General features: G+C 66.9%; 411 protein-coding genes, 1 tRNA gene and 8 pseudogenes (2 of these 420 cut by a window edge). 190 read left to right on the plus strand and 230 right to left on the minus strand.

Annotated elements, in window-relative coordinates:
- From LGM89_RS02395 to LGM89_RS02440, 10 genes are all read right to left on the minus strand, one after another.
- Positions 1 to 3415, minus strand: partial view of an ImcF-related family protein gene (locus tag LGM89_RS02395; protein WP_226272174.1) — the 5' portion only. 125 nt of this gene lie to the left of the window's left edge; only the first 3415 of its 3540 coding nucleotides appear in the window; it begins with the start codon at positions 3413 to 3415; the stop codon falls past the left edge of the window.
- Positions 3381 to 4586, minus strand: a complete 1206-nt coding sequence (locus LGM89_RS02400) for a hypothetical protein (protein WP_226272175.1) — start codon at positions 4584 to 4586, stop codon at positions 3381 to 3383. Before LGM89_RS02400 ends, LGM89_RS02395 begins: the two co-directional genes overlap by 35 nt.
- A gap of 116 nt (positions 4587 to 4702) precedes the next feature.
- Positions 4703 to 4963 carry a PAAR domain-containing protein gene (locus LGM89_RS02405; RefSeq protein ID WP_124585377.1) on the minus strand — a complete coding sequence of 87 codons (261 nt, stop codon included), beginning with the start codon at positions 4961 to 4963 and terminating at the stop codon, positions 4703 to 4705.
- Between the two features lie 138 nt (positions 4964 to 5101).
- Positions 5102 to 5902, minus strand: coding sequence for a hypothetical protein (locus LGM89_RS02410; protein ID WP_226272176.1), 801 nt, complete (start codon positions 5900 to 5902; stop codon positions 5102 to 5104).
- A 246-nt stretch (positions 5903 to 6148) separates the two neighbouring features.
- Positions 6149 to 6613 carry a hypothetical protein gene (locus LGM89_RS02415; RefSeq protein WP_226272177.1) on the minus strand — a complete coding sequence of 155 codons (465 nt, stop codon included), beginning with the start codon at positions 6611 to 6613 and terminating at the stop codon, positions 6149 to 6151.
- 3 nt (positions 6614 to 6616) lie between these two features.
- Positions 6617 to 8971 carry a M23 family metallopeptidase gene (locus LGM89_RS02420; protein WP_226272178.1) on the minus strand — a complete coding sequence of 785 codons (2355 nt, stop codon included), beginning with the start codon at positions 8969 to 8971 and terminating at the stop codon, positions 6617 to 6619.
- Positions 8972 to 8976: 5 nt separating this feature from the next.
- Positions 8977 to 11328, minus strand: a complete 2352-nt coding sequence (locus LGM89_RS02425) for a type VI secretion system Vgr family protein (RefSeq protein ID WP_226272179.1) — start codon at positions 11326 to 11328, stop codon at positions 8977 to 8979.
- 748 nt (positions 11329 to 12076) lie between these two features.
- Complete coding sequence (locus LGM89_RS02430) at positions 12077 to 13423, minus strand: AAA-associated domain-containing protein (RefSeq protein WP_089442051.1); 1347 nt, start codon at positions 13421 to 13423, stop codon at positions 12077 to 12079.
- 11 nt (positions 13424 to 13434) lie between these two features.
- Positions 13435 to 15189 (minus strand): ABC transporter permease, encoded by a 1755-nt coding sequence (locus tag LGM89_RS02435; RefSeq protein WP_226272180.1) that lies wholly within the window; start codon positions 15187 to 15189, stop codon positions 13435 to 13437.
- 79 nt (positions 15190 to 15268) lie between these two features.
- Complete coding sequence (locus LGM89_RS02440; RefSeq protein ID WP_226272181.1) at positions 15269 to 16858, minus strand: inorganic phosphate transporter; 1590 nt, start codon at positions 16856 to 16858, stop codon at positions 15269 to 15271.
- A 255-nt stretch (positions 16859 to 17113) separates the two neighbouring features.
- On the opposite strand from LGM89_RS02440, the gene LGM89_RS02445 reads away from it, so the two are divergent.
- The 3 genes from LGM89_RS02445 (at position 17114) to LGM89_RS02455 (ending at position 19710) form a co-directional block, all read left to right on the plus strand.
- Entirely contained in the window at positions 17114 to 18055 is a 942-nt protein-coding gene (locus tag LGM89_RS02445) for a metallophosphoesterase family protein (protein ID WP_226272182.1), read from the plus strand.
- A 25-nt stretch (positions 18056 to 18080) separates the two neighbouring features.
- Complete coding sequence (locus LGM89_RS02450; RefSeq protein WP_226272183.1) at positions 18081 to 18413, plus strand: cupredoxin family copper-binding protein; 333 nt, start codon at positions 18081 to 18083, stop codon at positions 18411 to 18413.
- Positions 18414 to 18570: 157 nt separating this feature from the next.
- On the plus strand, positions 18571 to 19710 hold the full coding sequence (locus LGM89_RS02455; protein ID WP_226272184.1) for a patatin-like phospholipase family protein: 1140 nt from the start codon (positions 18571 to 18573) through the stop codon (positions 19708 to 19710).
- 227 nt (positions 19711 to 19937) lie between these two features.
- Here LGM89_RS02455 and LGM89_RS02460 read toward each other — a convergent pair whose 3' ends face one another.
- The gene (locus LGM89_RS02460; RefSeq protein ID WP_089496592.1) at positions 19938 to 21098 is read right to left on the minus strand and encodes an alpha/beta fold hydrolase; all 1161 of its coding nucleotides are present in this window, start codon (positions 21096 to 21098) and stop codon (positions 19938 to 19940) included.
- A 384-nt stretch (positions 21099 to 21482) separates the two neighbouring features.
- Between LGM89_RS02460 and LGM89_RS02465 the strand changes: the two genes are divergently transcribed.
- A complete protein-coding gene (locus LGM89_RS02465) occupies positions 21483 to 21782 on the plus strand; it encodes a hypothetical protein (protein WP_226202705.1) in 300 nt (99 codons plus the stop codon).
- 234 nt (positions 21783 to 22016) lie between these two features.
- Here LGM89_RS02465 and LGM89_RS02470 read toward each other — a convergent pair whose 3' ends face one another.
- Together LGM89_RS02470 and LGM89_RS02475 are read right to left on the minus strand one after the other, a co-directional pair.
- Positions 22017 to 22697, minus strand: a complete 681-nt coding sequence (locus LGM89_RS02470; RefSeq protein WP_226272185.1) for an HAD family hydrolase — start codon at positions 22695 to 22697, stop codon at positions 22017 to 22019.
- An 83-nt stretch (positions 22698 to 22780) separates the two neighbouring features.
- The gene (locus LGM89_RS02475; protein ID WP_226272186.1) at positions 22781 to 23185 is read right to left on the minus strand and encodes a winged helix-turn-helix transcriptional regulator; all 405 of its coding nucleotides are present in this window, start codon (positions 23183 to 23185) and stop codon (positions 22781 to 22783) included.
- An 89-nt stretch (positions 23186 to 23274) separates the two neighbouring features.
- Here LGM89_RS02475 and LGM89_RS02480 point away from each other — a divergent pair, with 89 nt between their 5' ends.
- The 3 genes from LGM89_RS02480 to LGM89_RS02490 all read left to right on the plus strand — a co-directional run bounded on the left by LGM89_RS02480 (position 23275) and on the right by LGM89_RS02490 (position 25647).
- Positions 23275 to 23871: a carboxymuconolactone decarboxylase family protein gene (locus LGM89_RS02480; protein ID WP_226272187.1), complete on the plus strand. Its 597-nt coding sequence runs from the start codon at positions 23275 to 23277 to the stop codon at positions 23869 to 23871.
- A 323-nt stretch (positions 23872 to 24194) separates the two neighbouring features.
- Positions 24195 to 24503 (plus strand): ArsR/SmtB family transcription factor, encoded by a 309-nt coding sequence (locus LGM89_RS02485; protein ID WP_089427115.1) that lies wholly within the window; start codon positions 24195 to 24197, stop codon positions 24501 to 24503.
- A gap of 82 nt (positions 24504 to 24585) precedes the next feature.
- Positions 24586 to 25647: an alkene reductase gene (locus tag LGM89_RS02490; RefSeq protein WP_226202698.1), complete on the plus strand. Its 1062-nt coding sequence runs from the start codon at positions 24586 to 24588 to the stop codon at positions 25645 to 25647.
- Between the two features lie 17 nt (positions 25648 to 25664).
- On the opposite strand, the gene LGM89_RS02495 is transcribed toward LGM89_RS02490, so the two are convergent.
- On the minus strand, positions 25665 to 26192 hold the full coding sequence (locus LGM89_RS02495) for a GNAT family N-acetyltransferase (protein ID WP_226202696.1): 528 nt from the start codon (positions 26190 to 26192) through the stop codon (positions 25665 to 25667).
- Between the two features lie 87 nt (positions 26193 to 26279).
- Between LGM89_RS02495 and LGM89_RS02500 the strand changes: the two genes are divergently transcribed.
- Entirely contained in the window at positions 26280 to 26891 is a 612-nt protein-coding gene (locus tag LGM89_RS02500) for a LysE family translocator (RefSeq protein WP_226272188.1), read from the plus strand.
- A 56-nt stretch (positions 26892 to 26947) separates the two neighbouring features.
- The gene (locus tag LGM89_RS02505; protein ID WP_226272189.1) at positions 26948 to 27904 is read left to right on the plus strand and encodes an alpha/beta hydrolase family protein; all 957 of its coding nucleotides are present in this window, start codon (positions 26948 to 26950) and stop codon (positions 27902 to 27904) included.
- On the opposite strand, the gene LGM89_RS02510 is transcribed toward LGM89_RS02505, so the two are convergent.
- Positions 27901 to 28821 carry a phosphatidylinositol-specific phospholipase C gene (locus tag LGM89_RS02510; RefSeq protein ID WP_226272190.1) on the minus strand — a complete coding sequence of 307 codons (921 nt, stop codon included), beginning with the start codon at positions 28819 to 28821 and terminating at the stop codon, positions 27901 to 27903. The two genes, LGM89_RS02505 and LGM89_RS02510, sit on opposite strands and share 4 nt — an antisense overlap.
- 6 nt (positions 28822 to 28827) lie before the next feature.
- Between LGM89_RS02510 and LGM89_RS02515 the strand changes: the two genes are divergently transcribed.
- A complete protein-coding gene (locus LGM89_RS02515) occupies positions 28828 to 29850 on the plus strand; it encodes a LacI family DNA-binding transcriptional regulator (RefSeq protein WP_226272191.1) in 1023 nt (340 codons plus the stop codon).
- Between the two features lie 32 nt (positions 29851 to 29882).
- Here the strand turns inward: LGM89_RS02515 and LGM89_RS02520 are convergent, their stop codons facing one another.
- The 11 genes from LGM89_RS02520 to LGM89_RS02570 form a co-directional block, all read right to left on the minus strand.
- Positions 29883 to 30770 (minus strand): carbohydrate ABC transporter permease, encoded by an 888-nt coding sequence (locus tag LGM89_RS02520; RefSeq protein WP_413227456.1) that lies wholly within the window; start codon positions 30768 to 30770, stop codon positions 29883 to 29885.
- Complete coding sequence (locus tag LGM89_RS02525; protein ID WP_043179796.1) at positions 30740 to 31609, minus strand: carbohydrate ABC transporter permease; 870 nt, start codon at positions 31607 to 31609, stop codon at positions 30740 to 30742. The genes LGM89_RS02520 and LGM89_RS02525 overlap by 31 nt, the downstream gene beginning before the upstream one ends.
- Before the next feature lie 34 nt (positions 31610 to 31643).
- Positions 31644 to 32882 (minus strand): ABC transporter substrate-binding protein, encoded by a 1239-nt coding sequence (locus tag LGM89_RS02530; protein WP_226272193.1) that lies wholly within the window; start codon positions 32880 to 32882, stop codon positions 31644 to 31646.
- Between the two features lie 275 nt (positions 32883 to 33157).
- Entirely contained in the window at positions 33158 to 34366 is a 1209-nt protein-coding gene (locus tag LGM89_RS02535) for a porin (protein WP_226272194.1), read from the minus strand.
- A 167-nt stretch (positions 34367 to 34533) separates the two neighbouring features.
- On the minus strand, positions 34534 to 35472 hold the full coding sequence (locus tag LGM89_RS02540) for a helix-turn-helix domain-containing protein (protein ID WP_039344159.1): 939 nt from the start codon (positions 35470 to 35472) through the stop codon (positions 34534 to 34536).
- A 61-nt stretch (positions 35473 to 35533) separates the two neighbouring features.
- Positions 35534 to 36121, minus strand: coding sequence for a DUF3156 family protein (locus tag LGM89_RS02545; RefSeq protein WP_226272195.1), 588 nt, complete (start codon positions 36119 to 36121; stop codon positions 35534 to 35536).
- Positions 36118 to 37620 (minus strand): APC family permease, encoded by a 1503-nt coding sequence (locus tag LGM89_RS02550; RefSeq protein ID WP_226272196.1) that lies wholly within the window; start codon positions 37618 to 37620, stop codon positions 36118 to 36120. The genes LGM89_RS02545 and LGM89_RS02550 overlap by 4 nt, the downstream gene beginning before the upstream one ends.
- Before the next feature lie 237 nt (positions 37621 to 37857).
- Entirely contained in the window at positions 37858 to 39198 is a 1341-nt protein-coding gene (locus LGM89_RS02555; protein ID WP_089427101.1) for an aspartate aminotransferase family protein, read from the minus strand.
- A gap of 48 nt (positions 39199 to 39246) precedes the next feature.
- Complete coding sequence (locus LGM89_RS02560) at positions 39247 to 40749, minus strand: aldehyde dehydrogenase family protein (RefSeq protein WP_226272197.1); 1503 nt, start codon at positions 40747 to 40749, stop codon at positions 39247 to 39249.
- Between the two features lie 198 nt (positions 40750 to 40947).
- Positions 40948 to 41688: a helix-turn-helix transcriptional regulator gene (locus tag LGM89_RS02565; RefSeq protein ID WP_226272198.1), complete on the minus strand. Its 741-nt coding sequence runs from the start codon at positions 41686 to 41688 to the stop codon at positions 40948 to 40950.
- A gap of 163 nt (positions 41689 to 41851) precedes the next feature.
- Entirely contained in the window at positions 41852 to 42733 is an 882-nt protein-coding gene (locus tag LGM89_RS02570; RefSeq protein WP_226202673.1) for a neutral zinc metallopeptidase, read from the minus strand.
- Between the two features lie 400 nt (positions 42734 to 43133).
- Between LGM89_RS02570 and LGM89_RS02575 the strand changes: the two genes are divergently transcribed.
- From LGM89_RS02575 to LGM89_RS02595, 5 genes are all read left to right on the plus strand, one after another.
- A complete protein-coding gene (locus LGM89_RS02575; protein WP_226272199.1) occupies positions 43134 to 43925 on the plus strand; it encodes an SDR family NAD(P)-dependent oxidoreductase in 792 nt (263 codons plus the stop codon).
- Positions 43926 to 44117: 192 nt separating this feature from the next.
- Entirely contained in the window at positions 44118 to 45146 is a 1029-nt protein-coding gene (locus LGM89_RS02580) for a LysR family transcriptional regulator (RefSeq protein WP_089496574.1), read from the plus strand.
- 98 nt (positions 45147 to 45244) lie between these two features.
- Positions 45245 to 45931, plus strand: a complete 687-nt coding sequence (locus LGM89_RS02585) for a DUF4286 family protein (RefSeq protein WP_226272200.1) — start codon at positions 45245 to 45247, stop codon at positions 45929 to 45931.
- A gap of 78 nt (positions 45932 to 46009) precedes the next feature.
- Positions 46010 to 47329, plus strand: coding sequence for an MFS transporter (locus LGM89_RS02590; RefSeq protein ID WP_226272469.1), 1320 nt, complete (start codon positions 46010 to 46012; stop codon positions 47327 to 47329).
- 53 nt (positions 47330 to 47382) lie between these two features.
- Complete coding sequence (locus LGM89_RS02595) at positions 47383 to 48084, plus strand: DUF2848 domain-containing protein (RefSeq protein ID WP_226272201.1); 702 nt, start codon at positions 47383 to 47385, stop codon at positions 48082 to 48084.
- A 347-nt stretch (positions 48085 to 48431) separates the two neighbouring features.
- On the opposite strand, the gene LGM89_RS02600 is transcribed toward LGM89_RS02595, so the two are convergent.
- A complete protein-coding gene (locus LGM89_RS02600) occupies positions 48432 to 49415 on the minus strand; it encodes an NAD-dependent epimerase/dehydratase family protein (protein ID WP_226272202.1) in 984 nt (327 codons plus the stop codon).
- A 98-nt stretch (positions 49416 to 49513) separates the two neighbouring features.
- On the opposite strand from LGM89_RS02600, the gene LGM89_RS02605 reads away from it, so the two are divergent.
- Entirely contained in the window at positions 49514 to 50416 is a 903-nt protein-coding gene (locus LGM89_RS02605; RefSeq protein ID WP_226202660.1) for a LysR family transcriptional regulator, read from the plus strand.
- A gap of 50 nt (positions 50417 to 50466) precedes the next feature.
- Here LGM89_RS02605 and LGM89_RS02610 read toward each other — a convergent pair whose 3' ends face one another.
- Both LGM89_RS02610 and LGM89_RS02615 read right to left on the minus strand, forming a co-directional pair.
- A complete protein-coding gene (locus LGM89_RS02610) occupies positions 50467 to 50787 on the minus strand; it encodes a hypothetical protein (protein ID WP_089496568.1) in 321 nt (106 codons plus the stop codon).
- Between the two features lie 57 nt (positions 50788 to 50844).
- Positions 50845 to 51717, minus strand: coding sequence for a LysR family transcriptional regulator (locus LGM89_RS02615; protein WP_089498099.1), 873 nt, complete (start codon positions 51715 to 51717; stop codon positions 50845 to 50847).
- 170 nt (positions 51718 to 51887) lie between these two features.
- Here LGM89_RS02615 and LGM89_RS02620 point away from each other — a divergent pair, with 170 nt between their 5' ends.
- Positions 51888 to 53348 carry an MFS transporter gene (locus LGM89_RS02620; RefSeq protein ID WP_226272203.1) on the plus strand — a complete coding sequence of 487 codons (1461 nt, stop codon included), beginning with the start codon at positions 51888 to 51890 and terminating at the stop codon, positions 53346 to 53348.
- Positions 53349 to 53429: 81 nt separating this feature from the next.
- Here LGM89_RS02620 and LGM89_RS02625 read toward each other — a convergent pair whose 3' ends face one another.
- Complete coding sequence (locus tag LGM89_RS02625; protein ID WP_069252077.1) at positions 53430 to 53627, minus strand: oxidoreductase-like domain-containing protein; 198 nt, start codon at positions 53625 to 53627, stop codon at positions 53430 to 53432.
- A gap of 82 nt (positions 53628 to 53709) precedes the next feature.
- The gene (locus LGM89_RS02630) at positions 53710 to 54147 is read right to left on the minus strand and encodes a hypothetical protein (protein ID WP_226272204.1); all 438 of its coding nucleotides are present in this window, start codon (positions 54145 to 54147) and stop codon (positions 53710 to 53712) included.
- Positions 54148 to 54335: 188 nt separating this feature from the next.
- On the opposite strand from LGM89_RS02630, the gene LGM89_RS02635 reads away from it, so the two are divergent.
- On the plus strand, positions 54336 to 54758 hold the full coding sequence (locus LGM89_RS02635; protein ID WP_226272470.1) for a RidA family protein: 423 nt from the start codon (positions 54336 to 54338) through the stop codon (positions 54756 to 54758).
- Positions 54759 to 54833: 75 nt separating this feature from the next.
- Here LGM89_RS02635 and creD read toward each other — a convergent pair whose 3' ends face one another.
- The 5 genes from creD to LGM89_RS02660 all read right to left on the minus strand — a co-directional run bounded on the left by creD (position 54834) and on the right by LGM89_RS02660 (position 60338).
- Positions 54834 to 56225: a cell envelope integrity protein CreD gene (creD, locus tag LGM89_RS02640; RefSeq protein WP_226272205.1), complete on the minus strand. Its 1392-nt coding sequence runs from the start codon at positions 56223 to 56225 to the stop codon at positions 54834 to 54836.
- 110 nt (positions 56226 to 56335) lie between these two features.
- Positions 56336 to 57787, minus strand: a complete 1452-nt coding sequence (creC, locus tag LGM89_RS02645; protein ID WP_226272206.1) for a two-component system sensor histidine kinase CreC — start codon at positions 57785 to 57787, stop codon at positions 56336 to 56338.
- 15 nt (positions 57788 to 57802) lie between these two features.
- On the minus strand, positions 57803 to 58519 hold the full coding sequence (creB, locus tag LGM89_RS02650) for a two-component system response regulator CreB (protein ID WP_226272207.1): 717 nt from the start codon (positions 58517 to 58519) through the stop codon (positions 57803 to 57805).
- 90 nt (positions 58520 to 58609) lie between these two features.
- A complete protein-coding gene (locus tag LGM89_RS02655; protein ID WP_089496562.1) occupies positions 58610 to 59323 on the minus strand; it encodes an SDR family NAD(P)-dependent oxidoreductase in 714 nt (237 codons plus the stop codon).
- 106 nt (positions 59324 to 59429) lie between these two features.
- Positions 59430 to 60338, minus strand: coding sequence for a sterol desaturase family protein (locus tag LGM89_RS02660; RefSeq protein ID WP_089496561.1), 909 nt, complete (start codon positions 60336 to 60338; stop codon positions 59430 to 59432).
- An 851-nt stretch (positions 60339 to 61189) separates the two neighbouring features.
- On the opposite strand from LGM89_RS02660, the gene LGM89_RS02665 reads away from it, so the two are divergent.
- From LGM89_RS02665 to LGM89_RS02695, 7 genes are all read left to right on the plus strand, one after another.
- Positions 61190 to 62263, plus strand: coding sequence for a hypothetical protein (locus LGM89_RS02665; protein ID WP_226272208.1), 1074 nt, complete (start codon positions 61190 to 61192; stop codon positions 62261 to 62263).
- A gap of 94 nt (positions 62264 to 62357) precedes the next feature.
- Complete coding sequence (locus LGM89_RS02670; RefSeq protein ID WP_089442017.1) at positions 62358 to 62663, plus strand: EF-hand domain-containing protein; 306 nt, start codon at positions 62358 to 62360, stop codon at positions 62661 to 62663.
- 43 nt (positions 62664 to 62706) lie between these two features.
- Positions 62707 to 63420, plus strand: a complete 714-nt coding sequence (locus tag LGM89_RS02675) for a response regulator (protein ID WP_089496559.1) — start codon at positions 62707 to 62709, stop codon at positions 63418 to 63420.
- Positions 63420 to 64766, plus strand: a complete 1347-nt coding sequence (locus tag LGM89_RS02680; RefSeq protein ID WP_089496558.1) for an ATP-binding protein — start codon at positions 63420 to 63422, stop codon at positions 64764 to 64766. The genes LGM89_RS02675 and LGM89_RS02680 overlap by 1 nt, the downstream gene beginning before the upstream one ends.
- 400 nt (positions 64767 to 65166) lie before the next feature.
- On the plus strand, positions 65167 to 65934 hold the full coding sequence (locus LGM89_RS02685; RefSeq protein ID WP_089496557.1) for a DUF4410 domain-containing protein: 768 nt from the start codon (positions 65167 to 65169) through the stop codon (positions 65932 to 65934).
- Between the two features lie 160 nt (positions 65935 to 66094).
- Positions 66095 to 66787 (plus strand): dihydrodipicolinate reductase, encoded by a 693-nt coding sequence (locus tag LGM89_RS02690; protein WP_226272209.1) that lies wholly within the window; start codon positions 66095 to 66097, stop codon positions 66785 to 66787.
- A 346-nt stretch (positions 66788 to 67133) separates the two neighbouring features.
- Positions 67134 to 67616, plus strand: coding sequence for a cupin domain-containing protein (locus LGM89_RS02695; protein WP_089496555.1), 483 nt, complete (start codon positions 67134 to 67136; stop codon positions 67614 to 67616).
- Between the two features lie 103 nt (positions 67617 to 67719).
- Here the strand turns inward: LGM89_RS02695 and LGM89_RS02700 are convergent, their stop codons facing one another.
- Positions 67720 to 68529 carry an SDR family oxidoreductase gene (locus LGM89_RS02700; protein ID WP_089496554.1) on the minus strand — a complete coding sequence of 270 codons (810 nt, stop codon included), beginning with the start codon at positions 68527 to 68529 and terminating at the stop codon, positions 67720 to 67722.
- Positions 68526 to 69359, minus strand: coding sequence for a molybdenum cofactor biosynthesis F family protein (locus LGM89_RS02705; protein WP_089496553.1), 834 nt, complete (start codon positions 69357 to 69359; stop codon positions 68526 to 68528). Before LGM89_RS02705 ends, LGM89_RS02700 begins: the two co-directional genes overlap by 4 nt.
- Before the next feature lie 170 nt (positions 69360 to 69529).
- On the opposite strand from LGM89_RS02705, the gene LGM89_RS02710 reads away from it, so the two are divergent.
- The 3 genes from LGM89_RS02710 (at position 69530) to LGM89_RS02720 (ending at position 72272) form a co-directional block, all read left to right on the plus strand.
- Positions 69530 to 70324 (plus strand): AraC family transcriptional regulator, encoded by a 795-nt coding sequence (locus LGM89_RS02710; protein ID WP_226272210.1) that lies wholly within the window; start codon positions 69530 to 69532, stop codon positions 70322 to 70324.
- A gap of 222 nt (positions 70325 to 70546) precedes the next feature.
- On the plus strand, positions 70547 to 71515 hold the full coding sequence (locus LGM89_RS02715) for a DMT family transporter (RefSeq protein ID WP_226272211.1): 969 nt from the start codon (positions 70547 to 70549) through the stop codon (positions 71513 to 71515).
- A gap of 208 nt (positions 71516 to 71723) precedes the next feature.
- Positions 71724 to 72272, plus strand: coding sequence for a permease (locus LGM89_RS02720; RefSeq protein ID WP_226272212.1), 549 nt, complete (start codon positions 71724 to 71726; stop codon positions 72270 to 72272).
- Between the two features lie 99 nt (positions 72273 to 72371).
- On the opposite strand, the gene LGM89_RS02725 is transcribed toward LGM89_RS02720, so the two are convergent.
- Positions 72372 to 72506 (minus strand): entericidin A/B family lipoprotein, encoded by a 135-nt coding sequence (locus LGM89_RS02725; RefSeq protein WP_006485835.1) that lies wholly within the window; start codon positions 72504 to 72506, stop codon positions 72372 to 72374.
- A gap of 233 nt (positions 72507 to 72739) precedes the next feature.
- On the opposite strand from LGM89_RS02725, the gene LGM89_RS02730 reads away from it, so the two are divergent.
- A complete protein-coding gene (locus LGM89_RS02730; RefSeq protein ID WP_089427078.1) occupies positions 72740 to 74035 on the plus strand; it encodes an aspartate carbamoyltransferase in 1296 nt (431 codons plus the stop codon).
- A 111-nt stretch (positions 74036 to 74146) separates the two neighbouring features.
- On the opposite strand, the gene LGM89_RS02735 is transcribed toward LGM89_RS02730, so the two are convergent.
- Positions 74147 to 74566, minus strand: a complete 420-nt coding sequence (locus tag LGM89_RS02735; RefSeq protein ID WP_089462315.1) for a type II toxin-antitoxin system VapC family toxin — start codon at positions 74564 to 74566, stop codon at positions 74147 to 74149.
- Entirely contained in the window at positions 74563 to 74802 is a 240-nt protein-coding gene (locus LGM89_RS02740; protein ID WP_089448087.1) for a FitA-like ribbon-helix-helix domain-containing protein, read from the minus strand. The genes LGM89_RS02735 and LGM89_RS02740 overlap by 4 nt, the downstream gene beginning before the upstream one ends.
- A 322-nt stretch (positions 74803 to 75124) precedes the next feature.
- Here LGM89_RS02740 and LGM89_RS02745 point away from each other — a divergent pair, with 322 nt between their 5' ends.
- The 6 genes from LGM89_RS02745 to LGM89_RS02770 all read left to right on the plus strand — a co-directional run bounded on the left by LGM89_RS02745 (position 75125) and on the right by LGM89_RS02770 (position 80868).
- Entirely contained in the window at positions 75125 to 77368 is a 2244-nt protein-coding gene (locus LGM89_RS02745; protein WP_226272213.1) for a TonB-dependent receptor, read from the plus strand.
- Positions 77369 to 77371: 3 nt separating this feature from the next.
- The gene (locus LGM89_RS02750) at positions 77372 to 78139 is read left to right on the plus strand and encodes a tetratricopeptide repeat protein (protein ID WP_226272214.1); all 768 of its coding nucleotides are present in this window, start codon (positions 77372 to 77374) and stop codon (positions 78137 to 78139) included.
- Complete coding sequence (locus tag LGM89_RS02755; protein WP_089458582.1) at positions 78136 to 78819, plus strand: Fe2+-dependent dioxygenase; 684 nt, start codon at positions 78136 to 78138, stop codon at positions 78817 to 78819. Before LGM89_RS02750 ends, LGM89_RS02755 begins: the two co-directional genes overlap by 4 nt.
- A 291-nt stretch (positions 78820 to 79110) precedes the next feature.
- Positions 79111 to 79830 carry a M15 family metallopeptidase gene (locus tag LGM89_RS02760; protein ID WP_089496546.1) on the plus strand — a complete coding sequence of 240 codons (720 nt, stop codon included), beginning with the start codon at positions 79111 to 79113 and terminating at the stop codon, positions 79828 to 79830.
- A 103-nt stretch (positions 79831 to 79933) separates the two neighbouring features.
- On the plus strand, positions 79934 to 80518 hold the full coding sequence (locus tag LGM89_RS02765) for an NTP transferase domain-containing protein (RefSeq protein WP_089496545.1): 585 nt from the start codon (positions 79934 to 79936) through the stop codon (positions 80516 to 80518).
- A gap of 203 nt (positions 80519 to 80721) precedes the next feature.
- Positions 80722 to 80868, plus strand: a complete 147-nt coding sequence (locus LGM89_RS02770) for a hypothetical protein (RefSeq protein WP_166896045.1) — start codon at positions 80722 to 80724, stop codon at positions 80866 to 80868.
- A 66-nt stretch (positions 80869 to 80934) separates the two neighbouring features.
- Here the strand turns inward: LGM89_RS02770 and LGM89_RS02775 are convergent, their stop codons facing one another.
- The 8 genes from LGM89_RS02775 to panE form a co-directional block, all read right to left on the minus strand.
- A complete protein-coding gene (locus LGM89_RS02775) occupies positions 80935 to 81693 on the minus strand; it encodes an SDR family oxidoreductase (protein ID WP_226272215.1) in 759 nt (252 codons plus the stop codon).
- Positions 81690 to 83237, minus strand: coding sequence for an FGGY-family carbohydrate kinase (locus tag LGM89_RS02780; protein WP_089496543.1), 1548 nt, complete (start codon positions 83235 to 83237; stop codon positions 81690 to 81692). The genes LGM89_RS02775 and LGM89_RS02780 overlap by 4 nt, the downstream gene beginning before the upstream one ends.
- A 29-nt stretch (positions 83238 to 83266) precedes the next feature.
- On the minus strand, positions 83267 to 84355 hold the full coding sequence (locus LGM89_RS02785) for an alcohol dehydrogenase catalytic domain-containing protein (RefSeq protein WP_226272216.1): 1089 nt from the start codon (positions 84353 to 84355) through the stop codon (positions 83267 to 83269).
- Positions 84356 to 84401: 46 nt separating this feature from the next.
- A complete protein-coding gene (locus LGM89_RS02790) occupies positions 84402 to 85415 on the minus strand; it encodes an ABC transporter permease (protein ID WP_226272217.1) in 1014 nt (337 codons plus the stop codon).
- Positions 85402 to 86922 (minus strand): sugar ABC transporter ATP-binding protein, encoded by a 1521-nt coding sequence (locus tag LGM89_RS02795; protein ID WP_089498097.1) that lies wholly within the window; start codon positions 86920 to 86922, stop codon positions 85402 to 85404. Before LGM89_RS02795 ends, LGM89_RS02790 begins: the two co-directional genes overlap by 14 nt.
- 62 nt (positions 86923 to 86984) lie before the next feature.
- Entirely contained in the window at positions 86985 to 87929 is a 945-nt protein-coding gene (locus tag LGM89_RS02800) for a substrate-binding domain-containing protein (protein ID WP_089496540.1), read from the minus strand.
- A 121-nt stretch (positions 87930 to 88050) separates the two neighbouring features.
- Entirely contained in the window at positions 88051 to 89010 is a 960-nt protein-coding gene (locus tag LGM89_RS02805; protein WP_226272218.1) for an AraC family transcriptional regulator, read from the minus strand.
- A gap of 233 nt (positions 89011 to 89243) precedes the next feature.
- Positions 89244 to 90191 (minus strand): 2-dehydropantoate 2-reductase, encoded by a 948-nt coding sequence (panE, locus tag LGM89_RS02810; protein WP_226272219.1) that lies wholly within the window; start codon positions 90189 to 90191, stop codon positions 89244 to 89246.
- A gap of 251 nt (positions 90192 to 90442) precedes the next feature.
- Here panE and LGM89_RS02815 point away from each other — a divergent pair, with 251 nt between their 5' ends.
- Positions 90443 to 91996 carry a methyl-accepting chemotaxis protein gene (locus LGM89_RS02815; RefSeq protein WP_226202607.1) on the plus strand — a complete coding sequence of 518 codons (1554 nt, stop codon included), beginning with the start codon at positions 90443 to 90445 and terminating at the stop codon, positions 91994 to 91996.
- 25 nt (positions 91997 to 92021) lie between these two features.
- Here LGM89_RS02815 and LGM89_RS02820 read toward each other — a convergent pair whose 3' ends face one another.
- A complete protein-coding gene (locus tag LGM89_RS02820) occupies positions 92022 to 92699 on the minus strand; it encodes a response regulator transcription factor (protein ID WP_226272220.1) in 678 nt (225 codons plus the stop codon).
- 386 nt (positions 92700 to 93085) lie between these two features.
- Between LGM89_RS02820 and LGM89_RS02825 the strand changes: the two genes are divergently transcribed.
- Complete coding sequence (locus LGM89_RS02825) at positions 93086 to 93580, plus strand: hypothetical protein (RefSeq protein WP_069252109.1); 495 nt, start codon at positions 93086 to 93088, stop codon at positions 93578 to 93580.
- A gap of 15 nt (positions 93581 to 93595) precedes the next feature.
- On the opposite strand, the gene LGM89_RS02830 is transcribed toward LGM89_RS02825, so the two are convergent.
- The 8 genes from LGM89_RS02830 to LGM89_RS02865 form a co-directional block, all read right to left on the minus strand.
- Complete coding sequence (locus tag LGM89_RS02830; protein WP_089496535.1) at positions 93596 to 94102, minus strand: hypothetical protein; 507 nt, start codon at positions 94100 to 94102, stop codon at positions 93596 to 93598.
- A gap of 133 nt (positions 94103 to 94235) precedes the next feature.
- Entirely contained in the window at positions 94236 to 95657 is a 1422-nt protein-coding gene (locus LGM89_RS02835) for a sigma-54 dependent transcriptional regulator (RefSeq protein ID WP_089496534.1), read from the minus strand.
- A gap of 111 nt (positions 95658 to 95768) precedes the next feature.
- Positions 95769 to 96353 (minus strand): hypothetical protein, encoded by a 585-nt coding sequence (locus LGM89_RS02840; protein ID WP_089496533.1) that lies wholly within the window; start codon positions 96351 to 96353, stop codon positions 95769 to 95771.
- A 156-nt stretch (positions 96354 to 96509) separates the two neighbouring features.
- Positions 96510 to 98255, minus strand: a complete 1746-nt coding sequence (locus LGM89_RS02845) for a chemotaxis protein CheA (protein ID WP_226272221.1) — start codon at positions 98253 to 98255, stop codon at positions 96510 to 96512.
- 44 nt (positions 98256 to 98299) lie between these two features.
- The gene (locus LGM89_RS02850) at positions 98300 to 98581 is read right to left on the minus strand and encodes a hypothetical protein (RefSeq protein ID WP_039360925.1); all 282 of its coding nucleotides are present in this window, start codon (positions 98579 to 98581) and stop codon (positions 98300 to 98302) included.
- A gap of 74 nt (positions 98582 to 98655) precedes the next feature.
- Positions 98656 to 99246 (minus strand): hypothetical protein, encoded by a 591-nt coding sequence (locus LGM89_RS02855; protein ID WP_226202601.1) that lies wholly within the window; start codon positions 99244 to 99246, stop codon positions 98656 to 98658.
- A gap of 112 nt (positions 99247 to 99358) precedes the next feature.
- Entirely contained in the window at positions 99359 to 99682 is a 324-nt protein-coding gene (locus tag LGM89_RS02860; protein ID WP_089496530.1) for a hypothetical protein, read from the minus strand.
- An 880-nt stretch (positions 99683 to 100562) separates the two neighbouring features.
- A complete protein-coding gene (locus LGM89_RS02865; RefSeq protein ID WP_226272222.1) occupies positions 100563 to 101159 on the minus strand; it encodes a hypothetical protein in 597 nt (198 codons plus the stop codon).
- A gap of 147 nt (positions 101160 to 101306) precedes the next feature.
- On the opposite strand from LGM89_RS02865, the gene LGM89_RS02870 reads away from it, so the two are divergent.
- Genes LGM89_RS02870 through LGM89_RS02890 form a run of 5 tightly spaced genes read left to right on the plus strand, consistent with a single transcriptional unit; the run spans position 101307 to position 107892 of the window.
- A complete protein-coding gene (locus LGM89_RS02870; protein WP_226272223.1) occupies positions 101307 to 101780 on the plus strand; it encodes a hypothetical protein in 474 nt (157 codons plus the stop codon).
- Entirely contained in the window at positions 101773 to 102780 is a 1008-nt protein-coding gene (locus LGM89_RS02875) for a UDP-glucuronic acid decarboxylase family protein (RefSeq protein WP_226272224.1), read from the plus strand. Before LGM89_RS02870 ends, LGM89_RS02875 begins: the two co-directional genes overlap by 8 nt.
- Positions 102777 to 103766 (plus strand): UDP-glucose 4-epimerase GalE, encoded by a 990-nt coding sequence (gene galE / locus LGM89_RS02880; RefSeq protein ID WP_089496526.1) that lies wholly within the window; start codon positions 102777 to 102779, stop codon positions 103764 to 103766. Before LGM89_RS02875 ends, galE begins: the two co-directional genes overlap by 4 nt.
- 35 nt (positions 103767 to 103801) lie before the next feature.
- Positions 103802 to 105205, plus strand: coding sequence for a UDP-glucose dehydrogenase family protein (locus LGM89_RS02885; protein WP_226272225.1), 1404 nt, complete (start codon positions 103802 to 103804; stop codon positions 105203 to 105205).
- A 26-nt stretch (positions 105206 to 105231) separates the two neighbouring features.
- The gene (locus tag LGM89_RS02890; RefSeq protein ID WP_226272226.1) at positions 105232 to 107892 is read left to right on the plus strand and encodes a glycosyltransferase; all 2661 of its coding nucleotides are present in this window, start codon (positions 105232 to 105234) and stop codon (positions 107890 to 107892) included.
- Positions 107893 to 107936: 44 nt separating this feature from the next.
- Here LGM89_RS02890 and LGM89_RS02895 read toward each other — a convergent pair whose 3' ends face one another.
- Positions 107937 to 108860, minus strand: a complete 924-nt coding sequence (locus LGM89_RS02895) for an AraC family transcriptional regulator (protein ID WP_089475257.1) — start codon at positions 108858 to 108860, stop codon at positions 107937 to 107939.
- Between the two features lie 468 nt (positions 108861 to 109328).
- On the opposite strand from LGM89_RS02895, the gene LGM89_RS02900 reads away from it, so the two are divergent.
- Entirely contained in the window at positions 109329 to 109790 is a 462-nt protein-coding gene (locus tag LGM89_RS02900) for a (2Fe-2S)-binding protein (protein ID WP_006480868.1), read from the plus strand.
- Between the two features lie 2 nt (positions 109791 to 109792).
- Positions 109793 to 112003, plus strand: coding sequence for a xanthine dehydrogenase family protein molybdopterin-binding subunit (locus tag LGM89_RS02905; RefSeq protein WP_089496523.1), 2211 nt, complete (start codon positions 109793 to 109795; stop codon positions 112001 to 112003).
- A gap of 121 nt (positions 112004 to 112124) precedes the next feature.
- On the opposite strand, the gene LGM89_RS02910 is transcribed toward LGM89_RS02905, so the two are convergent.
- The gene (locus LGM89_RS02910) at positions 112125 to 113327 is read right to left on the minus strand and encodes a Fic family protein (RefSeq protein ID WP_226272227.1); all 1203 of its coding nucleotides are present in this window, start codon (positions 113325 to 113327) and stop codon (positions 112125 to 112127) included.
- Positions 113328 to 113754: 427 nt separating this feature from the next.
- On the opposite strand from LGM89_RS02910, the gene LGM89_RS02915 reads away from it, so the two are divergent.
- Together LGM89_RS02915 and LGM89_RS02920 are read left to right on the plus strand one after the other, a co-directional pair.
- Positions 113755 to 114153 (plus strand): winged helix-turn-helix domain-containing protein, encoded by a 399-nt coding sequence (locus LGM89_RS02915; RefSeq protein ID WP_089496522.1) that lies wholly within the window; start codon positions 113755 to 113757, stop codon positions 114151 to 114153.
- Positions 114154 to 114666: 513 nt separating this feature from the next.
- Positions 114667 to 114858: pseudogene (locus LGM89_RS02920) on the plus strand (lytic transglycosylase); the annotation flags it as partial.
- Between the two features lie 19 nt (positions 114859 to 114877).
- Here LGM89_RS02920 and asnB read toward each other — a convergent pair.
- Both asnB and LGM89_RS02930 read right to left on the minus strand, forming a co-directional pair.
- A complete protein-coding gene (gene asnB / locus LGM89_RS02925; protein ID WP_226272228.1) occupies positions 114878 to 116845 on the minus strand; it encodes an asparagine synthase (glutamine-hydrolyzing) in 1968 nt (655 codons plus the stop codon).
- 265 nt (positions 116846 to 117110) lie between these two features.
- The gene (locus LGM89_RS02930) at positions 117111 to 117944 is read right to left on the minus strand and encodes a helix-turn-helix transcriptional regulator (protein WP_226272229.1); all 834 of its coding nucleotides are present in this window, start codon (positions 117942 to 117944) and stop codon (positions 117111 to 117113) included.
- 283 nt (positions 117945 to 118227) lie between these two features.
- Between LGM89_RS02930 and LGM89_RS02935 the strand changes: the two genes are divergently transcribed.
- Positions 118228 to 119133, plus strand: coding sequence for a helix-turn-helix transcriptional regulator (locus tag LGM89_RS02935; RefSeq protein ID WP_226202580.1), 906 nt, complete (start codon positions 118228 to 118230; stop codon positions 119131 to 119133).
- Positions 119134 to 119260: 127 nt separating this feature from the next.
- On the opposite strand, the gene LGM89_RS02940 is transcribed toward LGM89_RS02935, so the two are convergent.
- Both LGM89_RS02940 and LGM89_RS02945 read right to left on the minus strand, forming a co-directional pair.
- The gene (locus LGM89_RS02940) at positions 119261 to 120907 is read right to left on the minus strand and encodes an NRAMP family divalent metal transporter (RefSeq protein ID WP_226272230.1); all 1647 of its coding nucleotides are present in this window, start codon (positions 120905 to 120907) and stop codon (positions 119261 to 119263) included.
- Positions 120908 to 121025: 118 nt separating this feature from the next.
- On the minus strand, positions 121026 to 121163 hold the full coding sequence (locus LGM89_RS02945; protein WP_226272231.1) for a hypothetical protein: 138 nt from the start codon (positions 121161 to 121163) through the stop codon (positions 121026 to 121028).
- A gap of 1080 nt (positions 121164 to 122243) precedes the next feature.
- On the opposite strand from LGM89_RS02945, the gene LGM89_RS02950 reads away from it, so the two are divergent.
- Both LGM89_RS02950 and LGM89_RS02955 read left to right on the plus strand, forming a co-directional pair.
- Complete coding sequence (locus tag LGM89_RS02950) at positions 122244 to 122513, plus strand: hypothetical protein (RefSeq protein ID WP_089432988.1); 270 nt, start codon at positions 122244 to 122246, stop codon at positions 122511 to 122513.
- A gap of 125 nt (positions 122514 to 122638) precedes the next feature.
- Complete coding sequence (locus tag LGM89_RS02955) at positions 122639 to 124126, plus strand: carbohydrate porin (RefSeq protein ID WP_226272232.1); 1488 nt, start codon at positions 122639 to 122641, stop codon at positions 124124 to 124126.
- Between the two features lie 96 nt (positions 124127 to 124222).
- On the opposite strand, the gene treA is transcribed toward LGM89_RS02955, so the two are convergent.
- Together treA and LGM89_RS02965 are read right to left on the minus strand one after the other, a co-directional pair.
- The gene (treA, locus tag LGM89_RS02960; protein WP_226272233.1) at positions 124223 to 125974 is read right to left on the minus strand and encodes an alpha,alpha-trehalase TreA; all 1752 of its coding nucleotides are present in this window, start codon (positions 125972 to 125974) and stop codon (positions 124223 to 124225) included.
- A gap of 136 nt (positions 125975 to 126110) precedes the next feature.
- Positions 126111 to 126311, minus strand: coding sequence for a hypothetical protein (locus LGM89_RS02965; RefSeq protein WP_226272234.1), 201 nt, complete (start codon positions 126309 to 126311; stop codon positions 126111 to 126113).
- A 125-nt stretch (positions 126312 to 126436) separates the two neighbouring features.
- Between LGM89_RS02965 and LGM89_RS02970 the strand changes: the two genes are divergently transcribed.
- A complete protein-coding gene (locus tag LGM89_RS02970; RefSeq protein WP_226272235.1) occupies positions 126437 to 127825 on the plus strand; it encodes an MFS transporter in 1389 nt (462 codons plus the stop codon).
- 382 nt (positions 127826 to 128207) lie between these two features.
- Complete coding sequence (locus LGM89_RS02975) at positions 128208 to 129422, plus strand: winged helix-turn-helix domain-containing protein (protein WP_226272236.1); 1215 nt, start codon at positions 128208 to 128210, stop codon at positions 129420 to 129422.
- A gap of 51 nt (positions 129423 to 129473) precedes the next feature.
- Here LGM89_RS02975 and LGM89_RS02980 read toward each other — a convergent pair whose 3' ends face one another.
- Complete coding sequence (locus LGM89_RS02980) at positions 129474 to 129692, minus strand: DUF1653 domain-containing protein (RefSeq protein WP_006480837.1); 219 nt, start codon at positions 129690 to 129692, stop codon at positions 129474 to 129476.
- A 57-nt stretch (positions 129693 to 129749) separates the two neighbouring features.
- On the minus strand, positions 129750 to 130193 hold the full coding sequence (locus LGM89_RS02985; RefSeq protein WP_226272237.1) for a GNAT family N-acetyltransferase: 444 nt from the start codon (positions 130191 to 130193) through the stop codon (positions 129750 to 129752).
- Between the two features lie 223 nt (positions 130194 to 130416).
- Between LGM89_RS02985 and LGM89_RS02990 the strand changes: the two genes are divergently transcribed.
- Both LGM89_RS02990 and LGM89_RS02995 read left to right on the plus strand, forming a co-directional pair.
- A complete protein-coding gene (locus tag LGM89_RS02990; RefSeq protein ID WP_060968669.1) occupies positions 130417 to 130677 on the plus strand; it encodes a type II toxin-antitoxin system Phd/YefM family antitoxin in 261 nt (86 codons plus the stop codon).
- Positions 130674 to 130940 (plus strand): Txe/YoeB family addiction module toxin, encoded by a 267-nt coding sequence (locus LGM89_RS02995; protein WP_011354451.1) that lies wholly within the window; start codon positions 130674 to 130676, stop codon positions 130938 to 130940. Before LGM89_RS02990 ends, LGM89_RS02995 begins: the two co-directional genes overlap by 4 nt.
- 14 nt (positions 130941 to 130954) lie before the next feature.
- On the opposite strand, the gene LGM89_RS03000 is transcribed toward LGM89_RS02995, so the two are convergent.
- The gene (locus LGM89_RS03000) at positions 130955 to 131395 is read right to left on the minus strand and encodes a DUF4087 domain-containing protein (RefSeq protein WP_179254880.1); all 441 of its coding nucleotides are present in this window, start codon (positions 131393 to 131395) and stop codon (positions 130955 to 130957) included.
- A gap of 138 nt (positions 131396 to 131533) precedes the next feature.
- Between LGM89_RS03000 and LGM89_RS03005 the strand changes: the two genes are divergently transcribed.
- Positions 131534 to 132157 carry an HAD hydrolase-like protein gene (locus LGM89_RS03005; protein ID WP_089496511.1) on the plus strand — a complete coding sequence of 208 codons (624 nt, stop codon included), beginning with the start codon at positions 131534 to 131536 and terminating at the stop codon, positions 132155 to 132157.
- A gap of 394 nt (positions 132158 to 132551) precedes the next feature.
- The gene (locus tag LGM89_RS03010; protein WP_226272238.1) at positions 132552 to 133130 is read left to right on the plus strand and encodes a DUF4142 domain-containing protein; all 579 of its coding nucleotides are present in this window, start codon (positions 132552 to 132554) and stop codon (positions 133128 to 133130) included.
- A 114-nt stretch (positions 133131 to 133244) separates the two neighbouring features.
- Here LGM89_RS03010 and LGM89_RS03015 read toward each other — a convergent pair whose 3' ends face one another.
- Positions 133245 to 133844, minus strand: a complete 600-nt coding sequence (locus LGM89_RS03015; RefSeq protein ID WP_226272239.1) for a GNAT family N-acetyltransferase — start codon at positions 133842 to 133844, stop codon at positions 133245 to 133247.
- A gap of 55 nt (positions 133845 to 133899) precedes the next feature.
- Positions 133900 to 134814 (minus strand): LysR family transcriptional regulator, encoded by a 915-nt coding sequence (locus LGM89_RS03020; protein WP_089427034.1) that lies wholly within the window; start codon positions 134812 to 134814, stop codon positions 133900 to 133902.
- A gap of 109 nt (positions 134815 to 134923) precedes the next feature.
- On the opposite strand from LGM89_RS03020, the gene lysA reads away from it, so the two are divergent.
- Positions 134924 to 136162 (plus strand): diaminopimelate decarboxylase, encoded by a 1239-nt coding sequence (gene lysA, locus LGM89_RS03025; RefSeq protein WP_089496508.1) that lies wholly within the window; start codon positions 134924 to 134926, stop codon positions 136160 to 136162.
- A 79-nt stretch (positions 136163 to 136241) separates the two neighbouring features.
- Here lysA and LGM89_RS03030 read toward each other — a convergent pair whose 3' ends face one another.
- The gene (locus tag LGM89_RS03030; RefSeq protein ID WP_206139410.1) at positions 136242 to 137129 is read right to left on the minus strand and encodes a DMT family transporter; all 888 of its coding nucleotides are present in this window, start codon (positions 137127 to 137129) and stop codon (positions 136242 to 136244) included.
- Positions 137130 to 137255: 126 nt separating this feature from the next.
- Between LGM89_RS03030 and LGM89_RS03035 the strand changes: the two genes are divergently transcribed.
- The gene (locus tag LGM89_RS03035) at positions 137256 to 138713 is read left to right on the plus strand and encodes a PLP-dependent aminotransferase family protein (RefSeq protein ID WP_226272240.1); all 1458 of its coding nucleotides are present in this window, start codon (positions 137256 to 137258) and stop codon (positions 138711 to 138713) included.
- A 13-nt stretch (positions 138714 to 138726) separates the two neighbouring features.
- Here the strand turns inward: LGM89_RS03035 and LGM89_RS03040 are convergent, their stop codons facing one another.
- On the minus strand, positions 138727 to 139635 hold the full coding sequence (locus LGM89_RS03040; RefSeq protein WP_226272241.1) for a LysR family transcriptional regulator: 909 nt from the start codon (positions 139633 to 139635) through the stop codon (positions 138727 to 138729).
- 154 nt (positions 139636 to 139789) lie between these two features.
- Here LGM89_RS03040 and LGM89_RS03045 point away from each other — a divergent pair, with 154 nt between their 5' ends.
- Positions 139790 to 140656 carry an NmrA family NAD(P)-binding protein gene (locus tag LGM89_RS03045; protein ID WP_226272242.1) on the plus strand — a complete coding sequence of 289 codons (867 nt, stop codon included), beginning with the start codon at positions 139790 to 139792 and terminating at the stop codon, positions 140654 to 140656.
- A 36-nt stretch (positions 140657 to 140692) separates the two neighbouring features.
- On the opposite strand, the gene LGM89_RS03050 is transcribed toward LGM89_RS03045, so the two are convergent.
- Both LGM89_RS03050 and LGM89_RS03055 read right to left on the minus strand, forming a co-directional pair.
- Positions 140693 to 142126, minus strand: a complete 1434-nt coding sequence (locus LGM89_RS03050; RefSeq protein ID WP_226272243.1) for a nicotinate phosphoribosyltransferase — start codon at positions 142124 to 142126, stop codon at positions 140693 to 140695.
- Positions 142127 to 142199: 73 nt separating this feature from the next.
- Positions 142200 to 143240 carry a bifunctional nicotinamide-nucleotide adenylyltransferase/Nudix hydroxylase gene (locus LGM89_RS03055; protein WP_226272244.1) on the minus strand — a complete coding sequence of 347 codons (1041 nt, stop codon included), beginning with the start codon at positions 143238 to 143240 and terminating at the stop codon, positions 142200 to 142202.
- Between the two features lie 191 nt (positions 143241 to 143431).
- Between LGM89_RS03055 and LGM89_RS03060 the strand changes: the two genes are divergently transcribed.
- A complete protein-coding gene (locus tag LGM89_RS03060; RefSeq protein ID WP_027789550.1) occupies positions 143432 to 143884 on the plus strand; it encodes a type II toxin-antitoxin system RatA family toxin in 453 nt (150 codons plus the stop codon).
- Between the two features lie 32 nt (positions 143885 to 143916).
- Positions 143917 to 144153, plus strand: a complete 237-nt coding sequence (locus LGM89_RS03065) for a hypothetical protein (RefSeq protein WP_226272245.1) — start codon at positions 143917 to 143919, stop codon at positions 144151 to 144153.
- 141 nt (positions 144154 to 144294) lie between these two features.
- Here the strand turns inward: LGM89_RS03065 and LGM89_RS03070 are convergent, their stop codons facing one another.
- From LGM89_RS03070 to LGM89_RS03095, 6 genes are read right to left on the minus strand one after another with little or no spacing between them, the layout of a single operon-like run.
- Entirely contained in the window at positions 144295 to 144654 is a 360-nt protein-coding gene (locus LGM89_RS03070; protein ID WP_226272246.1) for a hypothetical protein, read from the minus strand.
- A 53-nt stretch (positions 144655 to 144707) separates the two neighbouring features.
- Entirely contained in the window at positions 144708 to 145091 is a 384-nt protein-coding gene (gene speD / locus LGM89_RS03075; RefSeq protein ID WP_226272247.1) for an adenosylmethionine decarboxylase, read from the minus strand.
- Positions 145088 to 145237, minus strand: coding sequence for a hypothetical protein (locus LGM89_RS03080; protein ID WP_155291822.1), 150 nt, complete (start codon positions 145235 to 145237; stop codon positions 145088 to 145090). The genes speD and LGM89_RS03080 overlap by 4 nt, the downstream gene beginning before the upstream one ends.
- Entirely contained in the window at positions 145234 to 146751 is a 1518-nt protein-coding gene (locus tag LGM89_RS03085; RefSeq protein WP_226272248.1) for a DUF4178 domain-containing protein, read from the minus strand. The genes LGM89_RS03080 and LGM89_RS03085 overlap by 4 nt, the downstream gene beginning before the upstream one ends.
- Positions 146752 to 146760: 9 nt before the next feature.
- Entirely contained in the window at positions 146761 to 147819 is a 1059-nt protein-coding gene (locus LGM89_RS03090; protein ID WP_226272249.1) for an SPFH domain-containing protein, read from the minus strand.
- A 27-nt stretch (positions 147820 to 147846) separates the two neighbouring features.
- Positions 147847 to 148233 (minus strand): DUF350 domain-containing protein, encoded by a 387-nt coding sequence (locus LGM89_RS03095; RefSeq protein ID WP_011354425.1) that lies wholly within the window; start codon positions 148231 to 148233, stop codon positions 147847 to 147849.
- Between the two features lie 121 nt (positions 148234 to 148354).
- Between LGM89_RS03095 and LGM89_RS03100 the strand changes: the two genes are divergently transcribed.
- The 6 genes from LGM89_RS03100 to LGM89_RS03125 all read left to right on the plus strand — a co-directional run bounded on the left by LGM89_RS03100 (position 148355) and on the right by LGM89_RS03125 (position 154069).
- Positions 148355 to 149869 (plus strand): polyamine aminopropyltransferase, encoded by a 1515-nt coding sequence (locus LGM89_RS03100; RefSeq protein WP_226272250.1) that lies wholly within the window; start codon positions 148355 to 148357, stop codon positions 149867 to 149869.
- A complete protein-coding gene (locus LGM89_RS03105) occupies positions 149869 to 151488 on the plus strand; it encodes an NAD(P)-binding protein (protein ID WP_226272251.1) in 1620 nt (539 codons plus the stop codon). Before LGM89_RS03100 ends, LGM89_RS03105 begins: the two co-directional genes overlap by 1 nt.
- Positions 151489 to 151611: 123 nt before the next feature.
- Positions 151612 to 152358 carry an N-acetylmuramoyl-L-alanine amidase family protein gene (locus LGM89_RS03110; RefSeq protein WP_226272252.1) on the plus strand — a complete coding sequence of 249 codons (747 nt, stop codon included), beginning with the start codon at positions 151612 to 151614 and terminating at the stop codon, positions 152356 to 152358.
- A 54-nt stretch (positions 152359 to 152412) separates the two neighbouring features.
- Positions 152413 to 152802, plus strand: a complete 390-nt coding sequence (locus LGM89_RS03115; protein ID WP_226272253.1) for a lysozyme inhibitor LprI family protein — start codon at positions 152413 to 152415, stop codon at positions 152800 to 152802.
- Positions 152803 to 152900: 98 nt separating this feature from the next.
- Positions 152901 to 153479: a hypothetical protein gene (locus LGM89_RS03120; RefSeq protein WP_319001493.1), complete on the plus strand. Its 579-nt coding sequence runs from the start codon at positions 152901 to 152903 to the stop codon at positions 153477 to 153479.
- Between the two features lie 50 nt (positions 153480 to 153529).
- Positions 153530 to 154069 (plus strand): GNAT family N-acetyltransferase, encoded by a 540-nt coding sequence (locus LGM89_RS03125; protein ID WP_226272255.1) that lies wholly within the window; start codon positions 153530 to 153532, stop codon positions 154067 to 154069.
- Here the strand turns inward: LGM89_RS03125 and LGM89_RS03130 are convergent.
- Positions 154064 to 154984 (minus strand): LysR family transcriptional regulator, encoded by a 921-nt coding sequence (locus LGM89_RS03130; protein ID WP_226272472.1) that lies wholly within the window; start codon positions 154982 to 154984, stop codon positions 154064 to 154066. The two genes, LGM89_RS03125 and LGM89_RS03130, sit on opposite strands and share 6 nt — an antisense overlap.
- Positions 154985 to 155137: 153 nt before the next feature.
- On the opposite strand from LGM89_RS03130, the gene LGM89_RS03135 reads away from it, so the two are divergent.
- A complete protein-coding gene (locus tag LGM89_RS03135) occupies positions 155138 to 156313 on the plus strand; it encodes an FAD-dependent oxidoreductase (RefSeq protein WP_226272256.1) in 1176 nt (391 codons plus the stop codon).
- Positions 156314 to 156339: 26 nt separating this feature from the next.
- On the opposite strand, the gene LGM89_RS03140 is transcribed toward LGM89_RS03135, so the two are convergent.
- From LGM89_RS03140 to LGM89_RS03150, 3 genes are all read right to left on the minus strand, one after another.
- Positions 156340 to 157686, minus strand: a complete 1347-nt coding sequence (locus LGM89_RS03140) for a glutamine synthetase family protein (RefSeq protein WP_226202519.1) — start codon at positions 157684 to 157686, stop codon at positions 156340 to 156342.
- 152 nt (positions 157687 to 157838) lie between these two features.
- Entirely contained in the window at positions 157839 to 158396 is a 558-nt protein-coding gene (locus LGM89_RS03145; protein WP_089496487.1) for a helix-turn-helix domain-containing protein, read from the minus strand.
- Positions 158397 to 158413: 17 nt separating this feature from the next.
- Complete coding sequence (locus LGM89_RS03150) at positions 158414 to 159703, minus strand: NAD(P)/FAD-dependent oxidoreductase (RefSeq protein ID WP_226272257.1); 1290 nt, start codon at positions 159701 to 159703, stop codon at positions 158414 to 158416.
- Between the two features lie 290 nt (positions 159704 to 159993).
- On the opposite strand from LGM89_RS03150, the gene codB reads away from it, so the two are divergent.
- The 3 genes from codB to LGM89_RS03165 are packed head-to-tail and all read left to right on the plus strand — an operon-like array spanning position 159994 to position 163298.
- Positions 159994 to 161283: a cytosine permease gene (gene codB / locus LGM89_RS03155; protein WP_226272258.1), complete on the plus strand. Its 1290-nt coding sequence runs from the start codon at positions 159994 to 159996 to the stop codon at positions 161281 to 161283.
- A gap of 43 nt (positions 161284 to 161326) precedes the next feature.
- The gene (gene codA / locus LGM89_RS03160; protein ID WP_089496484.1) at positions 161327 to 162580 is read left to right on the plus strand and encodes a cytosine deaminase; all 1254 of its coding nucleotides are present in this window, start codon (positions 161327 to 161329) and stop codon (positions 162578 to 162580) included.
- Positions 162581 to 162620: 40 nt separating this feature from the next.
- On the plus strand, positions 162621 to 163298 hold the full coding sequence (locus LGM89_RS03165; protein WP_089496483.1) for a TetR/AcrR family transcriptional regulator: 678 nt from the start codon (positions 162621 to 162623) through the stop codon (positions 163296 to 163298).
- A gap of 72 nt (positions 163299 to 163370) precedes the next feature.
- Here the strand turns inward: LGM89_RS03165 and LGM89_RS03170 are convergent, their stop codons facing one another.
- Together LGM89_RS03170 and LGM89_RS03175 are read right to left on the minus strand one after the other, a co-directional pair.
- Positions 163371 to 163799 (minus strand): hypothetical protein, encoded by a 429-nt coding sequence (locus LGM89_RS03170; RefSeq protein ID WP_226272259.1) that lies wholly within the window; start codon positions 163797 to 163799, stop codon positions 163371 to 163373.
- Between the two features lie 120 nt (positions 163800 to 163919).
- On the minus strand, positions 163920 to 164846 hold the full coding sequence (locus LGM89_RS03175; RefSeq protein WP_226202515.1) for a LysR family transcriptional regulator: 927 nt from the start codon (positions 164844 to 164846) through the stop codon (positions 163920 to 163922).
- A 113-nt stretch (positions 164847 to 164959) separates the two neighbouring features.
- On the opposite strand from LGM89_RS03175, the gene LGM89_RS03180 reads away from it, so the two are divergent.
- The 3 genes and pseudogenes from LGM89_RS03180 to LGM89_RS03190 all read left to right on the plus strand — a co-directional run.
- Positions 164960 to 165625: a DsbA family oxidoreductase gene (locus LGM89_RS03180; protein WP_226272260.1), complete on the plus strand. Its 666-nt coding sequence runs from the start codon at positions 164960 to 164962 to the stop codon at positions 165623 to 165625.
- A gap of 96 nt (positions 165626 to 165721) precedes the next feature.
- Entirely contained in the window at positions 165722 to 166894 is a 1173-nt protein-coding gene (locus LGM89_RS03185) for an FAD binding domain-containing protein (RefSeq protein WP_226272261.1), read from the plus strand.
- A pseudogene (locus LGM89_RS03190) lies at positions 166825 to 167217 on the plus strand (DUF488 family protein); the annotation flags it as partial. The gene LGM89_RS03185 and the pseudogene LGM89_RS03190, both read left to right, overlap by 70 nt.
- A gap of 55 nt (positions 167218 to 167272) precedes the next feature.
- On the opposite strand, the gene LGM89_RS03195 reads toward LGM89_RS03190, so the two are convergent.
- Positions 167273 to 168568, minus strand: a complete 1296-nt coding sequence (locus LGM89_RS03195; protein ID WP_226202509.1) for a nitrous oxide reductase family maturation protein NosD — start codon at positions 168566 to 168568, stop codon at positions 167273 to 167275.
- Between the two features lie 623 nt (positions 168569 to 169191).
- On the opposite strand from LGM89_RS03195, the gene LGM89_RS03200 reads away from it, so the two are divergent.
- Together LGM89_RS03200 and LGM89_RS03205 are read left to right on the plus strand one after the other, a co-directional pair.
- Positions 169192 to 169929, plus strand: a complete 738-nt coding sequence (locus tag LGM89_RS03200; RefSeq protein WP_226272262.1) for a sulfite exporter TauE/SafE family protein — start codon at positions 169192 to 169194, stop codon at positions 169927 to 169929.
- 298 nt (positions 169930 to 170227) lie between these two features.
- Entirely contained in the window at positions 170228 to 171607 is a 1380-nt protein-coding gene (locus tag LGM89_RS03205; RefSeq protein WP_319000744.1) for an amino acid permease, read from the plus strand.
- 99 nt (positions 171608 to 171706) lie between these two features.
- On the opposite strand, the gene LGM89_RS03210 is transcribed toward LGM89_RS03205, so the two are convergent.
- The 5 genes from LGM89_RS03210 to LGM89_RS03230 form a co-directional block, all read right to left on the minus strand.
- Positions 171707 to 172285, minus strand: a complete 579-nt coding sequence (locus LGM89_RS03210; protein WP_089496475.1) for an NnrU family protein — start codon at positions 172283 to 172285, stop codon at positions 171707 to 171709.
- Positions 172286 to 172596: 311 nt separating this feature from the next.
- Complete coding sequence (locus LGM89_RS03215) at positions 172597 to 173292, minus strand: TfoX/Sxy family protein (protein WP_226272263.1); 696 nt, start codon at positions 173290 to 173292, stop codon at positions 172597 to 172599.
- Positions 173262 to 174371 (minus strand): malate/lactate/ureidoglycolate dehydrogenase, encoded by a 1110-nt coding sequence (locus tag LGM89_RS03220; RefSeq protein ID WP_226272264.1) that lies wholly within the window; start codon positions 174369 to 174371, stop codon positions 173262 to 173264. Before LGM89_RS03220 ends, LGM89_RS03215 begins: the two co-directional genes overlap by 31 nt.
- A gap of 55 nt (positions 174372 to 174426) precedes the next feature.
- The gene (locus LGM89_RS03225) at positions 174427 to 175881 is read right to left on the minus strand and encodes a M20 family metallopeptidase (protein ID WP_226272265.1); all 1455 of its coding nucleotides are present in this window, start codon (positions 175879 to 175881) and stop codon (positions 174427 to 174429) included.
- Positions 175882 to 175961: 80 nt separating this feature from the next.
- Positions 175962 to 177032 (minus strand): NAD(P)H-dependent flavin oxidoreductase, encoded by a 1071-nt coding sequence (locus LGM89_RS03230; protein ID WP_226272266.1) that lies wholly within the window; start codon positions 177030 to 177032, stop codon positions 175962 to 175964.
- Positions 177033 to 177465: 433 nt separating this feature from the next.
- On the opposite strand from LGM89_RS03230, the gene adiC reads away from it, so the two are divergent.
- Together adiC and LGM89_RS03240 are read left to right on the plus strand one after the other, a co-directional pair.
- Complete coding sequence (adiC, locus tag LGM89_RS03235) at positions 177466 to 178998, plus strand: arginine/agmatine antiporter (RefSeq protein WP_226202493.1); 1533 nt, start codon at positions 177466 to 177468, stop codon at positions 178996 to 178998.
- Positions 178999 to 179001: 3 nt separating this feature from the next.
- Positions 179002 to 181341, plus strand: coding sequence for an Orn/Lys/Arg decarboxylase N-terminal domain-containing protein (locus tag LGM89_RS03240; protein WP_226272267.1), 2340 nt, complete (start codon positions 179002 to 179004; stop codon positions 181339 to 181341).
- A gap of 160 nt (positions 181342 to 181501) precedes the next feature.
- Here LGM89_RS03240 and ftrA read toward each other — a convergent pair whose 3' ends face one another.
- Positions 181502 to 182476 (minus strand): transcriptional regulator FtrA, encoded by a 975-nt coding sequence (gene ftrA / locus LGM89_RS03245; RefSeq protein WP_226272268.1) that lies wholly within the window; start codon positions 182474 to 182476, stop codon positions 181502 to 181504.
- Between the two features lie 110 nt (positions 182477 to 182586).
- Between ftrA and LGM89_RS03250 the strand changes: the two genes are divergently transcribed.
- Positions 182587 to 183006 (plus strand): rhodanese-like domain-containing protein, encoded by a 420-nt coding sequence (locus tag LGM89_RS03250; protein ID WP_089496468.1) that lies wholly within the window; start codon positions 182587 to 182589, stop codon positions 183004 to 183006.
- Between the two features lie 101 nt (positions 183007 to 183107).
- Positions 183108 to 183434 carry a superinfection immunity protein gene (locus LGM89_RS03255; RefSeq protein WP_011354384.1) on the plus strand — a complete coding sequence of 109 codons (327 nt, stop codon included), beginning with the start codon at positions 183108 to 183110 and terminating at the stop codon, positions 183432 to 183434.
- Between the two features lie 15 nt (positions 183435 to 183449).
- Here the strand turns inward: LGM89_RS03255 and LGM89_RS03260 are convergent, their stop codons facing one another.
- The 7 genes from LGM89_RS03260 to LGM89_RS03290 form a co-directional block, all read right to left on the minus strand.
- Entirely contained in the window at positions 183450 to 184625 is a 1176-nt protein-coding gene (locus LGM89_RS03260; RefSeq protein ID WP_226272269.1) for a cytochrome P450, read from the minus strand.
- 101 nt (positions 184626 to 184726) lie between these two features.
- Positions 184727 to 184993 (minus strand): YodC family protein, encoded by a 267-nt coding sequence (locus LGM89_RS03265; protein ID WP_089426987.1) that lies wholly within the window; start codon positions 184991 to 184993, stop codon positions 184727 to 184729.
- 338 nt (positions 184994 to 185331) lie between these two features.
- Positions 185332 to 186192, minus strand: coding sequence for an isocitrate lyase/PEP mutase family protein (locus tag LGM89_RS03270; protein ID WP_226202487.1), 861 nt, complete (start codon positions 186190 to 186192; stop codon positions 185332 to 185334).
- A 175-nt stretch (positions 186193 to 186367) separates the two neighbouring features.
- Positions 186368 to 188035, minus strand: coding sequence for an ankyrin repeat domain-containing protein (locus LGM89_RS03275; protein WP_226272270.1), 1668 nt, complete (start codon positions 188033 to 188035; stop codon positions 186368 to 186370).
- Positions 188036 to 188228: 193 nt separating this feature from the next.
- Entirely contained in the window at positions 188229 to 188654 is a 426-nt protein-coding gene (locus LGM89_RS03280; RefSeq protein ID WP_089496464.1) for a GNAT family N-acetyltransferase, read from the minus strand.
- Between the two features lie 55 nt (positions 188655 to 188709).
- The gene (locus LGM89_RS03285; protein ID WP_089426983.1) at positions 188710 to 189570 is read right to left on the minus strand and encodes a MurR/RpiR family transcriptional regulator; all 861 of its coding nucleotides are present in this window, start codon (positions 189568 to 189570) and stop codon (positions 188710 to 188712) included.
- A gap of 55 nt (positions 189571 to 189625) precedes the next feature.
- Positions 189626 to 189979 carry a YgiW/YdeI family stress tolerance OB fold protein gene (locus LGM89_RS03290; protein ID WP_089462255.1) on the minus strand — a complete coding sequence of 118 codons (354 nt, stop codon included), beginning with the start codon at positions 189977 to 189979 and terminating at the stop codon, positions 189626 to 189628.
- Between the two features lie 232 nt (positions 189980 to 190211).
- On the opposite strand from LGM89_RS03290, the gene LGM89_RS03295 reads away from it, so the two are divergent.
- The gene (locus LGM89_RS03295; RefSeq protein WP_089426981.1) at positions 190212 to 190874 is read left to right on the plus strand and encodes a response regulator; all 663 of its coding nucleotides are present in this window, start codon (positions 190212 to 190214) and stop codon (positions 190872 to 190874) included.
- Positions 190871 to 192247, plus strand: a complete 1377-nt coding sequence (locus LGM89_RS03300) for an ATP-binding protein (RefSeq protein WP_089496463.1) — start codon at positions 190871 to 190873, stop codon at positions 192245 to 192247. The genes LGM89_RS03295 and LGM89_RS03300 overlap by 4 nt, the downstream gene beginning before the upstream one ends.
- A 151-nt stretch (positions 192248 to 192398) precedes the next feature.
- On the opposite strand, the gene LGM89_RS03305 is transcribed toward LGM89_RS03300, so the two are convergent.
- Positions 192399 to 192584, minus strand: coding sequence for a hypothetical protein (locus LGM89_RS03305; protein ID WP_226272271.1), 186 nt, complete (start codon positions 192582 to 192584; stop codon positions 192399 to 192401).
- Positions 192585 to 192777: 193 nt separating this feature from the next.
- On the opposite strand from LGM89_RS03305, the gene LGM89_RS03310 reads away from it, so the two are divergent.
- The 3 genes from LGM89_RS03310 (at position 192778) to LGM89_RS03320 (ending at position 194394) form a co-directional block, all read left to right on the plus strand.
- Positions 192778 to 193224: a MarR family winged helix-turn-helix transcriptional regulator gene (locus LGM89_RS03310; protein WP_226272272.1), complete on the plus strand. Its 447-nt coding sequence runs from the start codon at positions 192778 to 192780 to the stop codon at positions 193222 to 193224.
- Between the two features lie 33 nt (positions 193225 to 193257).
- Entirely contained in the window at positions 193258 to 193626 is a 369-nt protein-coding gene (locus LGM89_RS03315) for an antibiotic biosynthesis monooxygenase family protein (protein WP_226272273.1), read from the plus strand.
- 567 nt (positions 193627 to 194193) lie between these two features.
- The gene (locus LGM89_RS03320; protein WP_046548390.1) at positions 194194 to 194394 is read left to right on the plus strand and encodes a membrane protein; all 201 of its coding nucleotides are present in this window, start codon (positions 194194 to 194196) and stop codon (positions 194392 to 194394) included.
- A gap of 479 nt (positions 194395 to 194873) precedes the next feature.
- On the opposite strand, the gene blaPEN-bcc is transcribed toward LGM89_RS03320, so the two are convergent.
- Positions 194874 to 195812, minus strand: coding sequence for a PEN family class A beta-lactamase, Bcc-type (blaPEN-bcc, locus tag LGM89_RS03325; RefSeq protein ID WP_226272274.1), 939 nt, complete (start codon positions 195810 to 195812; stop codon positions 194874 to 194876).
- Positions 195813 to 195940: 128 nt separating this feature from the next.
- Between blaPEN-bcc and penR the strand changes: the two genes are divergently transcribed.
- On the plus strand, positions 195941 to 196831 hold the full coding sequence (penR, locus tag LGM89_RS03330) for a beta-lactamase transcriptional regulator PenR (protein WP_226272275.1): 891 nt from the start codon (positions 195941 to 195943) through the stop codon (positions 196829 to 196831).
- Positions 196832 to 197333: 502 nt separating this feature from the next.
- On the opposite strand, the gene LGM89_RS03335 is transcribed toward penR, so the two are convergent.
- The 6 genes from LGM89_RS03335 to LGM89_RS03360 all read right to left on the minus strand — a co-directional run bounded on the left by LGM89_RS03335 (position 197334) and on the right by LGM89_RS03360 (position 211483).
- The gene (locus LGM89_RS03335; RefSeq protein ID WP_011354368.1) at positions 197334 to 197585 is read right to left on the minus strand and encodes a hypothetical protein; all 252 of its coding nucleotides are present in this window, start codon (positions 197583 to 197585) and stop codon (positions 197334 to 197336) included.
- A 380-nt stretch (positions 197586 to 197965) separates the two neighbouring features.
- Positions 197966 to 200188: an amylo-alpha-1,6-glucosidase gene (locus LGM89_RS03340; protein ID WP_089496457.1), complete on the minus strand. Its 2223-nt coding sequence runs from the start codon at positions 200186 to 200188 to the stop codon at positions 197966 to 197968.
- A gap of 155 nt (positions 200189 to 200343) precedes the next feature.
- On the minus strand, positions 200344 to 208950 hold the full coding sequence (locus tag LGM89_RS03345; RefSeq protein ID WP_226272276.1) for an autotransporter-associated beta strand repeat-containing protein: 8607 nt from the start codon (positions 208948 to 208950) through the stop codon (positions 200344 to 200346).
- A 388-nt stretch (positions 208951 to 209338) separates the two neighbouring features.
- A complete protein-coding gene (locus LGM89_RS03350; protein ID WP_226272277.1) occupies positions 209339 to 209497 on the minus strand; it encodes a hypothetical protein in 159 nt (52 codons plus the stop codon).
- Positions 209498 to 209548: 51 nt separating this feature from the next.
- Positions 209549 to 210208: a YdcF family protein gene (locus tag LGM89_RS03355; RefSeq protein WP_226272278.1), complete on the minus strand. Its 660-nt coding sequence runs from the start codon at positions 210206 to 210208 to the stop codon at positions 209549 to 209551.
- A 234-nt stretch (positions 210209 to 210442) separates the two neighbouring features.
- Positions 210443 to 211483, minus strand: coding sequence for a rod shape-determining protein (locus LGM89_RS03360; RefSeq protein WP_226272279.1), 1041 nt, complete (start codon positions 211481 to 211483; stop codon positions 210443 to 210445).
- Between the two features lie 269 nt (positions 211484 to 211752).
- On the opposite strand from LGM89_RS03360, the gene LGM89_RS03365 reads away from it, so the two are divergent.
- The gene (locus LGM89_RS03365; protein WP_226272280.1) at positions 211753 to 214170 is read left to right on the plus strand and encodes a patatin-like phospholipase family protein; all 2418 of its coding nucleotides are present in this window, start codon (positions 211753 to 211755) and stop codon (positions 214168 to 214170) included.
- Between the two features lie 57 nt (positions 214171 to 214227).
- Here the strand turns inward: LGM89_RS03365 and LGM89_RS03370 are convergent, their stop codons facing one another.
- From LGM89_RS03370 to LGM89_RS03380, 3 genes are all read right to left on the minus strand, one after another.
- A complete protein-coding gene (locus tag LGM89_RS03370; RefSeq protein WP_226272281.1) occupies positions 214228 to 214851 on the minus strand; it encodes an FMN-dependent NADH-azoreductase in 624 nt (207 codons plus the stop codon).
- A 385-nt stretch (positions 214852 to 215236) separates the two neighbouring features.
- Positions 215237 to 216367, minus strand: coding sequence for an ATP-binding protein (locus tag LGM89_RS03375; protein ID WP_089441896.1), 1131 nt, complete (start codon positions 216365 to 216367; stop codon positions 215237 to 215239).
- Between the two features lie 64 nt (positions 216368 to 216431).
- The gene (locus LGM89_RS03380; protein WP_174936844.1) at positions 216432 to 217142 is read right to left on the minus strand and encodes a response regulator; all 711 of its coding nucleotides are present in this window, start codon (positions 217140 to 217142) and stop codon (positions 216432 to 216434) included.
- Positions 217143 to 217364: 222 nt separating this feature from the next.
- Here LGM89_RS03380 and LGM89_RS03385 point away from each other — a divergent pair, with 222 nt between their 5' ends.
- The 3 genes from LGM89_RS03385 to LGM89_RS03395 all read left to right on the plus strand — a co-directional run bounded on the left by LGM89_RS03385 (position 217365) and on the right by LGM89_RS03395 (position 220475).
- Positions 217365 to 218279, plus strand: a complete 915-nt coding sequence (locus LGM89_RS03385) for a glutaminase (protein ID WP_011354359.1) — start codon at positions 217365 to 217367, stop codon at positions 218277 to 218279.
- Between the two features lie 346 nt (positions 218280 to 218625).
- On the plus strand, positions 218626 to 219441 hold the full coding sequence (locus LGM89_RS03390) for a hypothetical protein (RefSeq protein ID WP_226272282.1): 816 nt from the start codon (positions 218626 to 218628) through the stop codon (positions 219439 to 219441).
- Between the two features lie 290 nt (positions 219442 to 219731).
- A complete protein-coding gene (locus LGM89_RS03395; RefSeq protein WP_226272283.1) occupies positions 219732 to 220475 on the plus strand; it encodes a hypothetical protein in 744 nt (247 codons plus the stop codon).
- A 531-nt stretch (positions 220476 to 221006) separates the two neighbouring features.
- Here LGM89_RS03395 and LGM89_RS03400 read toward each other — a convergent pair.
- Positions 221007 to 222020 carry a hypothetical protein gene (locus tag LGM89_RS03400; protein WP_226272284.1) on the minus strand — a complete coding sequence of 338 codons (1014 nt, stop codon included), beginning with the start codon at positions 222018 to 222020 and terminating at the stop codon, positions 221007 to 221009.
- 375 nt (positions 222021 to 222395) lie between these two features.
- On the opposite strand from LGM89_RS03400, the gene LGM89_RS03405 reads away from it, so the two are divergent.
- The gene (locus LGM89_RS03405) at positions 222396 to 223031 is read left to right on the plus strand and encodes an isochorismatase family cysteine hydrolase (protein ID WP_226272285.1); all 636 of its coding nucleotides are present in this window, start codon (positions 222396 to 222398) and stop codon (positions 223029 to 223031) included.
- A 252-nt stretch (positions 223032 to 223283) separates the two neighbouring features.
- Positions 223284 to 224237 (plus strand): fatty acid desaturase family protein, encoded by a 954-nt coding sequence (locus tag LGM89_RS03410; RefSeq protein ID WP_226272286.1) that lies wholly within the window; start codon positions 223284 to 223286, stop codon positions 224235 to 224237.
- A gap of 16 nt (positions 224238 to 224253) precedes the next feature.
- Here LGM89_RS03410 and LGM89_RS03415 read toward each other — a convergent pair whose 3' ends face one another.
- From LGM89_RS03415 to LGM89_RS03425, 3 genes are read right to left on the minus strand one after another with little or no spacing between them, the layout of a single operon-like run.
- Positions 224254 to 225402, minus strand: coding sequence for an aromatic ring-hydroxylating oxygenase subunit alpha (locus LGM89_RS03415; RefSeq protein WP_226272287.1), 1149 nt, complete (start codon positions 225400 to 225402; stop codon positions 224254 to 224256).
- Entirely contained in the window at positions 225395 to 226993 is a 1599-nt protein-coding gene (locus tag LGM89_RS03420; protein ID WP_089496447.1) for a GH3 auxin-responsive promoter family protein, read from the minus strand. The genes LGM89_RS03415 and LGM89_RS03420 overlap by 8 nt, the downstream gene beginning before the upstream one ends.
- A complete protein-coding gene (locus tag LGM89_RS03425; protein ID WP_089496446.1) occupies positions 226993 to 227931 on the minus strand; it encodes a fatty acid desaturase in 939 nt (312 codons plus the stop codon). The genes LGM89_RS03420 and LGM89_RS03425 overlap by 1 nt, the downstream gene beginning before the upstream one ends.
- Positions 227932 to 228026: 95 nt before the next feature.
- Here LGM89_RS03425 and LGM89_RS03430 point away from each other — a divergent pair, with 95 nt between their 5' ends.
- Both LGM89_RS03430 and LGM89_RS03435 read left to right on the plus strand, forming a co-directional pair.
- Positions 228027 to 228914: a metal-dependent hydrolase gene (locus LGM89_RS03430; protein ID WP_226272288.1), complete on the plus strand. Its 888-nt coding sequence runs from the start codon at positions 228027 to 228029 to the stop codon at positions 228912 to 228914.
- Positions 228911 to 229810, plus strand: a complete 900-nt coding sequence (locus LGM89_RS03435; protein ID WP_226272289.1) for a hypothetical protein — start codon at positions 228911 to 228913, stop codon at positions 229808 to 229810. The genes LGM89_RS03430 and LGM89_RS03435 overlap by 4 nt, the downstream gene beginning before the upstream one ends.
- On the opposite strand, the gene LGM89_RS03440 is transcribed toward LGM89_RS03435, so the two are convergent.
- Together LGM89_RS03440 and LGM89_RS03445 are read right to left on the minus strand one after the other, a co-directional pair.
- Positions 229798 to 230913 carry a hypothetical protein gene (locus tag LGM89_RS03440; RefSeq protein ID WP_226272290.1) on the minus strand — a complete coding sequence of 372 codons (1116 nt, stop codon included), beginning with the start codon at positions 230911 to 230913 and terminating at the stop codon, positions 229798 to 229800. The genes LGM89_RS03435 and LGM89_RS03440 overlap by 13 nt on opposite strands.
- A 9-nt stretch (positions 230914 to 230922) precedes the next feature.
- On the minus strand, positions 230923 to 231633 hold the full coding sequence (locus LGM89_RS03445; RefSeq protein WP_089496442.1) for a hypothetical protein: 711 nt from the start codon (positions 231631 to 231633) through the stop codon (positions 230923 to 230925).
- A 61-nt stretch (positions 231634 to 231694) separates the two neighbouring features.
- On the opposite strand from LGM89_RS03445, the gene LGM89_RS03450 reads away from it, so the two are divergent.
- Positions 231695 to 233155: a fatty acid desaturase family protein gene (locus LGM89_RS03450; protein WP_226272291.1), complete on the plus strand. Its 1461-nt coding sequence runs from the start codon at positions 231695 to 231697 to the stop codon at positions 233153 to 233155.
- 48 nt (positions 233156 to 233203) lie between these two features.
- Here the strand turns inward: LGM89_RS03450 and LGM89_RS03455 are convergent, their stop codons facing one another.
- The 3 genes from LGM89_RS03455 to LGM89_RS03465 form a co-directional block, all read right to left on the minus strand.
- Positions 233204 to 233935: a ribonuclease T2 gene (locus LGM89_RS03455; RefSeq protein WP_124578350.1), complete on the minus strand. Its 732-nt coding sequence runs from the start codon at positions 233933 to 233935 to the stop codon at positions 233204 to 233206.
- A 204-nt stretch (positions 233936 to 234139) separates the two neighbouring features.
- Complete coding sequence (locus LGM89_RS03460; RefSeq protein WP_226202430.1) at positions 234140 to 234718, minus strand: hypothetical protein; 579 nt, start codon at positions 234716 to 234718, stop codon at positions 234140 to 234142.
- Positions 234719 to 234813: 95 nt separating this feature from the next.
- Positions 234814 to 236217 carry an HdeD family acid-resistance protein gene (locus tag LGM89_RS03465; RefSeq protein ID WP_089496439.1) on the minus strand — a complete coding sequence of 468 codons (1404 nt, stop codon included), beginning with the start codon at positions 236215 to 236217 and terminating at the stop codon, positions 234814 to 234816.
- A 339-nt stretch (positions 236218 to 236556) separates the two neighbouring features.
- On the opposite strand from LGM89_RS03465, the gene LGM89_RS03470 reads away from it, so the two are divergent.
- The 8 genes from LGM89_RS03470 (at position 236557) to LGM89_RS03505 (ending at position 244586) form a co-directional block, all read left to right on the plus strand.
- Entirely contained in the window at positions 236557 to 237231 is a 675-nt protein-coding gene (locus LGM89_RS03470; RefSeq protein WP_226202428.1) for a hypothetical protein, read from the plus strand.
- Between the two features lie 65 nt (positions 237232 to 237296).
- Complete coding sequence (locus LGM89_RS03475) at positions 237297 to 237863, plus strand: helix-turn-helix domain-containing protein (protein ID WP_226202426.1); 567 nt, start codon at positions 237297 to 237299, stop codon at positions 237861 to 237863.
- A gap of 117 nt (positions 237864 to 237980) precedes the next feature.
- Complete coding sequence (locus LGM89_RS03480; protein ID WP_226272292.1) at positions 237981 to 238190, plus strand: hypothetical protein; 210 nt, start codon at positions 237981 to 237983, stop codon at positions 238188 to 238190.
- 96 nt (positions 238191 to 238286) lie between these two features.
- Entirely contained in the window at positions 238287 to 238868 is a 582-nt protein-coding gene (locus LGM89_RS03485; protein WP_226272293.1) for an HD domain-containing protein, read from the plus strand.
- Between the two features lie 40 nt (positions 238869 to 238908).
- Positions 238909 to 239637: a class I SAM-dependent methyltransferase gene (locus LGM89_RS03490; protein ID WP_226272294.1), complete on the plus strand. Its 729-nt coding sequence runs from the start codon at positions 238909 to 238911 to the stop codon at positions 239635 to 239637.
- A 296-nt stretch (positions 239638 to 239933) separates the two neighbouring features.
- Positions 239934 to 241127, plus strand: a complete 1194-nt coding sequence (locus tag LGM89_RS03495; RefSeq protein ID WP_226272295.1) for an efflux RND transporter periplasmic adaptor subunit — start codon at positions 239934 to 239936, stop codon at positions 241125 to 241127.
- A gap of 2 nt (positions 241128 to 241129) precedes the next feature.
- On the plus strand, positions 241130 to 243199 hold the full coding sequence (locus LGM89_RS03500; protein WP_226272296.1) for a MacB family efflux pump subunit: 2070 nt from the start codon (positions 241130 to 241132) through the stop codon (positions 243197 to 243199).
- 13 nt (positions 243200 to 243212) lie between these two features.
- Complete coding sequence (locus LGM89_RS03505; protein WP_226272297.1) at positions 243213 to 244586, plus strand: efflux transporter outer membrane subunit; 1374 nt, start codon at positions 243213 to 243215, stop codon at positions 244584 to 244586.
- Positions 244587 to 244628: 42 nt separating this feature from the next.
- Here the strand turns inward: LGM89_RS03505 and LGM89_RS03510 are convergent, their stop codons facing one another.
- Positions 244629 to 246167, minus strand: a complete 1539-nt coding sequence (locus LGM89_RS03510; RefSeq protein ID WP_226272298.1) for an MFS transporter — start codon at positions 246165 to 246167, stop codon at positions 244629 to 244631.
- Between the two features lie 177 nt (positions 246168 to 246344).
- Between LGM89_RS03510 and LGM89_RS03515 the strand changes: the two genes are divergently transcribed.
- On the plus strand, positions 246345 to 247250 hold the full coding sequence (locus tag LGM89_RS03515; protein ID WP_124578372.1) for a LysR family transcriptional regulator: 906 nt from the start codon (positions 246345 to 246347) through the stop codon (positions 247248 to 247250).
- Positions 247251 to 247316: 66 nt separating this feature from the next.
- On the opposite strand, the gene LGM89_RS03520 is transcribed toward LGM89_RS03515, so the two are convergent.
- The 6 genes from LGM89_RS03520 to LGM89_RS03545 all read right to left on the minus strand — a co-directional run bounded on the left by LGM89_RS03520 (position 247317) and on the right by LGM89_RS03545 (position 254791).
- Positions 247317 to 248456 (minus strand): enoyl-CoA hydratase/isomerase family protein, encoded by a 1140-nt coding sequence (locus LGM89_RS03520; protein WP_226272299.1) that lies wholly within the window; start codon positions 248454 to 248456, stop codon positions 247317 to 247319.
- Entirely contained in the window at positions 248453 to 249244 is a 792-nt protein-coding gene (locus tag LGM89_RS03525) for an enoyl-CoA hydratase (protein WP_226272300.1), read from the minus strand. Before LGM89_RS03525 ends, LGM89_RS03520 begins: the two co-directional genes overlap by 4 nt.
- Positions 249241 to 250143 carry a 3-hydroxyisobutyrate dehydrogenase gene (gene mmsB / locus LGM89_RS03530; protein ID WP_226272301.1) on the minus strand — a complete coding sequence of 301 codons (903 nt, stop codon included), beginning with the start codon at positions 250141 to 250143 and terminating at the stop codon, positions 249241 to 249243. Before mmsB ends, LGM89_RS03525 begins: the two co-directional genes overlap by 4 nt.
- Before the next feature lie 18 nt (positions 250144 to 250161).
- Positions 250162 to 251676 carry a CoA-acylating methylmalonate-semialdehyde dehydrogenase gene (locus tag LGM89_RS03535; RefSeq protein ID WP_226272302.1) on the minus strand — a complete coding sequence of 505 codons (1515 nt, stop codon included), beginning with the start codon at positions 251674 to 251676 and terminating at the stop codon, positions 250162 to 250164.
- Positions 251677 to 251791: 115 nt separating this feature from the next.
- Positions 251792 to 253498: an AMP-binding protein gene (locus tag LGM89_RS03540; RefSeq protein ID WP_226272303.1), complete on the minus strand. Its 1707-nt coding sequence runs from the start codon at positions 253496 to 253498 to the stop codon at positions 251792 to 251794.
- Between the two features lie 159 nt (positions 253499 to 253657).
- Positions 253658 to 254791: an acyl-CoA dehydrogenase family protein gene (locus LGM89_RS03545; protein WP_023477775.1), complete on the minus strand. Its 1134-nt coding sequence runs from the start codon at positions 254789 to 254791 to the stop codon at positions 253658 to 253660.
- A 137-nt stretch (positions 254792 to 254928) separates the two neighbouring features.
- Here LGM89_RS03545 and LGM89_RS03550 point away from each other — a divergent pair, with 137 nt between their 5' ends.
- The 3 genes from LGM89_RS03550 to LGM89_RS03560 all read left to right on the plus strand — a co-directional run bounded on the left by LGM89_RS03550 (position 254929) and on the right by LGM89_RS03560 (position 258432).
- Positions 254929 to 255963 carry an AraC family transcriptional regulator gene (locus tag LGM89_RS03550; RefSeq protein WP_047849575.1) on the plus strand — a complete coding sequence of 345 codons (1035 nt, stop codon included), beginning with the start codon at positions 254929 to 254931 and terminating at the stop codon, positions 255961 to 255963.
- Between the two features lie 121 nt (positions 255964 to 256084).
- Positions 256085 to 257662 carry an NfeD family protein gene (locus LGM89_RS03555; RefSeq protein WP_226272304.1) on the plus strand — a complete coding sequence of 526 codons (1578 nt, stop codon included), beginning with the start codon at positions 256085 to 256087 and terminating at the stop codon, positions 257660 to 257662.
- The gene (locus LGM89_RS03560; RefSeq protein ID WP_226272305.1) at positions 257659 to 258432 is read left to right on the plus strand and encodes a slipin family protein; all 774 of its coding nucleotides are present in this window, start codon (positions 257659 to 257661) and stop codon (positions 258430 to 258432) included. Before LGM89_RS03555 ends, LGM89_RS03560 begins: the two co-directional genes overlap by 4 nt.
- An 87-nt stretch (positions 258433 to 258519) precedes the next feature.
- Here the strand turns inward: LGM89_RS03560 and LGM89_RS03565 are convergent, their stop codons facing one another.
- Positions 258520 to 259797, minus strand: a complete 1278-nt coding sequence (locus LGM89_RS03565; protein WP_089441870.1) for a haloacid dehalogenase-like hydrolase — start codon at positions 259795 to 259797, stop codon at positions 258520 to 258522.
- A gap of 505 nt (positions 259798 to 260302) precedes the next feature.
- On the opposite strand from LGM89_RS03565, the gene LGM89_RS03570 reads away from it, so the two are divergent.
- The 6 genes from LGM89_RS03570 (at position 260303) to LGM89_RS03595 (ending at position 265693) form a co-directional block, all read left to right on the plus strand.
- A complete protein-coding gene (locus LGM89_RS03570; RefSeq protein WP_226202390.1) occupies positions 260303 to 261202 on the plus strand; it encodes a M24 family metallopeptidase in 900 nt (299 codons plus the stop codon).
- Positions 261203 to 261247: 45 nt separating this feature from the next.
- A complete protein-coding gene (locus LGM89_RS03575; RefSeq protein ID WP_226272306.1) occupies positions 261248 to 263035 on the plus strand; it encodes an SDR family oxidoreductase in 1788 nt (595 codons plus the stop codon).
- Between the two features lie 30 nt (positions 263036 to 263065).
- A complete protein-coding gene (locus tag LGM89_RS03580) occupies positions 263066 to 263971 on the plus strand; it encodes a metal-dependent hydrolase (RefSeq protein WP_089496421.1) in 906 nt (301 codons plus the stop codon).
- Between the two features lie 78 nt (positions 263972 to 264049).
- Positions 264050 to 264337 carry a hypothetical protein gene (locus tag LGM89_RS03585; RefSeq protein ID WP_089426937.1) on the plus strand — a complete coding sequence of 96 codons (288 nt, stop codon included), beginning with the start codon at positions 264050 to 264052 and terminating at the stop codon, positions 264335 to 264337.
- Positions 264338 to 264790: 453 nt separating this feature from the next.
- Positions 264791 to 264949 carry a hypothetical protein gene (locus LGM89_RS03590; protein WP_179250180.1) on the plus strand — a complete coding sequence of 53 codons (159 nt, stop codon included), beginning with the start codon at positions 264791 to 264793 and terminating at the stop codon, positions 264947 to 264949.
- A gap of 219 nt (positions 264950 to 265168) precedes the next feature.
- Positions 265169 to 265693 (plus strand): DsbC family protein, encoded by a 525-nt coding sequence (locus LGM89_RS03595; RefSeq protein ID WP_226272307.1) that lies wholly within the window; start codon positions 265169 to 265171, stop codon positions 265691 to 265693.
- Between the two features lie 125 nt (positions 265694 to 265818).
- Here LGM89_RS03595 and LGM89_RS03600 read toward each other — a convergent pair whose 3' ends face one another.
- Both LGM89_RS03600 and LGM89_RS03605 read right to left on the minus strand, forming a co-directional pair.
- Positions 265819 to 266097, minus strand: a complete 279-nt coding sequence (locus tag LGM89_RS03600) for a hypothetical protein (RefSeq protein ID WP_011354312.1) — start codon at positions 266095 to 266097, stop codon at positions 265819 to 265821.
- Positions 266098 to 266605: 508 nt separating this feature from the next.
- Complete coding sequence (locus LGM89_RS03605; protein WP_226272308.1) at positions 266606 to 266746, minus strand: hypothetical protein; 141 nt, start codon at positions 266744 to 266746, stop codon at positions 266606 to 266608.
- Between the two features lie 140 nt (positions 266747 to 266886).
- On the opposite strand from LGM89_RS03605, the gene LGM89_RS03610 reads away from it, so the two are divergent.
- On the plus strand, positions 266887 to 268188 hold the full coding sequence (locus LGM89_RS03610) for an NCS2 family permease (RefSeq protein ID WP_089426935.1): 1302 nt from the start codon (positions 266887 to 266889) through the stop codon (positions 268186 to 268188).
- Between the two features lie 246 nt (positions 268189 to 268434).
- On the opposite strand, the gene LGM89_RS03615 is transcribed toward LGM89_RS03610, so the two are convergent.
- Positions 268435 to 268725: a DUF1488 domain-containing protein gene (locus LGM89_RS03615; RefSeq protein WP_039366385.1), complete on the minus strand. Its 291-nt coding sequence runs from the start codon at positions 268723 to 268725 to the stop codon at positions 268435 to 268437.
- 239 nt (positions 268726 to 268964) lie between these two features.
- Positions 268965 to 269240, minus strand: a complete 276-nt coding sequence (locus LGM89_RS03620; RefSeq protein ID WP_264163869.1) for a DUF2964 domain-containing protein — start codon at positions 269238 to 269240, stop codon at positions 268965 to 268967.
- A 385-nt stretch (positions 269241 to 269625) separates the two neighbouring features.
- Between LGM89_RS03620 and LGM89_RS03625 the strand changes: the two genes are divergently transcribed.
- The 8 genes from LGM89_RS03625 to LGM89_RS03660 all read left to right on the plus strand — a co-directional run bounded on the left by LGM89_RS03625 (position 269626) and on the right by LGM89_RS03660 (position 275067).
- Positions 269626 to 271527: a sigma-54-dependent Fis family transcriptional regulator gene (locus LGM89_RS03625; RefSeq protein ID WP_226272309.1), complete on the plus strand. Its 1902-nt coding sequence runs from the start codon at positions 269626 to 269628 to the stop codon at positions 271525 to 271527.
- A gap of 87 nt (positions 271528 to 271614) precedes the next feature.
- Positions 271615 to 271917, plus strand: a complete 303-nt coding sequence (locus tag LGM89_RS03630; protein ID WP_089496417.1) for a 2Fe-2S iron-sulfur cluster-binding protein — start codon at positions 271615 to 271617, stop codon at positions 271915 to 271917.
- A gap of 56 nt (positions 271918 to 271973) precedes the next feature.
- The gene (locus LGM89_RS03635) at positions 271974 to 272468 is read left to right on the plus strand and encodes an SRPBCC family protein (protein ID WP_089496416.1); all 495 of its coding nucleotides are present in this window, start codon (positions 271974 to 271976) and stop codon (positions 272466 to 272468) included.
- Positions 272469 to 272560: 92 nt separating this feature from the next.
- Positions 272561 to 272938 (plus strand): DUF2946 domain-containing protein, encoded by a 378-nt coding sequence (locus LGM89_RS03640; RefSeq protein ID WP_226202378.1) that lies wholly within the window; start codon positions 272561 to 272563, stop codon positions 272936 to 272938.
- Between the two features lie 302 nt (positions 272939 to 273240).
- Positions 273241 to 273606, plus strand: a complete 366-nt coding sequence (gene copC, locus LGM89_RS03645) for a copper homeostasis periplasmic binding protein CopC (protein WP_226202376.1) — start codon at positions 273241 to 273243, stop codon at positions 273604 to 273606.
- Between the two features lie 80 nt (positions 273607 to 273686).
- Positions 273687 to 274133 carry a copper chaperone PCu(A)C gene (locus LGM89_RS03650; RefSeq protein WP_089496412.1) on the plus strand — a complete coding sequence of 149 codons (447 nt, stop codon included), beginning with the start codon at positions 273687 to 273689 and terminating at the stop codon, positions 274131 to 274133.
- Between the two features lie 31 nt (positions 274134 to 274164).
- Positions 274165 to 274338 (plus strand): hypothetical protein, encoded by a 174-nt coding sequence (locus LGM89_RS03655; protein WP_226272310.1) that lies wholly within the window; start codon positions 274165 to 274167, stop codon positions 274336 to 274338.
- A 99-nt stretch (positions 274339 to 274437) separates the two neighbouring features.
- On the plus strand, positions 274438 to 275067 hold the full coding sequence (locus LGM89_RS03660; protein WP_226272311.1) for a LysE family translocator: 630 nt from the start codon (positions 274438 to 274440) through the stop codon (positions 275065 to 275067).
- A gap of 15 nt (positions 275068 to 275082) precedes the next feature.
- Here the strand turns inward: LGM89_RS03660 and LGM89_RS03665 are convergent, their stop codons facing one another.
- Positions 275083 to 276408, minus strand: coding sequence for a leucine-rich repeat-containing protein kinase family protein (locus LGM89_RS03665; protein WP_226272312.1), 1326 nt, complete (start codon positions 276406 to 276408; stop codon positions 275083 to 275085).
- Positions 276409 to 276549: 141 nt separating this feature from the next.
- On the opposite strand from LGM89_RS03665, the gene LGM89_RS03670 reads away from it, so the two are divergent.
- Positions 276550 to 276634, plus strand: a tRNA-Leu gene (locus LGM89_RS03670).
- Between the two features lie 138 nt (positions 276635 to 276772).
- On the opposite strand, the gene LGM89_RS03675 is transcribed toward LGM89_RS03670, so the two are convergent.
- Together LGM89_RS03675 and LGM89_RS03680 are read right to left on the minus strand one after the other, a co-directional pair.
- Entirely contained in the window at positions 276773 to 277813 is a 1041-nt protein-coding gene (locus LGM89_RS03675) for a T6SS immunity protein Tli4 family protein (RefSeq protein ID WP_226272313.1), read from the minus strand.
- A gap of 106 nt (positions 277814 to 277919) precedes the next feature.
- Positions 277920 to 278804 carry a LysR family transcriptional regulator gene (locus tag LGM89_RS03680; RefSeq protein ID WP_179254877.1) on the minus strand — a complete coding sequence of 295 codons (885 nt, stop codon included), beginning with the start codon at positions 278802 to 278804 and terminating at the stop codon, positions 277920 to 277922.
- A 76-nt stretch (positions 278805 to 278880) separates the two neighbouring features.
- On the opposite strand from LGM89_RS03680, the gene LGM89_RS03685 reads away from it, so the two are divergent.
- Positions 278881 to 280182, plus strand: coding sequence for an aspartate aminotransferase family protein (locus tag LGM89_RS03685; protein ID WP_226272314.1), 1302 nt, complete (start codon positions 278881 to 278883; stop codon positions 280180 to 280182).
- A 122-nt stretch (positions 280183 to 280304) separates the two neighbouring features.
- Here LGM89_RS03685 and LGM89_RS03690 read toward each other — a convergent pair whose 3' ends face one another.
- On the minus strand, positions 280305 to 281054 hold the full coding sequence (locus LGM89_RS03690) for an SDR family oxidoreductase (protein WP_226272315.1): 750 nt from the start codon (positions 281052 to 281054) through the stop codon (positions 280305 to 280307).
- 105 nt (positions 281055 to 281159) lie between these two features.
- On the opposite strand from LGM89_RS03690, the gene LGM89_RS03695 reads away from it, so the two are divergent.
- The 4 genes and pseudogenes from LGM89_RS03695 to LGM89_RS03710 form a co-directional block, all read left to right on the plus strand.
- Positions 281160 to 282074: an AraC family transcriptional regulator gene (locus LGM89_RS03695; RefSeq protein WP_089496405.1), complete on the plus strand. Its 915-nt coding sequence runs from the start codon at positions 281160 to 281162 to the stop codon at positions 282072 to 282074.
- A gap of 73 nt (positions 282075 to 282147) precedes the next feature.
- Positions 282148 to 283005, plus strand: coding sequence for an AraC family transcriptional regulator (locus LGM89_RS03700; protein ID WP_089496404.1), 858 nt, complete (start codon positions 282148 to 282150; stop codon positions 283003 to 283005).
- A gap of 44 nt (positions 283006 to 283049) precedes the next feature.
- Positions 283050 to 283457 (plus strand): DUF2000 family protein, encoded by a 408-nt coding sequence (locus tag LGM89_RS03705; protein WP_089475386.1) that lies wholly within the window; start codon positions 283050 to 283052, stop codon positions 283455 to 283457.
- 6 nt (positions 283458 to 283463) lie between these two features.
- Positions 283464 to 283661, plus strand: a pseudogene (locus LGM89_RS03710) (LysR family transcriptional regulator); the annotation flags it as partial.
- Positions 283662 to 283743: 82 nt separating this feature from the next.
- On the opposite strand, the gene LGM89_RS03715 reads toward LGM89_RS03710, so the two are convergent.
- The 5 genes from LGM89_RS03715 to LGM89_RS03735 form a co-directional block, all read right to left on the minus strand.
- Complete coding sequence (locus LGM89_RS03715) at positions 283744 to 284445, minus strand: ABC transporter ATP-binding protein (RefSeq protein WP_039366289.1); 702 nt, start codon at positions 284443 to 284445, stop codon at positions 283744 to 283746.
- On the minus strand, positions 284445 to 285218 hold the full coding sequence (gene livG / locus LGM89_RS03720) for a high-affinity branched-chain amino acid ABC transporter ATP-binding protein LivG (RefSeq protein ID WP_089496403.1): 774 nt from the start codon (positions 285216 to 285218) through the stop codon (positions 284445 to 284447). Before livG ends, LGM89_RS03715 begins: the two co-directional genes overlap by 1 nt.
- On the minus strand, positions 285215 to 286486 hold the full coding sequence (locus LGM89_RS03725) for a high-affinity branched-chain amino acid ABC transporter permease LivM (RefSeq protein ID WP_089433085.1): 1272 nt from the start codon (positions 286484 to 286486) through the stop codon (positions 285215 to 285217). The genes livG and LGM89_RS03725 overlap by 4 nt, the downstream gene beginning before the upstream one ends.
- Positions 286487 to 286497: 11 nt before the next feature.
- Positions 286498 to 287424 (minus strand): high-affinity branched-chain amino acid ABC transporter permease LivH, encoded by a 927-nt coding sequence (gene livH, locus LGM89_RS03730; RefSeq protein ID WP_041493199.1) that lies wholly within the window; start codon positions 287422 to 287424, stop codon positions 286498 to 286500.
- Positions 287425 to 287606: 182 nt separating this feature from the next.
- On the minus strand, positions 287607 to 288722 hold the full coding sequence (locus LGM89_RS03735; RefSeq protein WP_089426904.1) for a branched-chain amino acid ABC transporter substrate-binding protein: 1116 nt from the start codon (positions 288720 to 288722) through the stop codon (positions 287607 to 287609).
- A gap of 812 nt (positions 288723 to 289534) precedes the next feature.
- Between LGM89_RS03735 and LGM89_RS03740 the strand changes: the two genes are divergently transcribed.
- On the plus strand, positions 289535 to 290158 hold the full coding sequence (locus LGM89_RS03740) for a hypothetical protein (protein WP_226272317.1): 624 nt from the start codon (positions 289535 to 289537) through the stop codon (positions 290156 to 290158).
- 469 nt (positions 290159 to 290627) lie between these two features.
- Here the strand turns inward: LGM89_RS03740 and LGM89_RS03745 are convergent, their stop codons facing one another.
- From LGM89_RS03745 to LGM89_RS03790, 10 genes are all read right to left on the minus strand, one after another.
- Complete coding sequence (locus LGM89_RS03745) at positions 290628 to 291068, minus strand: hypothetical protein (protein WP_226202353.1); 441 nt, start codon at positions 291066 to 291068, stop codon at positions 290628 to 290630.
- Between the two features lie 248 nt (positions 291069 to 291316).
- Positions 291317 to 292114: a hypothetical protein gene (locus tag LGM89_RS03750; RefSeq protein WP_226272318.1), complete on the minus strand. Its 798-nt coding sequence runs from the start codon at positions 292112 to 292114 to the stop codon at positions 291317 to 291319.
- Positions 292115 to 292120: 6 nt separating this feature from the next.
- Positions 292121 to 296608 (minus strand): DUF6531 domain-containing protein, encoded by a 4488-nt coding sequence (locus tag LGM89_RS03755; RefSeq protein WP_226272319.1) that lies wholly within the window; start codon positions 296606 to 296608, stop codon positions 292121 to 292123.
- Between the two features lie 7 nt (positions 296609 to 296615).
- Positions 296616 to 297038, minus strand: a complete 423-nt coding sequence (locus LGM89_RS03760; protein ID WP_089458709.1) for a DcrB-related protein — start codon at positions 297036 to 297038, stop codon at positions 296616 to 296618.
- A 21-nt stretch (positions 297039 to 297059) separates the two neighbouring features.
- Complete coding sequence (locus LGM89_RS03765) at positions 297060 to 299180, minus strand: type VI secretion system Vgr family protein (RefSeq protein WP_226272320.1); 2121 nt, start codon at positions 299178 to 299180, stop codon at positions 297060 to 297062.
- A gap of 405 nt (positions 299181 to 299585) precedes the next feature.
- Positions 299586 to 300098, minus strand: a complete 513-nt coding sequence (locus tag LGM89_RS03770; RefSeq protein ID WP_089498090.1) for an OmpA family protein — start codon at positions 300096 to 300098, stop codon at positions 299586 to 299588.
- An 85-nt stretch (positions 300099 to 300183) separates the two neighbouring features.
- Entirely contained in the window at positions 300184 to 301452 is a 1269-nt protein-coding gene (locus LGM89_RS03775) for a diguanylate cyclase domain-containing protein (protein ID WP_226272321.1), read from the minus strand.
- Positions 301449 to 302156: a YfiR family protein gene (locus tag LGM89_RS03780; RefSeq protein ID WP_226272322.1), complete on the minus strand. Its 708-nt coding sequence runs from the start codon at positions 302154 to 302156 to the stop codon at positions 301449 to 301451. The genes LGM89_RS03775 and LGM89_RS03780 overlap by 4 nt, the downstream gene beginning before the upstream one ends.
- Positions 302157 to 302436: 280 nt before the next feature.
- The gene (locus LGM89_RS03785; RefSeq protein WP_226272323.1) at positions 302437 to 304683 is read right to left on the minus strand and encodes a xanthine dehydrogenase family protein molybdopterin-binding subunit; all 2247 of its coding nucleotides are present in this window, start codon (positions 304681 to 304683) and stop codon (positions 302437 to 302439) included.
- 1 nt (position 304684) lies between these two features.
- Positions 304685 to 305179: a (2Fe-2S)-binding protein gene (locus tag LGM89_RS03790; protein ID WP_226272324.1), complete on the minus strand. Its 495-nt coding sequence runs from the start codon at positions 305177 to 305179 to the stop codon at positions 304685 to 304687.
- 128 nt (positions 305180 to 305307) lie between these two features.
- Between LGM89_RS03790 and LGM89_RS03795 the strand changes: the two genes are divergently transcribed.
- Complete coding sequence (locus tag LGM89_RS03795) at positions 305308 to 306201, plus strand: LysR substrate-binding domain-containing protein (protein ID WP_226202347.1); 894 nt, start codon at positions 305308 to 305310, stop codon at positions 306199 to 306201.
- 9 nt (positions 306202 to 306210) lie between these two features.
- Here LGM89_RS03795 and LGM89_RS03800 read toward each other — a convergent pair whose 3' ends face one another.
- The gene (locus LGM89_RS03800) at positions 306211 to 307101 is read right to left on the minus strand and encodes a LysR substrate-binding domain-containing protein (RefSeq protein WP_226272325.1); all 891 of its coding nucleotides are present in this window, start codon (positions 307099 to 307101) and stop codon (positions 306211 to 306213) included.
- A 243-nt stretch (positions 307102 to 307344) separates the two neighbouring features.
- Between LGM89_RS03800 and LGM89_RS03805 the strand changes: the two genes are divergently transcribed.
- The 8 genes and pseudogenes from LGM89_RS03805 to LGM89_RS03840 form a co-directional block, all read left to right on the plus strand.
- Positions 307345 to 308247: an amidohydrolase family protein gene (locus tag LGM89_RS03805; RefSeq protein WP_226272326.1), complete on the plus strand. Its 903-nt coding sequence runs from the start codon at positions 307345 to 307347 to the stop codon at positions 308245 to 308247.
- A gap of 36 nt (positions 308248 to 308283) precedes the next feature.
- Positions 308284 to 309189 (plus strand): amidohydrolase family protein, encoded by a 906-nt coding sequence (locus LGM89_RS03810; RefSeq protein ID WP_226272327.1) that lies wholly within the window; start codon positions 308284 to 308286, stop codon positions 309187 to 309189.
- An 81-nt stretch (positions 309190 to 309270) separates the two neighbouring features.
- Positions 309271 to 310665, plus strand: coding sequence for a UbiD family decarboxylase (locus LGM89_RS03815; protein ID WP_226272328.1), 1395 nt, complete (start codon positions 309271 to 309273; stop codon positions 310663 to 310665).
- Positions 310662 to 311276: a UbiX family flavin prenyltransferase gene (locus LGM89_RS03820; protein WP_089475404.1), complete on the plus strand. Its 615-nt coding sequence runs from the start codon at positions 310662 to 310664 to the stop codon at positions 311274 to 311276. Before LGM89_RS03815 ends, LGM89_RS03820 begins: the two co-directional genes overlap by 4 nt.
- Positions 311273 to 312376, plus strand: a complete 1104-nt coding sequence (locus tag LGM89_RS03825) for a CobW family GTP-binding protein (RefSeq protein ID WP_226272329.1) — start codon at positions 311273 to 311275, stop codon at positions 312374 to 312376. Before LGM89_RS03820 ends, LGM89_RS03825 begins: the two co-directional genes overlap by 4 nt.
- A 61-nt stretch (positions 312377 to 312437) precedes the next feature.
- Positions 312438 to 313821: pseudogene (locus tag LGM89_RS03830) on the plus strand (nucleobase:cation symporter-2 family protein).
- Positions 313822 to 313906: 85 nt separating this feature from the next.
- On the plus strand, positions 313907 to 315289 hold the full coding sequence (locus LGM89_RS03835; protein WP_226272330.1) for an amidohydrolase family protein: 1383 nt from the start codon (positions 313907 to 313909) through the stop codon (positions 315287 to 315289).
- 14 nt (positions 315290 to 315303) lie between these two features.
- Positions 315304 to 315434, plus strand: a pseudogene (locus tag LGM89_RS03840) (Asp/Glu/hydantoin racemase); the annotation flags it as partial.
- Positions 315435 to 315473: 39 nt separating this feature from the next.
- Here the strand turns inward: LGM89_RS03840 and LGM89_RS03845 are convergent.
- The 5 genes from LGM89_RS03845 to LGM89_RS03865 all read right to left on the minus strand — a co-directional run bounded on the left by LGM89_RS03845 (position 315474) and on the right by LGM89_RS03865 (position 321812).
- Positions 315474 to 316199 carry an SMI1/KNR4 family protein gene (locus tag LGM89_RS03845; protein WP_089426882.1) on the minus strand — a complete coding sequence of 242 codons (726 nt, stop codon included), beginning with the start codon at positions 316197 to 316199 and terminating at the stop codon, positions 315474 to 315476.
- A gap of 34 nt (positions 316200 to 316233) precedes the next feature.
- A complete protein-coding gene (locus LGM89_RS03850; protein ID WP_089496390.1) occupies positions 316234 to 317535 on the minus strand; it encodes a PAAR domain-containing protein in 1302 nt (433 codons plus the stop codon).
- Positions 317532 to 318326: a DUF1795 domain-containing protein gene (locus LGM89_RS03855; RefSeq protein WP_179254876.1), complete on the minus strand. Its 795-nt coding sequence runs from the start codon at positions 318324 to 318326 to the stop codon at positions 317532 to 317534. Before LGM89_RS03855 ends, LGM89_RS03850 begins: the two co-directional genes overlap by 4 nt.
- A 77-nt stretch (positions 318327 to 318403) precedes the next feature.
- Positions 318404 to 318856, minus strand: a complete 453-nt coding sequence (locus LGM89_RS03860) for a hypothetical protein (RefSeq protein ID WP_089496388.1) — start codon at positions 318854 to 318856, stop codon at positions 318404 to 318406.
- 88 nt (positions 318857 to 318944) lie between these two features.
- Entirely contained in the window at positions 318945 to 321812 is a 2868-nt protein-coding gene (locus LGM89_RS03865) for a type VI secretion system Vgr family protein (RefSeq protein WP_226272331.1), read from the minus strand.
- On the opposite strand from LGM89_RS03865, the gene LGM89_RS03870 reads away from it, so the two are divergent.
- Both LGM89_RS03870 and LGM89_RS03875 read left to right on the plus strand, forming a co-directional pair.
- Positions 321811 to 322269 carry a hypothetical protein gene (locus LGM89_RS03870; protein ID WP_174973743.1) on the plus strand — a complete coding sequence of 153 codons (459 nt, stop codon included), beginning with the start codon at positions 321811 to 321813 and terminating at the stop codon, positions 322267 to 322269. The genes LGM89_RS03865 and LGM89_RS03870 overlap by 2 nt on opposite strands.
- 518 nt (positions 322270 to 322787) lie before the next feature.
- On the plus strand, positions 322788 to 324029 hold the full coding sequence (locus LGM89_RS03875; protein WP_226272332.1) for an NAD(P)/FAD-dependent oxidoreductase: 1242 nt from the start codon (positions 322788 to 322790) through the stop codon (positions 324027 to 324029).
- 30 nt (positions 324030 to 324059) lie between these two features.
- Here the strand turns inward: LGM89_RS03875 and LGM89_RS03880 are convergent, their stop codons facing one another.
- The 9 genes from LGM89_RS03880 to LGM89_RS03920 form a co-directional block, all read right to left on the minus strand.
- Complete coding sequence (locus LGM89_RS03880; protein ID WP_226272473.1) at positions 324060 to 324827, minus strand: FadR/GntR family transcriptional regulator; 768 nt, start codon at positions 324825 to 324827, stop codon at positions 324060 to 324062.
- Positions 324828 to 325017: 190 nt separating this feature from the next.
- Positions 325018 to 325890, minus strand: a complete 873-nt coding sequence (locus LGM89_RS03885; protein WP_089498088.1) for an amidohydrolase family protein — start codon at positions 325888 to 325890, stop codon at positions 325018 to 325020.
- A gap of 60 nt (positions 325891 to 325950) precedes the next feature.
- On the minus strand, positions 325951 to 326892 hold the full coding sequence (locus LGM89_RS03890) for an ABC transporter substrate-binding protein (protein WP_226272333.1): 942 nt from the start codon (positions 326890 to 326892) through the stop codon (positions 325951 to 325953).
- A gap of 97 nt (positions 326893 to 326989) precedes the next feature.
- Positions 326990 to 328027 (minus strand): ABC transporter permease, encoded by a 1038-nt coding sequence (locus LGM89_RS03895; RefSeq protein WP_175239158.1) that lies wholly within the window; start codon positions 328025 to 328027, stop codon positions 326990 to 326992.
- Positions 328028 to 328054: 27 nt separating this feature from the next.
- Positions 328055 to 329593, minus strand: coding sequence for a sugar ABC transporter ATP-binding protein (locus LGM89_RS03900; protein WP_226272334.1), 1539 nt, complete (start codon positions 329591 to 329593; stop codon positions 328055 to 328057).
- A gap of 12 nt (positions 329594 to 329605) precedes the next feature.
- On the minus strand, positions 329606 to 330382 hold the full coding sequence (locus LGM89_RS03905; protein WP_226272335.1) for an SDR family oxidoreductase: 777 nt from the start codon (positions 330380 to 330382) through the stop codon (positions 329606 to 329608).
- 43 nt (positions 330383 to 330425) lie between these two features.
- Positions 330426 to 331703, minus strand: coding sequence for an L-fuconate dehydratase (locus LGM89_RS03910; protein WP_089496381.1), 1278 nt, complete (start codon positions 331701 to 331703; stop codon positions 330426 to 330428).
- A gap of 23 nt (positions 331704 to 331726) precedes the next feature.
- Complete coding sequence (locus tag LGM89_RS03915) at positions 331727 to 332569, minus strand: ureidoglycolate lyase (RefSeq protein ID WP_069252330.1); 843 nt, start codon at positions 332567 to 332569, stop codon at positions 331727 to 331729.
- An 83-nt stretch (positions 332570 to 332652) separates the two neighbouring features.
- The gene (locus tag LGM89_RS03920) at positions 332653 to 333417 is read right to left on the minus strand and encodes an SDR family oxidoreductase (RefSeq protein WP_226202332.1); all 765 of its coding nucleotides are present in this window, start codon (positions 333415 to 333417) and stop codon (positions 332653 to 332655) included.
- A gap of 662 nt (positions 333418 to 334079) precedes the next feature.
- On the opposite strand from LGM89_RS03920, the gene LGM89_RS03925 reads away from it, so the two are divergent.
- The 3 genes from LGM89_RS03925 (at position 334080) to LGM89_RS03935 (ending at position 336035) form a co-directional block, all read left to right on the plus strand.
- Positions 334080 to 334370, plus strand: a complete 291-nt coding sequence (locus LGM89_RS03925) for a DUF3331 domain-containing protein (protein ID WP_039366241.1) — start codon at positions 334080 to 334082, stop codon at positions 334368 to 334370.
- 167 nt (positions 334371 to 334537) lie between these two features.
- Positions 334538 to 335524 (plus strand): oxidoreductase, encoded by a 987-nt coding sequence (locus LGM89_RS03930; protein ID WP_226272336.1) that lies wholly within the window; start codon positions 334538 to 334540, stop codon positions 335522 to 335524.
- Positions 335525 to 335738: 214 nt separating this feature from the next.
- Positions 335739 to 336035 (plus strand): DUF4148 domain-containing protein, encoded by a 297-nt coding sequence (locus LGM89_RS03935; RefSeq protein ID WP_089426868.1) that lies wholly within the window; start codon positions 335739 to 335741, stop codon positions 336033 to 336035.
- A gap of 202 nt (positions 336036 to 336237) precedes the next feature.
- On the opposite strand, the gene LGM89_RS03940 is transcribed toward LGM89_RS03935, so the two are convergent.
- From LGM89_RS03940 to LGM89_RS03965, 6 genes are all read right to left on the minus strand, one after another.
- Positions 336238 to 337434 carry a TauD/TfdA family dioxygenase gene (locus tag LGM89_RS03940; protein ID WP_226272337.1) on the minus strand — a complete coding sequence of 399 codons (1197 nt, stop codon included), beginning with the start codon at positions 337432 to 337434 and terminating at the stop codon, positions 336238 to 336240.
- Positions 337435 to 337456: 22 nt separating this feature from the next.
- Complete coding sequence (locus tag LGM89_RS03945; protein ID WP_226272338.1) at positions 337457 to 338413, minus strand: alpha/beta hydrolase; 957 nt, start codon at positions 338411 to 338413, stop codon at positions 337457 to 337459.
- A gap of 33 nt (positions 338414 to 338446) precedes the next feature.
- Positions 338447 to 338935: a thioesterase family protein gene (locus LGM89_RS03950; RefSeq protein ID WP_206137320.1), complete on the minus strand. Its 489-nt coding sequence runs from the start codon at positions 338933 to 338935 to the stop codon at positions 338447 to 338449.
- A 12-nt stretch (positions 338936 to 338947) separates the two neighbouring features.
- Positions 338948 to 339913, minus strand: a complete 966-nt coding sequence (locus LGM89_RS03955) for an L-carnitine dehydrogenase (RefSeq protein ID WP_039366226.1) — start codon at positions 339911 to 339913, stop codon at positions 338948 to 338950.
- An 87-nt stretch (positions 339914 to 340000) separates the two neighbouring features.
- A complete protein-coding gene (locus tag LGM89_RS03960; protein WP_039366557.1) occupies positions 340001 to 340930 on the minus strand; it encodes a 3-keto-5-aminohexanoate cleavage protein in 930 nt (309 codons plus the stop codon).
- Positions 340931 to 341013: 83 nt separating this feature from the next.
- Positions 341014 to 341967, minus strand: coding sequence for a choline ABC transporter substrate-binding protein (locus tag LGM89_RS03965; protein ID WP_226272339.1), 954 nt, complete (start codon positions 341965 to 341967; stop codon positions 341014 to 341016).
- Positions 341968 to 342577: 610 nt separating this feature from the next.
- Between LGM89_RS03965 and LGM89_RS03970 the strand changes: the two genes are divergently transcribed.
- Positions 342578 to 344161, plus strand: coding sequence for an isocitrate lyase (locus LGM89_RS03970; RefSeq protein WP_089426863.1), 1584 nt, complete (start codon positions 342578 to 342580; stop codon positions 344159 to 344161).
- Between the two features lie 55 nt (positions 344162 to 344216).
- Here the strand turns inward: LGM89_RS03970 and LGM89_RS03975 are convergent, their stop codons facing one another.
- Positions 344217 to 345095 (minus strand): LysR family transcriptional regulator, encoded by an 879-nt coding sequence (locus tag LGM89_RS03975; RefSeq protein ID WP_226272340.1) that lies wholly within the window; start codon positions 345093 to 345095, stop codon positions 344217 to 344219.
- Between the two features lie 121 nt (positions 345096 to 345216).
- Here LGM89_RS03975 and LGM89_RS03980 point away from each other — a divergent pair, with 121 nt between their 5' ends.
- Complete coding sequence (locus LGM89_RS03980; protein WP_226272341.1) at positions 345217 to 345666, plus strand: DMT family transporter; 450 nt, start codon at positions 345217 to 345219, stop codon at positions 345664 to 345666.
- A gap of 49 nt (positions 345667 to 345715) precedes the next feature.
- Here the strand turns inward: LGM89_RS03980 and LGM89_RS03985 are convergent, their stop codons facing one another.
- Genes LGM89_RS03985 through LGM89_RS04010 form a run of 6 tightly spaced genes read right to left on the minus strand, consistent with a single transcriptional unit; the run spans position 345716 to position 349688 of the window.
- A complete protein-coding gene (locus LGM89_RS03985) occupies positions 345716 to 346204 on the minus strand; it encodes a c-type cytochrome (RefSeq protein ID WP_226272342.1) in 489 nt (162 codons plus the stop codon).
- 53 nt (positions 346205 to 346257) lie between these two features.
- Positions 346258 to 346758, minus strand: coding sequence for a c-type cytochrome (locus LGM89_RS03990; RefSeq protein ID WP_226272343.1), 501 nt, complete (start codon positions 346756 to 346758; stop codon positions 346258 to 346260).
- Complete coding sequence (locus LGM89_RS03995; RefSeq protein WP_089485178.1) at positions 346755 to 347300, minus strand: methylamine dehydrogenase light chain; 546 nt, start codon at positions 347298 to 347300, stop codon at positions 346755 to 346757. Before LGM89_RS03995 ends, LGM89_RS03990 begins: the two co-directional genes overlap by 4 nt.
- 39 nt (positions 347301 to 347339) lie before the next feature.
- Complete coding sequence (gene mauD, locus LGM89_RS04000; protein ID WP_175012455.1) at positions 347340 to 347972, minus strand: methylamine dehydrogenase accessory protein MauD; 633 nt, start codon at positions 347970 to 347972, stop codon at positions 347340 to 347342.
- Positions 347969 to 348523 (minus strand): MauE/DoxX family redox-associated membrane protein, encoded by a 555-nt coding sequence (locus LGM89_RS04005; protein WP_226272344.1) that lies wholly within the window; start codon positions 348521 to 348523, stop codon positions 347969 to 347971. The genes mauD and LGM89_RS04005 overlap by 4 nt, the downstream gene beginning before the upstream one ends.
- 7 nt (positions 348524 to 348530) lie before the next feature.
- Positions 348531 to 349688, minus strand: coding sequence for an amine dehydrogenase large subunit (locus LGM89_RS04010; protein ID WP_226272345.1), 1158 nt, complete (start codon positions 349686 to 349688; stop codon positions 348531 to 348533).
- A 244-nt stretch (positions 349689 to 349932) separates the two neighbouring features.
- On the opposite strand from LGM89_RS04010, the gene LGM89_RS04015 reads away from it, so the two are divergent.
- From LGM89_RS04015 to LGM89_RS04035, 5 genes are all read left to right on the plus strand, one after another.
- Complete coding sequence (locus tag LGM89_RS04015; RefSeq protein WP_226272346.1) at positions 349933 to 350895, plus strand: helix-turn-helix domain-containing protein; 963 nt, start codon at positions 349933 to 349935, stop codon at positions 350893 to 350895.
- 142 nt (positions 350896 to 351037) lie between these two features.
- Positions 351038 to 351982: a GlxA family transcriptional regulator gene (locus LGM89_RS04020; RefSeq protein ID WP_089441811.1), complete on the plus strand. Its 945-nt coding sequence runs from the start codon at positions 351038 to 351040 to the stop codon at positions 351980 to 351982.
- Between the two features lie 489 nt (positions 351983 to 352471).
- Positions 352472 to 354184: a peptidase gene (locus LGM89_RS04025; protein ID WP_226272347.1), complete on the plus strand. Its 1713-nt coding sequence runs from the start codon at positions 352472 to 352474 to the stop codon at positions 354182 to 354184.
- A gap of 79 nt (positions 354185 to 354263) precedes the next feature.
- Positions 354264 to 355517 (plus strand): M20/M25/M40 family metallo-hydrolase, encoded by a 1254-nt coding sequence (locus tag LGM89_RS04030; RefSeq protein ID WP_226272348.1) that lies wholly within the window; start codon positions 354264 to 354266, stop codon positions 355515 to 355517.
- Positions 355518 to 355644: 127 nt separating this feature from the next.
- On the plus strand, positions 355645 to 356013 hold the full coding sequence (locus LGM89_RS04035) for a YbjQ family protein (RefSeq protein WP_069252350.1): 369 nt from the start codon (positions 355645 to 355647) through the stop codon (positions 356011 to 356013).
- 58 nt (positions 356014 to 356071) lie between these two features.
- On the opposite strand, the gene LGM89_RS04040 is transcribed toward LGM89_RS04035, so the two are convergent.
- From LGM89_RS04040 to betC, 5 genes are all read right to left on the minus strand, one after another.
- Complete coding sequence (locus LGM89_RS04040; protein WP_226272349.1) at positions 356072 to 357322, minus strand: MFS transporter; 1251 nt, start codon at positions 357320 to 357322, stop codon at positions 356072 to 356074.
- Positions 357323 to 357549: 227 nt separating this feature from the next.
- Positions 357550 to 358962, minus strand: a complete 1413-nt coding sequence (gene cysS / locus LGM89_RS04045; RefSeq protein ID WP_226272350.1) for a cysteine--tRNA ligase — start codon at positions 358960 to 358962, stop codon at positions 357550 to 357552.
- 373 nt (positions 358963 to 359335) lie between these two features.
- Positions 359336 to 360475 carry a porin gene (locus tag LGM89_RS04050; RefSeq protein ID WP_089496359.1) on the minus strand — a complete coding sequence of 380 codons (1140 nt, stop codon included), beginning with the start codon at positions 360473 to 360475 and terminating at the stop codon, positions 359336 to 359338.
- Between the two features lie 259 nt (positions 360476 to 360734).
- Positions 360735 to 361703: a choline ABC transporter substrate-binding protein gene (gene choX, locus LGM89_RS04055; protein ID WP_226272351.1), complete on the minus strand. Its 969-nt coding sequence runs from the start codon at positions 361701 to 361703 to the stop codon at positions 360735 to 360737.
- A gap of 45 nt (positions 361704 to 361748) precedes the next feature.
- Positions 361749 to 363284 carry a choline-sulfatase gene (gene betC / locus LGM89_RS04060; RefSeq protein WP_226272352.1) on the minus strand — a complete coding sequence of 512 codons (1536 nt, stop codon included), beginning with the start codon at positions 363282 to 363284 and terminating at the stop codon, positions 361749 to 361751.
- Between the two features lie 274 nt (positions 363285 to 363558).
- Here betC and LGM89_RS04065 point away from each other — a divergent pair, with 274 nt between their 5' ends.
- Positions 363559 to 364464 (plus strand): choline sulfate utilization transcriptional regulator, encoded by a 906-nt coding sequence (locus tag LGM89_RS04065; protein WP_089496356.1) that lies wholly within the window; start codon positions 363559 to 363561, stop codon positions 364462 to 364464.
- Positions 364465 to 364633: 169 nt separating this feature from the next.
- On the plus strand, positions 364634 to 365518 hold the full coding sequence (purU, locus tag LGM89_RS04070; protein WP_089496355.1) for a formyltetrahydrofolate deformylase: 885 nt from the start codon (positions 364634 to 364636) through the stop codon (positions 365516 to 365518).
- A gap of 161 nt (positions 365519 to 365679) precedes the next feature.
- Here the strand turns inward: purU and LGM89_RS04075 are convergent, their stop codons facing one another.
- The 11 genes from LGM89_RS04075 to LGM89_RS04125 form a co-directional block, all read right to left on the minus strand.
- Positions 365680 to 367335: an APC family permease gene (locus tag LGM89_RS04075; protein ID WP_089475440.1), complete on the minus strand. Its 1656-nt coding sequence runs from the start codon at positions 367333 to 367335 to the stop codon at positions 365680 to 365682.
- A gap of 226 nt (positions 367336 to 367561) precedes the next feature.
- The gene (locus LGM89_RS04080; protein WP_226272353.1) at positions 367562 to 368425 is read right to left on the minus strand and encodes a glycine betaine ABC transporter substrate-binding protein; all 864 of its coding nucleotides are present in this window, start codon (positions 368423 to 368425) and stop codon (positions 367562 to 367564) included.
- 134 nt (positions 368426 to 368559) lie between these two features.
- Entirely contained in the window at positions 368560 to 369714 is a 1155-nt protein-coding gene (locus LGM89_RS04085; protein ID WP_174973785.1) for a hybrid-cluster NAD(P)-dependent oxidoreductase, read from the minus strand.
- Positions 369715 to 369827: 113 nt separating this feature from the next.
- A complete protein-coding gene (locus LGM89_RS04090; protein ID WP_089496350.1) occupies positions 369828 to 371069 on the minus strand; it encodes an aromatic ring-hydroxylating oxygenase subunit alpha in 1242 nt (413 codons plus the stop codon).
- Between the two features lie 52 nt (positions 371070 to 371121).
- Positions 371122 to 371907: an electron transfer flavoprotein subunit beta/FixA family protein gene (locus LGM89_RS04095; protein ID WP_089496349.1), complete on the minus strand. Its 786-nt coding sequence runs from the start codon at positions 371905 to 371907 to the stop codon at positions 371122 to 371124.
- On the minus strand, positions 371904 to 373073 hold the full coding sequence (locus tag LGM89_RS04100) for an electron transfer flavoprotein subunit alpha/FixB family protein (RefSeq protein WP_226272354.1): 1170 nt from the start codon (positions 373071 to 373073) through the stop codon (positions 371904 to 371906). Before LGM89_RS04100 ends, LGM89_RS04095 begins: the two co-directional genes overlap by 4 nt.
- A 4-nt stretch (positions 373074 to 373077) precedes the next feature.
- Complete coding sequence (locus tag LGM89_RS04105) at positions 373078 to 375003, minus strand: (Fe-S)-binding protein (RefSeq protein ID WP_226272355.1); 1926 nt, start codon at positions 375001 to 375003, stop codon at positions 373078 to 373080.
- Between the two features lie 3 nt (positions 375004 to 375006).
- The gene (locus LGM89_RS04110; RefSeq protein ID WP_021160633.1) at positions 375007 to 377070 is read right to left on the minus strand and encodes an NADH:flavin oxidoreductase; all 2064 of its coding nucleotides are present in this window, start codon (positions 377068 to 377070) and stop codon (positions 375007 to 375009) included.
- Between the two features lie 76 nt (positions 377071 to 377146).
- Entirely contained in the window at positions 377147 to 377680 is a 534-nt protein-coding gene (locus tag LGM89_RS04115; protein ID WP_059451758.1) for a DUF5943 domain-containing protein, read from the minus strand.
- 140 nt (positions 377681 to 377820) lie between these two features.
- Complete coding sequence (locus LGM89_RS04120) at positions 377821 to 378792, minus strand: dipeptidase (protein ID WP_226202286.1); 972 nt, start codon at positions 378790 to 378792, stop codon at positions 377821 to 377823.
- 31 nt (positions 378793 to 378823) lie between these two features.
- A complete protein-coding gene (locus tag LGM89_RS04125) occupies positions 378824 to 380098 on the minus strand; it encodes a serine hydroxymethyltransferase (protein WP_226272356.1) in 1275 nt (424 codons plus the stop codon).
- Positions 380099 to 380545: 447 nt separating this feature from the next.
- Between LGM89_RS04125 and LGM89_RS04130 the strand changes: the two genes are divergently transcribed.
- Entirely contained in the window at positions 380546 to 381571 is a 1026-nt protein-coding gene (locus tag LGM89_RS04130; protein WP_226272357.1) for a GlxA family transcriptional regulator, read from the plus strand.
- 57 nt (positions 381572 to 381628) lie between these two features.
- On the opposite strand, the gene LGM89_RS04135 is transcribed toward LGM89_RS04130, so the two are convergent.
- A complete protein-coding gene (locus tag LGM89_RS04135) occupies positions 381629 to 383041 on the minus strand; it encodes a discoidin domain-containing protein (protein ID WP_226272358.1) in 1413 nt (470 codons plus the stop codon).
- Positions 383042 to 383316: 275 nt separating this feature from the next.
- Here LGM89_RS04135 and LGM89_RS04140 point away from each other — a divergent pair, with 275 nt between their 5' ends.
- The 4 genes and pseudogenes from LGM89_RS04140 (at position 383317) to LGM89_RS04155 (ending at position 387254) form a co-directional block, all read left to right on the plus strand.
- Positions 383317 to 384738 (plus strand): PLP-dependent aminotransferase family protein, encoded by a 1422-nt coding sequence (locus LGM89_RS04140; protein ID WP_226272359.1) that lies wholly within the window; start codon positions 383317 to 383319, stop codon positions 384736 to 384738.
- A 262-nt stretch (positions 384739 to 385000) separates the two neighbouring features.
- The gene (locus LGM89_RS04145) at positions 385001 to 385759 is read left to right on the plus strand and encodes a hypothetical protein (RefSeq protein ID WP_089496343.1); all 759 of its coding nucleotides are present in this window, start codon (positions 385001 to 385003) and stop codon (positions 385757 to 385759) included.
- 177 nt (positions 385760 to 385936) lie between these two features.
- Positions 385937 to 386047: pseudogene (locus LGM89_RS04150) on the plus strand (EamA/RhaT family transporter); the annotation flags it as partial.
- A gap of 184 nt (positions 386048 to 386231) precedes the next feature.
- Positions 386232 to 387254 (plus strand): class I fructose-bisphosphate aldolase, encoded by a 1023-nt coding sequence (locus LGM89_RS04155; protein ID WP_226272360.1) that lies wholly within the window; start codon positions 386232 to 386234, stop codon positions 387252 to 387254.
- A 152-nt stretch (positions 387255 to 387406) separates the two neighbouring features.
- Here LGM89_RS04155 and fdhA read toward each other — a convergent pair whose 3' ends face one another.
- The 8 genes from fdhA to LGM89_RS04195 form a co-directional block, all read right to left on the minus strand.
- Positions 387407 to 388603 (minus strand): formaldehyde dehydrogenase, glutathione-independent, encoded by a 1197-nt coding sequence (gene fdhA, locus LGM89_RS04160; protein WP_059525191.1) that lies wholly within the window; start codon positions 388601 to 388603, stop codon positions 387407 to 387409.
- A gap of 373 nt (positions 388604 to 388976) precedes the next feature.
- Positions 388977 to 390167 (minus strand): efflux RND transporter periplasmic adaptor subunit, encoded by a 1191-nt coding sequence (locus LGM89_RS04165; protein ID WP_089496339.1) that lies wholly within the window; start codon positions 390165 to 390167, stop codon positions 388977 to 388979.
- A complete protein-coding gene (locus LGM89_RS04170) occupies positions 390167 to 392032 on the minus strand; it encodes an efflux transporter outer membrane subunit (RefSeq protein WP_226272361.1) in 1866 nt (621 codons plus the stop codon). The genes LGM89_RS04165 and LGM89_RS04170 overlap by 1 nt, the downstream gene beginning before the upstream one ends.
- Before the next feature lie 8 nt (positions 392033 to 392040).
- Positions 392041 to 392979, minus strand: a complete 939-nt coding sequence (locus LGM89_RS04175) for a glycosyltransferase family 2 protein (RefSeq protein ID WP_226272362.1) — start codon at positions 392977 to 392979, stop codon at positions 392041 to 392043.
- Positions 392980 to 392989: 10 nt separating this feature from the next.
- Positions 392990 to 394585, minus strand: a complete 1596-nt coding sequence (locus tag LGM89_RS04180; protein ID WP_226272363.1) for a DHA2 family efflux MFS transporter permease subunit — start codon at positions 394583 to 394585, stop codon at positions 392990 to 392992.
- Positions 394582 to 395865 carry a glycosyltransferase gene (locus tag LGM89_RS04185; RefSeq protein ID WP_226272364.1) on the minus strand — a complete coding sequence of 428 codons (1284 nt, stop codon included), beginning with the start codon at positions 395863 to 395865 and terminating at the stop codon, positions 394582 to 394584. The genes LGM89_RS04180 and LGM89_RS04185 overlap by 4 nt, the downstream gene beginning before the upstream one ends.
- Positions 395866 to 395882: 17 nt before the next feature.
- The gene (locus tag LGM89_RS04190; RefSeq protein ID WP_046549619.1) at positions 395883 to 396452 is read right to left on the minus strand and encodes a methyltransferase family protein; all 570 of its coding nucleotides are present in this window, start codon (positions 396450 to 396452) and stop codon (positions 395883 to 395885) included.
- A 67-nt stretch (positions 396453 to 396519) separates the two neighbouring features.
- The gene (locus LGM89_RS04195; RefSeq protein WP_089429040.1) at positions 396520 to 397422 is read right to left on the minus strand and encodes an alpha/beta fold hydrolase; all 903 of its coding nucleotides are present in this window, start codon (positions 397420 to 397422) and stop codon (positions 396520 to 396522) included.
- Between the two features lie 721 nt (positions 397423 to 398143).
- Here LGM89_RS04195 and betI point away from each other — a divergent pair.
- The 3 genes from betI to betA are packed head-to-tail and all read left to right on the plus strand — an operon-like array spanning position 398144 to position 401956.
- Positions 398144 to 398728, plus strand: coding sequence for a transcriptional regulator BetI (gene betI / locus LGM89_RS04200; protein WP_089426825.1), 585 nt, complete (start codon positions 398144 to 398146; stop codon positions 398726 to 398728).
- Positions 398729 to 398760: 32 nt separating this feature from the next.
- Positions 398761 to 400230: a betaine-aldehyde dehydrogenase gene (betB, locus tag LGM89_RS04205; RefSeq protein ID WP_226272365.1), complete on the plus strand. Its 1470-nt coding sequence runs from the start codon at positions 398761 to 398763 to the stop codon at positions 400228 to 400230.
- Between the two features lie 25 nt (positions 400231 to 400255).
- Positions 400256 to 401956 carry a choline dehydrogenase gene (gene betA / locus LGM89_RS04210; protein WP_226272366.1) on the plus strand — a complete coding sequence of 567 codons (1701 nt, stop codon included), beginning with the start codon at positions 400256 to 400258 and terminating at the stop codon, positions 401954 to 401956.
- An 85-nt stretch (positions 401957 to 402041) separates the two neighbouring features.
- Here the strand turns inward: betA and LGM89_RS04215 are convergent, their stop codons facing one another.
- The 10 genes from LGM89_RS04215 to LGM89_RS04260 all read right to left on the minus strand — a co-directional run bounded on the left by LGM89_RS04215 (position 402042) and on the right by LGM89_RS04260 (position 412143).
- On the minus strand, positions 402042 to 402626 hold the full coding sequence (locus tag LGM89_RS04215; protein ID WP_226272367.1) for a dual specificity protein phosphatase family protein: 585 nt from the start codon (positions 402624 to 402626) through the stop codon (positions 402042 to 402044).
- Positions 402627 to 402639: 13 nt separating this feature from the next.
- Positions 402640 to 403134 (minus strand): hypothetical protein, encoded by a 495-nt coding sequence (locus tag LGM89_RS04220; RefSeq protein WP_039369514.1) that lies wholly within the window; start codon positions 403132 to 403134, stop codon positions 402640 to 402642.
- On the minus strand, positions 403131 to 404273 hold the full coding sequence (locus tag LGM89_RS04225; RefSeq protein ID WP_226272368.1) for an MGDG synthase family glycosyltransferase: 1143 nt from the start codon (positions 404271 to 404273) through the stop codon (positions 403131 to 403133). The genes LGM89_RS04220 and LGM89_RS04225 overlap by 4 nt, the downstream gene beginning before the upstream one ends.
- A gap of 479 nt (positions 404274 to 404752) precedes the next feature.
- On the minus strand, positions 404753 to 405844 hold the full coding sequence (locus LGM89_RS04230) for a hypothetical protein (protein ID WP_226272369.1): 1092 nt from the start codon (positions 405842 to 405844) through the stop codon (positions 404753 to 404755).
- Positions 405845 to 406078: 234 nt separating this feature from the next.
- On the minus strand, positions 406079 to 406582 hold the full coding sequence (locus LGM89_RS04235) for an activator protein (RefSeq protein WP_226272474.1): 504 nt from the start codon (positions 406580 to 406582) through the stop codon (positions 406079 to 406081).
- A 182-nt stretch (positions 406583 to 406764) separates the two neighbouring features.
- Positions 406765 to 407268 carry an activator protein gene (locus LGM89_RS04240; RefSeq protein ID WP_089496323.1) on the minus strand — a complete coding sequence of 168 codons (504 nt, stop codon included), beginning with the start codon at positions 407266 to 407268 and terminating at the stop codon, positions 406765 to 406767.
- A 121-nt stretch (positions 407269 to 407389) separates the two neighbouring features.
- Positions 407390 to 408214, minus strand: coding sequence for an OmpW/AlkL family protein (locus tag LGM89_RS04245; protein WP_089496322.1), 825 nt, complete (start codon positions 408212 to 408214; stop codon positions 407390 to 407392).
- A gap of 73 nt (positions 408215 to 408287) precedes the next feature.
- Complete coding sequence (locus LGM89_RS04250) at positions 408288 to 409541, minus strand: DUF2957 domain-containing protein (RefSeq protein WP_226272370.1); 1254 nt, start codon at positions 409539 to 409541, stop codon at positions 408288 to 408290.
- A gap of 71 nt (positions 409542 to 409612) precedes the next feature.
- Complete coding sequence (locus LGM89_RS04255) at positions 409613 to 411226, minus strand: DUF2957 domain-containing protein (protein WP_089496320.1); 1614 nt, start codon at positions 411224 to 411226, stop codon at positions 409613 to 409615.
- A gap of 620 nt (positions 411227 to 411846) precedes the next feature.
- Complete coding sequence (locus tag LGM89_RS04260; protein ID WP_226272371.1) at positions 411847 to 412143, minus strand: cupin domain-containing protein; 297 nt, start codon at positions 412141 to 412143, stop codon at positions 411847 to 411849.
- A 434-nt stretch (positions 412144 to 412577) separates the two neighbouring features.
- Between LGM89_RS04260 and LGM89_RS04265 the strand changes: the two genes are divergently transcribed.
- The 4 genes from LGM89_RS04265 to LGM89_RS04280 all read left to right on the plus strand — a co-directional run bounded on the left by LGM89_RS04265 (position 412578) and on the right by LGM89_RS04280 (position 416193).
- Positions 412578 to 413522, plus strand: a complete 945-nt coding sequence (locus LGM89_RS04265) for an ABC transporter ATP-binding protein (RefSeq protein WP_089496318.1) — start codon at positions 412578 to 412580, stop codon at positions 413520 to 413522.
- A gap of 3 nt (positions 413523 to 413525) precedes the next feature.
- A complete protein-coding gene (locus LGM89_RS04270) occupies positions 413526 to 414287 on the plus strand; it encodes an ABC transporter permease (RefSeq protein WP_083266168.1) in 762 nt (253 codons plus the stop codon).
- A 164-nt stretch (positions 414288 to 414451) separates the two neighbouring features.
- Positions 414452 to 415864, plus strand: coding sequence for an MFS transporter (locus tag LGM89_RS04275; protein ID WP_089496317.1), 1413 nt, complete (start codon positions 414452 to 414454; stop codon positions 415862 to 415864).
- Between the two features lie 152 nt (positions 415865 to 416016).
- Positions 416017 to 416193, plus strand: coding sequence for a hypothetical protein (locus LGM89_RS04280; protein WP_226272372.1), 177 nt, complete (start codon positions 416017 to 416019; stop codon positions 416191 to 416193).
- Positions 416194 to 416235: 42 nt separating this feature from the next.
- Here LGM89_RS04280 and LGM89_RS04285 read toward each other — a convergent pair whose 3' ends face one another.
- Positions 416236 to 416466: a hypothetical protein gene (locus LGM89_RS04285; protein ID WP_034186060.1), complete on the minus strand. Its 231-nt coding sequence runs from the start codon at positions 416464 to 416466 to the stop codon at positions 416236 to 416238.
- A 162-nt stretch (positions 416467 to 416628) separates the two neighbouring features.
- Here LGM89_RS04285 and LGM89_RS04290 point away from each other — a divergent pair, with 162 nt between their 5' ends.
- From LGM89_RS04290 to LGM89_RS04325, 8 genes and pseudogenes are all read left to right on the plus strand, one after another.
- Positions 416629 to 418392, plus strand: coding sequence for an ATP-binding protein (locus tag LGM89_RS04290; protein WP_226272373.1), 1764 nt, complete (start codon positions 416629 to 416631; stop codon positions 418390 to 418392).
- A 161-nt stretch (positions 418393 to 418553) separates the two neighbouring features.
- Entirely contained in the window at positions 418554 to 418982 is a 429-nt protein-coding gene (locus LGM89_RS04295; RefSeq protein WP_089496315.1) for a YciI family protein, read from the plus strand.
- 142 nt (positions 418983 to 419124) lie between these two features.
- Positions 419125 to 419931 (plus strand): DinB family protein, encoded by an 807-nt coding sequence (locus tag LGM89_RS04300; RefSeq protein WP_226272374.1) that lies wholly within the window; start codon positions 419125 to 419127, stop codon positions 419929 to 419931.
- Positions 419928 to 420668, plus strand: coding sequence for an alpha/beta fold hydrolase (locus LGM89_RS04305; protein WP_226272375.1), 741 nt, complete (start codon positions 419928 to 419930; stop codon positions 420666 to 420668). Before LGM89_RS04300 ends, LGM89_RS04305 begins: the two co-directional genes overlap by 4 nt.
- A 110-nt stretch (positions 420669 to 420778) precedes the next feature.
- Positions 420779 to 421657, plus strand: coding sequence for an alpha/beta hydrolase (locus LGM89_RS04310; RefSeq protein WP_226272376.1), 879 nt, complete (start codon positions 420779 to 420781; stop codon positions 421655 to 421657).
- Positions 421658 to 421687: 30 nt separating this feature from the next.
- Positions 421688 to 421858: pseudogene (locus LGM89_RS04315) on the plus strand (LysR family transcriptional regulator); the annotation flags it as partial.
- A gap of 165 nt (positions 421859 to 422023) precedes the next feature.
- Positions 422024 to 422350: a carboxymuconolactone decarboxylase family protein gene (locus LGM89_RS04320; RefSeq protein ID WP_089496310.1), complete on the plus strand. Its 327-nt coding sequence runs from the start codon at positions 422024 to 422026 to the stop codon at positions 422348 to 422350.
- A 51-nt stretch (positions 422351 to 422401) separates the two neighbouring features.
- Entirely contained in the window at positions 422402 to 423409 is a 1008-nt protein-coding gene (locus tag LGM89_RS04325; RefSeq protein WP_226272377.1) for an aldo/keto reductase, read from the plus strand.
- Positions 423410 to 423506: 97 nt separating this feature from the next.
- Here LGM89_RS04325 and LGM89_RS04330 read toward each other — a convergent pair whose 3' ends face one another.
- Complete coding sequence (locus LGM89_RS04330; RefSeq protein WP_226272378.1) at positions 423507 to 423737, minus strand: hypothetical protein; 231 nt, start codon at positions 423735 to 423737, stop codon at positions 423507 to 423509.
- A 207-nt stretch (positions 423738 to 423944) separates the two neighbouring features.
- The gene (locus LGM89_RS04335) at positions 423945 to 424844 is read right to left on the minus strand and encodes a hypothetical protein (RefSeq protein WP_089426803.1); all 900 of its coding nucleotides are present in this window, start codon (positions 424842 to 424844) and stop codon (positions 423945 to 423947) included.
- Between the two features lie 79 nt (positions 424845 to 424923).
- On the opposite strand from LGM89_RS04335, the gene LGM89_RS04340 reads away from it, so the two are divergent.
- The gene (locus LGM89_RS04340; RefSeq protein ID WP_011354126.1) at positions 424924 to 425262 is read left to right on the plus strand and encodes a helix-turn-helix domain-containing protein; all 339 of its coding nucleotides are present in this window, start codon (positions 424924 to 424926) and stop codon (positions 425260 to 425262) included.
- A gap of 76 nt (positions 425263 to 425338) precedes the next feature.
- A complete protein-coding gene (locus tag LGM89_RS04345; protein WP_226202217.1) occupies positions 425339 to 425995 on the plus strand; it encodes a hypothetical protein in 657 nt (218 codons plus the stop codon).
- On the opposite strand, the gene LGM89_RS04350 is transcribed toward LGM89_RS04345, so the two are convergent.
- Positions 425992 to 426675 carry an alpha/beta fold hydrolase gene (locus tag LGM89_RS04350; RefSeq protein ID WP_226272379.1) on the minus strand — a complete coding sequence of 228 codons (684 nt, stop codon included), beginning with the start codon at positions 426673 to 426675 and terminating at the stop codon, positions 425992 to 425994. The genes LGM89_RS04345 and LGM89_RS04350 overlap by 4 nt on opposite strands.
- 336 nt (positions 426676 to 427011) lie before the next feature.
- Here LGM89_RS04350 and LGM89_RS04355 point away from each other — a divergent pair, with 336 nt between their 5' ends.
- A complete protein-coding gene (locus LGM89_RS04355; RefSeq protein ID WP_226202213.1) occupies positions 427012 to 428226 on the plus strand; it encodes an MFS transporter in 1215 nt (404 codons plus the stop codon).
- A 34-nt stretch (positions 428227 to 428260) separates the two neighbouring features.
- Here LGM89_RS04355 and pbpC read toward each other — a convergent pair whose 3' ends face one another.
- Entirely contained in the window at positions 428261 to 430675 is a 2415-nt protein-coding gene (gene pbpC / locus LGM89_RS04360) for a penicillin-binding protein 1C (RefSeq protein WP_226272380.1), read from the minus strand.
- A 54-nt stretch (positions 430676 to 430729) separates the two neighbouring features.
- Entirely contained in the window at positions 430730 to 436738 is a 6009-nt protein-coding gene (locus tag LGM89_RS04365; RefSeq protein WP_226272381.1) for an MG2 domain-containing protein, read from the minus strand.
- 301 nt (positions 436739 to 437039) lie between these two features.
- Between LGM89_RS04365 and LGM89_RS04370 the strand changes: the two genes are divergently transcribed.
- Positions 437040 to 438293 carry a lipoprotein-releasing ABC transporter permease subunit gene (locus tag LGM89_RS04370; protein WP_226272382.1) on the plus strand — a complete coding sequence of 418 codons (1254 nt, stop codon included), beginning with the start codon at positions 437040 to 437042 and terminating at the stop codon, positions 438291 to 438293.
- 32 nt (positions 438294 to 438325) lie between these two features.
- Here LGM89_RS04370 and LGM89_RS04375 read toward each other — a convergent pair whose 3' ends face one another.
- A complete protein-coding gene (locus LGM89_RS04375) occupies positions 438326 to 439138 on the minus strand; it encodes a hypothetical protein (protein ID WP_226272383.1) in 813 nt (270 codons plus the stop codon).
- Between the two features lie 589 nt (positions 439139 to 439727).
- Here LGM89_RS04375 and LGM89_RS04380 point away from each other — a divergent pair.
- The 4 genes and pseudogenes from LGM89_RS04380 to LGM89_RS04395 all read left to right on the plus strand — a co-directional run.
- Positions 439728 to 441680: a Xaa-Pro dipeptidyl-peptidase gene (locus LGM89_RS04380; RefSeq protein WP_226272384.1), complete on the plus strand. Its 1953-nt coding sequence runs from the start codon at positions 439728 to 439730 to the stop codon at positions 441678 to 441680.
- A gap of 265 nt (positions 441681 to 441945) precedes the next feature.
- The gene (locus LGM89_RS04385; protein WP_089496302.1) at positions 441946 to 442908 is read left to right on the plus strand and encodes an SAM-dependent methyltransferase; all 963 of its coding nucleotides are present in this window, start codon (positions 441946 to 441948) and stop codon (positions 442906 to 442908) included.
- Between the two features lie 45 nt (positions 442909 to 442953).
- Positions 442954 to 444057, plus strand: coding sequence for a terpene synthase family protein (locus LGM89_RS04390; RefSeq protein WP_226272385.1), 1104 nt, complete (start codon positions 442954 to 442956; stop codon positions 444055 to 444057).
- Positions 444058 to 444326: 269 nt separating this feature from the next.
- Positions 444327 to 444467: pseudogene (locus tag LGM89_RS04395) on the plus strand (CocE/NonD family hydrolase C-terminal non-catalytic domain-containing protein); the annotation flags it as partial.
- Positions 444468 to 444603: 136 nt separating this feature from the next.
- Here the strand turns inward: LGM89_RS04395 and LGM89_RS04400 are convergent.
- Positions 444604 to 445512 carry a LysR family transcriptional regulator gene (locus LGM89_RS04400; RefSeq protein WP_089496300.1) on the minus strand — a complete coding sequence of 303 codons (909 nt, stop codon included), beginning with the start codon at positions 445510 to 445512 and terminating at the stop codon, positions 444604 to 444606.
- 143 nt (positions 445513 to 445655) lie between these two features.
- Here LGM89_RS04400 and LGM89_RS04405 point away from each other — a divergent pair, with 143 nt between their 5' ends.
- The 3 genes from LGM89_RS04405 (at position 445656) to LGM89_RS04415 (ending at position 448376) form a co-directional block, all read left to right on the plus strand.
- On the plus strand, positions 445656 to 446777 hold the full coding sequence (locus tag LGM89_RS04405) for an alkene reductase (RefSeq protein WP_226272386.1): 1122 nt from the start codon (positions 445656 to 445658) through the stop codon (positions 446775 to 446777).
- A 74-nt stretch (positions 446778 to 446851) separates the two neighbouring features.
- Positions 446852 to 447292, plus strand: a complete 441-nt coding sequence (locus LGM89_RS04410; RefSeq protein WP_089441722.1) for a DoxX family protein — start codon at positions 446852 to 446854, stop codon at positions 447290 to 447292.
- A 76-nt stretch (positions 447293 to 447368) separates the two neighbouring features.
- Positions 447369 to 448376 carry a quinone oxidoreductase family protein gene (locus tag LGM89_RS04415; protein WP_226203220.1) on the plus strand — a complete coding sequence of 336 codons (1008 nt, stop codon included), beginning with the start codon at positions 447369 to 447371 and terminating at the stop codon, positions 448374 to 448376.
- Between the two features lie 96 nt (positions 448377 to 448472).
- On the opposite strand, the gene LGM89_RS04420 is transcribed toward LGM89_RS04415, so the two are convergent.
- Entirely contained in the window at positions 448473 to 449402 is a 930-nt protein-coding gene (locus tag LGM89_RS04420; protein WP_226272387.1) for a 2-hydroxyacid dehydrogenase, read from the minus strand.
- 166 nt (positions 449403 to 449568) lie between these two features.
- On the opposite strand from LGM89_RS04420, the gene LGM89_RS04425 reads away from it, so the two are divergent.
- From LGM89_RS04425 to LGM89_RS04455, 7 genes are all read left to right on the plus strand, one after another.
- Positions 449569 to 450492 carry an ABC transporter substrate-binding protein gene (locus tag LGM89_RS04425; protein WP_089496295.1) on the plus strand — a complete coding sequence of 308 codons (924 nt, stop codon included), beginning with the start codon at positions 449569 to 449571 and terminating at the stop codon, positions 450490 to 450492.
- On the plus strand, positions 450489 to 451667 hold the full coding sequence (locus LGM89_RS04430; protein ID WP_226272388.1) for an ABC transporter permease: 1179 nt from the start codon (positions 450489 to 450491) through the stop codon (positions 451665 to 451667). Before LGM89_RS04425 ends, LGM89_RS04430 begins: the two co-directional genes overlap by 4 nt.
- On the plus strand, positions 451664 to 452602 hold the full coding sequence (locus tag LGM89_RS04435; protein ID WP_226272389.1) for an ABC transporter ATP-binding protein: 939 nt from the start codon (positions 451664 to 451666) through the stop codon (positions 452600 to 452602). Before LGM89_RS04430 ends, LGM89_RS04435 begins: the two co-directional genes overlap by 4 nt.
- The gene (locus tag LGM89_RS04440; RefSeq protein WP_089433157.1) at positions 452599 to 453366 is read left to right on the plus strand and encodes an ABC transporter permease; all 768 of its coding nucleotides are present in this window, start codon (positions 452599 to 452601) and stop codon (positions 453364 to 453366) included. The genes LGM89_RS04435 and LGM89_RS04440 overlap by 4 nt, the downstream gene beginning before the upstream one ends.
- Positions 453367 to 453399: 33 nt before the next feature.
- Positions 453400 to 453795: an NAD(+)--rifampin ADP-ribosyltransferase gene (gene arr, locus LGM89_RS04445; protein ID WP_226202191.1), complete on the plus strand. Its 396-nt coding sequence runs from the start codon at positions 453400 to 453402 to the stop codon at positions 453793 to 453795.
- A 158-nt stretch (positions 453796 to 453953) separates the two neighbouring features.
- Entirely contained in the window at positions 453954 to 454637 is a 684-nt protein-coding gene (locus tag LGM89_RS04450) for a lytic transglycosylase domain-containing protein (protein WP_089496291.1), read from the plus strand.
- A 20-nt stretch (positions 454638 to 454657) separates the two neighbouring features.
- Positions 454658 to 455059 carry a lysozyme inhibitor LprI family protein gene (locus tag LGM89_RS04455; RefSeq protein ID WP_226272390.1) on the plus strand — a complete coding sequence of 134 codons (402 nt, stop codon included), beginning with the start codon at positions 454658 to 454660 and terminating at the stop codon, positions 455057 to 455059.
- 22 nt (positions 455060 to 455081) lie between these two features.
- Here the strand turns inward: LGM89_RS04455 and LGM89_RS04460 are convergent, their stop codons facing one another.
- Positions 455082 to 455957, minus strand: a complete 876-nt coding sequence (locus tag LGM89_RS04460) for a LysR family transcriptional regulator (protein ID WP_226272391.1) — start codon at positions 455955 to 455957, stop codon at positions 455082 to 455084.
- A gap of 172 nt (positions 455958 to 456129) precedes the next feature.
- Here LGM89_RS04460 and LGM89_RS04465 point away from each other — a divergent pair, with 172 nt between their 5' ends.
- Entirely contained in the window at positions 456130 to 457203 is a 1074-nt protein-coding gene (locus LGM89_RS04465; protein WP_089496288.1) for an alkene reductase, read from the plus strand.
- A 73-nt stretch (positions 457204 to 457276) separates the two neighbouring features.
- Here LGM89_RS04465 and LGM89_RS04470 read toward each other — a convergent pair whose 3' ends face one another.
- The 5 genes from LGM89_RS04470 to LGM89_RS04490 form a co-directional block, all read right to left on the minus strand.
- The gene (locus tag LGM89_RS04470) at positions 457277 to 458629 is read right to left on the minus strand and encodes a HipA domain-containing protein (RefSeq protein ID WP_226272392.1); all 1353 of its coding nucleotides are present in this window, start codon (positions 458627 to 458629) and stop codon (positions 457277 to 457279) included.
- Positions 458629 to 458952 (minus strand): helix-turn-helix domain-containing protein, encoded by a 324-nt coding sequence (locus LGM89_RS04475; protein ID WP_089496286.1) that lies wholly within the window; start codon positions 458950 to 458952, stop codon positions 458629 to 458631. Before LGM89_RS04475 ends, LGM89_RS04470 begins: the two co-directional genes overlap by 1 nt.
- A 244-nt stretch (positions 458953 to 459196) precedes the next feature.
- Entirely contained in the window at positions 459197 to 459637 is a 441-nt protein-coding gene (locus LGM89_RS04480) for a dihydroneopterin aldolase (protein ID WP_011354099.1), read from the minus strand.
- Positions 459634 to 460266, minus strand: coding sequence for a sarcosine oxidase subunit gamma (locus LGM89_RS04485; protein ID WP_226272393.1), 633 nt, complete (start codon positions 460264 to 460266; stop codon positions 459634 to 459636). The genes LGM89_RS04480 and LGM89_RS04485 overlap by 4 nt, the downstream gene beginning before the upstream one ends.
- On the minus strand, positions 460256 to 461373 hold the 3' end of the coding sequence (locus tag LGM89_RS04490) for a sarcosine oxidase subunit alpha family protein (protein ID WP_226272394.1). The gene runs 1894 nt beyond the window's last position; 1118 of the gene's 3012 nt are visible here — the last part of the coding sequence; its start codon lies off the right edge, out of view — the gene reads right to left on this strand; its stop codon occupies positions 460256 to 460258. The genes LGM89_RS04485 and LGM89_RS04490 overlap by 11 nt, the downstream gene beginning before the upstream one ends.

Consider the following 461373-nt stretch of genomic DNA (forward strand, 5'->3'; position numbering starts at 1 on the left):
CGGCACCGACCTGCGTGCGCAACACGTACGACAGCGGCTCGTCGTTCCCGCCATTCCACGTGAGCCGATAGCGCGTGCTATCAAGCTGCTTGATGTCAGCCTTGCTCAGCAGACGCAGGAACGCCCAATCTCCAGTCGAATCGAACGCCTGCCGCAAGCCCGCGTTGAGCGTCTGCCATGTGAGCCCAGCGTGCCCGTTCAGGCCATTGCCGGGCCACGTAAGCGACGTCCAGCGCTCCTGCTGATTGAAATAGACGATCTGCTTGCCGTCGACCGACAATTCCGAGCGCGTCACTTTCGGTGTCGGCAGCGCCATCACTTCGAATTTTTCCCGCGCGTCGCCCTGCAGGTAGAGCTGCGCGCCAATCGTCGACGATTGCCGGAGGGCGCTCAGGAACTTCGGGTCGAACTGCAACGCCTGCGGTGCCAGCTCGTTTGGCGCCCAATGGTCGCCCTCGAGTTTCATCACGCCAGCCAGCTGTGTCGTGACGAAACGCGAAATCGATCCGGTATCGGGCCGCACATAGCGGCCAAGCTCCGCGAAGGACGCATCGGCCTGCGTATCGAAGAATGGATAGCGGCCGTTCATCGCCGCGTTGAACGGCGCGGCAACACTGGCTCGCCACGCGTCATTCAGGCTCGCTGCGGCCGGTTGCAGGATCGTCTGCCACGCGGACTCGAGCGGCTGCGCAAACATCGCATCGCCGAACCCTGCCCATGCCGTACCCAGGCTTGCGGCAGTGAGTGCCGCGTCATCGCGTGCCTGGGACAATTCCGACAACTTGCCTTGGAACACTGCCTGCGCGAGCGTGCGCGCCATTGCCTGCGCGTCAGGACTGCTCGCGATCTGTTGCAGCTTCAGCCGCATCATCGTGACCGCCGTCAGGTAACGCGACAGGCTCACGCCGCTTAGCGCGATGTTGGCTGGTGCGCTGCCCTTCCCGTTTGCAGCGGTAGGTGACGCATTCGTGTCGCCCATCAGCACCAGCAGTGGTCCAAACGGCTTGTCGAGCGGATAGACGACGGTCGACGCGTCCTCGTCGGTCCCGATCAGATTCTGCGCCTTTCTTACCAGCGTATCGGCCAGCGCCTGTGACGGCCGCCCCGCCTGCGCTTGATATTGCACGGATTTCATCAATGCGATCAACGGCGAAGTCTGTGCATCCGCCAGTCGAGAAAGCTGTTCTATCGCACCACTGAGATTGGACGTCGGTTGCCACTGCATACTGTTGAGCATGCGCTGCCATGCGGCCGTGTACTCGCCGAAATAGCGTGCCGTCAATCGCTGCTTCAGTTCCTCGCCTGCACGTTTCTCGTCCACGATCGTCGTGGTCTGGATCGCACCGGGCGCGAGCGGGTTACCAGTTGTCTGCCGCGGCTGATTGCCGGTCAGCACCCAATCGCTGCTGAGCTGGCGCTCGCCGGCAGCCTTGTCGATCGCCGTGGCGATCATGCCGTCCCACGCCGCACGCGTATAGATTCCGGGTACTGTCTGCGACGCCACGAACATCCCTCGCGCATCGGCGCCATTCAGGAGCGTTTCAAGCGACACGTCGGCATATTTGTTCTTGACGTCGTCGAGAATGCGCTGATACACCGTGTCGTCAGCCGACGCGAGTCCTATCTGCGTGACCAGCATGTTGCGAGTCGCTGTCACGAGTTGATCGTCCGTCTCAATTCGCCATTGGGGATGCGCTTTCAGGTGATCGGCGTAAAACTCTGCGAGCCGTCGGCCGGTATCGTCACGCTCGCCCAGCGGCATCTCCACGGGGCGCGGCCAAAGGGCTACGAGCAAGCGCTTCAGAAACGCTGAATCGGCCCGCGACGGATCGCCGAGCATCAGGTAGGTCTTGAGCGCGTTGTAGGTGCTGCCCCGCGTGTCCTGCGATTGAAGGCTGTCGGCGCGCGCCTGATCCGCGGCCTGCAACAGCTTGCCGATCGTTTGCACGACAGGCGTCTGCAGGTTGCGGGTCGCCGCTACCTGATACGGTTGCCAGAGACCGTCAAGGATATCGTCATTACGCGACAAACCCGCCCGCAGGTACCACGGTACGCCATGCTGCTGCCGGTATTCGAGCGTTTCCATCACCTGTTGCAGCGCCAGTTGCGCGCGCCACGCGGCGGCCGTCTGGGGCCGCGCGTCGACCGCCGCGCTCGCTGCTGCCCGCGCATCTCGCATGAGCCGCTGGTTGGCGATGAACGACACGGACATCCATGCGCACCACGCGATGGTCGCAACGATCAAGCACGTCGCCAGCGCGTTCGGCCAGTAGAATCCCACGCGCCGACCAATGCGCCTCCGACTGGCGATTGCGTGCCATGCTGGCAGCAGAGCGGCCGGTTGCGGCGGGAGCTCGATCGGGACGCTCGGAACTGTCGCGCTCCCGTCCACGGTGACCGGCACTGGCGTCGGCATTGCCGCCGTTGTCGCAAATACGGGCGCGAACATCACGCCCGCCAGCGGTGTGCGCAGCCAGGGTGAACCCAGGAGCGTTTGCCAGCTGGCGACGATATCTTCGTGCTGCTTCCCGATGTATTGTGAGATTTCAGCTAGGCAGGTGATGCGTGTAGGCGCTGTACACAGGCGAACACCTGCATCCGCCGTCCCACGCTCGATCTCGGCAAGCTGATCGCGTAATGTCGGCGCCGACCGCCCTCCCTTGTACGCCAGCCCGGGAAATGCACCGATCGGCTCGAACGTATCGGGTCGATCTCCCTGGGTGGGCACTGCGTGCAGGAGCGTGACAGGCGCGGCGCAGCCGATGTCGGTCACAAGCGCAGCGAGTGCGCGCGGCAATTCGGTATCGCGATCGTCCGCATGCGTAACCTGCACAATGCTGTCGACCGGCCGCCGGCCCCGCAGCTTACGGATCTGTCGGCGCCATGCGCCAGCCTCGATGCCGTCCGGTGCCACGTGCACGAGAATCGTGTTGCCGACGGGTATCGCACCCGCTCGCTTCAGGCCCGGTGCGACCTGGTCGATCAATGTATCCGCGCCGCTCACCATCAGCCACGGTGATCGGTATCGCCAGAGCCTGCCCCGCGAGGCGCGCAGTTCCTCGGCCACGCGTTGCAGACGGACGTCGAATTTCAACGACTTCTGCGCCTTCGTCGCGTCGCCGATATCCCTGCGAAACGTCCGTCCGGCAATGGTGTATGCGCCGATAAAAAACAGGCAAAGATGTACGGCGACGAAGACAATCAGCGCGATGACGATGACGATCACCACTTGCATACGTGCCACACCGGGCGCGAGATCGAACAGGTCGCCCCGGCTCCATACGAGGCCAATTGCGCACGCCGCGACAATCAGCGCGGCAACAACCACGCCCCAGAGTGCGATGCGTCCGGAGGGCGCAGACGCTGCAGCGGGTGCTGCGTCAAGCGATCGCAAGGTCAGTTTCGGATCGGTCATGCTGAGCGTGTCCAGGCAATGAAGAATCCTTCCCGCGTGGACCGGGAAGCACATGAATGACGGCGGACTGCTCACCATCGATGATCAGCTGTGGCGCATCCACAGCACCACATTCGGTAGCGGCTGCGACGGACAGCCATCCGCTCGCACTGCCAAAATCGCCCACGATGTAGGCGAGATCACATTGGGCCTCGCTGTTCGCAAGTACCTCAAGGTTCGCGATGCGCAGCCCCTGATTGCAACGCTTGACGGCACGGGTGACCCAAGCACGCGTCACGGCAGTGACATCTGATTTGCCCCAGATCACGGCATTAGCGAAACCGTATTCGATTTCGTCGGCGTTGCCCTCGACGGGGCGATGCAGGGTCGCCAATGCGTGTACACCTTCGGGTAGAGCATAAAAGCCGGCGTCGAGCAGCATCGCGACGCATCCCTCCGTGCTGCCGTTCGGTGGCCGCGCCTCGTGCCATGCCGTTGCGATCACGAGCAGCGGGCATGCGTCGCGGGTGTCGAGCCATGCGTCCGCGATCAGTAAACCGTGCGCAGCCGGTACGACTGACACCTCGAGCAGCGGCAAACCGGCCAACTGCAACGCGTCGTGCATTTCCTGCTCGCGCAAAGCTTCGTCGCCGGGTTCGGCCAGTACACGCACTTTGGGCCAGTAGGCGGCTTCGTAGTGCGTGAGCGCGTGGAGGCTCGCAGCAAGCGGTTCTAGCGCTTCGGCGATCCTGAGTGTTAGCTGGGTAACGGGTCGCTTTGGAGGCGTATCCGCTACGGCCTCGCTCTCCTCGGTCGGGTCGGCCACGTCGGCTTCGTCGGATAGTTCCAACGGGTCGTCAAAGCGGCAATGCTCAATGACACCCGCGCCCAAACGGGGCTGCTGCTGTCGCGGCAAACGCACCCCTGCATCGATCGCCTGCGCAAGCGTCTGGTCGTTCAAGGGCAAGCAATAGCCAACGCCCAGCACTCGAAGCGGCTGCTGCGCGATACGGATGCGCTCCGCCAGCCATCGGTCGCGATGGAGGTTGCGGTGGTATGCGCGATACCACATAGCCTCATAGCGAGCGCGCTCGATCGCGAACAGAAAGCCGAAGAAGCCGTTCGGGATACCGAAGACGCAAAACCAGAACCACGGGCCGCCCGCCCGCTCACCCTTTGGCCAAATCAGCATAGTGGTCGCCGCTCCGAGCACCGTGCAGGCCAACCAGACGCAGAACCACCACGGCCAGAAGCGCGGGCGGCTCGGATAGGCGCTCGGGAGCCCCGCCTGAGAGAGGTCGACGGGCATTATTCGAAGTGGACGTTCGGCAGCGACGAGATCAACCGACAACCGCATGCGCAGCGATGGCCGTCCAGCGCGAATGGCTTGTTGTCGCGATCGGGAAACTTGTTGGCGCCTTCGTCGATAAAGGTTGGGCCATGCAGATTGCAAGTCGCCTCATCGCCCTTGCGGGCAAGCGGCATACCCATGAATGTCGTCCATGGTGAGCCACCGGTGACTTCGCCGCCGTGTTCGAGTTTGTCGCCTTGACGGATGGGAGATTTCATATATTGACCATTGAGAGAATTGTAGATTATTTAAGATTGCCGCCCATCACCCAATCCACACCCAACCCCGATTTTCAGATAAACGATTTTCGAATTACAATCAAATAAAAAACACTCCTTGCCAATTTAAAACTCAGCTTACTTTATACGCACGCTTTGCACGATTTTCACGAGTCTGTCGATCAATTGGATCGTCTGCGCGTAGGACTCTTGAGTCGAATGCTGCGGAATTGAAAGCGGCGCCTCACTATGCGGACCATTTGAAAGCATCACGTAACCAAATGGCGCATGTCGAATTACATATAGTGCGACCCACCATTTTTCCGGCCCATCATAAAACATATCCGGATACCGCCGCACACCGAATACCGTGATTTCATCCGGACGCTGAATGGTTCCGTCCAGTGTATTGGACATCGACTGCTCGAGCCTACTTTTCGATTGATATGGCCGAAGCCTCCAACGCCGACGATCGTCAAGATCAAATCCGTAGTAGATAAAAACAGTCTTTTCCATACAAGCATTATAATCGGCACTACCTCTACAAAGATGGACCGGAAGAGTAAAATCATCGTTCCGACGTATCGTGAGCGCAATTCTGCTATTAAACCAGTTTCCCCATGAATCCGTCGCGCCTAAAAACGGGGTTCGGTTGCCAGCAGAAAGAAGCGCCACGCAACTTCCCACTCTGTCGACCGAGCTAAATGAATTATCATAAGACGACAACACATCATCATTCTCGTTATCAAAAATGAACGCACCACATTGATTATAGATAATTTCATTACCCGATCCAGCGAATGATTCGCCGGTTGCAGCAGCGCACATTCCGAGCAAGAATGCCTCGACAACAAAGGGCATCACACTTGGTAAACGGCGCCGCCCCCGCCGCGCATTACACTCAGATGAAGATTCTGCGAAATTCGCTTTCAGCGCCACGCTCACTCTCGCCCCCGCAAAAAATTTACCTCGAAACCGAATATAGATATCACAGCATCAGTGACGATTTCTACCAGCCTGCGCACGCAACTTTCATCATGGATTCCCTCCACTCCAATAATAAAAAACAATAAATTAACAACACTGACAATATATCAACCCAACCCATCAACAAAATAACACCCCAACCTATCCCCCACCACCGAGACACACGCCATTTTCACCTCAATCAAAATAGTCAAACAATCATTTTTCTATTTTTAACCTAGTAACGCATCCCTTAGGAACACCCCATTCCCAGTAGGTACTCACCAGGTAGCGCCCTCTTTTAATAATTTTAAGATTAACAAATTCATCTCCACATGCCGGAAACCTCTCCACAAACTCATTTGACGATGGAGAAAGTGTGAAAATTCTACCAATCTCATCCCCCCCCATTCCATCATCCACATGAGACACCAAAAAACCCAATCTCCCACTGAAATCATAACTGTCAATTTTTATATTTAATGGCTTCTCGGTATCGAAATTAACCCGTCCACGACTCACTCCGCGCTTCCCTGATAGCGTCCAAACCAAATCCGAATCCCGAATCCTCACTTCGGCCACAATCCCCGGAGATGGGGCGAAGGTTTTTGAAATATCAGCAGCACACGAATTAAACGAAACAATAATCGCTACCACTGCCACCAATACCCTGACACCCCTCATATATCACTCCGGTCGTATCAAGCTCACCAAAACTGACTTTTTAGGATGAGGCGGAGTAACTAATGCCACCCCATCAACTTCAACGTCAACCCCATCTCCCACGACGCACAATATAAATACTGAGTATGCTTGCCTTTCGTAATATCCATTTCCACCTCCGTTAACAAGTCGATTCACCAAGTCCACGCTAGAGGCCGAAAATTCTCCATCGACAATCCTATTTATATTCAATTTTCTACTAAAATATTTAGACACCCAATAAAAACCACCTGAGTCACATGCGTGGTCGACACTCTCCGCAACGATATCTGGATCGTAACGCGGCGACCAACGCATCAATTCTCCGCCATCACTCGGATTCGCCGTATAGTGCTGCGAGGTTTCTGTGATTCGGTGATGCGAGCCAGGTAGTCTCTCAATGTAAGAACCGGCGACATTATCGGGAATAACTCGATACTTTCCATACGCCTCAAAGTTGCCCGCCCATGTAAGCTGCATAATTCCGCGACCATAGAATGGGCCATAGTATTTCGTCGCCGGATTAGCCGCCAAATACTTACCAAATCCCCATTCATGCATAAGACGCTTTACACCGCCAAGATCGCGCCACTGGGCCGTCTCCAACAACACTTGTGCCAGAAACAAGGCAACCCTCTTCGAATCACTCCCTATATATTTTCTAAGGCAATTATTTATCGCTGTCATATGGCGCCGAACACGTTGACGGGCAATATTTAGCGTCACTCTATAAATATCGTTATCGATTTCAATCGCTCTACGAGGACTACCACTTTCCGTATAGAATGGAAAACGCGGAAATGTAGCAGCCAGTTCGTCTTTCGTTAGCCACCAACATCTCCTGAAATACCGGATAAACGTCAATGGATGGAAAAACCACAACTTCTGCCCCGCCGGAAGCCCCGTTTTGTCCCAAAACTGAACTTCCTTCAGATACTTCATGAAATCGTTGTAGCCCTTGTCATTACCGTGATAGAAACCGCCCTCGTCAAGCAGCCTCGCATAGCGCTCCTCGTTGTTTGTACTGTCCCATTCACTCGGCGCGTTGCAGACGAACCCGCGTAGCTGTTGCCGTACCTGGGTGTTGCCTTTTACATAGGCCCAGAGCACTCTCTCCTTGTGAATTTCCGGCGTCTCATCCGTCACCGCTGCTACCTCGTGTGGAGCGGCATCGTTCAGTATTTCCCTCAGCGCATCCACATCACACATTCCGTCACTGTCGAACGGCGTATTACCCTCAATGATTTTTTGCCAGCCCATCAACGACAGGAAATCCGCATCGGAGAACTTTTGGATGCCTGGATCATTGATATCGATGTAGCCCGCCTTGTCTGCGGCCCAATTGACCTGCATCCACGTGGCGCGCGCATCTGCCGCCAATGTTTGAGACGGAGACAGGATGCGACCGAAACGCAGCAGTTCGTAGCCGTCGCTCGGACATGACGAATAAAGCGCCGTCGCACGCTTGTACAAGTCGTACTCGTAGTCCTTTTCCTCGACGGGTTGCGGCGTGAGCAGTGTGCGGCTGCCGTCTTCCGCAACGCTCCACACCTTGGTGTATTTCGAGCCGAGGCTGAAGTAGGTTTCGACAAGCAACGGCAACGTATTCGAGCCCTCTTGACCCGGCTTGAATTCAATCCCGTGCAGCTTGTTTCGAGCATCGGCCTTCTCAGGCAAACGACGAAAGTTGCCGCCAGCCGGAATGACGAAATACGCGTGCCCCCACCAGTCCGTTCCATTCGGCGGCGTCGGCGCGCTCCTACCCAGTTGCGTGCTCCCGAAATAAGCGTCGAAATCCTCCGGCAACATGAAGATTTCGAAATGCAAATGCGGCATATCCTCATATTGGCCGCGCCACCCCAGTACATCTTTGCGACGGACCTTCTTGCGCTCCCCCGAGACCGCCGGCGTCACCTGCCCCTTGCTCACAGGGCCAGTCGGTATGCGCAGGAATTCCGGCAGCGCCTCTCTGTCCGCACTGTGCTCCACATATTCCACCAGCGGCAACAGATGCATATAAAGCGAATAGAAAGTCAGCGTACGACCTTCACCGGTCTCGGTCGTATGCTTGAGCAACACAAATCCCGTATGGCTCTTGCCGCTGTCAACGGCATGCTGGCAGACGCGATAGGCAACGACTTCCCCATCGGCAATCGCGTGCACCTTGCCCTTCGTATCAGGTTGGAGATGCACGCCACAATGCCAGCGCCGATCGTGGGCGATAGGATAGATGCCGTGATCACCTTCGAACTTGTCTACCGCGTCCATCATCGGATCGGGGTTCGCTCCGGTCGGGGCCGCGAAACCGGCTTTGGGAAGAAATGGTGGGCTGATAATCATGATCGTTACCGTGTGTGGCTGTATTTGTCGCTGGGCTGGTAGTCGCTCACCGGCAGTTGCGGCAAGCTGATGGACGTATTGCGTGGCCCTTCGAACGTGAACGAGGCAGCCCTGATACGAAACTCACCCGGACAGTTGAATACGACATTGCCTTTCTCGATGGTCATCGACGCGCCGCCGCTGGCCACCATCGCCCCAGTCTTGGCGCTCACGAGCACATTCGCGCTGGCGCTCGACACATGCAATTGCTCGTCGGCGAAGAGATCCATCGACGCGCGTTGCGCCTGCAGTTCGATTTTCCCTTTCGAAAAAATCTTGATACCGAGCTTGTGCGCACACAGCGAGATCAGGTCACCCGCCACCATGCGCAGCCGCCTGACGACGCTCACGTCCAGGTCCTGACCTGCGGTGACGATCACGTTCTCGCCCGCCGAGTGCTGCACCGATTTCGGTGTCACGAATGCCATGCCGCCCGGTGCACTCGCGAGCAACCCCGCGTCGCGGAGCTGATTCAGGCCGTCTAACAGCGCCGCTTGCGTCGCGCGGTCCGCAGGATCGGCCTTGACCTGCGTCGCCGCAGCCGCAAGGTCCGTTACACGCTGCAATGCAGCCTTGAGTTGCGCGACAGCGGCGGGCATATCGAGGTGCGGCTTCCCGGACCCGCCTGCTGCATCTGCCGAGACGAACAACCCCTTCGGCGCACGCATCGTGCCCCAGTCCTGCGTGGTCAGCTCGAAGCCCTCGCCGCGCTTGTTCTTCTCACTGTCGACGAGACAACCCATGTTGAGCGACGACTGCCCGAACACCGTCGCCAGGCGGATGCCCTCGTGGTCTTTCAAATCCTCGAAACGCAGCTTGTTGCCGAGCAGCGGGGAGCGGAACACAGCGCGGCTGTACCAGCCCTCCTTGCCATGCACGAGGTCTCGATGCGCATAGTCATGCAGGGCCCCAGCGATAAGCAGGCGATCGCAATTTCCGTGCGTCGCGACGACTCGTACCTCCGACCGCGGCAGCAGAGGGATGTGCAGGCCGCCCTGATACGACGCAGACGTACGCAGCAGGCGCAACGGCATGCTGTTCGTGCCGCGCTTGCCGCTGTGCCGGGTGAACAGGAGCCTGACGCGATAGCGGCCGTATTCATCCATCCACGCGTACGGCTCGTCGTCGCCGGATTCGACCACGCCGATCAGCATGCCGGTGACCCATCGCCAGTGCTTTTCAGGAATATATTCCGGCCGATAGGTCTGGTGCGCGGGGATCGCTTCGAAGGTGTTGATCACCGACTGGCTGCGGCTGCCGGTCGTGACGAGCTTCGTGATCACCATCCCGTGCGGCGCCTCCGGCACCACGTCATTGGCAATCCGCACCACCATGCCGGGCGTCATGCCAATGACGTTGCTCGTACCCGCTAGCCGCATCTGCCGCGTGAGCAGTTCGTCACGCCGCGCGTCGGCCAGCGCCTGCCCTTCTTCGACCGAGTGGAAATGCTCGATGCTGCGGTTCACGCTCCCATACACCGAGCGGTCGTCGTGGGCCACGACTGCCTCGACCTGTAGCGGATCGTCGGGTATGCGGTAGTTGTGATCCCATTCGCGCACCTTCTGCGGCACCAGCGCGCGCGTGGCTTCCAGCGTCAGAATCGCCTCGTGCCAGCTCACCAGACCGGAATGCGGCATCAATGGCACCTCGAGCGCCCGCATGTAGCCGCGCGGCGTATTGCTGAACACCAGCGTGTCACGTTGCGGGCCGTCCTCCTTCCTGGCCTGTTTGAAGTAGTAGTAGACGCCCGCGCGCCGGCAATGCCGGTCGATAAAGTTCGCGACCGTCTCCTCGTACATCACGGTTTGTTCCAACTTCCCGTCGAGCCCCTCGAGTTCGAACTCGACATCGAAGGATTGGAACAAACTGCGATCGACGATCACGTCGCCCAGCAGCTCGTGCAACGACCTGTCCAGAAATACGGCCGAATCGTGCACCTCTTCAAGCAGCGAGAGACGCGGCTTCAGGTGCAATCGATAGGTCGCCTCGTCGCGCGACGCGTTGACTCGAGTCCATTGCGTGACAACGCCGTGCACGGTACGCGCCGCATGCTGAACCGGAGCGATCATCCCCGCCATCGACGGAACGGACGCGCGTTCCTCGATCGTGAAAATCGCCGGCCGGCCGACGATCGCCGCACCGTCGATCCGTTTGTCCTTCGACGTCACGGTAATGTCCGCGAGGAATCGCGTATTCATCTCCTCGGTCAGGACGAAGGACACAACGGAGATCGGTGCATCCAGCGTCGCGATCTCCAGATGCAATGGTTGGGTAACGACCGAACCCGGGTGTTTCAGCACATCCTGAATGGTTAGCATGGCTGCTATTGAACGAGAGGTTGTACACCGGCACGTCCGTCCACTCATGCATTCGGGGACGCAGTGCCACTACGCTCTCGCCAGTGAAGCATAGGCTCATGGAAATGAACACACACTGCCCCAGACCTGATAAGCCGTTATCTTTTACGATATTCCAGAAGATCAGCGTCGCGTTTTATTAAATTGATTTTTATACTTTTCGACCTGGAACATCTCGACATCTTCCCGCTCATGGCTCCGACAGAGCCGAGTCCTCGGTGAAGCAATGGCCCCGCAAGCCTCACTGCCTCGGAGGTACGCGGCAGTCACCCTCCAGCGCCATTCCCCCTCAGAGAAAATCAATCTTTCAAAAAATTCGAGTTAGTGAGCACTCGACAGCCATTCAATAAATCATCCTCGCAATCCACATCCCCATACGACAACGAACGATTATCCCCGCGAATAATCGAATCGAACAATGTAGAAAATTGTCACGCGATAGTTGTGATTCGAACTTGCCGTTTTTGATATGGCTAATCGAGGCCGTCAGACCGGCAGTGCGGTCAGAGAGTGGCATGACAGGTGTTGCACTCATGCCAGAATGACGCCCGGATTCGTCGCCGATCTGGTCGGCTCGCTCTTCCGTCGGCAGGCCGGAATCGTCACGGTCAAGCCCGTCGGCAACCCTGCCGGCTATGCAGCAGGCTACGACGTGGGTGCGACATCGATAACGGACGGATGTCGCACCGCATGAATCAACTTCCAGACTTCACGACTCGACATCCTCGAGGCTGAACACCTCGGTCTTGTCGTTGTACGAGAACACTTCCCCGTAACGCCCCCAGTCGATCACCGCATCGAGCGTTTCCTCAGCCGCTTCGTCCGACAGGAAATCCTCCAGCTCCTGCTCGAAGCGCACGCGCGGCGCCCGATGGCCCGGGCGCTCGTTCAACACCTTCCGAATCCGCGCCGCGAGCGGCACGTGCTTCAGCAAATGATCCGCGAACATCAGCTTGCGCTCCTGCGTGCCGAATTCCGCGAACACGCGGGCAGGCGGCGTGAGGAACACGTCCCCTTCGCGCACGTCCGCGAAGCCGAGGTGCTGCAGCACTTCGGCGATCGGGAACAGTTCGTCGACTTCCAGATGCAGCGTGCGCGCGATTTCCGGCATGTCCGCGCGGCCGTGGTACGGCGCCATCGCGAGCGTTTCGATCAGGCCGGCCATCAGGTTGGTCGACACGCGCGGCATCCAGCTGCCGAGCTCCAGCCCCTTCTTCGTCGCCTCGCCGGTCTGGCGGGCCGTCATCTTCGCGTAGATGTCGTCGACGAGCTTGCGGAAATCGGTGTCGAGACGGTTGCGCGGATGCTTGAACGGCACCTTGATCTCGGCGATCACCCGGCCCGGGTTCGACGACAGCACGAGGATCCGGTCGCACATGAACACCGCTTCCTCGATGTTGTGCGTGACGATCAGCACCGACTTGATCGGCATGCGGCCTTGCGTCCACAGATCGAGCAGGTCGGTACGCAGCGTCTCGGCCGTCAGCACGTCGAGCGCGGAGAACGGCTCGTCCATCAGCAGGATGGTCGGATCGACGACGAGCGCGCGCGCAAAGCCCACGCGCTGGCGCATGCCGCCCGACAGCTCGCGCGGGTACGCGTTCTCGAAGCCGTCGAGACCGATCAGGTCGATCGCGGCCAGCGCACGCTCGCGCCGCTCGCGCGCGCCGACGCCGAGCGCCTCGAGGCCGGCTTCCACGTTCTGCAGCACGGTGAGCCACGGGAACAGCGCGAAGGTCTGGAACACCATCGCGACGCCTTCGGCCGGCCCGCGCAGCGGCTGGCCGAGATAGGTCACTTCGCCGCCGGTCGGCTCGATCAGCCCGGCGATGATGCGCAGCAGCGTCGACTTGCCCGAGCCGGAACGGCCGAGCAGCCCGACGATCTCGCCTTCGCGCAGCGACAGGTTCGCATCGTCGAGCACGAGCAATTCGCCCTGCGACTTGTTGAAGCCGCGGTTCACGTGCTCGACGCGCAGGATTTCGTCACCGAGGCGCGGCGGCTGCAGCGGCTGGGACGTCTTGGCGGGGGCGTTGATAACGGTCGAATTTTGCATCGCGCTTACTCTCAATCGAGACGGAGCCGGGATTCCGCATAGGCGTACATCGGACGCCACAACAGACGGTTGAACAGGGTAACGAACAGGGACATCACGGCGATGCCCAGGATGATCTTCGGGAAATCGCCGGCGGCGGTGGTCTGCGCGATATACGAACCCAGGCCGTGAGCCACGACCTTCGTGTCGCCCCACTGCACGAACTCGGACACGATGCTCGCGTTCCACGCGCCGCCCGATGCGGTGATGGCGCCCGTCACGTAGTACGGGAAGATGCCGGGCAGGATCGCTTGCCGCCACCACTGCCAGCCGCGGATGCGGAAGTTCTTCGTCGCTTCCTTGTAGTCGTTCGGATAGGACATCGCGCCGGCGATCACGTTGAACAGGATGTACCACTGCGTGCCGAGCACGATCAGCGGCGACAGCCAGATGTCCGCGTTCAGGTGGAAGTGGACGATCACGATCACGAACACCGGGAACAGCAGGTTCGCCGGGAACGCCGCGAGGAACTGCGCGAGCGGCTGGATCTTCTCCGCCAGCGCGGGGCGCAGGCCGATCAGCACGCCGAGCGGCACCCAGATCACCGACGCGATCGCGATCAGCACCAGCACGCGCAGCAGCGTGATGAGACCGAGCACGAGCACGTGTCCGACTTCAGCCATCGTCACGCCGGTCGCGACGAACGTGACGACGCGCCATACGACGTACGCCGTCAGCAGGATCACGAACGCGCCCCACACGATGTCGCCGATGCGCGACGCGCCGCGCGACGATGCGCCGCGTGCACGCGTGCTTTTCAGCGCCGGAAAGCGCAGCGGAATCCGCGCGGCCTGCGACAGCAGCCAGCCGGCCGGCACGAGCAGCTGATGGATCAGGTGCGTGCGGCGCATCATGTCGAGCAGCCAGGATTGCGGTGCGTCGCCGGAGGCCGTGTTTTCCATCCGGAACTTGTCGGCCCACGCGACCAGCGGGCGGAACAGGAACTGGTCATAGGCGAGGATCACGACCGACATCGCGACGATCACCCAGCCCACCGCGCCGAGATTCTTGTCGGAGATCGCCTGCGCGAGATAGGCGCCGATGCCCGGCAGCGTGATGGTCTGGTTGCCGACGGTGATCGCCTCCGATGCGACGACGAAGAACCAGCCGCCCGACATCGACATCATCATGTTCCAGATCAGCCCCGGCATCGAGAACGGCACCTCGAGCTTCCAGAAGCGTTGCCACGGCGTCAGGTGAAAACCGCGCGACACTTCGCTCAGGTCGCGCGGCACCGTGCGCAGCGACTGGTAGAAGCTGAACGTCATGTTCCACGCCTGGCTCGTGAAGATCGCGAAGATCGCGGCCAGCTCCGCACCGAGCACGCGGCCCGGAAACAGCGCGAGGAAGAACGTGACGGTAAACGAGATGTAGCCGAGCACCGGCACCGACTGCAGGATGTCGAGGATCGGGATCAGCACCATGCCCGCACGGCGGCTTTTCGCGGCGAGCGTGCCGTAGACGAGCGTGAACACGAGCGATGCAACCATCGCGGCAAGCATCCGCAGCGTGGTGCGCAACGCGTATTCGGGCAGGTTCGACGGATCGAGCGAGATCTTCTGCGTCTGCAGCACGCCGATCGGCGCCATCGTCTGGTGGAAGCCGACGATCGCCATCGCGAGTATGCCGATGATCAGCGGAAACGCGACCACGTCCCAGCGGTTGGGCAGCACGCGCCACGCGGACGCGTTGGCGGTGCGATTCGGATCGAAGAAACTGATATCCATCGGTAGCGTCTTGTGTTGAATTGAAAATCGATGGGTCCGGCCGCGTGTCGCGCGGCCGGGCGTCGCGCCCCGGCGCGAATCAGAACAGCCCGTGCAGCGCCCAGTACAGAGCGGCGGACAGCGCGATCGAGGCGGGCAGCGTCAGCACCCACGCGAGCACGAGGTTACGCACCGTATCCCAGCGCAGGCCCGCGCCGCTGGCCGTCATCGTGCCGGCCACGCCCGACGCGAGCACGTGCGTCGTCGATACCGGCAGCCCGTACGCGTCGGCCATCCCGATCGTCAGCATCGCGACGGCCTCGGCCGATGCGCCCTGCCCGTAGGTGAGATGCGACTTGCCGATCTTCTCGCCGACCGTCACGACGATCCGTTTCCACCCGACCATCGTGCCGAGGCCGAGCGCGATCGCGACCGCGACCTTCACCCACGTCGGGATGAATTTCGTCGCGCGGTCCATCTGCTTCTTGAACGCCTCGAGCGCGCTCGCGTCCTCGACCGAGAACGCCGGCGCCTTCGCCTTCTCCATCAACCGGATCGCCTCCGACGCGACGTACATGTTGTTGCGCACGTTGTCGACGAGGTTCTGCGGCACGCTCGAGATGCCGCCGGCCTGCGCGACCTGGTCGGCGATGGTGTCGGTGAGCTTGCCCAGTGCGGGAATCGTCGCCGGCGTCAGCTTGTGCGTGCGCACGTAGGCCTCGACATCGGCGCGCGGGTCGGCCGTCCGGGCGGCCGGGTCCGCATATTTGACGAGCGTCGTCGACGCGTGGCGCGCCACCGCGACGAACGTGCTCGTCTGATCGGGTGTCACGGCCTTGTTGAGCGCATACGCGGTCGGCATCACGCCGATCAGGATCAGCATGATCAGCCCCATGCCCTTCTGCCCGTCGTTCGAGCCATGCGCGAACGACACGCCCGTGCAGGTGAGGATCAGCAGCAGGCGGATCCAGAACGGCGGCGGCTTGTTGCCCTTCGGCTCCTGGTACAGCGCCGGCACGCGCACGAGCGCCTTCAGCAGCAGCAGCACGAGCGCGGACAGCACGAAGCCGATCAGCGGCGAGAACAGCAGCGCCTTGCCGACGCCGAGCGCCTGGTTCCAGTCGACGCCGCTCGTGCCCGACGGGCCGCTGACGATCTGGTTCATCAGGCCGACGCCGATGATCGAACCGACGAGCGTGTGCGAACTCGACGACGGCAACCCGAAATACCAGGTCGCGAGATTCCACGTGACGGCCGCGATCAGCAGCGAGAACACCATCGCGAAGCCCGAGCCGCTGCCCACCTGCAGGATCAGCTCGACCGGCAGCAACTGCAGGATCCCGAACGCGACGGCGCCGCTCGACACGAGCACGCCGAACAGGTTCCAGAGGCCGGACCACACGACGGCGAGGTGCGGGTCGAGCGAGTGCGTATAGATGACGGTCGCGACCGCGTTCGCGGTGTCGTGGAAGCCGTTGACGAATTCGAAGCCGAGCGCGATCAAGAGCGCGACGATCAGCAGCAGGAACGGGAGAACCGAGCTTTCCTTGACGGGACTGAGGTCGGCGCTGAGATGAATACCGACGTAGACGATGCCGCAGGCAATGATCAGAAAAAACAGCGCGAGGCTGATGGTGCGCGTGCGGGTGCTGACCGCACCGCTGGTTTCCGTTGCCGCGAGATTCGGCATGAAGGGGCTCCGGAGAGGTGACTCGGAGTGGCAGGCTATCGATCGGTCGTGACGCAAATGTGACGTGTCACTTACAGGACATTGACAAGCCATCTGTCAGGAATCGCGTCGCGCCGCGCAAGCCGCAAACACGGGCGTTCGACCTTGTAACTTGCGGGAATAAATTCGCCGCTGCGCCGGTATGGCACACGAAGGCGCCGGCTTATTCCAGGACGATCCGGCCGTCCGGTTTCGTCACACGAATGCGAGGCTCACATGTCTTCATCCCCCACCAACCCGTCGCGCCGCAAGGCGCTGCAGTGCATGGCCTTCGGCGGCCTCGGCACGCTGTTTACGCTGTCGGGCGGCGTCCTGACGCCGTTCGACCTCGCGCTCGCTCAGACCGGCGACGCGCTGCCGGCCAACGCGGGCCGCCCGCTGTTCGTGCAAATCAGCGACACGCACATCGGCTTCAACAAGGACGCGAACCCCGACGTGTCGGCCACGCTGAAACAGACGATCGACCTCGTCAACGGCATGCCGGCGATGCCCGCGCTGGCGATCCATACCGGCGACATCACGCACCTGTCCAAGCCCGAGGAGTTCGACCACGCGTCGCAACTGCTCGCCGCGCTGCGCGTGCCGGAACTGCATACGGTGCCCGGCGAGCACGACGTCACCGACGGTTCGGGCGCCGAGTATTTCGGCCGGTTCGGCAAGGCGTCGGACAACCGCGGCTATTACAGCTTCGACCACGCGGGCGTGCACTTCATCGGCCTCGTCAACGTGATGCACTTCAAGCCGAACGGGCTCGGCAGCTTCGGCGACGACCAGCTCGCGTGGCTCGCGCAGGATCTCAAGGGCCGCTCGTCGAGCACGCCGATCGTCGTGTTCTCGCACATGCCGATGTGGACCATCTACGAGCCGTGGGGCTGGGGCACCGGCGACGCGCCGCAGACGATGGAACTACTGCGCCGCTTCGGCTCGGTCACCGTATTGAACGGGCACATCCACCAGATCGTGTCGAAGGTCGAGGGCAACGTGACGTTCCACACCGCGCGCTCCACCGCGTTCCCGCAACCGACGGCCGGCAACGGCCCGGGCCCCGTGCCGCTCACCGTGCCGCGCGACCGGCTGCCGTCGATGCTCGGCGTGACGACCGTCGAATTCGCGGGCCATCCGGTCGCGTCGTCGCTGCGCGATGCGACGCTGGCCTGACGCACCGAACCCAAGGGAGACCGACATGACCCGTTTCAAGCCATCCCGCCTCATCGCGGCGCTGCTGCTGTGCGCCACCGCCCCGCTCACCGCGTTCGCCCAGGGCCCCGACGGCACGCTCGTGACGATCCGCAATTTCATGTTTTCGCCGATGTCGACGACGATCAAGGCCGGCACGACGATCACGTGGAAGAACCTCGACGGAGAGCCGCACACCGTCGTCAACGACGCGGGCATCTTTCATTCGAAGGCGCTCGACCAGGACGAGACGTACGCGTTCCGCTTCGACAAGCCGGGCGTCTACAAGGTGTTCTGCGGGATTCACCCGTACATGAAGGAGACCATCACGGTCGAATGACGCGGCGCGTCACGACACGCGCTTGAGGGTCGGAAGCGACTGACGTCGAATCGAACGCGGCCGCCCGTTGCACTGCGGGCGGCCCCGCGCCGCCGATCGCCTAAACTGAATCGATCCGTTCGGACCCGACCCACCCTCACACGCAGCGAGGCCAGCCATGACCGCGAGCCAGCCGGCACGCATGGATCTCCCCGGGCAAGTGGTGCTCGTGCTCCAGGGCGGCGGCGCACTGGGCGCATTCCAGCTCGGCGTCTTTCAGGCGATGGACGAAGCCGGTATCCGGCCCGACTGGGTGGTCGGGACGTCGATCGGCGCGATCAACGCGGCGCTGATCGCCGGGAACCCGCCCGCGCAGCGTTACGAGAAGCTGTCGGCATTCTGGCGCCGCGTGACCGAACGGACCCGTTTCGACACTGCGCCGCTGCTGCCCGGCTGGAACCGGACGCTGGCCGAGCTGATGATCATCGGCGGCGGCATCGCGGGATTCTTCCAGCCCAATCCGGCCTCGTGGCTCGGGCCGATGGTTCGCCTCGGCGTCGATCGCGCGTCGTATTACCGGATCGCGCCGCTGCGCGACACCCTGGCGTCGCTGGTCGATCCCGAGCTGCTGAACGCGGGCCACCCGCGCCTGACCGTCAGCGCGGTCAATGCATGCTCGGGCACGATGCGCTATTTCGATTCACGCGATACGCGACTGTCGCTCGAGCACATCATGAGTTCCGGCGCGCTGCCGCCCGCGTTCCCGGCGATCAGGATCGACGGCGAGCCCTACTGGGATGGTGGCGTGTATTCGAACACACCGGTCGAGGTCGTGCTCGACGACAATCCTCGCCGCAGCTCGATCATCTTCTCGGTCCAGATGTGGAACCCGGCCGGCCCCGAGCCCCAGAGCATCTGGCAAGTGTCGGAGCGGCAGAAGGACATCCAGTACGCGAGCCGCACCGACAGCCACATCGCGCGCCAGCAGCAGATCCACCGGCTGCGCCACGTGATCCGCGAACTGGCGCGGCACGTGCCGGAAGCCGAACGCGCGTCGCCGGCCGTGCGCCGGCTCGCCGCGTGGGGATGCGAAACCACGATGCATCTGATCAAGCTCGCGGCGCCGCGACTCGCCGACGACAATCAGTTCAAGGACATCGATTTCACGCCGGCCGGCATCGCGGCCCGCCGGCAGGCCGGCTACGACGCCGCACAACGGGCCATCGCGGCGCGTCCGTGGGAGACACCGACGGACCCGACGGAAGGCCTGACGGTATTCGACGCCAGCGGGCCGCCGATCACGGAAGATCCGGCATGACATGCGGCGCCGCTATCGCGCGCCGAGCGCTTCGGCTCGATCACGCGCGCCCGGCCGGCTGCGTTCACCTCGACCATCAGCACACCGTCACGCGCAGCGTGTCGAAATAATCGTCGAGGATCGCGATGTTCATGGCGAGCGCTCCTGGCAACGCCGTCATCCTGAACCGGGAGCCTGCATGTCTCTGACCGATCGATTTTCACCGTGCGCGGACCTCGCACGCCCACTCACTGCCCCGCCGCGCGCAGGTCCGGCGCCGTGCCGGCAACCACCGGACACGATTGCGGCAACGCCTGCCCGAACAGCACGGCCAGCCCGCAAGCGGACGTGAACATGCCGAGGCCGTCATGCCCGACGCCCGGCACTTCGACGACCTGTTGCGCGAGATCGTCAGGATGCCGTTTCTTCAGATAGTCGAAATACGCGAGCCCGCGTGCGAGCCGGTACGGGCCTTGCGCCATGGCCGCGCATGAGCGGTCGATGAAATGGGTGTACGGGTTCGTGTCGGCCTGGCCGAGCAGGTACACGACATGACGCGCGACATAGCGCGTTTCGAGATCGCGCACGTCCTGCGACGCCACATAAGGCGGCGCCGACTTCAGCCCGTATTTCCACTCGGTCGCGCTCGGGCAGGTTCCGCCTGCGATCGCCTGGCCATCCGGCCGTTCGTCGTCGAAATACAGGTAGCTCGACGGGTTCGCGACCACATAGCGCACCGCGATGCCGGCCCGCGCGAGCGCATCGCCTTCGTGCCCGGCCACCGCGTAACGCTGCAGCAACTGCGCGCCGGCGGAGTGGCCGATCACGACGACCGTCGACAACGCGGGATACAGGCTGCGGTCGGCGAAATGCGCGAGCAATGCGTCGAGCGCAGTGAACGAACTGATCGGGGCGGGCTGGCGGGCCGGTTCGCCGCCCTTCCATCCTTCCTGGGTCCAGGCGAGCGTCGGCGCGGGTAGCGAAAACGCTCGCGTATCGGCGCGTGTCAGGAATTGCGGCGCGACGACCATCGTGCCCCGGCCCGCCGCACCGGCCTTCTCGACGACCTGGAGCCCCGATGCGTAATAAGCGTCGGCGTTGCGCAGCGTGCCGTGAATCACGATGAACACACGCGTCACGTCGGGTGCCGCTTGGTCGACGGGATGGTCGGCATAGACGGGCAACATCGCGCTGCCCTGCGGCGTGTCGACGGTCAAGCGCTGGTCGGCGACTGCCTTCACCGGTGCTTCGAGGCGTTCGCGCTGGGTGGGTGTGGCGGCTTCGGCCGGACGCGCGCCGCCCAGGACGCCGATGGCTGCCGCGACCGAAATCGCGAACGCCAGGGTTCGGGTGGCCGGCAACACGCATGAGCGCCGGCTGCTTACAGAGGCGACGGGAATGAGTGACATGGCAACGGATCGAGTGGCGGATATGACTTTAACGGCGATGGTCGCAGAATCCGTCGCGCGCTGCCGGACGGTTACGGCAAGCGCGTCAGCCGGCCGGTTCTGCGCGGCGTTCGCGCCGCCCGCCCATCCTCGGCATCACCGCGCGTCGAACGTCGGGACACCTGGCCAACGACCGAATACCAACGTTACGCAACAGTGCGCTCTTTCAATTACAAATTCTGCATATTTAAAATGAAAATCATAATAAATTATTTACCCCGGATCAAATTTTAAAAATCCATCACATACAATTCAACCGCCGATCCAGATGATTTATGTGACGCCGAATCGGCATCCCGTTTCAATTATCGATATTGTTTCAACAATAGATAAGGAGAAGCGATCATGGCTCAAGTTACGCTTTGGGGCAGTGTGCAGGGCAACGGCACAGTCGTGGATGGCTCGGGCGGATTCACGGTGAAACGTGAAAGCACGGGGACGTATCAGCTCTCGTTCAGCACCGCATTCATCAAGACGCCGGCGGCTACCGCATCGCAATGGGGATACGGCGGCGGGCAGAACACGCTGGACAACGTGATCTTCCCGGCACTTTCCGGCAGCGGCGCCACGATTCAGACCGGCGACTCGAATGGCAAATATACCGACCGGAATTTCAGTTTCGTCATTATCGGCACGATCAGCTGATATCCGATCGAATCTGCATTTACGCTGAAATCCGGGATTTCCTGAAAATACCATTTCGCCAATCCCGAGCGAAATGCAGGCGCCATGGGTTCGTCAGTTTGACGAACCCGGGATGCCGGGATGAATCCCGGCATCCGTCACCGGACCCGCCATCCGCCGGTGGGTCGCTCGCGCTGACCTGGAAGCGGATCGTCAGGATCGTCGACATCCCGACGATCGACGGGCCGGGCCGCGTCAGCCCGACGCTTCGGACGGATCGCGCTGCATCCGTTGCACGATCGCGTCCAGTTCGCCGAGATGCGTGACGACCGCCTGCTTGCCCGCGCGTGCCCATCCATCGAACGACGTCATCCCGCTCACCGCGCCGACGAACGCCACGCCGGCACGCTCGGCCGCCTGCGCATCCACCGCGTGGTCGCCCACGTAGATCGCCGAACGGGCCGGCACGCCCAGCCGCGCCAGCGCCAGCACGAGCCCTTCGGGATCGGGCTTGTGACACTGCACGTCCTCCCCGCCGATCAGCACGTCGACGCGCGACTGCAGTTCGTTCAGCGCAAGAATCGCCTCGATCCGGTAGCGGAACTTCGACGACACGATCGCGACCGCGAGACCCTGCTCGTGCAGACGCGCTAGCAGCGACGGCACCTCGGGATAGATGCGCGTGCCGTGCACCATGATCTCGTCGGCGCGTGCCACGAAGCGGCGCGCAAACGCGTCGGCCCGCGCCGGCTCGGTTTCGCCCGTCAGCGAGCGGAACATCTCGTGCAGCGGCAGCCCGATCACGGCACCGATCTGCGCCGGCGTCGCGCCGGCGGCATCCAGTTGATGCAGCGCGTATTCCGTGCATTCGATGATTGCGGCGGACGAATCCGCCAGCGTCAGATCGAAATCGAAGATGACGGCCCGAATCGGCATGAAAGGACTCTCTGAAAGAAATCGGCTTGCGCGCGATGCGCGAGCCGGCATGACGTTGCGATACATGCCCGCGTGTCGATCGATCAGCGTTCCTGACCGGATTGCTCGCGATCGGCCGCGTCGAACCCGTCCGGGTCGCGCTTCGCCCATTGTTTTGCCCACCCCAGCAACGGTTGCAGCGACGCCTCGAGCCGCCGGCCTTCGGCCGTCATGCAATAGCCGCCCTCGCCGTGCTCGACGAGACCCGACGCCTTGAGCTCGGCCAGCCGCGTATTGAGCAGGCGCGCATTCGTTTCGCAGGCTTCCTGCAATGCCCGGAATGTGAGCGGCTCGCCGCGCAGTTCCCACAGGATGCGCAGCGTGGTGCGCCGCCCGAGCAGATCCAGCACGACCATGATGGGTCGTCCCGTCTTCGATCCGCGAACGCGCTGTCCGATTTTTGGTGTGGTCATGCTGTACTTTTTAAAGCAATAGCCAGGCAGAGTCAATTGCTTGGATCACGCCTCGTCTTTGCTTTACTTTTTAAAGCATGGCGCCTACGCTTCCACGCATGCATCGTCTCGGGCACGGGGCTCACATGACTCAGCGTATTGCATCCGCATCACCGCCGTTCGAACCCGACATCGCAGCGTCGATCGACCGGATCATGCAGGGCCGTCCACCGTTGCGGCTCTTCACCACGCTCGCGCGCGATCCGCGCCTGTTCACCAAATTCTTTGCCGCCGGCCTGCTGGACAAGGGCCATCTCGACATCCGGCAACGCGAGATCGTCATCGACCGCACTACCGCGCTTTGCGGGTGCGAATACGAATGGGGCGTGCATGTCGCCGTATTCGCCCGGACGGCGAAGCTGACCAGCGAACAGATCCGGTCGTTGGCGCTCGGCTCGGCAGACGATACATGCTGGAACGATGACGACCGGGTGCTGATCCGGATGTGCGATGCGCTGCATCGGCACTGCGATATCGACGATGACCTGTGGCACGCGCTGTGCCGGCATTTCAGTGACGAGGCACGGCTCGAGCTGCTGATGCTCGCGGGCTTCTATCGGACGGTCAGTTATCTCGCGAATGCACTGCGCCTGCCGCCTGAAGCGCATGCGGCACGGCTTCCGTCTCGTACGCCGGCATGTGCGGCTCATTCCCCTGATTTGCCGACGGAGGATCGACCGTGATTTCCGGCATGACGACGAATATGAGGCGATGGACAAGCAGGTGGATGGTTTTACGCCCGTGATACGCATGCTGGATGCGGTCGCGCATGTCGATGCGACGCAGGGGCGGTACACGTTTGTCCGACTGCCCGACTGAGGGTCAAATCGCGCCGTTGCGGTGCGACCCGACTCGCCGCCTCGAGAGTCACCACGATCCATCCCCGTTATTGGGTTTCACTATCAACCCCATTGTCAGCAATGCTTTCAAACATATCGTCAAGTTCCGATATAAGATTCGCCCATCGACGATACCTGTTTGCCTGACTGAAACGCCCGCCCGATCCATGCCGACCGAACTCGACATCGAAGCCATCCTGAAAGCGCTCTCGAACCCCGTGCGCCGGGAAATCCTCCTCTGGCTGAAAACGCCGGGCGAGCATTTCCCGAACCAGACGCTGCCGTACGAACACGGCGTCTGCGCGGGCCAGATCGACGCGCGCTGCGGGCTGTCGCAGTCGACCGTCTCCGCGCACCTCGCGACGCTCCAGCGCGCGGGGCTCGTGACGTCGACACGGATCGGCCAGTGGGCGTTCTTTCAACGCAACGAGGCCGTCATCGACGCATTTCACGACGCCCTGCGCCGCGAACTCTAGTCAACACGGCCGAACCGGCCATGCGGAGCGCCGTCGCCCATGACGCGACGGTTTCCCGCCTTTCGTGAAGAGGTTATTTGCCATGCCCACCCTGTTCGATCCCGTCACCCTCGGCGACCTGACCCTGCCGAACCGCATCGTGATGGCGCCGCTCACCCGCTCCCGTGCCGGCGCGACGCGCGTGCCGAACGCACTGATGGCCCGCTACTACGCCGAGCGCGCAACGGCCGGCCTGATCATTACCGAGGCAACGTCGGTCACGCCGCAGGGTGTCGGCTACGCGGATACCCCCGGCATCTGGTCCGATGAGCAGGTCGAGGGCTGGAAACAGGTGACGCAGGCCGTGCATGCGGCCGGTGGGCGCATCGTGCTGCAACTGTGGCACGTCGGCCGGATCTCCGACCCGGTGTTCCTGAACGGCGACCTGCCGGTCGCGCCGAGCGCGATCGCCGCGGGCGGCCACGTGAGCCTCGTGCGTCCGCAGCGCCCGTACGTCACGCCGCGCGCACTCGAACTCGATGAAATCCCGGGCATCGTCGCCGCGTACCGCAAGGGTGCGGAAAACGCGAAAGCGGCCGGCTTCGACGGCGTCGAGATCCACGGCGCGAACGGCTACCTGCTCGACCAGTTCCTGCAGGACAGCACCAACCACCGCACCGATGCATATGGCGGCCCGATCGAGAACCGCGCACGCCTGCTGCTCGAAGTGGTCGATGCGGCAATCGACGTGTGGGGCGCCGGCCGCGTCGGCGTGCACCTTGCCCCGCGCGGCGACGCGCACACGATGGGCGATTCCGATCCGGCGGCAACGTTCGGCTATGTCGCGCGCGAACTCGGCCGTCGCAAGATCGCGTTCATCTTCACGCGTGAGTCGTATTCGGGCGACCACCTGAGCCCGCGCCTGAAGGAAGCGTTCGGCGGCCCGCTGATCGCGAACGAGCAGTTCACGCTCGACACCGCGCAGGCCGCGCTCGCAAGCGGCAGCGCCGACGCGATCGCATGGGGCAAGCTGTTCATCGCGAACCCCGACCTGCCGCGCCGCCTCGAACTCGGCGCACCGCTCAACAAGCCGGTGCCGGAGACGTTCTACGCGGAAGGCGAAACGGGTTATACCGATTACCCGGCGCTGAGCAACGCGGCCTGACGGCCCGCAGCGCGTGTTCAGCGGCGCACGTCCGCCCGCATGAACACGCGCTGCGTCTCGTCGAGGCCAAGCGCGACGTGGTGCGCGCGAATCGCGCGCAGCGTGTCGTCGAGCGCGGCGGCGTCGACGATGCTGAAACCCAGGCGCGCGTAGTACGGCGCATTCCACGGCGCGTCGCGAAACGTCGACAGCACGATCTCCGCGATCCCTTCCTGCGCTGCGCGTGCCATCACCTGTTCGATCAGGCGCGCGCCGATCCGCTGTCCGGCATGCGACGGCGCGACATCCAGCTCTTCCAGATAAAGCCGCTGCGCATCGAGCAGCCGGTAGAACGCAAACCCGACGCACATACCCTGCGGATCGACCGCGACATACGCGCGACCGTCGTCGATGCGCTCGAGTACGGCCGTCGCATCGGTCGGCTCGCCTTCGGCGATCTGGGTCATGCCGATTGCGCGGAACCGCTGCGCGGCGGCGACTTCGACGGCGGCCATCGCGGCCGCGTCTTCCCGCGTGGCGGGACGGATCAGGATCGATGCAGTCATCACGGCAATTCAGGCAGACAGTCTGGAACGGCCGTCACTATAATCGAAACCTCATACGTTTCGAACGCCCCACCCACGAGGTTCGTCATGACGCCGTCCGCGCTCGCCGTCTTCGCTGTCACCCTGCTCGTCACCGCCGGCGCGCCCGGGCCGAGCGTCGCCGCGCTGGTCGCGCGCGTGCTGACGAACGGCGTGCGTGACGTGCTGCCGTTCCTTGCGGCCATGTGGCTTGGCGAAGCGCTGTGGCTCACGCTCGCGGTCGCGGGGCTGTCCGCGTTCGCGCGTACGTTCGCGGCCGGGCTGATCGTGCTGAAGCTGCTCGGCGTCGCGTACCTGCTGTTCCTCGCATGGAAGATGTGGACCGCGCCGACCGAGACCGGGGCCGACGACCTGCCGCGCGGCCAGTCGCCGTGGCGCATGTTCGTCGCGGGCATGCTCGTTACGCTCGGCAATCCGAAGATCATGGTGTTCTATCTCGCGCTGCTGCCGACGATCGTCGATCTCTCGCACGTGGGTGTGACCGCATGGGCCGAACTCGTCGGCACGATGCTCGCGGTCCTGATCCTCGCCGACTGCTTCTGGTCGCTGCTTGCGTCACGCGCACGGGCGTTCCTGACGTCGGCACGCGCGAAGCGGTTCGCCAACCGCACGAGCGCGACCGCGATGGCCGGTGCGGCGGTGGCGATCGCGACGCGCTGAGCGCCATTGTCCGGCGCCCGTCGCGCCGCGGCCCCTCCACTGCCCGGGGAATCGACATGAAGACCTGGCTCTCTGCTGCCCTGCTCTGCCTGTCCGCCACGCTCGCGCACGCGGCCGGCGTCAAGTTCGTCACCATCCCGGCCGACACGGCCGGCCCCGAGCTGCGCGCCGTCATCTGGACACCCTGCGCAACCCCCGCGCAGCCGCTCACGATCGGCCCGTTCGTGCTGAAAGGGCAACGCAACTGCCCGACCGTCGGCGACAAGCTGCCGCTCGTCGTGATTTCGCACGGCCATGCCGGTACCTACTTCGGGCATCACGACCTCGCCGAAACGCTCGCCGACGCAGGCTACGTCGTCGCGGCAATCAACCATCCCGGCGACACGCATACCGACATGAGCCGCGCGGCCGACCTGCGGGAGCTGGTCGAGCGGCCGGACGACATCAAGCGCCTGGTCGACTACATGCTAACCGCCGAGCCCGACGCCACGCATATCGATCCCGCGCGGATCGGCTTCTTCGGCTTTTCGCGCGGCGGCTATACGGGCCTCGTGCTGGCCGGCGCCAATCCGGATTTCGTCCACGCGCACGTGGCCTGCCCGAACCCGACCTGGCTGATCTGCAAGCAGATCCGCGACCGTGACCTGCCGCGCCAGCCGCTGACGCACGATCCGAGGATCAAGGCCTACGTGATCGCCGACCCGATGAACGAATTCCCGAGCGCCGATACGCTGAAGGACGTGCACGCGCCGATCCAGCTGTGGGGGTCCGAAGCGGGCGGCGACGGCGTGGAGCCGGAAACGATCCCCGCGCTGGCCGGCATGCTGCCGCAACGGCCGGAATTCCACGTCGTGCCGAACTCCGCGCATTTCGCGTTTCTCGCGCCGTGCTCCGACCAACTGGCGCAGGTCTCGCCTGACGTCTGTACCGATGCGAAGGGATTCGATCGCGCGGCCTTCCACGAAACGCTCGATGCAAAGGCGCTCGCGTTCTTCAGCGCCAATCTGCGCTAACAGCGAAACGTCTTGCGCCAGACGCCCGGCGCCGGCACATGGTCGTTGCACGCGATCAGCGCGCGCACCAGCGCCCAGTCGTCGTCATCGCAGAAGTCGAGCAGCATCGCGCCATACGGGCCGGGCTGCTCATGCAGTCGTTCAGTCAGCCGCGCATGAATGCCCCGCACGTTGCCGGCGCCGTGTGCGACCACCGACGGATTCGCGCCCATTCCCGTCCCGCTGCAGAAGTTGATCGCCCAGCGGCCGCTGTCCGGCGACGGCAGGTCCGTCAGCAGTGCATCGATCGCACGCCACTTCCAGCCGATCGACGCGGCGACCGGCACGCGGTATTCGTCCTGGATCACGAATGCGCCGTCGGGATGATCGATCGTGAACGTCGCGTTGTCGGGCCATGCGGTCAAGTCGATGCCGAGCGGCCGGCTGCTGCGAAAGCGCCGCAGCAGCACGATTGCGCCGCGAACGTCGCCGAGCGCGGGCAGCGTGCCGCCGGCATGCCAGCGCAGCCGCGGATGCCGCGCACGATGTGCGTCGAACGTCGCATCGAAACCGCGTGTGCACGCGTGCACCGGCCATTCGTCCTTCACCGACATCACGAGGCATTCGCGCGGATGCGCGTCGAGAAAGCGCGCACAAGTTGCCAACACGTCGTCGAACGTCATGCCGAGCGCGATGCCGCCGTGATGGATGTCGAACGCATCGCGCACGTGCCGGCAGCGGATGTCGAGCAGCCGCACGCCATGCGCGAGCTGGGCATCGAGCGGCGCATGCTGGGTACGCACGAGCCGATCGTCGACGGTATACGCACAGGTGTCATGGCTGCCCGGTAGGGTCAGCGTATGCAGCAGTCGTGCATCGTCGAGCGCCGACATCCAGTCGGCGGGCGGCAGGCACGTATCGTGGCTCGAAGGGATCATGAATCGATGAATGACAAGGAAAGAAAGCCGTGGGTCACGGCATCGGATGTCGCGGCGCGCGCCGGCGTGTCGCGCTCCGCGGTGTCGCGTGCATTCTCGCCGACGGCGAGCATCGCGCCGCAGACACGTGAGCGCGTGATGATCGCCGCGCGCGCGCTCGGCTACCAGGTCAACCTGATCGCGCGCGACATGATCACGCAGCGCAGCAGCATGATCGGCGTCGTGACGGCCGGGTTCGAGAATCCGTTTCGCGCACGGCTGCTGTCGGACCTGATGGCCGCGCTCGGGCAGCGCGCGCTCACGCCGCTCGTGACCAATGCCGAAGATCCGCGCCAGGTCCGGCAATCGCTCGAACAGTTGCTCAGCTACCGGATCGCGGGGCTGGTGATGACGTCCGCGTCGCCGCCGCTGTCGGTCGCGCAGCAGTATCTCGAACACCGGATCCCGGTCGTGATGATCAACCGCGAGGCGAACCTGCCGGGAGCGGACATCGTCGTCAGCGACAACGCGGCAGGCGCCGTCCACGCAGCGCAGCGGCTCGTGCGGGCCGGCGCGCGCCGGCTCGCGTTCGTCGGGCCGCGCGGCGCGAGCTACAGCGCGCAGTCGCGCGCCACTTCGTTCGAGCAGGCGATCGGGCGCGGCGAGGCATTCGACGCGACACTCGCGCACGTGCTCGACACGCCGTCCGACACGCATGCAAGCGGCGTCGACGCCGCGCGGCAACTGTTCGCGAACGGCAAGCGGCCCGACGGCGTGTTCTGCTCGTCCGACCTGCTCGCGCTCGGCGTGATCGACGTCGCGCGCAGCGAATTCGGGTTGCGCGTGCCGGACGACGTACGCGTGATCGGCTTCGACGACATCCCGGCCGCCGATTACGATGCGTACCGCCTCACGACGCTGCGGCAGGACACGCGCGGCCTCGCGCAGGCGGCGGTCGACCTGCTCGCCGACCGGATGCAGGCGTTCGACGGCCCGTCGCGCACGCGCATCGTGCCGGTCACGCAGGTGGTGCGGGCCAGCTGCGCATAACCACGGAGAATCGGGCGCGGCAGCGCCGCGCGTCACTTCAACCCGCCCGCGAACCCGCGCAACAGGTAGCGTTGCACATAGCCGGCCACGGCCAGCGTGGGCAGCGATGCCATCAGCCCCGCGCTCATCAGGTCGCCCCAGTCGATGCCGTTCTCCGTCACGTAGCCGGCAATTGCGAGCGGCAGCGTGAAGCGGCTCGGCGTCGACACGAACAGCAGCGCGATCAGGAATTCGTTCCACGCGGCGATGAACACGAAAATTGCGGTCGCGATCAGCCCCGGCGCGCACAGCGGCAGCACGATCTGCACGAGGCGGCGCGCGAGACCCGCGCCGTCGATGCAGGCGGCTTCCTCGTATTCGATCGGCACGTCGCGCACGAACGCGAGCAGCATCCAGATCGCCATCGGCAACGCGTAGATCTGGTACGCGAGCATCAGGCCGAGCGTCGAATCGAGCAGGTGCAGCCGCTTCGCGAGCGCGAACAGCGGCACCGCGATCGTGATCGGCGGCATCAGCTTCAACGCGAGCACGAGCACCAGGAACAGCAGGTCGAGCCGTGCCGGAAACCGCAGCCGCACGAGCGCATACGCGGCCGGAAACGCGAGCGCCAGCGCGAGCAGCGTCGTGCCGAAGCCGACCAGCAGCGAATTGAACAGTGGCGCGCCGACGCCGTTGGACCAGACCGACGCGAAATGCTCGACGGTCGGCGCGGCCGGCCAGATCCGCAACGGGTGATCGAGGCGTTCGAGCGTCGGCATGAACGCCGCGCCGGCCATCCACAGGCACGGCAGCAGCAACAGCGCGAGCGCGGCGATGCGCAGTGCCCACGGCATCGCGCGACCGAATGCGGCGCCCGTTCGCGCGCCCGTGATGCGAGCGGGTTGCGCCGTCATGCGCGCCGCTTGCGAACCGTCTGCCATACGTACCCCGAGACCAGCAGCGCGGACGCCGCGAGCATCAGCACCGACGCGGCGCTCGCCGGCCCGACGTTGAAGAAGCGGAAGCCCGTGTCGTAGATATAGGTCGACAGCGTCTGCGTCGCGTTGCCGGGGCCGCCGCCCGTCAGCGCATAGACCTTGTCGAACAGCTTGAACGTGTCGATCGAGCGCAGCAGCAGCGCGAGGCCGATCTGCGGCGCCGCGAGCGGCAGCGTGATGTCGCGCAGGCACTGCCACTCGCTTGCGCCGTCGGTGCGCGCGGCTTCGTACAGCTCCTGCGGGATCGACTGCAGCCCGGCGAGCACGATCAGGAACGCCATCGGCGTCCACTGCCACACGTCGACGAGCGCGAGCGACCACAGCGCGAGATGCGGATCGGACAGCCAGCGCACGCCTTCGATGCCGAACGCCGCGAGCAGCGCGTTCAGGAAGCCGTCGAAGTTGAGCCAGTTGCGCCAGATTGCCGAGCACACGAGCGTGGACAGCATCATCGGCAGGATCGCGAGCGGCAGCGCGATGCGCCGCCCCGGAAACGCGCGCACGAACAGCAGCGCGAGGCCGAAACCCAGCGCGACTTCGGCGAGCGACGCGACGATCGTGAAGCGCAGCGTGTTGCCGAAGCCGGCCGTGAACGCGTCGTCGCCGAGCACCGCGCGATAGTTCGCGAGCCCGGCGAATGCACGGCGGCCGGCCGAGTAGTCGACCTGGCAGAACGAATCGATCAGCACCTGCGCGACCGGATACAGCGCGAGCGCGGCGAGCACCAGCAGCGCGGGCCCGAGCAGCGCGACGAACGGCAGGCTGCGGCCGAAGGCTTTCATGCGCTGGGTCCCGGCGAGCGTTCGAGGCGAGCCGTCACTTGCCGGCCGCGGCCGTCGCCTGCGCGATCTTCTGCTGCGCCTGGCGCAGCGCGGCGTCGGGCGCGGCCTGCCCGGTCAGCGCGAGCTGCAGCTGGTCGCCGAGAATGCTCTCGACCTGCTGCCAGTCGTTCACGCGCGGCCGCGCACGGCCGGCTTCGAGCGCCTTCAGCTGATCCGGATACCAGCGGTACTGGCGCACCAGCGCCGGATCGTTGAACACGCTGCGGCGGGTCGGCGGAATGCCGATGCCGGCGAGGCGCGTCTGCGTGTCGCGGGCGGTCAGGTACGCGAGGAAATCCTGCGCGAGCTTCGCGTGCGGCGCGTCCTTCGGGATGCCCATCTGCCAGATGCCGAGCATCGGCGCCGGGCCGGCGGTCTGCCCGGGCGGCGGCTGCAGCGCGATCTGGCCGACCACGCGCGACTGCTTCGGATCGTCGAGCGCCGGCACCCACGCCGGCCATACCTCGATCGACTGCGCGGCCGTGCCGCGCTGCAGCGCATCGCGCACTTCCGCCGCGCCGTACACGTCGACGTCCTTCGGCGCGGACGCCTTCAGCGCGAGGAAGGTCTTCAGCGCCGCCTGCGCCTCACGCGAATCGATCGTCACGTTGCCGGCGCGGTCGAACACGTCGCCGCCGTAGGCCCACAGGATCGGCAGGAAGCCCGTCACGACCGGGTTGCCCTTCGTGCCGCGGAACACGACGCCCGACACGCTCTTGTCCGCGCCGCCGACGGTCTGCGCGATCTTCAGCACGTCGTCCCAGTTGCGCGGCGGCTGCAGCTTGTACTTCGCGAGCAGGTCCTTGCGGTACGCGAACATCTCGACGTTGCCGACGATCGGCAACGCGTACAGCGCACCGGCCGCGTTGCGGCCGAGCGCGACGGTGGACGGCACGAGATCGGCATCCGCGAGCGACGCGGGCAGCGGCTTGAGCCAGCCGTTGCCGATGAATTCGGGCGCCCACGTGTCGTCCATCATCACGAGGTCGTACGTGCCGGTGCCTTCGCGCATCGAGAGCTTGAGCTTCTGGTACAGGTTCGCGTTCGGCAGCTTGAGCAGCTCGATCTCGGTACCCGGGTGCAGCTTGTTGAAGCCGGCGACGGCGTCGGCCAGCCCCTTGCCGTAGATATCGTCGCGGCCTGCGATGACGAGATCCGCGGCAACGGCGTGCGTGGCGGCGAAGGACAGCGCAAGGGCGGCGGACAGCGCGCGCAGGCGGCTCAGCAAGGTCATGAGGTCTCTCTCGTTCGGCGTGGTGGCGGGACGGCCGGGCGTTGCACACGTGTGCAACGCGGGGGATGCTTCCGACCGCCTGTAGCGAACGCCATTGTTCACGCCGATCGTTAAGAATTTATGGCACACGGCGATCGCCGGTGCGCGGCGCCTGCCGAGCGCTTGCCACGGCGAATCGGGCGGCAACCCGGCCGCCCGCCAACCGCCTGCTGCTCGCCGCCCGTTGCCCGTCGCCGGCCGCCCGCGTTTCGCGCGCCGTGTCCCATGCCCTGCGCTTAAAAGTTCACACGAATGCCCGCCATCACCGCCAGTTGCCGGCTCGAGTTGCTGTTCGCGAGCACCGGGATCTGCGCGTAGTTCACCGCGTTACCGTCCGCGTCGGTGCCGAGCCCCTTCCCGCTCGCGATCTGGCCGATCGCGACCGCATACAGCGCCGTGCGCTTCGACAGGCTGTAGTTCGTGCCGACGTTCACCTGGTGGAACCGCGTCGTGCCGCGCCCGTCGGTGTGGGCTGCGTTGAAGATGTACGCGACGCCGCCCTGCAGCGCGGGGGTGAACATATACGTGGCGTTCACCTCGCCGATATCGAACGTGAACGCCTGCGTGCGCGGCTGCGCGGTGGTCGAGAAATAACGGCTGTCGCCGAGGCGCGTATGCGTATAGGTGAGCGCGATCGTCGCGTCGCCGAACGTGACCGAGCCGCCCGCGCCGAACGCGCGCATCGAGCCCGCATCCTGCAGCAGGCAATACATCGCGCCCGGGTTGCTGCACGCGAAATCGCCGATATAGCCGTTCGCGCCGCCGAGCGCCGCGTCGAGCGGCTGGTGCAGGTCGAGGTAGCCGACCGAGAACTCAACCGGCGCGCGCGTGTACGTCGCGGCCAACGCGTAACCGCGCTTCGCGGAGAAATCGCCGGCCTGCCCGCCGAAGCTGAACGTGCCGCCGAACGTGAGGCCGTTGAAATCGGCGCTGGTGAACTTCACCGCGTTGTTGAAGTTGAACGCGGCGTTCAGGTTGTCGACGTCGCCGAGATGCGAGCCGTACGGCGTCGCCCAGTTGTTGCTCGACACGTACGCGCCGAGCATGTCGGTGTACGAGTCGTACTGCCGGCCGAGGCCGAGCGTGCCGATCCCGTCCTGGCGCAGCCCGACCCATGCCTGCCGGCTGAAGGCCGTGCCGCCCTGCAGCGCCTGCCCGTTCGCCGAAAGAAACTGCTGCTCGAGCGTGAACACCGCATTGAGCCCGCCGCCGAGCGGCTCGGCGCCCTGGAAGCCGAATCGTGACGGCACGAGGTTGCCGCCGCCCATCTGCCATGCATGACCGCCGCCCGTGCTGCCGTCGGCGCGCGTGAACTGCTGGTTCGTCGAGTAGATGATGCCGGTGTCCACGGTGCCGTACAGCGTCACGCTGCCCGAGGTCTGCGCCTGTGCGTGGATGCAACCCAGCGTCGCCGCCGCCGCGGCCAGTCGTCGTCCGATCTTCATGTCCCGCCCCTCTGTTGTCATCGATTCGCAGTGCAGATCGATGGGGTTATCGATATGGGTGACAGGACTCTATCCAGCGAAAATTCAGGACCTCTATCGCAAATCGGCAAACAGTCGCACGCGTTGCTTGCGACGGTGCCCGGCGGCGCCGTCGCGGCGCGCGCGCATCATTCGGGGCGCGTCGTCTGCGACGGCAGCTCGCCGAACAGGTCGCGATACTCGCGCGCGAAATAGCCGAGGTGCGTGAACCCCCAGCTCGCGGCAGCCTCGCCGACGCCGAGCTGCTGCACGGGCGTCGTGCGCAGCAGGCGGCGCACCGCGTTCAGCCGGATCGTGCGCAGATAGCCGACCGGCGTGACGTCGGCCACGCGTTGAAAACTCGTTTGCAGCGTGCGGCGGCTGCAGCGCAGCGCGCGACACAGTTCGAGCACGGTGACGGGTTCCTCGGGCCGGTCGCGCAGATGCTTCTCGCAACGGCTCACGATGTCGCTGTAGGTGGCGTGCGTGATATCGCGGCGCTCGACGCCGATGCCCTGCTCGAGCGCATCGAGGAACATGCCGAGCATCGCGTCGCGGAACATCTTGCGGGTGGCCGCGTATTCGAGGTGGCCCGGGTTGCGCTGCGCGTCGTCGATCAGCGACGACAGCCGCACGCCGAGCGCGACGCCCTGCTCATCGGACAGCCGTGTCACGTGGCGCAGCTTGCGCGCGCCGGATGCGCCGAATTCGGCTTCGCAGAGTTCGTCGACCATGTCGGACGCCGCGCTGATCCCGACGAGCCCCATCCCTTCCGGCGTGTGGAATTCGAAATCCTCGCCGGCGCGCAGCGCGAGCAGCGCATAGCCGTCGACGGGCTGGCCCTGAAACGTGCCCGCGAGCGGCACGGACAGCGGCACCGCGAGCGACGTGCGCCCGGCCGGCGCGAGCCCGGTTTGCGCGACTCGCCGGTTGGTCGTTTCGCGGAAGAAGTGGAAATCGTCGTACAGCACCTGCGTGACGGTGCCCTTGAAGCGGCCCGGCGTCATCTGGCGGTAGACCTGATGCCAGCCCGCGATCGCGAGCCCGTGATCGTGCACGTCTTCGTGTGAGCGTGACTGGAACAGCATCGGCATCTCCGGTAAAACCCTTAAACGCGGCCGCCGGTTCCCCGGCGCGCAACGCCACAGCTTACCCGTGCAAAATCTTGCGTAGTGCGGTTTCGAACGCGAGGCAGGCCGCCGACAGCGCGGCGGCCTGCTCGCCCGTCAGGCGAACGTAGCGGCGGAACGACGGCATCCGGTTCACGACCTCGCTGCCGCCGAACGGCACGATCGCAAGCGTCCAGCGGCCGTCGCGCGCGTCGATCGTGCAGTCGGTCAGGTGCAGTGGCCGCAGCGCGTCGGCCAGCGACGGCTCGTCGACCAGCGCAGCCAGCGTGTCGGCGAATCCGGGGTCGCATCCTGGCACGATCACCGCGTCGATACCCGTGCAGCGCAGCCAGCCGGTCTGGCGCACGCGCGCGCTGCCTTGCACGGCCGGGCCGGTTGCGGTTACCGCCACCTTCACGCTGACCGTATGCATCAGGAACTGGCGGTCGACCCGCTCGTCGATGCTCACGCGCACGCCGTTCTGTAGCCGGGCCGTCAGGCTGCCGGCGCCATCGGCATCGGGCTCGGCGCGCAGGTCGGCCAGCACGCGCGCGGCGATCGCGCCGGGCCGATGGCCGGGCGGCGGCGCATCGGACGCCGCGCGCCAGCGTGCGAGCGCGAGCTTCACGATGCGACGTGCTCGTTGCGCAGCACTTCCTCGACCGGCACCGGCTTGAACGGATGCCGGCGCTGCACGACGAGCGTCCAGAACAGCGCGTACAGCGCGGTGAGCCCGAGCATCGCGCCGAACGGCACGTAGATGTCGCGCGCGTTCATGCCCGGCGGCGTGATGTACCAGATCGCCAGGATGATGCCGACGCTCGACACGATCTGCGGCAGCGGGAACAGCGGCGAACGGTACGGGCGTGGCAGGTCCGGGCGGCGAATCCGCAGCATCACGACCGACGCGGTGACGAGCAGGTACGCGGTGCCCCACGCGCAGGTGGCGGCGAGCACGAGGTGCAGGATGCTGTCGAGATTGCCGTTGATCAGCCACGCGTGGAAGATCGGCACGATCGCCGCCGCCACGATGCCGACCACTGGCGTCTTGAAGCGCGGATGCAGGTACGCGAAGCAGCGCGGCAGCGCGCCGTCGATCGCCATCCCGTACAGGATGCGCGGCAGCCCGGCCATCAGCGTGTTGATCGTCGCGGCACCGGCGCACAGGAACGCGATGCCGAACCACACGCGGCCGAACGGCCCGAGCACCTGCAGCGCGAACGCGGGAATCGCGCCCGGCGTGTCGAGCAGGTGCGTGAGGCCGTCGGCGCTCACCGGTACGTTCGCGACCTGGCGGCGGATCGCCGCGCCGTACAGGAACATGCAGATCGCGACGCCGACGAGGCCCAGCGCCATCGCGCGCGGAATCGTCTTGCCCGGCGACTTCATTTCCGGCGCGAGCGGCGTGACGAACTCGCAGCCGACGAACATGAACATCGCCATCCCGACCAGCGACAGCACGGCCGGCACCGACGTGCCGACTTCCGAGCCGCCGAACCAGCCGTCGAGATGCACGGCCGGCGCGGCCGCGAGCCCGAGAATCCCGAAGATCATCAGCGACAGCCACATGCCGGCCGTCAGCACGATCTCGAGCTTGCTGAACACCTTGATGCCGATGATGTTGGTGATCGCGAACGTGACGACGAGGCCGACACCGACGAGCCACGAGCTGTTGTGCTTCTCGAACGCGGCATTCAGCGATTCGAAATTGACGAGCGCCATGATGCCGCTCAGGATCGTTTCCGCCGTGCCGGCGAACACGTGCACGAGGAAATACGCGGAGATCGTGCCGGTGATCGCCCAGAAGCGGCCGAGCCCGCACGACAGGTAATCGTAAACCGAGCCGGCCGTGGGCAGCATCGCGGCGGCTTCGGAGAAGGTCGTCGCCTGCGCCTGCATCATCACGAACGCGATGATCATCGCGACCGCGAACGCCCAGCCGCCCATTCCGAAGCCCGACGTCGCGGTGAGAATCACCGGGCTTGCCATGATGAGGCCGACGGCGCTCGCCAGCGCGGTCGGAAAACCGACCGCACCCGCCTTCAGCGCCGTGCCGCCGCCCGCTTCAGCCGGCGTGCCGGCGGGCGTGTCGCCCGCTGCGCCGGTAACTCCAGACCATCCCGACATCCCTGTCTCCTTCCTGTGTCGCCCCCGGCCGCCGCTTCGTCGGCGGCCGGGGTTCCATGGCTTTGCGGTCAGCCCGGGGCGGCGCTTCAACGCTTCGATTCCCGGGCCCCTAGTCGATCACACCTCGATCCGATGTCGAAAAAATACGCAGGCAAAATAATCCGGTCATAGCGCAAATTGGCAAACCGGCGGCGGCCACGCTGCCCGCCGCCGGCGCGCCGTCACGCGGTCACACCGTCACGCGAACGGCACGGCCTCGAAGCCCGCCGCGAGCGCGTCGACGATCCGGTCGAGCTGCTCGCGCTGGATCACGAGCGGCGGCGACAGGATGATCTTCGTGCCGACCGGGCGCACCAGCACGCCGTTTTCGCGCGCGACTTCCGCGACCGCGTTCGCATAGCCCGAGAGCGGGTCGATCGGCTCGCGCGTGTCCTTGTTCGCGACCAGGTCGAGCGCGAGCATCAGCCCCTTGCCACGCACTTCGCCGACCGCCGCGAAGCGTTCCGCGAACGGCTTCAGCGCTTCGAGCAGATACGCGCCCTGCTTCGCCGCGTTGGCCGGCAGGTCCTCCTTCACGACGATGTCGAGACTCGCGATCGCCGCCGCGCACGCGACCGGATGGCCCGCATACGTGTAGCCGTGCATGATCGCGCCGCCGAAATCGGCGTTCGCGGCGAACGCGTCCTCGATCCGCGCGTTCACGACCGTCGCGCCGAGCGGCACGTAGCCCGACGAGATGCCCTTCGCGAGACACATGATGTCCGGGCGCACGCCCCAGCCGCGGCTGCCGAACATACTGCCGCTGCGGCCGAAACCCGTCACGACCTCGTCGGCGATCAACAGGACGCCGTAACGGTCGCACACCTCGCGCACCAGCGGCCAGTAGTTGGCCGGCGGCACGATCACGCCGCCCGCGCCCTGGATCGGCTCCGCAATGAACGCGGCCACCGTGTCGGGGCTCTGGAACTGGATCTCGCGCTCGAGCATTTCCGCGCAGATCCGGCCGAGTGCTTCGGGATCCTGCGTGAACGGGTTGCGGTACAGCCACGGCGTCTCGACGTGGAAGCAGCCCGGCAGGTTCGGCTCGTAGTTGCGGCGGAACACCGTGTTGCCGTTCACCGACGCACCACCGAAGTGCGTGCCGTGATAGCCCTGCTTCAGCGAGATGAACTTCGTGCGGTCGGCCTGGCCGCGCACCTTCCAGTACTGGCGCGCGATCTTCAGTGCGGTCTCGATCGAATCGGACCCGCCCGAGCTGTACAGCACGCGGCGCATGCCCTCCGGTTCGAGCATGTCGATCACCTTCTTCGACAGCTCCTCCGCGCGCGGATGCGAAATGCCGTCGAACAGCTGGAAGTATTCGAGCTCGTCGAGCTGGCGCACGATCGCGTCCTTCACTTCCTGGCGGTTGTGGCCGACGTTCACGTTCCACAGGCCCGCGACGCCGTCGACGAGCTTGCGGCCCTGTTCGTCGAATACGTAGCAGCCGTCGCCGCGCACGATGCGGATCGGCTTGCGCTGTTTCATCTCGTTCGGGTGCAGCATCGGGTGCCAGAATTTCGCTTCGTTGTAGCTCATTGCAGTCTCCACTGTCGGATCGGTTGAGGTTGAGGTTGAGGCCGCGCGTCAGTGCGCGATGCAGACGGATTTGGTTTCGGTGAAGCCTTCGATCGCGTACTGGCCGAATTCGCGGCCGATGCCCGATTGCTTGTAGCCGCCGAACGGCATCGACGGGTCGAGCGGGATATGGCAGTTCACCCACACGGTGCCGGCCTCGATCTGCGGCACGAGGTTCATCACGCGGGTCAGGTCGTTGCTCCAGAGGCTCGCCGCGAGGCCGTACGGCGACGCGTTCGCGAGACGCACCGCGTCGGCCGCGTCGTCGAACGGCACGACGACGACCACCGGGCCGAACACTTCGTCGCGCACGATCGCGCTGTCCGGATGCGGATCGGCGATCACAGCGGGCTTCACGTAGTAGCCGGGCAGGTCGTCGGCCGGCGTGCCGCCCGCGAGGAACGTGAGGCCCGCGCGGCGCGCGCCTTCGATGTGCTGGACGACCTTGTCGCGGTGGTGCGCGGAGACCAGCGGGTTGATCTGCGCGGTCGTGTCGAGGCCCGCGCCGAGCTTCATCGACTGCGCGACGCCCGCGAGGCCGTCCGCGAGCTGCTTGAACTTGCTGCGGTGCACATAGATGCGCGAGGCGGCCGCGCACACCTGCCCCTGGTTGAAGAACGCGCCCGCGGCGACGCCGTCGAGCGCCCGCGCGACGTCGATGTCGTCGAGCATCACGATCGGGTTCTTGCCGCCGAGCTCCAGCGAAAAGCGCGTCATGTTCTGCACGGCCGCCGCGCCGACCAGCTTGCCGGTTGCAGTCGAGCCCGTGAACGAGATCTTCGCGATCGACGGGTGGCTCGCGAGCGCGGCGCCGCACACGCGGCCGCCGGTGACGACGTTGAACACGCCGGGCGGCACGCCGGCCTCGCGTGCGAGCTCGGCCAGGCGCAGCGCGGTGAGCGGCGTTTCCGGCGACGGCTTCAGCACGATCGTGCAACCGGCCGCGAGCGCGGGAATCAGCTTCCACACCGCGATCATCAACGGGAAATTCCACGGCACGATCGCGGCGACCACGCCGACCGGCTCCTTGCGCGTATAGGCCGTATAGCGCACGCCGGGCGGGAACGGGATCGACACGTCGAGCGTCTGGCCGGTGATCTTGGTCGCCCAGCCGGCCATGTAGCGCACGTATTCGACGCTCGCGCCGACCTCGATCGCGCGCGACACGTGGATCGACTTGCCCTGGTTCAGCGTTTCGAGTTGCGCGAGCGTTTCGGCGTCGGCTTCGATCAGGTCGGCGAGTTTCAGCAGGATGCGTTCGCGGTCGGCCGGGCGCAGGCCGCTCCACACACGGGTGTCGAATGCGTGCTTCGCGCTGGCGACCGCGCGGTCGACGTCGTGTGCGTCGGCGTCCGCGACCGTCGCAAGCCGCTCGCCCGTCGCGGGGTCGTACACGTCGAGCCGCGCGGCCGCGTGGGCGGGCTGCATTTCACCGTCGATGAAGAGGCCGAAGTCGCGCGCAACGAAGGTGCGCACGGTGTCGCTGACGGCGACGAAATTCGTGGTGCTCATGGGCGTCTCGAGGATTGTCGTGGCTGGACCGCGTGCGCACGGGCACGCGGGCGTCGTTCCACTGTATCGACGAGGGTTCGCGCCCGGTGAGCGCAAATTGGCAGCGCGTGGGCGCTGGGGAGAGGGGCGGGTTTGAACCGTGCGGGATGGCTGGCGATCGCGAAAGGTTCGAAGTCCGGGTCGCAATTATCCGATGAATTACAGGAACAACGCCCCGACCAGTTCCGTGCGGTTCGACACGCCGAGCTTGCGGTACATCCGCATCAGGTGCGTCTTGACGGTCGGCTGGCCGAGCGCGAGATCGCGGGCGATCTCCTTGTTCGAGCGGCCATCGCGCACGAGGCGCGCGATCTGCTCCTCGCGGTAGGTCAGCCGCTCCTCGCATCCGATCCGGTGAATTCCGCGCCGCGCGCGCAGCAGCGGGCTCAGCGCGGCTTCGGCCACGGGCTGCAGCCGCGCGAGCGCTTCGATCTCGCCGGGCGCGAACCGCCCTGCCGTGCTGTTGCCGGCCACGCCGCCGCGCGTGTCGCCCGCCTCGAAGCGCAGCAGCGAGAACGCGCCGACCGTGCGGCCCGCGTCGCGCAGCCAGATCTCGACCACGTCGGCTACGTCGTGCCGCCGCAGGAAGCGGGTCCAGTACGCGGACGCGTCGCGCCTTTCGTCAGGCAATTGGGACGCAAGCGTGACGACCGCGCGCTCGCCTGCCGCGCAGCGCGACGGATGCAGCGGATCGAGCATCCGGTAGCGCGCGACATAGGTGCGATGCATCGATTCCGGCATCCCGAACAGCTCGAAATCGGCCGGCTCGCCGCTCTGGTCGAGCCGGTAGAACACGATCGCGGACGGGCTCGCGAACGCGTCGAACGCGTCCACGCACGCGCGCAGCGCGCGTGGCCAGTCGGCGGCGGCCGGGTCGGCGGGAACGGATGAGGTCGGCATGGTGGAATCGGCTGGCGGGCGAACTTATCGAAGATCGAAGTTCGGGCCAGCCTACCGACGCCGAAAAGCGCCGGTGAGCACAAATCGGCAAATCGTCCCGGCCCGGACGGCATCGCGGGTTCGGCCGGGACGATATAAGCGCGCAATGGGGCGCGCCCGCAAGTCAGCGTGCGTTCGCGGCGAACGTGTCGCAGGCGCTCAGTTCGCCCGATTGCATCCCGCGCCGCAGCCAGTACACGCGCTGGTCGCTGGTGCCGTGCGTGAAGCTCTCCGGCACGACATAGCCCTGCCCTTGCTGCTGCAGCCGGTCGTCGCCGATCGCGGCGGCCGCTTTCAGCCCCTGTTCGAAATCGCCGGGTTCCATCAGCCGCTGGTTCGCGCGCTGCGCGTTGTTCGCCCACACGCCGGCAAAGCAGTCGGCCTGCAGCTCCATCCGCACCGACAGCGCGTTCGAGTGCGCCTGGCTCGCCCGCCGGCGCGCGGCGTCGACCTTGTCGGAAATACCGAGCAGGTTCTGCACATGGTGCCCGACCTCGTGCGCGATCACGTAAGCCTGCGCGAAATCGCCGCCCGCGCCGAAACGCTTGCGCAGTTCGTCGTAGAAGCCGAGGTCGATGTACACCTTGCGGTCGCCCGGGCAGTAGAACGGCCCCATCGCGGTCTGGCCCGTGCCGCATGCGGTCGGCGTCGAGTTCGTGAACATCACGAGCGTCGGCGGCTGATACTGCGCGTGCAGCTGGGTATTGAACACGCCCGTCCACGTGCGCTCGATATTGCCGAGCACCTTGCGCGTGAACACCGCGCCCGTGTCGTTCGCCGGCTCGCCCTGCCGCTGCGCGGGCGCGGGCTGCGCCTGCTGCTGGCGGCCCTGCAGCGCCGACGCACCTTCGAGTATCACGCGCGGGTCGATCCCGAAGAAATACGACGCGGCGAACGCAACCACGATCGTGCCGATGCCGATCGTCGCGCCACGCCCGCCGCCGAACCCGCCGGCGCCGCGGCGATCCTCGACGTTCGTGCTTTCCGTTTCGTCGTCCAGCCTCATAGCCGGCCCTCCCTGTTCTTGTCGATGGTCCGGCACGCGAGCGCGCACCGGGCGATAGGTTGTCGTGACACGATCCCCTGCCGATACAAGAGCCGCGCACGGGGGTGCGTACTCCTGCCGGGATCGTCGGCCTGCCGCTCCGCTCGCACGACGGAATCGGCCGGCCGATGCGCCGCGCGTCGATGCGCGGCCCGCCCGCGCTATTCTGCCGGGCTTTCGTGACTTATCGCAAAAATGTGGAGGATAGAGCGATTCGGCGCCGGACATCGTCAGCCTTTGCAAAATGGCCAGCGGCCGCGCGGATCGCCCGGATGCCACCCGCGTTCATCCTTTCGGCTGATACCGGCGCGCGCCGGCGCCGCCTAAAGTGACCGGAAACGACACCATTCCGGAGCACGACATGACCCACCCGCCACCCCGCACGATCGCGATCACCGGCGCCGGCACCGGTATCGGCGCCGCGTGCGCGCGCCGCTTCGCCCGCCGCGGCGACCGCGTCGTGCTGATCGGGCGACGCCAGGCGCCGCTCGACGCGCTGGCCGCCGAAACGGGCGGCCTCGCGCTGGCCGGCGATGCCGCGAGCACCGCCGACTGGGCCCGCTTCCTGCCGCGGATCGCCGAACGCTTCGGCCGCGTCGACGCACTCGTCGCGTGTGCGGGCGGCCACGGTCTCGGCCGCGCGGACGAAACCGACGACGCGCAGTGGCGCGACGCGATGCACGCGAACCTCGACACCGCGTTCGTCAGCGCACGTGCGTGCCTGCCCGACCTGATCGCGCAGCGCGGCAGCATCGTGCTGGTCGCATCGATCGCCGCGCTCGCGGCCGGGCCCGGCGTGTGCGGCTACACGGTCGGCAAGCACGCGCTGCTCGGGCTCGCGCGGTCGCTCGCACGTGACTACGGGCCGCACGGCGTGCGGGCGAATGCGGTGTGCCCCGGCTGGGTCCGCACGCCGATGGCCGACGCGGAGATGGAACCGCTGATGTCGGCGCACGATGACACGCTCGACGGCGCGTATGCACGCGTCAGCGCCGACGTGCCGCTGCGGCGCGCGGCCGATCCGGACGAGATCGCGGCCGTGTGCGCGTTCCTCGCGTCACCGGACGCGTCGTTCGTGACCGGCGCGACGCTCGTCGCCGACGGCGGCGCGATGGTCGTCGACGTGCCGACGCTCGCGTTCGACAAGCTTTGATGCGCGCGGGTGCGCCTCTCGCGTGACGTACGCGTCGCGGGCGGCGTTGCGCGCACGTCCTCTCGTCCTCCCGCTCCAGCGCCTGCCCACGCACGCGCGCCGCGCCGCCCGCTTCTTTCCCGTCCCCGAAAATCCGCTACCATCGACCGATCCCGCCGCCCCGCCCGGCCCCGCCTCACGGTTCGAACGTCGATGAACATCCGGTTTCTTGAAACCTTCGTCTGGCTCGCGAAGCTGGAAAATTTCCGGCTCACGGCCGAAAAACTGCACACCACACAGGCCGCCGTATCGAGCCGCATCGCGTCGCTCGAGGAAGCATTCGACGTGCGCCTGTTCGACCGCAACACGCGCTCGGCCACGCTCACGCCCGCCGGGCGCCGCATGCTCGCGTATGCGGAGCGGATCGTGCGGCTCGACGGCGAAATGCGCCGCGACATCGATGCGGCGAGCGATGCGGGCCTGATCCGGATCGGCGTGATCGAATCGATCGTGCACAGCTGGTTCCCCGCGCTGATGGCGCAACTGCGCGAGCGCTATCCGCGCCTCGACGTCGAGATCACGAGCGACACGACGCTGCACCTGATCCGCCTGCTCAGCACCGACGGCGTCGACCTGATCCTGCAGACCGACCCGGTGCCCGGCCCCGATTTCACGAACCTGCCGCTGTGCGAATTCCCGGTGCGCTGGGCGGCCAGCCCGCGCCTCGGGCTCGGCGGCCAATCGCTCGACGTCGCACGCCTCGCGGCATTCCCGATCATCAGCTTCTCGCGCCACTCGGGGCCGCACGCAACGATCGAGCGGCTGTTCGCGGCCGTCGAGCGGCCGGCCAGCATCAACTGCATCACGTCGGTCGCCGCGATGATCCGCCTCGTCGCCGACGGTTTCGGCGTGGCCGCGCTGCCGCCCGCGATCATCGGGCGCGAACTCCACGAAGGCACGCTCGAACTGCTCGACGTCGAACCCGAATTCCCCGCGCTGCCTCTGGTCGCGACGTATCGCAGCCAGGGCCTGCCGGTGGCCGCGCGCATCGCGGAACTGGCCAGCGAAGTCGCGCGCGCGATGGCCGCCGCCGCGCATCACGCAAAGACGGCCGCGCCCGACAACGTGAGCAAAGCACCCGCCCGTCCCGCGACAAAAGCCGCAGCGAAAGCACCGGCAAAAGCGAAACGCACGACGCCATCCGCCCCGCCCGCCGCGAAACGCCGCCCGCGCCGCTCATAAGAAAACCTGTTCACCGCGAATTTGTTTTCTTGTTGGACGGGCGCGGCCCGTCTTCGGGAAACTGCGGTTCCTGACACCCCGTCACGAGGAACCCCGCGATGACCCGCCTTTCCCTTCCGCACGGCCAGCTTTGCGTCTGGACGGATATCGACTCCGCGCACGAAGCCGATTTCAACGCGTGGTACGACCGCGAGCACATGCAGGAGCGTGTCGCGATTCCCGGCTTCACGCATGCGCGGCGCTTTCGCGCGACCGATCGCGGCCCGCGCAAGTACCTCGCGCTGTACGTGACGGACGCGCTCGACGTGTTCCATGGCGATGCGTACCGGCGCGCGTTCACGCAGCAAACCGCATGGTCGCTCGCAAACTTCGAGCGCATGACGGGCACGCAGCGACGCGTCGGAGAACTGACGATCGAGGCCGGCGACGGCGAAGGCGCGCATCTCGCGCTGTTCGTGCTGCCGCCGGATCGCATCGACGTGCCGCATCTGCGCGAGCGTTTCGACGACGTGCTGCACGAACCGGGCATCCACGCGGCACGACTGTTTTGCACCGCGCCGGAGCTGTCCGCGCCGATCGGCGCCGCTGCAGCCGCCCGCCCGGCCGCCGATGCGCTCGTGCTGATCGAAGGCAGCGATGCAGCCGCGACCCGCCGCGTGGCCGCCACGCTCGCCGGGCACGACGACGTGCGCACCTTCGAGCTGCTGTGGCGCGCCGCCGCGCCGCTGCACGTCACGCACGGCGACGTCGAAACCGCACCCGCTGCCGCGGCATGTTCGGCCTGATCGCCCACGCCGGCCGCACCGCAGGCGCGATGCGCACCCACGCATCGGCCCGGCGCCCATCCCGTTCACCATCACGACCTGCCCGACACCATGAACACGCTCGCCCAGCCCGCCGCCCACGCGCCCCGCCGCGTCCGCACCAGCCGACTCGCGACCGCGAGCATGATCGGCACGTCGCTCGAGTGGTACGACTTCACGATCTACAACACGCTCGCCGCACTCGTCTTCAACCACCTGTTCTTTCCGTCGGTCGATCCGCTGGCCGGCACGATCCTCGCGTTTTCGACCTATGCGGTCGGCTACGTATCGCGCCCGCTCGGCGGCTTCGTGTTCGGCAATCTCGGCGATCGCATCGGCCGCCGCGCGGTGCTGATGCTCACACTGGTGCTGATGGGTGTGACGACCGCGTTGATGGGCGCGCTGCCGACCTATGCGCAGGCCGGCATCCTGAGCCCGATCCTGCTCGTCGCGCTGCGTTTCGTGCAGGGCGTCGCGCTCGGCGGCGAATGGGCCGGCGCAGTGCTGCTGTCGGTCGAGCACGGCGACCAGAAGCGGCGCGGGCTGTCCGCATCGTGGACGCAGATCGGCCCGTCGTTCGGCACGCTGCTCGGCACCGGCTGCATCGCGCTCGTGACGCTGTCGACCACGTCCGGCGATTTCCTGTCGTGGGGCTGGCGCGTACCGTTCGCGGCCAGCGCGCTGCTCGTCGTGTTCGGCTTCTGGCTGCGGCGCGGCGTCGACGAAACGCCGCAGTTCGAGCAGCTCGCCGAATCGCACGCGACTGTCGAGGTGCCCGTCGCCGACGTGCTGAAGGTCCACTGGAAGCGCCTGCTGATCGCGGGTGGCTCGCGGATCGGCTCGGACGTGCTGTATGCGCTGATCGTCGTGTTCACGCTCACCTACGTGACGACCGTGCTGCACCTGTCGCGCCCCGTCGCCTTGACGGCCGTGATGATCGGCACGGCCTGCAACGCGCTCGCGGTGCCGTGCTTCGGCGCGCTGTCGGACCGCTTCGGCCGCCGGCCCGTATATCTCGCGGGTGCACTCGCCGGCATCGTGTGGGCGTTCGTGTTCTTCACGCTGCTCGATTCTGCGCGACCCGGCGCGATCGTCGCGGCCGTTGCGATCGGCCTCGTGATCCACGCGGTGATGTACGGCCCGCAGGGCGCGTTCGTGACCGAACAGTTCCCGACCCGCGTGCGCTATGCGGGCTCGTCGCTCGCGTACACGCTCGCCGGCATCGTTGGCGGCGGCTTCGCGCCGCTCGTGATCGCCGCGCTGTTCCGGCAGACGGGCACGACGACGGCCGTGTCGCTGTATGTCGCCGCCGCGCTCGTCGTCACGTCGATCGCGCTCCTCGTCGCACGCGAAACCGCGCACAAGCCGCTCGCGGATTGAACGTCGCCGCCAGCAAACCGTTTCATTCCTTCGCACTTCAACCGGATAGCCGTATGCCAACCCTGTCGTTTAATGTCATTCCCCGGAAAGGTGCGCCGGCCACCGTCGACGTCGAGATCGCGCGCGTCGTGATCGCCGGCTGGGCCGGCCGCGATCCGGCCGCGATCCAGGCGCATATCGACGAACTCGCGGCGCTGGGCGTCGCGCCGCCGTCGACCACGCCCTGCTTCTATCGCGTGTCGGCCGCGCTGCTGACGCAGGCGCCCACGATCGGCGTGCTCGGCGCACGCTCGGGCGGCGAGATCGAATGCGTGCTGGTCGACAGCCCGGCCGGCACGCTCGTGACCGTCGGCTCCGATCATACGGATCGTGAGGTCGAAGCCTACGGCGTCGCGGTGTCGAAGCAGGTGTGCGCGAAACCGCTCGGCCACGACGCGTGGCTTTACGCGGAAGTAGCGGATCACTGGGATGCGATCGAGATGCGTTCGTGGCTGATTTCGCGCGATGGCGAGCGGACGGTGTACCAGCGCGGCGCGGTGAGTGGTTTGCTTGCGCCCGAGATGCTGTGGCAGCGCTTCGATGACGGTCCGACGATGCCCATACGCGCAGCGATGTATGGCGGCACCGTTGCCGTGCATGGCGTGATCGCGGCAATGGGTGACGGCGAGGCGTTCGAGATGGAGCTGCACGATCCGGTGTTCGGGCGCAGCCTTCGGCACCGCTATGCGGTGGAGGTGTTGCCGGTCGTGGCATAGCGGGCAACGAGGCGCGGCACATGGGCGCGCCAGCGTTCTGTCGCCGCGACGGCTCCCGCTAATACGCCTAAAAGCAGTGATAGTCGGGAAAGTTGAACTGCGAGTTGCCGCAATACAGCACACCAGCCAGGTTGGTACACCCGCTCAATGCAAGCATCATTGCGCCCGCAACCGATACTTTCCACCCGAAATGCAACATCGCGCCCCCGTTTCCGCCTTTTCGACATGAGCCGACATGATGCGCATCGGACGGGCCAGGGTATGTGGAGAATTGTTGTGCCGCGGGTGCTGCGGTTCGCCATCGTGCCAGCCCGTACCGGAGCATGGACCCAGGCACGGGCCGTTGCTCACTTGAGACACCCGAGCCCCGCCAGCGTCGCCTCGACCGCCGCATCGAGCGGCGTCACCGGCTCGCGGCCGAGCACCGCGGTCACCCGCGTGTTGTCGAGCCGGATCGGCTCGCGCCACAGGTAGCGCATCTCGAGCAATTCGCGCAGCGTCGTGACGAACGGCGCCGCCGCCCACACGAACCACCACGGGAACTTGCGCACCGTCGGCCGCAGCCCATGCCGCTGCGCGACGCGGCGCACGGCCTCCGCCATCTGCGTGCCATCCGCATCCCAATGCCCGCCGAGATGAAAGCGCGCGAACGGCTCCAGCGTGTCGCGCCGCTCGATCAGCTCGACCATCGCGCGCGCGGCGTCCGGCACGTACGACCATTGGTGCCCGATGCCATCCCGCCCCGGCACGCTGATGGACGCAACCGGCTGCCCGGCCTTGACGAACCCCGCCGCGAACCAGCTGTTGCCGGTGAGCTTCGGCCCGAAGAAATCGCCGGCCCGCACGATGATCGTGCGGACGCCCTGCCCGGCCGCATCCTGCAGCCGGCGCTCCAGCTCGACGCGGATCGCGCCCTTGCGCGTCGACGGATGCTGCGGCGCATCTTCGACCAGCACCGGAAACGCATCGGCGCCATAGTTGTAGACGGTGCCCGGCAGCACGATGGTCGCCCGCTCCGCCTTCGCCGCCGCGATCGTGTTGTCGATCATCGGCAGCACCTGCCCGGCCCAGTTCCGGTAGCCCGGCGGATTCACCGCGTGCACGATCACGCTGCAGCCGCGCGCGGCCCGGACGACCGCGTCGCGGTCCATCGCGTCGCCGCGCATCCAGGTGATACCGTCGCGCTCCACGACTTCGACATCGAGCCCGCGCTTCAACCCGCGCACCTGCCAGCCCGCATCGCGCAACTGCCGCGCGACTTCCCCGCCAATTCCGCCGCTCGCGCCGAGCACGAGTGCCTGTCGTTGCGTCTCGCCCGCGTGGGTCGTCATTGCCGCTCTCCTTGAATGAACCGTGATGACACGCATTCTGGCGCCCCTTCGGCTATCAAGGAATTGCCGAACCTAATGGATCGGCTATACATTTATGTATGACCACCGATCTGAACTGGGAACGCTACCGCACCTTTCTCGCCGTGCTGACGGAAGGCTCGCTGTCGGGCGCGGCACGCGCCCTCGGCATCACGCAGCCGACGGCCGGCCGCCACGTCGCGGCGCTGGAGGCCGCGTTCGGCCAGACGCTGTTCACGCGCTCGCCGTCCGGCCTGCTGCCGACCGAGGCGGCGCTCGCGCTGCGCGGCCATGCGGAGGCGCTGCGCAGCGCGGCCGCGGCGTTCGAGCGCGCGGCTGCGAGCCACGGCGCCGGCGTGCGTGGCATCGTGCGGATCTCGGCCAGCGACGTGATCGCCGTCGAAGTGCTGCCTCCGATGCTCGCGCAATTGCGGCGCAATCATCCGGGGCTCGTCATCGAACTGGTGCCGACCGACCGCCTCCAGGACGTGCTCAAGCGCGAGGCCGACATCGCGGTCCGGATGGCGCCGCCCACGCAGGAGGCGCTCGTTGCTAGACGCATCGGCGCGGTCGATGTCGGGCTGTATGCGCGCGACGACTACCTGGCGCGCAACGGGGTGCCCGAGACGACCGACGAACTCGCGCATCACGCGCTGATCGGCTTCGATACGGTCACGCCGTTCATCCGCTCGATGGGCCGCAGCATGCCGCAGTGGAAGCGCGATGCGTTCTCGCTGCGCACCGACAGCAACCTCGCCCAGCTCGCGATGATCCGCGCCGGCTACGGGATCGGCTTCTGCCAGAGCGGGCTCGCGAAACGCGACGCGCGGCTCGTGCGCGTGCTGCCGGACACGCTCGCGATGCAGCTGGAAACCTGGGTCGTGATGCACGAGGACCTGCGGTCGAGCCCGCGCTGCCGCGCGGTGTTCGATGCGCTGGTTGATGGCCTGCGTGCGTATGTGAGCGGCGAAACCGTCGAATAAACCGGGCGCGGCGACGGCACGAACGCAGGGAACGAAGCGCCCGCGCGGCGCTATTCGTAAATTTTCCCGGCGAACAGGATGTCCGCCATGCGCCGCCACGGATTGTCGGGCACGTCGTAGAAACGCAGCCCTTCCTCCGACGTCTCGGCCCAGTCGACCATCGCGTCGAGATACTCGCCGATCGAGCGGTTTTCCCAGCCGAGCGCGGCGCGGGCGTACGGCGACGGCGGCACGTCGGCCTCGAGCTGGCGCTCCGTGTTCCAGTCGTGGCCGAGCACGCGCAGGAAGTGGATCAGCGAGCGTTCGTCGACCACGCGCTCCAGCGCATCCTGCAGCTTCGCGGCCATCTGGCGTTGCAGTTCGTCGTTCATTTTTTGTCCCCTGGCGCGCCTCTCACTACGCGCCGCCGCAAATCGTGCGGCCCGGTTTTACATCAGCAATTGCCGCGACAGCACCTCGCGCGCCTGCGTGACGGCTTCGCGTTCGCCGGGCATCGGCGGCGTCAGCGAAAACACCGCGTCGGGCAGCGGCGGCAGCCGGTATTTCGCGCCGAGCCGCATCATGCCCTCGCCGATCGCCGACGCGCACAGGCAGCCCACCCCGAGCCCCGCCGCCAGCATCGACTGCAGCCCCGCCACCCCCGACGCGCTGTGCACGAGCCGGTACGGCATGTGCTGCTCGTCGAGCGAGCGCACCGCGACCTGATGCATCATGCAGTCGTCCGGCAGCAGCACGAGCGGCAGCGGCTCGGGCAACTGCTCGGCGAGCGCGGGCGATGCGACCCACGACAGCGGCTCGCGCCGCAGCACCCAGCGCGTATCGGCCGACGCCGGCCGGAACGGCCCGCTCGACAGGTTCATCACCACGCCGAGATCGACCTGCCCGCGCGCATGCGCGGCCTCGATATCGGCGCTCTTCATCGCGCTGACGTGCAGGCTCAGTTGCGGGTAGCACTCCCGCAGCCGCGCGAGCAGGCCCGCGACTTCGTTGGTCCGGTAGTAATCGGTGATCGCGACGCGCAGCTCGCCCTTGATCGCCTGCCCGCGCACTTCGTCGAACGCGGCCTCGTTCAGCGCGACGATGCGCCGCGCGTGCTGCAGCAGCCGCGCGCCGGCCGGGGTCGGCTCGACGCCGCGCTTGCTGCGCACGAACAGCGGCACGCCGGCGCGCGATTCGAGCTTGCGCACCTGCTCGCTGACCGTCGACTGCGACAGGTGCAGCAGCGGCGCGGCGGCCGTCAGGCTGCCGGCGTCCGCGACCGCCGCGAAAGTACGCAACTGATCCAGGTCGAAACCGCGCATCGCCATTCTCCATCCATCGATTAACCCGATGGATGCTACCACCAATTCCCGCTTTTCCGATTCATCGCCACCACCCAGAATGGGGGTCAATCGCCCGCCCACGGCCGAACCGGCGCTTCTGTCGTCGCGACCGGCGTGAATGTGGCACTCATTCTTTCGGACTTGCTTCCATGACGAACGACACCCTTGCCCCCTGCGTGCCGGCCGGCACGGCCGCCGAGGCGACGCCGCGCAGCCACCACGGCTGGGCGCTGGTGGTCCTGCTGGTTGGCGCGATTTTGCCGCCGCTCGACTACTTCATTGTGAATCTCGCGCTGCCGGCCATCCGCGACGGCATCGGCGCACGCCCGGCCGAGCTGCAACTGGTCGTGTCCGCGTACGCATGCGCGAATGCCGTCGTGCAGATCACCGGCGGCCGGCTCGGCGACCTGTACGGCCGCAAGCGCATGTTCATGATCGGGATGGCCGGTTTCGTCGTCGCGTCGACACTGTGCGGGCTCGCCGGCAGCGGCGCGGTGCTGGTCGGCGGCCGCGTGCTGCAGGGCCTGTTCGCCGCGATCCTCGCGCCGCAGGTGCTCGCGACGATCCGCAGCGTGTTCAGCCCGCAAGAGCAGGTGCGCGTGATGGGCTTCTACGGTTTCGTGTTCGGCCTCGCGGCCGTGATCGGCCAGCTCGGCGGCGGCGCGCTGATCAGCCTGCATCCGTTCGGGCTCGGCTGGCGCGCGATCTTCCTCGTCAACCTGCCGATCGGCATCCTGGCGCTGATCGGCAGCTGGCGCTTCATCCCGGAGAGCCGGCCGCCGAAAGGCCAGCGCATCGACGTGCCGGGCATGGTGCTGCTGTCGCTGTTCCTGCTGATGCTCGTCTACCCGCTCACGCACGGACGCGAGGCCGGCTGGCCGCTGTGGATGGTCGCGTGCCTCGTCGGCGCGCTGCCGATGCTCGGCGCGCTGCTGGCGGTCGAGGCGCGCCGCCTCGCGGGCGGCCACGATCCGCTGCTCGACGTGCGCCTGTTCCGCAACCCCGTCGTCGCGCTCGGGCTCGTGCTGGCGTTCCTGTTCTATACGCTGAGCGCGTTCTTCCTGAGTTACGGAATCTACCTGCAGGGCTGCCTGAACTGGTCGCCGCTCGCGTCGGGGCTCGCGATCCTGCCGCTCGGGCTCGGCTTCCTGTCGAGCCCGCTGCTGATGCCGCGACTCGTCGGCCGGTTCGGCGGCTATCGCGTGCTCACGCTCGGTTTCGCGATGCTCGCGGCCGGCGTCGCGACGGCCGCCGCGCTGGCGGGTGCCGCCACGCCGGGCGTCGGCTTTTATGTGGGGATCGCGGCGATCGGGATCGGCCAGGGCCTCGTGCTGCCGTCGGTCGTGCGGATCGTGCTCGCGGAAGTCGACACGGCGCGCGCGGGTGTCGCCTCCGGCATGGTCACCGCGATGCTGCAGATCGGCGCGGCCGTCGGCGCGGCGACGCTCGGCGGCGTGTTCTTCGCCCGGCTCGGCGCGCATCCGGCCGCGCTCGATTACGTGCAGGGCTTCAGGACGTCGATGTTCGCGCTGACGGCCGTGCTGCTCGTGTGCATCGCGCTGTCGGCGCTGCTCGGGCCGCTGCATCGGCGGCTGCATGCAGGGACATAAGCGGCACGGGAAGCGTTGCGGCGGCAGGGTCGGACGCGGAAGGAATGCCGATGCCGATGCAGCCGCTCGCCGGCATCCGGCTCACGCGTGATGCTTGCGTTGCGCCTGGCGCGCTTCCCATTCGGCCAGCTCGACGCGATAGCGCGCGAGTGCTTCGTCGTAGAGATCGAAGACGCACGGTGAGCAACCGCTATTGCAGCAGTCTTCGAGTTCGGGCTGGATGGGCGGGGTCGGACGGGGATCGTCGACGGACGGATCCGGAGAGGCAGTGTTGGGCACGGCGAAAATCGAATGAAAGGACTCGTTCAGTATAAGCGGATGCCGCCCAATATGCGTGCCGCGCGGGCCATGCCACGCGGCCTCATATCCCCAATATCGTCACCTGGTCGTGGCGGGTTCGGACCTCGCTCGTCCATGCATCGATTTCGGCAATCACTTCCGCAAGCGCAGCGCAACTCGTGTCCAGACGGTCAATGAAATCCTGCCGCGAATCGCGGAACACAAAGCCGAGCCGGTCGAGTGCCGTCGTTTGCTGCGTGGCGTCGCCCAGCATGCTGCGCGTGTCGCCCAGCTCGTCCACGATCCGCAGCCAGTCCGGCATGCCGATGCCATTGAACGCGTAATGATCGTAGTCCGGGATCTGCCGCGCGATCGCCGCTTCGAGCAGGCCGAAGACGTCCTCCCTGAAAAACAGCGATCCCTCGTTCCAGCACTTGCGCGCATACGGCCCGCCCATGAGCTCGATGTAGGCGGTGTCCTCGATTTCCGCGAGATCCCTGATGATCCGGATGTCGTCCATGGGGTGTCGTCGTTGTCGCCATGGCATCGCTCACGCTTCGCCGGGCGCTGATCCATAATGGCGCGATTGTCGGCGAACCCGGCAATGCTGTCGATGCCTCGCTTCCATCGCGTTCCGGCCGGCGCACGGCCCGAACCCACCACGACGCTCGCCGCCGCATCCTCGTCATACCCCACAGGAGCCGCACGATGGCCGAAGCAGTGAATCCGCCGGAAGTCTGGGCGCCGTTCGGCGCGTTCTCGATGGCCGTGATCCAGGGCGATGGCCGGATCGTGCATCTGAAGGGGCAAGTGTCGCTCGACCGCGACGGCCAGGTGGTCGGCCACGGCGACATGCGCATGCAGGTACGTCAGACGCTCGACAACATCCGCGCCGTGCTCGCCACGATGGGCGGACAGATGCAGGACGTGATCTCGCTCGTTCACTACACGACCGACCTCGATGCCTTCATGCAGGCCGGCGACATCCGCAAGACCTACTTCGCCGAGCCCTATCCCGTGACGACGACCGTCCAGGTCGAGCGTCTCTACCATCCCGATCTGCTGATCGAGATCACCGCTGTTGCCGAAATTCCGCTGGAGCGTTTTCGGCGGCCTGAATCGCGTGCGTGAATCAGCGATGCGGCGCCGGGCCGTATGACGCGCCGGCCGTGACCTTCCCGACCGGCGCGCCTGCCCCCCACCCGCTTACTTCACCTGCGCGCCCGGCTTCACGGCACCCGCGCCCGCCTTGTCGGCCAGCGGCTGCCACGCGGCACCGAGCGAATACCAGTCGACGCGGCGCGTGAGCGTCATGATGCCGGCGAGGATCGCGAACAGCAGCAGCGAACCGAGCATCAGCGCGTTGTCTTCCGACAGCAGCAGCCCATAGAGCGCCGCGTACAGCACCGCGAGCAGCACCGCGAACACCGCCCCGCGCTTCACGCTGTGCAGCACGAACGACAGATAGAAGGCGAGCAACCCGATGCAGGCGCCGCTCGCCGCGAGATACGCATAGGCGAACTTGATGTGTTCGGACAGGCTCAGCAGCAACAGGAAGAACAGCGCGAGCGACAGGCCCACCAGCGTGTACTGGATCGGGTGAATGCGCAGCCGCTTCACGAGCTCGTACATGAAGAAGCTCGCAAACGTGAGCATCACGAACAGCGCGCCGTACTTCGTCGCACGTTCGGCCTGCAGATAGACGTTCACGGGTTCGATCACCGACACCGACGCCATTTCGATCGCGCCTTCCCCGTCGCCGGAGATGATCTGCTCACGCGCTTTCGTATTGAACGACGTCACGCGCCAGTTGCCGGTGAAGCCGCGCGCATCGACCGTGCGGTTGTTCGGCAGGAATGCGCCGTCGAAGCTCGGATGCGGCCACGTCGATTTCAGCGAGAAATCGTTCTGGTCGCCCACCGGCGCGAACGCGACGGAATCCGCACCGCGCAACGGCAGGTCGACGCTGAACGGCACGACCGCCCCCGCGTTTGCGTCCGCCAGCGCCGCGAGATCGACGTTCGCGTGCACGCCCTGGCGCAGGCTGTCCAGCCGCGTGCCCTGCTCGACGTCGAAGCGCGTGCCGCCGATGCGCAGATCGGGTTGCGCCGTCAGCCCGCGAATGTCGCCGATGCCGATCGACACATAGGCACCGTCGATCTTGAAGCTCACGTGGCCGTCCGCCTGCGGCAGCTTCTTCAGGTCCGGCAACGGCAGCGTGCCGGTCATTCGGCTCGCCAGCTCGTACACCAGCGCCTTGTGGATGCCGCGATAGCGGACGCTGGTGGTCAGCGTGCCGTCGACGTTCAGCGTCTTCGGAAACACGAGCAGGCGCTTCGTCTCGCTGCGCAGGCTCGTCTTCGTCGCGCCGCCGGCCGCCGAATCGTCGCGCACGCGCGTGACTTCCGTGTAGTGCACGACGAGCACGGGGCCCGCCACCGTCTGCGGCCCCGCATAGCTCGACCAGATGCTCTGCAGCGCATCCCGGCGATACACGGCGCGTTCGTGCACGATGCTTTGCACCATCTGCAGCGGGATCAGGATCAGCAGCGCGAGAAACGCGGTGATCGCGAATTTGAACAACAGGACTCGATTCATGGCCGACAGGTACCGGAGTAAAAGGGTACGGTCAGCATGAGCCGCCCCGGTGAAGGGCGATTGAAGCCGGTGTGAAGCGAAGGTGTGGCGAACGTGAAGTTGAAGGGTGTTCAGCCCGCCGACGGCAACGTGAGCGTCGCGCATGCGCCGCCTTCGTCGCGGTTCGCGAGCGCGACCTGGCCGCGGTGCAGCATCGCGACCTCGCGGACGAAACACAGCCCGAGGCCCGTGCTGCGATCCTGGCCGTCGGGGCGCGGCAGCGAATAGAAGCGCTCGAACACGCGCGCCAGTGCGTAGTCGGGCACGCCGGGGCCGTCGTCGGCCACGCGCACGACCGCGACGTGCGCCCTGCCCGCCGGCTGCCGTTCGAGCGCGATGCGGATCGTGCTGCCCTGCGGCGCGAAATCCAGCGCGTTGTCGAGCAGGTTGCCGAGCGCCTGGCGCAGCAGGAACGGATCGCCTTCGACCACGGCCGGATCGGCCGCGTCGTGCGCGTCGATCGCGAGGTTCACGCCGCGCTGCCGCGCGCGCGGCTCGATATCGTCGACGAGCTGTTCGAGCACCGGCCGCAGCGCGACCGGTTCGCGCACCGACAGGCGCTGCTTCTGCTCGACTTCGGCGAGCGCGAGCAGCTTGCGGATCATCTGTTCGAGGCGGCCGGCCTGGCGGCGGATGTTCTCGGTGAAGCGCCGCCGGTTCGCCACCGGCATCTCCTCCTGCAGCAGTTCGGCCGCGCCGCTGATCGCGGCCAGCGGGCTCTTCATCTCGTGCGTGAGCGTGTGGATGTAGGTTTCGACGTACTGCCGATCCTCCAGCCGCTGATGCATGCTTTCCACCGCGCGCCCGAGCTCGGCCAGCTCGCTCGCGCCCTGCAGCGGCATGTCGGCGCGCTCGCCCGCCGCGATCGCGCGCGCATAGCGCTGCAGGCGCCGCAGCCCGACCACCAGCCACCACGTGCAGGCCACGCCGATCAGGATCGCCCCGCCCATCAGCAATGCGCCGTACAGCATGATCTTGCGCTGGCTGCGCGCGATGAACGGTGCGACCGTCTGGTTCGGCTTCGCGATCGTCAGCACGCCGATGATCGCGTTGCCGTGCCGGATCGGCGCCGCCACGTGCATCACGGTGCTGCTGTCGTCGTTCGGATCGCTGCGCGTGCTGCGCGCGCCGTACTCGCCGCGCAGCGTCCGGTACACGTCGTTCCAGCGCGAATAGTCCTGCCCGACCGCGCGGCCGGACGAGTCGTAGCGCACGATGCCGTGCGCGTCGGTGATGTAGAGGCGGTAGCCGATCGTGTTCTTCTGCACGCCCCACACGTTCGCGCTGATCGGGCGTTCGTGCAGATTCGACAGTTGCCGCGCGAACGCGCCGTTGGCGATGTGGCCGTTCGCCATGTCGTCGGCGGCCAGCGTCGCGAGTACTTGCGCGGTATCGACGAGCGTGTCCTCCATCGCCTCGCGCACGCCCGGCTTCACCTCCTGCACGAACACGCGCAGCGTGATCAGCGCGGCCAGGCCGACGATCAGGAAAAAGCCGAAGAAGATGCGCAGGCCGATATGCATGGGCGGAGCCGGTCGTTACGGTTGCAGCGAATAACCCATCCCGCGATGCGTGCGGATCGGGTCGCGCTCGGGATCGATCGCGCGCAGCTTCGCGCGCAACGTCTTGATGTGGGTGTCGACCGTGCGGTCGGCCGAATCGAAGGCCTCGTGCCACACGAGGTCCATTAGCTGTTCGCGCGAATAGATGCGCCCCGGATGCCGGACCAGCAGCGCCAGCAGCCCGAACTCGTAGCGCGTGAGGTCCAGTGCGTGGCCGAGCCACGCTACGCGGGCGCCGTCGGTGTCGAGTGTGAAACCCGGTGCGGTTGTCTCGGCTGGTGCGGGTACCGGTGCAGGCGTGGGGATCGATTCGGGCGCGGCCGTCCGGTAGAACCGCCGCAGGATCACGCGCACCCGCGCCGCCAGTTCGCGCGGCGAAAACGGCTTGACCACGTAATCGTCGGCGCCGATCTCGAGCCCGACGATCCGGTCGATTTCATCGTGCCGCGCGGTGAGGAAGATCACCGGCACGTCGGAGAACGTGCGCAGCCGCCGACACACCTCGAAGCCGCTGAGATCCGGCAGGCCGACGTCGAGCACCACGAGATCGACGCGCGTGTCGCGCAGGTGGTCGAGCGCCACCTGGCCGAGCATGCAGTGGACGGTCTGCATGCCGTCGGTGCCGAGGGCATAGATGATCGTGTCCGCGATCGCCACTTCATCTTCGACGATCAGGATAGTGGGCTGATGCATGGTCTCAGGCTGGGCTCGCGCAATCCGGTGCGACATTGTACGCACGGCCGGCCGTGGCGCGAGCCCCCGCCTTGCCCTTGCCCTGCCGCGCTATGCCACGCGGCCGGTCACCGGAATCGACGCGCCGGTGATCGCTTGCGCGTCGGCCGACAGCAGGAAGCCGATCGTCGCCGCGATCTGCTCCGGCTTCACCCAGCGCGTGAAATCCGCGTCCGGCATGTCGGCGCGGTTCGGCGGCGTATCGATGATGCTCGGCAGGATCGCGTTCACCGTCACGCCGCGGTCGAGCAGTTCGGCCGCCAGCGCCTCGGTGAGCCGCGCGACGCCGGCCTTCGCGGCCGCGTAGGCGCCCATCCCCGTGCCGGCCTTGAACGCCGCGCCCGCGCCGATGTTGACGATGCGCCCGGCCGGGTTCGCCAGCAGGTGCGGCAGCGCGGCCTTCGATGCGTTCAGCGCGGTCTTCACGTTCAGTTCGTACATGCGGTCCCATGTGGCGGCGTCGCCGTCGGCGATCGTCTGCCACACGAACGCGCCCGCGATGTTCAGCAGCGCATCGACCCGGCCGAATTCGCGCTGCACGGTGTCGAGCGCCTGCGCGGCGGCCTGCGGATCGACGAGATCGATGCCGCCGATGCGCAGCGCGTCGGCCGGCACGCCGGGCAGCGCCTGCGCCGCCGGGGCCGCGCCGCGGCCGATCAGCGCGACGCGTGCGCCGCGCGCGCCGAGCCACGCGGCCGTCGCGATGCCCAGGTGACCGAATCCGCCGGTGATCGCGACTGCCTTGCCTTTGAAATCGTGTTCCATCGATGTTTTCTCCTGGATCGAGGGTTGCTTGATGATGTGTGTTGCATGAGCGATGCCGGCCGCGGCATGCGTGCGCGGCCGGCAATGTGCCACAGGGTAGCGCCGTTCACGCATCCGTGCGCACCGCGACGAGGCTGCGACGGCGCAGTTCTTCCGTCGTTTCGCCCTGGTTGTCCGGGCGCCAGCCCGGCGGCAGCAGCACGAAGCGGATCGCGGTCCACACGTCGCGGGCGGTTGCGACGTCGCGGGCAAGGCTCGCCCAATGCTCGAGCTCGACGACGAACGGGTTGCGCGAGCGGGTCGGCGTGACGAGGCCGAAACGGCACGGCTCGTCGGCGCGCTCGGCGACGTAGGTGCCGAACAGCCGGTCGAACACGACCAGCACGCCGCCGTAGTTCGCATCGAGATAGTCGAGGTTCGACGCGTGGTGCACGCGGTGCGCGGACGGCGTGTTGAACACGGTTTCGAGCCAGCCGAGCTTCGGCATCCACGTGTTGTGCAGCCAGAACTGGTACATCAGGTTGAACGACAGGATCGCGAGCACGGCTTCCGGACGCACGCCGAGCCACACGAGCGGCGTGAAGAACATCGCGGCGCCGGCGATCTTGCCGGTCCAGCCGAGGCGAAACGCGGACGACAGCGTCAACTGGTTCGGCGAATGATGCACCGCATGGGTCGACCAGAAGAACCGCACGCGGTGCGACGCGCGGTGATACCAGTAGTAGCAGAACTCCTGGCCGACGAACACGAGCAGCGCGAGTGCAACGCTGTGCAGCGGGATCGTGAAGAGCCGATGCGCCCACGCGAGGTCGAACAGCGGCGTGGCGAGCGACAGCGGCACCAGCGCGAGCAGCTTGCGGCCCGCGAGATCGGCGAGCGACAGCCACACCTCGTTCCAGTCGAACGGTTCCGGCCCGCGGGCGCGGCGCCAGGTGAGCACGGCCGCCTCGACGAGCGAGACGGCGACGATGAAGAGCGTGACGTAGTACGCGAGCTTTCCTGTGGTGGTGAGCATGATGGACCTTTCCTCCGGTTGAGTCGGACGCGTCATCGGCGGCACGGGCTGCCATCGCGTCGAATGGAACGCACTGTAGTGGGCGCGGAACGGAAAGGCCACGCGGGAAATATGTCGCCGTATGTCGTGGGGGAAGGCGCTCGGGTGAGGTGTGGCGAGCGAAGGCGCTTGCGGGCTGGAGCGGGGCGGATTTCGAGCTGCGCGTTCGTGTGTCATGTGGGAAATGTGTCACCGCATGTCGCGGTGAAATGCGTTCGGGCGGTAAGCGGCACTCGCGTGCGCTCGTGGATTGAAAACCGACCCGCTCGTGCGTGCGCGCTTGCATGTCCGGCGAGCAATGTATCGCCGCCTGTCGCGCCGAAACCGGTCGACGCTGCACGCAAGCTGCAGCGACGGATGCGGCTGCGCGACACATGCATGAGACAGGTGCCGATCGGAAGCCGATTCGTCGGACGGCATGCGATTACGGCTTCAGGAAGGAGAAGCCGGTTCCGGTCGTACGTGGCGCACCGCCCGCGTTCGGTTCGCGCGAGTCACCGCAATGCATGCATGAATCGGCCGGCAAATATGTCGCCGCATGTCGCCGCGACACATTTGCGCGCTGCGCAAGACAGGTTCGCCCCCCCTGCCACGCCACCCTGCTCTCACGCAATTGCATCGCCGACAGCCTTGCCCGGCGCGGCATGCCCGCGATCGGCGCGGCCGGCACACGCATTCGTCGTACTTCGAATCAGCACGCCACGTGTAACACCGCGACATCTTTTATGACGCGACGAGCGCGTGTCATCGCCCTAAAGTTCGTCCCGTCGCCACGCCACTGCGTGCACCGAAACGAACCGCAAGGACACCCGATGAAAACCCGCTTCCTCGTCACCGCCACCGCTCTCACCCTCGCCTGCGCGCCGGCCTTCGCCGGCTGGTCCGGCCACGGCACCGCGTACACGCCGCGCGGCCCCTACAACGGCGCGCACGCCGGCTCGTGCGGCGGCGGCAGCTGCTCGCATGCGGGTGGCGTAATCGGCCCCGGCGGCGGTATCGCGACCAACACGGGCACCGTCACGCGCACCGCGCCCGGCCAGTTCTCGAACAGCGGCACGGCCGTCGGCCCGAACGGGCGCTCGGTCGAACACAGCGGCGACACGAGCTGCGCGGGCGGCACCTGCTCGCACACCGGTTCGCTGACGGGCTCGGACGGCCGCAGCGCCACGACGTCGGGCAGCGTGACGCGCAACGGCCCGGGCCAGTATTCGTCGAGCGGCACGATCACGGGCGCGAACGGCAACACGGCCAGCCACACGGCATCGACGAATTGCGCGGGCTCGACCTGCTCGCGCTCGGGCACCGTGACGGGCACCGACGGTGGAACCGTCACGCATTCCGGCAGCGCGACGCGCGTGGCGCCGGGTGTCGTGACGACGTCGGGCGGCTCGACGGTCGTGCACGGCGGCACGGTGTCGACCGGTGGCACGGCCGTGATCCACGGCAGCACGACGGCGGGCGGCACGGTCGTCGTGGCCGGCGGGACGGTTCCGGTTCCTGTCCCGGTGCCGGTGCCCGTCGTGGCGCCCGCGCCTGCTGCCGTGGTCGTGACGGCCCCGCCGCCCGTCGCCACCGTCGCTGTCGCGGCACCCGCAGCGGCTGCCGTCGTGGTGACGCCTCCGCCGCCTCCGCCCGCCGTCATCGTCACGCCGCCCCCGCCGAAGGTCGTGCGTATTGCGGCGCCGAAGGCCGTCGTCGTCACGCCCGCGCCGCGCGTCGTCTACGTCGCGCCGCCGCCGCCGAAGGTCCTGTACCTCGCGCCGCCGCTGCCGCGCTCCGTGTACGTCGCCCCGCGCGCCGTGTATGTCGCTCATCCGCCGCGCGCCGTCATCTGGGTGCCCGCCCACTGGGCCGGCCGCGTGTGGGTGCCTGCGCACTGGGCGTAACCCGGACGCGCTTCGTTTCGCTTCGTTTCGTTTTCCATCCGTTTCATCAACCACCCGGCCGGCGCAGACCGTCGGCCACGCAAGGAGAAACCCCATGAAGTCCATCAAGAAGATGATTGCCGTCGTCGTTTTGTGTATCGTCTCAGCAGCAGCGTCGGCCCAGCAGATGCCGCCCGGCGCGGCGAACGGCGGTGCGCGCGTCGAACGTGCGCTGATGCAGTTGCAGACCCGCTTCGCCAGCGCGAACACGACGCACGACGGCAAGCTGACCCGCGAACAGGCGGCCGCGGGCATGCCGATGGTCGCGCAGCATTTCGACGAAATCGACACGCAGCACAACGGCTACGTCACGCTCGAGCAGCTCGCCGGCTTCATGCGCCAGCGCATGGCGGCCCGTTGAGCCCGCACGACGATCCGGCCGCGCACGCACCGGGAGGCAAGCGATGGAACAGTCCTGCAGGATCGTCGTGCTCGACGACGAAGCCGAGCTGCGCAACATGCTGCAGCGCTTCCTGAGCGGCCACGGCTTCCAGGTGCGCGCGGTCGCCGACGGCAAGCGGCTCGACCGCCTGCTGCAGCGCGAACCATACGACCTGCTGGTGCTCGACCTGATGATGGAGCCCGAGGACGGCCTGAGCGTGTGCCGGCGCCTGCGCGCCGAAGGCCAGACGCTGCCGATCCTGATGCTCACCGCGAAAGGCGACGCCGCGGACAAGGTCGTCGGCCTCGAGACGGGCGCCGACGATTACCTGGCGAAGCCGTTTCTCCCCGACGAACTCGTGGCCCGCGTCCGCGCGCTGCTGCGGCGACAGAAGATGGCGGCCGGCGAGCCGACGGTCACGTCGCAGCGGTTGCGGTTCGGCGCATTCACGTTCGACGTCGGCCAGCAGACGCTGATGCGCGACGGCACACCCGTGGAAATCCATTCGGCGCAGATGCTGCTGTTGCACGCGCTCGGCTCGTCGCCGAATCGCGCGGTGAGCCGCGAGAACCTGCTCGCCCGCGCGCGCGGCCGCGACCATGACGCACTCGACCGCAGCGTCGACGTGCAGATCCTGCGGCTGCGCCAGATCGTCGAGGACGACCCCGGCAAGCCGCGCTTCATCAAGACCGTCTGGGGCATCGGCTACATGCTGGTGGCCGGCATCGAGTCGTGATGCGCATCCCGCTGCCGCGCTCGCTGCTTGCGCGCAACATCGCGCTGCTGGTGGCGCTCGTCGCGCTGTCGCTCGTCTGTTCGCTCACCGTGCTGCTGCACTACGTGCAGCGTCCACGCATCGAGCGGGCCTCGATCGTCTTCTCCGACTACGTGCAGTTGCTCGACCGCACGCTCGCCGCCCTGCCGCCCGACGCCGGCCGCACGGTCATCGCGCAGTTCGGCGGCCAGGCTGCCTTGCCGCCCGCCGCACCGCCGCAAACGCCGAACCCGGCGGCCTTCTTCCGCACCTGGCAGCGCGACGTGTTCATGCAGGCGCTCGAACGCCACCTGCCGCCCGACCTCCCCGCGCGCTGGCAATCGGGCGACGACGAACGCCTGTGGATCCGCCTGCACGTGGCCGGCTCGCCCGTGTGGGTGCCGCTGCCGATGGCCGCCGACGCGCAGGCGAGCGGCATCACGACGGCGCTCGTGCTGTCGGTCGGGCTGGCGCTGCTCGCGGCGCTGACCGGCTACCTGATCCAGCTCCACCTTAACCGGCCGCTCGATGCGCTGGCACGCGCGGCGCAGCGCGTCAGCGCGGGCGAGCGCCCGCCGCCGCTGCCCACCGACGGCCCGACCGAAATCGCCGATGTGAGCCGCGCGTTCAATCAGATGGCCGACGCGCTGCAACAGGCGGAAGCGACTCGCTCGCTGATGCTGGCCGGCGTGTCGCACGACATCCGCACGCCGCTCACCAAACTGCGCCTGGCGATCGCGATGGCGCTGCCGCGCGGCACGCACGACGCGCTCACCACGTCGACCGAGCATTACCTCGACCAGATCGATACGATCCTGCAGCAATTCATGGACTACGCGGGCAGCGGCGAGCGCGAAACGCCGCAAACCGGCGACCTGAATGCGCTGATCGGCCAGCTCGTCGCGGATTTCGCGGGGCTCGGCCATGAATTCGACTTCGACGAAGGCGAGGTGCCCGCGTTCGCGTTCCGTCCGATCAGCCTGATGCGGCTGCTGATGAACCTGATGCAGAACGCGGTCGTCTATGGCAAGACCGGCCTTGGCGTGCGTACGTGGACCGAGCGCGGCATCGCGTATGCGGTGGTCAGCGATCGCGGCAACGGTATCGGCGCGGCCGAACTCGAACGGCTCAAGGCGCCGTTCAGCCGGGGCGCGAACGCGCGCAGTCATGCGGGCGGCACGGGCCTCGGACTCGCGATCGTCGAGCGGATCGCCCGCCTGCACGGCGGATCGCTGGCGTTCCGCGACCGGGATGGCGGCGGGCTGGAGGCGGTCGTTGCGCTGCCGCTTGATTCGGCGGGGGCGGTGCGGCGGTCGATGTCGGTCTGAGGGGTTGTTTGGCTTTTGGCTTTTGGCTTTTGGCTTTTGGCTTTTGGCTTTTGGCTTTTGGCTTTTGGCTTCTGCTGCCTTCTGCCGTCTACCTGCTGCCTGCCGTCTGCCGTGTGTGGCATGGCCGTCTGACCGTCTGCCGTCTGGCCTTTTGCACGACTGTCTACCTGTCCGCCTCCCAGCCACGCGACCTCGCGTATCCGCGCACCACGGCACGTGACATGCGCCGACATAATTCCTGCGTGGCGCATCACGCCCGACCTCCGCATACTTGCGCCTGCGTGTTGCGCAACGGCATGAAAACGCTCCCCCTGCCAGCGATCACGCCCCGCTTCCGATCGTTCGCGTTCCTGAATGCCGCGACAGTATCGGCAACCTCATCCAGGCCACGGAGATCGACATGTTTTCTTCCCTTCACGCACTTGCCGCCCACGCCAAACGTCTGACCAGTGTCGCGCTGATCGCCGGCACCCTCGCGATGACCGGCTGCGCATCGACCGCGACTACATCCATGACCGCCGCGCCGGCAACTCGCACGCAGCCGCAGGTTCATGCGGACGTCGTGTATGTATCCACGTTCGACGTGGACACGACCGACGTCAAGGTCGACGGCGGGATGATCAGCAAGATCGCGCCCCTCGCGAGCGGATCGTCCGCCGACGTGCAGCGCCAGCAGAGCGCGCTGAAAACTCGCGAGCAGCTCGCCGACGCACTCGTGCGCGAACTCCGGTCGCAAGGCATCCCCGCGCTGCGCGGCCCGGTGCCGGACGGACGCGACGCGCTGGTCGTCGAAGGCCGGTTCGAGTCGATCGACGCGGGCAACCGCCGCCGCCGCACGCTGATCGGGCTCGGCGCGGGCAAGAGCGAAGTGAAGGCGTCGGTCACCGTGCTGTTCCAGCCGGCGCATGGCGCGCCGCAGCCGCTCGGCACGTTCTCGTCCAGCGCGAACAGCGGCCACCTGCCCGGCATGGTGGAAACCGCCGGGGTCGGCGCGGCGGCCGGCCGCCTCGCGACGTCGGCAGCGGTTGGCGCCGGCCTGCATGGCGTGTCGGAAGTGAAGCACGACACGGTGGCGTCCGATACGGACCGCCTCGCGCGCTCGATCGCGAAACAACTCGCGACGCAGAACGCGGCAAATGCGTGGCTGCCGACGGTGTCGGCGAGCTGACGCACCGGGCCGCCGCCTGCGAGGCCCGACGGGCACGCAGGCGAGCGGCCGGGCATAATGCGCGAGGCCGGTCCGGCGCCACGCGCCGCGACCGTGCCGAGCCACCCGACGGCCCGCATCATGGCCCGTCCCGAATCCTGAACTTCAATCCGTGAATGTCATGCAAGTACTCGTCGTAGGAACCGGCAAGCTGGCCAGCGAACTGCTCGACGCGCACCGGCTCGACCCGGCCACCTGCCGCGTGATCCCCTGGTCGGACAGCGCGCGCGACGATGCGCAGCGCAGCGACGCCCGAACGATCGTCGTGCATGCCGGTTCCGGCCGCGAACTCCCCGCCGTGATCGCGTTCTGCGCGGCCACCGGATCGCCACTCGTCGAGCTGTCGACCGGCTCCGAGCTCGAAACCGGCTCGCACGCTTTCCCGGTCGTGCTGTGTCCGAACACGAACATCCTGATGCTCAAGTTCATGAGCATGCTGGAAACCAGCGGCCACCTGTTTCACGACTGCCGGATCAGCCTGACGGAGTCGCACCAGGCCGGCAAGACGTCCGTCCCCGGCACGGCCGTCGGGATCGGCCAGTCGCTCGGCGTGCGGCCGGAAGACATCCGCTCCGTGCGCGACCCGGACGTGCAGCGCAGCGAATTCGCGGTCGCCGACGATCAGCTCGGCCGCCACGCGATTCACCGGATCCGCATCGACGACGGCGCGTGCAGCCTGCAGTTCGAATCGCGCGTGGTGGGCGCGACACCTTACGCCGATGGCGTGTCGCGCATCGTCGACGCTGTTCGGCTGCACGATCTCGAGTGCCGCCGCTATTCGATCGTCGAATTCATCCGCAACGGTTGGCTGTAGTCGCGGCGATGCGCGGCGGGCGGCATGCGCGCATCGCAGGTCGCAGACGTTTTCGCTCAACGCAAGACAAGGTTCGGTGCCGACTTCCGTGGAGGTCGTCGACCGCCCGAGCCGCAACATCCGGGCCGCCGCCGACCGCGCCTGACGTCCCGCATGGCCGGCGTTCAAGATCACGCCAGCCGGCTTCGCCGCCACGGCCGCTCGCGAAATTCGACGCGCAATCGTCCTGCCGCATTCGCTGGTAAGTTACCGGCCGAGGTTCATTCGCCGAGATGGGGTGCGAGTCACCGCTAACGCCGGCGCCTGAACCGCTCCCCTCGACCTCTCCCCGACAGGAGTGCAACCGATGCCCCGACCCGATTTCATCAAGCACTGGACCGAACTCGAAGAACCGGACGCGCATTGCTATCGCGGCGATACCGAGCCGATGGCGCTGGACGCACCGCTTTCCGCCGCGCTCGGCATCACGCGTATCGGCATTCATCACGTCAGGCTTCTGCCCGGCCGACGGACGTCCTATCCGCATGCCGAAAGCACCGAGCAGGAATTTGTGTACGTGCTCGAGGGCAAGCCCGACGTCTGGATCGACGGCGTGCTTCACCCCGTTGCCGAAGGCGATTCCGTCGCGTTTCCGGCGGGCACCGGCATCTGCCACACCTTCATCAACAACACGAAGGACGAGGTCAGGCTGATGGTGATCGGTGAACGTCCGCGCGACGACAACCGCATCCGCTACCCGATGAACGAGGCGTATGAGCTGACCCGCGCGGACCGCTGGGTGGACTGGCCCGACAGGCCGCTCGGAGACCACAACGGGATGCCGGACTGACGCCTGTGCAGATTCACCCGACGGAACCCGCCGAGCCTGCGGTGCGAACTCGCAGCGGGCCGCCGAAACCGCCGTGTTTCACCGGTCGTTACCGCGTCCACCGTCACTCACTGCCAAGCACCGCCCCGCTCTCGGGCAACGTCGCACCGCCGTCGACGACGATCGTCTGCCCCGTGATGTACGCGGCATCCGCCGACGCGAGAAACAGCATCGCGTTCGCGATATCTTCCGGTTCGCCCATCCGCGCGAGCGGAATGTCACGCGCGATCTGCGCGGCGACCGACGCGTCGCCGAGATTGCCGGCCGCCGGCGTGCGAATCATGCCCGGCTCGACGCCGTTCACCGTCACGTTGCGGCGCGCGAGCTCCAGCGCGGCCGCACGAATGAAGCCGTTCACGCCGGCCTTCGACGCCGCGTAATGCGCGAGCCCCGGGTACACGACGCGCGGCCCCGTCACCGACGACGTGACGAGCAGCCGCCCCGCTCCCGCGCGCTCGAATGCGGGTAGCGCAGCCTGCGCGAGCCAGAACAGCGCCGACAGGTTGACCGACAGCGTCCGGTCGAGCGTCGGCTCGTCGATCTGCGTGAACGGCGTCAGCGGAAAATACGCGGCATTGTGGACGACCACATCGAGCCGGCCACCGTCGCGCTCGACCGCCGCGACCAGTGCGCCCAGTTCGTCGCGGCTGGCGGCATCCACCCGATAGGCGCGCGCCTCGCCGCCCGTGCTCGCGAGCGCATCGGCCTGCGCGGCGGCCGCCTCGCCGTTCAGGTCGGCAAGCGCGACGAACGCGTCGGATTCCGCGAATCGGCATGCAATCGCCGCGCCGATCCCCTGCGCGGCGCCCGTGACGAGCACGACGCGCCCGCTGAAATCCGCCCGCAGGCGGCCGCTGCCCGGCACGGCATTCATCGCTGCGCCTCGCCGCCGAGCGGATGCACGGTTTCGTTGAGCACCTGCGCGTGCGCGCCGACGGGGAAGCTCGACAGCGTGCCGAAATCGCCGCCCTGATAGCCGAAGATCTTGCCGTCGGTCTTGCGCTGCGCGAGGTCGATCAGGACGACGCCGAGCGTCGGCACCACCTTTTCTCGCCAAACGAACAGATACAGTTCGTCCGCAATCCTGAAGTAATGACAGCGGTCGACATCGGCCAGCCCGCCTTCGACACCCTGCAGGCACTGCCACGCGTAGAAATTCTCGTTCAGGTAGATGTGCTCGTAGCATTCGGTCGGGCTATAGCGATACATCGTCCGCTTGCCGATCAGCTCGCGCGTGGGCCCGTGCAACGGCCCCGGCTGCGTGTGGCCGCCGAGCGTGCCGTGCCGGAACTCGGCCTCGACGCCCGTCAGCGGCAGCCCGCGCGCAACCCGTGTGAACGCGTCGATGCGCGTGTCGGCTTCGGTCGGCAGCGCGCCGACGACCGACGTCCATACGCCGTTGTCGAGATCGATCACGAGGCTGACCGACGTCGCGCGGGCGGCCGAATCGATGTAGTCGACGAAGTACAGCCCGTCGCGCAGCCGCGTCACGCGGCACGGCTCGCGACCGCCCGTGTCGGTCGCCGCATCGCGCCACTGCAGTGCGCCGGGCTCGAACGTATAGACGCGCCACGCGCCCGATGCGTCGCCGAGCGCAAGCGTCCGCCCGGCGAGCGCGTCGACGGATGCGAGGATGTTCGCTTCCGGCGCGAAGCCGTCCGCGAGCGCGCCAACCTGAATGAATACCGGATCCTGTCGTTCCACCTGCCGTCTCCCGCGCAGCTTCAGGCCCGGCGGGCCGTGTACGCTGCTCATGTGCACATGGTGCGGGCTGCGCGCGCCGCGCGGTATCGGCCAAAAGGATGAAGGGCGCGCGGCGCCGGAACGCGCTAAAGTGCACGACATCCGCGCCGCGCCCGGCGCGAGGAGCCCACATGCACCGCGTCACTCATTACCGACGGACCGACGAAGGCATCGAGGCAATCAGCCTCGAATCCGACCGTGCGTTTCCGCGCCACGCGCACGACGAATTCGGGGTCGGTGTGATCGTCAGCGGCGCGCACCGGTCGTGGAGCGGTCGCGGGCAGGTCGACGCACTGGCCGGCGACGCGATCATGGTCAACCCGGGCGAGATGCACGACGGCTCGCCGATCGAGGCCGGTACGGGCCGGCGCTGGCGGATGCTGTACCTCGCACCCGCGCTGGTCGCGGGGGTGGCGGCGGAAGAAGGCTTCGGCGGCGTCGAACTGGCGCATCCGGCGGTGCGCGATGTGCGGCTCACGGCCGCTGTCGGCCAGCTGCATGCGCGTATCGTCGCCGGGCAATCCCAGCCGCTCGCCCGCGACGAAGCGCTCGTAATGCTCGTCGCCGGGCTGCTTGCCCGGCATGCGAACCGCACGCTGCCGGCGGCGGGCGTCGCACCGGCGATCCGCCTCGCCCGGGAGCGGCTCGACGCGGCGCCGGCCGCGCCCGTTTCGCTCGCCGAGCTGGCCGACCTGAGCGGCGTCAGCCGCTTCCAGCTGCTGCGCGGGTTTGCCCGCGAAGTCGGCATCACACCGCACGCGTACCTGATCCAGTCGCGTGCGCGGCTGGCGCGCGCGCTGCTGGCCAGCGGCTTGCCGATCGCCGATGCCGCGGCCGAAGCCGGCTTTGCCGATCAAAGCCATTTGACGCGTGCGTTCGCGCGCCAGTTCGGGATCACGCCGGGGCGGTTCACGCAGGCCGCTTGACGCCGCTGCCATCCTGCGGGGCCCGTCGCCGAACATACCGACCTCGAAGGCTGCGCCCACATCGACAACTGCGACGGCACGCCGCGCCATGCGCTGCTCGCGGTGACTGTCGCCCCCCTGTCGTCCGAGCATGCCGAATCGCGCGCGCCGTATTCGACACGCCCGCGCGCGCTGCAATTTCGTTCAAGACGCGCACGGCCGCCGTACGCGACGATGCGGCGCATGAAGACACGACTGATCGGCTATCTCTATCTCGCCGCCGCCATGGCGGGCGTCGGCAGCACCGTCATCGCGAGCCGTCTCGCGGCCGGCGGCCTGCCGCCGTTCGCGGCTACCGCGCTGCGCTTCCTGATCGCGACACCGCTGCTGTTCGCGCTGATGCGCGCGCAGCGCATGCGCTGGCCACGCCTCTCCACGCGCGACTCCGTGCTGCTCGTCATCCAGGCGGCGGCGGGCGGCGTCGGTTATACGGTGCTGCTGATCTGCGGCACGAAGCTGTCGTCGCCGCTCGACGCGGGCGTGATGCTCGGCACGCTGCCCGCGATGTCGACGCTGATCGCGGCCGTCGTGCTGCGCGAGCGGCAGACGCCGCGCGACTGGGTGGCCGCCGCGCTCGCAACGGCCGGCGTGCTGTTCGTCACGTTCGCGCCCGGCCAGGCCCTGCCGTCGCTCCGCACGCTCGCCGGCGACGCGCTGGTGCTGGCCGCCGTCGCCTGCGAGGCCGTATTCATCCTGCTCAACCGGCGGCTGGCCGCACCGTTGCCGCCGCTGGCGCTGTCCACCGCGATGTCCGGCCTCGGCTTCGTGCTCGCCCTCGTGCCCGCCGCGTTCGAATGGCACGCGGTGGCGACCGGCTGGACCGTCGACGCGGTGTCGGCGATCGCCTACTACGCGCTGGTGCCGACCGTGCTCGGCTACCTGTGCTGGTATGCGGGCTCGGCACGCACGAGCGGAACCGAGGCCGCGCTGTTCACGGCGGTCGCGCCGGTCTCGGCGGTGCTGTTCGCGGTCGCGCTATTTGGCGAAACGCTCAGCGGCACGCGTATCGCGGGTATCGCGCTCGTCGTCGCCGGCATGGTCGTCGGCGCGACGCGGCGACGCGAACCGCCAGCCGAAGTACGCGATACGCACCCGGCAAATCCGGATCGACCGTCCCGCCCCGCGCCCGCCGCGCAAACAGCCACCGACTGACTCGCGCTCCTCGCGCCGTTGTGCCGTTGCGGAAACGGCGGCGGCTCGGCCCCGCCATTCAACCGGTCGATCCTCGCGTTTCCCCCGTGCGGCCGACAACTGTAGGAATGTGTCCGCGCACCGCAAAACCGTTGCGCACCACCCCGCAAGATGCAATATTCGCGTGGCCGGGACCTTTGACAACCATCGAACAACAATCCGCCACGCAATGAACAGGAAGGAAGCCAAAACAAGAATCGCGGTGCTGCTGTCCGCGGGAACGAGGAAGGCCGACGCATTGGCCGAACTGTCCGGACAAGGACTCAAGGATCGTGTGCTTGCGCACCTGATCGCGTCGCACCCCGATCCCGAACGCTGCCGCCAGAACAAGCTGCACATCCGGATCCTGGTCGCGCTCGGCGTCGCCCAACTCGCGATCAGCCTCATGCTCGCGTACTACTTCTTCGCCACCGGCGCCGGCAACGGCCTCGTGCTGGTGTTCCTCGCGCTGACCGTGCCACTGTCGCTGCTGTTCATCTGGGGCTTTGCAACCCATCGTGTCGGCGCGTACCACGCGTTCATCCTGCTGTCGCTGCTGCAGGTGCCGAAGACCATCGCCGCGCTCGGACGCGATCCGTCGACCGCGCTACCGAGCCTCGCGATCACGATCCTGCTGGTGGGCTATGTCTGGTTCGTCCGCAACCGCCTGTTCCCCGACTACGGCTGGTTCACGCCGCGCAAGGTCGAAGGCCGTTACGCGTTCGTCGAGCACGCCTGACGCCACCGGCATCGAACGCCGGCCGCAAGAAAAAAGGCGCCGGGCCGCCCCGCAATCGCGGGACGGCCCGGCGCCTTCTGCATTCCGGAACCGGTCGGCTTACTTGGCCTTTTCAGCCGAATCGCTGATCGCCTGGCCACCCTTCGAAATGTCCTGCCCCACACCGGCGACCGTGTTGCAACCGGCGAGCGCGGCGGTCACCACCAGCAGCATTGCAGCAATCGTACGCGTCATTCTCATTCTCCTTGGAATCAACAAGCCCGACGGGCGAATCGTTTGCGGCGTCGCGCCCGGCAAGATGCCGGGCACGGGGCCTGACCTGATTATACGGAGACGGCCGCCGTGCGCCAGTCCGAACCCGCCGCTTGTCACGCGGGCCACACAGCCGGTTCGCGCAGATTTTCCTTGACTTCAACACGCGAGGAACTAATATACGCACCGCGTATATTTCTCGTCAGGAGCCGCCGATGACCGTCCCCCAGCAAGCCTTCCTCCGCGACGCCATGCGCCGCCTCAACATGACGCGCGAAGCGTTCGCCAGCCGCATCGGTGTGAGCCGGCGCGCGCTGGATACCTGGCTTCTGCCCGACGATTCGCAGGAATCGCGCGGGATGCCCGAGATCGTCGAACGCTTCGTGTCGGAAATCGTCGAGCGCTCGGTACCGGAAGGCGGCAACTATACGCAAAGCGTAGATAATCAGGGGCTGGCCAAGCAGTTCTTTTTCGAGGGAAAGCCGCAACTGCTGTCGGTCGACCAGTTCTCGCGGGAATCGGTCGAGGCGCTGTTTCGCGTGGCCGACGTGATGCAGCCCATCGCGCGCCGCCACAAGATTTCGCGCGTGCTGGAAGGCGCGGTGCTCGGCAACCTGTTCTTCGAGGCCAGCACGCGTACGCGCGTGTCGTTCGGCGCCGCCTTCTGCCGGCTCGGCGGTTCGGTGTGCGACACGACGGGCTTCACGTTCTCGTCGATGGCCAAGGGCGAATCGATCTACGACACGAGCCGCGTGATGGCCGGCTATGTCGACGCGCTCGTGATCCGCCATCCGGAGAAAGGCTCGGTGGCCGAGTTCGCGCGCGCGACCAACCTGCCCGTGATCAACGGCGGCGACGGCCCCGGCGAGCACCCGAGCCAGGCGCTGCTCGATCTCTATACGATCCAGCGCGAGTTCTCGCGGCTCGGCAAGATCGTCGACGGCGCGCACATCGCGCTGGTGGGCGACCTCAAGTACGGCCGCACCGTGCACTCGCTCGTCAAGCTGCTCGCGCTGTACCGCGGGCTCAAGTTCACGCTCGTGTCGCCGCCGACGCTCGAGATGCCGGCCTACATCGTCGACCAGATCGCGACGAACGGCCATGTGATCGAGCAGACGACCGATCTCGCAGCCGGGCTGCGCGGCGCGGACGTCGTCTATGCAACGCGGATCCAGAAGGAGCGCTTCACCGACGAGTCGTTCGAAGGCTACACGCCGGATTTCCAGATCAACCAGGCGCTCGTCGATTCGGTGTGCAAGCCGGACACGTTGATCATGCACCCGCTGCCGCGCGACAGCCGGCCCGGCGCGAACGACCTGTCGGTCGACCTGAACCGCGACCCGCGCCTCGCGATCTTCCGCCAGACCGACAACGGCATTCCGGTGCGGATGGCGATCTTCGCGGTGCTGCTCGGCGTCGAGAACCTCGTCCAGCATTCGATGCGCGACGCGACGTGGCGCCCGCCGGCCTATCTCGGGCCGGAGGATGCGGTGTTTCACGGGGTCGATTGAGAAGGAACTGCGGGGGCGAGCCGGTCAGGCGCCCCTACGTTCAACGGAAAGCGCGCCGGGCAGCCCGGCGCGCTTTATTCTTTGCGCGGTGAACAGATGAGCAATCAGCGCCTAGGACGCCCACGGATCGATTACCCGCAGGCCAACCGCCTCGAATGGCGCGACGTCGCGCGTCGCAATGATCAATCCGTTCGCCTCGGCCGTCGCGGCGATGAAGCAGTCGGCGGGCGCGATCGCGGTGCCCGCGGCACGGGCCCGCGCGCGGATGCCGGCATAGGCTTTCGTCGCCACCTCGTCGAACGGCAGGATCCGACCGCGAAACAGCGGCACGACACGCTGCTCGATGCTTTGATGAAGCCAGTCGCGCCTGCGACCTTCCGGCAACGCCGCCACGCCGAAGCGCATTTCGGCGAGACTGATCGCAGCCAGAAACAGCGTTTCGACGTTCTGGGCATCGAGCCACTCGATCACGGCCGCGCTCGGCTCGCGCCGCAACGGCTCGGACATCACGTTCGTATCAACAAGGATCATTCGAAGCTCATCGGGTCGGTTAGCGTCTTGTCGCGCTGCGCGTCGAAATCGACACCGCCCGCCTCCCGTCCGATTTCCGCCAGCAGCGTCCCCAGCTTGAGCCGGCCGCCCGGAAGAACGGCCTGCTCGAGGATGTCCCGCACCTCGGCTTCGGTGCTGCGCCCATGCTGGGCCGCACGAATCCGAAGCGCACGGTGCACTTCATCGGGCAGGTTTCGAACCGTAATCACAGGCATGATGCACCTCACTACATTTGCTTTCAATGCAGTCATATTAGCACCTTGATGTCATGGCGGGCGATCCGCGACAGAACCACTCTACCCCGCCAGACACGCCCGCCACAGCTGGCCTTTCGGCCATCAACACTGCCCCGTGCGCCCCACCGCCACCCTGTCACATTAGTTGACACTTTCCTTACCGACGCTAACAAGAACGCTTCTCATTCAATAAAAAATTACATAGAATGCCGCCTGAAAACAAATCGTAATAATTCCCGGCGGCATGCACACTTCCGTAGCGCACCGCCTCCGGGGCCACACCGCGAGGTCGAAGCGCACCATGAAGTCACGTTCCGACGAGCTGAAGCTCGGTAAATTCACCACCCTGTGCAGCGTACTCGCCGCAAGCCCGGCCTTCGCGACGGACGGCACGCCGCCGCCCGCCCCGGCCGGCGCCGAAGGCCATCTCGCGCCGATCGAGGTCCAGGGCAAGGCCGAGCACAGCTACAAGGCCGACTTCTCCGCTTCCGCGAAATTCACCGCGCCGCTCGTCGACACGCCGAAGTCCGTCACCGTGATCCCGCAGGAACTGATCCAGAACAGCGGCGCGTCGACGCTGACCGAAGCACTGCGCACCGTACCCGGCATCACGTTCGGCGCCGGCGAAGGCGGCAACCCGCTCGGCGATCGTCCGTTCATCCGCGGCTACGACACGCAGGGCAGCATGTTCGTCGACGGCATGCGCGACACCGGTGCGACGACGCGCGAGATCTTCAACACCGAGCGCATCGAGATCACCAAGGGATCCGACGGTGCGTACGGCGGCCGCGGCGGCGCGGGCGGCAGCATCAACCTGATCACGAAGGCCCCGCACCTCGGCACCACCGCCGCCGCGAGCGCGGGCCTCGGCACCGACCGCTATCGCCGCTTCACGGCCGACGGCAACTGGCAGTTCGCCGACCACGCCGCGTTCCGCCTGAACCTGATGAGCCACAACAACGACGTCGCCGGCCGCGACGCGGTGAACAACGAGCGCTGGGGCGTCGCACCGTCGATCGCGTTCGGCCTCGGCACGTCGACGCGGGTCGTCGCGAGCTACTACCACCTGCAGACGGACGACCTGCCCGACGGCGGCATCCCGTACTACTACGGCTTCAACCTCCCGAAAGGCGTCGCCACCGACGGCCCGGCGCCCGTCGACCGCCACAACTTCTACGGCCTGACCAACCGCGATTTCCGCAAGACGACGTCGGACATCAGCACGCTGAAGATCGAGCACGACCTCACGTCGTCGCTGACGATCCGCAACACCACGCGCTATACGGAATCGACGCAGGACTACATCTGGACGCAGCCCGACGACAGCCAGGGCAACGTGGTCAACGGCAAGGTCTGGCGGCGCGCGAACACCCGCAACAGCGCGATCAACAGCATCGCGAACCAGACCGAGCTGTTCGGCGAATTCCGCACCGGCCCGTTCAAGCACAGCTTCACGACTGGCATCGAGCTGTCGCGCGAATGGGGCAAGCGCGACACGTACAACGTCGCCGCCGCGAACGGCAAGATCTGCCAGAACGGCATCGGCGCGGCGTCGGGCTACAACTGCACGAGCCTGTGGTCGCCGAACCCGAACGACCCGTGGGCCGGCTCGATCACGCGCAACAACGACTATGCGCATGCCCGCACCGTGACGAAGTCGATCTACGGCTTCGACACGATCGAGATCACGCCGCGCTGGCAGGTCAACGGCGGCGTGCGCATCGACGACTACTCGACCCGCTTCACCGACACCAAGGCCAACGGCGGCAAGACCACCACGCGTGACGACACGCTCGTGAACTGGCAGGCCGGCCTCGTGTTCAAGCCCGCGCAGAACGGCAGCATCTATGCGTCGTACGCGACGTCGTCGACGCCGGCCGGCATGCTGCTCGGCGAAGGCAGCGAAACGCAGTCGCTCACGCCGGGCCGCGGCGGCGTCGGCTCGAACGCCGATCAGCTGTCGCCGGAGAAGAACCGCAGCATCGAGCTCGGCACGAAGTGGAACGTGCTGAACGACAAGCTCGCGCTGACCGCCGCGCTGTTCCAGATCGATACGACGAATGCGCGCGTGACGCTGCCGAACAACCAGTACGCGATGGTCGGCAACAAGCGCGTGCAGGGTCTCGAACTCGGCGTCGCGGGCCAGATCACGAAGCAGTGGCAGCTGTTCGGCGGCTATACGTACATGAAGAGCGAACTGCGCGACAACGGCAAGGACACGGCGAACAACGGCAACCGCTTCCCGAACACGCCGAAGCACAGCTTCACGATGTGGTCGAACTACGACGTGACGCCGAAGTTCACCGTCGGCGGCGGCGCGTTCTACATGTCGCAGGTGTTCGGCGATCCCGCGAACCAGCACGCGGTGCCGTCGTACTGGCGCTTCGATGCGATGGCGCAGTACCGCATCAACAAGAAGCTCGACCTGCAACTGAACGTGAACAACCTGTTCAACCGCACCTACTTCGACCAGGCGTATCCGGCGCACTACGCGTCGATCGCACCGGGCCGCTCGGCGTTCGTCACGCTGAACGCGCGCTACTGATCGATGGAGGCCGTGTCGCTGAAGGCGCTCGCGTCGGTATCGCCGCGTGAGTTCGCCGACATCCTGGCCGGGCCGGCCGAGCGCGCCGCCGCGTGGGTCGCGGCGGCGGCCGACAACGGCATCGTCGATGCACAGGCCGTCTACGGGCAATACCTGCTCGACGGACATGGCGTCGCGCGCGATCCGGCGGCCGCGTTCAACTGGTTCCGGCACGCGGCGCGCGCCGGCCACGCGATGGCGATGAACATGCTCGGCCGCTGCTATGAGTTCGGCTGGGGCACGGCCGCATGCGCGCCGGTCGCCGTGTACTGGTACCGGCTCGCCGCGCAGGCGGGGCTCGACTGGGGCATGTACAACTACGCGACGGCGCTCGCGCTCGGTAACGGCGTCGACGAGAATCGCGCCGAGGCACTCGACTGGTTCCAGCGCGCGGCCGCACTCGGCCATGCGAAATCGATCAATCTGATCGGCGGCTTTTACGAGGACGGCTGGGTCGTACCGGTCGACCGCGACGCCGCGTTCGACCACTATCGACGCGCCGCCGTGGCCGGCGACTTCCGCGGCCAGTTCAACCTTGCGCGGCTGCTCGCCGAGCGCGGGCGCGTCGACGAAGCGCTCGCGTGGCTTGCACGCGTGCCGGCCTCTGCTACCCCCGCGTTCGTCGCGAAGATGCGCGCGTATCTCGCGTCGTCGCCGATCGACGCGTTTCGTGCGGCGGCGCTGCAGTTGCCACCACAGCCGCAGCCACATTGTATGGACACCGCATCATGATGCTTCACATCCCCGGCGTACTGACGAAAGCGCAGGTCGCGCAATGTCGCGAACTGCTCGATGCGGCCGAATGGGTCGACGGCAATGCGACGTCCGGCACGCAGTCGGCGCTCGCGAAACGCAACCGGCAATTGCCGGAAGGCGCGCCGGCCGCACGCGCGGTGGGCGACGCGATCCAGGACGCGCTCGCACGCCATCCGCTGTTCTTCTCGGCGGCGCTGCCGCTCAAGGTGTTTCCGCCGCTGTTCAATCGCTACGAAGGCGGCGAGACGTTCGGCACGCACGTCGACAACGCGATCCGGCTGCTGCGCGGCACGGATTTCCGCGTGCGCAGCGACCTGTCGGCGACGCTGTTTCTCGAAGAACCCGATGCGTACGACGGCGGCGAGCTGTGTGTCGAGGATACGTACGGCACCCATCGTGCAAAGCTGCCGGCGGGCGACCTCGTGCTGTATCCGGCGTCGAGCCTGCATCACGTCACGCCCGTGACGCGCGGCGCGCGCGTCGCGTCGTTCTTCTGGATCCAGAGCATGGTGCGCGACGACGGCGACCGCACGCTGCTGTTCCAGCTCGATACGCAAATTCAGGCGCTTTCCGCGGAGAAAGGCGCGAAGGATCCGATGGTCATTTCATTGACGGGGATTTATCACAACCTGTTGAGGAAGTGGGCGGATGCATAACCAACGATATGCAAGGCAGCCGCTGGACGTATTGCGCGGCTCGGTCGTGCGCTACGACGGTCCCGTCGATCCAATCGAGGAAAGCGGTTGGGAGGCGCCGCCACACGACACGCGAAACGACGGCGTCCACGCGGGCACGACCATCGATACGCGAGGATAAGAGGCTCACGCCCCCGCAGCGGAAACCGCGACACATCCTCCGCCGGACTCTGGCATATTGGCGATTCGTCTGACCAAATCGACCACGAGCACCCGGCCTCGCGCAACCGCGCTTCCTGCTGCCGGCCGGACGTGGCCCGCAACCGTCATTGCGCCACTTCGTCCACTATCGTGATTTCGCTCTCCGATCCCGTTGTCCGGTCCATTACCCTGCTGGAGTCGCACGAAGGGTTTGTCGATCTCGCAGGTTTCCATGAGCGTATCGCCGTTGCTCCCAGCCCCGACGACGTCTCAAACAAGAGCCCGCATTTCCTGAAAGTGCGTCGTGGCGTGGCGGACCGGCTGATCGCCGCCGCGCATACGCTGCCCGCCGGCCTGCGCCTGTACGTCAAGGAAGGCTATCGCCCGCTGGCCCTGCAGCGCCACTACTTCACCGGGCATCTCGCGCATCTGCGGCGGACGCTGAATCCGTTGCCGGACGAAGACACCCTGATCGCACTGACGAGCCACTACGTCGCACCGCCGGAAGTCGCCGCGCACCCGACGGGCGCGGCCGTCGACCTGACGCTGATCTCGGCGGATGGCATCGAGCTCGACATGGGTTGCGTACTCGATGCCACCGACCAGGAATCCTCCGGCGCGTGCTACACGCACAACCCGTTCATCAGCCGCGCAGCCGCCCGCAACCGTCAGGTACTGATCACCGCGCTGGCGGGCGCCGGCCTCACCAATTACCCGTCGGAATGGTGGCATTGGTCGTTCGGCGACCGCTATTGGGCCGCGATGCACGATCAATCGCACGCCATCTACGGCCCCGTCGAGGAAAACATGCTCGACGAAGCCTCACGCTGACATTCTTTCCGACGAAACGCGCCCGCCTCGGTAACATCCTCACTTGTCGATCCCTGCCCGCTCCCGCACAATCGCAGCACCTGCATCACTCTCCCCCGCGCCGATGTCCTATGCGTCACTCGCCACCGGCGTCCTCCTCGCGGGCGGCCTCGGTCAGCGCTTCGACCCGAGCGGCCTGCACAGCAAGCTGCTCGCGCTGCTTCCCGACGGCACGCCGGTGGCGGTCGCGGCCGCCCGCCATCTCGCGGCGGCCACGGCCGACGTGATCGCCATCGTGCGTCCCGGTGCCGAAAAACTCGCGATGCTGCTGAACGAAGCCGGCTGCCACGTCGTCTATGCGCCCGACGCCGTGCGCGGCATGGGCGCGAGCCTCGCGGCCGGGGTGCGCGCGACGCCCGACGCGAACGGCTGGCTCGTCGCGCTCGGCGACATGCCGTGGATCGCGGCGTCCACCTACGAAGCCGTCACGCGCGCGCTCGACGCCGACGACGCGTCGATCGTCGCGCCCGCACATCGCGGCGTGCGCGGCCATCCGGTCGGGTTCGCCGCGCACCACTTCGATGCGCTCGCCGCGCTCGACGGCGACACGGGCGCCCGCGCGCTGTTCGCCAGCGCGCCGGTGCAACTGCTCGACGTCGACGACCCCGGCATCGTGCGCGACGTCGATACACCGGCGGATTTGCGCTGACCGGGATCGCACCAAGCGCGCGGTGCAAAGCAGCGCCAGCGCCGCGCCCAGCGGGCTCCTGCTGAAACCCGCCCATCCGCGGCCTGCACCGACGACACGCCACCCGCCGCCACAATCCCGCTGCAAATGCGCACCCGATTGGCTATAACGGAGACGAGGCGCCCCTGCCGCGCCACCGCCGTCACGCACTCCGCGAGTTCTCCATGACCGATCACACGACCCCGACGCCCGAGCCACCGGCCGACCCGAACCGCGACCCGGAAGACGATCCGTTGTCGCCACCGTCGCCGGGTCATCATCACGACAATCCGCAGCAACCCGACGGCCCGCCGAGCAAGGATCCGGTCTAGCCGCAAGGCGACCCCCCCTTCTCCGCGCGGTTCCCGTCGTCATGCGCCATCGCCGCATGATGCTGCCTAGCGCGCCGTATACCCGCCGTCGATCGGCAGCGACACGCCGCTGACCATCGACGCCGCATCGCTCAGCAGGAACAGGATCGGTTCGACAACCTCGTCCGGCTCCGCGAATCGCCCGAGCGGAATCGCGGCCAGCATCGGCGCCCGCTTTTCCGGTTCGCTCCACGCGAACTGCGCCATCGGCGTGAGCGTGACGGTCGGGTTCACACTGTTCACACGAATGCCGTGCGGCCCGAGTTCGATGCACAGCACGCGCGTGATCGCGTCCATCGCCGCCTTCGACGCGCAGTAACTGAGATGCGCGGGCAAACCGACGAGCGCGGCCTGGCTCGATACGTTGACGATGCTGCCCCGCGCCTGCGCGACACCACGCGCGTCGCGCGCGATCATCTTCCGGGCGACGGAACGGGCAACCAGCGCCGCGCCGCGCGCATTGACGGCCATCACGCGATCGAAATGCGCGGCGCTCACCTCGAGCGCCGACTCGAGCGATGCAATCCCCGCGCAATTCACGAGGCCGTCGAATGTATCGTGCGCGGCGAGCGTCGTATCGATCGCATGCTCGTCGCCACCGACGTCGAGTCGCATCGTCTCGCACGCGGCCTCGCCGGCCAGCGCATCGAGCGCGGCCATATCGCGCCCGGCCGCGACGACCCGCGCGCCCGCCTGCGCCAGCGCGATCGCGCACGCGCGCCCGATCCCGCTCGACGCCCCCGTGACGAGCACCCGCGAACCGCCGAAATCGAATCGTGTCTTCATGATGGCGTGTGCAACTCGTGCATGATCGGTTTGAGCGCCGGATACAGCGCCGTATAGAGCGCAAAGCGCGCCGCGTACGCTTTCGCGCGTTCGGCATCCGGCCGCGCGCGCTCGACGAGCGTGACCCAGCCGCCTTGCGCATCGTCGTGTGATACGAGCCCTGCCCCGACGCCCGCGAGCAAGGCGGCCCCCATCGCGGCTTCGACATCCTGCTCGATCGTCCACACCGGGAAGCCCGTCACGTCCGCGATGATCTGCATCCATAGCGCCGAATGCGCGGCCCCGCCCACGACGATCAGCCGTTCATCCAAAGCCACCGCGCCGCGCCGCCCGGCCTCGATGTTGTGCCGTAAGGCGAACGCGACACCTTCGAGCACCGCGCGATACAGGTGCGCGCGCGTATGCGCGAGACTCAGCCCGACGAACGCGCCGCTCGCCTTCGCGTCCCATACGGGGCTGCGTTCGCCCATCAGGTACGGCAGGAACAGCACGCCGTCGGCGCCCGGCGGCACGCCTTCGGCCGCTTCCTCGAGCAACACGTGCGGATCGCCGTGCGGCAGCAGGCGCGCCGCATCGATTTCCGCGTGGCAGAACTGATCGCGAAACCAGGCGACCGATGCGCCGGCCGTGATCGTGCCGCCGAACACGTAGAGGTCGCGCTGCCCGTTGAACACGTGCGGCATGCTGACGAGCCCGTGACGCGCATCGACGTGCGGGCTCACGTAACCCCAGCACATGCTGGTGCCGATCATCGCGACATGCTGCCCCGTGCGCGTCGCGCCGGCCGCGAAGGTCGCGACGGCCGCATCGACGCCGCCCGCGACGACGGGCGTGCCGGCCGGCAGCCCAAGCTGATCCGTCCATTGCGACAACAGCCCGCCGACGATGTCCGTCGATTCGACGAGCCGCTCGGGCATCATCGTCGCCGGAATGCCGAGCATGTCGAGCGCGTCGTCGGACCACTCGCGGCGCGCGACGTCGTACACGCCGCCGATATTGCCGGCCGAACTGTGATCGACCGCGACCTCGCCGGTCAGCAGGTAGATCACATACGCGTTCGGCGGCAGGAAATAGCGCACGTTCGCCCACACGTCCGGCCGCTGGTCGCGCAGCCACAGCATCTTCGTGAAGCCGTAATAGCTGTCGACGCCGTTGCCCGTGATCACGCGCAGCCGCTCGACGTTCACGTTCGCGTTGACCCAGTCGACTTCCGCGGTCGCGCGCCGGTCCATCCAGATCAGGCACGGATGGAGCGGCCGCATGTCGATGTCGACCGGAATGCCCGAGCCGCCGTACAGGCTGCCCACGCACACCGCGCGGATCGCATCGGCCGGCACGCCCTGCGCGCGCGCATCGCTCACGCAGCCCGCGATGCACGCGAGCACCGCATCGAACCACACCTGCGGCCATTGCTCGGCCCACAGCGGGCGCGGCGTATCGGGCTGGTAGCCGGCCGAGCGCCGCGCGACGATCGTGCCATGCCGGTCGACGAGCAGCGCCTTGGTGCTCTGCGTGCCGATATCGACGCCAATGACGTATTCCATGATGTCTCCGGTGAGGCGCACGCCGGCCGTCAGCGGGCCGGCTTCAGCAGCACCTTGATCGATTCAGGCGATTTCGCGACACGGATCGCGTCGTCCCAGTCCTCGAGCGCGAAATCGTGCGTGACGATGCCTTTCGACGTGACGAGCCCGCGCGCGAGCAGGTCGATCGCGATCGGGTAGCAGTATGGCCCCAGGTGCGCGCCGCGCACGTCGAGTTCCTTGCGATCGCCGATGATCGACCAGTCGACGGTCGCATCCTCGCCGAACACGCTGAATTCGACGAAGCGGCCGAGCTTGCGGATCAGGTCGAGCCCCTGGCTCACGCCAACCGGCGCGCCGGTCGTCTCGATGTAGACGTCGCAGCCGTAGCCGTCGGTGAGCGACCGGACGATCTCGCGCGCATCCTCGCGCGCCGGGTTGATCGTCACGTCCGCACCGTACTCGCGTGCGAGTTCGAGCCGCTCGTCGATCAGGTCGATCACGACGAGTTTCTTCGGCGTCTTCAGGTGAGCGACCTGCGTCATCATCAGCCCGAGCGGGCCCGCGCCCGCGATCACGACCACGTCGTCGAGCTGGACATCGCCGCGGTTCACCGTATGGATCGCGCACGACAGCGGCTCAATGATCGCGGCATCCTCGAGCGATACGCCGAGCGGAATCTTGTGGACGATCGCGGTCGGCGGAATGCGCATGTATTCGGCCATCCCGCCGTCGGCCACCTCACGCTGGAAGCCGAAGATGTTGTGCACTTCGCACATCCAGTACTGGCCCGACTTGCAATAGCGGCACTTGCCGCACGGCACGATCTGCTCGGCGATCACGCGGTCGCCCACCGCCACGCCGAAATGTTCGGCCGCGCCGTCGCCGAGCGCTTCGACGTGGCCGAAGAATTCGTGGCCGGGAATCACGGGCGCCTTCACCCACGGGTTCGGGCCGCCCCAGAACATCTTCGCGCCCGTGTAGCACTTGCAGTCGCTCGCGCAGATTCCGCATGCGGCGATGCGGATCACGAGCTCGTTCGCGCCGGGGCGCGGCTTCGCGACCTGTTCGACGCGATAGTCCTCGGGGCCGTGGCAGACGACCGCGGTCATCCGCGGCTGGGCTTCGGGTGTCGTCATGGATAGTCTCTTTCGTGGATGATCTGGATAACTGATGAATGAATCGTTACCGCGACCGTTCGCGGCTGATGTAGATCGCGAGCAGGATGATTCCGCCCTTGATCACGTTCTGCACATACGGGTTCACGCCGATCATGTTCAGCCCGTTGTTGAGCACGCCGAGCAGCAGCGCACCGACCAGCGTGCCAAGGATCGCGCCGCGCCCGCCCGAGATCGACGTGCCGCCCATCACGACGGCCGCGATCGCGTCGAGCTCGAAGCCCACGCCCGCGTTCGGCTGACCGCTCATCAGGCGCCCGGTCAGCACGATCGCGGCGAGCGCCGACGTGAGCCCGGCCAGCGTGTAGACGATCAGCTTCACGCGCGCGACCCGCACGCCGGTGAGCCGCGTCGCCTGCTCGTTGCCGCCGATCGCATACACATAGCGGCCGAACGGCATCCGGTCGAGCAGCAGCCACGCGATCGCATAGACCACCAGCATGATCAGCACCGGCGCCTGGATGCCGAACACCTTGCCGCTGCCGAAGAACGCAACCCAGTCGGGCAAGCCGTCGATCGGGTAGCCGCCCGTGTAGATCAATGCCAGGCCGCGCGCGATGCCCATCGTCGCAAGCGTGACGATGATCGGCGGCATCCCCGCGAACGCGACGAACACACCGTTCAGGAAGCCGAAACCGAAGCCGACCGCGATGCCGATCGCGAGCGCCGCAACCGCGTTCACGCCCGCGACCATCAGCCCGGCCGCGAGCGTGCCCGACAGCGCCATCACCGAACCGACCGACAGGTCGATCCCGCCGGTCAGGATCACGCAGGTCATGCCGACCGCGATGATCGCGTTGATCGACACCTGGCGCAGCACGTTTTCCAGGTTCGCGGCGGACAGGAAGCTCGGGCTCGCGATCATCATCGCGATGCACACGACGATCAGGCCGACGAGCGGATAGAACAGCGTCGAGCGCCGCAGCTGCGCCCACCTCGCGCGTGGCGGCGGTGCGTCGCCGTGTCCGGCGGTGGCCGCGAGCGTCGTGGAAGGCGTGGAAGAAGAATCAGGCAGGTTCATGGGTCGCTCCTCGCGTGCCGGCCGTGGCATAGGTCATGACCGTGTCGGGATCGATCTCGTCGCCTGCGAGCGTCGCCTCGATGCGGCCCTGCCGGAACACGGCGACGCGATCGCACATGCCGACGATTTCCGGCAACTCGGACGAGATCATGATGATGGCGTAGCCGCGCGCGGTGAGTTCGCGCATCAGCCCGTAGATTTCGGCTTTCGCGCCGACGTCGATGCCGCGCGTCGGCTCGTCGAAGATCAGCACCGACGTGTGATGGTTCAGCCAGCGCGCGATCACGACCTTCTGCTGGTTGCCGCCGGACAGCGTCGCGACCTCGGTATGGATCGACGGCGCCTTCACGCCGACGCGCCGCATCACGTCGTGGGTGGTGCGCGCCTCGTCGCGGCGGTCGATCAGCCAGCGCATCGACCGGTACTTGCCGAGGTTGTTCAGCGAGATGTTGTCGCGGATCGAGAACGACGTGACGAGCCCTTCCGTCTTGCGGCTCTCCGGCAGGATGCCGATGCCCGCGCGCAGCGCGTCGGCCGGATCGGCGAGCTTCGCGGCCGCGCCGCGCACGCGCACGTCCTTGCGATGCGCACGCGTCGCGCCGATCACCGCGAGCGCGGTTTCCGTGCGGCCCGAGCCGACCAGCCCCGCGAAGCCGAGGATCTCGCCGGCATGCAGCGTGAAGCGGTTCACCGGGCCACCGCGTTCGATCTGCAGTTCGTTGACCTCCAGCACGCGCGGCGCATCGGCCGCACGCGCCGGCTTCGGCGGAAAGCTGCTTTCGATCCGGCGGCCGACCATCATCCGTACCAGTTGCTCGACGTCCGTGCGTGCGACGTCGGTCGTCGCCACGTACTGGCCGTCGCGCAGCACCGTGATGCGGTCGCACACCGCGAAAATCTCGTCGAGGTGATGCGAGATGAAGATCATCGCGACACCCTGCCGCTTCAGCTCGCGCATGATCGCGAACAAGTGCTCGGCCTCGGCCGGCGTCAGCGTGGCGGTCGGTTCGTCGAGGATCAGGATGCGCGCGTCGAGCGACAGCGCCTTGCCGATTTCGACGAACTGCTGTTGCGCGACCGACAGCGCACGGATCGGCGCATCGAGATCGATCGCCACGCCGAGCCGCGCGAAGATCGCGGCCGCCGCGTGACGCATCCGCTTGCGGTCGCGCGCGCCCCAGCGATTGCGCAGCTCGCGGCCGAGGAACAGGTTGTCGACGGCGTCGAGGTGCGGAATCAGGCTGAATTCCTGGAACACGATGCCGACGCCTGCCGCGACCGCATCGTGATAGTCCGCGAAATGGCGGGCGGTGCCGTCGATCTCGATCGTGCCGGCATCCGGCTGATGAATGCCGCACAGGATCTTCATCAACGTCGACTTGCCCGCGCCGTTCTCGCCGAGCAGCGCGTGAATCTCGCCGCGCGCGATCTCCAGATCGATGTCGGCGAGCGCCTTCACGCCCGGAAAGCTTTTCGTGATGTGGCTGAGCCTGAGTATCGTGTCCATCGGCTTCTCCGTGCGAAGAGCGCCGGCCGTGCCGCCGCCCTTCGCGTCGCATCGCACGTCGTTCACCAGCTGAAGCCCTTCGCGTTGCCGCGATCGACCACCTTCACGTCGACGGGAATCGCCTTCGGCACCGTCGCGCCCCACTTGCGCGCGATCGCGATGCCGAGCGCGATGCGCACCTGGTCGGCCGGGAACTGCGCGGTCGTCTCGATGAACTTCGAATTCGGCTTCTGGATCGCGGCGATCGCCTCGGGTGCGCCATCGACGCTCGTCAGCTTGATGTCCTTGCCCGAGCTCTCGATCGCGGCGAGCGAGCCCATCGCGCCGCCGTCGTTCACGCTGAAAATGCCCTTCAGGTTCGGATGCGCGGAGATCATGTTTTCCGTGACCGACAGCGCGGTCGCGCGCTCCTGCTTGCCGTTCTGCGTATCGACCAGCTTCACGTTCGGGTATTTCGCGAGCCCGGCCTTGCAGCCGCGTACGCGTTCGAGAATCGGCACGACCGGGATGCCGTCGAGAATGGCGACCTCGCCGCTGCCGCCGATCGCCTTCGCGAGGTAGTCGCACGACATCACGCCCGCGTCGTAGTTCTTCGAGCCGACGAACGAATCGACCGGGCCGTTCGCGTTCGCATCGACGGCCACCACCACCGCGCCGGCCTTCTTCGCCTGCGTGATCGCCGACTGGATGCCGGTCGAATCGGTCGGGTTCACGAGCAGGATGTCGATCTTCTTCTGCAGCATGTCCTCGACGTCGCTCACCTGCTTGCTGACGTCGTGATGCGCGTCGGTGACGACGACCTGCGCGCCGATCGACGCAGCGGCGTCGTTCAGCGCCTTCTGCATCGTCACGAAATACGGGTTGTTCAGTTCCTGGAACGTCATGCCGATGCGCAGCGGTGCGGCCTGCACGGCGGCAGCGGGCAGCCAGGCCGCGACGGCGAGCGCGGCAATCACCGCCATACGGGCGGCGCGACGGGGGAATGAAGCGGGCGATGCATGCGTCATGACGGTGTCTCCGGTTATGTGTGCGGCTTTTTCGTGGTTGAACGCGCCCCTCGCGACGTGGGCGACGCGATTGCGCTGGGTGAAACGGTGTGGAAAGTTCAGGCGGGCCGCGGCCCCGCGATCATCCGGGCTGCGGCGCGAGCTCGGGGATGCCGGGCGTGACGACACGCGGCGGCAGCGGATTGCCGGTGGGCGCCGCGTGCAGCGCGAGCTCGCGGCTGCGCGCATTCAGGCGCTGCAGCGCGCGGAATTCGGACGGCGCCATCCCCTTCACCGCGCGGAACTGGCGGTTGAAGTTCGACACGTTGTTGAAGCCGGCCTGGAAGCAGATATCGGTGATGTTCGCGTCGTCGGCGAGCAGCATCTGGCACGCGGACTCGATCCGCAGACGATTCACGTACTGCACGAACGGCATGCCCGTCTGGCGGTGGAACGCTCGCGAGAACGCGCTGACGCTCTGCCCGGTCAGTTGCGCGAGATCGGCTTCCCGCAGCTCGGACGCGAGGTTCTTGCCGATGTAGGACAGCGCATGGCTGAGCCGCGTGGGCGTGACGTCGGCCTGGTCGTACGCGGGGCTCGCGAGCAGCGTGCGTTCGGCCGCCGCGCAAAGCCGTTCGAGGATCGTCATGAACAGCGCGATGCGGCGCATGCCGCGCGCGGCCAGCAGTTCGTCGAACAGCGGCGCGATCGCGGCGCTGGTCGCCGCATCGAAGCCAACCCCGCGCCGCGCATCGTCGAGCAGCGCCTGCGCGTCGCGGCATTCGGGAAACGCGTCCATGCAACGGCGCACGAACGCCGGGTCGAACTGGATCACGAGATTGCGGCGCTCGACGGTTTCGCCTTCGGCCATGTCGCTGACCCAGTTGTGCGGCAGGTTCGGGCCGAGCAGCACGAGATGGCCGGGGCCGAACGAGCCGATGTGGTCGCCGACGAAATACTTGCCGCGCGTCGCGACGATCAGGTGCAGTTCGAATTCGGGATGGAAGTGCCAGCGGATCGTGCGATACGGATAGCCGTGCGACCAGACCTTGAACGACTCGTCGCGTCGCACGTCGACCACTTCCAGATCGGGGTGCATCATGGTTGGCGTCTCCATTCCCATATCTCGCTGGCCGGTTCGTTGCGCGCGTGCGCCGCGTATTTCACACGGCGACGCGACCGGTCGCATGGGAAGCAATGTAGGTCGATCGCGCGCGCGGCTCCACCAACTTTACGCCTGATTTCCGATACTTTTTTGCGCATTCCGGCCGCACAGGGCGCCGGACGACAAATTTGTGCAGCGCGGAACGGCCTGGCGGCCGCCCGCTCCGGTGGTTACGCGGCCGCGTGCTCGCGCGCCGTCCGCACTTCGTACGTCTTCAGGTGGTTGTACGCGATCCGCAGCAGCGACAACGTATCGGCCGCCTGCGGGTCGCGGCGCGCGAGCAGGTCGCCGATCACGTGATCGGCTTCGACACGCGCATGGTTCTCGACGTCGCGCAGCATCGACGCGGTCAGCGGCGACGGCGTCAGCACCATCCGCTGCATCCGCTCGATGGCGGCCGGGTCGGGCCGGTGGCCATTGTGCTCGGCAATCGCGCTGCATTCGCCGAGCATCGTCTCGAGCAGGCGGCGGCCGTCCGGCGCGGCGAGAATGTCGCCCACCGAGCCGCGGAACAGCGACGTGCTCGCGGCGAGCGTCGCGAGGAACACCCATTTTTCCCACATCCGCGCGACCACGTTGTCGCTGAGCGTCGCATCGAACCCCGCGCCGCCGAGCACGTCGGCCACCGCGCGCACGCGCGGCGATTCACCGCCCGCGAGTTCGCCGAAGGTGACCCCGTGCGTGTCGTTCAGGTGCACGATGCGCTGCTCGCGATCGAGCGTCGCCGCGATCACGCACAGCCCGCCGAGCATCTGAGCCGCGCCGAACCGGTCGCGCAGCACGTCGAGATGACGCATCCCGTTGAGCATCGGCAGGATCAGCGTCTGCGGGCCGACGAACGGCGCGAACGACTGAATTGCATCGTCGAGGCTGTATGCCTTGCAGCTCAGCAGCACGAGGTCGAACGGCGCGACGCCGGCAGCCGCGTCGCCCGCGCGCACGGTCTGCACGTTCGCGAGCGTCAGGTCGCCGCGCGGGCTGCGGATCAGCAGCCCGTCGCGCGCCAGCGCGGCCGCGCGGCCGTCGCGCACCAGGAACGTCACATCGCGCCCCGCCGCGGCCAGCCGGCCGCCGAAATACCCGCCGACCGCGCCGGCCCCTACCACCAGAATTCGCATCGTTGCCTCCTTTCGGTTTCATTCGCCGCCGCGCCACCGAGCCGGGCCCGCAGCGCACACGCCATTGCCCCGTGAGTATAGCGACACCCGTTATGCATATGCATAGATACCCTTGTCGGGATTAGAGGGATGCGTCCACGGTACCGGTTCCTAGGGATAACCCGTCTACGGTGACGCCCGTCGGACGCCGTCAAGACACTTACCCCGTCACGCCGTTCCGGGGAGCATCCACGACTGACCGACCACACACCATGCGCAACCTTTCCCTGAATCAGAAACTCGCCTCGATGATCGTCATCCTCTGGCTCGGCCTGCTTGTGATCGCCGGACTCGGCGCATGGCAGACGCGCGCATCGATGATCACGGACCGCCGCGAACAGCTCGCATCGCTGGTCGCGCAGGCCGCGAGCGTGACCGACCATTTTTACAAGCTGTCGCAGCAGAACGCGCTGCCGGAAGCCGAAGCGAAGCAGAAGGCGATCGAGGCGATCGCCGCGATGCGCCACGGCGCCGACGGCTACATCTCGATCAACGACTCGAAGCCGGTGATCGTGATGCATCCGATCAAGTCCGAGCTCAACGGCAAGGACGTGTCGAATTTCACCGATCCGAACGGCAAGCACCTGTTCGTCGAGATCGTGAAGGCCGGCAACCTGGAGGGCGGCAAGGGCTTCGTCGAGTATCTGTGGCCGAAGCCGGGCGCCGACAAGCCGCAGGACAAAACCAGCGCGGTGCAGCGCTTCGCGCCATGGGACTGGTATCTCGTGACCGGCATGTACATGAACGACGTCCGCTCGGCCGTGCTCGAAAGCGTCGGTCGCTGGCTCGCGATGACGGCCGTGCTCGGCGGGATCGCGACCGCCGTGATGGTGCTGGTGCTGAAGAGCGTGCGCGCGAACCTCGGCGGCGAGCTGGAGGTGGCGCTCGACGCCGCGCAGCGCATCGCGCAGGGCGACCTGACCGCGCGCGTGACCGTGAAGCAGGACGATCGCGGCAGCCTGCTGCATGCGCTGCACACGATGCAGGGCGGGCTGATCGACATGGTGTCGCGCGTGCGGATGGGCACCGAGAACATCAACGTCGGCGCGAGCGAGATCGCGTCCGGCAACACGGACCTGTCGCAGCGCACCGAGGAACAGGCGGCCGCGCTCGTCCAGACCGCGTCGAGCATGGACCAGATGACCGCGAACGTGAAGCAGAACGCGGACAGCGCCGCGCAGGCCGCGTCGCTCGCCGATCAGGCCGCGCAGGTGGCGACGCGCGGCAGCGCGGTGGTCGACGACGTCGTGCGCACGATGAACGAGATCACCGACCGCTCGCACAAGATCGGCGACATCATCGGGGTGATCGACGGGATCGCGTTCCAGACCAACATCCTCGCGCTGAACGCGGCGGTTGAGGCTGCGCGTGCCGGCGAACAGGGTCGCGGCTTCGCGGTGGTCGCGGCCGAGGTGCGCTCGCTCGCGCAACGCTCGGCGACGGCGGCGAAGGAGATCAAGTCGCTGATCGTGTCGTCGAACGAGACCGTCGAGCAAGGCGCGGCGCTCGTCACGCACGCAGGCGAGACGATGGCCGAGATCGTGCAGTCGGTGCGGCGCGTGAACGAGATCCTCGACGAGATCAGCCATGCGTCGCGCGAACAGAGCGCCGGGATCGAGCAGGTCAATCGCGCGGTGGGCGAGATGGACCAGGTGACGCAGCAGAACGCGGCGCTCGTCGAGGAAGCCGCGGCCGCCGCGCATTCGCTGCGCGATCAGGCCGAGGCGTTGCGGGATGCGGTGACGCGGTTTGCGTTGCCGGCCTGACGGCGGCCGCCCGGCGCACGCGTGCTCACGCGGCGCGGCCGGGCCGTGACGCGGTCAGGCCAGTGCCAAGCCCCAACCCCGCCGCACGCTGGATCAACTCGACGTCGTTGCTCACACCAAGCTTCTTCATCGCACTGATCTTCTGCGCGCTGACCGTCTGCTTGCCCTTGCTCAGACGCTGCGCGATCGTCTTGATCGGCACCCCCGACAGATACAGGCGAATGACCTCGATCTCGCGCGCCGACAGCTTCACGGGCGCCTCGCCGCGCTCGCCGAATGCATCGACCGCGCGCCTGATGAGCGGCGACAGGTAACGCCCGCCGCTGTAGCTCGAATGAATGGCCGTGACGATATGGCCGACCTCGTCGAACTTGCTGACGATGCTCACGCCGCCGATCGCGAGGATCGACCCGAAGATCAGCGGATTCTCGTTCGCGACCAGCGCGACGATCCCGACGTTCGGACGCGTGCGCCGCAGCCAGTCGAACAGCGCGAGGCCGTCCATCTGCTCGTCTGCCCGGATCGCATAGTCGACCAGCACGACATCGCAGTCGACGCCGCCGAGCGACGCGACCAGTTCGGCCACGCTCCGGTACACCGCGACGATCTCGATCGCACAGCCGCTGCCGGCGACCTGCTCGATGCCGGCCAGCGTCAACGGCCAGTCGTACGCGAAAACGACGCGAACATTGAATTTCCTCATGCGCAGTTCCAGGTGATTCATCGGCCGCGCGACACGGGGCACGCACGGCCGATTTGGCGTTGAAAGGACATTCAGGCTATTTTTAGCCTGAATGACGATTCTATGAAGCTGCGCGCAGGCGGGCTATCGGACGGCATCGGGATCGGCCGCCGGAGACGTAATACGAGTTTGATATTTGCGCCGGTTCGAACGCCCGACACGAGGCGCCGGTCGCCACGGACATCCGCCGAATGGCCAGCGTGGCGGCCGATCCGGGCCAAGCGACCGGCCAGCAGGTAAAATCGACGCCTTTGCATCCCGCGCCGGGCCACCGGCGGCGAGCGACGCGCCGATGCCGGCCGCGCGCCACCGCCCGCTTGCCGGCTGCCCGTACCCCCGCTTTCCCCATGACCGAATCCGACCTGCAACCCGACGACACCTCCATCCACGAAGACGGCCTCTGGCGCGACAACGGCTGGACGGCCCGCATCATCAAGAACGAAGACGACGACGGCTGGGCCGTCGAGATGATCAAGGACGGCGAGTCCGAGCCCGCGCTCGTCGGGCCGTGGACCATGGGCCGCGACAAGAAGAACCCGAAGCCGATGGACGCGAACGCGTTCCGCACGCTCGTGAAGACCGCGACCGAGGTGCTGATGCGGCACGAGCAGCAGCGGCGCGCGATGCTGCACAAGGAAGTGACGGTTCAGGGCGAGGACGACCAGGATGTGTCGGTGACGCTCGACATCGTGCCGGACGAATTCGAGCCGTACGCGCAGCTCAAGGCATTCGATCCGTATGGCGAGCTGCTGGCCGAAGCGAAGGTGTCGGCCGGGTTCAAGCTCAACAAGGCCAGCGCCGAGCGCTGGGTCGCATCGGGCTTCGAGCGGCCGGCCGCCTGATTGCGCGCCGCGCGCTCAGGCGCCGGCGCCCTGCCGTGCGCGCCGCAACCGGCGCGCCGCCAGCTTGCGCCGCACGAGCTGTTCGAACTGCTGCGTCGCGACCGCCGGGTCGCGCGCGGCCAGCCCGAGCGCGTTGCGCACGAGCTGGATCGGCGTCAGCACGAGGCCCCACGGCACCCCCCACCAGCCGAACGCGGCCGAAGCCAGCAGCGCGACCGCCTGCTTCCTGCGGCCGCAACGCCGGCAGCACACATGGCGTCGCGTCGCCCAGCGCGTGACGAACAGCAGCGACACCACGCGATGCGACGCATGGACATCCACCGGCAGGTCGTCGCGACCGCAGATCGGGCATGGCCCGTAACGCCAGTCGTGCACGTACTCCCAGACTTTCGCATCGGGCACCCGTTCCGCCTCGACGACGATCGGATGCGCTTGCGCGCACGCCGCACGGCAATAGCGGCGGCCGTCGATCGACCGCCCGCCGGCCAGGAACGTCCTGCCGCAGTGACTGCACTCTGCCACGGTAACCTCGGATAAGCGTGATGCGCCGCGTGCCGGCCGCGCGCAGCATGGCTGCACCGGCGGTCCGGACGGGCCGTTTACTGTCTTAACGGCCGGCATCGCGCGGTCTTGAGCGGCGGTTTGCCGCCGCGCGTCAGGCGTGCAGCCCGTGCGCGGTCATCAGCCGGTACAGCGTCGCGCGCGAGATGCCCAGCTCGGCCGCCACGTCCGCATGCTGGTGGCGGTGGCGCATCAGCGTTTCCTCGATCGCGTGCCGCTCGGCCTGCCGGCGCGCTTCCGCGAGCGTCGGCGGCCGCCGCGACGTGTACGGGTGCAGTTCGAGATCCGCGGCCGAGATCATCGGGCCGTTCGTCATCACGACCGCGAACCGGATCCGGTTGATCAGCTCGCGCACGTTGCCGGGCCATGGGTAGTTGTGGATCGCTTCGATCGCGCACGGCATGAAGCCGCGAATCCGGTGCGAACTGTCACCGCGATAGCGCCGCAGCACGTGGTCGGCGAGCAGCATGATGTCGCGGCCGCGCACGCGCAGCGGCGGCTCGTCGATGCGCAGCACGCACAGGCGGTAGTACAGGTCGGCACGGAACCGCCCCGCCTGCATCGCGGCCTCGAGATCGACGTGGGTCGCCGACACGATCCGCACGTCCACCGGAATCGACGCGTGCCCGCCGAGCCGCTCGATCGTGCCTTCCTGAAGGAAGCGCAGCAGGCTCGCCTGGCTCTCGAACGGCATGTCGCCGATTTCGTCGAGAAACAGCGTGCCGCCGTGCGCGGCCTCGATCCGGCCGATCTTGCGCTGGTGCGCGCCCGTGAACGCGCCGCGCTCGTGGCCGAACAGCTCGGCCTGCAGCAGCGTCGGCGGAATGGCCGCGCAGTTCACGGCGACGAAGGGCGCGTCGGCGCGCAACGACTGCTGGTGGATCGCCGCCGCCGTCAGCTCCTTGCCGGTGCCGGATTCGCCGGCGACGAAGACGGTGGCGTCCGTGTTCGCGACCTTGCGGATCGTCGCGAACAGCCGGCGCATGGCGTTGCACGAGCCGATCATCGTGCCGCCGGGGGGCGCCGCAGCGGCGTCCGGGCTGCCGTCCGCGAGCTTCAGCATCCCGTATGCATGGCCGACCAGATAGCCGATCGTCGTATAGGCGTTCGCATTGCGCACGTAGTCGAAGCAGCAGTGGCGAATCAGGCGCGCGACGGTGAGATCCCGCAGCCGCTCATGGTCGGCGAGCGCGACCCAGCCGACGCGCGGATCGCGCAGCAGCGTTTCGAACGACATGACGTCGAGCGACGCGAAGCTGCCGAAATCGACGATGCCCGCATGCGGGCGGTTCACCCTGACGAGATTCAGTGCGTCCGCAACGGTTTTCGCGCGCCACACGTCCCAGCCGCGCGACGCGAGGCAGTCGACGAGCGCGGCATCGTGCTGCTGCGACAGGTAGACGAGTGGCCGCGGCGGTACGACATGGTTGCGCCGGACGGCAACGAACGGCGCCGGTCCCGCCTCGCGTTCGAGATCCTGCGGGCCCGACACCCTGATCTGGCAGCAATGGTTCACGATGGCCTCGTCGCTTGGATAGGTGGTCGAAACGGCCGTTGCCGGATCGCGCGGGGCGGGACATCGTGGTCCCGCGGCGCAGCGCCGGGCCGTCCTCGGATTGACGTTTCGTTATCGGCAGAACACGACGCGCTGCGTGTAGATCTGCGGCTCGACGACCGGCTTCGCGGCACGGTTGAGGTCGTCACGATAGGCGCGGTAAGTCTTGCCGTTCACCGTCACCTCCGTCGCAGGGGCCGTCTCGATCGAGCCGAGCCCGTTGCGCTGCCACCCGCTCACCCGCTCCGCCGCCGTCACGGTCGACTCGCCGGCGATCTTCTGCGTGATCGCGCTGCCGTCGCTCCATGGCTGCGTCTGCATGTCCTCGGCATGCTGCATCGCGCCGATCGTCTTGCCGGTCGATATCGGCCCCTTCTGCGCTTCGAACGGCGCGCCACGGCCGTACACCGGCGATTGCCACGACGGGGCGTGACCTTCCTCCGGCATCATGTAGATCATCTGCGGATCACCGATCATCATCATCGGCGCGCATGCCGTGTTGTCGGCGCGACCGAGCGTCGACAGCGCCTGCTGAACGCTCACGGCGTTCGCGGCGGTCTGCTCGCCCAGGATCACGAAGACCGCCGGGTTCTGAAATACCGACTGCGCCGCGGCTTGTGCGCTGTACAACAACAGAGCGACCAAAAAGATCCTCATGATTGAGGCCTCCTTGCATCCTCGTCAGGCAAAAAGAGGTGTTGACCTCGGGGATGGGATCAACACCCGTCAAACAGGCAACGACCGTCGGGCATCGGGTTCGAACGTCTCCCGTGCGACCGGTGTTCCGGTCACACGGGAAACCGATCCGCGTGCTTACGACGACGTGCTCGTCGAGATGACGGCCGGAGCCGGCACGACCGGTGCAGCCGGGGCCGCCTGCTGGTCGACCGAAGCCGGCGGCAATGCTTGCGCCGGATCGGACAACGCCGGCATGTCGGCGGGCTGCGCAGCCGCGGCTTCCGGCGCCTTCGCGTCGGCGGCCGGCATGTCGGCAGGCGCCGCAGCGACGGCAGGCTGCGCGGCTTCCGGTGCGGGCGCTTCCGCGGCGACCGGCGCCGGCTCGGCGGCCTTTGCATCGGCTGCCGGCGCGGGCATCGCGGCTTCAGCCGCGGGCGCCGCGACGACGGCTGCCGCCGGCGTCGGGTCCGCAGCCGGCGCGGCAGCGGCCTGCGCTGCGTTGTCGGTCGCGGCCGGCATCGGCTCCGGCGCCTTGTCGGCGACGGGCTGCACGGGTTCCGGTGCCTTGTCAGCGACTGCCGGTGCGGGTTCCGGTGCCTTGTCAGCGACTGCCGGTGCCGGTTCCGGTGCCTTGTCGGCGACCGCCGGTGCCGGTTCCGGTGCCTTGTCGGCCACCACCGGTGCGGGTTCGGGCGCCTTGTCGGCCACCACCGGTGCGGGTTCCGGTGCCTTGTCGGCGACCGGCTGCACGGGCTCGGGTGCCTTCGTGTCGGCGACCGGTGTGGCAGGCGCCTGCGATGCCTTGTCCGCGACTGCCGGTGCGGCGATCACGGCGGCAGCCGGCACGGCCGCCATCGCAGCCGCCGGGATGACCGACGCTGCAGGTGCGGCAGCTACCGCGGGTGCTGCGGCTACGGCCGGCGCTGCGGCTGCAACGGCGGGAACTGCTACGGCCGGTGCGGCCGCAACAGCAGGCGCTGCCACTGCCGGCGCAGCAGCTGCGACAGCCGGCGCAGCGGCAACCGGCGCCATCGACGGCACGGGCACAGGTACCGGCACCGACACGGGTGCTGCCTGCACAAAATTCGTCGCCACCGGACGGGGCTGCGCCGGCGCCGGCGCGGCAGCGCCGAGCGGCGGCAAGCCCATGCGGTCGCGCACGATCGGATCGCGATACTTCACGTCGTCGGCGACCGTCGCTTCCACGCTCGGCGCCACGTTCGAACGGGCGAGCGGCGCGGTCGTGCCCGGGCACAGGTGCCCGGTCGCTTCCACCGCACGCCGGTTCGCGTCGCTCTGGCAGAGCAGCGCGAGCGCCACGTCGGTCAGGCCCATCGCGCGGAATTCACGCGCATCGAGACGTCGCACGCAGGCCTGGTCGACCAGCGTCGTGCCGCCCGTCGCGCCGAACCCCGGGAACGACACGCCGACGCTCACCGAGCCCATGCAGGTATCGGACAGCGTGGTCGTCAGCCCCGGCGCCTGGATCGAGGGGTTCGTCTTGATCGTCTGCGTCCCGGAGTAATTGACGTTTTCCGAGGTCTGGGTGTTGTACGGGTTGGTGCCGGGTGCGCCTGACGACTGGAGCGAACTGACGCTCTGCGGCGTCACGTTCGAACCGCCACTCGTGCCGGACGGCATCGTCACGTTCACGTTCACGCTCGAATTGCCGCTGCCGCGAACCCCGCTGGAGCTGGTGGCATTGCCGCCGCGCGAGCTCGTGGTGTTCGTGTTCATGCTCGAGCCGCCGCCCTGGCTGATGGCCGTCGACGAGGTCGACGACTGCGAGCTCGAAGTCGAGTCGGCGGTTTGCGCCTGGGCGCCGATCGTGGTCATCGCGAACATCGCAGCGCATGCCACCTTGATCCTGTTGCTGTTCATTTCACTCTCCGGACGAGGTTTGACCTCCCACCCAGGCAACCGTACTAGTTCCCCTGATTCCCTTCAGCTTTGCCTGCTTCCCCGAACTGTTTCCAGCCGTTGCCCAGCTGGGACCATGAGCCTGCCGACATGCCCTGCCACTGCTGGGCGTCGGGTCCGCCGATGGCACTGCCCGAAGAAAGCGTTTGTTGTTCTGACGGTTTGGTTGTCTGGTCAGGTTTGTTTGACGTCTGCAAATTCGATTGCACGTCGTCGGCAATACGGTCAGCGCCATACGCCGTCAGAGACGCGAGCATCAGAGCGGCGGCAATCAGTTTCTGCTTCATGCCAACTCCTTACGTGACAACAATGTGGGGAAAAGAGACCAGCGTCGCTGGGAAACTGGCCCCCCCACACCTGACTAATGACTGCTTCCGGTCGCACTTGAACTGCCCTGGCTTCCGCCCGCCGCGGACGGCGAGCCGGCCGGACCGGTACTCCACACGGTCGACGAGTTGTAGTGATTCGAACCCGTGATCGCGCCTGACCCACCACTGCCGGTCAGCCCAGCGGCACCCGCGTTGGCATAGCCCTGGTCGTTCGCGCTCGAAGCCGTGTAGTGATTCGCACCGAGTACGATCGTGGCACTCACCCCTCCCGATAGCGCATTCGCGTTCTCGTTCGTTTTGCTGTTTCCACCGTTCGAGGCTGCGGCACCGATACCGCCGCCTGCCGCGTACGCGCCCCCGTTCAAGCCTGAACCACTGGCCGTCGAGGTCGAGTTGTGGAAGGCAGATGCCGTACCGACGGAACCAGCGGGTGTCACCGTACTGCCAGCGCTTGCACCCGCCGTCGAAGTCGAGTTGCTGGTATAGCTGCCGGACCCGACCAGCACCGAACCGGAAACACCCGACGCAACGGATTGCGTCTGGTTGGTCGTGGACAGTCCCGCGGCCATGGCAGCCGACGACAAGACGGTGAGCGCTGTCGCTAATATCACGTTGGCTTTCATAGCAATCCCTTGCTGTGATGAAGTTCGGCGGTGGCGGAGCCGGGCCTGCCCCCCATCGGACGAAACCCGGCATCCGTACCGCCAGCCAATGACGAACGCTACGCGTCGCGGCTTAGTGGTGATACGTCCAGCCGATCGAACCGGCATTCGCGCCGCTGCTGCCAGTCGCTTGTGCTCCACCGAAGCCGAAGCCGCCAACCGTCGACGTTTGGGTGTGGTTCGTGTACGAGATCGAACCGCTGCCCGGGCCGCCGGCCAGTGCGCCGGCTGCACCGAGTGCCGAGCCGGAATCGGTCGCGGAGAAATGACCGAACCCTGCGACCCCAGCCATCGTCGAACCGCCGCTCGACGAATTGCTGCTCGACACCGTGCCGCTGCCGGCAAACGCTGCACCCGAAACCGCCAGAACTGCTGCTGCAATCAGAAGCTTCTTCATGGTCGACTCCAAAACGGCGTGGACGGAGTGAATCGGGAAGATCGCACGCCATCGATCCTCCCGACTTGAGCAATCCTCAAAATTAAGGATCACTATCCAATCAATAAAATCTCATTGCCTTTTAAATCAAGTTTTTTGCGATTTTGGCCAAACGAAGCTTAGCTTCGAGATTTTTGGTTATCCAAATTTTTTTGGTAGGTGTTTTCTATTATTTTTATGAACATTGGTCTTGCATCGAAAACACCATTGCTTGATGAACCGGAACGATGCGCACATCTTTCCGGCTTGCGATATTCGATACCCCGCCGGACGGCATGTCATGAATCGACATCCCGCTTCCGGAATCGAAAATTCGCGAATACATTAACCACCGCAAATTGCAGCGCCGCTTGAAATACACCTTTTACACGGGCGACAAGGGCCTGCATTGCAGCCGGGTGGCGTGTGTTCTCCCTGAGCTATCGACGAAGCGTCTTCCGGATAATCCGGCCGACAGGCTGTTCGATCTAATCCGGCCGGCGCCGGCATGGGCCACGCACGATCGGAGCGGCCCTGCATGGCCGAGGACGAATCGGCATCACGCTGTCCGGCACGAACAGCCTGATCCATCCGGGTGAACTGAATGAGAGCGAGTACCGCTGTCGCCCGACTGCCGTGCGGCGCGACAACCGCGCCAGCACGCGGCGCGCGCGGCGGGCAAGAAACCGGGACAGCGCAACCCGCGAAGCTGGCACAGCGTCGCGAGCATCACCCCGGCCTTTCCGACTACCCCATTGATGCGCAAAGTACGCACCGATCAAGCTACTGCTTATGGTCTTCATCGCCGTTTCCCCGACTGCTTATTGACGAGTTGGCCGCCCCACCGCTTTGTTACATCGTTTCAGCCGCCCGCCGGTGCGTCCAATACCGCAAGCAGCGTGCCACGCGATATTCCACCGCAGCTTGCGCGCGGCACACGCCCGCCACGGCGGCCCGCAGCACCTGAAACGGCATTTTTTGTTTCAGGAATGTATCGCAATAACAGTCTGACACCCGCTCCAATCGTTGAGCGCCGCAACGCAATCTCCGGATTAGACGGACGAATCCGGCCCGCAGGCCCGCACCGGGCGGCCAGATGAACGAGTGTTTCAAACTTGAGAACCGGGCTGCCGCGCAAGGCCGGCGGCGCGGGCATTTCCGCCTGCAAACCGGGGGGCGCGGCATGTGCGCCCCCTTCCTGCGCCATCACAAACGAGAATCGATTCGCCCGACACCGCGCACCGAAAGCCCGATACGGCAGCCTCCGGCGAGCCATCGACACGCATTTCTCCTGACGACCGAAACGAATTTGATTCATCCGTGAAAATACCAACAGGATCACGCACCGCTCGAGAGCCGAAATGGACCGTAACAATGAAAACTTTCGTGACGACGTAATAATTAAAACAAATGAAAAATCGCGCCCCATCATGCCGCCCATCATTTTTTTCACTTTCATTCGCCCCGTCTTTCACGCACCGAATCACCCGATTCTCGGCCCCTTCAGGAAACACTTTTAATCCTTTATCCACGCCTTTCTCATTGATGAAACATTCAAACTCAACACCTGTTTGACGGCGCCATTCCCGCAAAAGCCTGATTTATCGTGCGTTTCGTCGTATCGATTCGCATCGATCCGGCAATTTCCCCGCTCGCTTTTCTGTCCCCACGATACATGCATGAAACAGAAGCGCGCGTATCGCGCGGCAATCGCGCCGTCGCTCCCGTGCGCATCGCGACGGCATCGTTCATGGCATGCCGATTGCCTGATCTCCGGCTCTCACCGAGCGGCACGCCGAGGCACAAGATCACGGACGGCGGCCTGCTCGTCAATCAGCGTATCGGGGAAAAGGCGATGAAGATCACCACCGGTCGATCGGCGTGCGCGTCGTTCAAGCATCAACGGGGTAGTCGGCGAAACCGGAGCGCCTGTCGCGGCGCTTCGTCGACCTCGGCCCATGCGAGCCGGCGCTTGCCGAAGCGCTACCCGTGCGGCGGGATGGAACGCGTGCGCACCGCCGTCGAGCAAATCGACGTGTGGTTCCTCGAGCTGCTCGACGAAGGTGAAAGCCATGAATGACCGGGTCGCGCTCGAGACGCGCGCCGGTCAGCGCGTCCTGGTGACGGGCGGCGCCGGCTTTCTCGGCAGCTACGTATGCGAACGCCTGGTCATGGAAGGCGCGTCCGTCACGTGCATCGACAGCCTGCTGACGGGGCGCAAGCTCAACGTCGCCGACCTGAAGGCGTCCGGCCGCTTCGAATTCGTGAAGGGCGACGTCTCGCTCGGCCTGCCGCAACTGCAGGTGGACGAGATCTGGAATCTCGCGTGCGCGGCATCGCCGCCCACCTACCAGGTCGATCCCGTTCATACGATGATGACCAACGTGCTCGGCATGAACCACTGCCTCATGCTCGCGCGCAAGACGGGCGCACGCGTGTTCCAGGCGTCGACCAGCGAGATCTACGGCGACCCGGACGTGCACCCGCAGACGGAAACCTATCGCGGCAACGTGAACACGATCGGCCCGCGCGCGTGCTACGACGAAGGCAAACGCGCGGCCGAGGCGCTGTGCTACGACTACTACCGCACGCACGGCATCGACGTGCGTGTCGCGCGCATCTTCAACACCTACGGCCCTCGGATGTCGCCGCGCGACGGCCGCGTCGTGTCGAACTTCATCGTCGGCGCACTCCACGGCGCGCCGCTCGAGATCTACGGCGACGGCCGGCAGACCCGCTCGTTCTGCTTCGCCAGCGACCTGATCGACGGCTTCTTCTGCCTGATGAGCGCCGAGCGCAACGTCGGCACGCCGGTCAACATCGGCAACCCCGGCGAATTCACGATGATCGAGCTCGCGGAGAAAGTGCTCGCGATGACGGGCTCGACATCGGAGATCGTGTTCCGGCCGCTGCCGATCGACGATCCGCATCAGCGCAAGCCCGACATCTCGGTCGCGTCGGCCGAGCTGGGCTGGCGGCCGGCCATCGATCTCGACGAAGGGCTGCGCCGGACCGTCGACTATTTCAGCCGTGAACTGTGGCTCGAGCCCGTGCTGCGCGTGACCGGGGCCACGGCATGAAAGTGCTCGTGACAGGCGGAGCGGGCTATATCGGCAGCCATACCTGCAAGGCGCTCGCGGCAGCAGGACACGAACCGGTCGCCTACGACAACCTGTCGACCGGCCATCGCGACGCGGTTCGCTGGGGGCCGCTCGTCGCGGCCGACATTCTCGACCGCGACGCGCTGTCGAAGGCGTTCGCCGCGCATCGGCCCGACGTCGTGATTCATTTCGCCGCACTCGCTTACGTCGGCGATTCGGTGCTCGCGCCCGACCGCTATTACACGGTCAACGTCACCGGCACCTGCACGCTGCTGAGCGCGATGCACGCGGCGGGCATCGGCAGGATCGTGATGTCGTCGTCGTGCGCGACCTACGGCGTTCCGGACGGGCTGCCGATCTCGGAGCGCATGCCGCAGCACCCGATCAATCCGTACGGCTTCACGAAGTACGCGATGGAACGGATGGCCGCCGATTTCGAGCGCGCGTATGGGCTGAAGTGGGTCGCGCTGCGCTACTTCAACGCGGCCGGCGCGGACCCGGACGGCGAGATCGGCGAATGCCACGAACCGGAAACGCACGCGCTGCCGCTCGCGATTCGCGCGGCACTCGGAATCGGCCCTGCGTTCCAGGTGATGGGCACCGACTACCCGACGCCCGACGGCTCGGCGATTCGCGACTACGTGCATGTGAGCGACCTCGCCGACGCGCACCTGAAAGCGACCGCCTATCTGTGCGGCGGCGGCCACAGCGTCGCCCTGAATCTCGGCACCGGCCAAGGAACGTCGGTGCTCGACGCCCTGCGCGCCGTCGAAGCCGTGACGGGCCGGCGCGTACCGACGGTAACGACCGCGCGCCGCCCGGGCGACCCGCCCGAGCTGTACGCCGACGCCACGAAAGCCGCGCTCGTGCTCGGCTGGCGGCCGCGTTTCACCGCGATCGAACCGATGGTCGAACACGCCGCGGCGTGGTTTCAGAAAGCACTGCAATTCGAATCCGGCAATTGAGCCAGTTTCCTTGAACGCCACGCAGGGGAATCACCATGAAGGTACGGATCGCCATCGTCGGCACGGGCTACGTCGGGCTGGTCAGCGGCGCGTGCTTTGCGGATCTCGGGCATGACGTCGTCTGCATCGACAACGATCGCGGCAAGATCGACGCGCTGAACGAAGGCCGCATGCCGATCTACGAACCGGGCCTCGACGCCGTCGTCGCCCGCAACGTCGAACGCGGCACGCTGCGCTTCAGCAGCGACCTCGCGGCGAGCGTGCGCGATCGCGACGCGGTATTCATCGCGGTCGGCACGCCGACGCTGCCGGGCACCGACCAGGCGGACCTGCGGTACGTCGAGGCGGCCGCGCGCGAGATCGCGTCGAACCTGACCGGCTTCGCGGTCGTCGTCACGAAGTCGACGGTGCCGGTCGGCACCAACCGGATCGTCAAGCGGATCGTCGAACGCTGCGCGCCGGACGGCATCGACGCGGCGATCGCATCGAATCCGGAATTCCTGCGCGAAGGCTCGGCGATCGACGATTTCATGCACCCGGACCGCGTCGTGTTCGGCGCCGAGCATCCGCGTGCGATCGAGATCATGACGGCCATCTATGCGCCGCTGGAAGCGATGGGCCATCTCGTGCTCGCGACCGAGATCGAAACGGCCGAACTCGTGAAATACGCGGCGAATGCGTTCCTCGCGGTGAAGATCAGCTACATCAACGAGATCTCGGACCTGTGCGAAGCCGTCGGCGCCGATGTCGAGCTGGTCGCGAACGGGATGGGCCTCGACCGCCGCATCGGCGCGTCGTTCCTGAAGGCCGGCCCCGGCTGGGGCGGCTCGTGCTTCCCGAAGGACACGCGCGCGCTGAAGGCGACGGCTTCCGAACATGCGGTGCCGCTGCGCATCGTCAGCGCGGCGATCGAATCGAATGCGCTGCGCAAGGAGCAGATCCTGCGCCGCATCGAGAAAGCCTGCGGCGGCTCGATCAAGGACAAGCGCATCGCGGTGCTCGGCCTCACGTTCAAAGGCCAGACCGACGACGTGCGCGAAAGCCCGAGCATCGACGTGATCCAGCTGCTCGTCGGCGCGGGCGCGCATATCCGCGCGTACGACCCGGCGCGTCCGCACGAAGCGTCGCGACTGCTGCCGCAAGTCTTCATGGAAGGCTCCGCGATCGACGCGGTGCGCAGCGCGGACGCCGTCGTCGTGATGACGGAATGGAAAGCGTTCGAGGCACTCGATCTCGCCGACCTCGCGGATCACATGGCCGATCCCGTGATGCTCGACATGCGCAACCTGTTCAGCGAACGGCTCGCCGTCGACAGCGGCTTTCGCCGCTACGAGCGCGTGGGCCGCGCGTGCGGCGAACGCATGCCGGCCGCCCCGGCACCGGAACAACCGCCTGCCAGCGAGGACACCCGGCTGCCACGCGGCCTGCTTCAAGACTGATGATCTGACCTTGACGGGAGAGCACCATGAAGAAGCTGGTTGCGTCGCTTGCGGGCGGCCTTGCGCCGGATACCGCCGACACCAACGATGCCGCCGGTGCCGACGCGGATCGCGCCGCATCGACGAGCGCGGACGTGCCGCTCGTCGTCCCGTTGATGGACAGCGGCACCCGCATCGTCTTCCACCTCCTCGCGCTGGCCTGGTTCGTCGCGCTGGGCATCTTCTGGCGCTGGTGGTTGCGCGACGAGCACTACGTCGACGCCTTCCGCTTCGGCGTCAACTGCTTCGTGCTGTTCTGGACTACCTTCATTCCCGGCTACTTCATCTTCATCATCCGCTCGGCGGTCGTGCCGAACCCCGCGCTGCCGGTGCCGCGCGACTGGCGCGTCGCGATGGTCGTCACCAAGGCGCCGTCCGAGCCGTTCGACATCGTCCGCACGACGCTGCTGGCGATGCTCGACCAGACCTACCCGCACGATACATGGCTCGCCGATGAAGACCCGTCGCCCGAGACGCTCGACTGGTGCCGCGAACACGGTGTATTCGTGTCGACGCGGCGCGGCATCGCCGCGTACCACCGGACGAGCTGGCCGCGCCGGACCCAGTGCAAGGAAGGCAATCTCGCGTACTTCTACGACAGGGTCGGCTACGACCACTACGATTTCGTGTCGCAGCTCGACGCCGATCATGTGCCGACCCGCACCTATCTCGAGGAGATGCTGCGGCCGTTCATCGATCCGGCAGTCGGCTACGTGTCGGCGCCGAGCATCTGCGACAGCAATGCGGCCATGAGCTGGAGCGCACGCGGGCGCGTGAACGTCGAGGGGCCGCTGCACGGCACGATGCAGGCCGGCTATGCGGGCGGCCTCGCGCCGCTGTGCATCGGCTCGCACTATGCGGTGCGCTGCCGCGCGCTGCGCGAGATCGGCGGGCTCGGGCCCGAGCTCGCCGAGGATCACTCGACCACGATGATCTTCAATTCGAAGGGCTGGCGCGGCATGCATGCGCTGAACGCGATCGCGAACGGCGAAGGGCCGCGCACGTTCGGCGACCTGGCCACGCAGGAATTCCAGTGGTCCAAGAGCGTGATGATCATCATGCTGCGCTACACGCGCCACTATTTCATGGGGCTGCCGCTGAAGCTGAAGGCACAGTTCCTGTTCTGCCAGATGTGGTACCCGCTGTGCGCGCTCGCGATGGCCGGCGGCGTCGTGATTCCAGTCGTCGCGCTGCTGACCGGCCGCGTGTGGGCGCACGTCGACTACCTCACGTACCTCACCTACGCGCTGCCGCTGGCCGTGCTGCTGCTGTGCGTCGTGACCTGGGCCACGCATTCGACCCAGTCGTGCCGCCCGCTGAATACGAAACTGCTGTCGTGGGAAGGCCTGTCGTTCGTGTTCGCACGCTGGCCGTGGGTCGTGCTCGGCTGCGTGTCGGCGGTGCTCGACTGCGTGCGCGGCAAGGAATTTCCGTTCAAGGTCACGCCGAAGGGCGGCGCGATCGAACAGGACGCGCCGCTGCGCGTGGTCGCCCCGTATCTGCTGATCTCGCTGTTCTGCAGCCTGCCCGTCGTCACGGTCGAGGATCCGCGCAACGCCGCCGGCTTCTATCTGTTCTCGACGCTGACGAGCATCCTGTATCTGATGATCGCGGCCGTCGTCGCGGTGAATCACGGCCGGGAGCAAGGGCTCGCGTGGTCGGCGTTCAGGCAGATGTTCTTCAGCCGCCTGCCCGTGCGCAACGCGCTGTTCGTGATCGCGCTCGCAATGCTGCTGTCGGGCATCGGGCTGCGCGCGCCGAAAGGCTGGCAGGCGATGATGTGGCGCTCGGGTTTGCCGGCCGTGGTCGCGCCCGTGCCGGGCGAACCGGTGAAGCAGCCCGAACTCGGCGCCTACGATCCCGAGAACACGCTCGCGGGTGAGCGGAATCTCGCGTTCGACCATGTGTTCGTGTCGTGGAACGCACCCGACATCCGCGCGGAAATCGACGATGCGTACCGGCGCGCGCAGGCGCGCAACCGCGCGCTGATGCTGACCGTCGAGCCCTGGGCGGCCAGCGACACGCGGCAACGCGCGCTGCTCGACGATATCGCGCACGGCCGCTACGACGCGCGGATCGCGGCCACCTGTTCGGCGCTGGCCGCGTTGAAGCACCCCGTGTTCGTGCGCTGGGGCCACGAGATGGAGGCCGACACCGGGCGCTATCCGTGGGCCATCGGCGATGCATCGGCTTACGTGCAGGCGTACCGGCGGGTCGTGACCGCCTGCCGCGCGATGACCGACCAGATCCGCTTCGTGTGGTCGCCGGCCGGCAACCGGAACCTCGACGACTATTTCCCGGGCCGCGGCTATGTGGACGACATCGGCCTGTCCGTGTTCGACTGCCCGCGCTGCGCGAGCTGGCCGGCCGGCGGCCACGCGTCCGCCGCGAGCATCCTGCGGACCAAGTACGAGCGGGTGGCCGACTACGGGCTGCCGGTGATGGTCACGGAGCTCGGCGTCGACGGGTCGAGTTCGCGCAAGCGCGAGGCACTCGACGAATTCCAGCGGTCGCTGTGGCGCTATCCGCTGCTGAAGGCCGTGGTGTATTTCAACGCGGTCGATACGCCCGGCGCGTGGCCCGTGCATTACGTGCCGGACTGGCGGATCGCGCCGGCCTTCCTGCAGACGACGGTGGTCGCCAGGTGACCGGCACGGCGAGCGACGGCGCGCCGGCTTTCAGCGATCGGCCGTCAGCCGAGCAGTTCCTTCCTGCGCAACTGCACGACGTCGCGCATCGGCGGCGCGCCGAACAGCCGGCTGTATTCGCGGCTGAACTGCGACGCGCTTTCGTAGCCGACGACGGCGGCCACCGACCCGACGTCGCCGCCCTGCCGCAACAGCAGCCGCCGCGCCTCGTGCAGCCGCAGCTGCTTCTGGTACTGCAGCGGGCTCAGCGTCGTCACGTGCTTGAAATGATGATGCAGCGACGACACGCTCATGTTGACCGCCTGCGCGAGCGACTCGACGCGCATCGGTTCGGCGAAGTGGTCGCGGATCCATTCGATCGCGCGGGCGATCCGGTGCGTCTGGCTGCCCGCGATCGCCATGTGCCGCAGCCGCGTGCCCTGCCCGCTCGTCATCAGCCGGTACAGCAGTTCCTTTTCGATCAGCGGCGCGACGACCGCAATGTCGGCCGGCGTATCGAGCAGCCGCATCAGCCGCAGCGCGGCATCGAGCAGCGGCGGCGTCAGCTCGGCGAGCGCGATCCCCTCGCCTTCGGGGCCCGCGTCCGGTTCGGGCAGCCGCATCTCGGCCGCGAGCTCGACGATGCGCTGCGGATCGAGCGTCAGCGACAGGCACAAATACGGCGCGTCCGGCGACGCGCTCGTCACGCGCGACAGGATCGGCAAGTCAATGGAGGTAATCAGGCAATTCTGCGCGTCGTACTCGTAAGCCTGACCGGCCACGATCACGCGCTTCGAGCCCTGCGCGGCGATCACGAGCGCGGCCCGCGACACGCCGCAGCCGAGATCGACCGGCCGCGTGTGCCGGTGCAGCATCAAACCCGGCACGGCCGTTGAATGCGAGCCGTCCGCGGGCGCGAAGCGGCTGATCAGCGTCGCCAGCTCGCGCTGCCCGGATGCGCGCGACGCCACGATATCGGTCATGTCCATGACGCTTCCTCGATCAATTTCCTCATGTCGCGGGAGCATAGCGAAACCGCCCGCCGCCTGCCGGGGATTTGCAGGATTGTTCAATAAATTTGCAGGATTGGGTAGACGCAAAAACCGATGCCTCGCGCACACTCAGGGCCTGCTCACGCTCATAGCGGGCTTGCGAACGTGCGTTGCCGGTCGTAGTGCAAGGAGTGAGGAGCGCCGTTTGGCCGAGCCAAACAAGCGACGATCGACGCCGCAATACGGCCGGCAACGCACGTTCCCCTGTTTTGGGTAAATTCATTCGTGGGGCTGGCCCCCAGAAGGGCCGATCGCGGCGTCATGCTCCTTGCGAATACGTCGAGTATTCGCTGCGTCGCATTCCTTGCGCTCGGCCCTTCTGGGGGCCAGCGCAAGCCCGCTATGAGCGTGAGCAGACCCTGTGACCGGGCGCATGCCGGGTTATCCCCCACGGAGACAATCACAATGCCTACCTCCTTTGTCCTGAACGGCAAGAACGTCACGCTCGACGCCGATCCGTCGATGCCCGTCCTCTGGGCGATTCGCGAACACGCGGGACTGACCGGCACGAAATTCGGCTGCGGCATGGCGCAGTGCGGCGCGTGCACCGTGCATCTCGAAGGCCAGGCCGTCCGCTCGTGCGTGCTGCCGCTCGCCGGCATCGCGGGCAAGCACGTCACGACGATCGAAGGCCTGCAGAGCAAGCCCGCGCAGGCCGTGCAGGCCGCCTGGGTCAAGCTCCAGGTGCCGCAGTGCGGCTACTGCCAGTCCGGCCAGATCATGTCGGCCACCGCGCTGCTCGAACAGAACCCGAAGCCGACCGACGCGGACATCGACGCCGCGATGAACGGCAACCTGTGCCGCTGTGCGACCTACGCCCGCATCCGGGCGGCGATCCACGACGCGGCCGCGACGCTGGGAGCCTGACCATGACGATCGAACTCGACAACACCGGGTCGGTGCGTCCGTCGCGCCGCACGTTCCTGAAGGCCGCGGGCGCCGCGGCCGCCGTCAGCCTGACCATCGGCTTCGACTTCAGCGGCTTCGGCCGCCGCGCGCTCGCCGCGCCCGCGCCGGCCGCCGATTTCGCGCCGAATGCATTCCTGCGCATCACGCCCGACGGCACCGTCACCGTCATCGCGAAGCACGTCGAAATGGGCCAGGGCGCGTATACGGGCATCGCGACGATCGTCGCCGAGGAGCTCGACGCCGACTGGTCGCACGTGCGCGTCGAAAGCGCGCCGGCCGATGCGAAACGCTACGCGAACCTCGCGTTCGGCACGATGCAGGGGACGGGCGGCAGCTCGGCCATGTCGAACTCGTGGCAGCAACTGCGCGAAGCCGGCGGCAAGGCCCGCGCGATGCTGGTATCGGCCGCGGCGGCCCGCTGGAAGGTGCCGGCGAGCGAGCTGACGACCGCCAATGGCGTCGTCACCCATGCGAAGAGCGGCAAGACGGCCGCGTACGGCACGCTCGTCGCCGATGCGTCGAAGCTGCCGGTGCCGGACAAGGTCACGCTGAAGCAGCCGGCCGATTTCAAGCTGATCGGTCACCCCATTCCGCGCGTCGACGCGTCGGCCAAATCGAACGGCACCGCGCATTTCACGCTCGACACGACCGTCCCCGGGATGCGCGTCGCGCTGCTGCAGCGCCCGCCCCGCTTCGGCGCGAAGGTGAAGTCGTTCGATGCGACGGCGGCCAAGGCCGTGCCGGGCGTCGTGTCGGTCGTGCAGGTGCCGGGCGGCGTCGCCGTCGTCGGCACCGGCTTCTGGGCCGCGAAGCAGGGCCGCGACGCACTGAAGATCGAATGGGACGAAACGAACGCCGAAAAGCGCGGCTCGGACGAGATCATGCGCGAATACCGGCAGCTCGCCGACAAGCCGGGCACGTCGGCGCGCAAGGACGGCGATGCCGACGCGGCGATCACGGGCGCGGCGCGCAAGATCAGCGCGACGTACGAATTCCCGTATCTCGCGCACGCGCCGATGGAGCCGCTCGACGCGGTCGTCAAGCTGACGGCGAACAGCTGCGAAATCTGGGCCGGCGACCAGTTCCAGACCGTCGACCAGGCCAACGCGGCCCGGACGGCCGGCCTGAAGCCCGAGCAGGTGCAGATCCACACGCTGTACGCGGGCGGCAGCTTCGGCCGGCGCGCGAACGCGTGGTCGGACTACGTGGTCGAGGCCGTGTCGATCGCCAAGGCGCTCGGCGCGGACGGCAAGCCCGTGAAGCTGCAGTGGACCCGCGAGGACGACATCCAGGGCGGCTTCTACCGGCCGATGTACTTCCACAAGCTCGACGCGGGGCTGACCGCGGACGGCAAGCTGGTCGGCTGGCGCCACCGGATCGTCGGCCAGTCGATCCTCGCCGGCACGCCGTTCGAGGCATTCATGGTGAAGAACGGCGTGGATGCGACCTCGGTCGAGGGCGCGGCGAACCTGCCGTACGCGGTGCCGAACGTGTCGGTCGAGCTCACCACCACCAAGGTCGGCCTGCCCGTGCTGTGGTGGCGCGTGGTCGGCAGCTCGCACACGGCGTACGCGGTCGAGGCGTTCATCGACGAAGCCGCGCACACGGCGGGCAAGGATCCGTACGCGTTCCGCCGCGACCTGCTCGCGAAGGAGCCGCGCATGCGCGCGGTGCTGGATCTCGCCGCGCAGAAGGCCGGCTGGGACCCGGCCAAGCCGCTGCCGAAGGGCCGTGGGCGCGGGATCGCGGTCGCCGAAGCGTTCAAGAGCTATGTCGCGCAGGTGGCCGAGGTGTCGGTCGACGCGGACGGCAAGGTGAAGGTCGAGCGCGTGGTGTGCGCGGTCGATTGCGGGATCGCGATCAATCCCGACATCGTCGCCGCGCAGATGGAGGGCGGCATCGGCTTCGGGCTCGGCGCGGCGATGCACAGCGCGATCACGCTGAAGGACGGCCAGGTCGAGCAGCGCAACTTCGACGGGTACCACGTGCTGCGGATGGCCGAGATGCCGAAGGTCGAGGTGCATATCGTGCCGTCGGCCGAAGCGCCGACCGGGGTCGGCGAGCCGGGCGTCGCGCCGATCGGGCCGGCGGTCGCGAACGCGATCTTCGCGGCGACGGGCAAGCGGCATTACGTGCTGCCGTTCGATTCGGCGGATAGCGCGAAGGCTTGAGGATGGGCCGGAACGCCGGCCGCGGGGCGCAGACGTCTCGCGGCCGGCGTTTTCAAGCACCTCGCGGAAGACGTAACGCTGGCTGGAACCGAGGCTCGATGGCACGCCTCAACGGCAACGCTCACTCCAGCTCGACTTCAGGCCAGAGCCTCGGAAAGAGAAAACGGAGGCCGCTCAGCGGTAATCCAAAGGACAGTTCACCGCGATGCGATGGCGAAGTCAGCAGTCCACAATCCAGCAGCGAACGGACGATTCGGCGCGCCAATACATCGCTCACGCCGAGCATCTGGGCAAATTCCGCTCGTGTGACCGTTCGGCGCAGTGCCACGAACTCCATGGCCAGCGCCGCGGCTTCCGGTTTGATGACCGATTTTTCCGAACTGATGGTCCATGGATTGGCCTCTAGGTATCGCAGCAGATCCATCAATCGTCCGGTCACCCCCTCGAACTCCGTCATATGCACCATGAAACCAACCTGGTCCTGACAGCACTCGAGAAAGAACCGTGCAAATTTGACCAGCCCTTCCTGGGACAGATTGCCCCGGCCGTCCAGATCGTTGCGCCTCGTTTGGTCGGCCTCGCTCAGCCTGACGTAATACTGTTCATGTTCTCGTGCCAGCCCCCGGAGTGGCGACCAAAGACCATGGGTCAGATCCGCAGCGCGTAGTCCGAGATGCGAATGCAGACGCGCGACCCGGCCGTTGCCATCCATGAACGGGTGCACCCAGGTCAAACGATGATGCGAACAGGCGATACCGATCAGTTGATACTCTTTGGCACGAATGCGGGCATAACGTGTCGCCCAGGCCTGGAGCAACGGCTCGACCATCTCGGGCTCCGGTGCCAGATGACGCCCTACCGTCACGTCCGCGCGGCGAAATTCGCCCGGAACGATGGCTTTCCCTTCACTGGTCAGTCGTTCATCGACTGGCAAACCGGAGAAGAAGCGATCGTGAATGGCCGAAATTCGCGCCGGCTCAAAAAGTGCGGCAACCGGCAGCGTTCGCCATTCCTCCTCGAGCGCCGCTTCCGTCGCGATATGCGCGACCGCGAAGCGTTGTTTCTTGCGCTCGACAATATCGGTCGAATAATCCCGATGCAGCGCAGCCTCGATCTTGGCGGGCGTTGTGTGCTGCCCTTCGATCTTGTTCGTGTAGTACGAATTCATGGCGCGCAACTGCGGCACGAGCGCGGCGGCCAGCGGAGTATCGCGTATGGCAAGCAACCGATGTGATGAGTCGACGAGCTCGCCGGCCTGCTCTAGCAGCGGATCGAGTACGCGATCCTCGGGAAATAGCGGTTCGAAGGTAGCGACTGTGGTCATGCTTCCCTGTCGGGTTCAATGTAGGGTTCCGTGTCGGCAATTATAACCACTTATGTTACTGATTTATATCAACTTTTTGCCTTATCGTGTCGGGTTGAATGTAGGGTTCCATGTAGGGTTCGATTTGCCGACCTCGCACCTGCGCCGCGACGTGTTCCTCATGCCATTCCCCCGCCTCGCCCCACACGTTACGTCGGACGTAACGCCCGTAACGTCGCCCGCCGATGCTACGTAACAATCCTTCACGGTTGTCCCGCCCCGTTTTCTCTACGCCCCGCGCCTTCCGTTAAAAATTCTTTTAAATTCAAGGCTGCCGCGCCGCCTGCGCTGGCGCCGCCCCCGGTCGATCCCCGACGATCCGCTCCCTGGCCCGGAAGTTGCAGCACAGGACCCGCAAACACTCCTTTATGGACATGCGAGGGCCACCATGGATTGCAAATACCTGTACATCGACAACATAAAAATCAACTTCGTGCGCCGCACGATCGAAATCGACAACAAGATCATTGATGTCACGCCGCGTGAATTCGACGTCGTCGAATTCCTGCTCGACAACATGAACAAGATCGTGCCGCGGCAGGCAATCCAGGAAGCCGTGTGGGGCCGTGAACTCGGCGTGTCGTCGCGCACGCTCGACACCCATATCTCGCGTATCCGTTCGAAGCTGAAGCTCGATCACGACAAGAACCTGCGGATCATCCCGATCTACGCAGTCGGCTATCGTCTCGTGCTGTTCGGTGCGGCGATGACGCACGTCGAGCGCCACGAAGCCGCGCCGATCCTGCGCGTGGCGCCGCAGGCCGTGATGGCGGCCGACTACGCGTGACGCTTTCCCCGCGCCGCCCGCACGCGGCGCGCCGGCCACGCTCCCCCCACCGCGCTGCGGCGATCCGCAGCGCCTCGCGGCCCGCCCGTCGGGCGCGGCCTGCACGCCGCCCGGCCCGCCAGCCAGTCGCGACCCGACCGCCGCCTCCGGGCGGCGGTCGCTTTTGAGCGGCGGCAGCCGAACGTCCTCGCGCGTCACGCTTCGCCGCGCCCGCACCGTCCATCGCCGCCCATGCCACCGTCCATGCCCGTGACGACGGATTCCGGCGTGACACGCGGCCTTCGTCGTCCCTACAATCGACGCAGCAGCCGCGCGCCCTCCGCGCCGCCGGCCCCCGGAACGAACGGAATGACCATGAAGATCCGCGCGTCGCGAACCGTTGTCGCCTGCCTGTATGCGCTGGTTGCGCTCGTGTGCGCCACGCCGCCACCCGTTGCGCATGCAGCCGACGACGACGCGCTGCACGTCGCGTCGATGACGCCCGGCAATCCCGATGAAGGCAGCGCCGGGCGCGACACGCCGCCCGCACGCCAACGACGGATGGATGCCGCCGCGACCACCCCGCCCGAACGCGCACGCCGGCAGGCGTCGCCCGCGGCGTCCGCCGATCCGCCTTCGTGCCATGCGCGGCCCGTGATGACGATGTGCCGCGGCCTGCACTCGAACGCCGCGAAGCAGCGCTGCATGCGCTGCCTCGACGAGTGACGACGCGCAGTGTGCCGCCTCATGCGGCGCGCTGCGCTTCCAGCCACGCCTGGAACATCAGCACCGTCCACAACTGGTGCTGCCAGTTCATCCGCCCCGTCACGTGCTGCCGCCACAGGCGCTCGACCGCGGCCGCATCGAAGAAGCCTTCCTCGCGCAACCGCGACGGCCGCAGCAGCGCCTCGGCCCAATCCCGCAGCGCGCCGCGCAGCCAGTGATCGACGGGCGCGCAGAAACCCTGCTTCGGCCGGTCGATCAGTGCGGACGGCACGTACCGGTCGAGCAGCCGGCGCAGCAGCGCCTTCGATTGCCCTTCCGGCAAACGCACCGCCGCCGGCACGCGCCACGCGAACTCGACGACGTGATGATCGAGGAACGGCATGCGCGTTTCGAGGCTCACGGCCATCGCCGCGCGATCGACTTTCGCGAGGATGTCGGTCGGCAGGTACGTGAGCGTATCGATCGCCATCGCCTGCTCGGCGAAGCTCAGGTGCGCGGGCCACGCGGATACGGTGTCGAGCGGCGTCGCCGGCTCCTGCCCCGACAGCGCGAGGCGCTCGGGATGATGCACCGACGACATCAGCAGCCGGTACAGCCCGATGCGGCTCTCGGCCGTCATCACGTGGCCGAGCTTGTGCAGCCGATCACCGATGCGCGCGGCCGATTCGCGTGCCTCCACGCCGCCCCACGCACCCTGCGCGACGGCCGCGAGCTGGTCCGCATGATCGGGCCGCAACGCATGCAGCGCGGCGGCGATCCGTGCGCGCACGGCACCGGGGACACGATGCAGCTTGCGCCACAGGCGCGGCGTCAGGAAGTAGCGCGTATAGCCGCCGAACAGCTCGTCGCCGCCGTCGCCGGACAGGCTCACCTTCACGTGCCGGCGCGTCAGCTCGGACACGAGAAAGGTCGGGATCTGCGACGCATCGGAGAACGGCTCGTCGTAGATCGACGGCAGCTTCGGCACGACGCCGAGCGCGTGGTCGGCCGTGACGTAGAGCTCGGTATGACGCGTGCCGAGATGACGCGCAACCGCCTTCGCATACCCGGCTTCGTCGTAGCCGGCTTCATGGAAGCCGATCGTGAACGTATCGACCGGCGTCGACGATTGCGCCTGCATCAGCGCGACGATCGTCGACGAATCGATGCCGCCCGACAGGAACGCACCGAGCGGCACGTCGGCCTCCATCTGCCGCGCGACGGCCTGGCGCAAGACCGCGTCGAGCTGGCCGACGGCCTCGTCGGCGTTGCCCTCGAACGGCTGCGCGCGACCATCCTCGATCGCCTGATCGAGCGTCCAGTACGCCCGCAGGCGCGGCGTGTCGCGCGCATGCTCGAACTGGATATACGTGCCGGGCGGCAACTTGCGGATGCCACGATAGATCGTATGCGGCGCGGGCACGCTCGACTGGCGCAGGTACAGGCACAACGCGTCGCGATCGATCGCGCCGTCGAAGCCCGGATAGCCGCGCAGCGCCTTCAGCTCGGACGCGAACACGAGCGCGTCGCCGATCCGGCCATAGTAGAGCGGCTTCTCGCCGATCCGGTCGCGCGCGAGCGTCAGCACCCGCGATTCGCGATTCCACAGCGCGATCGCGAACATGCCGGTCGCGCGCCGCAACGTCGCCTCGACACCCCACGCGACGATCGCCGCGATCAGCACCTCGCTGTCGGAGTGGCCACGCCACGCCGGTGCGCGACCCGCGCGCTCGAGCTCCGCGCGCAGTTCGCGATGGTTGTAGATTTCGCCATTGAAGACCATGACGTAGCGGCCGCACGTGGATGCCATCGGCTGTCGGCCGTGCACCGACAGGTCGACGATCGCGAGCCGCCGGTGGCCGAGCGCGATGCCGGCTTCCGGATCGACCCAGATCCCCTGTCCGTCGGGCCCGCGATGCGCGAGGCTTGCCGTCATGCGCGCGAGCGTGCCGCGCGCTGTCTCCTCATCGAAGGCGACGCTATTCAGAAAGCCGTCGATTCCGCACATTGATTTGTCTGCCCCTGTTGACCAGTTCCGTCACGCATGGCGCAACCTCGCGGCCCGCCGTCCGGCGTGACGGTCGAGCCATATTACGAAGAAATAAATCAGCAATAATTCACTGGTGAATGCCGCAATCACTCGAAAAAAACGCTGTCAAGCGTCGTGCGTGCATCACGACGGTACGTGCGGCCGACGTGCCCCGCCGGGCCGGCCACGGACGGGCCGGCCCGGGGATCATCGGGTCACGCGGAAAAACGGGGAACGGACCGCGTCAGGACGGCATCCGGCGCGCCGCCAGATACGCGAGCTGTGCGCGGTTCTGCACGTTGAAGAGTTTTTCGAGCGAGCGGATGTGGTGACCGACCTTGTGCAGCGACGTGCGCAGCGCGCTCGCGATCTCCTGGTCGGACAGCCCGTGCACGAGACGGTCGAGCACCTGCTGTTGCTCGTCGCCGAGTGCGAAGCCGCGCATCCGTGCGATGCGTGCCTCGAGGAACGGCAACGCGACACGATGCACCGCGAGGCTCACCGACAGCGCACCGCCGATCACGCGATCGTCGATCCAGTCGGTGCCGTGCGTTTCCGACGTCACGTTCACCGCGACACGCAAATCGAGACGCGGCGCCGACAGGCCGAACAGCACGCCGCTGTTCATCGCATGCGCGCGCAGATGGCCGGCGAGCGCCAGCATCTTGCGGTCGCCGCTGCCCTGCGCGGCCGCCTCGATCTCGTCGAGCCGCCACGCGACCGGAAAGCCGCTCTGCCGCACCTGCGCGAACCGCGGATCGCTCTCGTAGAGCATCCCTTCGATAAATGGCTGCATGAATGTCGCGGGCGCGAGGTCGCGCAGCAGATGCGCGCACAGGATGCGCCGCCCGATCATTTCGAAAGCGCCGTAACCGAGCGTACTGAAACCGATTTGCCGCAAGCGCGCATGGCATTGCGCGAAATCGACTGGAGCAAGGTCGGTTTTACCGGATTCAATTGAAGTGCCGGTAAAAACGTCGTGCCCGATTGCCTGATATTGATTCGAATAAACCGCAGTCGTTGCGATATCGGCCTGCGAAAACCACTCGACGCGTGGTGCGCCGTCAGCATATGTCATGAGGAGCCCGCCCTTTCCCAATATGTGAACCTGCGCCCCGTGACGATCTGGTCTTTTCTTTATGGATTGTCTGGTCTTCGTTATCGGCGTGCGAATAGGAATCTTCCGCCGCCATTAGTATTACGGCATATTACGCATATACGGGCATTTTTGTACAATGCCCCCGCGTTTCGTCAGGGATGACGATCGGCGCATATCACACGATGCTCGATCGCACCGCCACGAACGCCGTACACGATACGGCCGCCGCCAGGCGATGCGCGTCGATTCCGAGGGATGGCACATGTCCGATATTGCATTGCATGAAGAAGCGGTCGCCCCAACCTTTCCCCGCCCGACGCACGGGTCGAACGCGTGCCCGGACGTGCTGCGGGAGCGCCCCGTGCAGGTCGTCTGGTGCGACGACGTGAAGCGCGGCGAGCTCACACAGCCGCACGCGCCGAAGCTCGGCGTCGCCGATACGCTCGCGCACGCGCAGAGCACGGCCGAGCGCAGCCGCATCGTCGCGAGCCTGCTGCACCTGACGGGCTTCTCGACGTTCGCGTACTTCGCGCTCGAATTCGCGCACGAGCGCGTCGAAAGTCTCTACCTGCACGAAGCCTTCACGCCGGCCACCTATCGCGGCGACTACGTGCGGCACAACCATCACGACATCGACCCGCGCACGCTCGGCGCGCGCGTCTGCAACATGCCGATCGTGTGGGACCTGCAGCAGTTGCGCCGCGAACACCGCGAGCGCGACGACGGCCCGCGCGCGACGCCGGCCGCGCTCGACGGCTTCCTGCAAACGATGCACGACGACGGAATGTGCAGCGGCATCATGTATTCGATGGCCGTGCCCGGCACGCGGCTGCATGCGTTCATGAGCTTCACCGCGCCGCGCCGCACGCGTGAATGGATCACGCCGGCGACGATCGAGCAGGCGCTGTCGATCGGGCTGTCGGTGCACAAGTTCGCGTCGCCGCAGCTGATCTCGACGTCGCGCGAGCGCGCGGTGAACGGGCTCACGCCGTTCGAGCAGGAGCTGCTGCTCGGCATCGCCGAAGGCGCCTCGGACAAGGAGATCGGCCGGCGCCTCGACACCAGCGCGCACAACGTCGACTATCACCTGCGCAAACTGCGCAAGCGCTTCGGCGTCGCGAACCGGATCCAGCTCACGTACCTGACGTCGAAGCTCGAGCTGATCTGACGGTCGCACAGCGTGCGCGGCATGTCGCAAGCGGACGCGTAAACGCACATGCCGGCCACGGAGGCCGGCATGTGCGGGTTGCGGCGCGGTGCCGGGTCCGGCGCCGCTTCCTGGAAGACGACCTGCGTTACTTCAGCAGCGTCATCTGCACTACCTTGACGATCACCAGACCGACCGCGATCACGAGATAGCCGCGCAGCACGGCCATCCACACGCGCGTCGTCATCGTCATCTTCTGCGGCTCGAGCGTCTCGAGCGGCGGCATGCGCCACGTATCGCGCTGCGTACGGTCGACGCCCGGTTCGACGACGCGCTTGTTGCGGCGGATCAGCACCGTCGCGAGATAGCCGACGATCGCGAGCACGCTGCCGCCCACCAGCACGTCGATGATCGCTTCGCCGCTGATGTCCGGATACATCACCGATGCGGTCAGGATGATCGACAGCATCACGAGCACCCAGATCACCGCGCCGGTGAACACGTTGAGCTTCGTCGAGTTGATCCACGGGCCGAGCACCTGCTTGTCGTTGCAGAGCAGCAGCAGGAACACGGTGGCGCTCGGCAGCAGCACGCCCGCGAGCGTCTGCACGGCTTCCGTCAGCAGGCCCAGCGGGCTGCCCGGGATCAGCACCAGCGCAGCGGCGGCCGCGACGATGCCGAAGTAGACGAGATAGAAGCCCTTCGCATCCGACACGTTGCGGTGCAGCGAGTGACGGATCTTGAACACGTCGCCGATCGCGTAGGCGGTCGACAGCGAGACGGCCGCCGCGCCGATGATGCACGCGTCGAGCAGCGCCACCGCGAACAGCGTCGCGCTCGTGCGGCCCGCATACTTCTCGAGGCCGGCGATGATGCCGCCCGCATCGGTGAAGTTGCCGGCTTCCGGATGCCCGTTGAACAGCGCGGCGCTGAACCCGATCATCGCGACCGCGCCGATCAGCACGAAGGCGATGCCGATCCACAGGTCCGCCTTTTCATACTTCATGAAGCGCGGGGTGATGCGCTTGTCGATCACGTAGCTCTGCTGAAAGAACAGCTGCCATGGGGCGACGGTCGTACCGACGATGCCGATCACGAGCAGCATCACGTCCGACAGCTTCGAATGCGCGGGCCAGTTCGGGATGAAGAAATCGCGCGTGATCTGCCCGACCGGCGGATGGATCGCCACGAGCACCGGCACGAGCAGCAGGCTCAGCAGGCACAACCCGATCGCGAATCGCTCGAAGCGCCTGAAGTCGCCCGTACTCACCGCGGCCATGGTCAACGCCGCGGCCACGCACACGCCGGCCACCTTCGGCAGCCCGAAGAAATCCAGCACGAACGTGATGCCGATGAACTCGGTGACGATGGTGAGCGCATTGAGCAGGAACAGGTCGATCACGCTGAACGCGCCCCAGAACTTGCCGAAGCGTTCGAAGATCAGGCGGGCGTGGCCGACGCCCGTGACCGCGCCGAGGCGCAGCACCATTTCTTGGTTCACGTACAGCACGGGCACGAGCAGCAGCAGCGTCCACAGCAGCGTCGTGCCGTAGTTCTGGCCGGCCTGCGTGTAGGTGCCGAATGCGCCGGCGTCGTTGTCGCCGACCATCACGATGAGGCCCGGGCCGATGATCGCGAGCAGCGTGCGCAGACGCGCCCACCACGTGCCGCGTGCACCGGTGTCGTGACGCGCGATCGTGCCGAGCGCGCCGCGGATATCGCCCAGGTGGGCTTCGTCGAGCACGGCGCTGCGTTCGGCGGCGATCGGTGGAGAAACGTTGGATGGCGTGGACATGATTTATTCCGTACGGCTAAGGGTTATCTGAAGAGCGTGTGACCTTGGAATACGCGCGGGGCGGCCGCGCGATGGCGGCCGTGCGTGCGCATGCCGAGGCGCGCTCGGTACTTCCTGCTCAGTGGATCAACGCTTTCAGCTGGTTCAACAGGCGGGCGAACACCCGCGGACGGGCGTCGAGCATCAGCATCGCGTCGTAGTGGTTGCGCGATTCCGTGACGTGCGGGAGATTCGACAGCAGAAGGCCGAAGTTCATGATCTGGCTCCGTGCGGCGACGGCAGGCTGCCGGCCGCGTGTGGGGCGCGGGGCCAGTCCGGGGCCTGAACGACGTGTCAGGCTAGTCGGCCGGATTGTCCCTGCGACCCGGGTTCAAAAGGGTCTGTGCGTGCAACGGGCATATGGGACAACTGTCACTGTCGTTCATGGCGGCTCCTGTGCGGTGTTCCGGAGAACACGGTTGACCGCCGTCAGGCGGGCGGGCCGGGATTCGCGAGCCGACGAAAGGCGTGCGCGAACGCGGCCGCCTGCCGGGCGGCGGTGAAACCGGCGGGCGCATGCGAAAACGCATCACGCTAACCGGCGCGAATCAGGGTGCACGTAGGAATTTGCTGCGGAGTACTGCTGCGCGCACCGTTTGCCTGGGAGACAAACGGCGGCTTCGATGAGGCGCGGACGTCGGTCGCTCAGGCGGAAATTTCGTTCGAAGATCGACTACTGCAAGCGTCCAAGGCGGCGGCCCCAAGAGTGAAGATGCCGGATTCTATGGACCGCCCAAAAGTGAAGTCAACCCCTCCAAACCCCATTTCTCGAAATAATTTTCGCGCGTCACATCACTGAAAGAATTGCCCTTGAAAACACGTGGCGCAACCTTTCAGCGCATGCGGTGCAGCCGGGGATCGATGCGTATGAACAACGCGGCGGTGCGTCCGGTCGCGCCCCTTCGTTGCCGATCCGTTGCCCGGCCCGTGCCGGAACGGGCCGCCGAAGTGCCCGCGCAACGTGCGCCATTTTTATGCGTTTTTTACTTGCGCTGCAGCAAACGACGCGAATACAATCCGCCGCAATTCATCAAGGGAGTCCCTCCGTGGACACATGCTCTAGTTGCAGTTCGATGCCGGTCCAAGCCGGCCAAGCCATCGCGAGATAGCAGCCAGACGCATGTCTTTCGCCGCTAACTCGCATTCGTCGGGTTAGCGCGCTTCCTCCCGAGCCGGTCATCGCCGGTTCGTCCGTTGCACGCTCCGTTACGTTCCACCCTCCGATCGCAAGGCCGCGTCATGCGCCCGCGCTCGACCACGTCGTCCGGCCCGAGCCGGACACGACGGAGGCAGCGTCATGTTTTTTCAATCGTTCGCGGTCAGACTCAAGCGCATCGTGCATGTCGCATGCGACCGCTCGTTCGTGTCCGGGCTCTCGCCGCTCGCCCACGCGTTCAGCAACTGGCGCGGCACGGCGCTCGCCCACGTGCCGGCCGCGCCCCGCCCGCTCGACTGCCTGCTGGTCGCCGTGATGGCCGCCGCGGTCGCCCTCGTCGCGCTGCTGTGCTCGGCCGCACCGCGCCTCGGCTTCGCGCAGGTGGGCCGCATCGGCGGCTGGCTGCCGTAAGCCCCGCCGGCATGCGGCAGCGCCACGCGCCAGGTGCCGCCGCGCGACCGTCTCGTCTCGCCACGCTTCCCGCAACACGTTTTCGTTTCTTCAGCCCAACTAATCAAACCGCCAACGGAACCCACATGAAGAACTACCTCGAACCCGTCCCGCGCAAGCGCCGCGTCAATGCGCTCGCCACGCTGCTGCTGTCGCTCGCCGCCACGTCCGCGTTCGCGCAAGCGTCGTCGCCGGCCGCGGCCGAACCGGCGGCCGGCGCCAGCGACGCCGCCGCTCCCGCACAACAGGCCGCCGATGCTGCCGCGCCCGCCCCCACCGGCTTCTGGGAGCGCTCGAACCTGCTCGGCAACATGGGCGGCCTGCGCGACGTGCTCGGCGATCACGGCATCACGCTGAGCCTGCAGGAAGCCAGCGAGTACCTGTACAACACATCGGGCGGCACGCATCGCGGCGGCGCGTACCAGGGGCTCACGCAATTCGGTTTCAACGTCGACACGGGCAAGGCGGTCGGCCTGCCGGGCGGCACGTTCAACGTGTCGGCACTGCAGATTCACGGCACCAACCTCACGCAGCGCAATCTGCAGACGCTGCAGACCGCAACCGGCATCGAGGCGAATTCGACCACGCGCCTGTGGGAGCTCTGGTACCAGCAGTCGCTGCTCGACGGCAAGGTCGACGTGAAGGTCGGCCAGCAAAGCGTCGACCAGGAATTCATGGTGAGCCAGAACGCGGCGACGTTCATGAACGCCACGTTCGGCTGGCCCGTGCTGCCGTCGACCGACCTGCCGGCCGGCGGCCCCGCCTATCCGCTGTCGTCGCTCGGCGTGCGGCTGCGCGTGAAGCCGTCCGATGCGTGGACCGCGATGGTCGGCGTGTTCGACGGCAACCCGGCCGGCCGCAGCGACGGCGATGCGCAGGTGCTGAACGCGCACGGCACCAACTTCAACCTGCGCAGCGGCGCATTCGTGATCGGCGAAGTGCAGTACGCGCTGAACGCGCCGCCCGCCGATCCGAAGGCGCCGCAACCGGCCGGCCTGCCTGGCACGTACAAGCTCGGCTTCTGGTATCAGTCGCAGCATGCGAACGACCCGCGCTACGGCACCGACGGCCTGTCGCTCGCGGATCCCGCCAGCAACGGCATTGCCGCAACCCATCGCGGCAACTACTCGTTCTACGCGGTCGCGGACCAGATGGTGTGGCGGCCGTCGGCCGACAGCCCGCGCTCGGTCAACGTGTTCGCGCGCGTGATGGGTGCGCCGGGCGATCGCAATACCGTCGATTTCGCGGCGAACGCAGGCGTGACGCTGAAGGCGCCGTTCAAGGGACGCGACAACGACGTCGTGGGCATCGCGGTCGGCTACGCGAAGATCGGCTCGCATGCGCGCGGCCTCGACGGCGACACCGGCGTCTATACGACTCCCGGCTATCCGGTGCGCCGCGCGGAGACGGTCGTCGAAGCGACCTACCAGTACCAGGTCACGCCGTGGTGGCAGCTGCAGGCCGACCTGCAGCACTTCTTCCGTCCGGGCGGCGGCATCCCGAACCCGAACGCGGCCGGTGCGCGCATCGGCGACGAAACGGTCGTAGGCGTGCGCACGACGATCACGTTCTAAAGCAGGCCCGAAGCAGACACGGGCCGGACGGCCGCTTGCGCGACCGCCCAGCCCGTGCGTTCTCTTGCAACCCCAGCGCGCGGCCCGCGCCGCGCGTCACTCGCCGTACAGCCCGAGCAGTTTCAGCGTGACGCCGTTGGTCCAGCCGAAACCGTCCTGCAGCGGATATTCACCGCCCCCGCCGCCGCCCGTGCCGGCGCCTTCGACCACATACTTCTCGACGAGCTTGCCTTCGGTCGCATACACATGCTTCACGTCGGACAGGAAGCGCGTGCCGATGTCCTTCGCAAGCGCCGGTTCGCCATAGCGCCGCAGCCCGTCGATCGCGATCCACTGCAACGGCGCCCAGCCGTTCGGCGCATCCCACTGCTGCCCGGTGTTCTCCGTGGTCGTCGCGAGGCCGCCCGGCTGCAGCAGCGTCTTGCGCACCTCGCGTGCGGTCGCCTTCGCGCGCTCGGGCCACGCCACGCCCGCGAACAACGGATAGAGCGCGGCGGCCGTCACCGCGTCGCGCGGCTTGCGCTGCTGCCAGTCGTAGTCGCCGTAGTAGCCTTTGCGGTTCCACAGATAGCGGTTGATCGCGGCCGCCCGCCGCGCCGCGCGCGCGGAAAAATCGGTCACGCACGCCACGTCGCGCGTGACCGCGCAGCCCTTCACGATCGTCGTCTCGAGATGGAACATCAGGCTGTTCAGGTCGACCGGCACGATCGACGTCGTGCGGATCGTCGCGAGTGTCTTGCCGTCGCCGAACCAGCGCGAGCTGTAGTCCCAGCCGCTTTCGGCGCCCGCGCGCAGGTCGCGGTAGACCTCGTTCGCCGGACGCGCCGGCACCGACTTCGCGGTCGTCACGTCCTCGAGATACGACTCGTCGCGCGGCGTATCGCTCGCGTCCCAGTAGCGGTTCAGCACCGCGCCGTCGGGCATCGCGACCACGTGGCGGGTGGCCTGCCCGCGCGGGGTCGTTGCTTCGCCCTGCATCCAGTACGCATGTTCCTTGCGCAGTGCCGGCAGGTATTTCTGATAGACCTTGTCGCCTTCGGCCTGCGCGGCGAGCGTGACCATGTACGCGAAGAACGGCGGCTGCGAGCGGCTCGCGTAGTACGTGCGGTTGCCGTTCGGGATGTGCCCGATCGTGTCGATCAGATGGGCGAAGTTGTCGAGCATGTTGTCGACGAGATCCTCGCGGCCCGACACCTGCAGCCCGAGCATCGTGAAATAGGTGTCCCAGTAGTAGCCTTCGCGGAAGCGGCCGCCGGGCACGACATACGGCTTCGGCAGCGGGATCAGCGAGCTGTACGGCGGCACCGTCGTGCTCGTGCGCGTGAGCTGCGGCCACAGCCAGTCGATGTGCTGGCGCAGCGTCTGGTTCGGCGGCGGCGTCACGCCGCCTTCGGGCGGCGGCGTGAAATGCTGGGCGACGAACGCCTTCAGCGAAAAACCCGGCTGCGATTTCTGTTGCTGATACAACTGCACGATCGTCGCGGGATCGCCATCGGGCGTCGCGTCGACGAAGGTCTTCTGGTCGGGATAGAGCTGCGCGGTCTGCACCGCGACGAACAGGTCGCCGTAGAGCTGGCTCGGCGGCGGCAGCAGCGCACCCGATGCGGGGACGGCAACCGCGGCCGTAGCCGGCGGTGCCGGCTGGGCAGCCGCCTGCGCGGCGGCCTGGTTCGCGTTGTCGGCCTGCGCGGCGCAGCCGGCGACGGCGAGATACGCGACGGCCAGCGCGGCAGCCCAGCGAAGACGCGGCGCGGGTGGCGCGAGAGGTGGTGCGAGACGTGCTGAGTCAGGACTTGAGAAGCGACTCGAGAAGCGCGATGCGATCGATGCGGCACGACGTGACGTCATGACGTGTCCCCTCCTTTCGATGGTGAGTGGGTCGGCACGAGGTCTCGTTCGCGCGCGCGCTCGTCTCGATGGCCCTCGATCGATGCGCGTCGTTTTGTGATGCGAGTGGGTCCGACTGTCGCACGAAACGTGCAGATCAAGCAAGTTTCGATTCGTGCAACTCGCGCAGATACAGATAACCGGACATGGCCCGCCACGCACACGCGTCGAGCGCATCCGCATCGGTCTCGCCGAGCGCGCCCGCTGCATCGACGCGCCCTTTCACGATCGCGAGCAGATCGTGCTCGATGAAGTCGGGCGCGGCGCATCGCGCAGCCTGCCCGCGCGGCAGCGTCATGCAGTCGTTCTTTCCACGCCGCCGCCAACCAGGACGACTGTTGCAACATGCGGAACAACTGTTGTCGTACGTGACTCAACGGTCACATTGTGGGCATAATGGCGCCTTTACCGCGCGCCCAGCCCATGTCGCCCGTCTTTCTAGCACCGCTCATCGTTGCCTGTGCGTTGTTCATGGAAAGCGTCGACGCGAACATCATCGTCACCGCCCTCCCCGCGATGGCGAGGGACTTCGGGCACAGCCCCGTCACGTTGAACATTGCGATCACGGCCTACGTCGTCGGGCTTGGCGTGTTCATCCCGATCTGCGGCTGGCTGGCCGACCGCTTCAGCGCACGTTCCGTATTCCGCACCGCGATCGGCATCTTCGTCGTCGGCTCGCTGATGTGCGCGGCCTCCAATTCCCTCGGCGTGCTCACGTTCGCGCGCTTCATCCAGGGCGTGGGCGGCGCGATGATGGTGCCCGTCGGCCGCATCATCATCTTCCGCGCCGTGCCGCGCTCGGATCTCGTGCGCGCGATGAACTACCTCGCGATTCCCGCGCTGTTCGGGCCCACGGTCGGGCCGCTCGTCGGCGGCTTCATCACGACCTACCTGCACTGGCGGATGATCTTCTTCATCAACGTGCCGATCGGCATCTACGGAATCTACCTCGCCAGCAAGCACATCGCGAACACGCGCGAGCCCGATCCGGGCCCGCTCGACTGGTTCGGTTTCCTGCTGTCGGCCAGCGGCGCCGCGCTGTTGCTGATGGGCCTCACGCTGATCGACGGCTCGCTCACGTCACGCTCGAACGCGCTCGTCATGTGCGTGGCGGGCACCGTCCTGCTCGCGCTGTACGTACCGTACGCGCGCCGCAAGGAGCGCCCGGTGCTCGACCTCAGCTTCCTCAAGATCCCCACGTATCACGCGAGCGTCGTCGGCGGGTCGCTGTTCCGTATCGGCCTTGGCGCGGTGCCGTTCCTGCTGCCGCTCGCGCTGCAGGAAGGGCTCGGCATGAGCGCGTTCCATTCGGGGCTCATCACGTGCGCGTCCGCGTTCGGCGGCGCGATGAGCCGCTCGACGGCCACCCATACGCTGCGCCGCTTCGGCTTCCGCACGGTGCTGATCTACAACGCGGCCTTCGCGGGGCTCGCGATCGCCGCGTACGGCGTGTTCCATCCCGGCATGGCGACCTGGGCGATCTGGCTGATCGTACTCGCCGGCGGCATCTTCCCGGCGCTGCAGTTCACGAGCCTGAACTCGATGATCTACGCGGACATCTCGCCGCGCGACGCGGGCCGCGCGACGAGCCTCGGCAGCGTCGTGCAGCAGATGTCGCTCGGCCTCGGCGTGACAGTCGCCGGCCTCGTGCTGCACATTTCGCACTGGCTGCAGGGCCATCAGAAGATGATGTGGTCGGATTTCTGGCCCGCGTTTCTCGTGGTCGGGCTGTGCTCGTTCGCGTCGATTCCGATCACGCGGCGGCTGCCGCCCGGCGCCGGCGACGAAGTCGCGCGCGGCAAGCGGCAATAGCCATCAGGCGGACGAGCGGGAAATCGCGAGAGGGGCCGAACGGGCAAAAGGAAAAACCGCCCGCGAAGCAAACCGGAAAATAAAAAAAATCAGCGGACATCCACACGGGGCCGGTGCACAGCCGCATGGATGTCCGCTCAGGGCTCCGGGTCTCCCGATGGGGGTTGAGAATCCCGGATTCGCTTCCTGCGTGCCATGGACATATGTGCGTCGGAAGCAAAAGCGTTGCGCGTGTTTATCGTTGCGCCATGAACTGCACTATAGGGAAACTTGCGCAACGCATCTGTCAACCATTGTCAGACACGGTGCATCGGCACGTCGCACGCGTGCGCCGCTTTCGCGCTAAAGTGGTTCCCGACCATCACTCCCGGCCGCCCTTCCGATGCTGACGCTCTCGACCGCCGCCGCCCGCGCGCTGCATCTCGCCGCGCAAGGCCTGCTGACGCCGCCCCGCCGCAAGGCAACCAAATCCGACGTGCTCGACACGATCCGCCGGATGGCGCAGTTGCAGATCGATACCATTCACGTCGTCGCGCGCAGCCCGTATCTCGTGCTGTTCAGCCGTCTCGGCGATTTCTCGCCGCAGTGGCTCGACGAACATCTCGCCGAGGCGCGCCTGTTCGAATACTGGTCGCACGAAGCGTGCTTCCTGCCGGTCGAGCAGTTCGGCCTGATGCGCTACAAGATGCTCGATCCGTCGGGAATGGGCTGGAAATACGCGGCCGAATGGCATGAGCAGAATCGTCCCGACATCGAGCGGCTGCTCGCGCGGATTCGCGCCGAGGGCCCGGTACGGTCGGCCGATTTCGCCCGCGAGGATGGCGTGAAGGGCAATGGCTGGTGGGATCGCAAGCCCGAGAAGCGCCACCTGGAAGTGCTGTTCACGACGGGCGACCTGATGGTGTCGGAACGCCGCAATTTCCAGCGCGTGTACGACGTGCGCGAGCGCGTGCTGCCCGACTGGGACGACACGCGCGACCTGCCGCCGCGCAGCGCCGTGCTGCCCGCGCTGCTCGACTACACGTGCCGGGCGCTCGGCGTCGTGCGCGCGGACTGGGTGGCCGACTACTATCGGCTGCCGCGCCGCTCCTACCGCGCGGAGCTCGAGCAGCTCGCCGGCGCGGGCGACCTCATCCCGGTGGCGATCGACGACTGGAAGGAGCCGGCCTACGTGCATCGCTCGCTCGAAGCGTTGCTGCCGGCCGCGGAGGCCGACACGCTGCGCTCGACGGTCACGACGCTGCTGTCGCCGTTCGATCCGGTGGTATGGGACCGGCGGCGGGCGTCGACGCTGTTCGGTTTCGACTACACGATCGAATGCTATACGCCCGGGCACAAGCGGCGTTATGGCTATTTCTGCCTGCCGGTACTGCATCGCGGGCGGCTGGTCGGGCGCATCGACGCGAAGGCGCATCGCACGCTCGGCACGTTCGAACTGAAGGCCGTGCATGTCGAGCCGGGCGTGCGGTTCGGCACGGGGCTCGCAGCCGATGTCGCGAAGGCGGTGAAGAAGCTCGCGGCGTGGCACGGCACGCCGGAAGTCACGGTCGGGCAGCAGGCCCCGCCGGAGCTGGTGAAGGCGCTGGCCGGCGCGTAGCCGTCCACGCAGCCGGCTGGCGCGGCGGCGGCGCGCGCCGCCGGCCGTCGATCAGTCGCGCAGCTTGCGGAAACGCGGCGTGCCGTCTTCGAGGTTCCCGTTGAACATCGCTTCCGGCCGGACCCACAGCCCGCGCGCATGCGGCCACAGGTGTTCGTACACGACCACCGATTCCTCGGTTTCGGAATGGCGAGCAACGCCGATGTAGCGGTACAGCCCGCCCTTGTAATGGCGATGCGTCGCGAGCTGTTCGGCTTCCTGTTCGGTCATGATGGGCTTCTCTTCGGCAAAAACGGAAAGCGCGTATTGTATGCGCTGCGCCGCGCGTCAGCGTTTCGCGTAGATGTCCGGGCGGCGGATCTCCATCACGCGCTCCGGATTCGCGCACGGCTCGAAGCCGACCGGCCGGTACAGCGCGTGCGCATCGGACGTCACGAGCATGATGCGGCGCAGGCCCTGCACCACGTCCTGTCCAAACACGTGGTCGATCAGCGCGCGGCCGTAGCCGTTGCCGCGCTCGGCCGGCAGCACGAACACGTCGCACAGGTAAGCGAACGTCGCGTGATCGGTCACGAGACGCGCGAACCCGACGAGCCGGTCGCCCACGTAGGCGCCGAAACACAGCGAGCCCTCGATCGCCCGCTCGACCACGTCGCGCGGAATGCCCTGCGACCAGTACGCGTCGCGATGCAGGAAGTCGAAGATCGCGTCGACGTCGAGTTCGCGCTTGTCGGTGGAAAATCTCAGCGTGGCGGGGGTGGCAGCGGGCACGTCGGTCTCCGGTTGGGGTGGTGGAAGACGAGACGCTGACGATACCGCGCGGCGCGGCGGGCTACAAGCGGCGACACTTGTCGCCATGGCCAGACGGCGCGCATGCTCATTCCGGACGATTCTGGTGTGTAACGAAGCTGGGGCGGGTCGACTTGTACAGCAAACCGTACACCTTTATCGACTGTGGTAAACTTGTACGGTTATATGTACAAGTGAGGCAATCATGCGCACGATTCATTTTTCGGACGCCCGTGGCAATCTGAAGACTGTTATCGACCAGGTCGTCGACGATGCGGACGTGACGCTCATCACGCGCCGCGATGCGCCGAACGCCGTCATCATGTCGCAGGACTACTACGACAGCTTGATGGAGACGGTGCACTTGCTGCGCTCGCCGGCCAACGTCGCCCATCTCGAGCGTTCGATCGCGCAACTGCGCAAGGGCAAGGCAAAGGAACACAAGCTCGCGGCGGATGACGAATGAGTGTACGCCGCGTGCTCTTTACTTCCGACGCGTGGGACGACTATGTCTACTGGCAGGGGCAGGATCGCAAGACGCTCAAGCGTATCAACCAGCTCATTCGCGAAGCCCAGCGAACGCCGTTCGAAGGCATCGGCAAACCCGAACCGTTAAAGGCCAATCTCTCCGGCTTCTGGTCACGCCGTATCGACGACACGAACCGTCTGGTCTACGAGGCTGACGACTTGCAGATCAGCATCGTGTCCTGCCGTTACCACTACGAATAGCATCGCCCCGCGGGTCATGGCGCCCGCAACGCGCGATCTGCCTTGCAACGCTTCAACGGCAGCGGCCGCGCCGCGACTATCCGCGTCACCTCGCGCGTGCGCGGGTCGATTTCGAGGTCGAGGCATGCACAACCGTAGCCATGCCCGCCGGCGTTGGTGACGACCCAGCCCTTCGTCGACATGTCGGGCATCTTGTCGAGGCCCGGCACCGGCTCGTTGCCCATCGTCAAGAGTGTCCAGGTGCCGTCCTTGTCGTTCAGCCACCAGTTGGCCGGCGACGGATTCTCAAGCCATCCGCAACGCTTTTCCGGTGCGGCAGATACCTGCGTCGCGGCTGCCAACGTAAAGGCTGCACCCAGCATCCACATTGCAAGACGTGCACGAGTGATTGTCATGTAATCGATCCGGAAACGAATGTGCATCGGGAAACCGTCATTGCGGGTGCCGGACAGCATACCGGGCTTTCTCTCGCATGTCGCTCGTCCGCACCAGCCATCCGGTCGCATCGGTCGTCGCGAGCGGCGACTACGAGCTCGGCTTTCAGCAGATTCGGTGACAATGTCGCCAGCCCCATCAACTCGCCACACCGCTTCATGCCCTACCGCCTCATCGCATTCGACTTCGACGGCACGCTCGCCGATTCGCTCGACATCTTTCTCGCCGCGCTGTCGGAAGCGTCGCGCCTGCACGGCTTTCGCGACGCCACGCCCGAGCTGCGCCCGGCGCTGCGCGGCATGTCGGCGCGCGACATCATTCGCGCGCTCGACGTGCCGATGTGGAAAGTGCCGCGCGTGACGATCGACATGCGCCGCCTGATGCAGCCGCGTGTCGCGCAAGTGGCGCTGTTCCCCGGCGTTGCCGAAACGTTCGACGCGCTCGCCGCGCGCGGCATCCGCATCGCGATCGCCACGTCGAATACCGAGGCGATCGTGCGTGACCGGCTCGGCCCGCATGCCAGCAGCCGTGTCGAGCATTTCGCATGCGGCATTCCGCTGTTCGGCAAGGCACGTCGCCTGCGCGCGCTCGTTCATGAGGCCGGCGTGCGCAGCGACGAAGTGCTGTACGTCGGCGATGAAATCCGCGACGCCGACGCGGCGCGACGCGCACGCATCGCATTCCAGGGCGTCGCGTGGGGCTATACCGCACCGGACGCGTTGCAGGCGCATTGCGCGACACCGTTGCTGCCGCGTCTCGACGCATTGCTCGATCGCGTGTGACGCATGCGCGCGCTGCGCGCATCCGGTTCAACCCATCGCGCGATGCGCACGTCATCGCACGACACAGCCGCACGACGATGAAAAGCGGATGACACCCACGTGCATCCCGCACGCGTCATGCGCGCAAAAATTGCCGCCGTCGCACACGCAACAGGTACGCACTACCTGTCGGCGTGCTGGCTCATCGATTCGTCTTACCAACCGTTACACAAACCACAGCGCGGTTGCACCTGCTACCGGATCGCTCTCCTAGAATCAGTCGGGCCGGGAAACACTTCGACCGGCGCCGCGGCAGAGCGGCGGTCGAATCCGGCCCGGGCGCGCCCGGTCTCTCGCACAGCGACGGATCCCGTGATCCGTTTTTCAACCAGAGCCCCGATTGAAAGGAGGTCCCATGAACCGCTTTCCCCAATTCTCGCGCCTTGCTTTGTCTGCCGCTGGCCTGCTTCTCGTCGCCGTGACGGCGACCGCGCAAACCGCACAACCGGCACCGGCCTCGCCGAACGCGCCGGCCACCGCCGCGACGCGGATCCACGAAGCCGACCAGGCCTTCATCACCGACGGCACGAAGACCGTGTCGACGCAGCACGACGCGGCACGTATCGCCGATTCGCGCACGTCGGACAGTCAGGTCAAGGCGTTCGCGCAACGCGTGTCGACCGACGATGAAAAGATCATCCAGGCGATGCGCGCGGCCAGCCCGCGCGGCGTCGACGTGCCGGCCAACGATCCCGACACGGCCGTGCTGGGCAGCATCAAGAACCTGCGCGGCGCCGAGTTCGACAAGGCGTATATCGAGCAGGTCGCGCTCGCCGGCCAGCAGAAGGCCATCTCGGCATTCCAGGCCGAAATCGCGTCGGGCCGCGACACGAAGCTGAAGGAAGTCGCACGCCAGTCGCTGCCGATCCTGCAGAAGCACTACGCGGACGCGCAGAAGCTCGCGGAACGCCACCACCTCGCATCGGCGCAGTAACGCGCCGCGGCGCCGCGCATCACGCGCGGCGCACTGCTTCCCCCTGTCGTCGCGTCGCCGCTCCCCTTTCGGCGGCGCGACGCACGTCAAACGTCACGCTTCACGCATGACACGTTACGTCGCGAGCTTCGCCAGCAGCCGCGCACGCACCTCCGGCCATTCGTCGTCGATGATGCTGAAGCGCACCGAATTGCGCTTGCGGCCATCCGGCATGATCCGCTCGTGCCGCACGATCCCTTCCTGCTTCGCACCGAGCCGCAGGATCGCCGCGCGCGATTTCTCGTTCAGCTCGTCGGTCGTGAACTGCACGCGCACGCAGTGCAGCACGTCGAACGCATAGCCCAGCAGCAGCCATTTCGCTTCGGTATTCGCGCGCGTGCGCTGCGCCGATTCGCTCAGCCACGTATGGCCGATCTCGAGCTTGCGGTTCTTGCGATCGATCTTCCAGAAACGCGTGCTGCCGATCACGCGGCCCGATGCGCGATCGACGATCGCAAACGGCATCACGGTGCCGGCCGAACGCCCCTGCAATGCAGTGTCGATATACGCGTCGATCGTCTCGGGGCCCGGCACGACCGTGACCTTCAGGCTCCACAGCTGGCCGTCGGCAGCCGCGTCCAGCAGCGCCTGCCGGTCGGATGAATCGAGCGGCCTCAGTTCGACGTGTTCGCCGGTGAGTATCGGTGGTTCGAGGCAAGCAGAAGCGTCGGTCATGAAGGATTCCGGAAAGTGGCGGCGATGGCGGCGAAACACCGATCATACGACCGCGTCAGCCGAGGAGCGCGGCCAACCGGCGGCGAATCGCCTTCGCCTCGCCGCGCAACGCGTCGGCAAACGCATCGACGAGCAGGCTCTTCGGCCGGTGCTCGGGCACGATCACGCTGACCCGGTACGGAAACGACCGCGTGAGCGGCCGCACGTGCAGGTCGCGCCCGACGAAATCGAGCGCGGTCAGCGGATTGACGATCGCCGCACCGAGCCCCTGCCGCACGAACGCACACACCGACACGGCCGACGGTGTTTCGACGACCGAGCGCGGCGCCACGCCGAGCTGCGCGAACGCTTCGTCGATCAGGATGCGGTACGGATCGTTCAGCGACAGGCTCACGAACGGGCGATCCGCGAGATCCGGCAGATCGATCGCGTCCTGCGCGAGCAGCGGATGGCCGTCGGGCAGCACGCACACTTCGTCGACTTCGAGCAGCGGCGTGAGCACGGTGCCGGCCGGCGCGACGTCGCGCTCGGTCAGCCCGAGGTCGTAACGCTGCGCGGTCAGCCATTCTTCGAGCACCGGCGATTCCTGCGTCGCCACCGACACGCTGACGCCAGCATGCTGCTCGCTGAAACGCCGGCACGCTCCGGGCAGGATCGCGTGCGAGAACGCCGGCAACGCGATCACCGACAGTTGACCGTCACGAAACTCGCGCAGGCGCGCGGCGGTTGCCGCGACACGTTCAAGCCCCACATACGCGAGCCGCACGTCGTCGAACAGCGTGAGCGCGGCCATCGTCGGCCGCAGCCGGCCGTGCGCGCGCTCGAACAGCGCGAAGCCGACGACCTGCTCCATGCGCGCAAGCTCGCGGCTGATCGTCGGTTGCGACGTATAAAGCATCTCGGCCGCGCGCGTCGTGCTGCCGGTGACCATCAGCGCGCGAAAGACCTCGATATGGCGGTGCGTGAGCATGATCTGCTATATCAAATATGAATCGAATGTCGATAACCAGGCATTTTACTGGATAGGCAATCTGGCGCATCATTGCCGTTATCCGTTCATTCGCCCCGATTCATCTGCCATGTCCCTCGATTCCCGCCAGCTCGCGACGCTCGCGCAGCAATACGGCACCCCGCTGTGGGTGTACGACGCCGACGTCATCCGCGACCGCATCGCCCAACTGCGCCAGTTCGACGTGATCCGCTATGCGCAGAAGGCGAACTCGAATGTCCATATCCTGAAGCTGATGCGCGAGGAAGGCGCGTGCGTCGATGCGGTGTCGCTCGGCGAGATCGAGCGCAGCCTCGCGGCCGGGTTCAGTCCGGCAGGCGAGCCGGAAGGCGTCGTGTTCACGGCCGACCTGATCGACCGACCGACGCTCGCGGCCGTGCTGAAGCACGGCGTGACCGTGAACGCCGGTTCGCTCGACATGCTCGCGCGCATCGGCGAGCATGCGCCCGGCCACCGCGTGTGGCTGCGCGTCAACCCCGGTTTCGGCCACGGCCACAGCAACAAGACCAACACCGGCGGCCCGCAGAGCAAGCACGGCATCTGGATCGACGACGTGCCGCGCGCGATCGAGATCGTGCGCCAGTACGGGCTGAAGCTCGTCGGCATCCACATGCACATCGGCTCGGGCGTCGACTACGGCCACCTGTCGCAGGTATGCGATGCGATGGTCGATCTCGTCACGTCGCTCGGCCACGACATCGACGCGATCTCGGCCGGCGGCGGCCTGTCGATCCCGTATCGCGACGGCGAGCCGCGCGTCGACGTCGGTCACTACTTCAGCCAGTGGGACGCCGCGCGCAAGCGGATCGAGCGCCACCTCGGCCACCCGGTGCGCATCGAGATCGAGCCGGGCCGCTTCCTCGTCGCCGAAGCCGGCACGCTCGTCACCGAGGTGCAGGCCGTCAATCGCCGGCCGAAGCACGATTTCGTGCTGATCGACGCGGGCTTCAACGACCTGATGCGCCCGTCGATGTACGGCAGCTACCACGCGGTATCGGTGCACACGCACGATGGCGCGTTGCCGGCCGGCCGGCCGCTCGTCGATCTCGCGATCGCGGGGCCGCTGTGCGAATCGGGCGACGTGTTCACGCAGGACGCGGGCGGCGTGGTCACACACCGCAAGCTGGCGCAGCCGCAGATCGGCGACCTGCTGTTCCTGCACGATGCAGGCGCGTACGGCGCGTCGATGTCATCGAACTACAACAGCCGGCCGCTCGCGCCGGAAGTGCTCGTCGATCGCGGCGCGCCGCGGCTGATCCGCCGCCGGCAGACGATCGGCGAATTGCTCGCGCTCGAAACGTTCGAGTAACGCGTGCGCGCCAGATGATCGAGCGTGAGCGGGCGCACCTTCGACAGGTCGCGCCCGTGCATCCGATCAGCCCCGCACGTCAGCCCGCGCGCCGCACGGGCGCCATTTTCGAGAAGTATTTCGCGCCCGCGACGCAGCCGACCACGACGACCGTCACCGCGACCATCGACGGCGGCACCGTCTCATGCAGCAGCCCGGCCGCCAGCAGCAGGCCGAAGAACGGCTGCAGCAGCTGCAACTGACCGACGCCTGCGATCCCGCCGAGCGCGAGCCCGCGATACCAGAACACGAAGCCGATCAGCATGCTGAACAGCGACACGTACGCGAGCCCCCACAGCGCGGCAGCATCGACGCCGTCGAACGAAACGGGCCAGGTGAACCACGTGAGCGGCAGCATCAGCGGCAGCGACAGCACGAGCGCCCACGAGATCACCTGCCAGCCGCCCAGCTCGCGCGACAGGCGTGCGCCTTCCGCGTAGCCCAGCCCGCATGCGACGATCGCGGCCAGCATCAGCGCATCGCCGACCACCGACGCCTGGCCGCCGTTGCGCAGCGCAAACGCGGCCACCGCGCAGCTGCCGATGATCGAGAAGATCCAGAACGGCAGCCGCGGCCGTTCGCCGCCGCGCCACACGCCGAACAGCGCGGTCGCGAGCGGCAGCAACCCGACGAACACGATCGCGTGCGCCGATGTCACGTGCTTCAACGCAAGCGCCGTCAGCAGCGGAAAGCCGATCACGACCCCGAGCGCGACGATGGCGAGCGACACGGCCTCGGCACGCGTCGGCCGCCGCTGCTTCAGCCCGGCGAGCAGCAGCAGGCCGAGCGCGCCGGCGATCGTCGCGCGCGCAAAGGTGAGGAACAGCGGGTCGAGCCCCTGCACCGCGATACGCGTCGCGGGCAGCGAGCCACTGAAGATGATCACGCCCAGCAAGCCGCTGAGCCATCCGTCGGTCGTCTTTTGCACGGGAAATCCTGAACGGGGAAAGTGGATGACCGATGATCCGCCGCGTGCGAAATGCGCGTAAGCTACAGCCCAATACAATTCGGACAAACTGTACTGGACAACCAGACGTACAGTTCATTCTTCGCCATGAGCCAGGCCACCCCGCTTCCCGTTCCGCCCACCCCGTCGCGCACGCGCGTGGAAACCGTGATGGATACGTTGCGCGCACGCATCGCGAGCCGCGCGCTGGTGCCCGGCGCGCGCGTGCCGTCGATCCGGATGATGGCGGACGCGCTGGGCGTGTCGAAATCGACCGTGGTCGATGCGTACGAGCGGCTCGCGAGCGAAGGCGTGCTGATCGCGCGGCGCGGCTCGGGTTTCTATGTGTCGGGGCATGCACCGCCGCTCGCGCTCGCCGATCTCGGCCCGCAGCTCGATCGCGGGCTCGATCCGCTCTGGCTGTCGCGCCAGTCGCTCGAAGCGGCGCCGACGTCCGTGAAGCCCGGTTGCGGATGGCTGCCGCCGTCGTGGCTGCCCGACGAGAGCCTGCGCCGCGCGCTGCGCGCCGCGTCGCGCGACGAAGCCGACGCGCTGACCGACTACGCGACGCCGCTCGGCCTGCCCGCGATGCGCCAGCAGCTCGCCTGGCGGCTCGCGCAGCACGGCGTCCAGGCCGAACCCACGCAGATCATGCTGACCGACGGCGGGTCGCACGCGCTCGATCTCGTCTGCCGGCTGCTGCTGGAGCCGGGTGACACGGTCGTGCTCGACGATCCGTGCTACTTCAACTTCCAGGCGCTGCTGCGCGCGCACCGTGCGCGGGTCGTCAGCGTCCCGTACACGCCGAACGGCCCCGATCTCGCGCGCTTCGAGCAAGTGCTCGCCGAGCATCGGCCGCGCCTGTACATCACCAACTCGGCGCTGCACAACCCGACCGGCGCGACACTCTCGGCGCCCGTCGCGCACCGGCTGCTGACGCTCGCGGCCGAACATGGCCTGCTGATCGTCGAGGACGACATCTTCGCGGATTTCGAGAGCGCGCCCGCACCGCGCCTCGCGGCCTTCGACGGATTGTCGCGGGTCTTGTCGATCGGCAGCTTCTCGAAGACGCTGTCGGCCGCGATCCGCTGCGGCTACGTCGCCGCGCGCCCGGAATGGATCGAGGCGCTCGTCGACCTGAAGCTCGCGACGTCGTTCGGTCATGCGCAGATCGGCGCGAACGTCGTCCACCGGCTGCTCGTCGACGGTACGTACCGGCGCCACGTCGACAGCCTGCGCGCGCGCCTCGCGGACGCGATGGGCGAAACGCTCCGGCGCGTCACGCGCGCCGGGCTCAGGATCTGGACGGAGCCGCGCGGCGGCCTGTTCGTGTGGGCGGAGTTGCCCGACGGGCTCGACGCCGCGCGCGTCGCGCGCCATGCGCTGGACCACGATGTGGTGCTCGCGCCCGGCAACGTGTTCAGCGCATCGCACAATGCAACGTCGTACCTGCGCTTCAACGTGTCGCGCTGCAAGGGGCCGGCGGTGTTCGATGCGCTGGCGCGGGCGATGGAGGCGGTGCGGGCGGCGGACACGACCGGACGCATGCTCGCCCGCGAATCGTGACGGCGGGCGCGCGCTAGCTGCCGGCCGCCACGATCTCCGCGACGAAATCGACGAACGCTCGCACCTTCGCGGGCGGCAAGTGGCGCGACGGGTAGTACGCGAACAGCGGGAACGCCTCACCGCGCCAATCCGCAAGCAACTCGACGAGCCGCCCCTGTTCGATCAGCCCCGCCACCCCGCTCGCCTTGAAGCGTGCGATGCCGACGCCGGCGAGGCATGCACCGAGCATCGTGCCGGCGTCGTTGACGAGCAGCCTGCCCGTCGTCTTCACGGGCACGCGCTTGCGGCCGAGCCGATAGACCCATTCGAGCGGCTGGCCGGTCAGCGTGTTGCGCATCTGGATGCACGCATGGCCGACGAGGTCGGCTGGCGCTTCCGGGCGTCCGTGTCGTTTCACGTACGCAGGTGCGGCGACCGTCACTGCTCGCGTCTCCAGCAGCTTGCGCGCCACCAGCGACGACGAAGGCGGTTCACCGAACCGCACCGCGACGTCGAATCCTTCCGCAACCAGATCGCCGAGTTGCTCGCGCGCCGCCAGTTCAAGCGACAGATCGGGATGGCGCGCCAGGAACGCGGGGAGATGCGGCGCCAGCACCCGCCGGGAAAAATACGCGTCGACATTCACGCGCAGCCTGCCGCGCACGGCCGCAGCCGAACCGGCGGCCAGCGTGACCGCGTCGCCGATGCCGGCGAGCAGCGGGCCGATGTCCTCGTACAGGCGACGCCCCTCGTCCGTCAGCGTGACCGACCGCGTCGTGCGATCGAGCAGCCGTACGCCGACCCGCGCCTCCAGCCGGCCCACGGCGCGGCTGACGCCGGACGGCGACAGGCCGAGTGCGTCGGCCGCGCGCGCGAAGCTGCTGCTTTCGACGATCGCGGCGAGCACGCCCACGTTCGCCAGGATCCGCCCGTCGATGCTCATGATTTCACTCATGACAAAAGATCACCAATCAAATGACATGGATTCGATTCCATCAGGAATCGCCGCTCCCTATCATGCAACCCGATGCATCGCGACGGCAAGCCCGATCGTTCCGGCATGCCGCTTCTCCACTTCTCGATGAGGATTTCGAATCATGTACGCCATTACCGGCATCACCGGACAGGTCGGCGGCGCGCTCGCCCGCACATTGCTCACCGCGGGCCAGCCCGTACGGGCCGTCGCGCGCGACGCCAATCGCGCCGCGCCGTGGGCCGCGCGCGGCTGCGACGTCGCACTCGCCGACATGACCGACACCGCCGCGCTGACGACGGCCTTCTCGAACACGGCCGGCGTATTCGTGCTGCTGCCGCCCTGCTTCGATCCGTCGCCCGGATTCCCCGAAACGCGCGCGGTCATCGACGCCGCCGGCGCGGCGTTGCGCGCCGCGCGGCCGCGCAAGGTCGTCTGCCTGTCGACGATCGGTGCGCAGGCGACGCAGGTGAACCTGTTGACGCAGTTGACGATGATCGAGCAGGCGTTCCGGGACCTGCCGATGCCTGTCGCATTCCTGCGCCCCGCATGGTTCCTTGAAAACGCCGCATGGGACGTCGCGACCGCCCGCGACGCGGGCGTGATCCACAGCTTTCTGCAGCCGCTCGACCGCCCGGTGCCGATGGTTGCCACCGAAGACGTCGGCCGCACGGCGGCGGCCCTGCTGCAGGACGAATGGTCCGGAACGCGCATCGTCGAACTCGAAGGACCGCGACGCGTCAGCCCGAACGACCTGGCCGCCGCGTTCGCCCGCGTGCTCGGGCGCCCCGTACAAGCCGAGGCCGTCCCGCGTGACACGTGGGCCGGCCTGTTCGATGCGCAGCGGATGCGCTACCCCGAACCGCGCATGCGCATGCTCGACGGCTTCAATGAAGGCTGGATCGACTTCGCGTCGGCGCCTGCGGATGTCCTGAAGGGAGACCTCGACGCAGACGCCGTGCTGCGCACGCTCGTCACGAGCGCCGCCTGAACGGGAACGAGGCGGCGGGATGCCTCGCCGCCTGCCTCACACCTCCCCCGCGTGCGCCCTCGCCCGCACTTGCGCAAACGACGTATCGACGAGCAGACGCCCCGTATCGAACACCGTCTCCAGCGCGTCCTCCCACTCGCCCTCCAGCATCCGGTCGTCCCACGCGGCGGGCAGCGTCGTCGTCCGATACTCACCGGTGCGGAAACTGCGCAGCAGCGTGAGCCGCCCCTTCTTCGAGCGCTTGCCCTGATCGGTGACCGGATCCTTGCAGACGTCGTGCCACACGCCGCCACGCCGGATCGCCGAGCACTTCATCGCGAAGCGCTGCGTATCGCGGTTCACCTGCTGCAGCAGCCCGCCGCCCATGCCGAACACGACGTTGCCGGCCGCATAACCCGCGTCGTCGAGCGCGGACAGAATCGCGTCGATCGACAGTTCGTCGACGCCGTCGCCCTGGATCACGCGCACGCGATTCAGCACGAGCCGCCCCTTGCCGTTCACGGTCGAGCCGAACGAGGTGTCGAGCGCACGCACGGTCTGCAGCACGATCGCCACCGGGTCGCCCGAATCGGGCCGCACGACCAGCGTCGCGCCGGAATCGAGCACGGCCTGCCGAAGCTCGCCGCCCCACAGATCGAGCGCCGCGAACAGATCGTAGGAGTCCGACACGACCGACACGATCGCACCGGGCAGGCCAAAGCGGCGAATCATGTTCCGGTACGCATCGGCTTCGTGTTCGCGGCCCCACGACGTGATCGTGCTGTGCTCGGCCGCCGGCACCGAGTACGCGGCCATCGGCTCCCGATAGAAGCGGTTCGCGGCGAGCACGCCGAGCACCGTATCCGAACCCATGAAGTTGACGAGGTGCGCGGCACCGCCGATCGCGGCCGACTCCGCGCTCGACACGCCGCGTGCGCCGAAGTCGTGCAGCTTGAAGGGCAATTGCGCGAGATCGTCATCGGTCTTTTCCAGGAAGCGGCGGATCGTCTGCCGCAGGTGCCAGCTGCGCGTCGCGACCGTCACCGGATACCACACGCGCAGCAGCATCGTCTCGAGATACGACGCGAGCCAGAACACCTGCGGGTCGTCGCATTCGACCGTCATCAGCACGTTGTGCACCGGCACGACCGAGCCCTCGGGCACCGCGCGGATCGTCACCGGCAGGTAGCCGTCGTAGCGTTCGACGATATAGCGCCAGCCTGCCTCGTTGAACGGCTCGCCATGCACCGTGAAGAAATCGCGCGCTTCGTCGATCATCGCGTGCGTGATCGGCTTGCACAGATATTCCTTCAGCAGCATCTGCAGGCCGAAGAACACCGTGCGGTCGTAGCGGCCGCCGCGCGATTCGACGTACGAGAACATCGCCGACGCGTCGGGCGGATATTGCAGGAAGTGGGAAGCCTTGTACGAATCCGTGTTGAGGATCGGATTGGCGAGAACCGCGGCAAAGCCGCCGAGATCGTTTTGCATGGCTAGAGCTCCTCTAGGCCGTTGAAGTGCCGCCGCGTCTGTCGCGGCGGACGGAATGCGGGGAATCAGCGGATCACAGCTTCCCCAGGAAGTGATACGCGATGTCGAAGTGATCCTCGAACATCACGCTGCGCATCTGCGCGAATTCGTTGAGCGGCACCCAGCGCGCCTTGTCGGCGTCGTCGCTGCCTTTCACGCGCGGCAGCTCGCCGGTCGGGAAGTTGAACAGGCACGCGTGCGTGATCGTGCGACCGCGCAGCGAGCGCGTCGGGTGATCGAACACCTGGCGATCCTTGATCGAGCCGCGCAGCACGGGCTCCGGCAGCTTCAGGCCGGTCTCCTCGCGCAGCTCGCGGATACAGGCCGCGTCGAGCCGCTCGTCCTGGTTCACGAACCCGCCCGGCAGCGCCCACAGGCCGCGGCCCGGCTCGCTGCGGCGACGCACGAGCAGGATATGGCCCGAGTGCACGACCACCGCGTCGACCGTCACGAACGTGACGGGATACGGGGCGGCCGCCCACGCCTTGCGATACCCGGCGATGAATTCGGCTTCCGACTTCAGCTGCGCGAATTCCGGCTGCGTGCGGAAGCGCTCGAGCCAGCCGAACACGGGTTCCGGCACGGCCCACTGCACGAAGCTGTTCGGGCGTTCGGCGAAATACTGGTCGCGGATCTCGGTGGCGGAAATGTCTTCGGTCGCATCGACGTCGACGAGCTCCCATTGCGGGAACATCCGCAGGTAATACGAGGTGGCGTCCTTCTCGTGGCCGATCAGCCCGACCTTGCGCTGCGCGATGTCGCCGAGCGCGGACGCGACGGCGTCCTGCACCCAGCGCACCCAGTCGCCGTCGTTGTAGGTCGAATCCTGCAACGGCGCGATGGTGACGCGGTCGCGCTCGGACGCGTCGAGCAGCGAAGCCAGCATCTGGCGGCGCTCGTCGAACGAGAACGGATCCTTGATGGTGCGGGGCTTGTCGGTCGATCCGATCAACACGCACACGCGCTCGGCCCGGCTCAGTGCCGACTTCAGCACGTTCAGGTGACCACGATGCGGAGGCTGGAAACGACCAATGAAAACGAGCGCGTCGAAGCGCCGGTTCTGTTGCGTACTCATGAGGCTCCCTCAAGAGATTGAAACGCTTCGGGTCTGTCCCGAAGGGTTGAAACGAATCCTAGGGGAAATCCCGAGGTGCGTCAATCCAGCCCGTTCGAGCCCCTCCTCGACTTGACGAAGTCTGACGAAACTCGGGTTATTGGCGCGGTACACTCGATTTCATCCCACTCCGCGCCAGGGCGCCCGTCATCATGAGGATCTCAGTCAGCCGCACCGTCGGCGTCGATCGCAGACGCCTCTTCACGTGGTCGCAGGATTACGCGCGGCGGCTCGTGTGGGACAGCTTCCTCACCGACGCCTACCTGCTCGACGGCATGACGGCCGACGTCGGCGTCGATGCGTTCTGCCGCAGCCAGTCAGGCGCGACGATGGTGTCGCGCTACATCTCGTACCGTCCGCCGCAGGTTGCCGCCGTCGAAATGGTCGACGGGCCGAAAGTGCTCGAACGCTTCAGCGGCAGCTGGAACTTCACCGAGCACACGCCCGGCACGACCGAAGTGAAATTCACGTACCACTTCCGCGCCCAGCCGGCCTGGCTGCGCTGGCTGCTCGAACCGCTGATCGGCGCGTTCTACCTCGTGCAGACGCGCCGGCGTCTCGATTCGTTCAAACGCTGGGCGGAAGCCGAAGCGCTGCCGCACTGACCGGCGAGCTCGGGCCGTACGGCGCGGCGCGTTTGCGCCACCTCCTCCCGAATGCGTCCGAACGCGCCATCGCCGCGCCGTCCCGGCATGCGCGCGACGATCACGTGCGGCATCAGCGATCCGGAAACTGCGCCCATGCGGCCGGTGTCGACTGCTACTGGGCCGTGCCGCGCAATGGCAAGCACGCGGCCGTCGCGAATACGCACGGTATCGTCGGCACCGACGATGCGATGATGCACAGCGTGTCGTCGTTCCGGTTCGAGCGCTAGCGGGAACGTGGTGACGTGCGATGCGTCATCGCAACGAAGCCTCGGCAGCCTGTCGCCGCCCCCCGCAAGCGTAAAAACGCACTGCATGGCGCGATCCGCAACGGCCGCTCCTCCAGCCGCGCCGTTCGAACCGCATCCGCGCTAACGCGTGCCGTCCCCGCGCAACGGGAACGTTTCCGCCCCGGCGTCTCGGCGCAACGTGACTTCCGTACCCATCAGCCATCCTGACGATTTCAGGATCGGGCGTGCGATCGCGTACAGCCGATCCGCGCTCGCACCATAGAAGTACAGATAGCCGTCGTTACCATCGCGATGCAGTTCGGTCTCGCCCAGCTCGCCGGCCCCGGCCTGCTTCACCGCACGATCCAGCCGTTGCTCCAGCGCATGAAGGCGCGCCTTGTCCTTCTCGTCGTAATCGAAGTGCACCATCACGACCGGCCCGGGCGGCTTCGGCGGCACGTCCGCGGCCGCGTTGGCGGCAAGCAGCGCCCAGCCGAGCAACGCGGCACACCGGATTCTGTTACGCCCATCGGCGAAGAAAGTGAATCGCCCGCTCATGTCGGTGCGCCGCCGCGCGCAACCTGCTGCCGGACTTGCGCCTGCGTGCCGAGCGCAGCGGCAATCGCATCGACCGCATCGGCCGCACGCGCCGCGCCGCACATGAACGCGTCGACGGCCGCGAAGCAGTGCTCGGGCCACGTGTGGATCGTGATGTGCGATTCGGCGAGCAGCACGACGCCCGTCACGCCATGCTCGCCGCCGAAATGATGGAAATGCGCGCCGATCACGCGCGCGCCGGCCCGCTGCGCCGCTTCGGTGAGAATCGACTCGAGCCGGGCGGCGTCACGCAGCAGCGCCGCGTCGATACCGGCCAGATCGGCCAGCACGTGCGAGCCGAACGTCGCGCGCGGTGGCGCGATCCCGTCGCGCGCGGTCATTTGTGCGACCCGTACGACGAGTAACCGCTGCGCGCCGACGAACTGCCCCAGCCGCTGCCGCCCGAGCCGCTGCCGCCGATCGATGCGCAGCTGAACAGCGTGACGACGATCAGGCCGTAGATGCCGTAGAGGATGTACCGGATCACGCGTTGCCCCCGTCCGATGCAAAGGTCTTCCACAGCCACTCAGGCAGCCACAGCACCAGCAGGCCGACCAGCACGTAGACGGAACGGCCGCTGAACGAGAACAGCGCGCCCATGTTCAGGATCACGAGCAATGCGCTGAACACGAGCGGCAGCGGTGCGAAACTATGCGGGCCCTTCCGGCCGAACAGGCCCGTGGACGCGGTGGCGCCGGTTGCCGCCGCAGCCGCGGCCGTCGCGAGCGCCGGCGTGCCGAAGCGTTCGGCGAGCGTGCTGCCCGACAGCGGCCGCGCACGCGACCAGACGATCTCCGCGTCGCTGCGCTCGCGCGTCAGCTTGTCCTTCTGCCAGCCGTAGTCGATGATCGACGTGCGATCGCCGACCTGCACGCGCCAGTTGAACGCACCGACCACGTAGACGACCTCCGACTCGTATTCCTCGCGCAGGCGGTAGGTCTTGTCGCCGTCGGTCACATCGGCATCGCTGCCGATCGTCGGCCACTGGTCGAGCACCTGCACGCGTTCCCAGCGCCCTTCGCTCTGCACGAGCCACAGGAACCCGCGCGTCGGGTTCAGCAGCAGGTATTCGTCCCACGTCTCCTCGTCGTCCGGCACGCGGCAACGCATCATCCCGATCACCGTGTACTTCACCCCGTCGAACGTGCCGATCGCGCCGAGTTCCAGCGCCCCCTTCACCGCTTCGAGCTTGCGCTGCGCCGCGAACACGGTCTGCTGTTCGGCCGTGCACTGCACGCCCGCATGGCAACTGCCGCACACCACGTAGTCGGCCACGTTCGGCGCATACGACAGCGGCGCGCCGCAGCTCGGGCACGCGAACGGCACCATTTCCGCGCCGCGCTTCTCGCGCGTATCGTGGTCGGTATCGCGCAGCCCGGTGAACGCGAGCGCATCGAATTCGAGCGCTTCGCCCGTGTAGACGGCCGGGCTCCCGCCATTCAAATCGGCGTCGGAATAGTCGTAGGTCGCGAACGCGTTGCCGGTGCGCAGGTCGACGACGCGCGCCTCCCAGCCGGCATCGACGCGGAACGGCAGTTCGCCGTCGCCGCCCGTGCAGCGCGCGGTGCGCACGTCCGACACGAGAAACGCACGGCCGCCATGGTCGATCCGCATGCCCGGTTCCAGCGTGCCGAACGCAGGCCACGCGCCGCCGGACGCATCGTCGGGCTCGCGCACCGTGATCGCATACTGGCCCGACGCATCCGACAGCCAGCCGAACGTGCCGTCGTCGAACACGACGTACCACTCGCTCCACGCGCCGGCGTCGTAGGTCATCTGGATGCGCCCGAGCACCGTGAACGGACGCTTGCCGTAGCGACCGGCCGTGCCGATCCGGATCGGCGACGCGTCGTCGAGCACCGTGGCCAGTTCGCCGATGCGTTCGACGTCGGTGCCGCGCTTGAGCAGCGTGCTGCGGCAGAACGCGCAGACGGCCATCACCGCCGCCGCCGAGCGAAACTCGACCGGCGCGCCGCACTGGGGGCACGAGGTACTGAACATGCGCGACGCTTACCGGGTGAGCTTCGCGAGGATCTCGGCCTTCGCGCGCGAATATTCGTCTTCGGTCACGAGGCCCTTGTCGAACAGCGCCTTCAACTGTTCGAGCCGCTGCACATAATCGGTGCCTTCCGCCGGTGCGGCAGCCGGTGCGGCGGCCACCGGCGCCGCGACAGGCGCGGGCGCTGGCGGTGCGGCCGGCGCCGGTTGCGCGGCCCCCGCCATCTGGCTGGCCATCGCCTGCCCGATCGCCGCACCCGCGGCAAGCCCCGCCCCGATCCCGGCGATGCCGCCCGGGTTCTGCGCGGCGAGCGGAATCGCCTGCGCGGTCTGGTATTGCGTGGCGCGCGCGAGATCGCCGGCCATCCCCGCGCCGATCCGCAGATCGAGCGCCTTCTGCAGTTCAGCCGGCAGCGACACGCTTTCAACCGCGAACGCGTCGAGCGCGAGGCCGTAGCGCGTAAACACCGGCACCAGCGCCTCGGCGACGCGCTGCGACAGCAGCGACTGGTTCGCGGCCATGTCGACGAACGGCACGTCAGCCGAGCCGAACGTCGTGCTCATCGCGGTGACGACCAGGTTGCGCAGTTGCTGTTCGAGATCGTCGACCGTGTACTGCGCGCGCGTGCCGCTGACTTCGCGATGGAACGCGCCCGCATCGACGATCCGGTACGAGTAGATGCCGAATGCGCGCACCTGCACGAAGCCGAATTCGCGATCGCGGATCGTCACCGGTTGCGCGGTGCCCCAGCGCCGGCCGAGCTGCAGCCGCGTGCTGAAGAAATAGACGTCCGACTTGAAAGGCGACTGAAAGAGTTTGTCCCAGTTCTTCAGGTACGTGAGCACCGGGAGCGTGTTCGTTTCCAGCGTGTACAGCCCCGGCTGGAACACATCGGCGACCTTGCCTTCGTTCACGAAGATCGCGACCTGCGTCTCGCGCACGGTCAGCTTGCCGCCGTACTGGATTTCCTGGTCTTCCATCGGATAGCGCCAGGCCAGCACGCCGTCGGTGTCTTCCGTCCATTGCAGGACGTCGATGAACTGCTTGCGGATGAATGAACCCAGACTCATGTCGGTCTCCTCGAAACGCGTGGCGCGTCAGGTCAGGCAGGCGGCATTGATGATGCCGACGACGAGCGACGCGGTGCCCATCAGGCCGCCCATCGCGACGTTGCGATCCTCGATCGCATGATTCATGCCGGGCATCAGGCGCGTCAGCGCCGCATAGGTGATCAGTTGCACGGCCATCGCGCCGACCGCCCAGATCACGACTTCGCCGAGCGTGGAATTGTGCGCGATGCTGGACGCGAGCGTCAGGCAGAAGCCGATCAGTGCGCCGCCGAACGACAGCGTCGCGGCGGCGTTGCCGTCGCGGATCAGCGCCAGTTCGTCGAACGGGGTGACCTTCAGGTACACTGCCGCGAACACAAGAAGCAGCACGAACGCCGACAGTAAATGAACCGCATAGAGATAGGCACTATTCATTCTTTCCCTCGGATTTTGTGCTCGGTTCGCCGCCCCGTCGCCGGCCGGCCCGCACAGGGCCAGCTGACAAAATTCCGCGCCAGTATATCCACATTGCCGACCGCCGCACAACGGACGCCCCATGCTGCATAGGCGCGCGCTCGTCCTGTCGATTCTCGTGCTCGCATCATGCGGGCTCGGCTACGAACTGATCAGCAGCGCGCTGTCCAGCTACCTGCTCGGCGATTCGATCCTGCAGTTCTCGTCGGTGATCGGCTGCTACCTGTTTGCGATGGGGATCGGCTCGTGGCTCGCGAAGTTCGTCGAGGACGACGACGTGCTCGACCGCTTCGTCGACATCGAGCTGCTCGTCGGCCTGCTCGGCGGCGTGTCGGCCGCGCTGCTGTTCGCGGTGTTCGCGTGGCTCGCCGCGCCGTTCCGCGCGGCGCTGTATGCACTCGTGCTGGCGCTCGGCCTGCTGATCGGGATGGAGATCCCGCTCGTGATGCGCGCGTTCCAGCAGCGGCGCCAGGCGTTCCGCCATACCGTCAGCGAAGTGCTCACCTTCGACTATCTCGGCTCGCTCGCCGTATCGCTGATCTTCCCGCTGGTACTCGCGCCGCGTCTCGGCCTGCTGCGCACCAGCTTCCTGTTCGGGCTCCTGAATGCGTTCGTCGCGCTGTGGACGACGCACCTGTTCCGCGACGAGATCCGCAACGTACGCGGCAAGCTGATGCGCGCGTCGCTCGTGATCGGGCTGCTCGTCGCCGGCTTCGCGCTGTCGGACCGCATCACGCACTGGGCCGAACACGGCGTGTACGGCGACGAGACGATCTATTCGGAAACGACGCCGTACCAGCGCATCGTGCTCACGCAGTGGCACGACGACTTGCGGCTGTATCTGAACGGCAACCTGCAGTTCTCGTCGCGCGACGAGCACCGCTATCACGAGGCGCTGATCCATCCGACGATCGAGGCGCTGCCGTGGGCGAAGCGCGTGCTCGTGCTCGGCGGTGGCGACGGCCTCGCGGTGCGCGAGCTGCTGAAGCACCGCAACCTCGAACAGATCACGCTCGTCGATCTCGATCCCGCGATGACGAAGCTGTTCTCCACGTCCGCCCCGCTCGTCAAGCTGAACCAGGGTTCGCTGAAGGACCCGCGCGTGCACGTGATCAACGATGACGCGGTGCGCTGGCTCGAATCGAATGCCGACGTGTACGACGCGATCGTCGTCGACTTTCCCGACCCGACCAACTTCGGGCTCGGCCGGCTGTATTCGGTGCCCGTGTTCCGGCTGCTTGCACGACACCTGTCGGAGAACGGCTACGCGGTGATCCAGTCGACGTCGCCGTATTTCGCGCCGCACGCGTACTGGACCATCATCGCGACGCTGCACGAAGCCGGGCTCAACACGTGGCCGTACCACTGCTACGTGCCGTCGTTCGGCGACTGGGGTTTCGTGATCGCCGGCAAGCGCCGCGACTTCACGGTGCCGACGCACTACGCGGTGCCCACGCGCTGGCTCGACGCGCAGACGGCCGCCGAGATGTTCCACTTCCCGGCCGACATGCCAGCGCTGCCGATGTCGCCGAACGAACTCAACGACCAGCCGCTCGTGCGCCGTTTCGACGACGACTGGAAACACGTGCTGCGCTGATGGACCGCCGCACGTTCCTCGTCGCGTCGGCGGCCGCGTCGCTCGCCGCCTGCGGGCGCACCGGCTGGATCGAGACGACGCCGCAGGTCGGCTACCCCGGCATGCGCGAAGGCCACGCGCTGCGCGACCATGCGACGCTGCCGCCGCCGTCCGGCACGATCGAGACCGACATCGCGATCCTCGGCGCGGGCGCGGCCGGTCTGTCCTGTGCATGGCAGCTCGCGCGCGCGGGGCACAAGCGCTTCACGGTGCTGGCCGGCCCGGAATTCGGCGGCAACGCGGCCGGCGGCCGCTTCGGCGATCTCGGCTATCCGAAAGGCGCGCACTACCTGCCGCTGCCGTCACTCGAATCCACGCATCTGCGCGACATGCTCGCCGATCTCGGCGTGATCGAATCCGCACCGTTCTCCGCGCGCCCGGTGTACGACGAGCGCGCGCTCGTTCATGCGCCCGACGAACGGCTCTTCATCGCCGGGCAATGGCAGGACGGCATCGTGCCGACGGCCGGCCTCGGCGCCGACGAACTCGCGCAGCAGGCACGCTTCTTTGCGTACACGGACGGGCTGCGCACCGCACGCGGCGCCGATGGCCGCAAGGTGTTCTGCATCCCGATCGCGGAATCGTCGCGCGACCCGCGCTGGCGTGCGCTGGATCGGCGCTCGTTCCGCCAGTGGCTGGTCGACGACGGCTACACCGCGAAGGCGCTGCACTGGTACCTGAATTACTGCTGCCGCGACGATTATGGCGCAGGCTACGAGCATGTTTCGGCATGGGCCGGCCTGCACTATTTCTCGTCGCGCGGCGGCCATGCGGGCGATGCAAGCGACGGCGCGGTGCTGACCTGGCCCGACGGACTGCACACGATGGTGACGAAGCTCGCCGATTCGATCACCGCGCGCACCGGCTCGACCGCATGGTCGCGCGACGGCTTCGCGGTGCGTGCGACCGAACGCGCGGGCGGCGTCGACGTGCTGTGCGCGCGCATCGGCAACGACGGCGCGCTGTCGACGTTCACGCTGAAGGCGCGGCGCGTCGTCTGCGCGATGCCGCTGTTCGTCGCGGCGCGCGTGTTTCCGCAGCTTGCCGCGTACGGCTTCGATCCCGCGCGCGACCTGCCGCCGCGTGCGCCGTGGCTCGTGTCCAACTTCCTGCTCGACGGCATGCCGGCCGAGGAAGCGGGCGTGCCGCTTGCGTGGGACAACGTCGTCTACGACGGCGCGGCGCTCGGCTATGTCGTGTCGACGCACCAGATTATTCGCATGTCGCCGCCGACGCGCTCGGTGTTCTCCGCGTACCAGGCGTTGAGCACGCAAGCGCCGGACGACACGCGCCGCTGGCTCGCGCAGGCCCGACCCGACGCGTTGCGCGAACAGGCGGCGATCGACCTGCAGGCCGTCTATGGGCGCGAACTGTGGAAACATGCGACGGCGCTCGAGATCACCGTGCGTGGTCACGCGATGGCGACGCCCGACGTCGGCTTCCTGAGCCGGCCGGGGCTGCTCGCGCTGCGCGATGCCGACGGCCCCGTCGTGTTCGCGCATGCCGATCTGTCCGGGCTGTCGCTGTTCGAGGAAGCGTCGTACTGGGGCGTACTCGCCGCCCGGCGCGTGCTGGCCTGACGGCCGTCCTCCGTCATTGCGGCGCCGCCGCCAGCCGCTATAATCGCCCGACATTCCGACTGCATTGAGCAGGCCGACGTGCCGCGCCGTCCGACGCGCCGTATGCCCTCCTCGACAACAACAATGACGAACCGAACCATCCGACGCCTTCGCCCGTTCGTGCGCGCCGCCGCACGCGTGCTCGCCTGCGCCCCGCTGCTCGGCGCGCCGCTGGCGCTGCATGCGGCCGACTCCGCACCCGCCTCCGGGCGCTACATCGTCGTCGACACCGGCCATACGCCGGCGCGCCCGGGCTCCACCGGTGCGAGCGGCCGCGTCGAATACCTGTACAACCTCGACCTGTCCGCGGCGGTCGCCAAGAAACTCGCCGCGCATGGCGACCGCGTGCTGCGCACGTCGGCCGACGGCCGCGAGATCGCGCTCGATCAACGATCGACGCAGGCGCCCGACGCGAACCTGTTCGTGTCGATCCATCACGACTCGATGCAGCAGCAGTTCATCGACGCGGGCCGGCAGCGCGAATTCCGCGGCTTCTCGGTGTTCGTGTCGGAGCGCAATCCGCACTATGCGGAAAGCCTGCGTTGCGCGAAGGCGATCGCCGAGCGGCTGGTCGCGTCCGGCGAGCGGCCGTCGCTGTATCACGCGCAGCCGATCCGCGGCGAGAATCGCCCGCTGATCGACCCTCAACTCGGCATCCACCGCTTCGACGATCTCGTCGTGCTGCGCACCGCGCCGATTCCGGCGGTGCTCGTCGAAGCCGGCGTGATCGTCAATCCGGACGAGGAAGCGCGGCTGGCGCGTCGCGAGACGATCCAGAAGCTGTCCACCGCGATCGCGGGCGGCATCGACGCGTGCACGACACCGCAGTAAGCAACGATAACGCCCGTCGGGCTCAACGGTTTTCACCCAGTCAGGAGCATCACCATGAAAATGAAGCATCTGCTCGCATCCTGCGCGCTGCTCGCGCTTGCCGTTCCGTTCACCGCCCATGCTGCCGGCTGCGGGAAGCCACGCAGTGCGTTCGACCAGGTGTACTGCACCAGCACGCAGTTCTCGCAGTCCGACCGCGATCTCAACGACGAATACGGCCGCCTGCGCAAGCAACTGAGCGGCGACCAGCAGGCGACGCTGAAGGCCGGCCAGCTCGCGTGGCTGAAGCAACGCGACGCGCAGTGCAGCGAGACGCGCAATAACAGCTACCTCGTGGATATCCAGTGCGCGACCGACATGACGCAGTCGCGGCTGTCGTTCCTGCGCGAGCGTGAGCGCGAATGCTCGAGCACGGGCTGCGTGACGTCGAAGCTCGGCGAGTAAGGGCCTCGCGCGTGCCGCGCCGCGCCGCGAGACGTTTCGCGACGCGGCGCCTCGTGCCCTTGCGAACCCTGCGCATCGGCACCGAGAAAGGAGTCGCGATGCGACATGAATTCTCCGAAGTCCTCAACGATCTGGTCGACTATTTTCTCGTCGGCGATCTCCTGCTGCTCAAGCGCTTCAAGGAACGGCACGGTCTGCCGGACGACGTCGCATCTGCGTTCACCACGGGCGACAGCGGCGACCGCGCCGTGCTGGAAGGTGTCGTCGTTCCGCTCGCCGGCATCGAGAACCATCCGTACACGGTGATCTTCACGCTGGATGGCGATACACCCGAATTGCTGAGGACGGGAAGCCGCCTGCAGCATCGGCGCGGCGGGTACGTACTGCGCGTCGAACATCGTGCGGTCATGCTCTACACCTGGCGGATCCTCGAACGCTTCAACGACACAACGGCCAACGCACTGCTCGCGCGTTACCGCGAGCCGGGCCGACCCGTGATCGAAATCGACAACGGCTGGTATGAGGTCGAGATCCTTGGCGGTGAAGTGCCGCGCGACGGCTGGTTCGAACCTGCGTTCGAATTCGTGCTGAAGAGAACCGACGTGCCGGGCGATGCATCGCAGGTGGATATCAACTACCGCTTTGCGATAGAAGGCACTCTGGATCCGGCGAATTGAATCCCGCGCGCGACGGCGCGACATACGGCAACCGATCAGGCGGCGTACACATGACACCGAACACGATGCACATCGACATCCGCCCTGCCACGCCCGCCGATGCCCCGGCCATCGCCGCCATCCACGTCGCATCGTGGCAGGCCACCTACTCGGGCATCATGCCGGCCGCGTTCCTCGCCGGCCTGTCGGTCGAAAAACGCATCGCTTCGTGGCGCCATGCGCTCGACGCCGGACGGCCGCGTGTCGCGCTCGCGTTCACGGAAGGCGAGCCGATCGGCTGGATCGCGTATGGTCCGACGCGCGACACCGACAAGGATCGCACCTGGGGCGAAATCGAAGCGATCTACCTGCATCCCGCGCATTGCGGGCAAGGCGTCGGCGCGGCGCTCGTCGACCATGCGTGCCGTGCGCTGCATGACACGGGCCATGAATGGGTGTCGCTCTGGGTGCTGTTCAAAAACCATCGCGCACGGACGTTCTATGAACGCGAGGGCTTCGTCGCCGAAGACGACATCAAGACGTTCGAGATCGACGGTGCGCCGATTGAGGAAGTGCGCTACTGGCGCGCATTGCCGAAACGATTGTCATGACGGCATCGCCACCCCTACCGCAAGACGCGTTCGCATCAGCTGCAGCAACTCGCGGATCTTCGCGTTGACGGAACTGCGGCTCGAATAGGCGGCCAGCAGTTCCAGCGGCGCCGGCGTCATCTCCAGCGGCACACGCACCAGCCGCCCGGCGGCCAGCTCGGCCGCGCATCCGCGTTCGACGAGAATCGCGAAGCCGATCCCGTTCACCGCAGCCAGACCCGCCATCTCGCCGCTATTGACGCGGTACCGGCTCGCGACCGGAATCTTGTGAATCCGCCCGTCGCCGTCGGCGAACTGCCACGGTTGCCCTTTCAGCGTGCTCAGCGTCGTGACGCACGGCAACTGCCTGAGCTGCTCCGTCCGCGTCGGCATGCCGGTGCGCTCGATCAGCGACGGCGCGGCCACGACGACGCTCGGCAGGCTCACGAGCGGCCTGACGACGAACGCGCTGTCGTCCAGCTTGCCGCGATTGACGATGATCGACAGGTCGATATCGTCGCGCAACGTCGACACGCCTGCGAGGCTCGTATCGCAATCGATTTCGACACGCGGATGTCGGCTCGCGAATTCCGCAACGATCGGCCCGAGCATGCGCGGCCCGATTTCGCCGGGTACGCACAGCTTCAGCACGCCGCGCAGCTCCGTCTGCTGCGAGGTCAGTTCGAATTCAGCAAGCGTCAGCGCATCGAGCATCGGCTTCGCGCGCTCGTGCAGCAGGCGCCCTGCCTCCGTCATGCGCAGGTGCCGCGTGCTGCGCTCCAGCAGACGCACGCCGAGCCTCGACTCCAGTTGCGCCACATGGCGGCTCACGTTGGAACCGGGTATCGACAGCGCGCGCGCGGCGCTGGCAAAGCTGCCTTCGTCGACGACCGACACGAACACGCGCACCGCGTTCAGATCCAGCTTGCTGCGCATCATTATCCCGTTTCAGGTATCAAAGCTCGCCGATTTTCACGGCTTATCCCGTTCGCGACCGTAATTTACGATGCGGATCCAGTCAAGGCGTGGCCGCCGACGCACGAACCCGCGCCGACGTGAGCACGCACACGAACCTACGGGAGCATCAACATGGATATCGCCATTCTCGGCGCCGGCGTGGCCGGCATGAGCACCGCGCTTGCGCTTGGCCGCCAGGGGCACCGGATACGGCTCTACGAACGCAGGCCGTCCGAGACGACGATGGGGGCAGGCGTCGTGCTCTGGCCGAATGCCGGCTTCGTGCTCGAGCAACTCGGCCTCCTGCCGGACATCGTCGAGGTCAGCGGCCACCTGCATGCGATGCGGTGCATGGACCGGCACGGCACCCCGTTCAAGCGCTTCGATATCGGCGAACTCGACCGCCACATGGGTTTCCCGACGCGCTCGATCCTGCGGCGCGACTTGCAGGCCGTGCTGGCGCGACACGTCGCCGCGCACGACATCGAAGTCTGCTTCGGTCACAACGCGACAGCCATCGACACCGACACCGATGGCCGCGCGATCGTTCGCTTCGACAATGGCGCGACGATCGCCCCCGATCTCGTGATCGGCGCGGACGGCCGCATGAACTCCGTCGCGCGACGTCATGTGGTCGGCGACGCCACGCCCGTCTATCAGGGATTCGTCAACTGGATCGGCGTCGCGCATAGCGATGTGCCGCTGGTCGACGACGTGTCGATATTCGACTACTGGGGCCAGCGCGAACGATTCGGCATCGTCGCGCTGGACCGGCATCGCATGTACTGGGCAGCGGCCCGGGCCGAGGCTGAAATCGACGATAGCGACGATGCGGCACCGGACGATCCCGGCCCGCTGCTGGAACGGCTCTTCGACGGGTGGCCCGCGCCCATCGCGAACGTGATGCGTACAACACCGCCGGGCACGATCGCGAAGATCCGCGTGCACGATCTCGATCCGGTGGACGTGTGGCACCGCGGCAATGTGCTGTTGATCGGCGACGCCGCGCACGCACCACTCCCCACCTCCGGACAGGGCGCATGCCAGGCGCTCGAGGACGCATGGCACCTCGCCCGTTGTCTCGACGAGCATGGAAAAGGCAACGACCTCGACGCAGCGCTCGCGTCGTTCACGCTGAGACGCACCCGGAAAACCACGGCGATCACGCTACGTGCACGCGAGTTCGCTCACCGGCTATTCGGCAACGACACGCACGACGCTGCTCGACAGGTCGATCCGAGCGCCGAAATCGAAGCGCTCGCGAACGCGTGGGGAGCGGGCCTGCCGATGATGCCGGCGCGGGACTGACAAGACGCGCAAGCGATGGCATTCGATCACAAGAACCACCGATACTCCCGCGCCCCGATTTCATTGCGGAAATCCAGCTCCTCCTGCCGCTTGTTCTCGCAATACACCATCACGAACTCGCCGCCGAGCCCTTCGCGCACGGCCGCGTGCTCCTGCATCGACGCGACGGCCGACAGCATCTCCTTCGGGAAATCGATCCCGCTGCCGCGATCCTCGTTGAGCGGCGCGATCGGTTCGAGCTTCGCGTCGAGCCCGTGCTCCATCCCGGTGAGAATCGCCGCGAGCACGAGGTAAGGGTTCGCGTCCGCACTCGCGAGCCGGTGCTCGATCCGCAGGTTGCGCGCATCCGACTCGGGAATCCGGATGCACGCGTCGCGATCCTCGAAGCCCCAGCTCGCGCGGCTCGCCGCATTCACCATCGATCCGTAGCGCCGGAACGCATTGTGATTCGGCGCGAACACGGGCATGCAATGCGGCAGTAGCGCGAGGCAGCCGGCCACCGCGTGCCGCAGCGGCCGCTGCCCGTCCGCGGCGAGCAGGTTGCGCCCCGCATCGTCGTAGAGGCTCACGTGCACATGCATCCCGCTGCCCGGTGCATGCAGGTACGGCTTGCCCATGAAGCTCGCGCGATAGCCGTGCTGCAACGCGACGCCGCGCGTGCTGCGGCAGAACATCGCCGACCAGTCGGCCGCGCGCAGCCCGTCGTCGCAATGGCCGAAATTGATTTCGAACTGGCCCGGCCCGAGCTCGGCGGTGATCACGGTCGCGTCGATTCCCTGCACGCACGCGACGTCGACCATTTCGTGCAGCACGTCGGAGAAGCGCGACAGGCGCTCGATATGCATGTTCGGCTGATCGTCGCGATCGTCGGACAGGCGGTCGCGCGGATACTTCGGCATCCCCGCTTCGAGCTGCGCGGCGAACAGGTAGAACTCGAGCTCGAACGCGACGACCGGGCGGATACCGCGCCGCTCGAGCCGTTTCAGCACGCGCGCCAGCACCTCGCGCGGCTCGAACTCGACCGGCGCGTCGGTGCCGTCCGTCGTGATCAGCATCTGGCCGAGCGGCTGCTTCTCCCAGGTCACCGGCTTCAGCGTGCCGGGGATCAGCCGGCGCACGGCGTCCGGATCGCCGTCGTTGAAACAGTAGTCGCCGATCTTGTAGAGCCCGCCCTGCGTGCCGAGCAGGATGCAGTTCTGCGGCAGCTTCAGCAGCGAGCCGGCCGCCACCTTCTCGAGCGCATCGATCGGGTAGCGCTTGCCGTAGAAATGCCCGGGCAGGTCGAGGCAGATCAGGTCGACATAACGGATCTCGGGATGCGCCTGCCGGAATGCGCGGACCTCGGCGACCAGCGCGGGAACGACGTCAGCCATGTCTCATCCTTTCCATGTCTTGTATGGCGGTGCCGCGATGCGGCGAACCGGATTCATGCAGCACACTCGACAACAACCGCCGCATTTAAATCAGTACTGCAAACATGCTGCGTGGCGCGATGGCCCGCATCACCGCGCGCCCCGCCGACCACTCAGGTGAATACCCAGATCACGCGCGTCGGCACGTCGGTCAGATTGGCATAACGAAAGCGCTTGTGCGCGGGGAGCTGGAATGCGTCGTTAGGGCCGAGCGTGACGGGCGTATCGTCGCCGTCGACCCAGATCGTCAGTTCGCCTTCGAGCACGAAGCCGCCCTGCTCGTCGCTGTCGTCGACGGGCCGCTCGCCGCTGCTCGCGCCCGGCGCGAGATGGCTTTCGAGGATCGAGAAGCGCGAGCGCATGTTCGGCGAAACAAGGATGTCGGTAATGCCGGCCGCGTAATACACGGTGCGCCGCTCGTCGGGCCGCGTCACCCACGGCACGCTGCGCGGTTTGCTCAGGCTGTAGAAATAGGTGGTCGGCACGCCGAGCGCCTCGCCGATCGCGGTGAGATCCGCCACCGTCGGGCGCGACAGCCCGCGCTCGACCTGCGACAGAAAGCCGACCGAGCGGCCGATCCGTTCCGCGAGATCGTTGAGCGTGACCTTGCGATGCTTGCGCAGGTCGCGAATCAGGATCGCCAGGCTTTCTATCTCTTCCTGTTCATTCATGGTGGGTTCCGGTGCAGTCAGACGGTATCGCGCAGACGGTACCAGGCCTTGCCGATCGCTTCCAGCGGCGCGGCGAGCCGGTCGCCGCCGGGGAAGCGCGGGTTGCGGATGCGCTGGTACTGCGCGAGCAGGCGTTCGTCGCCGAGCACCGCGTCGGCCACCGCGCGCGCACCGGCGAGCGTCGGCAGCACGCCGTGCCCCGAGAACCCCTGCAGCCAGAAACGCTGCCCGCGGCGGCCGATGTCCGGCGTGCGGCGCATGCTGATGTCGATATGGCCGCCCCACGCGTAATCGAGCGGCACGCCGGCCAGCTGCGGGAACACGCGTTCGAGGTGCGGGCGCGTGGCCGCCGCGATATCGGCCGGAATCCCGCCGAGATACGTGCAGCCGCCGCCGAACAGCAGCCGGTTGTCGGGGCTCAGCCGGAAATAGTCGGGCACGAACTGGTTGTCGATCACGCAACTGTTCTGCGGCAGCAGCGAACGGGCGACGTCGGGTGCGAGCGGCGCGGTGGCGACCTGGTACGTGCCGACCGGCAACAGCCGGCGCGCGAGATCGCGATCGAGCCGGTCGACGTAGGCGTTGCAGGCCAGCACGAGGACGTCCGCGCGCACTTCGCCGCGCGCCGTGCGGGCAACGTGGCCGCCGGCCGTCTCGCGGCAGTCGAGCACGCGGCTCTGCTCGAAGATGCGGCCGCCCGCGCGCTCGATCGTCTGCGCGAGGCCGAGCGCGAGTTTCAGCGGATTCAGGTGGCCGGCCTCGGGATCGTGCAGCGCCGCCAGGTAACGCGTGCCGCCGATCCATTCGGGCATCTCGTCATGGCCGATCACGCGCAGCCGGTCGTAGCCCCAGCGTTCGGCCGCTTCGTCGCGCGCCTGCTCGAGCATCGCGACACGCCGCGGCCGCACGGCCGCCCACAGGCTGCCGGGCCGGTAGTCGACGTCGAAGCCGTGCCGCGCGGGCAGTTCGCGCACCTCGGCCGCGGCCCAGCGCATGCTGTCCCACAGCAGGCGCGCGCCGTCGCGGCCGAGCGAATCCTCGAGCGGCTGCATGTCGCACGACCAGCCGAGCAGTGCCTGCCCGCCGTTGCGCCCCGACGCGGCCCACGCGACGCGGCTCGCTTCGAGCACGACGACCCGCTTGCCGGCGAGCGCCAGGCGCAACGCCGTATGCAGCCCGCTGAAACCCGCGCCGACGACGAGCACGTCGGCGTCGATGCGTTCGTCCAGCGCCGGACGATGCGGGATCGGCGCCGGGTAGGTGCCGGCGTAGTAGCTTGCGACGTGACGGTCGGACTGCACGAACATGCGGACTCCCGTGAAAATTACGCCGAGAAATTTCATGAAAAATTAGCACGGCAATTTCACGGAGGCAAGCGGGCAAAAAAACGCCGGATCGGCCGATACACGACACGCGTTGCGCATGAACCGCACGGGCCCGGTGAATGTTCCCGCCATCCACCCGGACGAAATTTTTACCGTTGTAAAAATTTTGGACTGAGAGAATGACGCGCTGAGACAGCGCGCTACCCATCCAAGCACGGCCCCCGCAACCCCTTTCAGACCCAACCCAATCGCTGACGGGAGACAAGATGCCCATGAACCGGGATGCAAGCCCGATGGCCGAATCGGATCACGGAGAATTCTCGCTGAGCGAAGTCCCGCTCGAGAAACGCACCGGATTCCTGTCCATCACGATGGTGTTGTTGAGTTTCACGTTCTTCACGGGAACGATGTTTGCCGGCGGCAAGATCGGTGTCGCCTTCGATGTCGTCAGCATGATCCAGATCGCCGTCATCGGAAACCTGTTGCTCGCCGTCTATGCGGCATCGCTTGCGCTGATTGCCGCCCGCAGCGGCCTGAACGCGGTGCTGATGGGGCGGTTCTGCTTCGGGGAAACGGGCAGCAAGCTGTCCGATTTCCTGCTCGGCTTCGCCGAACTCGGCTGGTACGCATGGGGCACCGCGACGGTGGCGATCGTCCTGGTCAAGCTGCTGGGTTGGCCGCCCGCCGTGACCACGCCGCTGATGATCCTCTTCGGATTCGGATTTTCGATCACGGCCATCATCGGCTATCGCGGCATGGATGTGCTGTCGCGCGTCTCCGTGCCGCTGATGTTCGTGCTGCTGATGACGTCGATGGGGATCGCCACCCGCGATATCGGCGGGTGGGCCGGCCTCACGCATGTCGCGCCGTCCCAGCCGATGCCGTTCTCGGCCGCCGTGACCATGGTCATCGGCACCTTTGCCAGCGGCGCGACCCAGGCCACCAACTGGACCCGCCTCGCACGCAGCGCGCGCAGCGCCGTCTCGGCCAGCATGATCGGATTCTTCGCGGGCAACGGCCTGATGATCATCGCGGGCGCATACTGCGCGATCGTCTATCAGCAAGCCGACATCGTCGAGGTGATGATGCTGCAAGGCCTGTCGATCGCGGCGGTCGTGATGCTGTGCCTCAATCTCTGGACCATCCAGGGGCCGACGATGTACAACGTGGCGGCCGCCGGATGCCATCTGCTGCGCACCGAACGGCGCCGCACGCTCGTACTGGTGGGTGCGGCGATCGGCATCGTGCTCGCGGTCGGCGGGATGTACGCGTGGCTGATTCCGTTCCTGGTGCTGCTCGGCTCGATCATTCCGCCGGTCGGCGGCGTGATCATGGCGGACTACTGGTACCGCCATCGCGGGCAATACCCGTCGCTCGCCGCCGCCCGCCTTCCGCGCTTCAACCTGGTCGGCCTGGCCGCGTATGCCATCGGCGCCGGACTCGCCTATACCTCGCCGTGGATCGCGCCGCTCGTCGGCATCGCGGCGTCCGCCGCCGCCTACATCGTGCTGCTGCAGATTGCCCGCGCGTTCGCGCGCGAGCCGTCCGTTCAGGGTGAATGATTCCGCTGCACACCCTCCCGCTCCCCGAACCACAGGAATCCTCATGAAAATCATCAACGCCAGATTGCGCGGCCGAAGCGGCCTCTTCACGATCGACATCGATGCGGGCACGATTCGCGGCATCGACCTCCAGCCGTCGCCGCTGGCGTCTCAAGGGGACGACGTCATCGATGCGGGCAGCCATCTCGTCATCCCGCCGCTGGTCGAGCCGCATATCCACCTCGATGCGACGCTGACCGCGGGCGAACCCGAGTGGAACATGAGCGGCACGCTGTTCGAAGGTATCGAGCGGTGGGGCCAGCGCAAGGCCACCATTACCCATGAGGATACGAAAGCCCGCGCCCACACCACGATCGGCATGTTGCGCGACAACGGCATCCAGCACGTGCGCACGCACGTGGACGTCACCGATCACACGCTTGCCGCGTTGAAGGCGATGCTCGAGGTCAGGGACGAAGCACGCGACCTCATCGATCTGCAGATCGTCGCCTTCCCTCAGGAAGGCATCGAGTCGTTCGACAACGGACGTGCACTGATGGAGCGCGCGATCGACATGGGGGCCGACGTCGTGGGCGGCATTCCGCATTTCGAGAACACGCGCGACCAGGGCGTGAGCTCCATCCAGTTCCTGATGGAACTCGCGGAGCGCAAGGACTGCCTGGTCGACGTTCATTGCGACGAAACCGACGATCCGCACTCGCGCTTCCTGGAAGTGCTTGCCGAGGAAGCGCGGGTTCGCGGGATGGGCCCGCGCGTCACCGCCAGCCACACGACCGCGATGGGTTCCTACGACAACGCCTACTGCTCGAAGCTGTTCCGGTTGCTGAAGCGCTCGGACATCCATTTTGTTTCGTGTCCGACCGAAAGCATCCACCTGCAGGGTCGTTTCGACACCTTCCCGAAACGACGCGGCATCACGCGTGTCGCGGAACTCGATCGCGCCGGCATCAACGTGTGCTTCGGACAGGATTCGATCAAGGATCCGTGGTATCCCATCGGCAACGGCAACATCCTGCGCATCCTCGACGTCGGCCTGCACGTGTGCCACATGCTCGGCTACGAAGACCTGCAACGATGCCTCGACTTCGTGACGGAGCACAGCGCCCGTGCGATGTCCCTGGGCGATCGATATGGCATCGCTGTCGGGCGGCCGGCCAACCTGCTGATCCTCGACGCGGATTCCGACTATGAAGTGGTTCGCACGCAGGCCAAGGTGCGCGTGTCGCTCCGTGCCGGGAAGGTCATCATGCAGCGCGCGCCCGAACGCATCACCTATCCCGAAGCAGGCGCGCGTTGAGCGGGCGACGCCGCTGGTCCGACATGCAGGAGGAAGCATCGTGAGGCACCCGTCCGAGCCGACCGCGGGAACGCCCGGCCGGCCTCACGGCCGGCGCGAAGCGCTGCGCGACACGCTCGAGGCGGCCATTCTCGCCGCCGCCGAGGAATCGTTTGCCATTGACGGATTCGAGGGCAGTTCCGTTGCGACGATCGCAGCGGCCGCCGGCCTGTCGAAGCAGAACCTGATGTACTACTTCCCCACGAAGCTGGCGCTCTACCAACGCGTGCTGGACGACGTATTGCGAGACTGGCTCGGCAGGATGCGGGAGTTTGCGGCGCCCGATCGCGAGCCCGCGGAAGCCATGTCGGCCTATATCCGGGCCAAACTCGAATTCTCCAGAAATCGCCCGCATGGATCGCGGGTGTTTGCGCTGGAAATCATCGGCGGAGCCAGGACCTACGGAAAGGAAATTCGCAAACAACTGATTCCGGTGTTGCGCGACGACATCCGGGTGCTCGAACGCTGGATCGACGAAGGCAAGGTCAGGCAGGTCGATGCCGAGCACCTGTTCTTCCTGATCTGGGCAGCCACGCAGGCGTATGCGGATTTCGCTCCCCAGATGCTGCTGGTGCTCGGCAAGCGTGCGCTGGGAAACGACGATTTCGACGCGGCTTACCGCACGATCTCGGATCTGGTGCTCAACGCATTGATCACCGGCGACGGAAAGCCGGATTGACCGCTTGACCGCCTCCGTCGCCCTTCATGCACTGCACCCCGGCGCCGTCGACACGCGCCGGGGAACCGCCGGTCAGTCGTGCTTGTGGCGCTTCTTGTGTTTGTTGCCGTGGTAATGATCGTTGGAACGCGAGTTGTTGCGCGACACGTGGCCGCCGAGCGCCGCGCCCGCGCCGCCGCCCAAGCCGGCGCCGACGAGCCCGCCGGCCGTGCCGCCCATTGCGTTGCCCGCAGCGGCGCCTGCGCCGCCGCCCAGTGCGCCGCCGACGATCGCGCCCGTGCGTTCGCGTTTGTTCGACGTCACCGCACCGCCTGCGCCGCCGCCCACTGCCCCGCCGATCACGGTGCCCGTGCTGCCGCCAATCGCGTTACCGACCGCCGCGCCGGCGACGCCACCCAGCCCGCCGCCCAGTGCGTTGTTCGTGTCGCCTGCCACGGCCGGCAGCGACACCACCGCCGCCGCACCGACCACCACGGCCATCCCGGCCCATTTCTTCATCATCTGTCTACCCTCTCTGCCTTGCGAGATATCGATGGGCGAATCTAGCACCTTTCCGGGCAGCCCATCGTAATGAAGCGTTAAATCGGGCAGTGTCGTGGCCGGAGCACGCGAGATCGCGGCCTAGCTCGACGCATCCGAGAACGCGCCGGAGTGCGTGATGCGATGTCGAAGAAATTCAAGCAACGCATGCACTTTGCGCGAGTGGCGGCGATTCGGAAGATAGGCGGCATAAACGCAGACGGTCTGGTCGAGCGGGTTGACCGAGTAGTCTTCGAAAAGACGCGTGAGCCGCCCCGCCATCACATCCTCTTCGACGAGCCATTGGGGAAGCAGTGCGATGCCAAATCCGCTGATCACGGCCTCGCGCAGCACGTCCGAGTTGTTCACCGAAAGTCTGCCGTTGATCTCGACATGCTCGGTGCTGCCTGCGCGAGTGAACGACCAACGCTGCACGGCGGCCTGGTACGCAAAACGCAAGCATTGATGGTCTCCCAGATCGTCCGGAGAAGCGGGCATTCCGTTGCTTTCCAGATAGTCACGACTCGCGACGACATAGCGATGATGTTCCGCCAGGCGATTGACGATCAGATTCGGCTGGTTTGCAGGTGTGCCGATGCGCACCGCAACGTCAATGCGCTCGGTCGCCAGATCCAGATACGAATCCGACAGCACCAGATCCAGGGATACGCGGGGATGCTGCTGCAGGAAGCCGGCGATGTGCGGCCCCAGGCACAGGCGCCCGAAAGTCACGGGCATCGAAACACGCAGCGGTCCAACCGCGTCGACACCCGTGTCGGACACACTCCCGTCGGCTTCGTCGAGGTCCGACAGCACGCGCGTGATCTGCTCCAGATACGCGGAACCGGCATCCGTCAACGTGACATGACGCGTCGTGCGAGTCAGCAACGCGCTGCCAAGAGACTTCTCCAACGCGTCCATCAGGCGCGTCACCGACGAAGTGGCCACCCCCATGCGGCGAGCCGCCTTCGAAAAGCCGCCCGTTTCCGCGACGTCGATGAATGCCCGCAACGCAAGAAGCTTGTCCATGCCATGTCCTTTATCTTTGCGCGCACCGCAATGCTGGTTTGCGATCGGCTCATATTCTTTTACCCTGACGCAAAGCCTAAAGTGCTTGAACCGTCAACGCAAGGAGTCTCCAAATGAATCCGCTCGACATCCAGGTCACGTACGACTTCATCTGCCCGTGGTGCTGGATCGGCCACGCACATCTCAAGGCAGCGCTCCGGGAGGCCAACCTGGCCGTCGCACCGACCGTCAAGTACCTTCCGTATGAACTCAATCCGACCATGCCCAAGGACGGAATCGATCGAAAAGCCTATCGCAGCGCCAAATTCGGCAGTTGGGCACGTTCGCAGGCAATGGATGCCGACGTCATGCTGGCGGGCAAACGCGCAGGTGTCGAATTCAACTACGACCGCGTAGCGGTCACGCCCAACACGCGGCTTGCCCATCGCCTGATGTTCCTCGCTCAGTCCAACGGAGATGCGGCCAGGACCGAAGCACTGTTCGAGGCGGTTTTCTCTGCCTACTTTTCCGACGGACAGGACATCGGCATGGCCGAGGTTTTGGTCAGCCTCGCGGAAAGTACGGGTTTCGACGCTGACGAAGTGCGCAGTTTCCTGGCGACGAACGACGGCGAGCGCGAAGTCGTTGCCGACGAAATGCGGGCCGGGGCGGCCGGCATCCGGTCGGTGCCGACAATCCGTGTGGGCGGCGTTCCGGTTAGCGGTGCACAACCGGTTTCGGTGCTCGCTGAAGTGCTTCGGCATGCCACCGGCGACACAACCGCCAAAGCCGCCGTCTGAATCGACACCTGCAGGTGAACGCAAGCGCGCACGCTCGATTCGCGGAATCGGGCATGCGCGCCAAGCACAACACACGCTACTCGTTTGGAGAGACTCATGGTCGCCACCGCAAAAGCCAGGCCGCGCGCACTGATCATCGGCGGCTCGCTCGGCGGGCTCTTTACTGCAACGACGCTGCAAGCCGCGGGGTGGGACGTCGACATCTTCGAGCGCTCCCCGAGTGAACTGGACAGCCGAGGGGGTGGAATCGTGTTGCAGGGTGACGTCCTGTCGGCGTTTCGTTTCGCCGGAATTCAGACCGGCGCCGCGCTCGGCGTGCGGTCGGGCGACCGCATCTACCTGGACCGTACCGATCGCGTCATTCAGCGCAGCTTCATGCCGCAGACCCAGACGTCCTGGAACATGCTCTACGGCACGATGAAGGCGCACCTGCCCGCGCAGGTCTTTCATCCGGGCGAGCGCTTCGTCCGCTTTGAACAGAACGGCGACCGGATCACCGCCTGCTTTGCCAGCGGCCGCATGGAAACCGGCGATCTGCTCGTCGGCGCGGACGGCGCACGCTCCACGGTCCGCGAACAAGTTTCTGCCGGCCTGGCACCCACCTACGCCGGATATGTCGCGTGGCGTGGGCTCGTTCCTGAAGCGGCGCTCCCGGCACGCGCCGCGGATGTTCTCAAGGGAACCTTTGCCTTCCAGCAAGGCCCCGGCCACCTGATGCTCGAATATCTCGTCCCGGGCGAAGACCTGTCGACGCAGGAAGGTCAGCGGCGCTGGAACTGGGTGTGGTACCGGAAGGTTGCCCACGGCGACGAACTCTCATCGTTATTGACCGACCGCTCCGGGATACGCCACTCGTTTTCGCTGCCTCCGGGCGCATTGAAAGACGAAGCACTCGCCAGCCTGACGCAGGCGTCGAAGGCGCTTCTCGCGCCGACTTTCCAGACGTTGGTTGAAGCCACCCACGAACCGTTCGTCCAGGCCATCCTGGATCTGCAGGTGAAGCAGATGGTGTATGGCAGAGCGATCCTGCTGGGCGACGCCGCCTTCGTTCCGCGCCCTCATACCGCGGGCAGTACCGCCAAGGCAGCCGCCAACGCATTGACGTTGGCCACGGCGCTGCAATCCGCGGATGCCGACATCGATGCAGCCCTGTCGCGTTGGCAGGCTGAACAATTGAGTCAGGGCATCGACATGACCGAATGGGGAATGAACATCGGCGACCGGATCATGGGCATCCCGCGCAGCCATGTCGTCTCGACGAGCGCTTGAGCAACAACCGCCGCACATACCGGCGCGAACCCGTGTGGCGGGCGTCGTCGGGCACACGTCGCGAAGCGGAAGCGGCTAACGTCGCTGAACACGCGCAGCGCTGCGCGATCATGTGTTCGGAAGCGGTGTGGTGGCGCTGCCACCGGCGCATCGTGTCCGACTACCTGATCGCGCGCGGCGAAACGGTGCTGCACATCATGGGCCCCCACCGCGTGGAACCCGCGCACCTGACGGCCGGCGCGGTGATCCGGCCTGACGGCACGATCGTCTATCCGGACGCCGGGGACGACGCCACGGCGCCGGGGGCAACCGCGCCCCCCGAGCGCATAGCACGGCGCCCCGTTCGATGGCACGGCGGCCAGCGCATCGCGAACCTCGTCAGTTCCGCGCCGACGCAGGCGCGCCATTCGGCTGCATCAGGCTCGTGCGCACCGCCGGCATCCCCGACGTCACCGCGCCGCCGGCCGGAATCGTCCCGGACGGGGAAGCACCGACCGGCGTCGCCAGCGCCACGCCGCCCAGTGAATTGCCGTACGCGACGATATCGGCGGCCGGGCAGTTGTGCGTCAGCAGCGACACCGGCATGCCGGCGATCGACGCGAGCGTCGTGTCGGCCACCGCGAAATGGCAGACGTTCCCCAACGCCCGGAAGCCGTCATAGCCCGAGCCCGACACGCGGTTGCCCTTCACGACGACGTACGACACCGTCCCCGACCAGGTATCGAGCTCGATCGCGGCCTGGTGGGTAGGCGGCAGGCCGTTGTTCGCATTCGTGCCGTCCTGGATCGCGCCGACGACGTTGTTCTCGATCACGACGTCCGACACGCCGTAGGTCTTCCAGCTATCCTCCTGCGCGACCAGGATGCCGGCCGCCTTCTGCACGCCGCTGACGGTGTTGTTCGAAATCGTCACGGTCCGCCCGCCGACCACGGAGATGCCCCGCCCCCAGTAGTTGCCCGACACCGTATTCCCGTCGATCAGCACGTTGGCGCTGAGGCGGCCGTCACCCTGGTAGCTGACGACGGCGATCATGTCGTCCCCGGTGTTCTTCACCGTATTGCCGCGCACCAGCACGTTGGTCGAGCCGTACGTGGTGTGGATGCCGTCGGCCAGCGTCGCCTCCACGGTGTTGCCCACGATCGCCACGTTGCTGCCGCCGAACACGAAGATCCCGGCGCTGGCGCCACCCTGGATCGTCACGCCGAGCACCTGGACGCCGGTGCCCGTCACCTCGACCTTCGTCGAGGCGGGTGTCGTCAGCCGCGTCGTACCCGTGCCGACCAGCGTGACGCCGACGAGCGTCGAACCGCTGCCGCTCATCATGATGGTCTGATCGGTCGGGTTGGTCGCAACCAGCGTCGCGCCATAGCCGGAGATCACGACGTTCGCCCTGGAGACCGTCAGCGACCGGCCGACGGTGTAGCGTCCCGGCGCGAGCACGAGGCGCTGGCCCGGCTGCAATGCATCGAACGCAGCCTGCAGCGCATCGGCCTGGTCGCCGCCGTTCGCCGTCGGCTGGACGGTCACGGTCGAAAGCGCCGGTGCGCTGCGCGACGGATGCGCATGACGAGCACCGCCCGGCGTGTAGGCGGCCGCCGGCGATGCGGCGAAACAGGCGGTGCAGATCAGACAGACGGCCGTACTCGGACCGACCCCTCGAAACGACTTTTTCATGGTTGTTCTCTCACGCCCGTTCGCCCGCGACGACCGGCCAACGGCTGACGGTCGCGAGGCGTTCGAGCAACGGCGATCGCACGGCGCGTGGCACACGCGGCGCACCATCCCGACTGCGACATTCATCTGCTCCGCCGATGCGGCGGAGCAACGGCAACGAAGCGCCGTCGCGTGGCCGCGATCGACACCCGGTCGCCTGTTCGCCCGCCGGCGCGCATGCGTGTCCCCCGAGAAAAGGCGGCCCGATTCCGACGCGCCGGCACTGCGTGGCCGGAATCGAACCCGTCAACAGGAACTGCGTTCCCGAGCGCACCGGGCGCCGGCTGACCCCCAACCCTGCCGGTTCTTTCCCGCCGCTCATCAACCAGTCTATTTCACGCGCGTCGATCGGCAATCCGACATTGGCCGCGCGACGTCGTAAGACCGCCCGCCCGTCCGCCCGGGCCATCCTCGACCTTGGTCGCGGACGGTGCGGCATCGTCGCTTGCACCGGCCGGGAAGGCTCGCGACGACACTGCGATCGCAGCAGTTCACATCGTCAGCGGTCCTGCATTACCATCATGCGTTCGCCGCCTCTGCCCGCCTCCGGCAGGCGAGCCCCGTCACCTTTCGCTCCCGCTCCGATGCTCGCTCTCGTCATCCTCGCCGGCCTCTGGGCCGGACTGCAGAACACCCTCGCCGGGGGCGGCTCGTTCGTCACGCTGCCCGCGCTGATCGTGTCGGGCATGTCGCCGCTCGCGGCGAACATCACGTCGACGGTCGCGCTGTTTCCCGCGCAGGTCACGACCGGCTGGGCGAGCCGCAAGATGGTGCGCGGCGTGGGCAGGCTGTCGTTTCGCGCGATGTTCATCATCAGCGTGGTCGGCGGTGCGCTCGGCGGGCTGCTGTTGCTGAAGACCCCGTCGTCGATCTTCTCGCGCCTCGTGCCGTGGCTCGTGCTGTTCGCGACGATCGTGTTCGCGTGGGGCAGCTTTTTCCGCAAGCCGGGCGAAGGCACGGCCCACCTCGGCACCGTCCCCGCCGCGCTCTCGCAGTTCATGATCGCGATCTACGGCGGCTATTTCGGCGGCGGGATCGGCTTCCTGATGATGGCCGTACTGACGATGGCCGGCCTGTCGCCGCGCCATGCGATGTCGACGAAGAACGCGCTCGCGGGCGTGATGAACGCATCGGCCGTCGTGCTGTTCCTGACGTCGCCGCACCTGCACTGGGGCAAGGCGCTCGCGCTCGGCGGCGGCGCGATCGCCGGCGGCCTGCTCGGCACCTGGGCGCTGCATCGCGTGAACGAACGCGTGCTGCGGATCGGGATCGTCTGCATCGGCGCGGTGCTGACCGTCGGGTTGTTCGTCAAGCCGATCTGACGCGCGCCCACGCCTGCCGCCGTCGCGGCAATTGATGAGCAAACCGCAAGACGTCTTTCGCATATCTCGTTTGCCGTGACGACGGTGTCCGCCCACAATCCGGGGGTCGTCGTCATCGCCCTCTCGCGGGCACCGACCGACACTTCGCGGCCGCCATTCCGATTCACCGCCGGCGGCCCGGCACATCGCGTCACACACGCTCCCTCGACATCGGCGCCCCATGCGGCGGCAGCACGCTTGCCGCCGCGCGGCCCGATGCGTTCCCGGCCAACGGGCCAACAATAACTAGAGGTAGGAGATGCAGGACAACTCGTTGAGGCAAAGCCTCAAGCAACGGCACATCACGATGATCGCGCTTGGCGGCGTGATCGGCGCGGGCCTGTTCGTCGGCTCCGGCGCCATCATCGCGACCGCCGGCCCCGCGGCGATCCTGTCGTACCTGATCGGCGGCGTGATCGTCACGCTGGTCATGTTCATGCTCGGCGAAATGGCGTCCCGCAACCCCGACAGCGGATCGTTCTCCACCTACGCAAGCAGCTATCTCGGCGAATGGGCCGGCTTCGCGGTCGGCTGGCTGTACTGGTTCAAGTCGATGATGACGATCACCGTCGAGGCGATCCTGCTCGGTGCGATCCTCCACGATTTCCTGCCGTGGCTGCCCGTGTGGGGCGGCGCGCTGTTCATGCTCGTCACGCTGATCGCGAGCAATGCGTATTCGGTGCGCTCGTTCGGCGAAGCGGAATACTGGCTGTCGTTCGCGAAGGTGACGACGATCATCATCTTCATGGCGCTCGGCGCATCGATCCTGCTCGGCTTCCAGCCGCGCATTCCCGCGCCGGGGCTCGTGAACCTCACGGATCACGGCGGCTTCATGCCGAACGGCATGTCGCCCGTGCTGGCCGGCGTGATGGTCGTGATCTTCTCGCTCGGCGGCAGCGAAATCGCGGCCGTCGCGGCGGGCGAATCCGAGAACCCGAGCAAGAACGTGATCCGGGCGATCAAGAGCGTGATCGTGCGCGTGATGGTGTTCTACGTCGGCTCGGTGTCGATCCTGATCCTGTGCATGCCGTGGACCGACAAGGCCAACCTGAAATCGCCGTACGTGTCGCTGTTCGGCATGGCGGGCTTCACGGGCGCGGCCGTCGCGATGAAGATCGTGCTGTTCGTGTCGTTCATGTCGGTGATGAACTCGTTCCTGTTCTCGAACTCGCGCATGCTGTTCTCGCTCAGCCAGCGCGGCCACGCGCCCGCGATGTTCGGCCGGACCAACGCGAAAGGCGTGCCGATGAACGCGCTCGTGCTGTGCCTCGCGATCTGCGTGTCGATCCTCGGCGTTCACTTCGTGAGCGGCGGCGACCTGTTCCTGATGCTCGCGAAGAGCAGCGGCGCGTTCGTGATGATCGTGTGGATCTTCATCATCGTCGCGCACTTCGCGATGCGCCGGCAGGACAAGCACGCGCCGCGCGATCCGCAGGCATTCCGCGCGTGGTTTTATCCAGTGTCGAACTGGATCGCGCTGCTGGCGCTGGTGGCCGTGCTCGGCTCGCAGGCGTTCAACCCGGATTCACGCTTCCAGTTCTGGTTCACGGTATTGACGGCGCTGGCGATCGTCGCGGCCTATTTCCTGCGCCGCAAGCCGGCACAACTCGGCGAGACGGCCGGCGCGAAGGCGCGCTGATTATTGCTCCAGGCGGACGAGCGGTGTGCCGGTCGGCCGCCGCTCGGTTGCTCGACGTCTCAGCCGCTCGACGTCTCGGTTGCTCAACCTCCTGGCCGCTCAGCCGAACGGCCGCACGCCGATCAGCCAGCCGTGCAGGAACCGCGCGAAGACCGCCCACACGACGAGCCCGGCCACGATCGCCACGACGTCGCCCGACAGCCTGCCTACCGGGTAGCGCACGCCATCGCGGCGATCCCGCGCGCGCCACACGACGAAATCGACCAGCGCCCATACGAAGAACGCGCCGAACAGCACGACAGCGTGCAGCGTGCCGTTCGCGAGCAGGTGCGCGATGGCCCACACCGCCACGCCGGCCACCATCGGATGGCCGACGAGCGTCTTGATGCGGTTGCCGGGCACGTAGGACGCGGCGATCAGCACGAAGGCGATCGCGGTCAGCATGCCGGTGAGGTGGCGCACGCCGACGGGCGACACCCACAGCAGCGTCGCGCCCTGGCGCGCGATGCCGTACCCCCAGATGATCAGCACGAAGCCGATGATCGACGCGATCGCATAGGGGCCCTTCCAGCGCTTCTCGCCGATCCGCTCGATCGTCGCCGACCGCCAGCCGTCCGCGACGATCCGGATCGAGTGCACACCGAGGAAGATCGCTAAACCGAGAATCAGGACGAGCATCGGCTGTCTCCGTCTGGAATGATGAGTGGGGGAAGCGCCCCGCGCGGCGTACGATGCGCCGTTCGCGGAGCCGGCGGCGCGGCCGGCGCGGGTCGCGCCAGGCACCGGTGCAACCCGCGCCGATCATAAACGCCGAGGCCGCCGTTGTGAAGCATGGGGGATGTGCGGTGCGGCACGCGCTTGACGCTTTCGTGACTGTGTCCCTCCCCGGCCGCCCTTGTGCCAGCCGGCGCATGTCGCGTGAATCACCGGGCGACGGCCGGGCCGACAAAAAAGAAAAGTCGCGCGGCTTTCGCTTCGCGCGGCCGGCACTATGTTTGCTTGCGCTTCGCCGGGGATTTCGCTGCCGGTTTCGACGTCGGCTTGATAGTTCGCTTCGTTGCCCGCTTGGCTTCCTGTGCAGGCGCTTTCGATGCCGGTTTGGCGGCTCGCTTCGACGCAGGCTTCGCCCCTTGAGCCGGCGCAGCTTTCGGCAGTCCTTTCGATGCCGGCTTGGCGGCTCGCCTCGATGCCGGCTTCGCTTCCTGCGCGGGCGCCGATTTCGATGACGCTTCCGATACTGGCTTGGCCGCCCGCTTCGACGCGGGCTTCGCTTCCTGCGCCGGCTTCGCTTTCGGCACCGCCCTGGCCTTGCGCTTCGGCGGCCCCGCCAGCAGCGCCGCGCGATACGCGCCGCGACACCAGTCGAACAGCGCGCCGGCATCCTCGAGCACGTCGGCCGGCGTTTCGTAATAGCCGTCGAGCGAAACCGTGCGCGTGGGCCGCTCGTACGAGAACGGCCCCATCCCCGCCGCGACGAACGCCGGACGGTTCACGTCATCCACACGCAGGAACAGCGACCCGCGCGACATGAAACCGAACATCACGCCGTCGAGCCGCAGCGCCGCACCGCTGAAGAAGCGCACGACCGTGACGTTGCCAAGCGGCGCGAGCCGATACGCGATCTCCTCGCCGTGCGCCTGTTCCGATTGCCAGCTCATGCGAATGCCCTGCAGCGCTGCGTCCACGCGTCGAGCTCGGCTTCGTCGAAGCCGACCGCCGCCGCGCTCTCGCGAATCTGCCGCCACGTCGCGCGGTCGACCGGTATGCCGCTGGCACCGCGCGCCGCGCGGCTCGCTTCCTCCGGCTCGCCCGGCACCTGCACCGGCGCATCGCCCGCCTGCGGCGACGCCTTCGCCCATGCGACGAACGCATCGGCTTCGCGCTGCGCGTCGGCCGCATCGAACGCGTTCGGGTCGATCAGCACCGACAGCATCCCGTTGACGATCGCGCTCGTCTTCTGCAGCGTGTCGCCGTAGGTCGTATGCCCGCCGACGAGCGCGCCGCCGAAAATCTCGCACATCGCCGCCAGCGCGTACCCCTTGTGCAGCCCGAACGGCAGCAGCGCGCCGAACGGCTGCTCGTGCATCACGGCCGGATCGTCGGTCGGCTGGCCGCGAGAATCGATCAACGACCCGGCTGGCACACGCTTGCCCTGGTTGTACGCGACGCGCGTCTTGCCGTATGCGATCGCGCTCGTCGCGAAATCGAGCAGCAGCGGCGGCCGGCCCGCACGCGGATACGCGGCGCAGAACGGGTTCGTGCCGAAGCGCGGATCGGTGCCGTGCAGCGGCGCGACCAGCAGGTCGCCCGGCACGTTGACGAAATGGAACGACACGAGCCCCGCGCGCGCGCACTGCTCGGCCCAGTGCCCGATGCGGCCGAGATGATGCACGTCGCGCAGCCCGATCGCGCAGATGCCCATGCGTCGCGCGCGGTCGATCCCCTCGACCATCGCCTCGAACGCGATTACCTGGCCGAAGCCGCGACCGCCGTCGATCGTCAGCACCGCGCCGCCGTCGCGCGCGATCGACGCGTGCCCGTTCAGCTGCAACTGCCCTTCCCGCCACGACGCGACGTAGTTCGGGATCATCCCGATCCCGTGCGAATCGTGGCCCGCGAGATTCGCGCCGACCAGGTGATCGGCGACGAGCCTTGCCTCGCGCTCGCTGCTGCCGGCCCGCTCCCAGAGTGCCGCGACGAATGCATGCAGCGGTTCGGCGCGCATGCGCAGCGGTTCGGTATCGGGCGTCGGCAGTGCGGTCATCGGCAAGGTTCCGTGAGGGTGGGTCGGACAGTGGTCACTGCTGATCGTCAAGCGCTCAGCGCGCGGTCGCGATCACGTCCGCGACCGCCGCCGTCAGCTTCTTCGCATACGGCACGTGCAGGAATTCGTTCGGGCCATGTGCGTTCGACTTCGGCCCGAGTACGCCGCACACCATGAACTGTGCGGACGGGAACCCTTCCTGCAACACGTTCATCAGCGGGATCGTGCCGCCGAGGCCCATGTACGCGCAGTCGGCGCCGAAGTGGCGGCGCGACGCAGCATCGAGCGACGACGCGAGCCACGGCGCGAGATCCGGTGCGCTCCAGCCCGTCGCGGCGCCCGCGTCCGGCTTGAACGTGACCTTCGCGTTGTACGGCGGATCGAGTTCGAGCAATTCCTTCAGCTGCTGCACGGCCTGCGCGGCATCGACGAGCGGCGGCAGGCGCAGCGACAGCTTGAACGCGGTGCGCGGACGCAGCACGTTGCCCGCATCGGCGAGCGCCGGCAAGCCGGCCGCGCCGGTGACCGACAGCGACGGACGCCACGTCGAATTCAGCAGCGCCTCGCGCGGATCGGTCGTGGTCGGCAGCACCGGCTTGCCGTCCGCGCCGCAGGCCCACGGCAGCCCCTTCCATACGGCGTCGCCGAGAATCGACGCGGCCGCCTCGGCTTCGCGCACGCGGCTGTCGGGAATCTCGCAATGGAACACGCCCGGTAGCAGGTTGCCGTTCTTCGCATCCTCGAGGCGCTCGAACAGCTGGCGCATCACGCGGAAGCTCGACGGCGCGATGCCGCCGAACACGCCCGAGTGCACGCCTTCCTCGAGCACCTCGACCTGCAGGTCGCCGGACACGAGCCCGCGCAGCGACGTGGTGAGCCACATCTGGTCGTAGTTGCCGGCGCCCGAATCGAGGCACACGACGAGCGACACCTGGCCGAGCCGGTCGCGCAGCGCATCGACGTACGGCAGCAGGTCGTAGCTGCCCGATTCCTCGCAGGTCTCGATCAGGCCGACGCAGCGCGGCCGCTCGATGCCCTGCTCGTCGAGCGCGCCGAGCGCCGCGAGGCTCGCGTAGATCGCATAGCCATCGTCCGCGCCGCCGCGGCCGTACAGCTTGCCGTTCTCGTACTTCGGCGTCCACGGGCCGAGGTCCGCGCGCCAGCCGTCGAATTCGGGCTGCTTGTCGAGGTGGCCGTACAGCAGGATCGTGTCGGTGCTGCCGGAACGCGTGGCGGGCGATTCGAAGAAGATCACCGGCGTGCGGCCGGGCAGGCGCACGATCTCGAGCTTCAGGCCTTTCACGGGCTGGCGCTCGGCCCACTGCGCGGCATCGGTGACGACGCGCTCGAGATAGCCGCGCTTCGCCCAGTCGGGGTCGAATGCGGGGCTCTTCGCGGGGATCGCGATGTAGTCGGTCAGGGCGTGGACGATTTCATCGTTCCACTTGCGCTCGATGAAGGTAACGAGCTTGTCATGGTCGAGGACGGGGGTAGTGTCGACGGAGGTCATGGTGGGGGTGCCTGGATCGGGCTGACGAAAACCCAGATGATACGCCGATGCTCCCGCGCCGGCGCCCCCTTCCCGGTCGCTCAGACCGCCTGCGGAAACGCGTCGCGCAGCCCCGCCGCGCACGCGAGCGCGTCGCGCCACAGGCGTTGCGTCAGTTCGCCCGCATCCGCTTCGCACGCGAGCGCCGCGGCCTCGCCCGACCACAGCAGCGAGAAGTCGTCGCGGCCCTGCCGCTCGAACGCGCCGCGCAGCGGATCGACCGCGGCCGTCGCGAGCGGGAACGCCGGCGCGAGCGCGCTCATCGGCCCCTGCTCGCGCATGAAGCGCGTCAGCAGCCCGCGCGCGGGGCGGCCCGTGTACAGGTTGGTCATGCGCGTGGCGTCGTCGCGCGCGGCGCGCACCGCCGCGCGATGCTGCGCCGAGCGGCCGGCTTGCGGCGTCAGCAGGTAGCCCGTGCCGATCTGCACCGCGCGTGCGCCGAGCGCGAACGCAGCCGCGATGCCGCGCCCGTCGGCGATCGCGCCGGCCGCGATCACCGGCACGCGCACCGCGTCGACGATCTGCGGCAGCAACGCGAACAGGCCCGGTTGCGCGTGGATGTCGTCGGTCAGGAACATCCCGCGATGGCCGCCGGCCTCCGCGCCCTGCGCGACGATCGCGTCGACGCCGCGCGCATCGAGCCAGCGCGCTTCCTCGACGGTCGTCGCGGACGACACCACCCATGCACCCGTGCGCCGCACGCGCTCGAGCAGCGCATCGTCCGGCAACCCGAAATGGAAGCTGACGACGGCCGGGCGCAGTTCCTCGACGACCGCGCACATCGCGTCGTCGAACGGCGCGCGGCCGGGGCCGCCCTTCACGTCGGCCGGATCGAGACCGGCCTCCGCGTAATAACCGGCGAGCGCCGCACGCCAGCGTGCCTCGACTTCGGCGTCGGGCGCCGGCGGCGTATGGCAGAAGAAGTTCACGTTGAACGGCGCGCCTGTGCGCGCCCGGATCGCCGCGATTTCGTCGCGCAGTTGCTGCGGGCCGAGCGCCGCGCACGCGAGCGAGCCAAGCCCGCCGGCTTCGCACACCGCGATCGCGAGCGGGCTCAGCGAACCGACCATCGGCGCCTGGATCAGCGGCAAACGGGAAGGCAGCGTCGTCATCGGAATCGTCCTCGGGGAAGAAGCGGTGGTCGCGTGCGCCGACGGCACGCGTTTAATGCGCCCGATATTAACCGACAAACCCTAACCCCGTTTGCGGCGCCATTTACGTCACGAATTGATTTAACCGATTCGGGAAAAATGGATTATCCACAGCGGCTTCAGCAGCGTGATCCCACCATCGATGGCCGAGACTGACGAAAACGCCCGCATCCTTGCTGCACGGCCCACCCACACCCAAATTCAAACACCGATTCACTGGTTTCAATGACATTCATCAATATTCAAGTTATTAAATACCGGCGTTTACCCTTATTAAAAACCACCAAGGCGATAACATGAAAACGTTAAATAAAACGACGATTCATGCCGGAATCGTCAACCGGCGCCACCCCGCGCCACCTCAACCGCAACTCGTCTCGTCAAGGAGCGTCGCATGTCCGATGCCAGCTCGTCCTCCTCCCGCGCCGCCGCCCCGTCGGCCGCGGCTTCCGCGCCGAAAATCGGCGTCATTCCCGCCACGCTGATGGTCGCGGGCAACATGATGGGCTCCGGCGTCTTCATGCTGCCCGCGAACCTCGCCGCCACCGGCGGCATCGCGATCTTCGGCTGGCTGATCACCGTCGTCGGCGCCGTGTCGCTCGCGCTCGTGTTCGCGAAGCTCGCGGCGATCGACCCGGCCGCCGGCGGCCCGTACGCGTATGCGCGCAAGTCGTTCGGCCCGTACATGGGCTACCAGACCAACCTGATCTACTGGCTCGCGAACGTGCTCGGCAACGTCGGCCTCGCGGTCGCCGGCCTCGGCTACCTCACGCATTTCTTCCCGGTCCTGAAGGACCCGCTCGTGTTCGCGCTCGCGCAGATCTTCGTGATCTGGCTGTTCACGTACGCGAACATCCTCGGGCCGAACGTCGTCGGCCGCGTGCAGTCGGTCACGACGATCTTCGCGCTCGTGCCGATCCTCGGGATGGCCGTGTTCGGCTGGTTCTGGTTCAGCAAGGACGTGTACTTCGCCGGCTGGAACGTGTCGGGCGCGAGCAGCTTCAGCGCGATCGGCGCGACGCTGAACTTCACGCTGTGGGCGTTCATCGGCGTCGAGAGTGCGTCGGTATCGGCCGGCGTCGTCGAGAACCCGTCGCGCAACGTGCCGATCGCAACCGTCGGCGGCGTCGTGCTCGCGGCCGTCTGCTACGTGCTCAGCTCGACCGTGATCATGGGGATGATTCCGAACAAGGCGCTGCTCGCCTCGAGCGCGCCGTTCGCGGATGCCGCGCGCCTCGCGCTCGGCAATACGGCCGCGAACGCGGTCGCGATCTGCGCGGCGCTCGGCTGCCTCGGCTCGCTCGCGGGGTGGACGCTGCTGGTCGGCCAGACCGCGAAGGCGGCCGCCGACGACGGCCTGTTCGCCGGCGTGTTCGCCCGCGTGAACTCGAAGAACGTGCCGTCCGCCGGCCTCGCGATCGTCGCGCTGATCATGTCGGTGCAGGTGCTCGCGACGATGTCGCCGAGCGCGAGCGAACAGTTCGGCAAGATCGCGTCGATCGCCGTGATCATGACGCTCTTGCCGTACATCTACTCGTGCATCGCGATCAAGGTGCTCGGCTACGGCAAGATGCCGTCGCACCAGTTCACGTTCTATACGATCGTCGGCCTGATCGGCGCCGTCTACGCGTTGTGGGCGATGGTCGGCTCCGATGGCCAGCAGACGCGCTGGTCGCTGATCTTCGTCGTCGCGACGATCGTCTTCTACGAGCTGTCGATCAACCGCCAGCGCGAGATCGAGGAAACCCATATCCATCCGGGCGGCCGCTCGCCGCGCTGGGTGCGCTATCTCGCGCTCGGCGTGACCATCGCCGCGCTCGCCGCCACCTTCTGGATCTCCGTGGGCCGTCACCAGGCCGACACCCTTCACGCGCGCTCGCCGGCCGTTGCCGCGAGCGTCCAGGCAACCCAGCAAACGGGGGATTAAACAATGACTGCTTCCTTGACCCAACCGGCCTTCCGCCGCCTCGGCATGAAGGCGCTGCTCGTGCAGCACGACATCGACGAACGCACGGCCACCGGGCGCGCCGCGACGGCGCTTGCCGAGGAGCTGCGCGCGCGGCTCGTCGACGTCGTGATCGCGACGTCCGCCGACGATGCGTGCGCGGTGGTCGCCGCCGATCCGGCGATCCAGTGCCTGCTGCTCAACTGGGAACTCGGCAACGACGCCGACCATGTGCCCGCGCGGGCCGTGCTCGACGCGATGCGCGCCCGCAACGCGACCGTGCCCGTATTCCTGCTCGCGAGCCGCGCGAGCGCGTCCGCGATTCCGGTCGACGCGATGCGCAAGGCCGACGATTTCATCTGGATGCTGGAGGACACCACCGCGTTCATCGGCGGCCGGATCGTCGCCGCGATCGAGCGCTACCGCGAAACCGTGCTGCCGCCGATGTTCCGCGCGCTCGCGCAGTTCTCGCGTGTGTACGAATACTCGTGGCACACGCCCGGCCACACGGGCGGCACCGCGTTCCTGAAATCGCCGGTCGGTCGTGCGTACTTCGAATTTTTCGGCGAATCGCTGTTCCGCTCCGACCTGTCGATCTCGGTCGGCGAACTCGGCTCGCTGCTCGATCACTCGGGCCCGATCGGTGAAAGCGAACGCTATGCGGCGCGCGTGTTCGGCGCGCATCGCACGTATCACGTGACGAACGGCTCGTCGATGTCGAACCGCGTGATCCTGATGGCGAGCGTGACGCGCAACCAGGTCGCGCTGTGCGACCGCAACTGCCACAAGTCGGCCGAGCACGCGATGACGATGTCGGGCGCGATTCCGACCTACCTGATTCCGTCGCGCAACCACTACGGGATCATCGGGCCGATCATGCCCGAGCGGCTGACGGCCGCTGCCGTGCGCCTCGCGATCGACGCGAACCCGCTCGTGCGCGGCCGCGACGGCATCGACCCGACGCCCGTGCATGCACTGATCACGAACTCGACGTACGACGGCCTCTGTTACAACGTCGCGCGCGTCGAGGCACTGCTCGGCCAGAGCGTCGATCGATTGCACTTCGACGAGGCATGGTACGGCTACGCGCGCTTCAACCCGATCTACCGCGACCGCCACGCGATGCACGGCGATCCGTCGCAACACGACGCGAGCAAGCCAACCGTGTTCGCGACGCAATCGACGCACAAGCTGCTCGCCGCGCTGTCGCAGGCATCGTTCATTCATGTTCGCGACGGCCGCAACCCGATCGAGCACGCCCGCTTCAACGAGGCGTACATGATGCATGCGTCGACGTCGCCGAACTACGCGATCATCGCGTCGAACGACGTGAGCGCCGCGATGATGGACGGCCCCGGCGGCGAGGCGCTGACCACGGACGCAATCCGCGAGGCCGTCGCGTTCCGCCAGATGCTGGCGCGCCTGCATACGGAATGCGCGGAGAACAACGACTGGTTCTTCAACGGCTGGCAGCCCGATAGCGTCGTCGATCGCAAGACGGGCCGGCGCGTGCGCTTCCACGAAGCGGACGAGACGCTGCTCGCCACCGATCCGTCGTGCTGGGTGCTGCATCCGGGCGATACGTGGCACGGCTTCGGCGATATCGAGGACGACTACTGCATGCTCGACCCGATCAAGGTGTCGATTGTCACGCCGGGTGTCGCGGCGCACGGCGGGCTGATGCCGGTCGGCATTCCGGCGTCGGTCGTCACCGCGTATCTCGACCGGCACGGGATCGTCGTCGAGAAGACGACCGACTTCACGATCCTGTTCCTGTTCTCGCTCGGCGTGACGAAAGGCAAGTGGGGCACGCTCGTCAACACGCTGCTCGATTTCAAGCGCGACTACGACGCAAACGCGCCGCTCGAACAGGCGCTGCCCGAACTCGTCGCGCGTTATCCGGAACGCTACGGCACGCTCGGCCTGCGCGATCTGTGCGACCTGATGTTCAGCGCGATGAGCGACCTGAAGACGACCGAGATGATGTCGCGCGGCTTCTCGACGCTGCCGAAGCCCGACTACAGCCCGGCCGAGGCGTTCGAGCATCTGGTGCACAACGACATCGAGATGCTGGAGCTCGCGGAGATGGAAGGCCGCACCGTCGCGACGGGCGTCGTGCCCTATCCGCCCGGCATTCCGCTGCTGATGCCCGGCGAGAACGCGGGGCCGGCCGACGGCCCGCTGCTCGGCTACCTGAAGGCGCTCGAGCAGTACGACCTGCGCTTCCCCGGCTTCACGCACGACACACACGGTGTCGAGGTCGAGGATGGCGTGTATCGCATCGCGTGCATCAAGCAGAAGGCGCGCGATACCCGCACACGCTGAGTACGCAATGCAACGCGACGCCGTGCCGCCGCCCGGCGGCGCGCGTCGCCACTTGCAGCCGGCGTCGGCCGCTCAGGCGGCCGGCCTCTCGCGGTGATGCGCGATCTTGCGCCACTGCGGTGTCATCCGAAGAAAAAGTCGACAGGAATCGGTACCGTGCTCAGGCGTCCCGTGCGCTTTCGCCGCGACTCATCCCGCGCCGGTACGCGGCCGGACTCGTCGCCGCGACGCGCCGGAAATGCCGGCGCAGCGATTCCTCGGAACCGAACCCCGCGCGCGCCGCGACCTGCGCGAGCGACAGCGCCGGCTGCGCTTCGAGCATGTCCTTCGCGACGTTCACGCGTTCGCGGATCAGCCACGCGAGCGGCGACATGCCCGTTGCATCCGCGAACTGACGCTGCAGCGTGCGCGTGCTCATCGCGGCCTGCGCGGCGAGCGACGCGAGCGTATGCGGCTCGGCCGCGTGCGCGCGCATCCAGTCGATCAGCTTCGCGAGCCGGTCGGTGCCGCCCGGCGCGACCGGGCGCGGCACGAACTGCGCCTGCCCGCCGTCGCGATGCGGCGGCAGCACGAGGCGCTGCGCGACGCGGTTCGCGATCGCGCCGCCATGATCGCGGCGCACGAGATGCAGCAGCATGTCGAGCCCCGCCGCCGATCCGGCCGAGGTGATCACCTGCCCTTCGTCGACGTACAGCGCATCGGGATTCACGCGCAGCGCCGGATAGCGCGCCTGCAGTTTCTCCGCATAGCGCCAGTGGGTCGTCACCGTGAGGCCGTCGAGCACGCCGGCCGCGGCCAGCACGAACACGCCCGAACAGATCGAGCAGAGCCGCGCGCCGCGACGATGCGCGGCCCGCAGTTTCTTCAGCAGCGGCTCCGGCGGCGGTTCGTCCGGATCGCGCCAACCGGGAATCACGATAGTGTCGGCGCGATCGAGCGTCGCGAGCCGATAGGGCGCGGCGACCGTGATTCCGCCCGCCGCGCGCACGGGCCCCGGCTCGCTCGCGCAGACCGCGAAGCGATACCAGTCGACCCCGAGCTCGGGGCGTTCGAGGGCGAACAGTTCGACCACGCAGCCGAATTCGAACGTGCAGAGGCGATCGTAGGCGAGCGCGACGACGAGATGATTGAGCATGGCGCGATGTTACCGGAACTTGTCGATCGCGCCACTGCCGCGAAACGCGTCGAACCGCGATACTGCCCCTCATTCCACCGCGTTCCACGCAATCTTCAGGAGAACCTGCCATGTCCTACGTCACCGACGTGCCCGCCGCCGACAGCCCCGCCGCCCTCGCGCATTTCGAGGCATCGCTGCGCTTCGAGACCGACTGTTGGGACGTGCACGACGCGCTCGCATCGGGCACGCCCGATTTCGTGCTGCTCGACGTGCGCGGCCCCGATCAGTTCGCCGCCGGCCACGTGCCCGGCGCGCGCCACCTGCCGCGCCGCAAGATCATCGAGAGCAAGCTCGCCGGCTATCCGGCCGGCACGCTGTTCGTCGTGTACTGCGCGGGCCCGCACTGCAACGGCGCCGCACGCGCGGCGATCCAGCTCGCACGCCTCGGCCGGCCGGTCAAGCTGATGATCGGCGGCGTGACGGGCTGGCTCGACGAAGGTTTCGCGCTGAGCAACGAAGTGCAGCCGGCGGACGCCGAAGCCGGCTGATCGTCATTAAAAACGCAACAATCAATTGCTTGGCCACGGCCTGCACGCAAACGGAAAAAGCGCGATACTCGGTTCCATTGCAGTTCGGATGGAGCAGCAACATGCAGAACGCAGTCCTGATTCAAGTGGCCGGTTCGGTGGCCGCGATCGCGATCTATTTTCTGCCGGCAGTCATTGCCGACCGGCGTGGCCGGCACGACAAGCTGACGGTCGCGATGTTCAACGCGCTGTTCGGGTGGACCGGCATCGGCTGGCTGATGACGCTGTACTGGGCCTGCCAGCCGAACCCGCGCACCGATGTCGCGCAGACGATCCTCGCGAAGCGCCGCGGCATCAGCATGCGGACCTTCTCGACCGGTCTCGTCGAACGCGTGCAGCGCCGCGTTGCCGCCCAGGAGCAATGGGCGGAGAAGCAAGGCTGCCGTTAAGTCCCGCTTTCCCCTTCAGCGCACCGCGTCGAACTTCGGCATCCTGACGTTGGTCGACGCGCGGTAGTCCCACGCCAGCCCGTCGTGCGGCGGTACGCCGCCCGCACGCAGCCACGCCCCGAACGCCCCCGATGTCACCGCCCGCGCGATCCGCTCGCCCGGGCAACCATGCGGCCCCGTGCCGAAGCCGAAATTCGGCCCGGCCGCGCGGCCAGGGGTGAACCGTTGCGGATCGCGATGCACGGCCGGGTCGCGATTCGCGGCGGCGAGCACGACGAGAATCGCGTCGCCCGCTTCGACGCTCACGCCTTCGATCGTCGTGCGCGATGCGACGAAGCGGCGCGTGTTCTGCACCGGTGAATCGAAGCGCCCGACTTCGGCAACGAATGCGTCGAGCGCGGCATCGTCCGGCGTGACGCGCGCGGCGCTCGCCCCCGCTTCCCCGTTCCACGCCACCAGCGTATTGCCGAGCCACGCGGCGCTCGCCTCGCAGGTCTGCGACAGCAGCCCGACGAGATTCGCGACCAGCGCGCCGCTCGCCTGCCAGCCCGATGCGCGGGCCGCCTGCTGCACGGCGGCAACGAGCGTGCCGTCGTGCGCCTGCGTCTGTGCGACGCGCGCCGTCATCCGGTCGAGCAGCGCTCGCGCAGCGTCGCTCGCGCGGGCCAGTGCCGCGGCATCCGACAACGGCGACAGCGCGGCGACGAAATCGACGACCTGCGCCGCGATACCGTCGAGCTGCGTCTCGTCGAAGCCGAGCAGATCGGCAACCGCGCAAACGGGCACCGTCATGCACCACGCGTTCAGCGCGCCGGCGTCGCCCGGCGCCGGCAAGCGCCGCGCGGCAATCCGCGCGGCACGGTCGCGCAGCGCCACCGGGTCGATCGGCGCGAACGCCGCGCGCAGCGCCTGCTTCGGCAAGTCGTGCCGCAACGCGCCATCGTTCATGCGTACCAGCTCGCCGAACAGCGCGCCGGCCGTCGTGCCGCGCAATGCGGGCGGCACGGGTGCGTCCAGCGGGCGAACCCGGCAGGCCGGATGGCCGAGCACGGCCGTCACGGCGGCCGCGCGGCTCGCGACCCACAGGCCGAGCGTGGCGTCGAACGCGAGCGGCGGCCCGTCGACGAGCGCCGCATAGTAGGGATAGGGATCGCGGTGCGTGACCGCTGCGATGGGATCGGTCGGGTTCATGCAGACAGTATCGGCGCAGTGCGCTGCCGCATGTTTCGGGTTGACGTGAAATGTCGCGGCGCGGGTATCGGGCGTGGCGGCCTCGCGACGACAGCGGATCGTCAGGCAGCCGACCGGTAGCGATGCGACTGCATCCGCATGCGGACGCGCCCGGCCGAAATCGCGCGCGGCTCGGCCACCACCGTGTCGTGAGGGAACATTTCCTGCCGGAATTCGCCGTTTTCGTCGAACCACTGGCAGATCAGCCAGTCGCCGTCGTCGAATACCACCGGCCCGGCATAGGTGACGGTCATGCGCGGCCCGCCCGTCTTCAGCGTCACGACATCGCCGACGCGAAACCTGACGCGTTGATTTTCTCGGTTCGTCATCGCTCTCTCAGCATTTATATATATCGATATTCCCGGCGGACCACCCACTGTCCTTTCGAACGTGCCGCAGATTATCAATCAAATAATCAGCCGGCAACTCCCGCGGTCAAAAACATACTGACCGAGGAAATGCAACAATGCGCGGCATCGACGCGCCCGGCGAGCGCCCGATCGCCCGATCCGGCGCGGTTTGTGCGCCGGCGCCGGTCGAACGGGCGGGAATGCGGAGAATAGACGATGTATTTTGCGTCGTCACCGACGTTTAATTCGGACAGGGAATCGCTTGATTATTGTCAAGCAACGTTTCGACTGGAAACGATCCCACGATTTATCTGCGCTCATTTGCCGAACAAATCCGGCGAATTATCGGGTGACGCAAACCAGCGGTTGATATCGCGCCCGGGCACGGCAGCTTGCGTAAACGTAAACGTGCCGTCCTGCGCCATCTCCTTCGCCGCGCGCAGAAAGGCGCCGAGCGCGGCCCGCGCCAACGCGCCGCCGACGCTCACGCGCTTCACGCCGAGCGCCGCCAGCGCATCGAGGCTCAGCAACCCGCCCTGCAGCCCCATCACGACGTTCACGGGCGCACCGACCGCCTGCGTCACCGCCGCGATGTCGTGCGCATCGGTGATGCCCGGCGCGTACAGCACGTCGGCGCCCGCGTCGCGATACGCGACGAGCCGCGCGATCGTGTCGGCGAGGTCGTGGCGGCCATGCAGGTAGTTTTCGCAACGCGCGGTCAGCGTGAACGGAAACGGCAGCCCGCGTGCCGCGTCGACGGCCGCCGCGATACGCTCGATCGCCGCTTCGCGCGCGTAGATCGGCGCGTCGGCGCGGCCCGTCGCGTCCTCGATCGAGCCGCCCACCGCGCCGGCCTCGGCCGCGAGCCGGATCGTTTCGGCCACCGTGTCGGGCGCGTCGCCGAAGCCGTTCTCCAGATCCGCGCTGACGGGCAAGCCGCCCGCGGAGACGATCTCGTCGATGTGATCGAGCATCGCGTCGCGGTCGATCGCGTTGTCGGGCTGCCCTTTCGAAAACGCGTAGCCGGCACTCGTGGTCGCGAGCGCCTCGAAGCCGGCCATCGCGAGCAGGCGCGCGGTGCCGGCGTCCCACGGGTTCGGGATGATGAAGGCGCCGGGGCGCGCATGCAGGGCGCGGAAGGCTTCGGCTTGGCGGGCTTGCAGGTCGGAACGGGTCATCGCGGACTCCGGAAGGAAGGTGACGACCGAGCTTACGCCGGTCGTGCACGCGACGTTTCAGCGTTCGCCGAAATGTCGCCGCGCAACGGGGAAAACGGGGCACGCCGACTGTACGCCCGCATCCGCCCACGAGCGGGCCGGCGCCGCCACCTGCCGGTCGCCGGCCCACGGTCGTTCAAGCCGATGCGGCCGGCCCGCCGTCGATGCCGAGCAACACGTCGGTGACGGCCTCGGAGAAGCGCATCGCGCGGCCGTCGATCAGCACGTCGTCCGGATTCGACGGGTCCCGCGTGGCCTTGGGCACGCCGTGCGCGAGCAGCACCCGCGCGCACGCCTCCCAGTCGGCCGCGCCGACCTGCTCCGGTTCGTTGACGGATGCCCACGACAACGTGCCGAGCGCGTCGCTCCCGAACCCGTGCAGGTCGCGCCAGTTCGCGCCATGCGCGAGCAGGAACGCCAGCAAGTCCGCGTCGCCGCGGAACACCGCGTGATTCAGCGCGCTCGCGTCCCAGTCGCCGCCGCGCGCGGCGATCGGCCAGCCCAGTTCGACCATGACCTTCACCGCGTCGCCCGAACCCCATGCGGCGGCGTCCGGCAGCAACCGCAGCCGTTCAGCGGGCAGCGCGCCGGGCAGTTCGGGATGCCGCGCCTGGATGCGCCGCGCATCGTCGGCGTCGGCGCGCGCGCAGGCCGCCACGAACGCGTCCGCCGCGTCGAGCGCCTCGTCCGCGCCGGCCGCCCGCAACAAGGCCGCGACGTCGGACAGCCCGGTCTGCATCGCCAGCCGGTACGCACTGATGCCTGTCGGCGTTTGCGCGCGGGGATCGGCGCCGGCCGCCAGCAGCGCGGCCACGTGGCGCGCCGAGCAGCGCACGCCGATCGCCCGCAACAACGGTGCGCCCCAGGTCTGCGCGAGCCCCGGGCCGGGCGGCTCGTTCGGGTCGCCGCCATGCGCGAGCAGCAGTTCGAGCGCATCGGCATCGCGCATGTCGAACGCGCGCCGCAACGCATTCGTCCCGCTCACCCGCGCGCCGTGTTCGAGCAGCACGCGCGTGCAGGCCGGATGCTCCACCGAGTGATACAGCGATTCGCCGTCGTTCGGGTCGGCGCCGGCTTCCAGCAGCATCGCGGTGAGCACCGGATCGCGATTGACGCCCGCCGCGCCGTACAGCGCCGACAGCGGCCCCGCTTCGTCGGGTTCCGCGAGCGACGCAGGCGGAAAGCGGTTGCCGATCCGCTGGTTCGGATCGGCGCCGGCATCGAGCAGATGGCGCGCGCAGGCGCGCAGCCTGGCCGCGAACTCGGGAAGCTGCCCGAGCCGCGAATGCGTGACGGCGACCAGCGGCGGCAGCTTCAACGCGCCGCCGGCACGCGCGATCCAGCCGGGATCGGCGGCCAGCGCCGCCTTCACGGCGTCGAGGTCGCCGGCCGCGCACGCGATGGTCGGATCGTCCGCGACCAGCTCGGGATGGTCGAGCAACAATTGCGCGGCGACGCGCGGCCGGGGCGCGTCGACGCCGCCGGTCACGTCGCCGCCGTACGCCAGGTCGAGCCAGCGCCGGACCAACTGCGCGCGCGGTTGCCCGGCCAGCGCATGCGTTTCGACGAACGCGCCGAGATCGGCCCATGACGCAAAACCGTACTCGCGCGCGATGCACGATTGCGCGTCATGCAGCCGAAGCCCGAGCGCGAGCGCTTCGTCGTGCGTGTGGTTCGCGGCGGCAGGAAGAAACCGGACAAAGCGTGCGACGGCATCGGCGTCGCCTTGCCGGTACAGGCGCAACAATGCCTTGGCCTGCTTTTTCAGATGATCGGGATGGGCCTTGGGAGGCAGCTTTTTCATGCGGATCCTCGTGCAGTGGATGGCCGAAGGTCCGCAATACCGCCAGCACAAAGGACAGGGGGAAAGCTGAATTCGCTGCGACAGGTGGGTTCAACCCTTTCCGCGGACCCGGAAGCGACCTGCATCGCTGACCGGTATCCTAGGTGACGGCCGGCCGCGACGTCAACCGCGCCGCGCCCTGCGGCGGCGACACTCAGCCCGCGAGCTGCTTCGTCAGGAAAATGCGCGAATGTCCGACCGGATAATCCGGCAGCTCGCCGAAGCGGACATAGCCGCGTTTCTCGTAGAACGGCCGTGCCTGGAAGTCGAACGTGTCGAGCCACGCGCTGTGGCAGCCGCGCGCGACGGCCTCCGACTCGGCCAGATCCATGATGCGCGTGCCCGCGCCCTGGCCGCGCGCGGCCTCGGGCACCACGAGCAGGTCGACATGCAGCCAGCCGTACGCCGTGCTGCCCCACAGGCCACCCACCACCGCGCCTTCGCCGTCGGTCACGACCACGGCCAGCGGACGCGCGTCGATCGGGCCCGCCTGGCTTTCGTTGAACCGGACGAGCGGCGCGACGATCTGCTTGCGCACGTTCGCGTCGCCCGCATCCGTCACCTCGTATGTGAACGTCATCGGTTGAATCCGCTTGAATCCTGAATGAGGAAGGGGCGACGCCGCACGCACCGCGTCAGACGACGTACGCGCCCTTCGCGTGCAGTTCCGCTTCCGTGCGCTCGAGCGCGGCGATCGCATCGCTGCCCTCGAGCGCCAGCAACTGCGCGACCAGCGCTTCGGCCATCGCATGCGCGGCCACCAGCGACGGGAAGAACGACGGGCTGTCGTGCGTGAAGATCAGTTGCGCATCCGCGTGCAGTGCGATCGGCGACACCGCGCTGTCGGTGATCGCGACGATCCGGCTGCCCTGCGCCTTCGCGGCCTGCGCGACGCGCGTCGCCTCCTGCGAATACGGCGCGAAGCTGACGACGACGGTCACGCTCTGCTTCGCGATCGTGCGCAGCTCCATCTCGAGCGAACCGGCGACGCCATTGAGCAGCGACACGGTCGGACGGAACAGCCGGTAGCCGTACACGAAGCCGAACGCGACCGGATAACACGAGCGAAACCCCGCGACGTGCACGTGCGACGCCTTGCGGATCAGTTTCGCGGCATCGGCGAGCGCGTGCTCGTTCTGCGCGGCGGTGGCCGACAGGTTGTGTTGTTGCGCGGCGAGCAGGTCGTGCGCGAGCGACGCCTGCGCGTCGGGCCGCACGAGCGAGCGTGCCCGCTGCGTGAGCGGCTCGGGGCGCGTGCGCACGCGTGCCACGCACAGGTCGCGCAGCTCGTTCCAGCCGGGGAAACCGAATTGCTGCGCGAGCCGCACGAGCGAGGCGGGCTGCACCTGCGCGCGCTGGGCGACCTTGCGCATCGACGAGGTGGCGACTTCGTCGGGGTGATCGAGCAGGAAGGCAGCGCCCGCCTGGAATTGCGGGCTCAGCTCGGAAAATTGCGCCCGGATCCGGGACGCGAGTTCGTCGAAATTGGCGGCCATCTTGGTGGGAACGGGAACCGGTCGTTCATGGTATCACCGGCCCCGCGCGCACCGGTCAGCGCAGCACTTCGACGTGATCGGCGTCGACCTTCACGCTCCCCGACCATTTGCGCTCGAATTCGCCGGTCACCTTCACTTCGTTCTTGTCGCTGACGGGCTGGCCGGCCGCCCACAGCTTGTGGTCGATCTCGACACGGATCGTGCCGGTCGCATCGGCGAATTCGTAATCCTCGCCGCCGACATGCTTGACGATGCGGCCCTGCAGCTGCACGTGCTGGTCGTCCTTGCCGTTCGCAAGCAGTTCCTTCACGGTGGTCGTTGTCAGCGTGGACGGCCCCGTGTATTGCGCGTAGACGGCGGCGGGCAGCGTGGCGAGCGCAACCGTCAGGATTCTGGCCAGGTGTTTCATGATCGTGGTCCTCTTCTTCGATGTGACGCCGCGCCCCGTTGAACGCGACGGCGTCAGATTACGGACCGTAAGATTAAGCAAACCTGAAGGTCGCCCGGAAGCGACGCGGTGCCGCATCGGACGCATGGGAGCGCCCGCCGCGCGCCGCCCACGTTTAAGCTGCGCCTAAGACACGGGCGCTTATCATGGGAACCCCGGGTGCCACGGCGCCCCGTTGAAGAGACACGAATTCATGCGCGTACTGCTCGTCGAGGACGATCCGCTGATCGGCAGCGGGCTCGAACAGGGCCTCAAACAGGAAGGCTTCGCGGTCGACTGGGTGAAGGACGGCGACGCCGCGTCGCTCGCGCTGCGCGCGACCGGCTACGGCCTGCTGCTGCTCGATCTCGGGCTGCCGAACCGCGACGGCCTGTCGGTGCTCGCCGCGCTGCGCCGCCGCGACGAAACCCTCCCCGCGATCATCATCACCGCGCGCGACGGCGTGCCCGACCGCATCGCGGGCCTCGACAGCGGCGCGGACGACTATCTCGTCAAGCCGTTCGAGCTCGACGAACTGCTCGCCCGGATCCGCGCCGTGACCCGCCGCCATGCGGGCCGCGCGCAAACGACGCTCGTGATCGGCCCACTGCGGCTCGACCCCGTCAAGCACCTCGTCTGGCTCAACGACGACGAAGTGCCGCTGTCGCCGAAGGAGTTCGTGCTGCTGCACGAGCTGATGCGCGACCCGGGCGCGGTGATCTCGCGCGAGCAGTTCGAGGAACGGCTGTACAGCTGGGGCGAGGAAATCGAGAGCAACGCCGTGCAGGTGCACATCCACAACCTGCGCAAGAAGCTCGGCCACGACATGATCCGCACGGTGCGCGGCGTCGGCTACCGGATCGGTGACGGCGCATGACGCGCATCCAACGGGCGATCGCGCGCTGGCGCAACACGTCGCTGCGGCGGCGCCTGCTGACGTGGCTGATGCCGGCCGCGTGCGTGATCGGCCTCGTCGCGAGCGCGGGCACCTACTGGGGCGCGCTGCGCGAACTCGACGACCTGCTCGACGACCAGATGCGCAGCATGTCGAAGCAGATCGTCGTCGGCCCGAACGGCGAGCTGTCGTTCAGCAACCACGGCAACGGCAAGCACGGCTTCGAAGCGAGCGATCCCGACGCGGTGCTGCTGCAGGTGTGGCGCAACGGCGCGCTCGTGTATTCGACCGACCGCGATTCGAAACTGCCGCCGCCCGAGCAGAAAGGCATCGCGAGCGTCGACGTCGACGGCCAGCCGTGGCGCACCTATGTGACCGAGCGCGGCGGCACGACGATCCGGCTCGCGCAGGCACGCCACGCGCGATGGGAAGCGATCGCGGGCATCGCCGTGCACCTGCTGTGGCCGGTGTTCTCGATGCTGCCGCTGCTCGCGATCGGCCTGTGGTTCGGCATCGGCGCGGGGCTGCGGCCGCTGCGCACGATCGCATCCGGCCTCAAACGCAGGAATGCGAACAATCTGGAGCCGGTCGACGTCGGCTCGATGCCGAACGAAGTCCGCCCGCTCGCCGAAGCGATCAACGACCTGCTCGCGCGCCTCGACCGCTCGTTCACGCTGCAGCGCCACTTCATCGCCGATGCCGCGCACGAATTGCGCACGCCGATCATGGGGCTGTCGATCCAGTCGCAGCTGCTGCGGCGCGCGGCGACCGCCGAGGAACGCGAGCACATCCTCGCGCAGATCCAGGCGGGCACGACACGCCTCGGTCACCTCGCCGAGCAGTTGCTGACGCTCGCGCGCCTCGAGCCCGACGCGCAGGCGGCCGCCTCCGCGTCGGCGCCCGTCGATCTCGCCGCGCTGTGCCGGTCGGTGGTATCGGATCGCACGCGCGTCGCCGACGCGCACCGGATCGATCTCGGCGCGATCGTGTCGACGCCGGTGATGACGTCGGGCAATGCGGACACGTTGCGCGTGCTGCTGAACAACCTCGTCGACAACGCGATCCGCTATGCGGGCGACGGTGCGCGCGTCGATGTGTCGGCACGCATCGACGGCACGACGCCCGTGCTCGAAGTCGCCGACGACGGCCCCGGGATCCCGGAAGCCGAACGCAACGACGTGTGGGAGCGCTTCTATCGCGGCGAAGGCGCGCAGGCCGTCACGTCGTCGGGCAGCGGGCTCGGGCTGTCGATCGTCAAGCGGATCGCCGAACAGCATCGCGCGACGGTCGCGCTCGGCACCACGCAAGGCGGACGCGGGCTGACCGTCACGGTGCGCTTTCCGCAGCCGGCCTGACGCCGCGCGACGCACGGCGCGCGGCTTTTCCACAGATTGTGTTGGCAAGCTTGTGGACAACCTTCCATTAACGACACCAAGCCCTTGATCGAAAAGGGTTTGCCGGTCGTGCGCGGCAAATGCGCCAGGCCGGGTCAGCCCGCCACCCGACTCAGTTGTCGTCGACGATTCGCTCGATCCGCAGGCCGGTCGAGGTTTCGAGGATGATCGCGTGCTGCGACACGTAGCAATTGCGACGCCCCGCCGGATCGTCGCCCGGCCCGGGATGAGTCCGGCTCTCCTCGTAAACGGCGACGGTGCCGCCGCCGCTCGGATTCGCTCCGCCTCGTTCGCCCATGTTCCTGACCGTTCTTACCGGTTTCTCTCCAGGGGCTTTCTTGTTGACCCGCGATCCGACGCCGCAATTGTTACCGGTGCCGGATCGCGTTGTCGGTTGCCCACCCGGTTTCGTTCAGCGACATCCATTCGTCTAATTGACAACCAGTTGTCTAATACGTAAAGTCGTTGTCCATTCATCCTGCGTATCGAACATGACGAAATCCGCGAAGTTGACCGTCGTCGCGCTGTCCGTATTCCGCTTGAACGGCCTGCTGATCGAATGGGGCAACACCTTTGCCGGGCCGCACGGCCTGACCAGTGCACGCTGGCAGGTGCTGGGCGCCATCTCGCTGGCGCCGGAAGCCCCGAACATCCCGCAGATCGCCGACGCGATGGGCATCACGCGGCAGGCGGTGCTGAAACAGATCAACGTGCTGACCGACGAAGGGCTGGTGGAATCGCTCCCCAATCCGGCACACAAGCGTTCCCCGTTGTACGCGCTGACGCCACGCGGCGAGGCGGCCTATCAGGCCGTGGTCGGGCAGTGGCAACAGCATGTCCGCAGCATCGCCGGCGACTTCAGTTCGGCTGACCTGGATGCGGCGATCCGCGTGCTGTCGGCGATGTCCCGCGCGCATGGCGCCGATGCACCGACGTGAGCGCGCAACCGCCCCCCACCCACAGGAGTTCCCATGCCTCATTTCAAGCCGATGGATCCGGCCTTTCCGATCCAGCAACAGATCGCCATCGACGCCGAGCCGGTCGTCCTCGTCAACGTATTCACGCTGGCCGCCGCCGACGAAGCGGACTTTCTCGCCGTGTGGAAGGACGACGCCGATTTCATGAAGCGGCAGCCGGGATTCATCTCGACCCAGTTGCATCGCGCGCTCGGCGACAGTCCGACGTACCTGAACTACGCGATGTGGGAATCGACCGAAGCATTTCGCGCGGCCTTCACGCATCCCGAGTTCGTCGCCAAGCTATCGGCCTATCCGTCGTCCGCCGTCGCGAGCCCGCACCTGTTCCAGAAAGTCGGCGTGGCCGGTATCTGCACGGCGTGAGGGCACGCGGGAATCGCGGCAACGCGTGGCATTAGCCAGGGTGTTGCGCATCGCTCGCGCCCCCGGACTTCTCCACAGAAAATGTTGGCAAGCTTGTGGATATCCTGCGCACCGCAACGCTAAGCCCTTGATCTGACGGACTTTGGCACGCGTGATGCAGACGAGGCCCCAGTGATGGCCATCGCACACACCGCTTCGCCGCACTTCGCATCACGACGCCACGACGATGCACGCCGCAATCGGTTCACACGCGCCTGCGCGGCGCCACTTACCCACAGATTTTGTTGGCAAGCTTGTGGATATCCTGCGCACGCCTGCGCTAACCCGTTGATCGGGCTGCGGTTCATGCGCGGCGTCACGGTTGCGGCACCCCACGGCCCGAGCCTGCGTGCAAGCGCACGATCCCGCGCAACAGCAGCGCCTCACCGTCGCCTTGACGCTCGCGCCCGCCACGCGTCAAGATCACGCGAGCCGCACGCGGCCGCGCATCGCCGGCTGCGCGCGACGGCTCAACGGGCCGGCCGTTCCGCCGGTGCCGCACCACGACACCTCACTCCGAGGAAGACCATGGAACACTTCACCGCGTGGCAGCTGGTCGTCTCACTCGTGCTGGTCGCCGTCGTCATCTATCCGTACGTCCGCATCGTGCGGCGCACCGGGCATTCGGGCTGGTGGATCCTGACGATGTTCGTCCCGGTCCTGAACTTCATCATGTTGTGGGTGTTCGCGTTCGCGCGCTGGCCCACCGTCGACGATCGGCAGCCCTGATCGTCGCCAGCGCGGCCGCCAGGCTTGTCCACAGATTGTGTTGGCAAGCATGTGGATAGCCTGCGCATACCGCGACCAAGCGCTTGATCCGAAAGACTTTGTCCGCGCCGCTTCAAATGCGGCACGCGGCCGGGAAAGTGCCGCCCGCACGCCCATTCGCCACATGACCGAGCGCCTTCCGCGCGAGCGAACCGGCTTGTCCACAGATTGTGTTGGCAAGCGTGTGGATAGCCTGCGCATACCAAGGCCAAGCGCTTGATCCGAAAGACTTTGTCCGCGCCGCCTCAAATGCGGCACGGCGGCCCGCGCCACGCCGGATGCGGCCGCGCGCGGGCTTGTCCACACTTTTTGTTGGCAAGCATGTGGATATCCTGAGCATGCGTGACCTAAGTCGTTGATCGCACAACGTTTGATCACGCGGGTCACGGTTGCGGCACGGCATGCACGCGGATCGCGTCACGCACGGCGTGCCGCCCGCCTCAACCGAATGCCCGGACCACGATGCGTGCGACCGACGCGATCACGTCGTCCTTCGCGCGCGCATCGGCACGCGCCTGCGTGTAGTACACGGCCAGCGCGATCGGTGCGCCCGACGGCGACCACACGACACCCGCGTCGTTGGTCGTCCCGTAGTCGCCGGTACCCGTCTTGTCGCCGACCGTCCACCCCGCCGGCACGCCCGCACGGATCCGCTTGTCGCCGACCTTGTTGCCGCGCATCCACGCGACGAGCTGCGCACGCTGCGCGGCCGGCAACGCCTCGCCGACCATCAGCACACGCATGCTCGCGGCCATCGCGGCCGGCGTCGTCGTGTCGCGCAGGTCGCCCGGCAGCGCGGTATTCAGTTCGGTCTCCCATCGATCGAGGCGGAACGTGTCGTCGCCGATCGAGCGCGCATAGGCCGTCACCGCCGACGGGCCGCCGAGCAGCTTCATCAGCAGGTTCGCGGCCGAGTTGTCGCTGTACTGGATCGTGGCCTCGCACAGCGCGGCGACGGTCATGCCGTCGTCGACATGCTTGCCCGACACCGGCGAATAGTTGACGAGGTCGCCCTGGGTGTACGTCACGCGCTGTTGCAGCAACGCCGGTCGATCGACGCTCTGCGCCAGCACCGCCGCGCTCAGCATCGCCTTGAACGTGCTGCAGAACGGGAAGCGCTCGTCCGCACGATGTTCCACGCGCCGGCCGGTCGCGATGTCGATCGCGCACACGCCGAGGCGGCCGCCGGCGCTGCGTTCGAGGTCGGCCAGCATCTGCCCGGCTGCAGCGGGCGTCACGGCCGCCGCCGCAGCCCCCGCCGCGGCCGTTGCGTCGTCCGACGCCGCGGCCTGCCGCGACGCGCATGCGGCAACGGTCAACGCAAGCGGCGCCGTCGCCGCGGCCAGCAACAGGGTTCGACGTTTCGATGAGTAGGTCATGTCGGTTGTCTCGTGGTGGAATGTGAGCGAAAGGGTGTGGAACGCGCCCGGCCGGCGAGACAGCACTATCGGGACTTTACGGTTGCCTGACAAGCAACGATAATTGAGCGCTGACAAAAGAAATTCTTATGACCAAGCTCCGCCCTCATCTTCCGCTCAATGCGCTGCGCGCGTTCGAATCGTCGGCGCGCCACCTGAACTTCACGCGCGCCGGCCTCGAGCTGAGCGTGACGCAGGCCGCGGTCAGCCAGCAGGTGCGCTCGCTGGAGGAGCGGCTCGGCTGCGCACTGTTCACGCGGCTGCCGCGCGGCCTCGGGCTCACCGACGAGGGGCGCGCGCTGCTGCCGGTGCTCAGCGACGCGTTCAGCCGCATCGAGACCGTGCTCAAGCAGTTCGACGGCGGGCGCTTCCACGAGGTGCTGACGCTTGGCGTCGTCGGCACCTTTGCCCTAGGCTGGCTAATGCCGCGCTTGAAGCAGTTCGGCGATACGCATCCGTTCGTCGAGCTGCGGATGCGGACCAACAACAACGTCGTCGACCTGGCCGCCGAGGGCCTCGACTTCGCGATCCGCTTCGGGGAAGGCAACTGGCCGGCCACGCGCAACGAGCGCCTGCTCGACGCGCCGCTCACCGCGCTGTGCGCGCCGGACATCGCGCGGCGCCTCGCGCAACCGGCCGATCTCGCGAACGAAACGCTGCTGCGCTCGTACCGCACCGACGAATGGCACGGCTGGTTCGACGCCGCGCAGCTCGCGCCGTGGGCGGTCAACGGGCCCGTGTTCGATTCGTCGCGGCTGATGGTCGAGGCCGCGATGCAAGGCGCGGGCGTCGCGCTCGCGCCGGCGTGCATGTTCGCGCGCGAACTGCAGCTCGGCCTGCTCGTGCGGCCGCTCGACATCGACGTGCGCGCCGGCGGCTACTGGCTCACTTCGCTGAAGTCGAAACCGCTCACGCCGGCAATGACGCTCTTTCGCGACTGGATCGTGGCCGAGGCGGCCGCGACGGCCCAGGCCGAATGACACGGCCCGGCTTGTCCACAGAAAGTGTTGGCAAGGATGTGGATATCCTGGGTACCCGGGACCTAAGCCCTTGATCGCGCACGAATTAGCGCGCCGACGCAGACATCGGGCAGCCTCTGTTCACGGGCGTCGCGAGCCGGCCCCCGACGGCCCGATCCTCAACTGTCGCGACGCAATCGATTGCGAGTTATCCACAGAATATGTTGGCAAGCCTGTGGATATCCCTCAAATGCGGCGCGTAACATCCTGATACAAAAGGGGATTCAATATACGGACCTTGCGAGGTCAACCCTGTGGCAGCGCCGGCGCTTTCGCACGGCCCGCGCCGCACCCGGCGCGGGGGCCGGACGGTTCTCCACAGATTGTGTTGGCAAGCTTGTGGATATCCTGCGCACCAGCCACCTAACTCATTGAGCGCACGGGGTTTTGTGCTTCATCTACAGAATCGGGCAGCCCCGGCGCGGCCCGTGCGGCAGGCGCCGGGGCCGGGGCCATCCGGGCATCAATGCCGGTCGAGCCCGCCGCGCAATTCGCTCGCCTTGTCGCGCAGCGCCTCGTAACCCGAACGCGCATGCTCGGGCAGGTCGGGATCGCCGATCAGCGCGCCGAGCGTTTCGATCAGGCTGAACAGGATGCCCTTCGCCGCGCCGACCGCGATGCTCTGCGATTCGATCGACTTGTGCAGGTGGTCGACCGCCGCTTCCAGATTCTCGAGCTTGTGCTCGCTGTCGTCGGGCCGGTTGTCGGTCGTCATCGTCTACCTCCGCCATCGTTCAAGGGTCATGTCACGATTCTATGCCGCTGCGCGCGAACGTGGCGCGACATCGCGCAACGTTCGCGCCGCGCTAGGGCCTGTTCACGCTAATAACGGGCTTGCGCTGGCCACCAGAAGGGCCGAGCGCAAGGATTGCGACGAAGCGAATACTCGACGTATTCGCGAGGAGCATGACGCGGCGATCGGCCCTTCTGGGGGCCAGCCCCACGAATGATTTTTTCCAAACAGGGGAACGTGCCTTGCCGGCCGCATTGCGGCGTCGCGCGTCGCTTGTTTGGCTCGGCCAAACGGCGCTCCTTGCTTCTTGCACTGCAGCCGGCAAGGCACGTTCGCAAGCCCGTTATTAGCGTGAACAGGCCCTACAGCACCGCGACCACCTTCACTCGGCCCGGCTGCTCCGCCGCCGCGACGACCTGGCCGTCGACACGGCGGAACGTGAGCGACACGGTTTCGTCACCAACGCGCAACGCGTCGATCCGCAGCCAGTCGACGCCTTCCGGCAGCGTCGGGCGCTCGACGCGCACCTCGTGGCGCGCTGCGTCGATGCTCACGCCGAGGCAGGCCTGCAGCATCATGAACGGCGCACCGGCCGCCCACGCCTGCGGCAGGCAGGCCACCGGATACGCGGTCGGCGGTTCGCCGCGCCGGCGCGGGAACCCGCAGAACAGTTCGGGCAGGCGCATCTCGAAGCTCACCGCCGCCTCGAACAGCGCGCGCAGCAGGTTCACCGCGGCGGTCTTGTCGCCGTAGCGCGCCAGCCCGCGCGCGATCAGCGCATTGTCGTGCGGCCACACCGAGCCGTTGTGATACGCCATCGGGTTGAAGCGCGGCTGGCCGGCCGCGAGCGTGCGGATGCCCCACCCCGTCTGGAACAGCGCCGAGCCGAGCACGCCGGCGACCGCCGCGCCGCGCTCGGCGTCGGGCAGACCGAATGCGAGCAGGTGGCCCGCGTTCGACGCGAACACGCGGCACAGGTCGCCATGACCATCGAGCGCGATGCCGTAGAAATCGCCTTCCGGCATCCAGAACAGCGCGTCGACCTGCTCGCGCAACGTCTTCGCGCGCAACGCATAGCGGGTGGCATCGGCCGCGTGGCCGCGCCGGTGCGAGCACATCGACATCGCATCGAGCGCCGCGCACGCATACGCCTGCACCTCGACGAGCGCGATCGGCCCGTCCGGGAAACGGCCGTCGGCGTGGAACACCGAATCGTGGCTGTCCTTCCAGCCCTGGTTCGCGAGGCCGCGCTCCGACGTGCGCTGGTAATCGAGCAGTCCGTAAGGATTGCGGTCGCACTTGTCGATCACCCATTGCGCGGCACGCTCGAGCGCGGGCCACAGCTCGTCGATCAGCGCATCGTCGCCGGTGCGTTCGACGTAGGCACCCGCGAGCACGATGAACAGCGGCGTCGTATCGACCCCGCCGTAGTACAGCGCGAACGGCACCTCGCCGGTCGCGGCCATCTCGCTGCGGCGGAACTCGTGCATGATCTTGCCGGGCTCCGCGTCGCGGAATGCGGACGTCTCGCGCGCCTGGTGCTCGGCCAGGAAGCGCAGCACGCCGCGCGCGAGCGACGGCTGCAGCCACAGCATCTGCAGCGACGTGATCACCGCGTCGCGGCCGAACGGCGTCGAGAACCACGGAATGCCCGCATACGGGTACGGCCCCGTGTCGAGCTGCGTCGTGAGCAGCCCGAGATCCGCGAGCGAGCGGTCGAGCCACGCGTCGAACAGCGGATTGCCGGTGTTCACGCGCGCCATCGATTCGCGCCGCGCGCGCATCTCGCGGTGCACGCCGACGAGCGCGGTGCGCAGCGCGACGCGGCCGCATCCCGGCCCTTCCGCATGCGCGGGGCCGAGCGTCGCGTCGACGGTCAGGTAGATCGACACGCAGGCCTGCGCGGCGATCGTCAGCGTGTAATCGGCACGATCGACCGACAGCGCATCGGGCGCCGGCGAGAAATGCACGGTCACGTTGCGCTCGACGCTGTCGAGCCCGTCATAGCGCAGCCGCACCGCCCCCGCGTCGACGCGCGGCGCCACCACGGTGCCGCGCTTCGGGCGCTGTGTGCCGCGCACCTCGAACATGTCCTTGAAATCGGCCGCGAACGACAGCGACAGCGGCACCTCGGCTTCGCTCGCGCCGTAATTCGTCAGCGTCAGCGCTTCGTAAAGCACGTCGCCCGCGAGCACGCGCATCCGCTCGATGTGGATCACGCCCTCGGGCGTTTCGTGGCCGCCGAGCGGCGGCAGCGGCCGGTTCGTCAGGTGGGCGGTGAACGACGCGTTGTCGGCGCTCGTCGCGCCCGACAGCAGCGACGGCGCGCGACCGCCGAAGGTCAGGCGCCACTTCGACAGCACGCGCATGTCGTCGACGAACAGGCCGTCGTCGTGACCGCCGATGTCGCCGAGCGCGTCGCTGACCACGAACGCATCGCCGGATTTCAGCACGTACTGGTTGTTGCGCGCCAGTGCCTGCGGATCGGCTTCAGGCGCGATGAAGGCGGGGCCCGTCGGTGCGATCGGGGCAACAGGCGCGACTTGCGGCGCCTGGGTCGTCGTGGCTTCAGCGTGATTCGGCATCGATGCTCCTGTGTCGGGTCCGCAACGCGCGGCGCGTCGCGTGTTTCGCACAGGATAGGACAGAACGGGGAACGTGCGCAGCGAGGAAAAAGCCGCGACACCGTGCGACGTTGCCGTCGCCGCATGGCGTCGCGTTCAGGCACATCAGTGACCGCTCAGAACTTCCACAGGATGTTGCCGAGTATCGCGTTGTCGCGCACGCCGCTGCCGTACTGGCCGCTGTACGTGAGGCCGAGCGTCAGGCGCTTCGTGATGTTCGCGTCGATGCCGGCCTCGAGCACGGCGCTGTCGCGCGCAATCGGCACGCCCGATACCTGGAACGACGTGCCGCCGTTCGCGAACGTGAACGCCGACGACGGCGTCACGTTGCCGAACGCATGCCGCCAGCCGACCGTCCCGCGTGCGGTGAACGTGCCGCTCGCGATCGAGCCGAGCTGCGACGCGGCACGCACGCCGAGGGTCGAGAAGCCGACGTGCGTCGTCTCGCCGCCGGCGCGCAGCGCGGCCGCGCCACCGGTTTCCGTATAGCCGTCGGTGTGCAGGTTCACATACGCGAGGCCCGCGAACGGTTCGATCGCCACGGGCCCGACCGGCAGCGCGTAGCCGACTTCGCCGAACACCTGCGCCGAATTCGCGTCGTAGCCGGCCGAATCGTGATCGGAGAAGCCCGCGAAGCCCGGCGAACGGTCGCTGTTGATCCGGTACCACGTGTACGACGCGCCGCCGCGCACACCGAGCGCGCCGTACTGCGCGCCGCCGTACAGCGACAGGTAGTAGCTGTTCACCGACGCCGACGAACTCTGGTCGTTGTCGAGCGAGCTGTGCGTGACGCCCGCGGCCAGGCCAGCCCGCCACTTGTCGTTGAGCGCCATGTCGGCACCGGCGATGAAGCCCGTCATGCTGCGGTTGACCGTCGACGCGTTGCCGTCGCCGGTGAGCCGGCTGCGGCCGCCGAACGCCTGCCCCCAGACGACCGGCTGGTAAGGCGTGCCGCCGTAGCAGCCGTCGCGCGAGCCGATCCGGCGTTCCGGCGGCAGCGTCGGGTCGACCGCGCCGGCCGTGTTGTCGCCGCACAAGGCCGCGCCCCCCGACGACAGCGCCGCGAGCGGGCCCGATCCGGGCGCGAGGCCCTGGCGGACACGATCCGTCACCGCGTCGCGCACATAGCGGCTGTCGAGCAGCAGCATGCTCTTCAGGCTCGCCTGCAGTTCGCCGTCCAGCATCCCGTAGGCACGGCGTGCGGTCGTCGCATCGGTCGTCACCACGGCGTCGTACAGCGGGTTGCCGGCGCCGAGCCCGCCGAGCGCGCCCGCGACCGAGCGCTGGTTCGGCGTCGTCGCGACATCGGGAAACGCGGTACCGTTCGAGACCAGCCGCAGGTACACGTGATCCGGATCGTAGCTGAGCGTCGGCGCGAGGAACGCGTAGTTCGCATTCACCTGGCTGAACGTGCCCTGCACGCCCGACCCCGCGGAGAGGATCGTATAGGTCGTGCTCGGCTGGTAGCCGCTCTGGTTCGCGAGCACCTGCACGGTGCCGCCGTTCAGCGTCGCCGTGCCGCTAGCCGCGAGACTGCCGCTTTGCTGCGGCGAGGCCGCGACCTGGAACGTCGAGCCCGGCTGGAACGTGACGTTGCCGCCCACGTTCAGCGCCGCGCCCGGCTGCGACGCGGCCGCCGTCGCGCCGCCCTGCACCACGAGGCCGCCGATCGTGCCGGTGCCCGTGACCGTCGCACCGTTCTGCACGGTCACGGTCGACTGGCCGAGCGAACCGTTGACGGCGAGCGTGCCCGCGCTGACCGTGGTCGGGCCGCTCAGCGTGCTGGCGCCCGTCAGCGTCAGTTGCCCGCTGCCGGCCTGCGTGAGCGAACCGGTGCCGGACAGCACGCTTGCGATCGTCACGTTGCCGGATTGGTTGACGATCAGCGCGCCGTTGTCGACGACATTGCCGGCGATGCTGCCCGACGTGCCGCCGTTGCCGAGTTGCAGCGCGCCGCCGGCCGCGATCGTGGTGCCGCCCGTGTACGTGTTCGCGCCCGTCAGCGTCTGGACGCCGGTGCCGGCGATCGTCACGCCGCCCGCCCCGCCGATCGTCCCGCCGAACGTGCCGTTGCCGCTGCCGTTCAACGTCAGCGCATTGGCCCCGAGATTGACGGACGCGCCGGCCGCGCCGTTCAACGTGCCGATCGTCTGCGCGCCCGTCGCGCCGCTCGCATCGAACGTCGCACCCGCGCCCGCGAGATTCACCGCGCCCGTCGACGCGAGGCTGCCGCCCGCGCCGAGTGCCAGCGTGCTGCCGCCGTTGATCGTCGTGCCGCCCGTGTAGGTGTTCGCGCCCGTCAGTGTCTGCGTGCCGGTGCCGGCGAACGTCACGCCGCCCGCGCCGCCGATCGCACCGCCGAACGTGCCGTTGCCGCTGCCGTTCAGCGTGAGCGCATTCGTGCCGAGGGTCACGTTCGTGCCGGCGCTGCCGTTCAGCGCACCAATCGTCTGTGCGCCCGTCGCGCCGCTCACGTCGAACTGCGCACCCGTGCCGGCCAGATTCACCGTGCTGCCCGACGCGAGGCTGCCGCCCGCGCCGAGTGCCAACGTGCTGCCGCCGTTGATGGTCGTGCCGCCCGTGTAGGTGTTCGCGCCCGTCAGCGTCTGCGTGCCGGCGCCCGCGAACGTCACGCTGCCCGTGCCGCCGATCGCGCCGCCGAACGTGTTGTTGCCGCTGCCGTTCAGCGTGAGTCCATTCGCGCCGAGGTTCACGTTCGTGCCGGTGCCGCCGGACAGCGTGCCGAGCGTCTGCGCGCCCGATGCGCCGCTCAGGTTGAACGTTGCGCCCGTGCCGGCGAGATTCACCGCGCTGCCCGATGCAAGGCTGCCGCCCGCGCCGAGCGCCAGCGTGCTGCCACCGTTGATGGTCGTGCCGCCCGTATAGGTGTTCGCACCCGTCAGCGTCTGCGTGCCGGTACCGGCGAACGTCACGCTACCGGTGCCGCCGATCACCCCGCCGAACGTCCCGCCGCTTCCGTTCAACGTCAGTGCGTTGCCGCCGAGGTTCACGTTCGTGCCGCCCGCGCCGTTCAACGCACCGAGTGTCTGCGCGCCCGTCGCGCCGCTCACGTCGAACGTCGCACCCGTGCCGGCCAGATTCACCGCGCTGCCCGACGCGAGGCTGCCGCCCGCACTCAACGCCAGCGTGCTGCCACCATTGATCGTCGTACCGCCCGTGTAGGTATTCGCGCCCGTAAGCGTCTGCGTGCCGGCGCCCGCGAACGTCACGCTGCCCGTGCCGCCGATCGCGCCGCCGAACGTGTTGTTGCCGCTGCCGTTCAGCGTGAGTCCATTCGCGCCGAGGTTCACGTTCGTGCCTGCGCCGCCGGACAGCGTGCCGAGCGTCTGCGCGCCCGATGCGCCGCTCAGGTTGAACGTTGCGCCCGTGCCGGCGAGATTCACCGCGCTACCCGACGCGAGGCTGCCGCCCGCGCCGAGCGCCAGCGTGCTGCCGCCGTTGATGGTCGTGCCGCCCGTGTAGGTATTCGCCCCCGTCAGCGTCTGCGTCCCGGTACCCGCGAACGTCACGCTGCCGGTGCCGCCGATCACGCCGCCGAACGTGCCGTTGGTGCTGCCGTTCAACGTCAGTGCGTTGCCGCCGAGGTTCACGTTCGTGCCGCCCGCGCCGTTCAACGCACCGAGTGTCTGCGCGCCCGTCGCGCCGCTCACGTCGAACGTCGCACCCGTGCCGGCCAGATTCACCGCGCTACCCGTCGCGAGGCTGCCGCCCGCGCCCAACGCGAGCGTGCTGCCGGCGTCGATCGTTGTGCCGCCCGTGTAGGTATTCGCACCCGTCAGCGTCTGCGTGCCGGTGCCCGCGAACGTCACGCTACCGGTGCCGCCGATCGCGCCACCGAACGTGCCGCTGGCGGTGCCGCTCAACGTCAGCCCGTTCGCGCCGAGGTTCACGTTCGTATTGGCCGCGCCGTTCAACGCGCCGATCGTCTGCGCGCCCGATGCGCCGCTCAGGTTGAACGTCGCACCCGCACCGGCGAGATTCACTGCACCGCCCGATGCGAGGCTGCCGCCCGCACCGAGCGCCAGCGTGCTGCCGCCGTTGATGGTCGTGCCGCCCGTGTACGTATTGGCGCCCGTCAGCGTCTGCGTGCCGGTACCCGCGAACGTCACGCTGCCGGTGCCGCCGATCACGCCGCCGAACGTACCGTTGGTGCTGCCGTTCAACGTCAGCGCATTCGCGCCCAGGTTCACGCTCGTGCCGCCGATACCGCTCAGCGTGCCGAGCGTCTGCGGTCCCGATGCGCCGCTCAGGTTGAACGTCGCACCCGTGCCGGCGAGATTCACCGCGCTGCCCGATGCAAGGCTGCCGCCCGCGCCGAGCGCCAGCGTGCTGCCACCGTTGATGGTCGTGCCGCCCGTATAGGTGTTCGCACCCGTCAGCGTCTGCGTGCCGGTACCGGCGAACGTCACGCTACCGGTGCCGCCGATCACCCCGCCGAACGTGCCGCTGGCAGTCCCGCTCAACGTCAGCCCGTTCGCGCCCAGATCCACGTTCGTACTGGCCGCGCCATTCAACGCACCGATCGTCTGCGGGCCCGATGCGCCGCTCAGGTTGAACGTCGCGCCCGCACCGGCGAGATTCACCGCGCCGCCCGACGCGAGGCTGCCGCCCGCACCCAGCGCCAGCGTGCTGCCGCCGTTGATCGTCGTGCCACCCGTGTACGTATTCGCGCCCGTCAGCGTCTGCGTGCCGGTACCCGCGAACGTCACGCTACCGGTGCCGCCGATCGCGCCGCCGAACGTGCCATTGGTGCTGCCGTTCAACGTCAACGCATTCGCTCCGAGGTCCACGTTCGTGCCGGCCACCCCGGTCAGCGCGCCGATCGCCTGCGGGCCCGATGCGCCGCTCAGGTTGAACGTCGCGCCCGTGCCGGCGAGGTTCACGGAACCCGTCGACGCGAGACTGCCGCCCGCGCCGAGCGCCAGCGTGCTGCCGCCGTTGATCGTCGTGCCGCCCGTGTACGTGTTCGTGCCGGACAGCGTTTGCGTGCCCGTGCCGGCCACGGTCAGGCCGCCGGCGCCGCCGATCGTGCCGCCGAAATTGCCGCTGGCGGTCCCGCTCAGCGTCAGGCCGTTCGCGCCGAGGCTCACGGCCGCGCCGGCGACGCCGCTCAGTGCGCCGATCGTCTGCGCGCCCGTCGCGCCGCTCAGGTCGAGTGTGGCGCCCACGCCGGCCACGTTCACCGCGCCCGTCGCCGCCAGGCTGCCGCCGGCACCGAGCGCCAGCGTGCCCGCGTTGATCGTCGTGCCGCCCGTGTAGGTGGCCGCGCTCGTCAGCGTCGTCGTCGCCGCGCCGTTCTTCACGAGGGCACCCGCGCCGGTGATGCCGCCGTTCAACGTGAGCGCGTTGCTGCCGCCGAGCGTCAGCGTCGCGCCGGTGCCGAGATTGACCCCGTTGTTGACCGACAGGCTCGCGCTCGTGTCGAGCGTCGCCGCGCCGCCGACGTTCAGCGCGCCGCCGCCGAGCGCCCCGTTGTTGCCGAGCACCAGGCCGCCGCTGTTCAGGTTCGTGCCGCCCGTATAGACGTTCGCGCCCGTCAGGGTCTGCGTGCCGGTGCCGGCCAGCGTCAGGCTGCCGGTGCCGCCGATCACGCCGCCGAAGCTGCCGCTGGCGGTCCCGCCCAGCGTCAGCCCGTTGCCGCCCATGTTGACGGCCGTCCCCGCGACACCCGACAGCGCACCGATCGTCTGGGCGCTGGTCGCCGCGCCCAGGTCGAGCGCCGCGCCCGCGCCTGCCAGGTTCACCGCGCCCGTCGCCGCCAGGCTGCCGCCGGCGCCCACCGCCAGCGTGCCCGCGTTGATCGTCGTGCCGCCCGTGTAAGTGTTCGCGCCCGTCAGCGTCGTAGTCGCCGGGCCATTCTTCACGAGACCGCCCGCGCCGGAAATGCCGCCGCTCAACGCGAGCGCATTGCTGCCGCCCAGCGTCAGCGCCGAACCGTTGCCGAGACTGACCGCGTTGGCGACCGACACGCTCGTGTTGGTGTCGAGTGTCGCGGTGCCCGCGACGTTCACCGTGCCACTGCCAAGCGCACCGTTGTTGCCGAGCACCACGCTGCTGCCGCTGTTCAGGTTCGTGCCGCCCGAGTAGGTGCTCGCGCCGTTCAGCGTCTGCGTGCCGGTGCCGGCCAGCGTCAGGCTGCCGGTGCCGCCGATCGCGCCGCTGAAGGTGCCGCTGGCGGTCCCGCCCAGCGTCAGCCCATTGCCGCCCAGCGCGACGTTCGTCCCGGCCACACCGGACAACGCACCGATCGACTGCGCACCGGTCGCGGCGCTCACGTCGAGCGTCGCACCCGCGCCGGCCAGGTTCACCGCGCCGGTCGCCGCGAGGCTGCCGCCCCCGCTGATCGCCAGCGTGCCCGCGTTGATCGTCGTGCCGCCCGTATAGGTGTTCGCGGCCGTCAACGTCGTGGTCGCCGCGCCGTCCTTCACAAGACCGCCCGCGCCGGTGATGCCGCCGTTCAGCGTGAGGGCATTGCTGCCGCCCAGTGTCAGCGTCGAACCGGTGTTGAGGTTGACTGCGTTGTTGACCGACAGGTTCGTGTTCGTATCGAGCGTCGCCGCGCCGCCGACGGTCAGCGCGCCCGTGCCGAGCGCCGCATGGTTGCCGAGCACCAGGCCGCCCGCGTTCAAGGTCGTGCCGCCGGCGTAATTGTTTGCCCCGGACAGCGTCACCGTCGCCGCGCCGTTCTTCACGAGACCGCCGCCACCCGAAACCGTGCCGCTCAGGCCCAGATTGGTGCTGCCGGCAAGCGTCAGCGTCGTGCCGGCGGCGATGTTGACACCGTTCGCGAGCGACACGTTGGCGGTCGCGTCGAGCGTCGACGAGCCGTTCACGTTCAACGCGCCGAGGCCGAGCGCCGTATTGCTGCCGACGGAGAGGTTGCCGCCATTCAGGTTCGTCCCGCCCGTGTACACGTTGGCGCCGGTCAACGTCTGCGTGCCCGTGCCCGAGAGCGTCACGCCGCCCGTGCCGCCGATCGTGCCCGCGTACGTCGCATTGCCGCTGCCGTTCAACGTCAGCGAATTGCCGCCGAGATTCACGTTCGAGCCGGCCGCGCCCGCCAGCGCACCGACCGTCTGCGTGCCCGACGCGTTGCTCAGGTCGAACGTCGCGCCCGCGCTGCTCAGGTTCACCGTGCCGGATGCCGCGAGGCTGCCGCCCGCACCCAGCGCGAGCGTGCCGCTGTTGATCGTCGTGTCGCCGGTGTAGGTGTTCGTGCCCGTCAGCGTCAGCGTCGCCGCGCCGTTCTTCACGAGGCCGCCGTTGCCGTTGATGGAGCCGGCCAGCCCGAGATTGTTGCTGCCGCCGACCGTCAGCGTCGTGCCCGTGGCGAGATTGACGGTGTTGTTGAGCGTCGCGTTCGTGCTCGAGTCGAGCGTGGCCGAGCCGTTGACGTTCAGCGCGCCGGTGCCGAGCGCCCCGTTGTTGCCGACCACGAGGCCGCCTGCGTTCAGGTTCGTGCCGCCCGTGTAGTTGTTCGCGCCGGACAACGTCAGCGTCCCGCTGTCGTTCTTCGTCAGCGCGCCGCCGCCCGATACCGTACCCGACAGCGTGAGCCCGGTCGAACCCTGCACCGTCAGGCCGCCCGCGCCGAGGCTCACGTTGTTGCTGACGTTGAGCCCGACCGCCCCCGCCTGCAGGGCACCGCCGGTGGCCGTGATCGTGCCGGTGCCGAGCGACGCGTTGTCGTTGATGATCGCGACGCCGCCCGCCAGCGTTGCGTCCTGCGCGGTCGACGCGCCGTTGATCGTCCAGTTGCCGCTCTGGACATCGACGTGATTGAAGTTGATGTAGTTGTTGGCCGCGATCGTGCCGTTCGCGCCAGCCCCCTGCTGCAGCTTGAGCGTGTTGTCGCCGCCCGCGCCGCCGTCGACCGTGCCCGTCGCCGCGACGCCGAGCGTGATCGGGCCGACCGTGATGTTCAGTGCGCCCCCGGTGCCGCCGGCCGTGTTGACCGACGAGCCCGTCACCGCGGTGAACGAGTTCGTGCTGTTCGCACCCATCGACACGCTGCCGTTGATCGTGCCCGAGTTGACGAACGTATTGCCCGCGCCGGGCGTGCCGTTCGAACCGAGCGACACGCGGCCGGTGATCGTCCCGCTGTTGGTCATGTTGACCGTGGCGCCGCCGTACGCGGCGACCACGGGCGCATCCGCGCCGGTGAGGGTCGCGCCGACCAGCGGGTTCGAGCCGATCGTGCCGGTGTTGTTGATCGTCGACGTGCCGCCCGTGCCGTTCTGGACCGACAGCGCCATGCCCGTCACGCCGCTGATCGCCACGCCGGTCGAGCCGTTCATCGTGCCGTTGTTGACGACGGTGGTGCTGGCGCTCGCCGCCGCGTTGCCGATCACCGTGCCGCTCGACAGCACGCCGAGGCCGGTGCCGAGCGCCGACGGGTCGATCGTGCCGTTGTTGGTCAGCTGGGTGTTGTTGCCCGTCAGCGACATCGCGGTGCCGCCGACGCCGAGCAGCACGCCAACGCTCGCGCCGGCGTTGACGGTGGCATGAACGTTGTTCGCGCTGTTCGAATAGTTTGGCGCCAGCGGGTTGGCGACTCCGGAACAGGTCACCGTCGTGCCCGCGGTGGTACAGGTCGCGTAGGCGGGCACGATACCGGCGCCGGACAGCGCCAGAAAAACACCCGTTGGCAACAGCAATTTCGGAAACGGTTCGCCGGATTTTTTCGAACGCGCAAGATTCATGCTTTCCCTCGTTATTGGCTCGTTATTGGAATGGGCATTACCGTGAAACGAAACAACCGGCCGCAGAAAATCGCGGACAAAAGCGTGCACCCCGGCTGTCGCGATGCGACGTCGGCTAATTCATGGACGAATCTTTAAATGGCCCTGGCAGGCAGGTGTGAAACTAGTCGAATGACATGTCGGTGGCCCCTGTTTTTTCTGCAGCGATTTTCTGGTTGATTTGGTTACCGCCCTGCTTTTGTCAGACAAGGCTAGTTCAAAAAAACAGGCTTTACCAGTCGATCTTTACCTTTGCATATCGGGGTGCGGCGAGCGCGCCTTTTTTTACTTATCGGAGCGCTTCAGACAGGTAATTTCGTATGCCGTTTGTCAGCCAATTTGATATTTATCAAAAAAATACGGGAATCGCCGCATCGGTGAAAATACCGATATCGGCACGATTATCACGATGATTTATTGCAATGCAATATTCGCGAGCCCGAAAAATATCGACACGATTTAATCGCCACGCCATCGTTCGCCAGACAAAAGAACGCAAATCCGGCATTTAACCGATCCTCTCGAATTCCGTCGCGTATCGCTCGAACACGATCCCACGTTACGAAAACAGGCTCATCAGATAAAGCATCGGCCGGAACGAAACCGGGCGCGCATCGGGGTTCGCCCACAGCCGCACCGCATACACCGCGTAGGCCGGCACTTCCCGCCAGCTCGAGTAGACGTCGCGCAACTGGAAACGGCGCGGATACGCAGCGGAGATGTCCGCCCGCGCGATGCCGACGCGCTCGAACGCGAGGCGCGCCCGCGCGAGGTGGTAATACTGGCTGACGATCACCACGCGCGACACGCGATGCGCCTGCAGATAGGCGAGCGTGTGCTGCGCGGTCGCGAGCGTGTTGTCGCCCTGGTCGTCGACCACGATCCGGTCGGCCGGCACGCCGCGCGCCACGAGATAGTCGCGCATCGCGGTCGCCTCGCTCAGCCCCGGGCCGTCGATCGCGCCGCTGACGAGGAACGCCGGGCACTGCCCCGTGCGGTAGCAGCGCACACCTACGTCGAGCCGGGCGGCGAGCACGGGCTTCGGCGCGCCGGCCTCGTCGAGCGCGTTGCCGAAGATCACGGCGACGTCGGCCCGCTCGCTCGGCATTCGCATCCCGGACGCGACGAGCGCAACGGCCGCGACGATCCAGAGGCACGCGACGACGGCCAGCAGGCGGCCCAGGCGGGCAAACACGCCCCGTTTGGTGTGGTTTTTCAAGGTTTTCGGTCTCTCAGGTCGTCGGGCGTAGCGGCTTGCCCCGCCCCGGACGGGCGCGTCACGCTAGCACGGTGCGCGTTCGGGTGTCCACGCGACGGACCGATGCCGGACGGCGGACGGCCTTCCTGAAAGTCGACCGGAGACACCTACCCGGCGACGCGGGTACGCATTACGGAGATCGAATGGATGCACATGCGCGCGCCGCTCGGCGACGCCCGGCCGGCACGACCCGGATCAGTCGACCGGGCACATCGTGAGCCGCCCCATCGCCTCGCCCGCGCCGCGCACCGCGCAGGTGGCCGGCTCGTCGGCGATCCGGGCGACGAGCCCCGTCTCGTCGAACAGCAGGCGTTCGATATCCGCGAGCAGCGCGCCGCCGCCCGTCAGCACCACGCCGCGATTCGCGATGTCGGTCACGAGCTCGGCCGGCGCGTTCTCCAGCACCGACTTCACCGCGCCGATCACCTGCTTGAGCGGCGCGGCCAGCGCGTCCGCCACGTCGTGGTTGGACAGTTCGATCGAGCGCGGCAGCCCGTCGCCGACACCCCGACCGACCGCGCGCGTCGACCGGCGCGGCACCGCGCTGGTGGCCGAACCGATCGTCTGCTTCACGTGTTCGGCCGTCTGTTCGCCGAGCAGCACGCCATACAGGTTGCGCACATGGTTGACGATCGCCTCGTCGAACTGGTTACCGCCCACGCGAATCGCCTCGCGGTAGACGATGCCGCCGAGCGCGATCACCGCGACTTCGGTCGTCCCGCCGCCGATATCGACGACCATCGAGCCGACCGGCTCGGTCACCGGCAGGCCCGCGCCGAGCCCGGCCGCCAGCGATTCCTCGATCAGTTCGACCTCCGATACACCCGCGGCAAAGGCGGCCTCACGGAGCGCGCGGCGCTCGACGGCCGTCGCGTCGGACGGCACGCACAACGTGACTTCGACGCGGCGGCCGAAGCGCGAACGCGTGCGCGACATGTCGATGAAGCTGCGGATCATCTGCTCGGCCGCGTGCGCGTCGGCGATCACGCCGTGCCGCATCGGCCGCACGGCTTCGAGATGCCCCGGTGCGCGGCCGAGCAGCGCCTTCGCGAGCTCGCCGACGGCCTCGAGCGTCGGCCGGGCGTCGGTCGCACCGGCACCGGCCTTGCGGAAGCAGACGACCGACGGCTGGTTCAGCACCACGCCGCGTTCGTGCGTATAAATCCGCGTACTCGCCGTTCCAGGGTCGATCGCAACGGGTTGCGCAAACAACTTTCCGAACAGCGGTGTCGACATATCAAACCTTTGTAATCGAACGGACCCGGGCAGCCGCGCTGCATTTCGCGGCGCGTCCATGCCGCCCCATCACGAACTTAGCGGCAAATCGTTCCGATACTTTAGGCAATTCCGATGATTTTTTCGCGAAACAATTGTCAAAAGTGCCGGCCGGGACACCTCCGGCTACGCAACAGCCTCTCGCATTGCGCCTGTAAAACACGGTAATCTCTCGGTCTTGCCTGCTCCCGGCAGGCCTCAGACGCCCGATCACGCCAGGTATTTCCTCCATGACAGCGACCGTTTCCTTCCGCTGGGCGCGGGTGCGCCCGCTTTGCACGACGCTCGTCGCCCTCTGGTGCTGCACGGTCGCCGCGCAACCGCTGCCGGTCGCCGACTCCGCCGCCGCGGTCACCACCGCCCCGATCGCCGCCCCGGTCGCTGCCGTCAGCACGCCGGCTGCCACGCCCGCCGCATCCGGGCACACCTGCGAAGCCGACGGCGGCCCGGCCGGCCGCCCGTCGATCGGCCTCGTGCTGTCCGGCGGCGGCGCCCGCGGCTACGCGCACCTCGGGGTCCTGAAGGTACTGGAAGACAACCGCATCCCGATCGACTGCATCGCGGGCACCAGCATGGGCGCCGTGGTCGGCGGCCTGTACGCGAGCGGCATGGCCGCCGGCGAGATGCAGAAGCGGCTGTCGGAGGTCAACCTCGCGGACATCGCGTTCGACGTGACGGAGCGCGCGGACCTGCCGCAAACCAGCCGGGAGGACGAGCGCCTGTACATCAACGGGCTGACGCTCGGCTTCGGCAAGAAAGGCGTGAAGGTGCCGGTCGGCCTCGTGCAGGGCAACCGGCTGCAGGCGCTGCTCGCGAACTGGACGGCCGCCGTGCCGACCAACCAGCCGTTCGACCGCCTGCCGATCCCGTACCGTGCGGTTGCGACCGACCTGCAGACGGGCCAGATGGTGGTGCTCGACCACGGCTCGCTACCGCTCGCGATCCGCGCGAGCATGGCGATGCCGGGCCTGTTCGCGCCGGCCGAGATCAACGGGCGCGCGCTCGTGGACGGCGGGCTCGTCAGCAACCTGCCCGTCGACACCGCGCGGCAGATGGGCGCGAACGTCGTGATCGCGGTCGACATCGGCTCGCAACTGCGTCCGCTCGACGCGCTCGCGTCGCCGGCCGACGTGATGCAGCAGATGGTCGGCATCCTGATCCGCCAGAACGTGACCGCGCAGCGCAAGCAGCTCGACGCGCAGGACGTGCTGCTCACGCCGGACCTCGGCTCGCTCGCGTTCACCGATTTCCAGAACGCGAAGCAGGCGATCGCCGCAGGCGCTGCCGCCGCGACCGCGGCGCTGCCTAAGCTGAAGCGCTTCGCGCTCACGCCGGAACAGTACGCGGCCTACAAGTCCGCGCACGCGCAGCCGCTGCCGCCGCCGATCCGGATCACGCGCATCGACATCAAGACCTCCGGCGGCGTGCCGAAGCAGGTCGTCAGCAACGCGCTGCACGTGAAACCCGGCGACACCTACGATCCGGACACCGTCAGCCAGGATCTGCTCGGGCTCACGACGGGCGGCAACTTCGAGAGCGTCACGCAGCAGATCGTGAGCCACGGCAACGAAAACGTGCTCGAGATCGACGCGCGCGAGAAATACTGGGGGCCGAACTTCCTGCTGTTCGGGCTCGGCATGTCGAGCAGTTCGACCGACGAGGGCGGCTTCCGCCTGCACGTCGGCTACCGGCGGCCGTGGCTCACCGAATCCGGGCTCGAATTCCGCGCGGACACGACGATCGGCAGCGACCTGCAATCGGCGCGCATCGAGTTCCGCCAGCCGCTGTCGATGGCCTACGGCGTCTATCTGTCGCCGTACGCGGAATACCAGCGCCGCTACGCGAACCTGTACGACGACACCGGCGACGTGAAGATCACGCAGTACCTGATGCAGACCGCACGTGCCGGCCTCGATTTCGGGCTGCCGATCGGGCGACTCGGCGATTTCCGGATCGGCCTCGGTTACGTGACCGGGCACGGCTCGCCGACCTACAACGTGCCGTTCGACGACGGCAACGGCCAGACGCTGCTGTGGCCCAGCTTCACGTCGCAGGCGCTGACCGCGCGCGCACGGCTCGTGATCGACCAGCTCGACGATCCGCTGTTCCCGCGCAAGGGCTATTTCACCGAGCTGCGCGTCGAACGCTCGCTGGTGTCGCGCAACGGGGGCTCGGCGTCGGACTTCGACGACAGCATCAACACCGCGCCCTACACCGAGATCTACGGCAAGGCGATGGTCGCGCAGCAGTTCGGCCGGCACAGCGTCAGCGCGACGATCGAAGGCGGCAAGAGCATCGGCGGCACCAACCTGATCAACGCATTCAATTTCACGCTCGGCGGCTTCCAGCATCTGTCCGCGTATGCGGCCGACCAGTTGAACGGCAACGAGCTCGCGTATGCGCAGGTGACCTACATGAACCAGTTGATGACGTTCAACGCGTCGCCGATCAAGGCGCTGTCGGTGGGCGCCAGCGCGGAAGTCGGCAACGTCTGGTCGAGCGGCCAGCAGATCGGCGGCGGTGCGCTCAAGCAGAGCTATACGTTCTTCACGAGCCTGTCGACCGCGTTCGGGCCCGTGTACATCGGCGTCGCGCTCGCGCCCGGCGGCCGCCGCAACTTCTACCTGCAGCTCGGCCGTACCTATTGAGCGTGTGCGGATGCCGCTTCGGCGGCAGCCGCGTCTGCCTCGCGCCGCCCGGCCGGGTCAGAACTCCGCCGCCATCGCGACTACGCGGGCTCGCGCCCGCTCGATACTGTCGCTTGCGCGTGCCCCCCACGTGTGTTCGACGGTCAGGCTCCTGACCTCGCTCACGCCGATGAACCTCAACCAGAATTCGATGTAGTCGGCCTGATGCCGGAACCCGGGATTGTCGGCGCCCGCGCCGGGTTCCCGGCTTTGCCCGCGAACATGGATCACCAGCGCGCGCGGAATCTCCAGCAACGGCGCGTACGCCGTGCCGTCGAACGTAAACAGCATGTTCCGCTGGCTGACGAGATCGATCAGCTGCTTGAGCTTGTACGGATAGCCGAAATTCCACATCGGCACACCGACGACGATCCGGTCCGCCGCCTGAAAGCGCTTCACGAGCGACTGGATGCGCCGCCAGATCGACTGCTCCGCCTCATCCATCGGCGCGTTGGCGACGCCCTTGTACTTGGCGCCGATCGCCTCGCTGTCGAAGTCCGGCAAGTCCTCCTCCCAGACATTCAGCGTATCGACGTCGATCGTGGCGCCCGTCTCCCGGTACGCATCGACAAAGGCAGTGGCGACCGCGATCGAAGCCGACCTGGCGCCGCGGGGAGAAGACACGATGTTCAACAGCCGCATGATGTGTGACCCGACAGGAATGCATGAACAAGGGGCGGCCCTCGTGGTAGCCCCGGCTTCACTGCTGCGTCGCGGGCCGCCCGCCTGCACTGTCATGGACCGGTCCGCCGATATAGTTGCAAATGCAATCGTAATGCAAAGCGCGTACGCGTGGCAAACGAATCGCCACGCGATTGCGGTGCGGGAAGGTGTCGATACGGGGAAGGTACGGCGGGAACGGCCGGCGACGCGCGCGAGTCCGGCGCGCGGCTGTCGTGCTGTCGTGCTGTCGTGCTGTCGTGCTGTCGTGCTGTCGTGCTGTCGTGCTGTCGTGCTGTCGTGCTGTCGTGCTGTCGTGCTGTCGTGCTGTCGTTGCTGTCGGGCTCGGCGCCCGCGCGGTGTATCGCTAGACCGGCCAGCTGATCTCGAAGCGCGCGCCACCAAGCTCGACGGGATCGACGACCGCGATCCGGCCGTTGTGCGCATGGAGCACCTGTCGCGTGATCGACAGGCCGAGGCCATAGCCGCCGGTGCGGCGGTCGAGGCGCACGAATGCGTCGAAGATGCGCTCGCGTTCGCTCTCCGGCACGCCGGGGCCGTCGTCCTCGACGAAGATCCCGATGTTGCCGTGCACGAGCGAGATCCCGACGACGATCCGCGATTTCGCGTACTTGCTCGCGTTGCGCAACAGGTTGCGCATCGCATACGACATCAGCCGCCGGTCCATCTTCACGCGCAGGTCCGATGCGATCGCGATGCGCGACTCGATCGTGCGCTCCGGATACAGCAGCTGCGCATCGCTGACCTGATGCTCGAACCACGCGACGGGGGCCGTCATCTCGAGGTTCGACTGCAGCGAGCTGTATTCGAGCCGCGCATACGTGAGGCTCATGTCGATCAGTTCCTCGAGCTCGGTCACGTCCTGCGCGATGCTCTCGAGCGCGCCCTGGTATTCGGCCGCGGAACCCGGTTCGCGCAGCATTTCGAGCGCGAACCGCACGCGCGCGAGCGGCGTGCGCAGCTCGTGCGAGATCCCGTTCGTCAGATCGCGCTGCGCGGCGATCAGCCGTTCCATGCGCATCGCGAGCGCATTCAGCGTCCGCGCGAGCGGGCCGATGATCACGCTGTGCGATTCGCGCGCACGCGTGTTGAAGCGTCCGCCCGTGAAGTCGATCGCGCGCTCGCGCACCATCACGAGATCCGACCACACGGGCCGCATCCATCGATACGCCGCGAGCGCGGGTGCGGCGAACACGAAGACGAGCACGATCCAGATGTCGCCGGGCAGCGAGTCGAACGCATGCCACACGACCTGCGGCGACAATTCGACGCACAGCGCGAGCGCCGGCACGAGCGCGGTCAGCAGCACGAGGCCGAGCAGGTGAAGGTAGGTACGCACGTAAAGGCGCGACCAGCTCGGGATGCGGTCGGCGCGCGTGTCGGTCCACGCGCGGCGGAAATGCAGCCAGCGCCACTTGACGTAGCGCAGTGTCGGCAGCGGCGGTGCATCGGGGTGCGAACGGGTTCGTCGGATCATCTCGGCTCCCGGCCGGCGGGTGGAGTGCCCGCGCGGAACGTGACGGCGTCGTGCGAACGCCGCGTCATTCCCACGCGTGCTTGCTGAATTGATAGCCCTTGCTGCGGATCGTCTTGATCCGCTGCGGGTTGCTCGCGTCGTCGCGCAGCTTGCGGCGCAGCTTCGAGATGCGCCCGTCGATCGTGCGGTCGAGGCCGTCGAATTCGACGCCGCGCAACTGCAGCATCAGGTCGTCGCGGCTGACGACTTCGCCCGCATGGCAGACGAGCGCCCACAGCAGGTCGAATTCGGCCGACGTCAGGTCGGGCGTGCTGCCGTCGGGCAGCACGACGGAGCGGTCGGTGCGGTCGATCGAGAACTTGCCGAACGCGTAGCGCTCGGGCTGCGGCGCGGCGCTCTCGGTCACGCGCGCGGGCGCGCGGCGCAGCTGGGCCTTGATCCGCGCGAGCAGGATGCGCGGCTCGACCGGCTTGTGCACGTAGTCGTCCGCGCCGAACTCGAGGCCGAGCAGTTCGTCGAACGGCTCGTCGCGCGCCGTCACCATGATGATCACGCCATCGTACTGCTTGCGGGCCTCGCGGCAGATTTCGAAGCCGTCCTTGCCCGGCAGGTTCACGTCGAGAATGACGAGATCGGGACGAATGGACAGGATCGCCGGCACCGCGGCGTCACCATGCAGCACAGTGTCGACTTCATAGTCGTTCTTGCGCAGGTAGCCGGCGATCAGCGTGGACAGGCGGGTGTCGTCTTCGACGAGCAGGATGCGAAAAGACATGGGCAGCGGTCGGGTCATCGGGGAAGCCGCGGCGGCGGCGCCGGCGGGGTGCCGGACGCCGGCCATTGGCCGAAACGTACCGCATGATACTGCGCCGGCCGATTGCCTGTTCAGAGGTCTTGAAAATAAGGGCTCGATATCGTCCGAGCTTGACGAATCGGCGCCGGGACGGTTCCATACGGGCTCGCCGGAATCCGGCCACTCACCTACCCGCCTGACTTGATGAATTACCAGACGATCCTCGAACGCATCCACACCGAACTCGCCCCCTGGATTGGCCAGGGCCGGGTTGCCGACTACATCCCCGAACTCGCGAAAGTGCCCGCCGACAAGTTCGGGATGGCCGTCGTGACGCTGGACGGAAACGTTTGCACGGTCGGCGATGCGTACGAGCGCTTCTCGATCCAGAGCATCTCGAAGCTGTTCGCGTGCACGCTCGCGTTCCAGCTGCTCGGCGACGAACTGTGGGAACGGGTCGGCCGCGAGCCGTCCGGCAACGCGTTCAATTCGCTGGTCCAGCTCGAGAGCGAGCGCGGCAAGCCGCGCAATCCGTTCATCAACGCCGGGGCACTGGTCGTCACCGACGTGCTGTGCCGCCGCTTCGTGAAGGCCGAGACGGCGCTCGTCGAATTCGTGCGGCGGCTGATCGGCGCGAACGACATCGACTACGATTCGCGCGTCGCGCAATCGGAACTGCAGCACGCAGAGCGCAACCGCGCGATGGCGCACTTCATGGCGAGCTTCGGCAACATGCAGATGCCGCCCGACACGGTGATCGACGCGTATTGCCGCCAGTGCGCGATCACGATGAACTGCGTCGAGCTCGCGCGCGCGGCACTGTTCCTCGCGAACGGCGGTGTCGCGCCGGTCACCGGCGAGCGGATCGTCGATTCGAGTTCCGCGAAGCGGCTGTCGGCGCTGATGCTGACTTGTGGCACCTACGATGCGGCGGGAGATTTCGTGTATCGCGTCGGGCTGCCCGCGAAAAGTGGCGTCGGCGGCGGGATCGTCGCGGTGCTACCGGGCGAGATGGCCGTATGCGTGTGGGCGCCGGGGCTCGATGCGAACGGGAACTCGTTGGCCGGCACGTTGGCGCTGGAATGGTTGACGACTTATTCGGGAAGGTCGATTTTTTGACGCGGCGGGGTTAGGCGGGTCTTTATCTGACGCAACGGCGGGTTGAATCCGCAACCCAACTCGGCCACTCAGTACTTGTCCATTCTGCTGTTCCATCTCGGAGTACAGCAGTCACTCGTTCGGCCAGCACTCGCGATACGTTCTGGGTGGAAGTAGACACCTGTGCGGGCTTTATGAACATACCACAAGTGGTGGAATCAAATAATCTCGGACGCTTGATTGCAACTGAACTGTCCGGTCTGCCAACAATAGGGGGGGCGTGGCGCACCGACCGTCAATGCCAGTCGTTCTCGAGGTGGCCCATATTCGGATATACTGAATGTCCCTCCGTTAATGGTACAAAAAAATGAAGCCAAAGCAAGATAAAAGAGGAATAAAGGTAAAAGATCCCAGAATGGCACGCCCACAAATTTTTGTCGTAGAAGACATTAAAAAAACGGTGACCGTTCAGCCGATTGAAATTCTTAAAATTGGCGAATGCGAGGTCAGCCTCCCCACACCAAACAATGTTGCCTTATTTTCCAATATCTCCAAAAAACAGCTACAACAAGCCATCAACATTCACGCAAGCCTATTTGGTAAAAAGCTAAACAAATTCAAATCCATTGAAATATTGGACGATGACATTCCACGCCTATTTAACTATCTAGAGTGCATTCAGAGCAGCATTGTTGCAATCTACACCGCCATAGAAGCGTTTTGCAATATCGCAATACCCAAAAACTATTCAATTACGATAAAAAATCAAAAAGGAGTTACTGAAGTCTGGGATAAGACCGCCATCGAACGCTGGCACAAAACTAGCGACAAGATATCCACCATCCTGCCAGATATATTTAAAAGCAAATCACCAAAAGAAATGAGTTTTTGGCCCGATTTCAAAAACCTCGAACTCATCCGAAATGATATTGTGCACCAAAAAACCACGGAAAAAACAAATGAAAATGATGTCGATGCGCGATTTTTGAAAAAACTCCTTGACCCGACAGTATTCAATACAGTTAAATCCGGATTTGAAATAATCAAGTTTTTCTGCGAGAAAGATGCGTCACACGCCTACTTCCCCCTGGGTTTCGGCGAGGCACAGTTAAATCCAGTTACCTTAAACAGCTGGGAGAGCCATTTCCAATTAATTCGCAAAGCCGATGGCATCGACATCTAAATTATTATTAGCGAATAATAGCGCGCCATAAAAATGACCTTCACCCCAAAATGGAGATGGATGAAATTCAAGCCATGCAGGCGTATGTTCGTTGTCGGCAGTGTCTTGACAGGCCGTCAGACGGCGCGCTGACCATTAGCCTGCTCTACGGGAAGCGGCGAGCCGCAAGATTAACGAGTCCGTATTTTTCTGGATGAATCCTCGAATTGAGGATAGTTTTTAGACATACGCAAAGTAGTCGATATAAAATCAACCAAATTAAAAACATCAACAAAACACATTTACCTTAAATGGCCAAGAAAACAAAATATCTTCACAAATTCCTTAGCCGGGCCGATCACTTTTTTGCCGACATCGAACTTGCCGATGTTTTTGCAATTTCGTCGGCATCCGGGGTTTTGTCGCAGAACAACGACGCGCATTTATTCGATTCAGTTGACCCAACTCAGCACCCCACACTGGCACGAAGAAAAAACAACGACCACAATCGACGTCTTGCCGTCAGGCATCTTAAAGCAAGTTTGTGCTCCGGATTTATAAAAGATCTCTATGAGGATTTCAATGAATACATGCAAGACATACTCGAGGCGGCAGCACGAAATGGCATAAACCCAAAGCGCCTGGTGGGTAACCACAAAGTAAACATAGAGGCAAATGATTTGCTTGCCGCGGGAAATTGGGACAGCATAGTCCATATGATAGCTCGGTCTATCTTTCGAAAACTGGAAGAAGAACGGAACACCAAATCGCTCATTCTGGCGATGGATGCCAAACTCGACCTCGGGATCGATCATTCGATTCTAAACACAGCGCTACCATATTTTGAGCTTCGTCATTTACTCGTACACCACGATGGTATTGCGGACGCGGACTTCTGCGTGCGATTTCCATCATTCGGCGCGAGTGTTGGGAATAAAATATCCGTAGAATTTACAATGACTTCGGCAGCTCGATCGGCAATCATCGAATTAGCCAAACATTTTGACTCAAAAGTTATGCAGCATCAGTTAATATTGAAGACCGAATGCCAATAAACTGTAAGCGCTTCAATGCCGCCCAGCAAAGCCCTTGCGTGGGCGTCCCATCCTCGTTGGCATCGCGTCGATACGGTCAGCGTAACTGACTCACCATTAGCTCTGGACTGGCCGCATCACATGGCGACATTTCCGAGGAAAGCAGTCACTCAACCGGTGACGTGACGTAGGCGGCATACGGTGGCTCCTGACCGAACTCGGTCGTCGAAGGCGGAATGGCGCTTGGCCGCGCAGTCTGTGCCGGAAGGATTACATGTCAGTTTATTTCGCCAGAGTGCCGGCACGTTGGCGCTGGAGTGGTTGACGACTTATTCGGGACGGTCGATTTTTTGAGGCGGCGGGGTTAGGCGCGCCTTATCTGGCGCAACGGCGGCAGAGTCATATCGGCGCGTGCGCTTGATGGGGAATTCGGCCATCGGCTGCGCTCGACCCAACTGGGCCGCACAACACGCCGACTTCCAAAAGGCCGTTTCCGAAGGTAAAACGGTCACTCGCATGCAGGCCGATGTCGATTCGGTGCAAGCCGAGCCGCTAGAAATTGCGCGCCACGCCGACCATGAACATGTCCTGGTCCTTGTCGTTGCCGGTTGCGACACGATTAAAGCGTAAGCTCGCCGCCCAATCGTTCGTTACCTGATAGGTCACCTGCGCGCTGAGCAAGGCATTGAGTCTCGTTTTACTCGCGACCTCGTCCCGATCATGCGAGAGATACGGGCCCACACCTGCCGAAAGCGTCCATTTGCTCTTGATCGGCGCGACATACCAGAATTGCGCCGCCACACCTCTTCGGCCGGCGACGCCGTTATTGCCTTCGTAGACGAAGCTCGCCGAATAGGCCCACGCATTGCCGAGCGGCCGCTTGACTTCGACCATATACCCTTTTTCGATCGGCACTTGGGGACGGTTCGTCTGCGATGTCCCGGCCCAAACGCCAACCTGCGTCTTGCCGTCCGACAAAGCCGGGCCAGGATCGCCGCCAAAGTCCGAGCCGATGCCGAAGAGCACCGCGTCGGAGTTGAATCCGTCGATCATCTGCACGTGGTTGTACTGCACCTTGAGGAAGAAGCGGTTGGGGACGACGTAATACCGCACCGCTGCCGAGGCGCGCACGCCCCATCGCTTTTCATTGCGCGGCTGGTCGTCGACATGTGTCGTGTCCATGCTGAAATACGGCCCCGCCGACAACTCGAGCGCCAGGCGATCGCCGACCGGCCAACGAAACGAACCTATGGCGGCGAAGCCGTCACGGTGGTGATCGAGGGGATGCCCCTCGTTCAGATACGCGAGGTAGACCGAGAGGTAGTCATTCAAGACGTCGCCGAAGCCGACTTCGTAGGCACGCCAATGCATATCGCCACCGTTGGTCGCGCGTCCGTCGCCATACACCGCATAGGCGTTGATCGTTCTTTCCGATGGCTTGAACCCGGTCGGCACGCTCGAAGGAGCGTCCTCGGCGTACGCGAGGCCTGCGCCTGCCAGACATCCCAGACCGACGATCGAGCTTGCGAGGACCAAGCGCGAATAGATGCGACGGCACTGTCCCATTTGGACACCCCCTCACCTTGGTAACCGCGATTTCTCGGGCAAGATGACGACGATTATAGGCAGCCTCGGGTAAGAGGGGTAATAGGGGCAATCCGCACAACTTCGGCCGCTGCCCCTTATAGGCAAAGGTCGGGCGGCCATGATCCGATCCGTCGTCATCGCTGAATTCCGGATTCAGCGATCGACTATCGTCGGAGACGATGAAGGCGACCGCCAGTACATTGCCGGCAGGCAGGCATGCGACGCCGGCGTGACGGTCACCGGCTCGCAGCACGATAAAACGCTCCTACGAAAATCGCATCGGCAGCGTCCCCGATTTTCCGGTACAAATCGGGGACGCTGACATTCCCCGCGGGCTATCGGAGACTCTCGTTCATGACTCGGCAACACGCACCGGATATCGCAACGACCACCCGCACGACTCCCGGCGACAGCCCGTCCGCGCCGATTCCCGCCATCGTGCCGTCGAGCACCGCGCTGCTCGTCATGCATTACCAGACCGACATCCTCGGCCTCTTTCCGTCCGTCGCGCCCGAATTGCTCTCCAATACGCGCCGGCTCTGCGATGCGGCGCGGGCCGGCGGCATCGGCGTCTGGTTCGCTAACCTCCGGTTCAGCCCAGGCTATCCGGAAGTCAGCCCGCGCAACAAGAACGGCCAGGGCATCAAGCAACTCGGCCGCTTCATCAACGACGGCCCGTGCCCGGAGCTCGGCCGGCAGCCCGACGAGCCGCTGATCATCGCGCACCGCGCCAGCGTGTTCTTCGGCACCGATCTGCAGGCGCGGCTGGTCGAGCAAGGTGTCGATTCACTCATCATGGTCGGCATCGCGTCGACGGGCGTGATGCTGTCGTCGATCGCCCACGCGAGCGATGCGGACTTCCGCTTGTATACGGTCAAGGACTGCTGCTACGACCCGGACCCGGTGGTTCACGAGCATCTGTTCGCCACCGCCTTCGAATCGCGCACGACGGTGCTGTCGCTCGCGGACGCGTTGCGGCTGCTCGAGTAAACAAGCGGTCGCGCGGGCGATGCGAAAGACCGGCAGGGACTGCGCGCCGGGCTCGCACGGCCCGACGGTGTCGTCGAGAGAGCCAGTGGCGATGCGTCGAACGTCGACGAAGCCGCGCACGCGGCCATGCGATGGTTCGGCACACCCTGCGCCAGGCGTTGAACGCTACCTCTCTTCGTCTGAAGAATCCGGTGTATATTGCCGCCGATACGCCTGCACGCGCGCCATCGACGGTGCGCCCGACCTCATCGAATGCCTACGCCATCCGCCCTGCCGACGCCTGCCGAACTGAACCGCACGCTGCCTTTCGCAGCCGGCGCACGGCCATGGCGGCTCGTCCGCTATGCGTGCATCGACTGGCTCGGCATCCTGCTGTGCTGGGCCGCGATCCGCTTCGTGCCGAATCCGTTCGTCTATGTCGCGGCCGTGCTGCTGATCGCGGGCCGGCTGCAGGCATTCGGCGTGATCCTGCACGACGCCTGCCACCTCCCGATGCGGCGCATGACGCTACCGCTCGCGCTCGTCGAAGCGCTCGCCGGCTGGACGATCGGTTCGTCGATCGCCGCGATGCGCTATCACCACCTGCGCCATCACCGCGCGGTCGGCACCGCCGAGGATCCGTACCTGCACCGGCTGGCCGCGCGCGGCGGCTGGGTGCAGCGCGTGATGATGTTGCGCGGCGCGCTGCTGCCGGTCTGGTGGCCGCTGCGCGCGCTGATGGCGCCGCTCGCGCTCGCGTGGCCCGCGTTCCGGCCATGGTATGCGCGCGGCTTCATGCAGGACCGTTCGCACCAGGATTTGCGCCGTCACCCTGAAGTCATCGCCTGCGCGCGCGCCGACCTGCCGCATTGCGCGGGCTATCTGCTCGCGATCGCGGCCGTCGTGCACTGGGATCTGCCGTTCTTCACGTACTACGGACTGCCGTGGATCGTCGGCGGCATCATGAACGCGAACCGTGTGCTGCTCGAACATCAACACGTCGAGATCGACGAACGCGCGCCGGAATCGATCTGGCAAATGACACGCACGATGACGTTCGGCTGGATCGGCAAGCTCGTGCTGTATCCGCGCAACATCGGCTATCACCAGGTGCATCACGCGTATCCGGCGCTCGCGCTCGAACATTTGCCGGCCGTGCACCGCTACCTGACGGACGGCACCGCGTTCGCGCCGCCCGCATCCGGCCAGACCGGCCCCGCGCACTAGACACACCGCGCGGCGTCTACAGCTCGAACCGCATCACCTTCTCGCCGCACTGCGCGGCCGGCAGCGGCTCGCCGCGTTTCACCGCATCGAGCAGCCGGTCGATCGCGACGTGCACGATGTCGGCGCGCACGTTGTGCGGACGGAAGTCAGGCGCGTTGTCGAGGCCCTGCCGGTGCGCGCGCATGATCCGCACGTCCTGCTGGATCACGAGGTGCGTGTACAGGTTCAGCAGCGGCTGCAGCGCGCGCAGCATCCAGCGCGGCAGCCGGAAGCGATAGGCGATGTACGTATAGACGCGCGAGCGGCGCGCATCGATCGGCGTGATCTGGCTGACGATCAGGAACCCGGAACGTTCACCCCACAGGTAGTCGCAGCGCGTCACGTTCGGCGCGATGAAGCGGTCGACGTGCGCGAGCGGCACGCGATCGGGGTTCGTGAGCCAGTCGAGACAGAAGCCGATCTTGTCATCGCCGTCGTGATAGGTGACGGCCACGCTGTCCCGTGTCGTCGCGACCGTCGCTTCCATCGCCTGGCCGCGGCTGCTGCGAAAGATCCCGTCGTGCACGAACACCGTATGCGGCACGTCCATGAAATTCTGCGCGAGCATCGCGATGTCGCCGTCGAACGTGTTCACCATGAAGTACGACTGCCACGGCGTGACATCGCGGAACGGCATCCGGAAAATCGCGCGCGCCGACGGATCGCCCGCGCCGAGGTACACCCACACGAGCCCGTCGAGCAGTTGCACGGGCAGCGTGCGCTGCCGGAACGGATAGCGGCCGGGCAGGCCCGTCGGCTGCGTGCCGTCGATGCTCGGCACATGGACGACCTGCCCTTCGCCGTCGTAGCGCCAGCCGTGATACGGGCACACGAGCGTGTCGCGATCGACCTTGCCGGCCGACAGCCGCGTGCCGCGATGCACGCACTGGTCGATCAGCGCGGCGATCCGGCCGTCGCGCTGCCGGAACAGCACGATGCCGGTATCGAGGATCCGCACGCCGAGCGGCTTGTCGCGCGGGAGTTCGCGTTCGGTGCACGCGACGAACCATTGCTCGTGCAGGCCATCGGCCGGCGGCGCATGCTCGTGCGCCGCCGCCGCATCGCGCGACGGGCAGTCGTGCCCGCATCCGCGTGGTTCGATCATGTCGTTCATCGCGTCAGTCATTCGTCATCGCCAGCAGCGCGCCGGCCACCGGCAACCGCGTCACGAGTGCGCATGGCTTCACGTCGCCCGCGCGGATGCCGGCCCGTTCGGACGCCTGCTGCTGCAGGTCGCCGAGCCGCGCCGGCGATCGGCCCAGTACGCGCACGCGCAGCGGGCCGAGCTGGCCGAGGCGGCGTGCGTGCGCGTAGTGGAACGCCTGCACCAGTTCGGCTTCGACGGCTGCGCACATTGCGTCGGCTGCATCGGTGCCGATGTCGCCGGCAACGCACAGCACGTAGTGCGGCAGCCCTTCGTTCGCCACGCACGGCACGATGCATGCGCCGACTTCGCTGTGTTGTCCACGCGCGCGGTTCAGCGCGGCGGCCGCAAGCTGTTCGTCGAGCTTCTCGCCGACGAGATCGACGCTCGCCGCCGCGCGCCCGACGAACGCAATGCGCGGCGTGCGCGCGGTCATGCCGACCACGCACACGCGATCGCCGAGCGCATAGCGATACAGCCCGCCGCCCGTGGTCAGCAGCACCTGCACGTCGTCGCCGGGGCGCAGCCCTTCGACGTCGCACACGCTGCCGTCGTCGCGCACGAATTCAAGGTAGTGACTGCCGATCGCGAGCGGGCAACCGTCGCCCGTGCCGAACGGAATGCTCGCGACACCTTCCGTCGCGAACAACCCCTTCGGCAGCCATTGCGCCTGCGGAAACCGCACGCGCAACGCGTCGGCGTAATGCTTGCTCGGGCCGTCCAGCCAGCAGCTCACGGCGGCCAGGCGCGGCCACAGCGCACGGCAATCGCCCGCCTCGATCGCACGGCGCAGCGCGGCGCGGCGGTCGGCCGGCAGCGATGCGTCGACCCACGCGAGATCGCGCGCGCTGTCGGCAGCGTCGCGATCGAACAGTGGGCGCAGCACGCTCGTCAGGAACGTCGGGCTCCATACGCTGATGAATGCGAGCGCTTCATCCGCAACGAGCGCACGCAGCGTCTCGCGTCGCCACGTCGCTGCGTTACCGGTCAGCGGCGGCACGAGCAGCGTCGACGCGAGCGCGGCCGCGCTGCTGTCGCCGAGGTAGTCGAGATCGCTCGCCGAGCCGACAGGAATCCCGTTGGGCGCCACGCCGGGCGCCTGCAGCGGCGGCGACATCGACCAGTACGCGCGCCCTTCGCCGAGCGCCGGACAGGCGCGATACATGTCGGCCAGCCATACGATCATCGCGGCCTGCAGTTCGCGCAGGAACGCGGGCGTATAGGGAATCAGCTTCTGGCGCGCGGTGCTGCCGCTCGTGCGTTCGAGGAACACCGGACGCTCGGCGGTCAGCACCGGTTCCGCTTCGTGCGACACGCGATCGAGCCACGGCAGGAAATCGGCGGCCGCATGCACGGGCACGCGCTCACGAAACTGCGCAGGGCTGTCGATCCGGTCGAATCCGAACCGGCGTCCGAATGCGGTATCGCGGTTCGCGGCGAGCAGCGCCGTCAGCCGCCGCGCCTGCGTGTCGCCCGGTGCGTCGAGGCCGGCTTGCCAGCGATCGACGTCCGGCTGCGCGGCGCGTGCGAACGTGCGCCATGCGTCGGCCGGGCTGCGGGCGAAGATATCCATCAGAAATAGGTCTTGTCGAGTTGCGCGAGATCGTCGGGCAGCCGGCGCGGCGGCGCGAAAATCGTGAGCCAGCCGTACCACAGCGGCCGTGTCTCGCGCAGGTCCGACACCGCGTGCATGTCCTGCCAGCGCAATGCGGGGCGGCGATGATGCGTGAGGTTGTAGTTGAAGTTCAGCAGCAGCCAGCGCACGGGTGTCGGCGCGCGCATGTTGTACGTGCCTTCGACGACGTCGAGCGGCGTGCGCATGTGGTACACCCATTGCAGCGACGACCACGAGAACGCGAACGCGACATACGCGACCAGCACCGCCGACGCCGACCAGTCGAGCAGCCAGCCGGCCAGCAGCCAGGCGCCGACCGCGGCAAGCGTTTCGTAGCGGATGCGGCGGAAGTCGGCCGTCGTGAATTCCTTGAAGGCGGCCGCGTAGGTGTTGTCGTCGCCGCGCGCGGCGAGCCGCTGCATCGTGCGACCGGGCACCAGCGCAAGCACGAAACTGCCGACGAAACTGCCGAGCCAGATGCCGCCGAGGATCGCCGCGTAGTATTCGATGCGCTTGCGCAGCAGCGATTCGTCCGCGGTCGCGAAATCCGCGCGCTCGGCGCGCGTGCGGTTGCGTACGTGATGGCCGAGATGGTTCACGTGAATGAGTGTCGCGGCCGCGCCGAACATCGTGGACGCCCACCACATCATCATATAATTCGCGATCGGCCGGCGATGCCCGAACCCGTGGAAGGTTTCGTGCATCATCGAGAACACGCCCTGCATCACGAGGCAGAACGGCACGAGCACGAGCCACTTGATCGCGCCGGCGCCGGTATGTGAGAGCCAGGTGAGCGTGCCGGCCCACACCACGCTCTGCAGCGCGAGCACGAGCAGGTTCGCCCGGTCGTAACGTCGGGTCTGCGCGGCGGCGGCTTGCGCGCTCGGTCGGTTCATGGCTCGGAATGGCGGTTGTTTGCACGGGAGGATACAACAGATGCGTCAGCCGCCGGTAACGGCCCGCGGCCCGTCCCTGGCGGGGCGGAACTAGCATGCGGCCGTTTCGCCACCCGAGCACCGACAGCCCCGCGTCGCGCATGCCGACCCGCGACGTGCGCTTCGCGATCGACGAACGCATTCCGCGCTTCTGGTATCGCGGCACGTGCCATGTCACGCGCTTCTTCGACGCGTTTTCCGTGATGTTCCCGCTCGGCGAGCGCTTCTTCATCGAAAGCGTGCGGCCGTTTCGCGACCAGGTGGGCGGCGATGCATCGCTCGCGGCCGACGTCGACGCGTTCGTGCGGCAGGAAGCGTCGCATATCCGCGTGCACCGGCGCTACAACGCACGCCTCGCGTCGCAGCACGTGCCGGTCGACGCGCTCGAGGCGCTGCTCGAAACACGCCAGCGCAATGCCGCGCGACAGGTGGCGCCCGTCACGCGGCTCGCGCTGACGGCGTGCCTCGAGCACTACACGACGATCCTCGCGCACCGCCTGCTGAGCGACCCGGCGATCCTCGACGGCACCGATCCGACGATGGCGGCCGTGTGGCGCTGGCATGCGATCGAGGAAACCGAGCACAAGACCGTCGCGTTCGACGTGTTCACGGCGGCCATGCCGAACGCGGTGCGGCGCTATGTCGTGCGCTGCGCGGCCATGCTCGGAATCTCCGTCTACTTCGTGATCGACCTGTTCTATTTCGTGCACCGCCTCGTCGCCGTCGACGGGCAGACCTGGAACCTGCGCGGCTGGCTGCAACTGCTGCGCTGGCTGTTCGTCGCGCCGGGCATCTTCACGCGCGTGATGCCGATGTGGCTGTTCTGGTTCTCGCCGCGGTTCCATCCCGACCGCCTCGACAGCGATGCGGCATTGCGCGCGGCACGCGCCGCACTCGAACCGTATCTGGCCACTGCCGAACCCGAGCCGGAGTCACACGCATGACACGCGCGCCGTGGACGCCCGACGGGTTCGACGACTGGCGGCGCCACTATCCGACGACGCCGTTCACGCGTGCCGTGCCGAACCTCGACCGGACCGACGCGTTCATCGAAGGCTGGACACGGCACGCCGCCCGCCTGCCGCTGACGACGACGGTCGTGCTCGTCGCCGGGCTGTATTCGGAATGGCTGCCCGGCTGCAATCGCGGCGCGCGGCAGACGCTCGGCGCGGCCGGCTATCGCGTGCTGACGGTGCCGGTGCGTTCCGCGCGCGGCGTGTTTGATCAGGGCGCGCATATCGGTGCATACCTGCGCAAGCACCTGCCGGCCGGCGGCGAATTCGTCGCGCTTGCGCACAGCAAGGGCGGCATCGACACGCTCGCCGCGCTCGTCGTCGACCCGGCGCTGGCGGCGCGTTGTGCCGGCCTCGCGCTGATGCAGCCGCCGTGCGGGCCGTCCGCGATCGTCGATACGATCTTCCGCCACGGCATGCCGTCGCACGTGGCCGCACCGTGGCCCGACCGCATCGCACGCCGCATGCTGCGCACGCGCTGGGCCGACGCCGGCACGCGCGACATCAGCAGCCGGCGCGATCCGCGCGTCGGCGCAATGCTTGCCGCGCTGCCGCCCGACCTGCATCTCGTGCACGGCGTGAGCTGGTCCGTCGAGGCGTCCACGCGCTTCGATTCGCATCACGGGCGGCTGAACGGGCATCGTCCCGGCTGCGCGCACGACGGACAGTTCTATCTCGACCACCAGGTGATGCCCGGCATCCCGCAGGTCTGCCTGCCGCGGCTCGACCACGGCCAGCCCGTGCTTGGCGGGCTCGGCTTCGACGCCGGCCGCTTCTGGCTCGCGTTCGCCGACCTGCTGCACGTCACGCGCGCTCAGACCAGGTAGATCTCGAAACCCGGCACGCGGCCGGCCAGCAGGCCGTCGACCGGCGCGGCCGGCTCGCCGGTCGACAGCGTATAGAGATCCATCGGCGTACGCGTCGCGTGGTAGCGCGCGAGCGCCGGCCCGAGCGGATCGCCGTCGTACAGGCACAACTGCATCAGCGCATGGCTGTTGCGCACGCGCAACCACGCGGCATCGAGCAGCGCAGCGAACACGGACGGATCGCGGTCGCGCACCTGCAGGTGCGTCAGATAGACGTCTCGCAACGGCTCGCCGGGCGCCGCGATACGCGGGCGGCGCAATGCGGGTGCGACCGCATTGAATGCGACACGGACCGCCCGCAGCGGCAACGGCAGCCGTTCGAGCACGATCCGTTTGATCTCGCCCGCATCCCACGGCGCGACGCAGCCGACCAGGTTGTCGTGCGCGTCGAGCGCCAGCAGGAACGCGTCGATGCCGAACGATGGCCACGTGTCGAGCCGTCGCGCGAATTCGTCCGCGGAGAACACGCCGCCGAACGGCTGGCGGCGCGATTCGGCATCGAGAAACGCGCGCAGTGCGTCCGCATGATGCGGCTGCGCATCGACGATCCGCACGCCCGGCACGCAACGCGGCACCGACGACAGCCCGCGCTGCGCGTAGATCGACACGTTCTCGTAGCCGTGCCAGTGCGTGAAACGCAGCCGGTTCTCGCGCCGCGAGCGGACCAGCGACTGCACCGCGAGCCGGTTATCGCGGATCATGCAGCAATACGCATGCTGTACGCCGGCGTCGGCGCGCAGCGTCGCGAAGCGCGCGCGCACCGAGTCGGTCCACTCGCGCGACAGCCGCCGGTCGTGCATCAGCCGCAGGTCGCCGAGATAGGCGACCGGCTGCGCGCGCTCGCCGAGATAGCCGTCGCGCACGACGAGGCTCGCAAGCCCCTTCAACGACGCACGCTCATCTTCCGCGAGCCAGACCTCATGATGCGGCGCGTGGCAGCGATGCAGCGCGAAGTAGTCAGGCGCACGATCGAAGCGCAGCGGCAGGCTGCCCTGCATCGCATGACGGGACTGGAAATCGAGAATGCGCGCGTTGTCGGCCGACTGCGCGAGACGGATCCGCATGCGCGTGGCTCACACCCCGTCGAACAGCCGGCGCGCAAGCGGCCGCAGGTTCGACGCCGACAGTTCGCACAGGCACACGAGTTCGTCGCCCTGTGCGTAGCCGGGATTGCGTGCGAGGAAGTAGTCGACGTCGGCCAGCCGCCGGTGCGCGGCCGGCACCTCCGCGAGCACGGGCGCAAGCCGGCCCTGCGGCGTGTCGAACGACAGCAGGCCGGTGGCGGAGTCGTACGCGTGCCCGTAGCGGCTCGCGGCCAGGTAATCCATCAGGTCCTGCGTGACCGGAGCGGTCAGGTGATCGGCACGCGGCGCGTAGTCGCGCGCGAACGCGCGCAGGTAGCGATAGGTGCGATGCCCCTTGCAGATCAGGAACCAGTACAGCGGCACGGCGGGTGCCTGCCGCCACACGTCGCCCGCGTGGCGGATCCACGCGAACGCGAGATGCTGCGTGCCCCAGTGCGCGGGATCGATGATCGTGTCGCCGGAAAAGATCACGCGGATCGACGCGTCGCGCCAGCGTGTCTCGTACTGCTTGAGCGTCGAGAAGCCCTGGATCGCGCCGCCGCCGTCGCGCAGCACGATGCAGTGCGTCTTGTCGCCGAGGTCGCGGTCGAACTGCGCACGAACCGTGTCGCAATAGGACGCCGCATACAACGAGAACATCCGGTCGATGTCGTCCGGGCCCAGGGCCGCACGTTCGACGGCGGTGGCACGCAACTCCATCGGGTACTCCTGCAAGACTGAACAGCTTGCTATGATAGCCCGTTACTCGCCTGCTCCCGCCATGTCCAACGCCGTTTCCCGCCTGGATGCGAACGACGCGCCGATCGCCCGGCCATGGCGGCTGCTCGTCGCCTATCTCGTCGTGACGGGCGCGTTCTACTCCTTCGTCACGCACCTGCCGCTCGGGCCGGTCACGATCATTCCGGCGAGCACACTCGATCGCGCGGTTCCGCTGCTGCCCGGCACCGTGCCGCTTTACCTCAGCTACCTGTTCGTGATGCCCGCGCTCGTGTGGCTCGGGCGTGGCCGTGCATGGCTGCTGCCGGCGCTCTTCGCAGGCACGCTCGCGGCCGGCATTTGCCTCGTGTGCCATCTGCTGCATCCGACCGCCGTCGCATGGCCGCCCGCTCATGACGGCTGGATCGCGTGGCTGCAGCGGATCGACACGCCGCTTGCCGCGTCGCCGAGCGGGCACGTCGCGCTGCCGGTCGCGATCGCCATCGTGCTGCTGGCGCTGCGGCAACGGTCAGCCGTGCTGTTCGCCGCGTGGAGCGCGCTGCTGATGGTGACGGTCCTGACCACCGGCCAGCATCGTGCCGCCGACGTCGCATGGGGCGGCGCGACCGGTATCGCGGCCGGCGCGCTCACGCTCGCGCTGCTGCGCACCAAAGTCGACCTGCGCACGATGGCCGCCGCGCTGCTCGAATGGGCGTGCATCGTCGTGGCGATCCGGGTGGCCACCGCGCTCGGCGCGTGGTACCTGTATGCGCTTGCCGTACTCGTCGTCGCGACGCGGCAGCATGCGCTGTTCATCCTGTATCACGACGCGACCCACTATCACCTCACACGCCGCCGCGGTTTCAACGACTTCCTGATCAACGTCGCGATCGGCGTGCCGGGACTCGTGCCCATCGAGTTCTACCGGCCGCTGCATCTCGCGCATCACCGGCATCTCGGCACCGCGCAGGACCCGGAGCGGCAGTTCCTCTATCACGACCAGCCGTGGCAGTTCCGGCCGCTCGACGCATGGCCGCTTGCGCGGCAGTTCCTCGGCGACCTGCTCGTGCTGAACATGGTGCGCAACATGGCGGCATTCCGGCGCGCGGGCGGACAGAACACGCGGCTCGGCCGGCCGTTCCTGGCAGCCGCGGCGGTGTGGGGAGTCATCGTCGCGCTGCTCGTATGGGCCTGTACCGTGCAGACGATCCTGCTGGTCGCCGCGCTGTGGTTCGTGACGCTGCTCACGCTGTCGGTCCTGCTGCAGAAGATCCGCAGCATGGCCGAGCACAGCGGCGGCCCGCACGCGACGCCCGGCTGGGCCGACTGGACGTATTCATGGCGAACGGGCTGGATCGGCCGCGTGTTCGTGTGGCCGTATCACATCAACCTTCATCTGCAGCATCACCGGAATCCGGCGGTGCCGTGGCATGCACTGCCCGACGCGATCGACGAACACGAGCCGCAACTCGACGCACCGGAACTGGCCCGGCTGCTGTGGTCGGGCCTCCCGCCGAAGCCGTAACAAGCGACGGCGCGCCCGATGTCGCGCGCACCGCCCCTTCCTTCCCCGTTACTTCGCGATATACACACCCGACGTCGGGCACGTGCCCTGCGTATTGCCGTCCGTCACGAGCGAGGCGGCGCTCGGGAACTGCGTGGTCGCATTGGTCTTCACCGCGATCCACGCTTCGGTGAAGTAGCTGACGCCGTTCGTCTTCGTGCACTTCAGCGACACCGCGCTGCGCGTGTTGCTGCCGAACGCGCCTTCGAACGCCGACAGCAGTTGGTTACGCGTGACCGTCTTGCCCGCGTTCGCCTGCAGGAACGCGTTGAACGACGTGTTGCCGAGCCGGCTGATCATGCCGGATGCCTGGTTCCAGTACGCATCGGGCGATGCCGAGTTCGAGCAGGTGCCGTGCTTGAACCACTCGTGCTTGTCGAGGCAGGACGCAACGCCCGGCATGTACGTCGACAGCGTGTTGCGGGTCGCGCTGCTGATCGGGTACGCGTCCATGCTGCACCACTGGTGCGCGTTGTCGAGGTCGATGTCGTTCTGCGGCACGCCGCAGTAGAACGGCTGGTTGCCGTCGTAGTTGTTCGGCCACAGGCCATGCAGCGACAGGCTCGTTGCCGCGTACGTGCCGGCGAGGTTCGTGCATTCGGGCGTGTCGTGCGACGCGCAGAAGCCGGGCTCCCACGACGCGGCGAGCAACAGGTAGTCGTAGCTGGTCTGCGCGGTGGCGTGCAGTGAAGCGGAAGCGACGGCGAGTGCGGCAGCGGCGCGGGCGAGCGTCTTGAGCATGGCGTTTCCTCGGAAAAGGCTTGCGGTCGCGGGATGCGCCGCAAGGTTGTCGAATATCTGTCCGCGATTGTTGCCGATGCAACGTGGCACGAATGTGAAGGTGGACGAAAGAAGTCGGGCGGCGCGGGTGCAGATACCCACCGTCGCGTCGCGCGCTGCCTCACACGGCCGACACGTGCCGCCATACTGGCGGCACGCCGCCCGTCACGACCCGGCGCCCAGCTGCGTGCACGCGCGCGTGATCGATTCGGGGCCTTCGAGCGCGAGGATCTGCCACACGCCGATGCTGACGCGCTGGCGCGCCGCCGTCGACGCATCGGTCAGCAACGCCTCGACGCGCGGTGCAGCGTCCGGCGCCTGCTGCTTCAGCGCCGCGTGATGCCGCGCGCGCGACGCCGGTTCGGATTCGTAGACGTCGCACAGACGCACCATGCCGGCGAGACCGGCGAGGTCGTCATCCTTGTCGATCGCGCGCGGCTCGACCGGCGCGAGCCCCTTGCGCTCCGCCGCCGGCAGCTTGTTGCGCGCGCCTTCGTCGATCGACGTGGCGGAGGCCGGCGGCAGGCCGCCGATCGCCGCGACGATCCGGCTGCCCGCGGCGATCATGTCGCCCTGGCACTCGATCTTCTCGGCGGCCGCGACGTTCGAGCAGAACGACACCGACATGCGGTACACGTCGTCGCTCATGCGCGGCACCTCGTCCGCGCTCGCCTGCGCGAAGCCGGCGCTCGTCAGCGCCAGCGCGGCGGGAATCAGGATGCGGAAGGCTCTCGTCTTGTTCATTGTTGTTTACGTTGGGGGGGTTCGTGGCGGGCAACCTCGCGCGGCCGCACGGTGGCGGCCACAGTGACGCCGGGCCCGCGTCCGGCGGCACGCGCTCACTTCATCGACGCTGCCTCCGGTCCGCCGGGCGACAGCGCCGCGTGGTCCTGCTCGCGCCACGTGCGGCGCGACGTCATGATCGCCTTCACGGCCGAGCGCGCGACCTTCCACCACGCGAACGGCCGCGGGTCGGCGAGCATGCTCAGCGCGCGCGCATAGTCGAGCGTGAGCCCGGGCGTCCAGGCCATCGTCACCGCGCGCTTGCGGATCTGCGCGGCGACCCACAGCTCCGGCGTGAGCAGCAGCCGCACGAACGCGCCCCACCCGGCCCGCGCGCCCTTCAGCCGCCACACCGCGCCGTCGAGCGCGGCTTCGAGCGCGTTCGACACCGTGCTCGAGCAGTTGCGGTGCGTGAGGTTGTACGTCACGTTCTGCCGGTACGACGTCCAGAAGGCATCCAGCTTCGACGGATCGTAGTTGCGGATCCGCACGCGCACGGTCGACGGGCACCACGCCTTCGATTCGGTCGCGTAGTCGGGCTGGAACAAGCCCGGCACGTCGTTTTCGCGGGTCGCGCGCAGGATGCGCGTGAATTCGTCCGGTGAACGATCGATTTCGACGCCTGGATACAGGCTGATATAGACGCCCTCGGGCGACTCCAGCGCCGCGTGCCCGGTCGAGATCACACCGTTGACGTCCACGGCCGCGATATAGCGGTCGATCACCGGATAGCGCTGCGCCTCGGCCTTCGACGTGCCGGTCGGCGTCCACACGTGCACGGTGAGCGCATGCTCGCCATCGGCCGGCGGGCCGTCCCATTCGGATTGCGCGAAATGCGGCCGGTCGCGCGCATCGTCGAGATCCGGCGCGAGCGCCGGCGCCGGCGACGTCGCGAACGCCGGATTGCGCGTCAGCCGCCGCACGCGCGCGGCGAGGCTCAGCATGTGCATCCCGCCGAACATCAGCAGCAGCCCGAGGCAGTACGGCACGGTACCCACGTAGTGCGTCGGATACGGCTGGTAGAAAAAGATCGCCAGCAGGATCTCAACGACGCCCCATGCGAATGCGACGTTCCAGCGGCGATAGCGCACCATCCACGCTGCAGTGCACTGCAGCAGCCCGTCGACGAGGAACAGCGTGCCGAAGATCATCGACAGCAGGAAATGGCCATGGTGATGCCCCGCGAACACGAGCCCGGCGGCGACCACGACCACGATCCCCTTCACGTAGCGCAGGATGCGCTGCCCACCGACGCCGCTGCCGGCCACGGCAAGCGTCGCGAGCCCCTCGATCAGGAACAGCCACGCAAAGATCTGAATCGGGAAGTGCAACGCGCCGTCGAGCGCATCGACGAAGATCACGACGCCCGCGACGACCCACACCCAGCCGAGCACGGTCAGGCCGCGCCAGCGGGTGCGCAAGTATTCGATGCCCAGCAGCAGCAAGACCAGTCGTACCATCGCGCGCTCTCGTCATTTTTTTGGGATACGCGCGGGTCACGCGTTTCCTGTCGTTTCGACCGTGCCTCGTGCAGAGTGCTGGCCGAAAAGCGGTAATTCGTACCGGCGCGTCATGCCTCGACATGACCGTGGGTGGCCGGTATCCCTCCGCACTGGCCGAATAATAAGATATGGCGGAGACGGTTGAAAGCGGCGGCGACAACGTCGTCGGCACGGCACGGTCAGGGGCCATCGACTGCTGCCACGGCAGATTTCCCGTTCGACAACGCGCAGTGGATCCGCCAGAATCCCGCTACGAGGGCATCGAAAGAACCGAACCGCACAAGACGGGACAAGACCATGACCATATCGATCGCACGCCGGTGCTGGCACGCCGCCTTGATCGCGGGCTGCATCGCGCTGCCGGGCTGCCACGAACCACCAGTACACACGGAACAGCCGCCGCCCGAGGATCCGTTTTTCAAGTCGGGGCTGGTTCGGGAACAGCCGTACGATGAAGCGGTATCCGGCTTCATGGTCACGAAAGACCATGCGAAGCTGATCGTGCTGGGCCGCCCCGTCCACTTCGTCCTCGATCTGCCCGACTCGCTGCGATCCGCCATGTCGGCAAGCTACCGGACATCATTGCGTTGGTCGTTCAACGGATTCCGGGCGGTGGGCGGCCATGTCAAAGGCCATTTCCGCGTCGTGCTGCCGGACGGCGCTTCAGCAATCGATCGGGTAACGGCGGCCGCGCATGGGTTTGTCGTCGTACACGACGGTCTCGCGCTCGAAGGCAGCATCGCCGGAATGCGTTACGCCACCCAAGGCTTCGAGATACCGCCCAAGGTGGCAGCGCAGCTGCTCGACCGGCCCTACACGATTGATGCCCGGCATGTGACGGAGGCCGTGGCAATCATGAATCTCGCGATCGAACCCACGCCGATCACGGCCACCGCCGACGGCGATCTTGTCCTCGGCGGCGCCGCGCTGGTCCCTGTCGAACTCGTCACGATTCAGGCGCCAACGGAATGACGATTCCCTCCATCGCCGCCGCAACGCGGCGCGAGCGCGATGCGCACCCCGAACGGAGCACCACCATGACCGCCTCACCGCTTCACGCCCCGCCGCTCGGCCCGCAACTCAAGCGCTGGCGCGCGCTGCATCGCGTCAAGCAGAGCCATGCGGCCGAGCTGTTCGGCGTCGCGCAATCGACGATCTCGCGCTGGGAAGCCGGCCGCCAGCAGATGTCGCCCGACGAGCGCGCGACCGCCGAGCGGCTGCTCGCCGCGCGCCTCGATTCGGCCGGCGATCACGCGCTCGCGCGGCTCGTCTCGGGCAGCGCGGGCCGCATGCACCTCGTGTGCGACCTCACGCACCGCCTGCTCGCTTCTTCTCCGGCGCGCGCGGCCGAATTCTCGCAACCGCTGTCGATGCTGCTCGGCACGTCGCTGTGGCGCTACGCAACGCCGGAGATCGTCCGCATGGAAACCGCGCTCGACACGCTCGGCTGGCATGACCACGCGGGGCCGCCGAGCGTCGAATTCGACACCGGTGCGAATGCATCGCGCGTCGTACCGATCCGCGGCAGCATGTGCCGGTGGACGCGGATGACGCTGTCGGACGGCTCGGCCGTGCGGCTCGTGGAGACGCTCCAGGATGCGTGATTGCCGGGTCGCGATGAAGCACCGCATACCGGCAACGGTGCGGCAACCTTCAACGTGTCCGGCATGCCACGCAACCAATACCAACGTGAATGGCAGCACGCCCAGGGGAGATGCCACATGTCGACGCTTGTCATGCGAGAACTCGTGATCGTCGCGTTCCTTCTCTATACGGGCGCCGCCGTGCTGGTCGCGCTTCGCTCGGGTGTGGCCAACGCCGGCGGCAGGCGGGTGGCGCGCCGCAGCAGCCCCTGGCTGTTCCGCCTGATCGTCGGTATTCAAACGGGCTTCTTCGCGCTGTTCTGCTGGGCCGGGTTTTTCGTGAAGTAGCGGCCCGGCAAAGCGCCCCCGCCACGCATATTTCATGCGTGGACGACCCGCGCCCACCCGCATTACGCTAGGCGGCTCATCGCAAGGACGCCGACCATGACCCCCGATACGATCCACGCGCGGCTCGCTTTCCTGCGCGAAGCCGAACGCCTGAAGGATGTGCTGCGCAGCGGCCACACGTCGTCCGGGCGCGCGGAAAGCACGGCCGAACACAGCTGGCGGCTGTGCCTGATGGCGCTCGTGTTCGCCGATGCGCTGCCCGGCATCGACACGCTGAAGCTGCTGAAGCTGTGCGTCGTCCACGATCTCGGCGAGGCGCTGCACGGCGACATTCCCGCGATCGAGCAAGCCGCGCACCCCGACAAAAGCGCGCAAGAACGCGACGACCTGCTGACGCTGACCGCACCGCTCGATCCCGCGCGGCGCGACGAGATCGTCGCGCTGTGGGATGAGTATGAGGCGGCGGTGACGCCGGAAGCACGCGCGGCGAAGGCGCTCGACAAGCTCGAGACGATCCTGCAGCACAACCAGGGCAGCAACCCGCCCGATTTCGACTACGCGTTCAATCTCGGCTACGGCCGCCGCTACACCGACGCCGCGCCGCTGTTCAGCGCGATCCGCGACATCGTCGACGCGGACACGCAACGCCGGATCGACGCGGGCGGGCAGCGCGCGTAAGCTCGCGGATCGGGTGCCCTGCCCGCTCGAGGTCTTACGCATGACGCAAAACATCTACGACGACCCGGCCTTCTTCGAAGGCTACAGCCGCCTGAACCGCTCGATTCACGGCCTCGACGGCGCACCCGAATGGCCCGCGCTGCGCGCGCTGCTGCCCGGCCTGCGCGGCCGCAACGTGCTCGACCTCGGCTGCGGCTACGGCTGGTTCAGCCGCTGGGCGGCCGACCAGGGCGCGGCAAGCGTGCTCGGCATCGATGTCTCCGAGCGCATGCTCGAACGCGCGGCCTCGACCGCCGCGCACCCGGCGATCACGTACCGCCGCGCGGATCTCGAAACGCTCGCGTTGCCCAACGCCGCGTTCGATCTGGCCTACAGCTCGCTCGCCTTCCACTACGTCGCGCACCTCGACACGCTGCTGCGCACGATTCATCGCGCGCTCGTGCCCGGCGGGCGGCTCGTGTTCTCGATCGAGCACCCCATTTATACGGCGCCGCGCCGGCCCGGCTTCGTCGTCGATGCGCAGGGCAACCGCGCCTGGCCGCTCGACGGCTACCAGCGCGAAGGCGAACGCGTGACCGACTGGCTCGCGCCGGGCGTCGTCAAGCAGCACCGCACGCTCGGCACGCTCGTGAACCTGCTGATCGGCAGCGGCTTCACGCTCACGCACCTGGACGAATGGGGACCGACGCAGGCGCAGGTCGATGCGCTGCCCGCGCTCGACGAGGAACGCGACCGGCCGATGATGGCGCTCGTCGCGGCGCAGCGATAACGCACGTCAGCGCACGCCGCGACACGCACGCGGCCCCTCGCCCGCCGCGCTCACCGACCGCGGCAATCGCGCCGCACGGCCTCCGCTCCGGTGCGGCGTTCGCACAATTCAGCACAATTTCCACACGATTTGGCGTGATGTCCTCGCTTACCATGAGCGGCTGATTCGACTCGGCACGCCCGCGCGATGCGTACGCGGATGCCGTCGCGGGCAACCTGCCCGACAGGCGACGCCGACCGGATCGTCCCGCCCGGCCCCACGCATCGCCGGCACTGCCTGATCCTCGCCGCACGCTCATGACTCAGAAGACCCATCGCCGCCGGCGCATCGTGCTGGCTACCCTTGCCGTCGTGGCGATCGCCGCCGGCGTCACGCTGAAGGCGTGCGCGCCCGACAAGCATCCGCAATACCTGTCCGCGCCCGTCTCGCGCGGCGATCTCGAGAACGCGGTGCTGGCGACCGGCGCGCTTCAGGCCTTCAAGCAGGTCGACGTCGGTGCGCAGGTGTCGGGGCAGCTGAAATCGCTGAAAGTCAAGCTCGGCGACAAGGTGACGAAGGGCCAGTGGCTCGCCGAGATCGATCCCGTGATCTCGGAAAACGCGCTGCGCCAGGCGCGCGCCAGCGAAGAAAGCCTGCGCGCGCAACAGCAATCGACCGCCGCGCAACTCACGCAGGCGGAACTCGCGTTCAAGCGCCAGCAGGCGATGCTGCCCGACGATGCGACCTCGCGCGAATCGTTCGAGGCCGCACGCGCGACGCTCGACGTGCAGCGTGCGACCCTCGCGTCGCTCGCCGCGCAGATCCGCTCGGCCCGCATCCAGATCGAGACCGCGCAGGCGAACCTCGGCTACACGCGCATCGTCGCGCCGATCGACGGCGAGGTCGTCGCGGTCGTCACGCAGGAAGGCCAGACCGTGATCGCGCAGCAGCAGGCGCCGGTGATCCTGAAGCTCGCCGATCTCGACACGATGACCGTGAAGGCGCAGGTGTCGGAAGCCGACGTGATCCGCGTGCGTGCCGGCCAGACCGCGTATTTCACGATCCTCGGCGAACCGGACAAGCGTCACTACGGCAAGCTGCGCGCGATCGAGCCGGCGCCGCAGAACTATGCCGAAGCGCAGAGCCCGCTCGGCGGCGGTGCGGGCGGCGGCACGAAGCCGAATTCGGCCGTGTTCTACAACGCGCTGTTCGAAGTGCCGAACCCCGAGCATCGGCTGCGCATCTCGATGACCGCGCAAGTCAACATCGTGCTCGGCAACGCCCGCAACGCGCTCAGCATTCCGGCCGCCGCGCTCGGCGAAAAACGCAAGGACGGCACCTACGCAGTGCGCGTGCTGCGCGCCGACGGCAGCACGGAAACGCGCAGCATCCGCATCGGCATCAACAACAACGTGCGCGTCGAAGTCCTGGCCGGCCTGAAGGACGGCGAACGCGTCGTGATCGGCGAAGCGGCCGGTGACGACCACGCGCCGCTGGCGGACGTGGTGTGACGATGAGCCAGCCCCTGCTGAAACTCGCTGCCGTCACGCGACGCTTTCCGGCCGGCGACAAGGATGTCGTTGTCCTGAACAACGTCAACCTGTCGATCCACGCGGGCGAGATCGTCGCGATCGTCGGCGCGTCGGGCTCCGGGAAGTCGACGCTGATGAACATCCTCGGCTGCCTCGATCATCCGAGCGAAGGCACCTACACGGTCGGCGGCCGCGACACGCACATGCTCGACAGCGACGAGCTCGCGCAACTGCGTCGCGAGCATTTCGGCTTCGTGTTTCAGCGCTACCACCTGCTGCCGCACGTCGACGCCGTCGCGAACCTCGAGATGCCCGCGATCTATGCCGGCACGCCGCGCGCCGAACGGCACGCACGCGCACGCGAACTGCTCGCACGCCTCGGGCTCGCGGATCGTGCGCACCATCGGCCCGGACAACTGTCCGGCGGCCAGCAGCAGCGCGTGAGCATCGCGCGTGCGTTGATGAACGGCGGCCAGGTGATCCTCGCCGACGAACCGACCGGCGCGCTCGACACGAAAAGCGGCCAGGACGTGATCCGCATCCTGCACGAGCTGAACGCGCTCGGCCATACGATCGTCATCGTCACGCACGGCCAGGCCGTCGCGCGCCACGCGAAGCGCATCATCGAGATCAGCGACGGCGAGATCGTCGCCGACCGGCCGAATCGGCACTATGCGGAAGCGCTCGCGGAAGCGGGCGTCGACGCAGCGGAAGCAGCACAAGCGACCGAAGCGGAAGCCAGCGCACTACCCGCCCGTGATCGCCACGACACGTTACCGCCGCCCGCACCGGTCGACACCGAGGCGCACGCCGATACCGAACCCGGCACGCGCACGCAACGCTTCGCCGCCGGCTCCGGCCGCTTCGCCGAGGCCTGCCGGATGGCGTGGATCGCACTCGTGTCGCACCGGCTGCGCACGCTGCTGACGATGCTCGGCATCATCATCGGCATCACGTCCGTCGTGTCGATCGTCGCGATCGGCGAAGGCGCGAAGCGCTACATGCTCGACGAGATCGGCAGCATCGGCACGAACACGATCAACCTCTATCCGGGCACCGACTGGGGCGACAGCCGCGCCGACGCGATCCAGACGCTCGTGCCCGCCGATGTCGCCGCGCTCGCCGAGCAGCCGTACGTCGACAGCGCGACGCCCGAAACGTCGCGCACGCTGCTGCTGCGCTACCGCAACGTCGACGTGAACGCGCTCGTGAGCGGCGTCGGCGACCGCTTCTTCCAGGCCCGCGGGATGCGCTTCGCGCTGGGTGTCGCGTTCGACGAGGACGCGGTGCGCCGCCAGGTGCAGGTGGCCGTGATCGACCAGAACACGCGCCGCAAGCTGTTCGGCGCGACGCGCAACCCGATCGGCGAAGTGATCCTGGTCGACAACGTGCCATGCGTCGTGATCGGCGTGACGGCCGACAAGAAGAGCGCGTTCGGCAGCGTGAAGAGCCTGAACGTGTGGGTGCCGTACACCACCGCGAGCGGGCGCCTGTTCGGGCAGCGTTATCTCGACAGCATCACCGTGCGCGTGCGCGACGGGCAGCCGAGCGCCGCCGCCGAGAAAAGCCTCGAGAAGCTGATGACGCAGCGTCACGGCCGCAAGGACTTCTTCACGTACAACATGGACAGCGTGGTGAAGACCGTCGAGAAGACCGGCCAGTCGCTCACGTTGCTGCTGTCGCTGATCGCGGTGATCTCGCTCGTCGTCGGCGGGATCGGCGTGATGAACATCATGCTGGTGTCGGTCACCGAGCGCACGCGCGAAATCGGCATCCGGATGGCGGTCGGCGCGCGCCAGTCCGACATCCTGCAGCAGTTTCTCGTCGAGGCCGTGCTCGTCTGTCTGCTCGGCGGCACGATCGGCATCGCGTTGTCGTTCGGGCTCGGCGCGCTGTTCTCGATGTTCGTCGCACAGTGGAAGATGGTGTTCTCGGCCGGCGCGATCGTGACCGCGTTCGTCTGCTCGACGCTCACCGGTGTGATTTTCGGTTTCATGCCCGCGCGCAATGCATCGCGGCTCGATCCGATCGATGCGCTTGCGCGCGATTGAAGAAAGACCTGTCATGACGCATTCCTCACCGCTTCACCGCCTGGGCGCAGTCACGTGCGCGGCCGCGCTGCTCGCCGGCTGCGCCGGCGCGCGCCACGAACCGCTGCCCCCTGTCGCGATGCCCGCGAACTGGGAGGCACCGGTTTCCGCCAATGCACCGGCCACCTCACGCGACTGGTGGCGCAGCTTCGGCGACCCGCAACTCGATGCGCTGATCGACGATGCGCTGCGCGCCAACAACGACCTCGCGATCGCGGCGATCCGCGTGTACCGCGCGCAACTGCAAGCCGGGCTCGCGGATACGAACCTGACGCCGAACGTGTCGCTCGGCGCGAACGGCGCCGTGTCGCGCACGCTCGATACGCACCGGATGAGCCGGACGAGCGGCGTGACCGGTTCGCTCAGCTATGAAATCGACCTGTGGGGCCGGCTGGCCGCGCTGCGCGACGCCGCGCGCTGGGAAGCCGACGCGACAGCCGCCGATCTCGAAGCCGCGCGGCTGTCGCTGATCGGCACGACGGCGTCGCTGTACTGGCAGATCGGTTATCTGAACCGGCAGATCGCGCTCGGCGACGCGAACATCGCGTATGCAGTCCGCACGCTCGCGGTCGTGCGGTCGCGGCACACGGCCGGCGCCGTGTCGGGGCTCGATCTCGCGCAGGCCGAACAGAGCCTCGCCGCGCAACGCGCCGCGCAGACGCAACTGATCCAGCAGCGCACCGAGAATCGCCACGCGCTCGCGATCCTGTTCGACCGGCCGCCGCAGCAGCGCGCGGCCGAGCCATCCGCACTGCCCGTCGCGGCGCCGCCGGAAGTCGTGGCCGGCCTGCCCGCGAGCCTGCTCGGCCGGCGTCCCGACCTGCGCGCGGCGGAATTCCGGCTGCGCGAATCGCTGGCGCAAGTCGACGCGACGCGCACGAGCTTCTATCCGACCTTCACGCTGACCGGGCAGGCCGGTACGTCGAGCACGAGCCTCGAGCGCGTGCTGATGAATCCGGTCGGCACGCTCGGGCTCGGCCTGGCACTGCCGTTCATCCAGTGGAACACGATGCAGCTGCAGATCAAGGTGTCGAAGTCGCAGTACGAGGAAGCCGTCGTCGGGTTCCGCCAGAAGCTCTACACGGCGCTCGCGGAAGTCGAGAACGCGCTGTCGGCGCGTGTGCAGCTCGAACGCGAAGCCGAGCAGCGCGCGCTGTCGCTGACCCAGGCGCAGCGCGCCGAACAGCTGGCCGCCGCGCGCTTCGCGGCCGGCGCGACCGCCGTGCAGCCGTGGCTCGACCAGCAGCAGCGGCTGCGCGACGCGCAAAGCGCCGACGAACTGACGCGCCTGAACCGGCTCAACAACCAGATGACGCTGTACCGCGCGCTCGGCGGCGGGATGTCCTGACCGAAGCGCGCACCGGGCCGGCCGCGCCGATCAGGCGCGGTGTCATTCACACACGGGCGCTCTGCGCCGCGCCGGCGCGAACGCCACCGCGCTCGCCGTCGCGAGCACGGCCACGCCCGCCGCGCCGTACACCATCACCCAGCCGAATCCGTGCACGAGCGCCGCGTGCAACGCCGCGCCGCTCGGGTCGGCCTGCGCGAGCGCCGGTGCGATCTCGTGCAATCCGTCCGTGCGGCCCGACGCAATCTCCTGCGCGAGCCGGCGCAGCGCCGCATCGCCGATCGTGCCCGCGACACCGCCCTTCAGGCTCGCGACGATCCCCGCGACCAGCACGAAGCCCATCGCCGCGATGTTCAGCGCGAGCGAGATCATCCGCGCGCTCATGTCGATGCCCGACGCCATCCCGGCCCGCGAGCTCGGCACCGCACCCGTCGTCGTGTTGGTCACGGGGGTATTCGTGAGCCCGAGCCCGATGCCGGCGATCACGCAGCCGGGCAGCATCGTGATCCAGCTGGCGTGGTCGGCCGCGCTGCCGATCCGCATCAGCGCGAACCCCGCGGCGATCGTGAACAGGCCGCCCGGGATCACGACGCCCGGCCCGTAGCGCAGCGCGAGCCGTTCGCCGAACGGCGGCGCGACCAGCGTCGGCAACGTGTACGCGAGCAACGCGAGGCCGGCCGTCACGCTGTCGTAGCCGAGCGCGACCTGGAACCAGATCGGCAGGTAGATCATGAACGGCCAGAAGCTGAAGTTCATCCCCATCGAACCGAAGATCGCGCCGGTGAACGCGCGAATCCGGAACACCGAGAAATCGAACATCGGCCGCGCACTGGCGCGTTCCGCGATGAAGAAGCCGGCCAGCGCCAGCACGGTCGCGCCGAGCACGCCGAGGCCGGCCGCGCTGGTCAGCCCGAGCGCCGCGCTTTGCGTGATGTAGAACGCCAGGCCGAGCACCGCGAGCGACAACGTGACGATGCCTGCGACGTCGAGCCTGCCCGCGTGCGGATCGCGCGACTCCTGCACCGCGCCGCCGATCAGCACGAGCGCGACGGCCGCGAGCGGCGCATGGACGAGGAACACCCACGGCCAGCTTGCCAGCGCGACGATCGCGCCGCCGACGATCGGCCCGAACCCGAGCCCGATGCCGAACACGATCCCCCAGATCCCGAACGCACGGCCGCGCTCCCGGCCCTCGCGGAACTGGTGCGACAGCACCGCAATCTGGCAGATCAGCATCGCGCCGCCGCTGGCGCCCTGCAGCAACCGCCCCGCGACGAGCACCGGCACGTTCGGCGCGAGCCCGCACAGCAGCGACGTCGCGCCGAACAGCACGGTGCCGATCACGTACACGCGCTTGCGGCCGAACCGGTCGGCGAGCGTGCCGGCGGCCATCAGCACGGTCGTGCACGCGATCGTGTACGCGTTCATGATCCACTGCATGCCGTTGAAATCGCCATGCAGCACGTGTTCGAGCGTCGGCAGGATCACCGGCACGCTCGAGATTTCGAGGCCGAACATCAGCGACGTGAGACAGACGGCCGCGAGCGCGACCGCATTCCTGCGGGAGTCGGATTGCGTCATGCGTATTGCGCCGCGACCCGGCAACGGGCCGCGCGCCTCCAGGTAAGAGGGATGCTCCGCGTGCGGCCGGCGACGCACGCTGAACAGGAATCGGTACTATAGTGAGAATCTTCATCCCCATTGACGCACGCATTTCTCCAGACTGGGGAATTTCAGGACTCAATTAACGCCCCTCCCATGACCGACAGACTCGACGGCGTGACGACCTTCGTCCAGGTAGTGGAATCGGGCAGCTTCGCGCTCGCCGCGGAGCGCCTCGACATGACGCGTTCGGCCGTCGGCAAGGCGATCGCGCGGCTCGAGAAGCGGCTCGGCGCGCGGCTGCTGCAGCGCACGACGCGCAGCCAGAGCCTGACCGACGACGGCCAGGCGTACTACGACCGCTGCGTGCGCGCGCTCGCGGAGCTGGAGGCGGCCGAAGCCGACCTCGACTGCGGCCGCAACGAGCCGCGCGGCAAGTTGCGCCTGAGCGTGCCGCTCGCGTTCGGGCATCACTGCGTGACGCCCATCGTGCTCGATCTCGCGCGCACCTATCCGCATTTGCGGATCGACGTGTCGATCACCGACCGTTTCGTCGATCTCGTCGAGGAAGGCATCGACCTCGCGGTGCGGATCGGCACGCTCGCGGACAGCACGAGCCTCGCGGTGCGGCGGCTCGGCACGCAATACGGCAGCCTCGGCGCGGCGCCGTCGTATCTCGCCCGCTACGGGATGCCGAAGACGCTCGACGACCTGAAAGACCACCGGACGATCGCGTATTCACGCTCGGGCGTGGTTCAACCGTGGGACTTGCGTGCGCTGGACGGCTCGACGGTGCGGGTCGACATGCCGCACCAGCTCAGTTTCGACGACGTGCAGGCGATCGCGGCGGCCGGTGCGTCGGGGTTCGGGATCGCGTGGCTGCCGAGCTGGCTGCTCGATCATTACGTGAAGCGCGGCGAGATGACGGTCGTGCTCGACCGCTGCTTCGTCTGCGAAGGCGACATCCACGCGATCTGGCCGAAGACGCGCTACCTGCCGCGCAAGACGCGCTGCGTGATCGACGCGCTCGCGCAGGCGGTGCCGCCGATGATCGAACGGTGAGGTGAGACGGGATGGGATGGGATGGGATGAAATGAATCCGACGCGCCGCGGGGGCGCGTCGGAGCATCACGCCGCGCCGAGATCGGCCAGCGGATGCGCGAACAGCTTCCACGGCGACGTCAGGAAATGCCGCACGCGTTCGGCGCGCAGCTCGACGAGCGACGCGGGCGCCCAGCGCGGCTTGCGATCCTTGTCGACGAGATGCGCGCGCACGCCTTCGCAGAAGTCGCCTTCCTCGATCGCGCGCGCGACGATGCCGAGCTCCATCCGGAACGATTCGGCCAGCGCCATCTGGCGGCCGCGCAGCAGTGCCTCGCGGGTCACGCACAGCATCGTCGGCGAGTGGCCGGTGAGCGCATCGAGCGTCGCCTGCAGCCATTGACGGTGCTCGCGCGACAGCTCCTCGCGTGCAAGATCCTGCGTCACGGTCGCAACGATCCGCTCGACGGTCGAGCGCTTGTCGAAGTGACGCACGATCCACGGCATCTGGCTGTCGAGCGCCGCGTGCGGCACGACGTTGCACGGCGGCTCGAACACCTTGCGCAGCAACGACAATGCATCGCCTTCCCACTTGACGCTTTCGATGCGCGTCTCGAACGTGTCGAGCCACGCGGACGGCACGCACAGATCCGCGAGTTTCGCCGTAAGTGCGTCGGCGCCCGACAGCATCGCGCCGGTCAGCCCGACGTACAGCTCGAGTTCGGCCGGCATGCGCGACAGGAAATGCGTCGCGCCGACGTCGGGCACGAGGCCGATGCGCGTCTCCGGCATCGCGATCTTGCTGCGCTCGGTCGCGACACGCAGCGCCGCGCCCTGCGCGAGGCCCATGCCGCCGCCCATCGTCACGCCGTCCATCAGCGCGACCACCGGCTTCGGAAACGTATGGATCGAATAGTCGAGCCGGTATTCGTCGACGAAGAACGGCAGCCAGGTTTCGCGCTGCGCGACCATCCGGTACAGCGCACGCACGTCGCCGCCTGCGCAGAAACCCTTCTCGCCCGCACCGCGCAGCACGACCGCGACGATCTGGTCGTCGTGACGGCAGCGCTCGAGCAGCGCGGCCAGCTCGCCGATCATCGGGTACGACAGCGCATTGAGCGCGGCCGGCCGGTTCAGCGTGATCAGCGCCACGCGGTTCACCACGCGGAACAGCACCTCGGGGGCGTGCTCCGCGAACGCGTCGTGATTCGTCACCGGCGTGCTCATCGTTGCGGCTCTCCGTCGTTGTGCCACTGCGGCGCGCGCTTGCCGAGGAATGCAGCCACGCCTTCGCGCGGATCGTTCGTGTCGAACAGGTCGACGAAACGTTCACGCTCGACCGCGAGCGCCGCGCCGCGCGGCACGCCGCGGCGCGCGAGGCCGATCAGCTCCTTGCTGTAAGCGACCGCATGCGGGCTCTGCCGGGCGACGTTGCGTGCCAGCGCCAGCGCGGCATCGCGCGATGCGCCCGACTCCACGACGTCCTCGACGAGGCCGATCCTGAGCGCCGTGGCCGCATCGACACGCGCGCCGGTCAGGATGATCTTCTTCGCCCAGCCTTCGCCGACGAGCCAGGGCAGCGTCTGCGTGCCGAGGCCGCACGGCAGCAGGCCGACCGACGGTTCGGGCAGCGCCATCTGCGCATGCGTCTCCGCGATCCGCAGGTCGCACGCGAGCGCGCATTCGAGCCCGCCACCCATCGCGTAGCCGTTGATCGCCGCGATCGTCACGACGCGCGCGTCGTGCAGCGCCTCGAACGCCGCGCCGAACCGCGACGCCATCGCGCGTGCCACCGCGCGGTCGCCTTCGGCGAACGTGTTGAGATCGGCACCCGCGCTGAAGAACTTCGGGCCGTCGCCGGTGATCACCAGCGCGCGCACGCGCGGGTTCGCATTCAGTTCGGCGACGGTTTCCTGCAGTTGCCGCAGCCCGTCGGCGGTAAAGGCGTTCGCGGGCGGACGCTTGAGCGTCGCGCATGCGATCGCGCCGTCGTCGACGTAGTCGAGTTCGATCATGAGGCGTCCTTCTTCGTTGCCGGTTGGTACAGGCGGATCACCGCCGAGAAATCGAGCTGGCCGTCGCCGCGGCTGCTCATCGTCTGGTACAGCTGCTGCGCGAGCGCGCCGAGATAGACGGGCTGGCGCGCCTGCTTCGCGGCATCGTTTGCGAGGCCGAGATCCTTCAGCATCAGGTCGGTGCCGAAACCGCCCGAGTAACCGCGCGACGACGGCGCGGTTTCGATCACGCCCGGATACGGGTTGTACGTATCCGAACTCCAGCAGCGGCCCGTCGACGTGTTGACGATGCCGGCCAGCACCTTCGGGTCGATGCCGAGCGCGACGCCGAGCGACATCGCCTCCGACACCGCCGCCATCGAGATGCCGAGCACGAGGTTGTTGCAGACCTTCGCGACCTGCCCCATCCCCGTCGCGCCGCAGTGGACGATGTTCTTGCCCATGCCCGCGAGCACCGGCTTCACGCGCTCGAAATCCGCATCGCTGCCGCCGACCATGAAGGTCAGCGTGCCGGCCGCCGCGCCGCCGGTGCCGCCCGACACGGGCGCATCGACGAACGCGCCGCCGTGCTCGCGCACGAGCGCGCCGAACGCCTGCGCGCTCGCCGGGTCGATCGTACTCGAATCGATCACGGTCGCGCCCGCGCCGAGGCCGGCGAGCACGCCGTTCTCGCCGGTGAGTACCGAGCGCACGTGCGGGGCGGCCGGCAGCATCGTGATGACGAACGTCGCGCCCGATGCCGCATCGCGCGGCGACGCGGCCACCTGTGCGCCGGCGTCCTGCAGCGCGCGCAATGCGTCGGCGCTCAGGTCGAACGCATGTACTTCATGGCCTGCTTTCAGCAGGTTCAGCGCCATCGGCGCGCCCATGTGGCCAAGGCCGATAAAACCGATTTTCATGTTCGTGTCCTCCGCCGCTCAATGCAGCCGGATCGTCGTATTCACCGGGCCGGCCGTCGTGTCGTCGTCGAACCAGCGCGCGGTGACCGTCTTGGTCTGCGTGTAGAACTGCACGACCTGCTTGCCGTACGGGCCGAGATCGCCGAGCTTCGAGCCGCGCGAACCCGTGAAGCTGAAGAACGGCACGGGCACCGGAATCGGGATGTTGATGCCGACCTGGCCGATGTCGATCTCGCTCTGGAACTTGCGCGCAGCCGCGCCGCTCTGCGTGAACAGGCCCACGCCGTTGCCGAACGGATTCGCGTTGACGAGCGCGATCGCGTCGTCGAGCGTGTCGGCTTCCATCACGACCAGCACGGGCCCGAAGATTTCATGCGTGTAGACCGACATGTTCGTCTTCACGCCCGAGAAGATCGTCGGACCGACGAAATTGCCCTGCTCGTAGCCGGTCACCTTCACGTCGCGACCGTCGAGTTCGAGCTTCGCGCCTTCCTTCACGCCCGCGTCGATCAGCGACAGGATGCGTTCCTTCGCGGCCTTCGACACGACCGGCCCGACGTCCGTGCCGGCTTCAGCGCCCGCATTGACCTTCAGCGCCTTTGCCTTCGCGACGATGTCCGGCAGCCAGTCGCGCGCGTTGCCGACGAGCACCGCGACCGACGTGGCCATGCAGCGCTGGCCGGCCGCGCCGAAGCCGGCGCCGACGAGCGCGTTGATCGCCTGCTCGCGGTTTGCATCGGGCAGCACGACCGCGTGATTCTTCGCGCCCATCATCGACTGCACGCGCTTGCCGTGCGCGCTGCCGAGGTTGTACACGTGCGTGCCGACCGCCGTCGAGCCGACGAACGAGATCGCCTTCACGAGCGGATGCGTGCAGATCGCGTCGACGACTTCCTTGCCGCCGTGCACGACGTTCAGTACCCCTTTCGGTACGCCGGCTTCGATCGCGAGCTCGACGAGTTCCATCGTCGACAGCGGGTCCTGTTCCGACGGCTTCAGCACGAACGTGTTGCCGCACACGATCGCCATCGGGAACATCCACAGCGGAATCATCGCGGGGAAGTTGAACGGCGTGATACCCGCGCACACGCCGAGCGGCTGGCGCAGCGTGTAGGTATCGACGCCGCCCGCGACGTTCTCCGCGAACTCGCCGAGCTGCAGCGAACCGATCGAGCACGCATGCTCGACCACTTCGAGGCCGCGGAAAATGTCGCCTTCGGCATCGGGAATCGTCTTGCCCTGCTCGGCCGTCAGCGTCTTCGCGATGCGCTGCTGGTTCGTGCGCACGAGATCCTGGAACTTCAGCATGATGCGCATGCGCGCGGCGATCGGTGTGTTCTTCCACGTCGCGAAAGCGGTGTGCGCGGCCTGCACGGCCGCGTCGACTTCCGCGACGGTCGCGAACGGCACGCGCGCGAGCACCTGCTGCGTCGCCGGGTTGACGATGTCGCGCCACTCGTTCGTGGCGGACTCGACGAAGGCGCCGTCGATCAGCAGCTTGACCGTCGGCACGTCTTTCGAATTCGCGTTCATCGATCCTCTCTCCTTCCAGAGGGCCGCGAAGCGCGAGATCGCCGCGCGGCCGGTTCAATTCGGCTGCGGGCGGCGGCCGCGAAGGGCGGCGCGCGCGGCCCGCGGTCACGTCACTTCACTTGAGTTCGGCGGCGAAATCCTCTTCCCAGTATTCGCCGGGCATCCGTTCACTGGCGTCATCACCGCGCTCGATCTCGCGGCGGCGCAATTCGACGCGGCGGATCTTCCCCGAGATCGTCTTCGGCAGCTCCGCGAACTGCAGGCGGCGAATCCGCTTGTACGGCGCGAGCTTCTCGCGCGAGAAGCGGAAGATGTCCAGCGCGAGTTCGGGGCTCTCCTCGTAGCCCTGTCGCAGCGTGATGAAGGTCTTCGGCACCGACAGCCGCACGGGGTCGGGGCTCGGCACGACAGCCGCCTCGGCGATCGCCGGATGCTCGATCAGCACGCTTTCGAGTTCGAACGGGCTCAGCCGGTAGTCGGACGACTTGAACACGTCGTCCGCGCGGCCGATGTACACGTAGTAACCGTCGTCGCGGCGCATCGCGATGTCCGACGTGCGGTAGTGGCCGTCGCGCATCGCGTAGGCCGTCGCGTCGGGGTTGTTCGCATAGCCTTTCATCAGCCCGACCGGGCGCACGACGTCCGCGCCGATCGGCAGCGCGACCTCGCCTTCGGTCACCGGCGTGCCGTCCGGGTCGAGCAATTCGATCCGGTAGCCGGGCAGCGGCCGGCCCATCGACCCCGCGACGACCGGCTGGCCCGGCGAGTTGCCGATCAGGCAGGTCGTTTCGGTCTGGCCGTAGCCGTCGCGGATCGCGATGCCCCACGCCTTCTTCACGCGCTCGATGATCTCGGGATTCAGCGGCTCGCCGGCACCGACGATCTCGCGCAGCTTCACGTCGAACGACGCGAGCGGCTGCTGCACGAGCATGCGCCACACGGTCGGCGGCGCGCACAGCGTCGTCACCTGGTATTTGACGAGCGCATCGAGCACCACCTTCGGCTCGAAACGCGCGTAGTTGAACGCGAACACGCAAGCCTGCGCGTTCCACGGCGCGAAGAAGCAGCTCCATGCGTGCTTCGCCCAGCCCGGCGAGCTGATGTTCCAGTGGATGTCGCCCGGCTGCAGGCCGACCCAGTACATCGTCGACAGATGGCCGACCGGGTAGGTGCGGTGCGTATGCTCGACGAGCTTCGGCTTCGACGTCGTGCCCGACGTGAAGTACAGCAGCATCGGATCGTTCGCGTGCGTGATGGCGTCCGGCTCGAATTCGGCGCTCGCCGCGTAGCCGTCGTGCATCGCGAGCCAGCCCGCGCGCGGCGCGCCGGCGACGATCTTCTGCGCGAGGCCGAGATCCGGCTGTTCGAACTTGGCGGTTTCGTTCTCGTCGACGATCGCGTATTTCGCGCCGCCGATCTGCACGCGGTCGCGTACGTCGTCGGGCGACAGTTGCGTGGTCGCAGGCAGCACGATCGCGCCGAGCTTCATCGCGGCGAGCATCGCGTCCCACAGCTCAACGCGGTTCGGCAGCATCAGCAGGATCCGGTCGCCGCGCACGACGCCGATCGAACGCAGCCAGTTCGCGATCCGCGACGAACGCTCGGACATCTGCGCGAACGAATACGGATCGCCCGTGCCGGTCGCCGCGTCGACGATCCACAGCGCGGGCTGGTCGTTGCCGCGCGCCATCGGGTCGAAGTAGTCGAGCGCCCAGTTGAATGCGTCGAGCACCGGCCACTCGAACGCGCGGTACGCGGTGTCGTAGTCGGTGCGGTGGCGCAGCAGAAAGTCGCGTGCGTCCAGGAATGCCTGTACCGTCATCGTGTCCTCCAGTCTCCATGCCTCACGGTCAACCACGCATGCGCTGCAGCCCATGCCCGGTTGCCTCTGTTGCGGCGCACGGTCACGTCGTTGCGTGCCGCGTTCGCCGCGCTGCCCTCGTGCCCTGCGTGATGTCGTCGCCGGGGTAACCGCCGCAGCTCAAAGCTGCCGCGCGATCACCATCCGCTGCACTTCGCTGGTGCCTTCGTAAATCTGCGTGATGCGTGCGTCGCGATAGTGACGCTCGACTTCGTAATCGACCAGGTAACCGTAGCCGCCGTGGATCTGGATCGCGTCCGAACACACGCGCTCGGCCATCTCCGATGCGAACAGCTTCGCCTGCGACGCTTCCGACAGGCACGGCAGCCCGGCGGTGCGCAGCTTCGCCGCGTGATGCACGAGCAGGCGCGCGGCGTTGATCTGCACGGCCATGTCGGCGAGTTTCTGCTGGATCGCCTGGTGCTCGGCGATCGGCTTGCCGAACTGCACGCGCTCGCCCGCATAGCGGCGTGCCTTGTCGAATGCGGCGCGCGCGATGCCGAGCGCCTGCGCGGCGATGCCGATGCGCCCGCCCTCGAGGTTCGACAGCGCGATCTTCAGCCCTTCGCCACGATTGCCGAGCAGGTTCTCTTCGGGAATCGCGCAGTTCTCGAACGTGATCGGGCACGTATCCGACGCGCGGATGCCCATCTTCTTCTCGGGCTTGCCGACGATGAAGCCCGGCGTGTCGGTCGGCACCAGGAACGCGGAAATGCCGCGCTTGCCGGCTTCCGGGTCGGTCATGGCAAAAACGATCGCCACGCCGGCGCGCTGGCCGTTGGTCACGAACTGCTTCGCGCCGTTCAGCACCCATTTGCCGTCGCGCAGTTCCGCACGCGTGCGCAGGTTGTTCGCCTCGGAGCCGGCGTGCGGCTCGGTCAGGCAGAACGCGCCGATCACGCGGCCTGCAGCCATGTCGGCCAGCCAGCGATCCTTCTGCGCGGGCGTGCCGAAGCCGAGGATCGGCCCGCAGCCGACCGAGTTGTGCACGCTCATCATCGTCGCGCACGCGGCGTCGCCGGCGGCAACCTCTTCCATCGCCAGCGCGTAGGCCACGTAGTCCGTATACGAGCCGCCCAGCTCCTGCGGCACGATCATCCCGAGCAGGCCGAGCTCGCCGAGCTGCGCGACGATCGCGTCGGGCAGGTGCGCATCGTGGTCCCACTGCGCCGCGTTCGGCGCCAGCATTTCGGTGGCGAACGCGCGCGCGGCGTCGCGGATCATCCGCTGGTCTTCGGTGTAAAGCTCGTCCATGGTGCTGCTGTCTCCCGCGGCCGCCGGGCGCGACCGTCCTTGCGTTTCGATGCAACAAGTGTAGGCAAGCCCGCGCGACTGTTCGATGCTCGCGTCGCTCATTTACACTGAGCGTTTTTGCCACACCGGCGGCACGGATGAAGCAGGAAGACAAGGGAACCGTCGCGATCAGCCTCGTCGCTTACAGCGTCGCGCTCGCGACCCGGCGCGGCGTCGCGGCCGAGCCGCTGCTCGCGCAGGCCGGCATCGCGCCCGCGCTGCTCGGGCAGCCGCGCGCACGGGTGTCCGCGCAGCAATACGGTGCGCTATGGAACGCGATCGCGCGCACGCTCGACGACGAGTTTTTCGGGCAGGACCGCCACCCGATGCGCAGCGGCAGCTTCATCGCGATGAGCCAGGCGGCGCTGTCCGCGCGCGACGGCCTGCACGCGATGGCGCGCGCGGTGAATTTCATGCACTGCGTGCTCGACGATCTGCACGCGGAGCTCGATGCGAACCCGCAGCGCGTGCGGCTGCGCTTCGTGCACCGCAACAACGGCGCGACGCCCGCGATGTTCACGTATGCGACCTATTTCATCATCGTGTACGGGCTCACCTGCTGGCTGATCGGGCGGCGCATCCCGCTGCTGCATGCGAGCTTCCGCTGCGACACGCCGCCCGCCGACCACGAATACCCGTCGATGTTCTGTGACGACATGCGCTTCAACGAGCCCGATTCGTATGTCGATTTCGATCCCGAATTCGCGACGTTGCCAGTCGTGCAGAACGCGAAGACGCTGAAGACGTTCCTGCGCAACGCGCCGGCGAGCTTCATCGTCAAGTACCGCAACCCGAACGCGCTCGCGCAGCGCGTGCGCGCGGTGCTGCGCGGGATGCCGCCGGCCGCCTGGCCGGGTGCGGGCGGAATGGCCGCGCGGCTGCACGTGGCCGAGGCGACGCTGCGCCGCAAGCTGCACCAGGAAGGCCACGCGTACCAGTCGATCAAGGACACGCTGCGGCGCGATCTCGCGTTCGAGGCGCTGGCCGACCCCGCGCGCACGATCGCCGATGTCGCGGCGGCCACCGGTTTCGCGGAACCGAGCGCGTTCTACCGCGCGTTCCGCAAATGGAGCGGGCGCAGCCCGGCCGACTATCGCGACGAGGTGCTCGCGCGGGGCGGCAGCGCGAGCTGAAGCCGGCCGGCACGGCCGTCGCTTCGCGCTTTGTGCCGAAACCGCCTAATCTTTAAGCATCGGGCCCAGGCCCTTTCCGCCAGCCGGACGGCACGCGGCCGCGCGCCGCCCGGACGCCGCGATGCACTTTCATCGTCACGGGCCGTCGCCGGCGCCTGCCACGCCCGGCGGCCACCCTCGTCACCCGCTGTCCGCGCGGGTCGCGCGCGCCGCGCTGTTCGCGGCGCTGCTCGTCGTGTGCGCCGCGGTCGCCGCGCCGCCGCCCGCCAAAGCCCCCGCCGCCGCCCGCCCGGTCGTCGTGATCCCGATCAACGGCGCGATCGGCCCGGCCAGCGCCGATTTCATCGTGCGCTCGCTCGAGCGCGCGGCCCGCCAGCACGCGCCGCTCGCGATCCTGCAGCTCGACACGCCCGGCGGCCTCGACACGTCGATGCGGCAGATCATCAAGGCCATCCTCGGCTCGCCGGTGCCGGTCGCCGCGTTCGTCGCGCCGGGCGGCGCGCGGGCCGCGAGCGCGGGCACCTACATCGTCTATGCCAGCCACTTCGCGGCAATGGCGCCCGGCACCAATCTCGGCGCGGCGTCGCCCGTGCAGTTCGGCATCGGCGGCGCCGCGCCGCCGGGCGGGAATCCTGCGGCACCGCGGATGCCGGGCGGCACCTCGGGGGCGTCGGGGGCGTCCGATGCGGCCGCTTCGCAAGCCGCGCTGCCGACCGATACGCAATCGACCGAGATCCGCAAGGCAATGCAGGACGCCTCCGCGTATATCCGCGGCCTCGCGCAACTGCGCGGGCGCAATGCCGAATGGGCCGAGCGCGCTGTGCGCGAGGCCGTGAGCCTGTCGGCAAGCGAGGCGCGCGCGCAGCATGTGGTCGACCTGATCGCGCAGGATCCGGCCGATCTCGCCCGCCAGCTCGACGGCCATAGCGCGACGACCACCGCCGGCACGGTGCGGCTCGCAACCGCGCATGCGCCGCTCGTCGTGGTCGAGCCCGACTGGCGCAGCCGCTTCCTGGCGATCATTGCCGACCCGAACGTCGCGCTGATCCTGCTGACGATCGGCATCTACGGCCTGTTCTTCGAGTTCGCGAACCCCGGCTTCGTGCTGCCGGGCGTCGCCGGCACGATCTGTCTGCTGGTCGGGCTGTTCGCGATGCAGTTGCTGCCGATCAGCTATGCGGGCCTCGGCCTCGTGCTGCTCGGTCTCGGCTGCCTGGTCGCCGAGGCGTTCCTGCCGACCTTCGGCGTGCTCGGGTTCGGCGGGATCGTGTCGTTCACGATCGGCGCGCTGATGCTGATCGACACCGACGTGCCCGGCTACGGGATTCCGTGGCCCGTGATCGCGAGTCTCGCGCTCGGCGGCGGGCTGCTCGTCGCGGGCGTATCGAGCGTCGCGCTGCGCGCGCGCCGCCGCCCGGTCGTGACGGGCGCCGAGGCGATGGTCGGCAGCATCGGCGAGGTGCTCGACGACGGCCTGCTGGCCGACCAGCCGCACGCTGCGGCCGGCGCCGCGCCGTCCGCCGCCGGCTGGGCGCGCGTGCGCGGCGAGCGCTGGCGCGTGGCCAGCAGTGCGCCGCTTGCCGCGGGCTGCCGCGTGCGCGTCACCGGCCGCCACGGGCTGCTGCTCACCGTCGCCCCGCTCTACGACGTGCCGGGGCAGGAACCCCATCGAGAACAACACCAGGGAGAACCTTCATGATCGGTTTCACGTTCGGCTTCAGCAGCATCCTGATCGTCTTCGTCGTGGTGCTCGTCGCGTCGTCGATCCGCATCTTCCGCGAGTACGAGCGCGGCGTCGTGTTCATGCTCGGCCGCTTCTGGAAGGTGAAGGGGCCGGGGCTCGTGCTGATCATCCCGATCGTCCAGCAGGTCGTGCGGATCGACCTGCGCACCGTCGTGTTCGACGTGCCCGCACAGGACGTGATCACGCGCGACAACGTGTCGGTGAAGGTCAATGCGGTCGTGTATTTCCGCGTGGTCGATCCGGAGAAGGCCGTGATCCAGGTGGCGCGCTTCTTCGAGGCGACGAGCCAGCTCGCGCAGACGACGCTGCGCGCGGTGCTCGGCAAGCACGAACTCGATGCGCTGCTTGCCGAGCGCGAGCAATTGAACGCCGACATCCAGAAGACGCTCGACGCGCAGACCGATGCGTGGGGGATCAAGGTGTCGACGGTCGAGATCAAGCACGTGGACCTGAACGAGACGATGATCCGCGCGATCGCGCGGCAGGCCGAGGCCGAGCGCGAGCGGCGCGCGAAGGTGATTCATGCTGAAGGTGAATTGCAGGCGTCGGAGAAGCTGCTGCAGGCCGCGCAACGACTCGCGCTGCAGCCGCAGGCGATGCAGCTGCGCTACCTGCAGACGCTGACGACGATCGCGGCGGACAAGAACTCGACGATCGTGTTCCCGCTGCCGGTCGATCTGCTGGGGGCGTTGCTGGAGCGGTTGGGCGCGCCACGCGAGCGCTGAGACGCTCGTTTCCGGCCCGCGCGGCGCGGCAGTCGATTCCGCTGGACGCTGGGCCGCAACCGCCCAGCGTCCAGCGCCCGGCGCGCGTCAAGCCAGCAGCTTGCGCTCGGTCTTGCCGTACTTGATCGACTTCTCGTCCGGGATCATCAGGCCCGTGTGCTCATCGCGGCCCTGCAGCAGGAAGCGCGCGTCCGACTTGCCGATCTGTTCGGCCGCGAGTTTGCTGTCCGCGCCAATCTCGCCCTTCTTCATCCGGTTGACGATCACGCCGGCCGCGGTGTCCTTGAAGTCGCGCAGCATCCACGCGTCGCCGTCGCTGTCGCCGAACACCAGCAGCGGGCCATAACCCTTCTTCGACGCAAGGACGTTGCGGATGCCCACCGTCTTGCCGGGCCCCCAGTTGAAATGCCAGCCGGCCGGATACGTGCTCGTGTACTTGCCGTCCCGCATGTCGAGACGCAAGCCGATCACGTTCCCGGGCGGCACGCCGTAGCCATAGTTCGGATTGCCGGCGAACACACGCACGACATCGTCGAGCGATGCCGTGCTGACGTACACGTCGATGCCGTTGGCGCGCAGCGTATGCATCACCGCGCGGATTTCCTCGTGAATGCGAATGCCGTGGAAATGCGTGTCGGCCACCACGCCGGCCTTGCCCGGCAGCGTCTTCGGGCTTTCGTAACGGACCTTGCGCAACGCATCGCCGATGCCGTAGTTGTTCGACGCTTCCGCCATCGCCTGCAGCTCGGCGGTCGTCATGTTCTTGTAGAAATAGATGATCCACTTGTAGCCGATCTCAAGCGGATGCGTGTCGCAGATCGCGTCGTACATGAAGTACAGCTTCGCGCGGAAATCCTTGAACTGATCGGTCTCGCGAATCTCGTCGAGGCTCTTGTCGCCGCCGAATCCCTGGTAGTTCGCGTAAAGCCAGCGATAGTCGGATTCGACGTCGGCCGCGAGGTCTTCCATCGTCACCGGCTTGCCGTCCACCGTCGCGTAGTCCTTCATGAAGGCGCCCTTCGGCACGTCCTTCCACATCACGTCGACGAATTCGGCTGGCGTCAGTTTGTACTGCAGATGGTTGATCTGGTACATCAGCAGCGCCTCTTCGCAGTCGTTCATGATGCACGTGTTGTCCCAGTCGAACACCGCGTACGGGCGGCGCTTGTCGTCGTAGTGCGCGCTCGCGACGCCATGCTGGTCGAGCACCGCCTGCAGGCGCGCGGCGTTGAACGGCGACCAGCGGCCCGGGTCCAGCGCATCCGGCACGGCTGCGCTCTTCGCGCCGGCCGTGCCGGCCTTGAGCATCAGCGATGTCGCGGCGGTCGCCGCGGCAAGGGTATTCATGAACTGGCGGCGTTGCATGGTCTCTCTCCCTGGAAATGTCGAATCGGTTTCAGTCGCTATCCCGCGCGGCTCACCGCGCACCGGCCGCTGATCGGCGCGGCGAAGCCGGGACGGCTCCGAACCGGGGGCGAATGATGTGACGAAATTATTTCGGCAATTTGACAGCGTCACGTCGCGACACGACGGGGAGTTGATCCGGCGCGACATGTCGCGCCGTCGCAAGGCGGCCGCGCACGCGGCCATCCGGGCCGGCGCCGGAAGACGGCGCGTGACGATCCCGGTCAGTGTCCCGACCCGGACGGCTGCGCAGGGGGCCGTCCGGCCCAACTTCCGGAAATCTAGAGTTTCCACTCCACTTCGGCCCTTCATTAGGACAAATCCTCACCCTCGGGGGCTGGCGCGCGTCCCGGAACCGTCTATGATCTTTACATCGCTCAATGACACATTAAATGCTGACTGAATAACCCGCGCCGGTGATGCCGGCGGGCGCATTCCGGATCAGCACCCCCAACGGAGACGCATCATGGCCGACCATCCCCCGCTGCCGGAAGTCCACCTCGACGAGCTGCCGCAATTCCGCGCAGTCCAGCAGCTGGCGTACCGCTGCGTCGAAACCGTCGGCGCGATGCTCTACCCCGGCATCACCGAAAAGGAAGCCGCGCGCCTGCTGACCGAATGGCTGCAGGACAACGGCGTGCACGACTGGCTGCACAAGCCGTTCGCGTGGTTCGGCGACCGCACCGCGTTCGAGGGCTTCTCGGGCCTCAAGCACCTGGGCGGCTTCAATCTCGCGTTCTTCCCGAGCAACCGGCAGCTCGAAACCGACATGCCGGTGATCCTCGACGTCGCGCCGGTGCTCGACGGCATCGTGGCCGACGTTGGCTACGCGCACTGCCTCGGCCACAACCCGATCCTCGAACAGCTGCAGGACGATTTGATCGATCACCGCGACATGATCGTGCGGCTCGTGAAGGCGCGCCGGCCGATGGCCGAGGTCGCGCAGGAAGTCGACGCGCTGTGCCGCCGCCAGGGTGTCGAGCCGCGCCACAAGGCCTATCCGTTCAAGGTGCTCGCGCACCGCGTCGCGAAGATCCACAAGCTGTCGAAGCCGCGCTTCGTCGCGCGCTTCGGGCTGAACGCGACGCGCAACCTGCTGCTCGACCAGGGCCGCGCGGCGAAGCAGCAAGGCTGGTCGCCGCTGTGGTCGATCGACCGCCGCTCCGAGCATGCGCCGGTGCCGGGCCTGTGGGCCGTCGAGCCGCATCTCGGCTTCGCCGGCGTCGGCGCGAAATTCGAAGAGCTGCTCGTCATCACCGAAGACGACGCGTACTGGCTCGACGAAGACCTGCCGCACGTGCGCCGCTGGCAGCGCCGCCAGGCCGAGCGGATGCAGGCCGTCGCGACCGTGCCGGCCGCCGCCTGACCCGAACGCGCCCATCCTCCCGACTCCCTGAACGACGGACTCACGATGCAGCCTCTTTCCGACGAAGCACCGCTGGCCCTGTTCGAATCGGTTCACAGCGAAACGGCGGTCGCCTCCGGCGACCTGACGCTCGCGGTCAAGACCTGGGGCGACCCGGCCCGCTCGCCGGTCGTGCTCATGCACGGCTATCCCGACGACAGCAGCGTCTGGCAGCACGTCGCGCCGCTGCTCGCGCGCAAGCACTACGTGATCGCATACGACGTGCGCGGCGCGGGCCTGTCCGGCGTGCCGAAGCGCACGGCCGACTACCACCTCGCGAAGCTGACCGACGACTTCGTCGCGGTGATCGACGCGCTCTGCCCCGGCCGCGCCGTGCACCTGGTCGCGCACGACTGGGGCTCGATCCAGGGCTGGGAATTCGTCACCGATCCGCGCCTCGCCGGCCGGATCGCGTCGTACACGTCGTGCTCGGGGCCGTGCCTCGACCACGTCGGCTTCTGGCTGCGCGAACGCGTGCTGCACCCGACACCCGCGTCGCTCGGCAAGCTCGGCGGGCAGCTCGTGCGGTCGTGGTACGTGTACCTGTTCCACCTGCCGTTCATCCCCGAACTCGGCTGGCGGCTGTGGCTCGGCCGCGCATGGCCCCACCTGCTGCGCCGGCTCGAAAAAACGCCCGCCACGCCGCGCCCGACGCAAGCCGACGACGGCGCGCGCGGCGTGCGCCTCTATCGCGCGAACTTCATCCGCTGCCTGTTCGCGCCGCGCGAACGCTACGCGCATGCGCCGGTGCAGACGATCGTGCCGCTCGGCGACAAATACGTGAGCCCCGCGTTGTCCGAGAACCTGTCGCGCTGGGTGCCGCAGTACTACCGCCGTGAAGTCGCGGCCGGCCACTGGCTGCCGCTCGCCGATCCGACACGCTTCGCGGCGCTCGCCGGGCAACTGATCGACGCGGTCGAATCGGGCAACGAACCGCCCGCGCTCGCGAACGCGCGCCGCCGCGCCACGAGCGGCCGCTTCAGCGGCAAGGTCGCGGTGGTGACCGGCGCGGGCAGCGGCATCGGCCGCTGCGCGGCACTCGCGTTCGCCCGCGAAGGCGCGACGGTCGTCGCGTGCGACATCGACCCCGCGAGCGCCGAACGCACCGCGCTGCTGATCGGGCTCATCGGTGCGCAAGCGCACGCGAAGCGGGTCGACGTCGGGTCCGCCGATGAAATGGAAGCGCTGGCGACGTGGGTCGGCAGCGAACTCGGCGGCGCGGACGTCGTGATCAACAACGCGGGCATCGGCATGGCCGGCGGCATCCTCGACACGAGCACGCGGCACTGGGAACGCATCCTGCACGTGAACCTGTGGGGCGTGATCCACGGCTCGCGGCTGTTCGCCCAGCAGATGGCCGCGCGCGGCACCGGCGGCCACATCGTCAACACCGCGTCGGCCGCCGCGTTCGGGCCATCGCGCGACCTGCCCGCGTATGCGACGACGAAGGCCGCCGTGCTGATGCTCAGCGAATGCATGCGCGCGGAACTCGCGCAACAAGGCATCGGCGTGACGGCCGTGTGCCCCGGTTTCGCGGAAACGGGAATCATGGCGTCGACGCAATACGCGGGCGCCAATGCACAGGACGAAGCGCGGCTGCGCAAGCGCGCGACGAAGCTGTACCAGATGCGCGGCCTGAAACCCGAAACCGTCGCGCAGGCGATGGTCGACGGCGTGCTGCGCAACCGCCCCGTCGTCGCGGTCGGCGGCGAGGCGCACGCGATGCGCTTCGTCGGCCGCTTCATGCCGTGGCTCGGCCGGATGATCGCCCGCGTCAGCATGGCATCGCATTGACGGCGCATCGCGCCGCACAGGGAGACACAGATGACCGATACCGCCGACTATCACAAGATCAAGGCCCGGCACGTGAAGTTCGACTTCAGCGACACGCCGATTACCTGGGTGCCGAACGACCCGGGCAGCACGCACATCATCAACACGCTGAACCTGCTGTTCCCGGAAGGCGAACTGTGGTTCTGCCGCGTGTACAACAAGGCGTTGCCGCTGATCACCGATGCGCGCCTGCGCGACGAGGCCGAAGGTTTCCTGCGGCAGGAAGCCGTCCATTCGCGTTCGCACGGCGGCGTGCTCAAGCACTACTACGACCGGCACGGGATCGACACGAAGCCGTTCACGCAGAAGCTCAATCGCCTCTTCACGCGCGTGCTCGGCGAACAGCCGCTCGGGCTGAAGATCGGCCACACGCGTTTCTGGCTGCGCCAGCAGCTCGCGGTGATCGCGTCGCTCGAGCATTTCTTCGGCTATCTCGGCAACTGGGTGCTCAACGCGCACGGGCTCGACGAAGGCCGTGCCGACCCGACGATGGTCGACCTGCTGCGCTGGCACGGCGCCGAGGAAGTCGAGCACCGCACGGTCGCGTTCGACATCTACCGGCACCTGGGCGGCACCTATCCGGAGCGCTGCGTGCACATGGCGTTCGTGATCCTGCTGCTGCTCTACTACATCACGACGGGCGCGAAGTTCATGTACCGGCGCGACCCGGCCGCCGGCCGCTACCCGGGTTTCGTGCTCGCGTGGTGGCAAGGCTCGCGGCGCGGGCACCTGCCGTCGTTCTGGAAGGTGATCGGCGCGGCGCTGCGCTATTTCAAGCCGGGCTATACGCCGCACCACGAAGGCTCGACCGAACAGGCGCTCGCCTATCTCGCCCGCTCGCCGGCCGCGCAGGCGGCCGCGCACGGCGGCAACTGGGGCACGACGAAGGGTGCCTGAACGGGTTTCCTGCCGGCTCGGCGGGCGGCGCCCGCCGAAATGCGTACAATCGCGGCTTCATTTCCCGGAGGTGCCGCGATGGCCATGAAGAAAACCGATCTCGAAAAGAACAAGGCGCTCAAGCTGACGCACGCGCTGAAGCAATCCAGCTCCGCGCGTTTCGGCAAGGGCGCCGAAGAAGCCACCAAGCTCGACCGCCGCGCGCAGCGCAAGCTCGACCAGGAACAGGGCCTCGTGCCGTTCGCCTGCAAGCTCAATGCCGACCTCGTCGAACAGCTCAAGGCCCGCGCGGCCACGCACCCGGAAGGGATGACGGGCCTGCTGTCCGAGCTGCTCGTGAACGGGCTCGCGCAACGCGACGCGTGACCCGCGCCCGCGTCGAATATTGTCATTGACGCCGCCGCGCGGCGCCGCACGCGCTCGCGTGCCTGTGTTCGCGCTCATTGCCATCGCGATCCATCGCCGGGCACAGGCACGAAACGGTGCGTCATCGATGGCGCCGGCTCGTCAGCGCGCCGATGGGTACCGCCGCCCCTCACACCAGGCCTCGCCGGAAACGGCCGAGGCCTTTTTTCGAGGTTGCGCGCCGTCCGTCCGGTCCAGTGAATCGAACGAAGAACACGACGCGCCGCGCAAGCACGTTGCCCGTCAGCCGCACGCGACGCTCGCGCCAGCGGGAACAAGGGACAGAAAGCACCCGCGTATTGAGATTCTCTTCAGGAAGTTGGTCGCATCGATGCGGCGTGGACACACTACGTATCCCGAACGCCTTGTGTCACCCGAGAAGGCGTTCCCACCATCGAAACCGGAGATTATCTGATGAACGCATCCCGAGTGATACTTGCTCTCGCCGCAGCATTCGCCGTCAGCGGCAACGCCGTCGCCTGCGACGATCCTGACCACGACGCGCCCGCTGCCCAGCAACAGACCAGCGACCAGGCGAGCGACCAGGCAAGCGCGGAAGCAGCCGGCCACTGAGCGCCGTGCGCGTGCCCGGGCAAGCCGGCGTGATGCCCGCTCGGCCGGGCATCGCCGACGCGTTCACGGCATGCACTGAACCGGACTCGCACTCGTTTCTCACGTACGTACGCGGTGTGCGGATCTTCCAAATTATTCGCATACCGAATCAATATGACAAACCGAATGCTGCTCCGGTTGACCGTGCTTTCGAGCCTGCTCGCGAGCCTCCCCTCCATCGTGAACGCGGCGCCCGCACCGGCAAGTCACGACGCGCCAGCGGCGTCTTCCGGCGCGATCACGCTGACCCCGGGCACCCGCATTGCGGCGCGCGACACCGGCGCGGTGCTGGCGTCGATGGCACGCGCCCACGCGATCCAGACGGTCCGCGGTAACGGCACGCGGACGCTCTACGTCTTCTCCGATCCGGATTGTTCCTATTGCAAACGACTGGAGCGCACGCTTGAACGGATCGACAACGTGACTATTCACACCTTCCTCTATCCGCTCGAGGGACTCCATCCGCAGGCCGCCGCGCATGCGCGCGGCATCTGGTGCGCGGATGACCGGAATGCGGCGTGGAAAGCGTGGATGATCGACAACGTGCAACCTGCCGCCGGCACGTGTGCCGCACCGCTCGCGCAGATCCGCGCGCTCGGCCTTGCGTTGGGCCTGCGCGGCACGCCGACGCTGTTCAACGCGAACGGCCGCATGACGTCCGGTGCGGTTTCCGCACCCGCCATAGAAACGTTGCTGAACGACTGAATCGAGGAAATGCACGCACCCGCGACGCGCTATCGCATCGCGGGTGCGCTTTCAATGACGCGGCACGCCAGTGCGTGCCGCGACCGATCGCGCGCCGTGCGCAGCGACGGGATGCAGCAGGTGCATCAGGTGCTGGCGGCGAGACGCGGGCCCGTGCTCCGGGGAGTGGACTCGAGGTCGGGACGTTGCGCTGCCTGCGAGGTCACCCATGGATCGATGCCCTGCTTCTGCACCTCTTCGAGGAATGACACACGTGTACGCCAGTAATCCGCTTGTAATTTCGCGTCGATGACGCGCTGTTCGGCTGCGAACAGTTCCATGCGCGCCGTCACGAGCATCGACGCAGCGGTTTTTTCCGGCGTGGGGGCGTGTCGCATCGCCCAACGGCTGATCCAGTTCAACATGCTGACCTCCGTGATTACGGACGAACCCGCATCGGGCAATCGCAAGCGGCCGTGCCTGCCCGAACACGCAACGGCCTTGACCGCACTTCACCGCCTGGCCTGCACGGACTGCGACTCCCCCGCGTCGGCAATTACTGGCCGGCGTGTGCATGCGCGGTGTATCTATCCTAGAAAGACTTGCCGGTTTACGCGATGGGGTCTTGCAATCTTTTACACAGAAACCACAGTCGCCCCCGCATCACGAAATGACAGTTGCGGGCGGGACGGCTTCGGCGCACGATAGCCCGATATCTGCACCCGTCTGGACTGACGAATGGCCGCTGCACGCCGCTGCCGGGCATCCGGACCGGCCTCGCACGTGCGTTCGCGCGCACGCGCCGCCTGCCCCGCATTCGTGCAGCATGCGGGTGCGCCGTTTCAGTCGGATGTCATCATCCCGCGCCCACGCCGCGTGATCCCCCGCGCGTGCCGTCTTGCACACCGTTGCGCACGCATCGGCCGGCGTCGTTCACGCATCCCGCTCCCGTTTCAGCCATTTCTGCCAGCCCGTTCCGCCCGAACCGGTAAAATGCGCGCCTTCGTCGCGCGACCGGGCTGCCAGACCGCTCGCGCGCAGGCAGCCGATCGATCTTTCGATCGTGCCCTCCAACTATATCGTCCGAGCTATCCGCGCTATTACAATCCGCCGATAGCCGGGCAATAGTGGCTGGTTACAGTAGGCCGGCCGCGCTGCCTTTACAACAATTCGGCACAACAAGCAACACGACAACCGACCGGAGAAACGCCTTCATGGAATCCATCAAGCGGTATTTCGGCTTCGCTGAAGCCGGCACCGACTTCCGCACCGAAATACTCGCGGGCGTCACCACGTTCCTGACGATGGCCTACATCATCTTCGTCAACCCCGCGATCCTCGGCGACGCCGGCATGCCGAAGGAATCCGTGTTCGTCGCGACCTGCCTCGTCGCGGCGCTGGCGTCGCTCATCATGGGGCTGTACGCGAACTACCCGATCGCATGCGCGCCCGGCATGGGCCTGAACGCGTATTTCGCGTACACGGTCGTCAAGGGGATGGGCTTCACGTGGCAGGCCGCGCTCGGCGCGGTGTTCATCTCCGGCTGCCTGTTCCTGCTCGTCACGCTGTTCCGCGTACGAGAGGCGATCGTCAACGGCATTCCGAAATCGCTGCGGATCTCGATCACCGCGGGTATCGGCCTGTTCCTCGGCATCATCTCGCTGAAGACGTCGGGCGTGATCGTCGGCAACCCGGCCACGCTCGTCACGCTGGGCGACCTGCACAAGCACGACACGATCCTCGCGATCGTCGGCTTCTTCACGATCGTCACGCTCGACCACCTGCGCGTGCGCGGCGCGATCCTGATCGGCATCATCGGCGTCACGATCCTGTCGTTCTTCTTCGGTGACAACCAGTTCCACGGCGTGTTCTCCGCGCCGCCGTCGATCGATGCGACGCTGTTCAAGCTCGACATCGGCGCCGCGCTGTCGACCGGCATCATCAACGTGATCCTCGTGTTCTTCCTCGTCGAGCTGTTCGACGCGACGGGCACGCTGATGGGCGTCGCGAACCGCGCGGGCCTGCTCGTCGAAGGCAAGATGAACCGCCTGAACAAGGCGCTGCTCGCCGACAGCACGGCGATCGTCGCGGGCTCGGTGCTCGGCACGTCGTCGACCACCGCGTATATCGAAAGCGCGTCGGGCGTGCAGGCCGGCGGCCGCACGGGCGTGACGGCCATCACCGTCGCGGTGCTGTTCCTCGCGTGCCTGTTCATCGCGCCGCTCGCCGGCGTCGTGCCGGCCTACGCGACGGCACCGGCCCTGCTGTACGTGTCGTGCCTGATGCTGCGCGAGATGGTCGAGGTGCCGTGGGACGATGCGACGGAAGCCGTGCCCGCCGCGCTGACCGCCCTGCTGATGCCGTTCACGTACTCGATCGCGAACGGCGTGGCATTCGGCTTCATCGCGTACGGCGGCCTCAAGCTGCTGACCGGCCAGGCCCGCTCGGTCAAGCCGATCGTGTGGCTCATCGCCGCCGTGTTCCTGTTCCGCTTCTTCTATCTCGGCAGCGAATGACGGCGGCGCTTCGGCGCGCGGCATGATGCCCGATGAAAAAACGCCACCTTCGGGTGGCGTTTCTGTTTTTGCACAATTCCTATGCGATCCTGACGAACTGGCACGCACGAACGTACCGACGCTCGGGCAACCCGGCACAGCCCGCATACGAAAATGCCGCCCGGCCCCACCGAACGGCATTGCGTGAAAGGCAACGTCTTCGCATGCGCAGCGTTCAGCGACGCGCGCCGCAAGACGAACGTCGTGTCATCCGCGCCAGTTGGCCTCATAGAAGCGGACGTAGCCGCTGCGCAGCGTCACGCACTGCGCGCGCGTCTCGGACAGCAGGCGTCGTGCAGCCGCCTCGATACGATCGCGGTGCTGGTCGAATGCACCGACCATGTCCTCGAAGCGCGGCGACGCCGCGCCGAAGTGATCTTCCAGCGCCTCGGCGGTGATCTGACATTGGACCCGCTCGCCATTGACCAACGCCGTGAACGCCAGCATCAGGTCGCGCCCCGAATACTCGGGCTTCTCGTTCGTGAAATGGATCTGCATGGGAGCCGCCTCGACCGGTAGAAAACGAATGACCGCGTCCGTCGTCCGCTACCGGCCGGACGAAGTGTACGCGGGCTCGCCGGCGGAGGCGCCGCCCGCGGGGATAGGCGCGGGCAATGCATGCCGGTTGATTTCCACTTTAGACGGTTTCGCGCAGGAGACAAATATTCCGCGTGCGTCGTTACGACGCGCATTTCATCAGATCAGCGCGGCATCCGGCACCGTTTCGGAAACCGGCGTCAGTGAGGGTCGTTCGGCCAGACATTGAGCGCGATGGCAGCCGTCGTGGCGCCCACCGCAATCGCGGCCGCCCCGTATCGCACCGCATCGGTCAGATCGAACAGCAGCCCGTGGATCGCCACGGCGATGCCGCCCAGCATGATGAAGGTGGCGATGGCCGCCAGCACGACTCTCAGTTCCGTCCGAACCATGATGCGTCTCCCGAACGGATGCATGTCGCGTCGCATGCATGTTGCAATGCGGAACACGGCGCGTGCGTGCTCCATTTCCATCATTGCAGGCGGGCATTTAAAAGCAAGGGGATTTTGTTCGCGGTCGCGCTTCGTACGCGGCGCTTGTATGATGATGCGTACCCGGATGGTTGCCGTTCGCACACCGATGGTGCGCCGCACGCGAAGGCGGGAATCCGTAGAGGATTTCGGTGCGGAGGCGTGCGCCGGATCGGCCGATTTCGAGGAGCATGGGGCCGGAGTGAGTGTTGAAATGCTCACCGGGCTCGACCGCGGAGCATGGGATCCGAGTAAGCGCTGAAGCGCTAACTCGGGTCGACCGCGAAGCATGGGACAGCAGCAAGCGCTAAAGCGCTAACTGCTGTCGACCGCGAAGCATGGGGTCCCAGTAAGCGCTGAAGCGCTAACTGGGACCGACAGGAGACAAGTCATGCCGCAACCCTTCGTGCTGCCCGCCACCGCGGGTCGCACCGACCTGCTCGCGCAGGCGCATGCGCGTTCGACCGCGGTCGGCCTGCGCGCGCACGAACGCCCGGATTTCTCGCCGCTGTCGCGCCTCGCGCTGCGTGAACTGCTCGACACGAATCACGCACTGTTCTCGCACGCGCGCCCGGTGATGGAGAACCTCCACGCGCAGATCGCCGACACGCAAAGCCTCGTGCTGCTGACCGACGCCGACGGCGTGATCCTGCACAGCATCGGCGACGCGGACTTCATCGAGAAAGCCAACCGCGTCGCACTGTGTACCGGCGTGTCGTGGGCGGAAGGCGCGCGCGGCACCAACGCGATCGGCACCGCGCTCGCATCGGGCCAGGCCGTCGCTGTGCATGGGTCCGAACACTTCCTGCGCGCCAACCACATCCTCACCTGCTCATGCGCGCCGATCTTCGATCCGTTCGGCCGCACGCTCGGCACGCTCGACGTCAGCGGTGACCCGCGCGGCTCGAGCCCGCATACGCTCGCGCTCGTGCGGATGTCCGCGCAATTGATCGAGAACCACCTGTTCGCGAACCAGTGCGCGGAAGCGTTGCGGCTGCGCTTTCATGCGCACGAGGAATGTGTCGATTCGCTGTTCGCCGGGCTCGTCGCCTTCGGACCCGACGGCGGGCTGATCGCCGCGAACCGCAGCGCACAATTCCAGCTCGGCGCATCGTTCGACGCACTGCAGCATCAGGCCAGCGACGCACTGTTCGGCATGCGCTTCGGCCAGCTCGCGCAGCAGGCAGCGCGCGCGCCGGGCGCGATGTTCCGCCTCACGCTGTCGACCGGCGTCCGCGTGCTGGCGCGCTGCGAATTCGCGGAAGCGCACAAGACCACCGTCGCCGTCACGCCGCCCGCGCCTGCCGCACGGGTGCGCACGCCGGACCCCGACACGATCACGTTCGCAACGCTCGACACCGGCGACGCGCGCATGGCCGCCGTGCTCGAACGCGTCGCGAAGATCCGCGGCCGCGACCTGCCGCTGCTGATCCTTGGCCAGACCGGCACCGGCAAGGAATGGCTCGCCCGTGCGCTGCACCACGCATCGCCGCGCGCGGACGGCCCGTTCGTCGCGGTCAACTGCGCGGCGCTGCCCGATTCGCTGATCGAGGCCGAGCTGTTCGGTTACGAGGACGGCGCATTCACCGGCGCACGCAAGCGCGGCAGCCCCGGCAAGATCGTGCAGGCCGACGGCGGCACGCTGTTTCTCGACGAAATCGGCGACATGCCGCTCGCGCAGCAAGTCAGGCTGATGCGCGTGCTGCAGGAACGCGCGGTGATGCCGCTCGGCGGTGCGCGCGCGGTGCCGGTCGACGTGCGGGTGGTCTGCGCGACGCACCGCGACCTGCGCGCGATGATCGCGGAAGGCACGTTCCGCGAAGACCTGTTCTACCGGATCAACGGGCTCGCGGTCACGCTGCCGGCGCTCGCCGCACGCACCGATCTGCCCGCGCTCGTCGAGCGGATTCTCGCGCGGCTCGCGCGCAGCGAACCGATGCCGCGCCGCATCGCGGCCGACGTGCTCGACGCGTTCGCGCGCCACCGCTGGCCCGGCAACCTGCGCCAGATGACCAACGTGCTGCGTACGGCCGGCATGCTCGCCGAAGACGAAGCGGAAATCACGCTCGCCCATTTGCCCGACGATTTCTGGCTCGATTGCGACGACGCACCGGCGCCTGCCACCGCAGCGCCGGCCGCATCGGCCGGCACGCACGAAGGCACGACGCTGCAAAGCCATCAGGCCGCGGTGATCGACGCCGTGCTCGCGCGACATGGCGGCAACGTATCGGCGGCCGCGCGCGAGCTCGGTCTCGCCCGCAATACCGTGTACCGGCACCTGCGCCGGCATTGACGCCAGCGGCCGGCCGACGCCGGCCGCCGGCACGTTCGGGTATGCTTGGCGCGTTGCCGCCGAACCGCCGCCCGCCCTGCCTTCGCCATGACCGACCCGGAACACCTGCCCCTCGTGCGCATCGAGCCGCTCGGCGCGACCTTCGATGCGCCCGATTCACTGACGCTGCTCGAAGCCGCCGCGTTCGCGCACGTATCGCTGCCGCGTTCGTGCCGCAACGGCACGTGCCGAAGCTGCCTTTGCCGGATCGTCAGCGGCAGCGTACGCTACACGATCGAATGGCCAGGGCTGAGCCGCGAGGAAAAGGCCGAAGGCTATACGCTGCCGTGCGTGGCCGTCGCGACGTCGGACCTCGTGCTCGACGTGCCCGACGCGGTCATGCTCGACTAGCCGCGGCGCGCTCGCGCGGGCCGTCCTGCAAAGGTTGATCCTGAGTGGAGAACGTCATGACCCAGCAAACCGATCGCATCGAAAAACAGGCCCAGCTCGACGCATCGCCCGACCGCGTGTGGGAAGCCGTCAGCAATTCCGGCGAATTCGGCCAGTGGTTCGGCGTCACGTTCGACGGCCCGTTCGCGGCCGGCCAGCCGCTGTTCGGCCGCATCACGCCGACCCGCGTCGACGACGACGTCGCCAAGGCGCAAGAGCCCTACGCGGGCACTGTGTTCGAAATCGTCGTCGACCGCGTCGAGCCGAAACAACTGTTCTCGTTTCGCTGGCATCCGTTCGCGATCGACCCGACCTTCGATTACTCGACCGAGCCGATGACGCTCGTCACGTTCACGCTCGCCGCACAGGCCGGCGGCACGCTGCTCACGGTCACCGAAACGGGCTTCGACCAGTTGATCGAAGCGCGCCGCGCGAAGGCGCGCGAGATGAACGACCAGGGCTGGGCCGCGCAGATGACACTGATCACGAAATACCTGGCGAAGCACGCGTAGCGCGCCGCCACGCCGCAGGTCCGTGCCGACATGCGCATCGACGTGCGTGGCATAATCCGCTCCATCGTCGCCTGTACGTCACCGCGCATCGCATGCTGAGTCGTCGCCTCCGGAAGATCGGCAGTCTGATCGGGATGCTCGCCATCCTGATGACGGCGCTCGCGCCGACGATCTCGCAGGCACTGGCGACGCAGCAGCGCGTCGATACGCTGCTGGCCGGTTACTGCACGGCCGCGCCGGCCACCGGCAAGCGCGCCGCCGATGCGGCGCAGAAGAGCCTGACGGCCCACCTCCAGGCATGCGGCTATTGCAGCCTGCTTGCTCACACACCCGCACTGCCCGCGCCCGAACTGACGTTCGCGGCCAACGTGCACGTCATTCAGCATCGCGAAGCGACCCGCTTCGACAGCCTGCGCCGCGCGCTGCCGCTCACGGCCGCGCAACCGCGCGCCCCTCCGTTCGCGTCCTGATTCGTCGTCAATGCCCGTGATGCCGTCAAGCATCGCGTGGCCCGCGCACGCCGCCGGCGTGTGCGACCTGTCACGTTTCGAAGGACGATCATGTGTCACCGTATTGCGCTCGGCGTCGTGCCGTGCGTGCGGCTGGCGACTTCCGGTTCGTACTGTCGCGCCGACATTCGCTCGCGGGCGAACGTCCGGCCGCGCACGTTCGCGCTGACGCCAGCCGCCCTCGGTGCTGCTGCGAGGGTACGCGTGCATCCGTCCGTCGAATCCGTGTTACGCCATCCGATTCGCCACTCGCACATTCGACCATGAATACCCCCTCTTTCGTTCGCGGCGCGCTTGCCGCCCTTGGCTTCGTCGCCATCCAGGCTGCCCACGCCCACGCGCTCCCGAAAACTCAGGAACCGGCTGCCAACGCCACGCTTTCGACCGCGCCGCACGCGGTCACGATCGGCTTCAGCGAAGCGCTCGAACCCGCATTCAGCTCGATCGCCGTCACCGACAGCCATGGGCAATCGGTCGTCGACGGGAAATCGTCCGTCGATGCAGGCAACCGAAAGCGCATGCAGGTCGCGCTGACCCATCTGACGGCCGGCACGTACACGGTCGCGTGGATCGCGGTGGCCAGCGACGGCCATCGCACGCACGGCCACTACGCGTTCGCGCTGAAATGATGCCCGCGATGCGCATCGGCGTTCCGTGCCAGCCGCGTCGCCCCATTTTTCACTGCATCTACCCATCAGGAGAACCAATCATGAAGCGCTCGATTCCGACCGGCCTGCTGTTCGCACTGCTGGCACTGCAAACCCCCGCCACGTTCGCCGCGCCGGCCGTGCAGGCAGAACACTGCTGGATCCGCGCGATGCCGGCAACCGTGCCGTCGTCCGGCTACTTCACGCTGAAGAACGACGGCGACGCGCCCATCACGCTGACCGGCCTCGACTCGCCGGCGTACGGGATGGCGATGCTGCATGAAACACAAACGAGCGGCAGCACCGCGAAGATGGTCCACGTCGGCGCCGTCGAAGTGCCCGCGCACGGCACGCTGACCTTCAAGCCGAAGAGCTATCACGTGATGCTCGAGCAACCGCGCCAGGCCGTCGCGCCCGGCGCGAAGGTGCCGTTCCGGCTGCATTTCGCGGACGGCTCGACGGTGTCCGTGACCTGCGACGCCAAGGCGCCGACCTACGCCGGCCAGTAACGTCCACCGCCCCCGATCGAAGGAGATGCACATGAAACATCGCCTGCCGCTGGCCGACCTGATCGTCCGCTACCGGACACCGCTGAACGTCGCCGTGATGATCGTCTGCGGGATATGGGCCGGGTGGATCGCGTGGATGACGCGCCCCGCCGGGATCGATACGCCGCCGTCGATCCCGGCGTACTGCATGCGCGACGCCAGCTGACGCACCGCGACGGCATGGTTCCGGCGCGAGCCTGCGCCCATTATTGGCGTGGCATCATCGGTTCATCCCGATCGCCGGAACCGCCTCTCGGAGCGCCGCATGTCCATTCAGACCTGGATGCTGTTTGCCGCAGCCTATCTCGCCACGACACTGTCGCCGGGGCCCAACGTGCTGCTCGTCATCCGCAACACGGTGCGCTACGGCACGCACGGCACGGCCGCGACGATCGCGGGCAACCTCGTCGCGCAAGGGGTGGTCGTGGTGCTCGTCGCGCTCGGCGTCGGCGCGGTGCTGGCCGCGATACCGCCGCTGTTCGTCGCGATGAAGGTGGTCGGCGCCGCGTACCTGATGTTCCTGGGTGTCCGGCAACTGCGCGGCGACCGCAAGGCCGCCGCTGCGACCGGGGCGGAGGAGATAGCCGCGCCCGACCGCGGGAAACTGTTCCGCGAAGCGCTGTTCGTGTCGGGCAGCAATCCGAAGACGATGATCTTCCTGTCGGCGTTCATGCCGCAGTTCATCGTGCACGACCGCCCGCTCGCGCTGCAGTTCGTCGTGATGTACGCGACGATCGCGTGCACGGTGGTGATCGTTCACAGCGTCTATTCGGCCGGCGTGCGCCGCTTCCATCGCGGCTTCGGCATGAGCCGCGCGGTGCGTGCGCTCAAGCGCGCCAGCGGGCTGCTGTTCGTCGGGCTGGGGATCAGGCTGCTGACCGCGCGTCAGGCGTAAGCCGACGCGCGCCCGTCAGCGCGTGTGTGCGGCCAGCTCGGCCGCGATCTCGCCGAACGACGGCCGCGCATCGACGTCTTCATTCAGGCAGGCCACCGCGAGCGCATCAAGCGCGCTCCTGCCGGCCCACGTGCGCGGTTCGCATCGCTCGAGCAACTCGCCAAGCAGATAGCCGAACGCCCGTACCTCGATCCGTTCGAACGCCGTAGCACGGGTGCGATCGTTCACATCGTAGAGCGATGCCGCGCCGAAATCCCCGAGCAGCGCACCGCCTTCGCCATCGTGCAGGATGTTGTGCGCGTACAGGTCGCCATGCATGATGCCGCGGGCATGCAGATGGCCCGCCACCGACGCGATGCCATGCGCGATCCGCACCGCCTCCACCGGCGTGAATTTCGCGTCGGCCGCATACACGTCGCGCGTGCAGGTCGCGAAGCTCGGCGGCCCGGCGAGGTTCGTGAGCGCGGGATCGACCAGTTCCATCACGAGGCCGTGCGTGCCGTCCGGATGCCCGCTCACCTTGCCGATCACCGGGATCATGCTCGGATGGCGGCCGGCGTGCAGGCACGCGGCCATTTCGCAATCGGGCAGGCCGTCGCTCGTCACCGCGCCCTTGAACAGCTTGACCGCGACCGCCCGTGGCGGATGCCCGTCCGCGCGCCACTGCGCGCGGTAAATGACGCCCGATGCACCCTCGCCCAGCTTCTGCTCGCAGGCCAGCGATGCCCAGTCGACGTTCGCGACCTCGGGCCCGGCCGACGCCGCGGCTTCCGGCGCGGCGCCGAACGGGTTGCCTGCGGTGGCGAGCCATGCGAGGCGCGGCAGGCGCAGCAGCCAGTCGGGCAGTGCGTCCAGCCGGTTCGCGGACAGACGAACCAGTTCGAGCGCGCGGCATCCGGCCATTTCCGCCGGCAGCGTGCGCAGCCGGTTGCCCGCGAGCATCAGCTTCTGCAGCCGCGAGCAATCGCCGATATCGGCCGGCAGTTCGTCGATGGCGTTGTCGGTGAGGATCAGCCAGCGCAGCGCGCGCGGCAGCGACCCGCTCGGCACCGTTTGAATCCGGTTCGCCTTGAAGCCGATCATGTCGAGCTGCCCGCACGCGCCGAGCACGTCGGGGAACGCGGTAAAGCGGTTGCCGGACGCGAACAGGATGCGCAGGCGGTGCAGCCGCGGCAGGTCGTCCGGCAGTGCGGACAGCGCATTGCCGGTCAGGTCGAGCACTTCGAGCGTGTCGGCCAGATCGAAGATCTCGCGCGGGAACTCCGTCAACCCGCATGCGAGCTTGAGTTGCCGTGCGCCGGCGAGCTGGCCGGCCTGCAGTTGTTCGAGGGTGTGTGTCACGCGGGGAAAACGGGTGGCGGTTGCGACGATCGTCGGGTCGATCGCCCGAATTCTACCGGGATCGCCTGCGTGCATTCACCGATCTTGTCACACCCCCTTCACAAACGCGCAACGTCGCGCTAGAATTGCGCCCCTTGCAGTGCCGACGTGGTGAAATTGGTAGACACGCTATCTTGAGGGGGTAGTGGCGAAAGCTGTGCGAGTTCGAGTCTCGCCGTCGGCACCAAATGCGGTTTCTCCGCATGCACCGCCATTCCGGAAACCCGCGACAGCACGACGCTTCGCGGGTTTTTTGTTTTTTGATGGTCGGCCGCGGCAGGTAGTCGCCGGCAAAAGTGCGGGCCGTCGCGTCCATCCCTGTCGATCAGACGGCGCCCGGCCTCAGTCGAAGACTGTTCAGGAACGCCTCCCACACTTGCAGCGCGCCAGCTTCATCCACGGGCGACGTTGCTTCATCCCGCGACAAATCGGGCGTCCTTGCGCCGAGTATCAACTGAATGGCGGTATGGGGTTTCGCCAGCGTAGCCGGATCGCCTGGTGCGAGCAGGTAGAAGCGATACGAAGTGATGTCGCCTTCGTTCAGTTCGAACAGCACTTCTTCGGCGTCCATTCCCGCGACGGTGCGCTTGCCTTTCCGCACGATTCGGTAGCTTCCGTTCGACAGCCGGTTAAGTTGTGACCGCAGTTCGGGCAACGTCTTGGTCAGCGATGATTTCTGATCCACGTCCACAGCATCGCGCATCTGGATCACCAGCAGCGCCGGACGCCCCGGCATCAGCGCAAACGACTGAGACACTTCCTCTGTAGAAGTCGACGAACCCGTGGCAATCCCGCCGTCAAAGCAGAATCCGGATTCGGTCGGCACCGACCAGTTATCACGTGCCTTGATCCGGCGATAGATGCCGTTGTAGATCTCTTCTGCCCGATCAATTGCCGCCGACCCGATACTGCCGGTTGTATGAAATAGCGTTTTATTTTCGTAGATATACCCTTCAGTATCGAAAGGTAGTTTGGCAGCCTTTGCAATCCCTTCTTGATAGACAAAAACTGCTGAAGTGCTTGTCGGAGAAAGCGTCTTCTCAAGCCAAGCAGGCCCTGCGCTATCGTTCGGGTTTGCAGGATCAAAGCGGCGCTTGGTGCGATACTCCCTTTCCAACCCGTCAACCTTGGCTTGATAGATAGCACGCGTTACGTTGTATTGCGTCTCCAGTTTCTCGCCTTGAAACTCGTACCGCTCATTCGTGATGACGCTTGCCGCTGGCCGGTCGAACACGAAGCGGCCGACGCACCACGGACGCAGGTTGGACAACACCGGATTGGTGACCGTCAACTCCTCGGCGAACGCGATCGAGCAGGCATAGATGCTCGCCGCCAAAAACAGAAATCGTCCCACTCGTGTCAGCATGTTGGTTCCGGTGCGTCGATTGTGATTTGCACGATACTGTAGAGCAACGCACAGACACGGGCATCGACAACCGTCGATTAATGCGTCATCGCGGCGGCCGCGCGCATCACAACAACGGCAGCGTGAGCCGGATGTGCTCGGCGAACGCCGCCGTCAGATGCGATGGCCGCTTGCGATCGAACTTCAGCGCAATGCCCACGGCCGGCAACGGCGGCAGGCGCGGATCGCCGGTGACGATCGCCAGATCCGCCGGCACCGCCGTCTGCGTCATCACCGCGAACGCCTGCCCCGAACGCACGAGCGCGATCAGCCCCGCGAGACTGCTGCTCGCATACGCGACGCGGTAATCGCGGCCCGCACGATCCAGCACCTCGCAGGCCGCGACGTGGTCGAGCGTGTCGCGATCGGACAGCGCCAGCGGCAACGGATCGAAATGTGCAGGCTCCAGCCCCGGATAGCCGATCCAGACCAGCTGCTCGCGGCGAATGATGTCGTCGTTCGCGCCGTCGTCCGGCAATGAAATCATCGCCAGATCGACTGCGCGTTTGTCCAGCTGCTCGATGAGCCGCGGCGTCGGCCCGCACACGACCTCGACGATCGCCTGCGGATGCTGGCTCGAAAACTGCCGCAGCAACGGCGGCAGCCAGACCTCCGCGTAATCGTCCGGGCAGCCGAAGCGGATCGTCCCCGACAACCCCGTGCCGCACAGGTCGGCCATCGCCTCGTCGTGCAGCCGCAGGATGCGCTGCGCGTGCACCAGCAGCCGCTCGCCCGGATGGGTCAGCACCACGCCGCGCCCGGTACGCTGGAACAGCGGCTGGTCGACGGCCTCCTCGAGCCGCTTCATCTGCTGGCTGAGCGCGGACTGGGTCCGGCCGACGCGCGCGGCCGCGCGGCTCAGCGCGCGCATCTCGGCGATCACGACGAACGAGCGCAGCAGGTCGATTTCGAGCGAAAGTCCCAAGGTATTAGCTCCTTTTCTACCTTGCATTAGAACTATTCGTTTCCATCAAACCAGACGCGCGCCTAGACTGCAAGCGCCCCCCGCCCCTTCCTGGAGACGCCCGATGTCCCTCAACGACGACCCGACCTTCTGGCGCAACGCCAGGCAGCACCTGGTCCGCTACGGCGGCACGTTCGAGCCGATGATCATCGAGCGCGCGACAGGCAGCTTCGTGTACGACGCTGACGGCCGCGCGATCCTCGATTTCACGTCGGGCCAGATGAGCGCGGTGCTCGGCCACAGCCATCCGGAGATCGTGTCCGTGATCGGCGAATACGCGGGCAAGCTCGACCACCTGTTCAGCGGGATGCTGTCGCGGCCGGTCGTCGACCTCGCGACGCGCCTCGCCGACGTCACGCCCGCCGGGCTCGATCGCGCGCTGTTGCTCAGCACCGGCGCGGAATCGAACGAAGCGGCGATCAGGATGGCGAAGCTCGTCACCGGCAAGTACGAGATCGTCGGCTTCGCGCAATCGTGGCACGGGATGACCGGCGCGGCCGCGTCGGCCACGTACAGCGCCGGCCGCAAGGGCGTCGGCCCGGCCGCCGTCGGCTCGTTCGCGATTCCGGCACCGTTCACGTACCGGCCGCGCTTCGAGCGCAATGGCGGCTACGACTATCTGGCCGAACTCGACTACGCGTTCGACCTGATCGATCGCCAGTCGAGCGGCAACCTCGCGGCGTTCATTGCGGAGCCGATCCTCAGCTCGGGCGGGATCATCGAACTGCCGGAAGGCTACATGGCGGCGCTCAAGCGCAAGTGCGAGGAACGCGGGATGCTGCTGATCCTCGACGAGGCGCAGACCGGCGTAGGCCGCACCGGCACGATGTTCGCGTGCCAGCGCGACGGCGTGACGCCCGACATCCTGACGCTGTCGAAGACGCTCGGCGCCGGGCTGCCGCTCGCGGCGATGGTGACGTCCGCGGCAATCGAGGAACGCGCGCACGAACTCGGTTACCTGTTCTACACGACGCACGTGTCGGACCCGCTGCCGGCGGCCGTCGGCCTGCGCGTGCTGGACGTCGTGCAGCGCGACGGGCTCGTCGAGCGGGCAAACGTGATGGGCGACCGGCTCCGGCGCGGCCTGCTCGACCTGATGGAACGCTTCGACTGCATCGGCGACGTGCGCGGGCGCGGGCTGCTGCTCGGCGTCGAGATCGTCAAGGATCGCCGGACGAAGGAACCGGCGGACGGGCTCGGCGCGAAGATCACGCGCGAATGCATGAAGCTCGGGCTCAGCATGAACATCGTGCAGTTGCCGGGCATGGGCGGCGTGTTCCGGATCGCGCCGCCGCTGACCGTCAGCGAAGCGGAAATCGATCTCGGGTTGTCGTTGCTCGAGCAGGCGATCCGGCGCACGCTGTAACGAAACGCCGCGCGCGTGGCATCGCGCCGCCGGCCCGTTGCAGGCCGGTGTCATCCAGCATCACCCAGGCGCCGGTCGCCGGCAATCAACGGCTCGCGCGCGCCGACGAGCCTCGGGCCGCCTCAGCCCGCTTCCGCCGCCCACGCGACGGCATCGGCGCCGGCCGGAATGCGCATCGGGCTCGACGGATCGGTCGCCGCGCGCCATACCGCTTCGGCGACGTCCTGCGCGTGGGTGACCGGCGCGGATTCGTCGACGATGCGCGCAAAGACCGCCGCGGCAAATTCCGCATAAGCCTCGTGCTCGAAGCCGTGCATGTGCGCGCGCGCGTTGTCGGCGAAACGCGTGTCGGGCGCACGCCCCGGCAGCACGAGATGCGCACGCACGCCGAACGGCGCGAGTTCGAGCGCCATCGATTCGGTGTACGCATTGACCGCCGCCTTGCTGGCGCGATAGGCGGCGAGCAGCGGCAGCACCTTCAGCGTGACGCTCGACGTGACGTTCACGACGACGCCGGCCCCACGCCGGCGCAACTGCGGCAGCACGGCTTCCGTCACCGCGATCGTGCCGATCGTGTTGGTCTCGAACAGCGCGCGCACGGTGTCGATCGGCATCAGTTCGGCCGGTGCGGCCGCGCCGAAGCCCGCATTGTTGACGAGCACGTCGATCGGGCCTGTGGCGTCGATCGCCGCGCGGATGCTGTCGGGGTTCGTGACATCGAGCGCCAGCACGCGCAGGTTCGGCGACGGCGGCAACACGTCCTCGCGCGGCGTACGCATCGTCGCGACGACCTGCCAGTCGCGGGCCAGGAAATAACGGGCGATCTCGAGGCCGAAGCCGGAGGAACAGCCGGTGATCAATACGGTCTTCATGCGAACTCACTCCTGTGACGTGTTGAGCATGTGTTCGTACGATAGATGGCCGGATCCGTATTCGCTACAATCTAAAATCCGATTTTCATTTGCGAGAGTCCGGCGATGATCGATCCGTTGGCCGAGGTCGTGACGCTGCTGCAGCCGAGCACCCGGTATTCCAAGCTGGTTCACGGCGCGAGCCCCTGGCGCATCAGCCGGACGGTCGCCGGCGAGCCGTTCTATTGCGTGGTCCTGGATGGCGGGTGCCGGGTCGCGATCGACGGACATCCGCCGATCGCGCTGCTGCCCGGCGATTTCGTGTTGATTCCGGCTGCCTACGGCGTCTCGATATCCAGCTTCGAACTGCCGCCGCCGGGTGTCGAAACGGCCACCCCGGTCGTGCTCGACAACGGCGAATACCGGATCGGCGACGCGGACCGCCCGGTCGACACGCGCATGATGGCCGGCCATTGCAGCTTCAGTTCGCCCGACGCTGCGCTGCTGGTGTCGCTGCTGCCGCAATACGTGCACGTGCGCGGCGAGCCGCGCCTGACCACGCTCGTGCAACTGGTGCGGGACGAATCGCGTGCGCAGCGGCCCGCGCGCGAACTCGTGCTGTCGCGTCTCGTGGAAGTGCTGCTGATCGAGGCATTGCGATTCTCGGCCGGCACGGATGCGTCGCCCGGCCTCGTGCGCGGGCTCGCCGACAGCCGGCTGGCCGCCGCGCTCCGTCGGATGCACGAACGCCCCGCGCATCCGTGGACGATCGTCGAGCTGGCGAAGGAAGCGGCGCTGTCGCGCTCGACCTTCTTCGAACGCTTCAGCCGCGCGGTCGGCGTCGCGCCGATGGAATACCTGCTCACATGGCGCATGGCGCTCGCGAAAAACCTGCTCCGTCGCGACGAGGGCCGCATCGCGGAGATCGCCGGGCGCGTCGGCTACAGTTCCGCGAGCACCTTCAGCGTCGCGTTCACGCGCCACGTCGGCCGGCCGCCCGCGCAATATGCGCGCGACGAACGCGCAGCGAGCGACGAATGACCCGCGTCCGCCATCGCCCTCCCGCGACCTGCGGTCACGCTCCGTCACGCGACGGCAACGCACGAGGCACTCGATGACGACAACGGCAAAGGACGCCGGCGCACTCGACCACTGGCTCGTCGCGCGGCGCGATGCGGAAACCGGCATCGAAAGCCTGCATGCGCATTTCAACGGCCATGCCTACGATGCGCACGATCACGACGACATGCTGGTCGGTTTCACCGAACAGGGCGTCCAGCAATTCCAGTGCCACCGGTCGGTGCATACGAGCGTGCCGGGCCGCGCGATCCTGATCGAACCGGGCGCGCTGCACGACGGCCACGCGCCCGAAGCGGGCGGCTTCACCTACGGGATGCTGTACCTGCCGCAAGCGTGGGTCGAGCGCGCCGCGCGCCGGCTGGACCTGCCGGGCCTCGGCGGCGTCGAGGCGTCGTTCGGCCATACGCTCGTCGACGATCGCGGCCTCGTCGACGCGATCCGCCAGGCGTTTCTCGCGATCCACGGCAACGAAGGCAAGCTCGCGCGCGACCAGACGCTCGACCGCCTGCTGATCCGGCTCGGCGGTGAACTGCGCGGCCCGCTCGTGCTGGAAAGCGCCGTCGTGCCGCCCGCGATCGCACGCGTGCGCGATCTGCTGCATGAACACATGGACGGCAACATCGGGCTCGACGAACTCGCGCATGTCGCCGGGATCGACCGGTTCCGGCTGACGCGGCTGTTCCAGCGTGCGTTCGGCACGTCGCCGCACGCGTACCTGGTGCGCTTGCGGCTGCGTGTCGCGCGCCGGCTGCTGGCGGCCGGCCGCACTCCCGCGCAGGCGGCCGCGGACGTCGGCTTCGCCGACCAGAGCCACCTGGGCCGCTGGTTCCGCCGCGCGTACCGGATCACGCCAGCCGCTTACCGGCAACTCTGCACAAACGTTCCAGACTGATCGCGCGCGGCAGCCGATCATGGGCGCCTCTACAAGGAGCACTCATGTTCGATACCAAGGTAGCGCTGATCGTGCGCGACGATCTCGCGGCGTGGCAAAAACTCAATGTCGTCGCGTTTCTCGCGACGGGCGTCGCGGCCGAAGCACCCGAAGCGCTCGGCGAGCCTTACGAGGATGCGGCGGGACGCCGCTACGGCCGCATGCTGGGCCAGCCGATGCTGGTGTTCTCGGCCGACCTGAATGGCCTGCAGGCTGCGCACCGGCAGGCGCTGTCGCGCGAACTCACGATCGTGCCCTACGTGCACGCGATGTTTTCGACCGGGCACGACGCGGCCAACCGCGACGTGTTTCGGGCCGGCGATGCGGAGAATCTCGACTTCGTCGGGCTGGCGCTGCGCGGGCCGAAGAAGGCGGTCGACAAGGCGGTGAAGGGGTTGGCGTTGCATGCGTGATGCCCCGTCGAGGCGTGTATCGCGAATGGCCTCGCGGTCGGCCTCATCGAACACGATCGCGTGTCCGGCAACCTGACGAGCCACGTCGCCGGGATCGTGCTGCCCGATCTCCCGCCGCACCTGATCACCATCCTGACGGACGACAGCAATCGCGCCGCGCTGCATCTGCGCGACGTTCTGAAAAGCACGTTCAGGATCGGATGAAGACAAGGCCGGGAACCGGCCTTGCATGAGAAAGCAAAACGGGAAGCGCCGCCGGCCCGTTGCAGGCCGGCGGCGTTCGGCATCAACCGCCGAGGTAGGCCTGCTTGATGCGATCGTTCGCGAGCAGGTTCGCGCCCGTATCGGCGAGCACCACGCGCCCCGTTTCGAGCACATAGCCGCGATCGGCCACGCCCAGCGCCTTGTTCGCGTTCTGCTCGACGAGGAACACCGTGACGCCTTCGTCGCGAATCGTGCGGATGATGTCGAAGATCTGCGCGATCACGAGCGGCGCGAGGCCGAGCGTCGGCTCGTCGAGCAGCAGCAGGCGCGGCTTGCTCATCAGCGCGCGGCCGATCGCCAGCATCTGCTGTTCGCCGCCCGACATCGTGCCGGCCCGCTGCGTCGCCCGTTCCTTCAGGCGCGGAAACAGCTTGAACACGTGCTCGATGCCGTCGTCGATCTCGTGGCGGCTCGCGAAGAAGCCGCCCATCTTCAGGTTCTCGAGCACCGTCAGGCTCGGGAACACGCGCCGCCCTTCCGGCGAGATCGCCATCCCCTGCCGCATGATCTGGTGCGTCGACATCGCGGTGATGTCCTTGCCCTCGAACAGCACGCGGCCCGACGACGCGCGCGGCGTGCCGCACACGGTCATCATCAGCGTCGTCTTGCCGGCGCCGTTGCTGCCGATCAGCGTGACGATCTCGCCCTTGTTCACCTCGATCGACACGCCCGCGAGCGCCTCGACCGCGCCGTAGTGCGTATGGACCTGTTCCAGCTTCAGCATCACTCTTCCCCCAGATACGCCTTGATCACGCGCGGGTCGTTGCGGACCGCTTCCGGCGTGCCGATCACGATCGGCCGGCCATGCTCCATCACGAGGATGCGGTCGGACACGCCCATCACGAGGCTCATGTCGTGTTCGATCAGCAGCACCGATACGCCGAACTCGCGGCGCAGCTTGTCGATCAGGTGCTGCAGCTCGATCTTCTCCTGCGGGTTGAGGCCGGCCGCCGGCTCGTCGAGCATCAGGAGGCGCGGCTCGGTGATCATGCAGCGCGCGATCTCCAGACGCCGCTGGTGCCCGTACGACAGCGTGCCCGCCGGCCGGTTGGCGACCGATGTCAGCCCCATCCGGTCGAGCCACACGGCCGCGCGTTCGAGCGCTTCCTGCTCGGCACGGCGATACGCGGGCGTCGAGAACAGGCCGGGCAGCAGCCCCGCCTTCACCTTGCGGTGCTGCGCGACGAGCAGGTTCTCGACGACGGTCAGCGACTTGAACAGGCGGATGTTCTGGAACGTCCGCACGAGGCCCTTCAACGCGATCTTGTGGCTCGGCAGCCCGCCAATCGCGTGGCCGTCGAGCACGACGTCGCCGCCGGTCGGCTTGTAGAAGCCGCCGACGCAGTTGAACACCGTGGTCTTGCCCGCGCCGTTCGGCCCTATGATCGCGAACACCTCGTCGCGACGCACGTCGAAATCGATCCCGTCCACCGCGAGCAACCCGCCGAAGCGCATCTGCAGCCCGGCGACCTTCAACAGCTCCGTATTCGCGCTCATTGCGGCAGCTCCACGTGGGGACGGCTCGCGGGCAGCAGGCCCTGCGGACGCCACATCATCATCAACACCATCACGAGACCGAAGATCAGCATCCGGTACTCGGCGAAGCCGCGCGCGACTTCCGGCAGCACGGTCAGCAGGATCGCCGCGAGAATCACGCCGAGCTGCGAGCCCATCCCGCCGAGCACGACGATCGCGAGGATCAGCGCCGATTCGATGAAGGTGAACGATTCAGGATTCACGAGGCCCTGGCGCGCCGCGAAGAACGCGCCGCCGATACCGGCGAACGCCGCACCGAGCGTGAACGCCGACAGCTTGATGCGCGTCGGGTTCAGGCCCAGCGAACGGCACGCGATCTCGTCGTCGCGCAGCGCTTCCCACGCACGACCCATCGGCATGCGGATCAGGCGGCTCGTCACGAACAGCGTGAAGCCGACCAGCACGAGCGCGAGCAGGTACAGGAAGATCACCACATGGTCGCCGCTGTATTCCAGCCCGATCAGTTCATGGAAGGTCTTCGCGCCTTCAACGCTCGCGCTACGCGCCATCTCGTAGCCGAACACGGTCGGCTTCGGGATGCCCGAGATGCCGTCCGGGCCGCCCGTCAGGCTCGTCAGGTTGTTCGCGAGCAGGCGGATGATTTCGCCGAAGCCGAGCGTGACGATCGCGAGATAGTCGCCGCGCAGCCGCAGCACCGGGAAGCCGAGCAGGAAGCCGAACGTCGCGGCCGCGATCGCGGCGAGCGGCAGGCATTCCCAGAACGACAGCCCGAAGTACTGGTTCAGCATCGCGTACGTATAGCCGCCGACCGCGTAGAACCCGACATAGCCGAGATCCAGCAGCCCCGCGAAACCGACCACGATGTTCAGCCCGAGGCCGAGGATCACGTAGATCAGCGCGAGCGTCGCGACGTCCACCGCGCCGCGCGAGCCGAAGAACGGCCACACGAGCCCGACCGCGAGCAGCACCCAGACGATCACGCGCTGCTGCTGCGCACCCATCGCGGGCAGCGCCGGCAGCTTCACCGACGATTTCGCGCGCACGAGCCACGGCTTGAACAGCTGGAACAGGAACACGCCCGCGACCGCGATCCACACCGGCCGCCAGTGCGGCGTGAGCACCACCTGGTAGCCTTCGAGCTTCAGCTGCAGCCCGAGCACCGGAATCGTGAGGATCGCCGTCAGGAACGCGGCGGCCACGGCATTTTTCAGCGCCTGGCCGATCGAAGCGTCGGCGGCCGGGCGGCGAACGGAAATGACTTGACTCATCTGCGTCTCCCTCAAACCTTTTCGATGTCCGACTTGCCGAGCAGGCCGGTCGGGCGGAAGAGCAGGATCAGCACGAGCAGGCCGAACGCGACGACGTCCTTGTACTCGGCCGGCATGTAGCCTGCGGCGAAGGTTTCCGCGAGGCCGAGCAGCACGCCGCCGAGCATCGCGCCCGGGATGCTGCCGATCCCGCCGAGCACCGCGGCGGTGAACGCCTTGATGCCCGCGACGAAGCCGATATACGGGTTCAGCTTGCCGATCGTCAGCCCGATCAGCACGCCGCCGACGGCCGCCAGCATCGCGCCGAGCACGAACGTGAACGAGATCACGCGGTTCGTGTCGATGCCGAGCAGGTTCGCCATCTTCATGTCCTCGGCGCATGCGCGGCACGCCCGGCCCATCCGCGAATGCGAGATGAACAGCGTGAGCGCGATCATCAGCACGAGCGTCACGCAGACGATCATCAGGCGCGAATACGGGATGGTCACGTCGAAATCGCCGCCGAGATGGATGTCGAACGCGCCGGAGATCAGCACGGGCACGGACACGTCGCGCGCGCCCTGGCCGATCTGCACGTAGTTCTGCAGGAAGATCGACATGCCGATCGCGGAGATCAGCGGCACGAGGCGCGGACCGCCGCGCAGCGGCCGATACGCGACGCGCTCGACCGCGAAACCGTACAGGCCGGTGACGATCACCGACACGATCAGCGCGGCGCCGAGCACGAGCGGCAGCGGATAGCCGGCGGAAATGCCGATGGCGGTGAGGGTCACGAGGCCCACGTACGCGCCGATCATGTAGATCTCGCCGTGAGCGAAGTTGATCATGCCGATGATGCCGTAGACCATCGAATAGCCGATGGCGATCAACGCATAGATCGCACCCAGCGTCAGGCCGTTGACCAGCTGCTGGGCGAATTGAGGAAAGAAGTCAGTCATGTGCGGGAAGCTCCCGTTGGCGTCGTGTCGCCTGCCGTCGCCGGATCACGGCGTGGCCGCGCGCAACGCACGGTGTCGTCTCGGGCCGCCCCATGGCCGCGCAACGGGCAGATGCGCGGCCAATACGCACCCGCCCCGTCCGGGTCTCGGACAGGGCGGCGTGCGCGGGCGGGTACTCCGTCTTACTTGGCGGCGGTCTTCGTCGCGTCCTTGTGCCACGTGTACACGACGAACTTGAACGCCTTCAGGTCGCCCTGTGCGTCATACGCGACCTTGCCGATCGGCGTGTCGAACGTCGTCTTGTGCATGTACGCGGCGACCTTGGTCGGATCGGTCGTCTTCGCTCCGGCGATCGAGTCGGCGATGATCTTCACCGCGGCGTACGACGGCATCTGGAACGGGCCGTTCGGGTCGCGCTTCTTGTCCGCGAACGCCTTCACGAGCGCCGCGTTGGCCGGATCGGCCGAGAAGTCGGCCGGCAGCGTGACGAGCATGCCTTCCGAGGCCGGGCCGGCGATCGCCGTCACGTCCTTGTTGCCCACGCCTTCAGGCCCCATGAACGTGGCCTTCACGCCCTGCTCGCGCGCCTGGCGCATCAGCAGGCCCATTTCCGGGTGGTAGCCGCCGAAGTAGACGAAGTCGACGCCTTGCGACTTCAGCTTCGTGATGATCGCCGAGTAGTCCGAATCGCCGGCGTTGATGCCTTCGAACAGGACGACCGGGATCTTCGCGGCTTCGAGGTCCTTCTTCACCGACGATGCGATGCCCTGGCCGTACGACTGCTTGTCGTGCAGGACCGCGACCTTCTTCGGCTTCACGTTGTTGATGATGTAGTGCGCGGCGGCCGGGCCTTGCTGGTCGTCACGGCCGATCGTGCGGAAGATGAAGTGGCGCTTCTTGCCTTCGGTCAGCTGCGGCGCGGTGGCCGACGGCGTGACCATCACGATGCCTTCGTTCTCGTAGATGTCGGAGGCCGGGATCGTCGAACCCGAGCACACGTGGCCGATCACGTACTTGATCTTCTGGCTGACGATCTTGTTGGCGACGGCGACGGCCTGCTTCGGTTCGCATGCGTCGTCCATCATCACGACTTCGAGCTTGTTGCCGCCCGCACCGCCTGCAGCGTTGACCTGCTCGATCGCGGTCAGCGCGCCGGCCTTCACCATGTCGCCGTATTGGGCGACCGAACCGCTCATCGGACCAGCGATGGCGATCTTCACGGTTTCCGCTTGCGCGGCGGCGGCGCCGGCGGCGAACAGCACGGCGGCGGAAATGGACGTAAGACGGGACAGCGTCATCTGGGAGCTCCTCGATGTTGTTTAGTCATACGGGCAAAGGCGGCATGACTTGCGCAATCGAACAGCACCCGGGGCGAGGACATGGGACACGCCCGAGACACATAGAAGACGGAACTCCAGCGGAATGTTGCGTAGCGGGGCCCGGCTCTTGCAGTCCCCGATGGGGACGTCTGGTTCGGAAAGACATCGTGATGCGTCTTGCATTGCGCAAGCGTTTCGCCTGCCCCGCTTGCCAAATCGCTTGTTCGGAGGGATGGTCCGACAGCCATTGGCAAGGCAGTCGAAATTATATGGGCGTTTTTAAATCGTCTGTCAAAAATGCCGGTCGACCGAGGGAAAACACGGAGGGTTTTGGGGGGAGGTGGTGGCGATGGGGGCGCAACCGGTTGAGGGGTGGGAACGTTTGCCTGGGGTGCAATTGGGTTGCTATTAGGTGAGGCTGATTGGGTGGGTGCCTTGCTGCGCTTGGCTTTTGGCGGTCTCGGATTTCGTGTGATGCGTTTTCGGGCTGCTAAGGGTCCGATCATCGGCAATCAATCGACTGATGATTGATTGGGTCGGCACCAACTTGGGGCGGTGGGTCGAGGCGGTCAATCCTACTGTTTACAAACAAAACTAAACACTTGGAAGCTAATTGTTATTTTTATGAAATAATACGAATTCGCTTCTGCAATCCAGCCAGCCTTCTGTGAGTCGTATACCCAGCGCCTCGCAGTCGCTTCAGGGCCGCCTCGACGCCCGTCCGTCGCCCAGCCGCCAGCCAGTGATCTGCCGTTTTTTTCTCATCGCATATCACCTGCTTCGGAACGCTGATGAATCACCCTTTCTGCTTTTCTTCCGCCGTCGCGATCGCGTGTGCGCTTGCTGTTTCTTCCGTCGATGCTTCCGGGCGCGATTCGCTGACCGATCGGTCGGCGGGTGCCAACGTGTTTCGGTCGGAGCGTAGGGCTGCGGCTCGGGATGACGGGCATGCGGCACGGATGGGCCACGATCGCCTGGAATACGCTGCGCCGGCGGAGCGCAGTCCGTTCGATACGCCGGATACGCGGCCGCTGCGGGTGACGGGCGATGCGCTCGTGGTGCCGACGCCTTCGGTTGAGCACGAGCCCGATTTTGTATTGCCGTCGAACCGAGTCGCGCTCGGCGCGGGTGGCAGCGATAGTTTTGGTCGCGCGGTGCCTGGATATGAACAGCGCGCGGAGAACTGGAATGAATACCTGCGCGCTAACGGATCGCGGCCTGCTGGTAGTGGCGGTTCGTATGCGCCGCAGCGGCCGTATGATGCCCCGCGCGGTCCAAATGGCGCGCCGAATCCATTCGATCCTTCGGTGCCGCAACCGGAAACGCGGACGTTCTATGACAACGGCGCGGGGACGAAGTGCACGGCTACCGGCGGTGCGGGGACGTCGCGGTCGTCTTGTAATATCGATTGGTGAGGCGCGGGGGACGTCTGTGGTTACCCTGGACGCCGGTATGGCCACAGACCTATGCCGCGCCTCCATCGCGAAATGGACGTAACAGTCATCGTCGCCGTTACGACGGCATGCGCATTAGACATTCGCGCAAACGCTTGATCAACTCCGGGTTTCCAGTGCAATCTATGGGGCGAATGTTGTCGAGCGCCGGGACATTCGAATTTATCCACTTCTGTGCAGATTTTGGACCGGCAACCCAGTAGATCGTATACGCAAGATCAAGTTGCCCATTTAGATCCTTCGCAAGATCCTGGACCTCCGGCAAACCCTCATATTTCGCGAATAGGTCGGAGAACCCCTTCCAGCTATCGTCGCCCGCGTAGTACTGTTCAAGCCGACTCAATTCAAAACCCTCCTAAATACATTTGATTGACGCCATCCGGATTGAACTCCACCGCCGCTCGCAAGCAGCATCACTCACTTTCGAACTTTAAAAAGCCCTATCCCACGCCCCGTTTTCCGCCTTCTCCGGCTCAACGAATGCCCAAATCGCATGACATCGAGTACAGCGGTAATACATTGCAGATCCTGCCGACCCTGGCCCCTCAGAATCAAAACGAGGCGGAGCAATATCCGCGAGGACTCCGCTGGTAACAGCAGTATCGCGACGTTGCGAATATTGTTGATATTCCAGGCGTGATTCGAACTGTTTGGGCGAGCCAACTGCCAGACAGTACTCGCACGCTGGAAGTAACTGCGCGATCACTCCATTGCTCCGGGCTTCACTTCCTCGTCTGAGCTTGAGTAATTGATCTCGTGGAATTTGCGCCTCAACACGAGCACTTTCGTTGCCCAGCCACACACGCAGTTGCTGCAAATCGATATCTCGATCGCGATAGCGGCGAAACATCTCCTGAATATCCTGATCCACTGACCTTTCCCTCTGAGGTATTCCTGAGGCTAGCCCACAAACTTACGGCTAATATCGTCGACTGGGCAAGGTCAGTAGTACCGGCTCAGGCTGCAGCTCAGCCCCGTCCGGTCCGGTCGCTACCCACTGGCCAGCAATGGTTTTTCACATACAAAAGGCGGCGTTATCCATCGACTCGACAGCCCCTTCAAACGCGCAAATATGAATCAGCCGAATCGCTTACGATTGCAGCCGGTCCGTAAACAAGCTCAAGGCAGCTTTCGAGCCGGCTTATTCGCTTGAGTTTTTTGCCAGGCGAGCAATATTCCCGCCTCTCCACAAGCGTTGTTGATTTCGAGCAAGTCCGACTCCTTGACCGACCAGAGCCACATTTTGTTTGAGATATTTTTCAACGATCCTCGACGTGGATCAGCTCCAATCCACTCTCTCAAGGAAATATCGTTGACACGAATCCCCAGGTGCTGCTCGTTGAGAACATTCAGGGGGTAAACCATCCGGAGCTTTACACCTTCATAGCTCGCCGATCCCGGCACCCTGCCAGGGAGATCCTTCGTGAAAAGAGACGTATTTTCGAAAGGAAATATTCTTGTTAGATTTACACCACTTGAATATTTATAAGCTGCCGTCATATTTACTGCATCGTATGCGATGGCATATTTAAAACTCACACGCGCCACAGCCTCCTCCAGAAAAACCTCCACTTCTTTATTTACTTTATAAACGGAATCACTGATTTGAACATCAACAAACGAAAATCCCTCGAATTCAGGGACATTGTGACCAAATGAAATAGACAAGCCGCCACCGGCTCCTCCATCGTTACTTATCTGAAACGCGGCAGCCTCGCCGGCCAAAACTTTCACCTTCAATTCAGCAAGAGATATCTCACGATCCTCAACAAATCTCTCACCATTCCGAACGACGAATTCCAGAAACATCGCCTTGGCCGCCTCTTCGCCGAATTGACGAAACAGGTTTTCAGCCATTGACAGAGCAGAGGCGGCCTGAGTCGGATCGGTTCCGTAAATTACGATTCCAGTGTTCATCTCTTCTCAGATTCCTGATATCAAATTATCCAAGTCAGCTTTTATCGCTTGCGCATCATACGGATGCTCAAACACCAGAATATCACCTCTCGCATTCGGAGGAAGATTCTGCATCGCATCATAATTTCGCGACGTTAGCGTACGCAACTTTGCCCCCATATCAGTACGGGATGCCATTTCGATAGCGTGCACCTTACCATTGACATCTACCGCCATAATGTCGGGACGCCGTGCCGAAACGGCATTATCTGTTGCAAAATTATACGATCGATTCAGATATATTTCCTTGAATTTTCCACTCATCGCCAGTTTGTTAGCAATTACCTCTGAAAACTGGTCATGTCCCGGCGTTCCGTCCTTTTGCCCTTTACCGTATATCTTCGTTCCATTAACTTCCCGCTCGGGGCATTGCTGCAATCCGAACGGATCGACCCACTCATTCGGTTCATGAACATAACCCTGAGTCCGGAATCCACCTGCAAGTCCCAGCGGATCAACGCTCAGGTACTGTCCTGAGTCGGGGTCGTAATAGCGATGCAGGTTGTAGTGGAGGCCCGATTCCTCGTCCCACCATTGTCCCGGAAACCTCAATGTCGCATCGATCGGTACGACTTCGCCATCGTTGGCAGCGCCTCGCACCGGCAGCATTTTTCCCCAGAGCGAATGAGCGGCTCTAAAGACCGTCTTGCCACGTACGTCGAATACCGCCTTCGCACAGCCGACCTGATCCGTCAGGATAGGGTAGAGACCATCATTTGTCTCCTGTGCTAGCGGCGAGAAGCTTCCTGGCTCAATGTGCCACGTCACCACTTGTCCTGTCGTACCATCCCGCTGCTCGATCCAGCGCTCGGCCAGCATCGAACCGTCCCACAAAAACTTCACCGTTTCGCGCGCGCCGATCTGCTGCTTCTCGATCCGGCGATTGAAGGCATCGTAGCGATAGACCCAGACGCCACATTTGGGCGTCACGACCTTTATAAGACGATTGAGGCCATCCCAGGTGTATTGCCACGTCTGAGGCCGGAACCCGGGCTGATCAACCGTCTTCTCGATCGTACGGCCACGCGCGTCGTACCGATAGCGGGCATAGCCAATTCGTTCGGGCAGACCGCCCTTGCCATAATGGTGGACATCTACAGGATCCTGCCGGCCATGCGCGGCGATGTTCATCGCCGCGTCGTAACGGAAGTGCTCGGCCGGATGTAGCAGACTTTCGGCCGAGACGATCTGGCCGCGAACATCACGTCGGTATGTAAGCGTATCGGCGTCCGTATCAACACGTTCCAGTTGTCCCGCCGCGTCGTAGTGATAGACGTGCCGCGTGAGTTGCTCAAGCGCGAGTGCGGGGTCGGTTTGCAAGGAATTGAACGCTACGACAGGGCCTGCGATCTGCCGACGGATGCGGCTGAGCGAATCGTATTGCTGTTGCGTAACGAACTGCCCCGCTTGCCGGCCAATTTCGCGCCCCTGGCCGTCGCGTTGAATCGTAAGTCCACCCACTTGAGTCAACGCACCCAACGCATCGTACGCGTAAGCTGTTTCCCGTCGCGGCGTCATCCGAAGACGCCGCTGCCCATCCGCGTCGTAGACGTGCCTTAGCAGTTCGCCATGCTGATCCTCGCCGATCAGACGTCCGTTCTTGTCGTAGGCGAAGCGCGTCAGACGAGAGTGCTCACCTGCCGCCTCAGCCGATTCCAACCGTCCGCCCTTGTCGTACCGGTAAGCAAGCTTCACATCCCCGGCATCGACCTCGATGAGCCGGTCGTATGCATCGTATGCGTAATGCCACCGCCCACCATCGGGCAACGTCTTCACAAGCAGACGACCGGTTGCATCGCGCTCGTAATCTGTCGTGCGACCGCCCCAGTCGATCTCGGATACGAGACGTCCGGCCGCATCGTAACGGTACGTGTAGGTCTCACCCAATGCGTTAATGACCTTCTTCAAGCGCGTCGCATGGTCGTACTCAAATTGCGTTGTATGACCAGCCGCGTCAATCGATGCCGTGAGCAGATCAAATGGGCCGTAGGTGCGCTGAGTCGTACGCCCGATCGGATCGACCCATTCGACCGGCAGGCCCTCACTGTTATATCGCACTCGCACTTCCGAGCCATCCGGATGTGTGATCGTACTCAGCATACCTCGCGGATTGGCAGGGCCGTCGGCATACTCATAACGGGTCACATGCCCGTCGGGCGACGTTTCCTCCAGCACTCGACCCAGCACGTCAATCTTGCGCCTGAAACGCGCACCGGTCGGCAATTCGATAACGGTGAGTCGCAAACGGTCGTCGTAGTCGAAGCGGGTCTCGCGATCGCCAGCGATTATGCGGAGCAGTTCGCCATTTTGGCCATAACGATAAGTCGTCTTGATGCCATCTGGTTCAGTGCGCGCGATCAACCGCCGCAGATGATCGTATTCGAGCTGGATCTGGCCGCCGTTTGGCAAACCCGCCGCAATAAGGAGCTGTGCGTCATCGTATTCGAAGCCAATCGTGCGTCCAGAACTTTCGGTTACCGAAATCAGCTGGCCGAAATCGTCATAGTGATAATCCGTCTTGCGCCCCAGTTGATCGATCCGTGCCATCAAACGACCGAGTTCCCATTCCGAGCGCACGCAATGGCCAAGCGGATCGGTTTCGGCCGTTACAAGACCGTCATCGTTATAGTCGTAGATCCATTCGCCATCGACATCACTCACGCGTGTGCGACCGGTTTCGTAAATGAACCGCCCCGTGTGATAGCCCTGCCGTGTACCGGTCTCGACAACACGGCCCGCCGTGTCGTACCGATATCGGACATCGGTCTGATCGGTATCTCGCCATTGGGTCATCCATCCGTGTTCGTCGTACGCGTAATGGAACTGCCCAAACTGGAAGCTCGCCACATGGGTGAGCATGCCGTTCTGGTAGTCGTAGTCCACGAGTGTTCGGGAATCCCCGTCCGCATCGTGAAGAACGATCCTTTGCAGGCGACGGTCGTACCCGTGATAGGTCACCTCGAGCCGATAGCCATCGCTATGAGCCATGCCGCTCAAACGGCCAGTAGAGTCGTAAGAAAGAACGATCGCGTTACCGTCGAGGTCCTCGATCCGCTCGAGGCGAGAAGAACTGCCGTAGACCAGAGGCGAGAAAATACGCAGTTGCCGCGTATCGCGATCGAAGATACGCGGCTCGAGCCGGCTGCCGACCAGCCGATAACGTGGCTCGCGCAGATTGATTCCGTTGAGCGCCATGTCCGGCGCGTCAAAGCCGATCACAAGACCTGCACCGTCGTGAAATCGCACGAAGCGACCGTCGGCGAACGTCAATTGCTGCGACCAGTTATCCGACCAGCGGTGACCGAGCAATCCATGGTCGTCCGATCGAGTCCGATAGCGTCGTTTGAACTCAAGGGGCAAGATTCCGGGAATGGCAAGATCGGTACGAATCTCCAGCATTTCTCCGGATACCGGATCAACCGGATCCTTGCACTTCGGTCGATTCTCGTCCTTGACGCCGCTCTGTTCGGCGGATCGGGTGGGCTCGGGCCTGAATCTATCGCGCAACCCCTTGCCGGCGAATTTTCCGACACCGCCGCCGACTATCCCCCCGAGCAAACCCGCCAGGAATTCCTGAGTCGCGGACAACTCCGGGTTCTTCGGGCCGTAGTGTCCGGTCGTCTTGTCGATCCAGATGCTGTTACGCCCCGAATTGACTTTGCCGCTACAGTGCGTTTCGTGGCCGATCCGCACCAGCGGCAGGCCGTTGACGAACACGGTTTTGCTGCCGTCAACGAGTGGCTGCGGCACGCCGGAATGATGCTCGCAACTCACCAGGTCCGTGACGCGCGCCACCTTTTTACCTTCAAAATACACGTTGCCCGAGCCGGTAACGATCTCGCCACAGTTGCTGCCCATGCTTTGGCTGGCCGACGCAAGCGCACCGCCCAGCGTCAGGCCGCCCGCCATGCACGCGCCGACGATCAATGCCCCGGCGAGTCCGCCTGTCGCCACGGTCGCCGCCACCGCCACACCAATCGCGACCCCTACGGCAATGCCGGCGAGGATCCCCATAAATCCTGACGAGTGCGCGATCCGATCGCCGATACACGCGGGATGCGGATCGCCACGGCCGATCGTGAGGCCCAGTGCGTCACCGACCTGCGTGAATTCCTTCGAGAGCCATCCCGTCACACCGACTTTGTCGAGCGCCCACGCTCCACCGACAGCAATCGCCAGCGGCAGCATCACCGTACCGGCCGCGACCGCCCCCGCACCTAAAGCCGCTCCGCCGGTTGCGCCACCCGCCAACGCCGTACCCGCCGCACTCAACCCGGCTGCCGTCCCCTCAAGCGTGGTCAGGCCCGCGTCGGCACCGAGCATCCCGTAGTTGAGGTTCTCGTAAAACGGCTGCTCGGCCGCTTTGGCGGCGTCACCGTCCTCCAGCTTGGCAATCCGGTCGAGACGCTCCTGTGCGCTGCCGCTCGGCTCGTTGTAATTTGGCGTGTCCGACATTGCGGCCTCAGATCGGATCGCGCAGCTGAAGGCTCTGAATCACTGCCCGGATTTGTTCGCGCTGGGTGTCGCTCAACGTACCGGGAGCAGTGAAGGTCAGCATCAGGACGACCGGTCCGTACTCCACCATCGTCAGCCGCTGGTGAATCAGCGCCTGATTGTTCGTCCACGTAAACTCGTGCACGTGCGCGGCGCGCCCGGACACCGTAGCGTCTTCATTTGCGACCTCGGAATAATCCGGCACCTGCTTCGCCACCTTCCGGATTTCGCTTGTCACATACTCGGCAAACTTCATTCCCCATGGCAGCCGCTCGCGCGTGATCACGAAACTCACGCCCTCCGTGCCGGCCGCCGCCGACACGAATACGTTCATCGTCTTGTCCTGCCACTCCACGGGCAGCGCCAACGTGCCTTCCTGCATCTGGTACATGCTTTGTGATCCTGATTATTGTTAGCCGTTCTTCGGATTGATGTCGGTTCGGGACGCCTGGATATTGATGTTGCTGTCATCGAGGTGAATCACCGAATCGCCCTTGTAGATCTCGATCGAGCCAGCCGTCATGTGGATCCGCGTGCCGCCCTCGCCACCGATCTTGATCCAGAGTTCCTTGGCTTCGATTGTATGCACACCCTGCGGAGTCTTATGCAGCGTATTGCCCTGCACGACAACGTCTGACAGGTTGCCAACCGCGACGGCCGTCGTATGGTTGCCTTTCCCCACCTCGACAGTCCGGTCGCCTTTGAGAACCTGTGTCCACTGCGCGTCCTCGACGACGGTATGCATGTCCTTCTGCGCGTGCATGTAGAGCATCTGCGCACCGTTCACGTCGCTCATCAAGAGTTCGTTCGACCCCTGCCCCTTGTGCGTCTGGCTCTTGATCCCCATCGTCTGCCCGGCCGCGCCGTGATACGGGTTGCCCTGCTCGCCGTTGAACACGCGACCGACGATCACCGGGTTATCCGGGTCCCCCTGGTTGAACGCGACCAGCACTTCCTGCTTGATCCGCGGAATCGCGGCCGCGCCCCAGCCGTCGCCTGCCCACGGCTGCGATACACGCACCCACATCGAATCGGAGCCGTCCTTCTTGCCGCGCCGGTCCCACGGGAAGTGCACCTTCACGGCGCTGCCGTTGGTGTAGATTTCCTCGCCCTTCGGACCGACGACGATCGCCGACTGCGTGCCGTGAATCACCGGCTTCGGCGTGCCGCGCGGCGCCCGGTACGGCACCTTCTTCGGCAGCAGCGCGAAGCTGTTGCGGTACGGCAGCTTCGCGCTGTGCTGCGTGTAGTCGTTCACCGCCTCGTGACGCACGTGCAGGATCACGTATTCCTGGTTGTTCTCGAGCACCGGGTGATTCGCCACGGTGACGGCGCCCGCCGTGGTCATGCGCCACGCGTAGCCGCCGCCGGTATAGCGATGAGCCTGCGCCTCCTCGGCCTCCATCGCGAAACGCGCGTAGCGGTTGCCGTCGTCGCCGTGGTCGTACAGCGACTGATGCTCGAACCGCTCGGTCGCGTCGAGCCGCGCATGCTTGAGGTTCTGCGGCCCGGCCTCCACGAGCATCAGCGGCGACGACGGGTTCTGATGGTTGAAGTCGCGGAACGTGACCTTGCCCACCCCGAAGCGCCGGCCTTCGTGCAGCTGGTCGATGCCGCTGTCCTCGCTCGCCTCGGTAGCCGCGAACGGCACCGTCACGAGCCCGTCGATCGGGCGGAACAGCAGGTTCGAATCGCCGATCACCAGGATGTGCTTGTCCTTCTCGTAGCGGTGCGTCCAGACCAGCCCCTCCTGCTCCATCAGCCGTGCGCAGAAGTTGTAGTAGCTCTCCTGGTACATCACGACGTACTCGAGCGGCTTCTGGCTCGTCCGGATATCGAATACGAAGTCGGAGAAGCCGTGCTCCTGGAAAATCTCGGTGAGGATGTCCTGCGCGGTCTTGTTCTGGAAGATCCGGCAGTCGGTCGAGCGCGTCAGGAACCAGAACCACGGCACCGCCGTCAGGTGATATTGCGTGACGTTGCCGGGGTTGCCGGCGCGGTCGAACGACGCGACGTAGCCGTCGAAGTAACGATCGTTGTCGGCGGCGCCCGATGCGACGACGCGTTCGAGCGTCGACAGGCGCGCCTGCTGGTCGAACCGGATCTTGACCTGCTGGCCGATCAGATCCTCGGGGCGCAGGTCGTGGCGATGCGACAGCAGGTCGAGGTGGATCTCCGGCAACCGGTTCACGTGCTCGTCGACGACGGCGGCGCTGACCAGCAGCACGTCCGGGCCGAGCGGCGTATCGAGCGTCACGTAGCGGTTGAGCTGGGTCAGGCGCGCGGGGTTGGCGGCGCCGTTGATCGCCTCGGCGACCGCGCCGGGCGTCTTGTCCATCAGCGAGAAGCCGGTCTGCGCGAGCTGCATCGCGCGCTGGACGGTGTCGACGTGCCCGGCCAGGCCCGCGAGCGGCCCAAGGCTGCCGGCGACGCTCGACGCAACCGGGCCGGCGAGACCGCCGAGCGCGCTCAACGAGCCGAGCGCACTACCGCCCATTCCAGTGGGAATACCCCCGTTCGGAGCGAAACTCATGCTTGTTCCTTCTTGTGTTCTCAGGTTCCTGGTGCCGGCTGACCGGCCCGAAGCCCCGATAATGTAGGACAAAATCCGGACGCGTGAAAGACACCTGCAAACGTTTCCGTTCGGGCCCCCGATAGCCCGGAAACAGGCCGGCGGCCGGGCCGCCCGGACGCGGCGCCCATGCCGAATCACCGCGCCAGCACGCGCGGAACGGGACACAATCTGCATGAAACGTGTGACAGATCCGTACGGGGCGAAGCATCGCCCCAGTCACGATGAAATAGTGCGAGCGCTCGGGAAGGAAATGCGCGCTGGCAGGCGCTGCCGTGCCGCTACACGCTGCCGGTCGTCGCATCCGATCGCATGCCTTCCGTAGCCTTCAAATGCCTTTCTCGCCGTGCGGGGAAACCGCCCCGGTCACCGCGGCGACACCACGATCGCCGCCCGCCGGTTCTGCGCCCTTCCTCCCGGCGTCTTGTTGTCCCCGACCGGATCGCTCTTCCCTTTCCCGACGACCGCGATGCGCTTCGCATCGAGCCCCACGTCGATCAGTTCAAGCGCGACGACCTCGGCCCGCCGCCTGGACAACTCGAAGTCATACTCGTCCACGCCTTCCTGGTCCGAATATCCATAGACCCGTACCCCGTTGATCCCGGCCGAGCGGAGCGTGCGACCGATCCGTTCGACGATCCGCCGCACATCGGGCTTGAGGTTGTAGCGATCGAAATCGAACAGGATCGGCCCGGTCGAGCCGAACTCGAAACCCTGCTGGGTTTCCTGGAAGCCGGCCGACTTGAGCGCGGTGACCTGCGTCTGCGTCAATCCACGATGAAGCGGCGGTGGCGTCTTGCAGCCTCCCAGCAGCATGCACCAGAGCAGCGCGCTGCCGACGCACATGCGCCCAAGCCCAACCGGAAACGTGTTGTTCATCATTGACCCCTTCGATTGCACCCGCGTCGCGAGCGCGCTTTCCACCCACTGCCGCGGCCTCGCCCGCAGCGTGAAACGATGAACCTCAAGCCGCCCCCGCGACTCCTTCCGCCAGTTGCCACGAGCCTGGCCGGGCGCGCTTGGCGCGGTACATCGCAGCATCCGCCGCCCGCAGCAAGCCGCTCGCATCCGACGCGTGATCGGGATACAGCGCAACACCGGCACTCATCATGGTGGCCACCACGCGGCCGTCGGACAGCTCGATCGACGGCGCCATGCCGGACAGGATTTCGTCAGCAATACGACATACGCTACCCGCTTCGCGCACGGCCGGCAGCATGACCGCGAATTCGTCGCCGCCCAGGCGCGCGACCAGGTCGGTCTCGCGCACCTGCGTGCGCAGGCGTGACGCGATGCCGATCAGCACCGCGTCGCCGGCTTCGTGGCCGAGGCAGTCGTTGATTTCCTTGAAGCGGTCGCAATCGAGATACAGGACCGCGACCCGCTGCCCCGTCACCCCGGCTTCGCCGAGGGCGAGTGCGAGACGCGACTCGAACTGCACGCGGTTGGGCAGCCCCGTGAGCGCATCGTGCGTCGCCTTGTGTTCGAGCGACGCGTTCTCGTCGCGCAGCGTGTTCTGCCAGTCTTCGAATTCGTCGAGCAGCGCATTGAAGTCGTCGCCGAGCTGGTTGAGTTCGGCAATCGATGCGGGCTCGACGCGCTGCGCGAACGCACGTTCGCGCCGCACCGCGTGGGCGACGCCCGCCAGCGCGCGCAACGGCGAAACGATGCTGCGCAGCAGGCGCTGCGAGCTGATATACGCACCGATCACGCTGACGGCCAGGCACCCGAGAATGCCGCCCACGCCGCCGAGCAGGAATCCGAAGAACTGATGGCCACGGCCGCGCACGACGACGTGACCGACGACGATGCCGTCGTGCACCACCGGCGCGGTCACGGGCCCTGGCAACGCGAGGTCGGCGACGACGCGCTCGAGCCGCGCGATCCCGCTGCCGGCAGGCAACTGCCACGTTGCGAACGGTTGGCCCTGGCTATCCGTGACCACCACCTGCGCGACATCCTCGTCGCCGGCGATCATCCCGATCGCCTCGGCCGCCGCGACGCGGTCGCCGAACACGAGCGCGGCCTCCACCGTATAACCGAGCGAGCGCGCCAGCAGGTTCAGGTTGTTGCCGGCATACGCACGCAATGCAATCACGGCCACCACGATCAACGACACGGCCGCCATCGTGACGGCGACGAACGCGAGGCGCAGGTGCGCGCGACGCAGCACGCTTTGCAGCGTCGGGCGCGGCACGCGCGACAGCGAGACCGGTGGAGTGGGTCGTGTCATGGCGCCCCCGGCCGCCGTGCGAGATTGAGCACGTTCGGATGCACGCGCACGCCGCTGCGTGCGACCGCGTCGAGATTGATGTCGAACGACACGCGTTCGCCGTCGACGTTGAGACAGAACATGCCGCCCGCCGTGCAGGACGGATCGTGTTCCGAAATCGTCAGCACCGGATGGCCTGCTACCGCCGCCCTCACGCGCGCCCGCTCATCCGCGCCCAGGTTGCCGAGATAGACGATGTCGCAGGCCATGCCGAGCGCGGGATCGTCGAAACGCACACGCTGCACGTCAAGCAGCGTCGAGCCGGCCTGCAGCGTGTCGGTCAGGCCGCGCGCATAGTCGGGCCGGCCCGTGACGCACAGATGCAGGCGCACGGGTGTCGTCGGCCAGCGGGTGAAACTGACGATGCCCAGCACGACCTGACGCACGGCCGTGTCGTGTGTCGCATCAGCCGGATTGGCGGGATCCGTGGAGCTTGCAGCCGCCACGATGCGCACCGTGTCGGCCGGATCGGGCGCCTCGGCGGAAGCCCCGGCAAGCACGGCCTGTGCGGCCCCCAGAACGCAAACGATTGCGACCAGCGCGTGGCGCAGCGGAGCGGTTCGACCCGAGCAGCCGGGCACCGTTCGCGCGGCGATTGCCGCCGCGTCCGCTGGCGTCGCTGCAGTCGCGAGACTGGCAGCCGACGCGCACACTTTCGCATCCATGATGGCAACATCCGCTGGCGTCGCTCCGGCGCTGCCTCCCGCCTCCCTCCATGCGCGTGCAGGCACCGAATTACGCGCATGATGGCTTCATCTTAGGTAAAAATTCGCGTCACCAACCAGTGGGAAACACCCGCGAGAAGCGGGGGAACGTATGCGGAATCGGCGCTTGCGCGCGACGATGCGGGCGAACGCGTTCGCCGACGTCGATCGGGTGCGACGTCGGCGAATTGATCAGCGGATTGGCGGCCGATGCAGGGCAAACTTCATACGTACGGTCACGCTACGCCACCACCGACAAATCGAAAGGCGTCTCCCGCAACCGCTTCCCCGTCAGCCGGAATACCGCGTTCGCGATCGCCGGCGTCACCGCCGGGCTCGACAGCTCGCCGACCCCGCCCGGCTTCGCCGGATCGCCCTGCACGATGTGAATGTCGGTATCGGGCATGTCGCTCATCCGCATCACGCGATACGTATCGAAGTTCGACTGCTGCACGCGGCCGTGCCGGAAATCGATGCGATCGGACGTCGCATGGCCGAGCCCCCACATCAGGCCGCCGTACAGTTGCTCGTCGACGCCGGCCGGCGACACCGCGATCCCGCAATCGGCGACGCACGTCAGCTTCTCCACGCGCACCGCGCCGTCCTTGCGCACGACCCGCGCGACCACCGCGACATAGCTGTCGTACGCCTGGTTCGTCGCGATGCCGAGTGCGACACCGTCCGGCAGCGGCTGGCCCCACCCCGCTCGTTGCGCCGCTTCACGCAGCACGGCCGCATGACGCGGCCGGTCGCGCATGTGCGCGAGCCGGAACTCGACCGGGTCGCGCTTCGCCGCGTGCGCGGCCTCGTCCATCATCGATTCGACCGCGAACACGTTCGGGATGTAGCTCACCGCGCGGAACCAGCCGGTCGGCACGCCCGTCTCCATCCGGATCCAGCCGATGTCGCGATGCGGCGCCGCATACGCGAACTCCCATTTCGTGATCGCCTCGGTCGTGCTGAAATCCATCCGGTCGGTGCGCTCGAGATAGCCGGGCTCCCACTGCTGCGGCGATGCGGGCATCACGGCGCGCAGCCACAGCGACGCGAGATTGCCCTGCGCATCGAGCACCGCGCGCGCACGGTGGTAGCTTGCCGCGTGATAGAACAGCGCACGCATCTCGTCCTCGCGGCTGTTCATCAGCTTCACGGGCTTGCCGGTCTTCACCGCGAGCCACGTCGCCTCGAACAGCCAGTACTTCGATTCGCGCGCGCCGAAGCTGCCGCCCGACACGAGCTCATGCAGCGTCACCCGATGCGAAGGAATGCCGCCGATCACCTCCGCCGCTTCCATTGCGGTCGACGGCACCTGCAGCCCGCCCCAGTATTCGATGCCGCCATTGCGGGCCCACACGGTGAGGTTGATCGGCTCCAGCGGATTCGCGGCCTTGTGCGGCATCGCATACGACGCCTCGATCGTGCGCGCGCCGGCCGCATGGGCCTTCGCCGGGTCGCCGTCGGCGATCGTCGGCACGACGCGCGCGGCCGGATCGTCGAGCCACGCGGCCTGGCGTGCGGCGAGCGTACTGCTGTCGAAGGTTTCGAACAGGCTGTCCTCCCATTCGATCGTCAGCGCGGCCTGCCCTTGATGCGCGGACCAGTAGTCGTCCGCGAGCACCGCGACGCCGGCCTGGTTGCCGCCGAGCACGTCGGGGCGCGGCGGAATCTGCAGCACGTCGCGCACGCCGGGAATCGCGAGCGCGGCCTTTGCATCGACGCTGCGCACGCGGCCGTCGATCACCGGCGCACGCGTGACGACCGCGACCAGCATCCCCGGCAGCGACACGTCGATGCCGTACGGAAACGAGCCGTCGGCCTTCTGCGCGGCGCCGCGCTTCTTGCGCAGCTTGCCGATATAGCGGAACTGCGCGGGATCTTTCAGCGCGACCTGCTTCGGCGCCGGCAACTGCGCGGCCGCCTGCGCGAGCGCGCCGTACGTCGCACGGCGGCCGCTCGACGCATGCAGCACCGCGCCGTCTGCCGTCGTACACGTAGGAGCGGGCACGCCCCATTGATGCGCCGCCGCTTCGACGAGCATCGCACGCGCGGTCGCGCCCGCTCGACGCAGCCGGTCGTACTCCATCGCGACACTCGTGCTGCCGCCGGTCGAGAACACTTTCCACAGCGGATGCAGGTAGTCGGCGAAGAACGGATCTTCCGGCGTGATCACGTCGACCCGGAACGGATCGACGTCGAGCTCCTCGGCCACCACCGCCGCGAGCGCGGTGCGCGTGCCGGTGCCCGAATCGTGCTTGTGCACGACGAGCTTGATCGTGTCGTCGGGCAGCACGCGCACCCACGCGTTCGGTTCGAATTCGCCGGCGGCCGGATGCGGATCGCCGCTCGCGTGCTTGCCCGCGGCCGCCGCGTCGGGCATCCGGAAGCCGATCGCGATGCCTGCGGCCAGCAGCGCCGAACTCTGCTTGAGAAAACGCCGGCGCGGCGTGCCGTCGCCATGCGGTGCATCCGGTGCGTGATCGTCGCGCATGTCACGCCTCCTTCGCGGGTTCGGCCGCGGCCGTCAGCGACGGATCGCCGGACGCCGCACGCTTGATCGCGCGGTGAATGCGCGCATACGTGCCGCAGCGGCAGAGGTTGCCCGACATCGCCTGCACGATCGTGTCGTCGTCCACCGGCTGGCCGCCCTTCAACAGCGCGGCCGCCTGCATCAGCTGCCCCGGCTGGCAATAGCCGCATTGCGGCACGTCCTCGACGACCCACGCGAGTTGCAGCGGATGCCGCCCGTCCGGCGACAACCCCTCGATCGTCGTCACGTGCCGCCCGTGCGCGGCGACGGCCGGAATCAGGCATGCGCGCGCGGCCTGCCCGTCGAGATGCACGGTGCACGCGCCGCACAGGCCCTTGCCGCAGCCGAACTTCGTGCCGGTGAGCTTGAGCCGGTCGCGCAGCACCCACAGCAACGGCATATCCCCCGGTACATTCTCGAGCGAATGGCGTGTATCGTTCACGACGATGTCGATCATGCGCGGTCTCCTGATTCGCATTCCTAGGTCGGCCCGCGCCCATCGCGCGGTTCCGGAGCATTATCGAAACGCGATGCACGGCTACGCCAGCGATCATTTCGTCGAATCCCTGTCAGTCGGACTAACAGATGCTCAAGCGATACCCTTCGATCCAGTCGATGCAGGCGTTTCTGCACGCCGCGCGGGTCGGCAGCTTTTCCAGCGCGGCACGCCAGCTGGCGCTCACGCACAGTGCGATCAGCCAGCAGATTCGCTCGCTCGAGGAATTCATCGGCCAGCCGCTGTTCGCCCGCGCCGGCGGCCGCGTGATGCTGACCGATGCCGGCACGCTGTTCGCGAACCAGTTGTCCGACGGGCTCGAGCAGATCGATCGCGCACTGTCGTCGGTGAAGGGGCGCACGACCGGGCCGTCACTCCGGCTCGACGTCGATCCGGAACTGATGCAGGGCTGGCTGCCCGCGCGGCTGCCGGCACTGATGCGCGCGCTCGACGGCACGTCGCTGACGGTGCTGTCGGCGCCGCGCCATGATCGCGATGCATTCGACCACGTCGATGTCGCGCTGCGCTATGGCTACGGCGAATGGGAAGGCGTGGACAGCGTGCTGGTCTGCCCCGACCGGCTGACCGCGATGGCCGCGCCCGCGCTGCTCGAACGTGACGGGCTGACCGCGCCGCTCACGCCCGAACAGGTGTTGGAACTGCCGCTGCTCGGCTATACGAAGCGGTCGTGGATTCCGTGGCTCGAAGCGGCGGGCCTCGAACCCGTCGAACCGGACACGATCGCCGTGTTCGACAACGCGGCGGGGCTCGTCGCGACGCTCGTGTCCGGGCTCGGCGCCGGGCTGGTGCGCGGGCTGCTCGCCGCCGATGCGCGCCGCGACGGCCGGCTCGTCGAACTCTGCACGATCGCGATTCCGACGCACTACAATCTGCATGCGATCTGGCCGCGCGAACGCCATGCGCGCGTGAAGCCGCTGATCGACGCGATCGGCGCGCTCGTCGCGCAATCGCTCGCGCGCTGATACGCGCCGCTACGCGCTGAACTCCGCCGCAACCTCGCGCACGGTGTCGAGAAACGCGCCGAGCACCGCGGACGTATCGTCCGCGCGGTAGCGGGCCTGCAGCGACACCTCGAGCGCCGGCGGCAGCAGCGGCACGAACGCGACGCCACCCGTCGAGATCTGCCGCGACGACGCAGGCAGCAGCGCGACGCCCAGCCCTTCACGCACCAGCGACAGCAGCGTGTGCACCTCGACGACCTCGTGCGCGATCCGCGGCGTGAAGCGCGCGTCGACACAGCTCTGCTGCAGGAAGCGCGCCAGTTGCGAATGCCGCAAGCCGAATGACACGAACTGCTCGCCGGCCAGCTCGCCGAGCGCGATCGCGTCGCGCGACGCGAGCGGATGGCCGGACGGCAGCACGGCCACGGCCGTTTCGCGCACCACGATCTCGCTGCGGATCGACGGGTCGTCCTGGAACAGCCGGAAGAAGCACACGTCGAGCCGCTTCTCCTTCAGCGCGTCGATCTGCGCGGCCGGCGTCATCTCGTGCAGCGACCAGTGCACGTGCGGATGGCGTTCGGCGAACACGCGCAACGCACGCGGAATCGGCACGACCATCGCCGAGCTGATGATGCCGACCGCAAGCCGCCCCACTTCGCCGCGCCCCGCGCAACGCGTGAGATCGATCGCGCGATCGAACTGCGCGACGATCAGCGGCACCTGCTCCTTCAGTGTTTTCCCTGCCTCGGTCAATTCGACGCGATGCTGCGAGCGCACGAACAGCGCGGTGCCGAGCTGCTCCTCGAACAGCCGGATCTGCTGGCTCAACGGCGGCTGCGAGATATGGAGCCGCGCGGCCGCGCGCCCGAAATGCAGTTCGTCGGCCAGCACCGCGAAGTAACGCAACACACGCATGTCCATATCGCAAACGTATCAAGAGCGTCAGTAAAAAATATTGTACAGAGCACATTCGGCTGGTGACACTCGGTCCCAAGCAGCAGTGCACGTCGCAGTGTGTCACTCGATGCCGGCGAGGGGAAGGCGCAAAAAAATAATGCGCCTTGCAAAGGGCCGCATGAATCCGACCGACAGGTCGCTTCATCGACGTGCCTGCCCGCGATACGGCAACCGGCCTTTCCGGTTCCTCTCAAGGAGATCGAGTAGATGATCATCGACACCAGCTGTTACCCGACGAATCTCGTCGACCTCGCATGGCGTCACGACGGCCCGCCGTTCACCGGCGAGCGCCTGATCGAGACGATGAACGGCCCGTTCCTCATCAACGGCAAACCGCGCCGCGTCGACAAGGCGTTCATCCAGCCGCCGCAAGGCAACACCATCTATATCTATACCGACGGCGAGAGGTCGGGCACCGAATCGATCGACGCGTACATGGCGTATACGGTCGAGATGGTGCGCAAGCACCCCGACCGCTTCATCGGCTGCTTCGTCTACAACCCGCGCTGCGGCGTGGAGAACGGCGTGAACGCGATCGATCATTACGTGCGCAAGCTCGGCTTCAAGATGGTGCAGTTCCAGGCCAACATGCATGCGTACCGGCCCGATCGCGCACTCGACTGGCTGCGCCCCGCGCTGAAGAAATGCGCCGAACTCGGCGTGCTCGTGAAGCTGCACACCGGCGACGGCCCGTACAGCATCCCGACCGAGTGGGTGCCGATGATCAAGGAATTCCCGACGGTCAATTTCATCATGGCGCACTTCGGGGTGCAGACCGGCGGCGTCTACTGCTTCGAGCCGTTCCAGCTCGCGATGGACCTGCCGAACGTGTATTGCGAATCGGGCTGGTGCCTGCAGTCGCGGATCGTCGAATTCGCGAAGGTGCTGCCGAAGCACAAGATCCTGTTCGGCTCCGACACGCCGCCGAACGAACCGGGCATGTGGCTGCGGCTGCTCGAAGTGCTGTGCTTCGATCCGCCGCAAGGGATGAATCTCGACGAGGACACGCTCGAGGATTACCTCGGCAACAACACCGCGCGAATGATCGGCCTCGAACCGACCCCCGCGCCGCGCACCGTCGACGAAGCGAAAGCCCTGCTCGCCGCCTGACGCCCGCGCCCCTCTCTCCCGATTCCGGAGCATTGCATGATCATCGATACGCACCTGCACCCGACCAACCTCGTCGACGAGGCGTGGCGCCACACCGGCGAACCGTTCACCGGCGAACGCCTGCTGGAGATGATGGACGGCCCGTACATCATCAACGGCAAGCCGCGCCGCATCGACATGGGCTTCATCCAGCCGCCGCCCGGCAACACCGGCTATCGCGACGGCAACCGCCGCGGCCGTGACGGCATTCGCGACTACATGGCGTATATCGCCGAACTCACGCAGAAGTACCCCGACCGCTTCATCGGCAACTTCACGTACAACCCGCGCTGGGGCCCGGAAAACGGCGCGGCGGAGCTCGAATTCCACATCAGGGAGTACGGCTTCAAGATGGTGAAGCTGCACGCGAACATGCACGGCTACCGGCCCGATCGCGCGCTCGACTGGCTGCGCCCCGCGATGAAGGTCTGCGCGAAGTACAACATCGTCGTGCTGATCCACACCGGCGACGGGCCGTACACGATCCCGACGCAGTTCTATCCGATCATCCGCGAGTTTCCGATGGTGAACTTCATCATCGGTCACTTCGGGATCCAGACGGGTGGCAACTACTCGTTCGAAGCGTTCTGGATGGCGATGGATACGCCGAACGTGTACTGCGAATCGGGCTGGTGCTACCAGTCGCGGATCGTCGAGTTCGCCCGCGAGCTGCCGCGCAACAAGATCGTGTTCGGCACCGATTCGCCGCCGAACGAGCCCGGCATGTGGCTGCGCGAGCTGGAAATGCTGTGCGGGCCCGCGCCGCAGGGGATGGATCTCGACGAGGACGGCCTCGAGGACTACATGGGCAACAACATCGCCCGCCTCGTCGGCATCGAGCCGACCAAGCCGCCGAAGGATCTCGACGAAGCGCAGAAGCGCCTCACGTCGACCTACCTGTAACGCGCCGGCAGCCGGATCGCGTGTCGCATCGAACACGCGCGCGATCCGGCCTTTCCCCTTCCGCATCCGACGGAGTGCATCATGGCGTCCAGCCTTTTTGCCGAGCAGCAGGATTTTCATCACTTCGCGAACGCCTATCGCGAACGCTTTCCGGACGACGTGCTGACGCTCGCGCAGCCGCTGTCCGCCGACCAGGACGTCACGGCCGTCGTCGCGTCGCTCGCCGCGCGCGGGCGGCACGAGATGCTCGTCTGCGAGCGCGTCGACGGTCTTTCGACACCGCTCGTCACCAACGTGTTCGCGTCCCGCACGCGCATCGGCCGGCTGTTCGGCGTCGATGCGAACGGCCTGTTCGATGCGTGGCAGCAGCATGCGAACGCACCCGTCGCGCCGGTCGTCGTGCCGCACGGCCCCGTACTCGATCAGGTAACCGAAGGCGACGCGGTCGATCTCGCGCAGCTGCCGATGATCCGCCACTTCGAAACCGATCGCGGGCCCTACGTGACCAATGCGGTGATCGTCGCCGAAGATCCGGTGACGGGCGTCGCGAACCTCAGCTACCACCGCTCGATGCCGCATGCGCGCAACGCGCTGGCGACGAGCCTGCATTCGCGTGGCCATCTGTGGCGGATGCTGCAGACCGCGAAGGCGCGCGGCGACACGCTCAAGGTCGCGATGGTGATCGGCGCGCATCCGCTGTTCATGCTCGCGGCCGCCGCGCGCGTGCCGTTCGGCGCGGATGAGCGCGCGATTGCCGGCGGACTGTTCGGCGCGCCGCTGCAGCTCGTGCGCACGCCGCGCCACGGCATCGGCGTGCCGGCCGCCGCCGAGTTCGTGCTCGAAGGCACGATCGATCCCGACGCGCATGCGGAAGAAGGCCCGTTCGGCGAATTCACCGGCTACTCGTCGGACCGCTCGACCAACAACGTGCTGCGCATCGACGCGATGATGCGGCGCAAGGATGCATGGCTCGTCGACGTGGTCGGCGGCCCGTACGCGGAGCACCTGACGCTCGCGCGGCTGCCGCGCGAAGCCGAGATGAGCGAGAAGCTGAAGGCGCGCTTTCCTTCCGTCACCGCGATCCACTATCCGAATTCCGGTACGCACTTCCACTGCTATGTCGCGCTGAAGCAGTCGCGCGACGGCGAGGCGCGCCAGATCATGCTCGCGCTGCTCGGCTGGGACCCCTACCTGAAGAACGTCGTCGCGGTCGACAGCGACGTCGACATCACCGACGACGCGCAGGTGCTGTGGGCGATCGCGACGCACTTTCAGCCGCACCGCGACCTCTTCGTCGTCGACGGCCTGCCCGGCAGCCCGCTCGATCCGTCGTCGTTGGCCGACGGCACGACGTCGCGGATGGCGATCGACGCGACGCGCGGCTCGCGTTTCGACGGCGTGCGCGCACGCGTCGGCGACGCCGCGATGCAGCGCGCCGCGCACGTGATCGCGCAACTCGGCGGAGCGTCGCGATGAGCGCGCGGCGGCTCGTGGTCGGCATCAGCGGCGCATCCGGCTTCGTGTACGGAATGCGGCTGCTCGCGCTGCTGCGCGACCTCGACATCGAGACGCACGTGGTCGTGTCGCGCGCCGCCGCGCTGACGATGGCGCACGAGACCGACTTCCGGCTGTCCGACATCACCGCGCTCGCGAGCGTGCTGTACCGCAGCGACGACATCGCGGCGCCGATTTCGAGCGGATCGTTCCGCACGCTCGGGATGATCGTCGCGCCATGCTCGATGAAGACGCTCGCCGAGATCGCGAGCGGCCTTTCCTCCGGCCTGATCTCGCGTGCGGCCGACGTCGTGCTGAAGGAGCGCCGCCGGCTCGTGCTGCTCGCACGCGAGACGCCGTACACGCTCACGCACCTGCGCAACATGGCCACCGTCACGGAGATGGGCGCGATCGTCGCGCCGCCGGTGCCGGCGTTCTACGCACGCCCCGCTTCGCTCGACCAGATGATCGACCACACGCTCGGCCGCGTACTCGACCTGTTCGACCTCGATTCCCGCACCGTCCATCGCTGGAAAGACAACGCATCACAGCCGAACCCGCAGCCCAACCGACTCAACGGAGATGCATCATGACCCACATCCACACCACCCACAGCGACGTCGAGAAGATTCCGGTCACCGTGCTCACGGGCTTTCTCGGCGCGGGCAAGACCACGCTGCTGAACTACATCCTGCGCGAGAAGCACGGCCGCAAGATCGCGGTGATCGAGAACGAGTTCGGCGAGATCGGCATCGACGGCGGCCTCGTGCTCGAATCGACCGAGGAAATCTACGAGATGACGAACGGCTGCGTGTGCTGCGTCGGCGCGGTGCGCGAGGATCTCGTGCGGATCGTGCGGATGCTCGTCGCGCGCCCCGACCGGCTCGATCACATCATCGTCGAGACGAGCGGCCTCGCCGATCCGTATCCGGTCGCGCAGACCTTCTTCCTCGACGATCCGATCGCGAAGGAAGTCGCGCTCGACGCGGTCGTCACGATGGTCGACGCGAAGCATATCCGCGCGCATCTCGACGATCTGGTGCTCGACGGCCGCGACAACCAGGCGGTCGACCAGATCGTCTGCGCGGACCGGATCGTGATCAACAAGGTCGACCTCGTCGACGCACCGGACGTCGATGCGCTGACCGCTCGGCTGCGTGCGCTGAACACGACGGCCGAGATCGTCACGTCGAGCTACGCGCAGGTCGATCTCGATCGCATCCTCGGCATCGGCGCGAACGAATTCGCGCAGATCCTCGTCGAGAGCGACGGGCTGCAGGCCGATGCGCCGCATGCGGACGAACACGCGCACGAGCATGAGCACGACGACCACGCACATGAAGCCCACGCACACGATGACGATCACGACCACCACGAACACGACGCCAGCGTGTCGTCGGTCGGCATCGAAGTCGAGGCGGACGTCGATCTCGACGCGCTCGAAGCGTGGCTCGGCGAGCTGCGCCGCGCCGATACCGCGAACCTGTTCCGGATGAAAGGCATCCTCGCCGTGCAGGGCCGCACGCAACGCTACGTGCTGCAGGGCGTGCACGGCGTGATCGAACTGCGCGCCGCGCAGGCGTGGGGGTGCGAGCTGCGCTCGTCACGCATCGTTTTCATCGGCCGCGATCTCGATCGCGCCGCGCTGACCGACCGTTTCCATGCCTGTCTCGCCGCGGCGGTCGCGGCCTGACGGGCACGCCAGGCGGGCGCATCGCGCGCCCGCCCGCAAACGAACCTCAGGAGACTCGCCCATGAACGCTGCTTCACATCCCGTCGATCGGGTCCTGCCGCGCCGCCAGATGCTGACGCTCGGCCTGCAACACATGCTCGTCGCCTATATCGGCGCGATCGCGGTGCCGCTGATCGTCGCATCGGCGCTGAAGATGTCGCCCGCCGACACGACCGTGCTGATCAGCACCGCGCTGTTCTGTTCCGGCATCTCGACGATCCTGCAAACGGTCGGCGTCTGGAAACTCGGCGTGCGCCTGCCGATCCTGCAGGGCGTCGCGTTCAGCAGCGTCGGCCCCGTGATCGCGATCGGCCTGACGCCGGGCGTGGGGTTCGCCGGCGTGTGCGGCGCGGTGATCGGCGCGGGCATCATCACGACCTTCGCCGCGCCGCTGGTCGGCCGGCTGCGCCGCCTGTTCCCGCCGGTCGTGACCGGCTGCATCGTCACCGTGATCGGGCTGCAGCTGTTTCCGGTCGCGTACCAGTGGGCCGGCGGCGGCGACGCGGCGAAGCTGCAGTTCGGCGAGCTGTCGTTTCTCGCGGTCGCGCTCGTCGTCGCGGTCGTGATCCTCGCGGTCAACCGCTTCGCGAACGCGTTCCTGCGCAACCTGTCGGTGCTGATCGGGCTCGTCGCGGGCAGCCTGCTCGCGATCGCGCTCGGGATGGGCAACTTCACGAACGTCGCCGCCGCGCCGTGGTTCACCGTGCCCTACCCGTTCCACTTCGGCACGCCGGTGTTCGCGATCGTGCCGGTGCTGACGATGGTCGTCGTGATGATCGTGCAGATGGTCGAGTCGATGGGCCTGTTCGTCGCGATCGGCGACATCGTCGAGAAGCAGGTGAGCGAGGAGGACGTCGTGCGCGGGCTGCGGGCGAACGGCGTCGCGAGCGCGATCGCCGGCACGTTCGCCGCGTTCCCGTTCATCGCGTTCATGGAGAACGTCGGGCTCGTGATCCTGACCGGCGTGCGCAGCCGCTGGATCGTCGCGGTCAGCGGTGTGCTGATGTGCGTCGTCGCGCTGGTGCCGAAGATCGGCGCGATCGTCGCGTCGACGCCGTCGGCGGCGCTCGGCGGCGCTCGGCGGTGCCGGTATCGCGATGTTCGGCGTGGTGGTCGCCGCCGGCGTGCAGACGCTCGCGAAGGTCGACTTCGAAGGCAACCGCTACAACGTGCTGATCGTCGGCTTCACGATCGCAACCGCGCTGATTCCGGTGATGGCGCCGAAGGTGTTCGCGCACATGCCCGACTGGACGCAGCCGTTCCTGCACAGCGGCGTCGTGCTCGCGTGCCTCGTGTCGGTGCTGCTCAACGCGCTGCTCAACGGTGTGCCGGCGGCTGCCCCCGTTGAATCGCACGTCCACGCCGACGCCGCGCACGGCAGCCCGATGGCGCGCGAGTGCGACTGACGGGCCGCATGCCGCGCGCGGCATCGAGCCCGCGCGGCGCCTGACGAACCACAACCCGACTATCCGTATTCGAGGAGACCCGACCATGAGCGTTCCTTCTTCTTCGCTGCTGATCCGCAACCCGATCGCGGTCATGAGCGGCCGCACCGGCGACGCCGCGCGGCTCGGCCAGGCCGACCTGCGCATCCGCGACGGCCGGATCGACACGATTGCGCCCGATCTCGCACCGCTGCCCGGCGAACGCGTGATCGACGCGACCGACTGCGTCGTCTACCCGGGCTGGGTCAACACGCATCATCACCTGTTCCAGAACCTGCTGAAGGCCGTGCCGGCCGGGATCAACGCCGGCCTGCAGGAATGGCTCGCGGCCGTGCCGTATCCGCGCGTCGCGCGCTTCACGCCGGCACTCGCGCGCATCGCCGCACGGCTCGGCTTCGCGGAGCTGCTGCTGTCCGGCGTGACGACCTGCGCCGATCATCACTACCTGTATCACGCGGGCGGCACGACCGAGACCGGCGACCTGCTGTTCGACGAAGCGGCCGCCTTCGGGATGCGCTTCGTATTGTGCCGCGGCGGCGCATTGCAGGCGGCCGGCGATCATCCGGGCTTCGCCGGCACGGCGTTGCAGCCCGAGACGCTCGACCAGATGCTTGCCGACATCGAGCGGCTGAAGGCGCGCTATCACGACGCGGGCACGGCATCGATGCGGCGCGTGATCGTCGCCCCGACGACACCGACCTTCTCGCTGCCGCCCGACCTGCTGCCCGAAGTCGCGCGCGCCGCGCGCGGGATGGGCCTGCGGCTGCATTCGCACCTGTCGGAGACGACGCGTTACGTCGACTTCTGTCGCGAGCGCTACGGCAAGCTCCCGGTCGAATTCGTCGCCGAACACGAATGGCTCGGCCCCGACGTGTGGTTCGCGCACCTCGTCCATCTCGAGGAGAACGAAATCGCGCTGCTCGCCGAAACGGGCACCGGCTGCTCGCACTGCCCCGTCAGCAACGCGCGGCTCGGCAGCGGCATCGCGCCCGCGCCGCGCATGGCAGCGGCCGGCGTGCCGGTGTCGCTCGGCGTCGACGGTGTCGCGTCGAACGAATCCGGCAGCATGACGCACGAAGCGAATTTCGCCTGGCTCGTGCATCGTGCGGCGCACGGTGCGGCGGCCACCACCGCCGAGGAAGTGCTGCACTGGGGCACGCAAGGCGGCGCGCGCGTGCTCGGGTTGAACACGGTCGGCACGCTGGAGCCGGGCCGGGCCGCCGATCTCGTGCTGTACGACGTGAGCGGGCCGCGCTTCAACGGCTTCCACGACTATTCGATCGCGCCGGTGACCGCCGGCGAGCCCGCGCCGGTGAAGTACAACATCGTGAACGGCCGCGTCGTGGTGGACAACGGCGAGATTCCGGGCCTCGACCTGGCCGCGCTGCGCCGCGAGGCCGTCGACGCCGTGCGGCAGTTGCTCGATTGAACGGACGCCCCGCGATGAATCCGCGCATCCGCATCGGCACCTGACGCCGTCGTCGAACACCGCGCTCGAACCGCTGACGACCGCGATCGTCGCCGGGCTGCCGAACGTCAGCGTGCATTTCGCGCGCTTCACCGTGACCGAGATCCGACACGCCCGGCGCCCGAAAGGCGCCGGGCGTGTCTCATCATCGCTTGTCGGCTTCCTCGACGAAAATCTCGAACCACGCGTTCATCACGGCCCAGAAATCCACCGGCTCGAGTTCGGTCGGATTCTCGTGCCACCAGATCCGCCCTGCGTCGCTGCCGTCGCCGGCGCTGTCGCGCAGGTCGAGGCACAGATAGTCGCCGCCGCCATTCTGGAACACCGTCCACACGAGATCAGGATTCACGCCGAGCTGGCGCGTCTCGTCGGGCGTCAGGTCGAGCTTGTCCGTCAGCGCGGTCTGGTCGCCGATCGGCAACGGGCCCATCGAGTTCGCGGGGAAGAACGTCCAGCCGTTGTGCGTGAACTGGTAGAAGCTGCGCAGATCGTCGGGCAATGCGCGCCACAGCGGCATGTCATCCGATACGAGATCGCCGAGCGGCGGATGGCCGATGAAGAAGTTCAGGTCGTCCTGTTCGACCGTGTACGGATAGAGCAGGCACAGATCGCCGTTCTCCTTCTGGAACACGGCGGGGCGCCGCAGCTTCTCCGCGAAGAACTGCTCGACCGCCGGCAAGCGGCCGGCGACGCCCGCCCACATCTTCGCGAGCCAGTTGCCCAGCGCGGCGTCGGGCGTATCCAGCAGCACGCGCCATGCGGTCGGCACCTGCACGTCGGCGGGAATCTCGTTCGCTGCAAGCCAGACCTGGCCGCGCAGCTTGAAGCGCTTCAGTTCGGCCGTGTAAGTCGTTGCGGATAGCTCAATCATTGCCACTCACCCTTGAATTCGTCGTCGACACATTCTACTTGGGCTGATCGCCAAGCAAATCCTTGATCTGCTGCTGCAGCATCGTCCGGTTGTCGGCCTCGCGCTGCATCATCTGCTGCCTGAATCCTTCGTCCACCTTGATGCCGCCCTTCTTGTATTCGGTCCAGTCGGCATAGGACTTCGACCCCTTCGACGTGTTCGCCGTCTCGCTCAGGCCCGTGAAGTTGTCGGGGTTGTTCAGGACCTTGACCTGGTTGTCGAAGGACAGATCCTTGAACCCGGGCATCTCGGTGATCTCCTTCATCGATACGATGTGGTCCGCATGCAGCGGCTTGTCGATCGTCAGGCCCGGCAGCGCGGGATCGTCCATGCCCGGCTCGTAGTTCTCGTTGACCATCTTCTGGATCTTCGAGCTCGGCGTCTTGGCGCGCAGCTGATCGTACAGCGTGCGCGGCACGCCCTTGGTCGTGACGCGGACGTTGCCGCCGTTCGCGCCGAGCGTGTTCGGCTCGATCTCCACCTTGGTGCGATTCAACACATCGACCGCGTTCTTCGCGGCTTCCGTGTCGGCGCCCTTCGCGCCCAGGCCGAGCAGCGCGAACCCGGCGACGCCGACCATGATGTCGCCGTAGCCGGGGCCCAGCGACTCGCCCCATGAATGGAGCGCATTCAGGCCGACGTTGGCGCCGATCACGGTGCCCGCGAACAGTGCGGTGGCGCCCAGGCCGGCCGCGAGCGCGCCCAGCCCGGCCGCGCCGAGCGCGACGAAGCCGAGCACTTCGAGGGCCGTCTCGAACATCGCTTCCGTGTCGTGAATCTCCACGACGGTGACGGTCTCGCCGCCGACCGTCACGTTGTCGCTCGCCGTCTTGATGGCGGCGCCGCATTCCATCTTCATCGACAGGCGCGCCATCGGCTTGCCGTTGACGGTCACGGTGCGCGACCCCTGCGCGACCAGCAACCGCGTCTGCGGAAAATGATTGAACGGCAGGCCGTTGCATTCGTCCGCATAGTCGACGCCGGCGCGCAGCGCGGAGCGACTGTTGACCGTGACGTTCGGCGATCCCTGATGCAGCATGCCGGTGGTTGGACCGGGCAGGTTGGCCGCTTTCTGGATGCCGCGGACCAGCGCGCCGCCGGCGAGGCCGCCACCCGCCACGCAGCCGCCGATGATCGCGACGAGCGCGAGGCCGCCGGTGGCCGCGGTCGCCGTCACGATGGCCGCCGCGACCACCGCGCCGACCACCGCGCCCGCGATCATGCCGAGCAGCCCGAAGCCATGCCCGATCTCGTCGCCCATGCGGGCCGCGCGCAGGGCGGCCTCGGCACCGCTCATGACGACGCGCCGTCCGGCCGCGCGGCGGCCTGCTGACGCAGGTGCGCTTCGATGTCCTGCAGCGAGACCAGCGGCGGCACCCCCTCCACGGCCGTGACCGCGTCGAGCCGGCGCAGCAGCGGGAGCCCCGAATAGCCCCGGCTGGGCCGCAACTCGTAGCGCCCTTCCGCCTTGAACAACCCCTGGCGGCTGTGCTGGACAATGCTCGGTTCGAGCGGCGAGCCGTCGCTCGCGAAGAACACCCAGTCGTGACCTTCGACTTCGCGCGTGCTGATGCGCTCGCACACCGTGCGCAGATCCGGATAGACGCGCAGCACGCGCGTCCTGGCCGACAGCGCGAACACGTGCGGCAGGCTGTCGTGCGCGGCCGCCGGCGTATCGGCTTCATCCGGCACCGGCGGCATCAGGACGAACGACGCCAGGATCGACGTCCACGCGGGCACGTGCCGCTCGAAATCCTCCACGCGTGCATTGAGCGTGAACACCAGCATCGCGTCGTCGAGCCGGACCATCGCCTGCCGCTGCCGCAGCACCGTCTTGTCGCTGCGCCACTGGTAGTCGAGCATGATGCCCGGCAGTCCGCCGATCGTGACGGCCTCCCGCGCGAGCGGCTTGTAGCCCGGAAACTGGCGCTTGAACGCCGTCTGCTGCACATCCGCGTACGCGCCGGCGTCGTCGAGCGGCGTGTCGTAGTCGCGCGTCACCACGAATGCGACGTCCTTGCGACCGGACGCATCCGGCAAATGGAACACATTCATGGTCTGGTCGCGCCAGCCGTCGGGCAACGTCATGCGCCCCTCGTGCAATCGGTAAGCCGCCATTCCGTTTTTCCTTTTATCGATCCACGCACATGCGTGAGGGGCGCGCGTTACTTCGCCTTCTCGCCGAAACCGACGCTCGACAGGCAATCGGGGTTGCGCTCCGCGAACCCGAACACGAGTTCGCCCCACGGTGTCTCCGAGCGGAACGTCGTCTCCTCGTTCGGCGAGCGGCCCGTCGGCGTACCGGCGATCCGCATCCCGGCGAAATGCGCCTTCACGTCGTCGCGGCCGACGCAACGGCCGGACAGCGTCAACGTCAGCGCACCCTGCGCGCCGCCTTCATTGCTCGTGCGCAGCACGACGCGCTCGATCTGCGTGCCGTCGTCGAGCTTGATCGGCGCGCCATCGTCGTTGCTCCAGAACGTGAAGTATTCGTTGCTCGATTCGCTGCGCGCGAGCTTCGCGTGCAGCAGGTGCTCGACGGGTTCGCGCCGGATCGGCTGATGCGCGCCGATCTGGTCGATCACTTGCCAGAGACTGAGTTGAACGGTTGTGTGCATCTTCTTCGATCCTTGCGAACACGCCGGTGTCACGCCCAGCGACAATGCGAGCAGCAGCGAGGCGGCGATCGCCGCGCCGCGGCCGCGCTTAGTGGGACGGGGGGTAAGTACGGTCATACCAGCTTCCGTAGTACGTTTGATAATTGACATACTGGCCGTTGACGGGCACCGACGCGTATTCGCCCGTGCCATAGACGTGGCCGATGGCGGCCCGTGCCGCGTTCGCGTCGCCGTTCTTCACGAACTGGTTGTACGCGGCATTGTAGGCCGGCGAATTGGCCGGATTGCCGGCGATCTGGATGTCCGGGCCGCCGTGCGCGAGGATTTCGCGCTGCACCTTGATGTTGTTCATCGTCGCCGCGCCTTCGTCCGCCAGTTCGCTGTTGACGTAATTGGTCTTGCTCGATAAATCCGGCGCGCCCGGGTACAGCGCGTGTCCGGTTTCATGCGCGAGCCCCTGGACGACGGCCTGCGGATTGCCGCGGTCGTTGCCGTCGATCACGATCGTCGGCGGCTGGCCGTGCTTGTTCGTGGACGACCCCTGATTCGCCGGACCGTACTGGATATGCCAGCCATCCTTCTGCAACTTGGCGATGTCGTGTTCGAGCGTCGGCGACTTCGCGGCGAGCTTGTCGACGTCGGCGCCGAGCCCGGTCGCCACGGCTTTCTTCGGCGCGCCTTTCGCCTGCTTTTTCCCGTGCGCCGGCGCAGCAGCGGCTGCCCCGCCACCACCGCCGCCGCCTCCTCCGCCGCCCCCCCCTGCCGCCGGCGCGGCGGCGTTCGGCTCGGGATCGGTCGGATCGTTCACCGGCACGAGCGGCGGCGCCGCGGGCCCGGTCGCGCCATCGGGATTCAGGTCGACACTTTGTGAGCCCAGCACGACCACGCGCGTGCCGTCGAGCACGATCTGCCCGTCGGCCGACAGCGTGATCTTCGCCTTCCCGCATTCGAGCACGATCGACTGGGAGCCCTTGACGTGCACGTGCTCGGTATCGGATTCGATCTGCACGGGGCCCTTCGCCTTGAGCGCCATATGCTGTTCCTGCGCATGCAGGATCACCGCCGTCTTCGCCGTGTGCTGGATGTGCTCGTCCTGCGACTGCACGGAAATCGCCTTGCGCACGATGCTCGCGTGCTGGCCCTGCGTGACGACGTTGGTCTGGTTCGGGCCGTTCACGACCGTCACGTGATTGTTCTGGACCGTCGTGGCCATATCCTTCTGGCTGTGGATATTGACCAGTTCCTCGCCTTTCTTGTCGTGGATCACGACTTCGCAGAACCCGCCGCCGCCGGGCGTGGAGTTGCTGTGAAAACCCATCTGGTGCGCGCCGTCGGGCAGGCCGTAGGGCGGCGTCTGTTCCGCGTTGAACATGCGGCCGACGATGATCGGCCGGTCGGGATCGCCGTTGAGGAAATCGACGATGACCTCCTGGTTCACGCGCGGAATCGCAACGGTGCCCCAGCCGCGCCCTGCCCACGGCTGCGACACGCGGATCCAGCAGGAGCTGTCCTGGTCGTTCTTGCCGTAGCGATCCCACGGGAACTGCACCTTGATCCGGCCCATGCCGTCGGTATGAATCTCCTGCCCCTTCGGGCCCACCACGATCGCGCTCTGCGGGCCGGGCATCACCGGCTTGTCATGTTGCCGCACCGGACGATACGGAATCTTGCTGCGGATCAGCGTCAGTTCGTTGCGGAAACTGCCGGGCTGCGCCGAGGCATCGTCGAAGTTGTTCTTCGCGTCGATCCGGATCCCGACGACCAGGAACGTGTTGTCGTCCTGCTTGGCCGGGTCGAACCAGAAGTGCCCGTCGATCTTGAACTTGCGGCCGACCGTGAGCCCGCGGCAACCGGATTCGCCGCGAAATACCTTGGCCTGCCACTCGTACACCTCGAGCCGGCGCTTGGCCTCCGCCTCGCCCGCGCGGGTGTCCTTGTAGGCGAATGCCGAACTGCCGTCGTACACCTCGAGCTTCGGTGCATTGCCCTGATCGGCCAGCGTCGGCAGTTCGACGTAAGGCCGGCCCTTCGGGTGCTTGTAGTCGAACGTATGCAGCGCCACCACGCCGGGCTGGGTTTCGCGGCTCGCCGACAGCGCGGTCAGGCGGTCCGCCTGCTGCACGCCGCTCGCCGCGTTGTAGGTCACGACGGGATCGTGCGCCTGGTCGGGACAGGACGCCGAGTCGTCAGCGATCACGAGCGTGTGGCCGTCCTGCCGGTATTCGAAGTAGTAGAACAGCCCGTGCCGCTCGAGCAGCCGGCTGATGAAATTCAGGTCGCTTTCCTGGAACTGGACGACGTAGTCCTCGGGCTTCAGTTCCTGCTTGATGTGCGTCTGATAATCGACCAGCGCGCCATAATCGGCGAAGACCTTGCGCAGCACGTCGAGCACCGTGACCTGCTGATAGATCCGGCTGTTGACCCGCTTGCCGAGATACCAGAGCCACGGTGCCAGGTCGCCGCGATAGTGCGCGATGCCGCCGTCGTTGCGCTCGAAGCCGAACCGGACCAGATAGCCGTGAATTTGCCGCTCCGATCCGTCCTGGAGCGTGATGTTCACGGCGACCGCCTGGTTCAGCACGTCCTTGAGGTCGATCGACGGATTCTGCGTGATCAGGTCGAGCGTGTAGCCGGGCATTTCGGACAGCGCTTCGCCGCCGGTGATCGCCGCGATCGACAGCGCGCGGTTGCCGGTCAGCGACGACTGGAAACGCAGCAGGCGCGTCGTCTCGCTGAACGGCAACGACGCGGCAGAGGCGCCGGGCTGCGCGGCCGTCTGGCCCGGAACGAAGAATTGCGGTGCGGAAGCGAGATCGGAAAGCGGCTGCCCGGCGAGCGGGTGATCGTCGACAGCCGGCGGCGCGTCGGCAGCCGCCATCGGCATCGCCGAGGCGCCCGCGCCGCGCATGCCGGCCATCGCGCCGGAAGCGAGTTGCCCGGCAAGCGGATTCAGCATGCCGGCCGCCGGTGCGGCCATCGACGCCGCAATCTGCGCCGGATTCCCGCCGGCGGCCAGGGCCTGCATGACGGCCGATGCGGTCGGCGCGATCTTGCCGACGACGGGATTCGCCGCCGCGGCCATTTGCATCGCGCCCGACTGCAGCGCGCCGGCAAGCGGGGACGATCCCGCGGACTCGGCCAATCCGGCGATTCCTGGCAACTCTTTCATGGGCCCTCTCGCTTTCTTTTCTGATTGCCGCGACGCAGGCGACGCGGCATTACTACATGTCGATGTCCGAAATATTAATTTCCGAATGCATCTTCGACGGAATGCGATTCGCGGCTTTCAGGCAATCAATGCAATCGCATTCGCCAGCAGGCAAACATTCGAGAAAATCGGCATTTTCTCCCACGCTTATGTCTTTTTCTTGGCGGGGATCGGCTGTCTCTCACGACAAGCGGCGCCATCATAACGGCCCGTCTCGGGCGAGTCCATACCTTTCAATTAAGTAGTCCCCTCGAATTCCGGCAGCCAGCTGATTATGTAGCCGACCTTCATTTCACGAGACGGGTAACTTTGACATTTCCGCGATGCAGCACGGGATAATTTACCGATACGGTAAATAACCACAAGTCGGCAATTCAAAAACAAATGAGTGCCGGCGAATCGCACCGCAACGCGGTTTTCCGGCATGGTCAGTCATTCCGAAATGACTGGAGCCGCACACCTGTCGATCACGCAATCGACTTTCGCTGGCGTATTGCGCGCCCGCATGAGATTGACGCATTTCCGGACGGAACGCCAACGGATTGGCGCCGGCGAGCGAACGTGTCGCTTCGTGGCATGACGCACATGAAACCCGATGCGCGCCCAACCGTCGGGCATCGCGCGACGCACCCGTGCGCTCCGGAGGTATCCTCGGGTTCTGAACGGACCATGCACCTTCACGCAAGCGGTCCATCCGCTAACCCTACTCTGTCACCGTCATTCATGGATTTCGACGTCATCGTTCTCGGCGCAGGCATCGTCGGCGTCTCCGCGGCACTCCACCTGCAGGATCGCGGGCGCAAGGTCGCCCTCGTCGATCGCGGCGCGCCCGGCGAAGGCACGAGCTTCGGCAACGCGGGGCTGATCGAGCGCTCGTCGGTCGAACCGTATCCGTTCCCGCGCAGCCCGTTCACGCTGATGCGCTATGCGCTGAACCGCTCGACCGATCTCTACTGGCACAGCGCGTCGCTGCCCGCATTCGCGCCCTGGCTCGCGCGTTTCTGGTGGGAATCGGCGCCGCTGCGTCACGCGGCGGCGTCGCGCGACATGCTGCCGCTGATCGAGCGCTGCATCGTCGAGCACGACGCGCTGATCGCGCGGGCCGGCGCCGGCGAGCTCATCCGCGCGAACGGCTGGCTGGAAGCGTTCCGCACGCCCGCCGCATTCGAACGCGGCGTGACCGAGGCCGGACTCACCGCGCGCCGTCACGGGCTCGGCATCACGCCGCTCGATGCCGCCGCGCTGCGCGCGCACGAACCGAGCCTCGCGCCCGGCTTCTGCGGCGCGCTGCACTGGCTCGATCCGAAAAGCGTCGTCGACCCGTCCGCGCTCGTCAAAGCGTACGCGCAACTCTTCGTGCAGGGCGGCGGCACGCTGCTGACGGGCGACGCCGCGAGCCTCGATGCGCTGTCGCCGGGCTGGCAGGTCAGGACGCAGGACGGCATGGCGGCCGCGCCGGCCGTGGTCGTCGCGCTCGGCCCGTGGTCCGACACGGTGTTCGGCAAGTTCGGCTACACGATCCCGCTGCGCGAGAAGCGCGGCTATCACATGCACTACGCACCTTCCACGCGCGGCGTGCCGTCGGCGCCGATCGTCGATCGCGAATACGGTTACGTGATCGCGCCGATGAAGCGCGGGCTGCGGCTGACGACCGGCGTCGAAATCGCGCGGCGTGGCCTGCCGCCCACCGGTGTGCAGCTCGAACGCGCGGAACGCGTCGCGCGGCCCGTGTTCGGTTTCGGCGAGCGGCTCGACCCGCAACCGTGGCTCGGCTTCCGGCCGTGCACGCCCGACATGCGCCCGGTGATCGGCCCAGCGCCCGCGCATCGCGGGCTGTGGTTCGCGTTCGGCCACAACCATCACGGGCTGACGCTCGGCCCCGTCACCGGCCGCCTGCTGGCCGAGATGATGACCGGCGAAGCGCCGTTCACCGATCCGGCGCCGTATCGCGCGGATCGCTTCTGAACGGGCAGCCGGCCATGCTTCGACGCGCGCTCAATCGAGCGCGCGGCCGAAGATGCGGATCACTTCGTCGAGATGCTCGGCCATCGCGCGACGCGCGGCGTCCGGGTCGCGTGCGCGGATCGCGTCGAGGATCGCGCGGTGTTCGAGTTCCGACCGGTGCGGCATGTCGTTCGGCATGTACAGCGACTGCAGCCGCTGGAACATCAGGTCGTACTTGTGCGCGAGCAACTGCTTGATCATCAGCGCATACGCGGCGTTGTCGCTCGCCTCCGCGATGCGGATATGAAACAGCCGGTCGCCCGGATGCGTGAGCGAGCCACTCAGGTTGTCTGCCTGGTTGCGCAGGAACGCCTCGTGAATCCCCTCGATCTGCTCGTCCGACCCGTGCTTCGCGGCCAGCGCTGCGGCTTCCGGCTCGATCAGCCGGCGCGCCTGCAGCAACGCGAACGGCGGGATTTCGGTATCGAGGTCGAGTGCGATGCCGAGTTCGGGATCGATCTCGACGATCGTGAACGGCGCGGCCTTCTCCGCAGGGACAGGCGTAGGCTCGGGTGCGGCGGCCGTTTCGGGATGGCGCACCTTCACGCCGTCGCCGACGCGCACGCTCACGCGCCCACTCACTTCGAGCGCGATCAACGCCTCGCGCACCGAGGTGCGCGACACGCCGAACTGTTCGGCCAGTTCGCGCTCGGGCGGCAGGTAGCTTCCCGGCGGAAAATCGCCGGACTCGATCATCGCACTGAGCTTGTCGGCGATCTGCTGGTAGAGGCGGCGGTTCTGAATCGGCTGGATGGACATACGTCGGGACTGGTGATCGGTTTCGTTCCGGACGGCCGCGCGCGCATCGCACGCAACCGTTTGCGCATATTCTAAAGGTTCGGCCCCGAGCATCGGGCGCAGCATCGATGCGACCGCAACCATCGACACACCGCGGCACCCTTCGTCATTCGTCCGACGAAGTCACGCCCCAACGGGCATGCCCGCGCGCTCACGTCGGCACCGCATAGCAACGCGCGGCAGTGCCGCCCCACAGCGCGGTGCGCTCGGCCGCCGACAGCCGCGATTCGGCCCAGCGCTCGATGATCGACGCCACTTCGTCATACGACGCCGCGAGCAAGCACACGGGCCAGTCCGACCCGAACATCAGCCGCTGCGGGCCGAACGCGTCGAGCGCCGCGTCGAGACACTGCTCGATGCGCCGGACGTCCTTCCCGCGCAGCCCGCGCTTCCAGTCGGCCTCGGTCACGAGCCCCGACAGCTTGCACACGACATGCGGCAGCGCGCCCAGCTCGCGCAACGCGGCGCGCCAGCGCGCGAGCGCCGTGTCGTCGCGCTCGAAGTCGGCGAGTGCGGGCTTGCCGACGTGATCGAGCACGAGCCAGTGCGCGTCGTGCCGCGCACAAAACGCCCACACGTCGCGCAACTGGCGCTCGAACACGAGCACGTCGTACACGTAGCCGTTCGCCTGCAGCCACGCGATGCCGCGGTTGAAGCCCGGCTCCGCGACGAACGCGCCGGCATCGGCTTCGTCCTGCACCTGGTGGCGAAAGCCGCGCAGCTTCGGGCTGCGCCATTCTGCAATGCGATCCGCGAGCTGCGGCGCGGCGAGATCCTCCCAGCCGACCACCGCCGCGATGCGCGCATCGTCGCGCGCGAGATCGAGCAGGAACGCCGTCTCGTCGCGCCCGGCGCGCGCCTGCACCGCGATCGACGCGCCGAGCGCCTGCGCGTGCATCAGCGGCCACAGCGCATCGGGCAGGTAGTCGCGCGCGAGCACGCCCATGCCGGGGCCGATCCACGGGTAATCGGCGGCGCGGTAGCGCCAGAAGTGCTGATGCGAATCGATACGCACTGCGCCCATGATGCCCTCGTGTCCGGTCGCCGCGGCGGCGTCGCGCGCCACCGCCGCGCGACGCAACGTTCAGTCGTACAACACCGCCGCGATCTTCGGATCGTCGATATTGGTCTTGTCGTACCAATAGAAACCGGTATCGATGACCTTCGGCAGCTTCTCGCCCTTGATCGCCTTCACGGCCGCCTCGACCGTCTTGTAGCCGATCCCGATCGGATTCTGCGTGATCGCGCCGGCCATCAGCCCGCTGCGGATCGCGTCCTTCTGCTGCTTGCCGGAATCGTACCCGACGATCACGACCTTGCGCTTCATCTCGCGCACGCCGTTGACCACGCCGATCGCCGAGCCTTCGTTGGTGCCGAACAGCCCCTTGAGCTTCGGATACGCCTGCAGGATCGACTTCGTCACCTCGGTCGACTTCAGCTGGTCGCCTTCGCCGTACTGCACGGTCACGACCCGCACCTTCGGGTGCGCCGACTTCATCCGTTCGAGGAAGCCGTCGCGGCGGTCGATGCCGGTGCGGCTCGTCTGGTCGTGCGCGACCACGGCCACCTCGCCCTCGTCGCCGATCAGCGCGGCGAGCTTGTCGGCGGCGAGCGCCGCGGCGGCCTTGTTGTTGGTCGCGGCCGTCGTCACCGGGATGTCGCTGTCCACGCCCGAGTCGAACGCGATCACCGGGATCTTCTCGGCCTGCGCCTTCTTGAGCAGCGGCAGCGCGGCCTTGCTGTCGAGCGCCGCGAAGCCGAGCGCGGCCGGCTTCTTCGCGATCGCGGCCGACAGCATGTCGATCTGCTTGTCGACCATCGCCTCGGTCTCCGGCCCTTCGAACGTCACCTTCACCTTGTAGTCTTTCGCGGCCTGCGTCGCGCCCGCTTTCACGGCCTGCCAGAACTGATGCTGGAAGCCCTTCGAGATCAGCGGGATGTAGGTTTCCTGCGCCTGCGCGCCGGCCGTGACGCCGACGGCGAACGTCAGCCCGACGATCGCGTTCAACACCTTGCTCCTGATCACTTCGCGTCTCCTTTTTTCGTATCGACTCAACCGACTGGAACGACTGGGACGCCGGCCGGAACCGGCGATGAAGCACCTTCCGCCGTGAATGCGACCGTCAGCGGCGCCGCCGGCGCAGGATATCGACGTAGACGGCGAGGATGATGATCACGCCCGTCACGACCGTCTGCCATTCCTGCGCGACCGACATGATGCGCAGGCCGTTCGTCAGCACGCTCATGATGAACGCGCCGATGATCGTGCCGACGATGCTGCCCGCGCCGCCCGATAGCGACGTGCCGCCGATCACGACGGCCGCGATCGCATCGAGCTCGTAGCCCTGCCCGAGCGCGGGCTGCGCGGAATTCAGCCGCGACGCGATCAGCAGCCCGGCGATCCCGCACACCGCGCCGCTGAACGTGTAGACCGCGATCTTCCACGCATCGACGTTCACGCCCGACAGCCGCAGCGCTTCCTCGTTGCTGCCGAGCGCGAACGTGTAGCGGCCGAAGATCGTGCGGTTCAGCACGATCGACGCGCCGATCGCGACGAGGAACAGGATCAGCACCGCGTTCGGAATCGGCAGCGCCGGAATCAGGTTGCCGATCAATGAATCCTGCGCGATCGACGTGAAGCCCGGCGTGTCGTTGAAGTAGATCGGCCGCGTGCCCGAGATCACGAGCGACAGCCCCTTGAGCAGCATCATCATGCCGAGCGTCGCGATGAACGGCGGCACCTTCATCTTCGCGATCACGAAGCCCGATACGCTGCCCGACAGCGCGCCGAAACACAGCGCGGCGAGGATCCCGAGCGGCAGCGGCATCCCCCATTTCGTCAGCACGACGCCGGCCATCACCGCGCAGAACGTCATCAGCGTGCCGACCGACAGGTCGATGCCCGACGTGATGATCACGTAGGTGCAGGCGACGGCCAGCACGCCGTTCACCGCGGTGGCCTGCAGGATCGCGACGAGGTTGTCGACTTCGAGGAAGTTCGGCGACGCGACGCTGAAGAACACGATCAGCAGCACGAGGCTCGCGAACGCGAGCAGCTTCTGCCGCGCGGCCGGGTTGAAGAAGCGCGACTTCAGGCTCGATGCGCCGGCCGGCGTGTCGCCGGACGCGAGGGGCGGAACGGGATGCGTATCGTTGGACATGATCGGGTGAGCGTCTCGGCGTCTGATTCAGGACAATACGGTCGACTCGCGCTGCGTCGCGAGCTGCATGATCTTTTCCTGCGTGGCGTCGGCCGCGCGCAATTCGCCGGTCACGCGCCCTTCGCACATCACGAGAATCCGGTGGCTCATGCGCAGCACTTCCGGCAACTCCGACGAGATCATCACGATCGCCTTGCCGTCGGCGGCGAGCGCGTCGAGCAGCTTGTAGATCTCGCTTTTCGCGCCGACGTCGATGCCGCGCGTCGGTTCGTCGAAGAACAGGATGTCGCAGTCGCGCAGCAGCCACTTCGCGATCACGATCTTCTGCTGGTTGCCGCCGGACAGCAGCCGCGCCGGCTGCGCGATCGACGGCGTACGGATCGCGAGCTGCCGCACGTACGACTGCGCGGTGTCGCGCAACGCACGCGCGTCGAGGAACACGCCGCGGCGCACGAAGCGGCGCATGCTCGACAGCGCGATGTTGTTCTGCACGTCCATCCCGACCGCGAGCCCGAAATGCTTGCGATCCTCGGACAGGTAGCCGATGCCGTGCTTCACCGCATCGGCCGGCGTGCGGATCGTCACGGGCTTGCCATGCACGCGGATCTCGCCCGCATCGACCGGGTCCGCGCCGAACACCGCGCGCGCGACCTCGGTGCGGCCCGCGCCCATCAACCCGGCGAAGCCGAGAATCTCGCCGCGCCGCAGCGTGAAGCCGACATCGCGGATCGCGCGGCCGCGCGACAGCCCGCGCACTTCGAGCGCGACGTCGTTCGCGGACGTATCGGGTGGCGTGCGGAATTCGGTCGCGAGCTGACGGCCGACCATCATCGCGATGATCGTGTCCATCGACGTGTCCGCCATCGGCACGGTCGCCACGTACTTGCCGTCGCGCATCACGGTCACGCGATCGGCGATCTGGCGCAGCTCGTCCATCTTGTGCGAGATGTAGACGATGCCGACACCATGCGCGCGCAGGTCGCCGATGATGCGGAACAGCTCGGCGATCTCCGCGTTGTTGAGCGCAGCGGTCGGCTCGTCCATGATCAGCACGCGCGAGTCGAACGACAGCGCCTTCGCGATCTCGACCATCTGCTGCTTGGCCACCGTCAGCCGGCCGACCGGCGTACGCGGGTCGAGATCGAGCCGCATCCGCGCGAAGATCGCGGCCGCGTCGCGATTCAGCTTGTCTTCGTCGACGAACACGCCGAAGCGGCCGCGCGGCTCGCGGCCGATGAAGATGTTCTGCGCGACGCTCAGGTGGTTCATCAGGTTCAGTTCCTGATGGATGATGCCGATCCCGAGCGCCTGCGCGGCGCGCGGATCGGCGATTTCCACCGCGCGGCCGTCCATCCGGATCTCGCCTTCGTCGCGCGGGTAGACGCCCGCCAGGATCTTCATCAGCGTCGACTTGCCGGCGCCGTTCTCGCCCATCAGCGCATGCACTTCGCCGGCACGCAGGTCGAAATGGCAGTCGTCGAGCGCCTGCACGCCGGGGAAGCGCTTGCCGATGCCGGTCAATGCGATCAGCGGCGGTGCGGCGTTCGGAGTCGGGTCGGGTTGCATGGATCGACGCCCTCAGCTGATCGCACGGTCGAGATGCGTATAGCCGCCGTCGACGAACAGCCACTGGCCCGTCGTATGCGAGGCACGTTCCGACAGCAGGAACACGGCCGTATCGGCGATTTCGTCGGCCGTCGTGAAGCGTTGGCCGAGCGGCACCTTGCCCGCGATGCCAGCCAGCTTCACGTCGGGGTCGTCGAAACTGTCGAGCCATCTCCGGTACAGCGGCGTCATCACCTCGGCCGGAATCACCGCGTTCACGCGCACGCCGTCGTCGCGCAATGCGACGGCCCATTCGCGCGTCAACGCGAGCTGCGCGCCCTTCGACGCGCAATAGCCGCTCGTGTTGCCCTGCCCGGTGACGGCCGTCTTCGACGAGATATTGACGATCGCGCCGTGCGACGCCTTCAGATGCGGCACGCAGTAGTGCGCCATCACGTAGTAGTGGATCAGGTTGCGTTCGAGCGACGCGACGAATGCGTCGCGCCCGGCATCGAGCCCGATGTTGTCGTTGACGCCCGCGTTGTTGACCAGGCCGTCGAGTCGACCGAAGCGCGTGACCGTTTCCGCAACGGCATCGCGGCACCGCGCATCGTCCTGCAATTCGACCGTGAAGCACGCGGCCTGCGGCTGCTTCTGCACGACGGCGCGCCAGAACGCATCGTCGGGCGCGTGGCGCGCGAACACCACCGGAATCGCGCCTTCCTCGGCCAGCCGCATCGAAATCGCGGCGCCGATGCCCGACGCGCCGCCGGTCACGATCACGACCTTGTGTTGCAGATTCAAATCCACTTCGCGTCTCCGTCGTTCATGTTGTCGGCACGCTCGACGCGTGTCAGCCGCGGAACCGGTACTGCTCCAGCGATTCGGGCTTCATCTCGATCGAGAAACCGGGCGCCGTCGGCGGCATGTAGGCCGCGCCGCGCACCACGCACGGTTCGACGAAATGCTCGTGCAGGTGATCGACGTACTCCGTCACGCGCCCTTCCTTCGTGCCGGCAATGCAGACGTAATCGATCATCGACAGATGCTGCACGTACTCGCACAACCCGACGCCGCCCGCATGCGGGCACACGGGCAGCCCGTACTTCGCGGCCATCAGCATCACCGCGAGAATCTCGTTCACGCCGCCGAGCCGGCACGCATCGATCTGCACGACGTCGATCGCGCCGCGCGCGATGAACTGCTTGAACAGCACGCGGTTCTGGCACATCTCGCCGGTCGCGACCTGCACGGGCGCGATCGCCTCGCGGATCTTGCGATGCCCTTCGACGTCGTCGGGGCTGGTCGGCTCCTCGATGAACCACGGCCGCGCGAACGCCAGCTCGCGCACCCAGTCGATCGCCTCGTCCACTTCCCACACCTGGTTCGCGTCGATCATCAGCTTGCGGTCCGGGCCGATCACCTCGCGCGCGATCGTCACGCGGCGGATGTCGTCCTCCAGGTTCGCGCCGACCTTCAGCTTCACGTACTCGAACCCGGCGTCGACGGCTTCGCGGCACAGCCGCCGCAGCTTGTCGTCGCTGTAGCCGAGCCAGCCGGCCGACGTCGTGTAGCACGGGTAGCCGTCGCGCTCGAGCAGTGCGATCCGGTCGGCCTTGGCCGGCGCCTGCCGGCGCAGCAGGTCGAGCGCTTCGTCCGGCGTCAGGCAGTCGGTCAGGTAGCGGAAGTCGATCGCGCGCACCAGTTCCTCGGGGCGCATATCGGCCACGAGCCGCCACAGCGGCTTGCGTTCGGCTTTCGCCCACAGATCCCACACCGCGTTGACGACCGCGCCCGTCGCCAGGTGGATCGCGCCCTTGTCGGGGCCGATCCAGCGCAGCTGGCTGTCCGACGTCACGTGCCGCCAGAAGCGGCCCATGTCTTCGCGAATCCAGTCGAGGTCGAGGCCGACGACGAGGTGCCGCATCGCGTCGATCGCCGCGCAGCAGATTTCGTTGCCGCGCCCGATGGTGAACGTGAGCCCGTGACCTTCGAGCCCGTCTTGGTCGGTTTCGAGCACGACGTAGGCCGCCGAATAATCGGGGTCCGGATTCATCGCATCGGAGCCGTCGAGCTGGCGCGAGGTCGGGAAGCGCACGTCGAGGACGCGCATCGATCGAATGATAGGCATGACGAACCGTCCGTTAAAGGAAATCAGGCCTGCACGGTGCGCTGGCGTTGCTCGCCGAGCCCGTCGATGCCGAGCGTGATCACCTGTCCGGCGCGCAGGTAGACGGGCGGCTTCTGCCCGAGGCCGACACCCGGCGGCGTGCCGGTCGAGATCACGTCGCCCGGCTGCAGGCTCATGAAGCGGCTCAGGTAGCTGATCAGGTGCGGCACGCGGAACACCATCGTCGCGGTCGTGCCGTTCTGGTAGCGATGGCCGTCGACGTCGAGCCACAGCCGCAGTGCATGCGGATCGGGCACTTCATCGGCCGTCACGAGCCACGGCCCGAGCGGCCCGAACGTGTCGTTGCCCTTGCCCTTGTCCCACGTGCCGCCGCGTTCGAGCTGGAATTCGCGCTCCGACACGTCGTTCACGACGCAATAGCCGGCGACGTGCGACAGCGCGTCGGCTTCCGCGATGTAGCGGCCGCCCTGGCCGATCACCACGCCGAGCTCGACTTCCCAGTCGGTTTTCTCCGAGCCGCGCGGAATCTCGACGTCGTCGTTCGGGCCGGAGATCGCGCTCGTCCACTTGCCGAACACGACGGGCTCCTTCGGCACCTCCATCCCCGATTCGGCCGCGTGGTCGGAATAGTTGAGCCCGATGCAGATGAATTTGCCGACGCGGCCCACGCACGCGCCGAGCCGCGGCGTGCCTTCGACCAGCGGCAGCGACGACGGCGGAATGTCGCGCAGTCGCGCGAGCGACGCCGGCGCCAGCACGTCGCCGGCGATGTCGTCGATCACGCCGGACAGGTCGCGGATATGGCCCTGCGCATCGAGCAGGCCCGGCTTTTCATGGTGTTTGTCGCCAAATCTCAGCAGTTTCATGTCGTGTTGAGCCGATACGGAAAGTGAATGGGAGGGCGCGGTTAGTTCGACACGGCCGGTTAGGCACGGCCGGTTAGGCACGGTCAGTTCGACCAGCCGCCGTCGATCAGGTGGATCGCGCCGGTCGTGAACGACGCTTCGTCGGACGCGAGATACAGCGCGAGCGCGGCCACTTCCTCCGCGGTGCCGATGCGTCCGATCGGCTGGCGCGCGACGAATGCCTGGCGCACTTCGTCGGTCGACACGTGGCGCGTACGCGCCTGGTCCGCGATGCGTTGCGCCAGCGACGGCGATTCGATCGTGCCCGGGCAGATCGCGTTGCAGCGGATGCCCCGCTCGACGAAATCGGCGGCCACCGCCTTGGTCAGGCCGATCACGGCCGCCTTGGTCGTGCCGTAGACGAAGCGGTTGGGCACGCCCTTCACGCTCGACGCGGCCGACGCCATGTTGATGATCGACGCGCCGCCGGCTTCGAGCATCGCGGGCAGCAGCGCGCGGATCAGCCGGTACATCGACGTGACGTTCAGGTTCAGCGAGAACGCCCATGCTTCGTCGTCGCAATCGAGGATCGAGCCGTGGTGCACGAAGCCCGCGCAGTTGAACAGCACGTCGAATGCGCGTTCGCTCGCGGCGAGCGCCGCGACGTCCCGCGCATCGGTCACGTCGAGCCGACGCGTGGCCAGCCGACCGCCCGCGCGCTCGGCGTCGGCCTCGAGCCGCACGAGCGCGGCTTCGTTGATGTCGGTCGCCAGCACGTCGGCGCCCTCGCTCGCGAAGCGCAGCGCGGTCGCGCGGCCGATGCCCTGCCCGGCCGCCGTCACCAGCGCGCGTTTGCCCTGCAATCTCATGAGCACCTCCCGAAGAAGCCGGCCACCCGTCGGCCGATTGGCACAAAGGACTAAAGGTCCAACCAATCATAGGAAGTGATTCCGCGTTTGTCACGGAATCGGGATTCAGTATTTACCCGGGTGGGGAAATCGGGCTGTTGAGCAAGCATTCGGCGTTCGACAGCGCCCGGGAGCACGTCCCGGGATTCGGACAAATCCAATACCAGCGGGTCTTCCAGTCGATTCTTTCGCACAAGCGGGGCACGACATCCGGCCAAACTGACGAAAAAGTCATGTTCACGTCAGGGTCTCAACGGGATGCGCGCGCCATCATGACGTACCGGACTGCGCATCCGGTCCATCGCCACCCCGCCCGCGTTCGATCCCTGCGGGCACCTCCGTCCCCCCGGCGATGGGCTCCGTGACTGGGCGAGCAGACACGGCGCGCAGGCCGATTTTCCGCCCCGGGCTTCGTGTCCGGGGCGTTTTTGTCTGTGGTTTCCAAGAAAATAAGCCTGGATTGTTTCTAAATCGGCAAAAGGTAATTTGAGCCAGACAGGATGTTTTTTCCGGTCACAGACGCTTACATTTAGCGCACCACTCATGGAAACCGCTACGGATTCGCCATCGGGTAGTGACATCCACTGCCATGACCGAACCGCACGAGCTTTAGGAAACGGCAAATGAAGGCCTCCAAATCCCTGCCTGCGCTCGATCCCGCCGACGTTCACGTCGAAATCCTCGAACGTTCCGATACGCTGCTCGTCGTCCGCTGGGTCGAGCCCGGCCGCTGTCACTACGGTGAACAGCGCTGGCGCCGCCGCTTCGCGCAACGCACCGGCACCTGCGCGCTGTCGCGCCAGGTGATCCACCGCGGCGACGAAGTCTTCCGCCCGGCCGAACGCCCGGCGCCCGCGAACGCGGCCGCGATGATCTCCGCCGCCGAAGTGCTCGCACTGGCCGGCGGCAGGTAAATCCTGCCGGCCATACGTCACCGCACGCGGCGCCATCCGATGCGCCGTCCCTAGAAGCGCCGGTCTAGTTCCCTCGCTTGTCTGCCACGCCCGCGCGCACTATCGTTACACCACTCAATGTAACGATTACGCGCCGCGGCCGCCCGGCCGCGCCGATGGAGGCAGACATGCATGCATGGAGCGCGCGCCACGTCCCGGCGCAAGGCGGCAAGGTCGCGGTCGTGACCGGCGCCAACAGCGGGCTCGGCTGGCAACTGGCGGAAACGCTGGCCGCGAAAGGCGCGACGGTCGTGATGGGCTGCCGCGACGCGGCCCGCGCCGCGCAGGCGGCCGACGCGATCCGCCGGCTCCATCCCGATGCCCGCGTCGAAGTCGACGCGCTCGACCTCGCCGATCTCGCGTCGATCGCGCGCTTCGCGGCCGATGTGGGCGAACGCCATGGGCGCGTCGACATCCTCTGCAACAACGCCGGCGTGATGTTCCTGCCGCTGCGTCATACGCACGACGGCTTCGAGATGCAGTTCGGCACCAACCACCTCGGCCATTTCGCGCTGACCGGCCATCTGCTGCCCGCGCTGCGTGCCGCGCGCCGGGCGCGGGTCGTGACGATGTCGAGCGGCCTCAGCCGCGGCGGCCGGATCCGCGTCGACGACCTGCGCGCCGAACACCGCTACAACCGTTATCTCGCCTATTGCGACAGCAAGCTCGCGAATCTCGTGTTCGCGATCGAGTTGCAGCGCCGTTTCGAGCGCGCGGCGTTCGCCGGAATCAGCGTGGCCGCGCACCCGGGCTACGCGGCGACCAACCTGCAGTTCGCGGGCCCGGCGATGGACCGCTCGCCCGCCCGTGCCGCGCTGATGCGCGCCGCGAACCGTTATCTCGCGCAGCCGGCCGACCAGGGCGCGCTGCCCGCGATTCATGCGGCAACCTCGCCCGATCTCGCCGGCGGCGCGTACATCGGGCCGTCCGGCTGGTTCGAGTCGCGCGGGTTGCCGGCGCCCGCGAGCGTGCCCCGCGCGGCGCGCGACGTGGCCTCCGCGGCGCTGCTGTGGGAGGCCTCGGAAGCCGCGACGGGCGTGCGTTTCCTCAGTTCGGGCGCACCGGCCGGACGCGCGCCGGGCCGGCCGTTCGACACGGCGGCCGAGGTGCGCTGAACCGCGCTTCGCCGTCCGCAAGATTCGCGATACTTGTTGCACCGACCGAAAAGAAAGCCGGTTGAAAGCCTGATTCGACGCGCGACTGTTACCACCCAGGAAACAATTTATCGTCAAAATCAGCGTTTACCCTCAACCCTCCGATGACTAAGATTTGATCAATCGCTTAAGACATGGTGTCGAGAGCGAACTCAATAAAACACCGGAGGTCATCATGAAATCGCTCGTTTCCGCAGTCGTTGCCGCTGCCGCCCTGTCCGCTTCGTTTGGCGCATTCGCTCAAAGCACCGTGACCCGCGCTCAAGTGCGCAACGAACTGGTCCAGCTCGAACAAGCCGGCTACAAGCCGGGCGTGGCGAGCCCGTACTACCCGAACGACATCCAGAGCGCCGAAGCGCGTGTTCATGGTGCCGACACCAGCGGCTACGGCGCACAACCGGCTCCGGCCGTCCACTCGGGCGCCCCGGCCGCATCGTCGAACGCTCGCGACTCGATCTTCTTCGGCCAGTAAGCCGATGCGCCCTCGGCGGGCGCCGCGCATCGCGCGATGAAGCACGAAAGTCAGGACGAGCCCCCTTGCGGGGCTCGTCCTTTTTGATGAAACGCATACCTCCGCCGCCCGGCAACGGGAGGCTTCGCCCGGGCGCCTGGCGTCCGGGTGTTTTTTCATTTCCGAGGGATGCGTACGAGCAGGACGAAACCGCGCGCGCCTGTCAGCGCGACGCGGCCGCGGCAGGCGCCGAGCGCGACAGCACACGCCACCGCGACAGCAGTTCGTCGCGATCGATGTAGCAGCCCTGCAGGTGCCGGCGTCCGGTAGACGGATCGAACTCGGTGCGCGCATGCAGCACGCGGCGGTTGTCGAACGCCCACATGTCGCCCGCCCGCAGCCGGCGCTGCACGCGAAAGCGCGGCTCGCGCGCCAGCGCGAGGAACCGCCGGTACGCGCGATAGACGGCCGCGACCGAGCCGGCCGGCGCATCGAGCGGCCCGCGCAGGAAGTTCGCGACACGCACCTCGGTGACGTTGCCGCGCGCGTCGAGCCCGATCACCGGCGCCGAGCAGCGGTAGTCGCTGTTCGCACTCTTGTTCCAGAACTCGAACGGCGTCGACGCGAGCTGTTCGAAATCGGCCGGATGCTCGCGCCGCAGTGCATCGGCCAGCGCGAAGCCGTCGAGGAACACACTATCGCCGCCGGTCGCGTCGTTCGCGAGGCAATGCAGGAACTGCACGCCCGGCTGCAGCTCGCGGGTCGGCAAGTCGGTATGCGGCGGCAGGTTCAGCGACGTATATGCATTGCTGTCCGGGCGCGGCTTCGATTCGACGTCGAACAGCACGCCGAAATTGCTCTCGCGGATCAGGCCGATGCGGCGCGCGATCTCGTCGACACGCCCGCGCTCGGCCGGCACGCCTTCGACGAGCGTCAGCCCCGTGCGTTGCAATGCGGCGAGCCACGCGAGCAATGCGCCGTCGTCCTCCATCACGTCGCGCCACGCGAACACGCCGATGGCCGTCGCGTCGTCGCCGGCCCATACGTGCCGCCCGTGCGCGGCCTGGCGCTCCGCGCGCGACGCGTCGTCGTAGGCATGCGCGCGCAACCAGCCCGGCGACCACGCGCTGCGATGTCCGTCATTCCACTCGACATGCAGCGCGCCGTCGGTTTCGACGTGCACCGTGAGCGCGGAGAGATCCTCGCGCGCATCGGCGATCTCGAACACCTGTTCACGCGTGACGGCATGCACGCACGCGGAACACGCGCAGTTGTCGCGCAGCCAGTCGAAATGAAATGGCGATCGTCGTGTGTCGCTCCATTCAACGTCCACCGCGCCGTCGCCAATCGTCGCCGCCGCAATGGCCGCGTCGGCCGAAAACGTCCGCCAGTCCTCGATACGGTGTTGCGCTGCCTGCATCGTTGCCTCCCGGAAACGCCCGCTACGCGTGTGGTGCGAGCAGAAACCCGCCGACCGTCCGGTGCAGCCGCGCCGCCTGCGGGCTCGTCCCGAGCGCGCGCCAGCAGCCGTGCACCAGCCCTTCTCCCATCCAGTAATGCGCGACCCCGCCGGCGGCGCGAATCCGTTCGACGTACACACGTGCGTCGTCGCGCAGCGGATCGTGTTCCCCGCCGATCGCGAGCACGGGCGGCAGGCCGTCGAAACGCGCCGCCGCGAGCGGTACCGACGCGCGCAGCAGCGGGTCGCCGTCTCCTAGCGCATCGAGCAAGCCGCCTTCCCAGTACAGCGCGCGATAGCGATGGACGTCGTCGAGCGTCAGCATCGGCGCGTGCGCTTCCGTTTCGCGCGCGGGCGATTGCGGTTCGAATCCGAGCATCGGGTAGACGAGCGCGATGCCGTCGACACCGCCTTCGCCCGCATCGCGCAGCGCGGTGGCCACCGCCGCCGCGAGCATGCCGCCCGCGCTGTCGCCCGCGAGCGTCAGCGGATGCGCGCACGGCCCGAACGGCCAGCGCGCATCGCGTGCAGCGCGCGTGACCGCCAGGCAATCTTCAAGCGCGGCCGGTGCGCGATGCTCAGGCGCGAGCCGGTAATCGACCGCGATCACGTCGAGCCCCGTATCGGCCGCCAGTTGCGCGGTGATCAGCGCATGACTGTCGAGCGAGCCGACGACGAAACCGCCGCCATGAAAGAACAGCACCGTGCCGCGTGGCGTGCGGTGCGCGGACGTGTAACGCCGCAGCGCGATCGCACGGCCGTCGGCGGCGTGCCAGACGGCGTCCTGCTGCACGATGCCGGCCGGCAGCGCGGCCGGCGTCCATTCGGCCGCGAAGCGGTCGTACAGGCGGCGCTGTTCGGCGGGCGAGCGCGCCGCCGCGTCGGCCGGATACCACGCGTCCACGGCGGCAACGAACGTCGCGATTTCCGGTTCGAGCATCGTGTGCGCTCCGAGGTCGAAGGTTCGAGCCGGCTAGCGGCGCGGCGGCAGCCCGATCACGCGGCCCGCATACGCGGGCGCCGCGCCATCGCGCTGCAACGCATGCAGCTCGGCCACGCGAGCGGCCACGTCGTCGTCGAACGGCGCCGATTTCGCGCCGTCGCGTGTATCGACGTGCAGCAGCATCTGCTCGCTCGCCGACACCGCATCGTCGTGCCCGTCAGCAAACAGCTCGAGATACAGGTGCAGCCGCTTCGCGTCGTGTGCGAGCACGCGCGCGTCGACGCGCACCTGCGTGCCCTCCTTGATCTCGTGCAGGTAGTTCACGTGCGCTTCGAGCGTGTAGACCGAGCGCCCCCGCTCGCGACGCGCGGCGTCATCGAGGCCGATGCGATCCAGCAGCGCATCGGTCGCGAAGCTGAAGATCAGCAGGTAGAACGCATCGCGCAGGTGGCCGTTGTAGTCGACCCATTCGGGCCGCACCACGTCGCGGTAAATCGTCAGCGGGGTATCGCCGGTCATCGTCTGTCGTCCTCAGTCTTCGAATCGCATCCCGTGCCGCGCCTTTACCGCGGCGATCGACTTCAGCACCTCGGTGATGCACTCGTCGCGATAGCGCTCGAGCTCCTTGATGCTGCGCGTGCCCTGCTGTTCGGTCGTGCCTTCGACGACGCTGTCGATCAGCGCGTCGGTCAGCGTGGGCGCGACCAGCTTCGTCCACGGCAATTCGAGCGCGGGGCCGAACTGCTGCATGAAGTGTCGCATGCCCGCATCGCCGCCCGCGAGCGTGTAGGTCAGGAACGTGCCCATGAACGACCAGCGGATGCCCGCGCCGAAGCGGATCGCGTCGTCGATCTCGCCGGTCGTCGCGACGCCTTCGTTGACGAGGTGCAGCGCCTCGCGCCACAACGCTTCTAGCAGCCGGTCGGCGATGAAGCCCGGCACTTCCTTGCGCACGTGCAGCGGCCGCATGCCGAGCTTGCGATAGACCTCCATCGCGCCTTCGACCGCTTCCGGCGACGTGCGCGCGCCGCCGAGCACCTCGACGAGCGGCAGCAGGTAGACGGGATTGAACGGATGGCCGACCACGCAGCGCTCCGGATGCGTCGCCCGCGCGTAGAAATCCGTCGGCAGCAGCCCCGACGTCGACGACGCGATGATCGCGTCGGGCTTCGCCGCGCGGCTGATCTGCTCGTGCAGTTCGAGCTTCAGCGCCTCGCGCTCGGGCGCGCTTTCCTGGATGAAATCCGCGTCCGCGACGCAGGCCTCGATCGTCGAGACGAAACGCAGCCGCGCGGGATCGGCGCCCGGCGCAAGGCCGACGCGTTCGAGCGCGGGCCACGCGTTCGCGACGTTCGCGCGCAGCCGCTCCTCCGCGCCCGGCGCCGGGTCCCATACGACCACGTCGAGACCGTGCGCGAGCGCGCGGGAAATCCATCCGCTGCCGATCACGCCGGTGCCGATGGCGGCGAACGTCTTGATGTCGGTCTTCACAGCCATGTCAACGCATCCTTCAAATCAGGGGAATTCGGTGGGCGGCCGCGCCTGTGCGTGCCGCCGCGTCATGTCAATCAGTCAGGGAAACTCTCACGCGAACTCGGCGATCGCACGGCGTTCGAGCGGACGCTCGCCGCGTGCGGGCAAGCCGAGCTTGCGGCGGCCTTCCGCCGGCGTCAGCACGCGGGCACCGAGCCGTTCGATAATCTCTCGCGCGCGCTCGACGAGCGTGCCGTTGGTCGCATGCACGCCGCGATCGAGCCAGATGTTGTCTTCGAGCCCGACCCGCACGTGGCCGCCGAGCAGCATCGCCTGCGCGACCATCGGCATCTGCATGCGGCCGATGCCGAAGCCGGCCCAGTGCGCGCCCGGCGGCAGGTTGTCGACCATCGCCTTCATCGTGCCGGTATCGGCCGGCGCGCCCCACGGAATGCCGAGGCACAGCTGGAACAGCGGCGGATCGTCGAGCAGCCCTTCCTTCAGCAACTGCTTCGCGAACCACAGATGGCCCGTGTCGAAAATTTCCAGCTCGGGCTTCACGCCGAGTTCCTGGATGCGCTTCGCGCCGGCGCGCAGCTGCGCGGGCGTCGACACATAGATGTAGTCGCCGTCACCGAAATTCAGCGTGCCGCAGTCGAGCGTGCAGATCTCGGGCAGCAGATCCTCGACGTGGGCGAGCCGCGTGAGGCCGCCGACCAGGTCGGTGCCCTTGCCGAAACGCATCGGGTCCTCGCCCGGGCCGATCTCGAGATCGCCGCCCATGCCGGCGGTCAGGTTGATGATCACGTCGACGTCGGCCGAGCGGATGCGGTCGACCACTTCGCGGTACAGGTTCGGGTCGCGGCTGCCGCGCCCCGTCTGCGGGTCGCGCACGTGGCAGTGCGCCACCGTCGCGCCGGCCTTCGCGGCCTCGATCGCGGCGGCCGCGATTTCCTTCGGCGTGACCGGAATCGCCGGATGCTTGCCGACCGTATCGCCCGCGCCGGTGACGGCGCAGGTGATGATGACTTCGTGGTTCATGCTGGTTGCCTCGCTTGAATCGGGTTGTGTCGCAATGCGGATGTTTCGTCAGGACGCACCGCGTGCGGCGCGCGGGCTATTCATCACAGGCCGAGATACGCCTTCACGGCCGGCAGGCCATCCTTGCCGTCGAACGTCTTGACGCCCGCGAGCCACGGATCGAGCACCTGCGGGTTCTTCTTCAGGTACGCCTTCGCGGCGTCGGCCGGCTTCGTCTTGTTCATCACCGACTGCATCAACTGGTTCTCGAGCTGCGTCGAGAAGCGCAGGTTCGTGACGAGCTTGCCGGCGTTCGGGCAGCGTGAAATGAAGTCGGGGGCCGTGAGCGTGTACACGCGCGCCTCGCCGTAGTTCGGCCCGAACGACGCATCGCCGCCGGACAGATAGTTCATGCCGATCTGGATGTTCATCGGATGCGGTTCCCAGCCGAGGAAGACGACCCACTTCTTCTCGCGGATCGCGCGCTCGACGGTCACCAGCATTCCGGCCTCGCTCGATTCGACGAGCTTGAAGCCGCCGAGCCCGTACTGGTTCGTGTCGATCATCTTCTGGATCGTCGCGTTCGCGCTGCTGCCCGGCTCGATCCCGTAGATCTTGCCGTCGAGTTCCGCGCGGTGCTTCGCGATGTCCTCGAAGGTCTTCAGGCCCGCCTGGTACTCGTAGCTCGGCACCGCGAGCGTCGCCTTCGCGCCCGACAGGTTCGGCGGCTCGACGACGTTGATCGACTTGCTGTCGAGGAACGGCTGAAGCTGCTTCTGCTGCACGGGCCACCAGTAGCCGAGCGATATGTCGAGCTGCTTGCTCTTCAGGCCGGCGAACGAGATCGGCACCGACGCGATCGTCGTGGTCGGCTTGTAGCCGAGCGCCTCGAACACGGTCGACGCGAGCGCCGTGGTCGACGTGATGTCGGTCCAGCCGATATCCGCGAAACGCACGGTGCGGCAGGCCGCGGCATCCGTTTCGGCCTGCGCCGCGTGCGTGAACGCGCCGGTCGCCAGCACGGCCGCGACAAGCGCGGCGATCTTCGTCGACTTCATGGTTCGTTACCTCCCGGTTTGACTCGCGGCAGCCGGTGCGCGGGGTGTGCCCGGCCTGCATCGTGGGAGTAAAAGTAACGAGCCATATTGGCCGCGAGAAGACCGGCGGCGACCTGTTCTTGACTATTTGCGACTATGAGTGGAAACCACTAGGTTTCTTGAGAGGCTTGATGGGCGGGGTTTTTACGCGTATTCCCGATGGATTCGGCTTGTCCGCATGCGGCGCGATGTTTTCGATTCGGCCCAGACGAAGCGGCATGCCGGCGCGGCTTCGGTTCAGCGCCGCTCGCACCGACCCGACGATCGGGTGTCACGGGCGCATGTGAAGCTTGCCCGGCCTCCAGCAGCCGAAAGAGCATTTCGTATTGCGGAATCCACGCCAAATTCCCGCGCCGCAGCCTTTTCGTCGCTTGAAAACTTGTTTTGCATTGCAAAAACTACAACGTAACCCATTGAAGATAAAGCAAAAATAATGTCTTATGTCTTATATAAGACATCGCCAAAAGCGCGATGGGCGGCGTTACTATTTATCCCATGCAGTCCGCTTCGACAGACGTAGCGGGCACGCTCAACCCGTTACTCAAACGCGCTTTGCTCCCAGGAGATTGACATGGCCCAGTATCAAGACGACATCAAGGCAGTTGCCGGTTTGAAGGAAAACCACGGCAGCGCGTGGAATGCGATCAGCCCCGAGTACGCCGCCCGCATGCGTGCCCAGAACAAGTTCAAGACGGGCCTGGACATCGCCAAGTACACCGCGAAGATCATGCGCGCCGACATGGCCGCGTACGACGCCGACCCGGCCAAGTACACGCAGTCGCTGGGTTGCTGGCACGGCTTCATCGGCCAGCAGAAGATGATCTCCATCAAGAAGCACTTCAACAGCACCGAACGCCGCTACCTGTACCTGTCCGGCTGGATGGTCGCTGCGCTGCGCTCCGAGTTCGGCCCGCTGCCGGACCAGTCGATGCACGAAAAGACCTCGGTCAGCGCGCTGATCCGCGAGCTGTACACGTTCCTGCGCCAGGCCGACGCCCGTGAACTGGGCGGCCTGTTCCGCGAACTCGACGCCGCCAAGGACGCCACGGCGAAGGCCGCGATCCAGGAGAAGATCGACAACCACGTCACGCACGTCGTGCCGATCATCGCCGACATCGACGCCGGTTTCGGCAACGCGGAAGCCACGTACCTGCTGGCCAAGCAGTTCATCGAAGCAGGCGCATGCTGCATCCAGATCGAAAACCAGGTATCCGACGAGAAGCAGTGCGGCCACCAGGACGGCAAGGTCACGGTGCCGCACGAGGACTTCCTCGCGAAGATCCGCGCGATCCGCTACGCGTTCCTGGAGCTGGGCGTGGACGACGGCATCATCGTTGCCCGTACCGACTCGCTGGGCGCCGGCCTGACCAAGCAGATCGCCGTGACCAACACGCCGGGCGACCTGGGCGACCAGTACAACGCGTTCCTCGACTGCGAAGAACTGTCGGCCGACCAGCTGGGCAACGGTGACGTCGTCATCAAGCGCGACGGCAAGCTGCTGCGTCCGAAGCGCCTGCCGAGCAACCTGTTCCAGTTCCGCGCCGGCACGGGCGAAGCGCGCTGCGTGCTCGACTGCATCACGTCGCTGCAGAACGGCGCCGACCTGCTGTGGATCGAAACCGAAAAACCGCACATCGCCCAGATCGGCGGCATGGTCAGCGAGATCCGCAAGGTCATCCCGAACGCGAAGCTGGTGTACAACAACAGCCCGTCGTTCAACTGGACGCTGAACTTCCGTCAGCAGGCGTACGACGCGCTGAAGGCCGAGGGCAAGGACGTGTCGGCCTACGATCGTGCGCAGCTGATGAGCGTGGAATACGACGACACTGAACTGGCCAAGCTGGCCGACGAGAAGATCCGTACGTTCCAGGCCGACGCATCGCGTGAAGCCGGCATCTTCCATCACCTGATCACGCTGCCGACGTACCACACCGCCGCGCTGTCGACCGACAACCTGGCCAAGGAATACTTCGGCGACCAGGGCATGCTGGGCTACGTGGCCGGCGTGCAGCGCAAGGAAATCCGCCAGGGTATCGCCTGCGTGAAGCACCAGAACATGTCCGGCTCGGACATCGGTGACGATCACAAGGAATACTTCAGCGGCGAAGCAGCGCTGAAGGCGGCCGGCAAGGACAACACGATGAACCAGTTCTGATACCGGTCATCGCCACGCGAAACGCCAACCCGTTACGTTACGGGTTGGCGTTTTTTTATTCGCCGATCACCCGCACGAACGCGTCCGCCAGCACCGTCGGCGCGACCGGCAACACCAGCGCGCACACCGACCTGGCGTCGTCATCGGAAATCGGCACGAAGACGACCCCGTCGATCCCGAGACTCGCCATCCGTTCCGGCACGATCGCGACGCCGTGCCCGGCCGCGACGAGATTCAGCATCGACGTCTTCGGCGACACGAGCCGGGCGGTCGCCGGCACGAAGCCGCGCTTCAGGCAAAGATCGATCACGACGCGCGCGAGCCCGCCCCGCTCCCGATACACGGCCGATACGAACGGTTCGTGCCGCAGTCGCGAGATCGCCATGCGCTTGCGGCCCGCCAGCGGATGATCGGCCGGCACCGCCGCACACAGACGTTCGGCCGCGAGCTCGACGAAGCGCACGCGCGGATCGCGGCGCAGCACCGGCAAACGGACGATCCCGATATCGGCGTTGCCGCTCGCGATCTCCAGCACCTGATCCTCGGACGACGCGCGGTCGAGATCGATCCGTGCGCCCGGACACGCGCGCATGAAGCGCTCGAGCACCGGCATCAGGCTGCCGACGGGAACGGTGCTCGAATGCAGGAGCCGCAAGACGCCCGCTTCGCCGCGCGACAACTGCGCGCCCTCGTCGGCCGCGGCGGTCAGGGTCGCCGGAATCGACGCCACGCGATCGCGATAGAGCGCGCCGGCCGGCGTGAGCCGTACCCCTCTCGGCTCCCGGTCGAACAGCGGAAACCCCAGCTCGTCTTCCAGTTGACCGATCTGCCGGCTGAGCGCCGACTGCGCGACGTGGAGCGCGCTCGCGGCCGGCGTGAAGCCGCCGAGATCGGCCACGGTCAGGAAATACTGGATTTGCCTCAGGGATGGCATGCCGAAAAGAGATGGATAAGCGCCCGATTTGATATTTGCGTTATACCGTCGCGCTTTCCAGAATGGAAGCCTGCCGTGCCGGAGCCGCCGTCACGGCCACTTCGCCGGAGCCTGCCTCGTCGTGACTACTCTCCTGTCCTATCTGCTGGTCGTGGCCGCCGGCGTCAGCGTGGCGTTGCAACAGGTGCTCAACGCCAATCTCCGTGCGCAGCTCGGCTCGCCGTGGTGGGCCGGGTCGGTCAGCTACCTCGTCGGCCTGGCCGCGATGCTCGCCGTTGCGCTGCTGACCCCGCATCCGCGCTTGAGCGGCACCGGCACCATTACCGGCGCCGCGTCATGGTTCAGCTGGACCGGCGGCATTTTCGGCGCGGTGTTCGTCGGCATCGCGATCCTGATGGTGCCGCGACTGGGCGCCGCGACGACGCTCGCGCTGATCGTCGTCGGGCAGATGACCGGCGCGCTCGTGTTCGACCACTTCGGCGTGCTCGGCATCCAGCAGCATGCGGCCAGCCCGATCCGCCTGGCCGGCGCGGCGTGCCTCATTCTCGGGGTGGTGCTGGTTCGGGCGTGACGACGTCGCGGATTGCTGCCGGATGCGCGTGATTTCCCGAATGAGTCGGTCAGTAGCGATCGTTGACGCCGTCGATCCCGCGCGCCTGCAACGCGCGCACGAGGCCGGCGCGCACGGTCGCGACGTCGGACAACGCGGGACGGCGGTGCGCGGCGACTTCGGCGGCCGTATAAGGCTTGAAGTCGCGCGGCAGTGCGTCGCGGTTCATGGTGGTGAGTACCCAGTTGAGCACGTCGGCGAGATCCTGGTCCGACAGCGCCGAATTCGACGCGCCGGGCACGCGCATCACGTACTCGCGCCCGGCCGGCAGATGCGTGAAATAGCCGAGCGAGTTGGCGAGCGGCGGCACCTTGCCGGGGATGCCGCCGCCCGTCGCGGTGTGGCAGCCCATGCAGTTGAGCACCCAGTGCTGGCGCGCGAGCGCCGCGTCGGCCGCGCCTTCGGCATGCACCGGTGCCGCGGTCAAACCCGCGACTGCTCCGGCCAGCATCAGCAACGACGACAGCCGACGCGACACGCTGCCGAGCCGCGACGACATCGCACACCGCGTGCGCGCCGCGTCATCGCCAACACGGGGCACGCACGCGAGCGTCACAGGCCGAGCCCCTTGATGACCACTTCGCGTTGCGCATGAACGGCCGTGCCGTCCATCGCCTTCGCGCGCGCCGCACGGATATCCGCCGCCATGAACGGCTTCGCATCACCATGCTGCGCGTTGAGATCGAACACGACGTAGTTGAGCACGTGCGCGATGTCGTCATCGCTCGCGCTCGCAAACGACGGCATCTTGAAGTTGTAGCTCTTGTCGCGCACCCTGATCTCGCCGAACATCCCGTGCAGCAGCGTTGCGACCAGTTGCGCGCGCCCCGGCTCGGCCGTCGCATACTTGCCCGGATAATCGGTCAGCGGCGGCGCGAGGCCGTCCTGCCCCTTGCCGCCCGCCTGGTGGCATACCGCGCACTGCGCGTCGAACAGGCTCTTGCCGGCCGGGTAATGCACGGTTTCCTGCGCGCCGGCGGCGGCCGGCAACGCGAAGGCCGTCACGGCCGTCATGCATGCGACGGCGAACTTTCCTGCTTGCATCCCTTTCATTGCTTTGCCGCTCCCAGCAGAACCGAAACCGAACAGTGATAGTTCGAATTCCCGTTGGCCATGCACCAGTTGATGTCGTTGTTCAGCGACAGCTTGTACAGCGGCTTCTCGCGCTCGTTGCGGTTGCAGAAGCACTTGCCGCACGACGTCTTGCCGCAGCAATCGTTGTACGACACGATGTAGTCCGAACCGTCGTGCGGGTTGCGGCAGGTGCCGATCCACGTGATCGGCGAAGGCGTCGTGCCCGGTGGGCAACTGCTCGACGTGCCGCCGCAGCAGCTGCACAGCCAGCCGTCGATCGCGCAGTATTTCCAGTAGTCGCAGCTCATCGGGTCGTCGCTTGCCGCCGATGCGGCGCCGCCGGACGCGGCCGATGCGCCCGATGCCGCATCGGCCGCATACGCGGTGCGATCGACGGGCAGCAGCGGCAGCATCGCCGATCCCACCAGCACCTTGCCGAGCTTCGCCATCGCGCTGCGCCGCGAACTGTGCTGCGCGACGCCGCGCGCCGACCGCTCGAACCATGAATCAAACAGGCCCATGTCGTTGTTCTCCCTTGAGTTTGAAAGAGGGTCGGCCGGTCATGCGTGCTGCGCGTGCGCGTCGTGGTCGTGGCCGTGATCGCCGTGCACGAACTGCTGCAGCGATGCGACGCCGCGCTCCTTCGCTTCGAACAGGCTCTCGAGATGCTCGCGCGTATTGACGAGCCCCTTCGCGCGCACCGTGCCGGTTTCGTCGAGCAGCACCGCGTACGGCAGCTTGCCGATCTGGTACGCGAGGCCGAGCTCCTGCGACAGCACGTACGGGAAGCGCCCGAGGTCGTGCTTGCGCGCGAAGCGCGTGTGTTCGTCGATATCGCCGTCGCTCGCGAGCACGATGTTCACCGGCGTCGCTTCGCTCGCCTGCAGCGACGGCAGCAGCGGCAGCAACTTCTTGCAGACGGGGCACGTCGGCGACAGGAAGAACAGCAGCGTCGCCTTGCCCGACGCATCGAAGCCGCCGACCTTCACCTGCGCGCCGCGAATGTCGGTCAGTTCGAACGTCGGCGCGATCGCGCCGACCGCCGGCCCCTTGTCGATCATCAATGCGCCGGCCGGCATGATGCGTTCGTACAGGATGCCGATCTGGCGCACGAGCGCGAGACAGATCGCGCCGAGCGCGAGGACGGCCACCCACAGCAGGGCGGTGGAAACGGTGAGAGCGGTTTGCATCATGAATTCCTCAGGTGGGAAAGGCGCGGGGCGTTGGCGAGCAGCACGTCGACGGTGAGCAGCGCGCAGACGATCAGCAGCACGGAGAAGAACAGCGTCAGGTAGTCGAACCACACGACCGCGCGTGCGCCCGGCTCGACGAGCGCGGTCGCGGCCAGCGCGGCGAGCAGCAGCGCGCGGCCGACGTGCAGCCAGCCGATGCCGCGCGGCGCATCCGCGCGCGCCGCCGCGAAGCCGGAACAGCCGCAGTCGATGTCGGTATGGCCGCGCAGGAGATTGATCGCAATTGCGACGGCGAAGGCCACGAGCAACGCGATCAGGCCGATCGCGCCGGCCGTGCGCGTATCGGGAAACAGCAACGCCGCGGCGCCGATCGCTTCCGCGAGCGGAATCGCGAACGCGACGGGCGCGGTCAGCGCGTCGGGCAGCAGCCGGTAGCCGGCGAGCGCCTGGCTGAACGCGGCGGGCCGCCGCATCTTCGCGAACGCGCCGAGCAGCACGACGACGGCGGCGCCGGCCTGCGCGCTGGTGGCAAGTACGGGATCGAGTGTCATCGCGGCCTCACGGGTTGACGAGCAGCGACGACGTGTTGCCGATCTGCTTCTCGACGTGCTGCAGCTTGCCGGTGCGCGCATCCATCACGACGAGGTCGGACGTCGCCGTCAGCCCGTACAACAGCGGCTTGTCGTCCTCGCTGACCTGGATCGACACGAGCGGATCGATCTTCTGCTGCGCGAGATCCCAGCGGGCGACACGCTGCTTCGACTTCAGGTCGACCACCCACACCTGCGTGCCGGGATCCTTGTGCGAGCCGTCGCCGCCCTTGTGCATCAGCACGTAGTAGCGGTTCTGCCGGGCCTGCACGGCCGTCTGCTGCATGCCGCCCGGGCGCCAGCCTTCGGCGCGCTCGGCATCCGTCACGAGCGGCCACGGCTTGCCGAACGCGGGCTGGTCGCCGCTGAAATCCGCGCTGCGCACGTTGCCGCCATACGTCGTGAACAGATAGTCGCCGTGGTAGCGCGACGCGTTCACGAACGCCGGATCCTTGTCGACGTCGATGAACGCCTCCGACATCGTGCGTTTCGCTTCCTTGCCGTTCGCATCGAGCGTGACGGTCAGTGCCTTGCCGCTTTCGCACAACGCGGTGAAGCGGTCGTTGCCCGACGGATACGCGAGCACGCAGGCCGCCGTGTCGATCTCCGACAGCACCTGTTTCGACACCGCGTCGATCACCGTCACCGAGGCCGCCGGCGTGATGTTCGCGACGTACAGCCGCTTGCCGTTCGCGCTGAACGCGGTGTTGTACGGCGACGGCACATGCTGCGCATGCTTTGCCGGAATCACGATCTCGCCCGCATGATCGAGCGTCGTGTTGTCGGTCATCTCGACGACGTCGGTGCGCGTGCCGTGCGAGCCGCGCGAGAAGTAGGTCGTCGCGACGAAGCTCGTCTTGTGGTCGGGCGAAATCGCGAAGCCGGGGCCGAAGCCGCCGTCGATCTGGCCGAGCAGTTTCTTCGCATCGGCGTCGTATACGTAGATGCGTCCGTCGGTCATCGACGGCATCGAGATGTCGACGATATAGACCTCGTGCGGATGCCATGGCGGCATCTTCTGCACGACCAGTTCCTCCGGCTTTTCCGTCGCGTTCGCGCTGCCGGCCCATGCCGCCGCGAACGCCAGCGTCGCCGCGAGCACCGCGGTTCGTCGCCTTGTCCTCATGTCGCCTCCAGTTGGGGAATCACGTGATGTGGGGCGACTGTAGTTCGACAATAAATCCGGTCAGCACCCGGACCGGCACCGCGTGCATGCCGATTCGGGATATTGGAAAACCGCCTGAAAGCCGCGCCGGCCGGACGCTTCCGACCCTCTGACCCATGCGCGCGAAATAGCGCTCCCCCTTATTGCGCCGACCACGCGGTCGGTTTAATCTTGCGCGGTCCTGATCGATGCACCCGGAGGCGCCGTGTTCGTGATTCACGAGAGGTTCGACGACGCGGACCGGCATGCCGAGGCGCTGCGCGGCTGGAACCAGCGCTACGACCAGATCGGCTCCGGCGCGTATCGCAGCGCGGTCAAGCATGCGGTGCTGGACGGCATGCAGCTGTTCCAGGAAACCGCCAACGTGCGCATCATCCAGCGCGGAAGACTGCCGCACGACCATACGGTGTTCGGCATGCCGCTCACCGGCTCGGGTGCATTCGCATTCGGCGGTGCGCGCATCGAGCGCGGCACGATGGTGATGGCGCGCGGCGGTGCGCCGTTCGAGCTGCATTCGCCCGACGACATGTCGCTGATCGGTGTCGTCGCCGATCGCGCGCTGATGCAGCAGGTCGAGGATGCCGCCGATGTGCGCGTCGACGAAGCCACGTTGCGGCGCGGTGTCGTCGACATGCCCACCGCCGCGCTGATGCGCGCGAGCGTGCAGGTCGCCACGCAACTCGAGCGCGTGCTGGCGGCGCCCGATGCCTACCGCGACGCACGCGCACAGCGCGAACTGCGCGGCGAGATCGGCAACGTGCTCGTCGATCTCCTCACGTACCGGATTCCCGAGCCTTCGAACCGTCTCACGCACGCCTGTCGCGCCGACATCGTACGCCGCGTGCACGACTACGTGATCGGCCATCCCGAAGCGCCGGTCGACGTGCTGAGCCTGTGCACGCAATTGCGCGTGAGCCGGCGCACGATGCAGAACAGCTTCCAGTCGGTCGTGCAGACCAGCCCGTTGAACTACGTGCGCTCGCTGCGCCTGTCGCAAGTGCGGCGGATGCTGCTCGATACACGGCAGGCCGACCTGCCGATCAGCGACGCGGCGGCGCGCTGGGGCTTCATGCATCTCGGGCATTTCGCGAACGCGTACAAGGCGCAGTTCGGCGAGTTGCCGTCGACCACCGCGCGCCGGGCCGTGCGCGACGCAAAAACGCGCTGAGCCCGCGCAAAACCCGCGATAATCTCCCGCTGACCGTTCGGCGTGCGCGAACCGGCCGCGGCGCCAGCCCGTCCGCCCGCCCGCCCGCCGCCCGCCGCCCCGCACGATGCGCGACGACCACCGGATTCCATCTCCTGCCCCGATGCCCGAGGATTTCCATTTCCTGCTGCTGCCCGGCTTCTCCGCCCTCGGCTTCATGTCCGCGGTCGAGCCGCTGCGCGTCGCGAACCGCTTTCGCACCGAGCTCTATCGCTGGCACGTGATCAGCGCCGACGGCGCGCCCGTCGCCGCGAGCAACGGCATTCCGGTTGCCGCCGAGGCCGCGTGCGCGGAGGTCGACAAGGTCGAGACGGTGTTCGTCGTCGCGGGTTTCGATCCGCTCGTGTGCTACACCCGCGCGATCGGCGACTGGCTGCGCCGCCAGCACCGTCATGGTGCAACGCTCGGCGGCATCGACACGGGCAGCTTCGTGCTCGCGGAAGCCGGGCTGTTCGACGCATCGCAGCCGCTCACGCTGCACTGGGAAGCACTGGCCGCGTTCCGCGAACGCTACCCCGGGCTGAACGCGACGCAGGAGCTGTTCGAGATCGACGACCGGCGCATCACGTGCGCGGGCGGCACCGCGTCGATCGACATGATGCTCGACCTGATCGGGCGGCGGCACGGCGCCGATCTCGCGGCGGCGATCTCCGAGCAGTTCGTCGTCAGCCGGATCCGGCAGCGCTCCGACAGCCAGCGGCTCGAGATCGCCGCGCGCTACGGCGTGCACAACCGCAAGCTGATCCAGGTGATCGGCACGATGCAGCGGCACATGGAAAACCCGCTCGGCTCCGATGCGCTCGCGCAGGAGGTGTCGATCACGCGGCGCCAGCTCGAACGGCTGTTCAGCGCGACGCTGAACGACACGCCGACGCACTTCTACCTGAACCTGCGCCTCGATCGCGCGCGTGAACTGCTGCAGCAGACGGACATGAGCATCACGTCGGTTTGCGTCGCATGCGGGTTCGAATCGCCGTCGCATTTCTCGCGCACGTATCGCACGCGATTCGGGCTGAGCCCGCGCAACGACCGGCGCGCGACGCGCTGATCGTCGCCGGTTTCACGCACAATCCGGCGCGGAATTGCGCGTTCGGGCAGCGATTCCCGCCGCTCGCTGAACAATGCCGGCGATTGATCGACGGACCGAAGCGGTCGTCGAAAATAAATTGGAATGTCGTTGAAAATATTCTGTAACATACCAAAAAAAGTTAGATAGGCAGCCTAACGACATGCATGCCGCATCGCGACGTGCGTCGCGCCACGCGGGCTGCCACCGATATCGATCCGATCCGAGGGGTATGACATGACGATGCTCGCTTCGCCGTCGCCGCACCTGCCTGCCGTTCGCTTCTTCTCCCGCTTCTCCCCCTCTTCGCCTGCCTGTTTCTTTTCGACCTGACATTTAGGGTTCCTTAGTCAGTCGACGCTCCCAACACCGCTTCGCCGCACCGGCGCCATCGCGCCGGCGCGCGGGCCGTGTCGTGCCTGCGCGCCACGAACGCGCGGGCGTATCCAACCGTTGAGATGAGGATCACGTATGCAGACATCACGCAAAGCACTGCCGCTCGCCCTGGGTCTCGCGCTCGGTTTCGGCATCGTCGGCGGCACCGCGGCCGATACGAAAGTGTCGAACCCGCAAGCAACGAGCCTGCGCGAAAGCCTGACGCGCGGCGTCGCGCCGCCGGCCGCCAAGGCCGATACGGCCGCCGGGCAGTTCCGCGCGGACGGCGTCGCCGTCACGCTCTACAACCCCGCGTATCGCGCGAAGAAAACCGCCACGACGCCCGCCGCCACCGCGCGCGACTTCGTCGCGTCGCAAGCCGCGCAGCTCGGGCTCGACGCGACCGCGCTCGCGAGCCTCGTCGTCACGTCGGAACGCAGCGATGCCGACTTCACCGTCGTGCGCCTGCAGCAGCAGGCGGCCGGCTTGCCCGTGTACGGCAGCGATATCGCGGTGACGGTCGCGAAGGACGGCCGCATCCTGTACGTCGCGAGCAACACGATCAACGGCGTGGTCGCGACGTCGCGCAAGTCGCAGGCCGTCGACCAGCAGCAGGCGCTCGACCGCGCCCGCGCGTATCTCGGCGTGAGCGGCTTCACGAACCTCGATGCGCAGCTCGTCGCGTTCGTCGACAAGACCGGCACGCATACCGCGTGGAAAGTGCGCGGCCGCCCGAACGACGGCCCGAAAGGCGACTGGGAACTGCTGATCGACTCGGGCAGCGGCGACGTGCTGCGCGCCGAGGACAAGGCGTTCTACGCGACCGACGGCACGGGCTTCGTGTTCCGGCCCGACCCGCTGTCGCCGACCAGGAGCAGCTACGGCAGCACGGGATTCAAGGACAACAACGACGCTGACTCTTCGCAGCTCACCGCTGCACGCGTGCGCGTGACCTTGAAGGATCTCGCGCAGTCGGGCGGGCGCTACACGCTGACGGGCCCGTACGCGTCGTGCATCGATTTCGACGCGCCGCTCGACAAGGCGTGCCCCGTGCAGTCGACGCCCGCATTCGAGTTCACGCGCGGCAACCTGTATTTCGAGGCCGTGAACGCGTACTACCACATCGACACATTCCTGCGTTACGTGAACCAGACGCTCGGCATCAAGGCGCTGCCGTACCAGTACACAGGCGGCGTGCAGTACGACCCGCACGGCGAATCGGGCGACGACAACTCGTCGTACTCGTCGAGCAGCGGCCGGCTGACCTTCGGGCAAGGCGGCGTCGACGATGCGGAGGATGCGGACGTCGTGATCCACGAGCTCGGCCACGGCATCCACGACTGGGTGACGAACGGCGGCCTGTCGCAGCAGGAAGGACTGTCGGAAGGCACCGGCGACTATCTCGCCGCCGCGTACAGCCGCGACTTCAACCAGTGGATCCCGTCGGACGCGCAATACCACTGGGTCTACAACTGGGACGGCCACAACGAGTTCTGGGGCGGCCGCGTGACCAACTGGAATGTCGGGCGCACTTACGCGCAGGCACGCGGCGCGGAGATCCATACGGCCGGCCAGTACTGGGCGTCGTGCAACCTCGTCGCACGCGACGCGATCGGCGCGCAGGCGATGGACAAGGCGTTCCTGAAAGGGTTGTCGATGACCAACAGCTCGACCAACCAGAAGGCTGCCGCGCAGGCCGTGCTGACGGCAGCGTCCGCGCTCGGCTACAGCAGCGCGCAGCTCACCGCGATCGGCAATGCGTACAACCAGAGTTGCACGTACGGCGTGACCGTACCGAAGAAGTCGTAATTCCGCAGCAGGCGGGGGCGCCTCGCACGACCTGCGGCGCGCCCTCTTCCTCGACATCGCCATCCTCACGAGATCGAACATGCCTACTCTGAAACTGACCCGCCTGAGCGCCGCGCTGGGCGGCATGCTGCTGACCGCCGCCGCACACGCGACGCCGGTGTGGATCACACTCGGCGACGCTGCGTTCCGCCAGTTGCAACGCATCGACGCCGGCGCCACCGCGCAATACAGCACGACCCTCGACGCCGGCAAGACGGCCGACGGCGCCGCGCGCCGCGAAACCGTTCACGTCGTCGAAATCGACGATTCACGGCTGGGCGAGCTGGCCCATGCCGTCCACCATACGCGCGGCCACGGGCCCGGCTATGTCGTGCACGACTCGTTCGACGACGCGCGCCAGGCACTGCAGCCGTTGCCGCCGACGCTCGCGAAACAGGCCGCCGCCTCCGTGTACAAGGTATCGAACGCGCCGCAGATCGGCACGTGGATCCAGCAGCTGCAGGCCAGCAACATCGTCGGCACCATCACGTCGCTGTCCGGTTTCACGAACCGCTACTACACGACGTCGCACGGCGTCGCCGCATCGGACTGGCTCGCACTGCAGTGGAAGCAGCTGGCGGGCTCGCGCGCCGACATCACCGTCGAACAGTTCGCGCACACCGGCTTTTCGCAGAAATCCGTGATCCTGACGATTCGCGGCAGCGATCCGGCCGCGGGCACCGTCGTGCTGGGCGGCCACCTCGATTCGACGGTCGGCCGCACGACGGAGAACACGCGCTCGCCCGGCGCGGATGACGATGCGTCGGGCATCGCCAGCCTCACCGAAGCGCTGCGCGTGCTGCTGGCGAACAACTACAAGCCGAAGCGCACGATCAAGTTCGTCGGGTACGCAGCCGAGGAAGCCGGGCTGCTCGGCTCGAAAGCGATCGCGAAGCAGTTCCGCGCGCAGAATGCGAACGTGGTCGGCGTGCTGCAGCTCGACATGACGAACTACAAGGGCGATCCGAAGGATATCTACCTGATCACCGACTACACGAACGCGTCGCAGAACACCTACCTGACGAATCTGGCGAAGACCTACCTGCCGGAACTCGCGATCGGCACGTCGCAGTGCGGGTATGCGTGCTCGGATCACGCGTCGTGGAATGCGCAAGGGTATCCGGCGTCGTTCCCGTTCGAGGCCGACCAGAACGACAGCCCGTATATCCACACCGTGAACGACACGCTGGAGAATTCGGATCGGCAGGCGAATCACGCGCTGAAGTTCGGCAAGCTGGCGCTGGCCTACGCGGTCGATCTCGGCGGAAACGGCAGCGCGACCGTCAAGCGTTGACCCGGCGACGGCCGGGGGCGGTGGAACGGGCGCGTGGTGCGGGCGCGCCCGTTCGAACCCGGCCGAACCCGTTTGCCGTTCCGGATAGAATCGTCATTCGCTCACTTCAGCAACACGGTGCAATGCCATGACCGATATCTCCCGCTCGTTCGACGATCTCACGCCCGAACGCGTCACGACCGCATTCGACCTGCCCGGCCACACGACCGTCCGCTCGCTCGGCGTCGCACAGGGGATCATCGTGCGCTCGCGCTCGATCGTCGGCTCGTTCGGCGCGTCGCTGCAAACCCTCTTCGGCGGCAACATCACGCTGTATACGTCGCTGTGCGAGAAGGCGCGCCAGCAGGCGTTCGACAAGATGCTCGGCGACGCGCGCAAGCTCGGCGCGAATGCGATCGTCGCGATGCGCTACGACTCGACCGAGATCGGGGCGGGCGTCACGGAAGTCATCTGCTACGGCACGGCCGTGCGGGTCGCGCGCGACGCCGGCGCCTGACCGTCAACCGTTACGCGCCGGCCGCCCACACGATCGCAGAAACGGCGTCGGTATCGCTTCAGTGCTCTCGTTCCAGCGAAGTCATGTTTCGCAGTTGCGGAAACAGCCGCATCCACGTGAGCGCGACCGCAATCGTCGCGGCGCCACCCACGACGATTGCCGCGGGCGCGCCCCACCAAGCGGCCGTCACGCCCGACTCGAATTCGCCGAGCTGGTTCGACGTACCGATGAACAGCGAATTGACCGCGCTCACGCGCCCGAGCATGTCGTCGGGCGTGCGCAGTTGCACGAGCGACAGCCGCACGACGACGCTGACGACGTCCGACGCGCCGAGTAAGGCCAGCGCCACGAGCGACAGCGCGAAGTGCCGCGACAACCCGAACACGATCGTCGCGATGCCGAATGCGATCACGCCGCCGAACATCGCGCGGCCCGGCCGCCCCTTCAGCGGGAAGCGCGTGAGCCACAGCGTGCCCGCGAGCGCGCCAACCGCGGGCGCCGCGCGCAGCGCACCGAGCCCCCACGGCCCGACCTGCAGGATGTCGCGCGCGTAGATCGGCAGCAGCGCGGTCGCGCCACCGAACAGCACCGCGAACAGGTCGAGCGACAGCGCGCCGAGAATCGCCGGCTCGCGCCGGATGAACGCGATCCCCGAAAACACCGAGCGCAGCGTGACCGGCTCGCGGGCGGGCGGCGCACTGCGCAGCGGAATCGTGCCGCTCAGCACCGCCGCGATCGCGAAGGCGACGACGCTCGTGCCGAACGCCGCGGGCGCGCCCACGCCATACAGCAGGCCGCCGAATGCGGGCCCGAGGATCTGCGCGGCCTGGTTCGCCGATGTCGACAGCGCGGTTGCGCGCGGCAGATCGGTACGCGGCACGACGGCCGGCAGCAGCGACGACACCGACGGCGACTCGAACGCGCGGGCCGTGCCGACGATCGCCGCAAGCGCGTACACGGCCGGTGCGGCCAGCCACCCTTGCGTGGCACCGAGCAGGAACACGCCGGCGGCCAGCGCCTCGACGCCCTGGCAGATCGTCGCGATGCGCCGGCGATCGTAGCGGTCGGCCACCTGCCCGACGACGAGCGTCAACGCGAACATCGGCACGAACTGCGCGAGACCGACGAGGCCCAGCGCGAATGCACTGTGCGTGAGCGCGTAGACGTACCAGCCGATGGCAACCGACAGGATCTGGAACGCCAGGGAAGACATGACGCGCGTGCCCCAGAAACGCTGGAACGGGACATGGCGGAACAGGTTGGCGGGTAACGGGGATAAAGGGCTGGGGTCGGGCACGGAGTCGGTCATCGAGGTCTCGGCAGGCGGCGCTGCGCGCCGGTACCGTTCGGGAAACGACGGTGCACGCCGGTGCGTGCGCCCGACAACGGTGCAGGCGCGGCCAAAGCGCGATGATATGCCAACCGCGGAAAACGGGCCGTGGTCGGGGATGCTGACGATGCCGGCGGCCGCGCTGATCGCGGCCGCCGGATGGTGGCCCGGTTAAAGGATATACCGATGCAAGCGGCCCACGAGCTTCACTGCGGCGAGTCCCCCGTATCGCCAGAGCCCGCGGCAATGCCGAACAGACGTTGACCTTCCGGCGTGTCCTCGACTCTCCAGCCCTCGGCGCTCAACGCTGCCCGGATCCGGTCGGCCTGTGCCCAGTCCTTGTCCGCCCTCGCGCGCTCACGCTCACCGAGCAACCCACGGACATGGTCCGGCAGGTCGAACGCAACCGGCCGCCATTCGCGCAACCCGAGACCCAGCACCGCGTCGAAGCTGTCGACGGTCGCCTTCAACGTTGCAGGCGGCAGGTTGCTCCTGACGAGATCCCACAGCACCGCGAGCGCCCTCGGCAGGTTCAGGTCCTCGTTCACTTCGGCATCGAAGCGCGCGGCGAAATCCGCATCGACCTGCCCGCCGTCCGGCCAGCCGGCATGGAGGTGCCGCAGCCGATTCAGCGCGGTGTGTGCCGCGTCAAGCGACGCCCACGTGAAATGCAGCTTGCTTCGATAGTGGGCCGTCAGGCACAGGTACCGGTACGCGAGCGGATCGACACCGCGGCTCTGCAAGGTCTGCAGGCGAACGAAATCGCCGCTCGACTTCGACATCTTCGCATCGGCGTCGAGCGTCAGAAAGTGCCCGTGCATCCAGTAGTTCGCGAGGGACGTGCCGTGGGCCGCCCGCGTCTGCGCGATCTCGTTGCTGTGATGCACGGCGATATGATCCTCGCCGCCGCAATGGATATCGAACAACGTCCCGAGATACTTCGCCGACATCGCCGAGCATTCGATATGCCAGCCCGGAAAGCCGCGCCCCCACGGGCTGTCCCATTCCATTTGCCGCTTGACGCCGGCCGGGCTGAACTTCCACAACGCGAAATCCGTGATGCTCCGCTTCCCGCCCAATGCCACCCGCTTGCCCGCCTGCAACCCCGCGCGGTCCAGCCGCGCGAGATACCCGTAGTCGTCCTGCCGACTGGTGTCGAAGTAGAGGCCGTCGTCCGTCCGATAGACGTAGCCGCCCCGGTCGAGCGTTTCGATGAAGGCAATCTGTTCGGCGATGTGATCGGTGGCGCGGCACCACACCGTCGGCTCGAGCAGGTTGAGCGCGTGCCAGTCCCGGACGAACGCCTCGGTGTAGCGCCGCGCGATGGCCCACGCCGATTCGCCGGTCCGACGGCTGCCCTTCTCCATCTTGTCTTCGCCTTCGTCCGCATCCGACGTCAGGTGGCCGACGTCGGTGATATTGACGACGTGCCGGACCGCGTAGCCGTTGCGTTCCAGTACGCGGCGCAGGAAATCCTCGAACACGTAGGTTCTCAGGTTGCCGATGTGGGCATCGTCGTAAACCGTCGGGCCGCAGCAATACATGCCAACCTGCCCGGCCCGGATAGGCGTGAAGGGGCGCACGGTACGCGACCAGGTGTCATACAGCGCAAGCGACATCGAGTTTCTCCATCTGGAAAGTGTCGGCCCAAAAACAAAAAGGCCGCCTGTCTTGCATCACAGGCGGCCGGAAGGCGATTGCTTGAATGTTTAGCGAATTCGCTAGACGCAACTTCCCCCTGGCATGTTCTGACAACATGCACCGATGAACGAGGAGGGGGAAAGGGCGAGATCAAGCATGCGGACGATGCTAGCGCCTATAGACGGCAATGGTCAATACCATCCGAGCGCTTCTCCCCGGGCGGTGGCCACGCTGCCGGCACGGGCCGGACGGCTTTCATGCCCGCTCACGCCGGCAAAAAAAAGCGCGAACCGAGGTTCGCGCCAAAGAGAGACCGCTCGCTGAAGACGTCGCTGCCCCACCCCATCCCGCTCAGAACGAATGCCGCATCCCGATCCGCACGTCGGCCTGCGTCTGCGTCGTCGACGGCGTGAAGCTGTAGCCGATCACCGCATCGACGCCCTGCGATGCGCGCAGGTAATCGCCGGAGATGTAGATGTCGGTACGCTTCGAAAGCAGGTAGTGCAGGCCGGCCGTGCCCTGGTTCCAGTGGTGGCCTTCGAAGCGCGTGTGCTGGTAGCCCGCGATGAGGCTCAGCGCCGGCGTGAACTGGTACAGGCCGCCGCCTTCGTACACCTGCATGTGCGACGACTGGCCGAAGCCCTTGATCGTCGTGTACGAGTAGTTGGCGTCGAGCGTCAGCTTGCCGATCGTGTAGCTGGTGCCGATGCCGAACGTGCCCTGGCTGTCGACGTCCATCGCGGTGTTCGCGAACAGGTCGGTGCGGGCACCAGTCGCCGGATCGACGGTGACGGTCTGCTGGCCGAGGAACGTGTGCGTGCCGATCATCGCGTACGGGTCGAACGCATAGATGCCGTTCGGGTTGTTCAGGCGCGTATACGCGGCGCCGATCGAGAAGTCGCCCTTCGTGAAGCTCGCGCCCGCGCTCCAGGCGCTGTTGCGATGGAAGTTGCCTGCGACGTTGCCGAACGAGTACATCGCGCCGAACTTGAAGCCGCTCAGGTCGTTCGACAGGAACTTCACCGAGTTCGGCAGGCGGTCGCCGTTGAAGCGGTCGAAGTCGCCCTGGTGGATCGCATAGCCGCTGCCCCACGCGGAGATGTTGTAGATCGATACGAGCTCGTTCGTGATGTCGAGCTGGTTGCCGAACGACAGCGTGCCCCAGTCGTTCTGCAGGCCGACATACGCCTGGCGGCCGAACTCCGCGCCGCCGAAGCCGAGTTGCCCGTTGCCGAGGTGGAAGCCGCTCTCGAGGGTGAACACGGCCTTCAGGCCGCCGCCCAGGTCTTCGGTGCCCTTGAGGCCGAAGCGGTTTCCGTAGGCGACGCCGTCATCGAACTTGACCACGTGCGAACCGCCCGTGTTGTTCACGTACGTGATGCCCGCGTCGAGAATCCCGTACAGCGTCACGCTGCTTTGCGCATGCCCGATGGCGGGAATACAGGCCGCGCATGCAAGCGCGGCGGCTACGGCAACTTTCTTTTGCTTCATTGTCGACCACCCTCCCTGAACCGTTCGATGGATAGAATCTCGTCCCGGCGCGTGCCGCGATGCGCCGGTGGATTCGAATTCGGTACGCCCGCTGGCTTTGGTATTTCGTTTTCCGCAATAACGCAGCCATTGGCGAAAAATACAAACCCATATTTCGGGTCACCCGTCTGAAGGCGACACTAAATGGTCACGATGCGACGGATCGGGAAAACACGTAGACAGGCGGCACGGCAAAAACCGGCCGCCGGAAGGGAGGGAATCAGCGACCGTCGAGGGCCGCGCGCACGGCCGGCAGGCCCGGTGCGCCGGCCGCCGTCGTCACGCCGTCGAGCCAGCCGGCGACCAGCGCCGGGTCGGCCTTCAGCGCATGCTGCGCCGCGAGCACGGGCGACGTCTTGTGGTCGAGCATGTCGGCGATCATCTGGTTCTCGACGTCGACCGAGAACGTCATCTGCCGGAACAGCCGCGCGAGGTTCGCGCACTGGCCGGCGAACCCGGCACGCGTGACCGTGTTGACCGTCGCGCCGCCGTAGTTCGGACCGAAGTACGCATCGCCGCCCGACAGATACGTCAGATGGAACTTCGTGTTCATCAGATGCGGCTCCCATGCGAGAAACACGATCCAGCGCTTGTCGCGCACCGCGCGCTCGACCTGCGTGAGCATGCCCGTCTCGCTCGATTCAACGAGCGACCAGTTCGCCGCGCCGAGCGCATGGTCGGACAGCATCCGCTTGATGTTCTGGTTCGCGGGCGCGCCGGGCTCGATCCCGTAGATCTTGCCGCCGAAGCGGTCCGCGTAGCGCGCGAGATCGGCGAACGTATGCACGCCGGCGGCCGCCACGTAATCGGGCACCGCGAGCGTGAACTTCGCGCCGCTCAGGTTCGCGTGCAGCACGTCGATCGATTTCTCGTCGACGAAGGGCTTCACGAGCGGCGCCTGCGCGGGCATCCAGTTGCCGAGGAACACGTCGACCTGCCCTTTCTTGAGCCCCTGGTACGTGATCGGCACCGACAGGTTCGCCACGTCCTGCCGGTAGCCGAGCGCCTTCAGCACGACGCCCGCCATCGCGTTCGTCGCGTCGATGTCGGTCCAGCCGGGCGCCGCCATCTTCACGTCGCCGCACGACTGCGGGTCGGCCGCGTGCGCGACCGGCGTCGTCATCAGGCACGCGGCGGCGGCGAGCGCCGCGCCGATCCTTCGGATTGCTGCATTGCGTTGCCGTTTCATGGTTCGCTTCCTCCGTCGTTCTTCAATGATCGCGATGCGGTGCGCTCAGCGCCCGACTCGCGGAAACCGCGCCATTGCCTCGAGCGTGTCGAGCTCGATGTGATTGCGCATGTAGCGCTGGCTCGCGTCGGTGAACGGCTGCCAGTCCCACGCCTGAATGCGGCCCTGCGTCGTGGCCGCGTAATGGAAGCGCCGGCGGCGCTGGCTCGCGCGCACCTGCCGGTCCAGCTCGGGCAGGTTCCAGCGCTGCGCGGCCTGCGCGCGGAACGCGGCAAGCACGTCGGCCGCTTCCGGCGTGCCGGCCAGGTTCGTCAGCTCGCGCGGGTCGTCCGACAGGTTGTACAGCTGGTCGGGATCGAGCGGGCAATGCACGTACTTCCAGTCGCCGCTGCGGATCATCACGACCGGCGCGACCGCGCCTTCCGCCAGGTATTCGCCGAGCGCGACGTCGTGCGTCGGCGTGCCGTGCAGGTGCGGCACCAGGCTCGCGCCGTCGACCGGGTCGGGCCAGCCGCCGGCCGGTGCCGCGCCGGCGAGGTCGACGAGCGTCGGCAGCAGGTCGACGTGCGACACGGGCCCGCGCACGCGCGCGGCGTCGAAGCGGCCCGGCGCATGCACGATCAACGGCACGCGGCAGCCGCCTTCGAAGAACGTCATCTTGTACCAGAGCCCGCGTTCGCCGAGCATGTCGCCATGGTCGGACGTGACGATCACGATCGTATCGTCGGCGAATCCGCACTGTTCGAGCGCGGCCAGCACGCTGCCGAACTGCGTGTCGACATAGGACGTCGCGCCGTAGTAAGCGCGGCGCGCGGCGCGGATCTGCGCATCGGTGGGCGGCGTACGGTCGTTCTCGCAGACGAAGCGCAGCCGCTGCGAATGCGGTTCGCTTTCCGCCGCGTCGAGCCGCACGGCCGGCATGTCGATTTCTTCGTCGCTGTACAGATCCCAGTAGTCGCGCGTGATCGCATACGGGTCGTGCGGATGGGTCAGCGACACGACCATGCAGAACGGCCGCGCATCGTGCCCGGCCGCGCGCTCGCGCGCGACGTCGTACAGCTTCTGCTTCGCAGCGAACGTGACCTCGTCGTCGAAATCGAGCTGGTTCGTGCGCACGCACGGGCCGGCCTCCAGCACCGAACTCATGTTGTGATACCAGCTCGGCCGCTCGGTCGGGCTGTCCCAGTCGGGCACCCAGCCGAAATCGGCCGGATAGATGTCGGTCGTGAGGCGCTCCTCGAAGCCGTGCAGCTGGTCGGGCCCGCAGAAATGCATCTTGCCGGACAGCATCGTCCGGTAGCCGCCCGCGCGCAGGTAGTGCGCGAAGGTCAGCGTTTGCGCCGGCAATTCGGCGGCGTTATCGTAGGCGCCGATCCCCGACGGCAGCTTGCCTGTCAGCAGCGAGAAACGCGACGGCGCGCACAGCGGGCTCGCGCAGTACGCGGCGTCGAACACCACGCCTTGCGCGGCGAGACGGTCCAGCGTCGGCGTGCGCGCGACGCGATTGCCGTAGGCCGGCAGCGCGAACGGCGTGAGCTGGTCGGCCATCAGGATCAGGATGTTGGGTGTCGGGTTCGTCATCGGCTGTCGTGGGGAAAACGGTGTTCGAATGGAGCGGCGCGCCGCTCGCGCAGCGGGACGTCCGGCATGGCGGAGGCGGCTCGGCGAAAGTGCCGCACGGGCGGGCCGCGCTGGCTAGAATCGCGGAATGCGTGGCGCGGTGCCCGTGAAGCGGGCTTTGAAGCAGGCTTTGAGCAGGCCGCGAAACGCAGGTACCGCACCGTCCGAAGCACTATCCCCCACCCGAATTCGCGCGGGTAGGTGTCCAGCCCTTATGGGGCCATTAGAGAGACTTATGTCGAAATCCGAACCGTTACCGTCGATGCAGGCGCTGCGCGCGTTCGAATCGGCCGCCCGGCTCGCGAGCTTCACGGCCGCCGCGCGCGAGCTCGGCTCCACCCAGCCGGCCGTGAGCCAGCAGGTGTTCCAGCTCGAGGCCGAACTGGGCGTGCCGCTGTTCGAGCGCAGCCCGCGCGGCGTCACGCTGACGGCCGACGGCGAGTGCCTGTACGAAGCCGTGCGGCTGAGCCTCGACACGCTGCGCGGCGCGACCGCGACCCTGCGTGCGCGCCGCGAGCACGGTGCGCTCACGATCGTCACCGACTTCGGCTTCGCGACCTACTGGCTGATGCCGCGCCTGGCCGGGCTGAAGCGCGTGATGCCGGATGTCGACGTGCGCGTCGTCACGTCACAGGATTACGACGCGCAGCGCGACCATGGCGACATCGCGATCCTGTTCGGCGACGGCCACTGGCCGTCGTGCACCGCCGCGCGACTCTTTCCGGAATCGGTCACACCCGTCTGCTCGCCCGCGTTCCGCGACGCGCACCCGCACGTCGCGCGGGCCGAGCACTTGCTGGCCCTGCCGCTGCTGCACGTGCAGCCGACGCGCCCCGAGCGCTGGCTGTCGTGGTCCGGCTGGTTCGACGCGCACGGCCTCGATACGGCCGCCGCCGCGCGCGGCGTGACCTTCAACAGCTACGCGCTCGTGATCCATGCGGCACTGCTCGGCGAAGGCGTCGCGCTCGGCTGGTCGCCGCTCGTGGACGAACTCGTCGCGTCGGGGCAGCTCGTGAAGCCCGTCGACGCGCCGGTCGTCACGTCGCGCGGCTACTTCCTGGTGCGGCCGCCGCAGCGGCCCGAGCCGGACGCGACCCACGTGTTCCGGCGCTGGCTGCTCGACGCGTGCGCGAGCGCGTGACGGGCGCACCGCGCCCCCGCGTGCTGGCGCGCCGATACCAGCCACACGGCGCGTTGGTTCTATCCGCCTCGAAATCGTCCTGATTTACTTGAACCTCCCGCTACCCGCGCGGCGCGGCGCCTTCGTGCGCCGCCGCACGGCCGTGCGCCCATGCCATCCGAGGAGTCTCATGACCGCCGAGCACCGCCCCGATCAATTCGTCCTGACACTGTCGTGCCCGAGCGCGGCCGGCCAGGTCGCCGCCGTCGTCGGCTTTCTCGATCGCCATCGCTGCTATGTCGATGCGCTGAACGTGTTCGACGACGATCTCAGCAACCGCTTCTTCGTGCGCTGCGTCTTTCATCCGACGGATGAAACGCTGCAGATCGATGCGCTGCGCCACGAATTCGCACCAATCGCAGCCGGGCTCGGCGGCCAGCAGGGCGACATGCAATGGGCGATCCACGACGTGAACGCGCGGCCCAAGGTGCTGATCATGGTGTCGAAGCTCGAGCACTGCCTCGCGGACCTGCTGTTCCGCTGGCGGATGGGCGAGCTGAAGATGGACATCGTCGGCATCGTGTCGAACCATCCGGATTTCGAACCGCTCGCCGCGCAGCACGGGCTGCCGTTCCGCCACTTCCCGATCACGGCCGAGACGAAGGCGCAGCAGGAAGCGCAGTGGCTCGACTTCTTCGAGACGAGCGGCGCCGAACTCGTGATCCTCGCGCGCTACATGCAGGTGCTGTCGCAGGAGACGAGCGCGAAGCTCGCGAACCGCGCGATCAACATCCATCATTCGTTCCTGCCCGGCTTCAAGGGCGCGAAGCCGTATCACCAGGCGCATGCGCGCGGCGTGAAGCTGATCGGCGCGACCGCGCACTTCGTCACCGACGATCTCGACGAAGGCCCGATCATCGAGCAGGTCGTCGAGCGCGTCGATCATGCACTGCGGCCGGAGCAGCTGCTCGCGGTCGGGCGCGATGTCGAATCGCTCACGCTCGCACGCGCGGTGAAGGCGTTCATCGAGCGGCGCGTGTTCCTGAACGGGGATCGGACGGTGGTGTTTTCGTAAGCGAAAAGGCGTCGCGTTCGACACGCGGCAGAAACGAGAAAGGCTCGACCGGTAGGTACCGGCCGAGCCTTTTTTGTCGTCGCGTTGCGCGCGATGCGCCACGCGACGCTCCGTGTGCGGTTTCCGGAGCTGCCGCGCGCCGCAGCGCATGCGCTATCGCGTCACTTCACCCAGGCAAAGTAATACGACAACCAGATCGTGAGCCCCGCGCCAACCAGCGCAACGTAAGGCATCAGATTCAGCCACATCGCGCGCTTCGGCACTTCGAGTTCCATGTCGCGCTGCATCTGCGCGGGGAACCGGCCGCGATCCTGCCAGTAGTGGCGGAACAGGAACACCGGCACGATCAGCAGCATCGCGATCAGCCCGTTGCGCAGCGTGCCCTCGCCCTGCAGGTTCGCACCCGCGCCGACATACACCAGGTTCGCATACCCGCAGATCGCACCGCCGACGAGCAGCCACGTCGGGCAGCGGAACGGCCGATCCCAGTTGCCGCGATCCATCCGGTGGATCCAGCCCGACTGAAGATTCAGGAATACGAACAGCATGTAGCAGACGTTCGAGATCGACAGCACCGTCATGTAGTCCGACATCATCAGCAACACGAGGTTGAAGCCGAGATCGGTCCACATCGCGCGCGTGGGCGAGCCGTGCTCGTTCACGTGCGACAGGTACTTCGGCAGCCAGCCGTCGACCGATGCCTGGTACAGCGTGCGCGACGAGCCCATCATCGACGTCATCACGATCAGCAGGATCGACAGCATCAGCATCACGACGACCGCATTCGCGACCCATGCGCCGCCGCCCACGATCTTCGCCATCGCAGCCGCGACGCCGGTGCCGTCACCGATCGACGGATCGAGCATCGCCTGCGTACCGAGCGCGCCCTGGAACGCCATCGGCACGAGCGTCATCACGACGAGGCACAGTGCGCCCGACCAGAAGATCGCCTTGGCGGTATCGCGACGCGGGTCACGGAATTCACGCGTGTAGCAGACGGCCGTCTCGAAGCCGTACGACGCCCAGCCGGCCATGAACATCGCACCGAGCGCCATCGTGACGCCTTGCCCGTTCCACGAGCCGAACGTCGCGGCCGTGAGATTGCCGTGCGCGTCGTGACCGAGCGGCAGCAGCGGGAGCAGGTTCGACATCGGCACGTCGCCCGTGACGAACGGCACGATGCCGACGATCAACAGCGGCGTGAGCGATGCGATGCCGAGAATGCGCTGCGTGCGCGCAGCCTTCGATGCACCGCTGTGCTGAAGCTTGAACGTGATGAGAAGCAGAATCGTCGCGATGATGAACGTCGCATTGATCCGCAGGGACAGACCCGGCTTGATGAACCCGAGATCCGCAACCTTGAGCTGCCAGTGCAGCACCGCCGCGTCGGCGGGAAAGAGACTCGTGAGCGCATAGCTCGCCGCGAGGCCGCAGCCGAGCGCGAGCATCGGCGACCACGCGAGCCAGTTGCACCACACGGAAACCGGGGCAATCAGCTTGCTGTAACGGACCCAGCCGATCGCGCCATACACGGACGCGCCGCCCGATTTATGGGGAAATAGCCCCGATATTTCCGCATAAGTCGCGCTTTGAACCAGCCCCATCGTGATCGCGGCGATCCAGATCGCCCACGCGGGCTGGCCGATCGTCGCGCATACGCCGCCGATCGTGAACAGCACGCCTGCCGGCACGCCGCTCGTTACCCAAAAAGCGTCTTTCCAAGTCAGGCCACGATGCAGCGTGTGGCCCGGCGAATCATGTGAGATGGTTGCCTCAACATCACTGGTGCGGTTCGCACGCAGTCCTGCTTGACTCATCCAATTCCTCCTCTCGAGCAGTGTTAGCGCTTCAGCGCTTACTCTGGTCCGATGCAAAGCAGATGACTCCGCACAAGGGCGCTAGTGTAACAACTTACGCTCTTTTCTGCAGAATCAAAAAAATAATTCCGGGATAAGGTCGCGTCGCAGTGCGATTATTTCGCATTCCTCTCGACCTTTCCCGGACTGTCTCTTCATCTTGTTATTGCGGCGAATCGCCGCGGCCTTACTGTGCGCCTTCCGTCCACGTGTTCACGCGGTCGGCATGGGCCGCAATCCACGCGTCGGCGGCCGCTTCCGGCTTCGAGCCGTTCTGGATCGCGAGCATCACGCTGTCGATTTCACCCGGCTTCCACTGGAATTTCTTCAGGAACGCGACCACCGGCTTCGCCTTCGTTTCGAGCCCCGGATTCACGACGCTGTCGACGTGCTCCGCGCCGCCGAACACCTTCTTCGGATCATCGAGGAAGCGTAGCTTCCACTTCGCGAACATCCAGTGCGGCGCCCAGCCCGTCACGATGACCGGCTTGCTCGCATTGACCGAACGCGACAGCTCGGCCGTCATCGCGCTGCCCGAGCTCGGCATCAGCGTGTAGTTCAGCCCGTAGCTCTTGATCGCGTCGTCGGTCTTGCGCATCACGCCGGCACCGGCATCGATGCCGACGATCCGGCCGCCGAAGCTGCCCTTCTCCGCGTTCAGGTCGTCGATGCTCTTCGCCTTCACGTAGGCGGGCACGATCAGGCCGATCTTTGCATCCGGGAAATTCGCGCCGAGGTCGACAACCTTGGCCTTGTATTCATCCCAGTACGAGCCGTGCGTGACCGGCAGCCACGCGGACAGCGTCGCATCGAGATCGCCGCGCGCGACGCCCTGCCACATGATCCCGGCCGCGACCGGCACGAGCTTCACTTCGTAGCCGAGCTTCTTCTCGATCACGCGCGCCGCGACGTTCGACGTCGCCACGCTGTCGTCCCAGCCTTCGACGTAGCCGATCTTCAGCGTGGGCTTCGTATCGGCAAGTGCGGACGCGCTCAGCGCCACCATGGCCGACAGTGCGCCGGTCCACAACAATTTTCCGAACAGCTGCATGGTCGATCTCCTTGATATGCGCACCGTGCGCGTTGCCTCTCTAGGTTCTTCAACCAGAAATCCGCGGTATCGTTGTTTTCCGACGGATGCTTGTCCGGACGCGACGCGCCCGGACAGCCGATGGCGTGTTGCGACTACTTGTCGATCACGAGATCCGACAGCGGCTTGCTGCAGCACAGCAGCACCATCCCCTGGTCGATCTCGCGCTGGCGGATACCGCCGTTGTGCTTCATTTCAACCTGCCCCGACACGAGCTTCACCTTGCAGGTGCCGCACATGCCCTGCGTGCACGACGCCGGCAGCCGCACGCCCGACTGGCGCGCCGCATCCAGCACGTGCTGCTCCGAGCCGCACGAAATCTCGCGATTGCTCTTGGCGAAGCTGACCGTGTACTGCTTCGTTTCGGTGTCGGTGTCGGCGCCGTCGGCCAGCGGCGCGAGATCGGCGAGCAGTTCGTCGCTCGCGGTTTCGGCAAGCGTTTCGAACGAGAAGCTTTCCTCGTGATACTGCTTGCGATCGAAGCCGGCTTCGTCGAGCAGGTCGCGCACGGCCTTCATGTACGGCGCGGGGCCGCACGTGAAGATTTCGCGCTCCATGAAGTCCGGTGCGATCAGCTTCAGCAGCGGCAGCGTCAGGAAGCCCGTGACGCCCGGCCAGTTGGTGCGGGCGCCGACGCGCTCGACGACGAACGACGTGCGGAAATTCGTGTGGTTCGACGCGATCAGGTCGAGCTCGCGCGCGAAGATGATGTCGTCCGGCGTACGCGCGCTGTGCACGAACAGGATGTCGCGATCCTCGGCGAGATCATGGTGCGCGCGGCTCATCGACATCAGCGGCGTGACGCCCGAGCCGGCCGACAGGAACAGGTACTTGCGCGCCGGATGCCGTGCGCATGTGAATTCGCCGGCCGGGCCGAGCACGCGCACCGCGGCGCCCGGCTGCAGGTTGTCGTGCAGCCAGTTCGACACCTTGCCGCCCGGCACGCGCTTCACCGTGATCGACACCGTGTGCGGCCGCGCGGGCGACGACGAGATCGTGTAGCAGCGGTTGATCGTTTCGCCGTCGATGTCGAGCTCGAGCGTGAGGAACTGCCCGGGCTCGAACGAGAACGAGCGGCCCTGCGGCGAACGGAAGAAGAAACTCTTCACGTCGTGCGTTTCCTGCCGCACGTGGCAGCACACCAGCGTTTCCTCGACGTCGCTCGTCCAGCGCTCGGGAAGGGCGTTCCAGAACGCCGGGCGCGTCACCCGGCTGTCCGTCGGCTCGAAGTTGGCCGCATCTCGCATCATGTCAGCCTCCGCAGGGCCGCCCCAAGGAGGCTGACCGCCCCCTTGGGGGGCAGGGAACGCAGTGAGCGTGGGGGTCGTTTCATCAGTTGCTCCGCTTGTTCGCTGCTGGGTGCTTATTCGCCGGTTTTTTCGGCGAGCCGGCCGATGTACCAGGCCGAGAATTTTTCGACGAGACCTTCCGTGAACGGCGAATACGGGCCCGGCTCGTACGCGCTGCTGGTCGCGCCGCGCTGCGAGAATTCGACGAGCGCGCGATCCTGGTCGTTGGTCGCGTTCCACACGGCCGTGAGGTTCTTCACGTCGTAGTCGATGCCTTCCTTCGCGTCCTTGTGCACGAGCCACTTCGTGCGCACGAGCGTCTTGCCGGCCGACAGCGGGATCACCGAGAACGTCACGATGTGATCGCTCATGAAGTGGTGCCACGAGTTCGGCTGCGTCCAGAACGACAGCCCGCCGAGGTCGGCCTTGTCGAAGCCGCCGAGCAGCTTCTTCGACGCGACCTTCGCATCGAGCGTCTGCGATTCGCCGTGGCGATCGAGCGGCAGGCGCTGCGTGCGGAAGCCCGTCACGTCGAGCAGCTTCTCGATCTCCTCGGACGGCAGGCCCATCTCGGCCCACTCCTTGCCGCGCCGCACGCAGGTTTCCGCGAACGCGTCCATGCCTTCGGCGTTGGCGTCGGAGCGCTGGTAGCCGAAGCCGTATTCGTACAGCGAGATGGTGAGCTCCGGATGGTTCGCGACGCAGTGATAGCACTCGCGGTTGTTCTCCATCGTGAGCTTCCAGTTGCCTTCCTCGATGATGTCGACCTGCGCGGCGATCTTCGTGTTCGGCAGATCGTGCGGCAGCAGGTACGGCTCCATCTCGGCGCGCAGCTGCGCGAAGTCGGCGGGCGGCTCGTCGGCGAGGCAGACGAAGATCAGGCCCGCGAGGTTCTCGACGTGCACCGACTTCAGGCTGTGCTTGCAGCGGTCGAACTTCTCGCCCATGTGCTCGGCGAACATCAGCTGGCCCGTCAGGTTGTAGGTCCAGCTGTGGTACGGGCACACGATGTTGCCGACCGAGCCTTTGTCTTCATTGCACAGGCGCGCGCCGCGGTGACGGCACACGTTGTGGAACGCGCGGATCGCCATGTCGTCGTCGCGCACGATCAGGATCGAATCGCTCCCCAGTTCCACGGTCACGTAGTCGCCCGGCTCCGGAATGTCCGGCTCGACCGCCACCTGGATCCAGTGCTGGCGGAAAATCGCCTCCATGTCGAGCGCGAAGATGTCCTCGCTCGTGTAGAACGGCGCTTCGAGGCTGTGGCCTTCCTTGCGCCGCTCGATCAATGCACGAATGTCTGCCGATACTTTCATCGTTTGCTCCGGATTCCTTGCATCCCTGGGTTCTTGCCGACAGGCATCAAAATCAGTAGTCGATGAGCTGATGCTCGCGCAAATACGCGAGGATCACTTGTGCTTTTTCGACCGAACTCCCTTCATTTACGACGTTGCCGCCACGGCTTTCGGTCGTCGTCGCGGACAGCATCCGGGCATGCCCGGAGCGCTTCTCGGCGGCAACCAGCTTTACGGGTTTACGCTCGATCGGGCCGACCTTCCACGCGGCCGCGTCGGCGTCCGCGCCGGGCGCCGCGAGCGCCGGCCGGATCGCGCCGGCGCGCAGCCGCGCATACGCATAGCGCGGCTCGGCATTGGCGAGCGGATGGACGGCAATCACGGCCGGCAGCGCCGCGTCGACGCGCCGCCGCAGCCCCTTCGGCAAAAATTGCCGGACGGCCACGCGACCGCCTTCGACCGTCACGTCGACGGCCGAGCCGACCAGCGGATAGCCGAGCGCCGCGGCGATGCGATACGGCAGCATGCCGGTGTCGTACGCGCCCTCGGCGCGCGTGCCGGTCAGCACGAGGTCGTAGCCCTCGACGCGCGCGGCGAGCGCATGCACGGCGTCGTCGCCGTCGCGGCAGGCCAGCACCTCGACCTCCCGGGCGCCGAGCGCGAGATATTCGGCAAGCGCCGCATTCGCGGGGTCGCCCGCATGGATCACGTCGAGCTTCGCGCGATGCCGCTCCGCGAGCTGGCGGCCGGTTTCGAGCGCGGCCGCGTCGTTGCGGCTGTAGCGCGCGACGCCGCTGACCGGATGGCGGCCGACGGACACGAGCACCGCGATGCGTTGCAAGGGACGGGGTGCGTTCATGCGGCGACTCCTTCCGGTTCACGGGTGCCGACCGCAGCCGGCGATTCGCCACGCGCGGCGCGCGCGGCCTGCACCTGTTCGATCAGTGCGGCGATCGTGCCCTGCGCGTCGCCGACCACCGTCAGGTTCGCGCGCTTCGCGATCGGCGCGCTGCCGTCGAGGTTCACCGCGATCACGTGGCGGCAGTCCTTGATCCCCTGCAGGTGCTGCACCGCGCCCGAGATGCCGAAGGCGATGTAAACGCTCGCCTCGACCGTCTTGCCGGTCGCACCGACCTGCTTGTCGCGCGTGAAGTGACCGTTGTCGACCGCGACGCGGCTTGCGCCGATCGCCGCGCCGAACGCACCGGCCAGCCGCTCGAACGCACCGATGTCGGACACGCCGTTGCCGGCCGATACGATGAAATCGGCTTCCTCGAGCGCGACCTGGGCCGCGTCGATTTCGTCGAGGCCGAGATCGCGGTACGGCTGCGCGGCGTCGTGTGCCGGGCGGATGAAGTCGGCGGCCACGCGTTCGCCCGCACCGACGAACGGCAGCTTTGCGTCGACTGCGTTCTGCGCGAGCAGGATCACGTCGGGCAGCGCACGGGTGGCAAACGCGCGCCCCGCGTGCGCATACGCGCCGACATGCTTCGCGTCGATCTCGACGACATGCGTCGCGACGCTCGCGCCGGCGGCCGCCGCGTAGCGCCGGCCGAGATCGCCGTCGCCCGTCGCGTTGTCCGGCACGAACACGTGTTTCGGCGCAAGCGCCGCCACGCAGGCCTGCAGCGCTTGCAATTCGCTTTCAGGGTCGAACGCGCGGCGATCGAAGCCGGAGAGTTCCAGCAGCTTGTCGACGCCCAGTTCGGCCACGTCGTCCTTCAGTTCGCCGAACGCGAGCAGCGCGACTTCGGTCTGCGCATCGGCGAGCAATGCGGCGGCGGCGATCGCCTGCCGCGAATGATCGTCGAGCGCGCCGCGTTCACCGTGCGCGACCACCAGCATCACGTGCTTCGGATCCTGCACCGCGCGGCGCGGCTTCGCGGCCGCCGCGCCATGACCATGCGCGAACCCGTGCACGGCGTTCGCATCGGCGCTGCCTTCCTCGCCGAGCGTGATGCGCTTCAGGCCGGCGGCCGTGATGATGAACGGCCGGCGCGGATCGATTCGTTTGATCGTATTCATCGATTCACTCCAGCGAGGCGGCAACGAGTTCGGCCACGTCGAGCACGTCGGGGCGCGGGCCCACGACGCCTTCGAGCATCGCCGTGCAGTTCGGGCAGGCAACCGCGACCACGTCCGCGCCGATCGTGCGGGCGTCGGCGATGCGGATGTCGGGAATGCGCTGCTTGCCGGGGATGTCGGTCAGCGGTGCACCGCCGCCACCGCCGCAGCACCGGCCGCGCATGCCGTTGCGCTCCATCTCGACGACCTGGATGCCGATCGTCTTCAGCAGCTTGCGCGGCGCGTCCGTCTCGCCGTTGTAGCGGCCGAGGTAGCACGGATCGTGATACGTGGTGCGCTTGTCCTGCAGCGCCTCGACGGCCTTCGGCGCGATCTTGCCGCTGTCGGCCAGCTCCGCGAGGAAAGTCGTGTGGTGCTTGACCGTCACGCGCAGCCCGAGCGCACGGTATTCGTTGCGCAGGCTGTGCATCACGTGCGGGTCGGCCGTCACGATCTGCTTGTAGGACAGCGTGTCGAGCGTGCCGATCAGGCGCTTCGCCATCTGCTGGAACGTCGCTTCGTCGCCGAGTCGGCGGGCCACGTCGCCCGTATCGGTCTCGGTCGAGCCGAGCACCGCGTAGTCGACACCCGCCTTGTTCAGCACCTTGACGAATGCGCGCAGCGTGCGCTGGTAGCGCATGTCGAACGCGCCTTCACCCGCGACGAACAGCACGTCGACCGGTTTGCCGGGTTGCGCGACCGGCGCGCTCAGGTCGACCGACCAGTCGTAGCGTGCGGCCGTGTCGTAGCCGCCCATCGTGCCCGTCTCGCGCAGGTTCGCGAGCACTTCCTGGCCCTTGCCCGGCACCGTGCCGTGCACGAGCGTGCGGTTGCGGCGCATGTCGACGATCGCGTCGACGTGCTCGATCAGCATCGGGCATTCCTGCACGCATGCGCGGCAGGTGGTGCACGACCACAGCGTCTGCTCTTCGATCAGGCCCGACACGATCGGGCCGTTCGGCTCGCCACGATGCTGGCCGACCGGAATGCCCGGCGACGGGCTGCCTGCGTACGCCGCATCGGTGCCGCCCGCCATCCCGACGACCAGATCCTGGATCAGCTTCTTCGGGTTCAGCGGCTGGCCCGACGCGAACGCGGGGCACGCGGCTTCGCACTTGCCGCACTGCACGCACGCGTCGAAGCTCAGCAGCTGGTTCCAGCGGAATTCGACCGGCTTCGCGACGCCGTACTCCTGATGCTCGATGTCCGGCAGCTTCAGCGCGGTCGGCGGCGTGGCCGTGCCGTTGCCCGTGAACGAGTCGCGGGTGGCCGCGAAGCGCTCCTGGCGCGGGTGGAAGGCCAGGTGCAGCAGGCCTGCGATCGCGTGCTTCATCGGGCCGCCCTTCGCGGCGCCGACCGTCATCGTGAATGCACCGACACCGATCAGCACCGCGCAGAGCACCGCGAACGCACCCGACATCGCGCCGGTCGGCACCAGCATGAACAGCACGAGGCCGAGCGCGAACGAGCCGAGCAGCCAGGGCAGCGTATTCCACGGGCCGCGCGACAGGCGGGCCGGCACGTCCTTGGCCGCACGCCGGCGCCACACGAACACCGCGCCGACCAGCATCGCGAGCGCCGCGAGGAAGATCAGCTTGTCGAGCCACGGCGAGTAGATCGCGAGGCCGTAGTTGATGAATACCAGCGCGAGCGCGCCGATCGCGCCGCCGGCCGTCGCGACGTGCGTCTTCGCGATGTACGGATCACGGGCGACCACGTGGTGCAGGTCGACGAAGTAGCGCTTCGGGATCGCGAACAGGTTCGCGACGCCGAACGAGCCGGGCGCGGTGGCCCGGCCGAGACGCCAGTAGGACGAGCGCTTCGCGACCGCGAACGCGAGCCCCGCCACCGACAGCCACAACAGGGCGGTAATGAGGAAGGACGGGTTCATCGTTTAGAAATCCTTCACGAGACGCAGCGAGTCGTAGATCGCCCCGTGGACGTTGTGCATCGAGATGCAATCGCCGACACGGAACAGCAGGAAACGGCCGTTGCCGAGTTCTTCCGACAGGCACGGCTGCGGCTCGGCCGCGAACAGCGTGTGCGGATCGATCTGGCCGCGGTTCACCGATTCCGGCTTGAGCTTCCAGTACAGCTCGTCGTTCGGCGACGAGCCGTTCTCGATCACCACCTGGTCGACCGCGCGCTCTTCCAGTTCTTCCGTGTACTCGTTGCGCAGCACGGCGATCAGCTTGCCGTCCTCTTCGTAGACGCGATCGAGCATCGTGTTCGGCGTCGGGATCACGCCGAATGCGTACAGGCGGCGATAGAAGATCGGGAACGTCGTGCCGCCGCAATCGTCGGCCACCTTCACGTCCGGCGTGACGACCTCGACCTTCGAGCCGCGGCTCGCCATGAAGTCGGCCACGCCGGCGCCCGCATGCGTGCTCACGCCGTCGAACAGCAGCACGTTCTGCTTCGGCTCGACCTTGCCGGTCAGGATGTCCCACGAGCTGACGGCCAGCCCCTCGGCCACGCCCCAGCCCGGCACCTGCCACGTGAAGCTCGACCCGCCCGTCGCGAGCACGACGATGTCCGGCTTCTCGGCCATGATCATCTTCTCGTCGGCGGCCACGCCCAGGCGCCGGTCAACGCCCAGGCGCTTCGTTTCCATGTCGAACCAGCGGATGATCCCCGACATCTGTTCGCGCTGCGGCGCCTTCGCGGCGATCATCACCTGCCCGCCCACTTCGGCATTCTTCTCGAACAGCACGACGTCGTGGCCGCGCAGCTTCGCGACGCGCGCGGCCTCGAGCCCCGCGGGGCCCGCGCCGACCACCACGACCTTGCGCTTCGGGCCGCGCGACTTCTCGATGATGTGCGGCATCGTCGCTTCGCGCGACGTCGCCGCGTTCTGGATGCACAGCACGTCGAGGCCGTTGTACTGGCGGTCGATGCAGTAGTTCGCACCGACGCACTGCTTGATTTCGTCTTCGCGTCCGTCGCGGATCTTGATCACCATGTGCGGATCGGCGATCTGCGCGCGCGTCATGCCGACCAGGTCGATCATGCCGGTCGCGAGCAGGCGCTCGGCCTGGCCCGCATCGCGGATGCTCTGCGCATGCATCACCGGAATCTTCACGACCGACTTGATGCCGGCCGCGAGGTGCACGAACGGCTCCGGCGGCAGCGCCATCGGCGGCATGCAGTTGGCGATCGTGTTGTGCGTGTCGCCGCCCGAGCCGACCACGCTCAGGTAGTCGATCAGGCCCGTCTCCGACATCGCCTGCGCGATTTCCTTCAGCGCTTCGTGATCGAGGCCGTCCTCGTGGAATTCGTCGCCGCACATGCGCAGGCCGACGCAGAAATCCTTGCCCACCGCCTCGCGCACGGCCGTCAGCACTTCGATGCCGAAGCGCAGGCGGTTCTCCAGGCTGCCGCCCCATTCGTCGGTGCGGTGGTTCGAGCGCTTGCTCCAGAACTGGTCGATCAGGTGCTGGTGGGCGGCCGAGATTTCGATGCCGTCCATGCCGGCCGCCTTCACGCGCTTCGCGGCGGCCGCGAAGTCGCCGATGATGCGGCGGATTTCCTCGATCTCGATGATCTTCGCGTTGCCGCGGTGCACGGGTTCGCGCACGCCCGACGGCGACATCAGGTGCGGCCAGTGCTCGCCGTGGAACGACGAACGGCGGCCCATGTGCGTCGCCTGGATCATGATCTTTGCGCCGTGCTTGTGCATCGTGTCGGCGAGGCGCGTGAGCGGATCGATGATCTTGTCGGTCGACAGGTTCACCGATTTCCACCAGCCCTGCGGGCTGTCGATCGACACCGGGCTCGACCCGCCGCAGATCGCGAGGCCCACGCCGCCCTTCGCCTTTTCTTCGTAGTAGCGGATATAGCGGTCGCCCGGCAGGCCGCCCGGCTCGGCATACACCTCCGCATGCGCGGTGCTGACGATCCGGTTGCGCAGCGTCAGCTGGTTCAGCTGCATGGGTTTGAACAGGTGGGGATAACGCATCGCTGGCGACCTCTGGCGTTCGAATGTCTCGTGTTGCGGGTGTTGTCGTGTTTCGGTGAATCCGTGCGTCAGGGCTTCAGTGCGCGATCGGCGACACTTCGAAGACGCAGTGGTCGTGATGCTCGGCCGCGCACTGCACTTCCTTCGAGTGCGCACGCGGCGCGCCCTTGCCTTCCGGCGTCGTGTCGTTGACCCAGTCCATCGCGCCGGCGAACCAGCCCGCGAACATGTAGCAGAGCTTGCCTTCCTTGCCCGGCTGCTGGAGCACGAACGACGAGTGGCGCAGCTCGATCTTCGCGCGCGCGCTCGCCGGGTCGGCCTCGATGATCGAGAACAGCCCCCAGCCGCGCTGCGACAGGCGCTTCAGGTAGTGCTCGAACACGGCCATGCCGGTCAGGCCGTGCAGCTTCGCTTCCTTGTCGCACCAGTGGTAGGCCGACTTGTAGCCGGCCTTGTAGAGGATCTCGGCATACGCTTCGACGCCGAGCGCTTCCTCGACGGCGACGTGATTGTTCGTGAAGAAGTGACGCGGCACGTACAGCATCGGCAGCGCGTCGGTGGTCCAGACGCCGGTATCGGGATCGACGTTGATCGGCAGTTGCGGTTGCATCGTGGTGACTCCGTGAGGAAAGTGGCCGCGCGGCTCGGTGCACCGGCGCGACATCGTCCGCGCGCCCGTGCGGCTTGCACGGGCGCGTCCCGATTTCTTTTAATGTTGAATCGCTGAAGGGGGTTCGGCGTTCGCGGCGCTTATGCGCCCCACACGTCCTTGAACACGCGCACCCAGTTCTCGCCCATGATCTTGCGGATACGCGACTCCTTCCAGCCGTGGCGTTCCATCGCGGCCGTCAGGTTCGGGAATTCGCCGATCGTGCGGATGCCGTCCGGGTTGATCACCTTGCCGAAGTTCGTCAGCTGGCGATAGCGGCCCTTGTCATGCGTCAGCATGTCGAAGAATTCCTTCGCGTAATCCTGCGTGAAGTCGGTGCCGATGCCGACCGCATCCTCGCCGATCAGGTTCACGACGTAGTCGATCGCCTCGATGTAGTCGTCGATGTTCGCTTCGATCCCGCGCTTGAGGAACGGCGCGAACATCGTCACGCCGACGAAGCCGCCCGCATCGGCGATCTCCTTCAGCTGCTCGTCGCTCTTGTTGCGCGGATGTTCCTTCAGGCCCGACGGCAGGCAGTGCGAGTAGCACACCGGCTTCTTCGAGAACGCGATCGCTTCCGACGACGTATTGCCGCCCACGTGCGACAGGTCGACCATGATGCCGACGCGGTTCATCTCGTTGATCACTTCGCGGCCGAAGTCCGACAGGCCGCCGTCACGCTCATAGCAGCCGGTGCCGACCAGGTTCTGCGTGTTGTAGCAGAGCTGCACGACGCGCACGCCCATGTCGGCGAACGCTTCGATGTAGCCGATATTGTCCTCGAACGCATGCGCGTTCTGGAAGCCGAGGATCACGCCGGTCTTGTCTTCCTTCTTCGCGCGGAAGATGTCTTCCGTCGTGCGCACCAGCGTCAGCAGCTCGCTGTTGTCGCGGATCTTCTTCTTCATCACGCCGATGTTGTCGACGGTCTTGGTGAAGTTCTCCCACACCGACACCGTGCAGTTGGCGGCCGTGATGCCACCCTTGCGCATGTCTTCGAACACCGGCTTCTCGAACTTCGAGATGTTCAGCCCGTCGATGATGATGCTGTCTTGATGCAGCGTGCTCATGTGTTGCTCCAGTATTGTCGGGTCGGTGGGATCAATAGATCGGGAAGCGTTCGCACAACGCGAAGATCTCGCGGCGCACGCGCTGTTCGGTCGCTTGGTCACCTTCCGGGTTCGCGCGCAGCGCATCGAACACTTCCAGGATCAGGCGGCCCACCTCGCGAAATTCCGCGACGCCGAAGCCGCGCGTCGTGCCGGCCGGCGTGCCGAGGCGGATGCCCGACGTGACGGTCGGCTTCTCGGTGTCGAACGGGATGCCGTTCTTGTTGCAGGTGATGCCCGCGCGCTCCAGCGCCTGCTCGACCGGCGCGCCCTTCAGGCCCTTCGGACGCAGGTCGACCAGCAGCAGGTGGTTGTCGGTGCCGCCCGTGACCAGATCGACGCCGCCCGCCTTCAGCACTTCGCCGAGCGCCTGCGCGTTCGCGAGCACGTTGTCGATGTAGGTCTTGAAGTCCGCGTGCAGCACTTCGCCGAACGCGACGGCCTTGCCGGCGATCACGTGCATCAGCGGGCCGCCTTGCAGGCCGGGGAACACGGCCGAGTTGATCTTCTTCGCGATCTCCTCGTCGTTGGTCAGCACGAAGCCGCCGCGCGGGCCGCGCAGCGTCTTGTGGGTGGTCGACGTGACGACGTGCGCATGCTCGACCGGGTTCGCGTGGCGGCCCGCGGCGATCACGCCGGCGATGTGCGCCATGTCCACCATCAGCTTCGCGCCGACGCTGTCGGCGATCGCACGGAAGCGCGCGAAGTCGAGCGCACGCGGGTAGGCCGAGAAGCCGGCGATGATCAGGTTCGGCTTGTGCTCGTGCGCGAGCGCCTCGACCTGGTCGTAATCGATCCGCATCGTGTCGCGGTTCACGCCGTACTGCACGGCGTTGAACCACTTGCCCGACAGCGCCGGCTTCGCGCCGTGCGTCAGGTGGCCGCCCGCGTCGAGCGACATGCCGAGCACCGTGTCGCCCGGCTTGGCCAGCGCGAGCATCACCGAGCCGTTCGCCTGCGCGCCCGAGTGCGGCTGCACGTTCGCATAGCCGGCATTGAAGATCTGCTTGACGCGCTCGATTGCCAGCGCCTCGACTTCATCCGCGAATTCGCAGCCGCCGTAATAGCGCTTGCCGGGATAGCCTTCCGCGTACTTGTTGGTCAGCACCGAGCCCTGCGCCTCGAGCACGGCGCGCGACACGATGTTTTCCGACGCGATCAGCTCGACCTGCGACTGCTGACGCTCGAGTTCCTTCAGGATGGCGCTGCGCACCGGCGCGTCGCGCTCGGCGAGGGACTGCGAGAAGAAAGGCTGGGTGTTCGACATAGTGCGTCCGTGACGAAGAATAAGGGGCTGAAACCGAAGCTCAAGGCCCGCCCTGCCTGGGTTTCCCGCTCGTCCCGTACAAGGCTGCCGACGGCTCTATTCTTGTCGTTCGGATTTTCGGCGGATTGATGAATTTAGACGCGTTCTTTGCCTTTTCCGCCATCCGCGTCCGTTTTATACAAGTGACCGGTCGTGCTTTTTCGGATGGCCAACAAAAATGGTCGAGGCAGTTCACCTATGAACAGGCACGCCGGCGGTGCGATTGCCGCCCGGTCGGGGTGCAGCCCGTCACGAATACGGTGCAGTGCAGCATGCCGCTTTCAGCCAGACAACGTATGGATCTAGGGTTTAGCCGTATGGCACGCTTGTTGCGCTGGCTCACACAATATCGCAGCCCGATCGGTGCCCCCGGGCGTAAAGCTATTAGAGATTCTAGGAACGCTCCCCATGTCGCCCGACCGCACAGCGTCGCTGTCCCACTTCGCGTTCATGCCGTTACCGAACTTCACGATGATCGCGTTCACCAATGCGATCGAGGTGCTTCGGATGGCGAACTACCTGAGCAGCCAGCCGCTCTACCGCTGGTCGGTCATCAGCCCGGACGGCGGCCCGGTCACCGCGAGCAACGGCCTGACGGTCGACACCGGCCCGGCCGAATGCGTGGGGCAGCCCGACATCGTATTCGTGTGCGGCGGCGTCGACGTGCAGCGCGCGACCACGCCCGCCCATCTGTCGACGCTGCGCCGCTTCGCGCGCGTGGGCATCCCGCTCGGCAGCCTGTGCACGGGCACCTATGCACTCGCGAAGTCGGGGCTGCTCGCGGGCTACGCGTGCGCGATCCACTGGGAGAACATGTCGGCGCTGAAGGAAGAGTTTCCGGACACGCGCTTCCTGAAGGAACTGTTCGTGATCGACCGCGACCGCATCACGTGCACGGGCGGCGTCGCGCCGCTCGACATGATGCTGAACCTGATCGCCGCGCGCGTGGGCACCGCGCGCGTCACGCAGATCGCCGAGCAGTTCATCGTCGAACACGTGCGCGACACGAGCGCGCAGCAACGCATGCCGCTCGTCGCGCGCCTCGGCTCCGCGAACAAGTCGCTGTTCGAGGTGATCTCGCTGATGGAGAACAACATCGAGGAGCCGCTGTCACGCGAGGAGCTCGCGCGGCTCGCGAACATGTCGCAGCGGCAACTGCAGCGCCTGTTCCGTGAACATCTCGGCATGACGCCGACCCACTACTACCTGACGCTGCGGCTGCGCCGCGCACGCGAACTGCTGCTGCAGACCGACATGTCGATCATGCACATCACGATGGCGTGCGGCTTCCAGTCGGCGTGCCATTTCAGCAAGAGCTATCGCGACGCGTTCGGCGTCGCGCCGACCCGCGAGCGCCGCAAGCAGGTCGCGCCGCTTGCGCAGGGTGCGGCGAGCGCCAGCCCCGCGTTTCCGGTGCACGTGCTGCACGCGTGATCCGCGCCGCGCTTGACGAAAAAAAAGCGACCTCGAAGGTCGCTTTTTTCTTTCCGCTTACGATCCCCACACCTGCATTTCGTCGAGCGAATACCCCCACGGCGTCGCGCGCTTCGTGCCGAGCATCCGCACGTAGCGGCCATGCCCGTTCAGGTTCGGCAGCGTCACGTGGCCGTACGACACGCCGTTGTTCGTCGAGTAGATCGTCGTCCAGTTCGCGTTGTCGTTCGACGTCTGGATCTGGTACACGAGCGCGCCCGCATCCCAGTAGAGATCGATACTGCTGATCGTCTTCGTCGCACCGAGATCCACGGAGATCCATTGCGGATCGACGCCCGCGCCTTCCGGCGAATCCCAGCGCGTGCTCGTGGTGTTGCCGTCGAACGCCTTGTCGGCCGTGAGCGATGCGTTGTAGCTCGCCGATGCGGCAGCCGGACGCCCCTGCGACAGCAGCGTCGGCTGCGCGGCGGCCGGGCCGCCGTAGTAGCTCGACCCGAGCTTGGCCTTGGTCGTGTCGGCGTTCACGCCGAACGGCGACAGGCTCCAGCGCTGGCCGGTCGTCACGTCACCGACGTAGAGCTGGTAGCCGCCCGCCGTCGTCGACGAGAAGAACACGTAGTTGGTGCCGCTCACCGGCGCCGGATCCGAGTTGTTGCTCACGCAGTCGTTGATCGGCAACGCGTTCGGCGTCGACGCCGGGTCCGCCGTCTTCGTATAGATCTGGTCGGCCTGGCCGCTGTCTTTCCAGCGCGCGTAGAACACCATGCCGTCCCCACGCACGATCGGGTAGTACGTCTGCAGCCCGGCCGGGGCATCGAACACCGCAGTCGCGCCGGTCGCGAGCGTGCGCTTCATCAGCCCCATGTTCGCGCCGGTGCCGGTCGCGTAGTACACGGCGCTCGCGTCGGGTGCGAGGAACGGCATCGAGTATTCGGCGCCGGAGGGTGCGTTCGTCAGGCTCACGACCGACGTGAATACCGGGCCCGCGCTCGTGTACGACAGCGTCGCCTGCTTGACGTCGCCGTTCTGCTTGAACACGAGCGTCTTGCCGTCCGTGCTGAATTTCGGATCCTCGTTACGCGTGGCGCCCGTGCTGTTGGTCAGGTTGACGGGCGGCGTGCCGGCGCCGAGCTGGAGCATGAACACGTTCCATGCGCCGTTGCTGATGCCCATGAACGCGAGCCACTTGCCGTCGGGGCTGAACACGCCGTTCATCGGATCGGTAATGCCCCACGCGCTCTTGCTCAGTTGCGTCAGCGTATGGGCCGAGAAGTCGTACAGGAACAGCTGGCTCGTGCCGTCGCCGTACTTGACGTAGCTGTGATAGACGAGCTTGCCGGTCAGTGCGGCGGGGAACGACGCGTTGGATTGCGTCGGGGGATTGCTGATGCAGGCGGCCTGCGCGGGGCCGCCGAGGAGGTTGAGGGCAACGCCGGCCACGAGGCCCGCGACGAGAGTGTTCAATTTCACGCTGTAGGTTTCCGGTTAGGGTCATGACACCGCTGACTAGACCTCGCACGCCCAGGCGCACGGGGCACGGATCAGCCGGCGGACAGCGTGAATTCCGTATCGGTCAATGTCGGGAACAAGGATTGCTCGAGGGGCGAAAGCATGACAGCGCATCGCGCCGAAAAACAGGATCAAAGTCCGTGAAAAACGAGCGGATCACGGGAAAACGACCCTGTGGCGCAGCGCGCGCCGTGCTACTCTTTTTTCGGCACAAAGCTGCTCGACTTGAGGCAGGCATGAAGCGTTATGCGAAGCTCGCACGGACGATTTCCGAGTCGATCCGGCGTGGAGATCTGGCCCCCGGTACGCGCATCCCCACCGTGCGCGCCGCGTGCCGCGCCTATGGCGTGAGCCCATCCACCGTGTTTCGCGCGTACTACGCGCTCGAAGGCGAGGGTCTGATCGTCGCGCGTGCACGGTCCGGTTATTTCGTTGCGAACCTCGAAGACAGGCACGTGCGGTTCGGCCATGAACCGCCGCGCAAGCCGGCTGTCCCGCCCGCGGGCAACGGCGATACGTTGTTCCGGCTGCTCGACTCGCTCAGATGCGAGGACATCGTCCCGCTCGGCTCGGCCTTCGCCAGCTATTCGCTGTTCCCGATGAGCAGCCTGTGGCGCGCGATGGCGTCGGCGGCCCGCAACATGGATCGCACGGCCCTGCTGTCCGGCGCGCCGCCCGGCCACGACGGGCTGCGCCGCCAGATCGCGCTGCGCTACCTGAATGCGGGCGCGGCGTTGCCGATGGACGAGATCGTCATCACGACCGGCGCGCTCGAAGCGCTGACGCTCAGCCTGCAGGCGCTGACACGCCCCGGCGATATCGTCGCGATCGAGCGACCGGCGTTTCATGCGGTCCTGGAGGCCGTGCAGCGCCTGCACCTGAAGGCCGTCGAGATTCCGGTCGACCCGCGCACCGGCCTCGATCTCGACGCGCTCGCGAAAGCGCTCGACACGCATCCGGTGCGCGCGTGCTGGTTCATGACGTCGTTCCACAACCCGACCGGCGCGACGCTGACCGACGAGCGCAAGCGCGCACTGATCGACCTGCTCGCGGCACGCAACGTGCCGCTGATCGAGGACGACGTCTACGGCGAGCTGCATTTCGGCACGGCGCCCACGCGCCCCGCCAAGCTGTACGACGACAGCGGTCTCGTCCTGCATTGCGGCTCGTTCTCGAAATGCCTCGCGCCCGGGTTCCGGATCGGCTGGGTCGCGGCCGGACGCTACGTGCGGCAAATTCGTCAGGCAAAGGGCGCCAGCGCGCCGGCGGCCGACGTGCCTGCTCAGATGGCGATTTCGAGCTACCTGCGCGACGGCGCGTACGACCGCTTCCTGCGCAAGCTGCGCCGCAATCTCGCCGCGCACCAGGCACAGATGCTGGCGGCGGTGCGCGCGTATTTTCCGGCCGGCACCGAAGTGTTCGCGCCGCGCGGCGGGTATTTCCTCTGGATCGAACTGCCGCCGCGCATGGATGCGATGCACCTGTTCGGCGATGCGATGGAAAGCGGCGTCAGCATCGCGCCGGGGCCGATCTTCTCCGCGACCGGCGGATTTCGCCGCTTTCTTCGGCTCAACTACGGCCGGCCGTGGACGCCAGCGGTCGAGCACGCGATGGAGACCATCGGGACGCTCGCGGCCCGGCAGCGGCGGGATGGTTAGCGCGGAACCGACGCCTCACGACAGCCTGTTTGTGCCTTGCGTTTCACGCGCCAGCGACCAAAAATGAAGCGGTAGGCCATCACGGACGAACGCGTTCCGCGCACCCGATGTCACGGAGAATCCATGAACACCGCATGCGAACGACAGTCGACGAGGTACGCTCCACTGCATTCCGGCACGGGCCGATCGGCTGCCGTGCCGGAACGGATCATGACGACCGGCGCGCGTTCGCGTCGTTGACGGCGCCCACCCGCTTCCAGCGATGCGAGTCCTCCTCAACCGTACAATTCGCGCACGCGACGACTGGCGCGCGATCCTGAACGCGCGAGCGCAAGCGCGGCGCACCGCCAGCTTCCGCTGCAGGGCATGCGGCTTCGTGGCCTTCCGTGCGCTCGAGCACTGCCCCGACTGCGGACGGCGGAACTGGCCGTTCGATTCGATCTCCCGCGCACCGGATGCCACACCTGCTCCGCACGCCGCTCACACGTGGACATCGCGCATCGCGCGCGCGCTTCGCAACGCGGCGCTCCAGCAACCTCGCGCATCGACCGCACCGATCCTGAGCATCCTGACACTCGTGCTGCTGGTCGGCGGCTATGTGGTGGTCGACCGGACATGCAAGGCCGATCCGGCCTGTCGCGGTTCGAATGATTCGCGCGCGATGGCGAGCGATTCCGCCCCGTACGCATCGAACGACCCCGTGCTGCCGGTCTTGCCCGCACCCGTCTATCCGTTTCATTCGACTGACGGAACACCGGCGGCGGTCGCCCGACCGGGCAGCCCGGGCGTGGAGGCCGCCCGCGCACCCGCGGCACGGACGGCAGTCGCGCGAGCGGCGCCGGCCATGCGCGCACCCGACCGGTCGCACCCCACCGCCACGGTTCGCCTGGCCGGCTGGAAAGGCAATCACGGTGCCGCGCATCGCCCGCATACCCTCCACCGCGTGAGCACGCACACCGCACGTGCGCGACGCGCCGTCAGCAATACGCAGCAAATCGCGCAGCTCTATCGCGGCCACTGAGCGCGCAGGCGTAGTGCGCGCATGCGCGTTCGTCGATTCATTTTTCTAAAGCATCCCTCACAAAACCTCGTTTGCGTCGCGACTCACGCGTGACGTTCAATGGATCAGTCGCCCACGCCGGCGCATCTCGCGTGTTGCGTTCCGGCCGGCCGCCTGATCCGCCGAATGGAGCCGTCGATGAATGCACTGCAACTCGTGACCCTTGCCGCCATCTGGGGCGCGTCCTTCCTGTTCATGCGCAGGGGCGCACCGGAATTCGGCGTCGTCCCGCTGATCGCGCTGCGCGTCACACGCGTCGAACGCCAGCCCATCACGCACGCGCCCCCGGGCACGAACGATGCGCCCGAGCACGCGCCTTGCGTTCTGGCCGGTGCGCGACAAAGAATGAAATCGGAAGGCGGCGCGACGACCGCGACGAAGTGAACAGCGGGCGGTCGCCCCGGCCGCGTGGCGGTTTCAGCGGAGGAATTCCATGAGCACCGAGAGCACACTCCAGGCGACGATCCAGGCGCTCGTTCAGGATGGCAAAGGCTTGCTGGCGGCCGACGAAAGCGGGCCGACCATCGCGAAGCGCTTCAAGACGATCGCGGTCGAATCGACCGAAGCGAACCGCCGCGCATGGCGCACCCTGTTGCTGTCGACGCCGGGCCTCGGCGAATTCGTCAGCGGCGTGATCCTGTATGAAGAGACGCTCGGGCAATGCGCGGACGATGGCACGCCGTTGCCCGAACTCGCCGCTCGCCAGCAGATCGTGCCGGGCATCAAGGTCGACGCAGGCAAGATTCCGCTCGCGCTCGCGCCCGGCGACGAAATCACGCAAGGGCTCGACGGGCTTGCGGCGCGCCTCGACGGCTACCAGCGGCAAGGCGCGCGGTTCGCGAAATGGCGCGCGGTGTACAACGTGTCCGCCACGCTGCCGGGCCATGCGGCGATCGAAGCCAACGCCGAAGCGCTGGCGCGCTATGCGGCGATCTGCCAGGAGGCCGGCGTCGTGCCGATCGTCGAGCCGGAAGTACTGATGGACGGCGATCATTCGATCGGCCGCTGCGCGCAAGTGACCGACGCCGTGCTGCACGCCGTGTTCAACGCGCTGCACCGGCACCGGGTCGTGCTGGCGCACATGTTGCTCAAACCGAGCATGGTCGTCGCGGGCAGCACGCACGCCGCGCAGCCGGCCCCCGCCGAAGTCGCGGCGGCGACGGTTCGCCTGTTGCGCGGCACCGTGCCGGCCGAAGTGCCCGGCATCTTCTTTCTGTCCGGCGGACAGACGCCCGAGGAAGCGACCGCGCATCTCGACGCGATGAATCGCGTTGACGGGCGGCCGTGGCTGTTGAGCTTTTCCTATGGACGCGCGCTGCAAGAGCCGCCGCTGGCCGCTTGGAAGGGACAGGCGGCCAACGTACGCGCCGCGCAGGACGCGCTGCTGCTGCGTGCACGCCTGAACAGTGCGGCCTGCCGCGGTCAGTACGACGCCGCGATGGAGCGCACCGCGTGAACGGCACCCGGTCGATCGTTCACGCGTGAGCGTCTCGCCCGGCGCAATCGCGAGCACTGAGCGGGCACTGAGCGCGCGAGGCCCAAACGCACAAAGGGCCGGGGCGCTTGCACGCCCCGGCCCCTTCGATTGCCGCGCGGTGTTCTGTCGCGTTACGCCGCCAGCAACCCGTGCGGGTCGATGACGAATTTACGCGGCGCGCCGCCGTCGAACTTCTTGTAGCCTTCCGGCGCCTGGTCGAGCGAAATCACTTCGACGTTGACGATCTTCGCGATCGGCAGCCGGTCGAACAGGATCGCCTGCATCAGGTTGCGGTTGTACTTCAGCACCGGCGTCTGCCCCGTGAAGAACGAGTGCGACTTCGCCCAACCGAGGCCGAAGCGGATGCTCAGGCTGCCGTGCTGCGCAGCCTTGTCCTTCGCGCCCGGATCGTCCGTCACGTACAGGCCCGGGATGCCGATCGCGCCGGCCGGACGCGTAATTTCCATCAGCGAGTTCAGCACCGTCGCGGGCGCTTCCTCCGCATGGCCCGACGAACCGTGGCCGTGCGCCTCGAAGCCGACGCAGTCGACCGCGCAGTCGATCTCGGGCACGCCGAGGATCTGCTCGATCTGCTCGCCGAGCGAGGCGTCCTTCGACAGGTCGACCGTCTCGAAGCCCATCGCTCGCGCGTGTGCGAGGCGTTCCGCGTTCATGTCGCCGACGATCGTCACGGCCGCGCCGAGCAGGCGCGCCGAGGCGGCCGCCGCCATCCCGACCGGGCCCGCGCCCGCGATGTAGACCGTCGAGCCCGGCTTCACGCCCGCGCTCACCGCACCGTGATAACCGGTGGGCAGAATGTCGGACAGGCAGGTCAGATCGCGGATCTTCGCCATCGCCTGATCGCGATCGGGGAATTTCAGCAGGTTGAAATCGGCATACGGCACGAGCACGTACTCGGCCTGGCCGCCGATCCAGCCGCCCATGTCGACGTAGCCGTAGGCGCCGCCGGCACGCGACGGGTTCACGTTCAGGCACACGCCCGTATGCGTGTCCTTGCACATCGCACAGCGGCCGCAAGCCACGTTGAACGGCACCGACACGAGATCGCCGAGTTTCAGCGTCTCGACGTCGCGGCCGATCTCGACCACCTCGCCCGTGATCTCGTGACCGAGCACGAGGCCGACCGGCGCGGTCGTGCGGCCGCGCACCATGTGCTGGTCGGACCCGCAGATGTTCGTGCTCACCACTTTCAGGATCACGCCGTGGCCGATCGCGCGGCCGCTCGGATCGACCATCTTCGGATAATCGATTTTCTGGACTTCGACCTGGCCCGGCCCAAGATAGACGACACCTCGATTGCTGCTCATCGTATTGTCTCCATGTCTCGTTGGATGGCGCCGCGGCGCGCCGGCTCATGCGGCGCACGCGCAACGTGCTGTTCGAGAGTAGTCCCGGAGGCAGGGGCGCCGATGTCTCAAACGCGACACGCGTTTGAACGGCGCCGACATCGATGGCGGAAATGCGAAAGTCGGGCGGGAAACGACGGGAGGGTTTGGCGCGCGGGGGGGACGCGCTGGATGGTGATGGTGCTTGAGGTGCTTGAGGTGCCGGAGGTCCTTGAGCTGCCGGAGGTGCTGGAGGTGCTGGGGGCGCTCGGGTGCTGGACGCGCTGGCGCGCGCCGCAACGCGCCGGGCGGCGGGCCGTTAGCAGCGACCGGCCGCCCCACTCTCGAGCTGGCGTTACCCGCCCTGATTTTCGCGGATGATCGCGGCGGCGGCGCTTTCCGCGTCGCTCGCGACGCCGTCGTGCACGCGCGTGCTGACGGCCGGCGTCGGCGGCTCGCTGTCGAGCGCGTGGCCGTTGCGATCGTGCGTGTCGACCGTCGCGCGCATCGATAATCCCACGCGCAGCGGATGCGCGGCCAGATCGCGCGCATCGAGCGCGATCACGACCGGCACGCGCTGCACGACCTTGATCCAGTTGCCGGCCGCATTCTGCGACGGCAGCATCGAGAACGCGCTGCCCGTGCCCGCCGAGAAGCCCTGCACGCGGCCACGATAGGTCACGCGCGAGCCGTACAGGTCCGACACGACCTCGACCGGCTGCCCGATGCGCATGTGGCGAATCTGCCCTTCCTTGAAATTCGCCTCGATCCACAGCTGGTTGAGCTGCACGATCGACATCAGCGGCACGCCGGGCCCGACCTGCTGGCCGACCTGCACCGAACGCTGCCCGATCGTGCCGTCGACCGGCGCGACGATCGTCGTGCGCTTCAGGTTCCGGTACGCGAGCTTGAACTGCGCGGCCGCCTGCACGACCGCCGGGTTTTCGTCGACAGGCAACTTGGTGCCGAGCGCACGTGCCGCATCGAGCTGCGCCTGCGCGGCCGCGAGATTCGCCTGCGCACCGGCAACCGCCGCGCGCGCACGCGCGAGTTCCTCGGGCGCGACGATCTCGACCGACGCACCCGAGCGCGCGGCGAACGCGCGCTGCGCGAGCGCCAGGTCGGCGCGCCGCGCATTCACGGCCTCGACGTACATCGTGTTCGAGATCTTCGCGTTCGCGACCTGCCGCACCGCCTGTGCGAGCTGTGCCTTCGCCTGCGCGAACGCGACGGACGCCTCGGTGTCGTCGAGCTTCACGAGGGTCTGGCCGGCGCGCACGGCCTGCGTATCGGCCACCACGACGTCGGTCACCGATCCGGGGATCTGCGCGGCGACCTGGACGATGCTGCCGGCGACGTACGCATCGTCGGTGTCTTCGTAATAGCGATCGCTCAGCAGCCAGTACGCGATCCATGCGAGCGCGGCCACCAGCACGACCGCGAAGAACGCGATGAAGCGCTTGCGGCGCGTCGCGCGGCGCGCGTCGAGTGCCGGGTCGTTCAGTGCGGCCGGCGGTGCGGCGGTATGGAGGTTGTCGTGGTGCATCAGTCGCTTTGCGTAACGATCAGACGATCGTGCTGGAACAAGGGAATCGGCGGCATGACCGACGGGCCCGGCGCCGGATTCGCCGCTGCCGTGTGCGCGAGAACGGGGGGAACGCGAGGCGTCGCGGCGACGGCTGGCGTGCGTGCCGCGTCGTCGCGTCGCGCGGGCCCCGCATTCGTTGCAGCGACGACCGGCGGCACAGCCACGCTCGCCGCACGCACATCGGCCGACGGTGCCACCACCAGTCGGGTCGCGGTCGATGCGGTCGCAGCGGTCACGGCGGTCACGGCGGGCGCGGCGGGCGCGGTAGTCGAAGCGCCTCGCTTCGCCGCCCCGCTACGCGCCCGATGCGCGGCCGGCGCCTGCGCAACCGTCGCGCCTGCATCGAACCCGCCGCCCAGCGCGCCGATGAGCCCGATGCGCAGCGACCGCTGCCGGCCGAGCAACGCGATCATCTGCGCGCGCTCGTCGATCAGCGTGAGATCCGCGACGTCCACGTCCTTCTGCATCAGCACGCCGCGCCGGTGCCGGTCGGTTGCGATCTCAACGATCTTCTGCGCGGCCGCGACCGCGTCCTGCTGCTGCGCGACGAGCGTCTGCGACGTCTGCAGCGACGTGACGAACTGCGCGACCTGTCCGAGCGCGTCGTCGACGGTCTTGTTGTACAGCCCGATCGCGACGTCGGCCTGCGCGACATCCGCGCCGAGCTTCGCCTTCAGCCGGCCGCGATCGAAGATCGGCAGCGAGATCGCCGGGCCGATGGAACCGGCGAGCGCATCGCGCGAGAACAGCGACGCGGGCGTGAGCGCGAACACGCCGCCGAGCGCGACGAGGTTCACGTCCGGATAGAACTGGGCGCGCGTCGAATCGGCGTTCGCGAACGCGGCTTCGACACGCAAGCGCGCGGCGACGATGTCGGGCCGGCGCCCCAGGAGATCGGCCGGCAGCCGCGCGGGCAGCGCGCCGCCCGCGAATGTGCCGACGCGCGGCCGCTGCAGTGCGAGCCCGCGCTCCGGGCCGCGACCGGACAGCACACCGAGCTGCAGCTGCGCGAGCTTGATCTGCTCGTCGTTCATCGCGATCTGCGCGAGCAGCTTGCTGCGCTTGATCGACGCGTCGCTCGCGTCGTACGCGTTGTCGAGCCCGCGCGCGGTGCGCTCGCGCAGCACCGTCGTCACGCGCTGGCTGACCTTCAGTTTCTGCTGCAGCAGGTCCTGCGTCGCATACGCCTGGTCGAGCTGGCAGTACACGGTGACGATCGCGACCGCCAGCGTGAGCCGCACCTGCTCGGCCTCGACCCGTGCCGCTTCGCGCAGCGACATCAGGCTCTTCGTCGCGGCGCGGTTCTTGCCCCACAGATCGAGCTGGTAGGTCAGCCCGACGAACACCGAGGACGGCGAGGTGTTCGGATCGCCGAAGATCTCGACCGGCACGCGATAGCCGCTGACCGACACGTTGGCGACGTCGTCGCCCGGCTTCGGCATCCGCGCGCGGCTGACCGTCGCGCCGGCCGTGCCCGTCAGCCCCGTCAACGAATCGAACTGCTGAAGCTGCGCCTGCGCGATCCGCAGCCGCGCCTGCGCGACCTGCAGGTCGGGATTGTTTTGCGAAGCCTCGGCGACCAGCGCGTCGAGCTGCGGATCATTCAACTGCTTCACCCAGTCGGGCGCGGGCCACGCGCCGTTCACGCCGGGGCCGGCCGTATGCGCGAGCGCATCGTCGGCCGGCGCGCGCAACGACAGCGACGGCAGGAAGCCCGACGGCACGCATCCGCTCAACGCCAGCGACACGGCCGCGGCGGCGATCATCATCGAGCCGCCCTTCATGCCACGCGCCACCTTCGCCGCTTCATTCACACGCCGCATCGCGTCCCTCATCCCTGCTGCACGCGTTGCGCACGCGCGGCCAGACGCGGCCGCGTGCGTTCGAGCGGGCCGAGCCGGCCGAACAGGCCATCCGCGACACCGAACAGGATGCCGGCGAGCTTCGCGCGCTTGTCGCGTTCGACGAGCGCGATCTGCACGACCTGCCATATCGTCAACAGGTTCGGCACGATCGCCACCGGAAAGCGCAACCCGTACTGCATCCCGAGCTGCACCGCATTGCGCGCGCTGTAATAGCGCCGTTGCCACGAGTGATTCATCGACGTCATTTCAAAAGGGCCGAGCGCATGACGCTGCTTCGCGCCGATCCGGTGCGGCAGCACCAGCGTCGGCACGACATAGAGCGGCACGTTGCGCGACAACGCGCGGAAACTGTATTCGGTATCGACGTGATCGATGAACAGTGTCTCGTCGAAGCGGCCGAGCACGTCGAACGCGGCGCGCGACACGACGCAGCCCGACGAAATCAGGAACGCGCAGCGCTGCAACGACGCGCCCGGCTCGATGCGCAGGCGGCGCAGCCCGATCCCGTTGGTCGACAGTTCGGGCAGGAAGCTGCGCGCGTTTTCGTCGAAAATGCGCGGGCCCGCCAGGAACGGGCGCCCGCCGAGCCCCGCGCAGACTTCGCGCATCGCGGGGAAATACGCGGCCGGCACCGACGAATCCTGGTCGAACAGCGCGACGGCGTCGATCCGATCGCGAAACAACGCCGCGAGCCCCGCGTTGTACGCGCCCGCGATGCCGCCGCGATTGCCGTGATGCAGCAGCGCGATGCCCTCGCGCGCGCACAGCTCGCGGGCCCGCGCATCGGGCTGCGGCGTGTTGTCGACGACGAGCAGCGCGTCGCACGCGTGCCGCCATGCGCCGAGCGCGTCGAGCTGTGCATCGCTCGGGTGATACAGGATCACGAGTGCGCCGAGTGTCGTCATGTTCCTCTCCTCAATGCCCGAACGACGCCGCCGCGCCGCGTTTCGGCCGCGTCAGCCACATCATTGCCGCGAGGGCGAGACACGTCATGCTCGCCATCCAGAACATGTCGTTGGTCGCCATCATGTAGGCCTGCTGCATCACGACCTGGTGCAGCGTCGACAGCTCGCGCACGCCGTCCACGCCCATCGCGTTCAGCGTATGCACGAAGCGCTGCGTGTTCGCCGACGCGTGCGTGACGGATTGCGACACGACGTCGTAGTGATAGGTCGCGCGGTTGTCCCACAGCGTCACGCTCATCGCGGTGCCGAACGCGGCGGACAGCGTGCGCAGGAAGTTCGACAGGCTCGACGCGGCCGCGAGCCGGTCGTCCGGAATGCGCGACAGCGTCGCGGCGGTCAGCGGAATGAAGAAGCACGGCAGCCCGATCCCCTGGATCAGCCCCGGCGCGGCGATCTGCGCGAACGTCATCTTCAGCGTGAAATGCGCATCCCACGCGAGCACGGCCGCGAACACGAGGAAGCCGAAGGTCGCGAGCACGCGCGCGTCGAAGCGATGCGCGTGCAGCCCGACGAGGATCGAGAACACCAGCGCGAGCACGCCGAGCGACGCCGTGGCGAGCCCCGCGTGAAACGCGTTGTAGCCCATCACGGCCTGCATCCACAGCGGAAACACGACGCCGACCACCGAGAAGCTCATCATCCCGAGCGAGATGATCAGCACACAGAACGAGAACGTACGATCGCGGAACAGGCTGAGATCGACGACGGGATGCGCTTCGCCCGCCTCCCAGATCAGCAGCGACACGATCGACAGCGCCGCGACCACCGCGAGCGTGACGATCAGCGGCGAGCCGAACCAGCCGCGATCGTGGCCGAGATCGAGCATCGCCTGCAGCGAGCCGACGCCGATCACGAGCAGCACGATGCCCGGCACGTCGATCGGGCCGGCCTCGCCGCGTTGCGCGTCAGGGCGCAGCATCGCGGTGCAGACCGCGAACGAGAACAGCCCGATCGGCAAATTGATGAGGAAGATCCACGGCCACGAGAAGTTGTCGACGATCCAGCCGCCGACCACCGGCCCGAAGATCGGCGCGAGCAGCACCGTCATCGCCCACAGCGCGAGCGCGATCGTGCGCTTGTCCGGCGGAAATGTGCGCAGCAGGATCGTCTGCGACAGCGGCACCATCGGCCCGGAAAACAGCCCCTGCAGCGCGCGGCAGATCACCAGCACGTGCAGGTCGCGCGCGAGCCCGCACAGCAGCGACGTCAGCGTGAACAGCAGGATCGCGCCGACGAACAGCCGCAACTCGCCGACGCGGCGCGCGAGCCAGCCCGTCAGCGGCACCGCGATCGCGGCCGCGACCGAATACGAGCTGATCACCCACGTGCCCTGGCTGTTCGATACGCCGAGACTGCCGGAGACCGCCGGCACCGCGACGTTCGTCACGGTCGAGTCGAGCACCTCGATGAAAGTCGCGAGCGACAGCGCGAACGTCAGCAGCGCGAGCCGGATGCCGCGCACCGGCCGCGCGGCCGGCACAGGCGCCGGCGCGTCGAACGCGGACGGCGCGACCGGCCCGTCGTGAAGCGGCGACGCGGTGCTCATGCGCCGGCCACCGCGACATCGGCCCGCGCGCGCGCCCGCCCGCGCTTCGGCACGAACCGTTCGATGAAATCGGCGGCCGCGTTGCAGCCGTCCGGCGCGGCCGCGAGCAGCGCACGCGTACGCGCCGCATGCACCGCGAACGCAGGTTCGTCGAGCACGCGCGCGAGCGCCGCGCCGAGCCGCGCGCCGTCGAGCGGGCCGTCGACCCGCACGCCGCAGCCGTTCGCGACGACGCGTTGCGCGTTGTCGAACTGATCGTGTGCGAACGGCGTGACGACTTGCACGATGCCGGCTTCGCACGCGAGCGCCGCCGTGCCGATCCCGCCGTGATGCACGAGCGCGCGGCAGCGTGGGAGCAGCGTGCGCATCGGCACGAAGCGGCGCACGAGCAAGCGGTCACTGTCCGGCACCGCATCGTGCGGCGTCAGCAGGATCCCGCGCGCGCCGGTCGCGCGCAGCGCGTCCGCCACCGCGCGCGCGTATGCCGCGTGATCGACGCGTGTCGAACCGGCCGTGAACACGACCGGGGGTTCACCGGCCGCGAGATACGCATCGAGTGCCACATCGTCTTCAGGCGTCGCAATATCGTTGAACAACGGGAAGCCGCTTTGCAGATGATTCGACGGCCAGTCCGGCTGCGGCGGCGCGAACCAGCCGGGAAACAGGCACAGCACGCCATCGGTCGAATGCAGCCAGCGGCCCAGCACACGCCGCGCCGGCGCGAGCCCGAGCGCGCGGCGCACCGCGTTGAGCGCGGGGCCGCATGCGCGATCGAGCACCTGCCGCTCGATCAGCGTCATCAGCGCCGCCTTCACGGGCAGCGGCCAGCGCGCGGGAATCGTCAGGCGCGGGTGCGTCGGCGGCGCATGCGCGGACAGCAGCGTCGACGGCGACACCTGCACCGACACGTACGGCGTGCCGTGCAGCTCCTGCATGAAGCGCGCGGAGAACGCCCACAGCGTGCCGACGAGCACCGTATCGTCGTCGGTCAGCGCGCGCAGCGCGTCGTAATGCGGGCGCAGCGTCGGCGCGATCACCGCCCACAGCGTGCGAAACGACGTGCGCGAATCCCACAGCGCGGGGTTCGCCATCGCGGCCTCGTAGTCGGCCGCGGTGCCGATCGGCACGAAGGCGAACCCGCAATGGCGCACGACCGCCTCGAACGGCGCATGCGTGCAGAACACGACGTCGTGACCGCGCGCCGCGAGCGTGCGTGCGACACCGAGCAGCGGATGCACGTCGCCCGCCGAGCCGATCGCGGTCACGATCATCTTCGCCATCGCGCGCCTCGCGTGGTTCAGTAGAAGCCGGGAATCAGCGCCGCGACTTCGCGACGGTACTGCGTGTACGCCGGCCCGAAATACCCGGTCAGCCAGCTTTCCTCGACGCGCACCTTGTACGCGAGCGACGCGAACACGAGCAGCACGCCGATCGCGCCGCGCCATTCGCCGCCGATCAGCGCGGCGCCGACGAGCGCGATCAGGCAGCCCGTATAGATCGGGTGACGCACGAGCCCATACGGCCCCGTGCGGACGAGCTCATGGTCTTCCTTCAGCGTGACCGACACGCTCCAGTTCGTGCCGAGGTGCAGCCGCGCCCACACCGAGAACAGCAGGCCGGCCACCAGCACCGCGAGCCCGCACTGCGCCTGCAGGCCGAAGCGCTGCCAGTCCGGCACGAGCGCCTGCCACGACGGATCGGGCAGGATGATCAGCGCGCCGCCGACGATCAGCGGAATCGACTGCAACGTGCGCGAGCGCGACGCTTCCTTGCGCACGGTCGTCTTCACGCCTTGCGAAGTGGCGATCCAGTAGGCGAGCCACACGGCCCACGGAACGACGATGGCGATGGTCTGAACGATATTCACGGCGGGCCTGCCTCGTTGGGATGGGAATTCGGGAGCGCCGCGCGTATCGGACGCACGGTGTGCTGCGTCACGACGACAGCGCGTGCATCGGAGCAGGCACGCACGACTGCGCGGCGGCGAGCGCCATGCCCGCGGCGAGCTGCGACCCGCCGCAGAAAAAGTCGAGCAACGCCGAGCGCGTGTATTCGCGCTGCGCGCGGCCTTCGATGTCGAGGAAGTGGCCGGCGTCCGGCACCGTCGCGAACCGTGCGCGCGGCACGTGCGCGCCGAGCTGGCGCACGTCGGCGGGCGTCGTGTACTCGTCGCGCTCGCCGTTCAGGAACAGCAGCTCGCAGCCGATGTTCGAGAACTCGCTGAGGTAGCGCTCCGGCTGCAGCGACAGGATCTGGTCGACGTGGAATGCGACCTGGTCTTGCTCGTCGCGCGGCAGGCGCGTGAGATACCGGTAGTTGTACAGCTTCATGATGCGCGGCAGGTAGCGGCCGACGGTGTCGTTCAGCAGCTGCGCGGCCTTCAGGTTCTCGCCGGCCGCGATGTGGTCGCGGGCGCGCGTCACGTAGTCGACCATCGCGTCGTTCAGGAACGGCGAGAACGAGCAGATCGCCGCGCGCCGCACGCTCGGGCAGCCGCGTGCGAGCGCGAACAGCGACGCGACGCCGCCCCACGACACCGACACGAGGTACGCCGGCGCGAAGCGCTCGACCAGGTGCTGCAGGATCGCGGCTTCGTCGTCCTTCGTCAGGATGAAGCAGCCCGGGTTGTGCTGGCGCGACTGCCCCGCATACGGCAGGTCGAAGCAGATCGTGTTCATCCGCTCGCCGAGATACTGGACGGTCTGCCCGAACGACGCGGTCGTCGCGAGCGCGCCGTTGACGAGCATTGCCGTGTCGAACGCCGGGTCGAACACGTTCCGTTCGACGTAGACCTTCAGACCATTCGGCAACGGGACCACGTGTTTTTCGGTCAGCATCGTCGTTCTCCGGTGGATGCGGCGTCTCGACGTCGCGGCATGCTGCAGGTGCGCAATGACTGCGCCGGTGTGTCACGCGCGATCCGAATCGCGCGATTGGCCAATGCACCGCGGCAATACCGGCGGCATCGATTCATTCCTCGTAGTGCGGCGCCATACTAATACGGACAATATTACTGACTCAAGTCATTCCAACGATACCCTCTACTCAGTTAGGAAATACGGCAGATTCAAATTATTCCCGCATTTTTTATGGTAAGCGGAATTCGGTCGAGGGCGGTCGCAATCGTTTGCGGAACGGCAGTCGATCCCCGCTTAGTTGACACACTTCCATTTATAATCAATATGTTATGTCGTTTCATTCGGCTATTTCAAACGGATTTTCATGAATGAATCGTGACGCCGTTTCGCGCGTCGACTTCCGTGCTTAACCAAATATCACACGGCTCATTACTCTTTCATTCCGTAATCGATTCGACACCTGCAACGATTAACCGGATTGATTGCTCGCTTCTGAAAGCGTTTTAAACAAACTCCATCTTTTTTAAACATCTTTCAATCATTTTTCCGCACCTGCACAACGCGCGATCGGGGGCCCCGTTCACCTCCCGGGCGCCTGCCGCCACCGTCAGACCCCGATTTTTTGTTGATTGAACGATCAATAAAAAACCGCTAAGCTCTCGACTTCCATGGACGGCCCGTGCGGGCGAAGGGAGTCGCGATGCCGAAAGTCGGAATGCGGGAGATTCGCCGCGCGCAGTTGATCGACGCCACGCTGCGCTCGATCGACGAAGCGGGCCTGCCCGGCACGACGCTCGCGTCGGTCGCGCAACGCGCGAACATCTCGACGGGCATCGTCAGCCACTACTTCGGCGACAAGGACGGCCTGCTCGAAGCGACGATGCGGCACGTGCTGCGCGACCTGTGGTCGGCCACCACGCGCCGCCGCGTGGCGGCACGCAAGGATCCGCGCGCCCGGCTGCGCGCGATCGTCGCCGCGAACTTCGACGTCACGCAGGTCAGCGCGCCCGTGATGAAGACCTGGCTCGCGTTCTGGTCGCAGAGCATGCACGACCCGATGCTCAAGCGCCTGCAGCACGTCAACACGCGGCGCCTCCACTCGAACCTGTGCGCCGAATTCGCGAAGGCGTTGCCGCGCACGCAAGCGCGCGAAGCCGCCAGCGGCCTCGCCGCGCTGATCGACGGCCTGTGGCTGCGCGGCGCACTCGCCGGCGGCCCCATCGACACCCGGGCTGCATTGAAGCTCGCCCACGATTACATCGACCTGCTGCTCGCGTCGGACTGACGCGCGACGCAGTCGCCCTCAAGGAGATCCTCATGTCCGTATTCGGTTTGCAGCGCCTCTACATCGGCGGCGGTTACGTCGACGCCACGAGCGGCAAGACTTTCGACACCTTCGATCCCGCCACCGGCGAACTGCTCGCGCAGGTGCAGCAGGCCAGCGCGGCCGACGTCGACCGCGCGGTGGCGTCCGCGCAGGAAGGCCAGCGTGCATGGGCCGCGATGACCGCGATGCAGCGCTCGCGCATCCTGCGCCGCGCGGTCGACCTGCTGCGCGAGCGCAACGACGCACTCGCGGCGCTGGAAACGCGCGACACGGGCAAGCCGATCGGCGAGACGCTCGCGGTCGACATCGTCACCGGCGCGGACGTGATCGAGTACTACGCGGGCCTCGCGACCGCGATCGAAGGGCTGCAGGTGCCACTGCGCGCCGAGTCGTTCGTCTACACGCGCCGCGAGCCGCTCGGCGTGTGCGCGGGCATCGGCGCGTGGAACTACCCGATCCAGATCGCATGCTGGAAGACGGCCCCCGCGCTCGCGGCCGGCAACGCGATGGTGTTCAAGCCGAGCGAAGTCACGCCGCTCACCGCGCTGAAGCTCGCGGAAATCTATACGGAAGCCGGCGTGCCGGCCGGTGTGTTCAACGTCGTGCAGGGTGACGGCTCGGTCGGCGCGCTGCTGACCGGCCACCCGGACATCGCGAAGGTGTCGTTCACCGGCGGCGTCGAAACCGGCAAGAAGGTGATGTCGCTGGCCGGTGCATCGTCGCTGAAGGAAGTGACGATGGAGCTCGGCGGCAAGTCGCCGCTGATCGTGTTCGACGACGCGGACCTCGACCGCGCGGCCGACATCGCGGTGACCGCCAACTTCTTCAGCTCGGGCCAGGTCTGCACGAACGGCACGCGCGTGTTCGTGCACCGCTCGATCAAGGATGCATTCACGCAGCGTGTGCTCGAACGCGTGAAGCGCATCCGCGTCGGCAAGCCGACCGATGCCGATACCAACTTCGGCCCGCTCGTGTCGGCCGCGCAGCTCGACAAGGTGCTCGGCTTCATCGAAAGCGGCAAGGCAGAAGGCGCGAAGCTGCTCGCGGGCGGCACGCGCCTGACGGATGGCCACTTCGGCAGCGGCCAGTACGTCGCGCCGACCGTGTTCGGCGATTGCCGCGACGACATGAAGATCGTCCGCGAGGAAATCTTCGGGCCGGTGATGAGCATCCTCGACTTCGAATCGGAGGACGAAGTGATCGCCCGCGCGAACGACACGCACTACGGCCTCGCGGCCGGCGTCGTGACCGAGAACCTGTCGCGCGCGCACCGCACGATCCATCGCCTCGAAGCCGGCATCTGCTGGATCAACACGTGGGGCGAATCGCCGGCCGAGATGCCGGTTGGCGGATACAAGCAATCCGGTGTCGGACGCGAGAACGGCATCACGACGCTCGAGCACTACACTCGAATCAAGTCGGTGCAGGTCGAGCTCGGCCGCTACAACCCGGTGTTTTAAGGATCACGAAAGGAGACTGACCGTCATGACGACACGCGAATACGACTACATCATCTGCGGCGCAGGTTCCGCGGGCAACGTGCTCGCAACGCGCCTGACGGAAGATCCGGACGTGACGGTGCTGCTGCTCGAAGCAGGTGGCCCCGACTACCGCTTCGACTTCCGCACGCAGATGCCGGCCGCCCTCGCCTACCCGCTGCAGGGCCGCCGCTACAACTGGGCCTACGAAACCGACCCCGAGCCGCACATGGACAACCGCCGGATGGAATGCGGCCGCGGCAAGGGGCTCGGCGGCTCGTCGCTGATCAACGGCATGTGCTACATCCGCGGCAACGCGCTCGACTACGACAACTGGTCGACGCACAAGGGCCTCGAGAACTGGACGTATCTCGACTGCCTGCCGTACTTCAAGAAGGCCGAAACGCGCGACGTCGGCCCGAACGACTATCACGGCGGCAGCGGCCCCGTGTCGGTCACGACCAGCAAGCCGGGCGTGAACCCGCTGTTCGAGGCGATGGTCGATGCGGGCGTGCAGGCCGGCTATCCGCGCACGGATGATCTGAACGGCTATCAGCAGGAAGGCTTCGGCCCGATGGACCGCACCGTCACGCCGAAGGGCCGCCGCGCCAGCACCGCGCGCGGCTACCTCGACCAGGCCAAGGTGCGATCGAACCTCGAGATCGTCACGCACGCGCTCGCCGATCGCATCCTGTTCGACGGCAAGCGCGCGTCGGGCGTCACGTACCTGCGCGGCAGCGAACGCGCGACCGCGCATGCGCGCCGCGAAGTGCTCGTGTGCAGCGGCGCGATCGCGTCGCCGCAACTGCTGCAGCGCTCGGGCGTCGGCCCCGGCGCATGGCTGAAGGCACTCGACATTCCCGTCGTGCTCGACCTGCCCGGTGTCGGCCAGAACCTGCAGGATCACCTGGAGATGTACATCCAGTACGAGTGCAAGGAGCCGGTCTCGCTGTACCCGGCGCTCAAGTGGTGGAACCAGCCGAAGATCGGCCTCGAATGGATGCTGAACGGCACCGGCCTCGGCGCGAGCAACCACTTCGAGGCGGGCGGTTTCATCCGCACGCGCGACGACGATCCGTGGCCGAACATCCAGTATCACTTCCTGCCTGTTGCGATCAACTACAACGGCTCGAACGCGATCGAGATGCACGGCTTCCAGGCGCACGTCGGCTCGATGCGCTCGCCGAGCCGCGGCCGCGTAAAGCTGCGCTCGCGCGATCCGAACGACCATCCGAGCATCCTGTTCAACTACATGGCCGAAGCGCTCGACTGGCGCGAGTTCCGCGATGCGATCCGTGCGACGCGCGAGATCATGCGGCAGCCCGCGCTGGATCGATATCGCGGCCGCGAGCTGAATCCGGGCGCCGGCTGCAAGTCCGACAAGGAACTCGACGCGTTCGTGCGCGCCCGCGCGGAGACCGCGTTCCATCCGTCGTGCTCATGCAAGATGGGTTACGACGACATGGCCGTGGTCGATGAAGAAGGCCGCGTGCACGGGCTCGAAGGGCTGCGCGTCGTCGATGCGTCGATCATGCCGATCATCACGACCGGCAACCTCAACGCGCCGACCATCATGATCGCCGAGAAGATCGCGGACAAGATTCGCGGGCGCAAGCCGCTTGCGCGGGTGGATGTGCCTTACTTCGTCGCAAACGGGGCGATGGCCCGCAATGTCGCGAAGGCCGTGCGGCAGCCGGAGACGGTCTGACCGCGGCAGGCGTGTTGCCCGCGCATCGACGTACTTTTCAAAACGCCGCCGACAGCCATTGTCGGCGGCGTTTTGCATGGGATCCTCAGCCGCTGTTCACTTCCCGCTTCAAGCGCTCGACGTCGACGTTTTTCAAGTAGTTCGTGATGTTCTGCCAGATCGGATGGAACCCGTAGCCGCCGTGCTGCAGTTCATCGAGCGCCTGCTCGCGCGTCCAGCCCTGATACACCATCCGGTACAACGCCGACACGAGGCCGGTACGATCGGCGCCGTGCTGGCAGTGGATCAGCACCGGGCCGTCCTGGTCGGCCGTGCGCAGCGCCTTCAGCGCGGTCACCATGTCCTCGTCGCGGATGTCCCACGTGTTGATCCGGATGCGCTGCATCCGGATCTGCGTGCCGGCCAGGATGGTGTCGTCCGCGTGAAACGACCGGAAGCTGATGACCTTGCGGATGCCGAGCTTCTGCAGCTCCGGCACGTCCGAGCGCGACAGCTGGGCGCTGCGATACAGCGTCGGCGTGATGCGGTGCAGGTTGTTCACATGCGCATCGGTCACGTTCTGTGCCCATTTGATCGGCCGGGCGGACACCTCGGAGGCCGGGTCCGCGTGGGCCGGCTGCACGCGCCCGGCAAGCGTGACGGCGATCGCGGCAATGATGGCGATTTTCATGTCGGGTCGGAGATCAGTAAAAGGCGCGCTTGCGCTCGCGGGAAACGATGAACAGCACGATCGCGGCGGCGCTCATCGTCCAGTAGTCGGTCGGGGCCACGCCCAGCCAGTGGATATGCCACGGCACGTTCGCCGGATTGAAGCGGGCCAGGCCATAGGCCGGATTCAGCACGAACCACAGGAAATCCTCGGTCAGCCAGAACACCATGATGCACGCGATGATCCGCGCTTCGATGCGCCACGACCACCGCCCGTTGAACACGGCCGGCAGGTGAAAGAACAGCGCGACGAACGGGAACACCCACGCGTGGTAGCCGGTCATCGGCCGCCCGCCCCAGAAGAGGTCGAGTAGCCAGTGATGCTCGATGCGCCACGTCGGCAAGTTGGCGGCCCAGCCCGCGCTGCCCTCGATCTGGATCTCGACGTTCGCGAAGAAGTACGCTAGCAGCACCACCCACGCAACGACGAACACCGTATGGCGCGTCGGCACAAAACGCGCGACGCTCATGCGGCCGGCTCCAGGCCCAGCACGCGATCGAGCACGAAGCGGCCGGCGAGCGGCCGCCCGAGCGGCGCGAGACGGCGGCGCATGTCGGCAAGACGCTCGGGCGTCTGCAGCAACGCTCGAATCCGGTAGACGAGCGCATCGTCGTCGATCGCCTTCAGCGCGACACCCTGTTCGAGCAGGAAATCCGCATTGCGCTCTTCCTGGCCCGGAATCGGCGAGTTGACGATCATCGGCAACTGCATCGCCAGACATTCGGACGTCGTCAGGCCGCCCGGCTTCGTGATCACGAGATCGGCGCAGGCCATCAGGCGCTCGACCTGCTGCGTGAAGCCCTGCGGAAACAGCCGGCCCGGATGCCGCGCGGCCAGTTCCTGCAACGACGCCAGCATCGCCTTGTTCTTGCCGGCCAGTGCGATCAACTGGAAGTCGGCCTCCATCTCGAGCAGGCGCGCGGCCAGCACGTCGAGGCCGCCGAGACCCGCGCCGCCGGACATCATCAGAAAGGTGCGGCGCGCGGGATCGAGGCCAAATTCGGCCGCGCAGGCCGCGCGATCGAGCGGCTGGCCGAATGCCGGCATGATCGGGATACCGCTGACGTGCACCGTGTCGGGCGCCATGCCGCGCGCATGCATGCGCCACGCGATCTCGTCGTTGGCCGCGAAATAGCCGCGCATGTTCGGCACGACCCACATGCTGTGCAGGTCGAAATCGGTGACCTGCACCCACACCGGCGTATCGACGCGCCCCTTGCGGATCTCGCGCGACAGCAGTTCGGCAGGCAGGAAGTGCGTGCAGATGATCGCGTCCGGGCGCTGCCGCTCGATCTCCGCGAGCAGTGCCCGGCAATTGAGCCGCTCGATCGCGCGCCGGATCTTCTGCGACGGCGCGGCGGGATCGACTTCGTCGGTCTTCTGGTACAGGTAGCCCCACAGCGCCGGCTGGCTGCTGACGAGCTTGATGTAGAGATCGGTGTACAGCTTGCGGAAGCCGGTGGATACGAAATCCATCACGTCCAGGTGGGTGGCTTCGATACCGGCGGGGTGGCGGTCGGCGAACGCGCGGATCGCTTCGGCCGCCCGGGTATGGCCGGCGCCGGCGCTGACGCTCAGGAGGAGGATCTTCTTGTTTTGCTTTGACATCTGACTGACCGTTTCGATGAAGGGGGTCCGGAGGCGGGTTCGCGGCGGCGCTCTCACGCGGCGGCTGTTTGCGTCCGGCTTACAACAAGCTTGGCAGATCTTTGGCGGTGCGGGCGGGCCGTTACGACGGAGTGATCGCTGGCACCGCCTGCGGAATCATACTGCGTTCGGTCGAGGGTGCCTGGATCGGGGAGGCGCGAGGCGGTCTGGCGGTCTGGCGGTCTGGCGGTCAGGCGGTCAGGCGGTCAGGCGGTCAGGCGGTCAGGCGGTCAGGCGGTCAGGAAGGATAGATGGCGTGGACGGCGTGGGCGCCGACGGCACGAAGGCTCAGCGCGCCGCCTGATGCCCGTTCGCGCTTGCGAACGAGGCTGGCACTTCGGCGCGAGCCAGGGTGCTCGTGCGCGATTCGTTTGGAATCCTTGCGTGTTGCTTTGGCCAAGGCGATGCACCAGCCGGCCGTGTCCTACGTGTTCCCCGAATCAGGGCGTCCCAACACCCCGCTTCCGCATCCGCTTGCCGCGAACGATCGGATTCCATCGCGACGTCAGGCTCATCGCACCTTGCAGGCCTTCGAACGCGACGTCCTCCTTCGGCCCGAATCGACTGACCGCCGGCCACGCGAGCACGTGATCGAGCCACGCCTGCCATTCATCACCATGAAAGCGGCGACCAACTTCCCGAACGGCATCCGGCGCTGCAATCACGATGCCCGCCAGCAGGTAGTAGGCCCAGAAACTGCCCGCGCCGACGAGTCGATCGAGCCTGCACACGGATAACGCCGCGAGCAGCCCGTCCACCGACGCGAGATCGGCACGATGCGTGCGGATCGCCCGCGCAACGAGGTTGTGCTGACCGCCATACGCGGCAACAGAAGTCCCGTCGCCGGCAGCAAGCGCGGCCGAGAACGTCACGAGCGCCGCCATCTCGTCGATGCGCGATGCATCGTCGCGCGGCCCGCACACGCGCAGCACGATCGCGTCGATGACGGCGCCCGGCATGGCCGACGTTTCTCCATTCGCCGCCGCGGCAACGGCCAGCCTTTCTCTCAGGTTCTTCGCGGCCGGCGTGTCGCCGTGCGCGCCCTTTTCATGTTCGGCGCATTCGCCGTCATCGCCCCCGTTGCATTCGACACCACCGGCAATCCGCTCGAGCGCGGCCCAGCCGACATCGGGATCGTCGAATGCGCACGCATCGATCACACCGTACGCAGTGTCGAACACGGCGCGCGAGCCCGGGCAGCTACGTTCGGCTTCGGCGAGTTGCTGCATCGAAGGTACATGCGAGCACGCGCCGCGCGGGTCCGTCAGATCGCATGCGCAGGCGCCACCGTCCGACGCGATCCACGGCGCGAGCCGACCAAGAATCGCGGTCGCTTCTCGGGACAAGTTCGCGCCCACTCGCATGCGTATCACGTATGACGAGATGACGGTCGTGTTGTCGACGTCACTCGCCTCCACTGCACAAGCGGCGGCGTCGAGTCGTTCGATCAGGTACTGCAGCCACGCGGCCGTGCGCAGCCGGTCAGGCGTCGCGCCGCGGGCATCTCCATACTTTGCTGGATCGGTAAGCATGGGTCTTCCGGGAGTGTTCTGGCCAATTTGAATTTGGTTGTTTCAATCGAATCGGGCAGCGCGGCATGCCGCGCCAGCCCTGCCTGTCCACCCGGATCGGATCGCGACACGGGCGGTCAGCCGGCCGTCGCACCGATACGCGCGACGACACGATTGCATCGGGGAATGAGGCGTCGGCCATGCCTATCGCGCGGCCCTCGTGCACCAGAGGCGCCCGGCTTCACTCAGCGACGCTTACTGCACGTGGAGCTTCGGCGATGCCATCAACGTGCCGGACCACACGCAGTCGGGTGTCCAAACGGCATTGTTGAACGTCAGCGATGCATTCGAATCGTTCCATGCCGCCACGAGCTTGCTCGGCCCGCAAGCGCCAAGCAGCTTGAAGTCCACCTGCGCGTTGTCGATCGAAAGCTGTGTCGCGCTGTCCACCTGCCCCGTCCACGGCGACGCGCTGCTCGCGGTACTGCTGGTCGCCGGACACCAGTTCCCCCCGCTGTACTGCACCGACGTGATATTGACGGTACCCGCCGGCGTAATCGTCCCGTTCAACGTCACGGAGCAGTTCGAGACGATCGACTTTTTGCTGAGCGTGGTCAGCCCCGTCGCGGAGAACGGCTCGCCGTTCGGATTCATCGGTTGGCCGTCCACGCGCGAAACGGTCACCGCAAAAGCAGGCGCAGCCGAGACCGCAGTGAACACCGCTGCAGCAACGAGCGATGCGATTTGACGAATTTTCATCTGGATGGCCCTCTCTCTTGATATATGGCGGCCTTGCACGAGAAACACGGCCGCTCTGCGGAACGAATCCGGCCGACGCGCCGAATCATGCGACGGCACGGACCCATCGAAGCTGCGAATACCCGCCGCGCCTGCCGCACGGCCCTCGCACGCGGCGGGCACCCGCTTCGATCCGCGATCGCTTATTGCACGTGGAACTTCGGCGACGTCGCGACCGTGCCGCCCACCGTGCAATCCGGCGTCAGCGTGGCGTTGTTGAACGTCAGCGACGAGTTCGGATCGCTCCACGTCGTCACGACCTTGCTCGGCCCGCAGGTACCGAGCAGCGTGACGTTCACCTTGACGTTATTGATCGTCAACTGCGTCGTGCTGTCGGCCTGCCCCGTCCACGGCGACGCGCTGCTCGCGCTGCCGTTGATCAGCCCGCACGTCGCACCGCCCGAGAACGTCGTCGACGTGATGTTGACGATGCCGGTCGACGTGATCGTGCCGTTGAAGGTCGCGTTACAGGCCGCGGCGATCTGCCCCTTGCTGAGGTTCGTGAGGCCGGTCGCGGAAAAAGGCTCGCCGTTCGGGTTCATCGGCTGACCGTCGGCCCGCGTAACGGTGACTGCGAAAGCAGGCGCGGCCGAAACCGCGGTGAAAGCCACTGCAGCAACAAGCGATACGATTTTGCGAATGCTCATTTGAACTGCCCCCTCTCTTCACAAATGGCGGCACGCCGCCAGGAACGCGATCGTCCGGCCGGAGTGGTCCGGCCAGCCGGTCGCAGGAAGCCGCCGGCGCGCGTCATGCGCACCGGTCGGCTCAGAACTTGTAGGAAATCCCGACGAACGTGATCAGCGGGTCAGCCTTCAGCCGCGTGCGCGTGGTGGCCAGCGTCGAGCCGTCGGCCGCCTTGATCACGAGCGACGAGTAGGTCTTCAGCGGCATGTAGGTCAGCGTCGCCGTGAGCCCCCAGTGCTTGTCGATCGCATAGCTCGCGCCGACGTTGTAGACCGGCGTGAACGACGACGACGCCTTGCCCTCCACCGACGTCGGCCCCGGCTTGCCGGCACCGGCCGCAAGCACGCTGCCGAGGTTCTCGTTGATGTCCTTCGCGAAGTTGCCGTTCAGCTCGATGTTGCTGAACCAGCTGTAGGCCACGCCGATCCCGACGAACGGCCGGAACCGCGCGGTCGACGAGTTGAAGTAGTACTGCAGAATGATCGTCGGGCTCCACTGCCGCGCGTTCTTCACCGCCGGCTGGTTCGCCGGGTTGTCCATGTTGACGCTGCCGAGCGCGCCGGCCGGGCCGGGCGGCCGGATCGTGCCGTGCCCGGTCAGCGTGAACTCGGGCGGCACGCCGAGCACCGACGTCACCGCGATGTGGTCGGTGAAGAAGTGCGTCAGCGTGAGGCCGACGGTATCCGCGTTATTGACCGTCAGGCTCGTGCCCGGCGACGTGAACGACCCGGGCAGGCGCAGCGGCCCGTTGATCGGCATGCCGGCCAGATTCGTCGTCAGCCCGTTGGTCGAATCCTGCGGCATGATGTGCAGCCAGCCCAGCGTCGCGACGTTGTCGCCCGCCTGCTGGGCCGATGCGAGCGTCGACACGCCTGCGACGACACCCGCGACTATCAGCTTCTTCATGAAGTCTCCCCTCATTCTGTCCGGGCGCCGCGCATCCGCGCGCGGCGCCACCGTGTCTCCATCCAGGCGTGCGTCACTGCACGAATGCGCCGACCGTGAAGTACGGGTTGCTCGTATCGTTCATGTCGAGGAACCCGAATACGCCGCCGGTGAACACGAACTTGCCGGTCGCCGGCCCCGACGCCGCATCCGCATGCACGGTCGTCACGACACCCGGCATCTTCTGCGTGTAGTCGAGGTTCAGCGCACGCGTGAGCGCGGCCTGCGACGCATTGAACGGATCGAGCAGCGTGGCCTGCGCGCCGACGAGCGCGGTCGCGCGGTAGTTGAACGCGCTGTCGACACCCGTGTACTCGCCGTTCTGCGAGCCTTGCGCGATCGCCGTCTGCGGGCTCAGGAACGAGATGCCCGATTCGTCGTCCGCGCTCGGCGGGCCTTGCGTGAGGTCCGCGTTGGCCGCGCCCGTACGGATGAAGATCGGCACGAGCTGGTTGCGCAGCTTGCCGACGATCAGGATCCCCTTGCCGGCCTTCGCCGGATCGACCGCCGCGAGCGTCGGCGGAATCTGCGGCAAGTAGTTGAGCGACTGGAACGCCGGCGCATCGGGCCGCAGCGTGAACGGCTGGTTCACGGTCGCGCTCGATGCAAGCGGCTGCCCGCCGTTCTTCTTGCCGAAGTTGTCGGTCTCGACGTAGCTGCCGTCCGCGTTGATCGTCACCTGCTGGTCGAGCGCCACCGGCTGGAAGCTCTGCGACGGCACCTGGTGATAGCCGAGCTGGTTGTACTTGCCGGCGATCTTCGTCAGGTCGGTTTCCAGCGACGAGAAACTGATGAACGGGTAGTACGGGAACGTCGTCTTCGTGATCTTGCCGACGCCGATCACGCCGTCGAACTGAATCGTCGCGCCGGGAATCGCGCCGCCCAGCACGCCCTCGCCGAGGAACAGCCGCGCGGGCCGGTTCGGGTCGAGGCTCGCGTTCTGCATCCGGAACGTGCACTGGTTCAGCTTCACGGTCGGCAGCCCCGTTTCGTCGGCGAGCGTGCCGTCGACCACGTTGGCCGGCGCCATGTCGCGGGTCGGCTGCACGGTGCCCGTGGTGGTCGGCACCGGCGATGCGAGATACGTCATCCGGTACGTCATCTTCGTCGTGTCGAGCTGCACCTTCACGAGCTCGCCCGATCCCGACCCGCCGATGAACACCGTGTTGTAGTCGATCGTCTGCGGGCACAGCCGGACTACCGGTGCGGGCGGCGGGTCGCCGTCGCCGCCGCAGGCGGCCAGCACGGGTGCGAGCGACGCCGCGGCCATCCATTGCTTCAAATTCATAGGAATCCTCTTGAAATTCGATTCGCCGGCGGCGACGCATGCGCCGCCGGTGTTACGTGTTCAATGCAGGGTTACTGGACGAACGCGCCGACCGTGAAGAACGGGTTGACCTGGCTGTTGTTGACGACCATCGCGTAGACGTTGCCGGCCGTCACGATCCAGCCCGTATCGCCCTTCTTGAAGATCGCCACGTTGCCGCTCGCACCCTTCGCGTTGAAGTCCTGCGAGGCCGTGACCTTGATCTTGCCGGGCGTGGCCTGCGTATAGTCGAGCGCGAACTGCGAGGTCACCGACGACGTCTGCGGATCAATGAACGCCGCGGTATTGCCCTGGAACAGCGTCGACGTATAGTTCGCGGCCATCGTCGACACGGCAGTGCCGTCGTTACAGGTTCCGGCTTCCGTCAGGAAGGTGCCATTGACGAACTTGCCAGGCAGATCCGGGTGCGGCACGTTTGGATTGAAGCTCGGGCCTGCCGACGGGAAGAAGCTCGCCGTGCCGGGAGACGTCACGATGCCGCATGCGGATGCGCTGGTCGCGCCGATGTAACCGCCCTTCAGCGAATTGGCGGCAATCGCGGTGGCTGACGACAGCATCGAGATCCCGACTTCGGCATCGGCGACCGACGCGAGCGGATTGGCCGGATCGACATACGTGTAGCCGACACGAATCACGACCGGTATCCGTACGCCGTTCAGCTTGCCGACGATCATGATGCCTTTGGCCTGACTCGACGCAAGGAGGATGAGCGACGACCCCTGCCCCGCGATCGGATACGAGGCCACGCCAAACGCATTCGGCAGCCCGTTGCTCACGAACACGTTGTCGGCCGACCCGTCCGCATTCTTGCGCAGCGTCCAGGGAGTCCCGGTCGTCTGACACGAGTAGTCGCTGCCTTGCGTGATCGTGCACGAACCGTCCGCATTGAGCGTCTGGTTCCAGTTGACGACGTCCGGCTCCCAGCCGATTGGCCCCAGCGCGCTCTGCCCACCCCCGCCGATCGGCGACAGATGGATGCCTACCTCGTTGTAATTGCCCGCGACCTTCGAAAAGTCGGTTTCCGTTTCGATGAAGCCGATGAACGGGTAGAAATCGAACGTCCGCGACGGCACGTAGCCGATGGGCGTGGGGGCCCCGAGGTCGATACCCTTGTACGCAATCGTCGCCCCCGGAATCCCGCCACCCACCACGCCATTGCCGACGAACAGCATCGGCGGATCGGCACGGTTGATCGTCACCGCGTACGCGCCGTCGCTCGTCGCGCCGCTGTCGAGCACGAATGCGCAGCGGTTCTGCTCGGCGGTCGGGAGCGTGGTCGGATGATGGAATGCGCCGCTGATCGTCAGGCCCGCGCGCGTGTTGTTGACTTGCCCCGCCGACGTCGGCACCGACGATTCGAGGAACTGCATCTGATAGGTGAGCTTCGTGGTGTCGAATTTCACCTTCACGTACTCGCCGCTGCCTGCGCCGCCCGTATACGTCGTCGTGTAATCGAGCGCGTCCGGACACAGCTTCGTCACGACGGGCGGCGTCGTTTCGGCCCCGCTCGGCCCGCATGCGCTGCCCGAGCACTGCGGCACGTTGATCGGCCCCGGATCGTCGCCGCCGCCGCAACCGGCGACGAACGGCAGCGCCAGTACCGCGCACGACAGAATCGCTTTCCGCCATTCAGGAATGCAAATCATCAACCCCTCCTTTTCAGGTACGACAAGTCTCGTCCGGACAGGCTGCATGGCCCGCCGGTTGGTATCGCGCCGCGGCACGGACGCGCGGCGCATGACGGTGCGCGCAAGCCGGCCGCGATGCCGGTCGGGCACATGCGGCACACGCCGCGGCGGCGGCAGACAAGCGCTCTCCCGCGGCGCCGTCATGCGGCACGGCGCCGTGAGAACGATCGAAACGGGAAGTGGTTCGCCGCTACACGGCGACAGGACAACGCAGGCACGCGATCTGCATCGCGCCTGCATTCAGCGAAAAAACGGGAAACGGCAGTCCGACTGGCCCCGCGGATAGGCGTCTCATGTATGGGTCTCCATCCGTACGCTTGATTCGTTATCGTGATGCGTCGTTTGTCGAGACTATGATCGGACGATACCCACAAGTAAATGGATGCAGAGTTCCAAACGACCGAAACCACGCAATCCTAGCGTTTACACGGTATTTGACAGATTTTCAAACAGCCTTCGATTTATTTGCTCAGACAAATACCCGGGCGGTATAACACGCGTTTGAATGGCGGCCGCCAATCCGCGCTTGGCCAAGCCAGCCGGGCCTCAGCCGGCCGCCTGCATGTTGCGGCGCAACCTTACACGTCGATGATCGCGAGCGTGCCGTGGCTGCCCGGCCGCACCGCATGAGGCACACCGGCGAGCGCGAGGTACATCTGCCCGGCCTCGACCACGACCGTCTCGCCCGCAACCTCGAGCAGCATCCTGCCGTCGAGCACCAGCAGCCCCTCGTTGTAGTCGTGCACTTCCGCTTCGTAAGCCTGCGCATCCATGCGCAGCACCTTGATCCTGGCCGGCCCGACCTCGCCGACGATCGTGGATTTCCATGCGACGGCCTGCGCCGCCGCCACGGATTTGAAATCGACCAAAGACATGCGCGCCGCTCCGTGAACGATGAAAGAAACGCATTATCGCGAGCGCCGCGCACGCCGTCCCGGTACGGCGCGACGGCCTTCGGGCGGCACAGTCGGCCGGCCGGCCGCGCCGCCACCGAGCGGAAACACGATCGCAGCCCGGTTCGCCGAAAATGGCTCAAATTGTTCACGCATCGCAAATAAAGAGTCGTGCTATTCAGCGATGCACCATCAATTCACGCAAATCCGGCACCGGCAACCCACGCCCTTTCCACGAGAATGCATTTCCATCTACCGATTGCTAATATGGCGATCCTGCGATCCCGCACCACAACGCCGTTCGACATGACGCCCGTTCGCCATGCCGTCCCCGGTCCCGGCCGCTTCGCAGCGGCGGCGACGCCGGGCACGTGCGGCGCACGCCGTCGCGCCGGCCGGCCGTCCCATCCGTGAGCATGCAACCGATCCTTTCCGTCTCCGACCTCTCCAAGACTTACGCGTCCGGCTTCCAGGCGCTGAAGCACGTGACCCTCGACATCCGCCCCGGCGAGATCTTCGCGTTGCTCGGGCCGAACGGCGCCGGCAAGACGACGCTGATCGGCTCGATCTGCGGCATCGTCACGCCGACCGAAGGCCGCGTGACGGTCGGCGGCCACGACATCCGCGATCACTACCGCGCGGCCCGCGAAATGATCGGCCTCGTGCCGCAGGAACTGACCACGGACGCGTTCGAGACCGTGTGGGCGACCGTGTCGTTCAGCCGCGGCCTGTTCGGCAAGGCGCCCGATCCCGCGTACATCGAGAAGACGCTGAAAGCGCTGTCGCTGTGGGACAAGCGCGACAACAAGCTGATGACGCTGTCGGGCGGCATGAAGCGCCGCGTGATGATCGCGAAGGCGCTGTCGCACGAGCCGCGCATCCTGTTCCTCGACGAACCGACGGCCGGCGTCGACGTCGAGCTGCGCCGCGACATGTGGAAGCTCGTCGATTCGCTGCGCGACAACGGCGTGACGATCCTGCTGACCACGCACTACATCGAGGAAGCCGAGGAAATGGCCGACCGCATCGGCATCATCCTCGGCGGCGAGCTCGTGCTCGTCGAGGAAAAGCACGAACTGATGCGCAAGCTCGGCAAGAAGCAGCTCACCGTGCAGCTCGAGCACCCGCTCGCGGACGTGCCGCCCGCGCTCGCGCCGTTCGGTCTCGAACGCGCGGCCGACGGCGCCGCGCTCGTCTACACGTACGACTCGCAGCGCGACGACGCGAGCATCGCGAAACTGATCAACGCGCTCGGCTCGGCCGGGATCGGCTTCCGCGACCTGCACACGACGCAGAGCTCGCTCGAGGATATTTTCGTCAGCCTGATCGACAACCGCCGCAACGGCGTGCAAGGAGCCTGACGTATGAACCTGCATGGCATCCGCGCGATCTACCGCGCAGAAATGGCCCGCACGCGCCGCACGCTGATGCAGAGCATCATCGCGCCGGTGATCTCCACATCGCTGTATTTCGTGGTGTTCGGCTCCGCGATCGGCTCGCGCATCAGCGACGTGAACGGCATCGGCTACGGCTCGTTCATCGTGCCGGGGCTCGTGATGCTGTCGCTGCTGTCGCAGAGCATCTCGAACGCGTCGTTCGGCATCTACTTCCCGCGCTTCACGGGCACGATCTACGAAATCCTCTCCGCGCCCGTGTCGTACTGGGAGATCGTGATCGCGTACGTGGGCGCGGCCGCGTCGAAGTCGATCCTGCTCGGCGTGATCATCCTCGCCACGGCCGGCCTGTTCGTGCCGCTGCACATCCTGCATCCGTTCTGGATGGTGCTGTTCCTCGTGCTGACGGCGGTCACGTTCAGCCTGTTCGGCTTCGTGATCGGCATCTGGGCCGACAGCTTCGAGAAGCTGCAGCTCGTGCCGCTCCTGATCATCACGCCGCTCACGTTCCTCGGCGGCAGCTTCTACTCGGTCGACATGCTGCCGCCCGCGTGGCGCGTCGTCACGCTGTTCAACCCGATCGTCTACCTGGTCAGCGGCTTCCGCTGGTCGTTCTACGGGATCGCCGACGTGCATGTGGGCGTCAGCCTCGGCGCGACGTCGCTGTTCCTCGTGATCCTGCTGGCGATCGTCGCGTGGATGTTCCGCACCGGCTACAAGCTGAAGAATTAATTGATGCGCGACGGCCGCACCCCGCGCGGCCGCCGATGACGCATTTGAGCAAGCAGGCGGCGCTTTTCCTCTGATGCGGCATTTTGTGGTCGCGTCTACTGAAGAAGAAGCATCGGGGCCGCGAAGCACGCGCTTCGCGGCCCCTTTTCATTTCAGAGGACGCCATGCCCGCCGCCACCGCTCCCGCCTCCGCCGCCGCCCGGCTCGAACGCCTGCCGTTCTCCGGCTATCACAAGCGGATCTTCTTCATCATCGCGATCGCGTTCTTCTTCGATTCGGTCGACCTCGGCACGATGACGTTCGTGCTCGGCTCGATCCGCAAGGAGTTCGGGCTGTCGACCGCGGCCGCCGGCCTCGTCGCGAGCGCGAGCTTCTTCGGGATGGTGCTCGGCGCGGCCGTCGCCGGCCTGCTCGCCGACCGCTTCGGCCGCCGGCCCGTGTTCCAGTGGAGCATGGTGCTGTGGGGCGCGGCCTCGTATCTGTGCTCGACCGCGCAGAGCGTCGACGCGCTGATCGTCTACCGCGTGCTGCTCGGGATCGGGATGGGCATGGAATTCCCGGTCGCGCAGACCTTGCTGTCCGAATTCGTGCCGACCGAGAAGCGCGGCCGCCTGATCGCGCTGATGGACGGTTTCTGGCCGCTCGGCTTCATCACGGCCGGCATCGTCGCGTACTTCGTGCTGCCGCAGTTCGGCTGGCGCACCGTGTTCGCGCTGCTCGCGATTCCCGCGGTGTTCGTGCTCGTCGTGCGTCGCATCGTGCCGGAATCGCCACGCTGGCTCGAGCATGCGGGCCGGCACACGGAAGCCGACACGGTGATGCACACGATCGAGGCGAAGGTGATGCGCTCGGCCGGCGTCACGACGCTGCCGCCGCCGTCGCGGCTCGCCGAGCCGGTCGCCGCCCGCGGGCGCGGCGCGCTGCGCGAGATCTGGAGCGGCGTGTACCGCCGCCGCACGGTGATGGTGTGGCTGCTGTGGTTCTTCGCGCTGCTCGGTTTCTACGGCCTCACGTCGTGGCTCGGCGCGCTGCTGCAGCAGGCCGGCTTCGAGGTCACGAAATCGGTGTTCTACACGGTGCTGATCTCGCTCGGCGGCGTGCCGGGCTTCCTGTGCGCCGCGTGGCTCGTCGAACGCTGGGGGCGCAAGCCGACCTGCATCGCGTCGCTGATCGGCGGCGGCGTGATGGCGTACGCGTACGGCCAGAGCGCGCTGTACGGCGGCAGCATGGTGCTGCTGATCGGCACCGGCCTCGCGATGCAGTTCTTCCTGTTCGGGATGTGGGCCGCGCTGTACACGTACACGCCGGAGCTGTACGGCACCGGCGCGCGCGCGACGGGCTCGGGCTTCGCGTCGGCGATCGGGCGCGTCGGCTCGTTGATCGGGCCTTACGTGGTCGGCGTCGTGCTGCCGGTGTTCGGCCAGGGCGGCGTATTCACGCTCGGCGCGCTGTCGTTCATCGCGGCCGCGCTGGCCGTGTGGACGCTCGGGATCGAGACGAAGGGCCTCGCGCTGGAACAGCTCGCGGCGGGCGACGAAGCGGGTGGCGGTGGCCGCTATGCCGCGGCGGCGGACTAGGTGTCCTGAGCGCCCGGTCAGCCTTCAGCCAGTTCTTCGTCCGGTCGACGAACGGCGACGTCGTCTGCAGCGAAACGGGCACGCTTTCCAACTTTCCGCAATCGGCCGCGAGCCTCGCGACCGTCGGCATCACGCCGTCGACGGTGAGCAGCGTGATCGTTCCGCATTTCGAGGTCGACGAGACGGGCGCACTGCCCGACTTCCTCGTGGCCAATCCGGCGCTCGTCGCGTACGCGCATCCGGTCTGCACGCACGGCCCGGCCATCAAGCACGACATCCCGCGCGTGCTCGCCGGCGCGATCGCGCATTGCGAGGCCGCCGCCGCGTAAGTCGCGGAGGCGGCAATCCAGTGGGGGTGTCGCAGGTTCCGGTCAGGCGCCGGCGACGACGAACTCTTCGGCCGCCTTGCGCTGCACCGCGGCCATCACCGCCAGTTCGCGCTTGCTGCGCGTGTCGCCGGACACGACACCCGTCGCGTGCTTCGCCTTCGCACCCAGCGGGAAAAAGACAAACGACGCACCGGCCGGAGCCGCCGGCTCGGCGCGCAGGCGTTTGTTCAGGATTTTGAGGTACTTCTTCTTCGAGACTTCCTTAGCAGCCATGGCGCCCTCCGCGTGAACGTGGTGAGGATCAGCATACCAGTTTTGACGACGGGCTCCGGAACGTCGCAGCGTCGCCGCACGAATCGATCTGCCCTAGAATGGAACACGCTTTCGCGACTTGTCCCCCCGCCCGAGACCGCATGTCCTCATCGGAGCGCTCCCATGCATGTCGAGTTGTTCGCGCAGCATCACGCTTGTACCGGTTGGCAGGGCGACATGGCCCGGCGCATCGCCGCATTCGACTGGGCCGCCACCGGGCTGGGCCCGCTCGACGGGTGGCCGGCCAGCCTCGTCACGGCCGTGCGCACGGTACTCGCGTCGCCGCTGCCGCTGGTGATGCTGTGGGGCCGCCCCGGCTACATGATCTACAACGACGCGTATGCCGGGTTCGCTGGCGGGCGCCATCCGTATCTGCTCGGCAAGCCGGTCGAACTCGGCTGGCCCGAAGTCGCCGATTTCAACCGCAACGTGATGGACACCTGCCTCGCCGGCGGCACGCTGTCCTATCGCGACAAGGCCCTCGTGCTGCTGCGCAGCGGCCGCCCCGAAGACGTCTGGATGGATCTGCACTACAGCCCGATCCCCGACGACGACGGTGCACCGGGCGGCGTGCTCGCCGTCGTCGTCGAGACCACCGAACGCGTGCTCGCCACGCGCCACCGCGATCGCGCGGAAGCGGCGCTGCAGGCGTCCAATGCCCGGCTGCGCGACCTGACCGAGACGCTCGAGCAGCGCGTGACCGACGCGATCGCGGAGCGCGCGGCGATCGAGGAACAGTTGCGTCATGCACAGAAGATGGAAGCGATCGGCAACCTGACCGGCGGCATCGCGCACGACTTCAACAACGTGCTGCAGGTGATCAGCGGCAACCTGCAGATCCTCTCCGTCGAACTCGGCGCCCATGCGGGCGCGCAACCCCGGATCGAGAACGCGAACAACGCCGTGCGGCGCGGTGCGAAACTGGCGTCGCACCTGCTCGCCTTCGCGCGCCGCCAGCCGCTCGCGCCGACGACGCTGAATCCGCGGCAACTGATCGTGGACATGAGCGAGATGCTACACCGCGCGCTCGGCGAAACGGTCCGGATCGTCCCCGCACTGTCGCCCGATGTCGGCAACGTGCTCGCCGACCGGCACCAGCTCGAAAACGCACTCCTGAACCTTGCGCTCAATGCGCGTGACGCGATGCGCGGCGACGGCACGCTGACGATCGCCGCCTACAACGTGCAGTCAGGCGATGCGTCGGGCGCCGGCCGCGCGCCGACGCCACCCGGCGAATACGTGACGCTCGAGCTCGCCGACACGGGCACCGGCATGACGGCCGACGTACTCGAGCGCGCGTTCGAACCGTTCTTCACGACCAAGCCGGATGGCGAAGGCACGGGGCTCGGGCTCAGCATGGTGTTCGGCTTCGTCAAGCAGAGCGGCGGCCATGTGTCGATCGACAGCACGCCAGGCCAGGGCACCACCGTGCGCCTCACGTTTCCGCGCTGCCACGGCGCGGCCGAGGAGCAGGCCCGCATGCCGCAGCACGACGCGGTGCGCGGCCACGAGACCATCCTCGTCGTCGAGGACGATGCGGACGTCCGCCTGACCGTGGTCGACATGCTCGCGCAACTCGGCTACAAGGTCATCACGGCGTCCAGCGGCGAAGCCGCATTGCGCGTGCTCGACAGCGAGACGCCAATCGACCTGCTGTTTACCGACGTGATCATGCCCGGCCCCGTGAAGGGCGGCGAACTCGGACGCCGTGCCGCGCTGCGCAAGCCGCCGTTGCCCGTGCTGTTCACGTCCGGCTACACGCGAGACGAGATCTTCCATGCGGGACGGCTGGACCCCGGCGTGATGCTGCTCGGCAAGCCATACCGGCGCGACGAACTCGCGGCCCGGATCCGCAGCGCACTCGATGCGGGCGCCGGCACGACATGACGGATTGCCGGCGCACCGCCGCACACGCCGGTCACCCCTGAGATTTTTTCCCTGCGATGTCGATTCGCGTCGCTCTCGCGCGTCGTGTTGTCGTAACCGCTCGTTTTTGCCGTCGGAACGACCGGCGGCGCCCCCTCATTCTTGTTCAAGGAGAGTCCACCATGCGCGTCCTCGTCATCGTCAAGGCCACCACCGATTCCGAATCCGGCCGGATGCCCGACCCGGAAATGATCGCCGCGATGGGCCGGTTCAACGAAGAACTGGCGCAAGCCGGCATCCTGCTCGCCGCCGACGGGCTGCACCCGAGCATGCGCGGCAAGCGTGTGCATTTTGCCGGCAAGAACCGCACCGTCAGCGACGGCCCGTTCGCCGAAACGAAGGAACTCGTCGCCGGCTTCTGGCTGTGGCAGGTGAAATCGATGGAAGAGGCAGTCGAATGGGTGAAGCGCTGCCCGAACCCGATGCCCGGCGACTCCGACATCGAGATCCGCCCGCTGTTCGAGGCGGAAGACTTCAGCCCGGCGTTCACGGATGCGTTGCAGGAGCAGAAAGCGCGGCTGAGCGCGCAGGCCGACGCCGGGAAGCGGTAAGACGGGCGGTGCCGGCGGCGGCCCGCACGCCATCGAAGACTCGCCGATTGGCGCCGCCCCCGCAAGCTCGAATCACCATCTTGACTGGGTCCGACCGAGTAACGTATCGTTTTGATACGTTACTCACCGAAATCCTCCCGTCATGCATTCCCGCTTCGACCGTTTCCGCACCACGCCGCTCGGCGCCCAGCTCGAAGCGCTGATCGCGCAACCCGAGCGTTACGTCGAATTCGCGGCGCTGTCGCGCGTAGGCGTCGCCGCGATCGGTGCGATCCAGCACGAGATCGCGCACAAATTCCCCGAAATCGAAACCGACACCACGGCCCGCCAGTTCTGCGGCGCGATGGTCGCGGAAGTCATGCGCAATCACGGCCACGACGTCGTGCAGGCGCGTGGGCGGCTCGGCGGCACGCTGTTCAGCTATGGCGCGGTGTTCAGCGCATATCCGCAACGGCTGCCGTTCGCCGACGTCGTCGCCGCGCTGGCGCGCCTGCCCGATCGGCTCGCCGCGTATGCGGCGCACGTGCCGGCCGCACTGTGGACACGCCGCCCCGACGGCACGGGCTTCTCGGTCGTCGAGCATGCGTGCCACCTGCGCGATCTCGACGCGGTGTTCGCCGAGCGCATCGACGCCGTACGCACGCTCGACCTGCCCGTGATTGCCTCCGTCGACGGCACCGCGCTCGCCGCGCAACGCGACTATCTCGCGCAACCGCTCGACGCTGCGGTCACGGCATTCCGCACGGGCCGCGCCGCGCTGTGTGCAACCGCGGCCGCGCTCGATTCCGCGCAACGCGCACGCTGCGGGCTGCGCGACGGCCTCCGCCGCATGTCGCTCGACGAACTCGTGCGCGAACTGCTCGACCACGACCATACCCACGTGCTCGAACTCGACGAACTGCTCGCCGAACTCGAATTGCCGCCCCTTCCTGCCGCGCCCGCCCCATGACCCAGCCCACGCCCATCGTCTTCATCCACGGTTTCATCGGCACGCTCGACGTGCGCGGGTGGAGCGGCCCGCATCTCGCACCCGACCTGCTCGGCTACGGCACGCATCGCTCGGTACCGTCCGACACGATCACGCTTGCCGCGCAGGTCGAGCACCTTCGGCATACCGTTGATACGCACTTCGGCGCGCAGCCGGTCGATGTCGTCGGCCACTCGGTCGGCGGGGCGATCGCGATGCTGTTCGCGCATGCGCACCCGGAACGCGTGCGGCGGATCGTCAACGTCGAGGGCAACTTCACGCTCGACGATGCGTTCTGGTCGGCGTCGGTCGGCCGCATGACGCCTGCCGAAGCCGACGCGATGCTGGACGGCCTGCGTGCCGATCCGCGCGGCTGGCTGCGTGGCGCGATCGACGCGCCGTCGCCGGGCCTCGTCGACGACGCCCGCCGCTGGCTCGCGCATCAGCCCGCATCGACGTTGCGCGCGATGGGCCGCTCGGTGGTCGCGACGACCGGCGAACCGGGCTATCTGCAGGCACTCGCGCAAGTGTTCGCGCGTCATCCGGTCTGGCTGATGGCCGGCGAACGCTCGCGCGCGGGCTGGCACGTGCCCGACTGGGCGCTCGCGCGCTGCGCCGGCCTCGACACGATCGAGCGCTGCGGGCACCTGATCCCGGCCGAGCAACCCGATGCGTTTCGCGCGGCGCTCGAGCGCATCGTGTCCGCGCCGCCCGCCTGACAACCCGTAGGATTCGCCGAAATATGGTTGAAAGGCGCGGTTGCTAGAGTCGTCCGAACAGGGTTTTCCCGGCGCCCGGCGCCGGATGGGGTCGACACATGCGAGGATCGATGTACCTGGCACGCGCCTTCTGGCTGCTTCTGCTGGTCGCCATTTCAGGCCCTGCTCTCGCCTTTCACGCGCGGGTCGTCGTGATTCCCAGCGCCGCGATGAAGGAGACGCTCAAGGCCACCGTCGTGCTGCCCGACGCCTATGCGCGCGGCACCCGCGACGGCGACCGCTATCCGGTCGTCTATCTGTTGCACGGCTCGGGCGGCGATCACACCGACTGGACGTCCAACACGCGCATCGCCGCGCTGGCCGACCGCTACCACGTGATCCTCGTGATGCCCGACGGCGGGCACGAGAGCTGGTACATCGACAGCCCGTTCGATTCGGGCAGCCGCTACGAAACCTTCATCGGCGACGAAGTCGTGTCGTACATCGACTTGCACTTCCGCACGATCGCCACGCAACGCGCCCGCGCGATCACCGGGCTCAGCATGGGCGGCTTCGGCGCGCTGCGCATCGCGCTCGACCGGCCCGACACGTTCGGCGCGGTCGGCAGCATCAGCGGCGCGGTCGATCCGCGCTGCTGCGCGGACGAGCCGGGCATCGACCACGTATTCGGCGACCCCGGCCGCCATCCGTCGTTCTGGGACCGCAACGTGATCGTCGCCAGCGCCAGCGCGTTCGTGCGCGCGCATCTCGACATGACGATCGATTGCGGCCGCGACGACGCGTTCGTCGGCTCGAACCGCACACTGCACGAACGGCTCGTCGCGCTCGGCGTGCCGCACGACTATGCGGAACGGCCGGGCGGTCACACGTGGGATTACTGGGCGAATGCGATCCGCTACCAGATGCGCTTCTTCGCGACGTCGTTCCAGCAGCGCGGCTATGCGTACCATCCCGCGCCTCGTGCGCCGGGCATGACGCGGGCGGGCTGACGCGCGCCGCATCGCGGCGCCGCGACGCGGCCCATGTCGCCACAGGATCTCGTCGCGCACGACTGCATCGACCTGCGCCTGCCGACGCACGGCGCGCTGTACGCGTGGGAGCTCGCGCGCGGGGACGACATACTGCGGGTGCGCGTCGACGGGCAGGTCACGTTCAACGGCACCTACGAAACGCTCGATGCGGCGCGCGCCGTGATCGTCGAGGCGCTTCGCTTTCGCGCCTAAGCCCGCTTTGCGCCGCACCTGCGCCGCGATTCATGAATCGGGTCGATAAGTGCATGCGGATTGGCGGGGATTATCGATAGACGCATCGGTGGCTACCATCGACGGTGTTCCCCACCTTCCCCGGAGCCCTCGATGTCCGAACCGACTTCCGCCGGACGCAAAGCGTTCGGCGCCATTGCCCCCGCCCTCGCCGACTACACCGACAACGTGCTGTTCGGCGACGTGTGGCAGCGCCCCGGCCTGTCGCCGCGCGATCGCAGCCTCGTCACGGTCGCGAGCCTCGTGTCGCTGTATCGCGTCAACGAGCTGCCGTTCCACCTGAAGAAAGCGCTCGACAATGGCCTCACGCGCGACGAGCTGGTCGAAGCGATCACGCACCTCGCGTTCTACTCGGGCTGGCCGACCGCAAGCTCGGCGCTGACGATCGCGCAGCGCGCGTTCGACGAAGCCGGCGTGTAAGCGCAGCATCCCCTCATTCAACCGGCGGGCACGCACCCGCATGGAGCCTTCATGGATTACCGCTATCTCGGGCGCAGCGCGCTCAAGGTGTCGCCGCTGTGTCTCGGTGCAATGATGTTCGGCGGCGAGACCGACGAAGCGACATCGGCGCGCATCATCGACAAGGCGTTCGACCAGGGCATCAACTTCATCGACACGGCCGACGTCTATCACGCCGGCCGTTCGGAAGAAGTCGTCGGCCGCGCGATTGCGTCGCGTCGCGACAGCTGGGTCGTCGCGACAAAGTTCGGCCATCCGGCCGGGCCGGACGCAGGACCGAACCGGCAGGGCCAGTCGCGCAAATGGATCGTCGAATCGGTCGACGCGAGCCTGAAGCGGCTCGGTACCGATTACATCGACATCCTCTATTTCCATCGTGCGCTGACCGATGCGCCGCTCGACGAAGGCATGCGCGCGATCGCCGACCTGATCCGGCAAGGCAAGGTGCGCTACTTCGGGCTGTCGAATTTCAAGGGCTGGCGCATCGCCGAGATCGTGCGACTCGCGGACCAGCTCGGCATCGACCGCCCGGTCGCGAGCGAACCGCTGTACAACCTCGTCGATCGCACGGCCGAGGTTGAACAGCTTCCGGCCGCCGCGCACTACGGGATCGGCGTCGTACCGTACAGCCCGCTCGCGCGCGGTGTTTTGACCGGCAAATACGCAGTCGATGCGCAGCCGCCCGCCGATTCACGCGCGGGCCGCGGCGACCGTCGCATACATCAAACGGAATGGCGCCCGGAATCGTTGCACATCGCGCAGCAGGTGGCCGCGCATGCGGCCGCGCGCGGCACGACGTCGGTCGCGTTCGCGCTCGCGTGGGTCATCAAGAACCGCATCGTCAGCTCGACGATCGCGGGGCCGCGCACCGAAGCGCATTGGGACGGCTACATCGATGCGCTGACGCTCGAACTCGGCCCGGACGACGAACGGTTCGTCGACTCGCTCGTGCCGCCCGGGCATGCCTCGACGCACGGCTATACCGATCCCGGCTATCCGGTCGAAGGTCGCAAGGTCTGAAGTCGGAACGGGATGACTGAATGACATGCCGGGCGCGATGCCCGGCAAGATGATGAAAGCGCGTCGCCCGACGCGCTTTCGCGTTGATGCAGCCCGATCAGTTGTCGTGCACCGTGTCGGCGCTGACGACGCGATCGAAAAATTCCTGCGCACGCGCCAGCTCGTCGAGCGCGCGATCGAGGCGCGACATCGCAAGTGCGTATTCGGCCGACGAAACGTCGTCGTCGCTTTCGCCGCGCACGGCGCGAAACGCCTGATCGACGTTGCGCGTGGCTTCGACGAAGCGCTGCGCGGCCCGGGCTTCCCGCGAACAGATGTGGGTCGACATCGACACTTCTCCCTCAGGGTTGCAGTGTGAAGCACGCCGACGCTCAGTGTGCGTGGTGCGCATGTCGGCGGCGTGAACCACGACCCATCGAGTGTCGACGCATCGGCCGCCGCGCAGCGCGCTTCGTGCCGATTGTCTCTCTGCGCTCGCCGCTCCGCTATGGCGAGATTGCAACAAATTCTTGCGCGATCTGCGTCGCGCGTTTCGTCACGCGCGCCCGATACGGGGATGCGCAAGGCCCGCGAACGCGGCCGCTTCACCCGGCGACAGGTCGAACAGGTCGCCGGTGAGATCACGCGGATGCTCGGCCGCCGGCCGGTTGCGCAATCGCGCCGCGTGCGTGGGCGCAACATACGCGGCTGCCGTTTCGATCGGCGGCACATCGAACAGATCACGCGTGACGCCGCGCACGGCATCCGTCGGCGAACGGCCGCGCAAACGCGCGACGAGCTCGACGAAGCGATCGAAATCACCCGCGCGCGTGGCCTTGTTCACTTCCGCGAGATCGCGCGCCTTCAGCACGCACGGCTGTGCGAGCCGCACGAAATACGGTGCTTCGAGTTCGACCGACAGTGCGAGCGGATAGCTCTTGCCCGTCTGCTCCTTCGCACGCCCGACGCAATCGACCACGGCCGCCCCCTGTGCGGCGCCAAGCGGCTGGCCGGTGCTCACGCTGCGCAGGTGATCGGGAAACACGCGCAATTGCGTGCCGACCGTCAGCGCGGTGGATGACGCGCACACGAGCGCGTAGTGCTGTTCGCGGCGCCGGCCCGACGGCAAGGTCGAGCGGCTGGCGATGAACGTGTGCGGCGGCAACGGCCGCACCTGCCCGCTCGCGTCGACCCATGCGTTCCACAGCAGCATGTCTTTCCGCTCGCCTGCGCGCGGGCGCGATGCGACCGGCGAAAACAGCGCGAGCAGCGAGCCCGTGCGATGCGCGGCGACTTGCGCGCTGCTGCCGAGCGGCTGGTTGATGCCCCACAGAAAACGCCCGCCCCCGAGCCGGCGCTCCCATTCCTTGCGGAGCACGACGGTCGGCAGATCCTCGCCGGACTCGGTACCGATCTTGGTCCAGCAGAACGTGGGTGGGAGGTGTTTCAGTGTCATCAACTTTCTCGGGGATACAGCCTCGCTGGTGACAGCAAGCCCATTCAACAGCCGTAACTGTATAGGTATAATGCATCGCATGGAAGCCCCGGACCAAGATTTTCCCGTTCAAGACCTGTTGCGCCGCCTGATGGCAGATACACGCTCGTCCAGCGAAATCGCGCGACTCTCCGGGGTCAGCCAGCCGACCGTATCGCGCCTGAGGCTGTCGAACGGGCACCGGCTGCGCCGCAGCGCGCCATTCAATAAGCTATGCAGTTTCTATGGTGTCGATACCGGGCCGTCGCGCCGCCAGTACAACGACCTGCTGCGCGACGCGATCGTCGACGCGTGGGACGGGTCGGATGAACATGGGCGCGCGCTGCTGGTCGTGATCCAGGGGCTGAAGGGTTTGCAGGCGAAGGCGGATGATGGGTGATGGGGGTGGTGCGTTGCTTGTGCAGGCTGGCACCGGAGTGAAGAGAAGGCACATCGGAGATTGCGGTGGATGTCGCTTGACGCCGCGAAGCGGCCAGCCCGCACACCCGAAAGAGCATGGGTTCAGTTTCGCCGATCAACGCCTCGCGCAAGATACTATCGACTGTCAACCCGCATACCCTACCCACCAAATGGGCACATCGTATCGATTTATCTCCGCCCCAAGCGACAGCGATGCTGTTCTGACATGGTTCCGTGAACTGCCGGAACCACCGCGAGAAATCGCGGCAGCACAACACATCGTTCTGTATTTTGCGCACCTTGGAGGGCTGCAATATGGGGAGGATGGCGAAGTCGACGCGGCGAAGTCGCCAATCGTTACGATCGTCCCCCCTCGAACGGCTCGAGGCGCACTATGGACGGTCGGCGAAGTTCATTTTCTTACCAGCGCGCTCGGAAAACTCTACCCCGCGCTTTACCGCGTTAGCCGGTCATTCGGCAAATGGCTTGGCGGTTACCAATGCGTCTATTCATCCGCGGACCGCGACAACGGGTACAGCTACTATCTGGAAGGATCCGTCAAAAATCAGGTCACTCCGATTTTCGCCCTTCAGTCCGGCATGGACGCGCTCGGCAACGAGCGCTATTTCGTCGGAGCGCGGGATAACGACGCGGTGTTAGACACGGTGTGCAAGACACTGCGGTTACGCGGCCTTTCTGTTGATGCAGGTTAGCCATCACTCGCGGGTTTCGTCTGGTCTCTGATCGACAAGATGTGAAGCACCGATTCCAACAACCACTCACGCGCAATCGCCGTGCATCGCGACGGCCGCTCCAGCGTCGGGAAATGACCACACCCTTCTATCGCTTCGAATCGCGCATGTGGCATCACGCCGGCGATACACCGGCCAACGTCGACGGGAACAAAACGGTCAGCGGCCCCCCAGACGAGCAACGTAGGCACTTTGCTCGCCGCAAGCGTCGACCAATGATCCGAGCGCGTCAGCGAGGCATCAGATTGACGTGCAAACAGATCCGCCCCGGCATCGCGGGCCATCTGCATGAATGCAGCCCGCGACGTGCCGTCGTGTCCCGGGATTGCCTGCTCGGCGAACTCCGCCATGACCCGCTCGTGCTCTCCGGTACGAATGCGCCGGCTGGTTGCACGACCGGCGTCCGGATCCGGATGAACGCCCGGCTGACAGTTCATCAGCCAGAGCCCAAGAACGCGGTCCGGCGCCCTCGCCAGCACTTCCATCGCGAGACATCCGCCGTATGCCGTGCCCGCAAGAATGAACGCACTGCTTGTCGATGCAAGGAGTTGCTCGGCACTCTCGGCGAATGTCGGTTGCGCCAGTATCTTCACGGTCGGTGAAACAAGATCCTTCAGCGCGTCGACCTGATCGGCATACATGCGTGCGTCACACGGCATCGCGGGTAGAAATATGAGCGGTAGCAACATCGGAATGACTCAGGCAGGTAGTGGATCGCGTCTCGAAACCATCCAACGTAATCTTGGTCGACTTCAAATTCCTGAGCCCAGGCTCATGAGCAACGACATGGACTGTGCAGAAGAAAATCGGCTTCACTGTACATTTCATCGTGCTTCTACCTAAAACACAATGCCCGTCAGGCTCGGGATCAGAAAATCCGGAGGGCCTTCCGCACGCCATAGGTGGGTACAAGACGATCAAAGAAATCCGGCCCGCTCGAGGCATCACGGCGGCGATAAAAACGGGACGCCAATTTCATGAACACATCCGCTGACCAGCTTCCGTCTTCGCTCGCCGCTGCCACGTTCGTTCCATTCCTCGTCGCGAGCATCGCACTTTCCGCCGCCTACGGCGCCAGCTTTCTCCTTTCCGAGCATTTGCGTCAGAGCGGTCTGGATTCGTCGATGGCAGGCGCAGTGATCTCGACCGGCATCCTGAGCATGATCGTCAGCTCCCTTGTTGCAGGTTGGGTAGCGCAACGAATCGGGTTGATGTCGACCATCGTGGCCGCCGCTGCCGTCATGGCCCTTTCCATGCTCGCATTCAGCCTGGCAGCGCACGATCTGAGGATTGCATTCATCGGCGGCCTGCTTCTGGGAATGGGATGGTCGACCTTCTACATACTCGCACCGCTTCAGATCATTCATCACGTCAGCCCCTCAGCACGGATCAAGTACCTGACCTTGCTCTCGGGCGGTCAAATGGTCGGGCTGGGTCTCGCGTCACCGATGGGCCATTTCATCGCTAGCCGCTTCGGGTCGTATGCCATCGTCTATGCAGGTCTCGCGTGTCTCTGCGTGGTTGCAGCCGTCGTATTTTCGATTGTCCGAAAACAGACGGAACGCATACCGCACCCGCCCGCAGATGCAACCGGCCTGACGGCCGCGCGCGTGGCTGAAATCCTGCGCAACGTCACCCGGCTGCCGATCATCATGATCGGACTCGCCGCTTGCGTCTTTTCCGCGTTGTCGAATTTTCAGGCGATCTATGCGGAGTCGCGCCACCTGTCGCCCGATCTCTTCTTCGTGACCTTCACGTTGACGACCGTCTTCTGCCGATTCACGCTGGCGCGGACGATCAGCCGATTGCCGGTCCGAAAGCTCGCCTTCACGCTGTTCGCCATGACGCTCGTGGCGCTGGTTCTCTTCGTGTCCAATCCGGGCAGTGAAATCCTGTACGTGATCGGCTCGTTCATCTTCGCGATCGGCTACGGACTCAGCTACTCCACCTTGAACGGCATGGCGGTCAATCTCGCCAGTGAAAAGGGCTTGTCCGCATCGGCGAGCTCGCAGGTCTTCACGATCGCCTACTTCACGGGCCTGTTCGGGTTTCCGTATGTAGCGGGCGTATTGGTGACCCACATCGGCGTGAACGGGATGGTCGCCGCAACGATCGCCATCGTCGTCATCAACTTGCTGATGCTCACTCACGCGAGTCTTCGCCGCGAACACGCGCAGATCGCGGCACGCTGATCGCGAACACGCGATACGGATACAGATACAACGCCTACTGCTCCAACCCCACCGCCAGCGGCCGCTGATCGCTGCGCCCGTGATCGTCGACCACCCGCACCGTATAACTGCCGGCCGTCCGCGGCTGCCAGAACAGCGCATCGCCCGGCGCACTGCGCCCGACGAACGCATCGTTGACGAACCAGTACAGCGCGTGCGCGCTCGCATCGGCCGTGGCGTTGAACGCAATGCGCGTCTCCTCCGTACTCTTCACACGCATCGCATACGTACTCCCGCGCAGCGGCGACGTGATGCGCGGCGGATCGCCCTCGACCTGCCCCGCGTCACGACAGTCCGCATTCTGCGGCGGCCGCCGGCGCGGAATGCCGGCCTGCACGAACACCTGCTGCAGATCCGACGGCCAGAACTCGAAGATCTCCGCATGCGTGCGCTTGCCGTCGTACGGCGGGCACGCGGCCTTTCCCGTCGCATCGTCGATCACGACCGGCCGGTGCACGGTACTCACGCGAATCGGCGACGTGCCCGGAATGAACCACGTCCAGCCCTGCTGCGGGCACCACTCGTTCGGCAAGTCGCCGCTCGCGAGGCAGATCCGCACGCGCTTCAGCTTCGGCGGCACCGCGCGCGGCGGCTCGACGAGCGTGCGCTCGGCATTCAGCGCATCGACGACCTGAAAGAACAGCGGCGCGGCCGCGTCGACACCGACGAACGCCGTATTGGTCGAGTTGTCGAAGTTGCCGACCCACACGACCAGCACGTACGGGCCGAACACGCCGGCCGTCCACGCATCGCGGAACGACCATGACGTACCGGTCTTCCAGTAGACCGGCACGCTCGACGGCTGCGCGCCGCTCGTCTCGTCGGGGCGCAGATGCTGGCGCAGCATGTCCATCGTCATGTAGCTCGCCTCGGCGCTCAGCAGGCGCTTGCCAGGCAACGCCGGTTCGTCCGCGCGCAGCCGCAGCGGCCTGAACTCGCCGCGATTCGCGAGCATCGCGTAGAGCGCCGCGAGATCCTGCATCGTCACTTCGCCTCCGCCGAGCACCAGCGCGAGCCCGTAGTGCTGCGCGCTCGCGAGCCGCCGCACGCCGGCTTCCTGCAGGAACCGGTACAGATCGGGCGACTTGAGCTGCGACGCGACCCACACGGCCGGCACGTTGCGGCTGCGGTTCAGCGCATCGGTCGCGGTGATCGGCCCGAGGAAATGGCCGTCGAAATTCTCCGGCGCATACGGGCCGAACGCGGTCGGCACATCGCGCAGCACGGTCTGCGGGTGCAGCACGCCCTGGTCGAAGCCGAGCGCATAGATGAACGGCTTGAGCGTCGATCCCGGCGAGCGCCGCGCAAGCGTGCCGTTCACCTGCCCGTCGATCGTGCGGTCGAAGAAATTCGCGGAGCCGACGAGCGCCTTCACGCCCATGTCGCGCGTATCGACGAGGATCGCCGCCGCGTTGCGCACGCCGCGCGTGTCGTTGCGCGCGACATAGCGTGCGATCTGCCGTTCGAGCGTATGTTGCAGGTCGAGATCGAGCGTCGTCACGAGCCGCGCGTCGGCGTCGCTGTCGTTCGTCGCGGCGCTCGAGTTCGTACGCCATGCGTTGCGCGCGGCGAGCGCCTGGTCGACCGCATGCGGCGCATCGAACGGCAGTGCGGACAATGACCGCATTGCAAGCGGCAACGCAAACAGCGGCTTGAACGACGCATCGCCCGGATGCTTCGTCAGCCAGCGCGCATACAGCCGGTTGCGCGACGCGGTCAGCGCGCGGTTGATTTCATCCTGCCCGCCCCGCACGCGTCGCGCCGGGTCCTGCGGAATCACCGCGAGCGCAAGCGCCTCGGGCAGCGTCAGCGTGTCGGGCATCCGGTCGAAATAGACGACGCTCGCGGTGCCCGCGCCTTCGACGTTGCGGCCGTACGGCGCATCGTTCAGATACGCTTCGAGGATCTGCCGTTTCGAATAGAACAGTTCGAGCTGCACCGCGCGCGCCACCTGCTCGAGCTTGCCGGCCGGCGTGCGCGTGTTCAGCCGCCACAGCGAGCGCGCAAGCTGCATCGTCAGCGTCGAGCCGCCCTGCGGATTGCCGCCGCGCACGTACGTGATCCACGCGCCGCGTGCGAGCCCGTACGGGTTGAAGCCGGGATGCCACCAGAACCAGCGGTCCTCGTGCAGCATCACGGCTTCGACGAGCTGCGGCGACATCCGGTCGAGCGGCACCCACAGCCGGTAGCGGTCGTCCTTCGCGAGCGTGAGCCGCAGCAAGCGGCCCTGTGCGTCGGTTACCGCGACCGACGACGGCTTCCAGTCGCGTAGCGGCGGATGCGGCCACAGCCGGCACGCGGCCAGCGCGCCGAACACGAGCAGCACGCCGGCGATCCAGTTCTGCCAGCGATGCAACCAGCGGCCGGTGCCGTGCAGCACGCGCCGGCGCACCGAAACGTCGTCAGCCACGCGCGGGCGCTCCTCGAACCCGGCTCGGCCGGCAACGACGTTGCAGCTTCATCGTCATCGCGCGCGCTCCACCGTCAGTGTCGACCCGCCGGGCGCCTGGGCCTGCAAGCGGCGGTCGTACATCGACTCGCCGTAGGCCGGCGGCGCGATGAAGCGGCCCGCGTTGCTCGCCTTGATCCGGTAGACGAACTCGCGCACGTCGGTCGTCGCGGTGCCGTAGATCACTACGCGATCCTCGCGCACGTCCGCGAACTGCGGCTGCCACGTGGAACCCTTCACGCCGATCGGCGACCGCCACGGTGCATCGGCCACCGGTGCCGACGCGCCGCCGTCGCCGTTGCTGTCGCCGTCCTGCTTGTCGGTGACGGGCGGCGGCGCGATGACCGGATCGAAGCCGCCCGGCAACAGATCGACGATCGCGAGGTTGCCGACGCTCGCCGAACCCGTCGCACGGATCTTCAGGTGCACGTCGATCTCCTGGCCGACCGTGATCTTGTCGAGCGGCTTGCCGTCCGTGTCGGTGTAGTCGCGCACGATCTCCAGCCCGTTCTTGATCGCCTTCTTCGACGTGCCGCGGTCGTAGCCCGACTGGCTCGTGATCCACCACGCGGGCAGCGAGCTGCCGTTCACGAAGTCGACGCGCGACGCACCGGCCGACCACGTGCCCGAACGCACGAGGTTCGCCTGGATCGACGACACGTCCTTCGGCGCGGCACCCGCGCGCACCTCGTCGATCGCGAGCTGGTCGAGCTGGCCCGCGCTCGACGCCGCATACGCATCGAGCGCGAGGATCGTCATCGCCGACGACAGCGTGTTGTAGCGATTGTCGACGAGCGGCGCGGCGAGGTTGTCCATCGCGCGCGGCGACAGCTTGCGTACGCGCTCGGGAAAGTGCTTCGCGATCAGGTACAGCACGCTCGCGTCGCGCGTCAGCGGATCGAGGTAGTAGCCGGTCACGTAGCCACCGTCGGACGCGCGCTTGCGCTCGAGCAGCGCCTGCGGGCCCGCGATCAGCGCCGCGGCCTCCTTGTCCTGCTTCAGCAGCTGGTACGACGCGGCGAGCCATGCGGCTGCGAGATCGTTCTTCCAGTCGTTCGGATACGCATCCTGCAGCCGCTTCTGCACGGCCGCGAGGCTGTTGGTCGTCACGTTGCCCTGGCGCGTCAGCAGATACACCGCGTACGCGCGCTGCCGCAGCAGGTCGAGCGAGCCGAGCGAATCGTTCGCCGCGAGCTTCTGCAGATACTGATTTCCCGCGTCGAGCATGTCCTTCGGCACCGCGATGCCGCGCTCGCGCGCGTCGAGCAGCACGTGCATCGCGTACACGGACACGAACGGATCGGCGTCCGGCGTGGCGCTCCACAACCCGAACCCGCCCTGCGCGTTCTGCCGGCTGCGCAGCACCCCAAGGAACTGCGTGATCGCCGCCGCGTTCGTCGCGTCGGCACCGGCGTCGGTCGCATGCATCGCGCTCGTCAGCGCCCGCACCGACAGCCACTTCGCCGCGAACACGCGCGGCACGGCCGCACTCACCAGCTGCTCGCTGCAGGTGTGCTCGAAGTTGACGAGATACGACGACAACCCTTCCGACAGCACGAGCGGCGCGGTCGAGATGCTCGCGTCGCGCGATGCATACGCGTCGTACATCGACCGCAGGTTCGGCACGCTCGCCTTCTTGCCCGGATCGAGGCGCGCGATGTCGAGCTGCGTGCGGAACGCGGCGGCCGGCCGCACCGACACGTCGACGCGCTGCTGCGCGCCCTTCGCGCCATAACGCGCGCCGAACGACAGCGAACCCGAGCCGAGCGTGTCGGTCGCCTTCACGCGGAACATCGCGACACCCTCGTGCTGCGGCGCGAGCGCGACGTTCTGCGTGGCCGGCCCGATCACCTGCAACTGCGGCCCCGTCTTCAGCGTGACCGCGACCGGCACCGGCTGATTGCCGACACCCGTCAGGTTGTTCGCGACACCGACGCTGACGTCGGCCTCGTCTCCCGGCGCGAGTGTCGTCGGCACGTTGGGCGACAGCACGAAATCGCCGCGCACCGTCGTCGCGCCTTCGAACGTGCCGACCAGGTCCGGCGACACCGACACGGCCATCACGCGCAGCTTGCCGTTGAAGTAGTCGGGCACGGTGTAGCTCAGGCGCGTGTCGCCGTTCACGTCGACGATCCCCGACCAGTAGACGACCGGCTTGTCGCGCTTGCGCTTGAACGGGTTCAACTGGCGGCCGATTGCATTGTCGGCGTCGCCGCCCGGCGCGGCCATCGCCATCAGCTTCTCGAAGTCCGGCAGGATCAGGTCGAGGATCTGCGACGTGCCGACTTCGAGCATCCGCTTGCGGAAGAAGAACTTCAGCGGATCGCCGAGCTTGTAGCGCGCGACCTGCAGGATGCCCTCGTCGACCGCGAACACGACAACCTTCGCGGGTTTCGCCGAATGCACGGTGAAATTCACCGTGTCGCCTGGCTTCACGAGTGCCGGCGCATCGACCGATACCGCGTTGCGGCGCGCATCGAGGTTCACCGAGAACGGCACGACGCCGTAGCTCAGCGGGCTCATGAAGATTTCATCGGACGACGGATCGCGGATGTATTGCACGTTGATGTAGCCGTTGCCCTCGAAGCCGGCCGGCACCGTGATGTGCTGGATCGAGCTGGTCGTGTCCGCATGGAACCACGCGTGCGCATACACCTTGTCGCGCTCGATCGTGATCAGGCCGCTGCCCGCGTAAGGCGCGCGGATCGCGATCTCGACCTGCTCGCCCGGCTTGTAGTCGTGCTTCGCGAGCGTCACCTGCAGCTCCGCGTTGCGGTCGAGCGAGCGCGTGACGTTCGCGTCGCCGGTGACCGAATACTCGATCCGGTTCACCGCCGCGCCGGCCGCGTTGCGGATCACGAGCGCATAGCTGCCCGGCTTGTCGGTGCGCAGCGTGAAGTCGAGCCCGGCCGCCGGAATCGCCAGCGGCTTCTCGTCGACCGGCACTTCCTTCAGCCGCGAATCGTATTTGTACGCGCCGGAATCCTGCTTGGTCAGCACCGACACGTAGCGTTCCTCGACGAGCTGCGCACGCAGGTCCTTCACGTCGATCGCCTTCGCGGTCGGATCGATCGCGACGAGCCGCACCGTGCGCGGGCTGCCCCGCTTCACGTAGCCGAGATCGTCGACCGACTTGTAGCCGACGAGCCAGTCGTTGTTGGACACGAGCGTCTGCGCGTTCGCGGCGACGTTGCGCCCGCCTTCCGCTTCATAGGCCTTCGCCTGGAAGTAGAGCTGGTAGGTCGCGTCCGCGTACTTGTCGAGATCGAGGTCGAACTCCGCATGGCCCTTGTCGTCGGTCGTGCCGTCCTGCAGCGTCGTCGTATAGCCCTCCTTCGCGCGGCGCGCATCGAAGAAGTGATAGCCCTGCCAGCTGCGGAACGACGGCCACACCGGGCGCAGCGTCAGCGTCGCCGCGACCCGGCGCTTCTCCGCCGGCGTGCCGAACAGGTTCTGCGCATCGACGATGCCCTTCAGCCCCTTCGGCTTCACCCATCCTTCGACGACCTGCTGCGACAGCTTCGCATCGACCTTCATCCGGTCGGGCAGGAACTCCTTCACCTGCACCGTCGTGCTGCCGATCGGCTCCGCACCGGGCTGGCCGTCCTTGACGATATACAGGTTGACCGTCCACGTGCCGGTCGGCGCGGTTTCGGCCGTCGTATAGCCGAGCTCGGTGAAGCCGGTCGCATCGACCGTCACCGGCTTGCGCTCGACCGTGATCCCGCGCGGGTCGACGATCTCCGCCTGCAGCGGCACGCCGGCCGGGCTGCGCGCCCAGCTCGCCGCGCGCACGATCAGGCCGATGTGGAACGGATCGCCGGGCCGGTACAGCCCGCGATCCGAGAACAGGTACGCCGACAGTTGCCCCTGGCCCGTCGCGTTGCGCTCGCCGTCGACGTCGAAACGCGAGAAGTCGAGCTGGCGGTCGCGGCCGGCCACCGGCAGGAACGACAGGTCGGTGTCCTTCTTCACGACGTACAGCTGCGGCCGCTTCTCGCGGTCGAGCCCCTTGAACGCGGGGAAATGCACGATGCCGTCGGCGCTCGTGGTCTGCGTGAACAGCGCCTGGCCGTTCACCGCGAGCACCGACACCGTTGCGCCCGCAACCGGCTTGCCCGTGCGGATCGACTGGATGAATACGTCCTGGCTGCCGTCCAGCGCCTTCTTGACCAGCATGCCGAGATCGGTCACGACGATCAGGCGGGTGTCGCCGAGCGCGTTGTCGCTGTCGTCGCCATTGCCGTTGCCGCTGCTGTCGCCCGAATCGGCGTTGTCCGACTGATCCTGGCTGCCGTCGCCGGACGATGCATCGCTGTCCTTCGCATCGTCGGCTTTCTTCTTTTCGGCCGCCGGATCGTACTTCGTCAGGTGCAGCAGGAACACGCCGCGCTTGCCGCCCTTCAGGTACTGGCCGAGATCGATGCCTTCGTAATGCGCCTTGCCGGGGTCGCCGGCCGGGAACGCGCGCGTCTGCACGAAGCGCTCGACGATGTGATCCTCGCTGAACGAATACGACAGCTCGGGCCGCGCATACGTGCCGTTGTTGAAGCTCACGAGATGCTGGAGCTGGTCGGGCAGCACGCGGCCGATCTCGACCTTCATCCCCGGCAGGTTGCGCGACACGACCGACAGCCGCTTGCTGCCGCTCATCGACAGCAGCGAGCCGTCGGCCATGAAGCGCAGCAGCTTCGGATAGTCGGGCACCGTGAACGCGGTCGTCACCGGCTCGGCGAGCAGGTAGCCGCCGGCCGATTTCAGGTTTTCGGCGAACCGCACGACGATGCGATCACCCGGCGTCGCGTGATATTTGAAACTTTGCAGCGTCGCGTAGTCGTTCTCGGTCGGTACCACGTCGAGCGCCAGCGGCTTCGACTGTTTCAGCACCGCGTCGCTGATGTCGGCCACGTTCCATTCGTACGGCGGATCGTCGTCCGACTGGTCGACGCCCGGCTTGCGCTTCGGCAGCACCCATGCCTTGGCGCGTGCGGCCAGATCGGCGCTGCGCACGCCGTCGGATGCCTCCGCGACGAGCACCTGCTCGGGCTCGTAGCGCTCGTTGTCGACGAGCGTCGGCGCGATGTTGTCGATCGACAGGCTGTAGAGCCCCGGCACGTCGACCGACGCATGCAGCGCGTCCGGCGTGCCGTTGCCGCCGCGCGCACTCTTCACGCCCTTGTCGACGTCGAGCCGTGCCGCCATCGAGTTGAGCGGGATCTCGAGCGACTGCGAGCGGACCCATGCGCTCGTCTTCATCTTGTCGTAACTGACGGTGTAGCGCAGCGGCGTCGTATTCTTGCCGTCGCGGCCAACCAGCACGAGGCCGATGCGCTTCTCGAACTCGGCCGGATCGACCGGGTAGTTGAAGCGCAACTGCAGCAGCGCCTGCTTCTCCGCCGGATTGTCGGGGTTCTGGTAGAACTCGTTGTTGCCGACCGTCGCGGCGAACGCCGGCAGGTCGAACGCGAAACGGTCGTCGTGCATCAGCACCTGCGGCGCGAACACCCGGTGCACCGCGAAGCGCACCTCGACGTGCGCGCCGACCGGCCAGTCGGCCGCCGGCGTGAAGCGCAGCGTCTTGTCGTCGGCCCACTCCCATGCGCCCTTCAGCGCGGGCGTCATCTCGATGCCGTCGCCGGCCGGCTTGCCGACCTGTTCGATCGGCGCCGCCGATTGCGCGAACACGACTTCGAGCGGATGCACGGTGATCTTCGGCTTGTCGGTGTCGTCCACCTCGTAGGTGGTGATGGCCGGCGCCTTCACGGTGAAGCTGACGGTCGCGGGCTCTGGCGGCTTCGGGCGATGCTTGAACCAGTAACCGCCATAGCCGAGCGCGGCCGCGAGCAGCACGAGGCCGCCGGCATGCCACGGGCGGCGGCGCACGGCCGCGGCGGTCACGCCCATCCATGCGGGCGCCGTCCACGACACGTCGCCCACCAGCGGCCGCAGCGCGCAGCCGAGCAGCCACCACACGAAGCCCGCCACGCGAATCGGCAGGAGCAGCAGGAAGCGCAGCAAATCCATTGTTATTTCCTTGTCAAGGACATGCTGCCGGGTGCGGCAACCTTCCCCGAATTGTTATGGGTCTGTGACGGCGCGGCCCGGTTGCGCCGTAATTGCTTGGTATGTTCGACCGGATGCTGGCCGCCATTATCGATCAGACCCGAAACGATGGAAATATCGGTGTGCCGGCGCGCAACGCCGCCGGATGACCGGCCGGTCGGGCGGGTCTCGGTCGTCCATCGCGCAACCTCCGCCCACGGCGGCGCCGCGTTCGCTAGAATGCGCGGCTCGGCAGGATCGAATCGAAATGAAAGGAAACCGCTTGAAACTCCCGTTCGAATGGCAGATCGGGCTGCGCTATGCGCGCGGCGGCCGGCGCTCGGCCGGCGACGGCTTCGTGTCGTTCATTGCCGGCGCCGCGATGGCCGGCATCGCGCTCGGCGTCGCCGCGCTGATCGTCGTGCTGTCGGTGATGAACGGATTCCGGACCGAAGTGCGCGACCGGATGCTGTCGGTGCTCGCCCACGTGGAAATCTTCTCGCCGACCGGCGCGATGCCCGACTGGCGGCTCACCGCTCATGAGTCGCTGCAGAATCCGGCGGTGCGCGCCGTCGCACCCTATGTCGACGCACAGGCGCTGCTGACGAATGCGGGCAGCGTGACGGGCGTCGCGCTGCGCGGCATCGATCCCGTGCTGGAGCCGCGGGTGTCCGAGATCGCGCGCAAGCTGAAGACCGGGCGGCTCGACGCGCTCGTGCCGGGCGAGATGGGCATCGTGCTCGGCTCGGCGCTGGCGGACGCGCTGCACGTGAAGATCGGCGACCGCATCACGTTCTTCGCGCCCGGCAACACCGCACGCATCGGCGACGCGCTGCCGCGGTTCAGGCAGTTCAACGTGGTCGGCACGTTCGAGTCGGGCCACTATCAGTACGACAGCGCGCTCGCCTACATCCACCTCCGCGACGCGCAGACGCTGTTCAACGTGCGTGCGCCGACCGGCATCCGGCTGCGCCTCGACGATCTGCAGCGCGCGCCGGACGTCGCGCTGGAACTGTCGCGCACGCTGTCGGGCAACCTCTATATCCGCGACTGGACGCGGCAGAACCGCACGTGGTTCGAAGCCGAGCGGCTGCAAAAGCGCATGCTGTCGCTGATCCTGATGCTGATCGTCGCGGTCGCCGCGTTCAACCTCGTGTCGTCGCTCGTGATGACCGTCACCCAGAAGCAGGGCGACATCGCGATCCTGCGCACGCTCGGCGCGCCGCCCGGGTCGATCATGAAGATCTTCGCGATCCAGGGGATGACGATCGGCCTCGCCGGCACGCTCGCGGGTGTCGCGCTCGGCTGCGCGATCGCGGTGAGCATCCCGTGGGTGCTGCCGGCGATCGAGCAGTTGCTCGGCATCCGCTTCCTGACGCCGTCCGTGTACTTCCTCAGCTCGCTGCCGTCGAAGCTCGCGACGGCCGACGTGATCGAGATCGCCGCGGCCGCGTTCCTGATGTCGTGCGTCGCGACGCTCTACCCGAGCTGGCGCGCCGCGCGGGTGCGGCCGGCCGAGGCGCTGCGCGACGAATAGGCGCGCGGCGTCCGGCTCCGTCACGCCCGTGGCTACGCGATCTCGTGAAAGCCGATGCTGTTGCGGCCGTTCAGGATGTTCTCGAACGCCTCCCCGAAGCCGACGTCGATCAGGCCGGCACGCCGGCCGTAGGTCTTCTGCCCGGACTCGTCGACGAAGATCGCCGCACCCGACGACAACTGGCGGTCGGTATCCAGCAGCGCCAGCGTGCCGCGCGCGGTGCCGGCCGACTGATCGAACGTCAGCCGCGTGCCGTCCTGCGTGGTGAAATGCCCGCCGGCCTCGTCGAACTTCCGGTTGCGCGCGACGGACGCATTCATCTCCTTCATGAAGCGGAAATCCGCATCAGCGCGCTGGCTGGCCACCTTGCGATCCTCGTCCGTGAACGTCTCGCCGACGGCGGCCGCACCCTGCTCCGCGAAATCGATGGCCTGCTGGTGAAACGCGCGCGTTGCGAGCACGAGGCCCGCGTTCGCGTTCAGCGTCGACTCCACCCACGCGCGATCGCTTTCCGTCATCGTCTTCGATACGACCTTGATCTGGCCGTTGTCGGTCATGAAGTCGAACTGCGCGTCGGCCAGGTCCGGACGCTTCGCGATGATCTCGTGCAGGCTCGTCGCGAGCTGGCTGGTGACGTCGCGCAGCTTCGTCGACAGGTTGCCCAGGATCGACATCTGCTTCATGCGCGCCGCCTGCATCGCGTCCGGGTCCAGCGCGCGGATGGTGATCGGCGTGTCCTGCGCTTGCCCGGCCGCCGCGTCCGTCTGCTGGCGCCCGTCGAGCGCAGCCTGCTGCGCCATCTGCACGAGCGAAAAGCCGCTCGCTGCCGTGACAGAAGTCGTCATGCCCTCTCTCCTTTCAATCTGTTTTTTACCGTTTACGGACAGATTTCCCGGAAATTTAGACCGATCGCAGGTCGATCGCCCCGCATGCTTAAAACTTTGTTTGACTCAAACTAAAAAAGTTTGACACCGAGATTTCACTGAGATAAGTTTTGCGCAAGCTTCCGGAAAGCATTCCGGCCAGCCCCGCCGACTCGCGTCGCGCTTTCCTGCCGTTGCAGCACCGCCGTTCGCACCATCCCCGCCTCATCGCATCGTGCCGTTCCGTTTCATCTGAAACCTGAAGGAAGATCGGGCATGCCCGCATTTGATTCGTACTCCTGTATTCACTTCGTGCCGCCGGCCTCGCTTCGACCGGGTGGCCCGAATCAGCCGCCGCGCTGACGCTTTGCGGTCGAGGCGATGCAATCGCCCCGACGCTCGCCGGGTTGCGCGATGCGTGACGCGCGTCGACACCGGCCGTGGCACCCGGGCCTCGCGCCCGGCGCTTTCGAAGGTGCAGTTCCGTTTCATCCGATGCAGCACCCGGCCGGGCCGCAGGGGGTATATCGCGTGCCGACCGGTTCCAGACAATCACAACAAGAGGTCGACAATGGACATTCATCGAACCGGATTGCGTCGCGCGTGGCTTCCCGCGCTCGTTGCGGCCGCAACGCTCGCCGCGTGCGGCGGCGACGACGGCGGCAGCGTGGCGGGCGCTTCCGCGCTCGCGCAGGGCCAACAGGAGGAGGTCGCCGCCGCGGCCGACAAGCAGTCGCTCGCGTCACGCATTTCGCCGTCGGGCGTGCCGTACGCCAATCCGGCCAGCGGCGGCCGCTACCGGCCCGTGATCACGAACGGCCAGGTGCAGCCGTCGCTGTCGGGCGGCACGATCGAGGAGAACGCGTGGGTCGACACGCCGGTCGACTCCGACGGCGACGGCACGCGCGACCGCATCCACGTGCGCATCGTGCGCCCGACCGAAACCGCGAACGGCGCGCGCACGCCTGTCATCGTGCTCGCGAGCCCGTACTACGCGGGCCTCGCCGACAGCCCCGACCACAACGTCGACGTCGAACTCGACGGCACGCCGCATCCGGTCGCCACGGCGGCCACGGCAGCGACCGGCGCCTCCGCGCGCATCATGGCCGCCGCGCCGCAGGTGCGGATGCTGCAGCAGGTCGAGGCGGCCGCCGCCGGGCGCTCGTGGATCGAGGGCTACTTCATTCCGCGCGGCTTCACGATCGTCTACGCGGATTCGCTCGGCACGGCCGGCTCGGACGGCTGCCCGACGATCCTCACCCGCGACGAATCGGTCGCGATGGCCTCGGTGATCCGCTGGCTCGGCCGCGACGCGACCGCGAAGGACGCGAACGGCAAGACGGTCGTCGCGAACTGGTCGACGGGCCACGTCGGCATGTACGGGGTGTCGTACGACGGCACGCTGCCGAAGATGGTCGCGAGCCTGCGCACGCGCGGGCTCGACGCGATCGTGCCGGTCGCCGGGCTGACGAACATGTACGGCTACTACCGCTCGGGCGGCCTCGTGCGTGCGCCGGAAGGCTATCAGGGCGAGGACGTCGACGTGTACATCAAGGCGCTGCTGACGAACGCGCATCCGGAGCGCTGCACGCACCTGATCGACGAAGCGCTGCAGCAGGAAGACCGCAAGACCGGCGACTATTCGCCGTTCTGGGCCGCGCGCGATATTCCCACCGCGCTCGCGGTCGCGCCGGCGCTCGTCGCGCAAGGGCTCACCGACGACAACGTGCGGGTCGACCAGTCGACGCTGTGGCATCTCGCGATGCGGCGCCAGGGTGTGCCGACGCAGCTGTGGCTGCATCGCCTGAAGCACACCGACCCGACCCGCGTGCCGGCGATGGCCGAGGCGTGGACCGCGGAAGTGAACCGCTGGTTCACGCGCTACCTGATCGGTTTCGACAACGGCGTCGAACGCGATCCGCGCGCGGTGATCGAGCAGGCGGACGGCACGCTGCTGAAGGAAGCGGACTGGGCCGCACGCCACGCCACGCCGGTCACGTACTTCGCGGGCGGCGACGGCGCGGGCACCGGCACGCTGCTGCGACTGCCGACCGGCGGCCCGCTCGCTCGTTTCACCGACGATGCGCGCATCACCGCGCTCACGCTGGCGAACGCGCCGACGGGCGAGAACCGCAGCCGCTTCGAAACCGCGCCGCTCACGGCCGCGACACGCCTGTCCGGTTCGGCGACCGCGCGCGTCAGGCTGACCTTCACGGCCGTGGCCAACGTGACGGCCCTGCTGGTCGATCGCGCGCCGGACGGCACGGCGACGATCGTCACGCGTGCGTGGACCGATCCGCGCAACCGCGTGTCGGAGTGGGTCTCGCAGCCGGTTCTGCCCGGCATGCCGTACGACCTGAAGCTGACGTTCATGCCGCGTGACTACAAGCTGGAAGCCGGCCACCGGCTGGGGCTCGTCGTGCTGTCGAGCGACAACGAGGCGACGCTGCGGCCGACACCGGGCACCGGGCTGACGCTCGATCCGGCCGGTACGTCGGTGACGGTGCCGCTGGCTTCGTCCTGAGCGGGCATGCCCGTACTGAAGCCATCCCGGGACGCCAGCGCACCGGCGTCCCGGGATAGCTTCATTCATTCGGTTCCATTTCCCGATTCTTATGGAAACGGAAGCAACGGCTCTTTAAAACAAGAATTCCACGCTTCATAAATCAATTACATTATTGAATCGAAATCAGAAACAATCTGATATCGCTTGACATCGATTCCCCGCCGGCTAGATTTAAAAATCAATAATCCGGACATTTGTAGCCGGTCGCTGCGGGGGAACGGCAATGAACAACCTGATCACCGGTACAACCGCAGCATCCGCGTCACCATTGAACGATCGGCGTAACCCGCCATTCGCGGCAATTCGGGGCCGAGAGCGAAACGATTACGAATCCCGGGTCGTGGAGGCCTACCAGGACGACCCGGTGAACTGGAGCAAGGCCATCGGCGATCGCCTCTGGTTCCAGTTCGGCGTCTTTGACCATCCCCAATCGCCGAGGCCGGTCGATCTCGACGAATCCGGCCTCAGGTATTTCGAACGGCAATTGAAGATCGCCGGTCTGGAGACGCCAGGGCGCCAGCCAATCAACCGGGTACTCGATATCGGATGCGGATGGGGAACCGTGCTGCGCGATCTATCCGAGCGGTTTCCCGACTGCCATCGCCTGGACGGCATCAACATCAGCAGCCGCCAGCTCGAATATTGCGCCGAGGTAAACGCCGCGCGGCGATTGTCCGACAGGATCAACCTGTTCCAGTGCAATGCCCTGGACATCGACCTGCTGCCGGATGTCGACCAGCCCTACGACCTCGTGATCATGCGCGGTGTGATCTCCCATTTCCCCTATGATCTCTTCGAAATCGTGATGGCCAAATTGCGTCAGCGGCTGGGCGCAAACGGGACAGTCATCGTTTCGGATAACTTATATAACGTCGACCTCTCCGAATACCGTTCCGATACGCCCGACCTGGTCGACAGGCTCGCATGCAAGTATCGCAAGACCCCCGCGTACCTGCGCCAGGTATTCGAGCAAAGCGGCTTCCGCGTCCAGGACATGCAGGTCCTGCCGAACCGGACAGACGCGACGCGATGGCTGTTGAACGTTCAGGACAACATCGAGCGCCATTTCCCGACGGGCGCGGTCGGCGCGCTGGAGGAACTCCGCGTGATGTGCGAAAGCCTGGCCGTCGCCATCGTGAAGCATCAGGTTTCCATCTATAGCTTCGTGCTCAAGCACGGTCGATGAAGGCCGCCCGTTCCCGCCGCCGGACATCAAGCCCGAGAACCCGCCATGACAGATATTCCCAACTTCGTCCGCAACCTGCCTGGCCTGCCGAAGCCCGGGGAGACAATCTTCCATCCGGACTTCCATCTGCAGTTGAAACCCATGTGGCATCCGCACCATGACGAGGCGGAACGCCGGATCGCGCTCACGGACAGCCCGTACATCCTGGCCTACTACGGCAGCCAGAAGGCCGTCGAACATTATCTGGCGCAAAGCATGCCGTCATTCGGCGGCCTATGCTATCCGCACACCCTGAACGACAGGATCTACGATCTGGAACGGATGATGAGCATCACCACGCTGATCGACGACACCATCACCAACCCCGCGATGCTGGAGCAGGCGCACAAGCGCTCGACATTGCGCCAGCACTACTTCGATGCAATCGCCGGCATTCGCCCGCCCGACACCGCGCCCATCGCGCAATTGCTGTACGAGGGGCTCTTGCCCGTCAAGGCACATCTGGCGTCGAAACCGCGTGTCTGGAAACGCATGGAGGACGCGCTGCATACGCTGATCATCAGGCAGACGGATCCGCTGGCCCTGAAGATGGACGAACTCACATTCGACGCCTACCTCGAGATGCGGCGCATCGACAACTACGGGGAATGGGCAGCCATCATGACGGAGTACGCCATCGACGTCGACATGACCGAGCACCTGGTGGCCGACCGCTCGCTGGCGGAAATGAGAACGGCCGCCATCGATTCGATTACGCTGGTCAACGACCCGTATTCATTCCGAAAGGAAATTCATATCGCCGATTCGGTCAACTCGGTCTGGCTGCTGATGTACAGGGAGGGCCTGAAACTCCAGGATGCGCTGAACAAGCTGGCAACGCTGGTTGCGGAGAACGAGCGCAATCTGATGGCAGCGCGCGATCGCGTCCTTGCCGGCCCGCTCGGGAATCGGGCGGATGTGCGCGCCTACGTGACCGAGCTCGAGCATCTGGCGTCCGGCAATGCGGAATTTCACGCGATCAGCACGCGCTACCATGGCCGGGATTTCAAAGGGAAACGGTTCATTTCCGGTGAGGTGACCATTCGGCCGCTCCCCTCCACGGATGAAGTCGCGGCGGCCGATCTGGCCGGTGTCCGTCCCGCGAATTGAGGCAACCGGATCGGCCACGCAAACGCATCGATACGGTCGAAACAACGGCAACGGACATGCTTCGCGCTGTCGCGAACACCCGCGCGCGCAATAGCGAGCCGCATGCCTCGCGCCGTTGGTCTGCCGGCATGACCACATCCTCACGGGCCGGTCATCTCAATCTGCGGCACGTATCCGGCCAATCGCCGGACGCTAAGGAGTGAAATGCTGTTTCATGCAGATCGTTATTTCGGCGCTTGATTGGCCGCCGCGACGCAATTTTTTTCATCTTCTTGCTGGAAGCCGGCCACCGGCTGGGGCTCGTCGTGCTGTCGAGCGACAACGAGGCGACGCTGCGGCCGACACCGGGCACCGGGCTGACGCTCGATCCGGCCGGTACGTCGGTGACGGTGCCGCTGGCTTCGTCCTGAGCGGGCATACGCCGCGCGGAACGCGCTTCCGCCGGCGTGCGTCGCTGACACGGCCGAGCGTCCGGCCAGCCTTCAATCGTCGCGGATTGCAAGGCTGGCCGGGCGGCCTGCCCGGCCGGCCGCCGCCGGGCATGGGTCAGGCCCGCCGGCCATTCGGATCGCCCTGACGACTCAAATAATCGATCAGCCACTGCGCGGCGGGACCGCTCGCGCGATCGGCACGCCGGATCAGCGATAGTCCGTATCGGAACGTGCGCCGGTCGGCCAGTTGCACCGGCACGAGACGGCCCGACTGCAGATCGTCCTCGATCAGATGCATCGGCATCGATCCCCAGCCCAGCCCGGCGAGCAGCAACCGATGTTTCGCGCCAAGGTCGGCCACCTTCCAGGTGCGGGTCGCATGGATTCCGAACGATTGCCCGTCGGTGACCTTGCTGCGGTCGGTGAGCACGATCTGCGTATGTTCGCGCGCCTCCGAGAGCGGAATCGGCAGGTCGCGCAACCCGAGCGGATGCATGGGCGCCGCAACGGTCAGCAACTCGATCGCCCCCATCGAGGTCGCGTCGATCGCATCCGGCCAGTTCGGAATCGGGCCGCTGATGCCGAGCGCACAGCCGCCGTCGAGCACCAGCTTCATGACGCCGCCGAGCGCTTCGATCGCCAGGTTGAGTGCGACGGTCGGGAACGCCTCGGCAAACGCCTGCATGCCTTCGACCAGCTTCGGCAACGGAAACATCACGTCGACGGCCAGCGACAGCTCGGCTTCCACGCCGCCCCGCAAACCGGCCGTCTTCGCCTGCAACTGCCCCATCAGCATGTCGAGCCGACGCGCATCGGCGAGCACGACCTCGCCGGCCGCCGTCAGCTGCGGACGGCGTCTGCCGCGTTCGAACAACGGCATGCCCAGCTGTGCCTCGAGGCTGGCGACCGCATAACTCACCACCGATTGCGCCCTGCCGAGCCGACGCGCCGCCCCTGAAAAGCTGCCTGCCTCGACGACGGCGACGAACGCACGAAGCTGATCCAGATTGGGGCTGCGATCCACGATCTATCCAGAAAATTGATTTTAACGATCCATTCTAGCCAATTGTTTGGATCGAAACGATCCCCTACATTCCTGTCACGCCATGTCGATCGCGGCTTCCCCGCGTCGACAATCCCCCGTCAATGTCACAGGAACATGGAACCATGACGACCGACCGCTTTCTCTCGCCGCCCCGGGCGCCTGCGCGTCCGACGCTGTTCGACCCGATCGGACTCGGGCGCATCACGCTCAGGAATCGCATCGTAATGGCGCCGATGACGCGCAGCCGTGCCGGTGCCGGCGACGCGCCCGGCCCGATGAACGCGACCTACTACGCACAACGGGCCTCGGCCGGCCTGACCGTCACCGAGGGCGCGCAGATCTCGCCACAGGGCAAGGGCTATCCGTTCACGCCGGGCATCTACAGCGACGCGCAGATCGCCGGCTGGAAACAGGTGACCGACGCGGTGCACCGTGAAGGCGGCCGCATTTTCGTGCAACTGGCCCATGTCGGCCGCATCGGTCACCCGGACCTGCAGCCGGACGGCGCACGACCGGTCGCGCCGTCGCCGATCCGGCCCGACGGCGACGCGTATACGCCGACCGGCCCGCAGCCGTACCCGGTACCGCGCGCGCTCGAAACCGCCGAATTGCCCGCCATCGTCGATCAATACGTGCTTGCCGCTCGTGCCGCATTGCAGGCCGGGTTCGACGGCGTGGAGATCCACGCCGGCAACGGCTATCTGCTTGACCAGTTCCTGCGCGACGGCACGAACCGCCGGACCGACGACTACGGCGGCACGATCGACAACCGGCTTCGTCTGCCGCTCGAGATCGTGCGCGCAGTCGGCCTCGTTTCAGGCCCCGATCGATTAGGGATCCGTATCTCTCCGGTCACGCCGCATTTCGGTGGAATCGCGGATAGCGATCCGCAAACGCTGTTCGAGCAATTCGCCAACCGGCTGAGCGGCCTCGCGGTCTATCTCCATGTCGTCGAAGGCGTCCCCCAGGCCGCACCGGACGCGGTGCCCGCATTCGACTACGGCGCGCTCAAGCGCGCGTTCGGCGGGCATTACATCGCGAACAACGGCTATACGAAAGCACGCGCGGAAACGGCGCTTTCCGCGGGCCACGCCGATCTCGTGTCGTTCGGCTACCCGTTCATCGCGAACCCGGATCTTGCCGAACGCCTCCGGCACGACCGGCCGCTCGCGCATGCGGACATGTCCATGGCCTATGGCGGCGGCGAAGCCGGCTATACCGACTACCCGCCGTTCCGCGCATGAGCGCGGCCCCGAACCCGAACCGCTGAACACGGCGGCGGATCGCCGATCCGCCGCCTCACGAACGAGGACTCACCATGATTCGATCGATCAACCGCACCCTGTACCGAACCGCTACGCAGACGCCCGCCGTCAACGCCATCCTGTCCGTCCTGGTGCGCACCCTCATCGCCGGCGTCTACGTCGGCGCGGGCATCAGCAAGATCTTCAACTACGCAGGCACCGAGCAATACATGGCGCACATGGGCGTACCGGGGGCACTGCTGCCGCTCGTGATCTTCGTCGAGGTCGCCGGCGGCCTCGCGTTGATCGCCGGCTTCATGACGCGACTCGCCGCGCTTGGGCTCGCGATCTTTTCGGTCATCGCCGCGGTGATCTTCCATAGCGGCGGCGACCAGACGCAGCAGACCTTCTTCATGATGAACCTGTCGATGACGGGCGGCCTGCTCGCGCTCGTGCTGAATGGCGCGGGCCGCGCCTCGTTCGATCGCGGCGATCGAACGTCCCTGCCGGAGTGATCCGGCCGACGCCGCGTCCTGCCCGACACCTCACACACCCCGGGGGCAACGCCCCCGCATCCAGCGAGATTTTCCCGTGAATACCATGAATGCCATTCAGATCGATCGTTTCGGCGCTCCGTCCGTACTCCGTCCGGTCGTGATCGAGCGCCCGACACCGGCTCCCGACGAAGTCCTCGTGCGCGTGACGCGCATCGGACTGAATTTCGCGGAAACGCTGCAACGCGCCGGTACCTATCCGGGCCCGGCGCCGACTTTGCCGGCGATATTGGGATCGGAAACGGTCGGCACCGTCGAAGCCGTAGGCGCGAACGTGCGGGACTTCCGCGTCGGCGATCGCGTGGCCGCGGCGCTGTTCGGTGCAACGAGCGGAACCGGCGGGTATGCCGAATATGTGACGGTACGCGCTCCGCTGATCGTCGCGATTCCCGACGCCGTTTCGGACGACGACGCCGTCGCGGTCATGCTGCAGGGGCTGGTCGCCCGCATGCTGCTGCGCGAGACGCCGGTGGCCGCACGATCCGTCGCCATCACCGCCGCTGCCGGCGGCGTCGGTTCCATGCTCATCCAGCTGGCGAGACTCGACGGTGCCAGGACGATCGTCGGCCTGGCCGGTTCCACGGAGAAGCTATCGACGGTGCGGGCGCTCGGTGCCGATCAGGCCGTGAGCTATCGCGACGACGCGTGGGTCGATCGACTGGGCGCCGCAACCGGCGGCACGGGCCCCGACGTCGTGTTCGATTCGATCGGTGGCGCCGTGGCCCGCACGCTGGCGTCCAGCCTTGCGCCGCAAGGTCGTTTCGTCGCCTATGGCGCGGCAAGCGGCCAGTTGCTCGCAGTCGACGACAGCCTGATGAACGCGCTCATCTTCGGCTGCCGCTCGCTGTCGGGTTTCGCGTTGCATGCGTTCCTCGCCGATCACGTCGTCCAACAAACGCTCGGCGAGTTGTTCGGCCTGCTGGCCACCGGTGCGCTGAAGCCGCTGATCGGGGGCAGCTATGCGCTCGACGCGATCGTCGACGCGCATGCGGCGCTCGAGTCGGGCGGCACGACCGGCAAGCTCGTGCTGCGTATCGATCGATAGCGCTGCGCATCCGCCCTCGACCGTTGCGTGGCGCCTCTCATGCCGACATCGATCCCGGACGAAACGGTGAGCGGTGAATCATCGTCCCGGCGCCGCTCACACCGGCGTCAACACCGGCCGCCCTGAAAAGTGCCGCTCGGCATTGTCGATGAACTGCCGCACCGACCGATCGAGCGCCTCGGGCGACCAACCGCCCATGTGCGGCGTCAGCACGACGCTGTCGAGATCCGTCAGCGCGCGCGGCGGCTCGGGTTCGCCTTCGTACACGTCGAGCCCCGCGCCCGCGATGCGTCCTTCACGCAACGCGTCCGCCAAAGCAGCGGTATCGACAACGCTGCCGCGTGACACGTTGACGACGAACCCGCCAGGGCCGAGCGCGTCGAGCACCGCGCGATCGATCAGGTGCCGCGTACCCGCGCCGCCGGGCGTCGCGACGATCAGGAAATCGGCCCATTGCGCGAGCGTGTCGACGCGCTCGAAATAGCGGTAAGGGACGTTCTTCTGCGACCGGTTGTGATAACCGATCTCGATGTCGAAGCCGGCCGCGCGGCGCGCGCACTTCTCGCCGATCTTGCCGAGCCCGACGATACCGAGCTTCTTGCCCGACACGTTCGGCGGCATCGCCAGGCCGTCGCGCCACACGCCCGCACGGGTTTTCGCATCGAGCTGCACGACGTTGCGCACGGTCGCGAGCAGCAGCGCGAACGCATGATCGGCGACGCAATCGTCGTTGGTGCCGGCGCCCGTGACCACGGTCACGCCGCGCGCTTTGGCATGCGCGACATCGATGTGCTCGTAGCCGGCGCCGAGCGCGCTGACGAACGTGAGTTGCGGAAGACGATCGATCTCGGCGGCGGTGAGCCCCGTGCTGCCATTGGTCAGCACCGCGCGTATCGTGCCGCCGTGTTCGGCGATCGCACGTTCGCGTGCGTCGGATGTCGGGGCGTAGCGCACGTCGAACGACGCGGCGATCTCGCGATGCGCGTCGCCGCGCAATGCGATGAGAACCAGCAACTCGGGCTTCATGTCAGGAAGTGTCGGCAAGGCGGGAACGGATTCAGTGTAACAAGCCTGCCACACGGATGCGGGTAATCCCCACACGGGCTGTGGGCACGCCGCCGCACGCGGTTTGCCAAAGCCCGCTCAGTCAAGTAACTTTCGGCGTACGCCCCCGTCCTGGAGATTGGCCCGTATGAAGCTCGCCCTGCCCGCCCGGATCCTGGGCCTCGCGTTCGCCGCCGCCCTCGTCGCGCCCGGCGCGCATGCCGACACGCCCGTCGTGGTGTCGTCGAAGATCGACACCGAAGGCAACCTGCTCGGCAACCTCATCGCGCAGGTGCTGAAGGCCCACGGCATCCCCGTCACCGAAAAGATCGCGCTCGGCACCACGCCGATCGTGCGCAAGGCGCTCACGAGCGGCGAGATCGACGTCTACCCCGAATACACCGGCAATGCCGCGTTCTTCTTCAACAAGGCGGACGATCCGCTGTGGAAGAACGCGAGCCAGGGCTACGACACCGCGAAGCAACTCGACTACGCGGCGAACCATCTCGTCTGGCTCACCCCGGCGCCCGCGAACAACACGTGGGGCGTCGCCGTGCTCGCACCGGTCGCGCAGTCGCAGCACCTGAAGACCTTCTCCGATTTCGGCAAGTGGGTGGCCGGCGGCGGCAAGGTGAAGCTCGCGGCGTCGGCCGAATTCGTAAACAGCGCGTCGGCGCTGCCGTCGTTCGAGAAGGCGTACGGCTTCAAGCTGAAGCCCGACCAGCTCGTCGTGCTGTCCGGCGGCGACACGGCCGCCACCATCAAGGCCGCCGCGAACCAGACCGACGGCGTGAATGCCGCGATGGTCTACGGCACCGACGGCGGAATCTCGTCGAGCGGCCTCGCGGTGCTCGACGACGACAAGCACGTGCAGCCCGTCTACGCACCCGCGCCGGTGATCCGCGAAGCCGTGCTGAAAGCGCATCCGCAAATCGCCGACTACCTGAAGCCCGTGTTCGCGAGCCTCGACCTGAAGACGCTGCAGACGCTGAACGCGCGCATCCAGATCAACGGCGAACCGGCCGCCGGCGTCGCGAAAAGCTACCTGAAAGCGAAGGGCTTCGTTAAATGACGGGTCGCGCGGCAGCGTCCGCGCGGCGCATCACGGCGGACAAGGTCGGCATCCTGATCGGGGTCCTGACGATCGTCGCCGTGCTCGGCCTGCCGTTCGCGGTGTTGCGGCCGAACCGCATCGCGGCCGGCACCGACCTGTCGGTGTTCGCCGCGCTGCCGGCCCTGCAGGGCGCCGGGCTCGCCGCGCTGTGGATCGTCGGCGCGCTGTGGGCGATGACGGCCAGCCGCCCCGCGTGGCGCCTCATGGCCGGCTGCGCGTGGCTCGCCACGCTCGCGTACGCGGTCGGCGCGGCCGCGACGCACGTCGTCGCGCCTGACGACACGCTCGCCCGCGTATCGCCCTCCTCCGGCGTCTGGCTGCTGCTGTTCGCGTGGGCCGTGCTCGTCGCGGATGCGCTCGCACGGCTCGCATTCGGCCCGTGGCGGCGCCTCGCCGCGCTCGTCGTCGCGATAGCAGCGATTTCGGTGCCGCTCGCGAGCGGCTGGTGGGACGGACTTTCCGTGATGCGCGAATACGCGGTGCGCAGCGACGACTTCTGGATCGAGGCGATCCGGCACGTGTCGCTCGCCGGTGGCTCGGTGGCCGCCGCGCTCGTCGCGGGCGTGCCGCTCGGCATCGCCTGCGCGCGCATCGCGGCGGTGCGTACCGTCGCGATGCCCGTGCTCAATATCGTGCAGACGATCCCCAGCATCGCGATGTACGGGCTGATGATGGCGCCGCTCGGTTTGCTCGCCGCCCACGTGCCGTTCGCGGCCGCGCTCGGCATCCGCGGCATCGGCGTCGCACCGGCCGTGCTTGCGCTGTTCCTGTATTCGCTGCTGCCGATCGCGTCGAGCGTCGTGGTCGGGCTCGGCCAGGTGCCGCCGCACGTGACCGAAGCGGCGCGCGCGATGGGCATGACGCGCGCGCAGCGGCTGCTGCGCGTCGATCTCGTGCTCGCGCTGCCCGTGATCCTGAGCGGCGTGCGCATCGTGCTCGTGCAGAACATCGGGCTGACCGCGGTCGCCGCGCTGATCGGCGGCGGCGGCTTCGGCACCTTCATCTTCCAGGGGATCGGGCAATCGGCCGCCGATCTCGTGCTGCTCGGCGCGATCCCGACGATCGCGCTCGCGCTGGTGGCGGCCGTCATATTCGAAGCCGCGACCACGCTCGCGAAGGGGCGTGCAGGATGATCGAGATCGAACGTGCGGGCAAACGCTTCGGCGATATCGTCGCCGTCGACGACGTCTCGCTGACGATCGAGCGCGGCACGATCACCGCGCTCGTCGGTGCATCGGGCAGCGGCAAGTCGACGCTGCTGCGCATGATCAACCGGCTGATCGCGCCCACCAGCGGCACGATCCGCATCGACGGCGTCGATACGGCCACCGTGGCGCCCGAGCAGCTTCGCCGCGGCATCGGCTATGCGATCCAGGGGCACGGGCTGTTTCCGCACTGGAGCGTCGCGCGCAACATCGCGACCGTGCCGCGCCTGCTCGGCTGGCCGGCCGGTCGCATCGACTCGCGCGTGAACGAATTGCTCGACCTGTTCCATCTCGCGCCGGCCGAGTTCGCGGGCAAGCTGCCGCACGAACTGTCGGGCGGCCAGCAGCAGCGCGTCGGCGTCGCGCGCGCGCTCGCGGCCGAGCCCGCGATGCTGCTGATGGACGAGCCATTCGGCGCGCTCGACCCGATCATCCGCAACAAGGCGCAGGACGACCTGTTTGCCTTGCAGCGCCGCCTCGGCATCACCGTCGTGATCGTCACGCACGATATCGAGGAAGCGCTGAAGCTCGGCGACACGATCGCAGTCATGGACGGCGGCCGGCTGCTGCAGGTCGCAACGCCTGCCGAGATTCTCGGCAAGCCGGCAGCCGGCGTCGTCGAACAGCTGGTCGCCGGCGTCGACCGGCCGCTGCGCCTGCTCGCGCTGACGCCGATCGACGCGGTGGCCGAACCCGGTCATGCCGACGGCGAACCGATCGCCGCGACGCGCACGCTGCGCGATGCGGTGTCGGAGCTGCTGTGGCGCGGTGTCGATGTGCTTCCAGTGGAAGATGGCGACGGCCGCAACACGCGCCGCATCACGCTCGATGCGATCCGTGCGCACGCAAGGAAGCCCGCATGACGACGCACGGCAGCACGCGGCCCGGGCGGTCGGCACTTCCCGCCTACCTCGCACGCGCGGCCGCGCTCGCGCTGCTGCTCGTGCTGCTGTTGCGACCCGCCTGGCTGCAAGGCTTGTTCGCGCCGTTCGCCGACAACGGCGCGCCAGTGATCTACGATCGCGCGAGCCTGCTCGACCTCACGCTCGCGCATCTCGGCACGGTCGCGTTGTCGAGCGTGATCGGCACGATCGTCGCGGTCGCGGCCGGTATCGCGGTCACGCGGCCGTGGGGCGCGGATTTCCTGCCGGTCGCGCGCAGCGTCGTCGACATCGGCCAGACCTTCCCGCCCGTCGCGGTGCTCGCGCTCGCGGTGCCGGCCGTCGGCTTCGGCCTGAAGCCGGTGCTGATCGCGCTCGTGCTGTATGGCCTGCTGCCCGTGTTCGAAAGCACGATCGCGGGGCTCGAGGACGTGCCGCGCGACGTCGTCGATGCCGCGCGCGGGATGGGGATGAGCGGCTGGCAGCAACTCGTGTCGGTCGAGCTGCCGCTCGCGTTTCCGGTGATCGTCAACGGCGTGCGGCTCGCGGTCGTGATCAATCTCGGCACCGCGACGATCGGCTCGACGGTCGCCGCGCGCGGGCTCGGCGACGTCATCATCGCGGGGCTGCAGACGTCGAATACCGCGTTCGTGCTGCAGGGCGGCGTGATCGTCGGGCTGCTCGCGGTGCTCGTCAGCGATGCGATCGGCGCGATTGCACGGGTGGCGGCCGCACGGCGCGCGTAGAAGCCGTTGCGCGATTTTTAGAAGGGGGAAACCATGACCGTTTCGGACACCGGCCCGTTTTTTCATGGCACGAAAGCGGATTTGCGGATCGGCGACTTGCTGACGGCAGGCTTCCGATCGAATTATCGCGACGACGTCGTGATGAATCACATCTACTTCACGGCTTTGCCCAAAGGCGCCGGCCTGGCGGCGGAAATGGCCAAAGGCGACGGCCGGCCGCGGGTCTATATCGTCGAACCCACCGGCGAATTCGAAAACGACCCGAACGTCACGGACAAGAAATTCCCGGGCAATCCGACGCGATCGTATCGAAGCACATCGCCTTTGAAGATCGTCGGCGAACTCGATAGCTGGGAACCCTACGATCCGGCGTTCATCCAGCAGCTCAGAATCCGCATCGAAACCGGCACCGGCGAGATCATCAACTAGCGTTCGTCCGGACTCCGATGCGTGTCCGTGCAACGATCGGCGCCTCGATCGGCTCGCCGCGACACAAGCCTACATGCCGCTTTCATTCGAACCGGCACTCGACCACCGGCGGCAATTGGCCGATATACTAGGCGCCTTCCCATTCCCCGCACTCCACCATGCGACGGTTTCTCTGGCTGATCGTGCTTTCGCTCGGCATCGCGCAACAGGCGTCGGCACAGCAAGCGCCCGCACTGCCTGCGTCCGCGCCCGAAGCAGCCGCATCGGCGCCGTCCGTCGCATCCGCGCCGCTCGCCGACGCCAACGATCAGCCGAACGAAGCAAACCGCCGCATCACGTCCTACCTGACGAAGAAGTTCGGCGTCGCGAAGGAACGGGCCGCGAAGCTCGCCGATATCGTGAGCGTCACTGCGACGAAATATTCACTGCCTCCCGCACTCGTTTACGCCATTATTTCGATCGAATCGCGCTTCCAGGAAAAGGCGCGCGGCCAGCATGGCGCGACCGGGCTGATGCAGGTCGTGCCGACCGCGCACCGCGGCCTGGTGCGCAACGTGAAGGACCTGACCGACCCGAACGCGAACGTCGAAGTCGGCTCCGCGATCCTGTCGGGCTACGTGAGGGCGGCCGGTGGCGACGTGCGGGCCGGACTGAGGAGCTACAGCGGCGGTTCGAACGCGTATGCGGCGAAGGTGATGCAGCGCGTCGATTCGTTCCGCTTCGTGCTTGAACCTGACGACGATGCGAAAGCCTCAAGTCCTGCGAATTCCGCGAACGATGCGAAGGCCCGCATGGTGCCGGTCAGCGAAAAGACGAGCCCGACGTCGGCCCGCGGCAACTAGTCCCCCTTCGTTCGACGCGCATGCGCCACGCCACCCGCTTCCTTGCCGTCGCCGCGCTGGCGATCGGCCACACCACCGCGTTTGCCGCCGTCGATTGCGAGAAACACGCGCTGACGATGAACGACGTACGGACCTGCGTACTCGGTCAAAACGATCAGGCCGTCGAGCGCGCATACCGGTCGCTCGAGCACAAGCTCAAGCAGCGCAACCCCGATGCCGCCAGCGCGCTCGCGAAGTCGCAGGCAAGCTGGACCCGCTTCGCCGACGACACCTGCGACTACGTGAAAGCCGCCCATCCGCAGCAGATGATCCCGGAAGACGCGCGGATGAACTGCTGGGTCGATTTCAGCCAGGCACGCACGCGCATCCTGAAGAAATGGGAAGCGCAGCTGGACGCACCGTCGCCGCCGGCGCAGAACTGAACGACGAACGGCTACCCGCCCGTCACGCCTGCGCGAAACGCTCCCGCAAGAACTCGATGAAATGCTGCGTCTTCGCGGGCAGCAGCCGCGTTTCCGTCATCGCGTAGACCGCAATCGGCTCGCCTTCCCATGCGGGCATCACGCGGCGCAGCCGGCCGGCGGCCAGATCGTCCGCGACGATCGCTTCGGACAGCACGATGATGCCCGCATCGAGCGTGGCCAGGCGCCGCAACATGCCGACGCTGTTTCCCGTGAAGCGGCTGCTCACCGGTACCGCGACGGTGTGCGTGCCGTCGTGCAGCGTCCACGTGCCGGCCCTCGCCAGGCTGAGGCACGCGTGCCGCGCCAGGTCGTCCGGCGTGCGCGGCTCGCCCTCGCGTGCGAGATAGCCGGGCGACGCATACAGGTAGTTCCCGAGCGTGGCCAGCCGCCGCGCGATCAGTTGAGAATCGTCGGATTCGCCCAAGCGGATCGCCACGTCGAACGGTTCGCTCACCAGATCGACCCGGCGCGACGTCAGCTCGAAATCGAATGTCAGCTTCGGGTAACGCGTCGAGAACTCGACGATCAGCGGCGCCAGGTAGGTCACCGCGAAATCGACCGGAAACGACGCCCGCAGCACGCCGGTCGGCTCCGCCAGCAACCCGCCGAGTTGCTCGTGCGCGAGCCGCGCCTCGTCGACGATGCGCTTGCAGCGCTCGAAGTAGAGCTGGCCGGCCTCGGTCAGTTCGATCCGGCGCGTCGTGCGATGCAGCAGCCGCAGCCCGATCGCCTTCTCCAGCGCGCTGATGCGCCGCGACAGCGTCGAGTTCGGCATCCCCAGCGTCTCGGCCGCACTGCGAAAACCCTTCGCCTTCACGACTTCGACGAACAGCGCCATGTCGTTCAGTAGTTCCATGCCCACTGTTCCATCAATGGATCAATGTTATCCAGATTACCCGGTTTATCCCGAAAAGGAAGCAATGGATGATGGGTGCGTGGAGGCGAGGTCGGCACACCCGTGCGCGGCCGGCGCCCGAGGGGGCACCGACCCGGTGCCACCGTCCCGACTCTCGAGGAGCTGACGCATCATGAGCCAACTGTTCACCCCGGTCCGCGTGGGCCGATATACGCTGGAAAACCGCCTGGTCATGGCGCCGATGACCCGCAGCCGCGCCGCCTTCGACGGAACGCCCGGCGAATGGGCCGCCGAGTATTACGCGCAGCGATCGAGCCTCGGCCTGATCGTCAGCGAAGGCACCCAGCCGTCGGACGACGGGCAAGGCTACCTGACGACGCCCGGCATCCATACCGACGCGCACGTCGCCGGCTGGAAGGCGATCAGCGACCGCGTGCATGCCCGCGGCGGCCGGTTGTTCATCCAGTTGATGCACGTCGGGCGCATGTCGCATCCCGACAATACGCCGCATCACCGGCAGGCCGTCGCGCCGTCGGCGATCGCGCCGAATGCGCAAATGTTCACGATGAAGGGGATGCTGGACATCCCCGCGCCGCGCGCGCTGACGCTCGACGAAGTGCGCGAGACCGTGAACGACTTCCGCATCGCCGCGCGCCGCGCGATCGAGGCGGGTGCCGACGGTGTCGAGATTCACGGCGCGAACGGCTACCTGATCCAGCAGTTCTTCGCGCCGAATGCCAACACGCGCACCGACGCGTACGGCGGCTCGATCGAGAACCGCGCGCGCTTCGCGATCGAGGTCGCCACGGCGATCGCCGACGAGATCGGCGCGGATCGCACGGCCATCCGCGTATCGCCCGGCAATACGCTGGGCGGCCTCGACGAAGGTGCGGAAGGGCCGGACCTGTATCGCCACCTCGCGACGGAACTCGACCGGCTCGGCCTCGCCTACCTGCACGTGATGCATCAGGGCAACGAAGCGCTGCTGGCCGACCTGCGCGCGCGCTGGAGCGGCACGCTGATCCTGAACCGTCCGGGCCGCACGCGCGACGCGATCGGCACGGACGTGACGTCGGGGCTGGCCGATCTCGAAGCGTACGGGCAGATGGTGCTGGCGAATCCGGATTTCGTGACGCGGGTGAAGACCGGCGCGCCGATGAACGACGCGCGGCGCGAGACATTCTTCGGCGGCGATGCGCGCGGGTATGTCGACTATCCGGCGCTGGATGGGGCGGCTGCAGCTTGACGCCTCGGCTCAGCGTGATCGCAACGACAGGCTGGAACGGATGTCGCTGCGATCGCCCGGTGAATGCCCGATTTCAAAGCAGATCGATGTTCACCTTGGACACCAGAGGCGCAATACGCAGCACGCGGTCGGCCTGGGTACACACGTACTCCGAAATATTGCCTACCCATCCACGTTCGTCGCCCACGTAAATGTCGGACGCCGCCAATTCAGGTGCGAGCTTCTTCGCCAGGCTCGCCATCTTCGACATTTCGCGCGCGACGAACGACGGCCGAATCTGTGTGCGATGCGCAAAATCCGCGAGCGCGAACGCGGTCAGTTCCTCCGTGCGAAACACATCCCCATAAGCCATCGCCATATCCTGGACGTACGTGTCGCCATACACGTTGACGCAAACGAGGTCGTAAAGCGGCGCCGGCGCAAGCCCGCCACCGCTGACGAAAAACGAGATGTTCTTGCCATGCGCGTCGCTGTTGCCGATCAGCAGTTGCAGCAGGGCCCAGCGCAGCATGGCCGTGCGCGCGGCTGCCGGGGCCTCGAGATACGGCGTCAGCGAGAACAGCTTCTCGAAGCTCACGCCTTCGCGAATATTGCGCACGTCCGCGTTGTTACCGAGGTTGCGCTCGTACTTGAGCGTTGCCGGCAAGTCCAATGCCTGGCACCCGTCGATGACATGAAGGCGCCGCACCGCACTGACGCGCGTCGGATCGTCCGGCTCGGTCGTCACGACCCGGTCGAAGCGCTCGATGAGCAGAATGGGCTCCGGGATGCGGCGAATCTCGACGGGCGCCACTGGCAGCCCCATTCTCGCGGCCAGTGACATGCAGAAGTGCTCATTGGCGACCATGAACGGCGCATGCGGGTTGCCGGACTCCGGCTTCAGAATGTGCGTGCTGCTGAGCGCCCCTTCGACGAGTGCAACTTGCTCCCCCTCGACCAGCACCTGCAGTTTGTCCTGATGGCCGGCAATCGACAGCCGGACCTGGCCGTCCCATACCGGAAACGGGATCGCGTCGCGCTTGCGAATGCGGTCGGTCAACTCTTCCGCGGATATCACGCGACGTTCGGACTCAAGGGCTGCCGGGGCCTGTGCATTCTCTCCGTCGTCCGGCAGGAAACTCAGCGCACCGACCGGCTCCTTGCCGAGCATCCGGATCAAACCGAAAACGTTGTCCTTCGATAGCTGATACATCGCCGCGGCCACGTCGAGCGCACGCCCCTCGGGCAACAGATTGCCGATGAAGCGCTGCACCGCGCCCGCAGGTAGCGAACGACCGTCGAGCGGAATGCACGGCGACAACGCGAACGCATCGGCGCGCGCCTGCCACGCCGGGTCATACGAAAAACCGTAGTCATCCTGACGGGCGTCGTAAGTCAGTTGCCCGACGGGGGAACCGTTGGTCGAGATGCGCAGGCGATGAACCATCACGCGCCCTCCCGCGACTCCGCCGGAACAGTCGGCTCGGCAAGTTCATGCAATGCCTTGCGAGCGACGGGCACTTCGCGCTTCGGTACGACGAGCAAATTGAGTCCCAGACCGTCGAGCACCTTGAACAACTTGTCGAGGCTCACCGCCCGGCCGTTTTCGAGCCGCGACAGCACGTCCTTTGAGACGCCGAGCATGTCGGCTGCGTCGTCGATCCGCATCTGGTTCTGCGCCCGCCGGTTGCGGACGAGCGCACCCAACGCCGCGAGATCCTGCGCGAGCGGGTCGGGTGATGCAATCGGGCGGGGTAAGGTGCGAGCCATAATTCCGGGATACCAGGAACAAAACGCCGACGAACGGGTTGCGACGGCATTGTTACGAAAATATCGGAATTATAGGCTTGAATGTCAGCGCCGGCGAATTGTTCTCATATTTCAGGAACAAATGCCGACATGCTCACGGTCGACGCATTATTCTCATATTTCAGGAACTATACAGACCAGCAAGTGCCACGGCCGGCAGCCGACCGGCATCGTTTCGATGCGCTCGTCGGCCGCCTCTCCTGCCTCAAAACTGCCCCGCCGCCCCCGTCCACCGCAAATAATCCCCGCGCGTCCAGTCGAGCGACACGCCGACCCGCTTCGTGCCGGGCCGGATCTTCGGCTTGTACACCGACAGCGTCAGCGACTCCAGCGCCGGCCACTCACGGAACGACAGCACCGCGATATCGGCGACGAGCGTCTCGAGCAGCCGCGTATGCGGCTTGTGCGACAGGAACGCGGCAAGGCGCGCGCAATAGCCGTCGTAATCGATCCACTCGCCCTGCTCGCTCGGCTCGCACCGGTAGCCGAGCCGTGCATCGATCACGATCGGCTGCGGCGCTTCATGCTCGTGCGCATGAATGCCGATCCGCGCGGGCACCTTCAGTTCGTCGACGAACACGCTCCAGCCGCGCCCGCGCAGGCGCGGCGCGTCGATCGCCACGAACGGTTCGTCGAACGGCTTCATGATGCGAGCGGCGCGGCCGCGTCGAGCATGATGCGCACGAAGTAGTCGGCGAAGCTGCGGCGCAGGACGATCTCGAACGCATCGTCACCGGTCGGGATCAGCACGATCGACGACTTGAAGTAGTGCGACTGCGCGCACTGGCCCGGCTTGAACACGCGCGGATGGAGATCGAGCGGGCAGCCGCGCGCAAGCACGTCGCGCACGCGTTCGCCGCTGATCTCGACCACCGTATAGCCGCTGCCGACGTCGACGGCCGCCGAATACGTGCCCTGCACGGCTTCCGCGAGCTTCGCTTCGAGCACGCCGGCCGGCACGGGCCCGTTCGAGCGCACGAGCCACTCGTCGGGGCCGAGCCACAGCACGTCGTACTCGGCACCGCGCGCGACCGTATTCGGCGCCGCGGGCGGCCGGCAGCCGACCACGCGCTCGAACGCGCTCACGAACGCCGGATCGCTCAACTCGCCGCGCACGTTGACGAGATCGAGGAACGGCCGCTCGCGCAGCGTGAACTTCTTCGAGGCGCGCGCCTGGTGCGGCTTCAGCACGTCGGCCGCGCCGACGAACGGCGATTCAAGCGTCACGCCGCCCGCGCCCGCCACCTGCGTCTGGTTTCTGGTTTCATTCCACATGCTGACGCACCCCTTCGGTATCGTAGAAAACCGGGCTCGAGATCTTCGCGGTGATGCGGCGGCCGTTGGCCAGCGGAATCACGACGCTCTCGCCCATCTTGTTCAGGCCGCCCTTCACCACCGCGAGCGCGATCGAGCGCTTCAGGATCGGGCTGTAGTAGCTCGACGTCACGTGGCCGAGCATCGGCGTCGGATCGACCGCCGACACCTGCGTGTCCTTCGCGATGATCTGCGCGCCTTCCGGCAGCACGAACTGCTCGTCCTCGGTCAGCAGGCCGACGAACTGCTTGCGGCCTTCCTTCGCGGTGTCCGAACGCGACAGCGAACGCTTGCCGAGGAAGTCCTTCGACTTCGCGACGACGCCGCCCATCCCGAGGTCGTACGGCGTGATCGAGCCGTCGGTATCCTGGCCGACGATGATGTAGCCCTTCTCCGCGCGCAGCACGTGCATCGTCTCGGTGCCGTACGGCGTGATGTCGAACTCGGCCCCGGCCGCCATCAGCGCTTCCCACACCGCGCGGCCCGCGTTCGCCGGCACGTTCACTTCATAGGCGAGTTCGCCCGAAAAGCTGATCCGCATCACGCGCGCCTTCGCACCCGCGACCGTGCCGTTCCGGTAGCTCATGAACGGGAACGCCTCGTTGCCGAAGTCGATGTCCTGGCACACCTTCTGCACGACCTTGCGGCTCTTCGGGCCGACCACCGCGAACGTCGCCCAGTGATCGGTGACCGACGACAGTCGCACCTTCATGTCGGGCCATTCGGTCTGCAGCCAGCGTTCGAGCCACGTGAGCACGCGCGCCGCGCCGCCCGTCGTGGTCGTCATCATGAAATGCTGGTCGGCGAGGCGCACCGTCACGCCGTCGTCGAACACCATCCCGTTCTCGTCGAGCATCAGCCCGTAGCGGCACTTGCCCACTTCGAGCTTGTTCCATGGGTTCGTGTACATCCAGTTCAGCAGCTTCACCGCGTCCGGGCCCTGGATGTCGATCTTGCCGAGCGTCGACGCGTCGAGGATGCCGACGCTGTTGCGCACCGCGAGGCATTCGCGCTTCACGGCCGCATGGAGATCCTCGCCGTTCTTCGGGAAGTACCACGGCCGCTTCC

The sequence above is a fragment of the Burkholderia sp. AU31624 genome (genome assembly GCF_020420065.1).
GTDB lineage: Bacteria > Pseudomonadota > Gammaproteobacteria > Burkholderiales > Burkholderiaceae > Burkholderia.

Bases quoted from the DNA above. Each gene is read 5' to 3' on its own strand.
- LGM89_RS02400 (WP_226272175.1), bottom strand. From the start codon at position 4,586: ATGCTGATTTGGCCAAAGGGTGAGCGGGCGGGCGGCCCGTGGTTCTGG.
- LGM89_RS02405 (WP_124585377.1), bottom strand. From the start codon at position 4,963: ATGAAATCTCCCATCCGTCAAGGCGACAAACTCGAACACGGCGGCGAA.
- LGM89_RS02415 (WP_226272177.1), bottom strand. From the start codon at position 6,613: ATGAGGGGTGTCAGGGTATTGGTGGCAGTGGTAGCGATTATTGTTTCG.
- LGM89_RS02420 (WP_226272178.1), bottom strand. From the start codon at position 8,971: ATGATTATCAGCCCACCATTTCTTCCCAAAGCCGGTTTCGCGGCCCCG.
- LGM89_RS02425 (WP_226272179.1), bottom strand. From the start codon at position 11,328: ATGCTAACCATTCAGGATGTGCTGAAACACCCGGGTTCGGTCGTTACC.
- LGM89_RS02430 (WP_089442051.1), bottom strand. From the start codon at position 13,423: ATGCAAAATTCGACCGTTATCAACGCCCCCGCCAAGACGTCCCAGCCG.
- LGM89_RS02435 (WP_226272180.1), bottom strand. From the start codon at position 15,189: ATGGATATCAGTTTCTTCGATCCGAATCGCACCGCCAACGCGTCCGCG.
- LGM89_RS02440 (WP_226272181.1), bottom strand. From the start codon at position 16,858: ATGCCGAATCTCGCGGCAACGGAAACCAGCGGTGCGGTCAGCACCCGC.
- LGM89_RS02445 (WP_226272182.1), top strand. From the start codon at position 17,114: ATGTCTTCATCCCCCACCAACCCGTCGCGCCGCAAGGCGCTGCAGTGC.
- LGM89_RS02450 (WP_226272183.1), top strand. From the start codon at position 18,081: ATGACCCGTTTCAAGCCATCCCGCCTCATCGCGGCGCTGCTGCTGTGC.
- LGM89_RS02455 (WP_226272184.1), top strand. From the start codon at position 18,571: ATGACCGCGAGCCAGCCGGCACGCATGGATCTCCCCGGGCAAGTGGTG.
- LGM89_RS02460 (WP_089496592.1), bottom strand. From the start codon at position 21,098: ATGTCACTCATTCCCGTCGCCTCTGTAAGCAGCCGGCGCTCATGCGTG.
- LGM89_RS02465 (WP_226202705.1), top strand. From the start codon at position 21,483: ATGGCTCAAGTTACGCTTTGGGGCAGTGTGCAGGGCAACGGCACAGTC.
- LGM89_RS02470 (WP_226272185.1), bottom strand. From the start codon at position 22,697: ATGCCGATTCGGGCCGTCATCTTCGATTTCGATCTGACGCTGGCGGAT.
- LGM89_RS02480 (WP_226272187.1), top strand. From the start codon at position 23,275: ATGACTCAGCGTATTGCATCCGCATCACCGCCGTTCGAACCCGACATC.
- LGM89_RS02485 (WP_089427115.1), top strand. From the start codon at position 24,195: ATGCCGACCGAACTCGACATCGAAGCCATCCTGAAAGCGCTCTCGAAC.
- LGM89_RS02490 (WP_226202698.1), top strand. From the start codon at position 24,586: ATGCCCACCCTGTTCGATCCCGTCACCCTCGGCGACCTGACCCTGCCG.
- LGM89_RS02495 (WP_226202696.1), bottom strand. From the start codon at position 26,192: ATGACTGCATCGATCCTGATCCGTCCCGCCACGCGGGAAGACGCGGCC.
- LGM89_RS02500 (WP_226272188.1), top strand. From the start codon at position 26,280: ATGACGCCGTCCGCGCTCGCCGTCTTCGCTGTCACCCTGCTCGTCACC.
- LGM89_RS02505 (WP_226272189.1), top strand. From the start codon at position 26,948: ATGAAGACCTGGCTCTCTGCTGCCCTGCTCTGCCTGTCCGCCACGCTC.
- LGM89_RS02510 (WP_226272190.1), bottom strand. From the start codon at position 28,821: ATGATCCCTTCGAGCCACGATACGTGCCTGCCGCCCGCCGACTGGATG.
- LGM89_RS02515 (WP_226272191.1), top strand. From the start codon at position 28,828: ATGAATGACAAGGAAAGAAAGCCGTGGGTCACGGCATCGGATGTCGCG.
- LGM89_RS02520 (WP_413227456.1), bottom strand. From the start codon at position 30,770: ATGGCAGACGGTTCGCAAGCGGCGCGCATGACGGCGCAACCCGCTCGC.
- LGM89_RS02525 (WP_043179796.1), bottom strand. From the start codon at position 31,609: ATGAAAGCCTTCGGCCGCAGCCTGCCGTTCGTCGCGCTGCTCGGGCCC.
- LGM89_RS02530 (WP_226272193.1), bottom strand. From the start codon at position 32,882: ATGACCTTGCTGAGCCGCCTGCGCGCGCTGTCCGCCGCCCTTGCGCTG.
- LGM89_RS02535 (WP_226272194.1), bottom strand. From the start codon at position 34,366: ATGAAGATCGGACGACGACTGGCCGCGGCGGCGGCGACGCTGGGTTGC.
- LGM89_RS02540 (WP_039344159.1), bottom strand. From the start codon at position 35,472: ATGCTGTTCCAGTCACGCTCACACGAAGACGTGCACGATCACGGGCTC.
- LGM89_RS02550 (WP_226272196.1), bottom strand. From the start codon at position 37,620: ATGTCGGGATGGTCTGGAGTTACCGGCGCAGCGGGCGACACGCCCGCC.
- LGM89_RS02555 (WP_089427101.1), bottom strand. From the start codon at position 39,198: ATGAGCTACAACGAAGCGAAATTCTGGCACCCGATGCTGCACCCGAAC.
- LGM89_RS02560 (WP_226272197.1), bottom strand. From the start codon at position 40,749: ATGAGCACCACGAATTTCGTCGCCGTCAGCGACACCGTGCGCACCTTC.
- LGM89_RS02565 (WP_226272198.1), bottom strand. From the start codon at position 41,688: ATGCCGACCTCATCCGTTCCCGCCGACCCGGCCGCCGCCGACTGGCCA.
- LGM89_RS02570 (WP_226202673.1), bottom strand. From the start codon at position 42,733: ATGAGGCTGGACGACGAAACGGAAAGCACGAACGTCGAGGATCGCCGC.
- LGM89_RS02575 (WP_226272199.1), top strand. From the start codon at position 43,134: ATGACCCACCCGCCACCCCGCACGATCGCGATCACCGGCGCCGGCACC.
- LGM89_RS02580 (WP_089496574.1), top strand. From the start codon at position 44,118: ATGAACATCCGGTTTCTTGAAACCTTCGTCTGGCTCGCGAAGCTGGAA.
- LGM89_RS02585 (WP_226272200.1), top strand. From the start codon at position 45,245: ATGACCCGCCTTTCCCTTCCGCACGGCCAGCTTTGCGTCTGGACGGAT.
- LGM89_RS02595 (WP_226272201.1), top strand. From the start codon at position 47,383: ATGCCAACCCTGTCGTTTAATGTCATTCCCCGGAAAGGTGCGCCGGCC.
- LGM89_RS02600 (WP_226272202.1), bottom strand. From the start codon at position 49,415: ATGACGACCCACGCGGGCGAGACGCAACGACAGGCACTCGTGCTCGGC.
- LGM89_RS02605 (WP_226202660.1), top strand. From the start codon at position 49,514: ATGACCACCGATCTGAACTGGGAACGCTACCGCACCTTTCTCGCCGTG.
- LGM89_RS02610 (WP_089496568.1), bottom strand. From the start codon at position 50,787: ATGAACGACGAACTGCAACGCCAGATGGCCGCGAAGCTGCAGGATGCG.
- LGM89_RS02615 (WP_089498099.1), bottom strand. From the start codon at position 51,717: ATGCGCGGTTTCGACCTGGATCAGTTGCGTACTTTCGCGGCGGTCGCG.
- LGM89_RS02620 (WP_226272203.1), top strand. From the start codon at position 51,888: ATGACGAACGACACCCTTGCCCCCTGCGTGCCGGCCGGCACGGCCGCC.
- LGM89_RS02630 (WP_226272204.1), bottom strand. From the start codon at position 54,147: ATGGACGACATCCGGATCATCAGGGATCTCGCGGAAATCGAGGACACC.
- LGM89_RS02635 (WP_226272470.1), top strand. From the start codon at position 54,336: ATGGCCGAAGCAGTGAATCCGCCGGAAGTCTGGGCGCCGTTCGGCGCG.
- creD (WP_226272205.1), bottom strand. From the start codon at position 56,225: ATGAATCGAGTCCTGTTGTTCAAATTCGCGATCACCGCGTTTCTCGCG.
- creC (WP_226272206.1), bottom strand. From the start codon at position 57,787: ATGCATATCGGCCTGCGCATCTTCTTCGGCTTTTTCCTGATCGTCGGC.
- creB (WP_226272207.1), bottom strand. From the start codon at position 58,519: ATGCATCAGCCCACTATCCTGATCGTCGAAGATGAAGTGGCGATCGCG.
- LGM89_RS02655 (WP_089496562.1), bottom strand. From the start codon at position 59,323: ATGGAACACGATTTCAAAGGCAAGGCAGTCGCGATCACCGGCGGATTC.
- LGM89_RS02660 (WP_089496561.1), bottom strand. From the start codon at position 60,338: ATGCTCACCACCACAGGAAAGCTCGCGTACTACGTCACGCTCTTCATC.
- LGM89_RS02665 (WP_226272208.1), top strand. From the start codon at position 61,190: ATGAAAACCCGCTTCCTCGTCACCGCCACCGCTCTCACCCTCGCCTGC.
- LGM89_RS02670 (WP_089442017.1), top strand. From the start codon at position 62,358: ATGAAGTCCATCAAGAAGATGATTGCCGTCGTCGTTTTGTGTATCGTC.
- LGM89_RS02675 (WP_089496559.1), top strand. From the start codon at position 62,707: ATGGAACAGTCCTGCAGGATCGTCGTGCTCGACGACGAAGCCGAGCTG.
- LGM89_RS02680 (WP_089496558.1), top strand. From the start codon at position 63,420: ATGCGCATCCCGCTGCCGCGCTCGCTGCTTGCGCGCAACATCGCGCTG.
- LGM89_RS02685 (WP_089496557.1), top strand. From the start codon at position 65,167: ATGTTTTCTTCCCTTCACGCACTTGCCGCCCACGCCAAACGTCTGACC.
- LGM89_RS02690 (WP_226272209.1), top strand. From the start codon at position 66,095: ATGCAAGTACTCGTCGTAGGAACCGGCAAGCTGGCCAGCGAACTGCTC.
- LGM89_RS02695 (WP_089496555.1), top strand. From the start codon at position 67,134: ATGCCCCGACCCGATTTCATCAAGCACTGGACCGAACTCGAAGAACCG.
- LGM89_RS02700 (WP_089496554.1), bottom strand. From the start codon at position 68,529: ATGAATGCCGTGCCGGGCAGCGGCCGCCTGCGGGCGGATTTCAGCGGG.
- LGM89_RS02710 (WP_226272210.1), top strand. From the start codon at position 69,530: ATGCACCGCGTCACTCATTACCGACGGACCGACGAAGGCATCGAGGCA.
- LGM89_RS02715 (WP_226272211.1), top strand. From the start codon at position 70,547: ATGAAGACACGACTGATCGGCTATCTCTATCTCGCCGCCGCCATGGCG.
- LGM89_RS02720 (WP_226272212.1), top strand. From the start codon at position 71,724: ATGAACAGGAAGGAAGCCAAAACAAGAATCGCGGTGCTGCTGTCCGCG.
- LGM89_RS02725 (WP_006485835.1), bottom strand. From the start codon at position 72,506: ATGACGCGTACGATTGCTGCAATGCTGCTGGTGGTGACCGCCGCGCTC.
- LGM89_RS02730 (WP_089427078.1), top strand. From the start codon at position 72,740: ATGACCGTCCCCCAGCAAGCCTTCCTCCGCGACGCCATGCGCCGCCTC.
- LGM89_RS02735 (WP_089462315.1), bottom strand. From the start codon at position 74,566: ATGATCCTTGTTGATACGAACGTGATGTCCGAGCCGTTGCGGCGCGAG.
- LGM89_RS02740 (WP_089448087.1), bottom strand. From the start codon at position 74,802: ATGCCTGTGATTACGGTTCGAAACCTGCCCGATGAAGTGCACCGTGCG.
- LGM89_RS02745 (WP_226272213.1), top strand. From the start codon at position 75,125: ATGAAGTCACGTTCCGACGAGCTGAAGCTCGGTAAATTCACCACCCTG.
- LGM89_RS02750 (WP_226272214.1), top strand. From the start codon at position 77,372: ATGGAGGCCGTGTCGCTGAAGGCGCTCGCGTCGGTATCGCCGCGTGAG.
- LGM89_RS02755 (WP_089458582.1), top strand. From the start codon at position 78,136: ATGATGCTTCACATCCCCGGCGTACTGACGAAAGCGCAGGTCGCGCAA.
- LGM89_RS02765 (WP_089496545.1), top strand. From the start codon at position 79,934: ATGTCCTATGCGTCACTCGCCACCGGCGTCCTCCTCGCGGGCGGCCTC.
- LGM89_RS02770 (WP_166896045.1), top strand. From the start codon at position 80,722: ATGACCGATCACACGACCCCGACGCCCGAGCCACCGGCCGACCCGAAC.
- LGM89_RS02775 (WP_226272215.1), bottom strand. From the start codon at position 81,693: ATGAAGACACGATTCGATTTCGGCGGTTCGCGGGTGCTCGTCACGGGG.
- LGM89_RS02780 (WP_089496543.1), bottom strand. From the start codon at position 83,237: ATGGAATACGTCATTGGCGTCGATATCGGCACGCAGAGCACCAAGGCG.
- LGM89_RS02785 (WP_226272216.1), bottom strand. From the start codon at position 84,355: ATGACGACACCCGAAGCCCAGCCGCGGATGACCGCGGTCGTCTGCCAC.
- LGM89_RS02790 (WP_226272217.1), bottom strand. From the start codon at position 85,415: ATGAACCTGCCTGATTCTTCTTCCACGCCTTCCACGACGCTCGCGGCC.
- LGM89_RS02795 (WP_089498097.1), bottom strand. From the start codon at position 86,922: ATGGACACGATACTCAGGCTCAGCCACATCACGAAAAGCTTTCCGGGC.
- LGM89_RS02800 (WP_089496540.1), bottom strand. From the start codon at position 87,929: ATGACGCATGCATCGCCCGCTTCATTCCCCCGTCGCGCCGCCCGTATG.
- LGM89_RS02805 (WP_226272218.1), bottom strand. From the start codon at position 89,010: ATGATGCACCCCGATCTGGAAGTGGTCGACGTGCGACGCGACGAGTCG.
- panE (WP_226272219.1), bottom strand. From the start codon at position 90,191: ATGCGAATTCTGGTGGTAGGGGCCGGCGCGGTCGGCGGGTATTTCGGC.
- LGM89_RS02815 (WP_226202607.1), top strand. From the start codon at position 90,443: ATGCGCAACCTTTCCCTGAATCAGAAACTCGCCTCGATGATCGTCATC.
- LGM89_RS02820 (WP_226272220.1), bottom strand. From the start codon at position 92,699: ATGAGGAAATTCAATGTTCGCGTCGTTTTCGCGTACGACTGGCCGTTG.
- LGM89_RS02825 (WP_069252109.1), top strand. From the start codon at position 93,086: ATGACCGAATCCGACCTGCAACCCGACGACACCTCCATCCACGAAGAC.
- LGM89_RS02840 (WP_089496533.1), bottom strand. From the start codon at position 96,353: ATGAGGATCTTTTTGGTCGCTCTGTTGTTGTACAGCGCACAAGCCGCG.
- LGM89_RS02845 (WP_226272221.1), bottom strand. From the start codon at position 98,255: ATGAACAGCAACAGGATCAAGGTGGCATGCGCTGCGATGTTCGCGATG.
- LGM89_RS02850 (WP_039360925.1), bottom strand. From the start codon at position 98,581: ATGAAGCAGAAACTGATTGCCGCCGCTCTGATGCTCGCGTCTCTGACG.
- LGM89_RS02855 (WP_226202601.1), bottom strand. From the start codon at position 99,246: ATGAAAGCCAACGTGATATTAGCGACAGCGCTCACCGTCTTGTCGTCG.
- LGM89_RS02860 (WP_089496530.1), bottom strand. From the start codon at position 99,682: ATGAAGAAGCTTCTGATTGCAGCAGCAGTTCTGGCGGTTTCGGGTGCA.
- LGM89_RS02865 (WP_226272222.1), bottom strand. From the start codon at position 101,159: ATGAAAGTGAAAAAAATGATGGGCGGCATGATGGGGCGCGATTTTTCA.
- LGM89_RS02875 (WP_226272224.1), top strand. From the start codon at position 101,773: ATGAATGACCGGGTCGCGCTCGAGACGCGCGCCGGTCAGCGCGTCCTG.
- galE (WP_089496526.1), top strand. From the start codon at position 102,777: ATGAAAGTGCTCGTGACAGGCGGAGCGGGCTATATCGGCAGCCATACC.
- LGM89_RS02885 (WP_226272225.1), top strand. From the start codon at position 103,802: ATGAAGGTACGGATCGCCATCGTCGGCACGGGCTACGTCGGGCTGGTC.
- LGM89_RS02890 (WP_226272226.1), top strand. From the start codon at position 105,232: ATGAAGAAGCTGGTTGCGTCGCTTGCGGGCGGCCTTGCGCCGGATACC.
- LGM89_RS02895 (WP_089475257.1), bottom strand. From the start codon at position 108,860: ATGGACATGACCGATATCGTGGCGTCGCGCGCATCCGGGCAGCGCGAG.
- LGM89_RS02900 (WP_006480868.1), top strand. From the start codon at position 109,329: ATGCCTACCTCCTTTGTCCTGAACGGCAAGAACGTCACGCTCGACGCC.
- LGM89_RS02905 (WP_089496523.1), top strand. From the start codon at position 109,793: ATGACGATCGAACTCGACAACACCGGGTCGGTGCGTCCGTCGCGCCGC.
- LGM89_RS02910 (WP_226272227.1), bottom strand. From the start codon at position 113,327: ATGACCACAGTCGCTACCTTCGAACCGCTATTTCCCGAGGATCGCGTA.
- LGM89_RS02915 (WP_089496522.1), top strand. From the start codon at position 113,755: ATGGATTGCAAATACCTGTACATCGACAACATAAAAATCAACTTCGTG.
- asnB (WP_226272228.1), bottom strand. From the start codon at position 116,845: ATGTGCGGAATCGACGGCTTTCTGAATAGCGTCGCCTTCGATGAGGAG.
- LGM89_RS02930 (WP_226272229.1), bottom strand. From the start codon at position 117,944: ATGACATATGCTGACGGCGCACCACGCGTCGAGTGGTTTTCGCAGGCC.
- LGM89_RS02935 (WP_226202580.1), top strand. From the start codon at position 118,228: ATGTCCGATATTGCATTGCATGAAGAAGCGGTCGCCCCAACCTTTCCC.
- LGM89_RS02940 (WP_226272230.1), bottom strand. From the start codon at position 120,907: ATGTCCACGCCATCCAACGTTTCTCCACCGATCGCCGCCGAACGCAGC.
- LGM89_RS02945 (WP_226272231.1), bottom strand. From the start codon at position 121,163: ATGAACTTCGGCCTTCTGCTGTCGAATCTCCCGCACGTCACGGAATCG.
- LGM89_RS02950 (WP_089432988.1), top strand. From the start codon at position 122,244: ATGTTTTTTCAATCGTTCGCGGTCAGACTCAAGCGCATCGTGCATGTC.
- LGM89_RS02955 (WP_226272232.1), top strand. From the start codon at position 122,639: ATGAAGAACTACCTCGAACCCGTCCCGCGCAAGCGCCGCGTCAATGCG.
- treA (WP_226272233.1), bottom strand. From the start codon at position 125,974: ATGACGTCACGTCGTGCCGCATCGATCGCATCGCGCTTCTCGAGTCGC.
- LGM89_RS02965 (WP_226272234.1), bottom strand. From the start codon at position 126,311: ATGACGCTGCCGCGCGGGCAGGCTGCGCGATGCGCCGCGCCCGACTTC.
- LGM89_RS02970 (WP_226272235.1), top strand. From the start codon at position 126,437: ATGTCGCCCGTCTTTCTAGCACCGCTCATCGTTGCCTGTGCGTTGTTC.
- LGM89_RS02975 (WP_226272236.1), top strand. From the start codon at position 128,208: ATGCTGACGCTCTCGACCGCCGCCGCCCGCGCGCTGCATCTCGCCGCG.
- LGM89_RS02980 (WP_006480837.1), bottom strand. From the start codon at position 129,692: ATGACCGAACAGGAAGCCGAACAGCTCGCGACGCATCGCCATTACAAG.
- LGM89_RS02990 (WP_060968669.1), top strand. From the start codon at position 130,417: ATGCGCACGATTCATTTTTCGGACGCCCGTGGCAATCTGAAGACTGTT.
- LGM89_RS02995 (WP_011354451.1), top strand. From the start codon at position 130,674: ATGAGTGTACGCCGCGTGCTCTTTACTTCCGACGCGTGGGACGACTAT.
- LGM89_RS03000 (WP_179254880.1), bottom strand. From the start codon at position 131,395: ATGCTGTCCGGCACCCGCAATGACGGTTTCCCGATGCACATTCGTTTC.
- LGM89_RS03005 (WP_089496511.1), top strand. From the start codon at position 131,534: ATGCCCTACCGCCTCATCGCATTCGACTTCGACGGCACGCTCGCCGAT.
- LGM89_RS03010 (WP_226272238.1), top strand. From the start codon at position 132,552: ATGAACCGCTTTCCCCAATTCTCGCGCCTTGCTTTGTCTGCCGCTGGC.
- LGM89_RS03015 (WP_226272239.1), bottom strand. From the start codon at position 133,844: ATGACCGACGCTTCTGCTTGCCTCGAACCACCGATACTCACCGGCGAA.
- LGM89_RS03020 (WP_089427034.1), bottom strand. From the start codon at position 134,814: ATGCTCACGCACCGCCATATCGAGGTCTTTCGCGCGCTGATGGTCACC.
- lysA (WP_089496508.1), top strand. From the start codon at position 134,924: ATGTCCCTCGATTCCCGCCAGCTCGCGACGCTCGCGCAGCAATACGGC.
- LGM89_RS03035 (WP_226272240.1), top strand. From the start codon at position 137,256: ATGAGCCAGGCCACCCCGCTTCCCGTTCCGCCCACCCCGTCGCGCACG.
- LGM89_RS03040 (WP_226272241.1), bottom strand. From the start codon at position 139,635: ATGAGCATCGACGGGCGGATCCTGGCGAACGTGGGCGTGCTCGCCGCG.
- LGM89_RS03045 (WP_226272242.1), top strand. From the start codon at position 139,790: ATGTACGCCATTACCGGCATCACCGGACAGGTCGGCGGCGCGCTCGCC.
- LGM89_RS03050 (WP_226272243.1), bottom strand. From the start codon at position 142,126: ATGCAAAACGATCTCGGCGGCTTTGCCGCGGTTCTCGCCAATCCGATC.
- LGM89_RS03055 (WP_226272244.1), bottom strand. From the start codon at position 143,240: ATGAGTACGCAACAGAACCGGCGCTTCGACGCGCTCGTTTTCATTGGT.
- LGM89_RS03060 (WP_027789550.1), top strand. From the start codon at position 143,432: ATGAGGATCTCAGTCAGCCGCACCGTCGGCGTCGATCGCAGACGCCTC.
- speD (WP_226272247.1), bottom strand. From the start codon at position 145,091: ATGACCGCGCGCGACGGGATCGCGCCACCGCGCGCGACGTTCGGCTCG.
- LGM89_RS03085 (WP_226272248.1), bottom strand. From the start codon at position 146,751: ATGTTCAGTACCTCGTGCCCCCAGTGCGGCGCGCCGGTCGAGTTTCGC.
- LGM89_RS03090 (WP_226272249.1), bottom strand. From the start codon at position 147,819: ATGAGTCTGGGTTCATTCATCCGCAAGCAGTTCATCGACGTCCTGCAA.
- LGM89_RS03095 (WP_011354425.1), bottom strand. From the start codon at position 148,233: ATGAATAGTGCCTATCTCTATGCGGTTCATTTACTGTCGGCGTTCGTG.
- LGM89_RS03100 (WP_226272250.1), top strand. From the start codon at position 148,355: ATGCTGCATAGGCGCGCGCTCGTCCTGTCGATTCTCGTGCTCGCATCA.
- LGM89_RS03105 (WP_226272251.1), top strand. From the start codon at position 149,869: ATGGACCGCCGCACGTTCCTCGTCGCGTCGGCGGCCGCGTCGCTCGCC.
- LGM89_RS03110 (WP_226272252.1), top strand. From the start codon at position 151,612: ATGACGAACCGAACCATCCGACGCCTTCGCCCGTTCGTGCGCGCCGCC.
- LGM89_RS03115 (WP_226272253.1), top strand. From the start codon at position 152,413: ATGAAAATGAAGCATCTGCTCGCATCCTGCGCGCTGCTCGCGCTTGCC.
- LGM89_RS03120 (WP_319001493.1), top strand. From the start codon at position 152,901: ATGCGACATGAATTCTCCGAAGTCCTCAACGATCTGGTCGACTATTTT.
- LGM89_RS03125 (WP_226272255.1), top strand. From the start codon at position 153,530: ATGACACCGAACACGATGCACATCGACATCCGCCCTGCCACGCCCGCC.
- LGM89_RS03130 (WP_226272472.1), bottom strand. From the start codon at position 154,984: ATGCGCAGCAAGCTGGATCTGAACGCGGTGCGCGTGTTCGTGTCGGTC.
- LGM89_RS03135 (WP_226272256.1), top strand. From the start codon at position 155,138: ATGGATATCGCCATTCTCGGCGCCGGCGTGGCCGGCATGAGCACCGCG.
- LGM89_RS03140 (WP_226202519.1), bottom strand. From the start codon at position 157,686: ATGGCTGACGTCGTTCCCGCGCTGGTCGCCGAGGTCCGCGCATTCCGG.
- LGM89_RS03145 (WP_089496487.1), bottom strand. From the start codon at position 158,396: ATGAATGAACAGGAAGAGATAGAAAGCCTGGCGATCCTGATTCGCGAC.
- LGM89_RS03150 (WP_226272257.1), bottom strand. From the start codon at position 159,703: ATGTTCGTGCAGTCCGACCGTCACGTCGCAAGCTACTACGCCGGCACC.
- codB (WP_226272258.1), top strand. From the start codon at position 159,994: ATGAACCGGGATGCAAGCCCGATGGCCGAATCGGATCACGGAGAATTC.
- codA (WP_089496484.1), top strand. From the start codon at position 161,327: ATGAAAATCATCAACGCCAGATTGCGCGGCCGAAGCGGCCTCTTCACG.
- LGM89_RS03170 (WP_226272259.1), bottom strand. From the start codon at position 163,799: ATGATGAAGAAATGGGCCGGGATGGCCGTGGTGGTCGGTGCGGCGGCG.
- LGM89_RS03175 (WP_226202515.1), bottom strand. From the start codon at position 164,846: ATGGACAAGCTTCTTGCGTTGCGGGCATTCATCGACGTCGCGGAAACG.
- LGM89_RS03180 (WP_226272260.1), top strand. From the start codon at position 164,960: ATGAATCCGCTCGACATCCAGGTCACGTACGACTTCATCTGCCCGTGG.
- LGM89_RS03185 (WP_226272261.1), top strand. From the start codon at position 165,722: ATGGTCGCCACCGCAAAAGCCAGGCCGCGCGCACTGATCATCGGCGGC.
- LGM89_RS03195 (WP_226202509.1), bottom strand. From the start codon at position 168,568: ATGAAAAAGTCGTTTCGAGGGGTCGGTCCGAGTACGGCCGTCTGTCTG.
- LGM89_RS03200 (WP_226272262.1), top strand. From the start codon at position 169,192: ATGCTCGCTCTCGTCATCCTCGCCGGCCTCTGGGCCGGACTGCAGAAC.
- LGM89_RS03205 (WP_319000744.1), top strand. From the start codon at position 170,228: ATGCAGGACAACTCGTTGAGGCAAAGCCTCAAGCAACGGCACATCACG.
- LGM89_RS03210 (WP_089496475.1), bottom strand. From the start codon at position 172,285: ATGCTCGTCCTGATTCTCGGTTTAGCGATCTTCCTCGGTGTGCACTCG.
- LGM89_RS03220 (WP_226272264.1), bottom strand. From the start codon at position 174,371: ATGACCGCACTGCCGACGCCCGATACCGAACCGCTGCGCATGCGCGCC.
- LGM89_RS03225 (WP_226272265.1), bottom strand. From the start codon at position 175,881: ATGACCTCCGTCGACACTACCCCCGTCCTCGACCATGACAAGCTCGTT.
- LGM89_RS03230 (WP_226272266.1), bottom strand. From the start codon at position 177,032: ATGACGACGCTGCCTTCCCGTTTGCCGCTGATCCAGGCGCCGATGGTC.
- adiC (WP_226202493.1), top strand. From the start codon at position 177,466: ATGTCCGATGCCAGCTCGTCCTCCTCCCGCGCCGCCGCCCCGTCGGCC.
- LGM89_RS03240 (WP_226272267.1), top strand. From the start codon at position 179,002: ATGACTGCTTCCTTGACCCAACCGGCCTTCCGCCGCCTCGGCATGAAG.
- ftrA (WP_226272268.1), bottom strand. From the start codon at position 182,476: ATGCTCAATCATCTCGTCGTCGCGCTCGCCTACGATCGCCTCTGCACG.
- LGM89_RS03250 (WP_089496468.1), top strand. From the start codon at position 182,587: ATGTCCTACGTCACCGACGTGCCCGCCGCCGACAGCCCCGCCGCCCTC.
- LGM89_RS03255 (WP_011354384.1), top strand. From the start codon at position 183,108: ATGCAGAACGCAGTCCTGATTCAAGTGGCCGGTTCGGTGGCCGCGATC.
- LGM89_RS03260 (WP_226272269.1), bottom strand. From the start codon at position 184,625: ATGAACCCGACCGATCCCATCGCAGCGGTCACGCACCGCGATCCCTAT.
- LGM89_RS03265 (WP_089426987.1), bottom strand. From the start codon at position 184,993: ATGACGAACCGAGAAAATCAACGCGTCAGGTTTCGCGTCGGCGATGTC.
- LGM89_RS03270 (WP_226202487.1), bottom strand. From the start codon at position 186,192: ATGACCCGTTCCGACCTGCAAGCCCGCCAAGCCGAAGCCTTCCGCGCC.
- LGM89_RS03275 (WP_226272270.1), bottom strand. From the start codon at position 188,035: ATGAAAAAGCTGCCTCCCAAGGCCCATCCCGATCATCTGAAAAAGCAG.
- LGM89_RS03280 (WP_089496464.1), bottom strand. From the start codon at position 188,654: ATGACGTTCACATACGAGGTGACGGATGCGGGCGACGCGAACGTGCGC.
- LGM89_RS03285 (WP_089426983.1), bottom strand. From the start codon at position 189,570: ATGGCCGCCAATTTCGACGAACTCGCGTCCCGGATCCGGGCGCAATTT.
- LGM89_RS03290 (WP_089462255.1), bottom strand. From the start codon at position 189,979: ATGAAACACCTGGCCAGAATCCTGACGGTTGCGCTCGCCACGCTGCCC.
- LGM89_RS03295 (WP_089426981.1), top strand. From the start codon at position 190,212: ATGCGCGTACTGCTCGTCGAGGACGATCCGCTGATCGGCAGCGGGCTC.
- LGM89_RS03300 (WP_089496463.1), top strand. From the start codon at position 190,871: ATGACGCGCATCCAACGGGCGATCGCGCGCTGGCGCAACACGTCGCTG.
- LGM89_RS03305 (WP_226272271.1), bottom strand. From the start codon at position 192,584: ATGGGCGAACGAGGCGGAGCGAATCCGAGCGGCGGCGGCACCGTCGCC.
- LGM89_RS03310 (WP_226272272.1), top strand. From the start codon at position 192,778: ATGACGAAATCCGCGAAGTTGACCGTCGTCGCGCTGTCCGTATTCCGC.
- LGM89_RS03315 (WP_226272273.1), top strand. From the start codon at position 193,258: ATGCCTCATTTCAAGCCGATGGATCCGGCCTTTCCGATCCAGCAACAG.
- LGM89_RS03320 (WP_046548390.1), top strand. From the start codon at position 194,194: ATGGAACACTTCACCGCGTGGCAGCTGGTCGTCTCACTCGTGCTGGTC.
- blaPEN-bcc (WP_226272274.1), bottom strand. From the start codon at position 195,812: ATGACCTACTCATCGAAACGTCGAACCCTGTTGCTGGCCGCGGCGACG.
- penR (WP_226272275.1), top strand. From the start codon at position 195,941: ATGACCAAGCTCCGCCCTCATCTTCCGCTCAATGCGCTGCGCGCGTTC.
- LGM89_RS03335 (WP_011354368.1), bottom strand. From the start codon at position 197,585: ATGACGACCGACAACCGGCCCGACGACAGCGAGCACAAGCTCGAGAAT.
- LGM89_RS03340 (WP_089496457.1), bottom strand. From the start codon at position 200,188: ATGCCGAATCACGCTGAAGCCACGACGACCCAGGCGCCGCAAGTCGCG.
- LGM89_RS03345 (WP_226272276.1), bottom strand. From the start codon at position 208,950: ATGAATCTTGCGCGTTCGAAAAAATCCGGCGAACCGTTTCCGAAATTG.
- LGM89_RS03350 (WP_226272277.1), bottom strand. From the start codon at position 209,497: ATGCCGGATTTGCGTTCTTTTGTCTGGCGAACGATGGCGTGGCGATTA.
- LGM89_RS03360 (WP_226272279.1), bottom strand. From the start codon at position 211,483: ATGTCGACACCGCTGTTCGGAAAGTTGTTTGCGCAACCCGTTGCGATC.
- LGM89_RS03365 (WP_226272280.1), top strand. From the start codon at position 211,753: ATGACAGCGACCGTTTCCTTCCGCTGGGCGCGGGTGCGCCCGCTTTGC.
- LGM89_RS03370 (WP_226272281.1), bottom strand. From the start codon at position 214,851: ATGCGGCTGTTGAACATCGTGTCTTCTCCCCGCGGCGCCAGGTCGGCT.
- LGM89_RS03375 (WP_089441896.1), bottom strand. From the start codon at position 216,367: ATGATCCGACGAACCCGTTCGCACCCCGATGCACCGCCGCTGCCGACA.
- LGM89_RS03380 (WP_174936844.1), bottom strand. From the start codon at position 217,142: ATGTCTTTTCGCATCCTGCTCGTCGAAGACGACACCCGCCTGTCCACG.
- LGM89_RS03385 (WP_011354359.1), top strand. From the start codon at position 217,365: ATGAATTACCAGACGATCCTCGAACGCATCCACACCGAACTCGCCCCC.
- LGM89_RS03390 (WP_226272282.1), top strand. From the start codon at position 218,626: ATGAAGCCAAAGCAAGATAAAAGAGGAATAAAGGTAAAAGATCCCAGA.
- LGM89_RS03395 (WP_226272283.1), top strand. From the start codon at position 219,732: ATGGCCAAGAAAACAAAATATCTTCACAAATTCCTTAGCCGGGCCGAT.
- LGM89_RS03400 (WP_226272284.1), bottom strand. From the start codon at position 222,020: ATGGGACAGTGCCGTCGCATCTATTCGCGCTTGGTCCTCGCAAGCTCG.
- LGM89_RS03405 (WP_226272285.1), top strand. From the start codon at position 222,396: ATGACTCGGCAACACGCACCGGATATCGCAACGACCACCCGCACGACT.
- LGM89_RS03410 (WP_226272286.1), top strand. From the start codon at position 223,284: ATGCCTACGCCATCCGCCCTGCCGACGCCTGCCGAACTGAACCGCACG.
- LGM89_RS03415 (WP_226272287.1), bottom strand. From the start codon at position 225,402: ATGACTGACGCGATGAACGACATGATCGAACCACGCGGATGCGGGCAC.
- LGM89_RS03420 (WP_089496447.1), bottom strand. From the start codon at position 226,993: ATGGATATCTTCGCCCGCAGCCCGGCCGACGCATGGCGCACGTTCGCA.
- LGM89_RS03425 (WP_089496446.1), bottom strand. From the start codon at position 227,931: ATGAACCGACCGAGCGCGCAAGCCGCCGCCGCGCAGACCCGACGTTAC.
- LGM89_RS03430 (WP_226272288.1), top strand. From the start codon at position 228,027: ATGCGGCCGTTTCGCCACCCGAGCACCGACAGCCCCGCGTCGCGCATG.
- LGM89_RS03435 (WP_226272289.1), top strand. From the start codon at position 228,911: ATGACACGCGCGCCGTGGACGCCCGACGGGTTCGACGACTGGCGGCGC.
- LGM89_RS03440 (WP_226272290.1), bottom strand. From the start codon at position 230,913: ATGCGGATCCGTCTCGCGCAGTCGGCCGACAACGCGCGCATTCTCGAT.
- LGM89_RS03445 (WP_089496442.1), bottom strand. From the start codon at position 231,633: ATGGAGTTGCGTGCCACCGCCGTCGAACGTGCGGCCCTGGGCCCGGAC.
- LGM89_RS03450 (WP_226272291.1), top strand. From the start codon at position 231,695: ATGTCCAACGCCGTTTCCCGCCTGGATGCGAACGACGCGCCGATCGCC.
- LGM89_RS03455 (WP_124578350.1), bottom strand. From the start codon at position 233,935: ATGCTCAAGACGCTCGCCCGCGCCGCTGCCGCACTCGCCGTCGCTTCC.
- LGM89_RS03460 (WP_226202430.1), bottom strand. From the start codon at position 234,718: ATGAACAAGACGAGAGCCTTCCGCATCCTGATTCCCGCCGCGCTGGCG.
- LGM89_RS03465 (WP_089496439.1), bottom strand. From the start codon at position 236,217: ATGGTACGACTGGTCTTGCTGCTGCTGGGCATCGAATACTTGCGCACC.
- LGM89_RS03470 (WP_226202428.1), top strand. From the start codon at position 236,557: ATGACCATATCGATCGCACGCCGGTGCTGGCACGCCGCCTTGATCGCG.
- LGM89_RS03475 (WP_226202426.1), top strand. From the start codon at position 237,297: ATGACCGCCTCACCGCTTCACGCCCCGCCGCTCGGCCCGCAACTCAAG.
- LGM89_RS03480 (WP_226272292.1), top strand. From the start codon at position 237,981: ATGTCGACGCTTGTCATGCGAGAACTCGTGATCGTCGCGTTCCTTCTC.
- LGM89_RS03485 (WP_226272293.1), top strand. From the start codon at position 238,287: ATGACCCCCGATACGATCCACGCGCGGCTCGCTTTCCTGCGCGAAGCC.
- LGM89_RS03490 (WP_226272294.1), top strand. From the start codon at position 238,909: ATGACGCAAAACATCTACGACGACCCGGCCTTCTTCGAAGGCTACAGC.
- LGM89_RS03495 (WP_226272295.1), top strand. From the start codon at position 239,934: ATGACTCAGAAGACCCATCGCCGCCGGCGCATCGTGCTGGCTACCCTT.
- LGM89_RS03500 (WP_226272296.1), top strand. From the start codon at position 241,130: ATGAGCCAGCCCCTGCTGAAACTCGCTGCCGTCACGCGACGCTTTCCG.
- LGM89_RS03505 (WP_226272297.1), top strand. From the start codon at position 243,213: ATGACGCATTCCTCACCGCTTCACCGCCTGGGCGCAGTCACGTGCGCG.
- LGM89_RS03510 (WP_226272298.1), bottom strand. From the start codon at position 246,167: ATGACGCAATCCGACTCCCGCAGGAATGCGGTCGCGCTCGCGGCCGTC.
- LGM89_RS03515 (WP_124578372.1), top strand. From the start codon at position 246,345: ATGACCGACAGACTCGACGGCGTGACGACCTTCGTCCAGGTAGTGGAA.
- LGM89_RS03520 (WP_226272299.1), bottom strand. From the start codon at position 248,456: ATGAGCACGCCGGTGACGAATCACGACGCGTTCGCGGAGCACGCCCCC.
- LGM89_RS03525 (WP_226272300.1), bottom strand. From the start codon at position 249,244: ATGATCGAACTCGACTACGTCGACGACGGCGCGATCGCATGCGCGACG.
- mmsB (WP_226272301.1), bottom strand. From the start codon at position 250,143: ATGAAAATCGGTTTTATCGGCCTTGGCCACATGGGCGCGCCGATGGCG.
- LGM89_RS03535 (WP_226272302.1), bottom strand. From the start codon at position 251,676: ATGAACGCGAATTCGAAAGACGTGCCGACGGTCAAGCTGCTGATCGAC.
- LGM89_RS03540 (WP_226272303.1), bottom strand. From the start codon at position 253,498: ATGACGGTACAGGCATTCCTGGACGCACGCGACTTTCTGCTGCGCCAC.
- LGM89_RS03545 (WP_023477775.1), bottom strand. From the start codon at position 254,791: ATGGACGAGCTTTACACCGAAGACCAGCGGATGATCCGCGACGCCGCG.
- LGM89_RS03550 (WP_047849575.1), top strand. From the start codon at position 254,929: ATGAAGCAGGAAGACAAGGGAACCGTCGCGATCAGCCTCGTCGCTTAC.
- LGM89_RS03555 (WP_226272304.1), top strand. From the start codon at position 256,085: ATGCACTTTCATCGTCACGGGCCGTCGCCGGCGCCTGCCACGCCCGGC.
- LGM89_RS03560 (WP_226272305.1), top strand. From the start codon at position 257,659: ATGATCGGTTTCACGTTCGGCTTCAGCAGCATCCTGATCGTCTTCGTC.
- LGM89_RS03565 (WP_089441870.1), bottom strand. From the start codon at position 259,797: ATGCAACGCCGCCAGTTCATGAATACCCTTGCCGCGGCGACCGCCGCG.
- LGM89_RS03570 (WP_226202390.1), top strand. From the start codon at position 260,303: ATGGCCGACCATCCCCCGCTGCCGGAAGTCCACCTCGACGAGCTGCCG.
- LGM89_RS03575 (WP_226272306.1), top strand. From the start codon at position 261,248: ATGCAGCCTCTTTCCGACGAAGCACCGCTGGCCCTGTTCGAATCGGTT.
- LGM89_RS03580 (WP_089496421.1), top strand. From the start codon at position 263,066: ATGACCGATACCGCCGACTATCACAAGATCAAGGCCCGGCACGTGAAG.
- LGM89_RS03585 (WP_089426937.1), top strand. From the start codon at position 264,050: ATGGCCATGAAGAAAACCGATCTCGAAAAGAACAAGGCGCTCAAGCTG.
- LGM89_RS03590 (WP_179250180.1), top strand. From the start codon at position 264,791: ATGAACGCATCCCGAGTGATACTTGCTCTCGCCGCAGCATTCGCCGTC.
- LGM89_RS03600 (WP_011354312.1), bottom strand. From the start codon at position 266,097: ATGTTGAACTGGATCAGCCGTTGGGCGATGCGACACGCCCCCACGCCG.
- LGM89_RS03610 (WP_089426935.1), top strand. From the start codon at position 266,887: ATGGAATCCATCAAGCGGTATTTCGGCTTCGCTGAAGCCGGCACCGAC.
- LGM89_RS03615 (WP_039366385.1), bottom strand. From the start codon at position 268,725: ATGCAGATCCATTTCACGAACGAGAAGCCCGAGTATTCGGGGCGCGAC.
- LGM89_RS03620 (WP_264163869.1), bottom strand. From the start codon at position 269,240: ATGATGGAAATGGAGCACGCACGCGCCGTGTTCCGCATTGCAACATGC.
- LGM89_RS03625 (WP_226272309.1), top strand. From the start codon at position 269,626: ATGCCGCAACCCTTCGTGCTGCCCGCCACCGCGGGTCGCACCGACCTG.
- LGM89_RS03630 (WP_089496417.1), top strand. From the start codon at position 271,615: ATGACCGACCCGGAACACCTGCCCCTCGTGCGCATCGAGCCGCTCGGC.
- LGM89_RS03635 (WP_089496416.1), top strand. From the start codon at position 271,974: ATGACCCAGCAAACCGATCGCATCGAAAAACAGGCCCAGCTCGACGCA.
- LGM89_RS03640 (WP_226202378.1), top strand. From the start codon at position 272,561: ATGCTGAGTCGTCGCCTCCGGAAGATCGGCAGTCTGATCGGGATGCTC.
- copC (WP_226202376.1), top strand. From the start codon at position 273,241: ATGAATACCCCCTCTTTCGTTCGCGGCGCGCTTGCCGCCCTTGGCTTC.
- LGM89_RS03650 (WP_089496412.1), top strand. From the start codon at position 273,687: ATGAAGCGCTCGATTCCGACCGGCCTGCTGTTCGCACTGCTGGCACTG.
- LGM89_RS03655 (WP_226272310.1), top strand. From the start codon at position 274,165: ATGAAACATCGCCTGCCGCTGGCCGACCTGATCGTCCGCTACCGGACA.
- LGM89_RS03660 (WP_226272311.1), top strand. From the start codon at position 274,438: ATGTCCATTCAGACCTGGATGCTGTTTGCCGCAGCCTATCTCGCCACG.
- LGM89_RS03675 (WP_226272313.1), bottom strand. From the start codon at position 277,813: ATGCTGACACGAGTGGGACGATTTCTGTTTTTGGCGGCGAGCATCTAT.
- LGM89_RS03680 (WP_179254877.1), bottom strand. From the start codon at position 278,804: ATGCAAGGTAGAAAAGGAGCTAATACCTTGGGACTTTCGCTCGAAATC.
- LGM89_RS03685 (WP_226272314.1), top strand. From the start codon at position 278,881: ATGTCCCTCAACGACGACCCGACCTTCTGGCGCAACGCCAGGCAGCAC.
- LGM89_RS03690 (WP_226272315.1), bottom strand. From the start codon at position 281,054: ATGAAGACCGTATTGATCACCGGCTGTTCCTCCGGCTTCGGCCTCGAG.
- LGM89_RS03695 (WP_089496405.1), top strand. From the start codon at position 281,160: ATGATCGATCCGTTGGCCGAGGTCGTGACGCTGCTGCAGCCGAGCACC.
- LGM89_RS03700 (WP_089496404.1), top strand. From the start codon at position 282,148: ATGACGACAACGGCAAAGGACGCCGGCGCACTCGACCACTGGCTCGTC.
- LGM89_RS03705 (WP_089475386.1), top strand. From the start codon at position 283,050: ATGTTCGATACCAAGGTAGCGCTGATCGTGCGCGACGATCTCGCGGCG.
- LGM89_RS03715 (WP_039366289.1), bottom strand. From the start codon at position 284,445: ATGCTGAAGCTGGAACAGGTCCATACGCACTACGGCGCGGTCGAGGCG.
- livG (WP_089496403.1), bottom strand. From the start codon at position 285,218: ATGAGCGCGAATACGGAGCTGTTGAAGGTCGCCGGGCTGCAGATGCGC.
- LGM89_RS03725 (WP_089433085.1), bottom strand. From the start codon at position 286,486: ATGAGTCAAGTCATTTCCGTTCGCCGCCCGGCCGCCGACGCTTCGATC.
- livH (WP_041493199.1), bottom strand. From the start codon at position 287,424: ATGACTGACTTCTTTCCTCAATTCGCCCAGCAGCTGGTCAACGGCCTG.
- LGM89_RS03735 (WP_089426904.1), bottom strand. From the start codon at position 288,722: ATGACGCTGTCCCGTCTTACGTCCATTTCCGCCGCCGTGCTGTTCGCC.
- LGM89_RS03740 (WP_226272317.1), top strand. From the start codon at position 289,535: ATGAATCACCCTTTCTGCTTTTCTTCCGCCGTCGCGATCGCGTGTGCG.
- LGM89_RS03750 (WP_226272318.1), bottom strand. From the start codon at position 292,114: ATGAACACTGGAATCGTAATTTACGGAACCGATCCGACTCAGGCCGCC.
- LGM89_RS03755 (WP_226272319.1), bottom strand. From the start codon at position 296,608: ATGTCGGACACGCCAAATTACAACGAGCCGAGCGGCAGCGCACAGGAG.
- LGM89_RS03760 (WP_089458709.1), bottom strand. From the start codon at position 297,038: ATGTACCAGATGCAGGAAGGCACGTTGGCGCTGCCCGTGGAGTGGCAG.
- LGM89_RS03765 (WP_226272320.1), bottom strand. From the start codon at position 299,180: ATGAGTTTCGCTCCGAACGGGGGTATTCCCACTGGAATGGGCGGTAGT.
- LGM89_RS03770 (WP_089498090.1), bottom strand. From the start codon at position 300,098: ATGAACAACACGTTTCCGGTTGGGCTTGGGCGCATGTGCGTCGGCAGC.
- LGM89_RS03775 (WP_226272321.1), bottom strand. From the start codon at position 301,452: ATGACACGACCCACTCCACCGGTCTCGCTGTCGCGCGTGCCGCGCCCG.
- LGM89_RS03780 (WP_226272322.1), bottom strand. From the start codon at position 302,156: ATGGATGCGAAAGTGTGCGCGTCGGCTGCCAGTCTCGCGACTGCAGCG.
- LGM89_RS03785 (WP_226272323.1), bottom strand. From the start codon at position 304,683: ATGCGCGACGATCACGCACCGGATGCACCGCATGGCGACGGCACGCCG.
- LGM89_RS03790 (WP_226272324.1), bottom strand. From the start codon at position 305,179: ATGATCGACATCGTCGTGAACGATACACGCCATTCGCTCGAGAATGTA.
- LGM89_RS03795 (WP_226202347.1), top strand. From the start codon at position 305,308: ATGCTCAAGCGATACCCTTCGATCCAGTCGATGCAGGCGTTTCTGCAC.
- LGM89_RS03800 (WP_226272325.1), bottom strand. From the start codon at position 307,101: ATGGACATGCGTGTGTTGCGTTACTTCGCGGTGCTGGCCGACGAACTG.
- LGM89_RS03805 (WP_226272326.1), top strand. From the start codon at position 307,345: ATGATCATCGACACCAGCTGTTACCCGACGAATCTCGTCGACCTCGCA.
- LGM89_RS03810 (WP_226272327.1), top strand. From the start codon at position 308,284: ATGATCATCGATACGCACCTGCACCCGACCAACCTCGTCGACGAGGCG.
- LGM89_RS03815 (WP_226272328.1), top strand. From the start codon at position 309,271: ATGGCGTCCAGCCTTTTTGCCGAGCAGCAGGATTTTCATCACTTCGCG.
- LGM89_RS03820 (WP_089475404.1), top strand. From the start codon at position 310,662: ATGAGCGCGCGGCGGCTCGTGGTCGGCATCAGCGGCGCATCCGGCTTC.
- LGM89_RS03825 (WP_226272329.1), top strand. From the start codon at position 311,273: ATGACCCACATCCACACCACCCACAGCGACGTCGAGAAGATTCCGGTC.
- LGM89_RS03835 (WP_226272330.1), top strand. From the start codon at position 313,907: ATGAGCGTTCCTTCTTCTTCGCTGCTGATCCGCAACCCGATCGCGGTC.
- LGM89_RS03845 (WP_089426882.1), bottom strand. From the start codon at position 316,199: ATGATTGAGCTATCCGCAACGACTTACACGGCCGAACTGAAGCGCTTC.
- LGM89_RS03850 (WP_089496390.1), bottom strand. From the start codon at position 317,535: ATGAGCGGTGCCGAGGCCGCCCTGCGCGCGGCCCGCATGGGCGACGAG.
- LGM89_RS03855 (WP_179254876.1), bottom strand. From the start codon at position 318,326: ATGACGTTGCCCGACGGCTGGCGCGACCAGACCATGAATGTGTTCCAT.
- LGM89_RS03860 (WP_089496388.1), bottom strand. From the start codon at position 318,856: ATGCACACAACCGTTCAACTCAGTCTCTGGCAAGTGATCGACCAGATC.
- LGM89_RS03870 (WP_174973743.1), top strand. From the start codon at position 321,811: ATGCCGGCCGCCGGTGCGGCCATCGACGCCGCAATCTGCGCCGGATTC.
- LGM89_RS03865 (WP_226272331.1), bottom strand. From the start codon at position 321,812: ATGCTGAATCCGCTTGCCGGGCAACTCGCTTCCGGCGCGATGGCCGGC.
- LGM89_RS03875 (WP_226272332.1), top strand. From the start codon at position 322,788: ATGGATTTCGACGTCATCGTTCTCGGCGCAGGCATCGTCGGCGTCTCC.
- LGM89_RS03880 (WP_226272473.1), bottom strand. From the start codon at position 324,827: ATGTCCATCCAGCCGATTCAGAACCGCCGCCTCTACCAGCAGATCGCC.
- LGM89_RS03885 (WP_089498088.1), bottom strand. From the start codon at position 325,890: ATGGGCGCAGTGCGTATCGATTCGCATCAGCACTTCTGGCGCTACCGC.
- LGM89_RS03895 (WP_175239158.1), bottom strand. From the start codon at position 328,027: ATGTCCAACGATACGCATCCCGTTCCGCCCCTCGCGTCCGGCGACACG.
- LGM89_RS03900 (WP_226272334.1), bottom strand. From the start codon at position 329,593: ATGCAACCCGACCCGACTCCGAACGCCGCACCGCCGCTGATCGCATTG.
- LGM89_RS03910 (WP_089496381.1), bottom strand. From the start codon at position 331,703: ATGCCTATCATTCGATCGATGCGCGTCCTCGACGTGCGCTTCCCGACC.
- LGM89_RS03915 (WP_069252330.1), bottom strand. From the start codon at position 332,569: ATGAAACTGCTGAGATTTGGCGACAAACACCATGAAAAGCCGGGCCTG.
- LGM89_RS03920 (WP_226202332.1), bottom strand. From the start codon at position 333,417: ATGAGATTGCAGGGCAAACGCGCGCTGGTGACGGCGGCCGGGCAGGGC.
- LGM89_RS03925 (WP_039366241.1), top strand. From the start codon at position 334,080: ATGAAGGCCTCCAAATCCCTGCCTGCGCTCGATCCCGCCGACGTTCAC.
- LGM89_RS03930 (WP_226272336.1), top strand. From the start codon at position 334,538: ATGCATGCATGGAGCGCGCGCCACGTCCCGGCGCAAGGCGGCAAGGTC.
- LGM89_RS03935 (WP_089426868.1), top strand. From the start codon at position 335,739: ATGAAATCGCTCGTTTCCGCAGTCGTTGCCGCTGCCGCCCTGTCCGCT.
- LGM89_RS03940 (WP_226272337.1), bottom strand. From the start codon at position 337,434: ATGCAGGCAGCGCAACACCGTATCGAGGACTGGCGGACGTTTTCGGCC.
- LGM89_RS03945 (WP_226272338.1), bottom strand. From the start codon at position 338,413: ATGCTCGAACCGGAAATCGCGACGTTCGTTGCCGCCGTGGACGCGTGG.
- LGM89_RS03950 (WP_206137320.1), bottom strand. From the start codon at position 338,935: ATGACCGGCGATACCCCGCTGACGATTTACCGCGACGTGGTGCGGCCC.
- LGM89_RS03955 (WP_039366226.1), bottom strand. From the start codon at position 339,913: ATGGCTGTGAAGACCGACATCAAGACGTTCGCCGCCATCGGCACCGGC.
- LGM89_RS03960 (WP_039366557.1), bottom strand. From the start codon at position 340,930: ATGAACCACGAAGTCATCATCACCTGCGCCGTCACCGGCGCGGGCGAT.
- LGM89_RS03965 (WP_226272339.1), bottom strand. From the start codon at position 341,967: ATGAAGTCGACGAAGATCGCCGCGCTTGTCGCGGCCGTGCTGGCGACC.
- LGM89_RS03970 (WP_089426863.1), top strand. From the start codon at position 342,578: ATGGCCCAGTATCAAGACGACATCAAGGCAGTTGCCGGTTTGAAGGAA.
- LGM89_RS03975 (WP_226272340.1), bottom strand. From the start codon at position 345,095: ATGCCATCCCTGAGGCAAATCCAGTATTTCCTGACCGTGGCCGATCTC.
- LGM89_RS03985 (WP_226272342.1), bottom strand. From the start codon at position 346,204: ATGTCGTCGCGGCTCGGCAGCGTGTCGCGTCGGCTGTCGTCGTTGCTG.
- LGM89_RS03990 (WP_226272343.1), bottom strand. From the start codon at position 346,758: ATGAAAGGGATGCAAGCAGGAAAGTTCGCCGTCGCATGCATGACGGCC.
- LGM89_RS03995 (WP_089485178.1), bottom strand. From the start codon at position 347,300: ATGGGCCTGTTTGATTCATGGTTCGAGCGGTCGGCGCGCGGCGTCGCG.
- mauD (WP_175012455.1), bottom strand. From the start codon at position 347,972: ATGATGCAAACCGCTCTCACCGTTTCCACCGCCCTGCTGTGGGTGGCC.
- LGM89_RS04005 (WP_226272344.1), bottom strand. From the start codon at position 348,523: ATGACACTCGATCCCGTACTTGCCACCAGCGCGCAGGCCGGCGCCGCC.
- LGM89_RS04010 (WP_226272345.1), bottom strand. From the start codon at position 349,688: ATGAGGACAAGGCGACGAACCGCGGTGCTCGCGGCGACGCTGGCGTTC.
- LGM89_RS04020 (WP_089441811.1), top strand. From the start codon at position 351,038: ATGCCCGAGGATTTCCATTTCCTGCTGCTGCCCGGCTTCTCCGCCCTC.
- LGM89_RS04025 (WP_226272347.1), top strand. From the start codon at position 352,472: ATGCAGACATCACGCAAAGCACTGCCGCTCGCCCTGGGTCTCGCGCTC.
- LGM89_RS04030 (WP_226272348.1), top strand. From the start codon at position 354,264: ATGCCTACTCTGAAACTGACCCGCCTGAGCGCCGCGCTGGGCGGCATG.
- LGM89_RS04035 (WP_069252350.1), top strand. From the start codon at position 355,645: ATGACCGATATCTCCCGCTCGTTCGACGATCTCACGCCCGAACGCGTC.
- LGM89_RS04040 (WP_226272349.1), bottom strand. From the start codon at position 357,322: ATGACCGACTCCGTGCCCGACCCCAGCCCTTTATCCCCGTTACCCGCC.
- cysS (WP_226272350.1), bottom strand. From the start codon at position 358,962: ATGTCGCTTGCGCTGTATGACACCTGGTCGCGTACCGTGCGCCCCTTC.
- LGM89_RS04050 (WP_089496359.1), bottom strand. From the start codon at position 360,475: ATGAAGCAAAAGAAAGTTGCCGTAGCCGCCGCGCTTGCATGCGCGGCC.
- choX (WP_226272351.1), bottom strand. From the start codon at position 361,703: ATGAAACGGCAACGCAATGCAGCAATCCGAAGGATCGGCGCGGCGCTC.
- betC (WP_226272352.1), bottom strand. From the start codon at position 363,284: ATGACGAACCCGACACCCAACATCCTGATCCTGATGGCCGACCAGCTC.
- LGM89_RS04065 (WP_089496356.1), top strand. From the start codon at position 363,559: ATGTCGAAATCCGAACCGTTACCGTCGATGCAGGCGCTGCGCGCGTTC.
- purU (WP_089496355.1), top strand. From the start codon at position 364,634: ATGACCGCCGAGCACCGCCCCGATCAATTCGTCCTGACACTGTCGTGC.
- LGM89_RS04075 (WP_089475440.1), bottom strand. From the start codon at position 367,335: ATGAGTCAAGCAGGACTGCGTGCGAACCGCACCAGTGATGTTGAGGCA.
- LGM89_RS04080 (WP_226272353.1), bottom strand. From the start codon at position 368,425: ATGCAGCTGTTCGGAAAATTGTTGTGGACCGGCGCACTGTCGGCCATG.
- LGM89_RS04085 (WP_174973785.1), bottom strand. From the start codon at position 369,714: ATGATGCGAGATGCGGCCAACTTCGAGCCGACGGACAGCCGGGTGACG.
- LGM89_RS04090 (WP_089496350.1), bottom strand. From the start codon at position 371,069: ATGAAAGTATCGGCAGACATTCGTGCATTGATCGAGCGGCGCAAGGAA.
- LGM89_RS04095 (WP_089496349.1), bottom strand. From the start codon at position 371,907: ATGAACGCACCCCGTCCCTTGCAACGCATCGCGGTGCTCGTGTCCGTC.
- LGM89_RS04100 (WP_226272354.1), bottom strand. From the start codon at position 373,073: ATGAATACGATCAAACGAATCGATCCGCGCCGGCCGTTCATCATCACG.
- LGM89_RS04105 (WP_226272355.1), bottom strand. From the start codon at position 375,003: ATGAACCCGTCCTTCCTCATTACCGCCCTGTTGTGGCTGTCGGTGGCG.
- LGM89_RS04110 (WP_021160633.1), bottom strand. From the start codon at position 377,070: ATGCGTTATCCCCACCTGTTCAAACCCATGCAGCTGAACCAGCTGACG.
- LGM89_RS04115 (WP_059451758.1), bottom strand. From the start codon at position 377,680: ATGCAACCGCAACTGCCGATCAACGTCGATCCCGATACCGGCGTCTGG.
- LGM89_RS04120 (WP_226202286.1), bottom strand. From the start codon at position 378,792: ATGAGCACGCTGCATCAAGACAGCATCATCATCGACGGGCTGAACATC.
- LGM89_RS04125 (WP_226272356.1), bottom strand. From the start codon at position 380,098: ATGTCGAACACCCAGCCTTTCTTCTCGCAGTCCCTCGCCGAGCGCGAC.
- LGM89_RS04130 (WP_226272357.1), top strand. From the start codon at position 380,546: ATGTCGCCCGACCGCACAGCGTCGCTGTCCCACTTCGCGTTCATGCCG.
- LGM89_RS04140 (WP_226272359.1), top strand. From the start codon at position 383,317: ATGAAGCGTTATGCGAAGCTCGCACGGACGATTTCCGAGTCGATCCGG.
- LGM89_RS04145 (WP_089496343.1), top strand. From the start codon at position 385,001: ATGCGAGTCCTCCTCAACCGTACAATTCGCGCACGCGACGACTGGCGC.
- LGM89_RS04155 (WP_226272360.1), top strand. From the start codon at position 386,232: ATGAGCACCGAGAGCACACTCCAGGCGACGATCCAGGCGCTCGTTCAG.
- fdhA (WP_059525191.1), bottom strand. From the start codon at position 388,603: ATGAGCAGCAATCGAGGTGTCGTCTATCTTGGGCCGGGCCAGGTCGAA.
- LGM89_RS04165 (WP_089496339.1), bottom strand. From the start codon at position 390,167: ATGCACCACGACAACCTCCATACCGCCGCACCGCCGGCCGCACTGAAC.
- LGM89_RS04170 (WP_226272361.1), bottom strand. From the start codon at position 392,032: ATGCGGCGTGTGAATGAAGCGGCGAAGGTGGCGCGTGGCATGAAGGGC.
- LGM89_RS04175 (WP_226272362.1), bottom strand. From the start codon at position 392,979: ATGACGACACTCGGCGCACTCGTGATCCTGTATCACCCGAGCGATGCA.
- LGM89_RS04180 (WP_226272363.1), bottom strand. From the start codon at position 394,585: ATGAGCACCGCGTCGCCGCTTCACGACGGGCCGGTCGCGCCGTCCGCG.
- LGM89_RS04185 (WP_226272364.1), bottom strand. From the start codon at position 395,865: ATGGCGAAGATGATCGTGACCGCGATCGGCTCGGCGGGCGACGTGCAT.
- LGM89_RS04195 (WP_089429040.1), bottom strand. From the start codon at position 397,422: ATGCTGACCGAAAAACACGTGGTCCCGTTGCCGAATGGTCTGAAGGTC.
- betI (WP_089426825.1), top strand. From the start codon at position 398,144: ATGCCGAAAGTCGGAATGCGGGAGATTCGCCGCGCGCAGTTGATCGAC.
- betB (WP_226272365.1), top strand. From the start codon at position 398,761: ATGTCCGTATTCGGTTTGCAGCGCCTCTACATCGGCGGCGGTTACGTC.
- betA (WP_226272366.1), top strand. From the start codon at position 400,256: ATGACGACACGCGAATACGACTACATCATCTGCGGCGCAGGTTCCGCG.
- LGM89_RS04215 (WP_226272367.1), bottom strand. From the start codon at position 402,626: ATGAAAATCGCCATCATTGCCGCGATCGCCGTCACGCTTGCCGGGCGC.
- LGM89_RS04220 (WP_039369514.1), bottom strand. From the start codon at position 403,134: ATGAGCGTCGCGCGTTTTGTGCCGACGCGCCATACGGTGTTCGTCGTT.
- LGM89_RS04225 (WP_226272368.1), bottom strand. From the start codon at position 404,273: ATGTCAAAGCAAAACAAGAAGATCCTCCTCCTGAGCGTCAGCGCCGGC.
- LGM89_RS04230 (WP_226272369.1), bottom strand. From the start codon at position 405,844: ATGCTTACCGATCCAGCAAAGTATGGAGATGCCCGCGGCGCGACGCCT.
- LGM89_RS04235 (WP_226272474.1), bottom strand. From the start codon at position 406,582: ATGAAAATTCGTCAAATCGCATCGCTCGTTGCTGCAGCGGTGTTCACT.
- LGM89_RS04240 (WP_089496323.1), bottom strand. From the start codon at position 407,268: ATGAGCATTCGCAAAATCGTATCGCTTGTTGCTGCAGTGGCTTTCACC.
- LGM89_RS04245 (WP_089496322.1), bottom strand. From the start codon at position 408,214: ATGAAGAAGCTGATAGTCGCGGGTGTCGTCGCAGGCGTGTCGACGCTC.
- LGM89_RS04250 (WP_226272370.1), bottom strand. From the start codon at position 409,541: ATGAATTTGAAGCAATGGATGGCCGCGGCGTCGCTCGCACCCGTGCTG.
- LGM89_RS04255 (WP_089496320.1), bottom strand. From the start codon at position 411,226: ATGATTTGCATTCCTGAATGGCGGAAAGCGATTCTGTCGTGCGCGGTA.
- LGM89_RS04260 (WP_226272371.1), bottom strand. From the start codon at position 412,143: ATGTCTTTGGTCGATTTCAAATCCGTGGCGGCGGCGCAGGCCGTCGCA.
- LGM89_RS04265 (WP_089496318.1), top strand. From the start codon at position 412,578: ATGCAACCGATCCTTTCCGTCTCCGACCTCTCCAAGACTTACGCGTCC.
- LGM89_RS04270 (WP_083266168.1), top strand. From the start codon at position 413,526: ATGAACCTGCATGGCATCCGCGCGATCTACCGCGCAGAAATGGCCCGC.
- LGM89_RS04275 (WP_089496317.1), top strand. From the start codon at position 414,452: ATGCCCGCCGCCACCGCTCCCGCCTCCGCCGCCGCCCGGCTCGAACGC.
- LGM89_RS04285 (WP_034186060.1), bottom strand. From the start codon at position 416,466: ATGGCTGCTAAGGAAGTCTCGAAGAAGAAGTACCTCAAAATCCTGAAC.
- LGM89_RS04290 (WP_226272373.1), top strand. From the start codon at position 416,629: ATGCATGTCGAGTTGTTCGCGCAGCATCACGCTTGTACCGGTTGGCAG.
- LGM89_RS04295 (WP_089496315.1), top strand. From the start codon at position 418,554: ATGCGCGTCCTCGTCATCGTCAAGGCCACCACCGATTCCGAATCCGGC.
- LGM89_RS04300 (WP_226272374.1), top strand. From the start codon at position 419,125: ATGCATTCCCGCTTCGACCGTTTCCGCACCACGCCGCTCGGCGCCCAG.
- LGM89_RS04305 (WP_226272375.1), top strand. From the start codon at position 419,928: ATGACCCAGCCCACGCCCATCGTCTTCATCCACGGTTTCATCGGCACG.
- LGM89_RS04310 (WP_226272376.1), top strand. From the start codon at position 420,779: ATGTACCTGGCACGCGCCTTCTGGCTGCTTCTGCTGGTCGCCATTTCA.
- LGM89_RS04320 (WP_089496310.1), top strand. From the start codon at position 422,024: ATGTCCGAACCGACTTCCGCCGGACGCAAAGCGTTCGGCGCCATTGCC.
- LGM89_RS04325 (WP_226272377.1), top strand. From the start codon at position 422,402: ATGGATTACCGCTATCTCGGGCGCAGCGCGCTCAAGGTGTCGCCGCTG.
- LGM89_RS04330 (WP_226272378.1), bottom strand. From the start codon at position 423,737: ATGTCGACCCACATCTGTTCGCGGGAAGCCCGGGCCGCGCAGCGCTTC.
- LGM89_RS04335 (WP_089426803.1), bottom strand. From the start codon at position 424,844: ATGACACTGAAACACCTCCCACCCACGTTCTGCTGGACCAAGATCGGT.
- LGM89_RS04340 (WP_011354126.1), top strand. From the start codon at position 424,924: ATGGAAGCCCCGGACCAAGATTTTCCCGTTCAAGACCTGTTGCGCCGC.
- LGM89_RS04350 (WP_226272379.1), bottom strand. From the start codon at position 426,675: ATGTATGCCGATCAGGTCGACGCGCTGAAGGATCTTGTTTCACCGACC.
- LGM89_RS04355 (WP_226202213.1), top strand. From the start codon at position 427,012: ATGAACACATCCGCTGACCAGCTTCCGTCTTCGCTCGCCGCTGCCACG.
- LGM89_RS04365 (WP_226272381.1), bottom strand. From the start codon at position 436,738: ATGGATTTGCTGCGCTTCCTGCTGCTCCTGCCGATTCGCGTGGCGGGC.
- LGM89_RS04375 (WP_226272383.1), bottom strand. From the start codon at position 439,138: ATGACGACTTCTGTCACGGCAGCGAGCGGCTTTTCGCTCGTGCAGATG.
- LGM89_RS04380 (WP_226272384.1), top strand. From the start codon at position 439,728: ATGGACATTCATCGAACCGGATTGCGTCGCGCGTGGCTTCCCGCGCTC.
- LGM89_RS04385 (WP_089496302.1), top strand. From the start codon at position 441,946: ATGAACAACCTGATCACCGGTACAACCGCAGCATCCGCGTCACCATTG.
- LGM89_RS04390 (WP_226272385.1), top strand. From the start codon at position 442,954: ATGACAGATATTCCCAACTTCGTCCGCAACCTGCCTGGCCTGCCGAAG.
- LGM89_RS04405 (WP_226272386.1), top strand. From the start codon at position 445,656: ATGACGACCGACCGCTTTCTCTCGCCGCCCCGGGCGCCTGCGCGTCCG.
- LGM89_RS04410 (WP_089441722.1), top strand. From the start codon at position 446,852: ATGATTCGATCGATCAACCGCACCCTGTACCGAACCGCTACGCAGACG.
- LGM89_RS04420 (WP_226272387.1), bottom strand. From the start codon at position 449,402: ATGAAGCCCGAGTTGCTGGTTCTCATCGCATTGCGCGGCGACGCGCAT.
- LGM89_RS04425 (WP_089496295.1), top strand. From the start codon at position 449,569: ATGAAGCTCGCCCTGCCCGCCCGGATCCTGGGCCTCGCGTTCGCCGCC.
- LGM89_RS04430 (WP_226272388.1), top strand. From the start codon at position 450,489: ATGACGGGTCGCGCGGCAGCGTCCGCGCGGCGCATCACGGCGGACAAG.
- LGM89_RS04435 (WP_226272389.1), top strand. From the start codon at position 451,664: ATGATCGAGATCGAACGTGCGGGCAAACGCTTCGGCGATATCGTCGCC.
- LGM89_RS04440 (WP_089433157.1), top strand. From the start codon at position 452,599: ATGACGACGCACGGCAGCACGCGGCCCGGGCGGTCGGCACTTCCCGCC.
- arr (WP_226202191.1), top strand. From the start codon at position 453,400: ATGACCGTTTCGGACACCGGCCCGTTTTTTCATGGCACGAAAGCGGAT.
- LGM89_RS04450 (WP_089496291.1), top strand. From the start codon at position 453,954: ATGCGACGGTTTCTCTGGCTGATCGTGCTTTCGCTCGGCATCGCGCAA.
- LGM89_RS04455 (WP_226272390.1), top strand. From the start codon at position 454,658: ATGCGCCACGCCACCCGCTTCCTTGCCGTCGCCGCGCTGGCGATCGGC.
- LGM89_RS04460 (WP_226272391.1), bottom strand. From the start codon at position 455,957: ATGGAACTACTGAACGACATGGCGCTGTTCGTCGAAGTCGTGAAGGCG.
- LGM89_RS04465 (WP_089496288.1), top strand. From the start codon at position 456,130: ATGAGCCAACTGTTCACCCCGGTCCGCGTGGGCCGATATACGCTGGAA.
- LGM89_RS04470 (WP_226272392.1), bottom strand. From the start codon at position 458,629: ATGGTTCATCGCCTGCGCATCTCGACCAACGGTTCCCCCGTCGGGCAA.
- LGM89_RS04475 (WP_089496286.1), bottom strand. From the start codon at position 458,952: ATGGCTCGCACCTTACCCCGCCCGATTGCATCACCCGACCCGCTCGCG.
- LGM89_RS04480 (WP_011354099.1), bottom strand. From the start codon at position 459,637: ATGAAGCCGTTCGACGAACCGTTCGTGGCGATCGACGCGCCGCGCCTG.
- LGM89_RS04485 (WP_226272393.1), bottom strand. From the start codon at position 460,266: ATGTGGAATGAAACCAGAAACCAGACGCAGGTGGCGGGCGCGGGCGGC.